General features: G+C 52.2%; 415 protein-coding genes, 5 tRNA genes, 2 other RNA genes, 4 pseudogenes and 3 other annotated features (1 of these 429 only partly in view). Of the genes and pseudogenes, 172 read left to right on the top strand and 254 right to left on the bottom strand.

The window, feature by feature from the left end:
- Positions 1-684, bottom strand: the 5' portion of a protein-coding gene (locus GW579_RS02125; RefSeq protein ID WP_165057241.1) for an SDR family NAD(P)-dependent oxidoreductase. The gene continues 156 nt to the left of window position 1, outside the view; the window shows 684 of its 840 coding nt (coding positions 1-684); the start codon lies at positions 682-684; the stop codon falls past the left edge of the window.
- A 104-nt stretch (positions 685-788) separates the two neighbouring features.
- Between GW579_RS02125 and GW579_RS02120 the strand changes: the two genes are divergently transcribed.
- Positions 789-1598: a helix-turn-helix transcriptional regulator gene (locus GW579_RS02120; RefSeq protein WP_165057239.1), complete on the top strand. Its 810-nt coding sequence runs from the start codon at positions 789-791 to the stop codon at positions 1596-1598.
- Positions 1599-1736: 138 nt separating this feature from the next.
- Here GW579_RS02120 and GW579_RS02115 read toward each other — a convergent pair whose 3' ends face one another.
- From GW579_RS02115 to GW579_RS02105, 3 genes are all read right to left on the bottom strand, one after another.
- Positions 1737-2108: a VOC family protein gene (locus GW579_RS02115; protein WP_165057237.1), complete on the bottom strand. Its 372-nt coding sequence runs from the start codon at positions 2106-2108 to the stop codon at positions 1737-1739.
- Positions 2109-2374: 266 nt separating this feature from the next.
- Positions 2375-3217, bottom strand: coding sequence for an SDR family oxidoreductase (locus GW579_RS02110; protein WP_165057235.1), 843 nt, complete (start codon positions 3215-3217; stop codon positions 2375-2377).
- 158 nt (positions 3218-3375) lie between these two features.
- Positions 3376-4272 carry a LysR family transcriptional regulator gene (locus GW579_RS02105; RefSeq protein WP_165057233.1) on the bottom strand — a complete coding sequence of 299 codons (897 nt, stop codon included), beginning with the start codon at positions 4270-4272 and terminating at the stop codon, positions 3376-3378.
- A 105-nt stretch (positions 4273-4377) separates the two neighbouring features.
- Between GW579_RS02105 and GW579_RS02100 the strand changes: the two genes are divergently transcribed.
- A complete protein-coding gene (locus tag GW579_RS02100; protein ID WP_152326356.1) occupies positions 4378-5271 on the top strand; it encodes a LysR family transcriptional regulator in 894 nt (297 codons plus the stop codon).
- 52 nt (positions 5272-5323) lie between these two features.
- Here GW579_RS02100 and GW579_RS02095 read toward each other — a convergent pair whose 3' ends face one another.
- From GW579_RS02095 to GW579_RS02075, 6 genes and pseudogenes are all read right to left on the bottom strand, one after another.
- Entirely contained in the window at positions 5324-6175 is an 852-nt protein-coding gene (locus tag GW579_RS02095; protein WP_165057231.1) for an aldo/keto reductase, read from the bottom strand.
- A gap of 244 nt (positions 6176-6419) precedes the next feature.
- Complete coding sequence (locus tag GW579_RS02090; RefSeq protein ID WP_165057229.1) at positions 6420-7010, bottom strand: flavodoxin; 591 nt, start codon at positions 7008-7010, stop codon at positions 6420-6422.
- 11 nt (positions 7011-7021) lie between these two features.
- Positions 7022-7717 (bottom strand): carboxymuconolactone decarboxylase family protein, encoded by a 696-nt coding sequence (locus GW579_RS02085; RefSeq protein WP_165058680.1) that lies wholly within the window; start codon positions 7715-7717, stop codon positions 7022-7024.
- 36 nt (positions 7718-7753) lie between these two features.
- Positions 7754-7870: pseudogene (locus GW579_RS23945) on the bottom strand (winged helix-turn-helix domain-containing protein); the annotation flags it as partial.
- A gap of 79 nt (positions 7871-7949) precedes the next feature.
- Positions 7950-9161, bottom strand: coding sequence for a multidrug effflux MFS transporter (locus tag GW579_RS02080; RefSeq protein ID WP_165057227.1), 1212 nt, complete (start codon positions 9159-9161; stop codon positions 7950-7952).
- A 198-nt stretch (positions 9162-9359) separates the two neighbouring features.
- Positions 9360-10385, bottom strand: a complete 1026-nt coding sequence (locus tag GW579_RS02075; RefSeq protein ID WP_165057225.1) for an LLM class flavin-dependent oxidoreductase — start codon at positions 10383-10385, stop codon at positions 9360-9362.
- A gap of 262 nt (positions 10386-10647) precedes the next feature.
- Between GW579_RS02075 and GW579_RS02070 the strand changes: the two genes are divergently transcribed.
- Positions 10648-10723 (top strand) — tRNA-Asn (locus GW579_RS02070).
- A gap of 176 nt (positions 10724-10899) precedes the next feature.
- Here the strand turns inward: GW579_RS02070 and GW579_RS23940 are convergent.
- A complete protein-coding gene (locus GW579_RS23940; protein ID WP_420821535.1) occupies positions 10900-11157 on the bottom strand; it encodes a winged helix-turn-helix domain-containing protein in 258 nt (85 codons plus the stop codon).
- Positions 11120-11302: a hypothetical protein gene (locus tag GW579_RS02060; protein WP_165056864.1), complete on the bottom strand. Its 183-nt coding sequence runs from the start codon at positions 11300-11302 to the stop codon at positions 11120-11122. The genes GW579_RS23940 and GW579_RS02060 overlap by 38 nt, the downstream gene beginning before the upstream one ends.
- A 548-nt stretch (positions 11303-11850) precedes the next feature.
- Here GW579_RS02060 and GW579_RS02055 point away from each other — a divergent pair.
- Positions 11851-12780 carry a LysR family transcriptional regulator gene (locus GW579_RS02055; RefSeq protein WP_152326002.1) on the top strand — a complete coding sequence of 310 codons (930 nt, stop codon included), beginning with the start codon at positions 11851-11853 and terminating at the stop codon, positions 12778-12780.
- Positions 12781-12867: 87 nt separating this feature from the next.
- Here GW579_RS02055 and GW579_RS02050 read toward each other — a convergent pair whose 3' ends face one another.
- Together GW579_RS02050 and bepA are read right to left on the bottom strand one after the other, a co-directional pair.
- Complete coding sequence (locus GW579_RS02050) at positions 12868-13752, bottom strand: LysR family transcriptional regulator (RefSeq protein WP_235937333.1); 885 nt, start codon at positions 13750-13752, stop codon at positions 12868-12870.
- 29 nt (positions 13753-13781) lie between these two features.
- Complete coding sequence (gene bepA / locus GW579_RS02045; RefSeq protein WP_165057219.1) at positions 13782-15296, bottom strand: beta-barrel assembly-enhancing protease; 1515 nt, start codon at positions 15294-15296, stop codon at positions 13782-13784.
- Positions 15297-15737: 441 nt separating this feature from the next.
- Here bepA and GW579_RS02040 point away from each other — a divergent pair, with 441 nt between their 5' ends.
- Entirely contained in the window at positions 15738-20786 is a 5049-nt protein-coding gene (locus tag GW579_RS02040; protein ID WP_165057218.1) for a BigA/YdbA N-terminal beta-barrel domain-containing protein, read from the top strand.
- A gap of 869 nt (positions 20787-21655) precedes the next feature.
- Here GW579_RS02040 and GW579_RS02035 read toward each other — a convergent pair.
- From GW579_RS02035 to GW579_RS02020, 4 genes are all read right to left on the bottom strand, one after another.
- Positions 21656-22795 carry a fimbrial protein gene (locus GW579_RS02035; protein ID WP_152325998.1) on the bottom strand — a complete coding sequence of 380 codons (1140 nt, stop codon included), beginning with the start codon at positions 22793-22795 and terminating at the stop codon, positions 21656-21658.
- Between the two features lie 13 nt (positions 22796-22808).
- On the bottom strand, positions 22809-23531 hold the full coding sequence (locus tag GW579_RS02030; protein WP_165057216.1) for a fimbrial biogenesis chaperone: 723 nt from the start codon (positions 23529-23531) through the stop codon (positions 22809-22811).
- Between the two features lie 12 nt (positions 23532-23543).
- Positions 23544-26036, bottom strand: a complete 2493-nt coding sequence (locus GW579_RS02025; RefSeq protein ID WP_206738745.1) for a fimbria/pilus outer membrane usher protein — start codon at positions 26034-26036, stop codon at positions 23544-23546.
- Positions 26037-26121: 85 nt separating this feature from the next.
- Positions 26122-26664, bottom strand: a complete 543-nt coding sequence (locus tag GW579_RS02020) for a fimbrial protein (protein ID WP_165057214.1) — start codon at positions 26662-26664, stop codon at positions 26122-26124.
- Between the two features lie 307 nt (positions 26665-26971).
- On the opposite strand from GW579_RS02020, the gene GW579_RS02015 reads away from it, so the two are divergent.
- From GW579_RS02015 to GW579_RS02005, 3 genes are all read left to right on the top strand, one after another.
- On the top strand, positions 26972-27232 hold the full coding sequence (locus GW579_RS02015; protein ID WP_152325995.1) for a hypothetical protein: 261 nt from the start codon (positions 26972-26974) through the stop codon (positions 27230-27232).
- Between the two features lie 57 nt (positions 27233-27289).
- A complete protein-coding gene (locus GW579_RS02010) occupies positions 27290-28225 on the top strand; it encodes a LysR family transcriptional regulator (protein ID WP_165057212.1) in 936 nt (311 codons plus the stop codon).
- Between the two features lie 225 nt (positions 28226-28450).
- The gene (locus tag GW579_RS02005; RefSeq protein WP_165057210.1) at positions 28451-29254 is read left to right on the top strand and encodes a bestrophin-like domain; all 804 of its coding nucleotides are present in this window, start codon (positions 28451-28453) and stop codon (positions 29252-29254) included.
- A 4-nt stretch (positions 29255-29258) separates the two neighbouring features.
- On the opposite strand, the gene GW579_RS02000 is transcribed toward GW579_RS02005, so the two are convergent.
- Positions 29259-30137: a LysR substrate-binding domain-containing protein gene (locus GW579_RS02000; protein WP_165057209.1), complete on the bottom strand. Its 879-nt coding sequence runs from the start codon at positions 30135-30137 to the stop codon at positions 29259-29261.
- Positions 30138-30244: 107 nt separating this feature from the next.
- Here GW579_RS02000 and GW579_RS01995 point away from each other — a divergent pair, with 107 nt between their 5' ends.
- Positions 30245-30829 carry a nuclear transport factor 2 family protein gene (locus GW579_RS01995; protein WP_152325991.1) on the top strand — a complete coding sequence of 195 codons (585 nt, stop codon included), beginning with the start codon at positions 30245-30247 and terminating at the stop codon, positions 30827-30829.
- Positions 30830-30904: 75 nt separating this feature from the next.
- Here the strand turns inward: GW579_RS01995 and GW579_RS01990 are convergent, their stop codons facing one another.
- The 11 genes from GW579_RS01990 to GW579_RS01940 all read right to left on the bottom strand — a co-directional run bounded on the left by GW579_RS01990 (position 30905) and on the right by GW579_RS01940 (position 41719).
- Complete coding sequence (locus GW579_RS01990; RefSeq protein WP_165057207.1) at positions 30905-31999, bottom strand: pectate lyase family protein; 1095 nt, start codon at positions 31997-31999, stop codon at positions 30905-30907.
- 343 nt (positions 32000-32342) lie between these two features.
- Positions 32343-33518, bottom strand: a complete 1176-nt coding sequence (locus GW579_RS01985) for a hypothetical protein (RefSeq protein ID WP_165057205.1) — start codon at positions 33516-33518, stop codon at positions 32343-32345.
- A 77-nt stretch (positions 33519-33595) separates the two neighbouring features.
- The gene (locus GW579_RS01980; protein ID WP_235937304.1) at positions 33596-36190 is read right to left on the bottom strand and encodes a fimbria/pilus outer membrane usher protein; all 2595 of its coding nucleotides are present in this window, start codon (positions 36188-36190) and stop codon (positions 33596-33598) included.
- A gap of 96 nt (positions 36191-36286) precedes the next feature.
- A complete protein-coding gene (locus GW579_RS01975; RefSeq protein WP_165057203.1) occupies positions 36287-37045 on the bottom strand; it encodes a fimbrial biogenesis chaperone in 759 nt (252 codons plus the stop codon).
- On the bottom strand, positions 37042-37830 hold the full coding sequence (locus GW579_RS01970) for a fimbrial biogenesis chaperone (RefSeq protein WP_165057201.1): 789 nt from the start codon (positions 37828-37830) through the stop codon (positions 37042-37044). Before GW579_RS01970 ends, GW579_RS01975 begins: the two co-directional genes overlap by 4 nt.
- Positions 37796-38260, bottom strand: a complete 465-nt coding sequence (locus GW579_RS01965; RefSeq protein WP_165057199.1) for a fimbrial protein — start codon at positions 38258-38260, stop codon at positions 37796-37798. Before GW579_RS01965 ends, GW579_RS01970 begins: the two co-directional genes overlap by 35 nt.
- A gap of 120 nt (positions 38261-38380) precedes the next feature.
- A complete protein-coding gene (locus tag GW579_RS23785; protein WP_235937303.1) occupies positions 38381-38917 on the bottom strand; it encodes a fimbrial protein in 537 nt (178 codons plus the stop codon).
- Positions 38901-39617: a fimbrial biogenesis chaperone gene (locus GW579_RS01955; protein WP_152325985.1), complete on the bottom strand. Its 717-nt coding sequence runs from the start codon at positions 39615-39617 to the stop codon at positions 38901-38903. The genes GW579_RS23785 and GW579_RS01955 overlap by 17 nt, the downstream gene beginning before the upstream one ends.
- An 85-nt stretch (positions 39618-39702) precedes the next feature.
- Entirely contained in the window at positions 39703-40215 is a 513-nt protein-coding gene (locus GW579_RS01950; RefSeq protein WP_165057197.1) for a fimbrial protein, read from the bottom strand.
- A gap of 498 nt (positions 40216-40713) precedes the next feature.
- A complete protein-coding gene (locus tag GW579_RS01945) occupies positions 40714-41367 on the bottom strand; it encodes an ECs1377 family protein (RefSeq protein WP_165058674.1) in 654 nt (217 codons plus the stop codon).
- 148 nt (positions 41368-41515) lie between these two features.
- Entirely contained in the window at positions 41516-41719 is a 204-nt protein-coding gene (locus tag GW579_RS01940) for a DUF6434 domain-containing protein (RefSeq protein WP_152325982.1), read from the bottom strand.
- A gap of 194 nt (positions 41720-41913) precedes the next feature.
- On the opposite strand from GW579_RS01940, the gene GW579_RS01935 reads away from it, so the two are divergent.
- On the top strand, positions 41914-42102 hold the full coding sequence (locus tag GW579_RS01935; RefSeq protein ID WP_152325981.1) for a YjfB family protein: 189 nt from the start codon (positions 41914-41916) through the stop codon (positions 42100-42102).
- 147 nt (positions 42103-42249) lie between these two features.
- Positions 42250-42597 (top strand): HNH nuclease YajD, encoded by a 348-nt coding sequence (yajD, locus tag GW579_RS01930; RefSeq protein WP_152325980.1) that lies wholly within the window; start codon positions 42250-42252, stop codon positions 42595-42597.
- A 222-nt stretch (positions 42598-42819) separates the two neighbouring features.
- Here yajD and GW579_RS01925 read toward each other — a convergent pair whose 3' ends face one another.
- The 14 genes from GW579_RS01925 to GW579_RS01860 all read right to left on the bottom strand — a co-directional run bounded on the left by GW579_RS01925 (position 42820) and on the right by GW579_RS01860 (position 57424).
- A complete protein-coding gene (locus tag GW579_RS01925) occupies positions 42820-43533 on the bottom strand; it encodes a hypothetical protein (protein ID WP_152325979.1) in 714 nt (237 codons plus the stop codon).
- 1 nt (position 43534) lies between these two features.
- A complete protein-coding gene (locus tag GW579_RS01920; protein WP_165057195.1) occupies positions 43535-44008 on the bottom strand; it encodes a hypothetical protein in 474 nt (157 codons plus the stop codon).
- Between the two features lie 8 nt (positions 44009-44016).
- Entirely contained in the window at positions 44017-44502 is a 486-nt protein-coding gene (locus GW579_RS01915; protein WP_152325977.1) for a nickel transporter, read from the bottom strand.
- Positions 44503-44890: 388 nt separating this feature from the next.
- A complete protein-coding gene (gene katG / locus GW579_RS01910; protein ID WP_206738744.1) occupies positions 44891-47101 on the bottom strand; it encodes a catalase/peroxidase HPI in 2211 nt (736 codons plus the stop codon).
- A 261-nt stretch (positions 47102-47362) separates the two neighbouring features.
- Positions 47363-48151, bottom strand: a complete 789-nt coding sequence (locus tag GW579_RS01905) for an ABC transporter ATP-binding protein (protein WP_165057194.1) — start codon at positions 48149-48151, stop codon at positions 47363-47365.
- Positions 48148-49152: an ABC transporter ATP-binding protein gene (locus GW579_RS01900; RefSeq protein ID WP_338105829.1), complete on the bottom strand. Its 1005-nt coding sequence runs from the start codon at positions 49150-49152 to the stop codon at positions 48148-48150. The genes GW579_RS01905 and GW579_RS01900 overlap by 4 nt, the downstream gene beginning before the upstream one ends.
- Entirely contained in the window at positions 49145-50002 is an 858-nt protein-coding gene (locus GW579_RS01895) for an ABC transporter permease (RefSeq protein ID WP_165057192.1), read from the bottom strand. Before GW579_RS01895 ends, GW579_RS01900 begins: the two co-directional genes overlap by 8 nt.
- Positions 50002-50958: an ABC transporter permease gene (locus GW579_RS01890; RefSeq protein ID WP_165057190.1), complete on the bottom strand. Its 957-nt coding sequence runs from the start codon at positions 50956-50958 to the stop codon at positions 50002-50004. Before GW579_RS01890 ends, GW579_RS01895 begins: the two co-directional genes overlap by 1 nt.
- Positions 50959-50970: 12 nt before the next feature.
- Positions 50971-52533 (bottom strand): ABC transporter substrate-binding protein, encoded by a 1563-nt coding sequence (locus GW579_RS01885; protein ID WP_165057188.1) that lies wholly within the window; start codon positions 52531-52533, stop codon positions 50971-50973.
- 21 nt (positions 52534-52554) lie between these two features.
- Positions 52555-53772 carry a M20 family metallopeptidase gene (locus GW579_RS01880; RefSeq protein WP_165057186.1) on the bottom strand — a complete coding sequence of 406 codons (1218 nt, stop codon included), beginning with the start codon at positions 53770-53772 and terminating at the stop codon, positions 52555-52557.
- Between the two features lie 35 nt (positions 53773-53807).
- On the bottom strand, positions 53808-54593 hold the full coding sequence (locus GW579_RS01875; protein WP_165057184.1) for an ABC transporter ATP-binding protein: 786 nt from the start codon (positions 54591-54593) through the stop codon (positions 53808-53810).
- Entirely contained in the window at positions 54593-55363 is a 771-nt protein-coding gene (locus GW579_RS01870) for an ABC transporter permease (RefSeq protein WP_165057182.1), read from the bottom strand. The genes GW579_RS01875 and GW579_RS01870 overlap by 1 nt, the downstream gene beginning before the upstream one ends.
- Positions 55360-56367 carry a taurine ABC transporter substrate-binding protein gene (locus GW579_RS01865; RefSeq protein ID WP_165057180.1) on the bottom strand — a complete coding sequence of 336 codons (1008 nt, stop codon included), beginning with the start codon at positions 56365-56367 and terminating at the stop codon, positions 55360-55362. Before GW579_RS01865 ends, GW579_RS01870 begins: the two co-directional genes overlap by 4 nt.
- A 166-nt stretch (positions 56368-56533) precedes the next feature.
- Positions 56534-57424, bottom strand: a complete 891-nt coding sequence (locus GW579_RS01860) for a DMT family transporter (protein WP_152325967.1) — start codon at positions 57422-57424, stop codon at positions 56534-56536.
- Positions 57425-57545: 121 nt separating this feature from the next.
- On the opposite strand from GW579_RS01860, the gene GW579_RS01855 reads away from it, so the two are divergent.
- Positions 57546-58880 (top strand): aminotransferase-like domain-containing protein, encoded by a 1335-nt coding sequence (locus tag GW579_RS01855; RefSeq protein WP_165057178.1) that lies wholly within the window; start codon positions 57546-57548, stop codon positions 58878-58880.
- A gap of 52 nt (positions 58881-58932) precedes the next feature.
- On the opposite strand, the gene GW579_RS01850 is transcribed toward GW579_RS01855, so the two are convergent.
- The 5 genes from GW579_RS01850 to GW579_RS01830 form a co-directional block, all read right to left on the bottom strand.
- Entirely contained in the window at positions 58933-59904 is a 972-nt protein-coding gene (locus GW579_RS01850) for a chemotaxis protein (RefSeq protein WP_165057176.1), read from the bottom strand.
- A 195-nt stretch (positions 59905-60099) separates the two neighbouring features.
- Positions 60100-61077 carry an oxidoreductase gene (locus GW579_RS01845; RefSeq protein WP_165057174.1) on the bottom strand — a complete coding sequence of 326 codons (978 nt, stop codon included), beginning with the start codon at positions 61075-61077 and terminating at the stop codon, positions 60100-60102.
- 90 nt (positions 61078-61167) lie between these two features.
- Positions 61168-61830: an acrylate utilization transcriptional regulator AcuR gene (gene acuR / locus GW579_RS01840; protein ID WP_165057172.1), complete on the bottom strand. Its 663-nt coding sequence runs from the start codon at positions 61828-61830 to the stop codon at positions 61168-61170.
- Between the two features lie 138 nt (positions 61831-61968).
- Positions 61969-63306: an LLM class flavin-dependent oxidoreductase gene (locus GW579_RS01835; RefSeq protein WP_165057170.1), complete on the bottom strand. Its 1338-nt coding sequence runs from the start codon at positions 63304-63306 to the stop codon at positions 61969-61971.
- A 9-nt stretch (positions 63307-63315) separates the two neighbouring features.
- Positions 63316-64302, bottom strand: a complete 987-nt coding sequence (locus GW579_RS01830; protein ID WP_165057168.1) for an MsnO8 family LLM class oxidoreductase — start codon at positions 64300-64302, stop codon at positions 63316-63318.
- Between the two features lie 240 nt (positions 64303-64542).
- Here GW579_RS01830 and GW579_RS01825 point away from each other — a divergent pair, with 240 nt between their 5' ends.
- The 5 genes from GW579_RS01825 (at position 64543) to GW579_RS01805 (ending at position 69172) form a co-directional block, all read left to right on the top strand.
- Complete coding sequence (locus GW579_RS01825; protein WP_165057166.1) at positions 64543-65727, top strand: M20 peptidase aminoacylase family protein; 1185 nt, start codon at positions 64543-64545, stop codon at positions 65725-65727.
- 201 nt (positions 65728-65928) lie between these two features.
- Complete coding sequence (locus tag GW579_RS01820) at positions 65929-66852, top strand: ABC transporter substrate-binding protein (protein WP_206738786.1); 924 nt, start codon at positions 65929-65931, stop codon at positions 66850-66852.
- A gap of 17 nt (positions 66853-66869) precedes the next feature.
- Positions 66870-67373 carry a GNAT family N-acetyltransferase gene (locus tag GW579_RS01815; protein WP_152325958.1) on the top strand — a complete coding sequence of 168 codons (504 nt, stop codon included), beginning with the start codon at positions 66870-66872 and terminating at the stop codon, positions 67371-67373.
- 24 nt (positions 67374-67397) lie between these two features.
- Positions 67398-68312, top strand: coding sequence for an amino acid ABC transporter permease (locus GW579_RS01810; RefSeq protein ID WP_165057162.1), 915 nt, complete (start codon positions 67398-67400; stop codon positions 68310-68312).
- A gap of 14 nt (positions 68313-68326) precedes the next feature.
- Positions 68327-69172: an amino acid ABC transporter ATP-binding protein gene (locus GW579_RS01805; RefSeq protein ID WP_229893161.1), complete on the top strand. Its 846-nt coding sequence runs from the start codon at positions 68327-68329 to the stop codon at positions 69170-69172.
- A gap of 272 nt (positions 69173-69444) precedes the next feature.
- On the opposite strand, the gene kdgT is transcribed toward GW579_RS01805, so the two are convergent.
- Complete coding sequence (kdgT, locus tag GW579_RS01800) at positions 69445-70443, bottom strand: 2-keto-3-deoxygluconate transporter (RefSeq protein ID WP_152325956.1); 999 nt, start codon at positions 70441-70443, stop codon at positions 69445-69447.
- A 248-nt stretch (positions 70444-70691) separates the two neighbouring features.
- Complete coding sequence (gene fsa, locus GW579_RS01795; protein ID WP_165057160.1) at positions 70692-71357, bottom strand: fructose-6-phosphate aldolase; 666 nt, start codon at positions 71355-71357, stop codon at positions 70692-70694.
- A gap of 142 nt (positions 71358-71499) precedes the next feature.
- Here fsa and GW579_RS01790 point away from each other — a divergent pair, with 142 nt between their 5' ends.
- The 3 genes from GW579_RS01790 (at position 71500) to GW579_RS01780 (ending at position 75644) form a co-directional block, all read left to right on the top strand.
- Positions 71500-72399 carry a glycyl-radical enzyme activating protein gene (locus tag GW579_RS01790; protein WP_165057159.1) on the top strand — a complete coding sequence of 300 codons (900 nt, stop codon included), beginning with the start codon at positions 71500-71502 and terminating at the stop codon, positions 72397-72399.
- A gap of 5 nt (positions 72400-72404) precedes the next feature.
- Positions 72405-74837: a formate C-acetyltransferase/glycerol dehydratase family glycyl radical enzyme gene (locus tag GW579_RS01785; RefSeq protein WP_165057157.1), complete on the top strand. Its 2433-nt coding sequence runs from the start codon at positions 72405-72407 to the stop codon at positions 74835-74837.
- A gap of 63 nt (positions 74838-74900) precedes the next feature.
- Positions 74901-75644 carry a DeoR/GlpR family DNA-binding transcription regulator gene (locus GW579_RS01780; protein ID WP_165057155.1) on the top strand — a complete coding sequence of 248 codons (744 nt, stop codon included), beginning with the start codon at positions 74901-74903 and terminating at the stop codon, positions 75642-75644.
- A gap of 34 nt (positions 75645-75678) precedes the next feature.
- Here GW579_RS01780 and araD read toward each other — a convergent pair whose 3' ends face one another.
- Positions 75679-76374 (bottom strand): L-ribulose-5-phosphate 4-epimerase, encoded by a 696-nt coding sequence (gene araD / locus GW579_RS01775; protein ID WP_165057153.1) that lies wholly within the window; start codon positions 76372-76374, stop codon positions 75679-75681.
- A 403-nt stretch (positions 76375-76777) separates the two neighbouring features.
- Between araD and osmB the strand changes: the two genes are divergently transcribed.
- On the top strand, positions 76778-76996 hold the full coding sequence (gene osmB / locus GW579_RS01770) for an osmotically-inducible lipoprotein OsmB (protein WP_056780657.1): 219 nt from the start codon (positions 76778-76780) through the stop codon (positions 76994-76996).
- A 59-nt stretch (positions 76997-77055) separates the two neighbouring features.
- Here the strand turns inward: osmB and yciH are convergent, their stop codons facing one another.
- Entirely contained in the window at positions 77056-77385 is a 330-nt protein-coding gene (gene yciH / locus GW579_RS01765) for a stress response translation initiation inhibitor YciH (RefSeq protein ID WP_165057151.1), read from the bottom strand.
- A gap of 12 nt (positions 77386-77397) precedes the next feature.
- A complete protein-coding gene (gene pyrF / locus GW579_RS01760) occupies positions 77398-78126 on the bottom strand; it encodes an orotidine-5'-phosphate decarboxylase (protein WP_152325949.1) in 729 nt (242 codons plus the stop codon).
- A 190-nt stretch (positions 78127-78316) separates the two neighbouring features.
- Between pyrF and GW579_RS01755 the strand changes: the two genes are divergently transcribed.
- The gene (locus GW579_RS01755) at positions 78317-78604 is read left to right on the top strand and encodes an Arc family DNA-binding protein (protein WP_165057149.1); all 288 of its coding nucleotides are present in this window, start codon (positions 78317-78319) and stop codon (positions 78602-78604) included.
- A gap of 79 nt (positions 78605-78683) precedes the next feature.
- On the opposite strand, the gene lapB is transcribed toward GW579_RS01755, so the two are convergent.
- The 3 genes from lapB to pgpB form a co-directional block, all read right to left on the bottom strand.
- Entirely contained in the window at positions 78684-79853 is a 1170-nt protein-coding gene (gene lapB, locus GW579_RS01750; RefSeq protein WP_165057147.1) for a lipopolysaccharide assembly protein LapB, read from the bottom strand.
- Between the two features lie 6 nt (positions 79854-79859).
- Positions 79860-80171 carry a LapA family protein gene (locus GW579_RS01745; RefSeq protein WP_152326349.1) on the bottom strand — a complete coding sequence of 104 codons (312 nt, stop codon included), beginning with the start codon at positions 80169-80171 and terminating at the stop codon, positions 79860-79862.
- Positions 80172-80419: 248 nt separating this feature from the next.
- Positions 80420-81181, bottom strand: coding sequence for a phosphatidylglycerophosphatase B (gene pgpB / locus GW579_RS01740; RefSeq protein ID WP_165057145.1), 762 nt, complete (start codon positions 81179-81181; stop codon positions 80420-80422).
- 289 nt (positions 81182-81470) lie between these two features.
- On the opposite strand from pgpB, the gene ribA reads away from it, so the two are divergent.
- On the top strand, positions 81471-82061 hold the full coding sequence (ribA, locus tag GW579_RS01735; RefSeq protein ID WP_101076876.1) for a GTP cyclohydrolase II: 591 nt from the start codon (positions 81471-81473) through the stop codon (positions 82059-82061).
- Positions 82062-82138: 77 nt separating this feature from the next.
- Here the strand turns inward: ribA and acnA are convergent, their stop codons facing one another.
- The 3 genes from acnA to topA all read right to left on the bottom strand — a co-directional run bounded on the left by acnA (position 82139) and on the right by topA (position 88931).
- Positions 82139-84814 (bottom strand): aconitate hydratase AcnA, encoded by a 2676-nt coding sequence (acnA, locus tag GW579_RS01730; protein ID WP_165057143.1) that lies wholly within the window; start codon positions 84812-84814, stop codon positions 82139-82141.
- A 198-nt stretch (positions 84815-85012) separates the two neighbouring features.
- A complete protein-coding gene (gene cysB / locus GW579_RS01725) occupies positions 85013-85987 on the bottom strand; it encodes an HTH-type transcriptional regulator CysB (protein ID WP_152325944.1) in 975 nt (324 codons plus the stop codon).
- A 346-nt stretch (positions 85988-86333) separates the two neighbouring features.
- Positions 86334-88931 (bottom strand): type I DNA topoisomerase, encoded by a 2598-nt coding sequence (gene topA, locus GW579_RS01720; protein ID WP_165057142.1) that lies wholly within the window; start codon positions 88929-88931, stop codon positions 86334-86336.
- Between the two features lie 461 nt (positions 88932-89392).
- On the opposite strand from topA, the gene GW579_RS01715 reads away from it, so the two are divergent.
- On the top strand, positions 89393-89644 hold the full coding sequence (locus tag GW579_RS01715; protein WP_152325942.1) for a YciN family protein: 252 nt from the start codon (positions 89393-89395) through the stop codon (positions 89642-89644).
- Between the two features lie 115 nt (positions 89645-89759).
- Here the strand turns inward: GW579_RS01715 and sohB are convergent, their stop codons facing one another.
- A complete protein-coding gene (gene sohB, locus GW579_RS01710; protein WP_152325941.1) occupies positions 89760-90803 on the bottom strand; it encodes a protease SohB in 1044 nt (347 codons plus the stop codon).
- A 357-nt stretch (positions 90804-91160) separates the two neighbouring features.
- Here sohB and GW579_RS01705 point away from each other — a divergent pair, with 357 nt between their 5' ends.
- Both GW579_RS01705 and cobO read left to right on the top strand, forming a co-directional pair.
- A complete protein-coding gene (locus GW579_RS01705; protein WP_152325940.1) occupies positions 91161-91922 on the top strand; it encodes a YciK family oxidoreductase in 762 nt (253 codons plus the stop codon).
- Positions 91923-91933: 11 nt separating this feature from the next.
- Positions 91934-92524 carry a cob(I)yrinic acid a,c-diamide adenosyltransferase gene (cobO, locus tag GW579_RS01700; RefSeq protein ID WP_165057141.1) on the top strand — a complete coding sequence of 197 codons (591 nt, stop codon included), beginning with the start codon at positions 91934-91936 and terminating at the stop codon, positions 92522-92524.
- Positions 92525-92566: 42 nt separating this feature from the next.
- Here the strand turns inward: cobO and cobT are convergent, their stop codons facing one another.
- The 7 genes from cobT to rnm all read right to left on the bottom strand — a co-directional run bounded on the left by cobT (position 92567) and on the right by rnm (position 98796).
- Positions 92567-93610 (bottom strand): nicotinate-nucleotide--dimethylbenzimidazole phosphoribosyltransferase, encoded by a 1044-nt coding sequence (cobT, locus tag GW579_RS01695; RefSeq protein WP_165057140.1) that lies wholly within the window; start codon positions 93608-93610, stop codon positions 92567-92569.
- A gap of 26 nt (positions 93611-93636) precedes the next feature.
- Positions 93637-94233, bottom strand: a complete 597-nt coding sequence (gene cobC / locus GW579_RS01690) for an alpha-ribazole phosphatase (protein WP_165057138.1) — start codon at positions 94231-94233, stop codon at positions 93637-93639.
- 15 nt (positions 94234-94248) lie between these two features.
- Complete coding sequence (gene cobS, locus GW579_RS01685; protein ID WP_165057136.1) at positions 94249-95001, bottom strand: adenosylcobinamide-GDP ribazoletransferase; 753 nt, start codon at positions 94999-95001, stop codon at positions 94249-94251.
- Positions 95002-95015: 14 nt separating this feature from the next.
- Positions 95016-95570, bottom strand: coding sequence for a bifunctional adenosylcobinamide kinase/adenosylcobinamide-phosphate guanylyltransferase (gene cobU / locus GW579_RS01680; protein ID WP_152325935.1), 555 nt, complete (start codon positions 95568-95570; stop codon positions 95016-95018).
- Between the two features lie 122 nt (positions 95571-95692).
- Positions 95693-96613: a 23S rRNA pseudouridine(2605) synthase RluB gene (gene rluB, locus GW579_RS01675; RefSeq protein ID WP_259228644.1), complete on the bottom strand. Its 921-nt coding sequence runs from the start codon at positions 96611-96613 to the stop codon at positions 95693-95695.
- Positions 96614-97180: 567 nt separating this feature from the next.
- Positions 97181-97801: an L-threonylcarbamoyladenylate synthase gene (locus GW579_RS01670; RefSeq protein WP_152325933.1), complete on the bottom strand. Its 621-nt coding sequence runs from the start codon at positions 97799-97801 to the stop codon at positions 97181-97183.
- A 71-nt stretch (positions 97802-97872) separates the two neighbouring features.
- Complete coding sequence (rnm, locus tag GW579_RS01665; RefSeq protein ID WP_152325932.1) at positions 97873-98796, bottom strand: RNase RNM; 924 nt, start codon at positions 98794-98796, stop codon at positions 97873-97875.
- Between the two features lie 337 nt (positions 98797-99133).
- Positions 99134-99236: a sequence feature (Trp leader region), on the top strand.
- Positions 99237-99278: 42 nt separating this feature from the next.
- Between rnm and GW579_RS01660 the strand changes: the two genes are divergently transcribed.
- The 6 genes and pseudogenes from GW579_RS01660 to GW579_RS01630 all read left to right on the top strand — a co-directional run bounded on the left by GW579_RS01660 (position 99279) and on the right by GW579_RS01630 (position 106392).
- Positions 99279-100841 carry an anthranilate synthase component 1 gene (locus GW579_RS01660; RefSeq protein ID WP_165057133.1) on the top strand — a complete coding sequence of 521 codons (1563 nt, stop codon included), beginning with the start codon at positions 99279-99281 and terminating at the stop codon, positions 100839-100841.
- Between the two features lies 1 nt (position 100842).
- Positions 100843-102446 (top strand): annotated as a pseudogene (trpD, locus tag GW579_RS23780) (bifunctional anthranilate synthase glutamate amidotransferase component TrpG/anthranilate phosphoribosyltransferase TrpD).
- A 3-nt stretch (positions 102447-102449) separates the two neighbouring features.
- The gene (gene trpCF, locus GW579_RS01645) at positions 102450-103814 is read left to right on the top strand and encodes a bifunctional indole-3-glycerol-phosphate synthase TrpC/phosphoribosylanthranilate isomerase TrpF (RefSeq protein ID WP_165057131.1); all 1365 of its coding nucleotides are present in this window, start codon (positions 102450-102452) and stop codon (positions 103812-103814) included.
- A 43-nt stretch (positions 103815-103857) separates the two neighbouring features.
- Entirely contained in the window at positions 103858-105048 is a 1191-nt protein-coding gene (gene trpB, locus GW579_RS01640; protein ID WP_152325927.1) for a tryptophan synthase subunit beta, read from the top strand.
- Complete coding sequence (trpA, locus tag GW579_RS01635; RefSeq protein ID WP_165057130.1) at positions 105048-105854, top strand: tryptophan synthase subunit alpha; 807 nt, start codon at positions 105048-105050, stop codon at positions 105852-105854. Before trpB ends, trpA begins: the two co-directional genes overlap by 1 nt.
- A gap of 223 nt (positions 105855-106077) precedes the next feature.
- A complete protein-coding gene (locus GW579_RS01630; protein WP_152325925.1) occupies positions 106078-106392 on the top strand; it encodes a BON domain-containing protein in 315 nt (104 codons plus the stop codon).
- A 71-nt stretch (positions 106393-106463) separates the two neighbouring features.
- On the opposite strand, the gene ompW is transcribed toward GW579_RS01630, so the two are convergent.
- On the bottom strand, positions 106464-107096 hold the full coding sequence (ompW, locus tag GW579_RS01625) for an outer membrane protein OmpW (protein WP_165057128.1): 633 nt from the start codon (positions 107094-107096) through the stop codon (positions 106464-106466).
- 293 nt (positions 107097-107389) lie between these two features.
- Here ompW and GW579_RS01620 point away from each other — a divergent pair, with 293 nt between their 5' ends.
- The 4 genes from GW579_RS01620 to yciA all read left to right on the top strand — a co-directional run bounded on the left by GW579_RS01620 (position 107390) and on the right by yciA (position 109792).
- Entirely contained in the window at positions 107390-107791 is a 402-nt protein-coding gene (locus tag GW579_RS01620; RefSeq protein WP_165057126.1) for a YkgJ family cysteine cluster protein, read from the top strand.
- Between the two features lie 87 nt (positions 107792-107878).
- The gene (locus GW579_RS01615; RefSeq protein WP_165057124.1) at positions 107879-108634 is read left to right on the top strand and encodes a YciC family protein; all 756 of its coding nucleotides are present in this window, start codon (positions 107879-107881) and stop codon (positions 108632-108634) included.
- Between the two features lie 99 nt (positions 108635-108733).
- A complete protein-coding gene (locus GW579_RS01610; protein WP_152325921.1) occupies positions 108734-109273 on the top strand; it encodes a septation protein A in 540 nt (179 codons plus the stop codon).
- A 78-nt stretch (positions 109274-109351) separates the two neighbouring features.
- Positions 109352-109792, top strand: a complete 441-nt coding sequence (yciA, locus tag GW579_RS01605; protein WP_104921632.1) for an acyl-CoA thioester hydrolase YciA — start codon at positions 109352-109354, stop codon at positions 109790-109792.
- Between the two features lie 77 nt (positions 109793-109869).
- On the opposite strand, the gene GW579_RS01600 is transcribed toward yciA, so the two are convergent.
- Positions 109870-110601 (bottom strand): energy transducer TonB, encoded by a 732-nt coding sequence (locus GW579_RS01600; RefSeq protein WP_165057122.1) that lies wholly within the window; start codon positions 110599-110601, stop codon positions 109870-109872.
- A gap of 213 nt (positions 110602-110814) precedes the next feature.
- Here GW579_RS01600 and GW579_RS01595 point away from each other — a divergent pair, with 213 nt between their 5' ends.
- From GW579_RS01595 to GW579_RS01585, 3 genes are all read left to right on the top strand, one after another.
- Complete coding sequence (locus tag GW579_RS01595) at positions 110815-111111, top strand: YciI family protein (protein WP_104921630.1); 297 nt, start codon at positions 110815-110817, stop codon at positions 111109-111111.
- A gap of 174 nt (positions 111112-111285) precedes the next feature.
- Positions 111286-111576, top strand: a complete 291-nt coding sequence (locus tag GW579_RS01590; protein ID WP_152325918.1) for a TFIIB-type zinc ribbon-containing protein — start codon at positions 111286-111288, stop codon at positions 111574-111576.
- Between the two features lie 116 nt (positions 111577-111692).
- Positions 111693-111854, top strand: coding sequence for a YnfU family zinc-binding protein (locus tag GW579_RS01585; protein ID WP_015697086.1), 162 nt, complete (start codon positions 111693-111695; stop codon positions 111852-111854).
- Here GW579_RS01585 and GW579_RS01580 read toward each other — a convergent pair whose 3' ends face one another.
- Complete coding sequence (locus GW579_RS01580) at positions 111855-112037, bottom strand: YciY family protein (protein ID WP_015697085.1); 183 nt, start codon at positions 112035-112037, stop codon at positions 111855-111857.
- Between the two features lie 289 nt (positions 112038-112326).
- Between GW579_RS01580 and cls the strand changes: the two genes are divergently transcribed.
- Positions 112327-113787, top strand: coding sequence for a cardiolipin synthase (gene cls, locus GW579_RS01575; protein ID WP_152325917.1), 1461 nt, complete (start codon positions 112327-112329; stop codon positions 113785-113787).
- Between the two features lie 75 nt (positions 113788-113862).
- A complete protein-coding gene (locus GW579_RS01570; protein WP_338105837.1) occupies positions 113863-114192 on the top strand; it encodes an HI1450 family dsDNA-mimic protein in 330 nt (109 codons plus the stop codon).
- A 196-nt stretch (positions 114193-114388) separates the two neighbouring features.
- Here GW579_RS01570 and oppF read toward each other — a convergent pair whose 3' ends face one another.
- The 6 genes from oppF to GW579_RS01540 all read right to left on the bottom strand — a co-directional run bounded on the left by oppF (position 114389) and on the right by GW579_RS01540 (position 121953).
- A complete protein-coding gene (oppF, locus tag GW579_RS01565) occupies positions 114389-115393 on the bottom strand; it encodes a murein tripeptide/oligopeptide ABC transporter ATP binding protein OppF (protein ID WP_152326347.1) in 1005 nt (334 codons plus the stop codon).
- Positions 115394-115422: 29 nt separating this feature from the next.
- Positions 115423-116448, bottom strand: a complete 1026-nt coding sequence (gene oppD / locus GW579_RS01560) for an ABC transporter ATP-binding protein (RefSeq protein ID WP_165057118.1) — start codon at positions 116446-116448, stop codon at positions 115423-115425.
- Positions 116449-116459: 11 nt separating this feature from the next.
- Positions 116460-117368, bottom strand: coding sequence for an oligopeptide ABC transporter permease OppC (gene oppC, locus GW579_RS01555; RefSeq protein ID WP_152325915.1), 909 nt, complete (start codon positions 117366-117368; stop codon positions 116460-116462).
- Between the two features lie 15 nt (positions 117369-117383).
- Positions 117384-118304, bottom strand: coding sequence for an oligopeptide ABC transporter permease OppB (gene oppB / locus GW579_RS01550; protein WP_152325914.1), 921 nt, complete (start codon positions 118302-118304; stop codon positions 117384-117386).
- A 187-nt stretch (positions 118305-118491) separates the two neighbouring features.
- Positions 118492-120132, bottom strand: coding sequence for an oligopeptide ABC transporter substrate-binding protein OppA (gene oppA / locus GW579_RS01545; RefSeq protein WP_152325913.1), 1641 nt, complete (start codon positions 120130-120132; stop codon positions 118492-118494).
- 1176 nt (positions 120133-121308) lie between these two features.
- A complete protein-coding gene (locus tag GW579_RS01540) occupies positions 121309-121953 on the bottom strand; it encodes a YchE family NAAT transporter (protein WP_104921625.1) in 645 nt (214 codons plus the stop codon).
- A gap of 531 nt (positions 121954-122484) precedes the next feature.
- On the opposite strand from GW579_RS01540, the gene adhE reads away from it, so the two are divergent.
- Entirely contained in the window at positions 122485-125154 is a 2670-nt protein-coding gene (gene adhE / locus GW579_RS01535; RefSeq protein WP_152325912.1) for a bifunctional acetaldehyde-CoA/alcohol dehydrogenase, read from the top strand.
- Positions 125155-125274: 120 nt separating this feature from the next.
- Here the strand turns inward: adhE and GW579_RS01530 are convergent, their stop codons facing one another.
- On the bottom strand, positions 125275-125883 hold the full coding sequence (locus tag GW579_RS01530) for a thymidine kinase (RefSeq protein WP_165057117.1): 609 nt from the start codon (positions 125881-125883) through the stop codon (positions 125275-125277).
- Between the two features lie 615 nt (positions 125884-126498).
- On the opposite strand from GW579_RS01530, the gene hns reads away from it, so the two are divergent.
- Positions 126499-126906, top strand: a complete 408-nt coding sequence (gene hns / locus GW579_RS01525) for a histone-like nucleoid-structuring protein H-NS (RefSeq protein WP_013575950.1) — start codon at positions 126499-126501, stop codon at positions 126904-126906.
- Between the two features lie 207 nt (positions 126907-127113).
- Here the strand turns inward: hns and GW579_RS01520 are convergent, their stop codons facing one another.
- The 4 genes from GW579_RS01520 to rssA form a co-directional block, all read right to left on the bottom strand.
- Positions 127114-128121, bottom strand: coding sequence for an NAD-dependent epimerase (locus GW579_RS01520; protein ID WP_165057115.1), 1008 nt, complete (start codon positions 128119-128121; stop codon positions 127114-127116).
- A gap of 9 nt (positions 128122-128130) precedes the next feature.
- Positions 128131-129474: a UDP-glucose dehydrogenase family protein gene (locus tag GW579_RS01515; protein ID WP_152325909.1), complete on the bottom strand. Its 1344-nt coding sequence runs from the start codon at positions 129472-129474 to the stop codon at positions 128131-128133.
- A 214-nt stretch (positions 129475-129688) separates the two neighbouring features.
- Positions 129689-130702: a two-component system response regulator RssB gene (rssB, locus tag GW579_RS01510; protein WP_152325908.1), complete on the bottom strand. Its 1014-nt coding sequence runs from the start codon at positions 130700-130702 to the stop codon at positions 129689-129691.
- 96 nt (positions 130703-130798) lie between these two features.
- On the bottom strand, positions 130799-131710 hold the full coding sequence (gene rssA, locus GW579_RS01505; RefSeq protein ID WP_152325907.1) for a patatin-like phospholipase RssA: 912 nt from the start codon (positions 131708-131710) through the stop codon (positions 130799-130801).
- Between the two features lie 138 nt (positions 131711-131848).
- Between rssA and GW579_RS01500 the strand changes: the two genes are divergently transcribed.
- From GW579_RS01500 to GW579_RS01485, 4 genes are all read left to right on the top strand, one after another.
- On the top strand, positions 131849-132313 hold the full coding sequence (locus GW579_RS01500) for a YchJ family protein (RefSeq protein WP_165057114.1): 465 nt from the start codon (positions 131849-131851) through the stop codon (positions 132311-132313).
- Positions 132314-132359: 46 nt separating this feature from the next.
- Positions 132360-133208: a formyltetrahydrofolate deformylase gene (gene purU / locus GW579_RS01495; protein ID WP_101076920.1), complete on the top strand. Its 849-nt coding sequence runs from the start codon at positions 132360-132362 to the stop codon at positions 133206-133208.
- A 202-nt stretch (positions 133209-133410) separates the two neighbouring features.
- A tRNA-Tyr gene (locus GW579_RS01490) sits at positions 133411-133495 on the top strand.
- A gap of 44 nt (positions 133496-133539) precedes the next feature.
- A non-coding RNA gene (locus GW579_RS01485) (RtT sRNA) lies at positions 133540-133669 on the top strand.
- Between the two features lie 55 nt (positions 133670-133724).
- Here GW579_RS01485 and GW579_RS01480 read toward each other — a convergent pair.
- From GW579_RS01480 to GW579_RS01470, 3 genes are read right to left on the bottom strand one after another with little or no spacing between them, the layout of a single operon-like run.
- Positions 133725-135545: an ABC transporter ATP-binding protein gene (locus GW579_RS01480; protein ID WP_165057113.1), complete on the bottom strand. Its 1821-nt coding sequence runs from the start codon at positions 135543-135545 to the stop codon at positions 133725-133727.
- Position 135546: 1 nt separating this feature from the next.
- The gene (locus GW579_RS01475; RefSeq protein ID WP_165057112.1) at positions 135547-136980 is read right to left on the bottom strand and encodes a M81 family metallopeptidase; all 1434 of its coding nucleotides are present in this window, start codon (positions 136978-136980) and stop codon (positions 135547-135549) included.
- A 12-nt stretch (positions 136981-136992) separates the two neighbouring features.
- A complete protein-coding gene (locus tag GW579_RS01470) occupies positions 136993-138132 on the bottom strand; it encodes an ROK family transcriptional regulator (RefSeq protein ID WP_165057111.1) in 1140 nt (379 codons plus the stop codon).
- Positions 138133-138356: 224 nt separating this feature from the next.
- Between GW579_RS01470 and GW579_RS01465 the strand changes: the two genes are divergently transcribed.
- From GW579_RS01465 to GW579_RS01450, 4 genes are read left to right on the top strand one after another with little or no spacing between them, the layout of a single operon-like run.
- Positions 138357-139901 (top strand): ABC transporter substrate-binding protein, encoded by a 1545-nt coding sequence (locus GW579_RS01465; RefSeq protein WP_165057110.1) that lies wholly within the window; start codon positions 138357-138359, stop codon positions 139899-139901.
- A 27-nt stretch (positions 139902-139928) separates the two neighbouring features.
- Positions 139929-140849, top strand: coding sequence for an ABC transporter permease (locus GW579_RS01460; protein WP_165057109.1), 921 nt, complete (start codon positions 139929-139931; stop codon positions 140847-140849).
- On the top strand, positions 140849-141715 hold the full coding sequence (locus GW579_RS01455) for an ABC transporter permease (RefSeq protein WP_165057108.1): 867 nt from the start codon (positions 140849-140851) through the stop codon (positions 141713-141715). The genes GW579_RS01460 and GW579_RS01455 overlap by 1 nt, the downstream gene beginning before the upstream one ends.
- Complete coding sequence (locus GW579_RS01450; RefSeq protein ID WP_165057107.1) at positions 141712-142641, top strand: ROK family protein; 930 nt, start codon at positions 141712-141714, stop codon at positions 142639-142641. Before GW579_RS01455 ends, GW579_RS01450 begins: the two co-directional genes overlap by 4 nt.
- 259 nt (positions 142642-142900) lie before the next feature.
- Here GW579_RS01450 and GW579_RS01445 read toward each other — a convergent pair whose 3' ends face one another.
- Positions 142901-143791, bottom strand: coding sequence for a dihydrodipicolinate synthase family protein (locus GW579_RS01445; RefSeq protein WP_165057106.1), 891 nt, complete (start codon positions 143789-143791; stop codon positions 142901-142903).
- A 44-nt stretch (positions 143792-143835) separates the two neighbouring features.
- Positions 143836-144552 carry an N-acetylmannosamine-6-phosphate 2-epimerase gene (locus tag GW579_RS01440; RefSeq protein WP_206738742.1) on the bottom strand — a complete coding sequence of 239 codons (717 nt, stop codon included), beginning with the start codon at positions 144550-144552 and terminating at the stop codon, positions 143836-143838.
- Positions 144553-144694: 142 nt separating this feature from the next.
- Here GW579_RS01440 and GW579_RS01435 point away from each other — a divergent pair, with 142 nt between their 5' ends.
- From GW579_RS01435 to GW579_RS01425, 3 genes are all read left to right on the top strand, one after another.
- Positions 144695-145567: an N-acetylmannosamine kinase gene (locus GW579_RS01435; RefSeq protein WP_165057104.1), complete on the top strand. Its 873-nt coding sequence runs from the start codon at positions 144695-144697 to the stop codon at positions 145565-145567.
- A 159-nt stretch (positions 145568-145726) separates the two neighbouring features.
- Positions 145727-146554 (top strand): MurR/RpiR family transcriptional regulator, encoded by an 828-nt coding sequence (locus GW579_RS01430; RefSeq protein ID WP_206738782.1) that lies wholly within the window; start codon positions 145727-145729, stop codon positions 146552-146554.
- Between the two features lie 300 nt (positions 146555-146854).
- Positions 146855-148384: an MFS transporter gene (locus tag GW579_RS01425; protein ID WP_165057102.1), complete on the top strand. Its 1530-nt coding sequence runs from the start codon at positions 146855-146857 to the stop codon at positions 148382-148384.
- A 39-nt stretch (positions 148385-148423) separates the two neighbouring features.
- On the opposite strand, the gene GW579_RS01420 is transcribed toward GW579_RS01425, so the two are convergent.
- Positions 148424-149002, bottom strand: coding sequence for a GNAT family N-acetyltransferase (locus tag GW579_RS01420; RefSeq protein ID WP_152325895.1), 579 nt, complete (start codon positions 149000-149002; stop codon positions 148424-148426).
- A gap of 192 nt (positions 149003-149194) precedes the next feature.
- On the opposite strand from GW579_RS01420, the gene dapF reads away from it, so the two are divergent.
- The 5 genes from dapF to aroQ all read left to right on the top strand — a co-directional run bounded on the left by dapF (position 149195) and on the right by aroQ (position 154380).
- Positions 149195-150034 carry a diaminopimelate epimerase gene (dapF, locus tag GW579_RS01415; protein WP_165057101.1) on the top strand — a complete coding sequence of 280 codons (840 nt, stop codon included), beginning with the start codon at positions 149195-149197 and terminating at the stop codon, positions 150032-150034.
- A gap of 325 nt (positions 150035-150359) precedes the next feature.
- On the top strand, positions 150360-151739 hold the full coding sequence (locus GW579_RS01410) for an MFS transporter (RefSeq protein WP_165057100.1): 1380 nt from the start codon (positions 150360-150362) through the stop codon (positions 151737-151739).
- Positions 151740-151831: 92 nt separating this feature from the next.
- Positions 151832-153094: a gallate dioxygenase gene (locus tag GW579_RS01405; protein ID WP_165057099.1), complete on the top strand. Its 1263-nt coding sequence runs from the start codon at positions 151832-151834 to the stop codon at positions 153092-153094.
- Positions 153091-153924, top strand: a complete 834-nt coding sequence (locus GW579_RS01400) for an amidohydrolase family protein (protein ID WP_165057098.1) — start codon at positions 153091-153093, stop codon at positions 153922-153924. Before GW579_RS01405 ends, GW579_RS01400 begins: the two co-directional genes overlap by 4 nt.
- Before the next feature lie 15 nt (positions 153925-153939).
- Positions 153940-154380, top strand: coding sequence for a type II 3-dehydroquinate dehydratase (aroQ, locus tag GW579_RS01395; protein WP_152325890.1), 441 nt, complete (start codon positions 153940-153942; stop codon positions 154378-154380).
- A 411-nt stretch (positions 154381-154791) separates the two neighbouring features.
- Here aroQ and GW579_RS01390 read toward each other — a convergent pair whose 3' ends face one another.
- The 3 genes from GW579_RS01390 to flhB are packed head-to-tail and all read right to left on the bottom strand — an operon-like array spanning position 154792 to position 158438.
- Complete coding sequence (locus GW579_RS01390) at positions 154792-155208, bottom strand: flagellar protein FlhE (RefSeq protein ID WP_152325889.1); 417 nt, start codon at positions 155206-155208, stop codon at positions 154792-154794.
- Between the two features lies 1 nt (position 155209).
- Positions 155210-157294 (bottom strand): flagellar biosynthesis protein FlhA, encoded by a 2085-nt coding sequence (flhA, locus tag GW579_RS01385; protein ID WP_152325888.1) that lies wholly within the window; start codon positions 157292-157294, stop codon positions 155210-155212.
- Positions 157287-158438, bottom strand: coding sequence for a flagellar biosynthesis protein FlhB (gene flhB / locus GW579_RS01380; RefSeq protein ID WP_152325887.1), 1152 nt, complete (start codon positions 158436-158438; stop codon positions 157287-157289). Before flhB ends, flhA begins: the two co-directional genes overlap by 8 nt.
- 552 nt (positions 158439-158990) lie before the next feature.
- Between flhB and GW579_RS01375 the strand changes: the two genes are divergently transcribed.
- Positions 158991-159560 (top strand): tyrosine-type DNA invertase, encoded by a 570-nt coding sequence (locus GW579_RS01375; RefSeq protein WP_338105836.1) that lies wholly within the window; start codon positions 158991-158993, stop codon positions 159558-159560.
- Between the two features lie 85 nt (positions 159561-159645).
- On the opposite strand, the gene GW579_RS01370 is transcribed toward GW579_RS01375, so the two are convergent.
- The 22 genes and pseudogenes from GW579_RS01370 to GW579_RS01270 form a co-directional block, all read right to left on the bottom strand.
- The gene (locus tag GW579_RS01370; RefSeq protein ID WP_165057094.1) at positions 159646-160296 is read right to left on the bottom strand and encodes a response regulator transcription factor; all 651 of its coding nucleotides are present in this window, start codon (positions 160294-160296) and stop codon (positions 159646-159648) included.
- 59 nt (positions 160297-160355) lie between these two features.
- Positions 160356-161066 carry a response regulator transcription factor gene (locus GW579_RS01365; protein ID WP_235937302.1) on the bottom strand — a complete coding sequence of 237 codons (711 nt, stop codon included), beginning with the start codon at positions 161064-161066 and terminating at the stop codon, positions 160356-160358.
- A gap of 147 nt (positions 161067-161213) precedes the next feature.
- On the bottom strand, positions 161214-161732 hold the full coding sequence (locus GW579_RS01360) for a fimbrial protein (RefSeq protein WP_152325884.1): 519 nt from the start codon (positions 161730-161732) through the stop codon (positions 161214-161216).
- A gap of 36 nt (positions 161733-161768) precedes the next feature.
- Positions 161769-162287 carry a fimbrial protein gene (locus GW579_RS01355; RefSeq protein ID WP_165057092.1) on the bottom strand — a complete coding sequence of 173 codons (519 nt, stop codon included), beginning with the start codon at positions 162285-162287 and terminating at the stop codon, positions 161769-161771.
- Between the two features lie 69 nt (positions 162288-162356).
- Positions 162357-162890: a fimbrial protein gene (locus tag GW579_RS01350; RefSeq protein WP_152325882.1), complete on the bottom strand. Its 534-nt coding sequence runs from the start codon at positions 162888-162890 to the stop codon at positions 162357-162359.
- 56 nt (positions 162891-162946) lie between these two features.
- On the bottom strand, positions 162947-164047 hold the full coding sequence (locus tag GW579_RS01345) for a fimbrial protein (RefSeq protein ID WP_165057090.1): 1101 nt from the start codon (positions 164045-164047) through the stop codon (positions 162947-162949).
- Between the two features lie 14 nt (positions 164048-164061).
- Complete coding sequence (locus GW579_RS01340; protein WP_165057088.1) at positions 164062-166620, bottom strand: fimbria/pilus outer membrane usher protein; 2559 nt, start codon at positions 166618-166620, stop codon at positions 164062-164064.
- A 97-nt stretch (positions 166621-166717) separates the two neighbouring features.
- Entirely contained in the window at positions 166718-167401 is a 684-nt protein-coding gene (locus GW579_RS01335) for a fimbrial biogenesis chaperone (protein WP_165057086.1), read from the bottom strand.
- A gap of 107 nt (positions 167402-167508) precedes the next feature.
- Positions 167509-168030, bottom strand: coding sequence for a fimbrial protein (locus GW579_RS01330; RefSeq protein WP_152325878.1), 522 nt, complete (start codon positions 168028-168030; stop codon positions 167509-167511).
- Between the two features lie 495 nt (positions 168031-168525).
- The gene (locus GW579_RS01325) at positions 168526-169074 is read right to left on the bottom strand and encodes a tyrosine-type DNA invertase (protein WP_152325877.1); all 549 of its coding nucleotides are present in this window, start codon (positions 169072-169074) and stop codon (positions 168526-168528) included.
- Between the two features lie 703 nt (positions 169075-169777).
- Positions 169778-170512, bottom strand: coding sequence for an SDR family NAD(P)-dependent oxidoreductase (locus tag GW579_RS01320; protein ID WP_152325876.1), 735 nt, complete (start codon positions 170510-170512; stop codon positions 169778-169780).
- Between the two features lie 3 nt (positions 170513-170515).
- Positions 170516-170764 carry an acyl carrier protein gene (locus GW579_RS01315; RefSeq protein ID WP_152325875.1) on the bottom strand — a complete coding sequence of 83 codons (249 nt, stop codon included), beginning with the start codon at positions 170762-170764 and terminating at the stop codon, positions 170516-170518.
- Positions 170765-170833: 69 nt separating this feature from the next.
- A complete protein-coding gene (locus GW579_RS01310; RefSeq protein WP_165057083.1) occupies positions 170834-171646 on the bottom strand; it encodes a MaoC/PaaZ C-terminal domain-containing protein in 813 nt (270 codons plus the stop codon).
- Positions 171646-172917 carry a beta-ketoacyl-[acyl-carrier-protein] synthase family protein gene (locus tag GW579_RS01305; protein WP_152325873.1) on the bottom strand — a complete coding sequence of 424 codons (1272 nt, stop codon included), beginning with the start codon at positions 172915-172917 and terminating at the stop codon, positions 171646-171648. Before GW579_RS01305 ends, GW579_RS01310 begins: the two co-directional genes overlap by 1 nt.
- A 3-nt stretch (positions 172918-172920) precedes the next feature.
- Positions 172921-174306: an efflux transporter outer membrane subunit gene (locus tag GW579_RS01300; RefSeq protein WP_165057081.1), complete on the bottom strand. Its 1386-nt coding sequence runs from the start codon at positions 174304-174306 to the stop codon at positions 172921-172923.
- Positions 174303-174620 carry an FtsX-like permease family protein gene (locus GW579_RS23935; RefSeq protein ID WP_371819746.1) on the bottom strand — a complete coding sequence of 106 codons (318 nt, stop codon included), beginning with the start codon at positions 174618-174620 and terminating at the stop codon, positions 174303-174305. Before GW579_RS23935 ends, GW579_RS01300 begins: the two co-directional genes overlap by 4 nt.
- A gap of 168 nt (positions 174621-174788) precedes the next feature.
- A pseudogene (locus GW579_RS01295) lies at positions 174789-176249 on the bottom strand (ABC transporter permease); the annotation flags it as partial.
- Positions 176242-177432, bottom strand: coding sequence for an efflux RND transporter periplasmic adaptor subunit (locus GW579_RS01290; RefSeq protein ID WP_165057078.1), 1191 nt, complete (start codon positions 177430-177432; stop codon positions 176242-176244). The gene GW579_RS01290 and the pseudogene GW579_RS01295, both read right to left, overlap by 8 nt.
- Positions 177432-179579, bottom strand: a complete 2148-nt coding sequence (locus GW579_RS01285) for a peptidase domain-containing ABC transporter (protein ID WP_165057076.1) — start codon at positions 179577-179579, stop codon at positions 177432-177434. The genes GW579_RS01290 and GW579_RS01285 overlap by 1 nt, the downstream gene beginning before the upstream one ends.
- Before the next feature lie 57 nt (positions 179580-179636).
- Complete coding sequence (locus tag GW579_RS01280; protein WP_152325868.1) at positions 179637-180584, bottom strand: lysophospholipid acyltransferase family protein; 948 nt, start codon at positions 180582-180584, stop codon at positions 179637-179639.
- Positions 180584-181264: a DsbA family protein gene (locus GW579_RS01275; protein WP_165057074.1), complete on the bottom strand. Its 681-nt coding sequence runs from the start codon at positions 181262-181264 to the stop codon at positions 180584-180586. The genes GW579_RS01280 and GW579_RS01275 overlap by 1 nt, the downstream gene beginning before the upstream one ends.
- A 178-nt stretch (positions 181265-181442) precedes the next feature.
- Positions 181443-181634 (bottom strand): DUF4762 family protein, encoded by a 192-nt coding sequence (locus GW579_RS01270; RefSeq protein ID WP_104922336.1) that lies wholly within the window; start codon positions 181632-181634, stop codon positions 181443-181445.
- Between the two features lie 976 nt (positions 181635-182610).
- On the opposite strand from GW579_RS01270, the gene GW579_RS01265 reads away from it, so the two are divergent.
- The 6 genes from GW579_RS01265 (at position 182611) to GW579_RS01240 (ending at position 190428) form a co-directional block, all read left to right on the top strand.
- Entirely contained in the window at positions 182611-185133 is a 2523-nt protein-coding gene (locus tag GW579_RS01265) for a DUF2345 domain-containing protein (RefSeq protein WP_165057072.1), read from the top strand.
- Positions 185126-187279: a T6SS effector phospholipase Tle3 domain-containing protein gene (locus GW579_RS01260; RefSeq protein WP_165057070.1), complete on the top strand. Its 2154-nt coding sequence runs from the start codon at positions 185126-185128 to the stop codon at positions 187277-187279. Before GW579_RS01265 ends, GW579_RS01260 begins: the two co-directional genes overlap by 8 nt.
- A gap of 7 nt (positions 187280-187286) precedes the next feature.
- A complete protein-coding gene (locus GW579_RS01255; RefSeq protein WP_165057069.1) occupies positions 187287-187991 on the top strand; it encodes a T6SS immunity protein Tli3 family protein in 705 nt (234 codons plus the stop codon).
- A 45-nt stretch (positions 187992-188036) separates the two neighbouring features.
- Positions 188037-188732, top strand: coding sequence for a T6SS immunity protein Tli3 family protein (locus GW579_RS01250; RefSeq protein ID WP_235937301.1), 696 nt, complete (start codon positions 188037-188039; stop codon positions 188730-188732).
- Between the two features lie 71 nt (positions 188733-188803).
- The gene (locus GW579_RS01245) at positions 188804-189061 is read left to right on the top strand and encodes a PAAR domain-containing protein (RefSeq protein WP_165057067.1); all 258 of its coding nucleotides are present in this window, start codon (positions 188804-188806) and stop codon (positions 189059-189061) included.
- Complete coding sequence (locus GW579_RS01240; protein ID WP_165057065.1) at positions 189061-190428, top strand: hypothetical protein; 1368 nt, start codon at positions 189061-189063, stop codon at positions 190426-190428. The genes GW579_RS01245 and GW579_RS01240 overlap by 1 nt, the downstream gene beginning before the upstream one ends.
- A gap of 97 nt (positions 190429-190525) precedes the next feature.
- Here the strand turns inward: GW579_RS01240 and cheZ are convergent, their stop codons facing one another.
- From cheZ to GW579_RS01195, 9 genes are all read right to left on the bottom strand, one after another.
- A complete protein-coding gene (gene cheZ, locus GW579_RS01235; protein WP_104922337.1) occupies positions 190526-191170 on the bottom strand; it encodes a protein phosphatase CheZ in 645 nt (214 codons plus the stop codon).
- A 10-nt stretch (positions 191171-191180) separates the two neighbouring features.
- Positions 191181-191570, bottom strand: coding sequence for a chemotaxis response regulator CheY (gene cheY, locus GW579_RS01230; protein WP_104922338.1), 390 nt, complete (start codon positions 191568-191570; stop codon positions 191181-191183).
- Positions 191571-191617: 47 nt separating this feature from the next.
- Positions 191618-192667, bottom strand: a complete 1050-nt coding sequence (locus GW579_RS01225; RefSeq protein ID WP_152325862.1) for a protein-glutamate methylesterase/protein-glutamine glutaminase — start codon at positions 192665-192667, stop codon at positions 191618-191620.
- Complete coding sequence (cheR, locus tag GW579_RS01220) at positions 192667-193539, bottom strand: protein-glutamate O-methyltransferase CheR (RefSeq protein ID WP_152325861.1); 873 nt, start codon at positions 193537-193539, stop codon at positions 192667-192669. The genes GW579_RS01225 and cheR overlap by 1 nt, the downstream gene beginning before the upstream one ends.
- Positions 193540-193607: 68 nt before the next feature.
- On the bottom strand, positions 193608-195278 hold the full coding sequence (locus GW579_RS01215) for a methyl-accepting chemotaxis protein (protein ID WP_165057063.1): 1671 nt from the start codon (positions 195276-195278) through the stop codon (positions 193608-193610).
- Positions 195279-195347: 69 nt separating this feature from the next.
- Positions 195348-197042 carry a methyl-accepting chemotaxis protein gene (locus tag GW579_RS01210; protein ID WP_152325859.1) on the bottom strand — a complete coding sequence of 565 codons (1695 nt, stop codon included), beginning with the start codon at positions 197040-197042 and terminating at the stop codon, positions 195348-195350.
- A 101-nt stretch (positions 197043-197143) separates the two neighbouring features.
- Entirely contained in the window at positions 197144-197737 is a 594-nt protein-coding gene (locus GW579_RS01205) for a hypothetical protein (RefSeq protein WP_165057061.1), read from the bottom strand.
- Positions 197738-197745: 8 nt separating this feature from the next.
- Entirely contained in the window at positions 197746-198042 is a 297-nt protein-coding gene (locus GW579_RS01200) for a hypothetical protein (RefSeq protein ID WP_165057059.1), read from the bottom strand.
- Positions 198043-198239: 197 nt separating this feature from the next.
- Positions 198240-199712 carry an MFS transporter gene (locus GW579_RS01195; RefSeq protein ID WP_165057057.1) on the bottom strand — a complete coding sequence of 491 codons (1473 nt, stop codon included), beginning with the start codon at positions 199710-199712 and terminating at the stop codon, positions 198240-198242.
- A gap of 114 nt (positions 199713-199826) precedes the next feature.
- Between GW579_RS01195 and GW579_RS01190 the strand changes: the two genes are divergently transcribed.
- Complete coding sequence (locus GW579_RS01190; RefSeq protein WP_165057055.1) at positions 199827-200846, top strand: helix-turn-helix domain-containing protein; 1020 nt, start codon at positions 199827-199829, stop codon at positions 200844-200846.
- Positions 200847-200902: 56 nt separating this feature from the next.
- Here the strand turns inward: GW579_RS01190 and cas6f are convergent, their stop codons facing one another.
- The 13 genes and pseudogenes from cas6f to GW579_RS01125 form a co-directional block, all read right to left on the bottom strand.
- Positions 200903-201457 (bottom strand): type I-F CRISPR-associated endoribonuclease Cas6/Csy4, encoded by a 555-nt coding sequence (gene cas6f, locus GW579_RS01185; protein WP_165057054.1) that lies wholly within the window; start codon positions 201455-201457, stop codon positions 200903-200905.
- 9 nt (positions 201458-201466) lie between these two features.
- Positions 201467-202486, bottom strand: a complete 1020-nt coding sequence (gene csy3 / locus GW579_RS01180) for a type I-F CRISPR-associated protein Csy3 (RefSeq protein WP_165057052.1) — start codon at positions 202484-202486, stop codon at positions 201467-201469.
- Positions 202487-202508: 22 nt separating this feature from the next.
- Positions 202509-203462, bottom strand: a complete 954-nt coding sequence (csy2, locus tag GW579_RS01175; protein ID WP_165057050.1) for a type I-F CRISPR-associated protein Csy2 — start codon at positions 203460-203462, stop codon at positions 202509-202511.
- Positions 203459-204796, bottom strand: coding sequence for a type I-F CRISPR-associated protein Csy1 (csy1, locus tag GW579_RS01170; protein ID WP_165057048.1), 1338 nt, complete (start codon positions 204794-204796; stop codon positions 203459-203461). Before csy1 ends, csy2 begins: the two co-directional genes overlap by 4 nt.
- A gap of 13 nt (positions 204797-204809) precedes the next feature.
- Positions 204810-208058, bottom strand: a complete 3249-nt coding sequence (cas3f, locus tag GW579_RS01165) for a type I-F CRISPR-associated helicase Cas3f (protein ID WP_165057047.1) — start codon at positions 208056-208058, stop codon at positions 204810-204812.
- Positions 208055-209013: pseudogene (gene cas1f, locus GW579_RS01160) on the bottom strand (type I-F CRISPR-associated endonuclease Cas1f). The gene cas3f and the pseudogene cas1f overlap by 4 nt, the downstream one beginning before the upstream one ends.
- A gap of 968 nt (positions 209014-209981) precedes the next feature.
- Entirely contained in the window at positions 209982-210479 is a 498-nt protein-coding gene (gene cheW / locus GW579_RS01155; RefSeq protein WP_095922337.1) for a chemotaxis protein CheW, read from the bottom strand.
- An 84-nt stretch (positions 210480-210563) separates the two neighbouring features.
- On the bottom strand, positions 210564-212594 hold the full coding sequence (cheA, locus tag GW579_RS01150; protein WP_206738780.1) for a chemotaxis protein CheA: 2031 nt from the start codon (positions 212592-212594) through the stop codon (positions 210564-210566).
- A gap of 10 nt (positions 212595-212604) precedes the next feature.
- The gene (gene motB, locus GW579_RS01145) at positions 212605-213723 is read right to left on the bottom strand and encodes a flagellar motor protein MotB (protein ID WP_165057043.1); all 1119 of its coding nucleotides are present in this window, start codon (positions 213721-213723) and stop codon (positions 212605-212607) included.
- Positions 213720-214610, bottom strand: a complete 891-nt coding sequence (gene motA / locus GW579_RS01140; RefSeq protein ID WP_152325852.1) for a flagellar motor stator protein MotA — start codon at positions 214608-214610, stop codon at positions 213720-213722. Before motA ends, motB begins: the two co-directional genes overlap by 4 nt.
- A gap of 178 nt (positions 214611-214788) precedes the next feature.
- Positions 214789-215397, bottom strand: coding sequence for a flagellar transcriptional regulator FlhC (gene flhC / locus GW579_RS01135; protein ID WP_101078668.1), 609 nt, complete (start codon positions 215395-215397; stop codon positions 214789-214791).
- Between the two features lie 2 nt (positions 215398-215399).
- On the bottom strand, positions 215400-215744 hold the full coding sequence (flhD, locus tag GW579_RS01130) for a flagellar transcriptional regulator FlhD (protein ID WP_120508226.1): 345 nt from the start codon (positions 215742-215744) through the stop codon (positions 215400-215402).
- Positions 215745-217001: 1257 nt separating this feature from the next.
- Positions 217002-217826 (bottom strand): SDR family oxidoreductase, encoded by an 825-nt coding sequence (locus GW579_RS01125; protein WP_165057041.1) that lies wholly within the window; start codon positions 217824-217826, stop codon positions 217002-217004.
- A 318-nt stretch (positions 217827-218144) separates the two neighbouring features.
- Positions 218145-218266 (top strand) — a sequence feature (His leader region).
- A 73-nt stretch (positions 218267-218339) separates the two neighbouring features.
- Between GW579_RS01125 and hisG the strand changes: the two genes are divergently transcribed.
- The 8 genes from hisG to hisIE are packed head-to-tail and all read left to right on the top strand — an operon-like array spanning position 218340 to position 225495.
- The gene (gene hisG / locus GW579_RS01120) at positions 218340-219239 is read left to right on the top strand and encodes an ATP phosphoribosyltransferase (RefSeq protein ID WP_101078671.1); all 900 of its coding nucleotides are present in this window, start codon (positions 218340-218342) and stop codon (positions 219237-219239) included.
- 4 nt (positions 219240-219243) lie between these two features.
- Positions 219244-220557 carry a histidinol dehydrogenase gene (gene hisD, locus GW579_RS01115; RefSeq protein WP_152325850.1) on the top strand — a complete coding sequence of 438 codons (1314 nt, stop codon included), beginning with the start codon at positions 219244-219246 and terminating at the stop codon, positions 220555-220557.
- Entirely contained in the window at positions 220557-221690 is a 1134-nt protein-coding gene (gene hisC, locus GW579_RS01110; protein WP_165057039.1) for a histidinol-phosphate transaminase, read from the top strand. The genes hisD and hisC overlap by 1 nt, the downstream gene beginning before the upstream one ends.
- Complete coding sequence (gene hisB, locus GW579_RS01105; protein WP_165057037.1) at positions 221687-222769, top strand: bifunctional histidinol-phosphatase/imidazoleglycerol-phosphate dehydratase HisB; 1083 nt, start codon at positions 221687-221689, stop codon at positions 222767-222769. Before hisC ends, hisB begins: the two co-directional genes overlap by 4 nt.
- Positions 222769-223359, top strand: a complete 591-nt coding sequence (hisH, locus tag GW579_RS01100) for an imidazole glycerol phosphate synthase subunit HisH (protein WP_152325847.1) — start codon at positions 222769-222771, stop codon at positions 223357-223359. The genes hisB and hisH overlap by 1 nt, the downstream gene beginning before the upstream one ends.
- A gap of 5 nt (positions 223360-223364) precedes the next feature.
- On the top strand, positions 223365-224102 hold the full coding sequence (hisA, locus tag GW579_RS01095) for a 1-(5-phosphoribosyl)-5-[(5-phosphoribosylamino)methylideneamino]imidazole-4-carboxamide isomerase (RefSeq protein ID WP_165057035.1): 738 nt from the start codon (positions 223365-223367) through the stop codon (positions 224100-224102).
- Complete coding sequence (gene hisF, locus GW579_RS01090; protein WP_152325845.1) at positions 224084-224857, top strand: imidazole glycerol phosphate synthase subunit HisF; 774 nt, start codon at positions 224084-224086, stop codon at positions 224855-224857. The genes hisA and hisF overlap by 19 nt, the downstream gene beginning before the upstream one ends.
- A 23-nt stretch (positions 224858-224880) precedes the next feature.
- Positions 224881-225495, top strand: a complete 615-nt coding sequence (hisIE, locus tag GW579_RS01085) for a bifunctional phosphoribosyl-AMP cyclohydrolase/phosphoribosyl-ATP diphosphatase HisIE (protein ID WP_165058661.1) — start codon at positions 224881-224883, stop codon at positions 225493-225495.
- Positions 225496-225595: 100 nt separating this feature from the next.
- Here the strand turns inward: hisIE and gndA are convergent, their stop codons facing one another.
- Positions 225596-227005, bottom strand: coding sequence for an NADP-dependent phosphogluconate dehydrogenase (gene gndA, locus GW579_RS01080; protein WP_165057033.1), 1410 nt, complete (start codon positions 227003-227005; stop codon positions 225596-225598).
- 504 nt (positions 227006-227509) lie between these two features.
- Here gndA and GW579_RS01075 point away from each other — a divergent pair.
- From GW579_RS01075 to GW579_RS01065, 3 genes are read left to right on the top strand one after another with little or no spacing between them, the layout of a single operon-like run.
- Entirely contained in the window at positions 227510-228328 is an 819-nt protein-coding gene (locus GW579_RS01075) for an ABC transporter permease (RefSeq protein WP_165057032.1), read from the top strand.
- Positions 228318-229709 (top strand): ABC transporter ATP-binding protein, encoded by a 1392-nt coding sequence (locus GW579_RS01070; protein ID WP_165057030.1) that lies wholly within the window; start codon positions 228318-228320, stop codon positions 229707-229709. The genes GW579_RS01075 and GW579_RS01070 overlap by 11 nt, the downstream gene beginning before the upstream one ends.
- Entirely contained in the window at positions 229706-233341 is a 3636-nt protein-coding gene (locus GW579_RS01065; protein ID WP_165057028.1) for a glycosyltransferase, read from the top strand. Before GW579_RS01070 ends, GW579_RS01065 begins: the two co-directional genes overlap by 4 nt.
- Positions 233342-233399: 58 nt before the next feature.
- Here the strand turns inward: GW579_RS01065 and GW579_RS01060 are convergent, their stop codons facing one another.
- From GW579_RS01060 to rfbC, 4 genes are all read right to left on the bottom strand, one after another.
- Positions 233400-234293 (bottom strand): glycosyltransferase family 2 protein, encoded by an 894-nt coding sequence (locus tag GW579_RS01060; RefSeq protein WP_165057026.1) that lies wholly within the window; start codon positions 234291-234293, stop codon positions 233400-233402.
- A gap of 49 nt (positions 234294-234342) precedes the next feature.
- Entirely contained in the window at positions 234343-235176 is an 834-nt protein-coding gene (locus GW579_RS01055) for a glycosyltransferase (RefSeq protein WP_165057024.1), read from the bottom strand.
- Between the two features lie 121 nt (positions 235177-235297).
- Positions 235298-236170 carry a dTDP-4-dehydrorhamnose reductase gene (gene rfbD / locus GW579_RS01050; RefSeq protein WP_165057022.1) on the bottom strand — a complete coding sequence of 291 codons (873 nt, stop codon included), beginning with the start codon at positions 236168-236170 and terminating at the stop codon, positions 235298-235300.
- Positions 236167-236703: a dTDP-4-dehydrorhamnose 3,5-epimerase gene (gene rfbC / locus GW579_RS01045; RefSeq protein ID WP_165057020.1), complete on the bottom strand. Its 537-nt coding sequence runs from the start codon at positions 236701-236703 to the stop codon at positions 236167-236169. The genes rfbD and rfbC overlap by 4 nt, the downstream gene beginning before the upstream one ends.
- A 601-nt stretch (positions 236704-237304) precedes the next feature.
- Here rfbC and rfbB point away from each other — a divergent pair.
- Entirely contained in the window at positions 237305-238369 is a 1065-nt protein-coding gene (gene rfbB / locus GW579_RS01040; protein WP_165057018.1) for a dTDP-glucose 4,6-dehydratase, read from the top strand.
- 20 nt (positions 238370-238389) lie between these two features.
- On the top strand, positions 238390-239262 hold the full coding sequence (gene rfbA, locus GW579_RS01035; protein WP_152325835.1) for a glucose-1-phosphate thymidylyltransferase RfbA: 873 nt from the start codon (positions 238390-238392) through the stop codon (positions 239260-239262).
- A gap of 120 nt (positions 239263-239382) precedes the next feature.
- On the opposite strand, the gene galU is transcribed toward rfbA, so the two are convergent.
- On the bottom strand, positions 239383-240270 hold the full coding sequence (gene galU, locus GW579_RS01030) for a UTP--glucose-1-phosphate uridylyltransferase GalU (protein WP_152325834.1): 888 nt from the start codon (positions 240268-240270) through the stop codon (positions 239383-239385).
- A gap of 463 nt (positions 240271-240733) precedes the next feature.
- Between galU and GW579_RS01025 the strand changes: the two genes are divergently transcribed.
- Positions 240734-242320, top strand: coding sequence for a TerC family protein (locus GW579_RS01025; RefSeq protein WP_165057017.1), 1587 nt, complete (start codon positions 240734-240736; stop codon positions 242318-242320).
- Between the two features lie 75 nt (positions 242321-242395).
- Here the strand turns inward: GW579_RS01025 and asmA are convergent, their stop codons facing one another.
- The 4 genes from asmA to apbC all read right to left on the bottom strand — a co-directional run bounded on the left by asmA (position 242396) and on the right by apbC (position 246810).
- Positions 242396-244246 (bottom strand): outer membrane assembly protein AsmA, encoded by a 1851-nt coding sequence (gene asmA, locus GW579_RS01020; protein ID WP_165057015.1) that lies wholly within the window; start codon positions 244244-244246, stop codon positions 242396-242398.
- Positions 244247-244290: 44 nt separating this feature from the next.
- Positions 244291-244872 carry a dCTP deaminase gene (dcd, locus tag GW579_RS01015; RefSeq protein ID WP_152325831.1) on the bottom strand — a complete coding sequence of 194 codons (582 nt, stop codon included), beginning with the start codon at positions 244870-244872 and terminating at the stop codon, positions 244291-244293.
- Between the two features lie 38 nt (positions 244873-244910).
- A complete protein-coding gene (udk, locus tag GW579_RS01010; protein WP_120506638.1) occupies positions 244911-245552 on the bottom strand; it encodes a uridine kinase in 642 nt (213 codons plus the stop codon).
- A gap of 145 nt (positions 245553-245697) precedes the next feature.
- Entirely contained in the window at positions 245698-246810 is a 1113-nt protein-coding gene (gene apbC / locus GW579_RS01005; RefSeq protein WP_165057013.1) for an iron-sulfur cluster carrier protein ApbC, read from the bottom strand.
- A gap of 152 nt (positions 246811-246962) precedes the next feature.
- Here apbC and metG point away from each other — a divergent pair, with 152 nt between their 5' ends.
- Both metG and GW579_RS00995 read left to right on the top strand, forming a co-directional pair.
- Complete coding sequence (gene metG, locus GW579_RS01000) at positions 246963-248993, top strand: methionine--tRNA ligase (protein ID WP_165057011.1); 2031 nt, start codon at positions 246963-246965, stop codon at positions 248991-248993.
- A 64-nt stretch (positions 248994-249057) separates the two neighbouring features.
- Positions 249058-250212: an iron-containing alcohol dehydrogenase gene (locus GW579_RS00995; RefSeq protein WP_152325828.1), complete on the top strand. Its 1155-nt coding sequence runs from the start codon at positions 249058-249060 to the stop codon at positions 250210-250212.
- A 65-nt stretch (positions 250213-250277) separates the two neighbouring features.
- On the opposite strand, the gene GW579_RS00990 is transcribed toward GW579_RS00995, so the two are convergent.
- Complete coding sequence (locus GW579_RS00990; protein WP_165057009.1) at positions 250278-250541, bottom strand: DUF1127 domain-containing protein; 264 nt, start codon at positions 250539-250541, stop codon at positions 250278-250280.
- 168 nt (positions 250542-250709) lie between these two features.
- Here GW579_RS00990 and GW579_RS00985 point away from each other — a divergent pair, with 168 nt between their 5' ends.
- Together GW579_RS00985 and GW579_RS00980 are read left to right on the top strand one after the other, a co-directional pair.
- Positions 250710-252128 carry an aminotransferase-like domain-containing protein gene (locus tag GW579_RS00985; protein ID WP_152325826.1) on the top strand — a complete coding sequence of 473 codons (1419 nt, stop codon included), beginning with the start codon at positions 250710-250712 and terminating at the stop codon, positions 252126-252128.
- Positions 252129-252152: 24 nt separating this feature from the next.
- The gene (locus GW579_RS00980) at positions 252153-253043 is read left to right on the top strand and encodes a LysR substrate-binding domain-containing protein (protein ID WP_165057007.1); all 891 of its coding nucleotides are present in this window, start codon (positions 252153-252155) and stop codon (positions 253041-253043) included.
- Between the two features lie 56 nt (positions 253044-253099).
- Here the strand turns inward: GW579_RS00980 and GW579_RS00975 are convergent, their stop codons facing one another.
- Entirely contained in the window at positions 253100-253375 is a 276-nt protein-coding gene (locus GW579_RS00975) for a CBU_0592 family membrane protein (RefSeq protein ID WP_152325824.1), read from the bottom strand.
- A gap of 218 nt (positions 253376-253593) precedes the next feature.
- On the opposite strand from GW579_RS00975, the gene GW579_RS00970 reads away from it, so the two are divergent.
- Genes GW579_RS00970 through GW579_RS00950 form a run of 5 tightly spaced genes read left to right on the top strand, consistent with a single transcriptional unit; the run spans position 253594 to position 260628 of the window.
- A complete protein-coding gene (locus GW579_RS00970) occupies positions 253594-255177 on the top strand; it encodes an ABC transporter substrate-binding protein (RefSeq protein ID WP_165057005.1) in 1584 nt (527 codons plus the stop codon).
- On the top strand, positions 255177-256124 hold the full coding sequence (locus tag GW579_RS00965) for an ABC transporter permease (protein ID WP_152326341.1): 948 nt from the start codon (positions 255177-255179) through the stop codon (positions 256122-256124). Before GW579_RS00970 ends, GW579_RS00965 begins: the two co-directional genes overlap by 1 nt.
- Positions 256125-256136: 12 nt before the next feature.
- Entirely contained in the window at positions 256137-256964 is an 828-nt protein-coding gene (locus GW579_RS00960) for an ABC transporter permease (protein ID WP_165057003.1), read from the top strand.
- On the top strand, positions 256961-258604 hold the full coding sequence (locus tag GW579_RS00955) for an ABC transporter ATP-binding protein (RefSeq protein ID WP_152325821.1): 1644 nt from the start codon (positions 256961-256963) through the stop codon (positions 258602-258604). Before GW579_RS00960 ends, GW579_RS00955 begins: the two co-directional genes overlap by 4 nt.
- On the top strand, positions 258601-260628 hold the full coding sequence (locus GW579_RS00950; protein ID WP_165057001.1) for a CocE/NonD family hydrolase: 2028 nt from the start codon (positions 258601-258603) through the stop codon (positions 260626-260628). Before GW579_RS00955 ends, GW579_RS00950 begins: the two co-directional genes overlap by 4 nt.
- A gap of 269 nt (positions 260629-260897) precedes the next feature.
- Here GW579_RS00950 and GW579_RS00945 read toward each other — a convergent pair whose 3' ends face one another.
- On the bottom strand, positions 260898-261350 hold the full coding sequence (locus GW579_RS00945; RefSeq protein ID WP_165056999.1) for a winged helix-turn-helix transcriptional regulator: 453 nt from the start codon (positions 261348-261350) through the stop codon (positions 260898-260900).
- A gap of 112 nt (positions 261351-261462) precedes the next feature.
- Here GW579_RS00945 and GW579_RS00940 point away from each other — a divergent pair, with 112 nt between their 5' ends.
- Together GW579_RS00940 and GW579_RS00935 are read left to right on the top strand one after the other, a co-directional pair.
- A complete protein-coding gene (locus GW579_RS00940) occupies positions 261463-262257 on the top strand; it encodes an SDR family NAD(P)-dependent oxidoreductase (RefSeq protein WP_152325818.1) in 795 nt (264 codons plus the stop codon).
- A gap of 92 nt (positions 262258-262349) precedes the next feature.
- A complete protein-coding gene (locus tag GW579_RS00935) occupies positions 262350-263039 on the top strand; it encodes a fumarylacetoacetate hydrolase family protein (protein WP_165056997.1) in 690 nt (229 codons plus the stop codon).
- A 28-nt stretch (positions 263040-263067) separates the two neighbouring features.
- Here the strand turns inward: GW579_RS00935 and GW579_RS00930 are convergent, their stop codons facing one another.
- The 8 genes from GW579_RS00930 to GW579_RS00895 form a co-directional block, all read right to left on the bottom strand.
- The gene (locus GW579_RS00930; protein ID WP_152325816.1) at positions 263068-263874 is read right to left on the bottom strand and encodes a hypothetical protein; all 807 of its coding nucleotides are present in this window, start codon (positions 263872-263874) and stop codon (positions 263068-263070) included.
- Positions 263874-264071 (bottom strand): hypothetical protein, encoded by a 198-nt coding sequence (locus GW579_RS00925; protein ID WP_152325815.1) that lies wholly within the window; start codon positions 264069-264071, stop codon positions 263874-263876. The genes GW579_RS00930 and GW579_RS00925 overlap by 1 nt, the downstream gene beginning before the upstream one ends.
- 149 nt (positions 264072-264220) lie before the next feature.
- Positions 264221-265702, bottom strand: coding sequence for an L-asparagine permease (gene ansP, locus GW579_RS00920; RefSeq protein ID WP_152325814.1), 1482 nt, complete (start codon positions 265700-265702; stop codon positions 264221-264223).
- Between the two features lie 232 nt (positions 265703-265934).
- Positions 265935-266783, bottom strand: a complete 849-nt coding sequence (gene bglG / locus GW579_RS00915; protein WP_152325813.1) for a transcriptional antiterminator BglG — start codon at positions 266781-266783, stop codon at positions 265935-265937.
- Between the two features lie 166 nt (positions 266784-266949).
- The gene (locus GW579_RS00910; protein WP_165058659.1) at positions 266950-268320 is read right to left on the bottom strand and encodes a carbohydrate porin; all 1371 of its coding nucleotides are present in this window, start codon (positions 268318-268320) and stop codon (positions 266950-266952) included.
- A 211-nt stretch (positions 268321-268531) separates the two neighbouring features.
- Entirely contained in the window at positions 268532-269929 is a 1398-nt protein-coding gene (locus GW579_RS00905; RefSeq protein ID WP_165056995.1) for a glycoside hydrolase family 1 protein, read from the bottom strand.
- Between the two features lie 22 nt (positions 269930-269951).
- Entirely contained in the window at positions 269952-271829 is a 1878-nt protein-coding gene (gene bglF, locus GW579_RS00900; RefSeq protein WP_165056993.1) for a PTS beta-glucoside transporter subunit IIABC, read from the bottom strand.
- Positions 271830-272125: 296 nt separating this feature from the next.
- Positions 272126-272920: an SDR family NAD(P)-dependent oxidoreductase gene (locus GW579_RS00895; RefSeq protein WP_165056991.1), complete on the bottom strand. Its 795-nt coding sequence runs from the start codon at positions 272918-272920 to the stop codon at positions 272126-272128.
- Between the two features lie 115 nt (positions 272921-273035).
- On the opposite strand from GW579_RS00895, the gene GW579_RS00890 reads away from it, so the two are divergent.
- From GW579_RS00890 to GW579_RS00875, 4 genes are all read left to right on the top strand, one after another.
- Positions 273036-273941 carry a LysR family transcriptional regulator gene (locus GW579_RS00890; protein WP_206738741.1) on the top strand — a complete coding sequence of 302 codons (906 nt, stop codon included), beginning with the start codon at positions 273036-273038 and terminating at the stop codon, positions 273939-273941.
- 178 nt (positions 273942-274119) lie between these two features.
- Positions 274120-274290, top strand: coding sequence for an ash family protein (locus GW579_RS23880; protein ID WP_256443880.1), 171 nt, complete (start codon positions 274120-274122; stop codon positions 274288-274290).
- Between the two features lie 73 nt (positions 274291-274363).
- Positions 274364-274630 carry a helix-turn-helix domain-containing protein gene (locus GW579_RS00880; RefSeq protein ID WP_152325807.1) on the top strand — a complete coding sequence of 89 codons (267 nt, stop codon included), beginning with the start codon at positions 274364-274366 and terminating at the stop codon, positions 274628-274630.
- Positions 274631-274918: 288 nt separating this feature from the next.
- Positions 274919-275317: a fibronectin type III-like domain-contianing protein gene (locus tag GW579_RS00875; protein ID WP_235937299.1), complete on the top strand. Its 399-nt coding sequence runs from the start codon at positions 274919-274921 to the stop codon at positions 275315-275317.
- 77 nt (positions 275318-275394) lie between these two features.
- Here GW579_RS00875 and ruvB read toward each other — a convergent pair whose 3' ends face one another.
- The 6 genes from ruvB to aspS form a co-directional block, all read right to left on the bottom strand.
- A complete protein-coding gene (gene ruvB, locus GW579_RS00870; RefSeq protein WP_015696866.1) occupies positions 275395-276402 on the bottom strand; it encodes a Holliday junction branch migration DNA helicase RuvB in 1008 nt (335 codons plus the stop codon).
- An 8-nt stretch (positions 276403-276410) separates the two neighbouring features.
- A complete protein-coding gene (gene ruvA, locus GW579_RS00865) occupies positions 276411-277025 on the bottom strand; it encodes a Holliday junction branch migration protein RuvA (RefSeq protein WP_152325805.1) in 615 nt (204 codons plus the stop codon).
- 87 nt (positions 277026-277112) lie between these two features.
- Positions 277113-277634 carry a crossover junction endodeoxyribonuclease RuvC gene (ruvC, locus tag GW579_RS00860; RefSeq protein WP_015696865.1) on the bottom strand — a complete coding sequence of 174 codons (522 nt, stop codon included), beginning with the start codon at positions 277632-277634 and terminating at the stop codon, positions 277113-277115.
- 109 nt (positions 277635-277743) lie between these two features.
- Entirely contained in the window at positions 277744-278487 is a 744-nt protein-coding gene (locus GW579_RS00855) for a YebC/PmpR family DNA-binding transcriptional regulator (protein WP_152325803.1), read from the bottom strand.
- Positions 278488-278512: 25 nt separating this feature from the next.
- Positions 278513-278959 carry a dihydroneopterin triphosphate diphosphatase gene (nudB, locus tag GW579_RS00850; protein ID WP_152325802.1) on the bottom strand — a complete coding sequence of 149 codons (447 nt, stop codon included), beginning with the start codon at positions 278957-278959 and terminating at the stop codon, positions 278513-278515.
- Positions 278959-280755, bottom strand: coding sequence for an aspartate--tRNA ligase (aspS, locus tag GW579_RS00845; protein ID WP_165056988.1), 1797 nt, complete (start codon positions 280753-280755; stop codon positions 278959-278961). Before aspS ends, nudB begins: the two co-directional genes overlap by 1 nt.
- A 338-nt stretch (positions 280756-281093) precedes the next feature.
- Here aspS and GW579_RS00840 point away from each other — a divergent pair, with 338 nt between their 5' ends.
- The 7 genes from GW579_RS00840 (at position 281094) to GW579_RS00810 (ending at position 285935) form a co-directional block, all read left to right on the top strand.
- A complete protein-coding gene (locus GW579_RS00840; RefSeq protein ID WP_152325800.1) occupies positions 281094-281669 on the top strand; it encodes a hydrolase in 576 nt (191 codons plus the stop codon).
- Between the two features lie 74 nt (positions 281670-281743).
- On the top strand, positions 281744-282562 hold the full coding sequence (locus GW579_RS00835) for a DUF72 domain-containing protein (RefSeq protein WP_165056986.1): 819 nt from the start codon (positions 281744-281746) through the stop codon (positions 282560-282562).
- A gap of 109 nt (positions 282563-282671) precedes the next feature.
- Positions 282672-283067 (top strand): MAPEG family protein, encoded by a 396-nt coding sequence (locus GW579_RS00830; RefSeq protein WP_152325798.1) that lies wholly within the window; start codon positions 282672-282674, stop codon positions 283065-283067.
- Between the two features lie 115 nt (positions 283068-283182).
- Positions 283183-283926 carry a carboxy-S-adenosyl-L-methionine synthase CmoA gene (cmoA, locus tag GW579_RS00825; RefSeq protein WP_165056984.1) on the top strand — a complete coding sequence of 248 codons (744 nt, stop codon included), beginning with the start codon at positions 283183-283185 and terminating at the stop codon, positions 283924-283926.
- Entirely contained in the window at positions 283923-284894 is a 972-nt protein-coding gene (gene cmoB, locus GW579_RS00820) for a tRNA 5-methoxyuridine(34)/uridine 5-oxyacetic acid(34) synthase CmoB (RefSeq protein WP_152325796.1), read from the top strand. Before cmoA ends, cmoB begins: the two co-directional genes overlap by 4 nt.
- A 167-nt stretch (positions 284895-285061) precedes the next feature.
- Positions 285062-285265: a hypothetical protein gene (locus GW579_RS00815; protein WP_104922452.1), complete on the top strand. Its 204-nt coding sequence runs from the start codon at positions 285062-285064 to the stop codon at positions 285263-285265.
- Positions 285266-285692: 427 nt separating this feature from the next.
- Complete coding sequence (locus GW579_RS00810) at positions 285693-285935, top strand: hypothetical protein (RefSeq protein WP_152325795.1); 243 nt, start codon at positions 285693-285695, stop codon at positions 285933-285935.
- 104 nt (positions 285936-286039) lie between these two features.
- Here the strand turns inward: GW579_RS00810 and cutC are convergent, their stop codons facing one another.
- A complete protein-coding gene (gene cutC / locus GW579_RS00805) occupies positions 286040-286798 on the bottom strand; it encodes a copper homeostasis protein CutC (RefSeq protein WP_165056982.1) in 759 nt (252 codons plus the stop codon).
- Between the two features lie 112 nt (positions 286799-286910).
- Here cutC and GW579_RS00800 point away from each other — a divergent pair, with 112 nt between their 5' ends.
- Positions 286911-288059 carry a MalY/PatB family protein gene (locus GW579_RS00800; protein ID WP_165056980.1) on the top strand — a complete coding sequence of 383 codons (1149 nt, stop codon included), beginning with the start codon at positions 286911-286913 and terminating at the stop codon, positions 288057-288059.
- Here GW579_RS00800 and GW579_RS00795 read toward each other — a convergent pair.
- A complete protein-coding gene (locus GW579_RS00795) occupies positions 288056-288616 on the bottom strand; it encodes a VOC family protein (protein ID WP_152325792.1) in 561 nt (186 codons plus the stop codon). The genes GW579_RS00800 and GW579_RS00795 overlap by 4 nt on opposite strands.
- Before the next feature lie 354 nt (positions 288617-288970).
- On the opposite strand from GW579_RS00795, the gene argS reads away from it, so the two are divergent.
- On the top strand, positions 288971-290704 hold the full coding sequence (gene argS / locus GW579_RS00790) for an arginine--tRNA ligase (protein WP_165056978.1): 1734 nt from the start codon (positions 288971-288973) through the stop codon (positions 290702-290704).
- A gap of 162 nt (positions 290705-290866) precedes the next feature.
- Positions 290867-291313 carry an inner membrane protein YiaA gene (gene yiaA / locus GW579_RS00785; RefSeq protein WP_152325790.1) on the top strand — a complete coding sequence of 149 codons (447 nt, stop codon included), beginning with the start codon at positions 290867-290869 and terminating at the stop codon, positions 291311-291313.
- Positions 291314-291393: 80 nt separating this feature from the next.
- On the opposite strand, the gene murJ is transcribed toward yiaA, so the two are convergent.
- The 4 genes from murJ to rimJ all read right to left on the bottom strand — a co-directional run bounded on the left by murJ (position 291394) and on the right by rimJ (position 295300).
- Positions 291394-292929 (bottom strand): murein biosynthesis integral membrane protein MurJ, encoded by a 1536-nt coding sequence (murJ, locus tag GW579_RS00780; protein ID WP_152325789.1) that lies wholly within the window; start codon positions 292927-292929, stop codon positions 291394-291396.
- Between the two features lie 195 nt (positions 292930-293124).
- Positions 293125-294036: a Gfo/Idh/MocA family protein gene (locus GW579_RS00775; RefSeq protein ID WP_152325788.1), complete on the bottom strand. Its 912-nt coding sequence runs from the start codon at positions 294034-294036 to the stop codon at positions 293125-293127.
- Between the two features lie 12 nt (positions 294037-294048).
- Positions 294049-294702, bottom strand: a complete 654-nt coding sequence (locus GW579_RS00770; protein WP_165056976.1) for a YceH family protein — start codon at positions 294700-294702, stop codon at positions 294049-294051.
- Positions 294703-294712: 10 nt separating this feature from the next.
- Entirely contained in the window at positions 294713-295300 is a 588-nt protein-coding gene (rimJ, locus tag GW579_RS00765) for a ribosomal protein S5-alanine N-acetyltransferase (protein WP_152325786.1), read from the bottom strand.
- A 212-nt stretch (positions 295301-295512) separates the two neighbouring features.
- On the opposite strand from rimJ, the gene mdtH reads away from it, so the two are divergent.
- The 3 genes from mdtH (at position 295513) to GW579_RS00750 (ending at position 298326) form a co-directional block, all read left to right on the top strand.
- The gene (mdtH, locus tag GW579_RS00760) at positions 295513-296718 is read left to right on the top strand and encodes a multidrug efflux MFS transporter MdtH (protein ID WP_152325785.1); all 1206 of its coding nucleotides are present in this window, start codon (positions 295513-295515) and stop codon (positions 296716-296718) included.
- A gap of 256 nt (positions 296719-296974) precedes the next feature.
- On the top strand, positions 296975-297622 hold the full coding sequence (gene grxB / locus GW579_RS00755; RefSeq protein WP_165056974.1) for a glutaredoxin 2: 648 nt from the start codon (positions 296975-296977) through the stop codon (positions 297620-297622).
- A 140-nt stretch (positions 297623-297762) separates the two neighbouring features.
- Positions 297763-298326 carry a lipoprotein gene (locus tag GW579_RS00750; protein WP_152325783.1) on the top strand — a complete coding sequence of 188 codons (564 nt, stop codon included), beginning with the start codon at positions 297763-297765 and terminating at the stop codon, positions 298324-298326.
- Between the two features lie 76 nt (positions 298327-298402).
- Here the strand turns inward: GW579_RS00750 and GW579_RS00745 are convergent, their stop codons facing one another.
- The 4 genes from GW579_RS00745 to GW579_RS00730 form a co-directional block, all read right to left on the bottom strand.
- Entirely contained in the window at positions 298403-298987 is a 585-nt protein-coding gene (locus GW579_RS00745) for a TorD/DmsD family molecular chaperone (RefSeq protein WP_165056972.1), read from the bottom strand.
- A 60-nt stretch (positions 298988-299047) separates the two neighbouring features.
- Positions 299048-299788, bottom strand: a complete 741-nt coding sequence (locus GW579_RS00740) for a phosphatase (protein ID WP_152325781.1) — start codon at positions 299786-299788, stop codon at positions 299048-299050.
- Between the two features lie 67 nt (positions 299789-299855).
- On the bottom strand, positions 299856-300797 hold the full coding sequence (gene ghrA, locus GW579_RS00735) for a glyoxylate/hydroxypyruvate reductase GhrA (protein WP_165056970.1): 942 nt from the start codon (positions 300795-300797) through the stop codon (positions 299856-299858).
- 125 nt (positions 300798-300922) lie between these two features.
- Positions 300923-302404: a peptide MFS transporter gene (locus GW579_RS00730; RefSeq protein ID WP_165056968.1), complete on the bottom strand. Its 1482-nt coding sequence runs from the start codon at positions 302402-302404 to the stop codon at positions 300923-300925.
- 397 nt (positions 302405-302801) lie between these two features.
- On the opposite strand from GW579_RS00730, the gene GW579_RS00725 reads away from it, so the two are divergent.
- A tRNA-Ser gene (locus tag GW579_RS00725) sits at positions 302802-302891 on the top strand.
- A gap of 124 nt (positions 302892-303015) precedes the next feature.
- Here GW579_RS00725 and GW579_RS00720 read toward each other — a convergent pair.
- Positions 303016-303168 carry a Hok/Gef family protein gene (locus GW579_RS00720; protein ID WP_165056965.1) on the bottom strand — a complete coding sequence of 51 codons (153 nt, stop codon included), beginning with the start codon at positions 303166-303168 and terminating at the stop codon, positions 303016-303018.
- Positions 303169-303505: 337 nt separating this feature from the next.
- On the opposite strand from GW579_RS00720, the gene GW579_RS00715 reads away from it, so the two are divergent.
- Entirely contained in the window at positions 303506-304819 is a 1314-nt protein-coding gene (locus GW579_RS00715) for an NAD(P)/FAD-dependent oxidoreductase (RefSeq protein ID WP_165058657.1), read from the top strand.
- 51 nt (positions 304820-304870) lie between these two features.
- Here GW579_RS00715 and GW579_RS00710 read toward each other — a convergent pair whose 3' ends face one another.
- From GW579_RS00710 to GW579_RS00695, 4 genes are all read right to left on the bottom strand, one after another.
- On the bottom strand, positions 304871-305527 hold the full coding sequence (locus tag GW579_RS00710; protein WP_152325778.1) for a methionine ABC transporter permease: 657 nt from the start codon (positions 305525-305527) through the stop codon (positions 304871-304873).
- Positions 305508-306662: a methionine ABC transporter ATP-binding protein gene (locus GW579_RS00705; RefSeq protein ID WP_165056964.1), complete on the bottom strand. Its 1155-nt coding sequence runs from the start codon at positions 306660-306662 to the stop codon at positions 305508-305510. The genes GW579_RS00710 and GW579_RS00705 overlap by 20 nt, the downstream gene beginning before the upstream one ends.
- A gap of 12 nt (positions 306663-306674) precedes the next feature.
- Complete coding sequence (locus tag GW579_RS00700) at positions 306675-307517, bottom strand: MetQ/NlpA family ABC transporter substrate-binding protein (protein WP_165056961.1); 843 nt, start codon at positions 307515-307517, stop codon at positions 306675-306677.
- Between the two features lie 178 nt (positions 307518-307695).
- Complete coding sequence (locus GW579_RS00695) at positions 307696-308505, bottom strand: AraC family transcriptional regulator (RefSeq protein ID WP_235937298.1); 810 nt, start codon at positions 308503-308505, stop codon at positions 307696-307698.
- 153 nt (positions 308506-308658) lie between these two features.
- On the opposite strand from GW579_RS00695, the gene GW579_RS00690 reads away from it, so the two are divergent.
- Positions 308659-309054 carry a hypothetical protein gene (locus tag GW579_RS00690; RefSeq protein ID WP_165056959.1) on the top strand — a complete coding sequence of 132 codons (396 nt, stop codon included), beginning with the start codon at positions 308659-308661 and terminating at the stop codon, positions 309052-309054.
- Positions 309055-309185: 131 nt separating this feature from the next.
- On the opposite strand, the gene opgB is transcribed toward GW579_RS00690, so the two are convergent.
- From opgB to GW579_RS00660, 6 genes are all read right to left on the bottom strand, one after another.
- Positions 309186-311495 carry a phosphatidylglycerol--membrane-oligosaccharide glycerophosphotransferase gene (opgB, locus tag GW579_RS00685; RefSeq protein ID WP_165056957.1) on the bottom strand — a complete coding sequence of 770 codons (2310 nt, stop codon included), beginning with the start codon at positions 311493-311495 and terminating at the stop codon, positions 309186-309188.
- 421 nt (positions 311496-311916) lie between these two features.
- Positions 311917-312621: an ABC transporter ATP-binding protein gene (locus tag GW579_RS00680; protein ID WP_206738772.1), complete on the bottom strand. Its 705-nt coding sequence runs from the start codon at positions 312619-312621 to the stop codon at positions 311917-311919.
- An 8-nt stretch (positions 312622-312629) separates the two neighbouring features.
- A complete protein-coding gene (locus GW579_RS00675; RefSeq protein WP_152325772.1) occupies positions 312630-313520 on the bottom strand; it encodes an ABC transporter ATP-binding protein in 891 nt (296 codons plus the stop codon).
- Complete coding sequence (gene livM, locus GW579_RS00670) at positions 313517-314806, bottom strand: high-affinity branched-chain amino acid ABC transporter permease LivM (protein ID WP_165056955.1); 1290 nt, start codon at positions 314804-314806, stop codon at positions 313517-313519. The genes GW579_RS00675 and livM overlap by 4 nt, the downstream gene beginning before the upstream one ends.
- 10 nt (positions 314807-314816) lie before the next feature.
- The gene (locus GW579_RS00665) at positions 314817-315731 is read right to left on the bottom strand and encodes an ABC transporter permease subunit (RefSeq protein WP_152325770.1); all 915 of its coding nucleotides are present in this window, start codon (positions 315729-315731) and stop codon (positions 314817-314819) included.
- A 79-nt stretch (positions 315732-315810) separates the two neighbouring features.
- Positions 315811-316935 (bottom strand): branched-chain amino acid ABC transporter substrate-binding protein, encoded by a 1125-nt coding sequence (locus tag GW579_RS00660; RefSeq protein ID WP_165056953.1) that lies wholly within the window; start codon positions 316933-316935, stop codon positions 315811-315813.
- 433 nt (positions 316936-317368) lie between these two features.
- On the opposite strand from GW579_RS00660, the gene GW579_RS00655 reads away from it, so the two are divergent.
- Entirely contained in the window at positions 317369-317584 is a 216-nt protein-coding gene (locus GW579_RS00655; RefSeq protein ID WP_152325768.1) for a YgdI/YgdR family lipoprotein, read from the top strand.
- Positions 317585-317586: 2 nt separating this feature from the next.
- Here the strand turns inward: GW579_RS00655 and GW579_RS00650 are convergent, their stop codons facing one another.
- The gene (locus tag GW579_RS00650) at positions 317587-318531 is read right to left on the bottom strand and encodes a sugar-binding transcriptional regulator (RefSeq protein ID WP_165056952.1); all 945 of its coding nucleotides are present in this window, start codon (positions 318529-318531) and stop codon (positions 317587-317589) included.
- Positions 318532-318738: 207 nt separating this feature from the next.
- Here GW579_RS00650 and dalD point away from each other — a divergent pair, with 207 nt between their 5' ends.
- The 3 genes from dalD to GW579_RS00635 all read left to right on the top strand — a co-directional run bounded on the left by dalD (position 318739) and on the right by GW579_RS00635 (position 322997).
- Complete coding sequence (gene dalD, locus GW579_RS00645; RefSeq protein WP_165056950.1) at positions 318739-320136, top strand: D-arabinitol 4-dehydrogenase; 1398 nt, start codon at positions 318739-318741, stop codon at positions 320134-320136.
- Between the two features lie 10 nt (positions 320137-320146).
- Positions 320147-321610 (top strand): xylulokinase, encoded by a 1464-nt coding sequence (xylB, locus tag GW579_RS00640; protein ID WP_152325765.1) that lies wholly within the window; start codon positions 320147-320149, stop codon positions 321608-321610.
- 91 nt (positions 321611-321701) lie between these two features.
- Positions 321702-322997, top strand: a complete 1296-nt coding sequence (locus tag GW579_RS00635; protein WP_235937297.1) for an MFS transporter — start codon at positions 321702-321704, stop codon at positions 322995-322997.
- A 46-nt stretch (positions 322998-323043) separates the two neighbouring features.
- On the opposite strand, the gene hemB is transcribed toward GW579_RS00635, so the two are convergent.
- From hemB to GW579_RS00620, 3 genes are all read right to left on the bottom strand, one after another.
- A complete protein-coding gene (gene hemB, locus GW579_RS00630) occupies positions 323044-324018 on the bottom strand; it encodes a porphobilinogen synthase (RefSeq protein ID WP_152325764.1) in 975 nt (324 codons plus the stop codon).
- A gap of 212 nt (positions 324019-324230) precedes the next feature.
- Entirely contained in the window at positions 324231-326330 is a 2100-nt protein-coding gene (locus tag GW579_RS00625; RefSeq protein ID WP_152325763.1) for a peptidase domain-containing ABC transporter, read from the bottom strand.
- Entirely contained in the window at positions 326317-327603 is a 1287-nt protein-coding gene (locus tag GW579_RS00620) for an HlyD family secretion protein (protein WP_165056947.1), read from the bottom strand. The genes GW579_RS00625 and GW579_RS00620 overlap by 14 nt, the downstream gene beginning before the upstream one ends.
- Positions 327604-328027: 424 nt before the next feature.
- Here GW579_RS00620 and GW579_RS00615 point away from each other — a divergent pair, with 424 nt between their 5' ends.
- Entirely contained in the window at positions 328028-328219 is a 192-nt protein-coding gene (locus GW579_RS00615; RefSeq protein WP_015697753.1) for a hypothetical protein, read from the top strand.
- 92 nt (positions 328220-328311) lie between these two features.
- On the opposite strand, the gene GW579_RS00610 is transcribed toward GW579_RS00615, so the two are convergent.
- From GW579_RS00610 to pspA, 6 genes are all read right to left on the bottom strand, one after another.
- The gene (locus GW579_RS00610; protein WP_165056945.1) at positions 328312-329379 is read right to left on the bottom strand and encodes a YcjF family protein; all 1068 of its coding nucleotides are present in this window, start codon (positions 329377-329379) and stop codon (positions 328312-328314) included.
- The gene (locus GW579_RS00605; RefSeq protein WP_165056943.1) at positions 329376-330773 is read right to left on the bottom strand and encodes a YcjX family GTP-binding protein; all 1398 of its coding nucleotides are present in this window, start codon (positions 330771-330773) and stop codon (positions 329376-329378) included. Before GW579_RS00605 ends, GW579_RS00610 begins: the two co-directional genes overlap by 4 nt.
- Complete coding sequence (locus GW579_RS00600; protein WP_152325759.1) at positions 330748-330999, bottom strand: phage shock protein PspD; 252 nt, start codon at positions 330997-330999, stop codon at positions 330748-330750. The genes GW579_RS00605 and GW579_RS00600 overlap by 26 nt, the downstream gene beginning before the upstream one ends.
- Positions 331000-331081: 82 nt before the next feature.
- Positions 331082-331441 (bottom strand): envelope stress response membrane protein PspC, encoded by a 360-nt coding sequence (pspC, locus tag GW579_RS00595; RefSeq protein ID WP_152325758.1) that lies wholly within the window; start codon positions 331439-331441, stop codon positions 331082-331084.
- Complete coding sequence (pspB, locus tag GW579_RS00590; RefSeq protein WP_152325757.1) at positions 331441-331668, bottom strand: envelope stress response membrane protein PspB; 228 nt, start codon at positions 331666-331668, stop codon at positions 331441-331443. The genes pspC and pspB overlap by 1 nt, the downstream gene beginning before the upstream one ends.
- An 80-nt stretch (positions 331669-331748) precedes the next feature.
- Positions 331749-332420 (bottom strand): phage shock protein PspA, encoded by a 672-nt coding sequence (gene pspA, locus GW579_RS00585; protein ID WP_165056941.1) that lies wholly within the window; start codon positions 332418-332420, stop codon positions 331749-331751.
- A 233-nt stretch (positions 332421-332653) separates the two neighbouring features.
- On the opposite strand from pspA, the gene pspF reads away from it, so the two are divergent.
- Entirely contained in the window at positions 332654-333658 is a 1005-nt protein-coding gene (gene pspF / locus GW579_RS00580) for a phage shock protein operon transcriptional activator (protein WP_165056939.1), read from the top strand.
- 226 nt (positions 333659-333884) lie between these two features.
- Here pspF and zigA read toward each other — a convergent pair whose 3' ends face one another.
- A complete protein-coding gene (zigA, locus tag GW579_RS00575) occupies positions 333885-335072 on the bottom strand; it encodes a zinc metallochaperone GTPase ZigA (RefSeq protein WP_165056937.1) in 1188 nt (395 codons plus the stop codon).
- A 221-nt stretch (positions 335073-335293) separates the two neighbouring features.
- Between zigA and sapA the strand changes: the two genes are divergently transcribed.
- From sapA to dtpA, 7 genes are all read left to right on the top strand, one after another.
- Positions 335294-336958 (top strand): ABC transporter substrate-binding protein SapA, encoded by a 1665-nt coding sequence (gene sapA / locus GW579_RS00570; RefSeq protein WP_165056935.1) that lies wholly within the window; start codon positions 335294-335296, stop codon positions 336956-336958.
- Positions 336955-337920, top strand: a complete 966-nt coding sequence (gene sapB / locus GW579_RS00565) for a putrescine export ABC transporter permease SapB (protein WP_152325752.1) — start codon at positions 336955-336957, stop codon at positions 337918-337920. Before sapA ends, sapB begins: the two co-directional genes overlap by 4 nt.
- Positions 337907-338797: a putrescine export ABC transporter permease SapC gene (gene sapC / locus GW579_RS00560; RefSeq protein WP_165056933.1), complete on the top strand. Its 891-nt coding sequence runs from the start codon at positions 337907-337909 to the stop codon at positions 338795-338797. Before sapB ends, sapC begins: the two co-directional genes overlap by 14 nt.
- Positions 338797-339789: a putrescine export ABC transporter ATP-binding protein SapD gene (sapD, locus tag GW579_RS00555; RefSeq protein ID WP_152325750.1), complete on the top strand. Its 993-nt coding sequence runs from the start codon at positions 338797-338799 to the stop codon at positions 339787-339789. Before sapC ends, sapD begins: the two co-directional genes overlap by 1 nt.
- On the top strand, positions 339789-340598 hold the full coding sequence (gene sapF, locus GW579_RS00550; RefSeq protein WP_165056931.1) for a putrescine export ABC transporter ATP-binding protein SapF: 810 nt from the start codon (positions 339789-339791) through the stop codon (positions 340596-340598). Before sapD ends, sapF begins: the two co-directional genes overlap by 1 nt.
- A gap of 252 nt (positions 340599-340850) precedes the next feature.
- Entirely contained in the window at positions 340851-342053 is a 1203-nt protein-coding gene (locus GW579_RS00545) for a CMD domain-containing protein (RefSeq protein ID WP_165056929.1), read from the top strand.
- A gap of 583 nt (positions 342054-342636) precedes the next feature.
- A complete protein-coding gene (dtpA, locus tag GW579_RS00540) occupies positions 342637-344148 on the top strand; it encodes a dipeptide/tripeptide permease DtpA (RefSeq protein WP_152325747.1) in 1512 nt (503 codons plus the stop codon).
- 97 nt (positions 344149-344245) lie between these two features.
- Here the strand turns inward: dtpA and GW579_RS00535 are convergent, their stop codons facing one another.
- Positions 344246-346141: a diguanylate cyclase domain-containing protein gene (locus GW579_RS00535; protein WP_165056927.1), complete on the bottom strand. Its 1896-nt coding sequence runs from the start codon at positions 346139-346141 to the stop codon at positions 344246-344248.
- A gap of 164 nt (positions 346142-346305) precedes the next feature.
- Positions 346306-347337 carry a helix-turn-helix domain-containing protein gene (locus tag GW579_RS00530; protein WP_152325745.1) on the bottom strand — a complete coding sequence of 344 codons (1032 nt, stop codon included), beginning with the start codon at positions 347335-347337 and terminating at the stop codon, positions 346306-346308.
- Between the two features lie 305 nt (positions 347338-347642).
- On the opposite strand from GW579_RS00530, the gene GW579_RS00525 reads away from it, so the two are divergent.
- The 5 genes from GW579_RS00525 to gstA all read left to right on the top strand — a co-directional run bounded on the left by GW579_RS00525 (position 347643) and on the right by gstA (position 352848).
- Positions 347643-347912: a hypothetical protein gene (locus GW579_RS00525; RefSeq protein ID WP_152325744.1), complete on the top strand. Its 270-nt coding sequence runs from the start codon at positions 347643-347645 to the stop codon at positions 347910-347912.
- A 142-nt stretch (positions 347913-348054) separates the two neighbouring features.
- Positions 348055-349188, top strand: a complete 1134-nt coding sequence (locus GW579_RS00520) for a GGDEF domain-containing protein (RefSeq protein WP_152325743.1) — start codon at positions 348055-348057, stop codon at positions 349186-349188.
- Positions 349189-349378: 190 nt separating this feature from the next.
- Positions 349379-351052, top strand: coding sequence for a putative bifunctional diguanylate cyclase/phosphodiesterase (locus GW579_RS00515; protein WP_152325742.1), 1674 nt, complete (start codon positions 349379-349381; stop codon positions 351050-351052).
- A gap of 124 nt (positions 351053-351176) precedes the next feature.
- Complete coding sequence (gene dapA, locus GW579_RS00510) at positions 351177-352043, top strand: 4-hydroxy-tetrahydrodipicolinate synthase (RefSeq protein ID WP_165056918.1); 867 nt, start codon at positions 351177-351179, stop codon at positions 352041-352043.
- 199 nt (positions 352044-352242) lie between these two features.
- Positions 352243-352848, top strand: coding sequence for a glutathione transferase GstA (gstA, locus tag GW579_RS00505; protein WP_165056916.1), 606 nt, complete (start codon positions 352243-352245; stop codon positions 352846-352848).
- Positions 352849-352950: 102 nt separating this feature from the next.
- Here the strand turns inward: gstA and pdxY are convergent, their stop codons facing one another.
- From pdxY to anmK, 5 genes are all read right to left on the bottom strand, one after another.
- Positions 352951-353811 (bottom strand): pyridoxal kinase PdxY, encoded by an 861-nt coding sequence (gene pdxY, locus GW579_RS00500; protein ID WP_152325739.1) that lies wholly within the window; start codon positions 353809-353811, stop codon positions 352951-352953.
- A 101-nt stretch (positions 353812-353912) separates the two neighbouring features.
- A complete protein-coding gene (gene tyrS, locus GW579_RS00495; protein WP_152325738.1) occupies positions 353913-355187 on the bottom strand; it encodes a tyrosine--tRNA ligase in 1275 nt (424 codons plus the stop codon).
- A gap of 148 nt (positions 355188-355335) precedes the next feature.
- Positions 355336-356001 (bottom strand): pyridoxamine 5'-phosphate oxidase, encoded by a 666-nt coding sequence (pdxH, locus tag GW579_RS00490; protein WP_152325737.1) that lies wholly within the window; start codon positions 355999-356001, stop codon positions 355336-355338.
- A 103-nt stretch (positions 356002-356104) separates the two neighbouring features.
- Positions 356105-356416, bottom strand: coding sequence for an MliC family protein (locus tag GW579_RS00485; RefSeq protein WP_152325736.1), 312 nt, complete (start codon positions 356414-356416; stop codon positions 356105-356107).
- Positions 356417-356500: 84 nt separating this feature from the next.
- Positions 356501-357619 (bottom strand): anhydro-N-acetylmuramic acid kinase, encoded by a 1119-nt coding sequence (gene anmK, locus GW579_RS00480; RefSeq protein ID WP_165058651.1) that lies wholly within the window; start codon positions 357617-357619, stop codon positions 356501-356503.
- Between the two features lie 396 nt (positions 357620-358015).
- Between anmK and GW579_RS00475 the strand changes: the two genes are divergently transcribed.
- Positions 358016-358486: an outer membrane lipoprotein gene (locus GW579_RS00475; protein WP_152325735.1), complete on the top strand. Its 471-nt coding sequence runs from the start codon at positions 358016-358018 to the stop codon at positions 358484-358486.
- A 112-nt stretch (positions 358487-358598) separates the two neighbouring features.
- Here GW579_RS00475 and slyA read toward each other — a convergent pair whose 3' ends face one another.
- On the bottom strand, positions 358599-359033 hold the full coding sequence (slyA, locus tag GW579_RS00470; protein WP_152325734.1) for a transcriptional regulator SlyA: 435 nt from the start codon (positions 359031-359033) through the stop codon (positions 358599-358601).
- A gap of 194 nt (positions 359034-359227) precedes the next feature.
- Between slyA and GW579_RS00465 the strand changes: the two genes are divergently transcribed.
- Genes GW579_RS00465 through GW579_RS00455 form a run of 3 tightly spaced genes read left to right on the top strand, consistent with a single transcriptional unit; the run spans position 359228 to position 362373 of the window.
- Complete coding sequence (locus GW579_RS00465; protein ID WP_152326335.1) at positions 359228-359452, top strand: DUF1656 domain-containing protein; 225 nt, start codon at positions 359228-359230, stop codon at positions 359450-359452.
- Between the two features lie 2 nt (positions 359453-359454).
- Complete coding sequence (locus GW579_RS00460; protein WP_165056914.1) at positions 359455-360312, top strand: efflux RND transporter periplasmic adaptor subunit; 858 nt, start codon at positions 359455-359457, stop codon at positions 360310-360312.
- A 9-nt stretch (positions 360313-360321) separates the two neighbouring features.
- On the top strand, positions 360322-362373 hold the full coding sequence (locus GW579_RS00455; protein ID WP_165056912.1) for an FUSC family protein: 2052 nt from the start codon (positions 360322-360324) through the stop codon (positions 362371-362373).
- A gap of 20 nt (positions 362374-362393) precedes the next feature.
- Here GW579_RS00455 and GW579_RS00450 read toward each other — a convergent pair whose 3' ends face one another.
- Positions 362394-363290, bottom strand: coding sequence for an aldo/keto reductase (locus tag GW579_RS00450; protein WP_165056910.1), 897 nt, complete (start codon positions 363288-363290; stop codon positions 362394-362396).
- A gap of 132 nt (positions 363291-363422) precedes the next feature.
- Complete coding sequence (locus GW579_RS00445; RefSeq protein WP_152325730.1) at positions 363423-363662, bottom strand: DUF1289 domain-containing protein; 240 nt, start codon at positions 363660-363662, stop codon at positions 363423-363425.
- Positions 363663-364064: 402 nt separating this feature from the next.
- Between GW579_RS00445 and nemA the strand changes: the two genes are divergently transcribed.
- From nemA to rnt, 3 genes are all read left to right on the top strand, one after another.
- A complete protein-coding gene (gene nemA / locus GW579_RS00440; protein WP_152325729.1) occupies positions 364065-365156 on the top strand; it encodes an alkene reductase in 1092 nt (363 codons plus the stop codon).
- A 162-nt stretch (positions 365157-365318) separates the two neighbouring features.
- Positions 365319-365726 (top strand): lactoylglutathione lyase, encoded by a 408-nt coding sequence (gene gloA / locus GW579_RS00435; protein WP_152325728.1) that lies wholly within the window; start codon positions 365319-365321, stop codon positions 365724-365726.
- Positions 365727-365862: 136 nt separating this feature from the next.
- Positions 365863-366546, top strand: a complete 684-nt coding sequence (rnt, locus tag GW579_RS00430) for a ribonuclease T (RefSeq protein ID WP_152325727.1) — start codon at positions 365863-365865, stop codon at positions 366544-366546.
- 112 nt (positions 366547-366658) lie between these two features.
- Here the strand turns inward: rnt and GW579_RS00425 are convergent, their stop codons facing one another.
- Positions 366659-367000, bottom strand: coding sequence for a Grx4 family monothiol glutaredoxin (locus GW579_RS00425; RefSeq protein WP_015697793.1), 342 nt, complete (start codon positions 366998-367000; stop codon positions 366659-366661).
- Positions 367001-367463: 463 nt separating this feature from the next.
- Between GW579_RS00425 and GW579_RS00420 the strand changes: the two genes are divergently transcribed.
- On the top strand, positions 367464-368366 hold the full coding sequence (locus GW579_RS00420) for a C40 family peptidase (RefSeq protein ID WP_165058649.1): 903 nt from the start codon (positions 367464-367466) through the stop codon (positions 368364-368366).
- Positions 368367-368530: 164 nt separating this feature from the next.
- Here the strand turns inward: GW579_RS00420 and cydH are convergent, their stop codons facing one another.
- Positions 368531-368620, bottom strand: a complete 90-nt coding sequence (gene cydH, locus GW579_RS23930; RefSeq protein ID WP_104922526.1) for a cytochrome bd-I oxidase subunit CydH — start codon at positions 368618-368620, stop codon at positions 368531-368533.
- A gap of 333 nt (positions 368621-368953) precedes the next feature.
- Between cydH and purR the strand changes: the two genes are divergently transcribed.
- Positions 368954-369979, top strand: coding sequence for an HTH-type transcriptional repressor PurR (gene purR, locus GW579_RS00410; protein ID WP_104922527.1), 1026 nt, complete (start codon positions 368954-368956; stop codon positions 369977-369979).
- Positions 369980-370015: 36 nt separating this feature from the next.
- Here the strand turns inward: purR and punR are convergent, their stop codons facing one another.
- Complete coding sequence (gene punR, locus GW579_RS00405) at positions 370016-370921, bottom strand: DNA-binding transcriptional activator PunR (RefSeq protein WP_165056908.1); 906 nt, start codon at positions 370919-370921, stop codon at positions 370016-370018.
- A gap of 136 nt (positions 370922-371057) precedes the next feature.
- Here punR and punC point away from each other — a divergent pair, with 136 nt between their 5' ends.
- Positions 371058-372269, top strand: coding sequence for a purine nucleoside transporter PunC (gene punC / locus GW579_RS00400; protein ID WP_165056906.1), 1212 nt, complete (start codon positions 371058-371060; stop codon positions 372267-372269).
- 360 nt (positions 372270-372629) lie between these two features.
- The gene (cfa, locus tag GW579_RS00395) at positions 372630-373781 is read left to right on the top strand and encodes a cyclopropane fatty acyl phospholipid synthase (protein ID WP_165056904.1); all 1152 of its coding nucleotides are present in this window, start codon (positions 372630-372632) and stop codon (positions 373779-373781) included.
- A gap of 109 nt (positions 373782-373890) precedes the next feature.
- Here the strand turns inward: cfa and GW579_RS00390 are convergent, their stop codons facing one another.
- On the bottom strand, positions 373891-374544 hold the full coding sequence (locus tag GW579_RS00390) for a riboflavin synthase subunit alpha (RefSeq protein WP_152325723.1): 654 nt from the start codon (positions 374542-374544) through the stop codon (positions 373891-373893).
- A 254-nt stretch (positions 374545-374798) separates the two neighbouring features.
- Between GW579_RS00390 and GW579_RS00385 the strand changes: the two genes are divergently transcribed.
- From GW579_RS00385 to GW579_RS00365, 5 genes are all read left to right on the top strand, one after another.
- A complete protein-coding gene (locus GW579_RS00385; protein ID WP_165056902.1) occupies positions 374799-376172 on the top strand; it encodes an MATE family efflux transporter in 1374 nt (457 codons plus the stop codon).
- 232 nt (positions 376173-376404) lie between these two features.
- Positions 376405-376481 (top strand) — tRNA-Val (locus tag GW579_RS00380).
- Positions 376482-376513: 32 nt separating this feature from the next.
- Positions 376514-376590: transfer RNA gene (locus GW579_RS00375), tRNA-Val, on the top strand.
- Positions 376591-377160: 570 nt separating this feature from the next.
- Positions 377161-378573 (top strand): pyruvate kinase PykF, encoded by a 1413-nt coding sequence (pykF, locus tag GW579_RS00370; protein ID WP_015697801.1) that lies wholly within the window; start codon positions 377161-377163, stop codon positions 378571-378573.
- A 293-nt stretch (positions 378574-378866) separates the two neighbouring features.
- Complete coding sequence (locus tag GW579_RS00365; protein WP_013576093.1) at positions 378867-379103, top strand: major outer membrane lipoprotein; 237 nt, start codon at positions 378867-378869, stop codon at positions 379101-379103.
- Between the two features lie 217 nt (positions 379104-379320).
- On the opposite strand, the gene GW579_RS00360 is transcribed toward GW579_RS00365, so the two are convergent.
- The 7 genes from GW579_RS00360 to sufA form a co-directional block, all read right to left on the bottom strand.
- Positions 379321-380334 (bottom strand): L,D-transpeptidase family protein, encoded by a 1014-nt coding sequence (locus GW579_RS00360; RefSeq protein ID WP_165056900.1) that lies wholly within the window; start codon positions 380332-380334, stop codon positions 379321-379323.
- 260 nt (positions 380335-380594) lie between these two features.
- Complete coding sequence (gene sufE / locus GW579_RS00355; RefSeq protein WP_152325720.1) at positions 380595-381008, bottom strand: cysteine desulfuration protein SufE; 414 nt, start codon at positions 381006-381008, stop codon at positions 380595-380597.
- 28 nt (positions 381009-381036) lie between these two features.
- Entirely contained in the window at positions 381037-382257 is a 1221-nt protein-coding gene (gene sufS / locus GW579_RS00350; protein WP_165056898.1) for a cysteine desulfurase SufS, read from the bottom strand.
- A complete protein-coding gene (gene sufD / locus GW579_RS00345) occupies positions 382257-383558 on the bottom strand; it encodes a Fe-S cluster assembly protein SufD (RefSeq protein WP_165056896.1) in 1302 nt (433 codons plus the stop codon). Before sufD ends, sufS begins: the two co-directional genes overlap by 1 nt.
- A complete protein-coding gene (gene sufC, locus GW579_RS00340) occupies positions 383533-384279 on the bottom strand; it encodes a Fe-S cluster assembly ATPase SufC (RefSeq protein ID WP_165056895.1) in 747 nt (248 codons plus the stop codon). The genes sufD and sufC overlap by 26 nt, the downstream gene beginning before the upstream one ends.
- A 123-nt stretch (positions 384280-384402) precedes the next feature.
- Positions 384403-385926, bottom strand: coding sequence for a Fe-S cluster assembly protein SufB (gene sufB, locus GW579_RS00335; protein WP_152325716.1), 1524 nt, complete (start codon positions 385924-385926; stop codon positions 384403-384405).
- 54 nt (positions 385927-385980) lie between these two features.
- The gene (sufA, locus tag GW579_RS00330) at positions 385981-386352 is read right to left on the bottom strand and encodes a Fe-S cluster assembly scaffold SufA (RefSeq protein WP_104922540.1); all 372 of its coding nucleotides are present in this window, start codon (positions 386350-386352) and stop codon (positions 385981-385983) included.
- A 458-nt stretch (positions 386353-386810) separates the two neighbouring features.
- On the opposite strand from sufA, the gene GW579_RS00325 reads away from it, so the two are divergent.
- Positions 386811-387215 (top strand): hypothetical protein, encoded by a 405-nt coding sequence (locus GW579_RS00325; protein WP_152325715.1) that lies wholly within the window; start codon positions 386811-386813, stop codon positions 387213-387215.
- A 129-nt stretch (positions 387216-387344) separates the two neighbouring features.
- On the opposite strand, the gene GW579_RS00320 is transcribed toward GW579_RS00325, so the two are convergent.
- A complete protein-coding gene (locus tag GW579_RS00320; RefSeq protein ID WP_165056894.1) occupies positions 387345-387764 on the bottom strand; it encodes a hotdog fold thioesterase in 420 nt (139 codons plus the stop codon).
- 16 nt (positions 387765-387780) lie between these two features.
- The gene (gene ydiJ, locus GW579_RS00315; protein ID WP_165056893.1) at positions 387781-390837 is read right to left on the bottom strand and encodes a D-2-hydroxyglutarate dehydrogenase YdiJ; all 3057 of its coding nucleotides are present in this window, start codon (positions 390835-390837) and stop codon (positions 387781-387783) included.
- Between the two features lie 326 nt (positions 390838-391163).
- Between ydiJ and ydiK the strand changes: the two genes are divergently transcribed.
- Positions 391164-392261 carry an AI-2E family transporter YdiK gene (gene ydiK / locus GW579_RS00310; RefSeq protein ID WP_165056892.1) on the top strand — a complete coding sequence of 366 codons (1098 nt, stop codon included), beginning with the start codon at positions 391164-391166 and terminating at the stop codon, positions 392259-392261.
- Positions 392262-392449: 188 nt separating this feature from the next.
- Positions 392450-392560, top strand: an RNA gene (rprA, locus tag GW579_RS00305) — antisense sRNA RprA.
- A gap of 122 nt (positions 392561-392682) precedes the next feature.
- Here rprA and ppsA read toward each other — a convergent pair.
- A complete protein-coding gene (gene ppsA, locus GW579_RS00300) occupies positions 392683-395058 on the bottom strand; it encodes a phosphoenolpyruvate synthase (RefSeq protein ID WP_165056891.1) in 2376 nt (791 codons plus the stop codon).
- Between the two features lie 508 nt (positions 395059-395566).
- Here ppsA and ppsR point away from each other — a divergent pair.
- The 6 genes from ppsR (at position 395567) to GW579_RS00270 (ending at position 401571) form a co-directional block, all read left to right on the top strand.
- Positions 395567-396388, top strand: a complete 822-nt coding sequence (gene ppsR, locus GW579_RS00295; RefSeq protein WP_101077080.1) for a posphoenolpyruvate synthetase regulatory kinase/phosphorylase PpsR — start codon at positions 395567-395569, stop codon at positions 396386-396388.
- 127 nt (positions 396389-396515) lie between these two features.
- Entirely contained in the window at positions 396516-397562 is a 1047-nt protein-coding gene (locus GW579_RS00290) for a 3-deoxy-7-phosphoheptulonate synthase (protein WP_152325710.1), read from the top strand.
- Between the two features lie 341 nt (positions 397563-397903).
- Entirely contained in the window at positions 397904-398938 is a 1035-nt protein-coding gene (locus tag GW579_RS00285) for a hemin-degrading factor (protein ID WP_165056890.1), read from the top strand.
- Positions 398935-399765: a heme/hemin ABC transporter substrate-binding protein gene (locus GW579_RS00280; protein WP_165056889.1), complete on the top strand. Its 831-nt coding sequence runs from the start codon at positions 398935-398937 to the stop codon at positions 399763-399765. Before GW579_RS00285 ends, GW579_RS00280 begins: the two co-directional genes overlap by 4 nt.
- A 17-nt stretch (positions 399766-399782) precedes the next feature.
- Positions 399783-400790 carry a FecCD family ABC transporter permease gene (locus tag GW579_RS00275; protein WP_152326333.1) on the top strand — a complete coding sequence of 336 codons (1008 nt, stop codon included), beginning with the start codon at positions 399783-399785 and terminating at the stop codon, positions 400788-400790.
- Positions 400783-401571: a heme ABC transporter ATP-binding protein gene (locus tag GW579_RS00270; RefSeq protein WP_165056887.1), complete on the top strand. Its 789-nt coding sequence runs from the start codon at positions 400783-400785 to the stop codon at positions 401569-401571. Before GW579_RS00275 ends, GW579_RS00270 begins: the two co-directional genes overlap by 8 nt.
- Positions 401572-401635: 64 nt before the next feature.
- On the opposite strand, the gene GW579_RS00265 is transcribed toward GW579_RS00270, so the two are convergent.
- The 15 genes from GW579_RS00265 to GW579_RS00195 all read right to left on the bottom strand — a co-directional run bounded on the left by GW579_RS00265 (position 401636) and on the right by GW579_RS00195 (position 417056).
- On the bottom strand, positions 401636-403090 hold the full coding sequence (locus GW579_RS00265; RefSeq protein ID WP_165056886.1) for a protein adenylyltransferase SelO: 1455 nt from the start codon (positions 403088-403090) through the stop codon (positions 401636-401638).
- Positions 403091-403232: 142 nt separating this feature from the next.
- On the bottom strand, positions 403233-403976 hold the full coding sequence (locus tag GW579_RS00260) for an EAL domain-containing protein (protein WP_235937296.1): 744 nt from the start codon (positions 403974-403976) through the stop codon (positions 403233-403235).
- A 575-nt stretch (positions 403977-404551) separates the two neighbouring features.
- Positions 404552-405565, bottom strand: coding sequence for a lipoate--protein ligase (locus tag GW579_RS00255; RefSeq protein ID WP_165056885.1), 1014 nt, complete (start codon positions 405563-405565; stop codon positions 404552-404554).
- Positions 405566-405663: 98 nt separating this feature from the next.
- Complete coding sequence (locus tag GW579_RS00250; protein WP_082465713.1) at positions 405664-406143, bottom strand: NlpC/P60 family protein; 480 nt, start codon at positions 406141-406143, stop codon at positions 405664-405666.
- A 154-nt stretch (positions 406144-406297) separates the two neighbouring features.
- Positions 406298-406687, bottom strand: coding sequence for a 4-amino-4-deoxy-L-arabinose-phosphoundecaprenol flippase subunit ArnF (gene arnF, locus GW579_RS00245; RefSeq protein WP_165056884.1), 390 nt, complete (start codon positions 406685-406687; stop codon positions 406298-406300).
- Positions 406684-407016: a 4-amino-4-deoxy-L-arabinose-phosphoundecaprenol flippase subunit ArnE gene (gene arnE / locus GW579_RS00240; RefSeq protein WP_152325703.1), complete on the bottom strand. Its 333-nt coding sequence runs from the start codon at positions 407014-407016 to the stop codon at positions 406684-406686. Before arnE ends, arnF begins: the two co-directional genes overlap by 4 nt.
- Entirely contained in the window at positions 407013-408683 is a 1671-nt protein-coding gene (gene arnT, locus GW579_RS00235; RefSeq protein ID WP_152325702.1) for a lipid IV(A) 4-amino-4-deoxy-L-arabinosyltransferase, read from the bottom strand. Before arnT ends, arnE begins: the two co-directional genes overlap by 4 nt.
- The gene (arnD, locus tag GW579_RS00230; protein ID WP_165056883.1) at positions 408683-409582 is read right to left on the bottom strand and encodes a 4-deoxy-4-formamido-L-arabinose-phosphoundecaprenol deformylase; all 900 of its coding nucleotides are present in this window, start codon (positions 409580-409582) and stop codon (positions 408683-408685) included. Before arnD ends, arnT begins: the two co-directional genes overlap by 1 nt.
- Positions 409583-409595: 13 nt before the next feature.
- The gene (gene arnA, locus GW579_RS00225) at positions 409596-411578 is read right to left on the bottom strand and encodes a bifunctional UDP-4-amino-4-deoxy-L-arabinose formyltransferase/UDP-glucuronic acid oxidase ArnA (RefSeq protein ID WP_165056882.1); all 1983 of its coding nucleotides are present in this window, start codon (positions 411576-411578) and stop codon (positions 409596-409598) included.
- On the bottom strand, positions 411578-412558 hold the full coding sequence (gene arnC, locus GW579_RS00220) for an undecaprenyl-phosphate 4-deoxy-4-formamido-L-arabinose transferase (protein ID WP_152325699.1): 981 nt from the start codon (positions 412556-412558) through the stop codon (positions 411578-411580). Before arnC ends, arnA begins: the two co-directional genes overlap by 1 nt.
- Positions 412558-413700, bottom strand: coding sequence for a UDP-4-amino-4-deoxy-L-arabinose aminotransferase (gene arnB / locus GW579_RS00215; RefSeq protein WP_165056881.1), 1143 nt, complete (start codon positions 413698-413700; stop codon positions 412558-412560). Before arnB ends, arnC begins: the two co-directional genes overlap by 1 nt.
- Before the next feature lie 348 nt (positions 413701-414048).
- Entirely contained in the window at positions 414049-414810 is a 762-nt protein-coding gene (gene btuD / locus GW579_RS00210) for a vitamin B12 ABC transporter ATP-binding protein BtuD (RefSeq protein WP_152325697.1), read from the bottom strand.
- 31 nt (positions 414811-414841) lie between these two features.
- Positions 414842-415393 (bottom strand): glutathione peroxidase, encoded by a 552-nt coding sequence (locus GW579_RS00205; RefSeq protein WP_152325696.1) that lies wholly within the window; start codon positions 415391-415393, stop codon positions 414842-414844.
- A 62-nt stretch (positions 415394-415455) separates the two neighbouring features.
- Entirely contained in the window at positions 415456-416463 is a 1008-nt protein-coding gene (btuC, locus tag GW579_RS00200) for a vitamin B12 ABC transporter permease BtuC (RefSeq protein WP_152325695.1), read from the bottom strand.
- Between the two features lie 149 nt (positions 416464-416612).
- Positions 416613-417056: a DUF2502 domain-containing protein gene (locus GW579_RS00195; protein WP_165056880.1), complete on the bottom strand. Its 444-nt coding sequence runs from the start codon at positions 417054-417056 to the stop codon at positions 416613-416615.
- A 271-nt stretch (positions 417057-417327) separates the two neighbouring features.
- Between GW579_RS00195 and GW579_RS00190 the strand changes: the two genes are divergently transcribed.
- Positions 417328-417483 (top strand): hypothetical protein, encoded by a 156-nt coding sequence (locus GW579_RS00190; RefSeq protein WP_165056879.1) that lies wholly within the window; start codon positions 417328-417330, stop codon positions 417481-417483.
- Between the two features lie 339 nt (positions 417484-417822).
- Here the strand turns inward: GW579_RS00190 and ihfA are convergent, their stop codons facing one another.
- The 8 genes from ihfA to thrS all read right to left on the bottom strand — a co-directional run bounded on the left by ihfA (position 417823) and on the right by thrS (position 425034).
- Positions 417823-418119, bottom strand: a complete 297-nt coding sequence (gene ihfA / locus GW579_RS00185) for an integration host factor subunit alpha (protein ID WP_004089944.1) — start codon at positions 418117-418119, stop codon at positions 417823-417825.
- A gap of 4 nt (positions 418120-418123) precedes the next feature.
- The gene (pheT, locus tag GW579_RS00180; protein ID WP_165056878.1) at positions 418124-420511 is read right to left on the bottom strand and encodes a phenylalanine--tRNA ligase subunit beta; all 2388 of its coding nucleotides are present in this window, start codon (positions 420509-420511) and stop codon (positions 418124-418126) included.
- 14 nt (positions 420512-420525) lie between these two features.
- Positions 420526-421509 (bottom strand): phenylalanine--tRNA ligase subunit alpha, encoded by a 984-nt coding sequence (pheS, locus tag GW579_RS00175; RefSeq protein WP_152325692.1) that lies wholly within the window; start codon positions 421507-421509, stop codon positions 420526-420528.
- A gap of 99 nt (positions 421510-421608) precedes the next feature.
- Positions 421609-421733 (bottom strand) — a sequence feature (Phe leader region).
- Complete coding sequence (gene pheM, locus GW579_RS00170; protein WP_106120997.1) at positions 421684-421728, bottom strand: pheST operon leader peptide PheM; 45 nt, start codon at positions 421726-421728, stop codon at positions 421684-421686. Its footprint overlaps the feature before it by 45 nt.
- 125 nt (positions 421734-421858) lie before the next feature.
- Positions 421859-422215, bottom strand: a complete 357-nt coding sequence (gene rplT, locus GW579_RS00165) for a 50S ribosomal protein L20 (RefSeq protein WP_056773451.1) — start codon at positions 422213-422215, stop codon at positions 421859-421861.
- A 42-nt stretch (positions 422216-422257) separates the two neighbouring features.
- Positions 422258-422455 carry a 50S ribosomal protein L35 gene (rpmI, locus tag GW579_RS00160; RefSeq protein WP_013576135.1) on the bottom strand — a complete coding sequence of 66 codons (198 nt, stop codon included), beginning with the start codon at positions 422453-422455 and terminating at the stop codon, positions 422258-422260.
- A gap of 95 nt (positions 422456-422550) precedes the next feature.
- Positions 422551-423102 carry a translation initiation factor IF-3 gene (gene infC / locus GW579_RS00155; RefSeq protein WP_013576136.1) on the bottom strand — a complete coding sequence of 184 codons (552 nt, stop codon included), beginning with the start codon at positions 423100-423102 and terminating at the stop codon, positions 422551-422553.
- A gap of 3 nt (positions 423103-423105) precedes the next feature.
- On the bottom strand, positions 423106-425034 hold the full coding sequence (thrS, locus tag GW579_RS00150) for a threonine--tRNA ligase (RefSeq protein WP_101077102.1): 1929 nt from the start codon (positions 425032-425034) through the stop codon (positions 423106-423108).
- A 290-nt stretch (positions 425035-425324) separates the two neighbouring features.
- Here thrS and GW579_RS00145 point away from each other — a divergent pair, with 290 nt between their 5' ends.
- Positions 425325-426008, top strand: a complete 684-nt coding sequence (locus tag GW579_RS00145) for a MarC family NAAT transporter (protein WP_152325690.1) — start codon at positions 425325-425327, stop codon at positions 426006-426008.
- Between the two features lie 24 nt (positions 426009-426032).
- On the opposite strand, the gene GW579_RS00140 is transcribed toward GW579_RS00145, so the two are convergent.
- Positions 426033-426668, bottom strand: a complete 636-nt coding sequence (locus GW579_RS00140) for a transglycosylase SLT domain-containing protein (RefSeq protein ID WP_152326331.1) — start codon at positions 426666-426668, stop codon at positions 426033-426035.
- A gap of 322 nt (positions 426669-426990) precedes the next feature.
- Here GW579_RS00140 and GW579_RS00135 point away from each other — a divergent pair, with 322 nt between their 5' ends.
- Positions 426991-427860, top strand: coding sequence for a fructosamine kinase family protein (locus GW579_RS00135; RefSeq protein ID WP_152325689.1), 870 nt, complete (start codon positions 426991-426993; stop codon positions 427858-427860).
- A gap of 106 nt (positions 427861-427966) precedes the next feature.
- On the opposite strand, the gene GW579_RS00130 is transcribed toward GW579_RS00135, so the two are convergent.
- Positions 427967-428518, bottom strand: coding sequence for a YniB family protein (locus GW579_RS00130; RefSeq protein ID WP_152325688.1), 552 nt, complete (start codon positions 428516-428518; stop codon positions 427967-427969).
- A gap of 206 nt (positions 428519-428724) precedes the next feature.
- Between GW579_RS00130 and hxpB the strand changes: the two genes are divergently transcribed.
- The 5 genes from hxpB (at position 428725) to GW579_RS00105 (ending at position 433661) form a co-directional block, all read left to right on the top strand.
- Positions 428725-429390: a hexitol phosphatase HxpB gene (gene hxpB, locus GW579_RS00125; RefSeq protein WP_165056877.1), complete on the top strand. Its 666-nt coding sequence runs from the start codon at positions 428725-428727 to the stop codon at positions 429388-429390.
- Positions 429391-429696: 306 nt separating this feature from the next.
- Positions 429697-430533 (top strand): 5-dehydro-4-deoxy-D-glucuronate isomerase, encoded by an 837-nt coding sequence (gene kduI, locus GW579_RS00120; RefSeq protein WP_152325686.1) that lies wholly within the window; start codon positions 429697-429699, stop codon positions 430531-430533.
- 77 nt (positions 430534-430610) lie between these two features.
- Positions 430611-431372 (top strand): 2-dehydro-3-deoxy-D-gluconate 5-dehydrogenase KduD, encoded by a 762-nt coding sequence (gene kduD, locus GW579_RS00115; protein WP_152325685.1) that lies wholly within the window; start codon positions 430611-430613, stop codon positions 431370-431372.
- A gap of 152 nt (positions 431373-431524) precedes the next feature.
- Positions 431525-432082: a metal-dependent hydrolase gene (locus GW579_RS00110; RefSeq protein ID WP_104922575.1), complete on the top strand. Its 558-nt coding sequence runs from the start codon at positions 431525-431527 to the stop codon at positions 432080-432082.
- A 187-nt stretch (positions 432083-432269) separates the two neighbouring features.
- The gene (locus tag GW579_RS00105; protein ID WP_152325684.1) at positions 432270-433661 is read left to right on the top strand and encodes an L-cystine transporter; all 1392 of its coding nucleotides are present in this window, start codon (positions 432270-432272) and stop codon (positions 433659-433661) included.
- A 75-nt stretch (positions 433662-433736) separates the two neighbouring features.
- Here the strand turns inward: GW579_RS00105 and kdgR are convergent, their stop codons facing one another.
- Positions 433737-434528: a DNA-binding transcriptional regulator KdgR gene (kdgR, locus tag GW579_RS00100; RefSeq protein WP_152325683.1), complete on the bottom strand. Its 792-nt coding sequence runs from the start codon at positions 434526-434528 to the stop codon at positions 433737-433739.
- 239 nt (positions 434529-434767) lie between these two features.
- On the opposite strand from kdgR, the gene GW579_RS00095 reads away from it, so the two are divergent.
- Positions 434768-436165 carry an MFS transporter gene (locus tag GW579_RS00095; RefSeq protein ID WP_152325682.1) on the top strand — a complete coding sequence of 466 codons (1398 nt, stop codon included), beginning with the start codon at positions 434768-434770 and terminating at the stop codon, positions 436163-436165.
- Between the two features lie 63 nt (positions 436166-436228).
- On the opposite strand, the gene htpX is transcribed toward GW579_RS00095, so the two are convergent.
- The 4 genes from htpX to GW579_RS00075 form a co-directional block, all read right to left on the bottom strand.
- Positions 436229-437107: a protease HtpX gene (gene htpX / locus GW579_RS00090; RefSeq protein WP_152325681.1), complete on the bottom strand. Its 879-nt coding sequence runs from the start codon at positions 437105-437107 to the stop codon at positions 436229-436231.
- 283 nt (positions 437108-437390) lie between these two features.
- Positions 437391-439463: a carboxy terminal-processing peptidase gene (gene prc, locus GW579_RS00085; protein ID WP_165056876.1), complete on the bottom strand. Its 2073-nt coding sequence runs from the start codon at positions 439461-439463 to the stop codon at positions 437391-437393.
- 19 nt (positions 439464-439482) lie between these two features.
- Positions 439483-440172: an RNA chaperone ProQ gene (gene proQ / locus GW579_RS00080; protein ID WP_152325679.1), complete on the bottom strand. Its 690-nt coding sequence runs from the start codon at positions 440170-440172 to the stop codon at positions 439483-439485.
- A gap of 95 nt (positions 440173-440267) precedes the next feature.
- A complete protein-coding gene (locus tag GW579_RS00075) occupies positions 440268-440765 on the bottom strand; it encodes a GAF domain-containing protein (RefSeq protein ID WP_152325678.1) in 498 nt (165 codons plus the stop codon).
- 257 nt (positions 440766-441022) lie between these two features.
- Between GW579_RS00075 and yebS the strand changes: the two genes are divergently transcribed.
- The 5 genes from yebS (at position 441023) to GW579_RS00050 (ending at position 449022) form a co-directional block, all read left to right on the top strand.
- Positions 441023-442270 carry a membrane integrity lipid transport subunit YebS gene (yebS, locus tag GW579_RS00070; protein WP_165056875.1) on the top strand — a complete coding sequence of 416 codons (1248 nt, stop codon included), beginning with the start codon at positions 441023-441025 and terminating at the stop codon, positions 442268-442270.
- Positions 442239-444869 (top strand): PqiB family protein, encoded by a 2631-nt coding sequence (locus tag GW579_RS00065; protein WP_165056874.1) that lies wholly within the window; start codon positions 442239-442241, stop codon positions 444867-444869. Before yebS ends, GW579_RS00065 begins: the two co-directional genes overlap by 32 nt.
- Positions 444870-444952: 83 nt before the next feature.
- Positions 444953-446479, top strand: a complete 1527-nt coding sequence (rsmF, locus tag GW579_RS00060) for a 16S rRNA (cytosine(1407)-C(5))-methyltransferase RsmF (RefSeq protein WP_165056873.1) — start codon at positions 444953-444955, stop codon at positions 446477-446479.
- Between the two features lie 362 nt (positions 446480-446841).
- Complete coding sequence (locus GW579_RS00055) at positions 446842-448563, top strand: sensor domain-containing diguanylate cyclase (RefSeq protein WP_152325674.1); 1722 nt, start codon at positions 446842-446844, stop codon at positions 448561-448563.
- A 216-nt stretch (positions 448564-448779) separates the two neighbouring features.
- A complete protein-coding gene (locus tag GW579_RS00050) occupies positions 448780-449022 on the top strand; it encodes a YebV family protein (RefSeq protein ID WP_152325673.1) in 243 nt (80 codons plus the stop codon).
- 43 nt (positions 449023-449065) lie between these two features.
- Here GW579_RS00050 and GW579_RS00045 read toward each other — a convergent pair whose 3' ends face one another.
- The 4 genes from GW579_RS00045 to GW579_RS00030 all read right to left on the bottom strand — a co-directional run bounded on the left by GW579_RS00045 (position 449066) and on the right by GW579_RS00030 (position 455901).
- Entirely contained in the window at positions 449066-449716 is a 651-nt protein-coding gene (locus tag GW579_RS00045) for a C39 family peptidase (protein WP_165056872.1), read from the bottom strand.
- Between the two features lie 93 nt (positions 449717-449809).
- Positions 449810-450202 carry an ASCH domain-containing protein gene (locus tag GW579_RS00040; RefSeq protein WP_165056871.1) on the bottom strand — a complete coding sequence of 131 codons (393 nt, stop codon included), beginning with the start codon at positions 450200-450202 and terminating at the stop codon, positions 449810-449812.
- A gap of 96 nt (positions 450203-450298) precedes the next feature.
- Positions 450299-453139: a WG repeat-containing protein gene (locus GW579_RS00035; protein ID WP_165056870.1), complete on the bottom strand. Its 2841-nt coding sequence runs from the start codon at positions 453137-453139 to the stop codon at positions 450299-450301.
- Positions 453139-455901, bottom strand: coding sequence for a WG repeat-containing protein (locus GW579_RS00030; protein ID WP_165056869.1), 2763 nt, complete (start codon positions 455899-455901; stop codon positions 453139-453141). Before GW579_RS00030 ends, GW579_RS00035 begins: the two co-directional genes overlap by 1 nt.
- 516 nt (positions 455902-456417) lie before the next feature.
- Here GW579_RS00030 and GW579_RS00025 point away from each other — a divergent pair.
- Positions 456418-456675, top strand: a complete 258-nt coding sequence (locus tag GW579_RS00025; protein ID WP_152325668.1) for a DUF1883 domain-containing protein — start codon at positions 456418-456420, stop codon at positions 456673-456675.
- A 362-nt stretch (positions 456676-457037) separates the two neighbouring features.
- Complete coding sequence (locus tag GW579_RS00020; RefSeq protein WP_165056868.1) at positions 457038-458219, top strand: M20 aminoacylase family protein; 1182 nt, start codon at positions 457038-457040, stop codon at positions 458217-458219.
- On the opposite strand, the gene GW579_RS00015 is transcribed toward GW579_RS00020, so the two are convergent.
- Positions 458220-458918, bottom strand: coding sequence for an extensin-like domain-containing protein (locus GW579_RS00015; protein ID WP_165056867.1), 699 nt, complete (start codon positions 458916-458918; stop codon positions 458220-458222).
- Between the two features lie 357 nt (positions 458919-459275).
- On the bottom strand, positions 459276-460289 hold the full coding sequence (gene adhP, locus GW579_RS00010; RefSeq protein WP_152325665.1) for an alcohol dehydrogenase AdhP: 1014 nt from the start codon (positions 460287-460289) through the stop codon (positions 459276-459278).
- A 262-nt stretch (positions 460290-460551) separates the two neighbouring features.
- On the opposite strand from adhP, the gene GW579_RS00005 reads away from it, so the two are divergent.
- Entirely contained in the window at positions 460552-461160 is a 609-nt protein-coding gene (locus GW579_RS00005; RefSeq protein WP_165056866.1) for a phosphatase PAP2 family protein, read from the top strand.
- The last annotated feature ends 213 nt before the right edge of the window (positions 461161-461373 follow it).

The raw sequence follows: 461373 nt of genomic DNA, 5'->3' as shown, positions 1-461373 counted from the left end.
AATGGCAAGCTGAAGAATGGCATCAGCACCTTCTTCAACGCTGCTTAGAGCCGGCATGCCGTCATTTTTAACCATAGAGGTGTTCATATAGGTAGCAGGATGCAGAGCATTAACCGCGATGTTGCTGTTACCGAGTTCCAGGGCAAGGTCACAAGTAAAAAGTATCAGGGCGAGTTTGCTTTGGCAGTACGCACGTTCCCCGCTGTAATGATGAGTCAGCATGATGTTTTCAAAGTCTATTTCTTGCTGACCAGCGGAGGACACATTGACAATACGTGCTTTTTCAGCAGATAAGAGTGCAGGCAGCAGAAGGCGGGTTAGCAGAAAACTTGCAAGATAATTCACTGCAAAGCGTAGCTCGAATCCGTCAACACTTTCTGTTCGTCCCGGCCAGTTTCCCGAAACACCTATTCCTGCATTGTTTATGAGTACATCAAGTTTGGAATGCTCCTGACGGACTTCAGCCGCAAGCTGTCTGACCCCATCAAGCGAGGAAAAATCTGCGTGAAAGAAGGTGGCGTCACCGCCCTGATTACGAATAAACTGAACGACATCCTCACCGCGTTGATGGTTACGTCCATGTATGAGTATTTTATTCCCGGAGACAGCCAGTCGTTCAGCCACCTTCCGGCCAACGCCGTCCGTTGAACCTGTAATCAAGATAATTTTAGATTCATCAGTCATGGTATTTGCTCCGATAGAGAGAAACTGATGAAGAGTTTAATCATCTCAAAGACGCTAACCAGTACTGGTATTATCCTGGTATCAGCACTACCCGGGGAAAGTAAATGTCGGATGCTAAAATTGACAAACACCGCTCACGGCTCAGGGAGTTCGGGAGTTTTCTGCAGTCCCGTCGGGCCAGGTTGTCGCCCGAGCAAGTCGGGCTGCCATCGGGGTTTCGGCGGCGCACCCCGGGGCTCCGCCGTGAGGAAGTTGCGCAACTTGCCGATATAGGGAGTACTTGGTATACATGGCTTGAGCAAGGACGCGATGTACGTCCCTCGGTTGAAGTGCTTGATGCCATCTCAAGGGCTCTTCAGCTTGACCCGGCAGAAAAACATCATCTTTTTACTCTTGCAGCAATATCCTCTTCCGAGGAAAAACCAAAAACAAAGGAACATGTCCCTGATTCTTTGACAAGAATGCTTAAGGCATTGGTCGGTCAACCTGCCTATGTGCTGGGTTGTCGGTGGGATATCCTGGCCTGGAATGATGATGCTGTCCGGGTATTTGGTGATTTTGGCAGGCTGGAGGGGGACCATCGGAATTTAATGCATATGATGTTTACCAGTCAGTCGCACCGCCAAATCCTCGCTGACTGGGACACGCTGGCTCCCCTTTCACTCGCCATGTTCAGATCTGACTGTGCTCATTATGTTGGGGATCCTGACTTTGAGAGACTTATCTCATTGCTGAAAGAAGAAAGCCCGGAGTTTCGGGCCTGGTGGCCGCGTCATGACGTTTTACAACTCCCTTCGACGATCAAACGTATTACGCATCCCGATGAGGGACATCTTGCTTTTGAATACTTAAGTCTTGCTGTCGAAGGGTGTCCCGGAATGCGTTTTATAGTCTGCACGCCATGCCAGCTATGAGCAAAGAGCGGATGTAATGAATCACCACAGGTATTAACAGCATTACCGTGTGTTAATCAGCGGGGAGCATGCCATATCTTTCCCTGTCAGTTCGGTCGCCATTTATTGGCGACCGATTTGCGCAAAGACTACTCTTAATTACTTCCTCAGAATCTGTCCAACGTCTATTCGATTTCCATCCGGATCAGCGAAAACAAATGCCCGAATGCCGTAATCTTTATCTTGTATGCCTTTGATAATTTTGGCACCGATATTCTGACATTGGGTATAAAGTGCATTTGCGTCATCTACAAGAAGGTGCGCGACGGGACAGGAAGGCGCTTTGTGCTGTGGCTGCAGAGTCAAATGTAGCTCCGCGTCTTCACGCTTTAATATCATGAAGCCCACAGGGTCTCCATTTGCAAAAACATCATTGAAACTCAGTCCATTGATGTAGAACTCACTGGAAATTTTGATGTTTTTTACGGGTATTACGGCTGCTATACGACCAAATTTAACGGGATGCTGCATGATCAACCTCGTGGTTGTTAATCAATAGCATAGCGATGGGCGGTGCCGTAGCTAAGCGACTGGACGGTGCCAGGTGATTGATAAAAGTATGATATTCTCGTCATAAATGGAAATGAAACTTTGAGTGCAGAGACAAATATTCACACGTTAATTTTCTATTGTGACAGGCACAGTAGGCTATGAGCGAAGAGCGGACGTTATCAATAAATAAAAATGCATCTCCATTTAAGGAGCCACTTTAGCGGCTCCCAATCAATAACCCGTAATCAATCAGTATCTAAAGAGAGTGAAGAAGATAATTCACGTAAGGCATTAGCTTGATCATTAAGAGTTTTAGCTTTTGCTTCAAAAGTCTCTACTGCGTCAGCTCCGGCCGCAAAACGCGCCGGTGGGTGTTCAAGTTCAGCAAACTGAATCAGTGCTTCGGCCAGTTTTTGGGGATCGCCACCCTGCTTTCCGTCCATGCCCTGCCATGCTGTTTTTGTCGCCCGGGTATCGTCGGCATAATCATTGATTGAGAGTTCGGCATACTGAGTTGAATCATTGGATAACAACTCTGTACGGAAAAATCCGGGTTCAACAAGCATGCTGTTAATGCCAAATTTTTTTACCTCCAGTGCCAATGATTCCATCCATCCCTCCACACCAAATTTAGCGGCACAATAGGCACTGCAAAAAGCGATACCGCCGATCCCGGCCGTTGAAGACAACGTAATAATCAGACCTTGTTTCTGGCTTCTCATTTCCGGTAATACCGCGCGGGTGACGTTCATTGGGCCAAAGAGGAGCGTATCAATCTGGTTGCGTACCTGCGTTTGACTAAGTTCCTCAAAAAATCCGGCAAAAAAGTTCCCGGCATTATTAACCAGAACGTCAATTTTCCCGAATGTCTGTATCGCAACGGCAACCGCTATTTCAGCATCCTCGAAACTGGTGATATCGAGTTTTAAAATCAGCAGCGAGTCGTGTTGGCCTAGCGCACGGGTCACCTTGGTCGGGTCGCGGCCAGTGGCAATAACAATATGTCCGGCAGCCAGTGCTGCCCTGGCAAGATTAAGGCCCAAACCACGACCTGCGCCGGTGATCAGCCATACTTTTTTATCTGTCATAAGGATATCTCATTAAAATCAGGGATCAGGAACAGGTAGTCAGAGACTTTATTCAAATTGAGTCATCATCATACTTCCGGCTTCATTAAGAGATAATATGCTTAATTTAGCATGAGCTTAGAAGGCAGCTTTCTTAATGGTGCCATGGAGGATGGATATCAGCCTTTGTGGTAGCGCAGTGCTTCAAGTACTAACGTAAATGCCAGAGAATGCTGCCGGCGACTGGGATAATAAAGATGATAAGCCGGTCTGCGCGGGCACCAGTCAGCAAGAACCTGAATCAACTGGCCTTCCTTAATCAGGCTATCTACTGTGTCTTCAGGCAGGTAAGCAAGACCCAGCCCATCAACAGCCGCCTGACGCATCATACTTATGGTGCTGAAGGTGCCTCTACCCTCGATACGAACGTTGATTTCACTGCCGTCCTTGTAAAACTCCCAGGAGTAAAAGCCACTATCTGTGGGGAGCTTTAGCCGGATACAACTGTGAGTACTGAGATCCCGAGGAGTAACCGGAAGTTTTTTACCGGAAAAGTAAGAGGGTGCGCCTACCACGGCAAACTGTGAATGTGACGCAAGTGGTAAGGAAATCATGTCCTGATCAATCTGCTCACCCAGCCTGACGCCAGCGTCGTAACGCTCAGCAACAATATCCTTGAGTCCGTATTCGCTCACGATCTCTATATTCAAATCAGGATATTCAAGAAGCAGCGGAGCCAGTCTGGGCCAGAGAAGCGTTTCTGCAGCATGCTCTACAGCGGTTATCCGTATAGTGCCAGCGGGTTTTTCGCGCAATTCGCCAAGTGCCGTAATTTCATTTTCTATTTCGTCAAAGTGAGGTCCGATGCGGTTGAGCATACGTTCCCCTGCTTCCGTGACAGAGACACTTCGGGTCGTTCGCGTGAGCAGACGCAGACCCAGTTGAGCTTCGAGAGTTCTAATTGTATAACTCAGCGCAGATTGGGAGATGCCCATTTGGGCGGCTGCCTTGGTGAAACTTTTCTCGCGCGCAACCGCAATAAAAGCCTGAATATCACTGATATTCTTCCGTCGCATTGATGAATCTCTCGTGTTAAACGAAGCTGACTATACCATTTTATGATTTAATTGTTAGTCAGGCCTAATGGTATGCAGCTGATCGTATTGAAAAAGGTAATGGCCGTGCTGAAAGAAAACTTTAATGAATTGCAGATGTTTCTTGTCGTAGCGCGCGAGAGAAGTTTTACCAAGGCGGCGAGTAAGCTTGATGTTTCGCAATCGGCCATCAGCCACGCGATAAAAGCGCTGGAAGAGCGTCTGAATATCCGTCTTCTGACGCGCACCACCCGCAGCGTGACGCCAACGGAAGCAGGTGAACGCATTATCGCCTGCCTCGAGCCACGGCTGGCAGATCTTGAGCAGGAGCTGGAAACGCTGCTGCATCTGAACGGCAAGACCTCGGGGAATATCCGTCTTTCGGCGGGAGAACACTCGGCGCGCAAACTGGTGTGGCCGAAGTTGAAGCCGTTTCTGAAACAGTATCCTGAAATCAGTATCGAGCTGGTCGTCGATAACGGGTTTGTGAATATCGTCGAGGGGCGTTATGACGCGGGCATTCGTCTGGGCGAAAGCGTCGATAAGGATATGATTGCGGTAAAAATCGGCCCGGACATCCGTATGGCGGTGGTCGGCTCCCCGGCCTATTTCGCGGAGCATCCCATTCCGCAGACGCCGCATGATTTGCAGAATCATCAGTGCATTAATATGCGTTTACCGACCACCGGTGGCGTGTATCACTGGGAGTTTGAGAAGGACAGAAAACCGCTGCGCGTGCGGGTTGAAGGGCAGCTGACGTTCAACTTGCTGTCCGAAAGAATCGATGCCGTGCAGTCCGGGTTTGGTATTGCCTGCGTGCCGGAAGATATGATTACCGATCTCGTAAAATCGGGCGAGTTGGTGCAGATTCTGGAAGAATGGTGCCCGTATTTCCCCGGTTATTATCTTTATTACCCGAGCCGGAAACAGCATCCACCTGCTTTCGCGCTGCTGATCGATGCGCTGCGTTATTCAGAATAGATAAATCCGCGACGCCTTTTGAGTGTCGCGGATTTTTTATAAACCGGTGATATCAGACATCCAGTTTTCGCGCCGTCAGCCATTCAACCATTGCCGGGTCACGGTGTGAGAAGAAAGCGCTGGTCGCCGTGTCCATCGCGCTGATTTTAATCATTTCGTCCTGACTCAGTTCAAAATCGAGCACATTGATGTTTTCTACAATACGCTCTTTGCGCACTGATTTTGCCAGCGAAACAATGCCGCGCTGGAATACCCAACGCAGAACAACCTGCCCCACGCTTTTGCCATATTTTGCGCCAATCGCCGCTAATACCGGATTCTGGAACAGGCCATTTTTGCCTTCCGCAAACGGTGCCCAGGCTTCCGGCTGGATCCCGCGGCTCAGCATCCACGGCACCGCGTGCAGCTGCTGGTTGAACGGGTTCACTTCAATCTGGTTGACCGCAGGAACGACGTTATTAAAGGCCATCAGATCCGCCAGACGATCCGGCTGGAAGTTACTCACGCCAATCGCGCGGATTTTCCCCGCCTGATGTAATTCTTCCATCGCGCGCCACGCGCCGTGAACGTCACCATACGGCTGATGAATCAGATATAAATCGATGTAATCCAGTTGCAGCCGGTTCAGCGACCGCTCGAACTGCGCTTTTGCGCCTTCATAGCTTGCGCCCTGTAACCACAGTTTGGTGGTGACGAAAAGCTCGTCGCGCGCAATGCCGCTTTGTTTGAGCGCGTTGCCCACCTGCATTTCATTCTGGTAAGACGCGGCGGTATCAATCAGGCGGTAGCCGGTTTCAATCGCATCGATAACGGCACGCTCACATTCTGCGGCGTCCGTCATCTGGAAGACACCAAAGCCCAGCAGGGGCATTTCAATACCGTTGTTCAGATTCACTGTTTGCATGACGTTATCCTTGAGTGTTGTGCCTGAGATAAGCATAACGCAGAGCAATTAATCGAATTAGAGGCCCTAATACGATAGGGTTCATTAGCCGAATGCATTAATTCCCGCCCGCGCCCGACTCGAAGGCCACAATGGCTTTCACCTTGTTGTTTTTCATGGCGGTATACCAGCCGGGGCCGCCGCCATACCCAATACCCGTGTTTTTAAAAATGTCTTCACGGTTAACGCCTCCTTATCTGCGTTATCAGCTGCGTACAGTTTCCAGCCAGCTGGTGACGGTTTCTGTGGTTCTTCTTTCCTGACTGCCTTCAATGACCAGCGGTTTTTCGCGTTTTGCGTCCGCCGCCAGTCGCGCGAGGACGTCTTCACTGTCGCCCTTTCCGTAGCCGCCGTGGGTAATAAACGGGATGAGTAACTTACCGGCGAGATCGTGGGTGCTCAGGAAAGTCTGCACCACCGGCGGCACGCTGGTGCCCCAGACGGGAAAGCCCAGATACACCGTCTGATAACCCGCCATGTCGGGAACGGTATTTTTTAAGGCGGGCAGCGTTCCCCGGTCGTGTTCGCTTTTAGCCTGCGCGACGGTCTGGAAATAATCTTCCGGATAAGGTTTCGCGGGTTCGATTTCAAACAGATCGGTTTTCAGACTGCGGTGGATGACGCCCGCAATCACGCGCGTGTTGCCGCTTCTTGTGAAAAACACCACCAGCGTGCGGTTGTTACTCAGTACGTTGGCGTTATCGCTGGCCGCCGCGACCAGCGGGACATTGGCGAGCGTTAACCCCGCCAGCGCGGTGAGCAGGATTCTGCGCGCCGGATCATATTCTTCTGACATCGCACTGTCCTTTATTTTGCGGTGGCCAGTTGCAGCGCATGTTCAGCGCGGGACGACGCTTCGTTTTCGCCATTCTCACGCAGGGTTTGCGCCAGCTGTTGCAGCTGTCCCGCCGTCAGCCCGACGCGCAAACTTGCCCTCGAATGGGATAACAGCTGCGCCTCAACGCCGGGCGTGGCGGCTAACGCCCCGACCGTTGCCAGTTCGCGGCTCTGCCAGTCCAGATTGTCGCGTGCAAAAATGTCGCCGAATAAATGCGTTTGCAGGAACTGATTAATCACCGGCGCAAAATCAAACAACGGGCCCTGCACCGGCGCACCGGAGATTTTGGTCTGACTGGCGGTTCCCGTACGGCGGAGTTCTTCCCCGACCGGGATCGGGCTTACCGGCTCCAAGCCTTCAGCGTCGCGAATGCCGCGCTGTTTGCGGGCTTCGACCACTTTCATGAGTTCGGTTAATGCGTTTAGGCTGCGCGGAAAACCGGTGTATGCGTAGAGCTGCACAAGGATTTCTTTGGTTTCGTTAACGGTCAGCCCGGCGTCCAGCCCCTGATTCAGCGCGACGCTGAGTTTTTCCATCTGGCTGCCTGCCATAAACGCGGCGATTAAAGGAATGGCCTGCTGACGTGCAGACAATGTTTCGGAAACGCTGGATTGCGGGTTCATTGTTGAGGCTCCTGTTGTGACGGGCGGCGCGGCAAATGACATCTGGCCGGAACCTGAGCGGTGACAGAAAAAGTGATTCTTGGCGCGCAGGCGTTTAATCGCGACTTCAACCACGTTCGCGTCGCTGTTGAAATTCATATCCCACACCTGTTAGGCAATCATCATTTTGGAGAGGATCTCACCCTGAAGGCGCGACGCACATCGGGACGTACTGGGTGCCGCGTTATGTCGATCAGGCAATGACCAAACTCGATACCTTCTTTGATAAAAATATCTAACCCGCCGTTTTAGTCCCTCGCGTAGTCAGTGCCATCACGGCGCTGGCTACGGTAAATACCGCGATAATCCAGCCCATCGTCCACGGCGTCCCGTCACTGAGCAGCGCCAGCAACAATGAAGAGATAATCCCGCTGCCGTACTGCAACGACCCCATCAGCGCAGAGGCAGAACCGGCAACGTTCGGCACGGCGTCCAGCGCGGCGGCTGTTGACGTCGCGGCAATAACGCCGTTCATCGCAAAGAAAACAAATACCGCCGCCGCAATCAGGCCGATCCCGCCGATCCCCGCGCCGGTGGCCAGCGCCAGCATCAGTGCGGCCAGCATCGCGATACACACGGCGAACCTGAGCAACGTCTCCAGCGGATAACGATGCACCAGACGCCGGTTGACCATGCTCACTGCCATCAGCCCGACGATGTTGACAGCAAACAGCCAGCCGTAATGCTGCGGCTCGACGCCAAAGTAGGTGATGTAAACGAAAGGTGAGCCGGTGATAAACGCATACGCCGCGACGTAATAGAACGTCAGGCATAACGTAAAACGCATGTACTGCGTGTTGCTCAGCAATGTGTAGTAATTGCGGAAAGCGCTCCTCAGCGACGCTTTCACGCGCTTTTCTTCCGGTAAGGTTTCCGGCAACCAGAAGAGGGAAATCAGCATGAGTGTGCCGATCACCGCCAGCAGCCAGAAAATAGAATGCCAGGAAGTCACTTTGATCATCTGCCCGCCCAGCAGCGGCCCGGCAATCGGGGCGATCGCCATGATAATCATCAGCGTCGAAAGCATTTGCGCCGCGCGGGTGCGGCTGAACAGGTCACGGATCATCGCCCGCGCCAGCATCGGGCCGGTGCATGCGCCCAGCGCCTGAAAGACACGCCAGAAAACAATCTGTCCGATATCCGTGGATAACGCACAACCGGCAGAACCGATGACGAACAACACCATGCCGATAAACAGCGGCAGACGACGCCCAAAATGATCGCTTACCGGCCCCCAGATCAGCTGTGCAATACAAAAACCGATTAAAAATCCGGTGATGGTCAGTTCCACGTCGCCCTGTAAATCCTTCGCCATCAGCGGCATGGCGGGTAAATAAATGTCGGTCGATAAAGACGTGAAAGCCATTAATGCGCTGAGAATAAGTACAAACGTGAGGCCGGTCGTTTTTCCGGTAGCGATCTGCGATCGTGCCTGAGAATCAGTCATGGTGTTCCATCGGGAAATAAGGAGAGGACTTTATACTAGCGGGTTCATGGCGCGAGATAATGGCAGGGGATCGGATAGAGATTATGAGCTGTATTCATGAATGCGGGCTGTTACCACCCCGCCAGACGCAAAAATGCCCGCTCAGGAAAACCCGGCGGGCAGAGTATTTCTACGGCTTAACGGTTGATTTCAGGCAGTTCAGTCGCGCCAGCCCATGGCCGGTGCTACGTGTTTCAGGATTGATTCAATAACATGCACATTGTAATCCACGCCCAGCTGATTCGGCACGGTCAGCAATAACGTGTCCGCTTCGGCAATCGCTTCATCCTGTTTGAGCTGTTCAATCAGCCTGTCCGGCGTCGCCGCGTAGCTGCGCCCGAAAATGGCGCGGGTTTTCTCATCAAGATAACCGACTTTGTCACCGTCGTTGCCGCCTCCGCCAAAATACATGCGGTCGCGGTCATCCATCAGCGCAAAAATGCTGCGGCTGACAGAAACGCGTGGCGCGCGTGTATGCCCCGCTTCGGCCCACGCTGCACGGTACGCCCGGATTTGCGCCGCCTGCTGAATGTGGAACGGCTCGCCGGTTTCATCATCTTTCAGCGTCGAGCTTTGCAGGTTCATGCCCAGCTTCGCCGCCCAGACTGCGGTTGCATTCGAACCCGCGCCCCACCAGATGCGGTCGCGCAGACCTTCGGAATAAGGTTCAGGTCGCAGTAAACCCGGCGGATTCGGGAACATCGGCTGCGGATTCGGTTTCGCGAAACCTTCACCACGCAGCACGTCCAGGAACTTTTCCGTCGTGCGACGCGCCATATCCGCCTCGGTTTCACCTTCTTCAGGCTGATAACCAAAGTAACGCCAGCCATCAATCACCTGCTCCGGTGAACCCCGGCTGATCCCAAGCTGCAAACGCCCGCCGGAAATCAGATCTGCCGCGCTGGCGTCTTCGGCCATATACAGCGGATTTTCATAACGCATATCGATCACACCGGTGCCGATTTCAATCTTGCTGGTCTTCGCGCCAATCGCGGCCAGCAGCGGGAACGGCGAACTCAGCTGACGCGCAAAGTGATGCACGCGAAAATACGCGCCATCCGCACCCAGTTCTTCAGCGGCGACCGCCAGATCGAGAGATTGCAGCAAAGCGTCAGCCGCCGAACGGGTGCCGGACTGTGGCGATGGCGTCCAGTGACCAAATGATAAAAATCCAATATTTTTCATCGAGTATTCATCCTCATATTCAGGGAGATAATCCGCAAAGAGGCCCTTTCCGCCAGGCCGCAATAATAGATTCACTCTACGCGATCCAGGATGAGAATAAATATCATTTGTTTAACATAAGGATTCAATAAATTTGAAGGAGAGCAGACTTTTTTGCTTGTTTTTTAATAACCTGAACAAATAGTCGCCATAAAAACGCAGATGTAAAAAATCCTTTGCCAACGACATCATCACCCGTTATTATGCGCCCCGTTCACACGATTCCTCTGTAGTTCAGTCGGTAGAACGGCGGACTGTTAATCCGTATGTCACTGGTTCGAGTCCAGTCAGAGGAGCCAAATTCTTGTTTTCATGCCGCTTTACGAATCCTTATGTGCTTCCGATTCAATGAGTTAGCGTGAAAAGTCTTCCCGATGCATTTTCATTTCCCCCTCCGCATCGGGAGAATGTAGTGGTCAGATTTGGGGTCATGCGGGTTCGATGACTTAGTGCCCCCCAAATGTCCCTAAAAGACTCAAAAATCCGCAATTAAAAACCATCCGAAAAAACTTCTAAGTTTCTGACTGTCATGGTCTATACACTTAAGAAAATACCCCTTCGATTCAATGCGCATAATAAACTCCTCGGGCAATCCCGGAAGCGAGAGCTTTTTTTTCAATTCACGCATGACCTGCCATAAGCGCTGACTGGATGCGCTTACCAGGTGATTTTCCCAAACCTGAATCATGATTTCGTTATTCGATACGATTCGGTGACCCGACGTCTCCAGCATATAGATCAGCAAGCGCATCATTGTTGTTCTTAAAGTAATTGCCTGGATTTTTTCCGTGAATTATTCCAAAAACAATGTTCCTCTGGATATCAACAATGATGTTATTTCCTATGCTAAAACCAAAAAGCCTCTCCTTGTTCATCATTCCTCCCTCCTTACATTCAGAAACCATAAGCAATGAACATATTTCATATGAATAATGCCCCTGATTTCAGTGAGCGCATTCTATATCCGCAAAAAGACATTCGACAACGCAAGATAAAAAACACCTATGAAAAAAAATTAACTACATACCATCGTCCTGACCAGTATAGAAGCGGGTTAAGATTTTTATTAGAAAATTCGATACCAGTTTGAATATAAAAAAATCCGGATGAGTCACAGGCATAAAACTTATCGTATTCACGTAACGTTAATAAATAACTAAATCTAATTAGTAATGAAATGCATATGCAGTTACCTCTTCTCGTGTAGTTTTCAACTTCGAAAAGTAAGACTGATGCATTAAATCAGACAGACGTTGTGGTATTTCCACGAAAAGCAGGGTGAAAACGCATTTATCTTCATTTTGTTTTTTCTTATTACGGAGGGTAAATACAGTGCGTGCATATCTTTTTTACATCTTTATGCTATTATTAAGAATGTCCCCGGAGAAATGTCAAACTTTTGCCTCACTCATTAGAGAAATGACAGATGACAGAGAAATCTTTTATTGAAAACATCACCAGAGCCAGGGGTTTTGATTTAAATCTTCTCTTATACTTTGAAGCAATCTATGCCTATAAAAGTGTTTCAAAGGCGGCGAAATTGCTTTGCATCAGTCCTTCCGCTGTCAGCCAGTCGCTGACAAAACTTCGCAGTTTCTTCTCTGATCCTCTTTTTCTGCGCGAAGGTTCAGGCCTTGTGGCAACGACGGTCGCAGAAAATTTACACAACCAGTTAAGTTCCGGATTCGGGCAGTTGCTCAGTAGTCTGGACTATTTCAAAGACACAGCAGCGAAAAATAAATTTGTCATTCATTCCACTCCCTATGCAGCTATGCGCATTTTGCCCAAGCTGACATCTGAGATCCTCAATGAAAAACTTAACTGTGAAATCAGCCATATAAGTACGGATGGGTTGTTAGATACGATAGAAGATGCCCTGACCTACAGAAAAGCAGATATCGTTTTTGATACCAGGCCTTATTATAACTTTTCGACCGTTGTGGAACCTTATCTTATTGAGCATACCGTTCCTATTTGCAGGAAGGATCATCCAAGATTAGGGTCAACGTTGACGTTTGATGAGATGGCGATTGAATCATCAACCTTATTAAATGCAGGTTCCGAAAATGTAAAACGCACCCAGACGGGTATCATGGACTTTTTGGGGCAGCGTAACTTCTTCTTTAGCAGCAGTTCTATCATTGTGAATGCGGCGATCGTTGAAAACTCTGACGTCGTCAGTTTCGTGCCGGTCTGGTTTGCTGAAAAATTTGCATCAAGCTTTAATATTAAAATTCTGGACTGTGATTTTTGCCCGGAACCCGTCACGATGTATATCACTTACAATAAGGCTTCCTTAAAAAGCCCACACTTTCTGGAACTTTTAGCCATACTCAATAAGCATAAAGAAATCTAAAATCCACCAAAGTGGAAAGAATAGCCTGAGTATGTCACAGGGCTATTCTCGTCCACTGCTCAGTCATCAAAATTCATATCTTGAGGGTTAATGCATTTTTTCAATTTTCTTGAGCAATACGTCTTTATCTTTAATGCGTGTGGGGTCTTTCAAATAGTTTATATACAGGTAGGTTTTTTTGGTATTGACTTTGAATCTGTAACTCAGTGACTTAATATTAAAAGAAGCATGTAATTTCAAATAGATGTTAACAGGAATGACGCAAATGATATCACTCACTTCTACCATTGATAGCAGTACGAGATAATAATGGCTTGAGAAAAATACGTTATCTGTATTGCTTTCCTGGATTAAATTATCAAATCTGGATAAGCATCCGACGGCTGCTTGTTTTTCCTGATAAAACTCTTTCAGGGAAATGGCGTCTGAAAATCGCGGATGTTCTTTCCGGCAGACAATGGCATAATCTTCTGTGAACAATCTTTTAAAGTAAATATCGTCGTGCTGAACAGGCGCATAATCAAAAATGACATCCGCCTTATTATTCAATAATAATTCGATTCTGGCCTCAGGCGTATCAGGGAGAGGCTTATGCTCCAGCGAGAAGGACAGGGTTTCCTGCATCACCTGATAGGTCAAAGGGATAACGGTCGCCGCAAGATGGGGGGCACATGAAAAAATAAAATGAGTACGGTGGGAGCTATCCGCACTAGCCTGCACCTTCAGCTGGGAATTGTGAAGTCCGAGCATTTCGGTATGCAGGCGGTTAGCAAACTCTGTTGGTAAAAGCCCCTTTTTATCATGAACAAACAGTTCGTCGTTATATAATACCCGCAGCTTTTTGATTGCCATATAAACGCTGGAATGTGAAATGTTTAAGGCATGAGCCGTCTGGGTCATGCTTTTCGTTTTCATCACCGTGTTAAAAATAAGGATCCTGGCAATATCTGCCTTGCTTAAGTTGAGATGCATCACATTGACCTTCCGTAATCAAATAATGTCTATTTGTAGTTTTTAAATGCTCGCTGCAGATCCCTGAACTGGTCAATCCTCGCCAGATATTTTTGCTGTTCAAGGCTTCCCTTCGGTAAGATTCCGCTGGCCTGAGTCAGAAGCTCAATGGCCTGTTCCAAATCTCCTTTAAGCGCCCTGCTCTCCGCCCAGGCGGCAAGCTCTTTACTTCTGTATCCTTCAAGAGCAGAGACCTTTCTTAACATTTCCCATCCGTTAGGTTCTGAAGGATGCGCAAAGGTATAAGCCGCTAAAAGGGGATCTGCTTTCGCATACATGCCGGATTCGATTTCGGCATTAGCCAGATTTAAGATCAGCACCGGATTATTTTTAGTTGCCGCATTCGCCTTTTCCAGGCGTTGTGCAGCCTGCCCGGCTTTTTTACGGGCAATATCATTATCAGTGGCAATATCCAGAAACCAGGCGTTGCCGGGTGAAGCACTCAACAGTTTTCGAATGGCCACATCGGCCTGGTCATATTTTTTTGCCTGATAACTCTGGATCGCAGAACCGTAACGTGCGGCTAACACCTCGTCTGCCTGCCCTGCATTTAAGGTGTTTATATACTCGTCAGCGACTGTCTGATCCTCGCTATACATCGTCAGCACTCTGACTTTTGCCAGCATAAAATCTAATGAAGATGCACGTACCACTGCGGGCATCTGATTCGCCCGGTTACGCATATCGGACAAACGACTTTCAGGGAGCGGATGCGTCAGCAACATTTCAGGAGGTTTACTTGCGAAAGAGGATTTATCGGCCAGTTTTTGCAGAAACAATGGCATTGCCTGGGGATTAAAACCGGCGCGCTGAAGTACCTGAATGCCTATCCGGTCCGCTTCCTGTTCGTTGGCCTGAGTAAAACTGATCATCCCCTGTTGTGAACCTGCAAGGGTGGAAGTCAGGGCTGCCATTCCGGCCTGCGGACTGGCAGTCGCCAGTAAAATTGCACCAAACGCACCGCCCCATGTCAGAGGAGAATTCTTTTGCTGATCCTCCATTGCCCGTGCCAGATGACGTTGCGTGACGTGTGATATTTCGTGTGCCATGACGGAGGCGAGTTGTGATTCATCCTCTGTCGCGGCAAATAATCCGGTATGCAAAACCACATTTCCGCCAAAAAAGGCGTAAGCGTTAAGCTCATTATTATTTACCAGATAAAAATGAAACGGCGTCCTGACAGATTTAGCCTGACTCACTAAATTTTGCCCCAGATGATTGAGATATTCCACCAGCAGGGGATCGTCAATAATCGGTGTCGCTGCCCGCATCTGCCGGACATAATAGTCTCCCATCTTAATTTCCTGAGCCACACTGAGCGTGCTGCCAGCGGACGTTCCCATTTCCGGAAGTGTTTCCAAAACAGGTTGCCCTGCAAAATGAGAAGCAGGATCATCCTGATAATGGAAACTGCTGACCGTAGAGGTTGACGCGAAGGCACCGCCGGTACATAAGGCACACAGTATTGTCGCGTACGCCCCTGGTTTGAATACTTTAGTTTTCATTTTTTCCTGAGATGACTATTTACGACCAAAGGAGTATAAGAAAAAGCCCGTCTGACCGAATAAGCGGGATATAAATATTATTTTCTGAGTCAATAGTAAAGTAATAATAACGCATTAATTGCGGTGATACCTTTTAGTTTTACTAAATGACTTATTAAGCAATTGTGAATTAAGATCTGCTTAAATAATCAATTCGGTTTGCTTGTTAATTAAGCCGATTCCTAATTTGTTTATCGTGATACTCTGTTTTTCGGGATATAAACCCAGTTTCAAATATCGTTCTAAATGAAAGCCAAGCTTACCGGACATGTTATTAATGACGCTTATTAACATCGGTATGCCAATGACAAAACCTGACTCCCCTCTTTTTGGGCAGGGCAATGCCGTCTTTCATAACAGGCTGTTTAAGACGATGACTTCTCCGCAGAAATGGAAATTATCATGAATATGCAAAAGAAAATTCTTTCATTATGTATTGCCCTGGCGCTTGGCAATAACGCCTTTGCCGCACCTGAAGTAGAAAGTAAATTAAAAGTCGATGAAAAAACATGCCCGGCTAAAGGCACTGTTTTAACGAAAGAGCAAAAGGCAAAACTGCCGCAAAAATGTCTTTCGGATGATGATGATAAGATGGTATGGGGCTGGATAGCCGGAGGTTCTGCGCTTGCGGGTATTATTGCCCTCGCCAGCGGCGGCGGTGGCGGTGGCGACGACCATCATTCGGATCCGATTCCCGACCCAATTCCTGATCCGGTTCCTGATCCAATTCCGGACCCAATTCCAGATCCTGACCCGATTCCCGATCCTGAACCTACAACGGGAACCGTTACCTATCGAAATAACGCAGTCCTGGACAAAACGGCGAAAACCATTACGTTCAACGACGTCACCTACAGCTATGCGCCGGACGGCGACCGTTATGTTCTGACCGCGCCGGACAATTCCGTGCTGTATACCGAAAGTGACAAGTGGCTGGTGGACGACAGAAACGATCTGATCCTCAGAGGTGACGATGCCGAGGGTTTCTACTGGATCTACGATTCGGAAGCTAAATTTGTTCATGCCGACGACCATACCAATCTCATCGAAGGTGACGGTACCAGCAACAAAATCGACAACGGTTCCAGCGCATCCGGCGAATTTACCGCAGGGACGATTGTTGATGGTAACAATACCTCTACCGTTATCAACGGCGGCTCCGGTGCGACAGACGGCGGTAAAGGCACCTACATCAACGGGAACGGTTCTGTTGTCGATAACACCGGCGGCACCACGGCCAGCGGCGAGAAATCTACCGGTATCGATATCACCGGGAATAACGACAAAGTCATTAACGGCGGTGAAAGCACCATCACCAGCGGCGGTACCGGCATCAACATTGACGGTAATAACGGCCAGGTGGATAACAAAGGCGAAACTACTGTTTCCGGCGAAGGCTCTACCGGTACTCAAATCAAAGGCGATGATGCTACCGTCAACAACAGCGGTAAAACCGATGTGACCGAAAGCGGCACCGGCACCAAAATCGACGGCAACGGCGCGAACGTCGTTAACACCGGCGAGACCACTGTCAGCGGTTCCGGCTCTGCGGGTACTGTGATCACCGGCGACGGCGCAGTCGTGGATAACTCCGGCAAAACCGACGTCACCGAAGGCGGCACCGGTACCAATATTGACGGTAAAAATGCCAGGGTAGACAACAAAGGCGAAGCCACTGTCTCCGGCGAAGGTTCCACCGGCACTACCATCAAAGGTGATGATGCCGTCGTCAATAATAGCGGTAAAACGGATGTCACCGCAGGTGGCACCGGCACCAAAATCGACGGCAACGGCGCGAACGTCGTTAACACCGGCGAGACCACTGTCAGCGGTTCCGGCTCTGCGGGTACTGTGATCACCGGCGACGGCGCAGTCGTGGATAACTCCGGCAAAACCGACGTCACCGAAGGCGGCACCGGTACCAATATTGACGGTAAAAATGCCAGGGTAGACAACAAAGGCGAAGCCACTGTCTCCGGCGAAGGTTCCACCGGCACTACCATCAAAGGTGATGATGCCGTCGTCAATAATAGCGGTAAAACGGATGTAACCGCAGGCAGCACTGGCACCAAAATCGACGGTAACGGCGCGAACGTCGTTAACACCGGCGACACCACGGTCAGCGGTTCTGGTTCGGCGGGTACTGTGATCACCGGTGATAACGCCAAAGTGAATGAGCAGGGTTCTGCCACTGTGACCGATAACGCCACCGGCATCAAAATCGATGGTAGTGGCGCGGACGTTACTATCAAAGGCGACAGCACGACTCCTGCAATCATTGATGTCTCCGGCGGCGGCAAGGGCGTGGTGATTAATGGCGACGATGCCAAAATTACGATTGAAAACGCTACCGCGAATGTGGACGGTACCGGCTCGGCACTGGCAACCATCACGGGTGATAACGCCACAGCTAATATTGGTGGTGATATCTATGTTAAAGGCGGTGCGCATGGTATTGATATCGCGGGTGATAATTCCACGGTCAATACCAAAGCGAACATCTTCGTCCAGGATTTAGATTCCATCGGGATTAATATTACTGCGGTCAATGACGGTGCAGAGGGGAAAAGCTCCTTTACCAATACGGGTGATATTAATGTGACCAAGAATGCTACCGGTGTATCTATTCTTGGTAATAAGGAAGAGGTCATTTTAAATGGCAATATTAACGTCACTGCGATTAAGGATGATGATCATAAAAGCCTTAGTGGAGGGACGGGGTTGCTTATTAACGGGAATAATAACAGCACTATCCTCAACGGTAACTTAACTCTGTCAAACGAATCATTGAACAGTGCTCAAAAATACATTTTCAATCAAAACTCCTTAAAGGGGTTAGATGTGCGCGGTTCTAATAATAAAGTTGATATTGATGGCACCGTTAAACTGGAGCAAATCGGTAATATATTCACGAGTCAAAATACGGCTATTTATATTTCCGGTGACGATAATGAGGTTACAGTCTCAGGTGGCATACAGTTAGCGCTTGATTCAACAATAAATACTGGTGCTACAAAAATTGTTGGTGTTGAGATTGCGGCGAAAAGCTCAGTGACCGTCAGCGGGCATTCATCGGTTAACAGTACAGATACCCGTGCTGAAGCGACTAATCTCATTAAAGTTTCCAGAGAAGGTCAGGCACTTTTAACAACAGACTCAGTTGTAGACTTTAATTTAACCCCTGTAAGTTATGCATTGAATCAATCAGTCGGTTTTCTTACTGCTAGTGGTTTGAATTCTAAGATTGAAAATGCGGGGGTGATTAATGCCCATACTACAGGCGGAAGTATTATGGTCGCCGATATCGGAGCAAATATATTAAACAGTGGCACAATTAACTGGGCAAGCAGTAAAACAGGAGTCTTGGAAAAAGGTTCTGTTTTAAACGCTAACCGCGATAAATCTAAGGCAACGAATACGGCGAATATTGATCTTAAAAACTCTATGTCTCCAACCAGCGGCGGGGGAGACGCTCGCTTTCCCTTAATGCGGATAAACGGCATTATGTATGGTGAACTAGCTTCGGGTACCGGCTCGTTTGTTGAAAGTGGGGGCAATATTACAATGCAAGGTGCCGGGTTATTTGGACTCGGCGCTAGCCAAACAAATACTCAGGCAACTAACAGTGGAACAATTACACTGGATGGTTTTGGGCCTTCAACAGATGCCGAGGGTAATACTATTGACCAAACGGCATACAAGACGGCAGATAACACGGCCTATTATCGTGGTGCTGGAATGATCGCAGGTTCAACTGATTCTGGTCAGAGTAGTAATGCGCAGGCGATTAACTCTGGCAGTATTTCCGTCAATAACTCCGGCTTCGGTATGCTGGCACTTAACGGGGGCACCGTCACCAATCAGGGCAACATCACCTTGACCGCAGATGCATCAACTGACAGCGACGGTACCCAGACACAGCTCACTGGTATGGGCGCAATGTTAGGCGGTAAAGCGATTAACGACACCACTGGTACCATTAATATCAACACCGATATTGGTCGCGCATTCTATACAGACGGCGCATCCGGCAGCCAGATTGTCAACAAAGGCACTGTGAACTATATGGGCAGCGCCATTGATAGCAGTGATATCCATATGGGCAGCACGCCACAGTCACAGGTGACAGGTTCACCAGCGCTGCTTAAAGGCTACATGGTGGGCACCAACGCCGACGGTTCTTCGGGTAAATTCTACGGCAGTAATGTAGATGTCTCCGATGTCACCGTCGATACCGGTTTCACCGAAGGAACAGATGCCAAAACCGCCACCATCAACGATGCCTTTGTGGGTTCTGATATCGCCGGTGCAGAAAACATTCAGGCTGATTCTGTCGTCTGGGATGCCGAAGGGAAAAAGGATGCCAGCGGCAACGTTGACGTCACCATGACTAAAAAGGCCTATACCGATGTGGTTACGGATACCAGCGTGAACAGCGTGGCGGGCGCACTGGAAGCGGGTTATACCAACAACGCCCTGTACCAGAGTCTGAACCTGAAAACGGCGAAAGACGTGACCAACGCCATGAAGCAGATTTCCGGCAGCAAAGCGACGACCGCGTTTAACGAAGCGAAAGTGCTGAGTAACCGTTTCACCATGCTGGCAGACAACGCGATTGAAACCTCAAGCGGCCTGGGCTTTAACGTGGTGGCGAAAGGCGACAAACGTGCCGAACTGGGTAATAACACCCAGTACGACATGATGGCCCTGAGCCAGAAACTGAGCCTGACAGACAACCAGACCCTGAAATTGCAGTACGGTATTGCGCGTCTGGACGGTAACGGCGGGGTGAAATCCGCAGGTGACAACGGTCTCACCGGCGGCTACAGCCAGTTCTTCGGTCTTGAGCACGAAATGGATCTGGGTAACAACCTGAGCTGGGACAACGCCCTGCGTTATGACAACCATCAGCTGAACAGCAGCCGCTCAATCCAGTACGGCAGCGTGAATGAAGTGGCTAACGCCAATAATTCACAGCAATACATGGAAATGAAGAGCCAGTTCAGCAAGGGTTATGACCTGAGCGAGACGCTGAAATTCAAACCGTCCATCGGTGCGAAAGTGCGTCATACCCGCGATGGCGGCGTGAGTGAAACCGGGGCAAGCGACTACAACCTGAAAATGGATGCAGGCAGCGAAACCGCCGTTGACGCCATCGCCGGAATGGAACTGACCTACGCCGGTAAGAACGGCTGGGCGGCGACCGCCAGCGTGGAAGGCGGCCCTAACCTCTCCTACAGCAAAAGTGCGCGTTCTGCGTCCCTCCAGGGTGCAGCGGGTCAGCACTTTAACGTGGATGACGGTCAGAAAGGCGGCGGCGTAAACAGCCTGTCTCAGGTAGGCGTCAGCTACAGCCAGGGTAACACCTCCCTGGGGATGGATGCGTATAACTGGAAAGAAGACGGTGCGTCTGATAAAGGCCTGAACCTGAATCTGAAAGTTAAGTTCTAAGCGTCAGTTCGTTAAATGAACAAACCCTGCTGATTGCACCAGCAGGGTTTTTTTATGCGTAAATGTCACAGTCCCTTCTTTTTAGTCCTCAGTAAAACGCCCTCCTCCGGTAATCATTCTGCAACTCAGTCAGACAAAATATCTGAGTCAATGAATTGCTGTCGCATTACCGCTACCGCTGTTCCCGGATTAAATCCGCAGCTGAGTGAAATATACTCTTCCCTGCTGCGTGCTGATTCTCTGTTATCGGCTGACAGCACCCGCAGATCATGCGCATCAGACGTGGATGCGAAAGCCGGTATGCTTCACGTTAAGCTTAACCGGGGTGTCTCAAAGGGTGTGGCAGGTGTGGCACTGAAATGGCGGAGAGCCTGCCGTACAGTGTAACGAGGGGAACAGTTGCTGAGATGTCTCTTTCCAGAGATGCAGGGGGACCTCGTAGTTTGCCCGCGTTATACCGGCAGGGGCTAATTTCCCGGCCTGTGAGCAATCCATGATAATTCCCTGACTTTATCTTGTTTCAACTACGGTGGTGTCATCATGGCCGGAGTGCACCACTCTTCAGGTAATTATGGCGACGTGATGACTGGCAATAAAGTTTTCATTGCCTGAGGAGTTTGGATATTACGAGTTACGCATGAGTTACAAAATTACCCTCTGCTCCGTCCCGATGAACAGGGGTTCTGTTTTGACAGCAGAAAGAGTAAGCGATGAAGTTGAGACCGGAACGGTCAACAGGGGGAATGACGGGGGGCTTAAAAAATTGCGGGGCTCATGACCTGTTCTTAACCACCGACGGCTGAACAAATCATGAACCCCTGAACCCGCAATAAAATTTCACTGTATGAAATTGTGCTCGTCAATAATGCTCAGTAATAGGTGATCGTCACATCGGCTTTCGCGGTGAAATTCCCCGTAAAATCGTTATTACTGGCATCGGTGACTTTTGCCGCCGTCTGGATTATCGCCGCCTGGAAATTAGCGGTGTTCTTGCCTTTTTGTCCGACACCAAGATTTTGTTTCACGCCCATTCTCACCGTATTCCCTTCGCTGTCAAAAAGTCCGACTTCCAGACCCTGCAATTTTTCACCGTTCTGAACGCTGGTGGTGGACAATGTGTCGCGGCCCTTAATCACGGTGTAGGGTTCGTCAAACGTAAACTCCACATTATTGGTGTAGCTGCTACAGGTAAAATCCATGCCGAAGCGGACCAGCGGCCCTTTCTGAGGAAAGGTGCCGCTGCCTGTTTTGCTGATATTGCCCAGATCAACGGTCTGATGCTTATTATCCAGCGAACATGACGGCGCGGCCATGTACACACCTGAACCTAACGGCACATCAACGGTGGCGATACCGCCCAGCCCGTCGATGGTAAAGGTTAAATGCGCGCCGGGAGGAATGACGGCCTGAGACTGATATTCCATCCAGCCGAATTTAATCAGTTCTGCACGCATCGATTCGATGGCGAAATTGTATTGTTTATCGTACTTGTAGAGCGTTTTTCCCGCATTGTACTGTGCGCCGAACTGCACCAGCGTGGTGTCGTCTTTACCATTAATGATCGGATATTCCACACCGAGACGTTTTCCGCTGGCCATTTGCGCCGCGGGATAGCTGGCAGGCGGCGTTTCTTCACTGATCTGCACGGCTTTGATGTACATCTTCATCTTTATGCCGTTATTGGTGGTTTGCGCTTCACCCGCCCAGTCCAGCGCGCTGTCATTGACCGCGCTGAGACTCAGGCTGATGGTGCCGTCAAAGTTGGCCGGGGCTTCAAACTCATTGCCATCCGACGTACAGGTCAGGCGCATATTTGGCAAAAACTGGGCGTAATCGAGCGCAAGTACCACTGTGTAATCCGGCGTGTTCTGATCGACAGCCACCGGATTTTCACGCGTGTAAGGCGAGAATGGCGCTGCACCGCCGGAATCGATATCGCAGTGTAAAACCCCCGCCTGGCTGCAAACGGGAGCCAGAAGAGTCAGTAACAACGCAGGCCATATTTTCATGTGCGGCTGTCCGTCAGAAATTCAGGGACTGATGTAACACCGGGGATTCGCCACCGAAATCGTTGATGACTGAATAGTTCAGCGAGCCGGATTTGCCCGTCACACCCGCGGGCAGCGCATAACGCATTTCCCCTTTGGCAGGCACCATGCTGTTCTTATCGGCGACCGGCTGCGCTTTGCCGCCTGCGGTGACCGAAAGCTCAGAGAAACTGGCGTAATACTGCGTCGGGTTTTTCGCAATCAGCCAGGTTTTACCGCCTTCACGGCTGACCTGCCATTGCAGTTTGTTCAGCGTGTCAGCCGGTTTCTCTGCCAGCGTCGTCGGGCGGATAAACACTTTCAGACGGGTGCGTACGGCCACCTGTAACTGGTTGCCCTGCGCTTTACTGACCGGCGGCACTTCCTGGATCCACAGCCAGTAAACCGATTCCCGATCCTGAGGGATTTTGCCCGGCACGATAACCATGCGTAACTTCCCTTCCCTTCCGGCACCGATTTTGAATAAAGGAGGCGTGAGGATCAGCGGCAGGTTTTTATCGTTACCTTTTAAATCTTCAATCCAGGACTGAACCAGATAATCCTGTGACTTATCATCGTTGATGAGCTTAATAGAGGTTTCTTTATCACTTTCCAGCGCGACCACACGGGTCAGCGCGGGACGGACAGCGGCGGAGGCCGCGTTTGCCAGAAGTAATAAACTCATGAATACGGGAACGGCAATTTTAGTGAATTTCATCTTTATCTCTGCTTAGCGACAAACCGCATTTATTTGCTGATACCAGGGTTCAGAAGACTCTTTGGCACCTGGTAAATCGAACTGGCACTGCGCGTTATTGCCCAGGTCCACATGCAGTGTTGTACCGCCATCGGCCAGAATGCCGTTGAGATACAACAGTCCGTTATCGGCCACCATGCCGACCTGCTCCTTGCCCTGCCATGCCGCCGCTCCGAATGGCGCAGGTTTGCCGTCTGAAAGCGATAACATCACTATAGCGCGGCGGCCTACTTTCGTCTGGAAACGGCGGACAACGACCGCTCCGTGAGTCGGGATCACGTTCTGGCCACCATCAACCAGCTCAACGTTATCCGCGGCATGTCTTGTATCGAGCGACAACGGATTGTCGCGGTAAGCTGAAACGGACGGCACCACGGCACGCCCGAAACGGTTGGTGCTGACACCCGGCTGACCGTCGACGCTGATACCCGCCGCCCCCGGTGTTTCAATAATGGCAATGGTGTCGCCGAGTTGCTGGGAAAGCACCACGCCGTGACGATAAGCCACCACGCCGCCGGAAATCCCCGCCGAATACTGACGGCTGTCCTGACTGGTGCTGGCGCTCACATTCATATTCGCCATCGAATTGCGGTAAGCTAGCGCCGCCGACGGCGAGTAACCGGTGCTGTCATGCTGCGTGGAAAGCGAATAGTTCATCGCGCTGTCGAGTTCGGTTCCCGACACCGTAGCCATTTGTGAATCACCGGAACGGTTACTGCTGTTGGTGCTAAATGACAGATTACGGCTGCGCCTGTCGCCCATATCCAGCGGCACGGAGAAATTCAGTGAGAGCTGACGGTCAGGCGCGTTCTGGCCATCATTGCCCGAATTCGCCTGATAACTGTAATTCATGCTGATGTTGACGGCTTTAATGTTGAAGCTGTAACCGAGCGTCAGTGAGGTGTCGGTTGCGCTGCTGTCGTAATAGCTGTCGCGCTGTAACGTCAGATAACCGCTGCCGAAGTCACCTAAGCCCTGATTGATGGTCGCCTGCATTTCATTTTTGCGGTGGTGCTGCGTGTCATCATCGCCCCAGCGCCAGCCCGCGTATTCGGGAAAATCCATGAAATCTGCGGTCTGGTAGCGGTAAGCCATCAGTTGCAATGAGGTGTCAGAACCGTCAAACCGGCGGGCATACAGCAAACGCAATGCACGACCACTGTCGCCGATACTTTCTGCCTCAGTGGCGGCGTTGTCGTTAACCTGCTGATGTCTTTCCAGCGCCCAGTCCAGAGAAATGCTGCCCAGCGTGCCGAGATTAAACGCGCTGCTGAGCGCCATAGACTGATAACCTTCGCCGGTGACCACCAGATCGCTGAGTGTGAATTTATCCCAGCCATATTGCAGGCTGCCCTGAGCGACCAGCGGCTGATAAGACAAGCCGTCGTCGCGATACCGCCCGGCGCTCACACTGTAACGCCAGGTGCCGGGGCGCAGCATGTTGGGCAGTGAAGTATACGGCACCGTAAAATGCTGCTGTGAGCCGTCGCTCTCTTCAACGGTCACCTCTAAGTCGGCCCCGATTTGTCCGTTGTTTAGATCGGTAATGGCAAAACTGCCCGGCGCGACCGTCTGGCTGTAGATAATGTTGCCGCGCTGACGGATAACCACGCGGGCATTGCTGCGCGCGACGCCGCGGATCACCGGAGAATAACTGAACGTGTCCGAAGGCAGCATCTGGGCGTTGGTTTCCAGCGTGACGCCGCGTACCGGCAAAATCCCCAGTACATCGCTGGAGGTGCTGGCGTACACATCGCCTGCTGTAAAACGCGAAACCAGAGACGCAATGTCCCGTTCCGCGTAGGCGCGGTCATGGTTCTGCTCCCAGCCGGTGTCAGATTTATTGAACGTATCGAAACTGTAGAAACGCCAGTTGCCGAGATTGACGCCGGAATTGAGGCTGAGATAGGCGTTATCGCTGGTGGAGGCATCCGCGTTATTGCCGCGGTTTTCACTGTGATACACGTAACCCGAATAGCTCATACGCAGGGCGTTGACGCCGTTATCCCACAGCGAAGGGTCAATCATCTCGCTTTGTCCGGCGACGTTCATCGCCGCCTGAGGGGCGGTTATCACCAGTTGTTGCATGGCCTCGTCATAGCTGATTTTTGCATCAGGCCATTTGGTCGCAAAATCGTAGCAGGTTTCATTACCGGCTTTGGTCAGTTCATCCAGATGATGGTCGAGCCCCATCTGGTGCAGTAAAGCCTGAGTCAGACACGGCGTGGCACTTTCATTGCCCTTAACCGTAATAAAGTCGATTTTGGTTTTAAAAAGAGTATGGCCGTTCAGCACAATATCGACCGTTTTAATACCGGCTTCGGTCTGTTCGGGATGATAAAATTGTTTAGGGATTTCCTGGGTATCTTTACGCAGGAAATCAGCATCAAAGGCACTGTCATTTTCTGCTGCATGAGAATAAACAGAAAAAAAAGCAGGCGCAAAAATGAAAATTCTTATTATCAAAAACCAATAATTTATTTTCACAGTTGGCCTGCTTAATGTCGGGGTGGTTATTCGTTATTTATTTACGGGGATACAAAAATGTTAATTAATTGTATGTGATATCCACAAATGTCTTCGCGGTAACATTCCCTGCGGTGACAGCGGGTGTGGACGTATTCGCCTTATAAGCCACTTTAAATTTCAGTGATGTATCTCCGGTAGTTAATGCCTGTGACACGGAAGACTGACCGCCGTTGATATCCACCAGCGTTGTTCCGTTATTTTCTAAAACAGCCACGCCGACGCCGGTTGCCGGGGTCGCAGCATTGGTGTTTTTCAAAATGGAATTATCAACCGTATCGGGCGTGCCACTAAAGGCAACACGGGCGTTTTTCATCGTTGAGGTATCACAGTCTTCGAGGTCAATGGTGAAGTCAGTCATACCGGCATAGCCGCCAGCCCCGGAGAAAGAATCCGGGGTAACGTTAGGAAGCGTCATCAGGCCAGATGTGCTGGCAACGTTGTTAAAACCTTTCAGAGAGCAGGCTGATGCCGTCACTTTACCGGTAAAGGTAATGTCACCATCGGATGCAAGAGAAGCCAGCGGGGCCAGCCCGAGGATGATAAGAGTGAGTGCTTTAATTTTCATAGCAATATTTCCTGGAAAAGAGAGAATGACATTCTGTTAAACAGAGGACGATTGATTCACGGCATGAATAACGGCGATGGGTGGATTGTAGTGGAATAAATAATTTAGGAAATACGCAATGTTTTAATTCGGCATTAAGAAAAACGAAATACCCCTGACAAATAACATAATCTTAACTTCACAGATATTTCTGAAAAGAGAACGTATTTTCTAAAATAATTCATTAAGAAATTTGAGATTGTCATTCATTCTTTAACCCCTGCATTATTGACCATTATTTTGCAGCTGGGCAACACGGAGAACGACAATGAATATCACTTTTCTGGGATGTCAGAAAGAGTATGAGGAATGGTACATTTTACTCATTAACGCCGGGGTAGATGACTTCCCTTCCCTGCTCAACCCTCAGGAAATTGAAGCCGCACTGGCTGAAAACATGCCAGCAGCCTTTCCCTGCATGGCTTACATCCAGAAAAACGAAACCAATTACCTTGATGAAGAAATTGTTTACGTTTATGAAGAAGAATTTTCAAAATGGATGCATCTGATGGGGGCAGACAAAAGATAACTAAGTCATTGGTGCTACAATTAGAATCACTCCAGATGTCAGCCAATGAGGTTGGAAATGAATGACACGAATCACAAGCGCCCTGTCTCCCTTAAGATCAGGAAATTCGATCTTAACCTGTTAATGGTCTTAGATGCGGTTTACACCACCGGCAGTGTTAAAAATGCGGCCACTTTGCTCAATGCCTCCTCACCCAGCATCAGCCAGTCCCTGCAAAAACTGAAAGATTACTTTGGTGATCCCCTGTTTTTGCGTGACGGGCAAAAGCTGAAAGCCACCACCATCGCCACCAGACTACATCTTACGATTAAGGACAGCCTGGAAACGCTAATCAGCAATATTGAAAATTTTGAAAATGATGAGTACCACAATCAGCTCGTCATTCAGTGCCCGGTATACTTATCGCTGAAAATCATTCCGATTATCAGCGAGTTTTTCGCTAAAGAAAAAATAAACTGTGAAATTGTCCATCGGGTCAGCGACAACATGGTTGACAGCTTTAGTGAGTCGTTATCACTTCGCCAGGTCGATTTAGTGTTTGGCGTCAGTAAAAACCTCGGGCTTTCTACTCAGTCCTTCCTGATTGGTCAGGAAGACCTGGTGTTTATTTGCAGAAAAAATCATCCACGTCTTCACACCGAACTTCGTGAAGAAGACATCCCGCAAGAAGTCTTTGGTTACATCCATACCGACGAATTACCGGCAATCACATCCCGCAAAAATATTGAAAATAACCTGATGTCAGGACGAAGCTTTTCGCTGAAAAGCCCTTCTTTCATGTCTATCCTCAGCCATGTTTCTTCTTCAGATTCGGTGGCTATTGTTCCCCGCTGGCTGGCTGAGCGTTTCATAGATGCCTTTGACATCAAAATTCTTACCAGTGAAATTCCCTTGCCCGTGGTGGAAATCGCCATGAGTTATAATAAAAACAATCTTAATAAAAAGATGAACAACCAGCTTTTTAATTATCTTAAAGAAAATTTCCGCGCCTGAGAGGGGATCTCAGATCTTTGAGACAATACGATTATTCGAACTGAGAGTTCAGCCATCATAAAAAGAAAATCTAAACACAGTTTCCGGCAGTCCGTTTTTGATTAAAAAAACGCGGACTGGCGCTGTGTGTAAGCAGTTCTGGCTATACTTATCCTGCCCGGCTCAGAGGCGTTATTCCTGGTGGTCATTCCCGTTTAGTCCCCGCGGTTTTCCGGAGTTATCAGCATGACCGAAATCGGATTTGCTTTGCTGGTGTTCACGCTGTTGCTGGCCGCCACGCTGGTGGGCATGGTTGTCCGGCCCTTGTTGCCTGAGGAACATAAAGCGCACGAAACCGTACAGCTGGTGCAACTGGTCATCGGGATGCTGCTGACCTTCGCCGCGCTGGTGCTCAGCCTGATGACAGCGTCGGCGAAAAGTAACTTCGATACGCTGACCAATGATTTTCGCAGCTACGCCGCAGACCTCATTCAGCTTGATGTCACATTACGCGATTACGGGCCGGAGGCTGACGCTGCGCGGTTAAATCTGCGCCTTTATACCGCGGCCGCGATTGCCAGTACCTGGCCCGCAGATGTAAAACCCGCGGCCACCGTCACACAGAAAACAACACCGCCCGAAAATATTCAGGATCGGTTAGAGGATTATCGGCTTGGCGAAATGCTCAATATCGCGGAGCGACAGGTGCGTCAGTTACCGGCGCAGGATCCGTTGCAGAAACGTGTGATGGAAGTGGCGCTCAGCCAGTTTGACCGGCTGATTCAGGCGCGCTGGCGGCTGATTGAAGTCTCGCACAGTTCGATGTCACACCCGTTCTTTACCATGCTGACGTTCTGGCTGATGATCATCTTTCTGAGCTTTGGTCTGATTGCCCCGCGCAATGCGCTGGCGATTGTCACCATCACCCTTGGCGCGTTATCCATCGCTTCCGCTATTTACGTGATTGTCGATCTGGATTCACCCTTTACCGGCCCGATCATGATTTCCAGCCAGCCGATGCAGGAAGCGTTGCAGCATTTACTGCGCTGACGGGCTATACCAAACTTGCCATCGCCAGATACGCCGTCACCGCATTGCCCGGCTCCTGTACCCGGCTCACCATCACCAGATTGGCGGTCAGTTCGGGGGCGTTCAGGCTGCGGTAGACGAGGCCGGGAATATTCACCTGTTGCAGCGGCGCGGGGATCAGCGCCAGCCCCAGTCCGGCGGCGGCGATAGCCAGTACGCTCAGCGTGCTGTTTGAACTGTGCGCCACGTTAAAACGTTCTCCCAGCCGCTGCGCCAGCAAAATATACAGATTTTCATGCGTATCGTGGGCGTCATACAACACCAGCGGCTGTCCGGCGAGCATGTCCACGGTCAGCTGCGGATGCACGGCTAAAGGATGATCTTCGCACAGCGCCGCCATGATTTCCCAGTTTCCGGCCAGCTGTACCCTGATTTGCGGATCCGCCGTCGTGCTGTTATCCGGCGTATAACCGATATCAATGCGACCGGTCAGGATCGCCGTCACCTGCTGCTGTGGCGCGATTTCCTGAATAATCACTTCGGCATCCGGATGGGCCTGGCGGAAACGACGTAAATCGGCAATCATTTTGCCGCTGAAAATGGCGTTACCCGCAAAACCGACACGCACCCGCCCCGTCTCGCCGCGCATCGCGCGTTCCACCGCCAGCCGCGTATGTTCCACCTGTTCCAGCGTCAGCCTGGCCTGTGCCAGTAAAAGTTTTCCCGCTTCAGTCAGTTCCACCCGACGGCTGGTGCGGATAAACAGCGGGCCGCCCAGCTCCGTTTCCAGTGCTTTAATCTGCATGCTGAGTGCTGGCTGAACAATATTGAGCCGCCCGGCGGCGCGGCCAAAATGCCCTTCTTCAGCCACGGCCACAAAATAACGTAAGTGTCGGAGTTCCATTATTGCCTTATTCATCATTAAAAATGATTATTCAGTAAAATCTATCTATTTGAGTTTAACGCGGAACTCCACCAGACTGAATCCCTCAACGTAAAAGGATCCCCAAAATGCACACTCAACCACTGCAAGACCGTCAGGCGCTGAACGACCTCATGAATGGCTGGATGCACCGCGATCTGGGCGAATGGGAACAGTTACGTAACCTGTTCCATCCGGACGGCACCATAGAAATCACCTGGTATGAAGGGCTGGCGAGCGGTTTTGTCGATGGCTCGATGCGCATGGGCGCGTCAGATTTACGCACCAAACACATGATCGGCTCACCCGTCGTGACCTTTAACGAACGTGGTGACAAAGCGATTCTTGAAACCAATGCGATGATCATCGCCGAAAACGTGAAACTGAATATCGGCTGCGAATGCCACAACCGCTTCTACGATCTGGCAGAAAAAAGAGACGGCGTGTGGAAGCTGTTTCACCGTCAGAGCGTCTACGATATGGGGACGTTCACCTTCCCGCTGGGGCCGGTAGAAATTGACGCAAGCATTGCCGCTAAATATCCGCGTGAATATGCGGCGCTGGCCTGTCTGCTGGAACTCAGCGGGTTCCCGCTCAGCCGCGTGTTTGCTACCCGTGGCAGTGAACTGGAATCAAAAATGAAAGCGGACGCTAAAAAGTGGCTGGCGGTCTGACTGTTCAGTCAGAATAAAAAAGCAAGGTGACAGACGCAGGTCTGCACCTTGCTGCGTTTCAGACCGGTAAACTCATCAGACCCGGATACGGTAAGTGTGTACGTTACCCGCCGCCTGTCTGATGGCATCGGCAAGTTGTTCGGTCAGATCTTTATGAGGCGAATACGCATATGGCGGTTTTTCGACGCCGGGCGTAAATCCGCAGCCATTTAAATCTCCGGTTTTCTGATTAAAGACAGAACCGGAATCCTCCAGAAACTCCCCGCCAAAACCTTTATATAATTTACAGTGGTCAGTCAGACCTTTGACATCGAAGACATTATACTCCGAGAGCGTGCGTGAATTTTTCCCGACGCCGAAACTGTACTGATATTTATATATCGGATCGGCGGTATTGTTATCAAACACATTATTATAGAGATGGATATTACCAAAGCGGACGCGTGGCGTGCGCTGCACAATGCGGCTGAAATTATTATCATGAAACGTCACGCGTAATTTGCCAGTGTCTTCGGCGTCATTACTGTCGCTGTGGCCGATTAAAATCGTCTTATCATGTAATGTAAACAGGCAATTCGAGACGGTAATATAATCGGACGCCCGTTTGATATCGAGGGAGCCATCATGCTGAACGTATTTCCAGCCATCGACTTCTTTATACATGTCCATGGTGAAACGCCCGTCAGTAAAGGTCACGTGACTGACCCAGACGTGATGAGCGCGGATAATACTCAGCCCGTCCCATTCGGCATTCCAGCCATCGCCCTCCTCAAATTGCGGGTCAACATCCACCGGGTTTTCTATGAAAATATTGTGGATAATCACATTGCTGACATCCTGAACCAGCAGCGCGCTTTCGATAAATTTCGCGTTATGGTCTATGCCGATGAGTGTGGTGTTGCTGCCCAGAAAAATGCGGCCACGCCGGGACTGATCCTGCCGGTTCACGTAGGGTACGCCTGCGCTGGCATCAATCACACCGCCCACCCAGATGCGCTTTTTGCGGTCGCCTGATGCATCGATAGCCTGCCGGAGCTCTGCAATCGTCGTGACATAATATTCGAGTTCCGGTTTTTCTCCGCCGCCGGTGGTTCCCCCTGCCTGCGATGCCCATCCGTCAGGAGTTTGATACCAGGGTTCATGTGGTGGAATATGCGTGATGTTGTCCATAATAAATACTCCCTTTATTTTTCAGATAAAATGAGGATCCTGTTTCTTTATTGCTGTCATCTCTTTTATATGTTTTATATTCCCGGCAGGCCGTGCGTAAAGTCACAATTAGCAGAATACAGCTAAAGTATTTCATTGGAAAATTCCCAACATATAATAACTAAGAATAAGCGTGCAATAAATAAGGACGCATCCTACGCCTGTGGCTTTATTCTGAAAATAAGGGTTTATCCGGATCTGTTTATTGGTATTTAAATTATGACGCCTGCATTCACGTCCCGGAATAAAAAAAGGCGCCCCCCGAAGGATAACGCCTTTCCTTTCAGAAACAGTGTTTCTCAGTTTACCAGTTCACATCAATAGTCGCAGCGGCTGTCGCCGGGCCCGGTTCGGCGGTCGGACGCGGACACAATACCCATACCAGCGGATCTGACCACGACTGGGTGGAGGTCAAAGTGTGCAAACCAAACGCGCTGCTGTCCATGGGAACCGAGGACGCTTTGTTGGTACATCCGGCATCGGTGGCAGCATTCACCCCGAGGAATCCGCGGATATCCCCCGACACGCTTGCATCTGCCATTGAGGTTATCGGCAGCGTGTACTGATCGCCAGCCTGTGATTTCGGCGTGAAGGAATAGCTGACATCCGTGCTGATCCCGGCGTCGTTGGTACAGTTCACATTCAGGGCCGACTGTACTGCAATCCCCTTCCCGCCGGTCGCCTGGCCCGGAGTGACATCACCGAAAGCGATCACCGCCGCGGTATCCAGCGCACATTGTGTACGGGCGATGGACAGGTTGCTGAAGTTGAGCACTGACTGCTGGTTGGTGCCGCTGGTTTTATGCAACTGGAGATACGTGGTCGGAAGCGCACCGGATGCGGCGGTCGGTGAAACATAAATCCCGTAGGTGACATTCATCGCGGCGCTTCCCCCGGTCAGCGCGTAGAAATTACCGCTGACTGTACGCTTAAGCCCTGCACAATGGGACGTGGCGCCGGGGCTAAGCCAGTCGGCGGTGATCGCTCCCTTGCTGTCCCATGAGGCAGAGTAATTATCCGTAGCAACGTTGGCGGTCGCGTTCGGGGTGCCCGTGGTTGTCGATGCGGCCAGGTTACCGGACAGGATAATCAGCACACCCGGCTGGATCTGGTATCCCGACCACCCGTCTACCGTCACATAGGGCTGACCGGCAATATTACACGTCGCGCCATTCGAATCCGTGGGGGTGGATTGCCAGGCCGCCAGCTTCCAGCCCCAGCTGTAGTTTAATGCCGTGTTCGCACTATAAGGTCCGTACTGGGATGTGCCTATTGATGGCGACCAGGTGCCCAGCTTTGTGTATCCGTCCCCGATAACCTGCGCTGAAACCGGAGTACAAGGCACCAGTAAAATCGCAAACAGCCATTTTATCCAGGGTTTACCCGTAGCTTGCGTGAAAAAATGGAGCAGCGAGCCTGGGGCTCGCCTGGTCAGATTGCCGGTTTCAGGCCGGTTAACGATGTGGGAGAAATCAGACATACTTCTTTCCTGTATAAACATAATGTGGATAGGTGAGTGACAAAACCTGCCCTCAAAAGTGGATCACCCACTCAGATTCAGCGGCACTCGCCGTTAAGCTGGATAACCGGCATCTGCGCGGTTGGCTTCAGCCCTTCAAGGTGATAACTGACGCGGCACTGCTTATCGTTGCCCTTACCCCAGGTCACGGACAGCGCGCCTTTTTGCGGTAAGCCGGTCATATAAACCTGACCGTTATCACCGACGATGCCGGTCGTTTCGTCTTGCGCCGTTTTGTCCAGTAACGAGACGGTTGCACCAAATGGCACCATGCCAGCCCCGGCAGTGCGGGTCAGGGTCATTAACACCTGATAACCGATACGGGTGGCAAAGTCGGCCTTCACCACCGCGCCGTTCGTCGGATACACGGTTTGCTGGTTTTGCGGCAAATCGACGTTGTCCGGCAATGTGCTCGGATCCAGACCCACGCTGTTACGGGTGTAATCGGACAGATAAGGCACTATCGCATAACCGCGTGAGTCGGTTTTTCCGCTGCCATTTGACAGATCTACGCCGCCGGCACCCGGTGCGCTGACCAGCGCGACAGAACTGCCGAGAGGACGTGACAATGTCACGCCTTCACCGTGTATCACCGCACCGCCGTTCATGTTGATGTTCATCGAACGCATGTCACCTGAGTAGCCGTAACCGGCTGACACATTGCCTTTACTGCCCTGATAGCCCAGATTCAGGTTGCTGTTACTGACCTGATCCTGATTTCCCCAGCCCTGCATCACGCTGTAGGAGAGCGCGCCATCGGCGTTACTGCCGGAAATTCCGGTCTGGTTCTGCGTGCGGCCTTTATTGTCATGCGTCATCTGAGCGCTGGCGTAAGTGTTTTGCAGCGCGGAGGATGAGCTGAAGATGCTGAACGGCACGCTCAGGTTGAAGGACACCTGACGGTTCTCAGGCCAGTCGCCGTTGCCTTTCATCCGGTCAACGGTGTAATAAAGGCCGTAGCTGACGCCCCGGTAACTGCCGTTATACCCTGCCGAAAGGCTGGTCAGCGTTTTGGTCGATCCCCAGTAATCATCACGGTTGGCGCGCAAACTGACCGAACCATAATTGCCCAGCTGCTGAGTCACCTGCGTCTGGAAACTGCTGCGACGACGGCTCAGCGTCCACGGCGAAACGTCATCCTTCTGCGCATATCCCATGCTGTTGTATTCCGCGAAACTGTAATAATTTCGGGTGGAATAGCGCAGCGCCGTCAGGTCAAAGGACGTGCCGGTAGTCAGCATGCTTTTGGAGTAACGCATACGCCATGACCCGCCGGTCTGGCGATCGCTGTCTTCAAACTTCGCCTCAGAGAATGTCCCGTCGGCGGAAAACGCCCCCACATCCCCGAGCGAAAGGCCGCTGCCCAGCGTCAGGGCACTGTAGTTTTGCGAGCCCAGCATGCCGCCGTACAACGTCAGGTTTTTAGGCAAACCGTAAATCAGCGTGGCGAGCACAAACTCTGACTCGCGCGAACCCTGCGTCATGCCGCCGTTATAACGACCGGCAGTGACCTCATATCTGACGCCACCGGGGCGCAGCATCACCGGCAGTGAAGAATAAGGCACCACAAAACTGTGTACGCTGCCGTCGGCTTCGGTGACTGCTACGTCGAGATCTCCGGCGTTACCTGCCTGATAGACATCTTTAATTTCAAACGGACCGGGTGCGACGTACGTTTCATACACCACATAGCCGTTCTGACGCACGGTGACGCGGGCATTGCTGTTGGCGACGCCGGTGATCTGCGGAGCAAAACCACGCAAACGGGCAGGCATCATCTGCTCGGTAGAACTGAGCTGGATCCCGCGGAACGGCACCCCATCAATCACGTCGCTGCCGGTGCTGGATTCCCCCATCGTCAGACGGGAACGCCAGTCGCGGATATCGCGTGACAGATAGGTGTTAGAAAAACGCGTGCTGTCGCTGTTATTGCCGCCATCCGAGTCGGAATGGCTGTGCGTGACGGTACTGCGCAGACGCCATGCGCCAAGGTTTGCACCGGTCTGCACGTTGGCAAACAGGCTGTTGTTCACGCGGGTATCGCTGTTGAGCGTCTGTTCGTTACGACCGGCACTGAGGTTGTAGTTAAACAACATGGCCGGGATACCGTCATCCCATTGCGACGGATCGGTCTGGCTGTCCCTGCCCGGCTGCATCGCCACCTGCGGAATGCTGACATCCAGACGCAGACGCGATAAGTCAAATTTGACGGTGGATTGCGGGATCAACGCCGGAAGATCTTCCACCGGTTTCTCTTTCGGCAAGCCTTTGAACGCAGGCAACTGATCCACGTTGACGCCCAGCGTGTTGAGCAGCGCCGGCGTCAGTTCCGGTGCGATAGCGCCCTGCGCGTTTTTGCTAAACACCAGTGTTCGTGAAACCGCTTCGTGCTGGTTCACGAAAATAGTCACCGGATAATTCCCTTCAGCCACGCCGCCTGCCTCGGAAAACGCAGACAGATCGACATCCGATGCGCCGGTGCCCAGTGAAAGTAATTCAGGGTCAAAATAATCCGCCGCCCAGGTGTTCTGGCAACTCATTAATACAAACAGCGCAAGCGTTTTGCGCGGGAAGGCGCGGATGTGGCCTGCCATTCCGTTAGTCCCTAAACAGGATGTCAATGTCTTACTCAAGGTCGTTCCCTGCTCTGCAATAATTTATTAGCTGTTCCGGATATGCCGGTCATGCGATCTGATGGCTTACAATGTGTCTTTGCACAATCACTTGTTTTATAACGTTTTGTGCTGCACTGGCGTTGGCCGGCTGTCTTCTCCGATCACCTGCCATTCCACCTCATTACGCGCCCCTTTCGGCACCGGATAACGCTGCTGCCCTTTTGGCGGAACCAGCGTGCGCAGTGTGGCGGCAGGAAGTGCCTGGCCTCCCACTTTCAGCTGGCTGAAATTGAGGTAAAACGGCGTCGGGTTATCCACCACCAGCGCATCGCCCTGCAGACTGAAACGAAGCTGCTCTGACGCCTTTGTCACACCGCCTGCCGGTAAACCCGCCGGGCGATAAAACAGTTTCATGTTGTTCACCACGGCGACGACCAGCTGTCCCCCGGTCTGGCTGGCTTTATCCGGCGCCGACGGGATGCCTTTCACCGAAAGATAAAAGACGGATTCCCTGTCCTGCGGCAGCGACGAGCCGGTCTGGCGCAGTCGCAGCGTCAGCGGTTCGCCGGGATCGACGCGTTTGAGCGGCGGTGTCACCAGCAGCGGAAGCGCATCGCGCGGGCCTTTGTTGTCTTCTTCGGCCACCGGCAATCCGGTCGCCTGATCCAGCGGGCGTACCCACGACTGCATCAGATAGGCGCGGTGAGTGTTGTTAGTCATTGACCAGGTAATGCCTTTGGTTTCAGAAGCCGGATACACAATGCGGAACTGATTGATCGACAAGCCGTCAGGGTGTTCCTGCGCGGCCAGACACGGCAACGCCGCGGCCAGCATGGCGATGAGCAGCGGCACTTTCAGGAAACGCTTCATCATTTGCTCCCGCCCTGCACCGGCGCAGTGAACAGCGGGCTGTTACCGCCGTAATCATTGATCACCGTCCACTGCGCCTGCCGCACAGCCCCTGTTACCGGATAACTGGCCTGTGAAAAAGGCGCAATCATCGGCACAACATCGCGCACCGCGACATCACGACCGTCAAACGCCAGACGCGAAAACGTCAGGTAATAAGGCGTCGGGTTTTTCACCTCAACGCTGCCATCCTGAAGATGGAACGTCAGGCGCCCCTGCGCTTCTTCTGCCGTCATAGCCAGACCCACCGGGCGATAAAACAGCTTGATGGTGTTCTGAATGCCGACGGAAATACGCGCCGCCAGCGAGGCCTCTTCCGCGTCTTTCGGTTGCGTCATGGCTGGCACGGCGATCGCGGTGAAATAAAATACCGATTCACGATCGGCAGGCAGCGCGCCATCGCCCTTTCGCAAAATCCGCAGGCTGTTTTTGCTGTTTTCTTCCAGCCGGAACAGCGGCGGCGTGGTCATAAAAGGTGCCGCTTCACGCCCCTGCGGCGAACCGACAACCGCAGACTGCACCAGATAGGGCCGCGAACCGTGGTTTTGGATCGTCAGCGTTTGCGCACTGTCGGTGGACTGGAAAATGACCCGCGTCCGGCTGAGGCTGATCCCGTCACCGGCGGCGGCAGCGTTGTGAGTCAGCGTCATCATTAACCCGGCGCACAGCAGCACACGGCGTAAAAACAGAGGAATAAAATGCACAGGAAGCCCCTTACTGATAGACGAAATCGAAGGTGACGCTGGCATTTAACGTTCCTCCTTTGGTGGCGGCGTCGTTGCATTGGTTGCCACAGGACAACGCTGCTTTCAGCGCAATGCTGGCGCTGCCACCGTCAAAACCTGACCCATCCAGCGCTACCGGCAGCACGGTGGTGTTATCCACCACGTCACCCTGAGCGGTGACAATGCGCACCCCGTAATTCACCACCTGAGAAGTCCCCGGTTGCAGGAACAAAAAATCTCCCGAAGCGGTGTTGCCGGTACCGGAGACTTTCACGCCCGGTTTTTGCACTGCACCGACAAAACCGGCGCATTGCGTGAGGGTGATCGCCAGCGGCAACGGATTCGCCAGGCTGTCTCCGCTGCGGATCCCGGACGACTGCACCGAACCGAAATCCAGCACAGGGGGGGCAGAAACCTGACAGGTGGGCGCCTGAAACCTGGCGGTGAATTGCACATCTGCCGCCCCTGCGCGGGCGGTTATCGCCAGCAGACACAGACAAAAGACAGCCCTCAGAGCGGTCAGGTGCCCTGATAAAATGTTGTGATTTTTCATTTTGTTTATCTGTAGAAAGCGTCAGGGAAAGATAAAGGCAAACGTGATTTTTGCGCTGACCGTTCCGGCATTCAGCTGCGGATCACCGGCGCCCTGCACAAGTCCCACGGAAAAGGGCTGCACAAAACTGCCGTTATCCTGCGTCAGGGCGACCGTGTCGCCCGGTGCTACTGTGCCTGTGGCGTTATAAAAATCTGTCAGGTTGTTCAGCGTGCCCTTTTTCAGCATGAAACCGACGAACTGCGCCGTCGAACTGGCCGCGCGGTACAACCGGGTGTCACTAAGCTGAGAAGATTCACCGGTCACGGTCAGTGACGGGGCTTTACCCTGCATTCCTTCGCAGTTTACGTTCACGCCCAGCGGAAGGATCGCTGCCGTACCGCTGCTGAATTGCGAAACGTCCCGGTTCGGGAACGTGATGGTCGCGGTATCCACTGCGACCTGGCAATTGCCATCTACCACCGTGGCTTTCATGTCCGTGGTCGCCGCCTGTCCGCCAGAGATGCCGCATAGCATCAGCAAAATGCCGGATGCTAAAGGCTTAGTTAACCGTGCCATGGAACGTCTCCACTCCACCAAAATCGTTGATTGCTGCCCATTCTGCTTTGCCCTGCCCGGCGCTCACCGGATAGTGACTGGCAGAAAATGGCGCAATCATACTGGTGCCTTTAATGACATCGAGTCTGACTGCCTTACCATCCACCAGCAGTTTGTTCAGGGAAATATAATAAGGCGTCGGGTTTGTCACTTTTATGCCCTCACCCGCGCGGGAAAACTGTAATTTGCCCATGGCCGTTTTATGCGTCATCGGCAAATCAGCCGGACGGTTAAACAGCTTCAGCGTATTTCCGGTGGCAATTTGCAGCGTTCCGCCTACCGTATTGTCATTATTATCCTGTCCCGCTTTACTGGTCGGGATTGCCATAATATTCAGATAAAAAACGGACTCTCTGTCGCGGGGTAAATTATTTGTTTTTCTCAGGATACGGAGTTTATTGGTGGTATCCGGTTCAATACGAAATAATGCCGGCGCAGGCATAAAAGCGCTGTCCGTTGATTTAGCGGTCAGACTGTCTGAAATGCCGACATTAATAAGATAAGGTTGATTATGGGAACGGTTATTAATGTCAATGCTCTGACTGCTATCAGATCCTGCAAAAATAACGCGGGATGCACCGATGCCAATACTGGCTAATACCGGCTCGCTCAATAACAGACTCAGGCTTAATACAACGCCCAACTTGCGGTAAAACTTCATAATATTCTCTGTCCGTTAAATGAAAAAGAGAGGCTAAAAAGTCCCTCTCTTTTTTTACTCAGTGTCGTACCAGGGATCTAAACTCTTAGTTACTCACGTAAGAGATTTTGATCGGAGCGGTATATGCGCCTGGCATTACGTTGGTAGCATCCATGACGGCCATACCCGCGGTGAAGGTATAGTCCACTGCGCCGGTAGCGTCAGCGGTCAACGGAATGCTGGTGTTGTTTTTAACCTGAGTGAGGTTATCTTTCTGAGTCAGCATGAAACCCGCTGTCTGGTTAACATCGCTCAGGAACAGGTTGTCAGTGCCAGTGGTAACAATGCCGGAAACCTGCAGTGCGCCTGTTTCGTCTTCGCTACAATTTTTCAGGGAAACCAGCAGCGGCTCCTGACCAACTTGTTGCTTAGCGGTAGTGAACGCAGATTTTGAGAAAGAACCCACGTTCAACGTTGCAGCACCATTATTTGCAGTCACTTCACAAGTGGTGTCTACAATAGTGCCCTGCAACTGGACATCAGCCTGAGTTGCAGCCTGAACCTGACCAGCAATACCCATAATCAGAGCAACGGGAGCAAGGGCGATAATTTTTTTCATTACAAAATCCTTCATTAGATATATGTGTTATTACAATGGAAATACTTAACTTCAGCCTGCCTTGGCTGATGCGGTAATAATACGTTTGCGAAGGGTTTCCGGATATCAGAGGGAGATTATTTTAATGAAGGTGCCAGACTACGGCTGTAGGATGAAGGATATTTCAAGAAGGTAATTTTTTGAAAGGGCTGAGGAGAGAAAAATATAACGGAATCATCAGATAAAATAAAGCCATCGTAAAAGGATGGCGTAAATTAAATAATAGGTTGTTGCCGTTTTACGGCGTAAGTATCCCAGTTGCCGTTCCACGCGTTTTTTTGAGATTTCCAGTCTCTCAGCCGGTATTCTTCCGGCGTCAGGTTATTCAGGGATTCATGGGGCCGCTCGTGGTTAGATTCTGCCCGCCGGTGTTCCGTGCATAAAATCAACCGATCAACTTTGGTTGAGTGCTTCCGGCGTTGCCAGAGACAACGAATTTAGAAAAGCCCGCTCAGGAGACTAAGCGGTTTTATTATTTTCCAGGGGAAGCCCTAAGCGGTAAACAGGAACCCGCCGCGTGGTGCCTGTCAGATTATCGAAGGCTTCGGCCTCAGCGGTGGAAATTCTCATACCGGACTTTCTCAGCGTTGAGATGTCAGCGGCGATACGCTGCATGCCAAACCAGAATAAACCATCAAGCGCGGTGACAGATAAACCGGCTTCCAGCGCCAGACGCAGACGTTCACGCGGCGCTTTAATCTGTTTTGCAATTTCCTGGTACGCGGCAGTGGTCACGCCATCCGCCGTCACGCGACGGATCCGGTGGGTGAAGCGGTAGCGAAAAGCATCGGGGACATTGTTCAGATCGGCCCTGATGCTATACACACAACCATACCGGCTTTCGCTGATGGTGACAGGTTTGCGGCCTAACGGCAGCGTTTTACGCAGTTGATCTATCAGCTGCGGGGCACGGATCAACTGGAGGCGAAACGGTATTTCAAAGCTGGTGACGTAATCAACATTCAGCAACGCAATGTGCAGCCGCTCTTCACTTCCGGCTTTTATCTGCCGGCACTCTTCTGTCACCTCCGCCCACTGCTGCGTTAGCCGGGGGGATTCGTCTATTGCTGCAAATTGGTATTTTTCGATCTGATAGTCGATACGTTCACTCATCATTATTCCCCGCACATGTCTGTCATCAAACCGTATAAAACTAAATCACATACCGGTGTTTACGCGACAGAAATATCGTTTTTTTGCTCTTTTAACGGTACAACGCCCTACCCGGTATATGCCCTGATTTACGCAGACCGGGCACCGTTTACTGCCTGCGTTTCCATTCATCCACAACATCGCCCAACGTCTTTGGAATATCATTGCGTATCCATGCCATGAAATCACGGTTGAACCGGAATTCCTCTCCGCAATGTTCAGTCATGAAACGACGAACGTTTTGCGTGTTTTTATACTCTTTATCGACGATTGTAGCGGGTGTGAGTGATGCACTGTGCCAGTCCGTTTTCATGGGTCCTGCTCCTGAAAAAGCCAATAAGGGGAAAGCCGTTAACCTTAAATCAGCTGCTTTTTATTTTCCATATCACCGTAGTATTTTAACGTCCGCCTTAAACAGTCCAGTCAAACAACAAATTAAAGTTTTCTCCCAAAATGCCGATAACTTCCCTGAGAGTTCTTTTTTGCTGCATTAAACAGGAGAACGAAATGGATGTATCGCAAATTGCTTCACTGGCGACCGGGCTTGATAATCTGGATCTGAGCAACAAAGTTGACACCCTGATGTTGAAAAAGACGCTGGATAACCAGCAGTCAACCGCTGCCAGTCTCATCGAATCGATCCCGCAGCTACCTGCTAATCCGGCGATCGGGCGCAATATCAATATCACCGTCTGAACCCGCTTTTCACCTGTTCACTGTTGATGAATGCACCGCGTTTTCAGCAGTGTCAGTTTCTGACTCTCCGTCACATGCAGAGCGTTGGGCGACTGCGCCGTTATGAGATATATTACGGCAATCTCTTTATGACAGGTAACATCGCCAATGGCTCTGATCCCAAAAAACTACGCGCGCTTAGAAAGCGGATATCGTGAAAAAGCCCTCAAAATCTATCCTTGGGTCTGTGGACGCTGCACGCGGGAATTTGTTTATTCAAACCTGCGGGAATTAACGGTTCACCACATCGATCACGATCACACCAACAACCCGGAAGACGGCAGTAACTGGGAATTGTTGTGTCTGTATTGTCATGACCATGAACATTCAAAATACACCGAAGCGGATCAGTACGGCACCCGCGTAGTCGCAGGCGAAGACGCACAAGATGATGTGGATGCGGCAACCTACAATCCGTTTGCTGATTTAAAGTCGATGCTGAATAAGAAGAAGTAGTTTTAGATCTGTCCGCTTCTGTGGCCAAACCGCCAGAGATAACACTCAGGGTATCTTGTCGTTGAGAAGCGGACGTTACAGAGGTAACGCTTTCAGGATAACAGCGAAATCGTCTACAACTCCACAGTAAGTTAGCCGTCCCGAACTATTAAAGATTAATTACACAAGGAGGCCTGCGTAAATAGCCTCCTTTTATTGTGCTGTGTGACTATCGTAATCAAATTATTCCAATAGTTCTTTAGGGTTTATTATTTTTTCTTTTCTTTCATTTAAGCCACCGTTGATGGCTATCCTGTTGAGATGATCTTCAATGAATTTTTGACCTTGTTTTGACAGCATGCTTATGTCATTATTTAAAATCACAATATCCCTGTTAAGTTCCATTAAAAAATTATTCGCCGTGTTGATAATATTCGAAAGTTTTACATCTACGGCCTTAATGAGAATATTCTGGGCAGCCACATTATCACCGAACTTATTTTCAATTTCGAGGAGTTCGCTCATGGCTCTATTCATGGCCTCATCCTGGAGATCTCTATATTGCAATGTTTTACTATGGACGAGATCCTGAGCCTTTTTCTTGAGGTCAAGATGCATTTCACCAATAGCTTTTATTGTCTCCGTATTAAGAATAGTTAATTCCTTTTGATACTTTTTGATAGCATCGGTAGTCATCATCATGCGCTGGAAATCATTATCTTTTACAATTTCCTCAAGGTCAATTAACGCTTTTCTTACGCCCGTTTCTTCTTTAATCCTTAGCTCTACCTCAAGCTCTTTCATCCGTATTGTTCTTTCGTGATCTGAATTCCTTTCAGTTTCGTTGCGTTGATGTTCCCAACGTTTTGATGGTTCTCTGATCAGATCACTTACCGCATCTAACGGCGCTTTAACTAAATCTATAATAACGCTTCCAAATTTACTAAACATGCTCATTTTAGCTTCCTTTTGTTCCTGTTGTTAGTCTTTCCATTTCTCTCTCAAAGAGTCGGTTATCTTTAATGATAAGGTACTTCAACTGAGATAGGTTGAGTGATGATTTCTCTTCCATATTTATAAGCAAGTCTAGAAATTCAATCTTCGTAGAAGCCAAATTTTTATAGAAAATAGAAGAGGATATGCTTTCATGCACGGAAGATTCCTCTTCAGAGAGCAAACATATTAATCTTTTAATGGCTGAATTATAAAAATCAGAATGTATTGAACTGGTATCTTCTTCAGGAAAAAGAAAGTGAGTATTTATAAATTGCGTCTTCTCTTTTTCAAAGAGAAGTTTCAGACCCATTTCATTTTTCTCAAATAAAAAAAGATTTGAGAAAAAATCGACAGAGTGAGTTGTTGTTCTCAATATAAGTTTTTGTCTCGATTGACGCAAAAGATCAAGAACTGATATCAATTCGCAATCAGCCATAAATTACCTCACTGATCTAACGTATCTTTTTCTTCTTTTGCCATATCTCGTATTTTACCAAGACTATTTAAGGTCCCTTCATCAACCAGTCCCTCACTGACATCTAAGCTTTTTGTATAGCTGCTTACCAGTTCTTTGATCCATGAAGCTGCGACCCTGTCATCAACCTGAGAGTTCTTTAACGTGTTAGAAACTTCATCAAGTACCCCGGAGAAGAATTTTGCACGTTCTTTTCTTAAGTCCTCCTGTAAAGTACCGGCAAATTTTATTTCCTCTTTAAACTCTTTGAGTAATTCGAGGTAGTTTCTCTCGTACGTGTAAATGACATTCAGACGTTCCTTTAGAAACTCCAGACTCAGGGTGTTAGTTAACTCACTGACTAAATGGTTCTTAAAAAGTCTAAATTGATATTCATTTTCTTCATTCTCAAGATTGAAAAGGGTAATTATATCGGAGATGCTATTTTCAATTTTCTGCTCAATGTCTTCGCTCATTCCTTAACCTCTTAGTTGATAATTGACTGTTAACAAAACTTTGACGGCTACAGGCTTTAAATAAAGTCAGAGCATTCAAATTAGTTTATGTAAAAGCTATTATCGGCATCCCCTTTGAAATCTTTAGTTTTTTTATCAAATATACCGTCGCGGCACTTCAAGCCCCCGAAACCCTGCGCCGGTTGCTGCAGGCTACAACGCCGGCTGGCTGGGAAAAACGGACTATCCGCAAGTAGCAGCGAGTTACGCTATGCGCTGGCGATTTATCAATTCCGTGCCAGGAATTATCCCCGCGCTTTTCTATTCCATCATCATTCAGCCAAAAAACAAAAAAGCCCACCCAATCTTCCGGGCGGGCTTTCAACTTAATACTTCAACTCACCCCATCTCAAATATCAAAACGGTCCAGATTCATTACTTTGGTCCAGGCGGCGACGAAGTCCTTCACGAATTTCTCTTTCGCATCGCTGCTGGCGTAAACCTCGGCGCTGGCACGCAGAACGGCATTCGAGCCAAACACCAGATCGGCGCGGGTGGCGGTGAATTTGGATTCCCCCGTGACGCGGTCACGACCTTCGAAACGTTCACCGGTGGAATCAGTGGCTTTCCATTCAGTGCGCATATCGAGCAGATTGGTGAAGAAGTCCGCGTTCAGCTCACCGGTTTTATCCGTGAATACGCCGTGCTGGCTGCCGTCGAAGTTGGTTCCCAGCGCACGCAATCCGCCAATCAGTACCGTTAACTCCGGTACGGTCAGCGTCAGTTGCTGGGCCTTGTCGATCAGGAGATTTTCAGTCGAGGTTTTGCCGGTATCACCGCGATAGTTGCGGAAACCATCGGCTCTCGGTTTGAGCAAATCAAACGACTCAACATCGGTCTGATCCTGACGCGCATCCACACGCCCCGGCGTGAACGGGACGTCGATGTCGACGTTAGCCGCTTTCGCTGCTTTTTCCACACCGACGACGCCCGCCAGCACAATCACATCCGCCAGCGACGCTTTCGGATGCGACTGCTGAATGGACTCCAGCACAGGCAACACGCGCACCGCTGCGGCGTTAACATCCCATTGTCTTTGCGGCAGTAACGCAAGACGCGCACCGTTTGCCCCGCCGCGTTTATCACCGCCACGGAACGTCGAGGCCGATGCCCACGCCACCGACGCCAGTTCGCCCGCCGTCAGGCCGGACGCCGCAATCTTCTCTTTCAGCACGGCGATATCAGCAACGGTCGGATGATAAACCGGCACCGGCAACGGATCCTGCCAGATTAAGTCTTCTTTCGGCACTTCCGGCCCGATATAACGCGCTTTCGGCCCCATATCGCGGTGGGTCAGTTTGTACCAGGCTCTGGCAAATGCTTCGTTAAAGGCCTGAGGATCGCTGTGGAACCGGCGCGAAATCCTCTCAAATTCCGGGTCAAATCGCAGCGTCAGGTCAGTGACCAGCATGGTCGGTTTGCGTTTTTTCGAAGTATCGAACGGATCAGGAATGATATCCGGCGCATCGGCCGCTTCAAACTGAATAGCGCCCGCCGGGCTGCGGGTCTGCACCCACTCATATTTGAACAGGTTTTCGAAGAAGTAGTTGCTCCACTGGGTTGGCGTTTGCGACCAGATGACTTCCAGACCGGACGTGATGGCATCCGGCCCGGCACCGCTGCCGTAGCTGTTTGCCCAACCCAGACCCTGCGCTTCGATCGGAGCGGTTTCCGGGTCAACGTCCACATGGCTGGCTTGTGCGGCACCGTGAGTTTTACCCAGCGTATGGCCACCGGCGATTAACGCGACAATTTCTTCATCGTTCATGCCCATGTTGCCGAACGTGGCGCGGATGGCCGGAGCCGCAGAGGCCGGATCACCGCTGTGGTTCGGGCCCTCAGGGTTGACGTAAATCAGCCCCATTTCGGTGGCGCCCAATGGAGATTTGGCAAGTTCTTCAGGATGACGATGTTCCAGCCAGGTGGTTTCGTCGCCCCAGTTCACATCCAGATCCGGTTCCCAGACGTCTTCACGCCCGGCACCAAATCCAAAGGTGCGGAAACCGGAATTCTCCAGCGCGACATTACCCGCCAGAATATAGAGATCGGCCCAGGAAATTTTTTGGCCGTATTTTTGTTTCACCGGCCACAGCAGGCGGCGCGCTTTGTCGAGGCTGACGTTATCCGGCCAGGAGTTCAGCGGTGCAAAACGTTGCTGACCACGGCCTGAACCACCACGGCCGTCAACGGAACGGTATGTCCCGGCGCTGTGCCATGCCAGGCGGATGAAAAGACCAATGTAGCTGCCCCAGTCGGCAGGCCACCAGGGTTGCGACTCGGTCAGGACGCCTTTGATATCGGCTTTGAGCGCGGAGTAATCTAATTTGGCGAATTCTTTGCGGTAATCAAACGCCTCGCCCAACGGGTTTGAGCGGGCGGAATGCTGGTTCAGTAAATCGGTTCTGAGCTGGTTTGGCCACCAGTCGCGATTGCTTGTCCCGCCGCCAGACGTTTCATTCGTTTTTCCTGCATGAAAAGGACATTTACCGCCGGAGGCTTCACGCTCTGCTTCAACAATGGGTTTTGCGTCGTTTGCTTCTTCATCAATAGAACTGCTCATGCTCACACTCCTGTTATGTAGTCTCATTGCTACTCTATACGCGGATTTAAACCAGTCACATCTGGAACATCCTATGCATTTGATAGACCTTCCCTTCTGATCTCAGCGTTCGTTCTGTGAGTTTCCACAATTTCTGAATCCCGACACTGATTATAGAATAGCCAGTTAAAGTAAAAGGCTACTTTGCCGGTGTCGCAAAATGAAAAAAGCCCGCGCAGGAGATTGAGCGGGCTTTGGGTTTTTTATCGTCACGCAGCGCCGTTAGCGCGCAGAGGCCACCGGCTCCGCAGGCAAAATGGCTTTCAGCAAATACCGTGTGTATTCATGCTGTGGCTGTGTGAAAAGTGCCCCGCTTTCCCCTTCTTCGACGATTCTTCCCTGATACATCACGCCGACCCGATCCGCGACGTGCCGCACGACATTTAAATCATGCGAGATAAACAGATAGGCCAGCCCGTATTCACGCTGGAGCGACATCAGCAAATTGAGAATTTGCGACTGAATCGATACGTCCAGCGCGGAAACCGGTTCATCACAAACGATCAGCTTTGGACGCAGGATAAGCGCCCGAGCAATGCCGATACGCTGCCGCTGTCCGCCGGAAAACTGCTGCGGATAACGCCCGGCATCGGTGGCATTGAGCCCGACCTGTACCAGCATTTCCACCACAGCCTTCTTCCGTTGATTGGCATCTTTTACGCCATGAATAATCAGCGGTTCTTCGATGCTGTAGCCCACGGTACGTCTCGGGTCAAGCGTTGAAAGCGGATCCTGAAAAATGATCTGAATGTCTTTGCGCAGGCTCCGCCATTGTGCGGCGTTGCGCGTCAGCAGCGGCACGCCGTCAAACTCGACTGTTCCACCTGAGGCGGGCGTCAGCCCTAAAATTGTGCGTCCGGTGGTGCTTTTCCCGCTACCAGACTCCCCGACCAGCGCGTAGGTTTCCCCGGCATGGATCGTGAAACTGACACCTTGTACGGCGTGGACGCTGTGCCCGCGCCGGTGAAAGGTTTTCGACAAATTATCGACCCGCAGCAGTGGCTGGCTCATGAAGGGGATCCTGTGTTTTCAGCGTACCAGCAGCGCACCTGATGGGGCGCGCCACCCAGCGTACGCAGCGGCGGCGAGTCTTCAAGGCACCGCGTTGTTGCTTGGGAGCAGCGTCCGGCAAAGGCACAGCCCGGCGGTAAAGCGTCAAGTGCCGGAACGCTGCCGCGAATTTCATCCAGCCGGGATTTGGGTTCCCGACCGGCAGATGGCCGTGCCGCCAGCAGTGCCCGCGTATACGGATGACGCGGATGTTGAAACAGCGTCACAACGTCCGTTTCCTCCACCACTTGCCCGGCATAGAGCACGACGACGCGCTGGCAAAGCCTCGCCACCACGCTGAGATCGTGCGTGATAATCACAATACCCATCGCAGACTGCCGTTTAATGTCATCGAGCAGATCCAGAATCTGCGCCTGAATGGTCGCGTCCAGTGCGGTCGTAGGCTCATCGGCAATGAGCAACGAAGGCGCATTGGAGACGGCTATCGCAATCATCACGCGCTGACGCATCCCTCCCGAAAGCTCATGCGGATAAGCGCTGGCGCAGCGTGCCGGTTCGGGGATCCCGACCTGTTCCAGCAGGCTGATAACTTTTTCCCGACGCTGCTGCCGCTTCAGTGACGTATGCAAACGCAGGCTTTCTTCAATCTGAAAGCCAATGGTGAAAACCGGATTTAAACTGGACAGCGGATCCTGAAAAATCATTGCGATATCACGACCGCTGCGCCGCCTGCGGGTTCCTGACGAAAGCACATCCAGCCGTTCGCCGGAAAGTATAATTTCGCCATCAACCCGGCTGGTTCGCGGCGTCAGTAACCCCATCAGCGCCTGCGCAGTGACGCTTTTACCGCAGCCGGATTCGCCGATAATGCCGAGTGTTTCATGGCGCCCAACGTCAAAAGAGACATCGCGCACCGGCGTCACCACGCCTTTTGGCGTCGCAAAGCTGACCTGCAAATTATTCACCCGCAGCAGGTGTGGTTCGTCGAGAGGATCAGCCACGCTGTGCTCCTTTTTTCAACTGACGCATGACGCGCACCGGCAGGGCTTTCAGGCCCGGTTCCGCGCCGTCACGCAAATCATCCCCGATGATATTGAGCGCCAGAATCAGCAGCACGATGGCGATCCCGGGAAAAAATGTCATCCACCACGCAGTGAAAATCACCGCTTTGCCTTCCAGTAATAAATTACCGAGGCTTGGCGTGGGCGCAGGCACACCGGAGCCGAGAAAACTCAGCGCCGCTTCCGTCAGGATCGCCACCGAAAAGACCCACGTCACCTGCACAATTAGCGGCGAAATGACATTCGGTAGCAGGTGCAACCAGATGATGCGCCCGGACGACGCGCCCTGCGCCCGCAGCGCTTCAATGAAATTTTTCTCTTTGACCACCATCGCCGCGCCGCGGATAACACGGGCTATCGACGGCACATACACCAGCGATAACGCCAGCACCACATTGGCGATATTCGGCCCCAGCACGCCGACAATTGCGATCGCCAGCAGTAATGAAGGGAAGGCAAACAGGCCGTCGCACACACGCATCAGAATCAGGTCCAGCGGGCGGAACCAGGCGCACAGCAGCCCGACGGTCAGCCCCGTAAATCCGGCAGTCAGCGCCACTGCCGCACCGACGGACAGTGAAACGCGTACCGCCACGGCAACCCGTACAAACAGGTCCCGGCCAAAATTATCTGTGCCAAACCAGTGCGCAGCATCCGGCGGTTTAAGGCGGCTTAGCGGGTCAATACTGTAGGCGTCGTAAGGGCTAAACAGGCTGCTGCAAAATGAGAGCAACACAATCGCCACCAGCACGCCGCCCCAGAAAAACAGCCTGGTATTGTTATGCAGCATCAGTTTTCACTTCCTTCAACGGACAGTCGCGGATCGGCCAGATAACTGAGCACATCAACCAGCAAATTGATCAGCACGTAGCAGACGGTAATCAGCAGTACCACCCCCTGAATCACAGTAAAGTCGCGTCGTTCAATGGAGTCCACAATCAGTGAACCGATACCCGGAATACCGAATACACTTTCAATGACAATCGTTCCTGTGACCAGCGAGGCAAAAGATTCACCGCAAATAGTAAGCACCGGGATCAGCGCGTTTTTCAACGTGTGACGCAGCAAAACCAGAGATTCCGGCACGCCTTTGGCGCGGGCAGTATTGATGTAATTCTCCTGCAAAACGTCGAGCATCACCGCGCGTGTCATGCGCGAGATCAGCGCCGCAATGCGAAACCCCAGCGCAATCGCCGGAAGCGTCAGATACCAGAGGTTCAGCAACCCGTCATCGTTGGTGGAACGATAACCGACCACCGGAAACCACCGCAGCCTGACGGCGAAGACAAAGATCAGGAACAGCCCCAGCAGGAAACCCGGCACCGACATTCCGAACGTCGCCAGCGACCGGATCACCCTGTCCGCCAGCCGTCCATGTTGCCAGGCGCTGACCACGCCCCCCGCCAGCCCGAAAGTAAGCGCAATCGCCAGCGCGTAAAATGCCAGCGACATCGTCGGCGCGAGGTGCTGCATAAACAGGTCGGTAACGCTGGCATTGAGAAACAAAGAGTGGCCGAGATCACCGGAAATCACCGCACCAAACCAGCGCACAAACTGCGCCAGCAGCGGCTGATCCAACCCCATCTGCTGGCGCAGCGTTGCGATATCCTGCGGGCTGGCATCGTTACCGAGGATCACCAGCACCGGATCACCCGGAGCCAGATGTACCAGGCAAAACACCACCAGCGATACCACAAACAATACGGGCAACAGCGCCATCAGCCGGTGAAACAGAAACCACTTCATAAATCTCTCCCGTCAGGGCTGGGTGACCGTCACATTCCACAGCACTGGCCCGATCAGGTCATGGTAACCGTGCACGTTTTTCTTAATAGCGACCGGCTCCGGCGTGGTTCGTCCAAGCACAATGACCGGCAGGTATTGCCACGTCAGCACGTTAAGCTTATCGACCAGCCCTCTGGCGTCTTTTAGCGAGTGTGCCTGCTTGATGCCATCCAGAACCGTATCGATTTCCGGGCTGTTGCTCAGGCCGGGAAATCTGGCGCGGGAATCCAGGAAAGGATACTGATGCAGAACCTGTCGCATTGAGAATTCCAGTGCGCAGAGGTCGAAGTTTTTCGGATCCTGACGGCGCTGCAATACGGTCGGCCAGTCGTAGACATCCAGACGAGATTTCACGCCGATTTGCTTGAGAACCTGCTGTGCAACAATCGCCAGGTTGTAAAGTTCGGCATATTCTTTAGTGGCGATAATCACCACCTCCTGACCGTTGTAGCCAGACTCTTTCACCAGTTTGCGGGCTTCTGCGAGGTTATGCTGATTCCAGTACGGTTTACCCGCTTCGCTGTACCAGTCCACCTGCTCCGGGAAACCTAACGACGGATCTTCGACAAAAAAGCGCGGATCGCTGTAGCCAGCCAGCAGGGTCTGATGCACGTCTAGCGCCAGATTAAAAGCCTGGCGCAGCTTAACGTTTGCAAACGGCCCCTGCTGCTTGTTAAACAAATATGTGATCAATGAACCGCCGCTTTCCGGCCGCGTCAGCGACAAATCCGGAAGATTGCTGAGTGCTTCAATATTGTCTTTTGGCAAATTGAAAACGATGTCGTATTCCCCGGTCATGGCACCCGCGAGGCGCGTTGACTCATCGGTGATATAACGGAACCAGATATCTTTGACGTCTGCTTTTTTCTCACCCGACAACCCGCTGGCCGGTTCTTTGCGTGAGACGTAATTGTCATTACGCGTCAGATGCAAATACTCGCCCTGCTTGAATTCCGCCAGTTTGTACGGCCCGGTGCCAACCAGTTCGGTGACCGGTTTTTTCGTGCTGTTCGCCTCGTCAATCAACCGTTCCGGCATGATAGCAGCGATATTTTTCACATCCGCCAGCACGTTAAGCGTGATCAGCGACGGCGCTGGCAGCGTCAGCTGCACCGTTTTATCGTCTATTTTGGTAAATTGCGCGCCGGGCAGATTGGCTTTACCTTGCGTGGAAACCGCCAGCCAGCGGTTCATCGAGGCCACCACATCGTCGGCCGTCAGCCGTTGCCCGTCATGGAAATGAATGCCATCACGTAAGACAAACGTGTAGGTTTTCCGGTCGTCGCTGAGGGTGTAAGACGCCACCAGTTCCGGTACCGGCTCAAACTTATCGTTAAGGGTAAACAGCTCTTCAAAGATGTTTCTGTCCACATCTGACGTTGCGTTATTGGTCGTCAGATAAGGGTCGAGTGTGCCAGGGCGGTTGCCGTAAGCAATGTTTAGCGTGGCGTTCCGGTTGACCGTTTCAGCCTGCGCGTTATCCCAGGGTAAAGCCGCCGCCAGCAACAGTGCCGCGGCAGAAAACATCATCTTCATTTTGTTGTAGCTCCGGTAAGATCAGGCGGCGTTTGAGCGATTTTTTTGCCCGGCAAATTCATCTTTAGCGTCCTGCAAAAGCGCAGGTTCGGTGAGCAGACGCAGCCCGGTGCGGGCCAGCACCAGCGCGCCGGTGATCAGTGCGTCATAACCCTGAAGAGAGTTGGCGGCTTCGCGGAAAGCGACGGTGTGGCCGATAAGATCGTCAGGTCCGATTTTGATGTACGGGTGCGCGGTCGGTACGGCGTGGCTGATATCACCTGCATCCGTCGAGCCTTTGCCCTCTTTTTCGCTCAGATCAACGGTTTCACCGGCGGCCGTGAATTCTTCCAGCAGCACGCCATTGAGCACATGATTGATATTGAAATCCCGCGGCCCGACCTGATGCTCAATTTTGACCGTTGTGCCTGTCGCCAGCGCCACGCCATCGGCAATTGCGCGGATCCGTGGCTCAAGCGCCAGCACTTCTTCCCGCGTATCCGCGCGGATGTAATAGTGCGCTGAGGCGTATTCAGGAATAACGTTCGGTGCCTGCCCGCCGTTGGTGATAATGCCGTGAACGCGCACACCGTCCGGCAGTTGCTGGCGCAAGACGCTGATACCGTTATAGAGCAACACCAGCGCATCCAGCGCATTAACGCCTTTATGCGGTGAGCTGCCGGCATGAGACGGCTTGCCATAAAAATGAAAATACAGATGATTATTTGCCAGTGACGGGCCGGAAAGCCGCGTTCTTCCGGACGGATGCACCATCAGCGCGACGTCCACATCATCCAGAAAACCGTGTTCGACAAAGCGCGCTTTTACGTTGCCGTTCAGGCCGCCTTTGCCCCGCAATCCGCCTTCTTCAGCCGGCGTACCCAGCACCAACACTTTGCCGCCGGTTTCACTGAGCGTATCACTCAGCGCCACGGCGGCCGCAATGCTGCTCACGCCAATAATGTTGTGACCGCAGGCATGGCCGATATCGATCAGCGCGTCGTACTCCGCAAGATAGGCAATGGTCGGGCCGGGTTCACCGCTGTCTTTTACGGCGTAAAACGCGGTTTCATGCCCGGCAACGTTGGACGTCACGCTGAAGCCGTGTTTTTGCAGCAACGTCGTCAGCACGTCGTTGGCATAATATTCGTTATTCCCGGTTTCCGGATGCGCATGAATGTCCCTGGATATCGCAATATAGTCGTCACGGTGCTGATGAATACTCTGTTCCAGCCGGGCTTTTAATTCGCTATTGCTCATTGTTTTCACCTTTTATTGATGACAGTTAATTCATTTCAGAGAGTGTTCAGATGACGTTTCGCCTCCTGGCGGACGCGATGTAAAACGTGATGTTTGATTTCGCTGTACTGCGGATGCTCTGCAAGGGTTTCGATATCGCGTTCACGGCCAAAGGGAGAGACAATTTCTTCGACGATCTTGCCCGGTTTAGCCGACATCACCAGAATGCGATCGGCAAGAAACAGCGCTTCCTCTACGTCATGCGTGACAAACAGCAGCGTGGTGTCGGTTTCCAGCCACGCTGAGCGCAGCAGTTCCTGCATCATCAGGCGGGTCTGGGCGTCGAGCGCGCCAAAGGGCTCGTCGAGTAACAAGACTTCCGGACCGGGTAACCACGCACGGGCCAGCGCCACACGTTGTTTCATCCCGCCGGATAACTGCCACGGCGCATGATGCTCAAAGCCTTGCAACCCGACGCGCGCCAGCCAGTCCATGGCTTCGGCGTTAACGTCCTCCTTGCGATGCCTGCCCAGACGCGGGCCAAACGTGACGTTATCAAGCACCGACAGCCACGGAAATAAATTCGGTTGCTGGAAGATCATGCCCCGCGCCGGGCCGGGTTTTTGTATAATCTTGCCGCCGCAAAGCACACGACCGGTATCGGGCTGAAGAAAGCCTGCGACCAGATTAAGGATGGTGGATTTGCCGCAACCCGACGGCCCGAGCAAAACGACAAACTCGCCCTTTTGCAACGATAAGGAGATGTCTTCCAGCACGGTGAAGGCGTGCGGTTTTGCGGTAAACTGCAACGACACGTCTTTAAGCGCAATTTGTTCAGCCATTATTCTTTTCCCGCCCAGGGCACAAACAGGCGTTGCAGCCCCAGAAGTAATAAGTCCAGCAAATACCCAATGCCGCCGAGCAGCAAAATGCCCAGCATGACAATATCCGTACGTAAATATGAACTGGCGTTGATGACCATCCAGCCCAGTCCCGAACTGGCGGCGACCATTTCAGCGGCAATCAGCGACGTCCAGCCGATCCCGACCGACAACCTGACCGTCGTGAAAAGCTCCGGCAGCGCATCGGGCAGCACCACGCGCAGGAAAATCTGCCTGCGTGATGCCCCGAGCGTCTGCGCCACCCGAATGCGCGAACGCCCGATGCGCTCGACGGCGGCATTCGCGCCAACCACAACGCTCAGAAATGTGGCGATAAAAATGAGGAAGAACTTGGAGGCTTCGCCGATACCCAGCCAGACGACGGCCAGCGGGATCAGTGCAATCTTAGGCAGAGGACGCAGAAACTGAACGAACGGATTAAGTACCGCCGACAGCCCTTCCGATAATCCCATCAGCAGCCCCAGCGGAATGCCTAAAATAACCGCCACCGAAAAAGCACTCAGCGCCCGTGCCAGACTGACCGCGACGTGCTGCCATAACGGCACCTGACGGTAACCGTCGGCCAGCAACTCTTCGGTAGTCAGGCCGATGTCGGTCAGCGAAGGCAGCAGCAACGGATCCAACCACTGCCTTGTGGCGGCGATTTGCCAGAGGGCAAAGAAAATCCCGACCGATATCACGCTGATCGTGATGTGTTGCCCCATCTTCATTTTGCGGTGGCTGCCGCATCACGGATGTATTGGGAGTTGATGGCATTGTCCCAGCTGGTCGGAATATCACGCTTACGCAGTTCGCCAATGCCTGCGAGGAAATCCGAGGTTTTCGTCAGCGCTTTGCCGATACCGCTGTCGCTGGTTTGCGTGCCGTTCCCCAACCACGCCGCCGTGCCCTGCTCCGCCAGCGTCGGATATTCCAGCCCGCCCAGCGTGTTGGCCGCCGTGGTCACCGGCGCGCCCACTTCTTTGGCCACGATGGCCGCTGCATGCTCCGGATCGCGTTTAAACTCGTCCACTTTTTGCTGATGAACGCGCAGGAATGCGGTGACAACTTCCGGATATTGCTGCGCAAAGGCTTTACGCACCACGTAGTTGTTGTAAATCAGGTAACCGTCTTTTTGCAGATCTTTGGTCGCAAAGACCTGATGACCGCCGGAAGACTCCAGCTCCTGAGCGAACGGTGCCCAGACGTAACCCGCATCAATATCGCCGCGTTTCCACGCAGCGACCATTTCTGCGGGACGCAGGGGTAATAACGTAATTTTGCTGCGATCCAGTTTGTTGACGCTGATTGCCGCTTCCAGCGCATATTGCGCCGTAGAATTCGGCGGATAAGCCACGCGCTTACCTTCAATGTCTTTAATATTATGAATGCCGTCTTTACCAATCAGCCGTTCATAAGTCGCAATTACGCCGGAAACACCAATAATTTCCACCGGTAATTTACGCACAATACCGGCAGTCGCCGGGCTTGAACCGAAGTTGGCGATATCGATGGCGTTGCTGGCGAAATACGTCAGCGCATCCGCACCGGTAGCAAACTGGACCCATTTCACTTTGCTGTTTAATGCTTTGTCTAAAGAGCCGTCAGCTTTCGCCAGTAATAACACCTGAGAACCGCCGCTGTAGGCGACCCGTACTTCTTCCGGTGCTGCAGCAAACGTCGCGTGCGTCCACAAGCTACCCGCTGCGAGTAATAAGCAGAGACTTTTTTTCATTCTAATTATCCTGTAAATAAATTAAGCAATTAGCGCCGACCCAGTATATTCAGACCGGGCCGGTTTATTTAGATGGATTATTGCTAAGTATTTATTCGTGGCAAGATTAGACGGGCGTTTAAATAACGTTATTTATTATTCGCAAAAATAATATAGCGCTTTCAGGTTAACGCGCGAATTTCCGTGACCCGGCCACGCAGGCAATGACGCCGAGTGTGACGGCGAGCATCAGCGGGTTGACGGTTTCATGCAAAATCGTGGCAGATAACGCAAGCCCGAAGAATGGCTGGAGTAACTGCAATTGCCCGACAGCGGCGATCCCGCCAATCGCCAGGCCCTTGTACCAGAAGATAAACCCGATGAGCATGCTGAAAAGCGACACGTAACCCAGCGCAATCCAGGCAGAAACGCTGACAGCGCTGAAGGATGCGGGCCGCAGAATGACGGAGGCAACGAGCATAAACGGCAGCGAAATGATCAGCGCCCAGCTGATCACCTGCCAGCCGCCTAAAACGCGGGTGAGTTTTGCGCCTTCGGCATAGCCCAGACCACAAACGGCCACCGCCGCGAGCATCAGTAAATCGCCGGTCAGCGAAACTGAAGCACATTGCGAGAGGGCGAATCCGACAACCAGCAGGCTGCCGATCACTGAAAAAATCCAGAAAGCGGCACCCGGCCTTTCTCCGCCGCGGATCACGCCAAAAATCGCCGTCGTGAGCGGAAGCAGCCCGAGAAAAACGATGGAATGGGCCGACGTAACGTGTTCAAGCGCCATCGCCGTCAGCAGCGGAAAACCTGTCACAACGCCCAGTGAAACGATGATCAGCGGTAAAATCTGCGATGCTTTAGGGCATTTCTCGCGGGTTACGTACACCAGTATCACCGCGAAAAAACCCGCAACCGACGCGCGGGCAAAGGTGAGGAAGAACGGGTCCAACTGCATCACGGCGACACGCGTGGCGGGCAGCGAGCCGCTGAAAATTATCACGCCCAGTAAACCGTTCACCCAACCGGATAACGCGCCCGGTTCTGATTTAATACCCCCTGTCTTATTCACTTTTATTTTAGGTACCCCTGAATTAACCACGCAGACCTCACTGTAGGAATTTGAGCAATGAACGCGGCGATGGTAGTCTCCTCAATCCGGTACAATCAAATTATTGTCATGGATACAATTCATGAAAGCCCGATACAAAACCCTCGTCGATAACCTCGCGCAAGCCATCCGTTCCGGCACGCTCGCAGCAGGTACAAGGCTGCCGACGCACCGTTTTCTGGCGGCGGAAGAGCACATTTCGCTGGCGACCGCGACCCGCGTGTATACCGAACTGGAAGCGATGGGACTGGTCAGCGGCGAAACCGGACGCGGCACGTTTGTGCGTGATATTTCCCTGCCTGCGGGGCACGGCGTCGATCAGCATGTTATCGCGACCGACGTAACGGATCTGAACTTCAACTATCCTGCACTGCCCGGTCAGGGTGAATTGCTGCGCGAAGCGCTGCGCCAGATGGCCACCACGGGCGATATCGAATCCCATCTGCGCTACCAGCCGCACGCCGGCAGGCTGACCGACCGCGAGATTATTGCCCGTCATCTGGCCGGAAACGGCTTCACGCCGGAAGCTGAAAACGTGCTGATCGTCAATGGTGCGCAGCACGGCCTGACGGTTACGGTGATGGGGCTGCTCCGCCCCGGCGATGTGGTGGCGGTTGATGCGCTGACGTACTCCGGATTCAAGGCGCTGGCGGCACTGTATCACCTTGAACTTGTGGCTATTCCGTCTCATCCCGATGGGCCGGATCTTGACGCACTGCGCCAGCTTTGTGCCAGACGGCATGTGCGTGCGGTGTACACCATGCCCACGCTGCACAATCCCCTCGGCTGGGTTCTGGATCGCAATCAGCGCAAAACGCTGGCGGAGATTGCCCGAGTGCATGATTTGCTGATTATCGAAGACACCGCGTATGCCTATCTCGTGCAGCGCCCGCCGCCGCCGGTCGCGTTTTATGCACCGGAACGCACCGTTTATGTCACCGGTTTTTCAAAAAATGTCGCGACCGGATTACGCGTCGGTACGGTGATCTGCCCTGCACAGCACCGGCCCGCGATTGAACGGGCAATCCGCTCGACAACCTGGAATACGCCGTCGCTGATGACCACACTGGTGTGCGGCTGGATTGAAAACGGGACCGTGTCGCGGTTTGAAGCGCTGAAAAGGCGAGATGCGCGGCAGCGACAGGTTGTGGCGAAGGAGTGTCTGGGCACGCTGACGTGCATCACACATCCGGTTTCGTACTTTCTCTGGCTACCGCTGGCGGAAGATGTCAGAGCCGAACGGGTGGTCAGTGCGTTAATGGACAGCAATATTTCTGTTTCGTCCGCCGCACCTTTTTGCACGTCGGTCAATGTGCCGCAAGCGCTGCGGCTCGCGCTCGGTTCAGTTTCCATCGAAGTCCTGCGCACCACGTTACACAAGGTTCGGGAAACCATTGAGTTCGAGCAATACCGGTGATCACAGGCATAAAAAAACCCGCTTGCGCGGGCATTTAAACTGTATTCCTAACCTACCCGTGAACGACTTTTTTCGCGTCCAGCGCTTTATGAATTGCGGCTTCGAGTTCGTTGATTTCGAATTTCGCCACATACCCGTCGGCACCGACTTTGCGGACGTGATCTTCATTGGCGCTGCCCGAGAGTGAGGAGTGAATAATCACCGGGATATTCTTCAGGAATTCGTCACGTTTGATATTGAGCGTCAGCGTGAAACCATCCATTTCCGGCATTTCCAGATCCGTCAGCACGAAGGAGATCCTGTCTGAAATTGGCACGCCAGCGGCTTTGCATTCTTCGGCCATTTTGCGGATTTTATTCCAGGCTTCCAGACCGGTTACGTGCATCTGCGCCGGGATTTCCATCATGTTCAGACCTTTTTCCAGCATCTGGCGCGCGACTTTGGAGTCTTCCGCAACAATCGCCACCGTGCCCGGTTTCATCTTGAACGAGCTGGTTTTCTTCTTGTCCATGTCGATATTGTTGTTCGGGATAATGTCGTGCAGGATTTGCTCGACGTCCAGCACCAGCGCCAGACGGTTGCTGGATTTATCGTTATCCAGACGCGCAATGCTGGTGATGTTACGGCTCTTCACACCGGATTCTGCCGCCAGCACCTGGCTCCATTCCAGACGAACAATGTCGTCCACTGATTCCACCGCAAACGCCTGCGTGCTGCGGGCATATTCGGTGACCAGCAAAATATTCAGCCCGGTTTTCGGCACGCAGCCGACGACCGCAGGCAGGTCTATCACCGGAATAATTTCACCGCGAATATTGGTCATCCCCATCATCGGCGATGACATTCCCGCCGCCTTGGTCAGCGCCGGCATAGGGACAATTTCACGCAGCTTGAAAACGTTGATGCCAAATAATTCTGACTGCTCTTCATCAGGCGATGAGCCCAGACGGAACAACAGTAATTCAAACCGGTTTGATGAAGTGAGATTTGTTCTTTCATCAATTTCTTTCTGAAAATTATCCATACTTTCCCCATGCCTTCGTTATTAGTTTTCGTGTGCGTTTGCCGTGCGCGTCATTCGGAAAAACAGGAAATTAATTTTCTTTTTTTCTCAGAGGGACGGCTTATTTATCGGCCCGGACGGGGAAATTCTTTAGTGCAGAGAGGAAATTGAGCAGGAGAAAGATATCCGGCACCCGGGAGATGCCGGAAAAAGCGGTTAACCGGCGATTTTCACCAGCGTTCTGCCCTGAATTTTATTATCGAGGAAATCCGCCGCCACGGCCGGAGCCTGTTCAAGCGTAATTTCAGTCGCCGCCTGCTCGTAGAAACTCTGCGGCAGGATTTTCAGCAGACGTTCCCAGACGGCAGTACGGCGGTCAGCGGGCACGGAAACAGAATCCACGCCCTGCAAACGCACGTTGCGCAGAATAAACGGCATTACGGTCGTCGGCAGACCAAAACCGCCCGCCAGCCCGCAGGCCGCCACGCAACCCCCGTAGTTAGTTTGCGCCAGCACTTTGGCCAGCACTTTGTCGCCGACAGTATCCACCGCGCCCGCCCAGATTTGTTTTTCCAGCGGACGGGTTTCGGCGAAATCATCGCGGGAGTGAATTTCGCTGGCACCCAGTGTACGCAGGTAATCGTGCGTGGACTCGCGGCCGGTTACAGCGGCAACGGTATAGCCGAGCGTATGCAACAAAGCGACAGCCGTACTGCCCACGCCACCGCTGGCACCGGTCACGACGACGGTTCCGCTTTCCGGTTTAACGCCCGCCTCCTCCAGCGCCATCACGCACAACATGGCGGTGAAACCTGCCGTGCCGATGATCATCGCATTACGCGCCGCCAGCCCCTCCGGCAAAGCCACCAGCCAGTCGCCTTTCACGCAAGCCTGTTCTGCCAGACCGCCCCAGTGTGTTTCGCCCACGCCCCAGCCGGTGAGAATGACCGGCTGGCCAGCAGTAAAGCGGGCGTCATTGCTGCGGCTGACGCGGCCGGAAAAATCGATCCCCGGCACCATCGGAAACTGACGGATGATTTTGCCTTTGCCGGTGATCGCCAGCGCGTCTTTGTAATTCAGACCGGACCAGCTGATATCCACCAGCACATCGCCTTCCGCCATTTCCGGCAGTGCGATCTCTTTAACTTCGGCCAGTGTGGCTTTGTCTTGCTGTTCCAGAACCAGTGCTTTCATTTTTTTCCCTTAATTATTCAGGAGTTCGAAGAGTTGTCGTTAGAAATGCGATGACTAACGTAATGATTGCAGGTGCTATTTTTGAATTTCTTATTGAATGTTTTTCTGAAAATATGCCCAAAACTGATTCAGCGGTTCGGCTGAACGGAACAGTTTGGCGCGCATCACTGCCCCTTCCCAGCCCGACCAGAAGATCTCCGCCAGTTGCGCAGGAGGCGTGCCGGAGTTTATGCCTCCCGCCCGCTGCGCTTCTTCCAGACAACGCGCCACGCGGCTTTCCCATTCCTGCAAAATCGCTTTCAGCTTTTCCGGGAAATCATCGGGAAGCAGGGGGGATTCCTGTAATAAATTGCCGACCAGGCAGCCCCGTTTAAATTCAAATCTCGCCATACTCTGACCAGCGTGATCGACAAATGCGCCGATGCGTTGCAGCGGCGCCAATGCGTCATTGAGTAAAAACTTGTCAAGCTTATGGGCGAAGAACGCACCGTAGGACGTTAGCACTGCCATGCCGAAATCCTGTTTGCTGGCGAAATAGTGATAAAACGATCCTTTGGGTACAGAGATGTTTTTAATCACCGCATCGATACCCGCCGACAGATAGCCCATCTCCGTGATCACTTCCAGCCCTGAGCGGATCAGCGCGTCACGCGTATCCGCAAAATCGCGTTCAGTTTTCGGCGGACGGCCACGGCGGGGCTTTTTAGCCGCTACGGGCGGGGCTTCGGGCGGGATTGTCAGTGCATCACTCATAATTTAGACCGATCGTTTTTTAATTGCCAAAAGCCTACCCCCAATTCTCTGCGCAGGCAACCCCGTCATTCCCTGAACAGCAAAAAGCCCGCCGCGGCTGAACCGGGCGGGCTGTTTTTAAAGATCAGTATGTTGTAACTATTTCGCGCTCACAGCCTCACGAACGGTTTCCGGCGTGCTGTAGCGGTTGGTTTTGAACGGAATATCCAGACGCTCGCGCAGCGTATGCGCCTCGGAAGGATGCCAGTAACCGCGCGCCGCCAGCACCGGCAGCACCAGACGGGTGATGTCGTCGAGCGCTTCGGTCAGCACCGGTCCGCTGATGATAAACCCGCTCGCACCGCCCTCTTCCACCCAGCGGATCAGCCGGTCGGCGACCTGTTCCGGCGTACCGAAAAACTCACCGCGCGGCAGCGTGGTCTGATACGCCACTTCACGCAATGTGAGGTTTTCCTCTTTCGCCTGTTTCTTGATGCTGTCGGTGGTGGAACGGAACGTATTCTGGCCTAAATCGCCCAGCTCAGGGAACGGGCCATCCGGCGGGTACTGGCTGAAATCGTGATGGTCAAAGAAGCGGCCGAGATACGCCAGCGCGTCGTCTAGCGACAGCAGCGAAAGCAGGTACTGATATTTGGCTTCCGCTTCTGCTTCAGTTTTGCCGACAACCGGGCTGATGCCGGGGAAAATTCCCACCGGATGACGGCCATTTTTTGCTACCTGCGCCCGGAGTTTGGCGGAGTAATCCTGCGCCTCTTCCAGCGTGCGCGCATTGGTGAAGACTGCATCGGCAGATTTACCCGCCAGTGCGATACCCGCATCAGAAGCGCCCGCCTGGAAAATCACCGGCTGCCCCTGCGGCGAACGCTGGATATTCAGCGGGCCTTCGACCGAGAAAAATTGCCCCTGATGATTGAGTTTGTGCAGTTTGGCTGCATCGAAAAACACGCCGCTTTCGCGGTCACGCACAAACGCGCCGTCTTCCCACGAATCCCACAAACCCTGCACCACGTTGATGTACTCTTCCGCAATCTGGTAACGCAGCGCATGCTCGGGATGATCTTTGCCAAAGTTTTTCGCCGAACCGGCCAGCGGCGACGTCACCACATTCCAGCCCGCACGGCCCTGGCTGATGTTGTCAATCGACGCCAGCTGGCGCGCCACAGTAAACGGATCGCTGTACGACGTCGAAATCGTCCCCGCCAGCCCGATGCTGTGGGTGGCGGACGCCAGTGCCGACAGCAGCGCAACCGGCTCAAAGCGGTTGAGGAAATGTGGCAGCGATTTTTCGTTGATGTGCAGACCGTCGGCCACAAACAGGAAATCAAAACCGGCTGCTTCAGCGCGCAACGCTAAATCGCGAAAATATTGAAAATTCACGCTGGCATCGGCAGGCGCTTTTTCGTGACGCCACGAATTCATATGCCCGCCGGCCCCGTGCAACATCAGACCGAGCTTGATACTTTTTGAATGGCTCATGAGATCTCCTTAAAGCTGGCCAGCCAGCAATTCGATGGACTTCAGACGCACGGCGGCATCTGTCAGTGGGGTATGAATGACAAATTCGTTAACGCACAGACGGCGCTGAATGTCGCGCAGCTGTTCATGAATATCGGCGGGCGTGCCGTGCAGCACACTGATCTGCTGCTGTTCAATGCGGTACTGCGTCGCCCCGGCTTGCCGGACAAACGCTTCGGCCTGTTCGTGGGTGCCGACAGTCACATGTTTATCGCCAACGGTGACGCGGAAATTATGTTGCTCTGCCACCAGTGCGGCGGCTTGTTCCCGCGTTTCGGCGGCCATCACCGCAAGGCTGACCAGCGCCTGCCCCTGTCCGGCGGAATATTCGTGGTACGCCAGCACCGATTCGGTCATCACTTCTGCGGACGTGTTGATGAAACCGGCAAAAACAAAATTCCAACCCAGCGAGGCCGCCAGACGGGCGCTTTCTTTGCTCGCGCCCAGCAGGAAACGCTGCGGAGCAACCGGCGGCTGCGGCAATGCGCGGGCTTCGACACCGGCCAGATTGTCGTCGAGATGAGTCAGATAATGCGTCAGTTGCTGTAACTGCGCGGGGAAACCGGGTGCGGAATCTGCCGGAGCATGGCCCCGCAGCGCTTTGGTTGAAAGCGGTAAACCGCCGGGCGCTTTGCCGATGCCGATATCCACGCGATCGGGCGCCAGCGCTGAAAGCAGATGGAAATTCTCCGCGACTTTGTAGGGGCTGTAATGTTGCAGCATGACGCCGCCGGAGCCGATCCGTAGCGTCGAGGTCTGAGCCAGAAGCCAGGCAATCAGCACTTCCGGCGAGCTGCCTGCCAGCTTTTCTGTGTCGTGATGTTCAGAAACCCACAGGCGGTGATAACCGAGTTTTTCTGCCGTTTTCGCAAACGTCAGCGTGGCCTCCAGTGCCTGCTCCGCACGTTGTCCTTCATTTATCGGGCTTTGGTCTAATAAGCTCAGTCGGTAATTCACTCGGGGTATTCCTTTTATCCACAGATTTCAATTCATGAAAAAAATCAGTTCATGTTAAAAAGAGTTCCACGAAGTGAGGACAAAGCTAAATAATTAAATTGCGCATCGATAGCCATTATTTTGCTATGCGCCCTGAGAAGAAAAGTGCTTATAAAATATAGCCACAGAGTCTTTAGCGAAAAGGGGTTTCCTGTCTACGATGAAATGACTGCAACCACACCTTATAAAAGGCTACGAATAATGAGCATTTCACTTGCCAATGAAGAGCGCACCGGGACGCTGTCCGGTTCATCCTTATTAGAAAGCAAACTCATCGCCCATCGTCGTGAATTACATCAGAACCCTGAATTATCGAATCAGGAATTTGCGACCACGCAAAGAATTACCGGCTGGCTGAATGCGGCCGGAGTACGGATTTTGGATCTCGGGCTGAAAACCGGCGTTGTGGCTGAAATCGGCTCGCCGGATGGCCCGCTGGTGGCGCTGCGCGGTGATATTGACGCGTTGCCGATTGAAGAAGCGTCCGGCGTGCCTTTCAGCTCGCAACATCCCGGCGTGATGCACGCCTGCGGCCACGATTTTCACACGTCCGTTATTCTTGGCGCGGCGTATTTACTCAAAGCCCGCGAAGACCAGCTTCCGGGGCGCGTGCGTCTGTTTTTCCAGCCTGCGGAAGAACGGTTTGGCGGCGCATCGCAGCTGATTAAAGCCGGTGCGCTGGAAAACGTTGATGTCATTTTCGGCCTGCACAATGCGCCTGAGCTGCCGGTCGGCACCTTTTCCACCAAAGGCGGCGCGTTCTATGCCAACGTTGACCGGTTCAGTATCACGATCACCGGCAAAGGCGCACACGCCGCGCATCCCGAGGAAGGCGTCGACAGTATTGTCACCGCCAGCCACATCATTTCTGCGCTGCAAACCGTGGTCAGCCGCAACGTCAGCGCGCAGGAAGCGGCGGTGGTCAGCGTCACGCGCATTGAAGGCGGCAATACCTGGAACGTGCTGCCGCAAACCGTCGAACTCGAAGGCACCGTGCGCACACATAACGACGCTGTCCGCGAACAGATTCCGGAACGTATCCGTCAGGTAATTTCTGGCGTGGCCACGGCACTGGGTGCGAAAGCCGAACTGCACTGGTTTGGCGGGCCGCCGGCGGTGGTGAATACGCCACGCTGGGCGGATTTCAGCCTGGAAGCAGCGGCTGAATTTGGCTATAAAACGGAAGTCGCGACGGCGCAAATGGGCGGCGAAGATTTTGCTTTTTATCTGCATCACGTCCCCGGCGCGTTCGTCAGCATCGGTTCCGCCAGTGAATTTGGCTTGCATCATCCGCAATTTAATCCTGACGAATCCGCTATTTATCCGGCAGCCGCCTATTTCCAGCAACTGGCTGAGAAAGCACTGCGGGAATTAACCGGAAAATAGCCTTCTTTAATTTCATTCCTGTTGAAATGCCCGGTAATCCGGGCGTTTTGCGTGGCTATTTCAGGCAGGCCTTTATTTCCAATTTATCTCTTTCATTATTTAATTTTGTTGTTTTACATCCCTGTAACACTCGGGAATAGTGAAATTGTCGTCTCACTGTCATCACCACATACAATAAGAATGCAGGGTATAAAAATAATGATGAAACACAGCCTTAAATTAACCACCATCGCCGCTTTATTAAGTCTTTCTGCACTGGCACAGGCTGCACCGGGTATCGACCTGATTGCGAATGAAAAACCCATTAACGCACCGAAAAACCCGGAAGCTGTGGCAAAAATCCCGGCTAACTTTAAGTTTGTTGAACCCGGCACGCTGACCGTGGCGCTCGCCGTGCTGGGCAGCGCCCCGCCGTTTGGCCTGTATGCCCGCGATAACAAGACCGTGATCGGCAGTGAAGCGGATATCGCCCGTCTGGTCGCCGACGGTTTGGGCCTGAAACTGAAAGTGGTTCCGGCTTCCTGGGAAGACTGGCCGCTGGGCGTGACCTCCGGGAAATACGATGCCGCCATCTACAACATTACCGTCACGAAAGACCGCAAAACCAAGTTTGATTTCGCCACGTATCGCGAAGATACGCTGGGCTTTTACGTGAAATCCGACAGCAAAATCACCTCGATACAATCCGCGCCGGACATCGCCGGGAAACGCATTATTGTCGGCTCCGGCACCAATCAGGAAGCCGTGTTGCTGGCGTGGGATAAAGAGAATCAGGCCAAAGGCTTACCGGCGCTGAAACCACAGTACGTCACTGATGACGCCGCCGCGACGCTGGCGATCCAATCTGGCCGCGCCGATGCGACCTTCGGGCCAAACGTCACCGGTGCCTACAAAGCGCTGTTAACCGGCAAAACAAAACTGGTCGGCACCGTACCGGGCGGGTGGCCGAAAACCGCGAACATTGCCGTGACACTGAAAAAAGGCAACGGTCTGGTGGACGCGGTTCAGGCATCCCTTAACAGCGCCATCGCCAACGGCACCTATTTGCAGGTGCTTAACCGCTGGGGTGAAAGCGTTGAGAAAATCGACCACTCCGAAATTAATCCGCCAGGACTGGGCGACTGAGTAAAGAGGATTGCATCATGAGCGATGACGTTTTTATCCAGACCGTGCCGGAAGACCCGCTGATTGCGCCGTTCATTCAGGGGCTGTTCGGTGAATACCGCGAGCGCTACGGTGAGTATTTCTCCAGCCAGCCGCCGGAAGATGACAGCGTATTTTCCAAACCGGACGGCACGTTTATTGTGCTGCTGAGAGACGGAGCGCCCATTGCGATGGGCGCGTACAAGCGCTACGACGAGAAAACGGCAGAGCTGAAACGCATCTGGACGCACCGCTCACTGCGGCGCCAGGGGCTGGCACAGAAGGTTTTACTCGAACTGGAACGCCGCGCCGCCGCTTACGGTTATCAGCAAGTTTTCCTCACTACCGGTTTCCGCCAGCCGGAAGCGGTCGGATTGTATTTGTCCCACGGTTATCAGCCCTTGTTTGACACGCGTCTCGACCCGGATGTCTATTCCCGCCCGCCGTACGACGGTCGTTTGCCGTTTACCAAGGCGCTGACCGCTGACGTCCCTGTTACCTGAAATTGCCAGAAGAAAGAGAACACCATGAGCGAAAACGCCCCGACTTCCGCGAATCATCCGCCGCTAAAAGTGGTTCCTGCACGCTATCCGTGGCGGGTGGCTGGCGCGATATTTTCAGTTTTTATCCTGCTGGGCATCGTTGAGTCAATTGCGACCAACTCCCGCTGGGAATGGGGCGTTTTTCGCCAGTGGTTCTTTGACCCGGTCATCCTTTCCGGGCTGGGGAAAACGCTGCTGCTGACCTTACTGGGCACGCTTTTTGGCATTATTTTAGGGACGGCGCTGGCCCTCGCCCGCCTGTCAAAATCCTATCTGATGAATGCGCTGGCCTGGGGATATATCTGGCTGTTCCGCTCGCTACCGCTGTTGCTGGTGTTGATCATCCTCTACAACTTTTCGTATCTCTACGACAGCCTGTCGCTCAGCATTCCGTTTACGTCCATTTCCTTTTTCAGCACGCCAACCGTGAATTTGCTGGATCAGTTCTCGGTCGCGGTTCTGGGGCTTTCGCTGGTGCAGTCGGCATATACCGCAGAAATCATCCGTGGCGGGATTTTAGGCGTCGAACACGGCCAGCACGAAGCCGCCGCCGCGCTCGGTTTACCGGCCTACCGCCGGACGTTCCGCATCATTTTGCCTCAGGCCCTGCGCTCGATTCTGCCGACCGGTTTTAACGAAGTAATCAGTCTGGCGAAAGGCACATCGATTGTTTACGTGCTTTCCATGCCGGAGCTGTTCTACACCGTACAGGTGATTTACAACCGCACGCAGCAGGTGATCCCGCTGCTGATGGTGGCGACCGTGTGGTATCTGCTGATTACCACCGTGCTGTCGGTGCTGCAATATTACGTCGAGCGTTACTTCTCGCGCGGCACCGTGCGCCAGGTTGCGCCTACGCCGTTGCAGCGTCTGCTCCAGTGGCGTATCGCCCGTTCATAATTCTGGAGAAATCTATGTCTGAAGCCTTTGATTTATTCGTAAAACCGCCTCATGACGCATCCGTTGAACGGTTGTTTCCGCGCCAGCCACAGGCCGCCACCGTCGGGCGCATCGAGATCAATAACCTGAGCAAATACTATGGCGCGCATAAAGCGCTGGATAACGTCAGCCTGAGCATCGAACCCGGCACGGTAACGGTGATCCTTGGCCCGTCCGGCTCAGGGAAATCTACCCTGCTGCGCACCATCAATCATCTGGAACGCGTCGATGAGGGGTTTATCCAGATTGACGGCGATTACATCGGTTACCGCCGCAAAGGCGATACGCTGTACGAACTGAAAGAACGCGCAATCCTCAAACAACGCACCCACGTCGGGTATGTTTTCCAGAATTTCAATTTATTCCCGCACATGACGGTGCTGGATAACATCATCGAAGCGCCCGTCGTTCACGGCTTGCTGAACCGCAAACAAGCTATCGCCCGTGCTTATGAGTTGCTGGATACCGTCGGTTTACGCGAAAAAGCCCACGCCTGGCCGCGCCATCTTTCCGGCGGCCAGCAACAGCGTATCGCCATCGCCCGCGCCTTAGCGCTCAATCCGAAAGTGATGTTGTTCGACGAACCCACCTCCGCGCTTGATCCGGAGCTGGTCGGCGAAGTGCTGGACGTCATCAAAAAACTGGCGCAGTCAGGTGTGACGCTGGTGGTGGTGACGCACGAAATCGGTTTTGCGCGGCAGGTCGCCGATCAGGTGGTGTTTATGGTAGATGGCGCCGTTGTCGAGAGCGGAAGTGCAACGCAGGTGCTGGACAGGCCGGTGCATAAGCGGACAAAAGCCTTCCTGGAGAAGGTGCTTTAAGATTGGTAAATTTATTCACTTGCGGTGAGGGTCAGGACCTAGGGGTTACAGCCCAGACTGACTACAAGGAGCGCCTTTCGCCGCGCCCCTTGAAAATCCCGGGCTTTTTTACTGCGAGCAAAAGCGCGCAGTAAAAAAGACGCGGAGATTCAAAAGAGGGCTCGCCATAGCCCTCTTTTGTCGGTTTAGGCACAGGGAGTTAAGTGTTCACAGTGATTGAAAAACCGAAACTTTCTCGGCCACTTGGGTGATTGAACACCCACCCGTTCTGCCTACTTCACACTCGCCATCGGCGGATCCATCGCCACTTTGCCTTTCACGGCTTTATTCTTCACTCTCCGCGACCACATCGCGGTCAGAATCGGCACCAGTATTGAGGTGACAATCACTGACGTGGCGACCAGCGCCGTGGCGGCCGGGGCGACGGGTTTGAACGCTGGCACCATTTCGGCAATCAGTACCGGCGTGGCCACCGCGGCACCGGCTGAACTGGAGGCGGCAATCCCTGCGGTGCCGTCACCGCCGCCGATGAATTTATCGGCCAGTATCAGCGGAATGCCGGTCAGGATAATCACTGACACGCCCAGCATGACACCCAGCAAACCGGTTTGTGCGATAACGCTCAGGTTGATGGTGTTACCCAGTGCGAATGCGAAGAACGGGATCAGCGTCTGAACGGCTTTACTGAAGAATTCGCGTAATTCCGGGTCGAGGTTCCCCAGACCAAATCCAATCAGGAACGGCAGGACGGCGCCGACGAAAACATGCGGTTCAAACGAGGCAATTCCCGCCGTACCGAGGATGATCATGGTCATCAGCGGGCCGGATTCCAGAGACATCAGCACGAAGGCGCCGGCCTCTTCTTTTGTACCGTATTGCTGCATGACCGAGGCATATAGCCCGCCGTTGGTCATGTCCATGGACGCGACCAGCGCCAGAACGGATAGCCCGGCGAAGAAGCCAAACTCGACGCCGTTTTCCGGCATAAAGCGCGAAGCCACTGCCGCGACAATCCAGGCGACGGCAATTTTTGTGACAACCAGCGTGCCGGATTTACGCAGAACCGTCCCGGTGGCGCTCAGTTTGATGGATGCCCCCATGCAGAAAAACCAGACGGCCAGAATCGGCACCGTGCCGGTGATCAAACCGTTGGTGAAGGAGCCAAAATACTTACCGGAATCAGGCGCAAAGGTATGACACAAGGCACCGATGAAGAGAGGCACTAACATCATCCCGCCAGGGATTTTTTCTATCGCTCGTTTAATGTGCATTATTTTTCACCTGATTTAAAAGGAACGGACTTCCGAATGCCGCTACGTTATCCATTTCTCAGGGCTATAAAAGTGATGCAACTCATAAATTGAAACGTTGTTTCTATTTTATAGATCTGTAGTTTTAATAAATATTCCGTCAATATTTAATTTCGGAGAGAAATCACAATTCCGGATTTTTCTGCCGCACAAAAACAAAAAAAACCCGCAGCAGTTGCCTGTGCGGGTTTCTGAAATGCCGGGAATTTTTAACTTATGGACGTTGTGCCGAAAGCCTGCTGCCAGTCAGCGTCAAACTTTTGCACCGCCGCCTGAACCGCTGGCGTACCGAGAAGTTGTTCAGCAACATCCACCGGTAATGTAATCGACTGGCAGCCCGCCAGCAGGCAATCCACCGCCTGACGCGGCGTTCTGAAACTGGCCGCCAGCACTTTTGAGTGCGGCGCGTGCAGACTCAGCAGCGTCTGTAATTCTCTGACCATCGCAATGCCGTCGCCGCCCTGCGCGTCCAGACGGTTCACGTAAGGCGCAACGTATTCAGCACCCGCCAGCGCGGATAAGAGCCCCTGACCTGCGCCGTAAACAGCCGTGCCGAGCGTTGGTATATTCATGCTTTTTAAGGCTTTAATCGCCGCCAGCCCCTCCGCCGTGACGGGGATTTTCACCACTAAACCGGGCACCCGCTGCGACAGTAGCAGGGCTTCGGCGATCATCTGTTCTGCATCCGCCGCCATCACCTGGGCAAACAATTTCCCGGTTCCGCCGAGGGCGTCACGCAGGGCAGGCAACACTTCCCAGAGGGATTTTCCTTCTTTCGCCACAATGCTCGGGTTCGTCGTGACCCCCTGCAACGGCAGAATGCGCGAAAGACGTTTCACCGCAATAACATCGGCAGTATCGAGATACAGCTCCATAACCTTCTCCTTAAACCTGTGAGCGAATGCAAAGTATCGGAGAGTGTACCTCTGCAAGCGGCGGGTTTATTGATCGTTATCAAAATGACTTTCGAATGAAAGTATTTAAATTACGAAAGAAGAAACTTAAGGGAGCGCCGCGATGATTTTTAATGTGCAACGTTATTCCACCCATGACGGGCCGGGGATCCGCACGGTTGTTTTTCTCAAGGGCTGCTCACTGAGTTGTACCTGGTGCCAGAACCCGGAAAGCCGTTCAGAAAAACCCGACGTATTGTTTGATTCGCGGCTGTGTACCGCCGGGTGTCAGCATTGTGCGCAGGCATTTCCCCGTGCAGTGACCGCAGAAAATGACGGGATCTGCCTGCGTCGCGAGGCATTCTCTGCGCAAGATTTATGTCAGATGGAACAGGTTTGCCCTTCCGGTGCGCTGAGCGTTTGCGGCGAAGACGCAGATATGGAAAGCCTGATGCAGCAAATCCTGCGCGATAAGCCGTTTTATCAGCGCACCGGCGGCGGCGTTACGCTTTCCGGCGGCGAGCCTTTTATGCAACCACAGACGACGCTGAATCTGCTGCAACGCTGTCACCACGCGGGTTTACATACGGCGGTGGAAAGCTGTCTGCACGTCCCCTGGAAATATATCGAGCCTTCTCTCGGCGCGCTGGATTTGCTGCTGGCCGATTTAAAGCACGTCGCCGACGCGCCGTTCAGACGCCTGACCGGTGGCTCAGCAAAACGGGTGAAGGACAATTTTCGCCGTCTGGCGGCTGCCGGTCAGAAGCTGATTGTCCGCGTGCCGCTGATCCCTGATTTCAACGCCGACCGGGCGTCCATCCGCCAGATTGTGGATTTCGCTGCGGGGGAAACCGGTTGTGATGCCATCCACTTTTTGCCTTATCACACGCTGGGTATCAATAAATATGTCCTGCTCGGCGAACCCTATCTGGCCCCGCGCCAGCCATTAAATGACCCGGACCTGCTGACGTTTGCTGAAGAATACGCCGCCGAGAAAGGTCTTTGTGCACAGTTAAGAGGATAAAAATAATGACGACATTGAACCTGAATACCCTCTCCGCCCGCATTCGCGCCCATAAAGACGCGCTGATCCACATCGTAAAACCGCCGGTGTGTACCGAACGCGCACAGCATTACACGCAGATTTATCAGCAACATGCGGATAAACCCCTGGCCGTCCGCCGCGCGCTGGCACTGGCAGAACATCTCAGGCAGCGGACTGTCTGGATCAAACATGACGAGCTGATCGTCGGGAATCAGGCCAGCGAAGTGCGTGCCGCGCCGATTTTCCCGGAATACACCGTCAGCTGGATTGAAAACGAAATTGATGCGCTGGCCGACCGGCCGGGAGCCGGTTTCGCGGTGAGTGAAAAGAATAAGAATGTTCTGCACGAAATTTGCCCGTGGTGGCGCGGGCAGACGGTGCAGGATCGCTGCTACGGCATGTTCACTGATGAGCAGAAAGCACTGCTCGACAGCGGCATCGTAAAAGCCGAAGGCAATATGACGTCCGGCGATGCCCATCTGGCGGTCAATTTCCCGCTCCTGCTCGGGCTGGGGCTGGACGGACTGCGCCATAAAGTCGATGAACGCCGCAGCCGCGTTAATCTGACCGACTGGGAAGATTTGCATAAAGAACAGTTGCTGAAAGCCATTGATATCACGCTGGCTGCCGTCAGCGATCATATCGTGCGCTTTGGCGATCTGGCGCAGGAAATGGCCGCCGCCGAGCCGCGCGAGAACCGTCGCGATGAGCTGCTGGCGATTGCCGCAAACTGTCACGTGATCGCTCATCAGCCACCTTCCAGCTTCTGGCAGGCGTTACAGTTGTGCTATTTCATCCAGCTGATTTTGCAGATCGAATCCAACGGGCATTCCGTTTCGTTTGGCCGCATGGATCAGTATCTTTACCCGTTCTACCGCCGTGACGTCGAACTTGAGCAAACGCTGGATCGCGGTCACGCCATTGAGTTGCTGCAAAGCTGCTGGTTGAAACTGCTGGAAGTGAACAAAATCCGCTCCGGTACACACTCCAAAGCGTCGGCGGGCAGCCCGTTGTATCAGAACGTCACCATCGGCGGCCAGAAACTGCATCTCGGCGTGGCGTCCGACGCGGTTAATCCGCTTTCCTACGCCATTCTTGAATCATGCGGTCAGCTGCGTTCCACACAGCCAAACCTCAGCGTGCGTTATCACGCAGGCATGAGCAGCGATTTTCTGGATGCCTGCGTGCAGGTGATCCGCTGTGGTTTCGGGATGCCCGCGTTTAATAACGATGAAATTGTGATCCCTGAATTCATCAAACTCGGCGTCGAGAAAGAAGATGCCTACGATTACGCCGCCATCGGCTGCATCGAAACCGCCGTCGGCGGAAAATGGGGCTACCGCTGCACCGGCATGAGTTTCATCAACTTTGCCCGCGTTATGCTGGCTGCGCTCGAACAGGGGCAGGACGCCAAAAGCCATAAGCAATTTCTGCCGCAGGAACGCGGGCTGTCTAAAGGCAACTTTGAAAACTTCGGACAGGTTTTTGCGCAGTGGGATGAGCAAATCCGCTATTACACGCGTAAATCGATTGAAATCGAATGTGTTGTCGATACCGTTCTGGAAGAAAATGCGCAGGATATTCTGTGTTCTGCGCTGGTCGATGACTGTATCGAGCGCGGCAAAACCATCAAACAAGGCGGCGCGAAATACGACTGGGTTTCCGGCTTGCAGGTCGGGATTGCCAATCTTGGCAACAGTCTGGCAGCGGTCAAAAAACTGGTCTTCGAACAGGGTTCCGTCGGGCAGCAGGAACTGGCGGATGCGCTGGCTTCCGACTACGCGGGGCTGGACGGCGAGCGTTTACGTCAGCGGCTGATCAACGGTGCGGAAAAGTACGGCAACGACCATGACGGTGTGGATAATCTTCTGGTACGCGCCTATCAGTGCTACATCGACGAGCTGTCGAATTATCACAACACGCGTTTCGGGCGCGGCCCGATTGGCGGAACGTACTACGCCGGAACCTCGTCGATTTCCGCTAACGTGCCGTTTGGCGCAGCGACCACAGCGACACCTGACGGACGTAAAGCGTTCACGCCGCTGGCTGAAGGCGCAAGCCCGGCTTCCGGTACAGACCATCTGGGGCCAACGGCGGTGTTTAATTCGCTGGGGAAATTACCGACGGAAGCGATCCTCGGCGGCGTACTGCTAAATCAGAAGCTCAATCCGGCATCGCTTGAAAATGAAACCGACCGCCAGACGCTGATGCTGATGTTGCGGACGTTCTTTGAGGAGCACAAAGGCTGGCACGTACAGTACAATATTGTGTCCCGCGAGACGTTGCTGAAAGCGCGCGAGGAACCGCAAAACTATCGGGATCTGGTGGTGCGTGTGGCCGGTTATTCGGCCTTCTTCACCGCTTTATCGCCGGAAGCGCAAGATGATATTATCGCGCGAACGGAACATACGTTGTAATCTTCGGGACAGAATTCACTTCAGCTGACGGGCAGCCTGCGCTGCCCGTATTTTTGGGCACTTATGAACGACAGACAGCAAGTCATTTTGCAATGGGTAAACGATAAACAGCGGATCAGCGTAAGTGAGCTGTCGCAGATTTGTCAGGTTTCAGAAGTGACGATCCGTCACGATCTCAATCAGCTGGTGCAACGCCATTATCTGCGCCGCGCGCACGGTTTTGCCGTCGCGATCCAGACCGATGACGTCGATACCCGAATGATGTCGAACTTCGCACAGAAGCAAAAACTGGCAAAATTCGCGGCGTCATTAATCCAGGATGGCGAAACGGTATTTTTCGAAAGCGGCAGCAGCATTGCCCTGCTGGCACAATATCTGGCGGACAAAAAGAATCTCACGGTGATTACCGTCAGCAGTTATGTGGCGTCGTTGCTGAAAAGTATGCCGTGTGACGTGGTGCTGCTCGGCGGGATGTACCAGAAGACCAGCCAGACAGTGGTCGGTCCGCTGACAAAATTGTGTTTGCAGCAGATGAATTTTAGCAAAGCCTTTATCGGGATTGACGGATTTACTGACACCACCGGTTTTACCGGCCGTGACATGTTGCGTGCCGACGTGGTGAATACGGTCGTGGCGAAGGGCGCGGAGAATATCGTCCTGACGGATTCCTCGAAATTCGGCCAGATCAATCTCAATCCGCTCGGCCCTGTCAGCGCTTTCAGTCATGTCATTACTGACGAAGCACTGCCGGATACGTTCCGCCAGCAACTGACTAACTCAGGCATAAAAGTCAGCCTCGTAGGCTGACTTTTTTCATGTGATATTTGAAGTACGGCGCGGATTACTGCCCGTAGTAGGCATTCTTGCCGTGCTTGCGCAGATAATGTTTATCCAGAAGTTGCGGCTGCATATCCGGCAACTGCGGCGTTAACTGGCGGGAGAAAATGCCCATGTAGGCGATTTCTTCCAGCACCACCGCGTTGTGTACGGCATTATCGGCATCTTTTCCCCAGGCAAAAGGCCCGTGCGAATGCACCAGCACCGCCGGAATATCCGCGGGATCGAGGTTACGTTCCGCGAACGTTTTAACGATCACTTCCCCGGTTTCCCACTCGTAGCGCCCGGCGATTTCGGCTTCGGTCATTAAGCGCGTGCAGGGGATGTTGCCATAAAAATAATCCGCATGTGTGGTGCCCCAGGCCGGAATATCAATGCCTGCCTGGGCCCAGATGGTCGCATGGCGGGAATGGGTATGCACAATGCCGCCCGCCTGAGGGAAGCTGAGGTAGAGCACGCGGTGCGTGTCGGTATCGGAAGACGGTTTCTTGCTGCCTTCCACGATTTTCCCGGTTTCCAGCTCCACCACCACCATGTCATCGACGCCCATATGATCGTATTCCACGCCCGACGGTTTGATGACGATCAGCCCTTGCTGGCGATCCACGGCGCTGACATTTCCCCATGTAAAGGTCACCAGATTATGGCGCGGCAGTGCCAGGTTGGCCTCCAGTACCTGCTCTTTCAGTTGTTTAAGCATCTCGGTTTCCTCATGAATCGATGCTTTATTGTCTGGTCGGCGGGCGGGTGCCGGTATGGGGCAAATCGCTAAAGAGTGCGTACGGATCTGCTGCAAACGCAAAAGTGCCTGTTTATGCCACATTCAGGGCACGCAGGTGCAACGCTTTAGTTAATTGTGTGGTGAGACTGCGGCTTGATGGTGAATTAAGATTATTCACCTAGTGAATGGATACTAATTTCACTATTTTTAGTTAACGGATGCAAAAGTGCGTCCGGATGAGTCGAATTATGAATAAAGGTTCGGAACAGCTCAAAAATTCATAAGTTGCGTGAAGGATCACCAGGTGAAATACAGTGATAACGCTGCATGTTGCCTATACTTATCGATGATGCTGAACGTTAATCCTTTGAGGAAGATAACTATGATGCTCGTAAATAAACGCGTTGCCAGTATTGCACTGGTTTTGACTCTTGCGATGTCTGTTACCGCGTGTGGTAACTGGTCTAAACGTGACCGTAACACGGCGATTGGTGCCGGTGCCGGTGCACTTGGTGGTGCGGTTCTGACTGACGGAAGTACTTTAGGTACGTTAGGCGGCGCAGCAGTAGGTGGTATTGTGGGTCATCAGGTCAGTAAATAAGAACAGATAAAAAAAACAGTAAGACGCTGCGCTTTTCAAAGGCGCAGCATCTTGTTTTATCAGCCACCCGCCAGTTTGACTTTCATCCCTTTAGCTTCAAGCAGCTGTTTCAGTAAATCACGTTTATCGCCCTGAATTTCTATCACGCCGTCTTTCACCGCGCCGCCGCAACCGCATTTTTTCTTCAGTTCAGCCGCCAGTTTTTCCAGTGCAGCATCGTCCATATCGACGCCAGTAATAAGACAAACACCCTTCCCTTTGCGCCCGCTGGTCTGACGCGCAATACGAACAATCCCGTCACCTTTCGGGCGTACGACGACGGCTTTCTGCTCATCGATTCTGCCGGTATCAGTGGAATACACTAACCGGCTGTTGCTGTCATTACGCATAAATTCCCCTGCTTATCGCAGTGATGCACGGATATCACGCAGCGTCTGCGCCGGATCGGCGGACTGCGTAATCGGACGGCCAATCACCATGTAATCCACACCCGCCGCCAGCGCTTCCTGCGGGGTCATCACGCGGCGCTGATCGTCGGCTTTGCTGCCTGCCGGGCGGATCCCCGGCGTGACCAGTTTGAACGCTTGCCCCAGCGCCGATTTAAAGCGCGTCGCTTCCTGCGCGGAACATACAACCCCGTCCAGCCCGCAGTCACGGGTCAGGCGCGCCAGACGTTCGGCGTAATCTGCCGGAGATAAGGTGATGCCCAGATCCGCCAGATCGCTGCCTTCCATGCTGGTCAGCACGGTGACGGCAATCAGTAACGGCGCGTCCTTACCAAACGGCAGCAACGCCTCTTTTGCTGCGGTCATCATGCGCGCACCGCCGCTGGCATGTACGTTGACCATCCACACGCCCAGCTCCGCCGCTGCGGCAACTGCATGCGCCGTGGTGTTCGGGATGTCATGGAATTTCAGATCCAGAAAGACGTCAAAACCGCGAGTCTGCAAATCTTTTACCATCTGCGGGCCGAAATGCGTGAACATCTCTTTACCAATTTTCAGACGGCAATCACGGGGATCGATTTTATCTGCAAAAGCCAGCGCGGCAGATTTATCGGCATAGTCGAGAGCGACAACAATAGGTGAGGAATTTAAGTCGTTGTTGTTAATGTTATTTTCTGACGTCATGTCTTCAGCCTCTTGTGTTTTTTCATTTCAGGAAGGGAAAGCCTGTTTTCTGCCGCCCGCATTTTACATGGCAAAAGGCTGAATTCACAGCTACACATAATGTGACAGTTTTATTAAATTTTTGTGAAGCACTAGACGCCGACACAACGCTGGCATAGTTTGTAACTTTACTCTAAGGAAAGGCTGAAAAATGAGTGAGATAACAACCCTGACCGTCAAAATTCCGGTTGAATTGAAGGAACTGATCAGGAACGCCGCCGCTGAGGCTGAGCATTCTTTAAGTGCGGAAGTGGCAGCACGTCTGGAAGAGAGCTTTAATCCGGCAGCACCCAAGGGGAAAAAGGCGGCGAAAGCCACCGAGCATGAAATTGATAACCAGCATCTTGCTGAAGATTCTGAACCGGCGCTGACAGCAAAAGAAATCAAGAAACTGCGTACGTTACTTAACGCCCGCAAAACCACCGGTAAGAAGAAGTAATTCCCCTCTCCTTTCCCTGAATAATTCGCGTTGTAACAAGATGATAAATACATCTGCAACGCGAAGTATGTCGGGAAAATTACTGGCCGTCGAGACCCCGTATAGGTTTGATCGTCGCCCAGCCACGGCATGACGGACAATGCCAGTACAGTGAATGTGCAGTAAATCCGCATTTGTGGCAGCGGTAACGCGGTTTTGTACGGATCTGCTCACCCACCATGTCCCGCAGTAAAACCAGACTCTCTTTCGCCCTGCCTTCTTCTGCATCGGCCAGATGGTAATCCATGAGGTGATGGAACACACGCATGGTCGGATGACGTTGCAGCTGGCGGTTAATGTAGTTCTGCGCCGTTTCACGCCCTTCTTCCTGCTGGATGATTTCCGCCAGCATCAGTTCTGCCGTCGCGCCGGTGTTTTCATCGACACAACGCTTGAGGAACTCTGCCCAACCCAGCGTATCTTTCAGGTTCTGGTAGCATTCCTGCATCATCGGCAGCGCTTCGCTGACCAGTTCTTTGTCCTGCTCAAGCACGCGTTGCAGCGCATCAACTGCTTTACGGTATTCGCCCTGCGCCAGAAAAATGCGCCCCAGCATGATAGACACGCGGGCACAAAGTTTATCTGCCGCCGCGGCCTTTTTCAGCAGGCCTGTGGCCTTATCGAAATCATCAGAAACCATCGCCAGAAGCGCCAGTTCACACCAGAAATGCGCGATTTCCTTGCGGCGGTTTTCTTTGCCCAGCTTGACCAGACGCTCGGCCACATCGATAGCATTCTGCCAGTCGCTGGTCGCCTGATGGATGATCAGCAACTGTTCCAGCGCAAACAGCTGGTAGTCCTGCTCCTTCACCAGCTGATTAAACATGTCTTCCGCGCGGTCATAAAAACCGGCAGCCATGTAATCGCGTCCTAACTGCTGCACGGCAAGCAAACGCTGTTCGAAGGTCAGCGAGGCACTTTCCATCAGCGACTGGTGGATGCGGATGGCGCGATCGACTTCGCCACGGGAGCGGAAGAGGTTCCCCAGAGTCAGGTGTGCTTCGACCGTACTGCTGTCCTCTTTCAACATTTCAAGGAATAGGTCGACCGCTTTATCCTGCTGGTTGGAAAGCAGGAAGTTAACCCCTGCTACGTATTCACGCGACAGGCGGTTAGCATTTTCCTGTTTATCCTGCTGAGAACTTCTGCGCCCCATGTACCAGCCATAGGCGGCCGCAACGGGCAACAACAGAAACAGCAGTTCTAACATAGAGGGTTATTCCTTGCTGACATCATAAGATGCTGCTGGCGGCGTAACGGCAGCCGCGGGTTCAATTTGTTGTTCAAGGCGTTTGATTTTCCGCTGGGCACGCCCGAGAGATAAGCGGACACGCAGGTAAAACAAACCGCAGATGACCCAGCCCAGAATAAAACCGGTAGCAAAGAGCACGGCAAGCAGTGTGGAAACACGATAGTCGCCCTGCGCCAGCAAATAATTGAAGGTCACAGTCTGATCATTATGGGCACCCAGAGTGATAGAAATCACCACGATGACCAGCAAAAATAAAAAAATCAGCAGATATTTCACATTCATTCCTGTAATGCCGGATGTACCGGATGAATTATGCCAAAAACTCTCGTCCCGACCTAATAAGTTAGCATTTCCAAACAAAGCTGGGAAACATTGCGGAGGCTTTAAATGCAGGTTGTTGGAACTTCGTGCAACTTTAGCAGTGTGTCGCAAATATCGCTGCAATTTACGATATGGAAGAGATATGGGGGCGGAAAGCGATGAATTAAAGGGGTTTTGTTAAACCCCTTTGAAATTGCCAGTGTTTATTCTCCGTCGCGTTCAGCGATTTCCTGATTTTCCGCCGGCGGTGGCGTCAGCGGTCCGACATAACGCTCAGTCAGCCAGCAGGCCAGTGTCACCAATATCCAGCTGATACCCACGGACGCCAGCAGGTCACGCGGCCAGTGCATTCCCAGAACCAGACGGCTGCCCATCACGGCGACTGCCCACACCATCAGGAACGTGACCGTTTTGTAGTGTTTACGCCGCCATAACAGCCCGATGCCTAACAATGCCCAGGTAGCGGCAAACATCGTATGACCAGAAGGGAATGCGTAACCGGTGTCGTTCTGCCAGCTTTTATTCAGCCAGTGAGGTATCTGCGTGTCCTCGCCGAGTATTTCTTTGACCTGTTTGCCACGCAATTTGCTTTTCTGCGCATAAAACTCATCCACGTTCATCTGATGATCGGTTCCCAGCCACGCCACGTAGGGCCGTGGCTCACGTACTTCACCTTTGATGAAGTCTTTCGCGTATTGCCCGACCAGCAGCGCGGCCACAATAATCACACCCAGCCCGATGGCCGGTTTAAGACGAAAGCGCAGGCACCACAGGAACCAGCCGCCAAGAATCACCGTTGTGAGGATACCCCAGGGCTCGCTCACCGTTTGCGTCACCCAGAACAGCGGGCGCAAAACGGACGGATTTCCTCCCGGTGCCCAAAGCCAGCCGCTTATCCCTACCGCTGCGGGCATCAGCATTAAAAGTACAGCCCCGAGTGCGGTGCGTTTGGCGATATCAAACATAGTCGTCCCTTCCGTCATTTATAAAAGAGTTGGAGTGTAGCAACGTTGTCATCGCTTCACATTCCCTAAGCGGGGATTGTTGAAGAAGCGGTTATAATTCATAAGTTATGAACTAATCGTTCAAATATTCGCGCTAAAAACTGCGCCAATCTGTGGCAAAATACCGCCCTGTCGTGATGGAAAGGCACCGATTCCCTATCCAGAGGCCGCATCTGAACGTAGGATGCGCATCAACAAGTAAAATACTCACTGTAAATAAAGACACTTTGTGGTTTTTTTGGAGCGTAAAATGCAGCTGAAACGGGTGGCAGAAGCCAATCTGCCAACACCTTGGGGCGATTTCCTGATGGTGGGTTTTGAAGAATTGGCCACCGGGCACGACCACCTGGCGTTAGTTTTTGGTGACATCAGCGGTGAAACACCGGTTCTCGCGCGTGTTCACTCGGAATGTCTGACCGGCGATGCCTTATTCAGCCTGCGCTGTGACTGTGGTTTTCAGCTCGAAGCCGCACTCAATCACATCGCCGAAGAAGGCCGTGGCATCCTGATGTATCACCGCCAGGAAGGCCGTAACATCGGTTTGCTCAACAAAATCCGCGCTTACGCTTTGCAGGACAAAGGCTATGACACCGTCGAAGCCAACCATCAGCTCGGTTTTGCAGCTGATGAACGCGACTTCACCCTGTGCGCGGATATGTTCAAGTTACTGGGCGTTGATTCGGTCCGCCTGCTGACCAACAACCCGAAAAAAGTCGAAATCCTGACTGAAGCCGGCATTAATATCACCGAGCGCGTGCCGCTGATCGTGGGCCGTAATCCGGAAAATGAACGTTACCTGTCGACCAAAGCCGCCAAAATGGGCCACCTGCTCGATAAGTAATTTTTTCAGGATATGACAGAAATATTAAGGGCACCTTAACGGTGCCCTTTTTCATGGAGTTTTGACGGGAAAAAGATTCAGAGCATTTTGCGGATCACGTAATGCAGAATGCCGCCGTTCTGGAAGTACGTCAGCTCATTGCCCGTATCAATACGGCAGCGCGCGTTCACCGTTTCCGTATGCCCGTCGGCAAAGGTGATGTGTACTGCGACATCTTGTCCCGGCGTCAGGGTTCGCAAACCCCGGACGCTGATCTGCTCATCGCCGGTCAGTTTCAGCGTTTTGCGCGTCACGCCCTGCGGGAATTCCAGCGGTAAAATCCCCATGCCGATCAGGTTAGAGCGGTGAATACGTTCGAAGGATTCCGCAATCACCACGCGAACACCCAGCAAACGCGGCCCTTTCGCCGCCCAGTCACGGCTTGACCCGGAACCGTACTCTTTACCGGCAATCACCGCCGTCGGCACGCTTTCATGCTGATAGCGCATCGCCGCATCGTAAATCGCCAGTTGATCCTGCGACGGAATATGGCGGGTAAATCCACCCTCCACGCCCGGCACCATTTCGTTTTTGATACGGATATTGGCGAACGTCCCGCGCATCATCACTTCATGGTTACCGCGCCGCGAACCGTAAGAGTTAAATGCCTTAGGCTCAACACCGTGCTGTTTCAGATACAACCCCGCCGGGCTTTCAGCTTTGATATTCCCGGCTGGCGAGATGTGGTCAGTGGTAACGGAATCCGCCAGAATGGCCAGAATTCGGGCATCGTTGATGTCTTGCAGCGCGTCCGGCTCCGCTTTCATGTCGCTGAAGAACGGCGGATGGCGGATGTAGGTCGAATCTTCCTGCCAGGTGTAGGTCGGCGTGCCTTCAACCTGAATCGCCTGCCAGCTGGCGTCACCGTTAAAAACTTCCGCATATTCTTTATGGAACATCGCGGTGGTGACCTGCCCGACCGCATGGGCAATTTCTGTCGCCGACGGCCAGATATCTTTCAGATAAACCGGTTTGCCGTCTGCATCTTCCCCCAGCGGATCGTGGGTCAGATTGACGTTCATGTTCCCGGCCAGCGCGTACGCCACCACCAGAGGTGGAGACGCCAGCCAGTTAGTTTTGATCAGCGGATGAATACGCCCTTCGAAGTTTCGGTTGCCGGAAAGCACCGCGCCGACGGTTAAATCCCCGGATTTAATGGCGGATTCAATCGGTTCCGGCAGCGGCCCGGAGTTACCGATACAGGTGGTACAGCCGTATCCCACCAGATTGAAACCGAGCTGTTCAAGGTATGGCATCAGACCGGCAGCATTCAGATAATCGGTCACCACTTTGGAACCCGGTGCCAGCGAGGTTTTCACCCACGGTTTGCGGGTCAGCCCCTTCTCTGCGGCATTTTTCGCCAGCAAACCGGCTGCCATCAGCACGCTGGGGTTTGACGTGTTGGTACAGGACGTAATGGCGGCAATCACCACTGCGCCGGTCGTGAGCGCGTAATGCTGGCCTTCGAGCGTGAAGGTTTCCTTGTCGCTACGCCCCGGTTTACTGTTTCCCAACTCCAGTTCAGTGGCCGCTTTAAACGCCTTCGGCACATCCGGCAGCGCCACGCGATCCTGCGGACGTTTCGGGCCAGCCAGACTCGGTTCAACGCTGCCCATATCCAGCGACAGCGTACTGGTGAATACCGGCTCGTCGCCCGCATTGCGCCATAACCCCTGAGCCTGCGAATAAGCTTTAACCAGTTCGATCTGCTCGTCGCTGCGGCCGCTGAGTTTCATATAACCGAGCGTGACGTCATCCACCGGGAAGAACCCGCAGGTGGCCCCGAACTCCGGCGACATATTGGCGATCGTGGCGCGGTCGGCCAGCGGTAAATCCGCCAGCCCGTCGCCGTAGAATTCAACAAATTTGCCAACCACGCCGTGCTTACGCAGCATCTGCGTGACGGTTAACACCAGATCGGTTGCGGTGATGCCTTCGCGTAATTTGCCGGTCAGCTTGAAGCCAACGACGTCGGGGATCAGCATGGAAACCGGCTGGCCTAGCATCGCCGCTTCCGCCTCAATCCCGCCGCAGCCCCAGCCCAGGATCCCCAGACCGTTAATCATGGTGGTGTGCGAATCGGTGCCGACCAGCGTGTCCGGGTAGGCGACCGTTTTACCGTTCTGTTCTTCGTACCAGACGGTCTGCCCGAGATATTCCAGGTTAACCTGGTGGCAAATTCCGGTGCCCGGCGGCACAACGCGGAAACGGTTGAAGGCTTTCTGGCCCCAGCGGAGGAACTGATAGCGTTCGTTGTTACGTTCCATTTCCAGCCGGACGTTTTCATCAAACGCTTCGTCATCACCAAATTCATCTACCGTAACCGAGTGGTCGATAACCAGATCGACAGGCGATAACGGGTTCACCTGATCGACATTACCGCCGAGACGTTTTACCGCCTGACGCATGGCGGCTAAGTCCACCACCGCCGGCACGCCGGTAAAATCCTGCATCAGAACGCGCGCAGGCCGGTAAGCGATTTCACGATCGGCGTGGCCTGTTTTCTGCCAGCCAACCAGTTCGCGTAAATCACTTTCCGTTACGGTGTCGCCATCCACGTGGCGCAGTAAATTTTCGAGTAAAACTTTGAGGGATTTTGGCAGGCGCTGGAGTTCACCCAGCGTTTGGGCTGCGAGCGGCAGGCTGTAGTAATGAAACTCCTTGTTCTGGACTGCCAGTTTATCCAGACTTTTCTCACGAATATCGGACGACATAGCTTCTCCTTTTACTGCTCATTTCTCGCGCCTGCGTGGCTATCAGGGAATAACCCGCAAGCTTATAAGTGCATAGTTAAACATAACACAAAATTCAATTAACATTTTAATAACAACACGAAGTGTTCATCAGGCAAAAAAAATCCCGCGGCATCGTAAGACGGCGCGGGACAGAGATTTTCAGCAAAGCGTGGCGGTTTATTTCACCGGCAACTTAATGTCTTTGAACATCTCTTCGATATCTTCATTCGAGCGCAGAGAAATGGCGGTGTCCACCACGTCGCGCGTCAGATGTGGCGCAAAGCGCTGGATAAAATCGTACATGTAGCTGCGCAGGAAAGTACTGCGGCGGAAACCGATTTTGGTGGTGCTGTACGTGAAGATATCACGCGCATCGACCGTCACCAGGTCCGGATCCTGAATCGGATCAACTGCCATGCTGGCGATAACGCCGACGCCTAAACCAAGACGGACATAGGTTTTGATCACGTCAGCATCAGTGGCGGTAAAGACGATCCGCGGCGTCAGCCCGGCGCGGTTAAACGCGGTATCCAGCTCAGAACGGCCGGTGAACCCGAACGTGTAGGTGACAATCGGATACGCCGCTAACTCTTCGATGGTGACTTTATCTTTGCCCGCCAGCGGATGATCCGGCTGAACCACAACCGCACGGTTCCAGTGGTAGCAAGGCAGCATAATCAGGTCGTCGTAAAGATGCAGCGCTTCGGTCGCAATCGCGAAATCAGCATTACCTTTGGATACGGCCTCGGCGATTTGCGTTGGCGAACCCTGATGCATGTGCAGTGAAACGCGCGGGTATCGCTCGATGAAACCTTTAATGACGTTTGGCAGTGCGTAACGTGCCTGAGTGTGTGTCGTGGCGACGTACAGTGACCCTTTATCGGGATACGTGTGCTCGCCCGCGACGGCTTTAATGGCGTCAACTTTAGACAGCACTTCACGCGCAATACGGATAATTTCCTGCCCGGCGGGCGTGACCTGCGTCAGATGTTTACCGCTGCGGGAGAAAATCTGGATACCCAGCTCATCTTCGAGCATGCGCACCTGCTTACTGATCCCTGGCTGCGACGTGTACAGGCCTTCTGCCGTCGAACTGACGTTCAGATTGTGATTAACAACCTCTACGATGTAGCGCAGTTGCTGCAATTTCATATCTCATACCACCCTGGTTTCAAACCCTGTCACCATCCCTGTTCACCCGCTGGCTGAACAGACTGGAAATGATTTTTATTGAATGCCCGAAGTCTGTATTGCGTCGTCTTATGTCACTGACGCATTAGCTTATTACAAATGTGAATAAAAACAAATTTTATATAACAATTATATCAAAAGCTGACACATTGTATAGCCAGATAACATAAGGATTACAGCAGGCAGCCCTGCCCTGAGAAGATATTCGCGAAGAACTTGTCGATGATAGATCTTAATACAATAAAAAAACCAGCCCGAAGGACTGGTTTTTTACAATCGAATAACAATGGGTTCCGGCTAAATAATACTATTTCTTCCCTTCTACCCATTTACCGTCAACATAAAATGCCGTCCAACCGGTGGCTTTACCGTCTTTTTCTGAAGACACGTACTGCTGCTTCGTTTTACGGCTGAAACGCACCATCGATTTATTGCCTTCCGGGTCAGCCACTGGCGCATCGGCCAGATAGCTCAGTTTTTCCGGCAGACGATCTTTAAAGCGCTTCAGTTCTTCCACCAGCGGCGCACGGGTTTCGCGCGATTTAGGGAAAGTATTGGCCGCCAGGAAAACACCTGCCGCGCCATCACGTAAAACGAAATAGGCGTCAGACTTTTCACATTGCAGCTCCGGCAAGGGAACCGGATCTTCTTTCGGCGGCGCAACATCACCGTTACGCAGGATCTTACGGGTATTTTTACACTCGTCGTTGGTACAGCCCATGTACTTACCGAAACGTCCCATTTTCAGGTGCATTTCAGAACCACATTTCTCACACTCAACGATCGGGCCGTCATATCCCTTGATACGGAACTCGCCTTCTTCGATTTCGTAGCCGTCACATTCCGGGTTGTTACCGCAGACATGCAATTTGCGCTGGTTGTCGATCAGGTAACTGTCCATCGCCGTGCCGCATTTGCCGCAACGACGTTTGGCGCGCAGCGCATTGGCTTCCGCTTCATCACCTTCAAGGATGTTCAGAACTTCAGCATCCGCAATCAGGTTGATGGTGGTTTTGCAGCGCTCTTTCGGCGGCAACGCATAACCGGAACATCCGAGGAACACCCCGGTGCTGGCGGTACGGATCCCCATCGGGCGGCTGCACGTCGGGCATTCGATGCTGGTCAGAACCATCTGATTCGGGCGCATACCGCCTTCTTCAGGGTCTTTCTCGGCCGTTTCGAGCTGCTTGCTGAATTCGGTGAAGAACTCATCCAGAACGGCTTTCCATTCTGCTTTGTTATTCGCGACCTGGTCCAGCCCGTCTTCCATGCGTGCGGTGAAATCATAGTTCATCAGTTCGCGGAAATTATCTTCCAGACGATCGGTGACGATTTCACCCATTTTTTCCGCATAGAAACGGCGGTTTTCAACGTGTACGTAGCCACGATCCTGAATGGTCGAAATGATCGACGCGTAGGTAGACGGACGTCCAATGCCACGTTTTTCCAGCTCTTTCACCAGTGACGCTTCGCTAAAACGTGCAGGCGGTTTGGTGAAATGCTGAGTTGGCAGCAGCTGTTGCAGTTCGAGTTCGGTGCCGACTTCAATCGCTGGCAGCGTTCTGTCTTCGTCGCCTTTACGCAACGCTGGCATAACTTTCGTCCAGCCATCGAAACGCAGCGTACGGCCTTTGGCACGCAGGGAATAATCGCCCGCTTTCACCGTCAGCGTGGTGGAATCATACTTCGCCGGTGTCATCTGGCAGGCCACAAACTGGCGCCAGATCAGCTGGTAGAGACGCTGCGCATCTGCTTCCATATCTTTGAGCTGCTCAGAAACCACGGCAACATCAGAAGGACGGATCGCTTCGTGCGCTTCCTGAGAATTCTCTTTGTTGCTGTACTGCAACGGCGCTTTCGGCAGGTATTTATCGCCAAAGTTTGTGCCAATGTAACCGCGAACCATTTCTACAGCGTCCTGGCTCAGGTTGGTGGAGTCAGTACGCATGTAGGTGATGTGACCGGCTTCGTAGAGACGCTGCGCCATCATCATGGTTTTCTTCACGCCAAAGCTCAGACGCGTACTTGCCGCCTGCTGCAATGTGGAGGTAATAAAAGGAGCACCCGGTTTGCTGCTGGTCGGTTTGTCTTCACGATCCACCACCTGATAGCGCGCTTTTTCAAGCAGCGAAACAGCCGCGTGGGTTTGTTCTTTATTGACCGGTTTGAATGGTTTATCGAGGTGATGCGTCACTTCCATTTGCAGGGCAATTTCTTTCTTCGCCAGCAAATCAGCGTGCAGCTCCCAGTATTCTTCCGGCACGAACGCTTTGATTTCTTTTTCGCGCTCAACCACCAGACGAACCGCTACGGACTGAACACGGCCAGCGGATAAACCACGGGCAATTTTCTTCCACAGCAGCGGGGAAACCATGTAGCCCACCACACGGTCCATAAAACGACGCGCCTGCTGAGCATTCACCCGATCAATATTCAGTTCGCCCGGTTCTTTAAAGGCATTCTGAATCGCGTTTTTGGTAATTTCGTTAAATACCACGCGGCTGAAACGTTTGTCATCACCACCAATCACTTCCCGCAAATGCCAGGCAATCGCCTCTCCTTCGCGGTCAAGGTCGGTTGCGAGATAGATGTGGTCAGCTTTTTCCGCTAACGCTTTTAACTCAGCAACGACTTTTTCTTTACCGGGAAGTATTTCGTACTGCGCTTCCCAACCATGATACGGATCGACGCCCATGCGATTAACCAGCGCGGTTTTCTCATCCTTTTTTACTTTTTTCTTTGTTTTTTCTTCGGTTGAGTCGGCGGTCTTTTTAGCAGCGGATCCACTGGTTGGTAAATCACGGATATGACCGACGCTGGACTTAACCACGTAGTCATTTCCTAAATATTTATTAATCGTTTTGGCTTTTGCCGGGGACTCAACTATTACGAGAGCTTTACCCATAATTACCTTTACCTGAATGATTCTTCATCATCTGAAGAAGATTTTGTCTAGTTATGCCGCGGCACAATATCACGTCTTTTTTTATATTGCGGCAGTGAGTCAGAACGTCAACTTATTTCTTTAAAAGAAGGAGCGAACTGACTTCCAGAGGTTCAAAACACTGATTCTGCGAGGGATTAACCAGACAGGGTTCAGCAGAATGTGCTCTTTCCTATGTCAAATAATGACCAAGCGTAAACAAAACATTCCACCTGAAGCCACAAAATCCCACACTCTACCTGATTAAAATCGTCACGCAAACTAATTAACACGGAAACGCCCTTTTCGCCAATGTGTTCAGTCCTTTTGGCGAATCGTTCAAATAATAACCACAATGTAAAGCCATTACCCACAGCCGATTTGCGGTTTTAACAACGGCAGGATTACAATAACGTCAGCAATTATAGTGGGGAGTAAATATCATGCACGAAAATACATCGGCAATAAGTCGCGAAGCTTTACTGGCAGAAGCGAATAAGGTTATCCGTGAGCACGATGAGTATCTTAGCGGAATGGCTGCGACAGAAGTTGAACAGAAAGGCAATGTGCTGGTTTTCCGTGGTGAATTCTTCATGGATGAAAACGGTTTACCGACCCGAAAAACCACTGCGGTATTTAATATGTTTAAACACCTGGCTCATCTTTTTTCAGAAAAATACCATCTCGAAGATTGAGATAAAAAAGCCGCTATAAAAGAAGACGCAACCGGTTAGCTTTCCGGGAAAACTGAGCCGATAAAAAAAGGGACCGAAGTCCCTTTTTCTTTGCGCTTTTAATGAGGCAAAGCGTTTACAGCAACGGCTTCTGACTGCGCTGCAGCCAGCGCAGGAACAGACGGTCAGCGCTTTCAGCCGCGCTGCCTGTGAATCTGTCCATCATGCGTTTACGTCGGGCATAACGCACCGCAATCACTTCATGATTTTTCATTTCCGCAATCAGTAAATCATCACTGGTGCCGATGGCGTCAATCAGGCCATTTTCACGTGCCTGCGTACCAAACCAGTGTTCACCGGTTGCCACGGTATCGATATCCAGAGACGGACGATTCTGATGCACAAACTCCTTGAACAGCACGTGCGTTTCGTTGAGATCTTCGCGGAATTTCTCGCGCCCTTCTTCGGTGTTCTCACCGAGCAGCGTCAGGGTGCGTTTGAATTCTCCCGCCGTATGCAGTTCGATATCAATATCGTTCTTTTTCAATAAGCGGTTGAAGTTAGGGATCTGCGCAACCACGCCTATCGAGCCGATAATGGCAAACGGCGCGGCGACAATGCGGTCAGCTACGCAGGCCATCATATATCCTCCACTGGCGGCGACTTTATCTACCGCCACCGTCAGGCGGATCCCGCTCTGCCGCAGACGAACCAGCTGCGAAGCGGCCAGACCATAACCGTGAACCACGCCGCCAGGGCTTTCCAGGCGTAACAGCACTTCGTCTTCCGGCGTAGCCACCGCAAGCACTGCTGAAATTTCTTCGCGCAGCGAAGTCACTTCATGCGCGTCCATACTGCCTTTGAAGTCGAGAACATACAGGCACGGTTTGGATTGGGTTCCCCCCGCTTTGGCCTGTAGTTTTTTCTGTTTAGCTTCAGCTTTATCCTTTTTCTTCAGTTCTTTACTGCGGATTTTCAACTCCGCAGGACTCAGACGCGCGCTGCGCATTTCACGCTGCATTTCGCGGTACTGCTCCCCTAAATCGACCAACTGCAACTCACCTTTTCCGTGAGATTTGCGATGACGAAGGCCGACCACCAATACCACCAGCGCACCAATGGCGATCACTACGGTCACTACTTTAGCCAAAAACAGCCCATAAAGAGAAAGTAAATCCACACAAACCGCCTTTTCGATGTGGTAATAAAACCGTTATGAAAGATGCTGAACATTCTAGACAATCGGCGCTGCGGCGTCTTGTTCGAAGATGACATCATGCCAGAGACTAAAAGTGAGTGCGCCATTGTTCCAATTTTGTTACAAAAGAGCTGTCTGTTTTTGGGTTAATCATTGAAACTCCTGCCCATTTAAGGCATATAACCGGTGATCAACTCCGAAACACCCCAAATTCACACCAAAATGTCAGACTCCGGTCGAGCGCAACTTCTCCCGTACCCGGCATTTTTGATACTCAGCGCGCCTGATGTGAAGACGGCCATCGCCGCCACATCGCGCCCCGACCTATGAGGACCGCCCATGCATTACCATCCGAAATCTGACCTGCTCAACAACCGTATTATTCTGATCACCGGCGCAGGTGATGGCATCGGGCGCGAAGCGGCGCTGACCTACGCCCGCTTTGGCGCGCAGGTCATTTTACTCGGACGCACCGAAAGCAAACTGGCCAGCGTTCAGCAGGAAATTGCCGCTAAAAACCTGCGGCCTGCGTTCATTTATGCGCTCGATTTACTGACCGCCAGCGAGCAGGATTGCCAGCGCGTCGCCAGCCACATTGCCGGATGGGTGCCACATCTCGACGGCGTTTTACATAATGCCGGGCTGCTGACAGAGATTACACCGATGGCCGAAATCAGGCTGCCGGACTGGATGAACGTGATGCAGGTGAATGTCAACGCGACGTTTATGCTGACGCAGGCCTTGCTGCCACTGCTGCTCAAATCCGCCAGCGCGTCGCTGGTGTTCACAACGTCCAGCGTCGGGCGCGAAGGCCGCAGCGGCTGGGGCGCGTACGCGGTATCGAAATTCGCCACCGAAGGCATGATGCAGGTGCTGGCCGAAGAACATAAACACACGGGTCTGCGGGTGAACTGCATTAATCCGGGCGGAACCCGCACCGGCATGCGCGCGTCGGCGTTCCCCGATGAAAACAAAGATAAACTCAAAACACCGGCTGACATCATGCCGCTGTATCTCTACCTGATGGGCGATGACAGCCGTCGTAAAACCGGTATCAGCTTTGATGCCCAGCCAGGCCGTAAAGCCGGTCCAGCCGAATAACGGAGCCAAACATGACTGAAGATCGCCACAAGCAGCGCCAGCAAAAGCTGAAAGAACAGGTTGATGCGCGCATTGACGCGGCAAAAGAGCAGCGCGGGATTTTGATTGTGTTTACCGGCAACGGCAAAGGTAAAACCACCGCGGCTTTCGGGACAATCACCCGCGCCGTCGGGCACGGAATGCGCGCAGCGGTGATCCAGTTTATTAAAGGTGAATGGCCGAACGGCGAGAAAAATCTGCTCGAGCCACACGGCGTGGAATTTCAGGTGATGGCGACCGGTTTCACCTGGGAAACGCAAAATAAAGAAACCGACACTGCTGCCTGTCAGGCCGTCTGGCAACATGGAAAACGGATGCTGAACGATGCCACCCTGGATCTCGTGGTGCTCGATGAGCTGACGTATATGGTCAGTTTCGGCTATCTGGATTTGCAGGAAGTGGTTGATGCGCTGAATGCCCGTCCGGCGCACCAGACGGTGATTATCACCGGCCGCGGGTGTCATCGGGATCTGCTGGAGCTGGCCGATACCGTCAGCGAACTGCGTCCGGTGAAGCATGCTTTTGATGCGGGCATTATGGCGCAGCAGGGCATTGACTGGTAACACCCTGCTTTACTTTGAAACGTAAGCTTTAAAACTTAAGTTTCAAAGCGTTATCTGACACTCCGCCAGTGTTGCCATTTCATTATGGACAGCGCAGGCAGCATCGATCAGCGGTAACGCCAGCGCGGCACCGCTGCCCTCGCCCAGACGCAAATTCAGGTCAAAATACGGCTGCAAACCCAGCGCCTCAAGGGCAATTGTCGCCCCCTGCTCCGCAGAAATATGTGACGGAATAAGATACGGTTTCAGGGCCGGTGCAATCTGGCAGGCCGCCAGCGCCGAGGCGTAAGACAGGAAACCGTCCAGTACCACCGGAATTCCGGCCGCCGCCGCCCCGATCATTGCGCCCGCCATACCGGCAAGCTCAAACCCGCCGACTTTCGCCATGACATCCAGCGCATCCAAAGCATCCGGCTGATTTACCGCAATGGCTTTTTCCACCACGCTGATTTTATGGGCCAGCCGCTCCGGCGGAAGATTTGCGCCCAGCCCGACCGTTTGCGCAGGCGCTGCCCCGGTCAGCACCGCCACCATCGCCGCCGCGGGCGTGGTGTTTGCCATACCCAGCTCACCGACCGCCAGCAGAGACAACCCGCTTTCCGCTTTCGCAATCACACGTTCTGCGCTCCAAATGAGCAGCGATTCTGCCTGTTCACGGGTCATCGCCGGGCCGGTCGCAATATTGCCGGTGCCTTGCGCGACCTTGTGGTTCAGCGTGCCGGGAATATCCGGGCCGAGTATCCCGCAGTCGACCAGCGTCACCTGCGCACCGGCGTTACGCGCCAGCACGGAAACTCCGGCTTTTCCCTGCACAATATTCACCGCCTGAATTGCGGTGACGACCTGCGGCGAAGGCGTTACGCCTTCGTGCCATACGCCGTGATCGGCGGCCATCACCAGAATTTCTTTACTGGGGAATTTCAGCGGTGCTTTACCGCGGATAGACGCCAGCTGAACAGCCAGCTGCTCCAGACGCCCGAGACTGCCCAACGGTTTAACCAGGCTGTCCAGACGTTCTTCGGCAGCCCGTGCGGCCTCTGCGTCGGGTTCAGCAATCTGACGGATGATATTTGCCAGCGAAGCCATCGGTGTTCCTTATCGTGATTTAAAAATTAAATACCGCTGTCGTTGAAACGTTGGATAACGCAGGCTCCCGGGCTTAAATCGATCTCACACAGGCAGCCTTGTTTAAACGGAAAGCGCCACATGTCAGCAGGCGCGAGTTTCAACATCATCGCCAGCAACAGGCTGAGTGAACCCTGATGCGCCACAATAGCCACGCAGCTTCCCGGCGGACGCAGGTGAATTTGCTGCAACGCCTGACGGATCCGCCCGGTGAATTCGGTGAAGGATTCGCCCTGAGGCACTGCCGCCTTTTGCCAGTCCTGACACCACTGCTGATAACCTTCTGCCTCAGAGGCTTCAAGCTCTTTGTGATGGCGCATTTCCCATTCGCCGAATCCCATTTCTCTGAACAGAGGCTGGCTTTCTACCGCGATTTCGCGCCCTTTAACGATAAATTCAGCCGTGGCCTGGCTGCGCCGCATGCCGGAGTGGATCACGCAGTCGAGCGGTGTTTCTGCCAGCTGACGGGCGACGTGCTGCGCCTGAGTTTCACCTTGCGCGGTCAGCGCGATATCGCTGCTGCCGCAGAAAACGCCGTCGACGTTTGCCTGAGTTTGTCCGTGTCGTATCAGATACAGTTTCATTTATTTTTCCGGGTCTCAGTGCCATAAAAAGAAGAAAAGAAAAACCAGTTCGCTTAATTCGCAGGCCGCACCCAACGTGTCACCCGTTTGTCCGCCTATACGGCTGGCGACAAAACGGCGGAAGGCGAAGGTAAAGCACAGCGTCACCAGCAGGGCAAACAGCGTGGAGAAACCGGCGATAAACAGAACCAGGGCGGCCATCAGCAGCAGCGTCGCATAAAAGCGCCCTTCGCTGATTTTGCCGATAAACAGATTGCCCATGCCCGATTCACGGGCGTATGACTGTCTGAACATCATGACGGACATCATTCCCCGCCCGATAACGGGCGTTACGACCAGCACTGCAAATACTACCAGCCCGTCGGCACTTAGCTGATAAATCAGCGCCGTTCGCAGTAAAATCGCGACAATCAGCGCCAGTGCGCCGTTGGTGCCAATGCGGCTGTCACGCATAATCTCCAGAATGCGTTCCCGGCTGCGCACCGAAAACAGCCCGTCGCAGGTGTCCGCCAGCCCGTCAAGGTGCAGTGCGCCGGTCAGCATAATATGAGCGATAACCGCGGCAACCGCCGCCGGAAATGCGCCAACGTGCTGAACCAGAATCCCCCAGACCAGCGCAGAAAGCAGGCCGACAACCAGCCCGACCAAAGGGAAACACACAATCCCGCGCGGGTAATCCTTCATTTCAACACCGTCACACCAGCGTTCTTTTACCGGTATGCGGGTGAGGAACTGCAACGTTGCGAGAAACAGACGCCAAGTCATCATCGTAATATCCTTTTTTACGCAGACGTTTTTACCGGCACCGGGATCCCGGAAACCACCAGATATACGTCATCCGCCGCAGCCGCCAGTTGCTGGTTCACCCGCCCGGCGATGTCACGAAAGCGCCGCGACAACAGGTTATCCGGCACAATCCCCATACCGACTTCATTGGTGACGATAATCACTTCCGTTTCACAATGCTGCGCGGCATCCGCGAGTTCAGTGATTTGCGCCAGAATATGCTCTTCGATAGCAGTGAAATCCATCGCTTCCGGCTCAGTTTCACCGGCCATATCAAACAGCAGATTTGTGATCAGCGTTGTGATGCATTCAATCACGATCGTCGGGAATTCAGTCTGCTTCAGGCGCACAACGTCGCCTAAATCACGATGACTTTCAAACGTGTGCCAATGCGCCGGACGCTGCTGCTGGTGGAAGCGGATCCGCTCGGCCATTTCCGTATCCGTCACCGCCGACGTGGCGATATACAACACGTCTCCGCCCCGTTTTTCTGCGATCTGTTCAGCAAAACGGCTTTTGCCGCTGCGCGCACCGCCGGTAATCAGCATCATAATCGGCTCCCTTTGGGTTAAGCGAACAATCACGTTTCGCCCTGATTTTTGAGCAAAAAAAACCGCAGCCGGTGAGAGCTGCGGTTTATGAGCATAACGGTTAGCCGTTCGCTTGTCAGCGATTAACCCCGTTTAGCCGGTCCGGTGGTACGACGTGCCGGAGCCACAGAGGTGTGGCGCTTCACGGCGCGACGGATCTGGTTAGCTTTAACACGACGACGATCGCGCTCAACCGGCAGTTTGCTGACGGTTTCTTCGGTCATGTCGACCAGGGTACGCAGATAGTTGATGTCCGGCAGATCCAGCTCTTTATAGCCGCCGCGAGGCAGGCCTTTAGGCAGATTCAGGTCACCGTAACGCACGCGGATCAGACGGCTCACCTGGACGCCAACGGCTTCCCACAGACGGCGAACTTCACGGTTACGCCCTTCTGTCAGGGTCACGTTGTACCACTGGTTCAGGCCTTCGCCGCCCTGGAATTTGATGGAGCGGAAAGCGGCAGGGCCGTCTTCCAGCTGTACGCCACGGCTCAGTTGTTTGATTTTTTCATCATCAACCTGACCGAATACACGTACCGCATACTCACGTTCCACTTCACGGCTCGGGTGCATCAGGCGGTTAGCCAGTTCACCGTCGGTGGTGAATAACAGCAGACCGGAGGTGTTAACGTCCAGACGACCCACGGCAATCCAGCGTGAACCGCGCATTTTCGGCAAACGGTCAAAGACGGTCGGACGCCCTTCCGGATCACTGCGCGTACACAGTTCACCTTCCGGTTTGTAGTACGCCAGCACGCGGCAGACGGTGTCCTGAGACTCCATCACCGACAGGATGTGGCCGTCGAGACGGATTTTTGTCCCGCCGGTGACTTCTACTCGATCGCCCAGCGTTGAGATTTTACCGTCAACGCTGACGCGGCCAGCCTGGATCATCGCTTCAACTTCACGACGTGAACCGTGGCCCGCACGCGCGAGAACCTTTTGCAGTTTTTCAGTTTGCCCTTCGGTGCTGTCCAGCGCATTTTTCGGCTTCTGGTACTTCACTTCTTCTTCGTCACCGTTTTCATCAAACAGTGCTTCAGCTTTAGGCTTGGTGCCACGCGGTTTCAGCGGACGCTTTTTATCATCGCGCGCGTTGTCCGGACGTGCCGGTTTGCCCATGCGGGGTTTTTCAATTCGGGAATCAGAACGTGAATCGCTGCGACCCGCATCAGCACGTGGTTTATCGGTACGCGGTTTGTCAGAACGTGGCTTATCGGTACGTGGCTTTTCGCCACGCTTTTCAGCCCGCGACGGTTCCGGACGGCTTTTCGCTGCGCCGGAATTTCTGCCGCTTTTAGGCTTGTCACCAGACGAACGTGCCGGTTTGGATTTATCGCTGGTGTGCTTCTGGGAATTATACTTCTCGCTCATTGAGCAGCCTCATTTGTCGCCTTCACAGGCGTCGGGGGGAGCCGGCAGCACAATGTGACCCATTGTCTGCCCGCCAAAATTCGTTTATTGCGCTTTAATACAACGACTTACAAAAAAGTCAGCCCGCCATTATACACATTTATCCGCAATTTGTATCCTGCCAGAGGATTTGCGGGCTGATTATTTTTCAAACAGCACTTACCGGAACGGCGTCGGATCACCCGCGCCTTCGCGGACGACTTCCGGCGATGGCTCGGTCAGATCGATGACCGTGGTCGGCTGCTGGCCCAGCGAACCGCCGTCAATGACCAGATCGACCAGTTTACCCAGGCGATCTTTGATATCTTCCGGATCAGATTCCGCAAAGTCATTACCCGGCAGCATCAGCGTGGTGGACATCAGCGGTTCACCCAGCGCGTCGAGCAGTGCAATCGCAATCGGGTTCGACGGCACACGTAAACCGATCGTCTTACGCTTTTCGCTCATCAGACGGCGCGGCACTTCTTTCGTCGCTTTCAGAATGAACGTGTAGTTGCCCGGCGTATTATTTTTGATCAGACGGAAAGCTGAGTTATCCACGTAAGCGTAAGTGGAAAGCTCGGACAAATCGCGGCAGACCAGCGTGAAGTTGTGGTTGCCGTCCAGCTGACGGATACGGCAAATGCGCTCCATCGCGTTCTTTTCTTCCAGGCGGCAGCCCAGCGCGTAGCCCGAATCGGTCGGGTAAACGATCACATTCCCTTTGCGCAGCAATTCAACCGCCTGACTGATCAGCCGTGGCTGCGGATTTTCAGGATGAATATAGAAATATTGACTCATTGTTCCTCTCAATTCTTTTCAGGTCAGTCCTCTGTGACGTCAGCGTAAAAAATGACGTCATAAAGCAGGGTTCAGACCCGTTCAATTTCTGGCTTTTTTTCGGTGACCGGCCAGTTTTTCCACACCGGTTCCACACCTGCGGGAAGCCAAAGTTTGCGCCCCAGTTCAATCCACGAGCAGGGCTGATGGAAATCAGAACCTTGCGAAGCCAGCAGTTGATAATCGCGGGCAAAGGCCGCCAGCTGCGCGCGTTCGTTCGGCGCCTGCTGACACTGCGCGACTTCCATCGCATCACCGCCGTGCTCAGAAAAATAAGCCAGCAGGCGTTTCAGCCATTTTGCCGACAGGTCATAACGTCCCGGATGCGCGACGACGGCCTGCCCGCCAGACTGATGAATAGCTTCAATAGATTGTTCTATTGTACACCACTGTGGCGGAACGTAGCCGGTCTTGCCTTTGGCGAGGTACTTTTTGAAGACCTGCGCAATGTTATCCGCCGCACCAAATTCGACCAGATACCGGGCAAAGTGCGCGCGTGTGACTGCACCGCCCTGCGCCAGACGCAGCGCCCCTTCCCACGCCCCTTCGATGCGTGCTTTCGCCAGCCGGCGCCCCATTTCCTGCGCGCGCTGCTGGCGGAGTTCAGCCTGACTTTTCAGCAGACTTACCATCGCCGGATGTTCAGGGTCGATACCTAATCCGACGATATGAATCTCATGGTTTTCCCACAGCGTCGAAATCTCAACGCCGTTCACCAGTTGCAGCGGAAGTTGCTGGCTGGCTATCGCCTGCGCCGCACGCGCCAGCCCTTCGGTGCTGTCGTGATCGGTGATCGCCAGAACGCCAACCCGCATTTCAACGGCGCGGGCCACCAGCGCTTCGGGCGTTAAATAGCCGTCCGATGCGGTCGTGTGGCTGTGGAGATCGTAGATCCTGAATGCAGTGCCGGAAGTCTGATCGTCTGCTGAGGGTGAAGCTGTTGTTGGCGAAGTCATCGTCACGTCGGGGATTTAACCTGTTTCTGAATGCAGCACTTATCATAACGCGTTAGCGCTGTGCACGTTAGGGATGATTTCACCCGGTTTTTACGCACGGTTACGGTGCGATAACAATCTGACCGCACTAAAGGTGTGAAATCAGACAAATTGAGGGTTGACTTTGCCTTCATGAACTAGTTTACTAGTACGCAAGTTCACGGGATGATTCAGTAATGAACGGCGTGACAAACGAATTCAGAAAGCTTAGGTTTTAAGAACGCGCAGTTCTTATAAACACGAACTTTCCCAAACTTAAAAAGAGTGTCTGATGATGAAAACTCACATGATGGCGGTTCTCAGCTGGTGGCGTACTTCCCCTTGTCGGGCGGAGTAATCACGCATAGCTGTCATCAGACGCTGCAAGATTTCCGAAGCCCGCTTAACGCGGGCTTTTTTGTGGCCGTCTGTTTGAAAACGTTCAGAAAATTTCAGGAAGCAAAATGACTATTCAAAAACCACGTTTAGAATTGCTGACCGCACAAGGATGTTACCGCGGCGATCCAACGGCCATCTTTCATCAGCTGTGCGGCGCGCGTCCGGCGACCCTGCTGCTGGAATCCTCAGAAGTCACCAGCAAGGAAAACCTGAAGAGCCTGTTGATTGTCGACAGCGCCCTGCGCATCACCGCGCTGGGTTCCCGGGTTTCCATTCAGGCACTGACCCCGAACGGTGCGTCGTTGCTGCCGCTGATTGACAGCGCGCTGCCGTCTGAAATTCGCAATGACGTTCGCCCGAATGGCCGCGAACTGACTTTCCCGGCGATCGACCAGATGCAGGATGAAGATGCCCGTCTGCGTTCCCGCTCTGTTTTCGACGCCCTGCGCAGCATTCTGACCTCGGTAGAATCTCCGGCACACGAGCGCGAAGCGATGTTCCTCGGCGGCCTGTTTGCTTATGACCTGGTTGCCGGTTTTGAAGATTTGCCGCAGTTAGCGTCCGACCAGCGTTGCCCGGATTTCTGCTTCTATCTGGCAGAAACCCTGCTGGTGCTGGATCACCAGAACCGCACCTGCCGTTTGCAGGCCAGCCTGTTTACGCCGTCCTCTGAGGAAAAACAGCGTCTGCACGAACGTCTGGAACAGCTGCAACATCAGCTGCAATTGCCGCCACATACCATCCCGCACCAGAGCGTGCCGGAAATGCAGCTGAGCGTGAACCAGACCGATGAAGTGTTTGGTGCCGTGGTTGAGAAAATGAAAGTGGCAATCCGCGCCGGTGAAATCTTCCAGGTTGTGCCGTCACGCCGTTTCTCCCTGCCATGCCCTGCTCCGCTGGCGGCTTACGAAACGCTGAAAAACAACAACCCAAGCCCGTACATGTTCTTCATGCAGGACAACGATTTCACACTGTTCGGCGCATCGCCGGAAAGCGCACTGAAATATGACGCGTCTAACCGCCAGATTGAAATTTATCCGATTGCCGGTACCCGTCCGCGCGGTCGTCGTGCTGACGGTTCACTGGATTTGGATCTCGACAGCCGCATCGAACTGGAAATGCGGACCGACCATAAAGAGCTGGCCGAGCATCTGATGCTGGTGGATTTAGCGCGTAACGATCTGGCGCGTATCTGCGAACCGGGCAGCCGTTATGTCGCTGACCTGACTAAAGTTGACCGTTATTCTTTCGTGATGCATCTGGTTTCCCGCGTTATCGGCACGCTGCGTGCCGATCTGGACGTGCTGCACGCTTATCAGGCCGTCATGAATATGGGCACGCTGACCGGCGCACCAAAAGTCCGCGCCATGCAGCTTATTTCAGCGTCTGAGCAAACACGTCGTGGCAGTTACGGCGGCGCGGTGGGCTATTTCACCGCACACGGGGATCTGGATACCTGCATCGTGATCCGCTCCGCGTATGTAGAAGACGGCATTGCAACCGTTCAGGCGGGCGGCGGCGTGGTGCTCGATTCCGTACCGCAAGCCGAAGCTGACGAAACCCGTAATAAAGCCCGTGCCGTGCTGCGTGCCATCGCCACTGCCCACAATGCGAAAGAGGTATTTTAAGATGGCCGACATTTTACTCATCGATAACGTGGATTCTTTTACGTACAACCTGGTCGATCAGCTGCGTTCCAGCGGCCATAACGTGGTGATCTACCGTAATCAGATCCCGGCTGACGTGATAATCGAAAAACTCAGCCAGCTGGAAAAACCGGTGCTGGTGCTTTCTCCGGGACCGGGCACGCCGTCAGAAGCGGGCTGTATGCCGGAACTGCTGAAACGTCTGCGCGGTCAGTTACCGATTATCGGTATCTGTCTCGGACATCAGGCGATTGTGGAAACCTACGGCGGTTTCGTCGGTCAGGCAGGTGAAATCCTGCACGGTAAAGCCTCTTCTGTTACGCATGACAACGAAGCGATGTTCGCGGGCATGAATAACCCGCTGCCGGTAGCGCGTTATCACTCGCTGGTCGGCAGTCAGATCCCTGAAGGGCTGACCGTTAACGCCCGCTTCGGCGACATGGTGATGGCAGTGCGTCACGAAGAAGATCGCGTTTGCGGCTTCCAGTTCCATCCGGAATCCATTTTAACTTCACAGGGCGCTCGTCTGCTTGAGCAGACACTGGCCTGGGCTTTGGCGTAAGGAGAACTGTCATGAAAACGCAAACTATCCCCGGCATTCTCGAAAATCTCTATCAGGCTCAGGCGATGACGCAGGAAGAAAGCCAGCAGTTATTTACCGCCATCGTGAACGGTGAGCTGGAACCCGCGCAGTTAGCGGCGGCGCTGATCAGCATGAAAGTGCGCGGCGAGCAGCCCGCTGAAATCGCCGGTGCCGCAAAAGCCTTACTGGCACACGCCGAACCGTTCCCGCGCCCTGATTATCCGTTCGCGGATATCGTCGGCACCGGCGGCGACGGTACCAACAGCATCAATATTTCCACCGCCAGCGCCTTTGTGGCCGCGGCCTGTGGCGCACGCGTGGCGAAACACGGCAACCGCAGCGTGTCCAGCCGTTCAGGTTCATCGGATCTGCTGGCCGCTTTCGGCATCCGTCTGGATATGACAGCGGAAGAATCCCGCGCGGCGCTGGATGATTTGAATGTGTGCTTCCTGTTCGCACCGCAATATCACACCGGTTTCCGCCATGCGATGCCGGTGCGTAAAGCGCTGAAAACCCGCACGCTGTTCAACGTGCTCGGCCCGCTGATTAACCCGGCGCGTCCGCCGCTGGCACTGATTGGCGTGTACAGCCCGGAACTGGTGAAGCCGATAGCAGAAACCCTGCGCGCCCTCGGTTACGAGCGTGCGGCGGTGGTTCACGGTGGTGGAATGGATGAAGTGGCGATTCACTCGGCAACACAGGCTGCTGAACTGAAAGACGGCGAAATCACCACTTATGAAGTGACACCGCAGGACTTCGGGCTGGACAATTATCCGATCGAATCCCTGCTGGGCGGCGAGCCGGAAGAAAACCGTGACATTCTGGCACGCTTATTACAAGGTAAAGGTGATCCGGCCCATGAAGCTGCGGTAGCCGTCAATGTGGCGATGTTACTGCGTCTTTTCGGTCTGGAAGATTTGAAGCAAAACGCTCAACAGGCTTTAGATGTCATGCGCAGCGGTGAACCCTACCAGCGCGTGATTGCATTGGCAGCAAGAGGATAAGTGATGCAGCAGGAAACCGTGCTCCACAAAATTGTTCGCGATAAGGAAGTTTGGGTCGCGGAACGTAAAGAACAACAACCGCTGGCCAGCTTTCAGAACGAAATAACGCAAAGCCAGCGCAGTTTTTACGACGCACTTCAGGGTGCAAGAACGGCTTTTATTCTCGAGTGCAAGCAGGCGTCTCCTTCCAAAGGAAAGATCCGCGAGAACTTTGATCCGGTAGAAATTGCCGGTGTTTACAAAAACTACGCATCGGCCATTTCCGTTCTGACGGACGAAAAATACTTCCAGGGCAGCTTTGATTTTCTGCCGCTGGTGAGCAAAACCGTCACGCAGCCGGTGTTGTGCAAAGACTTTATTATTGACCCGTATCAGATTCATCTGGCGCGCTTTTATCAGGCCGATGCCATTTTGCTGATGCTGTCCGTACTCAGCGATGAACAATACGTGCAACTCGCCGCCGTCGCGCACAGCCTGAATATGGGTGTGCTGACCGAAGCCAGTAATGAAGAAGAGCTGGAACGTGCGGTGAATCTGAAAGCGAAAGTGGTCGGTATCAATAACCGTGATCTGCGCGATTTGTCGATAGACCTCAACCGCACCCGTGAACTGGCGCCCCGCGTGCCGCACGGCGTAACGGTCATCAGCGAATCCGGCATTAATACCTACGGCCAGATCCGCGAACTCAGCCGTTTTGCTAACGGTTTCCTGATTGGCAGCGCGCTGATGTCAGAGCCCGACCTGAATACCGCCGTCAGCCGTGTGCTGCTTGGCGACAACAAAGTGTGCGGCCTGACCCGTGCGCAGGATGCGAAAGCCGCCCATGACGCCGGCGCGATTTACGGCGGGCTGATTTTTGTCGACGCCTCTCCGCGTTTCGTGACACAACCGCAGGCGAAAGAGGTGCAAAACGGCGCACCGCTGAAATACGTCGGCGTGTTCCGCGATGCGCCACTTGCTGATGTCGCGCAAACCGCTCAGGCGCTGAATCTCACCGCCGTGCAGATTCATGGCGATGAAGATCAGGCGTATATCGACGCCCTGCGCAGCGAGCTGCCTTCTGCGGTGCAGATCTGGAAAGCGCTGAGCGTGAAAGACACGATGCCGGCACGCAATCTGAATCACGTTGACCGTTACGTTCTCGATAACGGTAAAGGCGGAACAGGGCATCGTTTCGACTGGAGCAAACTGGCCGGGCAAGACCTGAGCAATGTTCTGCTGGCCGGTGGCCTGAGCGCAGATAATTGCGTCGAGGCCGCGCAGCTCGGCTGTGCGGGTCTGGATTTCAATTCAGGCGTCGAGAGCGAACCGGGCATTAAAGATGCGGGTAAAATTACCGCCGTATTCCAGACATTGCGGGCTTATTAATTTCCCGCAGTGACGCAAAAATTGACAGACAGGATGGAATCACATGACTTTACTTAATCCCTACTTCGGCGAATTTGGCGGCCAGTACGTCCCGCAAATTCTGATGCCTGCGCTGGTGCAGCTGGAAGAAGCTTTTGTCAGCGCGCAGCGTGACCCGGCGTTTCAGGCTGAATTCATCGATTTACTGAAAAACTATGCAGGCCGTCCGACGGCGCTGACATTGTGTAAAAACCTGACCGCAGGCACTAAAACCAAGCTGTATCTCAAGCGTGAAGATCTGCTGCACGGCGGCGCGCACAAAACCAACCAGGTGCTGGGTCAGGCGTTGCTGGCAAAGCGCATGGGCAAGACCGAAATCATCGCTGAAACCGGTGCCGGTCAGCACGGTGTGGCGTCCGCTCTGGCCTGTGCCCTGCTCGGCCTGAAGTGCCGGATTTATATGGGCGCGAAAGACATTGAACGCCAGTCACCGAACGTGTTTCGTATGCGTCTGATGGGCGCTGAAGTGATCCCGGTTCACAGCGGCTCTTCCACGCTGAAAGATGCCTGTAACGAGGCACTGCGCGACTGGTCTGGCAGCTATGAAACCGCTCACTATATGCTGGGTACCGCGGCAGGTCCGCATCCTTATCCGACCATCGTGCGTGAATTCCAGCGCATGATTGGCGAAGAAACCAAAGCGCAGATGCAGGAACGCGAAGGCTGTCTGCCGGATGCGGTGATCGCCTGCGTCGGCGGTGGATCTAACGCCATTGGTATGTTTGCTGATTTCATCGATGACACCAGCGTGAAGCTGATTGGTGTTGAACCGGGTGGCCTGGGTATCGAAACCGGGCAACACGGCGCACCGCTCAAACATGGTCACGTCGGTATCTATTTCGGGATGAAAGCCCCGATGATGCAAACCTCAGAAGGCCAGATTGAAGAATCTTATTCGATTTCTGCCGGTCTGGATTTCCCGTCTGTCGGGCCGCAGCATGCTTTCCTGAACAGCATCGGCCGCGCGGAATATGTATCTATTACCGATGACGAAGCACTGGACGCCTTTAAAGAATTGTCCCGCCATGAAGGGATTATTCCGGCACTGGAATCTTCACACGCGCTGGCTTACGCGCTGAAACTTATCAAGGAAACGCCAGAGAAAGAACAAATTCTGGTGGTGAATCTTTCTGGCCGCGGCGACAAAGATATTTTCACCGTACATGACATCCTGACTGCCCGGGGAGAAATTTAATGGAACGTTATCAGCAATTATTTAAGCGTCTGGAAAGCAAAAAAGAAGGTGCCTTTGTTCCCTTCGTGACGCTGGGTGATCCGGGCGTTGAGCTGTCCCTGTCCATCATCGATACGCTGATTGAAGCCGGTGCCGACGCGCTGGAGCTGGGCATTCCGTTCTCTGATCCGCTGGCAGACGGCCCGACGATTCAGAACGCCAACCTGCGCGCGTTTGCCGCCGGGGTGACGCCAACACAATGCTTCAATATGCTGGCGCGCATTCGCGAAAAACATCCGGATATCCCGATCGGCCTGCTGATGTACGCCAACCTGGTGTTCCATAACGGCATCGAAACTTTCTACCAGCGTTGCGCTGACGTGGGCGTGGACTCCGTGCTGGTCGCCGACGTGCCGTTTGAAGAATCGGCCCCGTTCCGCGCGGCGGCGCTGCGTCACGGCATCGCGCCGATCTTCATCTGCCCGCCGAATGCGTCAGACGATCTGCTGCGCGAGATTTCCTCTCATGGCCGCGGCTACACCTATTTGCTGTCACGCGCCGGTGTGACCGGGACGGAAAAACGCGCCCTGACGCCGCTGAATCATCTGGTGGATAAACTGCGTGAATATAACGCAGCGCCGCCTTTGCAAGGCTTCGGAATTTCTGAGCCTTCACAGGTGAAAGAAACGCTGGCCGCCGGTGCGGCGGGGGCCATTTCCGGTTCCGCGACGGTACGCATCATAGAGAATAATCAGCATCAGCCTTCAGAAATGCTGGCTCAGCTTTCCCGTTTCGTCAGTGAAATGAAAGCCGCCACCCGCGCGTAAACGCGTGCGCTTCTGCAAACAGAACCTTATTCAATGCCTGACTAAGGTTCTGTTTCTTTTAAATTCTTACGTTTTTTTCTCCATTCGATTTGTATAAAGCCCGCCAATAATCCAAACTAAAATCACTCGGCAAATCAATAACAATACGGGTGCTCGAAGTATTGTTTGCCTGAGTCTGAATCGGGTGACTTTTGGTTTTATAACAAAGCATGGAGAGTTATTTATGAAGCTATTCAAGACATTGTCTGCTTTCTGCATGGCCGCAGTGGTCGTCATGGCCGTGGCCGCCTGCGCACCGACAAAAAAATCTGAAGGCACGGGTGGTTACATCGATGACACCGTAGTCACCACGAAAGTCAAATCCGCCCTGCTGGCCGATAAGACCATCAAATCACGGGAAATCAGCGTTGAGACCTTCAAAGGCCGCGTTCAGTTGAGTGGTTTCGTGACGTCAACGGCAGATGCAAACCGTGCGGTAGAAGTCACGCGTGGCGTGGCGGGTGTACGCTCCATCGAGAACGATATGCGACTGAAATAATCAGAGATCTTTCTGATGAAATACGAAGAGGCGCCAAAGCGCCTCTTTTTTTTGCAACGTAACAGGCAATATCAGAAACGATAGCCGACGCCAAACATAAAGACCCATGGATCAATCCGGGTGTTGATGTTTTGCTGCTCGCCGCCTGCTTTGAATTTAACTTCGGTATCGATATCCATCCACCAGACCGACATGTTGATCAGCCAGTTATCATCGAGATTGTAATCCAGGCCCGCCTGCGTGGCCACGCCCCAGGAGTCTTTTACGCTCAGATCAGAAAGCCCGGCATTGCGCCCGGTCTGGTTGAAATTCGTATCGTAGAAGGTGGTGTAGTTGATACCCAAACCGAGGTACGGACGCAGTTTGTCGCGCTTATCCCCAAAGTAGTATTGCGCCATCAATGACGGCGGCAACTGTTTCACTTCAGCAATTGTTCCGGTGCTTTTCAGACCGATTTTATGCTGGAATGGCGTCGCGGCCAGCAGTTCCATCCCGATGTTGTCGGTAAACATATAGCCGAGCGTCAAACCCATCTGCGTGTTGTTATTGATGTTAAAAGAACCCAGCCCCAGGACGTTGTCTGAACCTTCGGTTGGACGAACGGTTGCTGTCCCTACACGAACAATCACATCCCCTGCTTCATGTGCGCTCGCGATTGCCGGAAATGCCGCTGCTGCCACTAATGCCCAATATGCTGCTTTCATTGTCCCTTCCCTTTGTGTGGTTTATTTATTGGCCGCGCGAATGATACCTACTCTTTGGTACGGTTTGATCAAAGCGGGATCACATCTTTAAAACAATTTTTCATAAATTGCATCTTTCTCAATCCGATCTAAATCTCTAAAAACAAAGGAATTGATCTACATCAAAAACGAGGGGATTTTGCTGTTTCATTAAAGCCCAAAAATTTCAGTTGCTAAAAAAAATGCCGCTGCGTAATTTGCCTGAACCCTGTTGGTTTTGGTTTGGTGCCGTAAGGAGTCGGTAGCTTCCCAAGATGAGCGAAATTAATAATCCTTGTATGACCTGTGGCGCGTGCTGCGCCTATTTCCGTGTTTCATTTTATTGGGCTGAATCTGAAGAAGCTGGCGGCGTTGTTCCGCAGGCACTGACAGAACAAGTCACGCCTTTTTTGAGCTGCATGAAAGGCACCAACAGCAAGTCGCCTCGCTGTGTGGCTCTGGAAGGGGAAGTGGGACAATCGGTTTCCTGTTCTGTTTACCTTAACCGCCCGACACCCTGCCGCGAGTTTGATCAGTCGGGGCTGAACGGTGTCGCCAATACGGCCTGCGATCGCGCACGTGCGCGTTACGGCCTGCCGCCGCTGGATGTGGATTTACCGATGATTGATGTCGGGTCTTTCACGCCAGAGCTGGCAGAGGTTCATCAGGCTGACTGACAGGAAGTCAGCGCAAAAGTATCGGCGGGGGCCTATTACAGGTTACAATCCCCGCCTTGTTATTTTAGCTTGTGCCAAGGAGCGTCCATGTCTATCACGGCCAGTACATTGTACCGTGACAGTTATAATTTTTTGCGTAATCAGCTGAGTAGCGTTTTCGCGCTTTCCCTGCTGGCCGCATTAATTACCGTCATATTGAGCTGGATTTTAAGCCCGTCAGCCGATCAGCTTGATGCTATCGGGCAACTTATGAACAACATGGCGGGCATGAGCGTCGCCGATATGATGGGTTTCATTGAACAACAGGTCACGCCGGAACAACAAAGCGCCATTTTCCGCTACAGCATTGCGGCGCTGTTCTCGACGCTGGCCGGAAATGTGATTCTGGTTGGCGGGATCCTGACGCTGATCCAGCTGGTTTCACAGGGCGTGCGCGCCAGCATAACCCAGGTGGTGACCGCTTCTTTGCCGGTGTTGCCGCGCTTAATCCTTTTGCTGTTCGTCTTCAGCGTGATGTTCCGTCTCGGTCTGGCGCTGCTTTTCGTGCCTGCGTTTCTGATTGCCATTGCCTGGTCAATGTCGCCAATCATCGCCTGTAAAGAGCAGGTCGGGATGTTTAAAGCCATGCGTCTGAGCACCCGTCTGGCCTTCAGCCATGTGCGCCTGGTTGCGCCGGGTGTTTTGATGTGGATTCTGGCGCAGGTGGTTCTGATGCTTTTCGTCGGCGCGTTAAGTGCGTTGAATCCGATGATAAGCGCGGTGATTTTCGGCGCGCTCAGCAATGTCATCACGGCATTTATCCTGATTTATCTGTTCCGTCTTTACATGAAATTACATGTTTAATAGTGACATAACTTTTTCAGGGGCGCTCCGGCGCCCTTTTCTTTTGTCCGGTAAATGATTCCGGTATAGTCATCCCATACATAAAACATGGAATGAAGTATGAAGCAGCTCCTCGATTTTCTTCCCCTGATTGTCTTTTTTGTGGTTTATAAGCTTTACGACATTTTTGTCGCATCAGGCGCGTTGATCGCTGCCACTGCGCTGGCGTTAGTCATCACCTGGGTGATGTATCGCAAAATTGAGAAAATGACGTTAATCACCTTCGCCATGGTGGCTGTTTTTGGCACCCTGACGCTGGTCTTCCATAATGATGAATTCATTAAATGGAAAGTCACCGTCATTTACGTTCTGTTCTCCGGCGCTTTACTGATAAGCCAGCTGGTTCTGAAAAAGCCTCTGATTCAGCGCATGTTGGGCAAAGAGCTGACGCTTCCCGACCACGTCTGGAATAAGCTGAATGTCAGCTGGGCGATTTTCTTCCTGCTGTGCGGTCTGGCAAATATCTACGTGGCTTTCTGGCTGCCACAGAATATCTGGGTTAACTTCAAAGTGTTCGGACTTACCGTTCTGACGCTGGTCTTCACGCTACTCAGCGGCATCTATATTTACCGGCACATGCCGGATGATGAAAAAAAATAAGCATTCTTCTGCACGGGCCTTCTTTTGAAGGCCTTCGTTGTTTTGAATAAAACATTGATCACTGTGAAGCAATCAAACATGAACGAAAAACAGAGTTTACCCAATGGTGAAATGGTATTGCGTACGCTGGCAATGCCTGCTGACACCAATGCAAACGGCGATATCTTTGGCGGATGGCTGATGTCACAGATGGACATGGGCGGCGCGATCCAGGCGAAGGAAATCGCTAAAGGCCGCGTAGTGACCGTTCGTGTGGACGGCATGACGTTCCTCAAGCCGGTCGCGGTGGGTGATGTGGTGTGTTGTTATGCACGCTGTATTCGTACCGGCAACAGCTCGATCACCATCAACGTTGAAGTGTGGGTGAAGAAGGTCTCCTCTGAGCCTATCGGACAGCGCTACAGGGCCACTGAAGCGGTGTTCACGTACGTTGCGGTGGATGAATCTGGAAAATCGCGCCAGTTGCCTGACGGACGCAGCAATTTCAGTGTTGATTCTGGTGGTGTTTCTCAGGATTAAACAGAACGCGGCAGTATGAAAGACAAAGGTCGCCCTGAAGGCGACCTTTTTTATGGAGCAAGGGGCACGATGCCGCTTTATTCGACGGTGGTGCCGCCTTTGATTTTGAACACCAGGTTAACCACTAAGTTGCTGGCGGCCTTCGGTTCGTAACGCCATTTCCCCATTGCCTGTTTCACTTCACGCTCAAACATGTTGCGCGGCTCTGCGGAAAGTACGCGGATATTTTGTACGCGGCCATCACCGTCGACATCAAACTGCACACGGACACGTCCTTCGATACGCAGCGCCAGCGCACGCGCCGGATACATCGGTTCACCACGTTGCAGCGGTCGCGGCCCGGTGTTGCTCTGGGCATTGGTGGACGCAGGTGGCTGGCTCACTGGCTTCGTGACCGGCTGATTGCTGGTGACGGGCGCGGTTTGTACCGTTTGCGTTGGTTTTTCCACCGGACGTTCTACTGGTTTCACTTTTGGCTTCACGACCGGTTTTTTCACCGGCTTAGGTTTAGGCTTCGGCGGTTCCGGGATCACAACCGCTTCCGGCGGCGGCGGAGGCTCTGGCACCACTTCCGGTTCAGGCTCAGGTTCCGGCGGTGCTGGCTCAGGCTGTGGCGGCGGCGGAGGTGGCGCAAAGTCAGCCGGGTTGACCATCGTCACACTCATGACTTTTTGTTCCTGCGTCGGCAACTTGATTGACTCACCGACTGCCATGTACAAAACACCCGCAATAACAGCAATGTGCAAAGTGACAGAAAGAACGGCAGGCAATGTAACCTTGCGGATAAATCTAAACTTTTTTAGCGGCATAATGATTCATTTTCCCCGTGAAGCCGCAAGTTTAAATGTAAATAGCAATCATATTCAACACCGAGATGACAACTATTCTCAAATAACCTTTGCTTTGATCCCACGCAAAGCACTTTCCCCGGGCTTCAGGTTTAGCTATGTTAATTCTGCAAAATGATCTGACTGCCGATGGCGGCCTGAAATTGCTCAATAAAAACCCATTAAAGGTGACTCATGCTTTACGTTATTTATTCTGAAGACGTTTCCGACTCACTGGAAAAACGCACACTTGCGCGCCCGGCGCACATCGAACGTCTGAAAAAATTGCAGGAACAAGGCCGCGTCCTGATTGGCGGCCCGACACCGGCCATCGACAGCGAAGACCCGGGCGCTGCGGGAATGACCGGTTCCCTGCTGGTCGTCGAATTTGAAACGCTTGAAGCCGCCAAAGTGTGGGCTGACGCTGATCCGTATGTCGCCGCAGGTGTTTATAAATCGGTGACGGTGAAACCGTTCAAACGCGTATTCTGATTTCCGACGGGCAGTCTCATGCTGCCCGCCTTTTGCTTATCTGCACTTCATCTCTGCCTCGGCCCTTGTTTTAAGCAACTTTACTTTTGCTTACAGCAATTGATTGTCTAAATATCCGGTTACCTGAACATTCACTGCATCACTTATTAATCAATACCGCGCGGAGAGCCCGATATGCAATGTCCTGTATGCAAAGAAAGTCAGCTGGTTATGTCAGAACGTCAGGGTATAGAAATCGACTATTGCCCGGATTGCCGTGGCGTCTGGCTTGACCGGGGAGAGCTGGATAAAATCATCGAGAAATCCGCCGTGATCCAGCAGACGGAACGTCCTTCCGCACCACGCTATGCAGAAGCCGCACGCCGCGACGATCACCGTCATCACAGCGGGCATGACAATCGCGACCATTATTCCTCACAAAAACCGTATAAAAAGAAGAGTTTTCTTTCAGAGCTTTTCGACTGAATAACGGAAAGCGCGCGCTGTAGCAGAAACGCTCTGGCGCCATTTCTCCAAAGCCGTCACATTGCTTTCATCCGTTGTGTGTTAGGATGACTACCCCTGCCCACGAGGTAAGCACTATGTCATTCTTCGACGGATTGAAGTTTCTAACCAGTACGACCACGAAGGTCACCTGCCCGGAATGCGGTTACGTTTCTGAACAGATGAGCGCAAAAGTGCGCAAAAACTCCACGCTGGTTTGTAAAAAATGTGGCGCGCTGTTTCAGCCTAAATCCCGCTAATCACGCATTCCATTCGTAGTTCACGGCATACAATGACAAACGCTGATGTTGCTGATGATGAATCTGACGAATTCGGTAGATGTGACGATAGCGTCTCGACTGACCTTCCAGCCAGCGGCTTCTCCGGCGCTGAGTCTGGCGTAACATGCGCCAGCGGCCGACTTCATTTTTACTGCGTTTCATTCACCTGTGTCCCGTGATGACCGTTATTAACGGAAGCGTTTCTTAGCCGGAAAATTTCTCATCGTAAAAAACTGCGGGGACATTATAGGCCGATGACGTTGTGATCCAAGTCTTGTTTTTCCCTTATTCAGCGTTATCAGCTAACCTTGATGTCAGGACAGTGAAACTTTTATTAATCGGATACATATTTAAGAGGTAGCTGATTGATTGGTGGGATAAAGTTGGTTAAAAGTCCCCCTCTTTCCCGTACACTCACTTCGACAGCTTGCGAACAGGATTTTTCGCCTTTATGACAACATTTTATACGGTAATCAGCGGACTTCTGGTTTTCGGTTACTGGTTACTGATTGCCGGCGTGACCTTGCGTATTTTGATGAAACGCCGCGCGGTGCCTTCCGCCATGGCGTGGCTGCTGATTATTTACATCATTCCGCTGGTCGGTATTATTGCCTATCTCTCATTCGGTGAACTGCATTTAGGTAAACGCCGCGCCGAGCGCGCAAAAGCCATGTGGCCTTCAACGGCGCGGTGGCTGAACGATCTCAAAGACTGCAAACGTATTTTTGCCACTGAAAACAGCGAAATCGCCGCGTCGCTTTTCCAGCTCTGCGAACGCCGCCAGGGCATTGCGGGCGTCAAAGGCAATCAGTTGCAATTGCTGACCACCAGTGACGACGTGCTCAAAGCCATGATGCGCGATATCGGGCTGGCACGCAGTAATATCGAGATGGTGTTTTACATCTGGCAGCCAGGCGGGCTGGTAGATCAGGTTGCAGAATCGCTGATGGCCGCATCCCGTCGCGGTATCCACTGTCGTCTGATGCTGGATTCCGCAGGCAGCGTGGCGTTCTTCCGCAGCCCTTATCCGGCCATGATGCGCAATGCCGGTATTGAAGTTGTGGAAGCGTTGCAGGTGAACCTTTTCCGCGTGTTCCTGCGCCGTATGGACTTACGTCAGCACCGTAAAGTCGTGCTCATCGACAACTATGTTGCTTATACCGGCAGCATGAATATGGTCGATCCGCGTTTCTTTAAACAAAATGCCGGCGTGGGTCAGTGGGTTGACCTGATGGCGCGTATGGAAGGCCCGGTCGCCACTACAATGGGTATTGTGTATTCCTGCGACTGGGAAATTGAGACCGGGAAACGTATTCTGCCGCCGGAACCTGACCTGAATCAGATGCCGTTCGAGCAGGAAAGCGGCCATACCATTCAGGTGATCGCCTCCGGGCCGGGCTTCCCGGAAGATATGATCCACCAGGCATTGCTGACCGCTACCTATTCTGCCCGCGAGCAGCTGGTGATGACCACGCCGTATCTGGTGCCAAGCGATGACCTGCTGCATGCCATCTGCACGGCGGCACAGCGTGGAGTCGATGTCAGTATCATTCTGCCAATGAAAAATGATTCGATGATGGTGGACTGGGCGAGCAAAGCTTTCTTTGGCGAGTTGCTGGAGGCTGGCGTAAAAATCTATCAGTTTGAAGATGGCCTGCTGCATACCAAAAGCATTCTGGTCGACGGTCAGCTCAGTCTGGTCGGCACCGTGAATCTCGATATGCGCAGCCTGTGGCTGAATTTTGAGATAACACTGGTCATTGATGACGCCGGATTCGGTGACGACCTGGGCCGTGTGCAGGAAGATTACATTGCCCGCTCTCATCTGCTGGATGTTGAAGCCTGGCTTAAGCGCCCGTTCTGGCATCGCATCGTCGAACGTTTGTTCTACTTTTTCAGTCCGCTGCTGTAAAAGCCGCGTCGGGCGTGATGTAATACACGCAGTACCGGCTTGCATAAGCCTGAACACATTCATCTGTAAACGAGAATTAATATGGACCTGAATAATCGCCTGACCGAAGACGAAACGCTTGAACAAGCCTATGACATCTTTCTGGAGCTGGCCGGAGACAACCTGGATCCTGCAGATATCCTGATCTTCAATCTGCAATTTGAAGAACGCGGCGGCGCTGAATTATATGATCCGGCGGAAGACTGGGTTGAGCATGTTGAATTCGACTTAAACCCGGATTTCTTCGCTGAAGTCGTCATCGGTCTGGCCGATGCGGAAGACCAGCCGATTAATGATATTTTCGCACGTGTATTATTGTGCCGCGAGAAAGATCACAAGCTGTGTCACATCCTCTGGAAAGAATAATCTCACCCGTCACCCTTTAAGCTGTCCCTGCGCTGGCTTCCTTCATTCACCCCGGTCACATACTTATGTATGCTGCCGGGGATTTATTCAGTTGCCGCCTTGATACCGCTCGAATGATTTAGGGTTAGTTGAATGTTGAAAAAGAAAAACCTGCCAATGGCAGGTTTTTTTATGCTTCAGGTTTACCGCACGTTAATCAGAGCGGATCAACTTTCAGGCAGGAAACTGCATGGCGGAAACTGCCTTCCAGCAACGGGCGGGTTATCGCACATTCCGGCCCGGCAATCGGGCAGCGCGTACGGAACACGCAACCTGATGGCGGGTTGATCGGCGAAGGTAACTCCCCTTCAAGCAGCTGAATGGTTTTGTTGCGCTCTTTGTCCGGGTCCGGAACCGGCACCGCAGACATCAGCGCGCGAGTATACGGATGCTGAGGATTGTTATACACCTCGTCATACGTACCCAGCTCAACCGCGTGGCCCAGATACATCACCAGAACACGGTCAGAAATGTGTTTAACCACCGCCAGATCGTGCGCGATGAAAATCAGTGACAGGCCCATTTCACGCTGCAATTGCTGCAACAGGTTGACGACCTGTGCCTGAATGGAAACGTCCAGCGCTGAAACCGGTTCGTCACAGATAATCAGTTTTGGCTCAAGGATCAGCGCGCGGGCAATACCGATACGCTGGCACTGGCCGCCCGAAAATTCGTGAGGGTAACGGTTGATCAGGTTAGGCAACAGCCCGACCTTCAGCATCATCGCCTTCACTTTTTCTTTCACCTCGGTACGAGGCATTTTCGGGTTATAGGTTTTCAGCGGCTCAGCGATGATTTCGCCGATAGTCATACGCGGATTCAGGGACGCCAGCGGATCCTGGAAAATCATCTGGATATCGCTGCGCGTGTGACGCCATTCGCTGTCAGACATGTTGAGCAGATCTTTGCCCAGCCATGCCACCCGCCCGTCTGTAGCTTTCACCAGGCCAATCAGTGCGCGGGCAAACGTCGATTTGCCGCAACCCGATTCGCCTACCACGCCCAGCGTTTCGCCTTCGTAAAGACGCAGCGTCACGCCGTCTACTGCTTTCAGCGTTTTGGACGGTTGCCAGAACCATTGTTTGCCGTCTTTGATGTCGAAATGGACTTTAAGATCCGCCACTTCGAGCAGAACTTTTTTCTCGGGCGCGAACGAATTCATAGCCGCACTGTTCATTACTGTGTTGTCTGTCATACCAGTTCCTCCAGCGGCTTGTAGCAGGCACGTAAGCGACCATCACCGAAACGCTCAAGCGGCGGTGCAGAGGCACAAATATCCATGGCATGCGGGCAACGTGGCTGGAACGGGCAGCCTTTTGGCAGACGCAGCAGGTTTGGCGGATTTCCCGGAATGGTCAGCATCGCCCCCCCCTCGGCATCCAGACGCGGAACTGCATTGAGCAGGCCGATGGAATACGGATGGCAAGGCTCGTAGAAGACATCGCGTGCGCGGCCATATTCCATGGTACGACCGGCGTACATCACCAGCACTTTGTCGCAAATACCGGCGACCACACCCAGATCATGGGTAATCATGATAATGGCAGTATTAAACTCAGCTTTCAGCTCATTGAGTAACGTCATGATCTGCGCCTGAACGGTCACGTCCAGTGCCGTGGTTGGCTCATCGGCAATCAGCAATTTCGGACGACACAGCAAGGCCATCGCAATCATCACGCGCTGGCGCATGCCACCGGAGAATTCATGCGGGTACATTTTCATGCGCTTGCGGGCTTCCGGCATTTTTACAGCGTCCAGCATGCGCACGGACTCTTCAAACGCTTCACGCTTGCTAAGTTTTTTATGCAGGATCAGGACTTCCATCAGCTGTTCCCCAACGCGCATGTACGGGTTGAGGGACGTCATCGGATCCTGGAAAATCATCGAAATCTGTTCTGCACGCAGCTTGTTCAACTGGTTTTGTGGCAGGTTCAGGATCTCTCGACCGTTGAATTTCGCCGTCCCGCCGATGCGGCCGTTGCTGGCAAGCAGCCCCATCAGGGCGAAGGCAGTCTGGGATTTACCGGAACCAGATTCCCCGACAATACCGAGTGTTTCACCAGCACGCAGATCGAAGTTAAGGTCGTTAACGGCGGTAACATCACCGTCCGGTGTCGCGAAGGTCACGCGCAGGTCTTTGACATCTAAAAGAATCGGCGACGCTGTGCCCTCAGTTGCGGCAGGTGCTGCAAATGTGGAATGTTCAATTGTGCTCATGGTCGCACTCCTTAACGATCTTTCGGGTCGAGGGCATCACGCAGGCCATCGCCGATAAAATTGAAACAGAACAGAGTGACAACCAGGAAACCTGCCGGGAACAGCAGCAACCAAGGTGAAACTTCCATCGAGTTGGCGCCGTCGCTCAGCAACGCGCCCCAGCTGCTCAGTGGCTCCTGCGTCCCCAAACCTAAGAAGCTCAGGAAGGATTCGAACAGGATCATGCTTGGAACCAGCAGTGACGCATACACCACCACGACACCCAGCACGTTAGGGACGATGTGACGCAAAACGATATTGCGCGTGTTCACACCACTCACCAGCGCAGCTTCGATGAATTCTTTGCGTTTCAGGCTGAGGGTCTGACCGCGGACAATACGCGCCATGTCCAGCCAGGACACCATCCCGATTGCCACGAAGATCAACAGGATATTCTGCCCGAAGAACGTCACCAGCAGGATAACGAAGAACATGAACGGGAAGGAGTTAAGGATTTCCAGCAGGCGCATCATGGCGGAGTCGATTTTACCGCCCAGATAGCCGGACAAAGATCCGTACAGCGTACCGAGGATCACCGCCACCAGGGCCGCAGCCACACCGACCATCAGGGAAATGCGCCCGCCGATAGCCACACGCACCAGCAAATCACGGCCAGAAGAATCGGTGCCGAAATAGTGATGAGAGGCGAAATCAGGCGCGCCAGACATCATGTTCCAGTCAGTATCGTCGTAGGCAAACTGTGACAACATCGGCGCAAACGTAACGAAAAGTGCGATAAAGGCCAACACAATCAGGCTGGTGACCGCAGCGCGGTTATGCATAAACCGGCGTCGCGCGTCCTGCCACAAACTGCGGCCTTCAACTTCCAGCTTTTCGCTGAAGTTTTCGACGACGTCGCTATTTTTTTTACTTAAGATCATTGACGTACTCCGGCATTAATAACGGATTTTCGGGTCGATGACGGCGTACAGCACGTCGACGATTGCATTGAACAGAATGGTCAATGCGCCCACCAAAATGGTCAGGCTGAGAACCAGCGAGTAGTCACGGTTTAATGCTCCGTTAACAAACAGCTGGCCGATGCCCGGCAATCCGAAAATGCTCTCGATAACCATAGAACCGGTGATGATCCCAACAAAAGCTGGCCCCATATAGGACAGTACCGGCAGCAGCGCGGGCTTCAGTGCGTGACGCAGAATAATGCGACGCAGCGGTAAACCTTTGGCGCGAGCCGTACGGATGAAGTTGGAGTGCAGAATTTCAATCATAGAACCGCGGGTGATACGCGCGATACTGGCAATATACGCCAGCGAGAGTGCGACCATCGGCAGGATCATGTATTTCGCTCCGCCGCCATTCCAGCCACCGCCCGGCAGCCATTTCAGGGTAATCGCAAATATCAGCACCAGTAACGGCGCAACCACGAAACTGGGAATAACTACCCCGGTCATCGCCACGCCCATCACGGTATAATCCCATTTCGTGTTTTGATTCAGCGCAGCAACAACACCCGCCGACACACCAAAGAAAATCGCCATGATAAATGCCGCCAGCCCGAGTTTCGCTGAAACCGGGAACGAGGCCGCAACCAGATCATTAACGGTGTAATCCTTGTATTTGAACGACGGGCCGAAATCACCTTTCGCCAGCTGTTCTAAGTAGTGGAAATACTGCTTATACATCGGGTCATTGAGGTGGTATTTCGCCTCAATGTTCGCCATCACTTCTGGCGGAAGATTACGCTCACCCGTAAAAGGGCTGCCCGGTGCGAGACGCATCATAAAAAACGAAATAGTGATCAGAATGAATAGCGTCGGAATCGCTTCCAGACAGCGGCGTAAAATAAACTTTAACATTGCCCGTACCTGTTTCTAAGCCTGTCACTACAGCTTGATAGTTTATGGCTTGATCACGACGGCCATCGGGTGATTACCGTCATGGTGGCTCTTTGCTTCAGCACGAAAATTTCGCGCTAAAAACTTTACCTTCATCAAAATACAACGAGCAGGGCAGCTCAGGGATGCCCTGCTCTGCACCATTTAATTAGTGTTTGATGATGTACAGATCTTTCACGTAGACGTTGTCTTGTGGATCTTTACCGGTGTAACCACCGACGTAAGGTTTCACCAGACGGGCGTTCACGTAGTAATAAACAGGCACGATAGCAGAGTCTTTATCCAGCTGAGCTTCCGCTTTCTGATACAGCGCAGCGCGTTCTTCGTCAGTTTTCACATTCAGAGTATCAGCGATGTCTTTATCAAACGCCGGGCTCTTATAGTGCGCAGTGTTGTTGCTGCTGTCAGACAACATGGTGTTCAGGAAGGAAGAAGGTTCGTTGTAATCAGAGCACCAGCCTGCACGTGCAACGTCGAAGTTGCCCTGATGGCGGCTGTCGAGGAAGGTTTTCCATTCCTGGTTGACCAGTTTAACGTCAACGCCCAGGTTTTTCTTCCAGATAGCGGCAGCAGCGATAGCCAGTTTTTTGTGCAGATCAGAGGTGTTGTACAGCAGATCAAACGTCAGAGGCTTAGCGGAAGTGTAACCTGCTTCGGCCAGCAGTTTTTTCGCCTGCTCGTTACGTTGTTCCTGCGTTTCTTTGAACCAGGCCGGAGGCGTCAGTTTTGCGCCATCGGTGTAAGGCGGTGTGTAGCCGTACGCTGGCAGATCGCCCTGCGCTTTCACTTTGTTCACGATGATGTCGCGATCCAGACCCAGTTTCAGAGCTTCACGAACGCGGGAATCGGTGAATGGCGCTTTCTGGTTGTTGATTTCGTAGTAGTAAGTACACAGATACGGGTCAACATGAACCTCAGCCGGGATTTCTTTTTTCAGTTTCTGGAACAGTTCGATCGGCATGTTGTTGTAAGTCATGTCGATTTCGCCGCTGCGGTAGCGGTTTACGTCTGTCACTTCAGAAGAGATTGGCAGGTAAGTCACCTGGTTGATCACAGTTTTCGCGTTGTCCCAGTAAGTCGGGCTACGTTCCAGAACGATACGTTCGTTGACGGTCCAGGCTTTCAGGGTGTACGCGCCGTTGCTCACGTAGTTTTCAGGCTGAGTCCATTTGTCGCCAAATTTCTCAACCACTTTTTTGTTTACCGGCTTCATCGCGGTGTGAGACAGCATTTTTACGAAATACGGAACAGGTTCGGTCAGTGTCACTTGCAGGGTATGGTCATCAATCGCCTTCACACCCAAGGTATCAGGGCTTTTTTTGCCGCTGATGATGTCATCGATGTTTTCGATGTGACCGTATTGCAGATAGCTCTCATATGGAGAAGCGGTTTTCGGGTCAGCCAGGCGCTGCCAGCTGTAAACGAAATCTTCTGCAGTGACAGGATCGCCATTTGACCATTTAGCTTCCGGACGCAGATGGAAGGTCCAGACTTTAAAATCTTTGTTATCCCAGCTGGTTGCTACGCCGGGGATTACACTGCCGTCTTTGCTGTCGGTATTAACCAGGCCTTCAAGCAGGTCACGGATTACGTTTGATTCCGGCACGCCTTCAACTTTATGCGGGTCAAGTGACTGAACTTCAGAACCGTTATTACGCACCAGTTCTTGTTTAGCCGCCAGAGTTACGCCGGCAGGCACATTGGCCGCAACTGCGTTATTGATAGAAATTGTTCCTACCGCAGCCATGATGCATGCAGCCAGCAGATTTTTTTTTGTGATGTTGGTCATTTTTATTTAACTCCAATTTTTATTATGAACTTGCACGCCCGGGTGCAAGATAAACCCTTGCTGGGTCAATGGGTTTCAAAAGCAGGAACGAATTGCTCGAGAAAGGCCCCCCATGTAGTACCACCCGCAGATGGCTGTCCCCTATTACTGCATGTTGCTACATCTCAGGTTTGATGAAACGTCAGGCTGTATTCGCCGTGCGGTTTCCGGGATCGTTAAGGATGATCCCACTCCATTTGATAACCCCGTACGTAACTTCACAATGTTCAGTCGCACACCAGGCAATCACATTCTGTTATTTCTGTACTTCACCCGATTATTTTCTTCTAACCCGAATTAAGGCGATAGAAAATCCGTCGCAGTTAAGCGCTGTCATTCATTTTAATCAGAAGAAGTACTGAAGATTTGTTTTGTTGAATCGGGAGAGTCAACGCAAGGTTGTTAATTGTCGTCATCTCAATGCCTGACTTTCTTTTCACGGAAAGCGAGCGAGGATAATTTTGTGATACGCATGATGACACGACACTCTCCAAAACAAATGAAATTGCTTCAATCTCTCTACGCCTAGCAAGATTCATTCTCACTCAGAGCATGACTCTAAACAAAATTCCATTTTTGAAGACGATTTGAAAATTATCAGAAGCCTGATACGGGCGCCAATAAATTTTGCAAATTTGTTACGTAATTCTCTTTTATGCGTTAAGTGTGCCAGAAGGACACCCGCGACCTCACATCAGAAATAGCACTTAACCCATTGTTATATATCGAGTTAATACGGTATTTCTCACACCTTTTTGTAAAGACGGTTGTTCAGGAATTGCTCTGACACAATCAGTTAACAATCGGATGATTTCAAGGATAAAGCGCTGTTAACTGCTGTGTTAACACTAATAACATCTCGGTACGGCCTGCACAAGCCTTACAGAATGATGTGGGTAAATTAACGGCAATACGGGCAATAAATAACGGTATTTAGCGAAGAATTAGCTAAGTTTATTAGAATAAATGGAGACTTGGATTAAAAAGGAAGGTGAAATGTAGATTTACGCCACATTAGGGTGCAAATGCTCTCAATTAAGTCATTAGCTGCACTATAATAATGCACAGGATTATAAGAAGGAGTAATAATTCTCACGGATAAGGTTAATGTATCCGCGAGAATTTGCAGGCTAAGAATCAGAGCAAACCGGGGAAAATAGCTTTAATACCTGTGACGATAAACTCAATACCGAGTGACATCAGTAAAAGGCCCATGATACGGGTAATGACGTTGATGCCGGTTTGCCCTAACAGGCGGACTAATAAAGGTGCCGCACGGAACAGCAGCCAGCAACAGAATGCAAAGAAGATGATTGCAACGGTCAACCCCAGCAGATTCTGCCAGCCGTTGTACCGTGAACTCCAGACAATCGTCGAGCTTATCGCACCCGGTCCGGCCATCAGCGGCAAGGCCAGCGGAACCACGCCGACATTTTCACGGATTGCCGTTTCTGATTTCTCCTGCTTGTTCTGCTTATCTTCACCCAGCTTTCCGCTGATCATCGACATCGCTATCGTCACCACCAGGATCCCGCCGGCAATACGGAACGAATCAATGGAAATCCCGAACAGGTGCAAAATCGCGTCGCCAAGGAAAAGCGCCGTCGACAATATAATGGCCACTGACAGGTTGGCTGTCATGTTGGTCTTATTACGCCCCGCCGCTGCCTGATAGCTGGTCATGCTGATAAAAACCGGCAAAATCCCTACCGGGTTGACCAGTGCAAACAGGCCGACGAAAAATTTGATATACCCTGAAAAATCTAATAAAGATTGGCTCACGCAGAACTCCGCACAAATATGCCAGCAGAAGAAGGTTTTGATGGGCGCTAATGTACTGGAATCCCCGTAAAGGCGCCACGCCGTTTCATAGTTTTTATCACCAGATTTAGAAATAAAGGCAGTGAATAAGGCTTTTGTTAAAAATGAGTTTTTTTATTGATAACTTTAGCTACTAAACTGTATTATCCATGGGTAAATTTGATAATCATTCTCAACAACACACTGCTGAATGGTGTCAGCATCGGTATTCAGTGATCCAGATCAAATTCACCTTGCCTACAAATAGGTAAGCTCAGTACATAGTCACTCAGCGTTACTTGAAGACAAAACGTTCAGTGATAGAGGCGATTTAAAAGATATCGACTTTACCCGGTGCTTCACAACTGAAAGCTCTTTGAGCAAATAAAGAGACAAAGACAACACATTGAGATCTTTAGCATTAATTAGTTTCTCACGGTGACTGATAGCAGGTCTATACTAGTCTTTGGCAGATTATTTACTAAAAGAGTTTAACTTTATCAGGAGAGCATTATGGCTGTAACAAATGTCGCTGAACTAAACGCACTCGTAGCACGAGTCAAGAAGGCACAGCGCGAATATGCCAACTTCAGTCAAGAACAAGTAGATAAGATTTTCGCTGCCGCCGCCCTGGCTGCTGCCGATTCTCGAATTCTCCTTGCCAAACTGGCTGTTGAAGAATCCGGAATGGGTATCGTCGAAGACAAAGTGATCAAAAACCACTTCGCCTCTGAATATATCTACAATGCTTACAAAGATGAAAAGACCTGTGGCATTCTGGGTCAGGATGATACTTTCGGTACCATCACTATCGCTGAGCCAATCGGCCTGATCTGCGGTATCGTTCCAACCACCAACCCAACTTCTACTGCGATTTTCAAAGCGCTTATTAGCCTGAAAACCCGTAACGGCATCATCTTCTCCCCGCACCCACGTGCAAAAAATGCGACCAACAAAGCTGCTGATATCGTGCTGCAAGCCGCTATCGCTGCAGGTGCACCAAAAGACATCATTGGCTGGATTGATGAACCAAGTGTAGAACTGTCTAACCAATTAATGCATCACCCTGACCTGAACCTGATTCTGGCAACCGGTGGTCCTGGCATGGTTAAAGCAGCATACAGCTCTGGTAAACCAGCGATCGGTGTAGGTGCAGGTAACACCCCAGTTGTTGTTGACGAAACTGCCGACATCAAACGTGTTGTCGCTTCTGTTCTGATGTCTAAAACCTTCGATAACGGCGTAATCTGTGCTTCTGAACAGTCCATTATCGTCGTTGATTCTGCTTATAATGCAGTTCGTGAACGTTTTGCTTCCCACGGCGGCTACATGCTGCAGGGCAAAGAGCTGAAAGCGGTTTCTGATATCATCCTTAAAAACGGTGGCCTGAACGCTGCTATCGTAGGTCAGCCAGCAGTGAAAATTGCTGAAATGGCCGGCATCAAAGTTCCTGCTAACACCAAAGTGTTAATCGGCGAAGTCAGCGTTGTTGACGAATCTGAACCGTTTGCACACGAAAAACTGTCCCCTACCCTGGCAATGTACCGTGCTAAAGATTTCGAAGATGCGGTAAACAAAGCTGAGAAACTGGTAGAAATGGGCGGTATCGGCCACACATCTTGTCTGTACACAGACCAGGACAACCAACCAGAACGTGTGAATTATTTTGGCAACAAAATGAAAACCGCACGTATCCTGATCAACACCCCGGCTTCACAGGGTGGTATCGGTGACCTGTATAACTTCAAACTTGCTCCGTCTCTGACGCTGGGTTGCGGTTCATGGGGTGGTAACTCCATCTCTGAAAACGTCGGTCCTAAACACTTGATCAACAAGAAAACTGTAGCGAAGCGAGCAGAAAACATGTTGTGGCATAAACTTCCGAAATCAATCTACTTCCGCCGTGGCTCACTGCCAATCGCGCTGGAAGAAGTGGCAACGGATGGAGCGAAACGCGCTTTCATCGTGACTGACCGTTACCTGTTCAACAACGGCTATGCTGACCAGATCACCAGCGTTCTGAAAGGTCACGGCATTGAAACTGAAGTGTTCTTCGAAGTTGAAGCGGATCCAACTCTGAGCATCGTTCGTAAAGGTGCTGAGCAAATGAATTCCTTCAAACCAGACGTTATCATCGCTCTGGGTGGCGGTTCCCCAATGGACGCCGCGAAGATCATGTGGGTTCTGTACGAACACCCGGACACTCAGTTTGAAGATTTGGCGCTGCGCTTTATGGATATCCGTAAACGTATCTACAAATTCCCGAAAATGGGCGTGAAAGCGAAAATGATTGCGGTCACCACCACTTCCGGTACAGGTTCTGAAGTGACTCCGTTCGCTGTTGTCACCGACGATGCAACCGGTCAGAAATATCCACTGGCTGACTATGCGCTGACACCTGATATGGCTATCGTTGACGCAAACCTCGTCATGAACATGCCTAAATCACTGTGCGCCTTCGGTGGTCTTGATGCGGTGACTCACGCACTTGAAGCTTACGTTTCTGTACTGGCTAACGAATATTCTGACGGTCAGGCTCTGCAGGCCCTGAAATTGCTGAAAGAAAACCTGCCAGCCAGCTACAAAGACGGTGCTAAAAACCCGGTTGCTCGTGAACGTGTTCACAATGCGGCAACTATCGCGGGTATCGCGTTTGCCAACGCCTTCCTGGGGGTTTGCCACTCAATGGCCCACAAACTGGGTTCTGAGTTCCATATCCCACACGGCCTTGCTAACGCCATGTTGATTTCTAACGTGATTCGCTACAACGCCAACGATAACCCAACTAAACAGACTGCTTTCAGTCAGTATGACCGCCCGCAAGCGCGTCGTCGTTACGCAGAAGTCGCTGACCATCTGGGTCTGGGTGCTCCTGGTGACCGTACTGCACAGAAAATTGCAAAACTGCTGAACTGGTTGGATGAAATCAAAGCGGAACTCGGCATCCCAACGTCTATCCGTGAAGCTGGCGTTCAGGAAGCAGACTTCCTGGCTAAAGTAGATAAACTGTCTGAAGATGCGTTCGATGATCAGTGTACCGGTGCTAACCCACGTTACCCTCTGATTGCAGAACTGAAACAGATTCTGATGGATACCTACTACGGTCGCGAATTCAGCGAAGAAGTTGCTGAAGAAGTGGTTGTTGCAGCGCCTAAAGCTGAGAAGAAAACCAGCAAAAAATAATCTGCTGAGATTCTGATAGCAAAAAACCCGCCGGAAGGCGGGTTTTTTATTTCAGGGAACAAAGTTGGCTAAACGGTTTATCCTGACGACATCACCCTTTCCAGACGAGCTGTAATGGCCTCAGACGGACGTTAGGTCATCCTTCGTGTCAATAGCTGCCATCGCCTCTTTGTAATGCTTACGGCACACTGAAACGTAACTTTCATCCCCGCCAATAACAACCTGCGCGCCATCGTGAAGCGCGTTGCCATTTTCATCTAAACGCAGATTACGGTTTGCCTTACGGCCACAATGGCAAATCGTTTTGAGCTCAACCAGCTTGTCCGCCCAGGCCAGTAAATATTCACTGCCCTCAAAAAGCTCGCCACGGAAATCCGTCCGCAGCCCATAACAAAGCACAGGAACATCCAGATCATCTACAACGTCTGTGAGCTGCGATACCTGCGACTTGGTAAGGAACTGGCACTCATCTATCAAAACGCAGCTCAGACGCTGTGAGCGGTTCTCCTGCGCTATCAGATTAAAGAGCTCAGTGTCTTTATTATAAAGCTCTGCATCGGACGACAGCCCGATACGGGAGCTGACTTTCCCGACGCCAAAACGATGATCTAATTCAGCAGTCAGTACCAGCGTACGCATACCACGTTCTTGATAATTATATGAAGATTGCAACAACGAGGTAGACTTACCGGCATTCATTGCCGAGTAATAAAAATAAAGCTGAGCCATGAAACAGTGACCCCATATTGTATTGGATGGCATAAAATTTCGGCGGCTATTGTACCACACGCCAGCCAGCCTATAACAATAAGTAGAAAGGGATTCTCCCCTTCCGGTCGATGTGACATTGCATTTGAAAAAAACACAGAAACTTACAAACAGAGATTATAAAAGCATTAGATGATAATTAGTTAACGTTACTCATTACCGGCGGATGTACTCCTTATATGTTACAGGATCGGCATAATTGAATTGTCTATACATTAATGGGTGATCCCATGGAGATCCAATGTATTGATCATTCACCGCGCAGGATCTTCGCGCTCTCTTTTGCCATATCTTTACATTGAATGTCTTCACTTATCCTTTAATTTTGTGAACAATCGCATGCTTATAAAACTCCTTATGAAAAGCAACAATAACCCCTGGCAAAGTATTGAAACGCGGGTTATGACCCCCAGATAAATAGCCGGTCTGGCCCCAACTATATTTTGATACGATAAACATTGTTTGCTTTAAATGCGTAAATTAAGGTCAGGCAAACAAATTGGCTATTGCAGAATAGCAAAGAGCATTCTATTATTAACCAAACGCCCCCCACCAATATAATTCGAGACTAGTATAATGAGCGAAGCATTAAAGATTCTGAACAACATCCGTACTCTGCGTGCGCAAGCAAGAGAATGCACTCTGGAAACTCTGGAAGAGATGCTGGAAAAATTAGAAGTTGTTGTGAACGAGCGTCGCGAAGAAGATTCTCAGGCAGCTGCTGAGATTGAAGAGCGCACACGTAAACTGCAACAATATCGCGAAATGCTGATTGCTGACGGTATTGATCCTAACGAATTGCTGCAAACTATGGCTGCTACTAAAGCAACCGGTAAAGCAAAACGTGCAGCACGTCCTGCTAAATACAAATACGTTGATGAGAACGGCGAAAACAAAACCTGGACCGGCCAGGGCCGTACTCCTGCTGTAATCAAGAAAGCAATCGAAGAGCAAGGTAAATCACTGGACGATTTCCTGCTGTAATTGTCCTTATTAACAGCAATGTTAATACAAAAAGCCCGTCATCACTGACGGGCTTTTTTTTACTTTTAAAATCGCGCGTTTTCTCATTCGCAATTCACGCTTTTAAAACTATGCTAAGCAGTAAATTAGGATGATTAAATAACCATCAGAATAAGCTGAATTCATAAAAAAGGCCGCCCGCGGGCAGCCTTCAGTGAAAAAACATACTCAGACCTGATAGAACCCGCGATACCAATCGACAAAATTCTGCACGCCCTGCTCTACCGGTGTTTCAGGCTTAAAGTTAATAGCCTTATACAATGGCGCTGTATCAGCGCTGGTGTCTTTTACATCACCTGGCTGCATTGGCAGCAGGTTTTTATCCGCCGCCGTGCCCAGAGCCTTCTCCAGCGCGCTGATATACGTCATCAGCTTAACCGGATTGTTATTACCGATATTATAAACAGCGTATGGCGCAGAGCTGCTTGCCGGAGAACCGTCTTCTACCGTCCACTCTGCATCAGGCTGCGGGATAACATCCTGCAAGCGCACAATCGATTCGGCGATATCATCGATATAAGTGAAGTCACGGTACATTTCGCCGCGGTTATAAACATCAATACTCTGCCCGGCTATCATGGCTTTGGTAAATTTAAACAATGCCATATCCGGGCGGCCCCATGGACCGTATACGGTAAAGAATCGTAATCCGGTCGTAGGAATGCCATAAAGATGTGAATAAGTGTGAGCCATTAATTCGTTGGCTTTTTTGGTCGCGGCATATAATGAAACCGGATGATCTACAGAATCTTCCGTTGAGAAAGGCTGTTTTTTGTTCAGGCCATAAACCGAGCTGGAAGAGGCATACAACAAATGCCCGACGTTATTATGACGACAACCTTCAAGAACGTTAACAAAACCGATGAGGTTAGAATCGGCATACGCTAAAGGGTTTTCGATGGAATATCGGACACCAGCCTGCGCAGCCAAATGAATAACGCGCTCAAAACGCTGTTCTGCAAACAATGCCGCCATACCTTCACGGTCAGCCAAATCCAGCTTAATAAAGGTAAAGCCGTCTTTATTCTCAAGCTGAGCGAGCCGGGCAAGTTTGAGATTGACGTCATAATAGTCATTCAGATTATCAAGACCGACAACTGAATGGCCTGCCGCCAGCAAACGTTGTGACACAAAGAACCCAATAAAGCCCGCTGCGCCGGTTACCAGATATTTCATGAAGTCTCCTTACAAAACGGGATTGATTGATGCACCACGGCCAATGCCATAGTAAGTAAATCCACGTTTTTCCAAACGTTCCGGATCGTATAAATTACGACCGTCAAAAATGACCGGCTCTTTCAATGCCTTTTTAATGGCATCAAAGTCTGGCGCGCGGAAATTCTGCCACTCGGTACAAATAATCAACGCATCGGCATTTTGTAATGCGGACTCTTTTGTCCCCATCAATTCCAGATCGTCACGCTGACCGTAAATACGCTGAGTTTCATTCATCGCTTCCGGGTCATACGCTTTGATTTTTGCACCGGCAGCCCAGAGCTGTTCCATTAATACACGGCTGGATGCTTCACGCATGTCGTCGGTATTTGGTTTGAATGACAGGCCCCAAAGCGCAAATGTTTTGCCTTTCAGATCATCACCAAAGTGGCGCTGAATGAACGTTGGCAATTTATATTTTTGCTGATAATTGACCTGCTCAACGGCCTGAAGCAGTTTTGGCTGGTAGCCAATGTGTTCAGCTGTACGGATCAGCGCCTGAACGTCTTTCGGGAAACAGGAACCGCCGTAACCGCAGCCAGGATAAATAAAGTGGTAACCAATGCGGGAATCAGAACCAATGCCCTGACGCACTTTTTCGATATCTGCACCCAACATTTCGGCCAGATTGGACATCTCATTCATAAAGCTGATTTTGGTTGCCAGCATACAGTTTGCAGCGTATTTGGTCAGCTCTGCGCTGCGGATATCCATCAGGATCATACGATCGTGATTGCGGTTGAACGGCTCGTACAGCTCGCGGATAGGGTCAATGGCATCCGGATTATCCGTGCCAATAACGATACGCTCAGGTCGCATACAGTCAGCCACTGCCGCGCCTTCTTTGAGGAATTCAGGGTTGGACACCACGTTAAAATCGATATCAACACCGCGTTCTTTTAGTTTCTCCGTCATCACGGCGCGAACTTTATCGGCGGTGCCAACAGGAACGGTGGACTTATCAATGACCACTTTAGGTTCAGTCATGTGCTCGGCAATGGTGCGCGCCACAGCAGTCACATATTTCAAGTCTGCGGAGCCATCTTCATCCGGAGGTGTACCGACAGCAATAAACTGAACCGTTGCGTGCGCCACGCCTTCAGCCGCATTGGTGCTGAACAACAAACGCCCCGCTTCATAGTTCTGCTGAACCAGCGGCGTTAAACCTGGTTCGAAAATTGGGATCTGCCCATTTTTCAGGTTTTCTACCTTTTTAGCATCAACATCGATGCACAATACTTCATGCCCGACTTCAGCAAGAACCGCCGCCTGAACAAGTCCGACGTAACCGATACCAAAAACTGTTACTTTCATCAGCGAATTCCTATTTGTTATTTATAATCAACGCAAAATAGACAGCCAAAATTCCGAACAGGATTATACCAGTTTCAGCCGCGCGTGCCGCTGGAAAGGCATATTTTGCATAAGATAGGTCTTAGAAGAAGGGGATAAAATAGAAAGGCAAAATAACCTGCGGAAAAAATACTCAATATTATGAAGACATTGTTATTAATGCGTCAGAATTTGCTCACTCAACCGAGAGCATTAATCTCAGACGTCCACCCGATCCCCACACCTGACACTGCCACGCCTCACAACGCTGACTGATCTGATTGGAATACGTTGCGCCGGTGGTGCCCAGCGGAACGCCATTACTCAGCTGTATCATATTTGTCCCGGTATTTACATTAGCGTGTAATCCTGCAGACACCAGAATGAGGTTTTTTTGTTCAGCGTGATAATAACCCAGCAATAACGGAAATTGTCCGTCGAGATTGGCTTGTTTGAATACATGATTCACTTGTTTGAGTAACGTCGACATTTGCGGTAAACGCTGATGCTGATTACTCAAATGTTCCCGCAACAAACTGTTGAAAATAGCGCGCAGTAATAATGCCGCGAGAACGCCATTTTCATTTGCACGCGTCACATCCAGGCAATAAAAACCCAAATCTTTCGAAGACAGCGCCGCAATATCGAGCACCAGACCCGGTTTATCCGCCGTGGTCAGTTGCCGGTAATTAATCCGGCAATGCGCCAGCGTTTGCTGAACCGGTGGCTGCAGCTCCTGCAATAAACGCTGTGCCTCGTTGGGATTACGGCACAGCGCTTCCCAGTCCTGGACCAGCGAACTCTCCTCCATCGCCTGCGAAGAAAACAGTTTGGGATATAAAGAAGAGAGCAGCGCCTCGCGTAAACGCTGAAGATCATTAATCGGTTTAAGCAGAACATCTTCGACGCCAAGCCGCAGCATCGACGCCACGTCGGTCATTTTATCGGTCGCGGAGATCACCAGAACGGGGATTTTATTGCCCTGCAATCTTAAGTTTTCGACAAACTCCATGCCACCCATTTCGGGCATCGCTAAATCGCAGAGGATGAGATCAGGGGGATAATCTTCGACCAGAGACAACGCCTCCAGCCCATTTTGCGCTTCTGTAAAGGTGGCACCCAGGGAACTTACATAACCAGCAAGGATAGATCGAAAAACCGCTTCGTCTTCAACGATGAGAATATGCTTGCTTGTAAGTGGCTTGTCCATCAGGGTCCCCCAGAATTTCTTATTCTAATAGTGGCTCATAAAGCCTGTTTCTGCTTGGCAGAATTGTCAGATTCCGGCAATCACATTTTAAACCATTCAGAACTGTCTATTTTTTATCAGGGGCAGCAAATGCTCTCTTTGCTTTTCAACGGCGAGGCGTCCGGCCTCAATCGCTTCTTCAGCGCGGTGAAAATCCAGCGTCGAGATTTGCGGACAATAAGGCTGGATCAGCACATCCGGCGGATCCCCTGCCATACGGTTACGTTTGAGCCGGTTTTCCAGCACCTGAATGGAGGTGGACATAATCTCCATCGCCGACGGGCTGACATTCGGTTTTCGCGCGTTTGGCCGGGTCAGGCGCTGACGAATTCTGTCACGCCAGCTCAGATCTTTCTCAGTATCCAGTGCTTCGCCCGTAGGTTGTACGGTCAGTAAATCTTGCTGCATCAGATGGGCGTCATGCTGCAAATCGACGGCAATCACAATATCCGCCCCCAAAGCGCGGGTCAGCGAGATTGGCACCGGATTCACCACCGCGCCATCGACCAGCCAGTAACCGTTGTGCCATACCGGTGCCAGCAGGCCTGGCATGCTACAGGACGCGCGAACTGCCTCCGGCAAATCCCCTTTGGTCAGCCACAGTTCGCGCCCGGTGCTCAGATTTGTCGCCACCGCGCCGAATTTCTTCGAACACTTTTCGAAATCCGTGATGCGGATAATCTGCCCGACGGCGTTAAACACACGTTCGCCGCGCAACAGGCCACCGCGTTTCCAGGAGAAATCCATCAGCCGCAGTACGTCCCAGTAACTGAACGAACGCACCCAGCTTTCCATCGACGGTAACCGGCCACTGACATACGCCGCGCCCACCAGCGCACCGACGGAACATCCGGCCACCACATCGACTTCGATATCCATGTCTTTAAGGGCATTGATCACACCGATATGTGCCCATCCTTTTGCTGCGCCGGAGCCTAACGCGAGGCCAATGGTGACTTTTCTGCTCATCTGATGACCTTAATATTGCGCAATAGTGAAGAATCGGCCGGGAAGCGCGTTGTCACCCGGCAAGTTTGTTAGGTAACATATCACTTTGGTGCATTCAATAGCGCAACCTGCGCACCGGCAGCCGATTCAGGAGTTCCCGTGTCACAACTTTGCCCTTGTTGCAGCAACCTTTCCTATGAAGAATGCTGCCAGCCGTACCTTTCCGAGACAAAAGTGGCGCCCACCCCGTCTGCCTTGATGCGTTCACGGTACACTGCGTATGCAATGCAAAATGCGAGTTATCTGATCGCTACCTGGCATCCGGACTGTCAGCCCGAACAATGGCGCAGCAGTTTACAGGAAGGCTTCGCCAATACGCACTGGCAAGGATTGCAGGTTATTGCGTCGCAGGACGGACGTGATGAAAACGAAGGCTTTGTCGAGTTTGCGGCGCGTTTCACCGAGCCCGATAATGAAGAAGTTCATCTCATCCATGAACGCTCGCGATTTCTTCGTTTGAAAGATCGCTGGTACTATATCGACGGAATTAAACCGCAGACAGGCCGCAATGACGCCTGCCCGTGCGGATCGGGTAAAAAATATAAGAAGTGCTGCGGTAAATAAACCGGCTGCTTAATTAATACGAGAATTTGACAGGATCCACACCCTCATGCCGCAACAGAACGTACAAACTAAGGTGTTACGCACTATTTGCCCTGACGCAAAAGGTCTGATCGCCAAAATCACCAACATTTGCTACAAACACGAACTCAACATCGTGCAAAACAACGAATTTGTGGATCACCGCACCGGACGCTTCTTCATGCGTACCGAGCTGGAAGGGATCTTCAACGACAACACGTTGCTCGCCGATCTGGACAGCGCGCTGCCTGCCGGTTCAGTGCGTGAACTCAACAGCACCGGGCGTCGCCGCATCGTGATTCTGGTCACCAAAGAAGCGCATTGTCTGGGTGACCTGCTGATGAAAGCGGCTTACGGCGGTCTGGATGTGGAAATTGCCGCGGTTATCGGTAACCACGATACGCTGCAAACGCTGGTTGAGCGTTTTGATATTCCGTTCCATCTGGTCAGCCACGATGGCCTGACCCGCGAACAACATGACAGCGCCATGATTGCGCAAATCGATCAATACCAGCCTGATTATGTGGTTCTGGCGAAATACATGCGCGTCCTCACGCCAGGTTTCGTCCAGCATTACCCGCATCAGGTGATCAACATTCACCATTCGTTCCTGCCGGCGTTTATCGGTGCACGTCCGTATCATCAGGCTTACGAGCGTGGCGTGAAACTGATTGGTGCCACGGCGCACTACGTTAATGACAATCTGGACGAAGGTCCGATCATCATGCAGGACGTTATCAACGTCGATCACACCTATACCGCTGAAGATATGATGCGTGCTGGCCGGGACGTTGAGAAAAATGTGCTCAGCCGCGCGTTATACCGCGTGCTGGCGCAGCGCGTATTTGTTTACGGTAACCGCACCGTTATTCTGTAATCCGCGCGCCTGACGGTGCTTTTCGCTCAGAGAAGCACCGTTAAGGGCAAAAAAACCGCAAACGAACTTTTTTATCGCTTTCAGCGCTTTACACATCCGTTTCATTTGGTATTATGCGCCCCGTTCGCAGCTAACCGCTGTAACGAGAAATCATCCATGTAGCGCATGATGATTTTAAAAGAGTAAAGACCACGAAAATTGTGGTGGGGTTCCCGAGCGGCCAAAGGGAGCAGACTGTAAATCTGCCGTCATCGACTTCGAAGGTTCGAATCCTTCCCCCACCACCATCTCAAGCAGTTCGCTTTGCCTTCCGGTAAAAACCAAAAATCAAATAAAGCACAAGCCGGGAAGGATAGAGAATCTTCGACCCGAAGGTTCGAGCCGGGCGAAGCGAGACAACGTTGCGCAGCAACGGCCCGAAGGGCGAGGCCGCAGGCCGAGTCATCCTTCCCCCACCACCATCTCAAGACTCATCCCTGAGTCTCTTCTCCCAAAAGCACCTTTCCAGATTCCAATTCAAACCTGAACAAAATGTCCTGCTGATACTTCCTGATACTGCCTTTGCGGCGGAATAAAACCATTATCGCGCACCGGGCTTTTCAGCTCATCGACCTGCATCTGCCGTTTCAACATTCTGCGCGACGGATCCGGCACCGGCACTGACGCCATCAGTTTGCGCGTATACGGATGCTGCGGATTATCGAATATCGCCGCACGCGGGCCGATCTCAACAATTTCCCCCAGATACATGACCGCCACGCGATGACTGACCCGTTCCACCACCGCCATATCGTGCGAAATAAACAGATACGACAGATTCATGCTTTCCTGCAAATCGAGCAGCAGATTAACCACCTGCGCTTTCACCGACACATCCAGCGCGGAAACCGACTCGTCGGCCACAATCACTTTGGGATCCAACGTCAGCGCACGGGCGATACAAATTCGCTGACGCTGACCGCCTGAAAATTCATGCGGAAAGCGACGCAACATATCCGGCGACAACCCGACTTTTTGCATCAGCGACGCCGCTTTTTCCCGCGCATCGCTGCGGTTATGCAGTTTGTGTTGCAGCATTGGTTCGATCAGCGCGTCGCCAATGCGCATACGCGGATTCAGGCTGGCAAACGGATCCTGAAAAATCATCTGGATGCGCTGACGCATTTGCAAAATATCGCGTTTACCCAGATTCATCACATCAAAACCGTCGAAATTAATCGCGCCGCTGTGCGGCTTCAGCAAACGCGTCACGGCGCGGCCGGTCGTCGATTTTCCGCAGCCGGATTCCCCGACCAGTGAAAGCGTTTCGCCCTGGAATAATTCGAAGCTGACGTTTTCAACCGCGTGAACCGCGCCGACCTGACGGCTGAATACGCCCCCATATACGGGAAAACGCGCGCTCAGATTCTTCACCGAAAGCAACGGCGTCAGCCCGGCATCGACCGTTCCGGCCACTTCCTGCGGCGTATTCGCCTCACCGGTTTGCAGATTGATTTGCGGGAAACGCAGCGGCCAGTCGCGGCCGCGCATCGATCCGAGTTTGGGCACGGCGGCCAGCAGCGCACGGGTATAAGGATGTTGCGGGCGATGGAAAATATCCTCCGTCGCCCCGCTTTCCACCGCTTCGCCGCGGTACATCACCAGCGTCCGGTCGGCGATTTCCGCCACCACGCCCATATCGTGCGTGATAAACAAAACGGCCATGCCCTCTTCTTCCTGCAACGTTTTGATCAAGTCCAAAATCTGTCCCTGAATCGTCACGTCCAGCGCCGTTGTCGGTTCATCGGCAATCAGCAGTTTGGGTTTCAGCGCAAGCGCCATGGCAATCATCACGCGCTGACGCATCCCGCCGGAAAACTGATGCGGATACTCATCAAACCGTTTTGCCGCATTGGGAATGCGCACCTTCTCCAGCAGTTTCAGCGTTTCCGCCCGTGCCTGAGAAGAGGACATTCCCCGGTGACGTTTCAGGCTTTCGGCGATTTGCCGCCCGATACTGAACGTCGGATTGAGCGACGTCATTGGTTCCTGAAAAATCATCGCCATCTCGTTGCCGCGAATATCACGCATCTCCTTATCCGATAACGCCAGCAAACTGCGCTGATTCAGCCGTACTTCTCCTTCAATCTGGCTGCTTTGCGCCTTGAGCAAACGCATCACCGACAGCGATGTAACGCTTTTTCCCGAGCCGGATTCGCCGACAATCGCCAGCGTTTCGCCGGGATAGACTTCAAACGACAAATCGCGCACCACCGGCAGCCAGTCGTCTTCCCCGCGAAAGGACGTGGTCAGATGCTTAACGCTCAGCACGGGCTGACGGTTTTGCGGCTCGTTCATCTTATTTGCTCCTTGCCGACAGCTGAACCTGCGGCACATAGCTGAAATCGCGGTCGAACGGGAAAGTTTTACGCGCCTTGCGGTTACGCGGAAGACGTTCGACGAACTGATCGACCACGCCGTTTGACAGCGCCATCAGATTCGGGCTGGCAAGCGGCGCCAGCTCCGGCGACAGATAACCGGATTTCACCACCACGATATCCGCGGTATGCGGATCCAGCTCCAGGACTGTGAAATCGCTGATGTTGTGATACGGACGACGGCGCGCCGACACGACCACGTCAATGCCGCCAGTTCGCAATACCGCCTGACGGTCAGCCGGTGCCAGCGCATCGAGCAGGAAAATCACCTCAAACTCGCCTTTCACCTGCGGGCTGGAGTGATCCAGCGAAGCGCCCAGCGTCAGCGTTAATACCGATCCCACACCGGCGTTGAACGCCGCGTCGGTCGCAGGCGCGTCAGCAATTCCGGCTACCACTACATTTTGCGCATACTGTTTGATCAATTCCTGCAACACGTCCGCACGATCACCGACGCCGCCGCCGGTCGGGTTATCGCCGGAATCTGCCAGCACCACCGGACGGGTTTCACAGGCAATCGCTTTGCGCACGCAGGCTTCCACCGTATCGGTTTCACAACCGAACACGAAATCTTCACGCGCATCCCAGTAAGCCTGCGCCAGAGTTGTTGCCTGAACTTCGAGCGCAGCACGGTCAGTACCGGTCATGATCACCGCCGCCGTCGCACGCGGTTCATCGGCCCAGACGTAACCGACCATCAGCGAACTGTCCCACACGCCGTCCACTTCATCCATTTCCGGCAGACGGGCATACAAACTTTTCGCCGGTTCATCTTCTGTGCTGGTGCGTTCGCCCGGCAGCACAACCGGCACCGGCACCCACAGCAGCGTCGGTTTTTCGCCGGTTTGCAGATGTTTCACTAACATGGCAACCGAGCGGCGCATGGTTTCTTCCACGTCGATGTGTGGCGCGGTGCGGTACGTCGAAAACATATCAATCGCATCGATAATTCGCTGCGAAACATTGCCGTGCAAATCGTAACTGACGCTGATCGGGCAGTCCGGCCCGACGGCTTTGCGCGCAGCGGCAATCCAGTCGCCTTCCGCATCTTCCAGCCCCTCGACATACATCGCGCCGTGCATCGCCAGATAGAGGCCATCAAACGGTTTTTGCGCTTCCAGCCCGGCCAGCATTTCCGCTTTGAATTTGTCGTAAGTCGCCCGCGCGACCGGCCCGCCGGCAATGGCGCGGGCGTGGATTGTCGGCAAAAACGTCGCCGGATAATCTTGCAGGAAACGAAAACGCGGCGACGCCAGCAGCTGCGCGTCACGAACAACAGTGAAATCCTTTTCCTCGTTGAGAACGGGGTTGTAAGTGCTGCATTCAATATGAATACCGCTGACAGCTATACGCATGTTGATGATTCCTCAGACTGGCTTCAGGCCGACAAGAAAGCGGTGCGCAGCAATGCTTGCCGCCGCGCGCGCCCAGGTGTCGTCGTTTAGGGTGAAAGTGCGAACCGGCGTTTTCCCGGCGTTACCCGGCAACACGTTGGCTTCGATAGATTGCTGAACCACGGTGCCAAACAGGCCGGAAAAATCCGCGTCCTGATGGGCAATCAGGATCATGTCCGGGTCGTTAATCTGAATAAGATGGGATATCGCCAGGCCGAGCGCAGAACCGGCGCGATGCAAAATGCGGATCGCCGCGCTGACGCCCTGCATCGCCTGTTGTTCCAGCCCGCCGATGGTGATGGCATCCAGCCCTTCGGATCTGGCCATTTCAGCAATCGCATTGAGTGAAGCCAGCGTGTCCAGACAACCGCGCTTTCCGCAGCGGCACGGCGAACCGTTGAGCTCCAGCGTGCAGTGGGCAATTTCCCCGGCACCGCCGTGCAGCCCGCGGTGCAGTTTTCCGGCAATGAAATGCGCGCTGCCGATCCCCGCACCGTGGCTGACCAGCGTAAAACTGCTCAGATCACGCGCCTGACCGAAGTTTTTCTCACTCACCGCCAGCGCTTTGGCATCGTTCTCAATCGCCACATCCATGCCGGTGGCCTGCGCAATCAGCTTCGCCAGCGGCACATCGCGCCAGCCCAGCAGCGCCGACTGCACGCAGGTGGACTGATGTTCATCAATCAGGCCCGATAACGTCACCCCGAGCCCGACCATTTTTTTGGCCGCTTCAGGATGCGGTTCAAGCAAGTCCGGCAGCGCCTGTGCGATGTTTTCTGCCAGCCGCTGCGGGTCGGAATCAGCCGCAAATGACACCCGTGAGAGAATTTCACCGTGCAGATTGATCAGCGCCATCTGCGCCGGATTTTGCAGCAAAGAAACGCCTGCAAACCACGCGCCGTCCGGGTGAACCACAAGGCGCACCGACGGCCTTCCCTGTCCGCTGCCGGGCACCGTTTCGGCTTCATGCAGAAAACCGGCGTCGATCATCTCGCGAACCACGCCGCCTATCGCCGCCTTGCTCATTCCCGAAAGCTGCGCCAGCTCTGTGCGGCTGATGCCGCCGGAGGCATTGACCGCCCCCAATATCTGACGTTGCAAAGTTGTTAGCATATTCGTTTCGCTGCTCTCAGTTTTGGCTCATCTGCATTGACATTAAACGGTAAAAATGGATATATCAATGCCAATTAGTTCACAAAATAAACTAAATGTTTCGATATAAGTATTTCATATGAACTATTTGTTAAAAAATGTCTTGTAATGAGATCTGTCGAATAACGCAATAAAACGACGTAGCCAGAGCCACTTAATCCGATTTTTCACGCAGAGGGCAGAACATGAAGATTACCCGTTACATCCGGCGTCCCGTGCAGTTATCACTGCTGAGCAGCGCCCTTCTCGCCGCGTTTTCGTTGCCGGTTGTCGCCGCCACGCTGAACGTGATGCAAAACGAAGCGCCGCGCAGCATGGACCCTGGCAACCAGACCGCCACGTTTACCGGCACGGTGCTGGATCCGATGTACGAAGGTCTGCTGCGCATGTCGCCTCAGCTGAAACCGGAAGCCGCGCTCGCCACCTCATGGAGCAGCGATGAAAGCGGTCTGGTCTGGACATTCAAACTGCGCAGCGGTGTAACATTCCACGACGGCACGCCGTTTAATGCCGACGCTGTGGTCGCCAACTTCGCCCGCCATCTCGACACCAAACGCGGGCTGGCCGCCAGCGGACGTCTGCGCACCTTCCTCGACAGCGTGACCAAAACCGACGAATCCACTGTTGTCTTCAAACTGAAAAAACCGTATCCGGCCTTCCTGAATTTACTCACCACCGGCGCGTGTCTGATGGTCAGCCCGGCGGCGGATAAAACCGGCACGCTCGACAGCAAAGCCGTCGGCACCGGCCCGTACAAAATGGTGCAGTACAAAACCGGCGAATTCGTGCTGGAAGAAAAATATCCGGGCTACTGGGGTGATAAAGCCGCCGGGCCGGACGACATCAAATGGACGTGGAGCGCCGAGCCGTCAGTCATGAACATGGCGTTGCAGGCCGGTGAAACCGACGTCATCAACCCGGTGCCGCCGCAGTTCGCCCGCGTACTGAAAAACAATCCGAAATTCAGCCTGCACGAAAGTCCGGGTGCCGCCGTGTTCTGGGTTGCGCTCAACACCGATCTCAAACCGCTTAGCGACGTTCGCGTCCGTCAGGCGCTGAACTACGCCACCGACCGCGACGGGCTGGTGCGCGCCATCATGTCCGGCTTCGCGCAACCGGCGAATTCCCCGCTGGCACCGGTTACCGCCGGTTATGACAAAACGCTGAACCCGTATCCTCTGGATCTCGCCAAAGCCAAAGCGCTGTTAAAAGAAGCCGGTGTCGCTGACGGATTCAGCATGTCGATTGCGGTGCAAGGTCAGGACGCGCGGATCGGCCAGGTGCTGCAAAGCATGTGGGCGAAAATTGGCGTGAAACTGGACGTACGCATTATGGAAAGCGGCGTGTGGACCAAAGCCGCGTTTGCCGATCAGGCCGGAAAAAAAGCCGATAATACCGGCGCAATTCTGGCGTCATGGTCTTCCGGCGCGAACGGCGCAGATCTGCAACTTCGTCCGCTGTATTACAGCAAAAGCTTTGCACCGGGCGGCGCAAATCTCGGCTTCTTTAATGATCCGAAACTCGATGAAATGTTAGATAAAGCCGCGTCAACGCTGGATGAAAATACCCGCAATGCGATTTACGTGGAGGCGCAGAAAGAAATCAACCAGCAGGCGCCGCAGGTCTTGCTGTATTACCAGAATGATTTGTACGCCACCGGCACCGGGATTTCCGGCGTGACGATGATTCCGGGCGGCCAGATCGTGGTCAAAGACGCACAGAAAAAATAACAGCGTCATTTACGGTGGAAATGAGTGATGAAAGCCTATCTTGCCAAAAAACTTATCGCTTTCCCGATCATTCTGATCGGGGTATCGATGCTGATTTTTGTGTCCATCCGTGCGCTGCCGGGCGATCCGGCACGCCTGATGGCCGGGCCTGAAGCCACACAGGAAGCGGTGGACGCCATGCGCGTGCGCCTCGGACTGGATCAGCCGCTGGTCACGCAATATCTGCATTTTGCCGCTAACGTGCTGCACGGCAATCTCGGCGTCTCGTTGCAGTCGCAACAACCGGTGACGCAGGAAATCGGCGAGCGTATGCCGTACACCCTGATGCTCGCCGTGCTGTCATATTTTCTGGCGGTAGCGATTGGCGTTCCGGCGGGCATGATAGGCGCGGTTTACCGCAACCGCTGGCCGGATTTTGGCGTGATGTTGCTGGCGATTGCCGGTGCGTCTGTCGCCAACTTCTGGCTCGGTCTGATGGCAATGAATACCTTTTCGGTGAATCTCGGCTGGCTGCCGCTGCTCGGCGCCACGTCGTGGAAAAGCTATATTTTGCCCTCGGTCACGCTGGCGGTTTTACCAATGGCCGTGATGGCACGCATGACACGTTCGAGCATGCTCGACGTATTGTCGGAAGATTACATCCGCACCGCGCGCGCCAAAGGGTTATCCGCCACCACGGTTTATTGCAGCCATGCCTTTCGCAACGCACTGATCCCGATTGTCACCATTGTGGCGCTCAATTTCGGCAGTCTGATTGGTGGCGCGGTGGTCACGGAATCCGTCTTCAACTGGCCGGGCATTGGCCGTTTGCTGGTCGATTCCGTGCGCTATCGTGATTATCCGGTGATCCAGGGTGTCGCGCTGGTGGCCGTTTGCGGCGTGGTGGTGATGAACCTGCTCGGTGAATTACTGATAGCCTTCCTGAATCCAAAAATAAGGTTCGACTAATGTCTGCCATTATCACGCAATTACCCCGTCGCAAACCGCGGACGCTGCGGTTGTTTCGCTGGTGCTGGCGTCATCCTGCGGTGACGCTCGGCGGCCTGATTGTCGGCCTGATCGTCCTGATGGGGTTATTCGCGCCGCTGCTCGCCCGCCACGATCCTTATGCACAGGATCTGATTGATACCCTGCTCGCGCCGAACGCCGATCACTGGTTTGGCACCGACGATTATGGCCGCGATATCTTTGCCCGCGTCATTTACGGCGCGCGGATTTCCATTGTCGAAGTGGTGCTGAGCGTCGGGCTGGCAATGATTATCGGCATTCCGTTAGGGATTATTGCCGGTATGGCCGGTCGTTATACCGACATGATCATCATGTGGTTTATGGACATGCTGTTTGCGTTTCCGGGCATCGTGCTGGCGATTCTGGTGGTCAGCATTCTCGGCGGCGGGCTGGTCAATCTACTGATCGCCATTTCGCTGTTCGCCATTCCGGTCTATGCGCGTCTGAGCCGTAACCTCACGCTCGGTTTAAAGCAGATGGAATACGTCGAAGCCGCGCAGGCGCTGGGGTTGTCGAATTACCGGATTATTGTCCATTACATTCTGCGCAACGCCATCGGCCCGATCATTGTGCAATCGACGCTGACCGCGGGCACCGTCATTCTCGCCGCCGCCAGCCTCTCATTTCTGGGTCTGGGCGTGCAGCCGCCGATGCCGGAATGGGGTACCATGATGAGCGATGGCCGTAACTTCCTCGGCATAAATATTTACCTTTCGCTGTTCCCGGGTCTGGCCATTATGCTGACCGTGCTTGGTTTTAACGTACTGGGCGACGGGCTGCGCGACTTACTGGACACACGCTCATGAGTTCTGCAGTTTTCTGCGCCGATATCGGCGGTTCATTTATTAAGTTTGGCGTTTCACGCACTTCCGGCGAAGTGGAAGAATGCGGCAAAGTGCCGACACCCGTTTCGTCGTGGGATGATTTCGTGACGGCGATGCAAAACTTCATTACGCAGTTTGGCGGTGATTTACCCGCATCAACCCCGCTGGCGATCTCCACTGCCGGGCTGGTTTCTCCGCAAACCGGCGAATTGCTGGCGACCAATATTCCGGCCTTCACCGGACGCTCGCTGGCGAAAGATTTGAGCGCGGCGCTGAACCGCCCGGTCACCGCCGCCAACGACGCGGACTGTTTTGCACTGGCCGAAGCCCACGCCGGAAACGCGCAAAATCATGCGGTGGTTGTGGCCATTATTCTGGGTACCGGCGTCGGCGGCGGCGTGGTGATTAACGGCCATCTGGTTCGCGGCCACGGTGGCGTCACCGGCGAATGGGGACACGGCGCTATCACGCGCACCGAAGTCATGATTGACGGAGAAACCTACGCCGTTCCGCGTCTCAAATGCGGCTGCGGTCAGACCGGTTGCCTCGACATGCTGGGTGCCGCGCGCGGCCTTGAGCGCCTGCATAAGCATTTCCATCAGCAGGATAAAACCAGTCTGGAGATCGTCAGCGGCTGGCAAACCGGTAATGCGTCCTGCGGGCTGACGGTAAACGCCTGGCTGCAAATCGTATCCGAACCGCTGGCGCTGCTGGTGAATATTCTCGGCCCTTCACGGATTGTCGCGGGCGGCGGCCTGGCGTCTGCGACGGCGCTGATTGCGGCGCTGGATCAGGCTGTGCGTAAAGGTGTTTTACATAATTATGCGGAGACACTGCTGGTACCGGGGAAATTTCTGACAGCTGGCGGGCTGGTGGGGGCATCGGTGATGGGGAGGATCGGGTCTTAAGTCAAGACCCCGGGTTGCCACCCAATCTGGCCTAAAGAGGCGCCAGCCGCCGCGCCTCTTTAGAATCTCCGGCTCTTAAACTACGTGCTATCGCCGGGACGACGGACATGTTCTGGCAAATTTGCAGGTGGCGCAAATCCAGGCACTGCGTGCTTCCTTCGCCCGGTCTTCAAGCCATAGGTCTCGAAGCCGCTCCGCTCAGCAGGGTTTTGAGCGCGCCATTTTTAGATCGCTGGTGGGTCATGTCCTTTCTTATTTTTTATAAACTCAATGCATCACGCATGCGGTTTTCGACGGTTTGTTTTTGTTCCCGGGTCAGTGCGCGCAGCGGAAGGCGCGGGTTGCCGGCGTCGATGCCGTGCAGTTTCATCGCGGCTTTGCCTGCGGCGACACCGCCGAATTCCACCAGTACGCGGATCAGGGCTACAACGCGATCCATGCCCTGACGGACGGCGGTCTGATTTCCGGCGTTAAAGTCATCAATGATTTTATGGAACAGCGGCGCGGCGTAGTTATAGGTGCTGCCGACTGCGCCGATGGCACCGACAGCCAGACCGCCGGGGAGGTGTTCGTCCACGCCAAACGGGATATCGAATTTACCGCCACTCACACGCTGGCAGCGCTGGAATTCATACAAATCTGCGCTGTTGAATTTAATGCCGGACAGGTTCGGGATTTTGGATCCGCCTTTGATCAGGAACTGTTCCATATCCAGATTCACGCCAGACATGCCGGAATGGTAATAATAGAAACCTTTCGACGGTGCCGCCGATGCTATCGCCTGACAGTAATCAATCAGGTCATCCACGTTTGCCGGTTTAAAGAAGCACGGCCCGATCACCGACGTTGCAAAAATGTCCAGCGATTCGGCGTGACGCGATAATTCCACTGCGTCTTTAATACTGAGTGCGCCGGTGTGCAGCGTAATGCTTAATTTTCCCTGCGCCGCTTTTACCCAACGTTCGGCGATTTTTTTGCGTTCTTCAACTGAACAGTGAATACCTTCACCGGTGGTTCCGCAGACGTAAACGCCCTTCACGCCATCGTTCACCAGATGTTCCGCTATCTGATCGATGACCGGAAAATTCACCTCACCCTGCGCATCAAATGGCGTGTGTGGAGCAGCAATCAGACCTGTTAATTTTTTCATGTGCTTTCTCATCAATGGGAAGTTAAGGGAATCAGTCCGTTTTCTCAGAAACCGGTCAGTTTGTTCTGTTCATTTTGCGCAATGGCTTTACAAAACCAGCCGCAAATATGTTCGATACGCGTCACGGCAGAACCGACGGTAACGGCGTAAGCGCCCGCTGCCATTACTTCAGCGGCCAGCGCGGGGGAGTTATAACGACCTTCGGCAATCACCCGGCATCCGGCCTGCGCCAGTGCGCGGACCAGCGCAATATCCGGTGCTTCGGGCACCGGCGTTTGGGTATAGCCCGAGAGCGTGGTGCCGATAAAATCACAGCCCAGTTTTTGCGCCAGAAGACCATCTTCGAGACATGATGCGTCGGCCATCGTCAGGCATCCGGCTTCGCGGGCGCGCTGATACAACGCCTCAACCGGCACGGGGCGAAAACGCTGTGTGACGTCAAAAGCAATAATGTCGGCTCCGGCGGCGCTCAGCGCGTCAACATCTTCCAGCCAGGGCGTGATCCGCACGTCAGAATCCGGCAGGTCACGTTTGATGATGCCGATAACCGGCGCATCCGTGGCCCGGCGCACCGCTTCAATGTTGCGGATGCCTTCAATACGCAGCGCCACCGCCCCGCCGTCGAGCGCCGCACACGCCATCGCGGCGACGATTTCCGGTTTGTCCATGGCACTGCCGGGCACCGGCTGGCAGGAAACGATCAGCCCTTTGTCCAGCAGGGTCAGGAGATCATTCATGTTGCGCACGTTTGTCTTTACCATGAACTCAAAACTCCAATATTAAATATTAAATGAAGTATAACTCCAATCATGGTAGATCTTTTGTTCTCAGGGCGCAATGACGCAAATCGCCGTTACCGCTTCATGTTAGTGACCGGCATTCAGTTTTATGAGGAAAACGCAGATGGGAAACGTGTTAGCACTGGATATTGGCGGGACAAAAATTGCGGCGGCCATGGTGGCGCAAGACGGCACGCTGTCGGAACGTCAGCAGATCGCCACGCCCCACGGTGATGCCGCCGGGTTAGCCGGCGCGCTGGAAAAGCTGATTACCCCGTGGCGTAACCGGGTCGATCTGATTGCCGTTGCCTCGACCGGCATCATCAGTCAGGGGCGGCTGACTGCGCTGAACCCGAGGAATCTCGGCGGGCTGTCAGGGTTTCCTTTACAAGACTGCCTCCGTGCCGTAGCGGATTTACCGAATGTGGTACTCAATGACGGACAGGCTGCGGCGTGGGCGGAATATCAGGCCGTGCAGGAAACCTGCGATAACGCACTGTTTGTCACCGTCTCAACCGGTGTGGGCGGCGGAATTATCTGGAACAGAAAATTATTAACCGGCCGCAACGGGCTGGCCGGGCACATCGGCCATACCGCGTTTGATCCGCAAGGCGGGCTGTGCGGCTGCGGGCGTCGCGGTTGTGTCGAAAGCGTCGCATCGGGTACCGCCATCGGCCATGCGATGATGGAGAATGCGAGACCGCTGGGCGCGGAACAGGTTTTCGAACGCGCCCGCGCGGGAAATGGCGACGCGCAACGGGTGATCAGCCGTTCAGCGGCCGCCGTTGCGTCAATGCTGGCAGATATGCATATTTCGCTGGATCTGGACGTCGTCATGATGGGCGGCAGCGTCGGGCTGGCAGAGGGGTATCGGGAAAAAGTGGCGCATGCGCTTAACCAGTTACCGGCGATTTACCGGGTTGCGCTGCGCTCTGCGCATCACCGGCAGGACAGCGGTTTAATCGGTGCAGCATTATGGGCCAGAGCCACATTGTAGCCCTGTGCGGCGGTAATCAGGCTTCACGGAGTCAGCCAACTATGTAATGATGTGCACCGGTTAAATCATTGTTTCTGTCACTCTTTCCCCCGAGGTGTCCACGTGAAAACGGGTGCTCAACATTTCAAACCAGGTAAAATTCTTGATGCTCTGGGGGCGATGCAAAACAGCCTGACCCGCTCCGCGCAGCGCATTGCGGTTTATATTCAGGCCGAACCTTCCAAAGTCACGCAACTTTCCCTCGCTGAACTTTCCACCCTCACGCAGGCCGGTGAAGCCACGATTATCCGCTTCTGCCGCACGCTGGGTTACAAAGGGTTTCAGGATTTCAAAATGGATCTGGCGATCGAAGTGGCGACGCGTCCGGATCCCGAAGAAAGCCTGCTGGACGCCGATGTTCAGGACGCCGACAGCCCGCAGGCGATTGCCGGAAGATTGCAGTCAGCGATCAATAACGTGCTGACCGAAACCATCAATCTGCTGTCGCTGGAAAACGTTGAACAGGTGGTGAAGCTGATGCGCCCCGCCGACCGGATTTGTATTTTCGGGCTGGGCTCTTCAGGCATTACCGCTGAAGACGCGAAAAGCAAGCTGATGCGTATCGGACTGCGTGTTGACGCAGCGACCAACAATCACTTTATGTACATGCAGGCTTCTCTGATGAAGCCCGGCGATGTCGCCATCGGCATCAGCCATTCCGGCACCTCCGCCGAAACGGTACATGCGCTGAAACTGGCGAAAGAAGCCGGTGCGGCCACCGTCGCGCTGACTCATAATGTCGGTTCTCCCATCACCGACATGGCCGATTACGTGCTGATCAACGGCAACAAGCAGGGTCAATTGCAGGGCGACTCCATCGGCACCAAAATCGCGCAACTGTTCGTTCTCGACCTGATTTACGCGCTGCTGGTGAAAGCCGATCCTGTGCAGGCGGAGCAAACCAAACGTAAAACCACGCAGGCCATCAGCCAGCACGGCGCCCGCTAAAACCATTTCCTGCCGCATTTTCCGGCTTTCATCGCGCTGATCCTTTTTCAGCGCGCCTTGTGACCTCTCCATCCTGCTGCTTATCTTTCCCTGTTCAGCATTTCACCTTCTTTATCACACTTTTCTCAGTCAGTGATTGAAATGCAGGAGCGATCTAATACACTCAAATGGAGTTTTACTCCTAATTAATATTTAACTTGGAGCAAAACGCGGTAAAAGCTGAAAACGAAAACAGAGACGATGAGCGACCCCCGACAACAATTTTGCCCGTGACCGACGGGATGTGGAGAGAGCGACGATATGAGCAATTCATTACGGCCTCGTGCTGACAGGCCAGAGACTAAAGCGCCCCGCTGGTACAAACAATTGTCACCTGCGCAATGGAAAGCCTTCGCCGCCGCCTGGGTCGGTTACGCCCTGGACGGGTTTGATTTTGTGATTATCACGCTGGTGCTGACGGACATTAAACAGGAGTTCGGCCTGACGCTTCTACAGGCCAGCAGTCTGATTTCCGCTGCCTTTATCTCCCGCTGGTTTGGCGGATTAGTGCTCGGCGCGATGGGCGACCGGTATGGCCGCAAACTGGCGATGATCACCAGCATCGTCCTCTTTTCCTGCGGCACGCTGGCCTGCGGGCTGGCACCGGGTTACACCACATTATTTATCGCGCGCCTGGTTATCGGCATCGGCATGGCAGGCGAATACGGCTCCAGCTCAACATACGTGATGGAAAGCTGGCCGAAAAACATGCGTAACAAAGCCAGCGGATTTCTGATCTCCGGCTTCTCAATCGGTGCCGTGCTGGCGGCGCAGGCGTACAGTTATATCGTTCCGGCTTTCGGCTGGCGGATGCTGTTTTACATCGGATTGCTGCCGATCATTTTCGCGCTGTGGCTGCGTAAAAACCTGCCCGAAGCCGAAGACTGGAAAGAATCTCAGCGCAAAAACCAGCAAAGCAAACAGCACAGTGACCGCAACATGGTCGATATTCTCTATCGCAGCCGCCTCAGTTATCTCAACATCGGGCTGACTCTTTTTGCCGCCGCGGCGCTCTACGCCTGTTTCACCGGCATGGTATCTGCGCCTTTCGTCGCCGTGCTCGGGATTTCCTGCGCTGCCATTTTCATCTGCTTCATGGTGCAAACCAGCGGTGAACGCTGGCCGACCGGTGTGATGCTGATGCTGGTGGTGTTCTGCGCCTTCCTGTATTCGTGGCCGATTCAGGCATTGTTACCGACATACCTGAAAATAGATCTGGGTTATGACCCGCATACCGTTGGCAACGTCCTGTTTTTCAGCGGGTTCGGCGCGGCAGTCGGCTGTTGCGTCGGCGGCTTCCTCGGCGACTGGCTGGGCACGCGTAAAGCCTACGTCACCAGCCTGCTGATCTCTCAGTTGCTGATTATTCCGCTGTTCGCCATCAAAGGTTCGGACATGCTTTTCCTCGGCGGACTGCTGTTCTTACAACAAATGCTCGGTCAGGGCATCGCGGGATTACTGCCTAAAATGCTCGGCGGATATTTTGATACCGAACAGCGCGCGGCCGGTCTGGGTTTCACCTATAACGTCGGGGCGCTGGGCGGCGCACTGGCACCGATACTGGGCGCGTCGATTTCCCAGCATCTCAGCCTCGGCACTGCGCTGGGTTCGCTGTCATTCAGCCTGACGTTTGTCGTTATTCTGCTGATTGGTTTTGATATGCCTTCCCGCGTACAGCGTTGGATCCGTCCTTCCGGCCTGAGAATGCACGACGCCATCGACGGTCAGCCCTTCAGCGGCGCAGCGGGGGTAAAACCGGCGTTTCAGAAACCGGGATGCGCGCGCAGTTAAACCGGCACACAGCAAAAAGGGCCGCTAAGGCCCTTTTCTTTAAGTGAGATCTCCCCGTCTGAGCCGGTACAGGCAATGCTCCTCAAGCCAGTTTCCCTTCTCCACGGCCGGATGGTTGAAGTTTTCACTGATATCACACGTCATCCCCATTTTCTTCATCACCGCCTGCGAGCGCCTATTCGGCAAGGCTGTAAAGGCCACGATTTCATCCAGCCCGAGCTGTTCAAATCCGGCATTCAGTGCTGCACGCGCCGCCTCGCTGCAATAGCCCTTTCCCCATACGTCCGCACGTAGTCGCCAGCCGATTTCCACACACGGCGTAAACGGCAAATCATAGCCAGGCGTATGCAGACCCACAAAACCGATAAACTCACCGGTGTCACGCAGCTCCACCGCCCAGATCCCCCAGCCGCGAACTGCAATCAAATCCCGGCAACGGGCGAGCATCTCGTCGCTTTTTTCCCGGGTCATTGTTGACGGAAAAAACTCCATCACCCGCGGGTCAGCATTCATTTCAGCAAACGGACCGGCATCGCTGTCGCGCCACTGCCGCAGCGTCAGGCGGGGCGTCACGATTTTCAGTGGTGGAAAGGCCACCGGAACGGTAAAGGTTTCCATGAATAACTCCTTGTTGTGGCTCGCGCAATAACCGGCGAAAGTGTTTATTACCACACGCGGCGCGAATTTTACATTCGTGAACTCATCAGCCTGGAAATCTGCGGAGTTAATCCCGTCAAAATAAAGCTGACAAACCGCCGCTTTCCCATTACATGTATTCATATCATTGATGAATATATTGGGATCACAAACATGCTTTTTCACCGCTATCACGGGCTGGGTAACGATTATCTGGTCTGCCACCACAGCGTCGCAAGCCTGCTGACAAATCAGCAAATTCAGCGCATCTGCGACCGCCATTACGGCATCGGTTCTGACGGATTACTGATCGACTTCGATGACGCAGAAATCCCGACATTACGCATCATCAATCCCGACGGCTCCGAGGCGGAGAAAAGCGGCAACGGCCTGCGTATCTACGCCCGATATCTGTTTGATATTGGCCGCGTCGGGCATACGCCGTTTCTGGTGAATACGCTGGGTGGTCAGGTGCGTTGCGAAGTCACAGAAGGCGCGCATCAGGTGATTGTGGATATGGGGCAGGCAAAATTTGCGCCGTCGGCATTACCGGCGAGCGTCGAAGGCAACGAAGCGCTGGCGTTGCCGCTGGTCGTCGGTGGCCATCAGCTCAGCGCCACACTGGTGTCGATGGGCAATCCGCATTGCGTGATTTTGGTGAAGAAGCTCGACCTGGATTTAGTCAGACAACTGGGCGCAGAAATCGAAACGCTGGCAATTTTCCCGAAACGCACCAACGTTCAGTTTGTTGAAGTGCTGGACCGCAACAACATCAGCATCGGGATCTGGGAACGCGGCGCAGGTTACACGCTGGCGTCCGGCAGCAGCAGTTGCGCTGCCGCCAGCGCCATGCGCAAACTTGGATGCGTGGACGACAACGTTACGGTGCATATGCCGGGCGGCACACTGGCGATCAGCTTCAGCGGTGATTTTCAGGTCAACATGCGCGGACCGGTGCAAAAAATCGCCTCCGTCGTGCTCGATGACGACTGCTTTTGGGACATGCCGGAATAAATTTCCTCGCGCTTTTCTCCCCGCCCTCTTTTCATTTTCACCTTAACGTTCCCCCGACGGCAGCCTGTCTGCCGTTCTTCGCTTACCCATCGTGATAAACAAAACTCATACCTGCATAATGATTTTATGGCAGACAGCGCGCTTTCCAGCCCCTAAGTTGGTTATCAGGAAGCACCACAATGAATAACCAACTCATTGTTTAATAAATAAAATAATTTTAATAAAACCCCAGCACGGCACGCCGGTGTGCTCCGGAAGTCAGTGAGTATTTTTTCAAAGTTTTAATCCGATCACATATTAATAAAAAAAACAGAGAGCGTACCCTATGAGCAACAACACCATCGTGGATGTTAAAACGTGGATAGACGAACGCCCGATATCAAAATATCAATGGGTGGTTCTGGGGCTGTGTTTCATCATCATTATGTTCGACGGCTACGACGCGGCGGTGATGGGTTTTATCGCCCCGGCGCTGATTGAAGACTGGGGCATCAGCCGTGCGGAAATGGGGCCGATCCTGGGTGCAGCCATGTTCGGCGTCGCCATCGGCGCGCTGATTGCCGGGCCAAACGCCGACCGTTTCGGGCGAAAACGCGTCCTGATGTGGTCCATTCTCTGCTTCGCCCTGTTCAGCCTGCTGAGTACCTTCGCCCGCACGCCGGTGGAAATGGCCATTTTACGTTTTCTCACCGGCCTCGGTTTAGGCGCGGTCATGCCCAACACCGTCACACTGGTCTCGGAATACATGCCGGAGCGCCGCCGCAGCCTGATGATCACCGTGATGTACAGCGGCTTTAACGTCGGCTCCGGTGCCGGAGGCTTTGTCGCCGCCGGTTTGTTACCGCATTTTGGCTGGAAAGCGGTGATCTTCGCAGGCGGCATTGTGCCGCTGCTGATGCTGCCATTGCTGATGTGGATCCTGCCGGAATCGGCGATGTACATGGTGGTGCGCAACGTTGCTAAAGAGAAGATTGCCAAAGTGCTGACACGCGCCGGTGGCCTGTTCAGCGCGGAAACCAAATTCGTCCTGAAGGCGCCGGTCATTCAGAAAAAAGCCAAAGTCTTCCAGCTGTTCACCAACGGTTATGCCAAAGGCACGATTGTTCTGTGGGTCACGTATTTCATGGGGCTGTTCGTGATTTACCTGCTCAACGGCTGGCTGCCAACCATTATGCGTAACGGCGGTTTCTCGCTGGAACGTGCCGCTATCGTCGCCGGTTTATTCCAGCTCGGCGGCACCTTCGGCGGCCTGATGGTCGGCGGTCTGATGGATAAATTCACCGCGAAACGCGTCATCGCCGGTTTCTACATCATGGGCATGATAAGCCTGCTGTCGCAGGGTATCGGCAACTTCGGCCCGGACGTGCTGGCGCTTCTGGTCTTCATCAGCGGCGTGTGTATTAACGGCGCACAGACCGGGCTTCAGGCGTTCTCCCCGGCCTTCTACCCGACCGAAATGCGCGCCACCGGTGTCTGCTGGATGCACGGTATTGGCCGCAGCGGCGCGATTATCAGCTCGTCGATGGGCGGCGTCCTGCTGGGCATTTTCTCCGGCCAAAACATGATCTTTATTATTCTGGCGTTGCCTGCCCTGCTGGCCGGCCTGAGTATTCTTTTGCACCGCGCGGCACACCCGGCCGAGATGATCAAAGGCGTTGATATTACTGACATCCCGGAGTTGTCGCGCACCATGAACATCCGCTAACCTTACGTTAGCCTCCTTATAATTAGAAACATAAATATACTGACGCAGCGGCTGCGCTGCGATTACCCTACAAAAAGTTCAGAGGATTTAAGATGGCTAAGATCATAGGCGGTTTAGCGGTTTCACATACCCCGACTATCGGTTTCGCAGTGGATCACAACAAACAGGACGAAAGCGCCTGGGCGCCGATTTTCGAGAGTTTTGCACCGATGCAAAAATGGCTCGAAGAAAAGAAACCCGACGCGCTGGTGTACATCTTCAACGACCACGTCACATCCTTTTTCTTTGATCACTATTCGGCATTTACGTTAGGCATTGATGACCACTATGAGGTCGCGGATGAAGGTGGTGGCCCGCGCGACTTGCCGCCAGTGAAAGGCCATGCGGCGCTGTCTCAGCACATCGGAGCCAGCCTGATGGCAGACGAATTTGATATGTCGTTCTTCCAGGACAAACCGCTGGATCACGGCCTGTTTTCACCGCTTTCCGCGCTGATGCCGCATGAAGGCGGCTGGCCGACGCAAATCGTTCCGCTGCAAATTGGCGTGTTGCAGTTCCCGATCCCGACGGCGCGCCGTTGCTACAAACTCGGTCAGGCGCTGCGTCGCGCCATCGAAAGTTTCCCGGAAGATCTGAACGTGGCGATTGTCGCCACCGGCGGCGTTTCCCATCAGGTTCACGGCGAACGTTGCGGCTTTAACAACCCGCAGTGGGACGAACAGTTTGTCGATATGATTGTGAACGATCCGGAACGTCTGACCCAAATGACGCTGGCGGAATTCGCCACGCTCGGCGGGCTGGAAGGTTCCGAAGTCATCATGTGGCTGGTGATGCGCGGCGCGCTGTCTGGCAACGTGAAGAAACTGCATCAGGCCTATTATCTGCCGTCGATGACCGGTATCGCCACGCTGATCCTCGAAAACCAGTCCCGCGAAGCGCCGGTGGACGTGCAGCAGCGTCAGCGCGATAAAATAGCACAACAGCTGGCGGGCGTGGAAAAACTGCCGGGCACCTATCCGTTTACGCAGGCGCGCAGCCTGAAAGCATTCCGGATGAACCGGTTCCTGCATCGTCTGATCCAGCCCGCATGGCGCGAGCGTTTCCTCACTGACCAGAATGCGATGTTTGCCGAAAACAAACTGACCGCTGATGAACAAAAACTCCTGCGCGAACTCGACTGGCGCGGGATGATTCATTACGGCGTGAGCTTCTTCCTGCTGGAAAAACTCGGTGCCGTGGTGGGCGTGTCTAACCTACATATTTATTCCGCGATGCGCGGTGAAACGCTGGAAGAATTCCAGAAGACCCGCAATCAGCAAGTTCTCTACTCAGTAGCAGGTAAAGCGAAAGCATGACGATATTTGAGCAACCCAAGATCGACACCCATCATCACGTGTTTGATCCGGCGCGCTTCCCGTACCTTCCGGACACGCCGTACCGTCCGGAAGGGCACGAGATTGGCACCGCCGATTATTACCGTGCGGTGATGCAAGCCTACAACATCCGCCACTCCCTGATTGTCGGCCCGACGTCAGGGTATAACACCGACAGCTCATGCCTGCTCGATGCGCTGGAAAAAGGTAACGGCCGCTTCAAAGGCATCGCCGTGGTGCCTTTTGATATTTCGCTGGAAAGACTCGCCGCGCTCAAGCTGGCCGGCGTGGTCGGTATCGCGATGAATGTGGCGATGCTCGGCACCGCACCTTTTTTACACCTCGACGCCCTGATGGGACGCCTGACCGAACTGGACATGTTCGCCGCCATTCAGGTACAGGACGACCAGCTGCTGGCACTTTTGCCGCTGATCAACCGCACGAAAACCCGCCTGCTCATCGATCACTCCGGCCGCCCGGATGTGACGCAAGGTTTGCAGCAACCGGCGTTTCAGGCGCTGTTGCAGCTCGCGAGCCAGCAACGCGTCTGGGTGAAACTGTCCGGCTTATCGAAATTCAGCCGTCAGCCTTTTCCGTATCAGGACGGCCACGCTTATCAGCACGCGCTGCTTGAGGCATTCGGCGCAGAACATTGCATGTGGGGATCAGACTGGCCGTTCCTGCGCGCAGAACACCGGATGGATCTCGGCACATTACTGATGCTGGTGGAACAGTTATTCCCGGATGAGAAAACGCGGCACCAGATCCTGTGGCAGACGCCGAAAGACCTGTTTGGTTTTGCAGATTACTGAAGAAAGGAAGACCCTATGAACTACAAAATTGCCGTCTTTAACGGCCCGAACCTGAATCTGCTCGGCACCCGCGAACCGGAAACTTACGGTTATGACACGCTGGCAACCCTCGAAACATTGTGTCATCAGACAGGGAAAAGCTGCGGTGCGGAAATCGAATTTTTCCAGACCAACCATGAAGGCGATTTAATCGACCGCATTCAGGCCTGCCGCGGCACCACCGACGCCATCGTGCTGAACGCCGCGGCCTGGACCCACACGTCTGTCGCCCTGCGCGACGCCGTCACCGCCGTCAGCCTGCCGCTGTACGAAGTCCATATCACCAACGTGCATAAACGCGACGCCTTCCGGCACCACTCATTCCTCTCCGACGTTTCCGTCGGTGTGATCTGCGGTTTCGGCATCCAGGGATACGAATATGCCATCCGCCAGGCTGTGGTGAATTTGAGTAAGTAAACCGCCAGCCAGATAAAGTGTAAAAACCCTAACATGCCCCGGTCCATTCCCTTTCCTGCGAGGAATAACATAGCCAGTGGCCACTTTACTCTTCCGGATTACGTAGTTATTGGCCGCTTTCAAAAATCACGCTGAAAGGAGAGGTGGAAAAACGTGTATCTTTTCTCGCGGTTTGTAATCCGACTGGAAGGAACCGCGCGCAGCGGCGGGATTTTGCGGCACGAGCAGAAGTTGCTGAAACAGTGCCAGCGAGCGGCAGCGCGTGTTGAAAAAGCGGGGAGAAATCCAAAAGAGGGAAAGCACTTCCCTCTTTTGGTCGGTTTTGGCGCAGGAAGCTAAGTGATCACAGTGATTGAAAAACCGAAGCTTTCCCGATAAGCAGTTGAAAAATCGTTCAAGCTATCCGGTGGCTCACCGGTAATTCACAATCACCTGATTGCCGATGACCCGTAGCGGCGTATTCATCGCCCCATTTCCCGTGACGAAATACACAAACCGCAGCGGGGAGCGGGCGGTCTGGCCGTAAAACGAACGCGTCGAACCGCTGTCCGCATCCAGCTCCACGCAGTGATTCAGGGTGTTGCAGAGTTTCACCTGTAATCCTGCCGGTCTTGCGCCGAGCACTTCATATTTCCAGCTGACCGTGGTGATCGTCGCCGAACTTTTTTGCCTGACCGGCGCGGAATCTGCGGCGGCCAGCGGCGGTGACGACATCATCACGCCCCGGTTTTGCAGCGTTACGCCGCGCTGAGTATCCGACCAGGAACCTGATGCGGCAACGGCAGGCAGGCTTATCAGGCTGAGGACGAGCAGCACGGTGCGAAGCATCTTATTCACCACCAATGGTGGCGGTCATGCGGATCTGGCGGCTGTCGGTCATTTCGAGATTCGACATCACCACAATCTGCGGCAGTGAGCGGCGCAGGAAGCGCGACAACAGCGGGCGCAGCGCGTGATTCACCAGCAGGACCGGTGGCGCGCTGAGCATATCCTGACGCTGTAACGCGGCTTCAGACTGGGTTAACAGACGATCGGCCAGCCCCGGTTCTAGTCCGCCGCCGCTTTGCAGCGCCTGTAACAGCAGACGTTCAAGCGCCGTATCCAGCCCGATAACCTGTACTTCGCCATTACCCGGGAACCATTGCTGAGTAATCGCCCTGCCCAGCGCGACGCGAACTACCGCCGTCAGTTCGTTTGGATCAGGCTGGTTTGGCGCGTATTCCGCCAGCGTTTCAACAATCGTGCGCATGTCGCGAATCGACACACGTTCGGACAACAGATTTTGCAGCACCTTGTGCATGTTGGTCAGGGAAATCACGCCCGGAATGAAATCTTCCGTCAGCTTCGGCATTTCCTTGGTGACGCGCTCCATCAGTTCCTGCGTTTCCTGACGGCCAAACAATTCTTTGGCGTGCAGGCTGATCAGGTGATTGAGGTGCGTCGCCACCACGGTACTGGCTTCGACCACGGTGAAGCCCTGAATTTGTGCCTGTTCGCGCATCGCCGGTTCAATCCATACCGCCGCCAGCCCGAACGCCGGATCGACCGTCGGTTCACCCGGCAGTTCGCCAATGGCGTTACCCGGGTTGATCGCCATCCAGCGCCCCGGATGTGCGGTCCCTGTACCGATTTCGACGCCTTTCATCAGGATGCGGTAACCGGCAGGCGGCAGTTCGAGGTTGTCGCGGATGTGGATCACCGGCGGCAGATACCCCATCTCCTGCGCGAATTTCTTACGGATACTGCGGATACGCCCCAGCAGTTCGCCGTTTTGCGCAAAGTCCACCATCGGAATCAGGCGGTAGCCCACTTCCATGCCCAGCGGATCTTCAAGCTGTACGTCTGACCAGCTGGCTTCCACCAGCTGTTTGCCGCTGTCGGCTGCCGACGGTGCCGCTTCTTTTGCCGCAGGAGCTTTCTGCTCCTGACCGCGCGTCCACCACGCCAGCGCCAGCAAAGCGCCGGTGAACAGCAGGAAAACCAGATTTGGCATGCCCGGCACCATGCCGAGCAGCCCGAGAACACCGGCACTCAGCATCATGACGCGCGGATTGCGGAACAGCTGGGTGACCATCTGCTCGCCGACGTCCTGATTGGTGCCGACGCGGGTCACGATGACACCGGCAGCGGTGGAGATCACCAATGCAGGGATCTGCGCGACCAGACCGTCACCGATGGTCAGCAAGGTGTAACTTTCTGCGGCGTGGCCGAGATCCATACCGTGTTGCAGCACGCCCACCAGCAGGCCGCCGACCACGTTGATGATCATAATCATCAGACCGGCGACGGCGTCACCGCGCACGAACTTACTCGCACCGTCCATCGAACCGTAAAAGTCTGCTTCCTGCGTGACATCGCTGCGGCGTTTTTTCGCTTCGTCTTCGCCAATTAAACCGGCGTTGAGGTCGGCGTCGATCGCCATCTGTTTACCTGGCATCCCGTCGAGGACGAAACGCGCGCCAACTTCGGCGATACGCCCGGCACCTTTGGTGATAACCATAAAGTTAATCAGCACCAGGATGATAAACACCACGATACCGATGGCAAAATTACCGCCGACCAGGAAGTGGCCGAATGCTTCAATAACCCGCCCCGCCGCCGCGCCGCCGGTGTGACCTTCCAGTAAGATCACGCGCGTGGAGGCGACGTTGAGCGACAGACGTAATAAGGTTGAGAACAGCAGGATGGTCGGGAAAGCCGCAAAATCGAGCGTCCGCTGGGTGAACATCGCCACCAGCAACACCATGATAGACAGCGCAATGTTGAACGTGAACAACAAGTCGAGAAGGAACGGCGGCAAAGGCAGCACCATCATCGACAGGATCATCAGGATGAGGATTGGGCCTGCCAGAACCTGCCATTGTCCGGACTTAAAGTTGGCGGGTAAACGCAGCATCGCGGCCAGATTAGCCATGGGTATCACTTTCTCCTGCAAAATCCAGACCGTCAGGCACTGGCAAATGTTGAGGTTTTTTCGGGATCAGTCCGCCTTCGCGCTTCCAGCGTTTAAGCTGATAAACCCAGGCCAGAACTTCGGCAACCGCGGCATACAGCGCAGTCGGGATTTGCTGACCAATTTCACTGTGCCGGTAAAGCGCACGCGCCAGCGGCGGCGCTTCCAGCATCGGAATTTTGTGTTCGGCACCCAGCTCTTTAATGCGCAGCGCCACATCACCTGCGCCTTTCGCCAGCACTCTCGGTGCGCTCATTTTGTTTTCGCTGTACTGCAATGCGACGGCGTAGTGCGTCGGGTTGGTCACAATGACGTCGGCTTTCGGCACATCGGCCATCATGCGGCGGCGTGCCATGGCACGCTGTTGCTGGCGGATACGGCCTTTAACATGCGGGTCGCCTTCCTGACTTTTATGCTCGTCGCGGATATCCTGCTTACTCATGCGCAGTTTTTTCAGGTTGCTCCAGATTTGCCAGAACACGTCGAACGCCACCATCGGCGTTAACCCGAGAACCACCATCAGCCCGCAGAACGCCACCATGTTCAGCGCTTCGCCGAGTGCGGGGATCGTCGGCTGCGCCATCAGCCGCATCATGTCCGGCCATTTGTGCCACACATAAAAACCGGCGACAGAGCCGACCAGCAGCGCTTTCAGGATGGCCTTGAGCAATTCGGCCAGCACCTGACCGGAGAACAAACGCTTAAATCCGGCAATCGGATCCATACGACTGAATTTCGGTGCAAAAGATTTCCCGCTGAACATCAGCCCGCCAAGCAACAGCGGCGCAGCCAGCGCGATCAGGATCAGGCCGCCGATAACCGGCAATAATGCCCAGACAGCGCGGCCCAGCAGTGTCGCCATTTGCTGCAATACCTGGCGGTCGTCGCTGACCATGCCGTGATCAAATTTCAGCCCCTGCGAAATCATCACCCCCAGCTGACGCGCCATCGATTCACCGGAAACCCACAACAACGTCAAACCGCCCCCGAGCATCAGCATCGAGGTCAGTTCGCGCGAACGCGGGATTTGCCCTTCTTCACGGGCTTTTTCCAGCCTGTGGGATGTGGGGGCTTCTGTCTTTTCGAGATCGCTGTCTTCAGCCACCGGTGTTTCCTGTCAGCATTTACCCGGCGCAAAGAACGACGGGCACAATTTCATGCATAGCATGACAAAAGCGGCCAAGTCTTATGGATGGAAAAGAGGCAGGTTTTGAGGTCTGTTTACTAAATCAAATGAACAAATTTCTCGAAGATCCTTACGCTGCAGGACGCCACTTTAGGAATTCACTGACTTTTCGTGGGTTTATTCTTATGGAATGATCAAAAAATAGCATATGTGGCCTTCCTTTTTGAGAAGTTTAGACGTTAGAATTCCTCCGCCAAACTGATCATTTTTTATTTTGTGGATAGCACTGCTGTGTAAAATTCATTGCCTGAAATCACCGTTAATCGCCCTGAAAAAATGAGTTTTCTTTCACGTTGACTTCAGGCGATATTATTACATTACCGTTTTTTCTGATATTTCCCTGAACATGCATGACTGACATTTGTGGAACTCTCTGCGAAAAAGCTCGCCGGTGATCAAAATAACATCCCTTAGCCTGTCTTTGTTCCGGGACTTAAACAGTCCCGTAAGAACATAAATCATCTGCAATTAATCAAGGAAAGAAAAAATATGAGCGGGAGAAAGTACTTAACTCAGGTTGAGATGGAGAAACTCGTCGGTACGGTTTCGACAGGAATTAACAAAACTCGCGATAAATGCATGTTATTAATGTGTTTTATTCACGGCCTCCGGGTCAGCGAGCTGGCTAATTTACGGGTTAAGGACGTTGAACTTTCGACACAAATAATTTATATCAACCGGCTTAAAAACGGGTTTTCCGTTCAACATCCCATTCAGGACAGGGAAATGATCGTTATTAAGGAGTGGCTTGAAATACGCGCACAATATCTTGACTCTGACTCGGAATGGTTATTTCTTTCACGTCACGGCGGGCAACTGTCCCGGCAACAACTCTATCGTTTGTTCCGTAAATACGGCGAGGAGGCGGGAATTAACGTGGCGGTTCACCCGCATATGCTCAGGCACGCCTGTGGTTATGCGCTGGCAGATACCGGCTGCGACACCCGGCTGATTCAGGATTATCTCGGCCACAGAAATATTCAGAACACGGTTATTTATACCGCCAGTAATGCCGGACGATTCAGGTCAATCACCATATAACGGGCACGTGTCCACCCGTCAGGTGCCGCTGTGTGCGGCTCACCGGGCTTATCCATTTAGCGGGGATTGCAAAATCCCCCACAGTTCACAGGCCATTTTTAAGCAGCAGGAACAATTCCGCATCGGTGGTGATGTGCAGCTTGCGCATGACATTACACTTATGCGCACTGACGGTTTTGATGCTGAGATTTTTCATTTCTGCAATCTGGCTGAGGCTCATGCCGTTGAGGAGGTATTTAATAATCTCATTTTCACTTTGCGTCAGCCGGAACCCGGTGCGCTGACTGGCCGCATCCTGCTCTGCTAACGTGCAGCAAATCAGCGGGCTTAACACTTTTTTTTTCGCCAGCGCGTGGCGGAATAAGTCGTCGGTAATCACCGGCGACTCTCCGCGCGCAATCAGGCTGATATTGCTGAATTTGAGCAATCTTTTCAGTTTGTCGGCGTCGTGACAAAGCGTATAGACCACTATGATCAGCTGCGGAAATTGCAGGCTCAGGCGCTGAAGAATTTCCTGCCCTTCCTGAATACTTTCCTGATAACCATGAAGATCAGTGATGAGAATGTCCACCGACTGGTACATCAGGCCTTCTGCAACGCGGCCCAGACTGGTCTCTTCCATCCGGATATCACAGGTCTCGTCGATGGAGTTAACCAGATAGGACAGCCCGGAAAGCGTCAGCGGATGGCTGTCCATCAGGGCGATCGTCCGGGGTTTGATGTGGGCGTGAATCATGGTGTAGCTCCCTGACTTGCCGGGAATAAATTCCCGGCTCGTGGCTCAGTCATCTGAAATTACATGATCGCGGACGGGCCGATTTTGGCCATCCACGTCCCCTGGGCAAAGAGCTCGCTGTCATTGTGAAACCCCAGTTTCATCATTGCATTGCGCTTATGCGTGCTGACGGTGCGGATATCCCGGTGGAGTCTTTGCGCGACCCGCGAAACGCTCAGGCCGGAGAACAGATACGCGAGCACGTCCAGCTCACGCGCGGTGAGCGGTGTCGTGGTTTGTCGGGTACCGGAGAGGATTTGCCGCGCACGCGGGCTTAACCACTGTGTTGCACCAGCCAGCACTTCTGTAACGCATTGCTCCAGCGCCAGTACCGGCTCATTTTTGAGCAACAGGCCGTGAGCCCCGGAAGACGCTAAAAGTTCGAGGATCCGGTGGTCACTGTAGTCAGTACAAATCACAATTTTCATGGCCGGACTGGACGTCACGATCTGGGAAAGCAGGCGTAACCCGTCGAGCACGGATTCCTTTTCACCGCAAATATCCATAATCAGCAACGCGGGCGGCGCGTCGGCAATTTTCTCCGGGATAGCGGCAAGTGACTGAACATAGGTAAAAGGTCCGGTGATCCCGGCGGATTCGACCAGCATTTTTTTCACACCCAGCGCGGTAACCGGGCAGGCATCCATAATAAACGCCCCTTGCGGATAGGCGGCCGCGGCCGCAGAAATGAAGGCATGCTGATGAAATCTGACGCTGTTTAAACTGTTCATAATGTCTTCCTTGTATTTTCAGTGATCCTTCCCGTGCCCGATGGCACGAAACGAATTCCCTTCTGGTGAACAACATCCATTGTTCACCGCTTTATGAATGCCCTTTCCCGCCAGCCCCTCCGGTAGCAGACAGGAAAGAAGGCGATGCTACTGATAGGTAAAGTTAATTTGTGTCAGGCTCACCAGAGAGCCGGGAGTCACCTCGCCGCTCGTGGTGTAAGGCCGCGCGGCCAGCTCGTATACCGCGCTTCTCTGCGCATCGACATCAGCGCTTAACTGACTGCCGGGCGCCAGTACTACCGTTTTATCGACATCGGTGACCAGTTGTACGCCAACGTGGGTGGCCGTTCCGCTGTTGCTGTAAAGCGTCGCGTCTTCCTGCGCCGGGGTGCCGGTGAAATTAGCGATGACGCTGGAAACCGTCGCAGGGCAATTGTTCAGCCTGACCTCAAAGGATTTCCAGTCACCACCTGCCCCCGCCGTCGCCAGATCCTTTTTGATAATGAGCTGACCAAAATCCACATCGCGGCTGACTGACGCGGTATCCACAATGCACGGGCTGCTGACGACCTTCCCGTTGATATTCAGATCTGTAGCGCTAGCAGCAGACGCGCTGACCCCCGCTGCCAGCAGCAGAACGCCCTGAATACTTTTTATTGGCTTCATTGAATGTCTCCCATGACGGCCCGTGCCCGCCCGCCGTTACTGGTAGGTGAAGGTGGCTTGTACAGAACCGATGATCGTTCCTGGCATGACAGAACCGGCGGTCGTGAACGCGCGGGCCTGCAACGGGTAGACCACTTCATGGGTGCTGGCATCAACATCTACCGCGTACGTCGCGCCGTTACCCAGCTGCTTACCTGCCGTGTTTTGCAGTTCCACTTCTACGTTGGTCGCAGTACCGGTATTGGTGTACAGGTTGGCGTTCGCCGTGGCAGGCGTACCGGCGAAAGTCGCGGTGCTGACGGTAGTGGTTGCCGGGCAGTTAATCAGCTTCAGATCAAACGTTTTCCATCCACCTGATTCGCCCGCGGTCGCCAGCGCCGTGGCTTCCAGCGTATCGAGCGTCACCTGCACCGGAGCACCGGCATTATCAACGGTACAGGCAGAGGCCACGACCGTGCCGTTAATGTTGATTTGTGTCGGATCCGCAAAGCTGCTCTGGCTCAGGCCAGCAAAAATGACCAGCGCCAGCGATGAAGTTTTCATAAGTCCTTTCATGTTATTTCCTGTTTTCACGTTAATAAAAGTCATGTTGGAAATTGTGTTTAGTGAACGCGCCGTGCGACGTTATTCGTAGATAAACGTCGCCAGCAGCACACCGTTTATCGTTCCCGGCGTCACATTGCCGTTAACGGTATACGCGCGGGCTTGCAGATCGAATTCAGCGCCACGGCTGGCCGCATCAATATTTTTTGTATACTGAACGGCGTTACCCAGACGCGTTCCCTCGCTGTTTTGTACTTCGATTTGCGCGTTTCCCGCCGTACCGGCATTGGCATACAACGTGTTGTCAGCGTCATCCTGCGTACCGTTCATCGTCAGGGTCACCGTCGCTGTTGACGTCGGGCAGGCGGTCAGCGCGATGGAAAATGATTTCCAGTCCGACGCTGCGCCCGGTGCCACCAGACTGACCGCCTGGATGTTTTGCCCCAGATCGACATTCAGCCCGCCGGCTGGCACGTTGATCGTGCACGGCGACGCCTTGATGTTGCCGGTAATATTCATGATGGTGTCGGCTTTCGCGGCCTGTGAGGCCAGGACAAAAGCCGCACCCAGCACCAGCGCCGTCACAATCTGCTGTTTATTCCGTTGAGAGTTCATCGTACTCATCTCCTTATCTTTCCTCTGTCAGTCACGCTGCGCTTCGGGCGCAGGCATTACTGAATTTCAGCGCGGATCGTGGCCGTTGCCGTGAAGTTCCCGGTATCTGGCATATTCCCCGTGGTGTTAAAGGGATATAAGTTGATTTCCGATGTTCCCACCTGAGACGTGTAATCCATGTTCAGCGGCAGGAAACCACTCACTGGCGCAACGGTTTTGCCCGCCGCATCCTGAAGTCGCACCGCCACATCACTGTTCGTCGTCGCCAGCGCAGTCGGATCGTTTCCATCCGGTGTGCCCTGGAAGGAAAGGCTGACCTGAACCCCGTCAGAGATGTTGGTACAGGCGACGTTGAAAGCGACATTCTTCGGCGTGAAGTTTTTCGCCATCTCGCCTTTGGTTGAAATATCACCGGACATGATGTCGCCGAAAGGCACGGTGATCACACCGCCGCCGTTGATCACACAGGACTGGGGGACGGTGACCGTTCCGCTCATCCAGACCGTGGATACCGGCGTCGGGGACTGCGTCGTGGCATCGGTCGCGATATACACATCAACAATTTTCGTCAGAGGGATGTTTTGAACACCGACAAAAGGACGACGGAAGTAAAGTGACACCGAGCCTCTGGACCCTGTCGCATACGGGTATTTATCGCAACTGGTCGCCGTATTGAGATTGCTGCGCCCGTCAAAAGGCGTCGCGATAAAGTCGTTCACCTGCCCGGCGATGTACACCTTACTGGCCACCGCGAGGTAGTCGTTGATCGCATAATAGTTCAGCGTTCCGTCGCTGTAGACCATGCCGGTATCCGGCACTTTAGCGGTCGCATATGCGCCGGTGTAGCTGCCGGTACAGGAACAGGTGACGTTATAGTTTCCGCTCAGGTTCCAGGTAAACGCGTCCGGCTTCACCATTCCGGCGGTGTTTTGCGCCGGGTCACTCAGCAGATAATCCATGCCGAAGTTATAGGTTTTGGTGCCGTCCGTTGGCTGACAGCTCGCCGCCTGCGCAGTACTGCTCATCGCCCAGACCGACAGGCTAAAACAGACCAGCGCGCAGGTTTTTCCCCAGAGAGAGATGCGGGGATGAATGATTTCAGACGCCATTTGTACGTTTTCCCTTTCCACTGACTGTTCAGGATGTTGATTATTCATTTCCATATTTCCCCTCACCGGCAGGCTCCGTTAATCATCTGAATCCCAGAACCGGCAGGCTGCTCAGACAGGGTGTAATTCACCTGACACGCTTGTGAGGCGCCGCTGCCCCATTTCACGTCCAGCTTGCCCGCGTCGGCCAGACCGGACAGATACACTTGTCCGCTATCGCCCACGATGCTGCTGTTGCCGTTTTTACCGGTGCTGTTGGTCGCCATTGCACCAAACGGAACCGGCTGGCCATCGGCACGGGTCAGGGTCATCAGGACACGCTGGCCGACGTTAGGATCGAAGTCCGCACGCACCACCGCGCCGCGGGTGGGGATAACGGCCGTACTGGTCAGCGTCATGTCGACGTCGTCCGGTAACGTTGCAGTATCGAGTGAAATCTGGTTGCGACGGTACGCCGTGGCATACGGCACCACCGCATAACCGCGCCAGTCGGTTTTTACACCGGTGTTGCTGGCAATGCTGACGCCATCCGCACCCGGCGCTTTCACCAGAACAATGGTTTCGCTCAGCGGTTGCGATAGCGTTACGCCGTTTTCATGCACCAGAATGCCGCCCTGGAGGCCGTAATCCATGCGCCGCTGGCTGTTGTCGTAACCGTAACCGGCGTTAACTTCGCCATAACCGCCTTTGTAGTCCGCACTCGCGTACCCGTTGGAACCCTGCCCCTGACTGCCATAACCCTGATTGATGCTGTAGTTCAGGTTGTTATCCGCCAGCGTAGTTCCGCTCAGACCAACGTTTTGCGTGGTGTTGCCGTTCTTGCTGGTATTGAGGTTGTACGTGGCATAACTGCCTGCCAGCCACTGACCCAGCGGGACGCTGATATTGACCGCGACAATCTGGTCGGTGTAATACGTGCGGTTGCCGTTACTGTCAGTGCCGTTGCGGTTGTAGGTGTAGTTGAGGCCATAAGAAACGCCTTTCCAGGTGTTGTTGTAACCCACGCTGGCAGACTCGGTAGAACGGTTGTTATTCCAGTATTCCTCTTTCACCAGGCTCAGGGACATCGCACCGGCTTTTTCCCATAAGTTCTGGCTCAGCGTCAGTTCTGCGCGGCTCTTCTTATGGTCGGAGTAATAGCCGTTGCCGCCGGAATAGCTTTCCAGCGCCTCTTTCAGGGTATAGAAGCCCTGCGTGGAATAACGGTAACTGGCTAGGCTGAAGTTCGTGCCCGATTCAACGAAGCTTTTACCGTAGCGCACACGGTATGACTGACCGCTGTCTTTCGGGTTATCTTCCTGCCTGGTCCAGGCCTGCGTCACGTCCGCCGACAAGGCACCGATGGCCCCGAGGTTTTGCCCGAGTCCCATCGCCAGCGACTGATATTTACTCGCTGCCTGCAAACCGCCGTACACCGTTGCGCCGTGGGGTAAACCATAAATGGCCGTGCCCTGCGTGAACGGCGTTTTCTCAACATCGCTGCTGTAAGAACGGTACTGACCGCTGGTGAAGCTGTATTTCAGATGGCCTTCACGCTGAAGCACCGGCACCGAGGCGAACGGCACAACCAGATTCTGCTCACTGCCGTCGGCTTCTTTAATAGTCACGTTCAGGTCACCACTGCCCGCCGTCGGATACAGGTCGGAAATCGCAAACGCACCCGCGGGCACGTAGCTCTGGTAAATGACGTATCCGTTCTGGCGGATCGTGACCTGTGCGTTACTGCGCGCAATCCCGCGCACGACCGGCGAATAGCCTTTCATGCTGTCGGGTAACATGTCGTCATCCGTTGCCAGCTGAACCCCACGGAATGGCACGGTATCGAAAACTTCCGTCGGTGAGTTGCTGTCACCGAGCGTCAGCTGGCTTTTAAGCACCTGAATATCGCGCTGTAAATACGTATTAATGGAATCCCAGTGATCGGTCCCTTTGCTGTCTCGGTTCCAGGTCGAATAGTTACGCAAACGCCAGGCACCTAGATTCGCGCCGGAACGCAGATTCAGGTAATACGTATCGGAATTTCGGGTGTCGCTATTACGCGCTTCGGTATTCGCCCCGCTGAAACTGTAATTCATCAGGAACGCCGGAATGCCCGAATCCCATTTGTCAGGAGACACGTAACCGCGCGCCTGAGAATTGAGTGAGGCCTGAGGAATGCTGAGATCCAGCCGCTGCTGATCAAAACGCAGTGCCGCAGAAGACTGAGGGATTTCGCCGGTAAAGTTGGCGCACTCATCCGTGGCTGCAATGCCCGGATACATCCCTGTTCTGACGCCCATCTCTTTGAGCATTTCGGTGCTCAGACAAGGCTGAAGGCTCTTTTTACCCGAGCTGTTTGTGACGAGTGAAAATACGACGTCTTTGGTATCGACCATCGAACCATTGAGATAAATATCAACGCGGTACGTACCCGGTGGCTGCAAGTCCCCTTCTTCAAAAACAGAAAGATCGGCTTTCCCCTGTGCGGGATTATCAATTTCCAGTAATGCCGGGTTGAAATATTCCGCCGCACTGGCCATTCCTGCACCGCCCATTAACATTGCGAACTGACAGGAAACCAGCCAGGCAATCCGGGAGCGTTTAAAGCCGGTCGAAGTCTTATTCTTCGGTTTTTTGTTCATTCGTATAATTCCATTTTTCAACGCAACCAGACTGACTGGTGCACCCTCCATCCCTTGTCCTGCCCGCACAGCAAAGCTTATCCGGCGACGGCGCTGATCAGAGTGTTGCCACTAACGGCTTGCTGGTACCGCCGTAGTCGTTAATGAACTGCCAGCTCAGTGCGCCGCCGTTCAATGCAGGAACGGCAAAGGTGGCACTTGATTGCGGTGCAACCATCGTGGCTTCTTTCACGGCAGTGCCGTTAATCTTCACATTGAAGAAAGTGATGTAATGTGCAGAAGGGTTGGTCACCTGCAGGCTGTTACCGACGCGTTTCCAGGTCAGCGTTTTAGCGGCGTCTTCCAGCGAATCCTTCACGGCCGCCGGGCGGTAAATCAGTTTGATGCGTGTTTTCACCGCAATTTGCAGGGTGTTTTCTTTTTTCTCCGCTGAAGGAATCGATTTAATGTTCAGCCAGTAGAGCGATTCTTTGTTTTCCGGCAAATTGCCGCCCGCGCGAACGACTCGCAGGATATTTTGCTGGTTGCCATCAAGACGGAACAAAGGTGGCGTGACGATAAAAGGCGCCTTTTCACCCTGCGCACCCGTTTCGGTCAGGGCGCCATCGACCCAGGACTGAATGAGATACGGCGTGTGGTCCGGGTTACTGATATTGATCGACGCTTCTTTCTTTCCGCCGTCATAAATCAGACGTGTTCCGCCCACGACGATGCCTGCCTGCGCCGCAGACGCGAATGTCATTAATAGTGCTGCCACCGCTGTGACGCGCCATTTATTCATGGTGATTCAACCTGTCTTTGGGATTCATGTAGACCAAGGGTTCAAACAGACCAGAGGCTCTGGAGCCCCTGGTCTGACTTATCTGATCGCCAGGCGATCAGTAAGACTTATTGATAAACAACGGTGAACTGAGTCACGCCGTTTGCATCACCGACAGTTACAGCGTCAGTCAGGGAGATGTAACGTGCAGAGAAGTCCAGGTTGTTAGCGCCGGTGCTGACCAGCGGGTATACAGAGGAGTCTTCGTACAGGGGAACCACTTTGTTCTGGTTGTCAGAAATCTGGATACCTACGCCAGTAGCGGTAGTGTCGCCAGCGGTCAGTGCCAGAATGCTGTTATCACCAGAAACCTGGTTGCCGTCGAAACGTACGGTTGCACCAGTTACAGTGTCCGGGCAGTCAGTCAGAACCAGAGTGAACTTCTTAGGTGCAGCCAGGGTGCCTGCAACCGGGAAAGCTGTACGTGCGATATTGCCCAGGAAGACGTTCTGGTCTTTAGAAGCTGTATCAACAGTACAAGCTGCATCAGTGATGGTGCCGGTGAAGTTTACTGCGCCATCAGCGGCGAAAGCTGAAGAAGCAAAAGCGGAAGCAGCCATCAGGGCAACAACAAGAAGATTCTTTTTCACGATATTTTTCCTATTAACATATTGCTGTCGATACACCTTCAGGGTGTAATCGAATTGTTTTTGACAAAACCATCTGCCATTCCTTTATTTAGTTCATGGAGTTCCACTCCATTTAATAAAGCGTTTGGTCAGGTTAACGTCCTAAACCAAACGATTCATTTTGAACTAAAGTGACTCCTTTAGTGGCAACCACCAAAAATCACACAATTTAAAGTCATTAAAACCATATAATTTAATTTTTATAGTGTTTTAATCTGGTTAAATTGAGAGGTGTCGCAGACAAGGAATAGCCACAGCAACGGGATATAAGAAAAAACCGAGAGATAAAAATGGGGAGAAAATAGTTTTTACGGCAGTAACTTATTGAAAAAACGTTAATTAATGTGAATTTTGGCGGGGAGGGATTTACAGTATTGACAGAGATTTACGCTCTCACTAGGATAGGCTCCAATTTAGTTCAAAATGACTCCATTGTAATAATTAATTACATGTTATTTACCACACTTCTTTAAACCGCTGAGCATTGCTGGCGGTATATAAAACGGTGTTCTGAATATTCCGGTGACCTAAATAATCCTGGATTAACCGGGTATCTATTCCGCGATCGGCAAGCGCAAATCCGCAGCCATGTCTTAACATATGAGGATGGGCATTAATAGTGAGATTAGCGGCCTCACTATAATTACGAATTAACCAGTAAATTCTCTGCCGTGATAATTTCGCGCCACGGTTTGATAAAAACAACCAGTCTGAATCCGCGCCCCGGTATTGCTTCCTTTTATTGAGCCAAAGCCGGAGAGATTTCCTTTCTCTCATATAAAGAGGATGAACCGTAGAAAAACCATTTTTTAAACGGTGGATATAAATATTATTGCCCTCCATATCGATGTCGGACAGCCGCCAGTTGCTGATCTCACTGACCCGGCAGCCGTGGATAAAGCACATCCAGATCAGGCAATAATCACGCTCCGCGTGCCTGCCATGCAGCGTGGCCTCGAGCAGTTTCTCCACTTCGGACGGGGTCAAATATTTACGATTTTTCATAGTGCCTGTTCCTCTGTATGTTATCTGAGATAAGGTTATCGTTCACCCAACCCAACAAATAAAGTCTGTTAACATTTATTTGTTTTCAGGCTAATCCTTGCAAGTGAAAGGTTAACTTCTGCTCCTTGTTTAAATACCCAATGTCACTAATAAGACGCTCGCACCTCCTGCAAAAAAATTAATAATGTTCAAAAAAACATCTAAGCCTGTTGCCCTGTATATATGCGACTCGCTCACCTCACGAAATGAAACCAATAATAAAAACCCACTAAATCTGAGTATAGGTGAGGTTGGTTATATAATCATAAGGAAAATAACACAGGCAGAGTAAGTAAATAACAAACCGCACGGAAATATAAGGAATTTACCGGTCTTACCGATAGCTTTGAATGATTAATCGCTAAAAAACATCCTAAAAACTTACATATTTGTCTGTTTTTTATCAGGTTTTATTGGCGAAAAAAACGCTGTAAGCGGTAAGGAATTTTCTTAGCCTTATTCGGGGGTTTTTCATTGTGTGAACATTTATTTTTCATTGTGCAAACAAACAGGCTAACAAATGGAGGTCGCTGATCACGCAATGGACAGAATGTGGCAAGGCAGAGGGAAATCTGACAGAGAGCGGCAAGACGTGGACGGGAAATCAAACAAAATCAGGACGCAGAGCGTCCTGATTACACAGCGGAAAGAGGCAGAGAAAAACTCAGGCGGAAAGACCGCCGTCCAGAACCAGCGTCTGGCCGGTCATATAGGCACTGTCATCGCTGACCAGCCAGGATACCGCGCCAGCCACTTCTTCCGGCTGACCAAAACGTTTGAGCGGAATCGTTTTACGGATCCCTGACAGCACGTCTTTCGGCACGGTATCGAGAATTTCCGTGCGGATATAACCCGGCAACAGGCAGTTAACCCGAATGCCGAAACGCCCCAGCTCGATGGACAGCGTCCGGCTGACGCCGATCATCGCGGCTTTGGTGGCGGCATACGCCGTCTGGCCGCTGTTGCCTTTAATGCCGGTGACGGATGACATCATCACCACCGATCCGCCTCCCTGCAACATCATCGGTTCCAGTAATTGCTGGTTCCAGTAGAAGATGGCATTCAGGTTGGTATCCATCACTTTGTGCCAGTTTTCGCGGGTCTGATGAATATGCAACGCATCAAGCGTAATCCCGGCATTGTGAACTACCGCATGCGGTGCGCCCAGACGCGCCAGCAGCTCAGCGGACAACGCCGCCACCGCCTGTTCATCGCGGCCATCGCACTGATGCCCTTCTACCGAACCCGGCAATCCGGCACATGCCTGCTCCAGCTCATCGCTTTCCTTTTGGCTGTTCTGCCAGGTGAAAACGACATTCCAGTCTTTTGCCAGCCGCATCACCGTGGCACGACCGATGCCACGGCTTCCGCCGGTCACGAGGATCCATTTATCCTGCATGGCTTATTTACTGTTATCGCTGAGGTACTGGCACAATTCGCGCAGCGAAATTTGCGGATTATTGACGAACAATTCGGCTTCCACCGACACGCCAAATTCCTTTTTCGCCAGCACCATCAGCTCAACATAATCCAGACTGTCCAGCTTGAGCTGGTGAAGCGGCGAGTCAGGCGCTAAGGCATCAGGTTCCAGATCTTTCGCATCGCACAGCATCTCGCTGACTTTTTCATAAACTTCATCGTATTGAGCCATTTTTAGTCCTTTAATATCATTATGTTATTGTGTGTGTTCAAAGATTGAATAATGAATCAGTGTTTTTATTCAGGCCGTCAGCGGCCCGGTTTTGAGAGTTACGGTCACCGTCATGCGCGGTTCCTCGCCGCGCCATGCCTGGAGGCTGGCGAGCAAAATCAGCCCCGAATGCTTATCGCCGGTCACCAGCGTCGGCAGCACGGCGTAATCGAAGGCTTCGCAGCACGCCGTTTCTGTGCCCGCCGCCAGCAGCGAACGTGAAAAACGGGTCTCATGATGCGTTTGCACCACCTGAACCTGGCTGAAAACTTCGCTCAGGCAGGTTGCCCTGACTTCCGGCAAAATACTGCGCACGGTGTCGAGCGTGCCGGACGACTGAACCAGCTGGCGAAACAGCACCGCGTCCATAAAATTCCAGACCGCCACCGGTTTTCCCCCGTGCGGGAAATCCTGATAAAACGACCTCAGGGTTTGCGCAGAAAGTGAAAACGTCTGCGTCACCGGCGCTAAATTTACGCCACCGGTGCCGGTCAGTTTGCTGCTGATACTGGCCTGCGCGGAGGCCTCTTTGCCCAGCAGATTGCCGCTTATCTGCATACGTCCCCGGCGCACCGTTTCACTCAGCGCCAGCTGATACGGCTCATCGCAAAGCACCGGTTCGCGCAGGCGGCTGACGAAACTGAAACCGTCCGCGCCGGACGCATCGTTTTCCATCCGGGCGCTCAGCGCCGTTTTGATATCGAGCATCGCGCGCATGCCGTGAACGCATAAACCGTCCAGCCCCAGCCGTTTAGCTTCGACGTGATCAAAATGAATCGGGTTGTAATCACCGGAAAACTTCGCCCACGTTTCGGCATCGCGCAGGCTGTAAATAAACGACATTATTGCCCCCGGCTGATTACCAGCGCCGCGTTCGCCCCGCCAAAACCAAAGCTCAGGTTCAGGGTGGTTTTCATCTGCGCCGGACGATGCTGGTTCGGGATGTAATCCAGATCGCACGCCGGATCCGGGTTATTCAGATTGCATGTCGCCGGCATAATCTGGTGCGCCAGCGCCTGGAGACAGACGATGGTTTCAAAACTGCCCGCCGCGCCAATAAGATGACCGGTATAGGATTTGGTGCTCGAACACGGCGTGGCGTAAGCCACTTCATCGCCCAGCGCCATTTTGATCGCTTCAGTTTCGTTGAGATCGTTAAGCGGCGTGGACGTGCCGTGAGCGTTGATGTAATCGAGCTGGCTGGCCGCGATGCCCGCCTGATCCAGCGCATGCCGGATGGTCTGCACCCGCGCAATTTTGTCGGCTGCCGGTGCGGTAAAGTCAAAGGCGTCCGAGAAATTCCCGTATCCGCAAATCTCGCCGAGGATAGTCGCGCCCCGCGCCAGCGCGGTTTCGCGATCTTCCAGACACAGCACCGCCGCGCCTTCGCTGAGCACAAACCCGTTGCGGTCGAGGCTGAACGGGCAGCAGGCGCGGGTGATTTCTCCCTGTTCGCTGGCCAGCGCGCCAAGTACGTCGATATTCCAGACCGCCGAATCCGAGCGCAGCGATTCCCCCGCCCCGGCGAGCATCATTTTTGCCCGCCCGTTGCGGATCAGTTCAAACGCATCGCCGACCGCCATGGTGCCAGTGGCACAGGCCGCGATTGTCGTATTCTGATAGCCACGCAGCCCCCACAGCAGGCTGACCGCCGCCGTGGCAGAACTTGGCATCGAGAAGAAACAGCCAAACGGCGAACCCATACCGGTACGCAGAAAATCGTCGTAATGCACCTGCGTTTCATCCTGTCCCGCCCAGCCGGTGCCCATAATTGCGCCGCAGTCCAGCAGGTCATAATGCTGTTCCGGATGTTCATCACCGAAGGCCATTTTCATGGCTTCTTGCGCCGACGCGAGTGTCAGACGTGCATAACGCGGCAGGCGGCGGCGGATGGCCGCCGGTACATTTTTTAATACCGGCTCGTTTTCAATCAGCCCGTAGAAGCGCGATTTAATTCCGGCCGCCGATTTGTCGCAGTACTGATAACCCGGTTTGTACGCCATGATCGCCGCCCAGCTTTCTGCGGCATTCATGCCCAGCGGCGTGACGGCGCCGTAACCGGTCACCACGACCCGACGCGGGGCGTTAGCGCGTTCAGACAGTTCCTTTTCCATTACTTATCCTTTCTGATTCATTGTGTTGTCTTCCCCGCCGCCCAGCGCCAGCCAGAGTTTCATGGTGGAGTAGAGATAATTGTATTGGGTGGTGATCAGCGTATTTTCGCTGTCCAGCAGCGAATCCTGCGCATCGAGTAATGTCTGGAAGGTCACCGACCCGTTGCGGTACTGGCTGTCTACCAGCGTCAGCCGCTGACGACTCAGTTCCAGATTCTGCAACTGACTCTGTTTTTGCTGCTGATACGTCTGGCGTTGCGACTGGGCGTTATCCACATCCTGCAACGCGCTGTAAACAGTGCTGCGGAACTGGATTGCGGCGGTCTGCACATCCAGCCCGGACTGTTCCACCGTCATCTGCACTTTGTTCCACTGGATAAACGGCAAATCGAGCGCCGTGCCCAGCGTACGTGCCGGATTGCTGAACCACTGCCGGAACACCGCCGCGCCTGCATTCAGCGATCCGTTCAGCGAGAGCGACGGATAAAAGCTCAGCCGCGAAACATCAGACCCCGCCAGCGCGGCGCGTAAACTCATTTCGGATGACTGCACATCCGGCCTTCTGGCGATCACCTCAACCGGCAAGCGGCTGGCGACCGGTACGGTCTGGTGGAAATCCAGCGAACGGCGTTCAGCGGCAAACTGTCCGGCGGGCCGGTTAAGCAAAATCGCCAGCGCATTGCGCGATTCTTCGCGCTGCTGGATCAGATCCCGCAGGCTGTTTTCCCGCGTCAGTACCGTTTGCTGCGCCTGCAAATAATCCAGCTGACCGAGATCACCCGCACTGAAACGGGAGGTGACCATCTTCAGCGTCTCCTGCGCGATCCTCAGGCTTTGCTGCAATGTCGTGATCTGCTGATTCAGGCTGGCAATCTGCCAGTAAAGCTGAGCCGTGTTGCCAATCAGCGTGAGCGCGGTCGCCTGCAAATCTTCGGCAGACGCTTTCGCCAGCCAGTCCGACTGCTCACGGGTTCGCGCCAGTTTTCCCCACAAATCCAGCTCATACGACGCCGACAGCCCGTTGGCATAACTTTCCACCGGCGTGGTGGACTTGCGCATATTTTTGGTATTGCTGGCCGACGCGTTCGCCGTGAAATCTGGCGTCAGATTGGTATCGGACAATCCGGCAGTCAGCCGCGCCTGTTTAAGTTTGATCCCGGCAAGCGCCAGATCGTTATTACTTTGCAGCGCGGCATTGATCACCCGCGACAACTGCGGATCGTTAAAGTTATCCCACCAGTGCGGTGTGAATTTCGCGTAGGCGGATCCCGTTTCCTGAAAGCGCCAGGCGTCAGGCACAGAGAGCATGGGCCTCTGGTAATCGCTTTTAAGCAGTTGCCCGCAGCCGCTCAACATCAGCGTGACGGCGATAAGAGTCAGTTTGTTCATTCGCGTGCCAGCGCCTCCGTCGGGTGCAGACGGGCGGCATTCCGTGCCGGGAAAAAGCCGAACCCCAGCCCGATAAGCGCGGAGAATCCGCAAGCCAGCAAAATAGGCGGCCAGGTGAAAATCATGGTGAATTCCTGCGTAACCTGAGAAAAAATCAGCCCGGCAAGGCCGGATCCCGCAATACCAATCAGCCCGCCGAGCGTACAAATCACCATCGCCTCAATCAGGAATTGCCGCATGATGTCCGCCGGGCGTGCGCCCACGGAAAGGCGGATACCAATTTCATGCGTACGCTCTGTGACCGACACCAGCATGATATTCATCACCCCGACGCCGCCGACCAGCAGGGAAATCCCGGCAATGGCAGTGATCAGCAGCGTCATAGATTCCGACGTTTTGCGGATCGTTTTGGTCATCTGATCATTGGTCATCGTGAAGAAATCGCGTTTCCCGTGCGCAGAATCCAGCAACCGCTCAACGTCTTTCTGCGCATCCTCAATCGGGAAATTGTCGGCAATACGTAGCGTGATCGATTGCAGGGGCGTATCCCCGGACATGCGTTCCATCAGCGATGTATAAGGGATCCAGGAACTCAGCTGCTCGCCGATGTATTTCGGGCCTTTTCTGTCCGCCACGCCAATCACGCGGTAAGGCACGCCTGAAAGCTGAACGATCTCGCCCATCGGATCTTCGCCGCCGGGAAACAGCGTGCTGCGCACACTCTGATCGATGATGACGACCGGCTCGCGGTCATCGAGGTCACGGCGGGTAAAATGATTTCCCGACGCAAAATTCAGCCCCTGCACGCGGAAAAAACCGTTGCTGACGCCGGACAACGAAACCAGCACCTGCCGACCGCCGCGTATCGCGATGACCGTTTTACTGACCACCGGCGACAGACTGTCGATAAAAGGCTGACGGCCGAGCAACTCAACGTCGTCCAGCGTCAGCGAACGTTCAAAATCCGGACGCGGTTTATCCCAGCCCAGACCGGGCTGAATTTCGATGGTGCTGGTGCCGAGCTGGCTGATCTGACTCAAAATGCTCTGCCGGGCGCCCTCGCCGACCGCCATGGAAGAGACAACCGACGAGATGCCGATAATGATGCCCAGCATGGACAAGAACGCGCGGACGCGGTGTCCGAGCAGCGATCGCCACGCCATGCGCACGGCTTCTTTGATGCCCTGCCAGGCCGGTGAACGGCCCGTTGCGGTGGTCGCCGGTAAGCCCTGCGGTTGCCCCTGTTCAGCCACCGGATTTTCGCTGTCAGCAACAATCGCCCCGTCGTGGATCTCCACAATGCGCTGGCACTGGCAGGCGATATTGCGGTCGTGCGTCACGATGATGAGGGTGTGCCCGGCCTGATGCAGACCGTGCAAAATCGCCATCAGCTCCTGCCCGCTGCTGCTGTCCAGTGCGCCCGTCGGCTCATCCGCGAGAATAATCTGCGCGCCGTTCATCAGTGCACGGGCAATACTCACGCGCTGCTGCTGGCCACCGGAAAGTTGCGCCGGACGATAATCCAGACGACTGCCCAGCCCGAGGCGCGTCAGCAAATGTGTCGCGCGGCTCTCACGTTCAGCCGCAGGCATATCGGTGTAAAGCGCCGGTATGGCGACGTTTTCCATTGCCGTCAGATACGGCATCAGGTGATAACGCTGGAAAATAAAACCGATGTACTGGCTGCGCAGCTGCGCCAGCTGTTCGTTGCTGGCCACGCCCGTCGGCACATCCATAATGCGCATGCTGCCTTCTGACGGTTTATCCAGGCAGCCCAGAATGTTCATCAGCGTGGATTTACCGGAACCCGATGCGCCGATGATGGCCAGCATTTCCCCGGCATGCACGCGCAGGGAAATATCTTTAAGCACGGTAACGGCCGCATTTCCTGTGCCAAAATGCCGGTAGATATGCTCAAGCTCGATTAACGGAGAATCAGCCATTGACGGCTCCTGAACTGCCCTGCAACGCCACGACGCGTTCGCCTTCCTTCAGCCCTTCTTTAACTTCCGCAAACTGGCGGTCATTAATCCCGACGCGGATCAGGCGTTGTTCAACGTTTTTCCCGTTCACGACCTGCACCTGATACTGGTCTTTCCCCTGCGGTTCGCCAAGCGCGACAACCGGCAGACGCAGCACGTTTCTGGCCTGCTCAGTGACAATAAACACCTGAGCCGTCATCGATGTGCGCAGCACATGGTCGTGATTGGGCACGCTGAAAACGCCGTTGTAATAGACGGCAGACGGCTGCTGTGATGACGTCGTGCTGGCGGTATCGTCCTGCAAAGCGTCATTTGGTGCGTCCTGCAAGGTACCCATCACACTTTCATAACGATGTTTCGGATCTGCCACCACGTAGAACCACAGCGGTTGCCCGGCGTGGACTTTCAGAATGTCCGTTTCTGAAATACGGGTCTGTACGGTCATGGTATCGACATTCGCCAGCACCAGAATGGTCGGTGCGGTTTGTGAGGACACCACGGTTTGCCCTTCCTTGGTGACAATGCCCAGAACCTGACCGTCAACCGGCGCGAGGATCCGCGTATAGCCGAGATTGGCTTTCGCCGTTTCCAGCGACATCTGTGCCTGCACAATCTGCGCTTCATTCACTTTGACCTGCGCCACCTGCGTATCGACTTTCGCCTGCGCCTGCTCCAGCGTGCTGCGGATCCCGGAACCTTCACTGTCCATCTTCCGCTGGCGTTTCAGCTCCAGCTGGTATTGTCTGAGGGTAAAAAGTGACGCCTGTTTCTGCGCCACGGCGCTGTCCAGTTCGGCTTCGGATTTACGCAGTTCGCTTTGCTGTAAGGTCGGGTCGATTTCGGCCAGCAGCTGGCCTTTCGTCACCTTGTCACCCGCACGGACGTACAGTTTCTTAAGCTGACCGTTAACCTGCGCGCCCACGTTGACCTGCACGGACGGCTTGAGGATGCCGGTGGCCAGCACCGTTTTTTCGATGTCGCCGCGGCTGACTTCTTCCGTCACCAGCGGAACTTCGGTGCGGTTCAACGCCTGCCAGAGCAAGAAACCGGCGACGACCAGAACAATCACCAGCGCGCCGGCCAGCGCAAAAACCGCCCTGCGCTTTCTGACCGGCAGCGCATTTATTTTTTTTAATCCGGACATCACGCCTCTTCTCCCTGAGGGATCCGGCGGCTGCCAGCCGCGGTACCGTAAGATTCCACGCGACGCTGGTCCATCCGGCAAATGCGGTCAAACATCGTCAGGGTGGTTTCGCTGTGCGTGACGGTGATGAGCGTTTTCTGATACTGGCGGCAATGTTCAATCAGGGTGTGCATGACCTGCAACGCGGTAACTTCATCCAGGTTCGCCGTCGGTTCGTCCAGTACCAGCACCGGACAATTGCTGTACATCGCACGCGCCAGCATCAGGCGCTGCCGCTGGCCGAGGGATAACGCCGGATGACTTTCGCGGATCAGCGCATTTTGTTTTCCCGGCAGACGGTCTATGACGTCTTTCAGGTTCAGCCCCTGAAAAGCCTGATCAACGCGCAGCTGTTTTTGTGCATCGAAATGCGGATCAAACAGCGTGATGTTTTGAACAACTGAGGCATTGAACAGGATGTCCTCCTGGCTTTGCAGGAAGAACAGTTTCTGCGCCTGACGGCTGCTCACCCGCTGACCGTCTGCCAGAATTTCGCCTGACTGCGGTTCAATCAGCCCGGTGATCACTTTCAGCAACGTGCTTTTGCCCGCGCCGCTTTGCCCGACGATCGCCAGCGCTTCGCCGCGACGCAGTACCACCGACAGGTTTTCCAGCACCGGTTTGCCGGGTTCATAGGCAAAGCAGATATCGCGGTAAGTCAGTTGCTCATTGAAATGCGCCACCGGCGGCAGCGTCTCGCTGTGCCCTTCTTCACTGACCGGCGCGGACGGAAACAAATCCTTCGCGCGGGTATCGATGACGTGCAGCTGATTTTTCTGCAAAACGGAGAAGAAAATCTGCGTGATGTACGCGGTAAAAATCTGGCGAACAAAGCTGTAGGCGAAAAACTCACCGAGAGAAATCAGGTTATCTTTCAGCAGCGGCAGCGCCAGCAGCATGAAAAACACCATCTCGAGGCTGCCGATCAGCTGATACAGACTGCTTTTGACCTGTTCGTAAACGTTCTGCTTCTGGCGGCAGTCAAACAGCGACAGCGCGTATCCGGCAAAAACACCCTGACGCTGGCTGCTCAGCCCTGCCGATTTTATCGTGGCAAAACCCTGGATGGTTTCGAGCAGGAAATCACTCTGCTCGGCGCTTTTTACCTGAATTTGCTGGGTGTAAAAACGATCGCGGAAAATCGCCCAGACGCTGACCAGCCCCATCAGGGTGACGCCCACGGCAGAAATGGCGGCCAGCATCGGGCTGATGTAACACATCACGCCGAGCGCGATTGCGCCGACAATCCAGTTCACACGCAGGCCATTGTCCAGCTCGATTTTTCGGGCGGCGGCCAGTTGCCAGTTAAAGAAACGGCTGTAGATTTCGCCGGGGCTGCGTTTCTCAAAATAGGCCAGGGAATTCATCATCAGCCGCGAAAAACCGCTGACACTTTGCATCACTACGAAGCGCTTGATGAACCGCTCGGTCACGCTGCGCACGGCAAAAGCCAGCAGCGTGGAAATCACGAAGGCCAGCAGATAGTAGAAGTAAGGGAAATCGGTTTTACCGCCGGACGAGAACACATTATTGATGGCGCTGCTGACCATCACCGGCATGATAAACAGCGTCAGGGACACCAGAAATGCCAGCATCATCAGGCTGTAAATGCCCGGAATACCCGCGGTTTCTTTCAGGCTCATGCATTCGAGCGCACGGAAACGGCGGGTTTTCTTCACCTTTTCAGGGACGGCTTTTGCCGTTGCTCCGTCTTTATCGAGCACCAGCGCATAGCCGCTGATTTCAGATTTCAGCGCTGCTACCGGCAAAAGCTGTTCGCCAATCGCCGGGTTCATAACGCAGACGTAACTGCCCTGCCGGTAAGCCAGCAGGACATAGTGACTCGCGCCGTAGTGCAAAATCGCCGGCAGCGGCAGTTCGGACAACTCTTCCAGATCGAAGGCGACAGGATACGCAGGGATCGACAGTTCATTTAAAATGTCGCAAAGCGTGGACAGCGCAGTGCCATGCGCTGATGCGGGGAAACGTTCACGCAGCACATCGAGCGGCGCGTCGATGCCCTGCGTTTCGGCCAGCATGGAAATACAGGCCAGCGCACATTCATTGGTTTCAGCCTGATAAACCAGTCTGGGAATAATATTATCCATAAACAAACGACCTCAACATCCTATTCTTATCAGTAATATCCCTGCACGCACTTTGGTTTATTCATTAATAAAAAAGAGTGAGTGTGAATGCCACAGCATCCAGTCAGTGGAATGTTCGCTTATACTTCGTTCAATAATTCCCGGCATTTCGGTTTTTAGCTTTTTGGCCGGCACCGGGTCATGCACCGCTATTTTCAATCCTTTATCGTAATAAAGGTGATAAAAAACGACCTGTGCCGACATCATTCTTGCCAGACGAATAATTCCGCTGTGCAGATGGGCCGGACGTCCAAATATCCGGCACGGAAACTTTTCGCTTTTATCCTTGCTCGCAAAGTTGGTGAAATCAGGTGTAATGTCAGGAAAGAGAATAATATTTCGCTTATTCTCAGCCGCTTCCATTACCGACGTCATCATGTTGCCCGCCAGGGTTTTGTTATTGTCATGAATTGAACAGTAGGTCAGATCGACACCGCCCAGCTGCCGTTCAGCTTCATCATGCGCATTGGCGCTTCTTGATGTGATGACCGTTGCTTTTCCCGGATACGCCGCCGCGCCCACCATGGTGGAAAGCACGTCTGACACCATGTGCAGCGGCGCCAGAATGACCGGCTGCCCGGCGCGCTGCAACGGCTCAACCACCGCATTCAGCGCCGCCGAACAGGCTGCCAGTTCGCGCAACGCACGGCGGCTTTGCCCGTACGTCACCGCCTGAATCAGCAGCTCGCGACGCCGGGTTTGCCAGATATAATTAAACGTCTTTTTATCATCAAGCAGGCACTTCCTGTTTGAATGGGCGACCGCAGCACGCAGTTTAACCGGGCGTGGCGTCAGCCCCAGAAAGCGCCCGAACCGTGACAAACCAAAAATAATACGGTAATCAATGTGACGAAATAATAAACAATGCGCCCTGTAACCGATAAGCCGGAGTTTATAGAAAAACCACATCAGCCTGACCGACAGGTTTTTCCAAAACAGAGCGCACCACAGGGCGAAGAATTTCATTATTTCTCCAGCGCCTTGTCATGCTCTAATAATGACAGCAAATTATCAGAGAACGCCGGGAACTCGCGATCCTGAATAGCAACCCATTTTTTATTCACAATAAAGATCGGCGTGGCATTAATATCGTAGTACTGAGTGACTTTCGTCATGTAATCCAGCAGTTCTTTCACTTCAGGTGTCTGGCTGACTTTATTATATTCATCAACGCTGATCTTATTTTCCTGAAGCCATGCAGTGCGTTTCTCTGCATCACCTAAATCAATTTTGTTTTTGAGCACGGCCTCATAAGCACTCTCGCGGTGCGACTCTTCAATGCCCATGACCTGAAGTGTCGCAAATACCGGCGCAAAGCGTGCCAGCCCGCCCTGGTTGTCGAGGCTGAAATGCAGGCGCACCAGCTTTTTACCTTCCGGCATTCGCTTTTCCAGCGCTTCTACGTTCTTTTCATTCAGCGCGCAGAAATGACAGCCGTAAGAGAAAATTTCGATAATATCCTGCCCGTCTTGGATCGGACTTTTTGATAATTTGCCGGCGCTCAGGGAAGTCAGAACCTGCTGTTCTTCCGGACTGTCGCTATTCTGGTTTAAGACGAAATAATGGAACCAGGCGGTAGTAATAAGCGCTGAAATAACCGCAACAAAAACGGTATAAGCCAGAATGGGGAGTATTCTTTTTTTCATGGGAGGCTTTCATCCTGAAAATTAACGCAATGCTTTGACGGCTCCCTGTTAATAAATACCTTCAGTTGTGATTATTTCACAGGAGCCAGGTGGGCGTTGTATTACTGCAATACAACGCCCGGTCAGAATAAATATGACTACCTGGATTTATTCCAACTTACAGAGAGAATATTTACTCTCAGCCTACGCTACCGCAGTTGATGATTGCAGCAGCAGTAAAGGTTTTAGTCACAACGCCGTTTTTGTCAGTACACGTTTTAACAGCGTTACAAACTGTGGCATTACCCACCAGGTTCAGTTCGAAGCTGTTAACGCAAGTCGTGGTGCCGCCAACGATTGTGCTTGCTTCAGTCATGTTGATCTTTTTCATGTGATATCCTTATTTAAGTACCTGTTAAGAGTTAATTGAGCGTGACTCACTTTATAAACATAATGTTTATAAAAAACAGTTTTTGCCCGACATAGAAAATACATTTATATATTTCCATAATTCACAACCGCCTGATGGAATTATTATTTCCCGTCAGTTCAGTGGCGAATGCGGCGTATTGTAGCGACGGTTTTTTAATTGGGCAATACACCCCAAAGGCAACTTTCCGCCCAATATTTACCATCGACCCACAGCAGAAGCAGGATATTTCTTATTAAATATTAAGAGCAAAAGATAACGGATAATTTCCTCCTCCCCCGGAGACTGATCTGGATTAATTTGTTTCCAGGATTTTTCCCGGATAATCGTAGGAGTACAGGATCCTCCGACATGAAATTTTTTTAAAAAACTTTCAAAAAGAACGCAGCACTGCATCCAGGTTCATAAAAAGAGGAGAATTACTGGACAGAGAGGCGTGTTTTTATCCATTTTCTAAGGAACGAGAAGGCCCTGATGCGCTGACTTTGCGTTAGCGATTGGAAGCACCGGACTTCGAAAACGTGGCTGCAACTTCATTATCTCAGAGACAGTATGAACAAACGGCACAACATTATGGAGGTGACAAAGAGGAGAAATTTGCGGCGATACCACTTATAAGAACTTGTTACTCGCCCTTTTCATCTCAGATAAAAATCGCACGTCTAAGGTATTTTTGATAATTCATCATAGCGAGCATGATATACTGCCCCCCCAAAATCTCTTTTATTCATTTATATCTTTCCGGAAAGGAAACAAGACGGTATGGGGAATGCTGCCTTTTATCAGTGTTTTTGTTCTCAGCTCACAACATATTTGAAAAAACGTTAATAACATACGGACTCATTCAACATACGTATTTTTCAAATTCAGTTATATTTTTTATTTGTCAGCACAGCTTAAATAATACATTCATTAAAACTATATTTCAGGAGTGATTATGGACAATCAGAATAGTGGTTTTAACATCCAAATTAACGACACCCTTAATAGATACCTATTATTGTTTCAGCATCACGATTCAATAACATCCGATGTACTCTCTTTTACTGCCACTGAGTCTTTAAGTCATCCCTACAGGTACGTGATTAAATTTACGAGTCCCAGCCTGAATATCCCTCTTGATCAAATTCTCAATTGCTACGCCAGTTTCATTATGCGTGCGCCTGGCTCTGACAATTCCTGGGAAAGTCAGCCGAAATGGCATCAAATCAAACAGATAAATGGCGTTATTACATCATTCTCCCGTATTAGTTCATCGGCGGATGAAACACTCTATGAGTGCGTACTCGAGCACGAGATGGCGTTACTAGACCGCACCCGAAAATCTGCGGTGTACCTGAATGTTACCGTTCCTGACCTGGTAAAAAAGGTCCTGCTGGAACACCAGGAAATTAAAGGGTATCAGGTCGATTTAGAAAAACTGACGCTCACCTACCCGCTGCGGGAAATGGTGATCCAGTGGCAAGAAACCGATCTGACTTTTATCCGGCGTTTACTTGCCGAAGTCGGTATCTGGTTTAGATTCGAAAACCACCCAGACGTGACAACCGAAACAGTTACTGTTTTCGGCGATTCAGGAAGTGCTTATCTTTTCAGCGACAAGTTGCTTTCGTACGTCCCTGATTCGGGCATGGCGAGTGACGGTGAATATATCACTCAGCTTCAGGAGTTCTATTCTGTCATCCCGGAAGGCGTTCAGAGTCGTAATTATAACTATCGTGAAGCCCTTTCGCCTGATGCTAAAAAATCTGTCTACGTGCACAACCTGCCGGATAAGATTTCAACAGGTCGCGATTATATTTATGCGGATAACCCTCTGGAAAAAGGAAGCTCAGACGGTAAAAGTAGTGAAACAGCGAATTTTTATGCCAGGGTGCGCCACGAATATCACCTGAATAATCAGAGCATATTAAGTGCTGTAACGAATACGCCGGAGATGAGCCCCGGCGTCCTTTTCAATCCGCAGGGGGATGTTCCTGAGGGGTTCAAAGGCGGTTTTGTTGTTTGCGTGATAGAAATAAGTGGCAGCCGCGGCGAACATTTTTTGGCGAAATTACGCGGTATACCGTACAGCGAAAGTTATTGTTACCGGCCTGAGCGTCTTCACCGCCCGGTGATTGCCGGGACAGTGCCCGGACGGGTGACCATCCGTGGAGAAAATGCCACGTATGCCAGCACCGACATGTTCGGCCGCTACACCGTAAAATTTGATTTTGATCTGGAGGCTAAGAAAAAAGGTTATGAAAGTGCATTGATCCGACTGGGCAGGCCTTATGCGGGCGACACATATGGTTTTCATTTCCCTTTAATAAATTCGACTGAAGTCGCCATTGCATTTGAAGGCGGCGACCCAGACAGACCCTTTATATCCCATGTCATGCACGATGGCGCACATCCTGACCTTGTGAATATGCGCAATGACACACGCAACATTATTCGCACTCCTTCACAGAACAAAATACGGCTTGAAGATAAAAGAAATCAGGAACATATAAAGATTTCGACGGAGTACGGTAAAAGTCAGGTTAGTGCCGGGCATCTGGTGGATGCAGAAAGAAAAATGCGGGGTGAAGGCCTTGAGGCCAGAACCGATCACTGGATCGCTGTCCGTGCAGCCAAAGGGCTCATGCTGACAACAGAGCCACAGCCCAAAGCGCAGGGGCAGCAGCTCGATATGACCGCTGCTGTCGCTGCCCTCGAAAGTGCTTTATCGCTTGCGCGAACGCTTCAGCAATGCGCCACGACCGCCGGAGCCAGCGCCGCGGAGTCTGAGCCTCAGGAACAGTTGAAGCAGGCATTGGATAAATTGCAGGCTCCCGGCCTTTTAGCCTATGCCGCAAAGGGGCAGGCTTTTGCCACACCGGAAAGCTTACAGCTTTCAGCCGGTGCAGACCTGATTGCCACGGCAGGAAGCAATGCAAGCGTAAACGTGCTAAAAAAATTCTCACTGGCCGTGGGAGATAAGCTCTCGCTCTTTGCCCGAAAACTCGGCATCCAGATGATTGCCGGTGAAGGCAATATTGATGCGCAGGCTCAGCGCGGTGAAATGCATTTCCTTTCTCAGAAGGATTTCACCCTGATAAGCACCGACGGCAAAGTGAATGCCAGTGCGAAACAGGGAATTCAACTTTCCTGCGGCGGAGGCGGTATACGCATCAACGCCGATGGTTCAGTTGAGATTTTCTCACCCACGGCTATCGACCTGAAAGGACCTAATCTGGCCTTCAAAGGCCCGGAAAGTGTGAAAACAACCGTCCCTGCATTCGAGAAAGGAACATTCAAACGTCGCTTCCAGCTTCACGCGCAGGACGATGCGGAACAAACATTGCCGAATCAAAAATTCCGACTCACCAGTTCGACCGGTAACGTCATTGAAGGTGTCACCGACGCCAAAGGACAATCCTCACTGCTCGACAGTGACGATATTGAAACATTTAAGATGGAGCTTATCCATGACTGATACTAAAGCCAGTCCTTACCAGCCAAAAATCGTGGCGAAAAACGAGATGGGGGTTCATCAGTCACTGGGCGAAGTGGCTCAAACCTGCAAAGTCTCAGTTCCCCGCCCTATGCCCTGCATCGTCATTTTGGTCCACGGCGTCAATGATGTGGGCGAAGCGTACCAGAATCAGGAAACGGGCATTATTGAGGGATTGAGAAAACGCCTCGACCGCAGCGATCTTTATGCACATGAGTGGAAAGACTTCATTGCAATGCACAATGAAGATGCCCAGACCAAAATCACCGCCCCGGGACGTTCACCGGTCATCCCTTTTTACTGGGGTTACAAACCCGTAACCCGCGATGACTGGAAAGCCGACCAGAAACGCTACCGTGACGAAGTCACTACCCTGAAAGATGGCGCAAAAATTCCTTATGACAGCTATCAGGAAAACGACCCCAAAAAGATGGCGGAAAACGGAAATGACGGCAGTAATGGCATTAAGTTTCAGAATGACAGTTTTAAAAATGCCCTTGATGTGAATTTTGCCAAAGGCGGCGGCACGTTTGCCAATGCCACGACCAATATCCCGGATATGCTGGGGCCGGGGTCAAATGGCCTGGTCGTGGCCGCCGCCGGGTTCGGTACCTTGTATATGAACGGCGGGAATTATACCCACCCGATCTATCACAACCCGCACCGTATCTATCAGTTCTTTGCCGCGCAAAGACTCGCAGATTTGATTTTGACGATAAGACGTCACAAAGTTGCTGGAGGTGATGTGATTAATATTGTCGCCCACAGTCAGGGGACAATCATCACCATGCTGGCAAATATGCTGGTGAAACAGGCCGGTGCCGCTCCAGCAAATTGTGTCATCCTCAATCATTCTCCCTATTCACTGGAAAGCCGTTTTAATGAGGATTTGCAGGAAGGACATCATCAGACGGACAAAGCAAGGCAGGAAACGTTCAGTAATTTCTGCAAGCTAATGGCCACGCAATATCAGGGAGGGCAACTGTCAGAAAGTGAAATTAAGAACCTTGAAGATTTATGTACACTGCCTTCTGCCAGCAAGAACAAGTGGCACAGCGATCCCCGCTACAGCAGAAATAATAACGGCAAAATATACAATTACTTTTGCCCGGTGGACGGCACCGTTTCACTTCAAAACGTTAAAGGATTTGGCTGGAGAGGCGTTCCTCAAGATATAGCCAAAAATATCCCTAATCTTTTTCAAAGAGTTTTTTATCAGCATGGCGTAGTCGGGAAAAAACCTACCGATGAACCATTTGTATTACCTTGGGCCGGGGAAGATGACTTCACGACCACCTTTGGAATGAATTCTTATTACTCCTACCGTGATGTCATCGTTAATGGCGAAGAACTTCCGGAAACGTTCATATTTAAACTGATGGGCGAAGATAATCACCCGGATAACGATCCGTCAACGTGTGATACCCCTTATGAGACAGATATTGATGAAGACAGCCCGGATAAAGTGATTTCCTATTCGGCTAAAGCCAATGCCATCAGCAGAACAGATAAGGCCGTCTATTCCCTTGATAAATACAGTTACCCGGAACTCCGGCCGGGCTCAGTTCTGAACGATAGCCAGCTGGCCATAGAAAGTATTGATCGCAAAAAACAAATCATCTACGGCGTAATTACCGGAACGGTATCAGACAGAGGCATACAACTGACCTGGCTCAAAACACGTGAAGAATTAGAAAAGGAATGGGAGAAAACGGACCCTGTTGGATATAGCCAACATTCCTCTATTGTTGCGAGCAAACATGCGCCATCCCATGCAATGGCCTTTGACCTGGCGATTGGTCAATGTAAGTCATTCGATTATCAGTCAGGAAAGTTTTGGGAAGCATTACTGCATCGGGCTGATTGGCGAGACTCGCAAAATGGGTATGCAGAAGCTAAAAAATATTACAACACTGGAATATTAGCTCAGCTGGATACAAAACAGTATATGAGCAAGCCTGATGAAGTGCTGCCAAATGGTGAGTTCGGAGTGATTAATGATTACGGGAAAAGTGAAAGACCACTCAATATGGGGGAGTTGGATATTTTGTTAGGCGGAAATAAGCAAACTGCCACTGTAACTCAATGGGCAATGCCTCGCGCCCTTAACAATAAAGAACTGGAGTGACTCAATAATGAAAGGACTACTATTTTTGGTTAGTTTTTTTCTTACGCTTTTAACGACAATGGTTTACGCCCAAGAGCCGCCTGTGCAGGTGGTTTATCGATTTGATGATCACCGCTATCTGGAACTCAAAGGCTGGGATTGCGAGGGCGAGCTTTGGTACACAGACACGCAGCGTCAAATACATTCGATCATTGCCAGTCAGTTTTATCGCATATTTACGCGTCAGTATGTTCATCCTTCTGAGCATTATATTGCTATCCCCTGGTGGGGACAAATAACGGGAGGTTTCTCTGTCTCTAAAGACTACGGGCAGACCTGGGAAAGAGGTGGAGCAAGGATGTCTCCCGGGCCGAATGAACCTAACGGTGACAATGCACCTGAATACGATGATGTAATTTCTTTCACCGTCGTCAACGATCAGGGATTTTTGCTCACCAAGAACAGCCTGTATATGTCGTCAAAGCCTTTTGATGACCCACGTCTCGCAACTGGAGGCCCGGGAATTGACTATCAGATAAACGGTGACCATCACCACATTAAACCCGAGTTTCCCGGTCCTGCCTGGGGTCTGGATTACATCACTAAACGAGGTCTTGCTGAAGACACGGCTCAATATCATACCAATTATCAGGATTTGCCCGATAAGGTTCCTGAGGTCAAAAACTATCAGGGCTGGGACCATATGCGCTGTGATATGGATGCGGGCAGATAAGGGATAACGCGCACACGCGATTCGTTAAATAACAGGGATTGGATTATGAAGAATCTTAGAATCATCACTGGCTGGCTGCTGATGCTTGCGGTTATAGAATGTCAGGCTAAACAGCCACCGACGCAGGTGGTCTATCGCTTTGATGACCACCGCTATCTGGAACTCAAAGGCTGGGATTGCGAAGGCGAGCTTTGGTACACAGACACGAAAAAAAATATCCATACAGAACCTGTCAGCCAGTTTTATCGGATTTTCACCCGTAAATTTGTGCATCCTTCGGAAAAATATATTGCTATTACGGGTTGGGGAGCCGGAGGATTTATCGTTTCAAAAGACCACGGACAGACATGGAACAGCGTTAGATTTTCGCCAGCCCATAATGAGCCAAACGGTGATGACTATGCGCCATACGATGTTGTAATTTCTTTCACCGTCGTCAACGATCAGGGATTTTTGCTCACCAAGAACAGCCTGTATATGTCGTCAAAGCCTTTTGATGACCCACGGGTATCCCCAAATGGCCCGGGAATACCGTACAAACTTGAAGATGGGACGATGGAAACACTTGAGCCCAGTAATTCTGGTTGGCCATGGGGGTTAGTTTATATGACCAAATCAGGGCTATCTGAATCTACACAGCAATTCAAAACTAACTGGCAGGATTTGCCCGATAAGGTTCCTGAGGTCAAAAACTATCAGGGCTGGGACCATATGCGCTGTGATATGGATGCGGGCAGATAAGTTTTGTGATTATAAAAGACACTTTGAAAACATGCTGACTGCCAGACGCAATTATTTATAAAAGGAATTTTATGCAAGGTGTAATTCGCTTAAATGATCCGCTGATTTCAGGCGGACATGTCAATCAGGCATCAGGCTCTGAATTCATGGGGATTGCTGTAGCGCTTAAAGGTGACACGGTTATTTGCCCTGAGCATAAAGGGGTATTTCCGATAACCGAATGCCACGAAACCTGGACGATGGACGGGCGCGGTGTTGTTGTGAATGGATGTAAATCCGCCTGTGGATGTAAAATCATCTCAACATTACCCATTGCAGGTGTTGCATAATGGAATGGAGACTCTATCCACCTCAAAAGGAGCCGCAAGGAATAAAACCACACTGGGGCCTGATATTATTTTTATACACTATCGCATGCAGTATTTCGCTGGCTATCAGAACATTTAGCTGGCCGGAGGGAAAACACGTTGATAGTACGTTTCTCTATTACGGAATTATCATCCCCATAGTAATCATCTCAATAATTTTAAGTTTTATCGCTATGTTTACCAGTGCAAATTCCTTTTATCTGGATGTCAGGAAAAACATTGCTGACAGGAAACTGTATCACATTAAAAAATATGCAAGGGAATATCTGACCATCGCGGCTTGGTCTACTGTTGCTCCGGTTGATGATATTGCTTTGAAGATGTTGAAACTTGAAGGTGAGTTTCCACTTGGACAGAAAATCCCGCACAAACTAGAGATGGATGATGAATTTGTTATGTCCCGAACACAGCAGTTACTCGAAAAACTGCTGAAACCTATTTCTGTTAAATTAAGGCAACATCCGGACCTCAATATAACCTGCTGGATGAGAGGAGAAAATGAATCAGCGAAATCAGAGCTTATCGAAGTTCTTGCGAGGATGAATATTTCCTGCCGTGAGGAAAACATAACGTCCCTGGCCGAATGTCCTGCATATAAACTTCTTACCGACATAATCTATCAATCCGGAATTACATATCACCCCTTACATCTCATTATCATTGCAGATCTCCATGGAGATGATAGCCGGTATATGGAAAACGCCAGTGCGTTTTTTATTTGCGAAAACTATATTGCGCATGAAAAACCTGAACCCGTTTACCTTTTCCAGCCATTAATGAGTGAAATGGAATTAACAAAATCAGTTCCTGTTTTTCTCGCTGCTGAACAAGCAAAACCTGCAAAAACGCTATGGCATACCGGTTTATCGAAGAGCGAAAAATATCCTCTGATGAACGCGCTAAGCGAATCTAAAACAGGTCAGGACAGGTTATCGTTAGAAACATCACTCGGAGAGTATTCAGCCAGCTATCAGTGGCTTGCGCTTGCTTTTGCTTCTGATGCTGTGATGTACGGCCAGGGTTCACAACTGGTTGCCACCTCAGAAAAAAACCGACCTGCACTCGCTATTTTGTCTTCAGAAATACCCAAACTTCCGGCAGAACCTGAACACAGCGAGGTTTTAACACCCATACATTATGCATTTCCCGCCATGGTATTTTCGCTGATGATGTTGACATTTTTAGTACTAGAAAACACCGGGGATCTTTCGATTTATCTTATGATTACGGGTGCGGTCCTTGTCATTCTCGTCACTTTTGGGCTTGGTTTTGCTCTGTCAAAAGCCTCTGCAGACCAGGCCTGGTCAGATATGGACGATCTAATTTGACGAGGGTATTAAAAATATTCGTTATTTTGCGATATAAATGAGCTATACCTGCCCGGCGATAAAGAACGATAACCGGGCAGGTATTCAAACCAACACATCAGAAACCTAACGAATCCAGCAGGTCGTCGACCTGTTCTTGCGAAGCGACAACACCGACGCCGTTGGCGTCGAGTTGCGGGCCGTTAAGCAGACTGTCGTTTTCACGCTTGGCTTTAACCTGCTGCTCAGGAATGTTTTCCATCAGCACCATCAGCAGCTGATTTTCAATTTCCTGAACCACAATCATCATGCGCTTGATCACCTGACCGGTGAGATCCTGGAAGTCCTGCGCCATCATGATTTCCATCAGCTGAGCATTGGTAAAGCTGGTGTGCTCAGGGACTTCTTTCAGGTAGCTGCGGGTATCCGTGACCAGTTCGCGCGCGTCCGATAACTCAATCGGGTTTTCGAACCATTCATCCCAGCGCTTATCCAGCTTTTTCGCGCCAGACTCAAGTTTGTTCTGGCGTGGCTGTGCGGCTTCAACGCTGTTCAGGGCGCGTTCTGCGGCCTGAGCGGTCATAGTGACGACGTAATCGAGACGGTCGCGCGCGTCAGGAATGGCTTCAGCCGCCTGAGCAATGGCCTGATCCAGGCCAAGTTCACGCATGCTGTCACGCAACATACGGGTCAGTTGCCCAATGCGGGCAATAATCTCGCCCGCGGTTGCCGCATCATTTGCAGGCATTGGTATCTCTGCCATAAATCAGCTCCTACATGCCCAGTTTTTCGAAGATTTTGCCCAGTTTTTCTTCCAACGTGGCCGCAGTGAAAGGTTTCACAACATAACCACTGGCACCGGCCTGTGCGGCTGCCACAATGTTTTCTTTCTTCGCTTCTGCCGTCACCATCAGCACCGGCAGCTTGGCTAATGCGCCATCAGCGCGGATGGTTTTCAGCAGATCCAGACCGTCCATGTTTGGCATGTTCCAGTCGGATACCACGAAGTCGAAACCACCGGCACGCAGTTTGTTCAGTGCATCGACACCATCTTCTGCTTCTTCAACGTTGTTGAAGCCCAGCTCTTTCAGCAGGTTGCGCACGATACGACGCATGGTAGAGAAATCGTCAACTACCAGAAATCTCAGATTTGGATCGGCCATGTTTTATCTACTCCTAAGGTTTGGTGCTAAGCCGCGAGGCTGAAAAATTAAATACGTAATGCCTGACCGGCTGATATTTGTGCCAGCATCCGCTGACTGATTTGACTGAGATCCACCACTTCGTTTACGCCACCGGTCGCGATCGCCTCACGAGGCATACCGAATACCACACAGCTGGCTTCGTTTTGTGCAAGGGTATACGCCCCTGCGCGGTGCATCTCCAGCATGCCGGCGGCCCCGTCATTGCCCATTCCCGTCAGGATCACCCCAACGGCATTGCGTCCGGCATACTGCGCCACCGAACGGAATAACACGTCGACCGACGGACGATGGCGGTTCACCGCGGGCCCGTCGTTCAACTTAACCTGATAGTTGGCGCCACTGCGCGCCAGTTCCATATGTCTGTCGCCCGGTGCGATATACGCATGACCCGGCAGAACGCGCTCGCCGTCCTCGGCCTCTTTCACAGTGATCTGACACAGTTTGTTCAGACGTTCGGCAAAAGAGCGGGTAAAACCCGGTGGCATATGTTGCGTAATCATCAGCGCCGGACAGGTCGGCGGCAGTGGTTGCAACACGTGACGAATCGCTTCGGTGCCGCCGGTCGACGACCCGATGGCAATCAGCTTTTCACTGCTCAGAAGCGGCGTATGGCTGAGAATGCGTGGCTGCTCAACGTTGACGTTTTTGTTGAGACGCGCTTTTGACGCCGTACGAATCTTATCGGCAATCATTTCGCTGTAGGCCAGCATCCCTTCGCGGATACCGAGCTGCGGTTTGGTGACGAAATCGATCGCCCCCAGTTCCAGTGCGCGCAGCGTAATTTCTGAGCCTTTACCGGTCAGCGACGACACCATCACCACCGGCATCGGCCGCAGACGCATCAGTTTTTCCAGAAAATCCAGACCGTCCATGCGCGGCATTTCGACATCCAGCGTCAGAACATCCGGATTAAATTTCTTGATGAGGTCGCGCGCCACCAGAGGATCCGGCGCGGTCGCCACCATTTCCATATCCGGATGGCTGTTGATGATTTCCGTCATCAGCTGACGCATTAACGCCGAGTCATCGACGCTCAACACTCTGATTTTATTCATTACCTCTCCTTGGCGAGGCCGTAGACGGTCTGGCCGCGCAAATAAAATTCCCGGCTGATTTGGCTGAAGTTTTCGGAGTGTCCGGCGAACATCAGGCCACCCGGTTTAAGTAACGGAACAAATCGGCGTAAAATTTTCTCCTGTGTTTCTTTATCGAAATAAATCATCACATTGCGGCAGAAAATTGCATCAAACGGACCGTTCAGCTGCCATTGGCTTGCCAGCAGATTCAGTTGCTGGAAGGCCACCATCTGCGCCAGTTCGGGACGTACACGCACCAGGCCACTGTGCGGGCCGGTGCCTTTGAGGAAGAATTTCTGCAACTGTTGCGGGCTGAGCGTGCGCAGCTCTTCCAGCCGGTAAACGCCCGCCGTCGCTTTCTCAAGTACCTGCGTGTCGATATCGCTGGCCTGAATGCGGCAGTTTGCCATCCGCGGCCCCAGTGCTTCGCTGAGCGTCATGGCGATGGAATACGGCTCTTCACCGGTCGATGCCGCCGTACTCCAGACGCTGTAATTATTTGGGCGCGAACGGGCATGCTCCGCCAGAATCGGGAAGTGATGCGCCTCGCGGAAAAATGCCGTCAGGTTGGTGGTCAGTGCATTGATAAACGCCTGCCACTCCGGGCTGTTGCTGTCACTCTCCAGCAAAGCCATGTAACTGCTGAAGTCATTAAGCCCGAGGATCCGCAACCGCCGGACAAGGCGGTTGTAGACCATTTCGCGTTTATGGTCCGCCAGTACAATTCCCGCCCGCTGATAAATCAGCTCACTGATCCGGCGGAAATGCGTATCTGACAGCGGTAAACGCTGGATCATCTGTGCCATGATCGAAGAGTTATCAGCACTCATTGGCGAGCCTGGTTGATTCATGGTGCAGCTCCATTAATGGACAGGTGGTGTGACGGAAACCCCATTGACGCTTCATCCAAATTAGCCTGTCAGAAGGTTTCCCAGTTATCTGCCGAACCCGCTCGCGCGGTAGCCGGAAGTAACGTGGGTTGAGCCACCTGGCGTGGTGTAAAGGCCTGCGACTGGCCACTGCGGCGTTGCAACACGCCCCCGGCGGTGGCGAGGCGGAACACCGATACTGCGCGGGTCAGATTCTCAGATTCAATTTCAAGCGCGTGCGTGGAAGCAGCAGCCTGCTGAACCAGCGCGGCGTTTTGCTGAGTCACCTGATCCATTTGTGTCACGGCAATCGAAACCTGCTCGATTCCGCGGCTTTGTTCGTCTGACGCCGAGGCGATTTCGCCCATGATGTCGGTAACGCGGGTCACGGCGCGCACGATGTCATCCATCGTGTTACCGGCGGATTCCACCAGAACAGACCCCTGACTGACGCGGCTGACAGATTCATCAATCAGCGCCTTAATTTCTTTGGCGGCCTGCGCACTGCGCTGTGCCAGACTGCGAACTTCACCGGCCACGACCGCAAATCCGCGACCCTGCTCACCGGCACGCGCCGCTTCGACTGCGGCGTTCAGCGCCAGAATGTTGGTCTGGAAAGCGATGCCGTCAATCACGCTGGTGATTGCGCTGATTTTCTTAGAGCTTCCGGCGATATCATTCATGGTTCTCACCACGTTGCCGGTCAGTTCGCCGCCTTTTTCTGCGGTATTGGATGCATCACGCGCCAGCTGTGTGGCCTGACGGGCGTTCTCGGCGTTTTGTTTCACGGTCGCGGTCAGCTCTTCCATGCTGGCCGCGGTTTCTTCCAGCGCCGAAGCCTGTTGCTCGGTGCGTGAAGACAAATCTGTGTTACCGGCTGCAATGCCTTTCAGGCCGGAGAACATCGTGTCAGCGCCATGGCGCACGGTGCGGACGGTTTCGGCCAGCGACTGCTGCATCTGTTGCAGGCTTTCGAGCATCACTTTAATTTCGTAGCGCCCTTCCACCGTAATTGGCGCGGAAATATCCCCGGCACCGATACGGTCAAAATGGCCGCGCATGATAGTCAGCGGAGTGAACAGAATGCGACGGGTTACGACCAGCGCCAGCGCCGTCAGTACCAGCAACAGCACGGTAACGATGGTGGTGTTGATCATCACGCTCTGATAAGAATCCGCAGTTTGCGTTTGCGCCTGCTGGAAACGTCCGCCCACATAAGCGGTGTAATTACCCACTTCTTTCTGGAACAAATCCTGATATTTCTGCGTCGGGCTGGCGAGGAATCCGTCCATGTCGCCGCGCGATAACGAATCAATCAGAACCTGCAACATACCGTGCAGCGCTTCGTAGCTGGCTTTATTCACGGTCGTCAGTTCAGCGGCTTTTTCAGTTCTGCGCGGCAGAGCCAGGAAAACAGCGTAAGAATCTTCAGCACTTTTCAGGCTGTTTTTAGCGTCACCCATCAGCTGTGTTACGGTATCCTGCGGCTGTTTCAGCGCCAGACGCGTCGCCGCGCGGTTCAGGGTATTACGGGTTTGCAGCAAATATGACCAGGTCTGGCTGAGCGCATCACGCTGTTCAGCGGTGTTGGATATCTGCTCAAAATTCAACTTATCCGTGTGGGCAGCTTGCAGCGATAAACCGCTACTGACCAGTTGCATAACGAAAAAAACTAACAATAACAAAAACATGCAGGTGGACACACGGATGTGCTTAAACATGGATAACCTCGTTGGGTGACAGCCCTGACCGTCACCCTCTTTCTTATATAATTATGCGATGTACGTGACTCAGAAGGTTTCCCAGTTTTCGGTTAAATCTGTACTTTGCGCTCCACCTGAACCGGCTTTAGAACCTGAAAGGTTCGGAGTCAACAGAGGCAGTCTTGCCGAAGTGCCCGGGTTCTGGCGCACGCTGTTATTTGCGGTCTGGCTCAGCGTAAACACCGCTACAGATTGCGTCAGCAGGCTTGCCTGCTCTTCCAGGGCCGCCGAAGCGGACGCGGATTCTTCAACCAGTGAGGCGTTCTGCTGCGTCACCCGATCCATTTCAGTGATAGCTTGTGCGACCTGCTCAATGCCGCGGCTCTGTTCATCAGAAGCCGAGGTGATTTCGCCCATAATGTCGGTCACACGCGTAACGGCGTTCACCATGTCGTGCATGGTTTCACCGGCACTTTCAGCCAGCACTGAACCGGTATTAATACGGCTGACAGAATCATCTATCAGCCCTTTAATTTCTTTTGCTGCCTGCGCGCTGCGTTGCGCCAGCGTACGAACTTCACCGGCCACAACCGCGAACCCGCGGCCCTGCTCACCTGCGCGCGCGGCTTCTACGGCGGCGTTCAGCGCCAGAATGTTGGTCTGGAACGCAATCCCGTCGATTACACCGGTAATGTCGGTGATTTTCTTCGAGCTGCTGGCGATGTCATTCATGGTATCGACCACGTTTGCCACCACTTTCCCACCCTTTTGAGCGGTTTCAGACGCGCTCAGTGCCAGCTGGCTGGCCTGACGGGCGTTTTCGGCATTCTGTTTCACCGTGGCGGTCAGCTGTTCCATGCTGGCGGCGGTTTCTTCCAGCGCGGACGCCTGTTGCTCGGTGCGCGAAGACAAATCGCTGTTACCGGCAGAAATTTCGCTCGCTCCGCTGTAAATGGCATCGGCGCCGTGACGCACGCCAGATACGGTGCGAATCAATTCGTCCTGCATGTACTTGAGACTATCGGCAAGCTGGCCGATTTCATTACGGCTTTTCACGACTATTTCGTGCGTCAGGTCACCGGTTGCAATTTTGCGGATGGTCTCGACAATATTTTTCAGCGGATGGACCAGAATTTTCTGCACGCCCAACCAGGCCAGAACCATGAAAATAATCAGCACAGCCAGCACGGTGCCCAGCATCCACAAGGCGTGGGTGAAGGAGTTATCACTGATCTGAACGGCGTCGTTGTACAGGCGATCGTTCTGATCGATATACGTGACGAAGGCTTTTTCGAAGTTGTCCTGATACTGCTGCGTAGGTTGTTCGAAGAAATCATTGATACGGCCCAGACCAATCAGTTCGATCAGTTCAGAAAGCGCGTCGTGCAGAACCTGATATTGCTTTTTAGCGTCTGCCGCGTATTCCGGGTTCTGGCTGGCATCGACAGGAATTTTTTGATAATTGGCAAAATGCTGATCGGCGATTTGCAGATCTTTCGTCGCGGTATCAATGAGTTCCTTAACCGTCGCACCGCTGCCCATCTGATTAGCGTCAAGCATGAAACGGATACCTGCGCGGTTAAGCGTGTTGCGGGTTTGCAGCAGGTAAATCCAGCTGGCGTTGAATTCCGCCTGTTGTAAACGGATCTCCTGCGAAGTGGTGAAGTTGTCTTTGTCTGTCTTTAAGGATTTAAAGAACAGGCCGCCGGATACCAACTGTAAAGCACCGAAGACCACCAGTAAGATCACGATACCCGTGACCACTTTCATACGGTTAAACATGTTGTTCCTTTTTAAATGGGATTTATCTGGAACAGTTATCGGCAGAAAGTGCGGGAACTTTATGTGATGAGGATCAGATTTTTTTGGAGGAGTCAGGGGGGTCAGGCAACGGTGGCGACAAAACTCTTTAACAGCGCAATGCGTTTCGCGTCAGGGTTCACCAGAAGGTCGTTGTAGATGGTCAATACTACGCCTTTGAGTAATTCGGTGGTGTTATCGATTTGGGAAAGGGTTTTAAGTTTATCAATATCATTGCCAATTTCACGCCCCTTCAGGGAAAGGCGTTTATTGGCCAGACCGGTCGCCAGTTCTGACGTCAGCAACGTCACCAGACGCCTGGCCGCTTGCGGATTTGATGCCAGCTGATGAATGTAATACTTGAGCAGCAACGGGACGAAATCAGGCGTTGCACCGAGTTCGGCACTCGCCAGATTGAGCAGGTCAATCATGTGCGCAGGCACACGACTTTCCACAGCTTTGCGCTGTATCTGCAACTGCTTTCTGATGGCGGGCACAGACTGAAAAGGGATCACCGCGACGTTATCGCAGGTTTTACAGACGCCCGCGATGATATTTTTCACCCTACCACTGCCATCATCAAACGGCACATCGCGCAGCTGATAACTTACGGTTCGTAAGGCCTCACAGACGCTACACACCGCCTTTTTCTCATCCCCGACTTTATAAATAATCATAATTTTCCTTAATGATGAACGCTGATAAAAACGCTGGTTGGATCTGTGAAATACCATTTTATGTACCAGTGAATTCCGGCACTCATGACAGTGATAATGTGGACATCAATGCTGCTGTCGTAATGGTACGGGCGAACCTGATGATTATCCCCGGATGCCCTGCCGATCATCGCAGCGACTTCAAAGGGCGTGATGTCACCCGTGCTCCACAAATTCTTAAGATGAATCTCGCGCCTTGCCTCAAATTCAATATTTCCGTTCTTTAAACATTCGATCACCTTCCATTTGATCTCTCTGAAACTCATGTGGCCTCAATGTACGCCGGTTGTCGTACTTAATCAAATTATTATTTTGCCTCACGTCTTTATCCGTAAAGCCCCTTCTGCAGGGCTATCACGCCATAATGGGTAAAAAGATGCGCAGAGAAAATGATTGTTTTTCAAGCAAATGGAAGACATTACGCAAAGATGCGCTGCACAGTCTGCAACGCGGGTTTTGAACGTCAGTAAGGCTCGCAGGATGCGGTCTTGCCCCGCCCTCTCACGTTAAACAATAAGTAACTCATCAGCGCCAGGATCCACACGCCAATCGCTCCGTACAGCAAGACGCCCGAAAAACCTTCTGTCAGTGCCTGTGCCGCTATACCGCCAGCCAGCGAAACTTCGCTGCCACCGGCGATGTGTTCGGCGATTGCCGGTAAATTTTCTCCGGCGGGCAACAATGCTTTCAGGCTGGCGGCGATGCCCGTAACCAGCAGGCTTCCCATCAGCGCGATGTTGATTGCCAGCGTGATAAGCCGCGCGCTGATATCAATGCCCGACGCCATTCCTGCGCGGTCGCCGGGGACGGAACCGGTTGTCGTGTTGGTCACCGGCGTATTGGTCAGGCCCAGCGCGGCACCGGCAATCAGTGCGCCCGGCAGCAGGCTGGTGTGCGTTATGACGGCGATATTCATCAGCATAAACCCCGCGCCGATAGTGAATAAACCCAGTGGGATCAGCCGTGCTGCACCGAATCTGGCGGTCAGCTTTTCACCCAGCGGCGGCATCAGCAACGTCGGTAAGGTGTAAGCAAGAAGCGCCAGCCCGGTTGCAACGCTGCTGTAACCCAGCCCGCTCTGGTAATAAACCGGCAGATAAATCATCAGCGGCCAGAAGCTGAAGTTCATGCCCACAGACCCCATCAGCGCGCCGGAAAATGGCCGGATGCGGAACACCGAAAAATCAAACATCGGGTGCGGATGACGTTTCTCCGTCCAGACAAACAGCACCGCACTCAGCGCCGTTACCGCAATAATGCTTCGCGCCAGCGTGCTTTCCCAGCCCAGACTGCTGCCCTGCGTAATCAAATACGTTGCGCCCATCACTGTCACCGACAGCGTCAGCAATCCGCCGAGATCGAGTTTTTTGACCTGCCCGTCGCGGGATTCCACCACGTTATTCAGCGCCAGAACCAGCGTGATCACCGCGATAAAACAATGCACCAGAAATACCCACTGCCAGCTCAGCCACGCCACCAGAAGCGCGCCGATAATCGGCCCGAACCCCAGCCCGAAACCGAAGGTAATTCCCCACGCGGCGAATGCCTGGCTGCGCGCCTTGCCCTGCGGAAATTGTGTGGAAAGAATGGCGATGAGACACGTCAGCATCGCGCCGCCGCTCAGCCCCTGAAGGAAACGTCCGGCAATCAGCCACGCGGCGCTGCCGGATAATCCGCACATCAGCGATGTCAGCCCGAACGCGGCGATACTGATGATGAAAACGCGTTTGCGTCCGAAACGGTCGGCCAGCGTGCCGGTTGCCATCAGCACGGTTGTGCAGGCCAGCGTGTACGCGTTCATGATCCACTGAAGTTCGCGGAAGCTGGCGTGCAGCTGTGCTTCAAGAACCGGCGAGATAACCGGTACGCTGGAGATTTCCAGCCCTGACATCAGAGCCGCGAGGCACACAGCCATCAGTGCCAATGTGTTTTTCATGCGTAAATCCTGCAAACGTTGAGAGGCGTTCAGCATGGAAGATTGGCGGCGCAGTGGAAATCAGCGGGCATGCCATGTATCGTCAAGATCATGCCAAACTGATGGTGACCTGTTATGCAAAAAATCGAAGCAACACGCGTTTCTGCGCCGCAAAACCGGCGGCTGGTTTTGCTCGCCTACGAATGCTTATGCACGTTTGAATTTGGAACAGCGGTCGAGGCGTTTGGCCGCGCCGATGAACTAACCGGCGAACCATTGTATGAGTTGTCCGTCGCATCCGTTGAAGAAGGAAGCTTTGGCGCACAGGGCGGTGTCCGGCTGGTGGTCGATGGCGGGCTGGAACTGCTCGAAGGTGCGGGCACGATTGTCATCCCCGGCTGGCGAAGCATTCACGAACCGGCACCGGCGCAGCTTATTGAAGCGTTGCAAAATGCACACAATAGCGGCTCGCGGATTGTATCGATCTGCGCGGGCAGCTTTGTGCTCGGCGCTGCCGGTTTGCTCAACGGCAAACGCGCCACCGCGCACTGGAACAGCACCGACGTACTGGCACAAAGGTTCCCTGAGGTTCAGGTTGAGCACGGTATGATTTACGTCGATGAAGGCAGCATCATCACCTCCGCCGGGGGTGCGGCGGGCGTTGACTTGTGTCTGCATCTGATCCGCCGCGATTACGGGATTGAAGTCGCAAACCGCACGGCGCGCCGGATGGTGACACCGCCGCTGCGCGAGGGCAATCAGGCGCAACTTATTCAGCAACCGGTGCCGCGCTATCAGACCAGAACGCTCGCCCCTTTGCTGGATGATTTGCGCAGCCATCTCAATACGCCGCTGGTCATTGAGCAACTCGCCACACAAGCAGGGATGAGCCGCCGCACCTTTTTACGACGTTTCCATGATGCAACCGGCACCACGCCGGGCGAATGGATGCTGGGTGTCAGGCTGGAGAAAGCCTGTGCCCTGCTGGAAAACGGCAGTCTGAGTATTGACCGTGTCGCAGAACAGGCAGGATTTGGCTCACCGGAAACCCTGCGCCATCACTTCCGCCAGCGGCTGGGAACCACACCAACAAAATGGCGGAAAACGTTTCTGGAAAGAAGTCTGAAACAGCGTGGCACCCGGATGCCCGCGTGATTGCAGGTCTCCGGGCCAGTGAGCCCACGATCTTGACCTTAAACTTGCGCTTAAGCTTAAAACCAGGGTACGGTCGCCACCGCACTTAATCCGTATGCCCCAAACGCCCCTTCCACAGGGTCAGGCTGCAACACTCCACGCCGGATAAACAATCTGAATGATTCGCCGGTCGAGAGACTTTTCACCTGAATAAACGGCAGTTGTGTCGTTTGTGATTTGCTCTCGGGAATATGTACGGGGGCTTCCTCTTCGCTTAACCAACCTTTTTTCACTGAACGACGGCGTAACCTTTCCGCGCTGCTTTTTACCTGTACGCGACTAAAGCAGCAGTGTTTCGCCCCCGCCGGAACATCACGAATTTCGGTGATATCCACATGATCATTCAGCCCTTTTAACCATGACGTCTGGCTCAACACGTTCAGCATCGCCGTAGTACTGTGCAGACGGATGACATTTCCCGGCTTCTTAGCGTAATGCGGAAAACTGACGCCAATCTTCCCTGCTGCATGTTGCCCGAGCGCGCGGTGTAATTTAGCAAACAACGCGGCCATCAGCAGTTCAGTACCAAATTCCGGATCGGGAAGAACGCGGATTTCCTGATAACTTTCCATGTGTGCCCCTTACTCGCCTTTGGCACCAAATACGCCGCCGCGTATCAGCGTCGCCATCACGTAATGTTGCTGCACGGCATCCGGTTTTTTGTCTTTTGTCACCCAGTTATCCAGCAAGGTGTAGAAATCCATTTTCTGACCGGGCTGGCGACAGGCTTTGCCTTTGCTGGTCACCGAACCATAAGGCTCGACGGCTATCGGTCCGAGTTCCAGTTCAGATGCCTGCGGATACCAGTCATCAATGGTGCGCAGCGCATTGCCAATTTTCTGCGAATGCAGGGCCGCGACACCGCCGGTCTGATAGAGAATTTTACTTTTCTTATTGTCACGGCTGGCGTCCAGCACCAGTTCCTGCGAAGGAAACACCTCCTGCCCCTCACCGAGCCGCACAAAGGCTTCAACGGTAAGCAGCACAGAAGCATTGCCGCTCAACCCTTCTTCAATCACAGCGGCCAGTTGTGCCAGGTCTCCTGCTGGCTGACCGAACTCGCGCAAACTGTAGTCATCTGCCCTGAACACCCAGCAGCGATTATTGTGCGTAACGTGTACGGCGATATCTTCTGCACCAATTCGGTTACGCCAGAGAAAACGACCGTTAGCGAGGTTTTCTGCATATCGCGCCGCCAGCGTGCCGAACCCCTGTTCGGTACGATATCCGTCAATCACGGCTGCCATCGCCGCCTGATAAACCTGATCGTTACACACCGAGGGAGAAGAAAGATTGCCTAATACGCGCAGGGTGAACCGGAGTTTTAGCGTATCGGCATTAAAGGGTAGCGCGGCGACATCCACGCGTTGCAGGTTAGGTTTCTGAATTTCCGCGTCCAGTTTGGCGGGGTCCGTCGTTGAACCGGTTTTCATACGATTGGAGATTGTGCCCCGCACAGCCTTTTCTTTGACTTCCACAGGCACCCATTTTGCCGGTTCATTAATTTCATGCCAGTTCCCGGCAAACATCTGTGCATCCGAGTTCGCCAGTTTGCGTTCAAAAGCCAGAACCGAGGCGGTCGTAACAGTCGTTTTGGTCATTGTGCTTTCCTTGTTTCAATGATTAGAAATCGGAGTGATCTTGTTCAGTTAAGTCGGCTTCCTGCAGCGGTTTTGCGTGGCTACAGATATAGTGTTCAGTGCTGACCGAATAGCGCCAGATGAGCTGATGAATGTCCGTAACCCGGTGCGGACTGCGCCATTCGCCGACGCCATAGGCGGCTTCGACAAAACGGAATGGCGACGTGGTATCACGGGTTCTGGCAACATCACCGGCGGCATATAACGGCGAAATGGGGGTAAATCCCACCATCAGCGGCACCAGATAACCTTTCGCGGGTTTCGGCTGGTATTGCCATTGCGCAGAACCCTCTTCCTGCTGTCCGGCACGGTAAGTAATCGTTGAGAAATCCAGCCAGGCGTCGATCATTTCGACCTGAGGATCCTGCGCCCGGCGTTCCGCAACGTGCTGCGCCAGCAGTTCAGAGCGGTCAACCAGCGCGAAACCCGGTAATGCGCGATACATTTCACGACGGGTGATGTTTTGTAACTCATCGCCATTTTGTGGCAACGTCATGACCCGCACCGGTTTCATGGATGTCACCGTACCGCCCGCCAACCGCTGAGTGACGCACAACGATTGCAGATGTTGCTCCAGTTCTCTGGCTCCCGCATCACCATGCAAAATGCTGCCTTCACATTCAATGAACAGCGTGACGGTCATGTGCATCCGCCCTTCTTCATTGAAGGGTGCGGTTTTCGCTTCTTTGGTCAGCGGGATCCGCGTCAGCGAAAAATAATAGTCGCCGCGCTCGCTGGCACGATGCGCCTGAACCTGATGCTTATGGCACACCACGCCGCAGCCGTTGAAGCTCAGTCCGTGACTCCGCTGGACGTTTCGCGAAAGCGCATGGGTAAAGCCCAGAAAATGCGTGATCGCCGGAAAACCGTAGGTCAGGCCGGAAATCGCGTTGGCGTTCTCAACCTGAATGTGTGGCAGAACAATCAGATAACTCATTGCCAGTTCTCCTGCTGAGCGGCATCAAATTCCCGCAGACGCCTGCGCATTAACACCGACCATTCGCGGAATTCGTCGGCACCGGTACTGAGCTTTTCATCCTGATTCAGACGGGTATTCAGCCAGTGGGCAAAATCCTCAGCAATGTCACTTATCCACTCACCGGCTTCGCGCCGGAGTTTAAAATCAGGGTCGCTATGCTGACGCAACGGATCGAGCCAGAGCTGGTGCGCCGCTTTCAGAACGCAATCTTCGGCCTGACTCCAGCCCTGAAGATCTGTCAGTGACTGAATTTCAGCGGCATAGCTGAAGATTATACCAATCAGTTCATCCACGTATTCGGCGCGTCGCTGGCGGATTTCCCTCGTATTTTCGAGGTTATAAACGCTGTGCAGATAACGACGCAGATCGGCTACCACCCGGCTGACTTTAGGCGAAACAGCCTTCAGAAAAGTTTTATGTGAAACAGGTGGCGTAAGGGTTTGCTGCCACTGCGGCGGCGCAGAGCGCAGTAAATGATTTTTACCGCCACGGGCGCTGTTCAGATAAGAGATATTTTGCGGTTTGGTGCCACCGATATTTTGCACAGCAAGATCAGGGAAGAACTGCACAAGCCCGGGACTCCAGACCTTTTCGCGACATGCCTTACGTGCAGCCACCGATTCCTCGTTGTAACGGGAATGGCTAATGCGTTTATGCAACGCGTGCGCCAGTGAAGAAGAATAAAGCGGGCTGAGCAGATGGTAACCGGCCTCACCAGAAACGGGGAAATACAGCTGTTTGGCAAGCGGGTGCGAAGAGAGAGTTTTATCCGACAATGCCTGCATAAAACCGCTAACCCACTGATCACATTGTGCTTCATTTTCCGCCAGCGATTTCAGTGCGCAATAGTCGCCCCGTTTGAGGCTGTCGAGCAGAGAATCACCTTCATGCCCGGTTTGCAGGAGTTTTGCGACGTCCAGTGCAGCCGAATTCCCGACAGCATCCACGGCAGGAGAGTGTAATGTTGACGTTGAGAGATACACCGCCCCCTCGCTTTTCACCGTGCTGTAAAAGCTGCTGCCTTTCGCATCGCCATGAAAATACTTTACCGCGTGCGTGACCAGACTGATTTGCCCCGCGCGCGCGGCGGCATCGGTCAGCCAGGTACGGACGTCATACTTCTTTTCCAGCTCACGGCGTTGTTCAAATAGCTGTTGTTCAAGCGCGGCTTTCTCATGCGCACTGGCAGCGGATAATTGCTTCTCAGCAGCTTTGTTGAAGGCTTCCAGTTTGAGCTGGCAGCGGTCGTGAATGAAACCGGTTATAAACTGACTTAATCCATGTGTTTCCATGTTCTCTCCTTGATTAATGGGGTGCACCAAACACTCCTAACGCTTCGTGCCAGTGCCATCGGGTGTTTTCGTCGTCGGCTAAACAGACTTCTCCAAACGTTTTACTGACGCGGTTAAGTTCCCAGCCGAAACTCTCTGCCAGACTCTGATAGAGGGTTTCGCAGTTCATTTCCATCCACTGGCTGACGCCTTGGGCATAATCCAGAGCAATAGCCTTAAATCCGCTGCTGTCTTTCCATCCTTCGCTTCCGTCGTCCGGCTGCCGGAAGCGCGGCTTGTCGCCCTCTTCTTCCAGCCACAGATAATATTGTCTGTCTGGCGCTGACTGACGAAACGGGGTGCGCGCCTGCAATTCGCCGCACCATTCGGCCTGATCACGCCACCAGCGGGCAGCGTAGATGTCACCGCAGGGTTTTCGTCCGAGCAACTCCGGCCATAAACGCCCGTGTTCCATATCAGACATGCTCATCAGAGGATCCGGCATTTCCCGCTCTTGTATACGCGGAATGGCGCTGAGGATTTCGTATTCTTCAGGGCGCAGTAAATCGTGCAAATCATGGCTGGCAAAGGCATTGCCGCCGCTTTCAAAACCCGGTTTGCAGTAGGCGGGCGCTTTCTTTTCCAGGGCCTTTACGTTTTTATGCAGGATATGGATATTGGGAATTTGCGGAGCGAACTGCCGGTGTCGTTGTACACGACCGGCAAGCTGGATAAGGGAACGCATGGAACTCGGCTCCGCGATCGCCCAGTCATAATCATGGTCACGGCCTATTTCGGCAACGGAGGTAGCGAGCACCACGAAGATGTGATGTTTTTCAGGATGAACAGCCAGCGCCTTGCGGACGTCTTCCACCTGCCAGATAGCGTCTTCGTCATGTCGCGTTAGCATGACATCCAGCCGGTTTTCAATGTGAGCGCGCAATGCCAGCGGATACTGACTGTGATAAACGCAATAATGTATTTGCACATCTGCCGGAGACGACGTTGCCATCAGGCGTTGCGCCACGCCAACCAGCGGGTTGATATTTGCCATACGCACGAGACCGACAGTCAGTTTTTTGCCGTGGTGATGCGCATTATGCAGTTCGATTAATGACTGATGGAGACGTGCTGACACCGCATTCAGCACGTCAGGCTCGCGTGCTGTTGCCGGGGATACTGTGACCAGTGAAGCCCGTCGCAGCGGGCTGACCTGTTGCAGCAAAGGCACCCGCTTCTTCACAAACTCACGGTGCTGCTCGCCAAACGATTTACCGGTCATATGCTGGCTTTCAGACACATTAAATTCGTCGAACCACGCGCAGCAGACATTCAGTGGTAAATCAGGCTGGCCGCAGGCTTGCTGATAATTTTTGCGTCCGGCGACATAAGCACTGAATAATGCCTGAACCAGCGCCGGGGCCAGCGTTGCCGAAGAAAGTAACACCCGCGAACCGAGCATTCCCGCCCAGTTCACCAGCCGGCACAGCGCAGGCAAATCGGCCATATCAAAATCATCGGGCTCATCAAGCACCAGATCAGACGTGAGTAACCTGAGCATCGGCGCAATCTGATGGCCGCCACGCAGACTTTCACAGGCGGGGATAAGATTATCTATCGTCGTCACCAGAACAGGCGCGCTCAGCAATTTATGCAGCGCTTCTTTGCCTTTAAGCCACTGTCCCAGGCGACCCGTATCCAGCATTCCTTCATACCGCACATACTGATGTTCAGCAAAAAGTGCATCTGCTGACTGGCTGCCGGTACTCTTTATCAGCTTGTCATCCTGATTCAGCTGATGCAGTTCCTGAACCGCCTGCGAGCCGATCAGGACTGCCAAATCTTCTTTATCGAGATGCAGTTTTTCGCCCAGCGCATCACCGGTTTGCAGGGTCAGCGTTCGAAGCCCGAGCGCGACCGAGAAACGGCAACCAATTTTATCCTCCGCCAGTCCGTACATAACGCGCGCATTCGCCAGCGTTTTACCGCAACCGGTCGAGGCCATATTCACGCCAAAAAAACCGTGCCGCCGGGCGTTTTCACGCAGTCCGCAGGCTAAATCGAAGGCTTTATCCTGCCAGCGAAACTTCTCTTGCTTTACGCGTTTCCTGAACCCTTTATGGCGTGAGATTGCCGGTAAGGTTTCACGCATACCGGGCAGACTGCGTGCCAGCAGCCAGGCATTCTGGCAGACACCAATATTGTGCTCATCAAGATGCTGTTTGGGTTTGCCGGTCTTTTTGTCAGTATTGGCGATGGCGGGGTATTGCGTATCCTGCCAGCCTGGCGTCGCTTCAAGCGAGGAGGTCAAATGGTCGGATAGCATCAGCACCAGCCGGGCGAGATGGCGGGTAAATCGTTGTTCTGCTTCCATATAAGGCGAAGCAAACAGCGGCAGCTGAAGCGCCCGTGTGGCAAATTTTTGCGCTTTACTGCGCCACGTTGCACTTTGCACCGGCGTGCCGTGCGGAAACTGCCAGACAGCCTGCTGCTCACGGGGCATCCATGGCGCATCCATATTGGTGGAATTCCAGCAGGGCGCGAACTGTTGATCCTGCCAGTGACGGATGTCGGTAAGCTGCGGCGGGTTGTTATAGTTAGCGTTGTGGCGCGGATAAACCGGCAGGCGGTGATGCGATACAATCAGCCACGCAACCAGCCGCGCGACAGGGGGCAAACCTTCGAGCGGGCTGTTATGAGTGTGACTGAGATTATTACTGGCCAGATTTTGTATCATGGTTTTTTCATCTTTAGCACTGACATTCTGCAAAGCGGTCAGCCATTGTTCATCCGTCTGCTGACCGACAAACGCCTGAAATAGCCGTACAGAAATCCACTCATGCCGGTAAGGTTCAAAGCTTTTCCCCTGCCCTCTGAGTTTATTCTGGAATAACGTATTGGCCTTGCCAAAATCATGAAAAAGGCCACTGATGGCAGCCAGCAGTCCGATGGTGCTGATACTGTGAAAAGGATGTTCGCTGCCTGATTTTAAAATATCCCGCTGAGTTGAATGGGTGGCTACAGAACCTTTTTCGTTAAACTTACGAATATTCCCCACGATCCAAATGACTTCCGTCTGGTTATTCGATTTAATCCAGTGACAGGCAATTGCCGTATTTCTGCGGGCTGTTTTCTTTAATATTCGCCGTAATGTATTCAGCCCTTCCAGGGTTATCGCGGTTTGCCACGTCCGTTCTCCCTTGCGTTCGGCAAACTGATCGATAATACGCCGCGTTTCCGTCAGCGCTTTTTTACTGCATTCCGAAACCAGCAATATATTCATTTCTGCTGACTTATTTCTTGTGCGACGCATTGCACCGTTTCAATCATAATATCCAGCGCATCTGCACGCTGAAGATGACTTACACAACGATGTCGAAATTCCTGTTCATCTTCACCTTTCATCGCAGCAATAAATACCTGCGGCAGGATCAGGGCATCTTTAATTAAATCGGCGACATCAAACACCAGCCCGCCACGCCGTGTTTTGCCATGCATCACCGCCAGTCCGTGTGGCAGGCCGATAACCCAGACTGCCGTGGCCGCCAGCCCGTAAGCCATATAGTTACCGTGGTCGAGATAACGATTGGCCACATCAATGCGCCGCGTTTCGCCCGCGTGAAGTCACCGTAACGGGCGGCAGTGGCGGCCAGTTTATACAGACCTTTGGTCAGCACAGCTTCGTGTGCCATCAGTTCGTTGATGTTATTGCACTGCGGCAAACTTTGTTCAAACCGCTGTAATACTGCCTCAACTTTTAACGCATCCAGCTTAAAAGCGTCTTCCTGCGCCATCACCGGGTGTAACCAATTTTTACGAATTTGCTGGCTTCGCACTTTCTGAAACGCCATCGCCGCAGCCAGTCTTTTCTGTTCATCGAACCAGAAGCTGACCCACTGCTGAAGATATTCTGTCGGGCGGTATTCACTTTGCGACGTCAGCCAGGAGACATTCACTTCCACTTCATTGGCGGCATAAAGCGGTGTTCCTCCGCCACCGCAGAAACCGACCAGCACACCCGCTCTGGCAAATTCACGCATTGCCGCCTGTGTGACCGACGTACCTGTACCGAGCATGACAACCGTGGTATTAGCAATGGGGATATTCCAGTACAGCGATTGTTTCCCCTCTTCCGTAACATATTCAACCCGACCGCCATTGACCAACACACGGCAATATTGCAGGTAATAAATATTAGAACGCTTCGAGTGCAGAATAGTTTTCAGCTCAGAGGGCATCAATGCGTCGGCCATGTTGAATTCCTTTCAATGGAAATTGACGGAAACTAAAATAAACCTATTTCCCTCAACATCAACGATTAAATACATATGTTTTCTGTATAAAGTTAATAAGAGATATTGATATTTATATATTGGTAATACGTTAATAGCCGGTTCAATAAGTCATATGGCTAATTTAATATTGTCTGCTTGTTCGGTATTGAGCGGGGTTGTATGACTGATATCGCTTATTAAGCTGCCTGTACGGCAGTGAACACTCCGGTTCAAGTTCGGGGGGCGGGGATGGTTTTCTAAGCTGCCTGTACGGCAGTGAACACGGATGTAAATATCAATTTCCGTGATCAGTGTTTCTAAGCTGCCTGTACGGCAGTGAACCATTTCTGCAAGCTTAAGTGTTTTCGCCTCTATTTCTAAGCTGCCTGTACGGCAGTGAACTGTTGGGTTTCGATGTTTAGCCTTTGAACGGCAAAAGATTATCCTTGTTTGGGGAAAAAAACCCTCTTTTTTATGGGATAAATTGGCTAATTAAAATCAATGAGTTAGCGGATGAGTAGAAAAGAGGGTGAGTTCTGAGATGGCATTAATACCCCATCCCGGCCTTCCCCTTCGCAGGGGAAGGAGCAGGACAAAACCGGCTTATGGCTCTGGCTCTGGCTCTGGGAAGGTGCAAGACAACACCCTTACGCATTGGATTTTGCAAAAGAATCAGAACGAAGGTTTTATTCGATCGGGAATGGCGCGCTCAAAATCTTGCTGAACGGAGCGGCTTCGAGACCTATGGCTCGAAGACCGAGAGAAGGAACCGCGCAGCGGCAAGATTTTGCGCCACACGCCGCTGCGCCAGAACATGTCCGTCGTGCCTGCGGCAGCGCGCAGTGAAAAGAGCGTGGAGTCCAGAGGCCCGCGCGATTGCGGGTCTCTGGGCCAGTGTGGGCGGCGAGCCCACGCCCTTGACGTTCAAAGGATTAGATCTTCGTCACCGAATCAACCAGTGCCATTTCTTCACTGCTCAGCAGCTTCTCAATATCCACCAGAATCAGCATACGGTCACCGAGCGATCCCAGACCGGTCAGGTACTCCGTCGACATGGTTACGGCGAATTCCGGTGCCGGACGGATTTGATCCTGGCTCAGCGACAGCACGTCAGAAACGCCATCAACCACAATCCCCACCACACGGTTTTCGAAGTTCAGGACGATCACCACGGTGTTTTCATTATAAATCACGTCTTCCTGCGCGAACTTTACCCGCAGGTCGAGGATTGGCACGATCACGCCGCGCAGGTTGGTGACGCCTTTAATAAATGCCGGGGTGTTGGCAATGCGGGTTACCTGGTCGTAGCCGCGGATTTCCTGCACTTTCAGGATATCGATGCCGTATTCTTCATCGCCTAAAGTAAAGATCAGGAATTCCTGACCTACCGTTTCGCCCGCAATTTTAGACACGGTTGCAAGTCCTGCCATGTTGTTCACCTTTGCTTTTTATCTTTAAATCGGCCTGAGTTCTTCACACCCGGCGACGGTTCAGGTCGCCGGAAGCTTTGCTTGTTATGCGGCGGTTGCGCCTGTTGCTAATTTATCGCGGTTCAGCGACTGCAAGGCAGACACGTCCACGATGAGGGCCACACTACCGTCGCCCAAAATGGTGGCGGCAGAAATGCCCGGCACTTTGCGATAGTTGCTTTCCAGGTTTTTCACCACCACCTGATGCTGACCAATCAGCTGATCAACCAGCAACGCGTAGCGACGCCCCGCACTTTGTAAAATCACCACGATGCCCTGCGTGGCTTCAGTTTTCGCGTCTTTAACATCGAAGACGTTATAAAGCTCGACCAGCGGCAGATATTCGCCGCGCACTTGCAGAACACGCTCGCCACCGGCCAGCGGGTGTAAATCTTCCGACAGCGGTTGCAGCGATTCCATCACCGCATTAAGTGGCAGAATGAAGACTTCTTCACCGACTTTCACTGACATGCCGTCGAGGATCGCCAGCGTCAGCGGCAGCAGGATGCGGATAGTGGTGCCTTTACCTTGCTGGGAATGGATTTCAACGTGACCGCCCATTTCCTGAATGTTTCGTTTCACCACGTCCATGCCCACGCCACGGCCTGAAACGTCGGTGACTTTTTCTGCCGTCGAGAACCCGGCGGCAAAGATCAGCATGCCGACTTCTTCGTCACTCATATTGTCGTTGACGTTCATGCCCTGCGACGCGGCTTTCGCCAGAATACGTTCGCGGTTAAGACCGGCACCGTCATCAATCACTTCGATGCAGATGTTGCCGCCCTGATGTTCCGCGGACAGCGTCAGGTTACCGGTCGCATCTTTGCCGTTGGCGATACGCACTTCCGGCGTTTCCACACCGTGGTCGAGGCTGTTACGCACCAGGTGCGTTAACGGGTCAATAATGCGTTCGATCAGGCTCTTATCGAGTTCAGTTGAGCTGCCCAGCAACGTCAGTTCAATTTGCTTGTTCAGCTTGCTCGCCAGATCACGCACCAGGCGCGGGAAGCGGCTGAACACGAATTCCATCGGCATCATACGGATCGACATCACCGATTCCTGCAAATCGCGGGCGTTGCGTTCCAGTTGCCCCATGCTGTTGAGCAGGTCGCTGTGGATCACCGGATCCAGCAGGTCAGAACGCTGCGCCAGCATGGACTGGGTGATGACCAGTTCGCCTACCAGGTTGATGAGCTGATCCACTTTTTCAACCGCAACGCGGATGCTGGTGGATTCCGGCGCTTTTGGCGCACGGGCTTTTGCCACTTCGGTGTTCGGCACAGCGGCCAGAACCGGCGCAGTACGCGGCGTGGCCGGAACCGGTGCAGCTTCAGCGACGACAGACATGGCGGCCGGCGTTTCGACAGCCGCTGGTGCCGCGGCGGCGGCGTGTGTGAAGCTGATTTGTTCCGGTTCGAGCACGAAGCACAGAACAGCAATAATGTCGTCTTCGGTCACGGTGGTGACCAGCGTCGCTTCCACGCTGTCTGCGGTCTGAACCGGATCTTTAATTTCGCCAAGATTACCCAGTTCTTCCAGCATGACCGGAACTTCCTGGGCTTTCAGACCGGACAGGCGTACGCGCAGGTCGCCTTTGCCTGCGGCAGGTGCGGCCGGTGCAGCTTCCGGGGCATTCGCCGCCGGGACGGATTCGACGACGTGAAGATCCGGAGCAGGCTCCCGCTCTTGTTGCGCGTCGAGGGCCAGTTGTCTCAGGGCTGCACAGATGTATTCAAAGCTGTCTGCATCGGGATCCCGGGATGATTTATAGGCGTCGAGTTGCTCCTGCATAATGTCTTTGGTTTCCAGAAACAGGTTGATGATGTCAGTGCTCAGGCTCATTTCAGCACGACGAGCACCGTCGAGCAGGTTTTCCAGTAAGTGAGTCGTTTCCTGCAAAACCGTAAATCCAAAGGTCGCTGCGCCACCCTTAATTGAGTGCGCGGCGCGGAAAATCGCGTTGAGCTGCTCAATATCGGGCGCTTGCGGATCAAGCAACAACAGATGTTGTTCCATGTCCGCCAGCAACTCGTCTGCTTCATCAAAAAATGTCTGATAAAAATCAGTAATATCCATGCTCACGTGATCACCTCTGCTGTGAATCGCGGCTTGTTGATGTGGTCGCAGGTGCCGTGACCGTCGCAGCGGCCGGAGCCGATGTTGCAGGTTGGGCGCCCGCCGATGGTGTCACTGGCGTCTGCGTAGTAATCCCGGGTATTGATGGTGCCTGTACTGGTGCTGCTGATGATTCTGGTGTCGCTGGCACGGCCGGAGCCGGGCTCATTTTCGGCGCGAGTGCCGGGGCAGTCTGACGTCCAGGGACCTGTCTTTGCAGTTCACCGGCGTCATTGATTGTGATCGCTTCGCCCTCACTGTTTTCCCGCTCAATCCCTTCTTCTGCGTGTTTATTGAGAACTAAAATACTGATGCGACGGTTTATCGCGTCTCCGGCCGGATGATTTTTAAGCTGCATGGTGGAACCCATGCCCATCACCCGCAGAACCTTCCCTTCGCTCAGGCCGCCGATAATCATTTCACGGCGCGAGGCGTTGGCGCGATCGGTCGATAATTCCCAGTTGCTGTAACCACGTTCGCCCTGCGCATACGGCATGTCATCGGTATGACCGGCCAGGCTGATTTTGTTCGGGAAATCGTCCAGAACCGGCCCGATAGCGCGCAGGATATCGCGCATGTAAGGCTCAACAATGGCGCTGCCAAGCTGGAACATCGGGCGGTTTTTGCTATCGATGATCTGAATACGCAAACCCTGCTCAGTGAGGTTAATCATCAGATGCGGACGTAAATCCTTAAGCCGCGGATCGGATGCCAGCATGTTTTCCAGCTTCTGCTGCAGGCGTTGTAAATCTCCGGCCTCACGTTTGCTCTCGCCCTGCGACTGATCCATTTTGTGAACTTCACCGTCCTGCACCGTCGGGTCAGCGCCACCACCCGGGATCGGGCTGGTGGCATCGCTGCTGCGTGGCCCGCCGGTAATGGCCACCGCCAGTGGCGTACGGAAGTATTCGGCAATTTGCACAAGTTCTTTAGGGCTGGAGATCGAAATCAGCCACATCACCAGAAAGAAAGCCATCATCGCTGTCATAAAGTCAGCGTAAGCAATCTTCCACGAACCACCGTGATGCCCTCCGCCGTGCTTATTCTTTTTCTTGCGTACAACAACGATTGGATGGCTCTGATGCTTCATACTTTTTCTTCTTCAGTTTGTTTCTGGCCCGGTGATTTGACCTGACGAACGTGTTCCTCCAGCTCGATGAAGGAAGGTCGTTCGGAGGTGTAAAGCGTTTTACGGCCAAATTCGACGGCTATTTGTGGCGCGTAACCGTTGATACTCGACAGCAAAGTCACCTTGATGCACTGCATCATTTTGGCGTTTTCTGCGCTTTTTTGTCGCAGTACGCTGGCCAGCGGGGAAATAAATCCGTAGGCCAAAAGGATACCGAGGAAAGTCCCCACCATAGCATGGGCAATCAGTGCCCCGAGCTCTGCGGCCGGACGATCCGCCGCTGCCAGGGTATGTACGATCCCCATGACCGCCGCCACGATACCGAAAGCAGGCAGTGAATCGCCGACCAGCGCCAGGCTGTTTGCCGGGACTTCACTTTCATGCTCGTAGGTTTCGATTTCCTCATCCATCAGTGCTTCGATTTCAAAAGCGTTCATGTTGCCGCTGACCATCAGGCGCAGATAGTCCGTGAGGTATTCGACTAAATGCTTATCGGCAAGGATGCGGGGATAATTAGCAAAAATGTCGCTTTCAGCCGGATTGTCGATGTCATTTTCCAGCGACAGCATCCCCTGCTGGCGCGATTTGGCTAACAGGCGGTACAGCAGCGCCATCAAATCCATATACAACGCTTTGTTGTATTTCGACGCGCGAAACAGCTGCGGTAAGGCACGCATGGTGGATTTAATCGCTTTGCCGTTGTTACCGACGAAGAAGGCGCCAATGCCGGCACCACCGATAATGAGTAATTCTGCGGGTTGGTATAATGCGCCCAGTTCACCGCCGACGAGCAGGAAACCGCCAAACACTGAGCCCATGACCACGAGGTAACCTAATATTACTAGCACGATGAATCCTTAATTCTATGTGGTTTTAGGGCGAGGAAAAGTGCGAGGCTGTGCCACCTTGCCCGATGTTACGCAGCTCAAACGTGCATAAAAGGGGCCAGATTATGGCGGAGACGTTAGGGGGAAATGATGAGCGGTGCTACCACCGCTCCGGACGACATACTGCAACCTAACAATCTCAGACAGCGCGCTTGACCTGTTCGTCCAGCTCTTGAGATGTTATATCGGCAACCTGCGGGGAAAGTTTACGTTTTTTTACTGCCCGGGATGGGGGTTGGCAAAGACTGCATACAAACCCGTGGCGCGGTTGGTGTGCATGGGTAATGAATGAACCTTCGCAGCAGTTGCAGGCAGAGAGCTGCAGCATTCCGCTGTCGACAAAACGGACCAGCGTCCATGCGCGGGTCAGAGCAAGGATCGGCGCCTCGCCGGGCTGCTCCGGACATTGCTCCAGATAAAGACGGTAAGCCTTAATTACGGCTTCCACGCCATTACAATGTCCGCTCTTTAAGAGAAACGAGTACGCGTTGTAAAACATGGAAGAGTGGATGTTCTGTTCCCAGGTCATAAACCAGTCCGTCGAGAACGGTAACATCCCTTTTGGCGGCGGGCTGCCGCGCAATTCTTTGTACAGTTTAATCAGTCGGCCACGACTCAATTGCGTTTCGCTTTCCAGCATCTGCAATCTGGCACCCAGCGTAATCAATTCCATGGCAAGCTGAATGTCCCGTGCTTCCTGGACGATACTTTTTTCTGCCGGTTTGGTTGACGCATCTTTCCCTGACATAGCTACGCCCTTTTCTTCATCGCGCCGCTGTCTTTCGCAGCCAGGCCTTTAAGCAGGTGGCTGGACAACAGGATGCCGGTGTGGATTTGTTGTAAGTCATCCACACGCGATTCCTGAGTCAGTCGTTCAATTGTCTTACTGTCGTCAAAGCGGAACTGACATAAAAGCTGGTTCGTTTCAGCCAGCTTCACCATCTGTGGCAGCGTCAGTTGCCCCAGGGTTTCTGCCATTACGTCATCAATCCCCAGGCGAAACATCGCTGAGGCCTTTTCGTCGTTAATCAAGCGCTGTGCCAACAATAGATATGACAGGTTGATATCATATATGTGCTTTAGCAATTCGGACATTCTGTTCTACCCCATTACCGATGCCACTTTTTTAAGGTGGCGGATTGATAGACATATTCCATGCAGCAAGAGTTTCACCCGGCGTGACAGGAGTATTTTTTACTATCAAAACAATTGGATCATTGGCTGATTAATAAATCTCACGTTGGAAATAGATTTATCCTGCGGTATTTACTTCACCGCCAATACAAAGTTGTTCCTGATGTAAACTAAATTAATTGTGACAATTGCACTGCTAAGTAATCGTGAAACACTTCAGTTTTGGTGTACTGGCAGGGTCCGTTGCTGTGATGGCGTCTCATTCAGTGAAACGCTTTTACATACATTATTAGGAATAATCTTACTACGACGCAACTCTAACCCCGTTCCCTTTATACATACAATCTGGGCGTTGCCGAATTTTGAATAAAGTGTGACGCACATCACATTTTTAAAACTTATTTTGTCCCCAAAAGTGCAATTTATCGTAAAAATTTGCGCAATTTTAAACCAAAAGTAAAAAAGCGTCTAAAAAAGGGGGCTGTGGCTGTCTTTTTTCGCCATTTTGAGATCATTTTGTACAAAGACCAATTAAAGCCAAATGATTAGCACACACGCCAATCAATCATAGTTCACCCAGTTTTTTATGCTGTAAATTTCCAATAGCGTGATCATTGTGCTAATTCTGCGCAACCCAGTCACCACAAGGCTTACAGGGGAACGAGTCCTAAAAGTTTTGGTTAAATTTAGTTCAAAAAGTAGGGGAAACGTGAGCAACCACGCTATTTCAAAAGCAAAAAGACAATGATTGTAAGAATTTGTTACAAGGCGAGCGCAGACATCCAGTCATGAGACTAGATTGATAAGAAGAAATAATGAGACGGCGGACTTAGGCCGTACAAACGTATCGGCATCTCTTCAGGAAAACTTTAATGATTGTGCTTAAAAAAGTGGTTTATGCCGCTCAATGGCAAATTGAAAGCTCAAGAATAGGAATTTTATTACTCAACCAGCATCCCGCGCCACTTTCTGCGTGTAAAAAGCGAATAAAGCACATCGCTAAATGCATTTATTAAGAGGATTCTTGAATAGTCACGGGGATTAACCTGTTATTAAGCAGGCTAATTAGCGGGGGAAATAAAAATTTAATAATACACGGCACATAATCTGACCAGACAAGGGTGCGGTGTTGTTACTGAACAATAAAAGACCAAATAAAAAACCTGCCTGAATTTCAGGCAGGTCATAACGTAATATTATGGAATAAGGTTTTGTACGTTAAAAAGGCATGTTTCGTGGGTCCGTATGCTGATATTCGAACCCCAGCTCTTTGCAGATCCGGTCGCCATTGACGATTTTGCCCTTCCCTGCTGAAGGTTCTTCAGCAAACGTCGGAGGCACCAGCCCCATCTGCCGCGCCAGTGCCGGATAGAATTCGGCTTTTGCCGGATGCGAAGGCGCACAGAGATTATAGGTATGGCCACCTTTTGGCAGGCTGAGCAGCAAGGTGATGGCAGCGACCACGTCATCCTGATGAACCAGGTTGACGCCGTGCTGACCGCCTTTTACCTGCGTTTTTCCGGCCATGAATCGCCCCGGATGGCGATCGCCGCCCACCAGCCCGGCCAGACGCAGGACATCGACCGACGTATTCGGTAAACCGTGGAACCAGTTTTCCAGCTCTTTCAGTACAATGCCGCTGCGTGAAACCGGCAGCAGCGGCGCGTCTTCTTTCATCACACCTTCATGGTCGCCGTAAACGGACGTCGAGCTGGTAAAGATGATGCGCCGGACGTTATGCGCCAGTGCGCTGTCCGTCAGCTGTTGTACTGCCTGGAAATAGAGTTCGCTGCCTTCCGCCGTTCTGCGCGCAGGCAGCGTGATGATTAAAGCATCGACGTTGAGCAACTTTTCGAGATCGTCCGATTCGCATTCCATTTCCGGCGTGAAGACCAGCGGGAAACATTCAATGCCGATCATTCTGGCGGCATCGACACCGTCGGGCGTCGTTTTGCTCCCGACCACGTCGTACCCTTTTGAAGCCAGCGCCATTGCCAGCGGCATGCCCAGCCAGCCCAGTCCGATAATCGAAATCTTTTTCATACATCGCTCCGTTTGTTCTCTGGCATGATTTCACCAGTTGCAGATATCTCTCTTTATACTAGCAAAATACGCCTTTTCCCTTCGGTGGTGCGTAATGATTTTTCAGCGTCTGTTAGCAGATCATTCATTTATTTGATGAAAACCCTGCTGCGGATAAGAAAAACTCATCATCAGAAAAAAAGGTTGCGCAGTTGCCGCCCGATAGTTTAGTTTTATTGGCAACGAATTTGATACGTGTGGCGGATGATTCAGTTTTGAATCACGCGGCGCTGAATGAACAAAACGAGACACTGAAATGACAAACGTTCTGATTAACCACCATCATCACCATCACCCTGACTAGTCTTTCAGGCGATTGGTGCTGGGAGACTGTTTAGATCTTCCAGTGGCGCAGAACGCAGAGAGAGCCCCCGGAAGATTTCTTCCGGGGGCTTTTTTTATGGCCGAAGGAATTGAAGTAAAAGAATCTGACGAACTGAATTTACGATAAATAATTGAGAAACTGAGGTCATCATGCTGGATAAAACACGTTTACGGATAGCAATGCAGAAGTCAGGTCGCCTGAGCGATGAGTCGCGCGAACTGCTGGCCCGCTGCGGGATTAAAATCAACCTGCAGGAACAGCGTCTGATCGCCTTCGCCGAAAATATGCCGATCGACATCTTGCGTGTTCGTGATGACGATATCCCTGGGCTGGTGATGGACGGCGTAGTTGACCTGGGCATTATCGGTGAGAACGTGCTCGAAGAAGAGCTGCTGAGCCGCCGCGCTCAGGGCGAAGACCCGCGTTACTTCACACTGCGTCGTCTGGATTTCGGCGGTTGCCGTCTGTCACTGGCTACGCCGCTGGACACTGAATACACCGGTCCGCAAAGCCTGCAAAATGCTCGTATCGCCACCTCCTACCCACACCTGCTCAAACAGTATCTCGATAAAAAAGGCGTTGATTTCAAATCCTGCCTGCTGAACGGCTCCGTTGAAGTGGCACCGCGTGCGGGTCTTTCGGACGCAATCTGCGATCTGGTGTCTACCGGCGCGACGCTCGAAGCCAACGGCCTGCGTGAAGTTGAAGTAATTTACCGCTCCAAAGCCTGCCTTATTCAGCGCGACGGCGAAATGCCACAGGCAAAACAGCTTCTGATCGACAAAATGATGACCCGTATTCAGGGCGTTATTCAGGCCCGCGAATCCAAATACATTATGTTGCACGCGCCAAGCGAGCGTCTGGACGAAATTGTCGCGCTGCTGCCGGGGGCTGAACGTCCGACTATTTTACCGCTTGCAGGCGATCAGCAACGCGTTGCCATGCACATGGTTAGCAGCGAAACGCTGTTCTGGGAAACCATGGAGAAACTGAAAGCGCTGGGCGCCAGCTCTATTCTGGTTCTTCCAATCGAAAAAATGATGGAGTAATGCCATGAAGCCTGACGCGTTCTCTACGCCTATTGACTGGCAGCAATGCGACGCACAGCAGCGTCGCGACCTGCTGACCCGCCCGGCGATTTCTGCCTCCGACCGTATTACTGAATCGGTGAGCGAGATCCTGCGGCGTGTCCGCAGTGAAGGTGACAGTGCGCTGCGCGAGTTTTGCGCCCGCTTTGATAAAACTGAGGTGCAGGATCTTCGTGTCACCGCGGAGCAAATTTCAGCAGCCGCGGCGCGTCTTGGCGATGATGTTAAACAGGCGATGGCGCACGCAGTGCGCAACATCGATACTTTCCATCAGGCACAGAAACTGGCCGTGGTGGATATCGAAACGCAGCCGGGTGTCCGTTGTCAGCAACTGACCCGCCCGATTCAGTCCGTCGGACTGTACATTCCGGGTGGTTCCGCACCACTGGTCTCCACCGTATTAATGTTAGCAACACCGGCGCGTATCGCAGGTTGCCAGAAAGTGGTGCTCTGTTCACCGCCGCCGGTTGCCGACGAAATTCTGTATGCCGCACAGTTATGTGGCGTGGAAGAGGTGTATCAGTTGGGTGGCGCGCAGGCGATTGCGGCGCTGGCGTTCGGCACGGAAAGTGTGCCCCGCGTGGCGAAAATCTTCGGGCCGGGCAATGCGTATGTGACCGAAGCAAAACGTCAGGTCAGCCAGAGTCTGGACGGCGCGGCGATCGATATGCCCGCCGGGCCTTCTGAAGTGCTGGTGATCGCCGACAGCGGCGCAACGCCGGATTTCGTGGCGTCTGATTTGCTTTCACAGGCGGAACACGGCCCGGATTCCCAGGTTATTTTACTGACGCCGGATGTGAAAATGGCGCAGGCCGTCGGCGAAGCGGTTGAACGCCAGCTGGCGACGTTATCGCGCAGCGACATTGCGCGTCAGGCGCTGGAAAGTAGCCGTCTGATTGTCGCGAAAGATCTCGCGCAGTGTATCGAAATCAGCAACGCCTACGGGCCGGAACACCTGATTCTGCAAACCCGCGAGCCTGAGCAGTTGGTCGATAGCATCACCAGCGCCGGTTCGGTTTTCCTCGGCGACTGGTCACCGGAATCCGCAGGCGATTATGCGTCGGGCACTAACCACGTTTTACCGACTTACGGCTACACCGCGACCTGTTCAAGCCTGGGTCTGGCCGATTTCCAGAAACGGATGACCGTTCAGCAGTTAACGCCGGAAGGGTTGCTGGGGCTGGCGGAAACGATTGAAACACTGGCACAGGCTGAACAACTGACTGCGCACAAAAATGCAGTCACCCTGCGTGTAAATGCCCTGAAGGAGCCGCGTTGATGAGTAATGAAATGAATCTCAGCGCTCTGGCGCTGGCCCGTAAAAATGTGCAGGAACTGACGCCTTATCAGTCCGCCCGTCGTCTGGGTGGCAACGGTGATGTGTGGCTCAATGCCAATGAATACGCCATCGCACCAAATTTTGAACTGACGCAGCAGACGTTTAACCGTTATCCGGAATGTCAGCCAGCACGGGTGATCAACCGCTACGCCGCTTACGCCGGTGTGGATCCGGAACAGGTGCTGGTCAGCCGTGGTGCGGATGAAGGCATCGAGCTTTTGATCCGCGCATTCTGCGAACCGGGCAAAGACGCTATCCTTTATTGTCCGCCGACGTATGGCATGTACAGCGTCAGTGCTGAAACCATTGGTGTGGAAGGCCGTACGGTTCCGGCAAAAGCCGACTGGTCTCTGGATCTTCCGGCGATCGAAGCCGCGCTGGACGGTGTGAAGCTGGTTTACGTGTGCAGCCCGAATAACCCGACCGGCAATATCATCGACCCGGACGAAATCCGCGCCGTACTGGAAATGACCCGTGGCCGCGCGATTGTTGCGGTGGACGAGGCGTATATCGAATTCTGCCCGCAGGCGAGCGTTTCCGGCTGGTTGCAGGAATATCCGCACCTCACCATTTTGCGAACGCTGTCGAAAGCTTTTGCGCTTGCCGGCTTGCGCTGCGGCTTCACGCTGGCGAACAGCGAAGTCATCGGCTTATTAATGAAAGTGATCGCGCCTTATCCAATATCTACGCCGGTCGCAGATATCGCCGCACAGGCACTGAGCCCGGAAGGACTGGCGCTGATGCGTCAGCGTGTGGCCGAAGTGACTGAAAACCGCGTCTGGTTACAGGAAGAGCTGGAGAAATGCGCCTGCGTAGAAGCAGTTTTTGCCAGCGATACCAACTATGTATTGGCGCGTTTTACCGCATCTGCCGCAGCATTTAAAAACCTCTGGGATCAGGGCATTATCTTGCGTGACCAGAATAAGCAACCGGGGCTTTCCGGCTGCTTACGTATTACTATCGGCACCCGGGAAGAGCTCCAGCGCGTCATTACCGCATTGCAGGCGCTACCCGGTGCCGGTGCCGCCTCTATTAATGAAAAACAAAATAGCCCCCGCAAGGAGCACATGTGAGCCAGAGTCCACAATTTCAAAAAACGCTCTTTATTGACCGTGACGGCACCCTGATTTCTGAGCCGCCGGAAGATTTCCAGGTCGACCGTCTGGACAAACTGGCGCTGGAGCCCGGCGTTATTCCGGCCCTGCTGTCCCTGCAAAACGCTGGCTTTAAGCTGGTGATGATCACCAATCAGGACGGTCTGGGCACAGCCAGTTTCCCACAAGAAACGTTCGATCCACCGCACAATCTGATGATGCAAATCCTGACTTCGCAGGGCGTGGTTTTCGATGAAGTGCTGATTTGCCCGCACCTGCCTGCGGACCACTGCGACTGCCGTAAGCCTAAAACCAAACTGGTGCAGGTTTATCTGGAAAGCGGCGTCATCGATACCGCCAACAGTTATGTGATTGGCGACCGTGATACCGACATCCAGCTCGCCGCCAATATGGGTATCGCCGGGCTGCGTTATCAGCGCGATACGCTGAACTGGGCCAATATTGCCGGGCAACTGACGAAACGCGACCGCCATGCCAAAGTGAACCGCGTGACCCGTGAAACCGCAATTGACGTGGATGTCTGGCTGGATCGCGAAGGCGAAAGCCAGATCCGCACCGGCGTCGGCTTCTTCGACCACATGCTGGATCAGATTGCCACCCATGGCGGTTTCCGCATGAACATCGAAGTGAAAGGTGATTTGTATATCGACGATCACCACACCGTTGAAGACACGGCGCTGGCGCTGGGTGAAGCCATTAATAAGGCGCTGGGCGATAAACGCGGCATTGGCCGTTTCGGGTTTGTATTGCCGATGGACGAATGTCTGGCGCGCTGCGCACTGGATATCTCCGGCCGCCCGCACCTGGAATATAAGGCAGAGTTTAACTATCAGCGCGTCGGCGATCTGAGCACGGAAATGGTCGAGCACTTCTTCCGTTCACTGTCCTATGCAATGGCCTGTACCCTGCACCTGCGCACCAAAGGTAAGAACGATCACCATCGCGTCGAGAGCCTGTTCAAGGCATTCGGGCGCACGCTGCGTCAGGCGATTCGTGTCGATGGCAATACATTGCCGAGCTCGAAAGGAGTGCTGTGATGAACGTCGTTATCCTTGATACGGGCTGTGCCAACCTTTCTTCCGTGAAATATGCGGTTCAGCGTCTGGGTTTTGAACCGACGGTGAGCCGTGATCCGGAAATTGTTTTGCAGGCAGATAAGCTCTTTTTACCGGGTGTCGGCACCGCACAGGCGGCAATGGAACAACTCGAACAGCGCGAACTGATTGCACTGATTAAAGCCTGTACACAGCCGGTGCTGGGGATTTGTCTCGGTATGCAACTGCTGGCGTCTTCCAGTGAAGAAAACGGCGGGATTGATACGCTGGGGATCATTGAAACGCCGGTGCGCCGTATGCCCGATCTCGGTTTGCCTTTGCCGCATATGGGCTGGAATCAGGTGACAGCGAACGCTGACAGCCATTTATTCCGTGGCATCGATGAAAACGCATACTTCTATTTCGTCCACGGATTCGCCATGCCGGTTTGCGAAAACACGATCGCGCAAACGCTTTACGGTGAGCCTTTCAGTGCTGCCGTGCAAAAAGACAACTTCTTCGGTGTGCAGTTTCACCCCGAACGCTCCGGTGCGGCGGGCGCACAGTTGCTGAAAAACTTTCTGGAGATGTAAACAGGATGATTATCCCGGCTTTAGATTTGATCGAAGGCAGCGTGGTGCGTTTGCATCAGGGCGATTACGGCCAGCAACGTGATTATGGCAACGATCCGCTTCCACGTTTGCAGGATTATCAGCAGCAAGGTGCAGAAGTTTTGCATCTGGTTGACTTAACCGGCGCGAAAGATCCGGCGGCTCGTCAGATCCCATTGCTGACAAAATTGCTGGCGGGCGTGTCTGTACCGGTTCAGGTCGGTGGCGGTGTCCGCACCGAACAGGACATTGAAGCCTTGCTGAATGCCGGTGCAACCCGCGTCGTCGTGGGTTCGACGGCGGTTAAAGAACCGCAGAAAGTTCAGGGCTGGTTCCAACGTTTCGGCGCAGACGCCCTGGTTCTGGCGCTCGATGTCCGCATTGCTGCCGATGGCACTAAAAACGTTGCCGTCAGCGGCTGGCAGGAAAATTCCAGTTCCACGCTTGAAGAGATCGTGGAACTGTTTCTGCCTTTCGGCCTGAAACACGTTTTGTGCACGGATATTTCCCGCGACGGCACGCTGGCAGGTTCAAACGTTGAGTTGTACCGTGAAGTGACCGCGCGTTTTCCGCTGGTTGCTTTTCAGGCTTCCGGCGGTATCGGTTCATTGCAGGACATCGCCAATCTGCGTGACAGCGGCGTGAAAGGCGTGATTGTCGGGCGGGCATTACTCGACGGTAAATTCAATGTGACGGAGGCAATTTCATGCTGGCAAAACGGATAATTCCCTGCCTCGACGTTAAAGACGGCCAGGTCGTAAAAGGCGTGCAGTTCCGCAATCACGAAATCATCGGTGACATCGTGCCATTAGCGAAGCGTTATGCTGAAGAAGGCGCAGACGAACTGGTGTTTTACGATATCACCGCTTCCAGCGATGGCCGTGTGGTCGATAAAAGCTGGGTGTCGCGCGTGGCAGAAGTCATCGATATCCCGTTTTGTGTCGCTGGTGGGATCAAAAGCCTGGAAGATGCGGGGCAGATTTTGCAGTTTGGCGCCGATAAAATCTCCATTAACTCCCCTGCTCTCGCCAACCCGACGCTGATCAGCCGCCTCGCCGACCGTTATGGTGTACAGTGCATCGTTGTGGGTATCGATACCTGGCACGACGCGGCGACCGGCACTTATCAGGTCCATCAGTTTACCGGCGACGAAGCACGCACCAAAGTGACCACCTGGCAGACAATTGACTGGGTGAAGGAAGTGCAGGAACGCGGCGCGGGCGAAATCGTGCTGAACATGATGAATCAGGACGGCGTGCGTAATGGATACGATCTGGAACAGCTGAAGATGATCCGCGAAGTTTGCCATGTTCCGCTCATCGCTTCCGGCGGTGCGGGCACAATGCCACACTTCCTCGACGCTTTCCGCGAAGCACGCGTTGATGGCGCACTGGCCGCATCGGTGTTCCACAAACAAATTATCAATATTGGCGAGCTGAAAAGCTATTTAGCTGAAAATGGCGTGGAGATCCGCTTGTGAGTAATCAGGAAGTAAAAACCGGTCTGCTGACCGGCGAACAAATCAGTCAGCTCGACTGGAAAAAAGTCGATAACCTGATGCCGGCAATCATCCAGCATGCAGTGTCTGGCGAAGTGCTGATGCTAGGTTACATGAATCAGGAAGCCCTGAACGTTACGCAATCTTGCGGCAAAGTGACGTTCTATTCACGCACCAAAGAACGTTTGTGGACCAAAGGTGAGACCTCAGAAAATTATCTGAACGTGGTCAGCATTACGCCTGATTGCGATAACGATACGCTGCTGGTGCTGGTCAATCCGGTGGGTCCGACCTGCCATAAAGGCAACAACAGTTGTTTCCACCCTGCTGAAACCGACTGGGCATTTCTGTATCAGCTGGAAGAGCTGCTGGCTTCGCGTAAGACCGCCGATCCGGAAAGCTCCTACACCGCCAAATTGTATGCCAGCGGCACCAAACGTATCGCACAGAAAGTCGGTGAAGAAGGTGTGGAAACCGCGCTTGCTGCCACTGTCAACGACCGCTTTGAGCTGAAAAACGAAGCGTCAGATTTGGTCTATCACCTGCTGGTGTTGTTGCAGGATCAGGATTTGAACCTGAGTGCGGTGATTGATAACCTGCGTCAGCGTCATAAGAAATAACGTCAATTTTAAGACGTAAAAAAGCCGCCTTTGCTGATGCATTGGCGGCTTTTTTTATGACGCAAGCAACGGCGCGCTTTTCAGCACACCGTTAAACGAATTAATCCAACCATTCGGTATGGAATACGCCATCTTTATCAGTGCGTTTGTAAGTATGTGCACCGAAATAGTCACGCTGTGCCTGGATCAGGTTAGCCGGCAGAACCGCTGAACGGTAGCTGTCGTAGTAGTTGATCGCAGCAGAGAACGTTGGTGTCGGGATACCGTTCTGAACAGCATAAGACACAACATCACGCAGCGCTTGCTGATATTCGTCAGCGATGTTTTTGAAGTACGGAGCCAGCAGCAGGTTAGCAATGGACGCGTTTTCAGCGTAAGCATCCGTAATTTTCTGCAAGAACTGAGCACGGATAATACAACCCGCACGGAAGATCTTCGCGATTTCGCCGTAGTTCAGATCCCAGTTGTTCTCGTCAGAAGCCGCTTTAAGCTGTGAGAAGCCCTGCGCGTAAGAGACGAGTTTACCCAGGTACAGAGCACGACGAACTTTCTCGATGAACTCAGCTTTGTCGCCAGTGAAAGGTTTAACAGCCGGGCCGGACAGCACTTTAGAAGCCGCAACGCGCTGATCTTTCAGAGAAGACAGATAACGCGCAAACACAGACTCGGTGATCAGAGTCAGTGGTTCGCCCAGATCCAGAGAGCTCTGGCTGGTCCATTTACCGGTGCCTTTGTTCGCCGCTTCATCCAGAATCACGTCGACCAGGTATTTACCTTCTTCGTCTTTCTTGGTGAAAATGTCTTTGGTGATATCAATCAGGTAGCTGCTCAGTTCGCCTTTGTTCCACTCAGCGAAGGTGGTTGCCAGCTCTTCGTTGCTCAGGTTCAGGGACTGTTTCAACAGGGAATAGGCTTCTGCGATCAGCTGCATGTCGCCGTATTCGATACCGTTGTGAACCATCTTGACGTAATGACCTGCGCCATCAGCACCGATGTAAGCGACGCAAGCGTCGCCATCTTCAGCACGTGCTGCGATTTTTTCAAGAATTGGCGCCACCAGTGCGTACGCTTCTTTCTGACCGCCAGGCATGATTGACGGGCCTTTCAGCGCGCCCTCTTCACCGCCGGACACGCCGGTACCGATGAAATTGAAGCCCTGCTCAGACAGTTCGCGGTTTCGGCGAATGGTGTCTTTATAATAGGTGTTGCCGCCATCGATCAGGATGTCGCCTTTATCCAGGTGCGGAGTCAGAGATGCGATGGTTTTGTCAGTTGCTTCACCGGCTTTCACCATCAGCAAGATACGACGTGGTTTTTCCAGCGAGTCAACAAACTCTTCGACGGTGTAGTGCGGAACCAGATTTTTACCCGGATTCTCTGCGATGACTTCGTCAGTCTTGTCGCCAGAACGGTTAAAAATGGAAACGGAATAACCACGGCTCTCGATGTTAAGCGCGAGGTTACGGCCCATGACCGCCATACCGACAACGCCGATCTGTTGTTTGGACATTAGCAACTCCTGTCTGAAATAGTTGATCGCCCAGTTTTTAGTCTAAACCCCTGTTAACAGTGAGTTTAACTGCACTGAGCTATACAAATGAACACAAGCATTGTACATGAGAATGGCAAAGGGTGAACCTATTGCAGCCATAACAATATTCTGATCGCACATACCGGCAACCACCAGCCTCGCCTTTCTCAGAGGCCGACTTCACTTTACCGGTAACATGTGGGGAATGCAGGTGAAAAAGAGCTAAAACGACCTTCTAAGCGTAGCTGAAGAAATTCATGCCTTTGATAGCCGCATTTTTAGGCAATACGCATGAAAGCCCCCCATCCATTAAGCGGCGCGACAAGTTAGATTAATCTGAGGGGATAAACCAATACAAGGCATGTATCCTTTAGCCCAACTTTGGGGTTAAAATTACCGGCTAAGGGTAAAGTGTTGTCTATTAAGAAATCCCTACAGTAGAAGCATAGTGAGGTTTTTTATGAGTAATGAGGTAGTTGCCTGATGCAATCTTTCAATGCGTCCCCACGGGAATTCGTGGCCAGCGCTGTACGCAACCGAGCATTAATTTATAATTTGGTTAAAAGAGAAGTTATTGGCCGATATAAAGGCTCAATGCTGGGCATTCTCTGGTCATTTTTTAACCCTGTATTTATGCTTGCAGTTTATACTTTCGTGTTCAGTGTTGTATTTAATGCAAGATGGGCCGGGGGTGGGCAGTCAAAAACTGAATTTGCATTGATACTTTTTGCAGGACTTATTGTTTTCAATTTATTTGCAGACTGTTTCAATCGTGCGCCAGGTTTGGTACTGGCCAATGCTAACTATGTTAAAAAGGTTGTTTTCCCGTTAGAAATCCTTCCCTGGGTCGCGGTGGGTTCAGCATTATTTCATGCAATGATCAGCGTCGTAGTTTGGGTGATATTTTACGTTTTCGTCGTCGGTGTTCCTCATTTAACCATTCTTCTGCTGCCGATAACTATCATTCCATTAGTCCTTCTTTCCGTAGGTGTTAGCTGGGCTCTGGCCTCTTTAGGCGTTTATTTACGCGATGTTTCCCAACTTGTTGCAGTACTTACCACTGTTTTGATGTTTTTATCACCAATCTTCTTCCCAATTGAAGCATTGCCAGAACAATATCGTCCATTATTGAAAATGAACCCACTGGCACCTGCTATCGCAGAAATGCGCGACATCCTCTACTTCGGTGGTATTCCAAAAATCAGTTCCTTCTGCATATATTTTGCTGCTTGCAGCTTGGTAGCTTGGCTGGGTTTTGCCTGGTTCCAAAAGACAAGAAAGGGGTTTGCCGATGTCTTGTAATTCTATAATTTCTACGGCTGACGTTCTGACTTCGGATATTGATCTCCGCACAGAAGAGATTGCCATTAGCGTAGAAGGTTTGGGTAAATGTTATCAAATTTACGAAAAACCTCGTGACCGGCTGCTGCAAATATTTTTCCGTGGCCGCAAAAACTTCTTTAGAGAATTTTGGGCATTACGCAACGTCTCCTTTAAGGTACGCAAAGGTGAAACTGTGGGTATCATTGGCCGCAATGGTTCCGGCAAATCCACACTACTGCAGATGATTTGTGGCACGTTAAATCCTACACTTGGCAATGTCACTGTCCACGGAAAGGTTGCCGCGCTTCTTGAATTGGGTGCCGGCTTTAACCCTGAGTTTACAGGGCGTGATAACGTTTATATGGCGGCATCGCTCTACGGATTAAGTCGAGAGGAAGTGACTAAAAGATTCAATTTAATCGAAACTTTTGCCGACATTGGCGAGCACATTGATCAGCCTGTTAAGAACTATTCAAGTGGTATGTACGTACGCCTGGCGTTTGCTGTTATTGCGCATGTGGATGCAGATATTCTGGTCATCGATGAAGCACTTGCCGTGGGAGATGCCGTATTTACCCAAAAATGCATGCGCTTCATCCGTAAATTCAAAGAAACGGGTACCCTGATTTTTGTTAGCCATGATATGAACTCGGTGCTGAATCTTTGCCAGGATGCGGTCTGGTTGCACAAAGGTGATTTAGTTAAAACGGGTTCTGCTAAGGAAATTGCGGAAGATTACCTGCAGTACACGTTGCAGGAAGTATATGGTGAGGATGCAAAACTTGAGGCATTGGCGGAATCTACTCAAAATGCAAATCAGGCTCTCGACGAAGCTTTTGAAGCTAATGAACCAATACTTATCGATTACGAAAGTAAAATTAAGGTTACGGATAATCTAAGTCAAGCGAATGGCTGGAAAAGTGGTGCCGGAGAGATTACCGCTGTCGAATTGACCACTTACAACAATGAAACTAAAACAGTTTATCAGGGCGGAGAATCCGTCAAGTTGGTAATCAAAGCCAGAGTTGAAACCTATTTTGACCGCCCTATTTTGGGCTTTATTGTCAAAGACAGATTAGGTCAGGATTTATTTGGTGAGAATACACTTCCTTTCACCAATTTAAGTCCAAAAGAAGTTGAACCTGGGCAAAGTATCGAGGGAGAATTTAAATTTAAACTTCCCATGCTGCCTAACGGACAATATGTCGTCATGGCATCACTTGCTAATGGCGATATACATGATCATGTTCAGCATCATTTCCTGCATGATGCTCTTATTATAAATGTCTCCTCAAGCAAAGTACGCTGGGGACTGGTAGGCATTAGTTTTTCAAAAGTTGATCTGAGAGCCATAGTATGAAAAAACTTTACAAGTTGTACGAAGAAAGCACAGGTAAAATTTCAGACAAATGGAATATTTACTTTGATGCTTACGATAACATCATGGCTCCCTATCGTAATAAAGCAGTCACCATGCTGGAGATTGGTGTTCAAAATGGCGGTTCGCTTGAAGCTTGGTCAAACTATTTTGCTCAAGCGGAAAAAATCATTGGCTGCGACATTGACGAATTATGTGGAAACCTTACATATACAGATCCTCGCATTAGCGTATTTGTCGGAGATGCCACATCAGAAAGTACTAGCAAAAAAATCACCAGTTTTCAGCCTGATTTCGATATTGTGATTGATGATGGGTCACATACCTCACCTGATATAATCCGTGCATTTTGCAAATACTTCGGCACGATCAAAGATGGTGGTGTATTTATTGCTGAAGATCTACATTGCAGCTATTGGGAGAATTATGAAGGTGGTATTTACCATCCCTACTCTTCCATTTCATTCTTCAAAAGACTGGTTGATATCATTAACCATGAGCACTGGGGTGTTGATAGAGCATCAGGAAGTGTGCTTGATGAATTTAAAGAACATTATCAGGTTGACATCGACAATGAGCTTTTATCGCAGATTCATTCCGTTGAGTTCATAAACTCGATCTGCGTTGTCCGGAAAAAAGGTCATGAGCACAACATTCTCGGAGAGCGATACATCGCTGGCGTCGAAGAGTCCGTTGTTGTCGGTAACAAGAATTACCACAAAACTTTCCTTAACTCCCCCCCGCAGAATGATAATATCTGGTCAACCATGCTTCATTCCCCAGCAGCGGAATGGCTTGAGATGAACGAGCGTTTAGCTGATCTGACGGCAAGGCATGAGCAAAGTCAACATGAATTAGAACAGCTAAGAACTGATAACAATACGATTCAGACTAAATGTCACGAAGTCTTGGCTGATAATGCGGATTTGCATGATTTGCTCGACACCGCCAATTCTACTGCGAGCCATCTGCAAAACCGCGTATCTCAACTTGAGAGCCGAATCATTGATTTAGAAAAACAGATCAATGAAATCTGGAAATCGAAAAGCTGGAAGATTACTAAACCTATTCGTTGGTTTTTCACTAGCCTGCGTAGAGCGAAATTGTTGACTCGATTAATTGGACCATCTATTAGAAGAGGTGGAGGCATATCCAGCACATTCAGAAAAGCAGTCGGCGTTTATCGCCGGGACGGCCTTGCTGGCATTCGCAGCCGTTTGCGCACCGTTGCGCATCACATGCCATCAGAAAACTTTGTTCATCCAACTTATCCTATTTTAAAAGAGCAGATTACGTTACCTGCTGAAAAGATTTTAGCACCGCGGGTACTAATCATTGGGGAACTCAGTATTCCTCAATGCAAAAAATATCGCGTACTTCAAAAACAAGAAATGTTCCGCCAACGAGGGTATGAATGCAATATTCTTGACTGGAATGATATCGCCGGAGCTTTCGAAGCATTGCAGCGCCACTCCGTAGTTATTTTCTACCGAGTTCCTGGCTTCGAAAGTGTCATGCACGTGATTTCAGAAGCGAAAAGACTCAACATTAAGACCTACTGGGATGTAGATGACCTGATTTTTGATGAAGAGATACTAAGGAACAGTAAAACGCTTAAAGGCCTTGATTCTACAGTTTTAAAAGACCTCATTAATGGTGCTACCCTTTACCGCAGCACCATGTTGGCGTGTGATGGTGGTATTGCATCGACTCCCGGCTTGGCAAAAGCAATGCAGGAAGCAGGAGCAAAAGATGTGGTAATCATCGAGAACGCGCTCGATAACCAAACGATGGTGACGGCCGATAAGATCAATAATTCAGATGTAAGTGCCACTAAATCCGATGAATATGTACGTATAGTCTATGGGTCAGGCACTAATACACATAATATTGACTTTGAAGAGGCGGCGCCTGCTATCGCAGCAGTTTTGGCAAAATATCCTAATACGAAATTCAGAGTGATCGGCCAGTTAGATCTGCCGGATTATTTATCAAAATATATCACGCAGATCGAGTTTTTCCCTACCTGTACATATGAAGAGTATTTGGTATTGCTCTCTGAATGCGATATTAGCATCGCACCTCTGGAAAACTATATTTTTAACGACTCGAAAAGTAATATTAAATATATTGAAGCTTCATCACTTCATATACCTTCAATATGTTCACCACGCTCGGCATTTACCCAGGCTATTACACATGAAGAAAATGGTTATCTTTGTGAAAGTGAATCTGAATGGATCCACGCATTCAGTTCGTTAATTGAAGATAAACAAAAGCGTATTACTATCGGTGAAAAAGCCTATCAAAATGTAATGTCTCATTATTCACCAGTGAGTATTGCACAAGATCAGGTTCAGCCTTTTATTGACCATATTTTTACAGAAAAAAGACCACAAACCATTCTGTCTGTGAACTGTTATTACTCCCCACGTTCATTCGGTGGCGCAACGATAGTTGCTCAGGAAATTAACAAACAGCTTCGCGATAGCGGTAAAATTGTGCATGTTGTCACTGCATTCTCTGACCGCGACATAGCATCTTACCAATGTAAACGCTATGAAACTGATGGAATGAATGCATTTGGCATTGGCATACCGGATAATTTAAGTTCCAGAGAAAGCTTTGATAATCAAAATATCACTTCCGTATTTAAGGACATTGTAAAAGTTACCAAACCAGACATTGTTCATTTCCACTGTATTCAGGGAATGGGTGTCAGTATGCTGGACGTCTGTAATCAATTTAATATTCCTCACGTGGTTACTCTTCACGATGCATGGTGGCTAAGCACCAACCAATTCATGATTGACAAAAATGGTGTTTATGTTGGTCAGGCAATGATTGATGCCGAGCGCGAGACAGGGAATATAGCTAACAAGCATTTGCATTTCCTGCGAGAGAAGCGAGTCAGAGGCACTCTAAATACAGCCGCTGCTATATTATCACCGAGTAAGTATTTTGCTGATTTCCATATTGCCAATGGTTTTAAAGATGTCATTATTAATAAGAATGGGGTTTTGAAACCTAAATCCACAGAGCATATACGTTGTGGTAGCACTCTGAGATTTGGCTATGTCGGTGGTAATACCGAGGTTAAAGGTTTCCACCTCATCCGAAAAGCATTCACTAAGCTTACTGATCAAAACGTCAGTCTTAGTATTGTCGACAATACAACGAACCTGGGGTATTCCTCCTTCACAAAATCTGATCTTGATTTCTTTGAGAATACCCTTTTAGTACCTGGGTACACCCAGGCTAACATCGATGATTTCTTCGCTAATATTGATGTATTACTTTTCCCTACCCAGTGGAAGGAAAGTTTTGGCCTTACGGTTCGCGAAGCTTTAATCCGTAATGTTTGGGTCATTGTAACAGATGCCGGTGGTGTCACTGAAGATATTATCGAAGGTGAAAATGGGTTTATCATTCCGCTTGAAGATAAGGGGGGAGCACTATTGGCAGCAATTAATAAAACATTAGATATTTACTCAACCCGCTATGCTCAAGGCAAGGTTGTATTACCAAGTAACAACATCACTACTTTTGACCAACAAGCAGTTGAATTACAGGGTATTTTTGATGGGATTATTTCCGCAAAAAATCCTGATTAAAATTAATTAGTACAAAAAAAGCCAACAAATGTTGGCTTTTTTTCATGAGAAACATGATTCAATATCTGCGATTCAGTACACCATCTTTAATAGCTCTTAAAAAACTAAGGATATACTCTTTCTTTTTATTCCTTTGGGTAAGAATCAAAATTGTCTGATGTATTAAATTGAAAATAAACTCACGAACAACCATCAGTTTAGGTACATGTTTCATTCTTAACAAAAAGAAAGCATTACGCACTCGATAATATCTTCTGAAGGGAGAATGAACAGGAATCTTGAGAGTAAGAAATTTTACGATCTTATCTCCGATAGAATGCGTCATACGTGCAGAAGTGCCTACATAAATAGTATATCCCTGGCTAGCAGCCCTAAGACACCATTCCGTATCGACATAATCGATAAAAAGTGATTCATTCATATAGCCTATCTCATGTATAGCGTCGACAGGTATCATTGACCCCGATGAAATAATTAGTGATGTTGCAAATGGTGCATTATAATTTTCAGGGTTTATTTTTTTGCGGATTCCGAAACGATTTATATTAATAACGTTGTAGTAGAAACCATATCTGGAGTCAGTAAATACTGGTCCTATAATTGCTATTTTAGGATCATATTGTCTGACACTCAAAAAATCTTTTGAGAGCGAGCCTACATAATCTTGATCAATTTTGCTGTCCTGATCAAAGAATATGATGTATTCAGCGCCCTTTTTTTCTGCCTTTTTAATACCTATATTTTGTGCTGCAGCAATGCCTAAATTTATTTCAAGCCTTATTAACAGGCAAATCTCAGCGAGTTCAGGAAATTCTTGACCCGCACTCCCATTATCCACGACTATAGAATCAACACCCTGATTTTTTAGCGAAATGACGAGAGACATCAGGTCATTGATTATCGGATAATAAGAGACAATGACTGCGAGTGGTTTTAATTTTTCAGTCAACATTCATTACACACCTGTTTTTATGCACCCGAAGTCATCCTATCCGATGTGTTCATTTTTTTGTGCTTAATGGGAGTGAAGACAAACACATTTTGTTGGCTTTTTTTCTTTTTTTGTCAAAAATCCAGCCCCATTTATTGAAATAAAGGATGGATGATTTAATATGACACATTAGTAAAGATGTATTTTTATAAGAACCTTTACCAAACTCATGAATTATTTCTTTGCCTGAACAATACATGACTTCAGTATAATCAAGTGCACGTCGGCATAAATCGACATCTTCAAGATACATAAAGTACCGCTCATCAAAACCTTTAAGTTTCATTAATAATTCTGATGAAATGAGCATAAAACAACCCGAAACTGAAGGCACAGAGAAGTTTTTGTTAAAATCAGCGTCTTGAACCTCATATTGCCGATCCATTTTCTTCGCCAATGACGGAAGGAAACGTCGTAAAAATAGATTCAGCGGAGTAGGTAAAAGTTTGCAGCTATATTGTTTAGAACCATCAGCATAGCGGATGGGAGGTGAAACAAATTTATAACTATGCTCTCGGCACTCTTGCAATAAATGGGCAACAACCCCCTCATTGAAAGACACGTCAGGATTACAAATTAAAAAATACTCACACTGGGGAAGAAACTCCGCCATTGCCTGATTATGCCCGTGACCAAAGCCGCAGTTTTTATTTGATTTCAGAACTTTAATACGCGGATTATTCAGGGAATATGTCCAGCCGCAACCGCCATTGTCGACTAAAATAATTTTAGCTATCTGCGGCTCACGAAGCAGAGAATTGAGAGTACGCTCAATCTGAGCATAAGTATGATTGAATAAGACGATCGAGGCAATGACGTCTGATTTCACTAAGTCAGCAACCATGATTTACACTTCCTATCCCTGACACATTGAGGGATTTAATATTCAATCAAAAATAAAAATAACTTCATTACTGATAATCAATTGAGGAGAGCTAGGCAATCCTCAATTACCCGTCAACAGCTTATACACTGACTTCTTTCAAAATTTTCGGGATGACCCTTTCCAGTTGCTTCTTCCAGTCTCCTGGTGCGATACCTGCAGCGTTCAACTTATTGGTATTCATGACTGAATAGCGCGGGCGCGCGGCTGGTGTGGGATACTCATCAGTCGTAATTGAAGATAAAACCGGTATCCGGGGATATGAAGCTGAAGCATGCGCAGTGTTGAAGATACTTTGGGCAAATTGATACCAACTCACGCTTTCATCACCACTACAATGATACAAACCTGGCATAAAATTAGGTGTCGCAAGCATGGTAAGAATTGCCTGTGCAAGATCACCCGCATAGGTTGGGCAACCGTACTGGTCACCGACAATACTTAATGCATCACGCTGAACGCCAAGGCGAAGCATTGTTTTAACGAAATTATTGCCGTACTCGCTAAATACCCATGACGTACGGATCACAATCCCTTTAGGCGACTGTAAAGCTTCGAGTTCACCAGCCCGCTTTGTCGCACCATAAACACTTTTAGGGTCACACTCGTCTGATTCATTGTAAGCGATTTTACTTTCCCCATTGAAGACGTAATCTGTTGAAACATGGATGAAAGGAATATTGAGCTTACTGGCCTGGCTTGCCAGATTCTTAACAGCATGGCAGTTAATGGCATAGGCTGCATCATAATCTGACTCGGCTTTATCTACCGCTGTATAAGCTGCCGCATTGACGATTGCATCAGGATTGAAATCATTAATAATTTTTTGAACCGCATCAATATCAGTGATATCAAGTTGCTTTCTATCTGTGGCTAATACTTCCAGCAGATCGCCAGCGCGATCGCTAAAACATCGACCCAATTGCCCCTCAGCTCCTGTCAGCAAGACTCTCATTTGAACAGTTCTCCAAACAGTTTACCTTTAGCATCCTTTTCAGAAAGTAATGGCGTTTTCACAGGCCACTGAATCCCAACTTCCGGATCGTTCCAGATCAAGCAACCTTCATTTTTCGGATCATAGTAATCAGTGCATTTATACTCAAAATCGGCGAAGTCTGAAATCACAACAAATCCATGGGCAAGGCCAGGTGGTACCCATAGTTGATTCTTATTACTTTCTGAAAGATGGACACCAACCCACTTGCCAAATGTTGCGGACTCAGGACGAATATCAACTACGACATCGAATACTTCACCTCGCACTACACGTACAAGTTTACCCTGCGGTTTTGACGTCTGGAAGTGCAAGCCACGAAGGACATTGCGGGAGGATCGTGAATGATTGTCCTGAACAAAATCCAGATCAATATCCAACATTTCCCGATAGCGGTCTTGCTGGAAAGTCTCAAGAAAGAATCCACGTTCATCACCAAACACTTTAGGTTCGACTAACTTCACACCAATAACGTCTGTATCAGTCACTTTCATTTTTATAGCTCACTCGTTATACAATTATCAGGCGATACTCAACTCTCTTGTATGAACAGCAGTCGCTGTAACTTGTACAAAGGAAATTTTGAGCGAAATCCGCCTTGCTCAATTTTCTAAAAATCCTACCACAAATGACTCTTATGGCTCACTCAGAATCTGGCTAAAAGGTCCCTTAATCGCCTGAAAGCATGTTTACTGTACTTTCTTATACGAGTTTGGATGATCCAGTTTCCAGGCCAGACACTCTGCAGTAATTGAAAGCATTTTGATTCCCTCACAAAATTCATTTGTGCAGCAAATTGGACAATTCCTACGAGAACTTTTACCGACAAGTAATATGATATTCCACACGTTTTGCCACAGGATTCAATGGTAGTCAGGCTCAACCATTAGGAGCATTTTTTAATCAGATATCTGGCGTGTTTTATTTATTTTAAGCACCTCGAAATATTTAGCTCAAAAACGCTAGAATAACCTGATTATAGCTGCGCTTACCCTGACTCTGCGCTACGCTATGTTGTTCTTCGCAAGCTAAAGCGAAATAGCTGATTTTTTGAGCATGTCAAAAAGCTAACACTTCATAAATGAGTACGTATATATGAAAATCTTGATCACCGGTGGTGCCGGTTTCATCGGTTCAGCAGTTGTTCGTCACGTTATTGATAATACGCATGATAATGTCTTGGTGGTCGATAGTCTTACCTATGCAGGTAATCTTGAATCGCTCGTTTCTGTTTCGGATAACAGCCGTTATGAGTTTGCTCAGGTAAATATCTGTGACCGTTCAGCCCTTGATGCTGTTTTTGCAACCTTTCAACCTGATGCTGTTATGCATCTCGCAGCTGAAAGCCATGTTGATCGTTCAATTGATGGGCCAGCAGCTTTTATCGAAACTAACATCGTGGGCACTTACGTTCTTCTTGAGGCAGCTCGGCATTTCTGGAGCTCGTTGTCTGAAGAGAAAAAAACAGCTTTCCGCTTCCATCATATTTCGACGGATGAAGTGTATGGTGATTTGCACGGTACTACAGATCTTTTCACTGAAACGACACCGTACGCACCAAGCAGCCCTTACTCTGCGTCAAAAGCCTCAAGCGATCACCTTGTTCGTGCATGGCAGCGCACGTACGGCTTCCCTACTATTGTGACAAACTGTTCAAATAATTACGGTCCTTATCACTTCCCTGAAAAACTCATTCCCCTCATCATTCTTAACGCATTGTCGGGTAAAGCGTTACCTGTTTACGGTGATGGAGCCCAAATTCGTGACTGGTTGTTTGTAGAAGATCATGCCCGCGCACTTTATAAAGTGGTAACCGAAGGTGTGGTAGGCGAAACCTATAACATTGGTGGTCATAACGAGCGCAAAAATATTGATGTTGTTAAGACAATCTGCGGATTGCTTGATGAACTGATTTCAGATAAACCGGCAGGCATCACCCATTTCTCTGAGCTCATCACTTTCGTCAAAGATCGGCCTGGTCACGACATGCGCTACGCAATTGATGCAACTAAGATTGATCAAGAATTAGGCTGGAAGCCGCAGGAAACTTTCGAAAGCGGTATCCGGAAAACGGTCGAATGGTATCTGAACAATGAAAATTGGTGGCGCCGTGTTCAGGATGGTTCCTATGCCGGTGAACGTTTAGGCCTGACTGACTAATATTTGAGGAGAAGAATTAAGTGAAAGGTATCGTTTTAGCCGGTGGTTCAGGCACACGCCTGTACCCCCTGACACGCGGTGTATCTAAGCAACTGCTGCCAATTTATGATAAACCGATGATTTATTATCCAATATCGGTGCTAATGCTCGCAGGGATTAATGAGATATTGGTCATTTCTACTCCTGAAGATATGCCGTCATTCAAGCGTTTACTGGGTGATGGTTCGCAGTTCGGTATTAAATTGGAATATGCCGTGCAACCTTCTCCCGACGGTCTTGCCCAGGCATTTATCATCGGTGAAGAATTTATTAACGGTGAGCGTTGCGCACTGGTTCTCGGCGACAATATCTATTTTGGTCAAAGCTTTGGCAAACAACTCGAAGCCGTTTCCAAAAGAGAGACTGGCGCTACGGTCTTCGGTTATCAGGTACAAGATCCTGAGCGCTTTGGCGTGGTTGAATTTGATAAGGATTTCAAGGCACTTTCCATTGAGGAAAAACCATTAAAACCAAAATCTCATTGGGCAGTAACCGGGCTTTATTTCTATGACAACAACATTGTAGAAATGGCTAAACAAGTGAAGCCATCTCATCGCGGTGAACTTGAGATAACCACATTAAACGAAATGTATCTTGAGAAGGGTCAACTGCAAGTCGAACTTTTGGGGCGTGGTTTTGCATGGCTGGATACCGGCACGCATGACAGTCTGATAGAAGCTTCGCAATTCGTCCATACCATTGAGAAGCGCCAGGGTTTCAAAGTAGCCTGTCTTGAGGAAATCGCATTCCGTAAAGGATGGCTCAGCAAAGAACGTGTTGCTGAACAAGCTGCTTTAATGAGTAAAACAGCTTACGGAACCTATCTGACCCAACTGCTAAATGAACAGAAGTAAGAGTAAGGTTTACCTAAATTTCTCAAACATCCAGGATTGTTTAAAATAGCGCTTCTGGAAATCAGATATAAAAAAGCACCGGTAATTCGGTGCTTTTTTTTGTTCGCATTGGATAAGTATTTACTCTTCTGCAAACTCTTTCAACCACGCCTTGAACGCTTCACCTTGTGAGTTATGGCGAATGCCATACTCAACAAACGCTTTCATATAACCGAGTTTGTCACCACAGTCGTGTGAACGGCCAGTCATGGAGAAAGCTTCTACAGTTTGTTTTTTCATCAGCATAGCAATGGCATCCGTCAACTGGATTTCATTACCTGCACCGTATGGCGTTACTGCCAGCAGTGGCCAGATAGCTTCGGAAAGAACATAACGCCCCACAACCGCGAGGTTAGATGGCGCATCTTTCAATTCAGGTTTTTCAACGATGGCAGTCATTGGCGCACTTTCGCCCGGCTCAACTTCCGCACCATTACAGTTCACGATACCGTATTTGGACACGTCTTTTTCAGGCACTTCTTCAACCATAACCTGGCTGTTGCCGGTCTCTTTGAAACGGCGAAGCATTGCTGCAAGGTTGTCTTTACGCAGATCGCTGGTTGAATCATCCATCAGAACGTCTGGAAGGATAACCGCAAAAGGTGAGTTACCAATCAAAGGTTTAGCACACAGAACGGCATGTCCAAGGCCTTTAGACTGCCCCTGACGCACGTTCATGATAGTCACGCCTTTCGGACATATTGACTGCACTTCTTCCAGCAACTGACGCTTAACGCGGGTTTCCAGCATGCTTTCCAGTTCGAATGAAGTATCGAAGTGGTTTTCGATGGCATTTTTGGAAGAATGCGTGACGAGAATGATCTCTTTGATGCCCGCCGCCGCACATTCATTAACGATGTACTGGATTAAAGGCTTGTCGACGATAGGCAACATTTCTTTTGGAATGGCTTTCGTCGCTGGCAACATACGTGTGCCCAGACCGGCAACAGGGATAACAGCTTTTAACATTGTAGAAGATACTCCTTGAAACCTATTGGTGTGTAAATTCAGTCAGTTGGGGAGCCAAACATATCAGGGCATTCACTGAACTGAAATTGTATAAACAAATTAATTTCCCAGCACGATATTTTCTTCCCTGAGTATAGTCCCTGTGATTTCGTTTAGGGAGACTATACTGCTGACTTTAGGACTCCAGCACCATTCTGTGTATGCCATTACGATACCAGCAAGCAGCACATAACGGTAAGCTAAAGACTTAAAATTAGGAATGTTGAACCTGTTCGCTGATTTTCTGCACACAATTTGCTGCTTTCCAAAACATCCCGTTAAACTTTACCGCACAGCAACCGCACCTGTTTCATTTCCATCACGCTATGCGGTAGCACGCTGATTTAGATTTGAAATTTCGCCCTCTGACGCCCATTATTCAACGTGCGACAATCGTCGTGTAACTAAAGGTGAAACAAGCAATATGGAATGGATCGCCGATCCGTCAATCTGGGCCGGGCTGGCTACCCTGGTAATCCTTGAAATTGTCTTAGGGATAGACAACCTGATTTTCATCGCCATTTTGGCAGAAAAGCTTCCCCGCCGGCAGCGCGACAAAGCCCGCGTCACAGGGTTAATGCTGGCATTAGTGATGCGCCTGTTGTTACTGGCGTCAATTTCCTGGCTGTCGACCCTCACCCGCCCTCTCATCACTTTACTCGGGCATCCGTTCAGCGCCCGAGACATGATTATGCTGACCGGCGGCGTGTTCCTGCTGTTTAAAGCCACCATGGAGCTCAATGAGCGCCTGGAAGGTAAAGATGAAGAGCAGAGCCAGCAGCAAAGCGGTGCCAGATTCTGGCCTGTCGTGGCGCAGATCGTGGTGCTCGATGCGGTATTTTCCCTCGACTCGGTGATTACCGCCGTTGGTATGGTGGATCATCTGGCCGTTATGATGGCGGCAGTCTGTATCGCCATCGGGCTGATGCTCCTGGCCAGCAAGCCGCTGACTAAGTTTGTGAACGCGCATCCCACCATCGTTATTTTATGTCTGAGTTTCCTGCTGATGATCGGCTTCAGTCTGGTCGCCGAAGGCTTTGGCTACGCGATTCCTAAAGGCTATTTGTACGCGGCTATCGGTTTCTCGGTGATCATCGAAGCGCTCAATCAGCTGGCACAATTTAACCGCAAACGCTTTCTGTCATCGCGTCGTTCTTTGCGTGAACGCACGGCGGAGACGGTTCTGCGCGTTTTACGCGGCAAGCATGAAGAGGCTGAACTGGATGCCCATTCGTCCAGCATGCTTGCGGACAGCACTGAAGAAGACGCCATTTTCAACCAGCAGGAACGCAACATGATTGAACGCGTTCTGGGGCTGGGGCAGCGCACGGTCAGCAGCGTAATGACCTCGCGTCATGACGTGGATAATCTCGAACTGAATGACCCCATTGATGTCCTGAGAAATCAGATTGCCGAGAATCAGCACACGCGCATTCTGGTGACGGAAGACAGCTCGACAGACGAACCGCTGGGCGTTGTTCATGTTGTTGACTTGCTTAAACAGCAACTGCTGCAAAATGAGTTAGATCTTAAGGCACTGATCCGCCAACCCTTGATCTTCCCGGAGCAGCTTTCATTGCTGATGGCGCTTGAACAGTTCCGTCAGGCGAAAACGCACTTTGCTTTTGTCGTGGATGAGTTTGGTTCTGTCGAAGGCATCGTGACGCTGACTGACGTGATGGAAACCATTGCCGGGAATCTGCCGGAATCTGATGAGTTGCCGGATGCACGCCACGATATCCAGCAGCAGGAAGACGGAAGCTGGATTGCGAATGGCTATATGCCGCTCGAGGATCTGGCAATGTACATCCCCCTGCCGCTCGATGATAAGCGCGAATACCACACGCTGGCCGGTTTACTGATGGAATATACCCAGAGCATTCCGCAGGTCGGCGCACAGATAAAAATTAACGATTATTTGTACGAACCACTGGAAGTCAGCAGTCACCGGATTTTAAAAGTGAAGATCACCCCGCTCAATCCGCCGGTGTCTGACGATTACGAAGTCTGATTTGTTCGCGGTAAGCGTGACCAAAAAAACGGGGTGCCATTGAGCACCCCGTTTTTATTCCCGGCTAATCCGATGTTACTTCTTCAATATCTTCTGCACTTCATCACCGGCTTTACTGTCTTTGCGTTTATCAATCCAGTTCTGGATAGCGCTGCGGGCGCTCTGCTCCAGTGACTGACGCAATATCTGGTCAACCTGCAACTGATAATGCATCTGCGACCACGGCCCGTACACGCGCAGCGGAATATCGGTCGTTTTCAGCGTATTGATCAGATTGCTGTCGCCCTTCCAGCCGCCGGTTACGCGGATCAGCAGATTCAAATCCACCTGCTGTGCAGCCATATTAAGGGTGCCGTCACCTTTGCCGGTAACCATCGGCGACACTCCTTCCATATTGCTCAGCGTCAGCGTGCCATCGGCAAGATGACCTTTCGCATTCAGCGTATCAATCTGGCTGTAGTGCTCGTAACGGTCGAGGCCCTGAACTTTATCGCTGTTTCTCGCAATAGCCTGCTGGATAAGCTGCTGAATATTCATGCCATTCAGACGCGCATTATCCATTGAAATCTGGCCATCGCCCTGCCAGTGCCGCGCGAAATCAGCGGCTGAAAGGCCTTCACCGCTCACATTACCCTTCAGCGAGAAGTTGCCGGTCAGCGCCTTAGGCAACTCATATGCCGAAAGCAAATCGCCCAGCTCAATCTTGTTGACGTCAGGCACCAACTGAACCTGAATTTTCTTGCCCGTCACATCCATTTTGCCTGGCAGTGAGAAATTGCCGGTACCCATGTTGCCGCTGAACGTCGACAGCGAAACCTGCCCTTGCTGATTATCAGCTTCGAGCGCCAGGTTCTGAATTTTCATTCCACGGTAAGTAAGATCAGCCACTTTCAGCGCCAGGTGCGCATTGAATGTCTGAAGTTCACTGAGCCCGTTGGGTTGTTCATCTATGTCGCGCGCAATAACCGGTGCCGACGTGATGGCCTGAGAAGTCGTGGCTGTCTCTTCCGTTGTTTTCGGCTGCCAGCCGGAAAGCGCATCCAGATCGAGTTTTTCCGCGTTCAGGTTCAGCTGATAATTCGGTTCATCTCCCAGCGTGGCCGAAGCCGTACCGGAGATCTGATTATCATTGGCGGTCAGCGCCATCTGGCTGAGCGTCACAGCATTAGTCTCCCGCTGATAACTCGCCTGCATCGAACCGTTGCCCTGAATGCCTTTAACCGGAATATCCGCGCCGCTCAGCTGATAGGTAAATTTGCTGATGTTGGCAGCAAAGGCCTGCGGATAATGCTGCATATCCAGTTCCGCATTCATCGTGAAGGCTAAATCACGCTGATTACGATTGATGCGGCTGGAAAGCTGGACAGAAGCCTGCCGGTTGTCGTCTTTATCAATTTCGAGATTAATGTCGCGCACATTGATTTGTTCATCGTCGCCACGCTGCCAGATAAGCAAACTGTCAGCGATGCTGATTTTATCAATGTCGAACTTCCAGCCAGCGTCCAGCTCAGACGCACCGGGCGCCACAGGAACCGGAGAAGATGGAGCAACCGGCGCATCGGGCTGATTCTCTTCGGTATCCGGCGTTAACCGGATAATCGCATTTTTAAACAAAACTTGCTTTACGGCGAGCTGATGAGAAATGAGAGGCCAGAGTTTGACATCCAGTCGCATATTTTCAGCACTGACCACCGGTTCTTTCGCACCCGGCGCGGTGAGCGATGTCTGCCCGGCAATAATGCTCAGCTGCGGCCAGACGTGCCATCGCAGCGAACCATTAATGGCCAGCTTGTAACCGCTTTTCACCTCAACCCTTTCCACCATGTACTGACGGAAATCGTTCGGGTTGATCAGAAATACCAGCGAAGTCATGCCGGCAATGATAACCACCAGTAAAATCACCAGTGTTGTCAGTAGTCTTCTCATGCCTTCCTCACGTTTTCATCCGCTCACGCCGATAAAAAACAGAATCAGTCTTTATCAATACGACTGGCAATTGCACTTTGCTGGTCGCGGTATTTCGCATCCTGACGGCTGTTATAAGGGCGTGCAGCTGAACCGGACAACGGTTCAAAGCTTAACGCGCCAATCAGCATACCCGGGCGAAGCGCCAGAGGCAGTTTACCGGAATTGTAGAACTCAAGGACGATGCGACCTTTCCAGCCCGGATCGATGCGGTGTGCTGTGACGTGTACCATCAGGCCCAGACGCGCCAGTGAAGAACGCCCATCGAGCCAGCCCACCAGATCATCCGGAATGGTGACGGATTCAAAAGTGACCGCCAGTGCCAGTTCGCCGGGATGCAGGAAGAAAGCTTCACCTTCCGGCAGAACGATTTCGTCGCTCATCACTTTGTCCAGCGCCGCGCTTACTTCGTCTTTCGGGCCACTCAGATCGATAAAGCCAGCGTTATGGCCGAGGAAAACGCGAAAACCGTTACCCAGACGCACATCTACCGTTGCACCGTTAATCCGCTCAACCGGCGGACGGGGTGAAATGCCTAATTTGCCGCTGTCCAGCCAGGCTTCTATATCTCGATCGCAAAGTCTCATCGTATCTCCGGTGTGGTTTTCTACGGATTGTTCCGCGATTAGTTGAAGAACTGGCTGATTTTCGCCTTAAGAATATCAATCGCAATCCGGTTTTTACCGCCACGCGGCACAATGATGTCTGCGTATTGTTTTGAAGGTTCGATAAATTGCAGGAACATTGGACGGACAGTTTTCTGGTATTGCGCCATCACGGAATCCATAGAGCGGCCACGCTCGTTGACATCGCGCTTCATGCGGCGCATCAGGCAGATATCCAGCGGCGTATCCACGAAGATAGAGAAATTCATTTCCTGACGCAGACGCACGTCGGTCAGTAACAGGATCCCTTCCAGAATAATGACTTTCTTAGGCTTGAGCGTCACGGTCTCAGCCAGACGGGTATGTTCGATAAAACTGTAACTCGGTAATTCGATAGCCTGACCTGACTTCATTGCCTGCAAATGCTGGAACAGCAAATTGTGATCCATGGCACTGGGATGGTCATAGTTGGTTTTGACCCGTTCTTCCATGGTCATATGGCTTTGGTCTTTATAGTAGCAATCTTCCGGGATCACCCCGATATGCTCATCACCTACCTGATCACGAAGTTCACGGTATAACGTACTGGCGATGAGGCTTTTTCCCGAAGCAGATGCGCCAGCGATACCCACGATGACACACTGATGGAATTTGTCAGACATAAAATTAAAGACCTGATTTGGAAGTTGGAAGGCAAGCACAGCGTGTGCTTTGAACGCGCCAATTATAAGTACAACACACTACCCGATGCCAGCGTTAAGGCGGTGTAATCGCTGACATCGGGCAATAATTCGCAGAGTTGGGAGATTAAACCGCCCGGAAAGCGATTTCTGTCGGAATCGCGTCGCCTTTCCAGAACAGCAGCGACGCCACTTTTGACGCAAGTTCGCGATAAATCGTCGTGAACTCACTTTCAGGATTAGAGACAACGGTCGGTTCGCCGCGATCCAAATCCTCGCGCAGCGAAATATGCAGCGGTAACTGAGCCAGTAATTCGCAACGGTATTTTTCGGCCAGACGTTGTGCGCCACCGGTGCCGAAAATCGGTTCATGATGCCCGCAGTTGCTGCACACATGCATGCTCATATTTTCGATAATGCCTAACACCGGCACATGCACTTTCTCAAACATCACAATGCCTTTCATAGCGTCGAGCAGCGCGATGTCCTGCGGCGTGGTCACCACGAGCGCGCCCGTCACCGGAATATTTTGCGACAGCGTCAGCTGGATATCGCCGGTGCCCGGCGGCAGGTCAATCACCAGATAATCGAGATCCGGCCACAGCGTATCCTGCAACATCTGCATCAGCGCTTTGCTGGCCATCGGGCCGCGCCACACCATCGCATTTTCGTCGGTGACCAGATAACCAATGGAGTTCGTCGCCAGTCCGTGCGCCATAATCGGCGACATATGTACACCATCCGGTGATGTCGGACGCTCTTCTTCCGTGCCCAGCATGTTCGGCACCGACGGGCCATAGATATCCGCGTCCAGAATACCGACTTTTCCGCCTTCCGCGGCCAGCGCCAGCGCCAGATTCACCGCCGTGGTGGATTTACCCACGCCGCCTTTGCCTGAGCTGACCGCCAGAATATTGCGTACGCCTTTAATGCCGGGCTGCTCATTGGCACGTTTCATCGTGGCGATATCGTGACGCAGGTTCCACTGAATGGCCGAAGCGCCGGTAACCCGCAGCAATTCACCGCTGGTTTCATCTTTAAGCACCTCGAAACCGCTGTTCCAGGCAAACGGCAGCGTCAGATCGATATGCAGAACTTCGTCCATCAGCACGCAATGATGCACCGCTTTTATCGCAGCTAAATCTTTTTGAAGTGTTGAATGGCGGAAGGTGGCCAGTACGCCGGTCACGAGTGCGCGCAGCCCTGCGGGTGTGGTCTGCTGTGGGGATTGAGATGTCATCCCGGCTCCTTGAAAACTGGTTATCAGACTAGTTATTTACCCTAAGCATAACAGAACACACGTAAGGAGATCCCCCCGTTTGTTTACGCGGGGCGGCGCTTTCGGTTAACATCAATGCCCCTGATTTCAACAACAGAAAGCAAGCTCTTACTATGGCTCAAGTCGCGAAAAAAATTTTGGTAACCTGTGCACTTCCGTACGCCAACGGATCCATCCACCTCGGTCACATGCTCGAGCATATCCAGGCTGACGTCTGGGTTCGTTTCCAGCGAATGCGTGGCAATGAAGTGCACTTCATCTGTGCGGACGATGCGCACGGCACACCGATCATGCTGAAAGCACAGCAACTCGGTATCAAGCCGGAAGAGATGATTGCCGAAATGAGCCAGGAGCATCAGAAAGACTTCGCCGGCTTCGGCATCAGCTACGACAACTATCACTCCACGCACAGTGACGAAAACCGTGAACTGTCGGAGCTGATTTATGGTCGTCTGAAAGAAAACGGTTTCATCAAGAATCGCACCATTTCTCAGCTGTACGATCCGGAGAAAGGCATGTTCCTGCCTGACCGTTTCGTTAAAGGCACCTGCCCGAAATGTAAATCGCCAGACCAGTACGGCGATAACTGTGAAGTGTGTGGTGCAACCTACAGCCCGACCGAACTGATCGAGCCGAAATCTGTGGTCTCCGGCGCGACGCCTGTGCTGCGTGATTCCGAGCATTATTTCTTTGATTTGCCTGAATTCAGCACGATGTTGCAGGCGTGGACCCGTTCCGGTGCGTTGCAGGAGCAGGTCGCGAACAAAATGCAGGAATGGTTTGAATCCGGCCTGCAACAGTGGGATATCTCCCGCGACGCGCCGTACTTCGGTTTCGAAATTCCTGATGCGCCGGGCAAATATTTCTACGTCTGGCTGGACGCGCCAATCGGCTACATGGGTTCATTCAAAAACCTGTGTGACCGCCGCAGCGACCTGAACTTCGACGAGTTCTGGAAGAAAGATTCCACCACCGAGTTGTATCACTTCATCGGTAAAGACATCGTCTATTTCCACAGCCTGTTCTGGCCGGCAATGCTGGAAGGCAGCAATTTCCGCAAGCCAACCAACCTGTTCGTTCACGGTTATGTAACGGTGAACGGCGCGAAGATGTCTAAATCACGCGGCACCTTCATCAAGGCCAGCACTTATCTGAACCATCTGGATGCAGACTGCCTGCGTTATTACTACACCGCGAAACTGTCTTCCCGTATCGACGATATCGACCTGAATCTGGAAGATTTCGTGCAGCGCGTTAACGCAGACATCGTGAACAAAGTGGTCAACCTGGCTTCACGTAACGCCGGTTTCCTCGCCAAACGTTTTGACGGCAAACTGGCGGATAAACTGGCGGATGAAGCGCTGTACAAAACCTTCACGGATGCCGCTGAAAGTATTGCGCAGGCGTATGACAGCCGCGAATCAGGCCGTGCAATCCGTGAAATCATGGCGCTGGCTGACCTGGCTAACCGTTATGTAGACGAACAGGCGCCGTGGGTTGTGGCAAAACAGGAAGGCCGCGACGCGGACCTGCAGGCGATTTGCTCAATGGGCATCAACCTGTTCCGCGTTCTGATGACATACCTGAAACCGGTTCTGCCTTCACTGTCTGAACGCACAGAAGCTTTCCTGAACACCACGCTTGAGTGGGATGCGATTGCACAACCGCTGCTTTCTCATCAAGTGAATCCGTTCAAGGCGCTGTTTAACCGTATCGAACTGGATAAAGTGACCGCCATGGTTGATGCATCGAAAGAAGACATTGCGGCGGCGAAAGCCCCTGCAACCGGCCCGCTGGCGGATGATCCGATTCAGGAAACCATCACCTTTGATGACTTCGCAAAAGTCGACATGCGTATCGCGCTGATCAAAAGCGCTGATTTCGTGGAAGGTTCCGACAAACTGCTGCGTCTGCAACTGGATCTGGGCGGCGAAACCCGTCAGATCTTCTCCGGTATCCGCTCTGCCTATCCGGATCCGAAAGCGCTGGAAGGCCGTCTGACCATCATGGTCGCGAACCTTGCGCCGCGTAAAATGCGCTTTGGCATTTCTGAAGGCATGGTGATGGCCGCAGGCCCTGGCGGAAAAGACATCTTCCTGCTCAGCCCGGATTCCGGCGCACAACCTGGCATGCAGGTGAAATAAGCCACTGCGTTTCTCAGTAAGCCCCTCCCCTCATCCCCGGGGGGAGGTTCAAGGAGTTCCTGCTATGTTTAACTTCGATTACTACAATCCCACCCGCGTTCTTTTTGGTACACAGCGTATTGCCGATATCGGCCAGTACATTCCGGCCAACGCCCGCGTCCTGATTACCTACGGCGGCGGCAGCGCAAAAAAATTCGGTACGATTGATGAAGCGCGCAAAGCTCTCGGTGACCGCGAAATTTTCGAATTTGGCGGCATTGAGGTTAACCCGCATTTCGAAACCCTGATGATTGCCGTTGAGCTGGTTAAAGAGAAAAAAATCGACTTCCTGCTGGCCGTTGGCGGCGGTTCTGTCGTGGATGCCACCAAATTTATCGCCGCCGCCGTCCTGTACGAGGGCGACGTCTGGAATATGTGGTCGAAACGCCTGCCGCTGGAAAAAGCCATGCCGCTCGGTTGCATCATGACGTTACCGGCGACCGGTTCGGAAATGAACCCGACAGCCGTGGTCACTAACGTCGCACTGGGCGCAAAAATGGGTTTCAGCGACGCGCATCTGTACCCGCAGTTTGCCGTGCTGGATCCGCGAAAAACCTACACGCTGCCGGTTAAACAAGTGTCCAACGGCGTGGTTGACGCCTTTGTACATGTGATTGAGCAATACCTGACGTATCCGGTTTACGGCAAAGTGCAGGATCGTTTTGCCGAGGGCCTGCTGCTGACGCTTATCGAAGAAGGCCCGAAAGCGCTGACCGATCCGGAAAATTACGATGTGCGCTCAACCGTCACCTGGTCGGCAACGCTGGCACTGAATGGTCTGATTGGCGTCGGCGTGCCGCAGGACTGGGCAACGCACCGCATCGGCCACCAGCTCACCGCGCTCTATCATCTGGATCACGCTGAAACGCTGGCCGTTCTGCTGCCTTCGCTGCTTCAGGTACAACGTGAAACTAAACGCCTCAAACTGCTGCAATACGCAGAGCGCGTCTGGGGGCTGACCGACGGTGATGAAGAAACCCGTATCACCGCGGCCATCGATAAAACCCGCGATTTCTTTGATGATATGGGCGTGAAAACGCGCATCAGCGCGTACGGCGTGCCGGAAAAAGTCATTGAAGAAGTGCTGGAGAATCTGACCCGCTTCAACCTGCTGCCGATGGGCGAACACAAAGATATCGATCGGGTGGCTGCCCGCCGCATTCTCAGCCTGAGCTACTAAAAGCCGCAGCTGAAGAAATCGAAGGGGAAACGCGACACCGTTTCCCCTTTTTTATAACGTCTCATTTATTTCGGCCAGTTCGGCCAGACGCTTCGTGGATACTCTTTATCGATATCCGATCTTGCCAGCCCGATATCTTTCAGTTGCTCCGGGCTCAGCGCATGCAGAAGTTTGCGGCTGACGCGGCGCTCATTCCAGGCATGTAAAACACTGAACACCTGTTTTACCCATCCGCCCTGCTTAACCGGCATCTGTACCGGTGCAACAATTTCGGCACTACGCACTGACTCACAAGCGGCAAACTGCCGTTCTTCAATGGTATTTTTCATTTTCTGCTCCTGTTAACGACCTGTGATCAGGATCTAACATCCGGCAAAAACATTACAGATTCAGTTATTTTGTATTTCAACCATACAGATCTGGATCCAATGACAGATTCAGCGTTAGATTAGACGCATCTGTACTGCTCTTATTGCGCAGACGTTGAAGGAATGAAAATGAACCGTTACGAAAATCTGGCGAATGTACTGAGCGAACGCATCGAACAGGGGCTGTACCCGGCGGGGATCCGCCTGCCGTCGGTGCGCGTCTTAAGCAGCGAGCACGGCGTCAGCGTCAGTACCGTTCAGCAGGCGTACCGCGTACTGGAAGAAAAACAGCTGGTGGAAGCACGTCCGAAATCCGGTTACTTCGTCAGGGAAGCCCGGTTGCAGGCGGCGCTGCCGAGCGGGTGTCGTCCGACGCAGCGCCCGGTGGAAATTTCCCAGTGGGATCAGGTTCTGGAGCTGATCACCTCACCGCACCTTCCCGGTTTTGTTCAGCTGGGGCGCGGTTCACCGGACGTCACCGCCGCCACGCTCAAACCGCTCAGCCGTCTGATGGGCCGCGCCGGACAACATCAGAACCTCAATGCCTTTCACTACGACAGCATTTACGGCTCCGAAGATCTGCGCGAACAGATTGCGCGCCTGATGATCGACAGCGGCAGCCATATGGATGCCAGCAATATATTGATCACCACCGGCTGTCACGAAGCGCTGTCTATCGCCATTCGTTCCGTTTGCGAACACGGCGATATTGTGGCGGTAGATTCCCCGAGTTTTCACGGCGCGATGCAAACCCTGAAAGGCTTTGGCATGAAAGCACTGGAAATTCCGACAGACCCGGTCACCGGCATCAGCCTGGAAGCACTGGAAATGGCGCTGGAACAGTGGCCCATCAAAGCTATCCAGCTCACACCAAACTGTAACAATCCCCTCGGCTACAACATGCCGGATGACCGCAAGAAAGCGCTGCTGAGGCTGGCGCAGCGTTACGATATCGCCATTATCGAGGACGATGTTTACGGCGAACTGGCCTACCAGTATCCGCGCCCGGCGACCATTACCTCGTTTGACGACGACGGCCGCGTATTGCTTTGCAGCTCATTTTCAAAAACGCTCGCGCCCGGTCTGCGTGTCGGCTGGATTGCACCGGGCCGATATCACGACCGCGCACTGCACATGAAATACATCACCACCGGCGCGTCGGCCACGCTGCCGCAAATCGCCATCGCGGATTTCATCAAACAGGGCCATTACCTTCAGCACCTGCGCAGAATGCGTAATCAGTACCAGCGCAATCTGTGCACCATGACCGACTGGGTGATGAAATATTTTCCGTGTGGCACGCGGGTCAGCCGCCCTCAGGGTGGGTTCCTGCTGTGGATTGAGCTGGACGAACGCGTGGATACGCAGCGCCTGAACCGGCTGCTGGAAGAACATTTTGTGCAAATTGCGATCGGTTCGATATTTTCCGCTTCAGGGAAATACCGCAACTGTCTGCGTATTAACTATGCTCAGCCTCTGGCGGCCAAAACTGAACGCGCCGTTCAGCAGGTCGGGCAGATGGTTTCATACATGCTGGAAAGCTGCTAAACGCATCCCGGAGAACTCATCACTGTGCAGATAGAACCGTTACCGCCGCTCAACACCCTGGTGGCCTTCGAATGTGTGGCGCGTTATTGCAGTTTTTCCCGGGCAGCCGACGAGCTGAACCTCACGCAAAGCGCCATCAGCCGCCAGATTATTCAGCTTGAGGAAATGCTCGGCTGCAAACTTTTCCAGCGGGCGCAGCGCAAAACCGCGCTCACACCGCGCGGTGAAACTTACGCGCATCAGGTCCGGAAACTGCTCGGCGATATCTCGCTTTCGACGGCCGAAGTCATGGGCTGGAACGGTTTACCGCAGGTGACGCTGGCTTGTACCAGCGCCATGAGCGGCCTGTGGCTGTCATCGCGCCTGTCTTCTTTACGCCAGCTGATGCCGGATCTGCAAATCCAGATGAAAATTTCCGACAGCTTTTCTGAACTGAAGTCATCAGAATTTGATCTGGCTATTTTCTATCTGCGCGAACCGCCGCCCGGCTATCACGTGCAGGCACTGTTTGATGAAGTCTGTTATCCGATGTGCTCGCCGGAATTGTTCAACCGTTTGCCTGCCCGTGCCAGCGCGGCGGATTTGCTGGAACAAACACTGCTGATTCAGGACGATCCGCAACGGGAATGGACCGGCTGGCGCGACTGGTTCGCCTCACAGGATGTCACTTTCGTCACCCCGCGCCGGACATGGCGCGCCAACAACTACCCGTTTCTGGTGCAGTCAGCGGTGCTGGGCGATGGCGTTCTTCTGGGCTGGGAAGGTCTGGTACAGGATTACATCAACAGCGGACAACTGGTCGCCGCGCATCCGGGTAAACTGGCTGCTGCCGGAAAATGCTACATGCTGACGCCACAAGACCGGTTCCTGAAACCGGTGGTGCATAAAGTAATTAACTGGCTGAAACAGCCTTAAAAAACTCCTCCCCCTTCGCACGGGGAGGAGAAAATAATAATAATCTTATATGTTATTTATATATCAGCGGGCGGGATTTTATTTTTCTCCAGAACTCTGCGTTTTCTTGCAGAATTCATCCCGATTAATGTAAACAACAGCCAGCATGACTGTGAAATACAGGATGCAAGATTAAAATCATGGCTTAACGAATACAGGCCAAACACACCGCCGATTATATTAAGATAGGCGTAACTGTTAGCATCAACCGCTAGCCTGCGCATCTGAACCAGCGCATAGGCAAGAAGGTAGCAAAATACCCCAATTAAACCGACAACCGTATGCATCTCCACCGGCCACTTCCCTTTCCTGTCATTGATAGCTCAGAAAAATAAAGCTTTTCAGGGTGTTCTGCCGCGCATTTTTCGCATACCCTCATGATAAATTCTCATGCAAGTTCAACAGGGGGTTTTGATATAAATCATCAGGGCAATCCATTGCGCCAATTAGATACACCCGGGGTATTTCGCCTGCACCTATAAAATTCCAGCACGTACTATGGAGAAAATTAATGAAAGATAATAATTCCCCTTTGACGAAATTAATGCAGGATGCACAACTTAGCCGTCGCGGCTTTATTACCAGCGCTTCCGCTGTGGGTATTACCAGTGCCTTAGGTTTTTCACCCTTCTCTGCTTTCGCTGCTGAACCCAAAAAAGGCGGCGTATTAAAACTGGGTATGTCAGGCGGAAATACCAGTGATACGCTCGACCCGACGTTATTCAGCGACTGGGTGCCGCTCAACCAGGCATATATGCTGATGAATGGCCTGATTGAAATTGATGAAAATAACAAAGCCACGCCTGAACTGTTCTCTGCGTGGGAAGCCAAACCGGGCGCAGCCGAATGGGTGTTTACCGTCCGTGATGGCGTCACCTTCCACAACGGCAAAAAGCTGGACGCCGACGATATTCTTTACTCCATCAACCTGCACCGCGGCGACAAATCCAAAAGCGCCATCAAAACACAGCTGGCACCGATTACCGGCCTGACCAAACAGGGCGACAACCAGATTCTGATTACTCTCGACAGCGGCAACGCCGACCTGCCGTACCTGCTGGCAGATTACCATCTGGTGGTCGTGCCCGCGGGCTTCACCGACTGGTCGCACCCGATTGGCACCGGCGGTTTTATCTTTGATCAGTACGAACCGGGCGTACGCTCGCTGTTCAAACGTAACCCGAATTACTGGAAGCCGGATCGCGCCTTTGTTGACGCCGTGGAAGTGCTGGTGATCAACGACCCGACCGCGCGCACCAACGCCCTGATTTCCGGTCAGGTTCACGCGATCAACCGCGTCGATTTCAAAACCGTCGATTTCCTCAAACGCAGCCCGGCCCTGAACATTATCCGTTCCTCCGGCGGCCAGCACTTTACATTCCTGATGGATTGCAGCGTCGCGCCGTATAACAACAACGATGTGCGCATGGCGATTAAACACGGCATCGACCGCCAGAAAATTCTTGATACCGTACTGCGCGGCTACGGCTCGCTGGGCAACGATCACCCGATCCCGAAAACCGACCGTTTCTTCAACCACAGTCTCGAGCAGCGTGTATACGATCCGGACAAATCAAAGTTCTACCTGAAAAAAGCCGGATTAACCGACCTGAAAGTCGAGCTGTCTTCGTCTGACGCCGCCTTTGCCGGGGCGCTCGACGCCGCCGCATTGTTCCAGGGTCAGGCACAGAAAGGCGGCATTCAGGTCAACATCAAGCGCCAGCCTGCCGACAGCTACTGGGACGATGTGTGGATGAAGGCCCCGTTCAGCATGGGTTACTGGGGCGGACGCCCGACGGCTGACCAGATGTTTTCAACCGCGTACCAGTCCACCGCCAAATGGAACGACACGCACTGGAAAGATGAGAAGTTTGACGCCCAGCTGCTTCAGGCGCGTTCACTGCTCGATGAAGCCAAACGCGCAGAAATTTATGGCGAGCTGCAAAGCATCGTGCGCGACAACGGCGGTGCGATGATCCCGCTGTTTGGTGATTATCTCGATGCCGCCAGCAAAAAAGTCGGCGGGATCAAACCGCATCCGATGTTCAACTTCATGGGTGGTCGTCTGGCCGAGCGCGTCTGGCTGGAGGCATGATGAAAAAACGGATTTTACAGCGGGTCCTGTTGGGCATTATCACGCTGTGGCTGGTCTCTGTGCTGATTTTTATTGGCACAGAAATGCTGCCCGGCGACGTCGCTACCGCGATTTTAGGGCAAAGCGCGACGCCGGAAACCGTGGCGGCTCTGCGGCTGCAACTGGGTCTGGATGAACCGTCGGTGCTGCGCTATCTGCACTGGCTGGCAGGGATTCTGCACGGCGATTTAGGTCATTCACTGGCGAACGGTCGCGCCATCAGCGACGAACTTTTGCCGCGTCTGGCGAACACGCTGTTTCTGGCCGGATACGCCGCCGTGATCGCCATTCCGCTGGCGGTCGGTCTGGGTATCGCTTCCGCCATCTGGCGCGGTTCCGTGTTTGACCGGCTGGCAAATACCCTCACGCTCATCAGCATTTCCGTGCCGGAGTTTTTCGTCGGCTACATTCTGGTGATCGCCTTTGCTATCCGCCTGACGTGGTTCCCGAGTCTGGCGATGGTTGACAGTTCATCTTCGTTCGCCGACCGGCTTTACGTCTGCACCCTGCCGATGCTCACGCTGACGCTGGTCGTGCTGGCGCATATGTTGCGCATGACGCGTGCATCGGTGACGGCGGTGATGTCCAGCCCGTACATCGAAAGCGCGGTGCTCAAAGGCATTCCGCGATGGCGTATTGTGGTTTCGCACGCCCTGCCCAACGCTCTCGCGCCCATCATCAACGTCGTGGCGTTCAATCTGGCGTATCTGGTGGTTGGCGTCATTCTGGTGGAAGTAGTGTTCGTCTATCCGGGCATTGGCCAGTACATGGTGGACGCCGTCACCAAGCGAGACCTGCCGGTCGTTCAGGCCTGCGGTCTGCTGTTTGGCGGCACCTACATTTTTCTTAATACCACCGCCGATTTACTGGCGATCTGGTGTAATCCACGCCTGCGCCATGCGCGCTAAAAGAGGGACAGCATGAACCGGTATTTCATTAACATCCCGCTGTCGGCCTGGATTGGCATTGTGATTATTGCGGTGAATCTCTTCGCCGCCATTTTCGCGCCGTGGCTTGCGCCACACAGCGAAACCGAACAGGTTGGCGATATCTGGCTGCTGCCGTCTGCCGCCACGCCGTTTGGCACCGACAGCCTCGGGCGCGACATGCTTTCGCGCATTTTATTTGGCGCGCGCACGACAATTGCCATCGCCCTGACCATCACCTTCAGCTCATTTATCATCGGCATCGTCACCGGTTTCACCGCCGCGATTTACGGCAAATGGGTGGATACCGTGCTTTCGCGCATCGTCGATACCGTGATGTCGATTCCGGTGCTGATTTTCGCGCTGATCGTATTATCCGTAATGGGCACCTCGATTCCGGTTCTGGTGCTGACCATCGCCCTGCTCGACGCCACCCGCGTGTTCCGTCTGGCACGCCTGGTCGCCCAGGCGATTGTCTGTCAGGAATATGTCGAAGCGGCGCGTCTGCGCGGTGAAGGGTTGCGCTGGGTGCTGTTTAAAGAAATTCTGCCTAACGCCCTGCCGCCGCTGCTGGCAGAGTTTGGTATGCGCTTTTGCTTTACCTTCCTGTTTATTGCGGGTCTGAGCTTCTTAGGATTAGGCATTCAGCCGCCGTATGCTGACTGGGGAAGCATGGTGCGTGACAACGCGCAGGCGATTAACTTTGGTCAGTTTGCGCCGCTCTATCCGGCGGCGGCGATTGCGCTGCTGACGATTGGCGTCAATCTGGTGGTTGACTGGCTGCTGGCCCGTAACAGCCTGCCGCAGGGAGATGAAGCATGACACGCACGATTTTAGAAATGCGCGGCCTGCGCATTGAAACCCTCGACGGTTCGCCGCTGGTGCAGGATATTTCGCTGAAACTGGCGGCGGGCGAAGTGCTCGGCCTGATTGGTGAATCCGGCGCAGGCAAATCCACCATCGGGCTGGCGGCGCTGGGCTATGCGCGTCAGGGCTGCCGGATTGCGGGCGGCGAGGTGATCCTCGACGGCACCAACATCGTTTCACAGCCTTCGCGCGTTAAACGCGAGTGGCGCGGCAAACGCGTGGCCTATGTCGCGCAAAGCGCCGCCGCCTCGTTTAACCCGGCGCTGACCATCGAAAAACAGGTATGCGAAGGCCCGATCCGCCACGGTCTGATGAACAAAGAAGAAAGCCGCCAGTGGGCGATTTCGCTGTTCCGCTCACTGGATTTGCCGGATCCGGAAAACATCGGCAAGCGTTATCCGCATCAGCTTTCCGGCGGACAGCTTCAGCGCGCAATGGCCGCGATGGCGATGTCCTGTAAACCGGATTTGCTGATCATGGATGAACCGACCACGGCGCTGGACGTCACCACGCAAATTGAAGTGCTGGTGATGCTGCGCAAACTGGTGCGTGAGTTCAACACCGCCGCGCTGTATATCACGCACGATCTGGCCGTTGTCGCGCAGCTCGCCGACCGCATTATGGTGCTGCGTCACGGCAAGGAAGTGGAAACCGGCAGCACGCAAACCATTCTGGAAAACCCGCAGCAGGATTACACCCGCAGGCTGGTCGCGGAGCGTGAACACGCGCTGGCGCCACTGACCGGCGGCCATGAATCGTCCGGCCAGCCGCTGCTGACCATGAAGAAACTCAGCACCGGTTATAACGGCAAACGCGTGGTGCATGATGTCAGTCTGCAACTCCCTCGCGGCAAAACGCTGGCGATTATCGGTGAATCCGGCAGCGGAAAAAGTACGCTGGCGCGGGCGCTGGTGGGTCTGCTACCGGACACCGAAGGCTCGGTGGACTTCGACGGCACGGCGCTTTCGCATAATTACCAGAAGCGCAACAAAGAAACCCTGCGCCGGATGCAGATGATTTATCAGCTTCCCGACGTGGCGCTCAACCCACGCCAGACACTGCTGGATATCATTGGCCGCCCGCTAAGTTTCTATTTCGGGATGAACAAAAAGCAGGTTCGCGAGCGCGTGGAAGAGTTACTGCGCCTGACCGAGCTGCCGGTAAAGCTGATCGACCGTCGTCCCGGCGAGCTTTCCGGCGGGCAGAAACAGCGCGTCTGTATAGCCCGTGCGCTGGCTGCGCAGCCGGAACTGATTATCTGTGACGAAGCCACCTCCGCGCTCGATCCGCTGGTCGCTGAGGAAGTGCTGAATCTGCTGCGCCGCTTACAGGAACAGCTCGGGCTGTCTTACCTGTTTATCACCCACGATCTGGGCACCGTGAAACGTATCGCCCATCAGGTCGCGGTGATGTATCAGGGCCAGGTGGTCGCCAGTGGCGATACCGGCGTGGTATTCAGCGCGCCTATGCACAGCTACACCGAAAAACTGCTGACGTCCGTACCGGAAATGCGCACCCGCTGGCTGGACGACGTTCTCGCCCTGCGCAACGTTCCGCTTCCGGCTACAGCCATTCCTTCGACAGGAGTCTTATGAATACCAAACGCATCGTGACCGAATTCCCCCACGCCGTCACCGTGACTGAACATTTGTGGATACCGCTGAGCGACGGCACACGCCTCGCCGCGCGATTATGGCTACCGGATGATGCGGTAAACCAGCCGGTTCCGGCGATCCTCGAATACATTCCTTACCGCAAGCGCGACGGTACCCGCACCCGCGATGAACCGATGCACGGATTCTTTGCCGGCAACGGTTACGCGGTAGTGCGTGTGGACATGCGCGGCAGCGGCGAATCCGACGGATTGCTGGCCGACGAATACCTGTTGCAGGAACAGGACGACGCGCTCGAAGTCATCGAATGGATCACGCAGCAAAACTGGTGCAGCGGCAACGTCGGCATGATGGGCAAATCCTGGGGCGGATTTAACGGATTGCAGGTCGCCGCCCGTCGTCCTGCGGCGCTGAAAGCCATCATCACCGTATGCTCAACCGACGACCGCTACCGCGATGACATCCACTACAAAGGCGGCTGCCTGCTTAACGATAACCTCTGGTGGGGCGGCATTATGCTGGCGTACCAGAGCCGTCCGTCCGATCCGGCGCTGGTCGGTGAAAGCTGGTACAAAGACTGGCTGAACCGTCTGGAAAACATGCCCTTCTTCCCGGCGTTGTGGATGGAGCATCCGCTGCGCGACGAATACTGGCAGCACGGCTCAGTGTGCGAAGACTGGTCAGCCATTGAATGTCCGGTGCTGGCGATTGGCGGCTGGGCGGATGCCTACAGCAATGCCGTTTTCCGCCTGATGGACAATTTACAGGTTCCGCGCCGCGCCATTCTCGGCCCGTGGGCGCATATTTATCCGCAGGACGGCACGCCGGAACCGGCGATCGGTTTCCTGCAGGAAGCGGTTCGCTGGTGGGATCACTGGCTGAAGGGCGAACAAAACGGCGCGATGGAAGGCCCGATGATTCAGACATGGTTGCAGGACAGCCAGCCGCCTTCGGCGATGCGTCCGGTCAGCAAAGGCGAATGGGTGGGATTTGATCGCGGCACCGCCAGCAATATTAATTACATGCCCCGCTGGCTTTCGCGCGGCCAGCTGAATACTCAGCCGGATGCCGGCGCGGGCGTCATCAATATCTGTTCGCCTCAGAATCACGGGCTGATGGCCGGGGAATGGATGGGCGCTGGCGTGCCCGGTGAAATGCCGCCGGATCAGCGCGTTGACGACGGCATGGCGGAAATCTTTGACGGCGAACCGCTGGCCGAACCGCTGTCCATCTTCGGCTTTCCGGAATTCACGGTGGAGCTGAGCAGTGATAAACCGGCGGCGATGCTTTACGTGCGCCTTTCCGACGTTTCACCGGAAGGTGCGGTAAACCGCGTCACACACGGCTGGCTGAATCTGGCGCATCTGCACGGCCACGATAAATCTGTACCGCTCGTACCGGGGCAAAAAGTCAAAGTACCGGTACAGCTGGATGGCATCGCTCACCGCTTTGCTGCCGGACATCGCCTGCGGCTCTCGCTGGCAACCACTTTCTGGCCGATGATCTGGCCGATGGCAGAAGCCGCGACGCTGACGGTAGATTTGCACAGCGCGCAGCTCAGTCTGCCGGTTTGCGAACAGCCGGTACCGGTTGATGGCCCGATCGCCGAACCACAAAGCGCCCCGCTTACCCCGCAGACCGTGCTGTCACCGGGACGCGTTGATCGCAACATCACTTATGATTTCCTCACCGACAGCTGGACCAGCGTGACTCACGGCGTGGGTGGCGTATTCGGTGAAGGGGTTTACCGTTTCGATGATATCGATACGACCGTCGATCACGGTCTACGCCGCGAGCTGACGGTCAGTAACAGTGACCCGCTTTCCGCGCGCTATCTGCTGACGCAAACCATGAAAATGGGGCGAGAAGGCTGGTGGATGGAGGCGGAAATTACGCTCGAGCTGCGTAGTGATCTGACCCACTTTATCGTCAGCGGCGACATGGTGGTGAGTCTGAACGGCGAAGAAGAATTCACGAAATACTGGCACGAGAGGATTGCGCGGTAACGATTAGGGTTGGTAATTCCAGGTCAAGGTCAAAACCGTGGGTTGCCACCCACACCGGCCTTAAGGAGCGCCTTTCGCCGCGCCCCTTAAGAATCCCGGGCTCTTAAAATGCGCGCTACCGCTGGGACGATGGACATGTTCCGTTGCTGCGGCATGTGGCGCGAAATCTTGCCGCTGCGCGGTTCCTTCCCCGATGGTTCGAGCCACAGGTCTCGAATCATCGGTCAGCAAAATTTCTGAGCGCGCCAGTAAGATTTCTCAAAATCCGATCAGTGCGAGATTTGGGGGATTATCGCCGTAATGTCCTGACTCTCCAGCACCCGCCCGTCCTGCGCACGTATTTCGATTTTGCGCAGCGGCTGGCGGTTTTTGTTATCAACCAGCAGCGTGCAGGCTTCGCCTTCTTCAAACAGGTATTCACTTCCCCACTGCCCCAGCGCGACCAGCACCGGTTGCAGCGCCAGCCCTTTTTCTGTCAGCACATAATCCTGATACGCCGAGCCATCCGCTGCCGGTTCAACTTTCAAAATACCTTCCGCCACCAGCGCTTTCAGTCTCGTGCTGAGAATGTTTTTAGCCGCGCCCAGGCTGCGCTGGAATTCACTAAAACGCGAAATTCCGCGCATGGCATCACGGACAATCAGCAGCGTCCACCAGTCACCAATTAAATCCAGCGCACGGCCTGCCGGACATGGCGTATTTTCCAGACGGGTTCGTTTCATGGCACTTCCTGCTCAATGCGGTTTAAATAATCTGGTTGCATTATAAAACCACTGGTGCTAAAAATCATCTGGTTTCATAATTAAACCACTTATTCAAACCCGAGGTTCTACTATGTCAGATTCTATTCGCTCCAAATCTGTTGCTTTGATCACAGGGGCATCCACCGGTATTGGCGCAACCTATGCCGATCGCCTGGCAAAGCGTGGTTATGATTTAATTCTGGTTGCCCGTGACGTTGAACGTCTTAATGCGCTGTCCGATCGCCTGCAACAAGAGTCGGGTGTAAATATCACCGTGCTGCCTGCTGACCTGACCCGCAGCGAAGATCTCGCCCGTGTCGAAGACTTCATCCGCGCCACGCCGCAGATTTCCCTGCTGATCAATAACGCCGGGGCTTCACTGAAAGCCGGTTTTGAGAACAGTGACGCCGGGGCTATCGAGAATCTGATCACCCTGAATGTCACCTCAGTGGCACGTCTTTCCCGTGTCGCTTTCGACGGTCTGATTAAACATAAAGACGGCGCCATTATTAATATCGCTTCTGTGATGGCGCTGACGCCGGAGCTGCAATCGGCGGTGTATTCCGCGACTAAGGCTTTTGTGCTGACTTTCAGCCAGACGCTGCAATTTGAAATGGCAGAACGCGGCCTGTACGTTCAGGCCGTGTTACCGGCCGCAACGCGTACCGAAATCTGGGCGCGTTCGGGCAAAAATATCGATGAAGTACCGGGAGTCATGGAAGTCGGTGAACTGGTAGATGCCGCGCTGCTGGGCTTTGACCGCAAAGAAAAAGTCACCATTCCGCCGTTGCAGGACGAAAAACAGTGGGACGATTTTGACGCCCTGCGTTCGGCGATGGTGCCGAACTTCCTGCAATCTCACGCCGCGCCGCGTTACAAAGCCTGACAGTGAGACATTGACCAGTAACATAAATTTACTGGTCAATGTTGATTTGCTTTGCAAATATGTTAATTCGCCAACTTTGTGAAGTGAATACGATGACTGAATATGTAATTGCTACACCTGAAGTTTCCTCTCTTGCCGTCGAAGGCCAGAGCGCCCGTTTTCCGATACGCCGTGTGTACTGCGTCGGACGTAACTATTCCGAGCACGCCCGCGAAATGGGGCATGATCCGGATCGTGAACCGCCATTTTTCTTTGGTAAGCCGGCTGATGCGGTTATTCCTGCCAGCGGTAACGTGCCGTATCCGACACTGACCGAAGATCTGCATTACGAAGTGGAACTGGTGGTAGCGATCGCCGAGGGCGGTAAAAACATCGCCGCCGGAGACGCGCTTTCGCATGTCTGGGGTTATACCGTCGGCGTGGATTTAACCCGTCGCGACATCCAGGCGCAGGCCAAAAAGCAGGGGCGTCCGTGGGATTTCGCCAAAGGCTTTGATGATTCCGCACCCGCGAATCCGCTGCTGCCGGTCAGTCAGACCGGTCATCCTGCCGCCGGTAAAATCTGGCTGGATGTGAACGGCGAAAAACGTCAGCGCGGCGATTTAAGTGATCAGATCTGGCAGGTGGCGGATGTGATCAGTTATCTGTCACAGGCCGTTGAGCTTAAGCCCGGTGACCTGATTTACACCGGTACGCCTGCGGGCGTCGGCCCGGTTGTGCGCGGTGATGTGATCACCGGCGGGATCGAAGGGCTGAGCGAATTCAGCTTTACTATCGTTTAAGCGTCTATCCCTGCTGCGACGCCTGATTTTAGGCGTCCTTTTCTCCCGCCTTTCTTTCAGCCTCTTCCGTAACGAGCGGGATCAGCTTCTCAAATGCACAAGCGCTGGACGGATCAAACAGTGACAGCGTTTCTATCTGGCTGAGCAAAATCACCTTTCTGAAATTCAGTGCATTCACCGGCTGGGAAACAGGCGTCACGCCGTGTTCCTGATAATACCGGGCATAGTTGTGCTCAACGCGCAGCTCCAGTGTGTCTTTGTCGCGGTAGCCGCTGACCATCGGGATCACCACGACGTTATCTGATGATGAGGTTTCACAGCGCGCCGTGTGCACCATCCCGATATACACACGCCGTGACTGGAGCGTGATAAACACCATATCGCCCTGCTCCATGCACTGGTACAAAAGGCCTTCGACGCCGTTGGCCCGGGTGAGCTGTTTGTACAGTTGCTTGCGTCCGGCGGTATTGAGCCGCAAGCCCGGCGACCAGGTGGTGCGCACCAGGCAAAGCATCACCGAAATGCCGAGCATGATGACAACCGGCGCCTGAATCCCTAAGAAACTCCAGTTGATAAAATCGCGGTGGTAATGAACGTTTTGATGCGCATAAACCGTGGCCGGAATGGCGTTCACGATTTCTGAAATGCCCCACAGCGCCATATACCCCAGCGCAATCATCAGCACGCCTTGCAGGACAAAAATGCAGCCGTAGAGCGCCACCAGAAAATAGACATCCCAGCCAAATGTCCGTTTGAGTTTGAAACGTGATGAGATGTCGCGGGTGGTGTACCAGTAACCGCAGACCATTAACACCATGAAAACCGCCGTCGCCATTACAGCACACCCATGCGTTTGACGTGCCGGGCGAAATCTTCCTGCATGTCCTGATTCGCCGGATTGACCGAGGCAGTACCGTTTTCATCAATCAAAATACGCTCCCCCTCCTCCAGCGTATTCTCAATATCCTTCGCACTGAACAGCCCCAGAAATTGCTCGGGGCTGGAAAAAATTTGAAGCAGATTCTTTAGCATAGGTTTCTCTCACAGCAAAAGAACAAGCCTAGTCAACGAAGGGCAATGCGGTGAAAAATCAGGAGAGTTTAGGAATGTTTACTTTCTGAAGGCAAAAAAAAGGCCGCCCCGCAGGACGACCTTCTTTCACGGCAAACATTCTGCCCGGTTTACTTCGTTTCCACGCTTTCGTGATGCGCTTCTTCGTGCGCTGCCTGTTCGGCATGCACTTCCGCCGCGCGCTTACGCAAGCCAATCCAGCCCAGAACCAGCAGAATGATCAGCACCGGAATAGTGGAAACCGTGAAGGTTCCGTTCGGGTAATCAAACGCCATCAGAATCAGTACGCCCGCCAGGAAGGCCAGCGTCAGCCATGAAGTAAACGGCGCCCACGGCATTTTGAAGGAGACGTCTTTCGCCCGACCTTCTTTGATGGCGGTACGCAGTTTCATCTGACACACGATGATGAATGCCCATGAGCTGAGGATGCCCAGTGACGCAACGTTCAGGACAATCTCAAAGACCTGCGAAGGCACGTAATAGTTGAGGATGACGCCTATTACGTAAATACCGACGGTCACCAGAATGCCCGCGTAAGGCACCTGCTGCGCGCTCATCTTCGACATGAATTTCGGCGCAGAGCCGCCCATCGACAGCGAACGCAGAATACGACCGGTGGAATACAGGCCGGAGTTCAGGCTCGACAGCGCGGCGGTCAGCACCACGATATTCATGATTGTCCCGATGTACGGCACGCCGAGCTTGCTGAAGAAGGTCACAAACGGACTCTGGCCCGCCTGATACGCATTCCACGGCAGCAGCAGAACCAGCAGCACGACGGAGCCGACGTAGAACAAAGCAATACGCCAGATCACGCTGTTGATGGCTTTCGGCAGCACTTTTTCAGGATTTTTCGTTTCGCCCGCTGCGGTACCGACCAGTTCGATCGCCGCAAAGGCGAAGACCACGCCCTGCACTAAAACCAGCGCCGGTAACAGGCCGTGCGGGAAGATACCGCCGTTGTCGGTGATAAGGTGCAGACCGGTGGTATTGCCGTCGAGCTGTTTGCCTGTGCCAAGGAACACCACGCCGACCACCAGGAAGATTGCGATAGCCGCGACTTTGATCAGCGCAAACCAGAATTCCATTTCAGCGAACCACTTCACGCCGATCATATTCATGGTCGCCACAATCGCCAGCGCACCGAGGGCAAACATCCACTGCGGGACATCACCGAAGGTTCCCCAGTAGTGCATGTACAGAGCCACTGCGGTGATATCGACAATGCCGGTCATCGCCCAGTTCAGGAAGTACATCCAGCCCGCCACATAGGAGGCCTTTTCGCCCAGAAACTCACGGGCATAAGAGACGAAACTGCCGCTGGTCGGACGGTGTAAAACCAGTTCACCCAGCGCACGCAGAATAAAGAACGAGAAAATACCACATACCGCATACACGATAGCCAGCGCCGGGCCTGCCATCTGTAAACGCGCACCCGCACCAAGGAATAAACCGGTACCGATAGAACCCCCAATAGCAATCATCTGAACCTGACGATTGCCCATGCTCTTGTGGTAACCGCTTTCGTGCGAATCCAGCCAGCGCCGTTTGGCGGCGTGTTTTGCCTCTGCCGATTTCTTATGAGACTTCATTATGACTTGTTCTCCAAAATAACCTTCACCTGACGCCGGTGCAGCAAGCAAACGATTGCAAGCCACGACGTTTACGTGGTTAACCCACTGTAGTTTTTTTAGCCGGAACTGTTTTTGATGCAATAACGGCGAAGGATGCTACCTGTTCTCATTAACCGAGGCAAAAAAAACCGTACTTAAAAATTGTGATAAGACATATTTCGCGGCGTGAATTGCGCATGCAACGACAGTTTTATGCATGATCTTGTGGTTTGCTCTCTTTGCGCACCCGCTCAATATTGATCGACAGGTACATGATTTCTTCCGTCGTCAGCCCGCGCTGGTACTGCGCCGTCAGGTATTCCCCGATCTTTTCTGCACACTGCCACGCTTGCGGGTAATTCTCTTTTACCGCCACATGCAGCGTCATATCGTCATCGGCGACCACGGTCCGGTTCAGCATCCGCTGGGCGAAGAATTTCAGGTGGGTAACGAACCGCTGATAACTCAGCGACTCTTCGTCATATTCCAGACGCAGCTGGTATTTCACCAGATTGAGGATTTCCTGCATCACGCGGGTAATGCGCGCCACTTCCGGCATTTCGCCGTTCAGCTGCGCGTTGACCAGATGCAGGGCAATAAAACCGGCTTCATCCACCGGCAACCGCACGCCCAGACGGGCATCAATAATGTCCAGCGCTTCCACGCCCAGCGCATACTCTTTGGGATACAGACGTCGCGTTTCCCACAGCAACGCATTGCTGATGGGCACACCTTTTTTCTGCCGTTCAATGGCAAAGTTGCAGTGATCGGTCAGCGCGATATACAGATTTTCCTGCAACTTTCCCAGCCGGGTTCGTGCCAGCGAAATGATCTGGTCGCAGGTCGTCATCACTTCCATCGGAATATGCGAGAGCAGTTCCGTCAGATGCGCGACCAGTTCGTCGTTTTGTAAGGCGAAGATTTTCTCGATTTTACTGTCATCAAGTTCATCTCCCGTTTTTTTCATAAACGCCAGACCACGGCCCATGACGACCTGTTCCCGCTGCTGATCGTTGACGACAACCACCACGTTATTATTTAAAATTTTGGCGATTTTCATTGTGATTCCCTGAAAAGAAAAACCCGATCGTCAGTGAAGAAGATCAGGTTTTGTCTGCCGCAGCATTGCGTATCTGCCTGATAATTCTAGCAGGTTAGATTAGCCACTCAATGCACATTACTGAAAAAGCGTGATAACGATCCCGGCTCTCCGGCCATGCCCGCACTCAGAAAGTGACAATGGCTTTCAGCCCTGTCACCCAGGCGTCCTGCGTTTCTTTCACGCCACCCGGACGGTACCAGTATTGCAAATCAGGTTGCAGGATAAGCCATGAACGCACTTTGATCTGATAGTACAAATCGGCATTCACCGAATGCCCGGACAGCGGCGTGTACAACGGATTGCCGTAATCATCCACCTGATAAATGGCGTTCAGGTTTTCCTGATTCTGCCGGTAGTGGTCGCTCATTTTAATGTACGTCATACCAAAACCCAGCCAGTCGTCAGGGCGCGCATCGAACAGACCGCGATAACGCATGGACGCCGCCTGCGTGTAATGCATGGCGTTGCTGCGCGGGTCGGCCAGACCGAGACTGTATGACACGCTCATGCCGCGGTTCGGATCATCGCCACGCTGCGTCACCTGCTGGTTGAAACCGGTGTACATAAACCAGGTGCTGCTGTGGGAACGATAACCTTCCGGGTCGCTGGCGCCGACGCTTTGCGTTTTCCCCTCAGAAAGATCCTTCTGCGGCGAGTTGGTGTACAGCAGTCCGAAGTTATAAATGCCCGGCAAACCGTTGACCTTGGTTTTCAGTTCGGCTTCCATCGGCAGCAAAATCCCGCGAGCGCCTTTCAGCGAACCGCTCCAGGCGTATTTTCTATCTGACGCGTCCGGGTTTTGTTCCATGATGCCGGTTTTCAGCGTCAGGCTGTCCGTCAGTTTGTACTGGAATGTGGTGCCCCAGTAATGTTTGTTCCAGTTGTACCAGGTCATCGAGTTAGCAGATTTGCCGCCGCACTGACTGAGCAACTGGAAATCGCACGGGATAATCTGATCGAAATCCTGATTCTTGTTCATCATGCCGATGCGCCAGTGCAGTTTGCGGTCATCAAAACTGCGACTGAAGGTCAGCCAGCCCAGACGCGTAATCGACTGCCCTCCCCAGCTTTCCTGCGCGATATCGTTAAAACCCACACGCGGATCTTGCGTACGTTCGGACGTCAGGTTGTCATCATGGTTACGGTTAACAATGTTCCCTTCAATCGCCGCATCCGGAATGCCGGTGTACATTTCCAGATCCTGCGTAAACGTCAGCGAGAACTGGTCGATGTACGCCAGTTTTTTATCGTGGTTATAACCGCCGCCCGCGTTGTAGGAAGATTCGCTCAGGTAACCGAGCTGATAATGGAAACCGTGGTCTTCAAGAATGGGCCGGATCCCCAGCATGTCGCCGAGCATCCCTTCGCCGGGTGCCTCAAAACCGAGCACGGTTCCGTTCCAGTCGCTGGCGGCCAGTGCCGGTTGGATCCCTGCGCCCGCCAGACAAACGGCCAGCGCGAAATATTTATGATATGAACGAACTGCGGGTCGCATTTTATACCCGGAATCATTATGTGCAGGTAATACAGAAATCTGAGAAAATTTCATCATTACATTCCCTTCGAATTATTGATTATCTTTTTATTGTTATTCGAATTCCTTCCCGCAGGCACAGATTGCCCTGCGGGTGAAATTTCGCATTATTAATTGAGGTTCGGTATGAAGTGGCCTGCTCATTCAGGCCACCGGATTACGGTTTGTTTATTTACGCTTTTAAAGAAGCACCGTGAGTTTTAATCACGTCGGCATACCAGAAGAAGCTTTTCTTGCGGCGGCGTTCCAGCGTGCCATTGCCCTGGTCGTCGCGGTCAACATAGATATAACCGTAGCGTTTGGAGAATTCGGCTTTCGATGCGCTGACCAGGTCGATAGGCCCCCAGCTGGTGTAGCCCATGACTTCCACACCGTCTTCAATGGCTTCGTGCACCTGCACCAGATGGTCATTGATATACTCAATGCGGTAATCATCATTAATGCTGCCGTCCGCTTCGACTTTATCGCGGGCACCCAGACCATTCTCAACAATAAATAACGGCTTCTGGTAGCGGTCATATAATTCATTCATTAAGAACCGCAAACCTTCCGGATCAATCTGCCAGCCCCATTCGGAACTTTTCAGATGCGGATTCGGCACCATATTTAATATATTGGCACGTGCTTTAATATTTTGTTCTGCATCCGTGGTTACACAACCGGTCATGTAATAACTGAAGGAAATAAAGTCGACCGTTTCTTTCAGCGCTATTTTGTCTTCAGCAGTAATGTTAATTTCCATACCGCGATCTTTAAAGAAACGTTTCATATACGCCGGATACGCGCCACGTACCTGAACGTCACCAAAGAATAACCAGTCGCGGTTTTGTTGCAGCGTTTCCATCATATCAGCCGGTTTGCAGGTCAGCGGATAGAGCATTCCGCCCAGCAGCATGTTACCGATTTTGCCGTCAGGAATGATTTCATGACAGGCTTTCACTGCTTTGGCACTCGCCACCAGCTGATGATGAATGGCCTGATAAATCGCCTGTTTGCTGCTGCCTTCCGGCAATCCGACACCGGTAAACGGCGCGTGCAGCGACATGTTGATTTCGTTGAACGTCAGCCAGTATTTCACTTTATCTTTGTAACGCGTGAACACGGTGCGGGCGTAATTCTCGAAGAAACCGATGGTATCCCGGCTGCCCCAGCCGCCGTGTTTTTTCACGATGCCGTACGGCATTTCGTAATGGGAAAGCGTCACCAGCGGCGTGATGCCGTATTTTGCCATTTCATCAAACAGGCGGTCGTAGAACGCCAGACCGGCTTCGTTCGGGTGCAGTTCGTCGCCTTCCGGGAAAATACGTGTCCAGGCAATAGAAGTTCGCAGCACGGTGAATCCCATTTCGGCGAACAGTTTCATGTCTTCCGGATAACGATGGTAAAAATCAATCGCCACATCTTTGATGCCAAAATCGCCTTCCACGCGCTCCTGCACCGGGCCGAAAACGCCCTGCGGTTGCAGGTCAGAGGTGGACAATCCTTTACCGTCGGTCAGGTACGCGCCTTCAACCTGATTAGCTGCGACTGCGCCGCCCCATAAGAATTCCTTCGGGAATTGCTTGCTCATGTGAATCTCCTGGTTCTGACTGTTATCGTAAAAGGGTAAGTAATAAAGCTTGTTCGCCGACGTCCTGACCCGTGCTGGCCGGAATGACGTCGAGATAATCGTCGCTGTTGGTGATAAGCACAGGCGTAGTCATGTCGTAACCGGCATCGGCAATGCCCTGGGTGTCGAACTCCAGCAGCAAATCACCCTGCTTCACGACGGTGTCTGCTGCCACGTGCGGCGTGAAGAATTTGCCATCAAGCTTCACGGTATCGATACCGACGTGGATCAGGATTTCCGCGCCGTCTTCTGATTCAATTCCGATAGCGTGATGGGTTTTGAACAGGGAAACCACGGTGCCGTTGACCGGCGAAACGACACGGCCCGCGGACGGAATAATCGCTACGCCTTTACCCAGCAAACCGCTGGCAAATGTCGGATCTTTCACATCTTCAAGCGCCACGCAGATACCGGCAATCGGGCTGGTCACCAGGGTTTTGCCACGCGGCGCCTGGACGGAAGCCGGCGAGACGCTATCGGCCGTTTCACCCGCTTTCGCTTCTTCATTCATCCCGAAGAAGAACGTTGCCAGAGCGGCAAAAGCGAGGGCAAAAACGGTGCCGGCGATGGCGGCGGTAACCGTCTGGTCAAAACCCGTCGGTGGAATGATCTGCGTGAAAGTGAAGATGTTAGCGAAGCCGAAGGAGTACGCGGTAGTCTGGAAATAACCGAGGATTGCCGCGCCCAGCGCGCCGCCGACGCAGCCGAAAATAAACGGACGGCGGCGTGGCAGGTTAATGCCGTAAACCGCCGGTTCTGTGATACCAAAAATCCCGGCGCTGACCGCTGAACCCGCCAGTGCTTTGGTACGCGCGTCTTTAGCACGCAACATCACGCCGATTACAGCGCCAACCTGCCCCATCACGGCCGGTAATAACAGCGGCAGCATGGTGTCGTGGCCCAGAATGCTGAAGTTGTTGATCATCAGCGGCACCAGCCCCCAGTGCAGACCGAAGATCACACAGACTTGCCACAGGCCACCCATAAAGGCCCCCGCGATGGCCGGGCTGATGTGATAGATAAACTGATAGCCGTTAGCAAGTTGCTGGCTGGCCCAGGTCGCGACCGGCCCGATGAGGAGGAAGGTCAGCGGGACAATTACCATCAGGCAGATAAGCGGCGTAATGAAATTGCGCAGGGAACCCGGCAGTAGTTTCATCAGACGTTTTTCCATCCAGCTGGAGGCCCACGCAGCGAGGATCACCGGAATAACCGATGAGGCGTAGTTGATGAAAACCAGCGGTATGCCAAAGAAATGTTCAGACGGAACACCCGGCTGCTGAGCGTTAAATGCCGCCGTCATCAGCGGATGCACCATCGCGCCGCCAATCATCATCGTTACAAACGGATTGCCGCCGAATTTTTTCCCGGCGGTATAGCCGATCACCAGCGGGAAGAAGTAAAACATGGCGTCGCTGGCGGCGAACCAGACTTTATACGTGCCGCTTTCCGGATTCAGCCAGCCGCAGGCCAGCGCCAGTGACAGAAACCCTTTCAGGATCCCTGACGCGGCCATGATGCCGATAAACGGGGTGAAAATACCGGAAATGACGTCAATGGCGCGGGCGAACAGATTGCCTTTATCCTGCCCCTCTTCTTCATCGCCGCTTTCCGAAAGTGCGCTGCCGCGCACTAAAGCGTCATAGACCGCGCCGACGTGGTTGCCGATCACGACCTGAAACTGGCCACCGCTTTCCACCACCATAATGACGCCGGGGTTCTTTTTTAATCCTTCGGCATCCGCTTTACTGATGTTTTTAAGCTTGAACCGTAAACGGGTGGCGCAATGCACCACGCTGTTCACGTTTTCCTTTCCGCCCACTCCGCGGAGTATTTCGTCGGCTAATGTTTTGTATTCCATGGTGTTATCTCATCAGAGTAATGGCGTCGTGCACGACATTGCCGTTGTATTTCAAAGGGGCGGCCAGCCCCTGAATTCAGGCCAAAAAAAAACCTAAACGTCCGGTCTCTTCGCGGCATGCGAAGAAACGAGAAGTTTAGGTTTTGCCTGTCAGACAGTAACAATCCTGCTTTCTGCAACGGATTCTCGGGCGAATCGTTGACAGAAACAAGTCGTAATATCAGCCGTGTGACGAAACTGTGATCGGCTTCAGACTTTGTGCTGAAGGATGCTCGTCCCTGAGCATCTCCGGCAAACTAGCGCAGACCGGCGATGGTGAATCCGCCGTCTACCAGCAGATTTTGCCCGGTGACAAACCGCGCTTCGTCGCTGCACAGCCACGCAACAACGTCGCCCACGTCGTCGGATTCGCCCACGCGCCCTGCCGGTGTCAGCTGAACAAACGGCCTGAGCATCTCTTCATTCGCGCCCATCCGTCGTGCCATCGGCGTATCGATAATGCCTGGATTCACGTTGTTGATACGGATTTTATGCGCGCCGGTTTCCAGCGCAATGGCGCGGATCATGGCATCCAGACCGCCCTTGCTGGCGGAATAAGCCGCAGACCCGAAACTCGCACCGTGCGCCAGCCACGAGGACGTATTCACAATCGCGCCGCCGTGACCTGCGGCCACCATCGCCTCCAGTTCATATTTCACGGACAGCCAGACGCCTTTCAGATTGATGGCGATCACGTGGTCGAATTCGGCTTCCGTCATTTCGCTGACCGGCGCAAAACCTTCGACACCGGCATTATTAAACGCCGCGTCCAGACGCCCGAAATGCGCCAGCGTTTCCGCAATCATATGTTGAACCTGCGCGCTATCTGAAACGTCTGCCGGCACCGCCAGCGCGTCGCCGCCCTGTTCATGGATCAGCGCAACGGTTTGCAAAAGTTCCGCCTCACGACGCCCGGCGACCACCACTTTTGCGCCGTCGCGTGAGAAAGCCAGCGCCGCGGCACGGCCAATTCCGCTGCCTCCGCCAGTGACCAGCGCCACGCGGTTATGCAGACGAAGGGGCTGAATATGAAGATGTGATTGCTGTGACATAGAAACCTCTGAGAAATGTGTTGACCAGAACCTGACTATAAGAGGATTAATTGTTGCGGATAAGCCGTCTTATATCGCATGATTTACTGGTTCATATTCATCAATGAGAAAAGAAATGCGGACTAACGAACTGGGTGAACTGACCGCCTTTGTCGCCGTGGCAGAAGAAAAAAGCTTCCGTAAGGCGGCGGCGCGGCTGAATTTAACCCCATCCACCCTCAGCCATTCTTTACGTGCGCTGGAAGAACGGCTGGGCGTACGGTTACTGAACCGCACCACGCGTACCGTTTCGCCGACCGAAGCGGGGATTGCGCTGCTGGCCGAAATTGCGCCTGCGTTTGCGGCGATTGCCGGTGCAGTTGAGAAAGTGAATACCTTCAGGGAAACTCCGCAAGGCACGGTGCGCATCAATACGCCGCGCATTGCGGCAGATCTCGTTTTTATGCCGCAGCTGAAGCAATTTAATCTGGATTTCCCGGACATCCGGCTGGAACTGGCCACCAACGACGGTTTCGTGGATATCGTTACTGAAGGATTTGATGCCGGAGTGCGTATCCGCGGCGACGTTCAGCAGGATATGAGTGCGGTTCGCCTGACGTCCGATTTTCATTCGGCGGTTTACGGCTCGCCTGAATATTTCGCGCGGCATGCGAAACCGCTCTCACCCCCCGATTTGCAACATCACGCCTGCATCGGGCGACGGGAAATTACCGGCGGTGCGTTGTATCGATGGGAATTTGAAAAAGAAGGTAAACAAATTGCGGTGCCGGTCCGCGGCCCGCTGATTGTCGACAGCGTAACGATGATGACTCGCCTCGCTCTCGACGGGATCGGGTTGGTCTACACAGCCCGCAGCCCGGAACATGACGCGCTGGTCGCACAGGGTTTGCTTATCCGCGTGCTCGAAGACTGGTCGGTCACATTTCCCGGTTTCTTTCTCTATTATCCCGGTCACCGCCAGCTTTCTGCGGCGTTAAAAGCCGTGATCAGCAGCTTTCGTTTACCGCTGCGGGATCACTAATTCGCTCATTTAACGTCAAGAATTTAAAGGCACTCCTAATGCGGTGTTGGTACACGTAAGCCGTTACGTTATAATTCCCCCGTTACGGCAAAATCCGTAACCAGGATTCTCAACCTGAATGTTTACTGGCGACATGGAGTGCATAAGTGCATTTCACGTTTGAGTCTGCGCATGCCTATTGCCTGTACAAACAACAAGCAATATCTCAATGGTGGCTCAGGCGGGGCTGACTACGGTCAGGCCGGTATCCAGTAGAACCGGTGTTGAGAACCCCGTCAGGGCTACCACCAGTGAGATTCTCAACTCCGGTGGTCGCTGTAACATTAAACTACTGGACAATGAACCATGAACGACAAGCCAAGGCAGGCATTACTTCCTCCCCCACTGTTGGTTTATGCTCCCGTTTGTTACGGAGAGAGCATATGAAGAACACCCGTGAAGACTGGCATCCCGCCGATATTATCGCTGCAATTCGCAAAAAAGGCTCAACGCTGACGGCACTCTCGCGTGATTCCGGACTGGGCGCATCAACCCTGTCCAATACGCTGTCGCGACGCTGGCCCAAAGGTGAGTTGATTATTGCGGCAATGATCGGCGTTCCGGCGTGGGAAATCTGGCCAAGCCGTTATTACAATGCCAACGGGGAGTTGGTTGTTCCTAAATTGCGGAACCCTAAAGCGGAGAGTTAATCCGTAACAGCGGTGGGAGCCTGGCTTTCACCGCATTTTGAAGAGTCTCAGACCGGCGAATTTTTAAATATTCATGCCGTTACCGCAAAGGTTTCCATCCATTCGCAAGAGACCGCATACCGTTCGCTGCGGGCTTTTGCCGGCCAGGCCTCATTCTGTTTGATCCCGTTCACAAATAAAAAACAAAATCAAAAAACGTAAATTGGCGGGACGCCGATTGCATTCCATTTCGGCGCGAAATACCCGTTTGGTTACGGGCTGAGCGGCACCACGTTCCGGTATCACGATTTGCAGCTAAATCAGCAGCCAGTCGTCATCGAAAACGGCGAATTTTCCGTACAGATTCAGATAACCAATACCGGTTCGCGAGCAGGCAGCGAAGTGGTTCAGGTTTATCTGCGCGACTGCGTGGCTTCTCTGGTGCGGCCGGTGCACGAACTGAAAGCATTCCAGCGCGTTGAACTGAACGTCGGAGAAACCGCCACGCTGAATTTCAGTATTCCAACCGACATGCTGAATTTCACCAACGCCGCGCACAAACGCATCGTTGAGCCGGGCTTTATTGACGTTCAGGTCGGGGCTTCCAGCGCTGATATTCGCGGTAACGGTAAGGTGATACTGGCCGGAAAAGTGCGTGAATTGCCACGTAACTGGCGGATGGTCAGCCGGTGTGAGGTGAATCAGTAAAGGCTACTCGCAGATCACAAAATCAGAAAGCAAAACGGACGCTTCAGCGTCCGTTTTTACAGGGTTCAGATAGGCTGTTATTCAGTTTCCCGCGTAATGCCGAAATGCTTATACGCGTGGTTGGTTGCCATACGTCCGCGCGGCGTTCGCTGGATAAAGCCCTGTTGGATCAGGAACGGTTCGATCACGTCTTCAATCGTTTCACGTTCTTCGCCAATTGCGGCAGCTAAGTTATCCAGCCCTACCGGCCCGCCGGTGAATTTATCGATAATCGCCAGAAGCAGTTTGCGGTCCATATAATCGAAACCTTCCGCATCAACGTCCAGCATGTCCAGCGCGCCATTTGCTACATCACCGTTGATCGTACCGTCGCCTTTCACTTCGGCAAAATCACGCACGCGGCGCAGCAGGCGGTTGGCAATACGCGGCGTGCCACGCGAGCGGCGGGCAATCTGATGCGCCCCTTCTTCCGACAATTCCAGCCCGAGGCAGGACGCACTGCGCCCGACGATATGCTGCAAATCGGCGACCTGATAAAATTCCAGACGCTGCACAATACCGAAACGGTCACGCAGCGGAGACGTCAGGGAACCGGCGCGCGTCGTGGCACCAATCAGGGTGAACGGGGGTAAATCAAGCTTGATGGAACGCGCCGCCGGGCCTTCGCCAATCATGATATCCAGCTGATAATCTTCCATCGCCGGATACAGAATTTCTTCGACAACCGGCGAGAGGCGGTGGATTTCATCGATAAACAGTACGTCGTGAGGTTCGAGATTGGTCAGCATCGCGGCCAGATCACCGGCTTTTTCCAGCACCGGCCCGGAAGTCGTGCGCAGATTCACGCCCATTTCGTTGGCAACAATGTTCGCCAGCGTGGTTTTACCCAGCCCCGGCGGCCCGAAAATCAGCAGGTGATCGAGTGCATCTTTGCGTTGCTTTGCCGCCTGAATAAAGATTTCCATCTGCGAGCGCACGTGGGGCTGCCCGACATATTCGTTAAGCAGCTTCGGGCGGATCGCACGGTCAATGACCTCTTCTTCACTAAATACTTCAGAAGAAATCAGGCGGTCAGCTTCAATCATCGTTTACCTCACAGCGCCGCGCGCAGCGCTTCTCTAATCAACGTTTCGGATTCTGCACCCGGTTTCGCCACTTTACTGATCATGCGGCTGGCTTCCGGCGGTTTGTATCCGAGGGATATCAGGGCGGCTACTGCTTCACCTTCGGCATCAGATTCTTTCGCTTTCGACGCCGATGCAGGTAGCGTGATATCAGTATGATTGTTAAATAGATCACCGTTTAATCCTTTAAACCGATCTTTCATTTCGACGACCAGGCGTTCTGCGGTTTTCTTACCGACGCCAGGTAACTTAATTAAGGCAGTGATTTCTTCCTTTTCCACTGCGCTGACGAACTGCTGTGCCGACATACCTGACAGGATTGCCAGCGCCAGCTTTGGCCCAACGCCGTTCACTTTGATCAGTTCCCGGAACAGCGCGCGCTCTTGTTTATCATTGAACCCGTAAAGCAGTTGGGCATCTTCGCGAACAATAAATTGCGTGAAGAGGATGGCTTCCTGACCCAGTTCGGGCAATTCGTAAAAACAGGTCATCGGCATATGCACTTCATAGCCCACGCCGTTGGTTTCCAGCAGCACCAGAGGTGGCTGTTTTTCCAGAATAATGCCTCGAAGTCTGCCTATCACGTTCGTTTTCCTTATCAGGTCAAAAGCAGCAGTGTTTATATCATAAAAAAGGCTGGATGAATATCCAGCCTAATGGACTTGCGGCGTCTATCGCATACGTCCGCGCGCCATCTGCAATTTATCAGAACTCAGCCGGATCGCATTCTGGCTCATGTGACAATGCGTAATCGCAATCGCCAGTGCATCGGCGGCATCGGCCTGCGGATTGGCGGGCAGTTTCAGGATGGAACGCACCATGTGCTGCACCTGCGATTTTTCGGCAGCACCTGTGCCGACAACCGTTTGTTTCACCTGCCGCGCGGCGTATTCGAACACCGGCAAATCCTGATTCACTGCGGCTACAATCGCTGCGCCACGCGCCTGCCCGAGCTTTAACGCGGAGTCAGCATTCTTCGCCATGAATACGGATTCGATGGCAAAAAAGTCAGGCTGGAACTGCGTAATAATTTCCGATACGCCGGCGTAAATTAATTTCAAACGCCCCGGCATATCGTCAACGACGGTACGGATGCAGCCGCTGCCCAGATAACTCAGCTGACGCCCTGTCTGGCGGATAATGCCATAGCCGGTGATGCGTGAACCGGGGTCGATCCCCAGAATAATAGCCATAGCAGCTCAACGCCTTGTGTTGTCGTTTTTTTGCGAAAGTTGGAGACAGTATAAACTGCTGAGGGATTTGAGAATAGCCAGCCGGTGGAGACCACCGGCTGCGGTGAGATTACAGAGTTTCTGCGATCTCGTCGGAGATTTCACCGTTGTGGTAAACCTCTTGTACGTCGTCACAATCTTCCAGCATGTCGATCAGGCGCAACAGTTTTGGTGCAGTTTCTGCATCCATGTCGGCTTTGGTCGATGGGATCATGGTGACTTCTGCGGAATCTGCTTTGAAACCGGCAGCTTCCAGTGCGTCTTTCACTTCGCCCAGATTTTCCCAGGCTGTGAACACATCGATGGCGCCATCGTCGTAAGACTGGATATCTTCTGCACCCGCTTCCAGTGCGGCTTCCATCAGCACATCTTCATCCAGACCTGGTGCGAAAGAAATCACACCTTTCTTGGAGAACAGGTACGCAACGGAACCGTCAGTGCCCAAATTACCGCCGGTTTTGGTGAAGGCATGACGCACTTCAGCCACGGTACGGTTGCGGTTGTCACTCAGACATTCGACCATGATTGCAGAACCACCCGGGCCGTAACCTTCATAAATGATGGTTTCCATGTTGGTGTCTTCGTCACCACCGACGCCACGCGCAATGGCACGGTTCAGGGTATCGCGGGTCATGTTGTTGGACAGTGCTTTATCAATTGCAGCACGCAGACGTGGGTTTGAACCCGCATCGCCGCCGCCCAGACGTGCAGCGGTAACCAGCTCACGAATGATTTTGGTGAAGATTTTGCCACGTTTAGAATCTTGCGCCGCTTTGCGGTGCTTGGTGTTGGCCCACTTACTGTGACCTGCCATAAATATCTCCAAAAAGTCTAAAGTCTTAACAGACCGAATAGTTTACAAATTCTTCAATCGCCTGCTGGTTGCTCGGGGAGACGGTCAGCGCTGCCGCTTCCGCTTTTCCCAGCCACCGGAACGCATGATGTTCGGTAAGAACCACATCACGCTCGTCGGGTAACGCCAGACAGAACCAATGTTCTTTATTACGGGTTACGCCGGGAGCATAGCGATGGCGCAAATGCGCAAATATTTCAAAGTCCTCGCAACGGTCACAATCCTGAAGAGGCAGGTTTTCACCTGCGATGTCGATTCCGACCTCTTCCATCACTTCACGCTGCGCGGTTTGATTCGGGGATTCCCCGCCTTCCAGGCTACCGGTCACCGACTGCCAGAAATTCGGGTCATCCTTTCGTTGGAGCATCAGCACCCTGCCGGTGTTTCTGGCGTAGATGACGCACAGTATCGACTCAGGACGCTTATAGCTCATTAGTTATTCTCAGTATTTGTGTCTGGCGTCACTTCTTTTTTCGCAACAACCGCAATACCGAGTTCCAGTAAAGAGGCCGGATTCGCGAAGCTTGGTGCTTCGGTCATCAGACAGGCCGCTGCCGTGGTTTTCGGGAAAGCGATAACGTCACGGATGTTATCCGTACCGGTCAGAAGCATAACCAGACGATCCAGACCAAATGCAAGACCGGCATGTGGCGGTGTACCGTATTTCAGGGCGTCGAGCAGGAAGCCGAATTTCTCGCGCTGTTCATGTTCGTTAATGCCCAGAATGCTGAACACGGTCTGCTGCATTTCGCTGCGGTGAATACGCACAGAGCCGCCACCCACTTCGTAGCCGTTGATGACCATGTCGTAGGCATTCGCGATAGCGGAAACCGGGTTTGCCGCCAGTTCCTGCGCCGTCATCTCTTTCGGTGCTGTGAACGGGTGGTGCATGGCGCTCAGGCCGCCTTCGTCGGTGTCTTCAAACATCGGGAAGTCGATAACCCACAGCGGAGCCCACATGTCTTCGTTGGTGATTTTCAGATCGCGACCTACTTTCAGACGCAGTGCACCGATTGCGTCGGTCACAATCTTCGCGCTAGCTGCGCCGAAGAAGATCATGTCACCGTCTTGCGCGCCAGTACGTTCGATCAGGGCGGACAGCAGTTCTTCATTCAGGAATTTGGCAACCGGGCTCTGAATACCTTCCACACCTTTCGCCACTTCGTTGACTTTGATGTAAGCCAGGCCTTTCGCGCCGTAGATTTCGATGAATTTCGCGTACTCATCAATTTGCTTACGGCTCAGGGATGCACCGCCCGGAACGCGTAATGCTGCTACACGGCCTTTCGGATCGTTAGCCGGATCAGCGAACACTTTGAACTCGATGTTTTTCATCAGGTCAGCAACATCAACCATTTCCATCGGGTTACGCAGGTCCGGTTTGTCTGAACCGAAACGACGCATGGCTTCTGCAAAGGTCATGACCGGGAAATCGCCCAGATCCACGCCTTTGATTTCCTGCCACAGTTCGCGGGCCAGTTTCTCCATCACTTCGCGCACTTGCTCAGCGCTCATGAAAGAGGTTTCCACGTCGATCTGGGTGAATTCCGGCTGACGGTCAGCACGTAAATCTTCGTCACGGAAGCATTTAACAATCTGATAATAGCGATCAAAACCGGACATCATCAGCAGCTGTTTGAACAGCTGAGGAGACTGCGGCAAAGCGTAGAATTTGCCTTTATGCACACGGCTTGGCACCAGATAGTCACGCGCGCCTTCCGGTGTGGCTTTGGTCAGCATCGGGGTTTCAATGTCGAGGAAGTCATGGCTGTCCATGAAACGACGCACGAAACTGGTAATTTTTGCACGCGCTTTCAGGCGGTTAGCCATCTCGGGGCGACGCAGATCCAGATAGCGATATTTCAGACGCGCTTCTTCGGTGTTGACGTGGTTGGAGTCCAGCGGCAGCGCTTCTGAACGGTTGATGATGTTCAGCTGGTTAGCGAACACTTCCACTTCACCGGTCGCCATGTCTTTGTTGAACTGGCTTTCAGGACGCGCACGGACGGTACCGGTTAACTGAATGCAAAACTCGTTACGCAGTTCAGAAGCCAGTTTGTAGGCTTCGGCCTGATCCGGGTCGAAGAAGACCTGAACGATACCTTCGCGGTCACGCATATCGATGAAAATCAAACCACCCAAATCGCGGCGACGGTTAACCCAGCCACACAATGTCACTTCCTGGCCCACATTGGACGCATTCAGCTTTCCACAATATACAGTACGCATAACGGTATCCTTTTGATCCCACTACCCGGCCTCATGGCGCACAGGTACAGAAACGGTTATTCACTCTGGTCGCCCGCCGCAAAACTGTGCAGCGCGCGGAATGGGTTTTATTCGGGTCGAAAAAAGGCGGCTATTATAAAGGAATTTCCGCCGCAGGATAAGTGCGAACGCATCAAGGCTGGCGCGGAAATTCACACATGTTGCTTGCTACACATAATTTAACAAAATTATCCCCATTTTGACCCACGCGTTAGCATAGACTCCGGCTATCCCCTTTGTACACGCAGTTCATTATTCCTGCCTCTATTTACCCCTTTTGATAACCGGGAGCTAACACCATGAAACTCGACCCTAAAACCACTGCATTAGTGCTGATCGATTTACAGAAAGGCATTCTGCCGTTTGCCGGCGGCCCGCATACCGCGCAGCAGGTTCTGGATAACGCCACTGAACTGGCAAACCGTTTCCGTAAACTGGGCTCTCCGGTGGTAATGGTGCGCGTGGGCTGGTCCGACTCTTTTGACGAAGCGCTGAAACAGCCGGTCGATGTCCCTGCGGCCGCGCCGGAAGGCGGCCTGCCAGCGAGCTGGTGGGAATTCCCGGAGCAACTGGGCGTCACCGACAAAGACTTGCTGGTGGTTAAACGCCAGTGGGGTGCGTTCTACGGTACAGATCTGGATTTACAACTGCGCCGCCGTGGCATTAAAAGCATTGTGCTGGCCGGCATTTCCACCAACATCGGTGTGGAATCCACAGCCCGTAACGCCTGGGAACACGGCTATGAGCTGGTGATCGCCGAAGATGCCTGCAGCGCGCACAACAACGACCATCATCAGTCCAGCGTGCAGTTTATCTTCCCGCGCATCAGCCGCGTACGTTCAACCGCCGAAGTGCTTGCCGCACTGCCACAGTAACGTTACCCTGCCGGATATCCCTGACGCCGCCTGCCGGGCGGCGTTTTTTATGGAAAAAACAGAGGAAGCGCGGCATGTATATTGGTTTACCGCAATGGCACCACAACGCCTGGGCCCGTATCGGGCTTCGCGATCTGGCTGATTACGCCCGGTATTTCAATTGTGTCGAAGGCAACACCACATTTTATGCGTTGCCGAAACAGGACGTAGTGATGCGCTGGCGCGATATGACGCCTGAATCCTTCCGTTTCTGTTTTAAATTCCCGTCATCCATCAGCCATAAAGCGGCACTGGCGAACTGTCAGGAAGATGTCGATACGTTTTACCGCACGCTGGAGCCGCTTGGTGAACGCATCGGGCAGCTCTGGTTACAGCTTCCGCCCACTTTTGCACCCGCGCATCTTGAGCGTTTATGGCAATTTCTTGATGCCCTGCCCGCCGGTTTTGATTACGGCGTTGAAGTACGCCATTCTGATTTCTTCGCCAAAGGCGATGCCGAGCGTGCGCTGAATCAGGGGTTACATCAGCGTGGGATCAACCGCACCATTCTCGACAGCCGTCCGGTTCACAGCTCGAAATCTCAGACTGAAGCGGTGCTTGACGCCAAACGAAAAAAACCTGTTCTGCCGCTGCATGCCGTTGTAACCGCGACGCGCCCAATCGTGCGTTTCATCGGCGGTGATATTCTTGACGATAACAGGCCGCTGTTCGCACAGTGGGCAGACAAACTTGCGGCGTGGGAAACCCAGGGGCTTTCTCCTTATCTGTTTATCCACACGCCGGATTGCACCGACGCACCGCAACAGGCGCGCAGTCTCTGGCCCTTGCTGCGGGCTAAAATTCCGACCGTTCAGCCTGAACCTGACTGGCCGGAACAGGACGCACTGTTCTAAATTATTCGTGAATGTCTGACGACAGTTTTGCGTCTTGCCGCTATCATAATGGCGCAGTGAAGCGGGTCATTGCCCCACCGGATCACAGGGAATAACCAAGGAAGTCATCATGATTAGCGCGTTATATGTCGTGCTTGCCGCCATACTTTTGATCAAACTCTCTTTCGATGTCGTACGCCTGAGAATGCAGTACCGCATTGCCACCGGCGACGGCGGCTCCTACGAATTGCAAACCGCCATCCGCGTTCACGGCAACGCCGTCGAATACCTGCCAATCGGCTGTTTATTGCTGCTGTTTATGGAAATGAACGGTGCCGGCGTCTGGATGATTCATGCCTGCGGATTACTGCTGATTACCGGCCGGCTGTTCCATTATTACGGCTTAAAACACCGCGAATTCGCCTGGCGCCGCAGCGGCATGGCCGCCACTTATATCTCGCTGGTGTTAATGGTTATCGCGAATATCATCTATTTGCCGTGGTCCCAGTTTCTGGCATTCGATTAGCTTTTCCGCCGTTTTTTACGGGCAGCGCCGCGCACAGGTATCTGCCCGCCTCAGTATCTGCTAAAATTCGCCCTCAAAATTCTGTCCCTTCAATTTTTTGGTTCGACTCACCATTATGGCAAAGCACGATACGCTGTTTTCTGCACCGATAGATAAGCTGGGCGACTGGACGTTCGATGAACGCGTTGCTGAAGTTTTCCCCGATATGATCCAACGTTCTGTACCGGGTTATTCCAACATTATTTCGATGATTGGCATGCTCGCCGAGCGCTTTGTTAAGCCCGACACGAATGTCTATGATCTGGGATGCTCGCTTGGTGCGGCTACGCTGTCGATGCGCCGCAATATCAAGGTTTCGGGTTGCGAAATCATTGCGGTCGACAATTCCCCCGCCATGGTGGAACGCTGCCGACGCCACATCGACGCCTTCCGCGCCGATACGCCGGTTAACGTTATTGAAGCCGATATTCTGGATATCGAACTCAAAAATGCCTCGATGGTTGTGCTCAATTTCACCCTGCAATTTCTTGAACCGGACGATCGTCAGCGCCTGCTGAATCAGGTCTATCAGGGAATGCGCCCGGGAGCAGCGCTGGTGCTTTCAGAGAAATTCAGTTTCGCGGACAAAGACATCGGCGAACTGCTCTTCAATATGCATCATGACTTCAAACGTGCGAACGGCTACAGCGAACTGGAAATCAGCCAGAAACGCAGCATGCTGGAAAACGTGATGCTGACCGATTCTGTTGAAACCCACAAAGCGCGCCTGCATCAGGCTGGTTTCCAGCACACTGAACTCTGGTTCCAGTGCTTTAACTTTGGCTCGCTGATTGCCGTGAAAGCCGGGGAAGCAGAATGATTGATTTTGGTGATTTTTACCGCGTGATTGCCAAAGGCCCGCTGAGCCCGTGGCTCAATACGCTGCCTTCGCAACTGACCGCCTGGCAGAAAGAGTCGCTGCACGGTAAGTTCAAGCTGTGGTTTAACTCAGTTGACCGCCTGCCGCTGTTACAGCCTGAACGTCTGGATTTGCTGCACAGCGTTTCCGCCAATATGGAAACCCCGCTGCCCGCCGGTCAGCGCGAAGGAATTGAAAATCTGCTGCGTAATATGATGCCATGGCGCAAAGGGCCTTTTTCGCTGTATGACGTTGAAATCAATACCGAATGGCGTTCAGACTGGAAATGGGATCGCGTACTTCCGCACATCTCTTCTCTGGCAGGCCGTACAATTTTAGACGTCGGCTGCGGCAGCGGCTATCACATGTGGCGCATGATTGGCGCGGGCGCGCATCTGGCCGTCGGTATCGATCCGATGCAGCTTTTCCTCTGCCAGTTTGAAGCCGTACGTAAATTGCTGGGCGGCGATCAGCGTGCACATTTACTGCCGCTGGGCATCGAGCAGTTGCCTGAGCTGAACGCATTTGACACTGTTTTCTCGATGGGCGTGCTTTATCACCGACGTTCACCGCTGGATCATCTTTATCAGCTGAAAAATCAGCTGGTCAGTGGCGGTGAACTGGTGCTGGAAACGCTGGTTGTCGAAGGCGACAGTCAGCAGATTCTGGTGCCAGGCGACCGTTACGCGCAGATGGGAAATATCTATTTCATTCCGTCTGCCGAAGCGCTGAAAGACTGGCTGGTTAAATGCGGATTTTTAGATGTGCGTATCGCGGATGTCAGCGTCACTACGGTTGAGGAACAGCGCCGTACCGACTGGATGACCAGCGAATCACTGGCCGAATTCCTAGACCCGAACGATCCGACGAAAACTATTGAAGGTTATCCGGCACCGCGCCGCGCGTTGCTTATCGCCCGCAAACCTTAAACCCTGTTTTCTCCGCCAGGCACACTGTCTGGCGGAAACCTTCTCCGCATTTATCTCCGGCTTTCTGCCCCCTCGCGCTGTACATCCGGGATTAAAAAGGTCTAACCTTTCGAAATGGCTATCTGTTTGTTCTGACAGAGATCGTGGTTAACGTTCTGGGAGGATGTATGAAATTCCCTAAAGGCAGTATCGTTCAACACAGATCCGGCGATATCAAAGGCACCGTGATGAATACGTTTGAATCTGATAAGGAAATCGTCTCATATTACGTTTCCTGGGAAGATGGCAGCAGCAGTCTGCATCAGGAAAACGAATTGCACTGGGCCAATATCGATGTCGCAATCAAAATTAAAAACTTCTACGAAAAGTAGCCAGCACACTTCTGACTGACATAAATCTTCCGAATTTATCCACCTTTTGCGGCCTTAAGATCAGGGCTGACGGCATCTGTGCGCCAGGCCTTTGTAAAGCTTCCTGTTTTCATACTTTATCGTTGGATTGATTCATAGTGTTTCGTGTATAAATTCGGCCAAAGTTATTCATCAGAACGCGAACCTGTCGCGGAGATAAGTATGCGCCGGCGAATCCGATTCCTTTTTGATCGTGCAGTGATTGTTTTAGGCCTCTTTGTGATGTGTCTGGTGGTTAAAGCCGGCATGTTTGGCGTGGCTTACCTCACCTGGGGCTGACACTTTTCAGATTAAATGACAACATTTGTCCAATTTTCGATCTGACACCCTTTCCAAATGTAATGGAAATGCTAGTCTCCTATAACCATTCAAACCACAAGGTTATAAAGTGTCCGACTCACACGAAAACCCGGATGTTCTCCTGCGCACCGCTCAGGCACTGGAGGCTGCAATAGCATTCAGCATCGCTTCAATTTCGGTAAATCTTCCCGATGTAAAAACGGAAGTTGTTGAGTCTTTACGCCGTAATACGGCGAACAGCGATAAACAGGATCCCACAAAAGACGCCATCGAACATCTGGTGACGCTGATTGAAACCGCAGCAGGCTCTTCCGAAAAACACCGCGTCTAGCAGAGATATTAAGTATAAAAAAAGCCCCGCCAAAATGACGGGGCCTGGTACTTGCGCAGGGCGACGCAATAAGGGTCGTTTGACCCGGTTAAATTTTGAGATTATTACGCCGTGCGGGATATTTGATCGTCAAACTGCAATGTACTTTTCATTGCGGCAACAATATCACCGTCCACGCAATAACGACTGAATTCATCAAAATCGGTGTCGGAACTCATGGTGACACCGGCTTTGCGGTAGCGCATAGAGGAAGGCACCTGACGCCCTGCCGAGCTGTGTAATTCGGTCAGCCCGATATCCACAAACTTTTGCAGATTCGTCAGACGCACACCTGCGCCAGCCATAATAATAGGACCACGCGTGAGCTGATTCAGTTCCCGAAGCATCGGCAAACCGACTTCCGCATTTTGCTGCTGTCCCGAAGTCAGAATGCGCGCCACACCTAGCTGAGTCAACTGCTCAAGCGCAATCTTCGGGTTCAGGCACATGTCGAAAGCGCGGTGAAATGTCACAGCCATATCGCCGCATAACGCCATGACTTCCCACATTCTTGGCATATCAATATGCCCTTCATCGTCGAGCATGCCGACCACAAGACCTGGAAAACCGAGATCGCGGATCATCGCGATGTCGCTTTTCAAAACATCAAATTCGCTTTGGCTATAGCAAAAGTCACCACCCCTCGGACGTACAATCGGATGTACAGGGATCGTCACTTTTTCCCTCGCCAGTTTGAGGGTGCCGTAACTCGGCGTAATACCGCCGTCGGCCTGACTCGCGCACAATTCGACGCGATCGGCTCCGGCTTGTTCTGCTGTTAACGCACAATCCACGCTGTAACAACACACTTCTAATTTAGTCATGTGACCTCTCCTGATTACGGCATTATGCTACAACACTTGTGTGTAACCGGCCATGTCGCGTAGGCTCTGACATGAGCATTCCCGCCCAACTGCCTGCTTAGGAAAGCTAACTATGGCACTCAATTTTGATTTGTGGGTAGACCGCAGTCACAGTGATAGCGTTAAGTGGAATAAATATCATCAGCAGGATGTGATTCCGCTTTGGGTCGCCGATACCGACTTCACGTCTCCGCCTCAGGTAATTAAAGAACTGCAACAACGCGTGGCCGAAGGTGTCTTTGGTTACGGTATTACTCCGCCGGAACTGATTGATATTGTGGTTAAACGGCTTGCAGACCTTTATGACTGGGCGATTCAGCCGGAATGGATTGTCTGGCTTCCGGGTCTGGTCTGCGGGCTGAACGTGGCCGTGCGCGCCAACGTGGCGCCGCACGAAAGCAGCCTGATGCCGATGCCCATTTATCCGCCTTTTATGCAGGCCGCACAATCCGAAGGCCGGGCATTTAAATCCATTCCGGTCACCCAACAGCAACAACGCTGGGTGGCCGATTTTGCCGCCGCTGAAAGCCAGCTTGATGGCAGTGAAAAGCTGCTGATGCTCTGCAACCCTTACAATCCGGGCGGCACGGTATATCGTCGCGATGAATTGCTGCAACAACATGAATTCGCCAGACGCCACAATCTGGTGGTGTGTTCCGATGAAATCCACTGCGACCTGATTCTGGAGCCGGATCTGAAGCACGTCCCCTTTGCCTCACTCAATGCGGATGCAGAACAACGTTCGATTACGCTGATGGCACCGTCGAAAACCTTCAATCTGGCCGGACTGGGTGCCTCGATGGCGATCATCCCAAACCCCGAACTGCGCCGGAAATTTTTTGACACCAGCAAAGGTATCGTGCCGCACGTCAATATTCTGGCGTATGTTGCGGCGACTGCGGCCTACCGTGATGGCGAAGCGTGGCTTAACGCACAGCTCGATTATTTGCGTGAAAACCGGGATCTTGTGGCGACGCGTATTAACGCCATGCCAGGTTTACGCATGCTGGTACCCGAAGGCACCTATCTTGGCTGGATTGATGCCAGCGCATTGCCGGTGGACGACCCGTACCGTTTCTTTGTCGAAGCGGGCGTGGGCTTCTCCGGCGGAGCCGAATTTGGCGCGCCGAAGTGCGTGCGCATCAATTTCGGCTGTCAGCGCGCCCTTCTCGGGAAAGCACTCGACCGGATGGAAGCCGCACTCGATAAGCTCCGGCGTTAACCTGCTTCTCTTTCGCTGGCGACAATTTCACGCAGGCTGTGCGGATGGAATTTAATCGTTACTGAACCGTCAGTGACCGCCAGCGTAGGGTTAGGCAAACGCTCATTGTCCCCTTTGGGCGCACTCTGCTTCAGTTTTATACCGGGCGTCATCAGCGCTTCATCGGCAATCAGTGCCAGCGCCCGCGTATACAACTCTTCTTCTGCGCCCGGCAGCACAATCTCAATATGCTCCCACCCCTCGTGCGGATATCGCTTATCACCCGGATAAGGCAATTCCACCAGATCAATGCTCAGCGGCCCGACCGTGAGCGGCTCATCGAGCGTAAACAGGCAAATAGGCCGCCCGTTAATCAGGGTTTCATTGAGCAGGCTGCCGCATTTTCCCAGCCCGGATTTCCAGCGATCGGCTGTCGTGTTCTGATGGCAGCGCACAGAAATATGATCGGCATGAAATTCACCCAGATTGATCTGCAATTTTGCAGCGAATGCCATTAATACGTCGGAAAATCGCGACATATCGTCAACTAAATCCTGTAACTCTGGCACATGTTTCATGGCGGGCATCCTATCTCTTTTCAGTTTGCAGATCTTTAGGGTCGGGTAATTTACACAGCCTTTCATCCGGTTGCCAGAGACATGCCGCAGAATCACGCTTTCATACCGTTCAGACGTGCGGCGATACTGACGCCGCAGGGCTAATATGATATAAACACGCATCATTTTCGGTTAATCCGTTAAAAACGTATAACCAGTAAACAACTACATTCTTCCCCTAAATCATTCGGGTTGCATCAAGGCAGCAACTGACCCAATCCTGGGAGCATACATCAGTATGTGACCAAGGTTCGCAAAGGCAGCCGACACAAAGGCGGCGCGAAGGATGACGGGGATAAATTATAAGGTAATCCGGTGAATATTCAGTCACTCCTTTCAGAAAAAGTCAGCCAGGCACTGATCGCAGCAGGCGCATCCGCCGACAGCGAAGCGCAGGTCCGTCAGTCCGCCAAAGCTCAGTTTGGTGACTATCAGGCTAATGGCGTAATGTCCGTGGCGAAAAAACTCGGTATGCCGCCACGACAACTGGCAGAGAAAGTGGTTGAACTGTTGGATCTGAACGGCATCGCAAACAAAGTCGAAATTGCCGGTCCGGGTTTCATCAATATCTTCCTGGATCCGGCATTCGTCGGCGCCCACGTTGACAGCGCACTGAATGACGAAAAACTGGGCATTGCACCCGTTGAGCCGCAAACTATCGTCATCGACTATTCTGCGCCAAACGTGGCGAAAGAAATGCACGTTGGCCACATCCGCTCCACCATTATCGGCGACGCCGCCGTGCGTACCAACGAACTGCTGGGTCATAAAGTGATCCGCGCAAACCACGTTGGTGACTGGGGCACACAATTCGGGATGCTGATTGCCTATCTCGAAAAAGTGCAGAACGAAAACGCCGGTGACATGAATCTGGCTGATCTGGAAGAATTCTACCGCGCAGCGAAAAAGAACTACGACGAAGACGAAGCCTTTGCCGAACGCGCGCGTGGCTACGTGGTGAAGTTGCAGGGCGGCGACGAATACTGTTTGCAAATGTGGCGCAAACTGGTCGATGTGACCATGAAGCAAAACCAGCTGACTTATAACCGCCTGAACGTCACCCTGACCGAAGACGATGTCATGGGTGAAAGCCTTTATAACAGCATGCTGCCGGGTATCGTGTCTGACTTGCAGTCAAAAGGTCTGGCCGTCGACAGCGAAGGTGCCGTCGTGGTTTATCTGGACGAGTACAAGAATAAAGAAGGCGACCCGATGGGCGTCATCATCCGTAAAAAAGATGGCGGCTACCTTTACACCACCACCGATATCGCTTGTGCGAAATACCGCTACGAAACGCTGGGTGCCGATCGCGTACTGTATTACATCGACTCCCGTCAGCATCAGCATTTGATGCAGGCCTGGACCATCGCGCGTAAAGCCGGTTATGTCCCTGATTCTGTCGCGCTTGAGCACCACATGTTTGGCATGATGCTGGGCAAAGACGGCAAGCCGTTCAAAACCCGCTCAGGCGGCACGGTGAAACTGTCCGATTTGCTGGACGAAGCGATTGAACGCGCACGCAAGCTCATCACAGAAAAGAACCCTGAGCTAAAAGATGCGGAAGAACTGGAAAAACTGGTCAACGCCGTGGGTATCGGCGCAATCAAATACGCTGACCTGTCGAAAAGCCGTACCACCGATTACATCTTCGACTGGGACAACATGCTGGCCTTCGAAGGTAACACCGCGCCGTACATGCAATATGCTTACACCCGCGTGGCATCAATCTTCAAACGTGCAGAGATTGACGTTAACAGCCTGACTCAGCCGGTCGTGCTGCGTGAAGAACGCGAGGCGGCACTGGCTACCCGTTTGCTGCAATTCGAAGAAGTCCTGACCGTTGTTGCCCGCGAAGGCACACCACACACCATGTGTGCTTATCTCTACGACGTCGCCGGCCTGTTCTCCAGCTTCTACGAACATTGCCCGATCCTGAACGCAGAAGACGAAACCAGCCGCAACAGCCGCCTGAAACTGGCACTGTTAACGCAGCGCACGCTGAAAACCGGTCTGGATACGCTGGGTATTGAAACCGTAGAACGTATGTAATTCCAGTTACACTCATATTATTAAGGGCGCCCGGCGCCCTTTTTTATTTCATTAATTTCATTCCGTAATTTGCAGTTATATCGTAATATCCGTCGCGCACGAAATCACTTAGGAAAGTGATTAATAAACCAAATTCTATTGGTCTTCAGATAAAGGATATCTATGAATAATCTTCAAAATCGCCCTTCTACTGCTTTTGTTTTCGCTTCATGGATTGCGCTGCTGGGTGGCGTTATTATTTTTCTCATTGGCCTTAATAACGCACAAATGCAACTGAATGAAAAAGGCTACTATTTTGCCGTTCTGGTTCTGGGTCTGTTCTCTTCAGTTTCCTTGCAAAAACATGTGCGTGATAAACTCGAAGGTCTGCCTACCACTGCACTGTATGCGAACCTTTGCTGGGCAGCTTTCGCGATCGCCATTGCGCTGATGTGCATTGGCTTGTGGAATGCTGAATTGCTGTTAAGCGAAAAAGGGTTTTACGGCGTCACCTTTTTTATGTGCTTATTTGGGGCTACTGCTGTGCAGAAAAACACGCGCGACACGGCCGCATTAAACATCGCTAAATTGCAGGAATATTCTGACAAAGAAAACATGACCGAAGAATAAATAATAACTTTCGCATTAAAAAAGCCCGCCAATAATATAGCGGGCTTTTATTGATTTTTGGAATAATAATACTATAAATCCTAATCCAGTCGTCTCGCAAACTCTTTCACGCGGAACCCTAACAGGCCGAGCACGGCGAAGTATGCCACCACGCCAGCCGCGACAACGGCCGCCAGACGCGCCAGACGATACGCCATTCCGCCGACATCCCAGGCAGGCATCAGCCACATCATGCCGAGCAGCGCCGCAGACATTGCAATCACCGCGACAAACAGTTTGATCAGGAAGACTTTCCAGCCCGGCTGGGGCTGGAAGATATCCTGTTTACGCAGTTGCCAGTAAAGCAGAGACGCGTTCAGGCATGCAGCCAGACCAATCGACAACGAAAGACCGGCATGTTTCAGCGGACCGATAAATGCAAGGTTCATCACCTGTGTCATCAGCAATGTAACGATGGCGATTTTGACCGGTGTTTTAATGTCCTGACGGGAATAAAAGCCCGGCGCCAGCACTTTCACCACAATCAGCCCCATCAGGCCGACGGAATATGCCACCAGCGCGCGCTGCGTCATTGATGCATCAAAGGCGCTGAATTTTCCGTACTGGAACAGCGCAACGGTCAGCGGTTTCGCCAGAATACCCAGGGCGACAGAACTTGGCAGTGCCAGCAGGAAACAAAGACGTAGGCCCCAGTCCATCAGGCGGTTGTATTCGGCATGATTGCCGCTCGAAAAACTCCGTGCCAGCGACGGCAGCAGAATTGTCCCCAGGGCCACGCCCAACACGCCGGACGGAAACTCCATCAGACGATCAGCGTAATACATCCATGACACGGAACCTGAAACGAGGAAGGACGCGAAAATGGTGTTGATAATCAGGGAAATCTGGCTCACCGAAACCCCCAGAATTGCCGGGCCCATCTGACGCATAACGCGCCAGACGCCGGCATCTTTCAGGTTCAGACGCGGCAGAACCAGCATACCGATTTTCTTCAAATGCGGGAGCTGATAGCCCAGTTGCAGCAATCCGCCTGCAACCACCGCCCAGGCCAGCGCAAGCACCGGCGGGTGGAAATAAGGCGCAGCAAACAGCGCAAAGCCAATCATGCTGACGTTCAGGAACGTCGGCGCAAAAGCCGGTATCGAGAAACGGTTCCAGGTATTGAGTATCGCCCCGACCAGAGAGGCCAGGGATATCAGCAGGATATACGGGAACGTGATGCGCAGCAGCGAACTGGTCAGTGCAAATTTATCGGGCGAATCCACAAAGCCGGGAGCCGTAATATAAATCACCCACGGAGCGGCGAGCATACCAAGCACGGTGACAATCGCCAGAACCAGCGTCAGCAGGCCCGAAACGTAAGCAATGAACGTCCGCGTGGCTTCCTCACCTTGCTGAGTTTTGTACTCGGCCAGAATGGGCACGAAAGCCTGAGAGAATGCGCCCTCAGCGAAAATACGACGTAATAAATTGGGCAGTTTGAACGCCACAAAAAAGGCGTCGGTCACCATTCCGGCACCAAAAACGCGGGCCACAATGGCGTCGCGGGCAAAGCCTAATACACGTGAAAACATCGTCATTGAACTGACGGCTGCCAAAGATTTAAGTAGATTCATGTCACTTTTCTTGTTTGCCGGTGGCCTGTCTATAACTCAATATTGATCAACAGGTTAAACAACCACGCCTGCATCAGCAGGCGTGAAAGATGAACCGGCATGGCTCAAAGATGCGCTTAGTCTACGCATCCGCCATGCAATAGCCAACGGCAGTTGTTATAGATTGTTAACCGCACCATCCTGTGCGGCTTTCACTCAGTTTTGCAGAATTTTTTCGATCATGGCCTGCGCGTAAATCGCCTGTTCGCCGCTGGTTTCAGGTGCGGTCTGGTTCGAGACGCAATCGACGAAATGCTCAATTGCCCCGACAAAACCACGCTGCGCCAGCGTACTTTGCCAGCCAGCAACAGGTTGCTGCGTCAGGATATCATCACGTTCATCGCGCCAGAGTCGCATATCGTCGAGCTGATAAACGGCGCCTTCAGTTACCGCCTGCACGCTTTCGCGGAATGTTCCGGCGCGGCGATGCATTGAAGTCGTCACCAGCGTTTCTCCGCACAGGAAATGATGCTCGCCATAAAGCATCTGGTCAGCCTCGTTAATCTGAATCAGCCCGCTTTCCAGGCTGGCATTGCCGCCCGCCAGCCACAGCGCCGTATCCACGACGTGCAGATAATCATCCAGCAACGTAAAACGCAGATCGTGTGGCCCGACGCTGTTCGTACGGTGTTTATCCATCCGCAAGGACGCCGGTTGTTGCATCTGTTCTTTCAGCTGACGATATAGCGGCGCAAAGCGGCGGTTAAACCCGACCATCAGCGCTTTGCCTGCCCGGTTAGCCTGTTCAACCAATTGTTCGGCCTGATCCAGCTCAGCTGCCAGCGGTTTATCCACATACACATGGACGCCCTGCGCCAGCAATTGCCCGACGACATCGAAATGGCTGGCCGTACTGCTGTGGACGAATACCGCGTCGCACTGGCTGGCCAGTTCGTCCATCCGGGAAAAACAGGCCATCCGGTAGCTGTCGCAAACGGCCTGTGCTTTTTGCTGATTCGGGGAGAAACCGCCGACCAGCGTCCATTTTTCAGCATGACTGAGAACCGGCAGATACGCTTTTTGCGCGATCCCGCCAAGTCCGATAACGCCTATCCGAAGTTTACTCACGACGTTTTCCTTTTAATCACCCAAATGTTGCAGGAGGCTTTCCAGACGTTGTTTCAGTTCGGCCACCTCTGCCTCAAGCGATTCCACGCGTGCGGCCAGCCCGGAGTCCGGTGCGGCGGCGCTTAAAAATGGCTCTTCTGTGGCGCTGGCCGCCTGGCTGACTTCACCGCTGAACAGATGCATAAATCGGTTTTCGCGCTTGCCCGGTTCACGCGCCAGACGCACGCAGAACGGGCCATCTTCGCGGTTAGTCAGATCGGTCAGAGTTTGCTCGACTTCAGCAACGTCAGAAAAATCATGCAGGCGGTTGGTGCGGGTGCGTAATTCGCCCGGCGTTTGCGCGCCGCGCAACAGCAGCGTAGTGACGACCGCCACTTCCTGCGGTGAAAATTTGAGATTGCCGAATTCGGAATTACAAAAACGATGCTCGTACTTCATGGTGCGGGAACCGCTGAGGGTGCGGATGATGTGCTTGCGCAGCAGTAAATCCAGCGTTTGCTGAACGTCACTTTCGCTGAGTTCCATCACTGGTTCACGGTTAGTTTTCTGGTTGCAGGCGGTGGTTAATCCGTTGAGCGTCATCGGATACTGTTCCGGCGTGGTGAGTTGTTTTTCCAGCAAACAACCGACAACCCGGGCTTCCCGGTCACTGAGTTCATGTTTCATATTGCTCTCCTTATCGGGACGGGGGCGTCCATTCTTGCCAGGTTAACGCCGTCAGCACGTGATCCTGCCATTTGCCATCAATCAGTAAATAGTCTTTCGCATAGCCTTCACGCTCGAAGCCCAGACGCTCGAGCAGTTGCCCGCTGCGTTTATTGTGCGGCATATAATTGGCCATAATCCGGTGCATTTTTTGCTGGCGCTGCATATAACGGATTAACGATTGCAACGCTTCCTGCATCAGCCCTTTCCCCTGCCACTCCTGACCCAGGGAATAACCGAGGAAACAGGCATGGAATGAGCCGCGCAGAACATTACTGAAATTTGCCACGCCCATAATGCGGTTTTCATCGGGATCGAGCAGGATAAAATAATATGCGCTGCCCTGTTTCTGCATTTCGGAAATTAACCCGAGACGCGCCTGCCATCCGGAAGGATAACAATGGCTTTCATCCCTGACCGGTTCCCAGGGTTTCAGAAACGCCCGGTTCTCCGCATAGTATTCAGCCAGCCGGTGCGCATCGCGGTCATGAACCAGGCGCAGAACCATCCGGTCAGTGGTAAGCCGCACTTTCGGCACGGCAGATTTATAGCCAAACATCCCTTCCTCCACATCCCGCTCGGGTCGATGAATAGAATTTATAGGAAACACCTGATCATCGCCAATTCTGCCAGTCAGAACGCGGCTTGACGATAAAAAAATATTATCAATAGCGCCCTATCTAATTGCCTGATTCCAGTTCAGACTGGAACGGTCTTTTCTTCCTTTCTGTATCTGCCGGACAGGGTACAAATAATCGCTCATGGTGAAGCATGTCTCTGGTATCACAAGCTCGGAGCTTGGGTAAGTATTTTCTGTTATTAGACAACGCGCTGGTTATTTTAGGCTTTTTCGTGGTTTTTCCGTTGATCTCGATCCGATTTGTCGATCAGCTCGGCTGGGCCGCGATGGCCGTCGGTCTGGCGCTGGGTGTCCGCCAGCTCACGCAACAGGGATTAGGCATCTTCGGCGGCGCAATCGCTGACCGTTTCGGTGCCAAACCGATGATTATCACCGGCATGCTTTTACGCGCTGCCGGATTCGCCACCATGGCAATGGCAGATGAACCGTGGATTTTAGTCTGTTCCTGCATTCTCTCCGGCCTCGGCGGCACCTTGTTCGACCCGCCGCGCACCGCGCTGGTGATCAAGCTGACCCGTCCGCACGAGCGCAGCCGTTTCTTCTCCCTGATGATGATGCAAGACAGCGCCGGTGCGGTTATCGGTGCGCTCATCGGCAGCTGGTTGCTGCAATATGATTTCCATTACGTGTGCTGGGCCGGTGCGGGCATATTTGTGCTGGCCGCCGCCTGCAACGCCTGGCTGCTGCCTGCTTACCGCATTTCGACCATGCGCACACCGATGCGTGAAGGCATGATGCGTGTGCTGCGCGATCGCCGTTTTCTGGCGTATGTACTGACGCTGACCGGTTATTACATGCTGACCGTGCAGGTCATGCTGATGTTGCCGATTGCAGTCAATGATGTCGCGGGCAGCCCGGCGGCAGTGAAATGGATGTATGCGATTGAAGCAGTGCTTTCCCTGACGCTGCTGTATCCGATTGCACGCTGGAGCGAAAAACGCTTCCGCCTTGAGCAGCGTCTGATGTTCGGCCTGCTGATCATGACCCTCAGTCTTCTGCCCGTCGGGCTGGTGACATCGATTAACCCGCTGTTGCTGCTGATCGGTTTCTTCTACATTGGGTCAATTATTGCCGAACCGGCGCGCGAAACGCTGAGTGCCTCGCTGGCCGATGCCCGCGCACGTGGCAGCTACATGGGCTTTAGCCGTCTGGGGCTGGCGCTGGGCGGTGTGATCGGTTACACCGGCGGCGGCTGGATGTATGACACCGGCCGTGCGCTTGAACTTCCTGAATTGCCCTGGTTTTTACTGGGCATCGTGGGCTTCATCACCCTCACCGGTTTGTACTGGCAATTCAATCTTCGCCGCATCGAACCGGCCATGCTGAGCGGTAATTGACGTCAGTAAATACACTAAATGATTGGCGTTGTAACAAGGCGGCAAGAGAGCGAATCCCGATGAGCTGACCAGTGTCAGTGATTCGGGTGAGGAAGCGCGGCCAGCGCAGTTACGGCAACAAGCATGACGTGTATGTTTGATCTCCCCTCCTCAATTACCCATACTGGTTTCAGCGTATCGATTAAATCCGAACCTATATCCGGCAGTTTCCACGCACCCTACAGGTCAACGCCGGCGACAACAGGAGCTATGAACCATGAGACTTTACGTTTACGAACATTGCCCTTTTTGCGTTAAAGCACGCATGATTTTTGGTCTGAAAAATATTCCGTTAGAAATCAAAGTTCTGCTCAATGATGACGAGAAAACCCCGATTTCCATGGTGGGTAAAAAGATGGTGCCGATCCTGCAAAAACAGGACGGCGGCTTTATGCCGGAAAGTATGGACATCGTGCATTACGTGGATAAAAGTGACGGAAAACCGCTGCTGACCGGCCCGCTGAATGCGTCTATTGCGACCTGGCTGCGTCATGTTTCTGAATATATGGGTCGTCTGCTGCTGCCTCGTTTTGCAGCCGCGCCGCTGGAAGAGTTCTCCACGCCGGAAGCGCGTAAATATTTCTCCGACAAAAAGCAGGCTGCCAGCGGCGATTTTCAGGAGCATCTGAAACATTCAGAAGGTCTGGTGAAAAAAATCAGCCAGGACTTACGTGCACTCGATAAGCTGATCGTCGAACCAAACGCCGTCAACGGCGAGCTTTCAGAAGATGATATCAATCTCTGGCCGGTACTGCGTTCGCTGACTATCGTTCAGGGAATTGAGTGGCCGTCCCGCGTTCAGGCTTATCGCGACAATATGGCAAAACAGACGCAGGTTAATTTGTTTACACGCCTCGCCAGTTAAATTTTGCGCCGGAAGCCTGCTTCCGGCGATTTTCCTTTTCTTCCCCCCCTCCAGCACTTAGGCTAATCAGCGTTGTCTGATTGGAGCGAAACCGTTTAGCGGTCATGCTGACAAAATAGTTTTTACGTAATGAGGGAAGAATGACAAAGCGACTTTTAGGTGCTGCAGTTCTGATGTGCGCCAGCCTGCTGGCCGGGTGTAACCAGCTGACGCAGTACACCATCAGCGAGCAGCAGGTTAATGACTATCTGCACAAGAACAATAATTTCGAGAAACAACTCGGCGTGCCGGGGCTGGTGGATGCGAAATTAGTGCTGACCAATCTCAGCAGCCAGATTGGCCGCGCCGAACCAGGCGTCGTGACGCTGACCGGCGACGCACATGTCGATATCTCGTCATTATTTGGCCCGCAGAAAGCCGATATGCACCTGACGCTTAAAGCCAATCCGTCTTACGACAAGGATAAAGGCGCGATTTTCCTGAAAGATATGCAGGTGGTGGATTACACCATTCAGCCGGAAAAAATGGACAGCGTGATGAAAGGCCTGATGCCTTACCTGAACAATTCGCTGAAAACTTACTTCGATCAGCGTCCGGCGTACGTACTGAATGGCGATCGCAGCAAAGGCGAAGCGATGGCGAAAAAACTGGCGAAAGGCATAGAAGTGAAACCCGGTGAACTCGTCATCCCGTTTACTGACTAATATAAAAAGCTGATTAATATAAAAAGCCCGGCACATCTTCATGGCCGGGCTTTTTTATTTCTGACTCATCAGGGATTTACTGATCGTCTTCTTCGTCGTCATCCAGATCCGGCGGCAGCTGTTCTTCCAGCTCATCGCGCATCACCTGCAATGCTTCGCGGCTGATTTCAGCCAGTGTGCGGTAAAAACCGCTGGTGGCGTGCGCTTCAACTTTACCCAGGAATTTCCCGCACCACGGGAACAGGTAATCATCGAACAAGGTGATTTGCGCGCCCACTTCATCTTCCTGCGACTGATCTTCCAGCCATGACGCTGCAAGCAGCATCGCGCCGAAGTGATCGGCAGGCGCTTCGCCTAACGGCATTCCGCGCTGTTGCAGGAAAGTACGGATATCCATTTCATTTGCACCATCAACGTAAGCGCTGCGCAAAGGCGAAACTGCACATTCTGAGCCGACAAACAAACGGTTAAACTCAGCGGCCAGCGCCTGAGGATCAGCGCTTTCCTGCAAACGGATCAGCAACGCATCCTGCTCCAGCGGCCAGTGTTCGCGCAATTTTCCGTCCTGAATCAGGCCAAAAAGCGGAACCAGTAACGGATCCTGCGGCTGGCGGTAAAACAGCGTGCCCAGAATACGGCAGACAATTGAAAATTCATTCATAACAATAACCTGATCAGTCGGTGAAAAGGGGCAATCCCCCGCAAATTGGCCGCGACAATGTCACAGTTCGCTTAATTCTGCAATTGGTGCGCGCCCGCGTTTCTCCAGAAAATCCAGGAAACGGCGCGGGCTGACGTTCAGAATACGGTCTTCCGGGAAATCAACTTCACGCAAAATACGTTCGCAGTGCTCAAACCCGCCCAGTGAATACGCAATGTGCGAATCCGATCCCAGCGCCAGCCAGCCACCGGCTTCTTTCACCGCCAGCGCAACCGCACGGCAGTTGGGTTCGCTGCCTTTACGCGAGTGGATGAAGGAGGAGTTATTCAGCTCCAGCGCGACGTTATATTTCGCCGCCGCCGCCGCAACGGCTGGAATATCAATCGGGTATTTCGGGTTACCCGGATGCGAAATAATATGCACATCGCCGCCCGCCATCGCAGCAATCATCGCCGCGGTGTGCGTTTCTTTATCCACCGGTTGCATTACCGGCTCATGGAAACCGGCGATGATCACGTCGATTTCATCGAGCATCGGGCCGGTGCAATCAATGTCGCCCTGAATGTTTTTGATGTTCGATTCGATACCGCGCAGGATGCCGATTCCGTTCACCAGACGCGGCCAGACCCGCATATTCATGAAATGCCAGTAGTGCGGGGCATCGGCCATATCGGGGCCGTGGTCGGTGATGGCAAACAGCTTAATGCCCTTCTCCGCCGCCTCATCAATATAATCATGTAATGTGCTGTAAGCATGCGTGCTGGCAACAGTATGCATATGCAAATCAACGGGGTACGGCATGTGCTCTCCTTAAGTGATTCCGTGACGACTGCATGGCCGCCACGTGAGTAATTTTAGCAGATGAACGTTAATAACCCCGGTCGAGGCAAACACGCCCTGCCGGTTCCCGTCCTGCTTCAATAGCGAGAATATTCGCCGCAATGCTGTCCATCGCTTCTTCCGGCAAAGTATCCGCACCCACGTGCGGCGTGATGCTGACGCGCGGATGCGACCAGAACGGATGCATGCCTGGCAACGGCTCTTCGGCAAAAACGTCGAGCGTGGCGGCAGCAATCTGCCCGTTGTCCAGTGCGCGCAGCAAATCACCTTCCACCAGATGTCCGCCGCGTCCCAGGTTAATCAGATAAGCATTATGCTGCAGATTTGTGAACAGTTGATGATTGAGGATCCCGGCGGTGTGCGGCGTATTCGGCAGCAGGTTAATCAGCACCTTGCAGCCGGTCGTAAATGCCCCCAGCTGATCGTCTCCGTAAAAGCTTTGCACGCCGTCCTGAGATTTCCCGCTACGACTCCAGGTGCGCACGGTGAATTGCAGATCCACCAGCGCTTTCGCTACGCTGCTGCCCAGCACGCCAGCACCAAGAATACCGACAGTAAATTCACCACGTGAATGCGGTGCCAGTGGCCGCCATTGTTTTTGTTGCTGGAACAACTGGTATTCATCCATGCGGCGGAAATACCGCAACACGCTGGCCAGCGCGTATTCCTGCATCTGCAACGACATCCCGGTGTCTTCAAGACGAATCAGAGGCACACCGGCGGGCAATGTGCCCGGCTGGTGTTGTTCCTGCGTGAGAATGGCATCCACGCCTGCGCCGAGGGCAAAAATGCCCTTGAGCATCTTGCGCGGGGCCAGCATGGCGTGTGGTGGCCGCCAGACCAGCGCGTAATCGGCGGGTTCGTGGTCTGCGGCGTTCCATACGCGCATTCTGGCCTGCGGTATGCGTTTTGTTATTCCGTCAATCCAGGGCTTTGCATCAAATGTCGGGTGGTAAAAAATAATGTTCATCGGGGACGCCTCCTGTGAGCTGATAGATTTCCCTGAATATCATCAGGATGCAACCCTGAGGCCGAAAAAAGAAAAAGCCCCGAAAATCGGGGCTTGAAGATTCACTGATAGCGTTGTCGTTCAGGTCAGGCAACGGCAGGCTCGCGGCGGATCATCCGGCGTAAAAGCGGGATCAGAACCAGAAGAACCACACCGGTGATAACAGAACCCCAGCCAAGCACATTGAAGACTTCGCTGTAGCCCGGGTTAGTCAGCACCGGCGTACTGCCTTCGTTTTGCGGCATCAGGCCGGAGATGTAGCTGGCGAGCACCGAAGCCACGCCGGTCACCATCATCCAGCAGCCCATCATCACGCCCTGATAGCGCGCCGGGGCCAGTTTGCCAATCATCGCGTAACCGATAGGAGAAATCAGCAACTCACCAATGCTTTGCAGCAGATAGCTGATGGCAATCCATTTAAACGCCACCAGCCCGTCGCCGCCCGCCAGATGGATCCCCAGCGGCAGAACCAGCATTCCCAGCCCCATGCAGAATAAAGAAGCCGAAAACTGTGCCGGAACATCAATTTTCCAGCCGCGCTGACGCAATTTATTGAACCACAGCGCCATCAGCGGGCCGCCGATAACAATCACAATGGTATTAATATTCTGGATCCACTGCGGTGCCACGCGGATGCCGTAAACGTTCAGATTGATGTTGTTTTCAGAGAACAGCATCAACCCCATCGGGGCCAGCTGATACAGCGTCCAGAATACCAGCGAACCCAGCGCCAGCAGCAGGTACGCTTTCATGCGGCGGCGTTCATCAGCCTGGCGGTGACGGAAAGTGACCAGCGTCATTAACGCGAAAATGATAATGCCCAGTGCAACCACAAAATAACTGCTGAACTCTGCGTGGGTTAGCAACAGTCGGATAACTGGCACGAGGACGATTAAAATGGCGATACCGGCAGCCATACGGCGCAGCAACTGACCGCGGCTGGCTTCTTTAAGCGGCGTGCTGATATCGGCCAGAATCGACCAGCGAGACAGCGTCACAACCACCGCCGCCACGTTGCCCAGCGTGGCAAACAGGAACAGCGCGCGATAGTTTTCGCTCAGCTGGAAATAACCGGCAACCGCGAAACCAATAAAGAAGCCCAGATTCATCCCGGCATAATTCCACAGGAACGCCGATTCGCGGCGGTCATCATCCGGTGCAAAACGCTGCGTCAGCATCATATTCAGGCAAGTCACGTTTAGCCCGCTGCCGGTCAGGAACATCGCCAGCCCCCAGTAAAGGCCGGTTACACCTTCCAGCGCAATCAGCGCACAACCAAAGACCTGCAACACCATGCCCAGCACAAACAGGTTACGGTTACTCAGATAACGACCGCCGAGATAACCGCCAAACATATGCAGGCCATAGTTGAATGCACCGAACACGCCCATAATGGCGTTGGCGTTATCTTCGCTGAAACCGAGTTTTTTTGTGGCATACAGCACCAGAGTGGAATACAGCACCGCGAAGCCGAGCGTCGCGAAAGTCTGAACGAAGAATAATGTGCCCGCGCCGGCAGGTATTGCCGTGCGGTGCTGCGACGCTGTCGCGTTATTTGACTGACTCAAGTAAGAACCCCTGTCCCGTTGTGTGGATTTATTCTGCTTCTGGTTTTAACTAGCCCAGTTTTTATACGAAGCATTTTTTTGGAATCCATTGTTATACCTTCGAGACTGGCTATTTTCACAACATATTTTGCTATTTAGCCGTAACGGGAAGTGTTTGCTGCTTAATCGCACTTTTATGCAGTTAATCTAATTATGTATTCACAAGCATAAGCGGAATTAATGACGTTGCGTGACTTACGACAAACTGGTCATCCTTAATACAGTTTTTGGTCTCTAAATCAGCAAACTGCTCTAAGTTTGTCTAAACAGCACAGAACCTGCAAAAAGAAGGTTGACGCTGAACGCGGTTTTCCCTACATTAGCGCCGGTCAGCAGCACTGCGGTGTAGCCGACGACTGGAGAGGTGTCTGAGTGGCTGAAGGAGCACGCCTGGAAAGTGTGTATATGAGCAATCGTATCGAGGGTTCGAACCCCTCTCTCTCCACCACACAATACGAGAAGGCCCGAATGAAAATTCGGGCCTTTTTGTTTTTGCGTTTTCTGCAAATGGATGTCTGAGGTCAACCTGCTTTGGCAACATCCGAAAAGGTGGGGCGAACTCCACTTTACGGTTAGCCGTTAATTTCGTCGCTTAAGACTGCCGCAATTTCCGTATTTCCCTGCTTAACAGGCAACTCGCACAGCGAATCACGCACCATCCAGGTCCAAGCCAATAACGTGAAAAAAATCACCATGAGCCCGTACAAAATCAGCTTTCGCGCCATCTTAACCTCCGTTGCATTTCTGCATCTATGTGGCTAACCTGACGTTGTCTAGGCGTGGTGGGTAGCCTCGGGTTGATTGAAAAAATTAACCCGGGGCTTTCTTCTTATTACGCCTTGAACAACACTGCTCAAGACCCATAAGCCTCAAGCACCCGCGCGCATTCTGGCAAGTTAACCTCCCCGCCATCTGGTTACTTAATATTCACTTTGTCCTGATTTTCGCCTGCCTGCTCGCCCTGCCGTGAGACGAATATATGTTTATCATCATTGTGCATTAGACATCTAAACGTCCATAACTTAGGATCGAACCACCCGGGATAACAATTTGATGTCGCAAATGAAAATTAAAAACTTACCACTCGATCAGAATATCAACGGCTGGGCGGCGCTGCGTGGCGACACAACACGTCATCCGGCCCTGCATAGCAAGGTAACGGCAGACTGGCTGGTGATCGGCGCAGGATTTGCCGGGCTGGCTTTTGCCCGCCGGATTGCAGAGCTTCGTCCGCATGAGCATGTCGTGGTGCTTGAGGCGCTCGACGTGGCCGATAACGCCTCGGCGCGCAACTCCGGCTTTGTCATTGATTTACCGCATACCGTGGGCAGCACATCGGCTGAGCTGGAACACGCCAATGCGTACCGGCGTTTGTTGCAGTACGGTCTGCATCATCTGAAAGAGACCGTCGATAAGCATGATATTGCGTGCGACTGGCTGAATTCGGGGAAATACCATTGCGCCGTGAGCGAACAGTTTGACGGCGAGATTGCGCATTATCAGAAAGAGCTGACCACGCTCGGCGAGAGCTTTGAATATCTGGATAACGCCGCCCTGAAACAGCGTCTGGGCACAAGTTTCTACCGCAGTGCGGTGTATACGCCGAACTGCATTCTGGTCAATCCGGCGGCGCTGATCAGCGGTTTAGTGGCGACACTGCCGGAAAATGTCACGGTTTATGCCCATTCCCCGGCTTTGCAGATTGATACACAGGGTACGATCCGCGCCGAAACGCCGCACGGTGAAGTCCGCGCCCGTAAACTGATGCTGGCGATTAACGGTGCCGCCCGCGGGCTGCCGCTGTTCAAAGGTAACGTATTCGCAATGTCGACTTTTGCGACGCTCACCGAGCCGCTGACACCGGAACAGCGCCGACTTATTGGCAATATCTCTGCGTGGGGATCTACACCGGTGAATGCGCTGGCGGGCGCAACGTTGCGTTATACCTCAGACCACCGTTTCCTGATCCGCGAGCACGTCAATTTTGCGCCGGGTCTGGTGACCAGTGCGGTGGAAACCGGCCGCCACGCGCGCCGTCATCAGCAGCTGTTTGCGCGGATTTACCCGCAATTGCAGGATGTGAATATGGCCTACACCTGGTCAGGGCTGATCAGCATTACGCGTAATGGCGCACCGGTGTGGGGGAATTTATCGGAGAATGTCTATTCGTCGGCAGGCTGTAACGGTTCCGGCAGCTCGAAACAGAGCGCGTTTGGCCGTTTGCTGGCAGAACATGCGCTGGGTGAAGATAACCCGCTGCTGGCGGATATGGCAGCGGTCGGACGCGCAAATTTTCTGCCGCCGCGCCCGTTCCTGGATGTGGGTGTCAAAAGTTTTATGGCCCGTGAGCGCTGGCGCTCACGCAGTGAGATGTAGCATTTTTGAGCCAATCTGATAAAGCCGGTCGCCCGATGACGACCGGCTTTTTTAATGACGTTTGTCCACGCGCGCCACAATGCGATCGCCCAGCCACTGAATGCCGCAGACGATGACAATCAGCACCACAATCACTTCCACCATCACCACGGTTTCAAAGCGCTGATAGCCGTACCGGATTGCCAGGTCACCCAATCCGCCCGCGCCAATTGCGCCCGCCATCGCCGAGGCCCCAATCAGCGCGACCAGTGTGACGACAAATCCGGACAAAATTCCCGGTAATGCTTCGGGGATCAGTACGTCCCAGACAATACGCAGTTTGCTGGCACCCATTGCACGCACCGCATCTATCAGCCCGCGATCCACATCCCGCAGCGACACTTCGGCCACACGGGCGAAATACGGCGTGGCGGTAATGGAAAGCGGAACAATCGCCGCCCACGTGCCCAGGGAAGTTCCGACCAGAAAACGGGTCACCGGTATCAGTGCTACCAGCAAAATGATGAACGGCAATGAACGGAAACCGTTGATCACCAGCCCGAGCGAGCGGTTAACCCAGTGATTTTCAGCAATCCCTCCCGGGCTGCTCATCACCAGAATCAATCCGAGCGGCAAACCGGCAATCAGTGAAAACAAACCTGAAACCGCCGTCATCAGCAGCGTTTCCTGGACGGCATTGAATAAAAGGTCAAGCATTACCGGAGACATAGCCCGTCAGCTCCACAGTTGCCTGGCGCTGTTGCAGCCAGTGTAAAACGGCCTGCTCGGCGGCTGTATCAGCCACCGGTACCGAGTAGAAAAAACGCACGATAGCGTAATGCTGAATGTGATCCACACCGCCCTGAATGAGCCGGAACTTACCCGGTAATTCCGCCGCCATCTGGGTGATGATCTCCCCCTGACTGCCCTGTCCGGCATACTGCACGCTGTAAATCGCCTGCCCCTGACGATCAGCCGTCAGTTCATCGGCCAGCGCTTCCGGTAACTGAGGCAGAAGGCCCTGCAATAATGTGCGGGTGAGTTGCGACTGCGGATGGGCAAATACCTGCCACACAGGGCCTTCTTCAATAATTTCACCGGCGTTAATCACCGCCACGCGATGGGCGATTTTCTTGATCACTTCCATCTCATGGGTGATCAGCAAAATCGTGATCCCCAATTTCTGATTCAGTGACTGGAGAAGCGCGAGAATTGAGCGGGTCGTTTCAGGATCCAGTGCCGACGTGGCTTCATCACACAGCAACAGCGCCGGGCTGGCCGCCAGCGCGCGGGCAATGCCGACACGCTGTTTTTGGCCGCCGGACAATGCTGCCGGATAACTTTTGGCTTTATCTTCCAGCCCGACCAGCGCCAGCAATTCGGCGACACGCGCCTGACGTCGTGCCTTGTCGAAACCGGCAATTTTCAGCGGCAGTGCGACGTTCTGCTCAACGGTTTTGGCCGACAGCAAATTGAAATGCTGAAACACCATCCCGACGCGGCTGCGCACCGACTGCCACTGTTTTTCACTCAGCCCGGTGATGGCGTGACCTTCGATTTCGATCACACCGTCATCCGGTTGCTCCAGCCCGTTAAGACAGCGGATCAGGGTCGATTTTCCTGCCCCGCTGCGGCCAATAATCCCAAGAATTTCGCCCCGTTTTACCGTTAATGACACGCCGTTCAGGGCCTGAGTTTCCCCAAACCGGCGGCTGACCTGATGCAACCGCACCACATTTTGTGCAGCATCCTTGTCAGCAATCCGGTCAGTCTGTGCCGGAGTGCCCGCCAGAGGGCGGCGGGCATTGTCCTTTTCCGGGGACGTCGCGGTAAACTGCGCCCCGGTCTCAGTGATTATTGTCATGCTTTTACATCCTTACCAGGCCGTCACGCCGGTGCCTTTATAAACCTTATCAAACTCCTGTTTGACGGCATCATTCTGGTAAGAACTGACCAGCGTTTTCACCCACGGCGCGTTAACATTCTCTGTTTTCACCGCAATAAAGTTGTTGTAAGGATTACCTTTTACCGGCTCCTGCGCGATTCGGTCGGCAGGCGTCAGACCACTTTTCAGCGCCCAGTCGGTATTCACAATCGCCGCGTCTAAATCAGGGACGGAACGGCCAATAATGCCGGAATCCAGCTCCTTAATGGTCACATGGCGCGGGTTCTCGGTGATGTCAGCGGTAGTCGCAAAAATACCGGCACCGGGTTTAAGCTTAATGACGCCAGACTGCTGGAGCAGGATCAGGCCACGGGCTTCATTTGACGGATCGTTGGGTACACCAATCACCGCGCCTTCTTTCAGTTCATCGGCTGATTTTACTTTTTTGGAATACAAACCGATTGGCCACACGGCGGTATCGCCAACGCGCACGATGTTGTAATGATTCACTTTGATCTGATTATCAAGGAATGGCTGATGCTGGAAGGCATTGGCATCGACTTCGCCATTTTGCAGCGCTTCGTTCGGCTGGTTGTAATCATTGAAAATAACCGGTTTCACGGTCAGCCCTTTCGCAGCCGCCTGCTTCACCACTTCACGCCAGACATCTTCATCCTCCCCGCTGATAATGCCGACTTTTATAGTGGTTTTATCGGCGGCGTGTGCCGCACTCAGCGGCGCCAGCACGGTACCGGAGAGAATGGCCGCAGACGTGGCGGCCAGCAAAAATGCACGGTTAATACGGGTCTTAGCTGTGTTTAATGTCTTGCGCATAGGTATCCCCAAAAGTGTGATGAGAGGCCTGCACCGGGCTGTGTTTTAGTGCAGGAATTTGGCGAGTATACCCATCGGCTTATTTCTTTATAATATTGTTTTAATGATACATATTTCGAAAACGAATAACTAAAACGGGATAGTAATTCGATAAAAGAGCTAAGGCCTCATGGCGGATTTATTCGTGTTCTGCAAGGTATCTGGCGGGGGGTTTTCCGACGGCTTTACGGAACATCGTGACAAAACCACTGGCATTTTCATAGCCCAGATCGAGCGCGACGGTCTGAACACTTTCGCCCTGTGAAAGTCGCTGCAGGGAGAGGATCACATGCAACTGACGCCGCCAGCGACCAAAACTCATCCCTATTTCCTGCATCAGCAACCGGCTCATATTGCGCTCGCTCATGCCAATCCGCGTGGCCCATTCACGGAGCCGGATTTTGTCTGAGGGATTGGCCAGCAGCAATGTGGTCAGCCGCTTCAGCCGCGCATCTTTTGGCATCGGAAGATTGAGCCCCTCAGCGGGTGCTGCGGAAATCTCATCGATCAGGGTGGCAATGAGTCGCCCTTCCCGCCCTTCTTCAGCATACAGCTCAGGAAATTGTGTCGCCTTCTGCATCAGCTCACGCAGCAAAGGTGAAACCGCTATCGTGCAACAGCTTTGCGGTAAATTCGCCGCCGTTCCCGGTTCGATAAACAGGCAGTAGCATTCGGTTTCCTCCGTTCCCCTTGCCACATGCGGCAGATTACCCGGGATCCACACCGCGCATTGTGGCGGCACAATCCATACGCCCTGTTCAATTTCACAATTCAGGATGCCGCGAAGGGTATAGAACAGTTGCGCACGGCGGTGACTGTGGCGGGCATATTCCCAGTTTTGTGAGGCAACAGTGGCATTGAGCAATACAACCGGGCGCGGCACGTTATCCACATCAAAGGTGGCGGAAGGCTGGCTGCGGGATGTGGCGCTCAGTGAAACCGACATCATAAAAGTGTCTCCTCAACAGGAACCGGATCTGGCCGGAATGAACAATAGTCTGGCGATTCTGTGCAATGACTGTGCGCAAGCGGGTCGGGTAAGGTAAGCACCTCTGCGGGAAGCGCCCCCCGCGTTGCCACTTTATATTCCAGGAGCAACACCATGTTTATTAATGCCGACCAGTTTCCCGTCGTCCGCTTGCAGTTTAAAGCCACCCCGGTTGATGGCAGCAACTCCTCTCCTTTTGCCCACTTTGATGCCCTGCTGGAACGCAATCAGCCCTTCGTTTTCATCAATGATGAAGGTCTTGGCAATGAGCGCCATGAGCAATCGAAAGAAGAAATGCAGGCTATCGTGCAATGGCGGAAAGTGAACCGCGTGGCGCTGCGCACCCTGGTTAAAGCCAGTATTTACATCGAACCGGACACCGCCAACCGGATTGCGGCAGAAGATTTCGCCCTGACCTATGAAAAATTCTGGGGCTACCGGATGCTGATGGTGGCTGATGAACAGGAAGCGCTCGTCCTGGCACATAAAATTTTGACCGATAATAATTGATAGTGATTCTCATTATCACAATAACAGTGACACCTAACCGCTGTCCAGTGTGAAATCCCCTCTGAAAAAGCCTATAAAAAAACCCGCCGGAGCGGGTTTTCATTTCAGCCGTAATGCCTCACACGCGCTTATCAGGATTGCGGTTCTTCAACCGGCTGAACTTCCAGTGACACCATGCCAATGCCCAGTTTACGTGGCTGGAAACCGCCACTGGTGCCTTCGGTGGGTTCGGTCGGCGCCGGTGGCGTGATAACAATACTCTGCGCCGCTTCCGGGTTGGTGAACTGCACTTTCACAATACCGTCCTGATCGCCGAAGGTGACAAATTGCTCCTGATCGCCCACGCGGACAGAGACCGGCTTATCGATGTTATTGCCGTAAGCACGCGCGCGGATCACCACATCAAACGTAGTGGGCAACGGTTTGACGTAATCGATTTTCACCGATGGCGCCAGATTCGCATCCGACCAGCGTCCCCAGTTTTCCACCGTGGAAACGCCGGTAATCGCTTTCACCTGCTCCGGTAAACCCGGCACCATAAAGGCGATAGCCGGAGACTGATACTTCGTTGCTTCATCGTCAATATTGAGCGCCTGAAGCGTTTGCTGGTAAATCGCATTACTGCCTGAGGTGTCTTTGGCGAAATCAACTTTACCTTTGAAGGTGTCGCCGGTTGCCTGCACGATAGAAGGTTTCGCACCCAGGTTACCGGAAGCCACACAAAGACCGGTATTGAGCGAAAGCTCCGGTGCCCAGACGCGCCCCATTTCGTAGCATTTATCCACCCAGACAAAGTTGTCACTGGTTGCCAGTCCGGCCAGCTGTTTTTTCAGCGGCGTGGAGAGATAGACGTCGAACATAGGCTCAATTTTTTCGCCAGTCACTTTCAGGATGAACGGCGTTTTGATGGTCATACCGGAGAACGTGAAACTGTTGTCCTTGTTGTTGACCGTGTAATTTTTAATGCTGTTCGGGAAGCCCCACTGTTTAATAACCGCAGGTTTCCAGGCATTCACCTTGTCATCAATATTGAGGAACTGCGCGGTCATGGAAGTCGCGGAAAAACCGCTACGCCCCAGGCCGATGTAGTTGTCGCCTCCCATGATATCAAGCACCGTGGCACCGTTATCAAGAGTACTGCGTTTCGCGGCATTCAGATCGCCAACCGGTTTACGGCCATCGAGCACAAAGAACAAGTCCTTGCGGTTTTGCTTGGTCAGAATGTTATACGCGGTGTTGTTCATCGCCAGATGGTCGGAAGACACCACAATGATGGTGTTATCGAAATAACCTGACGCTTTAATCTTGTCGATAAATGCCGAAATCAGCTCCTGACTGCACGATACCGCGCTCAGTGACTGATTGGATTTCCCGTTCACTTTATAGTCTTTGCGGGTACAACCACGGGAAATAAAGCCGTCCGGGTGATGCGTATCGACCGTCAGCGTGAACAGCGAGAAAGGCTTGCCCTCTTTGCTTAGCGTGATGAATTTTTTATAAACCTCGTCAAGCAGCGTGTCGTCATACCAGCCCCAGTCATTTTTATACGCCGGGTCAGCCACGGTCGGACGCAGTTCGTTGTAGCCATACAGATGATCGAAACCGTGAGATTTCAGGAAAGTGCCTTTACCGGCAAATGCCAGTTCCGCACCCTGATAGAAATAGTTGGTATAACCCGCACCTTTCAGCACGTCGCCGAGACAGACGTTTTCCGGATAGAACGTGGCTAATGCGCTGGACGCATTGCCATCAAACGGGGCAAACAGCGGGATACCACACTGTGAAGCCACCATGCCGGCGATGGTATATCCGGTGCCGGGAACCTGTTTGGTATTGGTAAAATCTATACTTTGCGCTTTATGGCGGCTTAATTCGGTGGTCAGCCCGGGGAACACTTTGTCATCAAAATAAGTGCGTTCCAGACTTTCACCATAGATGTAAACCAGATTCGGCTTTTTCGCGCCTTTCACCACTTTCTCCGGCACTTTGTAATACGTGTCGAAGTCCGCGCCATTGCCGCTGATCTGCGTTTTTACCAGACGGGAAATATTCTGGAAAGCCTGTGTGGATCCGACCGAGAACACCGCCAGCACCACGGCCAGTACGCTGTAGACCGCGCTGCTGTTTTTAGCACGACGCTGTTTCAGACACCACGCCAGCAGGGCAAAAACGGCAATCAGACCAGCGAGTAAACCGATGAATGGCAGGATATATTTGTTCAGCCCGGCGCCTTTCAGGCTGCTGGTGACGGTGTAAAGCACGGCGTCAGTAATGCCTTCGCCAGTAAAATAATTACTGCCGATCAAAATGACGTTGAGGATGACGTAAAGCCCCAGGAAAAACAGAACGAGCGAAAACCAGATACGGCTGGCCGACGCGCGGGTGACGTAGAAAAAGATAGAGGAAAGAAATAAAACAAAAGAAATTATCTCAGAAGCCATTTCAGCACCCTGTCTGATTAAACAATAAACGCTACGACCCATTTCTGCTGTTTTACGAGCAGCGCCGACGGTTCAACTCATCGAATGAATGGCCCGTTCGCCATTCACTTCATCCTTGATCCTTGAGACAGGAAAATTCATGCCAAAAACGGACAGCGTTATATAGCCCGTTGCCCCCCGAGGGTCAACGCTTTAACACTGCGTCAGGTCATTGATTCATCCTAAAAAACTCATCTTTAACAAATTTTTGATGGGTAACTCTGCATGATAACTCAGAAATTTAACTTTCCAGTCACCAATTTGTAAGAATTGCATGATAGCCAAACAGTATGAGCGAAATGTGGAGGGAGATGCAAAATTGAGAAAGAAATTTGTGGGAAAGCCCGCAATACGCGGCATTACGGGCATAAAGAAGGAAAAATCAGATTCCGCCTAAGTAGGCTTTACGCACCTCCTGATTATGCAACAATGCTTCCCCGCTTCCGCTCAGACGTATCTGCCCGTTGACCATCACATAGCCCCGGTCGGAAAGCTTCAGGGCGTGATGCGCATTTTGCTCAACCAGAAAAATCGTCATGCCGTTGCGCGCCAGTTCACGCAGCGTCTGGAAAATCTGTTTAACGATAATCGGTGCCAGCCCGAGGCTGGGTTCATCGAGCAATAACAGTTTCGGACGGCTCATCAGCGCACGCGCTATCGCCAGCATTTGCTGCTCACCGCCGGACATGGTCATCGCGCGCTGTTTCCGCCGCTCTTTCAGGCGGGGAAATAAATCGAACATGGTTTGCAAATCTTCCGCTGCATATTTATTTCCCACCGGGATGGTGCCCATCAGCAGGTTCTCCTCGACGGTCATATCGGGGAAAACGCGCCGCCCTTCCGGCGATTGCGCAATCCCGGCCGACGCCACAAAGTGCGTGGATTTACGGCTGATATCTTCTCCGCGAAACAGTATCTGCCCGCTCTGTACGCGCGGCTGCCCGAAAATTGACATCAGCAGCGTCGATTTCCCTGCGCCGTTCGCCCCGATCAGCGCCACGGTTTCACCCTCGTTAACCTGCAACGATACTTTTTGCAGCGCCTGAATCGCGCCATAAAAAACATCGACCTCACGAAACTCCAGCATCGCATTGTTCACAGGCTGACCTCATCTTCACTGGCGCCCAGGTAAGCGGCGATCACTTTTTCATCATTTTGAATGGCTTGCGGCAAACCTTCGGCAATCACATCGCCGTGGTCGAGCACGATGATGTGGTCGGAAATGTCCATCACCATGCCCATATCGTGTTCAATCAGCAGGACGGTGATGTCGTGGTGATCGCGCAGAAAACGGATGATTTTACTCAGCGTGCGCGTTTCCACCGGATTCAGCCCTGCCGCCGGTTCATCGAGGCAAATCATTTCCGGCGCGGTACACATCGCCCGCGCGATTTCCAGACGCCGTTGCTGACCGTATGACATTTCGCCCGCCAGCCGGTTGGCGCAATCGACCAGTTCCACCACTTCCAGCCAGTAAAATGCCCGGTCGAGTGCCTGATTTTCCGCACGGCGATAAGCGGGCGTATTGAGCACACCGGCGATCAGATTACGGTTGGTTTGCATATGCTGCGCGACCAGCAGGTTTTCGATCACCGACATTTCGCGAAACAGCCGGATATTCTGGAAAGTACGCGCCAGTCCTGCACGGTTCACCAGATGCGTGCCGCCAAACATTTTGTAGAAAATCCGCTTACCCAGTTGCGCGGGTTTTATCCAGTCATCTGGCTGGAATTTCTGTCCAAGCACCTGAATCACATTGGTGGTGCGACGGCGGGTATTGAGGAAAACATTGCCACCAGAAGCTTTGTAGAATCCGGTCAGACAGTTAAATACCGTGGTTTTCCCCGCGCCATTCGGGCCTATCAGCGCGGTAATTGAGCCGCGTTTAACCGCCAGATTCACATCGTTTAACGCTCTGATGCCGCCGAAATGCATGCGTAAATGCTCGACGCTCAGAATATTGTTATCTGCTAACGCTTCACTCATGGCGCGACTCCTTTACGCACGGTAAACCCGCTGCGGCTGATACGGATTAACCCGCGCGGACGCCAGATCATCATCACCACCATCAGCACACCGAACAGCAGCACGCGATATTCGGCAAAACTGCGCAGCAGCTCCGGCGCAACGGTGAGCACAAACGCCGCCAGCACCACGCCGAGGGTCGAGCCCATTCCGCCCAGCACCACAATGGCGAGGATCAGCGCAGATTCGAAGAAGGTAAAAGAGGTCGGGTTGACGAATCCCTGATACGTGGCGAAAAACACGCCCGCGATCCCGGCGGTTGAAGCGCCGAGCGTAAACGCCGAAAGTTTTACCAGCACATGGTTCAGCCCCATGGCGCGACAGGCGATTTCGTCTTCACGCAGCGCTTCCCACGCACGGCCAATTGGCATGCGGGTCAGACGATGTTTGATATACAGCACCAGCAACACCACCAGAACCAGTACTGCATAGATGAAAATAAACTTCATGTTCGGGTTGTAAGTCAGATGGAAAAACTCGTGGAACGGCACGCCGCCCTCTTTCGCCCGCCGGCCAAATTCCAGACCGAAAAACGTCGGTGGCGGCGCGGAGACACCGTTCGGGCCGCCGGTAAATGACAGCCAGTTAGTCAGCACCAGGCGGATAATTTCGCCGAAACCGAGTGTTACAATCGCCAGATAATCGCCGTGCATACGCAGCACCGGAAAGCCCAGTAACGCGCCCGCCAGCGCGGCCATCAAGGCAGCCAGCGGCAGCATCGACCAGAATCCGAGGCCGAGATACTGATATCCCAGCGCCAGCCCGTAAGCGCCGATGGCATAAAAAGCGACATATCCCAGATCCAAAAGCCCGGCCAGCCCGACCACAATATTCAGCCCGAGACCCAGCAGCACGTAAATCAGCCCTAAAATTGCCACGGTCAGAATGTATTTCGTGGCCACGAACGGGAAGAAGACTGCCAGCACCATCAGCAGAGGCAATATCCAGCGCAGATTGCTTTTGTAATCCGGCGGACGAACGTACACGCCGGCGCTGTCGGATTCGAAGCGCGCGCGCATTCTCTGCCCGTTCGCGGTTTCCAGGAACGCACTGAGTAAAAAGCGCCCGAGCATGACGGCGGCAATAATCCAGACAAGCCGCTGGGAATGGAAGGTAAAGCTATAGCCGTCCAGCACCACACCCACGACGGGCCCGAAAATAATCAGCGCCACCAGCCCGGCGAAAATGGCATCCAGCAGGCAGCGTTTAAGCGAAAATCCGCTGCTCACAGCAGTTTGTGTCGTCATTTTATTTCCCTCACACTTTCGTCACGACCGGACGGCCCAGCAGACCCTGAGGGCGGAAAATGAGGATCACCACCAGCAATCCAAACGAAAAGACATCTTTGTAATCCGAGTTCACCATGCCTGAGAACTGCGCTTCGGCGATCCCCAGAATCAGGCCGCCCAGCATCGCCCCCGGCAACGAACCAATGCCGCCTAATACCGCCGCCGTGAACGCTTTAATACCAATGATAAATCCGGCGTAAAAATCGAAAGTGCCGTAATTCATGGTAACCAGCACACCCGCCAGCCCGGCCATCGCCGCCCCAATCATAAAAACCAGCGAGATAATACGGTCAGTGTTGATGCCGAGAATTGAAGCCATTTTTCTGTCCTGCTGCACCGCACGACACATGCGACCGAGCTTGGTATTACTGATAATCCACGACAGCACCAGCATTCCGAGAAGCGAGGCCACCAGAATGAACAGCTTGGTGTAGGTCATCTGGACAAAGCTTTCGCCGATATGAAAGCGGATGGCACCGTCCAGCATGGTCGGGATCCCCTGCTGTCGCGGCCCCTGACTGATTTGTGCGTAGTTCTGCAAAATCAGCGACATACCGATGGCCGAAATCAGCGGCGCAAGGCGTGTGGAGTTTCGCAGCGGTTTATACGCAATGCGCTCAATCGCCCAGCCATAGACGCCGGTGACCACGATGGTGAACACCAGCGTGCCGAGGATCAGCAGCGGAAAGGAGTGCAACCCGAAGAAGGAAAGCAACGCCAGCGCGATGGCGCAGAGGTAGGCGGAAATCATATACACTTCGCCGTGGGCAAAGTTGATCATGCCGATAATGCCGTAAACCATGGTGTAGCCGATGGCGATGAGACCGTAAACCGCACCGAGCGTGATGCCATTAAACAGTTGTTGCAGGAAGAAAGAATCCATAAATACGCTGTCTCTTTTTGTGACCGCGCCTGGCTAAGGCGCGGTCTGACACGGGTTCAAAATGGCAAGTCAAACAGCTTTATTCTTTCACTTCCTGATATTTGCCTTTGTCATCCCATTTATATACGACGTAATCAGAGACTTTCAGGTCGCCTTTACTGTCCCAGGATTTTTTACCCATGACGGTATCGACGCTGTTGGCTTTCAGCCAGGCGCTGGCTTTGGCGGAATCGCTGCCGCCAGTGGCTTTGAATGCGGCAGCAATGGCCTGAACGGACGCATAGGAATAGAGGGTATAACCTTCCGGTTCAAATTTGCCGGCGCGGAATTTATCGATAACGGCTTTGCCGTCAGGGATCAGACGCGGGTCTTTACCGAAGGTCATCAGAATACCGTTGGTGTATTGCGGGCCGCCGGCTGCGGTCACCATTTCTTCGTTAACGATACAGTCGCCGGAGAAGAAGGTCGCCTGAACGCCCTGCTCACGCATCTGGCGGACTAACGGACCGGCTTCCGGATGGCAGCCGCCGAAGAACACCACATCTGGTTTCTGCGCACTGATTTTTGTCACCAGCGCGTTGAAGTCTTTTTCTCCGCGCGACAGGCCTTCATACATCACCTCTTTCACGCCACGTTTGTTGAGCGCCGCTTTGGTGGCGTCCGCCAGACCCTGACCGTAGGTATCTTTATCGTGGATGATGACCACTTTTTTGGCTTTCAGTTTATCGATGATGTAATCGCTCGCCACTAATCCTTGCTGGTCGTCACGGCCACACATGCGGAACATGTCACTCATGCCGCGTTCGGTGATTTGCGGGTTGGTGGAGCCCGGCGTGATGGCGATAATTCCGGCGTCGTTATACACCTCGGAGGCAGGCATGGTGGAGGAAGAACAGAAATGTCCGACCACGGCCTGCACTTTATCCTGATCGACTAAACGGTTAGCCACCGCCACCGCCTGTTTCGGTTCGCAGGCGTCATCGCCCTGGACCAGTTTAATTTTCTCGCCATTAATCCCGCCTGCGGCATTAATGTCTTCGGCAGCCTGCATGGCCCCGTGCCAGTACTGATCACCGTAAGTCGCATTCGGCCCGGTAAACGGACCCGCAACGCCAATCAAAATATCCGCACGCGCGGAGAAAGCGGTAACCAGACAACCGGCCAGCAACAAAGAGAGCGGACTTTTCATAAATTTCATCGACATCGTCATGATCCTTAGCACTGTGTTTGAGTAGAAACCTGAACTAAAAAGAAAATTCTGAAGCTTGATTTTGAAATTCACGGCTGACGCCAAAAGACGAAAGGTTTCCCGAGGTTTAATCAAAGGTAAGAAACATAAGCAAAATATCTGCCAGTGTTTCCAATGCTCTGAGAATGTGTCGGGTTCTGTGAGTATAGATAGCGCTCAGCCCGCGTTACGGGCAACTGACAGAAACGACGACGGGATCACACCGCACTGAGCTGGTGCTAAAAAGCGACGAAAATGAGGATAGCAAAACGGCGTGCACCAAAATGAGCCGTGATAAATCAGTCACTCCGTTCACACAATTACGCCTGGTGACATTTTTATCCTTTGCTTCTTGCGGCAGGTTGTTTTGTAATGCGGGCAGATGATTGCAACGGGAAACTACTGAACAATGAAGAAATTATCCTGCCTGATGGCTGTGGTTCTGGCGCTGACATTGACGGGTTGCGCCGGCGATTACGTGATCAATACCAAAGCCGGCGATCAGCTTTTCGCCCATGGCGAACCGGATCGCGACCGCGATACCGGTATGACCAGCTATACCGACATGAACGGCGATTATCATCTGATGAACACCAATGATATCGCGGGGATTGTGAAGAAGTAGGGTTAAACCAGCAACGCCTGCGCGCAGGACTCATCGGTGACAAGCCCGTTGATCCAGCGGCCTTCGAGGGCGGCGCGGATAGCAATCTGCTTATCTGCGCCACCGGCCAGCGCGATCACCGGTTGATCATCATGCGGATGCGGTCCGACGCTGGTGAGGCGCGAATTCAGCACACTGTCGATGCGCTGTCCGTCATGCCCCATAAAGTGCCCGAGCACTTCTCCCACGGCCCCGCTTTTCGCGAGTTTTTCCACTTCTTCCAGACTGATAAATCCGTCCTTGTGCAGCGGACACCCCGGTTCAATGGTGCCGATACCGATAAACGTCACGTTGGCCTGACTGGCCTTTTCACTGACCGTGCGGTAGATACGATGATTGCACCACATCGCGCGATCGTCTTCGCCGTCGGCAAACAGGGGTGCAGGCAGGATGAAATAGCGTCCCTGTGTTTTTTGCGCCATCAGCAGCGGCACGTCGTAACGGGTACAGGAGCCGTCCGACGCAATCGCGCCAATCAGCGAAACGCTGCTGTGCTGCGGTCTTTCTATATCCACCAGTTCGTCTATGGCCGCTTTCAGCGTTCTCCCGGAACCCACGCCGATAATCATCGGTTCATCGCTGCGGATAAACTGCGTCATTACTTGCGCTCCCGCCACCGCAATGGCGTGGCTGATGCCCGACGGCGTCATACCCTGCCCCGGCACCACCTGGCAAATATCCAGCCCGAAACGCTTTTGTAATTGCGCCGCCAGTTCCATACAGCGCCCCACGGAATGGGAAATGTGAACGCTGACCAGCCCGTTATCGATCGCGCTGGCTACCAGCCGCTGGGCGACCTGCCGCGAAACGCCTAAGGCTTCGGCGATTTCATGTTGGGTTTGCCCGGCGACGTAATACATCCACGCCGCCCGTGCAGCCAGATCCATTTTCTTGTCGTTCTTACTCATGCGCGCATTCCAGCCGGTGTTTTCAGTGGCGAGATTTTATCGTTTTTCGCCTCTTCCCGTGATCGCTAAATACATCGATCCACGAAATGTGTGAGCTAAAGCCCATTTAACGGGCAAATATTCCATTAGATTAACCGCAATCGAGCAAAAGCCCACCAAAAGGGCTTAAGCTCACATCAAATCAATAATCACTTTGTGGAGAATCTGATGAAAAATGCTCACCAACCGCAATCGTCTGTCTGGCTGCATATCGGCAGCGGCTCTTTCCACCGGGCCCATCAGGCATGGTATCTGCACCGCTTACTGGCGAAGGGAGATAACAGCTGGTCAATCGCACTGGGTAACATTCGCGAAGATGGCGTTCCGCTTCTGAACGCGTTGCAGGCGCAGGGCGGTAAATACGTGCTGGAAACTGTCACTCCGCAGGGTGAGCGTGAATATGAAACCATCACTTCCATTCAGAAAATCATTGCGTGGGATAACGAACTGGCCGCGCTGGTGGCTCAGGGGGCAGATCCGCACACCAGAGTGATTTCCTTTACCGTGACCGAAGGCGGTTATTACCTTGATAACCAGTTCAATCTCGACCAGCAAAATGCTGATATACAGGCTGATTTGCAGGGCGGATGCCGCACGATTTATGGTGCCATCGGCCATATTCTGGCGCGTCGGATTGCGCTTAAGGGTGGCGATATCACCCTGCTGAACTGCGATAATCTTCGCCATAACGGCGAACGTTTCCGTCACGGTCTGCTGCAATTTCTGGCCCTGCGCCAGCAACACGACATCAGCGACTGGGTAAAAAATCACACCCGCAGCCCGAACACGATGGTGGATCGCATTACCCCGCGTCCGTCACCGGACGTCGCCGTGCGTGTGGCTCAGGCAACCGGATTTGAAGACCGGGTGCCGGTTATGGGCGAGGCTTTCATTCAGTGGGTAATCGAGGATGATTTCATCGCGGGTCGCCCGCACCTGGAAGAGGCTGGCGTAGAAATGGTGGAGTCCGTTCTGCCGTATGAAGAAGCAAAAATCCGCATTCTCAATGCCAGCCACAGCTGCATCGCCTGGGCGGGGACGCTGACCGGTCAGCGCTTTATCGATGAAAGCACGCGTACTCCCTCCATTTGCCAGATGGCGTATGACTACGTCACGGAAGACGTGATCCCCTCCCTGACGCCAAGTCCGTTAGATCTGGCGCGCTACCGCGATGTCGTGCTCGAGCGTTTCAGTAATCCACACATTCAGGACACAAATCAGCGTGTTGCCGCCGATGGTTTCTCTAAAATTCCGGGATTCATAACCCCGACCTTGCAGGAATGTTATCAGCGCGGTCAGACGCCACGGGCCACTGCCATGCTGCCTGCGCTGTTCTTCGTTTTCATGCAGCAATGGCATCTCGGTCTTCTGCCTTACGAATATCAGGACGGTATTCTCGACGCTCCGGCGGTACATGCCCTGTTCAGCAGCGCTGATCCGGTGGCGCAATTTGCCGCCGATGAAAAGCTGTTTGCCGGACTGGCGGGCGATAAGGCCTTTACCGAACTGATGCGCCAGTCCGTTGAGCGCGTCCGTCACTGGCTGAATGACGCAAAACGCGTCTGAGGAGCACTCTATGTATCTCGGACTGGATTTAGGGACGTCGGAAATCAAAGCGGTCGTAATTGACGATCAGGGCCGGTTACTGGCCAGTGCCGGTGAGCCGCTCGAAGTCAGCCGCCCGCATCCGCATCATGCAGAACAGGATCCGCAAGAGTGGTGGCAGGCCACGCAGCGGGTGATTTCGAGCCTGCGCAGTAAGTTGCCGCAACGATGGTCAGAGGTCAGCGCCATCGGTTTATCCGGGCAAATGCACGGCGCGGTTCTTCTCAGCCGCGAAGGCCGGGTATTGCGTCCTGCCATTTTATGGAATGACACACGCAGCGCAGCGGAATGCGCACAACTCACGCAAAGCGCACCGCAACTTCATCAGGTTGCAGGAAATCTGGCTATGCCTGGTTTTACTGCCCCGAAACTCTTGTGGGTGGCGCGACATGAACCGGAGATTTTTGAACAAACGGCGACCGTCCTGCTGCCTAAAGATTATCTGCGCTGGATGATGAGCGGCGAGAAAGTCTCTGATATGTCAGACGCGGCGGGCACCCTGTGGCTCGACGTGGCGAAACGTGACTGGTCGGATAATCTGCTCGCCGCCTGCGGCCTGACGCGTGATCACATGCCGCGTCTGGCGGAAGGCAGCGATGTCAGCGCCACGTTGAAAAATGACATTGCCCGCGCCTGGGGCCTGCGCGACGACGTGGTGATCGCCGGAGGCGGCGGGGATAATGCTGCCAGCGCCGTCGGTATCGGCGCGGTCGATCCCGGCGATGCTTTTATTTCTCTCGGCACGTCCGGCGTACTTTTTGCGGTTAATGACCGCTTCCGTCCTAACCCGCAATCGGCAGTGCATGCATTCTGCCACGCCCTGCCGGACCGCTGGCACCAGATGAGCGTGATGCTCACCGCGGCCAGTGCGCTGCGCTGGTATTGCAATCTGGTGGGCAGTAACGAAACCACGCTGCTGGCAGAAATCACCCAGCTTAATCCGTCGCAACAGCGTCAGGCGCCGCTGTTCCTGCCTTATCTTTCCGGCGAACGTACGCCGCATAACGATCCTTATGCCACCGGGGCATTTCATGGCATGACGCATACCACGGACCGTGCCGCTTTGGGTTATGCCGTGCTGGAAGGCGTGGCATTCGGCATGGCCGACGGACGCGATGTGATGCAGCAGGCCGGAACGCAATTACAGCAATGCTCGCTGGTTGGCGGTGGCGCGCGCAGTGACCGCTGGGCGCAGCTGATGAGTGACGCACTGAATCTGCCGGTCGTCACCCACAGCGGCGGCGAGGCCGGTGGCGCACTGGGCGCCGCACGGCTGGGCTGGCTGGCAGCGGGCGGAGACTTTCGGGACGTGTGCCGCAAACCGCCGGTGGCGCAGCACTTTTACCCTGATGCCCAAACCCGCGACATGCTCGCTGAGCGCCTGAAAACCTGGCGTCAGCTCTATCAGCAGCAGGTCGACCTGCGTAACGCCTGAACGATGTAATAACCACCGGGGGCGCCTGAGCGCCCCGTCTCTGACCCTGACAACATAACCAGCTGCGAAATCTTTCGCAGAGGAGTCTGACATGCACGATCTACACAAACCGCGCACCCACTGGTTCGGTCTGCCGATGAATCTTTTCTGGGGCTATATCGCCATTGCGCTTTTCATGAGCGGCGACGGCTTCGAAATGGCGTTCCTCTCCAAACATATTATTGATATGGGTTTCACCGCCTCTGAATCTGCCGTGGTCTTTACGGTTTACGGTCTGGCGGCGGCGCTGGCGGCGTGGAGTTCCGGCGTGGTGGCGGAAATCATTACGCCGCAAAAAGCGATGCGCATCGGCTTTATACTCTGGGTGGTGATGCATGTGCTGTTTATGCTGTTTGGTCTGGGGATGAAAAATTATCCGCTGATGCTGCTGTTTTATGGTATCCGCGGGCTGGCCTATCCGCTGTTTATTTACTCCTTTGTAATGCTGGTTGTGCAGACCGTGCCGAAACAAAATCTCTCCTCGGCGATGGGATGGTTCTGGGCGATGTACTCCATTGGCATCGGCTGTATCGGCAGTTATCTGCCCAGTTTCACCATTCCCTTTATGGGCGAAACCGGCACGTTATGGTTTGCGATTGCGTGGGTGGTTGCTGGCGGACTCATGGCGATGATCCTGCTACGCAATGTTGGGGAACCCGGCAGTAAAGCCAGTCTGACACCGAAAGAAAAGCTCGGCGAACTGAGCCGTGCGGTGACGATTTTATTCACCAACCGCAATATTTTTATGTCATGCCTGATCCGCATTATTAATACGATCTCCCTGTTCGGTTTTGCGGTGATCATGCCAATGCTGTTTGTCGGACGGCTGGGTTTTACCATGTCGGAATGGCTGCAAATCTGGGCGGTATTCTTCTTCGTGACGATTTTTACCAACGTGATGTGGGGCGTGTTAGGGGAGAAAATTGGCTGGCTGCGGCAGGTGCGCTGGTTCGGTTGTATCGGCTGCGCGATATCCAGCCTGGCATTCTATTATCTGCCGGTCTGGGCAGGACATAACTTCTGGGTGGCGCTGATCCCCGCCGTCATGCTGGGTATCACCGTTGCGGCTTTTGTGCCGATGACCGCGGTCTTCCCGGTTCTGGAACCCAATCACAAAGGCGCGGCAATCTCGATTTATAACCTTTCCGCGGGCCTGAGTAATTTTGTTGCACCGGCCATTGCCTCGATTGTGCTGCCGTTCTTCGACATCGAAGGTGTGGTCTGGGTCTATACCGCGCTGTATCTGGTCGCCGCCGTGCTGACGGTGATGGTCAAAGTGGAGCAACCGGGACATCCTGCCAAAGTCAGAAGCGGAACCCTGCCCGCCGGTTCTGCCGCAAGGACATAAAAAAACCGGGCGAAAGCCCGGTTTTTGTTTGCAGCGGGAGCAGAAATTACAGCCCTTGCTCTGCAATATCCATCGCAAAGTACGTCAGAATAATATCTGCGCCTGCACGTTTAATCGCGCCCAGGCTTTCACGCACCACGGCGCGTTCGTCGATGGCACCGGCCTGAGCCGCGAACTTGATCATCGCGTATTCGCCGCTGACCTGGTACGCCGCCAGTGGCAGGCGGGAAGCCTCGCGGATATCGCGGATCACATCCAGATACGCGCCAGCGGGTTTCACCATCAGCGCATCCGCCCCTTCCTGCTCATCCATCAGCGACTCACGCACGGCTTCACGGCGGTTCATCGGGTTCATCTGATACTGCTTGCGGTTGCCTTTGAGCACGCTGCCGCCCGCTTCACGGAATGGCCCGTACATTGAGGATGCGAACTTGGTGGAATAGGCCATGATCGAGGTGTCAATAAATCCGGCTTCATCCAGCGCGCTGCGGATGGCCTGCACCTGACCGTCCTGTGCGGCGGATGGCGCAATGAAATCTGCACCGGCGGCAGCGGCAACCACGGCCTGTTTGCCGAGATTGATCAGCGTGGCGTCGTTATCCACGCCGTGGTCGTGCAGCACGCCGCAGTGCCCGTGTGAGGTGTATTCGCAGAAACAGGTGTCGGACATGACGATCATTTCCGGCACGGTGTCTTTACAGATGCGCGCCATACGGGCGACCAGACCGTTTTCGTTCCAGGTGTCGCTGCCGGTGGCATCCATATGATGCGAGATGCCAAACGTCATGACCGAGCGGATACCGGCGCGGGCGTAGCGTTCGATTTCAAACGCCAGGCGGGATTCAGGAATGCGCAGCACACCAGGCATGGCTTCGATCGGTACGTATTCAGAGGTCTCTTCTTCTACGAAAATCGGCAGTACCAGATCGTTGACGCTAAATTCAGTTTCCTGAAAGAGAGTGCGCAGGGATTCGGACTGTCTCAGGCGGCGAAGGCGTGAGCTCGGGAACTGATTCGACATGAAAACTCCTAAAAATTAGTCTGTTGCGCTGATATTTTTTAGAAACAGGAGCGCAGACAGTTCAGACGGCAGGAGGCAATGCAGCGCCGTCAGACGATGAAGCCCGCATTTTATAATAACTTTTAAACAAATGATGAACTTTCCGTGAGGAGATGTAACAGAGGCGGCATTATTGGAAAGGCGATCCCAATTCTGGGGATCGCCGGAACGTATTATCCCAGCTTAATTTCCCTGTCTGCTGAAGCAATCGTCGATGGCCGGTGCGCGATAAATATCCGCGTAATATCCAGTTCACTGATCGCCTGGTTGATGCGCATTTCGTTGTCCAGATCCAGATGGCTGGTGGCTTCATCGAGGAACAGGATCGCCGGACGACGGTATAACGCGCGGGCAATCAGCAAGCGCTGTTTCTGCCCGCCGGACAAGCTGCCGCCCAGTTCGCTGATCAGTGTTTCATAGCCCATCGGCATGCGTTCGATATCGTCGTGAATATTACAGCGGCGGGCACAGTCGATAATCCGCGCTTCGTCTTTCTGCTCATCAAAGCTGGCAATGTTCTCGCCGATGGAACCGGCGAACAACGTATCATCCTGTAACACACAGGCGATGCAGCTGCGGTAATTGTTCAGCCCGGCGGTGGTGATATCCATTCCGTTGATGAGAATGCGGCCTTCGGTCGGCGTCAGCAAACCGGTCATGATTTTCATCAGCGTGGTTTTGCCCTGCCCCGACGGCCCGGTGATGGCCACGCTTTCCCCCGCCGCCACCGACAGATTCAGGCCGTTAATCAGCGGTGCGGACAGGCTGTCGTACTGGAAAACCAGATCCCGCACATCCAGTGACGCTGCCTCGCCGGCCCGCAGCAATTCACGTTCCGGCAGGGATTTTTCAGTCTCCGTCAGTGCGATATCGGCGATACGGTCGCGATGCAGGGACAACATCCGCAACTGCAACATCATATTCAGCAGATTGGCCGCCCGTTCGGAAAACTGCCCGCGATAAGTGTTAAATGCGACGAACATCCCAAGCGTCATATGCCCGTCAATCACCTGCGTTGCACCGAGCCACAGCAGCGCGACCTGATCGAGCGTGGCGATCAACGTATTACCGCCGGTAAACATCATTTCAAATTTGGTTTTGCGCACCGTCGCATTGGCGTTATCAATGTTCAGATTCAGCCAGAAATTGGCGCGGGCTTTCGATAAACCGAGCGCCTTCAGCGTGCTGATGCCGTAAAGCGTTTCCATAAAGTGCGAGCCGGCACGCGCACCTTTAACGATTTGTTCTTCCGACACCTGGCGGTAGGCGTTATAGGTTGTCAGACGGAACACCACGTAAATCGCCGTAAAGCCGAGGATCACCCAAATCAGCCAGCCGCCGTACAACACCATCATCACGATCAGCCCGACCGACATAATACCGTCGATAATACTGTTGACGACGTTGGTGGTCAGTGTGGTACGCAGCGTGTCGAGCGAGGTGAAGCGTGACTGAATGTCGCCGAGTTTGCGCTTTTCAAAATAATCGAGCGGCAGTTTGAGCAGGTGGTCGAACAGCCGCGCTTTCCACTGCACGTCAATCAGCGTACTCATCACCAGCGAGGTCCAGGCGCGCAGCATACTGACGCCGGTGCGGAAAATGATGAAGAACAGCAAGCCGAGGCAAATCAGCGTCAGTAAATCCGGGTCTTTCGCCGGGATCACGTGATCCATCACCAGCTGCATGCCGACCGGCAGCAACAGATTGACCGATTCGATCATCAGCGACAGGCAGAAGATTTTGGTCAGCGCCGGAATAAGCCCGCTGACGTTGCCCATCATTTTGCGCAAATCGAGCCGTACGCGCGGTTTTTCAGAGGTAAAACCGTTATCCGGCCACAACTCCAGCGCCACGCCGGTGAAGTGTTCGGAAACCTCCCGCATGCCCAGCGAGCGACGGCCAAACGCCGGATCGTGAATAACTACCTTGCCCTGCTTCACGCCGACCAGTACCACGAAATGATTGAGATCCCAGTGCAAAATACACGGCGTTTTCAGCGCATTCAGTTCGTCAATATCGAGCTTCAGCGCGCGGGATTTCATTTCATTCGCCGTGGCGATATCCATCAGCGTGCGCAGCGTCGCCCCCCGCGATGAAATGCCGTAGTGCTGACGCAGACTCTGCAAATCAACATGTTTTCCGTGATAGCCAAACACCATCGCCAGACTGGCCAGCCCGCATTCAGCGGCTTCTGTTTGTATAATCTGCGGCACCCGGTGGCGCCAGCTAAAGTGCAGGCGGTCAGCCAGCTCCCGTACGTTATCGAGATTCATTAATTGGCCCCACCACGCTTTTCTTCATGCTGTAATACGGAGACAACATCCACTGATACAGCGGCCTTTTCTCCAGGAATAAGGTTGATTCGGCTTTCATGCCGCTGGATAAATTCAGCGTCTCGCCGTGCCAGTCCATCGCTTTTTTATCCAGTGAAACAATCACTTTGTAATAAGGTCCGCTGACCGTGCCGTTTGCCGTACGCGGCGCGCTGGCGTAGGAATTCAGTTCCTGCTCAGAAACCGGTGCAGAAGAGATCGATTCCACCTTACCGGGGAACTGACCATATTTTTCAAACGGATAGGCTTCGTAACGGATATTAATGTGCTCACCGGCTTTGACGTAAGGCACGCTTTCATTGGGCAGCCAGGCGACGAGGAAGAACGGAGAATTACTGGCAGGCACCAGCTGCGCCAGACTGTCGCCTGCATTCACCATCTGTCCGGGAGTGACGCTCAGCGAGGAGATTTTACCGGAGGTCGGCGCGGTGATCAGCAGGGAACCTTTCGCATCGGCCTGCGCCAGCTGACGCTCCAGATCGTTGCGCTGGTAGCCGTACTGCGAAATCTGATTATCAAACTCGGCGGCGCGCGTCACCAGTTCGCTGCGCAGATTGGTGATCTGCAAGGCCTCCTGAATCGCCTGAGTGTTCAGGCTCTGGAACGAGGTTTGCTGCTGGTAAAACAGGTAGCGCTGGTTATTCAGCTGGTCGGTATTGATGAGGCCTTTCTTCTGATACGCGCCGTAGTTCTGCATGCTTTTTTTCATGGCATCCAGCCCTTCCTGCGCGGAATCGACCATGCTCTGCGAAACCTGATGCGCTTTCTCATACTGCTCTAACTGCTGTTGCAGGTTTTGCAGCGTTTCCTGCTTATTGTGCTCAAGCTGAGCGACAATCGAGTCAATTTGCTCACGCTGTTTTTTGATGGCGGCGAGCGTGGTGGTACTGACATTGCCTGCCTGCGTCACGCGGCTGACGTCAATTTCATACAGCGGCTGACCCTTTTTCACCGGCTTGCCGGTATCGACATACAGTTTAGTGATCACCCCCTGTTCCGGGCTGAACAAATTAATGCTGTGCGGCTGAGTGATAATTTCACCGCTGACGTTTATACGCCGGGTGTAATTAGTGAAGATTAGGAATATCAGTAAAGAAATAAGAAAAAGAGTGGTCAGCGAGGTCACAATCCATAACGGCCAGCCAGCGAGTAATAATGTTTTACCCGTCCAGTGGTTTTGCTGATGTTCATTGACCTCTTTGCGAAAGAGCATATTTTTGGTTCCGGAAGCACAGGCTGTAAAAACAGAATCGTTGAAAGATAGCAGCCTGAAAGCCTCCTGCCACCGCGATTACTCTGAAACATCGCCCGGAGGTATTAACGCACAGAGACAGTTACGCCGTAATATTAAATAACTTTTTGTCACAGGCATTATTCACCCGGAGTTATTCGATTATTTTTTATACGTGAAATTAATAAATCAGATTTTATAAAGTATTTTTTATATATAGAAACAATGAGTTGCGTATAACATTCCACTTAGGAGATTATTCCTAGTCAAATTCCGCCGCCAGTGCTCTAGGCTTAATCTCCGTGAAGACATTGCGTAGAAATTATCTCCATAGCATTACTCAATGTTTTCATCGCCCCCGGTTTTTAAGGGGACTTGCTTTAACAGATTAAAAGGAAGGCCTAAGATGAAACAATTAACAGAACATGATATTGAAATGGTTAATGGTGCGGGTTGGTCGGAAGATGTGAATAAAGTTGCCGATCGCCTATCAAGCTTTGGTCAGGACGCGGTAAGTGACACCAGTAATGCGGTGAACAAAGCGTATTCACAAATTTCCGATGGTCTTGCTAAAGCACAGAACTATCTGACGACCTAGTTTTCAGTCTTTAAAGGTTATTCAGAGTAATACAAGCCCCGCTCACGCGGGGCTTTTTTATATCAGCAGGAAATCTTTATATCCACGGACAATCAAACGCCCGCTTTGGTTTTATCGCTCTTCACCATGCTGTTTTTCAGCTTGCCGATAAGTTCTTTGCGAAAATCACCCAGTTTGGGTTTATCGCCTTCAAGCCACGGCAGCGGACGGCAGAGCTCCATGGTTTTGATACCCAGACGTGCAGTGAGCAATCCGGCACCGATGCCCTGTGCAGCACGGGCAGAAAGCCGCGCCGCCAGATCCTGCGACATCCAGTCCATCCCCACTTCGCGTACCAGTTCGGACGCACCGGCAAAAGCCATATTCAGCAGCACCAGACGGAACAGGCGAATGCGGCTGTAAAAGCCAAGCTCAATGCCATAAAGCACGGCGATGCGGTTGACCAGACGCAGGTTGCGCCAGGCGATAAAGGCCATATCGACCAGCGCCAGCGGGCTGACGGCAATCATCAGCGCAGATTCGGCCGCCGAATGGCTGATTTCGCGACGCGCCTGTGCGTCGAGTACCGGCTGAACCAGACGGGCATAAAGCTCGACCACTTCGCGGTCATTTTGCGTTTCGTGCAGTGACGCCTGCCAGCGTTGCAGCGCCGGATGGCTGTTATCGAGCCCGGCTTGTGCCGCCAGTTTTTCGCAAAACGCCCGCCCCTTTCCTGTTCCGTGGCTGTGCATCAATTCACGCGCCTCATCGCGCTCATCGGCACGCTGACGCAGACGATACAGGCGACGCCATTCAGTCGCCACGGATCCAACACCGGCGACGATAATCAGGCCGCCCGCCGTGCAGGCACCGAGCGCCACCCAATCCTGCTGAACCCACGCCTGATGCACCCATTGCACGCCCTGCGCGACCACGCTGATGCCCAGCACCGCAACGCCAAGACGTACAATTTTGCCCCAAAAACTGCGGCGCGGTTTGAGCGCATGGCTGAGTACGGCTTCGGCTTCGCCCTCTTCCTGCTGTTCGTCGGTTTCGACGGTCACCGGAGTAAAGCGTTCTGAAATCATTTCGTCAAAGGTCAGCGCCGGTCTGATCACCGGATCCGCAGGCGCTTTTAATTCCGTTTCAAAATCGATACGCGGTTTTATCGGTTCGCTCATCGCATTTTATCTCCCAGTAAAAACTCCATTACCGCATCCAGACGGATGTGCGGCAACGGCGTGTCCACGCTCATTTCGCGCGGACGAAACTCGTCAAAATGAAACCCCTGTTTTTGCCAGAACGCCGCGCCCGGCAAACGCGCAGGCACTTCGCCGGGGAACACCGTCAGCGGCGCGCCATCCTGCAAGCGTTGGCCTTTCAGCGCTGGCAAACTTTGCCCCTGATATTCCACCCTGCCGGTTTCTGTCGCCTGAACGGAGGCCAGCCCGGCGCAATCCATGCTGATGCCTTCGAAGGCCGCATTTTGCCAGGCTTCCTGCACCAGTTGCTGCAACAGCGACACCAGGTTCGCATGCTGATCGCCGGTAATGTGGTCGGCTTTGGTGGCCGCAAACATCAGTTTGTCGATGCACGGATTAAACAGGCGGCGGAACAGCGTACGTTTGCCGTAGTGAAAACTTTGCATCAGTTGCGTCAGTGCGAGGCGCATATCGTTGAACGCCTGCGGCCCGCTGTTAAGCGGTTGCAGGCAATCCACCAGCACGATCTGACGGTCAAATTTCACAAAGTGATCTTTATAAAAACCTTTCACGATGTTCTGGCAGTAATAATCAAACCGCGCGCGCAGCATGCCGAGATTGCTATTTTTATCCGCCTGCACCAGCTGTGCGTCGCTGTACTGATGCATTTCCGGCCACGGGAAAAACTGCAATGCGGGCGCGCCGGCTAAATCCCCCGGCAAAACAAAACGCCCCGGCTGGATAAAGTGCAAGCCTTCGGTTTTGCAGCGGATCAGGTAATCGGTATACGCCTGCGCAATCGCGCCCAGCAGATTTTCATCGGCAGGTGCCAGCGGGTCGCATTGCTGGCACAGTTCGAGCCACGGCTTCGCCCACTGTGCGCGATCACCCTGCAACAGCCCCGCCATCTGGCGTGACCAGTCGAGATAATTTTGCTCCAGCATCGGCAAATCCAGCAGCCATTCGCCCGGATAATCGACAATTTCCAGATACAGCGTCGAGGTGTCTTTGAAGTGGCGAAGCAGGGAATCGTTGGAGCGATAACGCAGCGCCAGCCGGATTTCGCTGACGCCACGGGTCGGCGTTGGCCACGCAGGCGGCGTACCGTAAAGTGCTGCCAGCCCTTGGTCATAAGCAAAGCGCGACACACCCAGATCCCGCTGCGGGACGCGTTTCACGCCAAGCAGCCGCTCCTCGCGGGCAGCCGAAAACAGCGGTAAACGTGCGCCGCTGTGCATATGTAAAAGCTGGTTAACGAAGGCGGTAATGAAAGCGGTTTTACCGCTGCGGCTTAATCCGGTAACAGCCAGCCGCAGATGCCTGTCCATGCCGCGATTGATCAGTGAATTAAAGTCGTTTTGTAGTCTTTTCATTGCTCTCCCTGGCGTAGCGCCCAAACAGCGCGGTAAGAATACGTTTAAATAACGGTTCTAATAATAGTGCTAAAACATACCGGAGTGGCCCTTTTCCCACCACGCCCAGCACACGCGCTGCCAGTCCGGCAGGACCGAACGTCAGCGCCAGCGTAATGATAACGCTGAAAATTTTTGAAAACAGGCTGCGCTTACCCGGCAGCGAGGAATTCAGGTAACGGGTCATAAAGATTCCTTAAGCGGGACGTGAGAGGGAAAAAGCAGCCGGAACAATGTCCGGCAGCAGAGGTAAAGCGGTGAAGAGAAAATTAGAGCTGACGGAACCGGCTGCGTACGCCGAAGGTTTCCGAGGTCACGTAACGCTCGACCTGACGCAAACGCTGTTCGCTGGCTTTCAGTTCGCGGTCAGCTTCTTCCAGCAGGTTACGCGGAGAAGGCGCGTTCTCGCCTTCAAATTCACTGGCAGGCATCGGATCCAACACATAGCTGAGGATCACGTACGCCACAAAAGTGAACATGAATAAGCCGAAAAACACGGACAACACCGCCATAATCCTCAGCAGTTTTACCGGTACGCCCAGATAGTGCGCCAGCCCGGCCAGAACGCCTTTTATCACGCCCTCTTCCGGCACGCGGTAGAGTTTTCGTTCAGACATTCGGTTCGCCATTATGAATTCCTCCAGCCGGGATGTTCGGCATCGAGAATTTCTTCCAGCGCCTGAATACGTTCGCGCATGCGCTGCGCTTCATGCGTCAGGCTGGTGAGATTTTGTATCTCATGCTGACTGAGCTGACTGCCATTTTGCTGGCGATTGCTGTAGTGAAGCCACAACCAGACGGGCGCCACAAATAAAACAAAAATAGTCAGCGGAATTGCTAAAAACAGGAAGCTCATTATTTATCCTTAATTCTGATGAGTCTTATGGGTGCAGGAACTCCGCAACCTGCCTGCGGACAGGCAGGTTTACCGGAAAATTACGCGTCCTGATTACCGTTCATTTTGGCTTTCAGGGCAGCAATTTGCGCGCTGATTTCATCGTCGGCTTTCAGCTCAGCAAACTGCTGATCCAGCGATTTCTTTTTGCCAATACTGACGCTTTCCGCTTCTGCTTCCATATGATCAATGCGGCGTTCGAACTGCTCAAAACGCGCCATCGCTTCATCAATTTTACCGCTGTCGAGCTGACGACGAACGTCACGCGAAGAGGCTGCCGCCTGGTGACGTAATGTCAGCGCCTGCTGGCGGGCACGGGTTTCAGTCAGTTTGCTTTCCAGTTCACCAATTTCGGACTTCATGCGATCCAGCGTTTCTTCTACGACAGTCATTTCGTTCTTCAGCGTCGCCACCAGCTCGGTCAATTTCTGTTTCTCAATCAGCGCAGCACGCGCCAGATCGTCTTTATCTTTACGCAGGGCCAGTTCGGCTTTGTCCTGCCATTCAATCTGCTGGGATTCACCCTGATCAATGCGGCGGATCAGCTGTTTCTTTTCTGCCAGCGCACGGGCAGAGGTTGAACGCAGTTCCACCAGCGTGTCTTCCATTTCCTGAATCATCAGACGAACAAGTTTTTGCGGATCTTCTGCTTTATCCAGCAAGGTGTTGATGTTGGCGTTAATGATGTCAGCGAAGCGAGAAAAAATACCCATAATCGAAATTCCTCTTTGTTTCTGTTTGGTTTCCGGCCAAATGATTACCGGTCAAATCCGCAGGAAAATTTTCAACTGCGGCGATAAACCTATATCAGGATCCGTGCCAACTTTTTAAAATCATTATCTGCATGAATAAATTGAATTTTTTATCTTCGTCTCTGCTATGCTTATTTTTCGAGATGAGTAATTTCACTAAGAGTTAGTGTGTTTCACCACACAAGGAATGCCAAATGACGGATAACACAGACAATTTGCTCGGCGAAGCCAACGCCTTTATTGAGGTGCTGGAACAGGTTTCGCAGCTGGCGAAACTGAATAAGCCGGTTCTGGTCACCGGTGAACGCGGCAGTGGTAAAGAGCTGATTGCGCACCGTCTGCATTATCTGTCGCCGCGCTGGCAGGGGCCGTTCATTTCGCTCAACTGTGCGGCGCTCAATGAAAACCTGCTGGATTCCGAACTGTTTGGCCATGAAGCGGGCGCGTTTACCGGCGCGCAGAAACGTCATCTCGGACGCTTTGAACGCGCGGACGGCGGAACGTTGTTTCTCGATGAACTGGCGACCGCGCCAATGCTGGTGCAGGAAAAATTATTACGCGTGATCGAATACGGACATCTGGAACGCGTCGGCGGCAGCCAGCCGTTACAGGTCGATGTGCGGCTGGTATGTGCGACGAATGATGATCTTCCGGCACTGGCCGCCGCCGGAAAATTCCGCGCGGATTTGCTTGACCGCCTGGCGTTTGACGTCGTTCAGCTTCCGCCGCTGCGTGAGCGCCAGCAGGACATCATGTTGCTGGCTGAGCATTTTGCCATCCAGATGTGCCGCGAACTTTCTCTGCCGCTGTTCCCCGGTTTTACCGAACATGCCCGCGAAACGCTGATGCGCTATCGCTGGCCGGGCAATATCCGCGAACTGAAAAACGTCGTGGAGCGTTCGATGTACCGGCACGGCACCAGCGATTTTCCGCTGGATAACATTATTCTGAATCCGTTTGCTCAGCGGGCAGCGTATTCCGCACCGGAGGAACCGCGTGAGAGTATTTCGTTACCAGCATTGCCGCTGGATTTAAAACAGTGGGTCACCGGTCAGGAAAAAAATCTGATTGAACAGGCGTTGCGGCAGGCGCGTTTCAACCAGCGCAAGGCCGCTGAGCTGCTTAACGTGACGTATCATCAGTTACGCGGAATGTTGAAAAAGCACGGGATACAGGTGAATACGCAGGAAAGTGACTGAATAACAGGCAAAAAAAAAGCCAGCACCCGAGCTGGCTAAGTAATACTGGAAGCAATGTGAGCAATGTCGTACCTCGCGATTAACGCCCCTGGCGGGACACCTCTCGTCCGGTGAAAAGAATGATAATGGTTCTCAGTATCGTCTGTAAAGTGTTTTGTTGAGAATATTTCTCATTACCACACTGTTTTTACGGCTACTTTTTGAACAACCTTATCGTCATTACGGACTACCATTCCGGGAAAGGATCGGCCATCGCGATCCAGCTGTCGATCCCTTCGGCCATTTGTTGCTCGCTCAGCAGACATGCATCCAGCCGGTGAATAATCTCTTCTTTATCCAGATGCTGGCCGATGAATACCAACTCCTGACGCATATCGCCAAACGGCTCAACCCACTTTTCCATGATTTGCTGGCGGGTTTCTTCATCCTGCGGCCAGTCATTTTCGGGCAATGCGCGCCAGAAAATCCCCGCCATGCCATAACGCGCGATCCCGCCCGCCTGGCTCCACTGCCCGGCGAAACGCGGACGCGTCGCCAGCCAGAAAAAACCTTTCGACCGCAGCAGGGTCCCGCCGCCCCAGTCGCCGTGTACCACGCGATAAAATTTATCCGGATCAAACGGCCGGCGCGCGGTGTACACAAAACTGCTGATGCCGTATTCCTCGGTTTCCGGCGTATGTTCACCACGCAGTTCCTTCAGCCAGCCCGGAGCCTGCTGCGCTTTGGCAAAATCAAAAAGACCGGTATTGAGCACATTTTCCAGCGGCAAACTGCCCGGTGATATAGGGATGATTTGCGCTTCCGGGTTCAGGCTTTTCAGTAACGCAATCACTTCACGCTGTTGCCGGCTGTCGAGCAGATCCGTTTTGCTTACCAGTAAGACGTTACAAAATTCAATCTGGTCAATCAGGAGATCAGTCACGCTGCGCGCGTCGTCCTCGCCCAGACTTTCACCCGCCTCCTGAACGCTGCGGGCTTCCTGATATTGCTGCATAAAATTGACGCCATCCACGACGGTGACCAGCGTATCCAGCCGCGCAAATTGTGAAAGGCTTTCGCCGTTTTCATCTTCAAACGTAAAGGTTTCCGCCACCGGCAGCGGCTCTGAGATCCCGCTCGATTCAATCAGCAGATAATCAAACCGCCCCGCCTGCGCCAGTTCGCGCACGGAGATCAGTAAATCTTCCCGCAACGTGCAGCAGATGCAGCCGTTGCTCATTTCCACCAGTTTTTCCTGCTGGCGGTCGAGCGTAATTTCGTTAGCGACCAGTGCCGCATCAATATTTACTTCACTCATATCATTGACGATCACCGCTACGCGCATGCCCTCACGGTTGTTCAGAATGTGGTTCAGCACGGTAGTTTTCCCCGCGCCCAGAAAGCCGGAAAGCACGGTGACGGGCAGTAAAGACATAGTTAACCTCGAATCAGAAGACCGCGCAGGCAAAATACTTCGCCTGCGATTATTGTTATAATATAACATAACAATGTCAGCGCGATTTCAAGGGTTTTCTGGAAGAACGGATAAAATCTGCGCGAAGTGCCGCAGGATTTCACCCTGTTTTGTGCAATGGATTGGGGTACCTCGCAGAGTACGGTACACTTGAGACATTGCACCTTAACTTTGAAGCCTTTATGCGTCGTCTAACTTTGTGGATGCTTTTACTGAGCAGTTTGTCCGCAGCAGTTTTTGCTGAGACTGCTCCAACACATGCCAGCCCGACGGTGGCCAGCGCGCCAGTCAAAGATATTCGCCAGAGCGGCTTTGTCTATTGCGTCAACGGCATGGTCAATACCTTCAATCCGCAAAAAGCCAGCAGCGGGCTGATTATTGATACGCTCGCTGCACAGCTTTACGACCGTCTGCTGGACGTTGACCCGTATACCTATCGCCTGATCCCTGAACTGGCGCAAAGCTGGGAAGTGCTCGACGACGGCGCAACCTACCGTTTCCATCTGCGCAAAGATGTACCTTTTCAGAAAACCAGCGGATTTGTACCTTCACGTAAAATGAACGCCGATGACGTGGTGTTCAGCTTCCAGCGCATCATTGATCCGAATAATCATTTCCACGGCGTTAACGGCGAAGAGTATCCGTATTTCGACAGTTTGCAGTTTGCCAAAACGGTGAAAAGCATCAAAAAGCTCGATGACTACACAGTCGAGTTTCGCCTGAACAATCCCGATGCCTCTTTCCTCTGGCATCTGGCGACCCATTACGCACCGGTACTTTCCGCTGAATATGCGGCCAGTCTGACGAAATCAGGCAATGAAGAAGAAATAGACCGTCAGCCTGTCGGCACCGGCCCGTTCCAGTTGGGCGAATACCGCACCGGCCAGTACGTGCGTCTTGAACGCAACGGACAATACTGGAAAGGCACGCCGCGCATGGCGCAGGTGGTGATCGACATGGGCGTCGGCGGTACCGGACGTTTGTCTAAATTGCTCACTGGTGAGTGTGATGTTCTGGCGTATCCGGCGGCCAGCCAGCTGTCGATTTTGCGTGAAGATCCGCGTCTGCGCCTTTCCCTGCGTCCGGGAATGAACGTCGCCTATCTGGCGTTTAATACCAATAAAGCGCCGCTCAACGATCCACGTATCCGTCGGGCCGTTGCGCTTTCTATTAATAACCAGCGTCTGATGCAGTCAATTTATTACGGCACGGCAGAAACAGCGGCGTCAATCTTGCCGCGCGCCTCGTGGGCGTATGACAGCAATGCGCAGGTGACGGAATACAATCCGGCTAAAGCCAGGCAAATCCTCAAAGATCTCGGACAGGAAAAACTGAATCTGCATCTGTGGGTACCGACGGCGTCGCAGTCGTTTAACCCGAGCCCGCTGAAAACCGCTGAACTTATTCAGGCGGATTTAGCACAGGTTGGGATTAAAGTGACGATTGTGCCGGTTGAAGGCCGTTTCCAGGAAGCCAAGCTGATGGAGATGAACCATGACCTGACGCTGACCGGCTGGTCGACGGACAGTAATGACCCGGACAGTTTCTTCCGCCCGATGCTCAGTTGTGCAGCGATTCATTCGCAGACAAACTATGCTCACTGGTGTGATCCGGCGTTTGATGAATTGCTGCGTCAGGGCCTGTTGTCGCAGCAGCTTTCGCAGCGTATTGAGTTTTATCAGCAAGCACAGAAAATCCTCGAGCAGGAATTACCCGTGCTGCCGCTGGCTTCCTCGCTGCGTCTTCAGGCTTACCGTTACGACATCAAAGGGCTGGTTCTGAGTCCGTTCGGCAACTCTTCATTCGCAGGCGTCTTCCGTGATGACGAAGGAAGGAAAGCACCATGATTATCTTCACGTTACGCCGCATTTTGTTGCTGCTGGTCACGCTGTTTTTCCTCAGTCTGGTAGCGTTCAGCCTGAGCTATTTCACGCCGAATGCGCCGCTGCGCGGTGCGTCTTTGTGGGATGCCTATCGCTTTTATTTCATGGGGCTGTGCCAGTTTGATTTTGGCGTATCGAGCATCAACGGCGAAAGCATTACTTATCAGCTGAAAGCGGTCTTCCCGGCCACCATGGAACTGTGCGTTCTGGCCTTTGCGCTTGCGCTGTTCGTCGGGATCCCTCTGGGGATTCTGGCGGGCGTAATGCGCGGGAAATGGCCGGATGTGGCGATCAGCAGCCTGGCGCTACTCGGTTTCTCGATCCCTGTTTTCTGGCTGGCCGTTCTGCTGATGTTGTTCTTCTCTTTACAGCTCGGCTGGCTACCGGTTTCTGGTCGTCTTGATTTGCTGTATCAGTTGAAAACCGTGACCGGCCTTACGCTGGTCGATGCCTGGCTTTCACATTCGCCGTATCGCCACGAGATGATTATCAGCGCCATCCGCCATATGATTTTGCCGATTGCCGCGCTGGCCGTTGCGCCGACCACTGAAGTGATCCGCCTGATGCGGATTTCGACTGATGACGTCCTGGCGAAAAACTACGTGAAAGCCGCTGCAACCCGCGGGCTGTCGCGCTTTACCATTATCCGTCGTCATGTTTTACACAATGCGCTGCCGCCGATTATCCCAAAACTGGGTCTGCAATTTTCCACCATGCTGACGCTGGCGATGATTACGGAAGTGGTCTTTAACTGGCCGGGCATTGGCCGCTGGCTGATAAACGCGATCCGCCAGCAAGATTATGCCGCGATTTCCGCCGGTGTGATGGTGGTAGGCTCACTGGTGATAGTCGTCAACGTGCTTTCAGACATTCTCGGTGCCCTGATGAACCCATTGAAACATAAGGAATGGTATGCCCTTCGATAATGTATACCGTGAAAAACAGGTTCCCAGCCCGCTGCGTCATACGTGGGGAATTTTCTATCGCGATACGCTGTCGATGATCGGCTTCTACGGTGTGCTTGGGCTGCTGTTCCTGTGTGTTTTCGGGCATCTGCTGGCGCCGTATGCACTTGATCAGCAATTCCTCGGTTACCAGTTGCTGCCGCCGTCGTGGTCGCGCTACGGGAACGTTTCATTCTTCCTTGGTACCGACGATTTAGGCCGCGATTTACTCAGCCGGATGTTAACCGGCGCGGCACCGACCATCGGCGGTGCGCTGGTGATTACCCTCGCGGCGTCACTGTGCGGCGTGATTATCGGCGTGCTGGCGGGCATCACGCGCGGGCTGAAATCAGCGATCCTCAACCATATTCTCGATACGCTGCTGTCCATCCCTTCCCTGCTTCTGGCGATTGTGGTCGTGGCCTTTATCGGCCCGAAACTTGAACACGCTATGCTGGCAGTCTGGTTGGCGCTTTTGCCGCGTATTTCCCGTACGATTTACAGCGCCGTGCATGACGAACTGGAAAAAGAGTACGTGGTGGCCGTGCGTCTGGACGGTGCATCGACCTGGCAAATCCTGCGTTACGCGGTGCTGCCAAACATTGTGGCCGTACTGGCAACGGAATTTACCCGCGCGCTGTCGATGGCCATTCTGGATATTGCCGCATTAGGTTTTCTGGATTTAGGGGCGCAGCTTCCCTCACCAGAATGGGGAGCGATGCTCGGCGATTCGCTGGAGCTGGTTTATGTCGCGCCCTGGACAGTGATGCTGCCGGGTGCAGCAATCCTTATCAGCGTGCTGCTGATCAACCTGCTGGGTGATGGTGTGCGCCGGGCGATTAATGCAGGGGTGGAATAATGCCGTTACTTGATATCCGTAACCTGACAATCGAATTTATGACCGCCGAAGGCCCGGTAAAAGCCGTCGATCGCGTGAGCATTACGCTTAATGCCGGCGAAGTTCGCGGGCTGGTGGGCGAATCCGGTTCAGGCAAAAGCCTGATTGCCAAAGCCATCTGCGGCGTCACCAAAGACAACTGGCGCGTTACCGCTGACCGGATGCGTTTTGATGATATTGATCTGCTGACGCTGTCCCCGCGCGAACGACGCAAGCTGGTCGGGCAGAACGTGTCGATGATTTTTCAGGAACCGCAGTCCTGTCTGGATCCCTCCGAAAACATTGGCCGCCAGCTGATTCAGGCCATTCCCGGCTGGACGTATAAAGGCCGCTGGTATCAGCGCTGGAAATGGCGGAAAAAACGCGCCATTGAGCTGCTGCACCGCGTCGGGATTAAAGATCATAAAGACATTATGGCCAGCTATCCGTATGAGCTGACCGAAGGCGAATGTCAGAAAGTAATGATTGCCATCGCGCTGGCCAATCAGCCGCGTTTGCTGATTGCGGATGAACCGACCAACGCCATGGAGCCGACCACACAGGCGCAGATTTTCCGCCTGCTGGCGCGGCTTAATCAGAACAATAACACGACCATTTTGCTCATCAGCCACGACCTGCAAATGATGAGCAAATGGGCCAACCGCATTAACGTGCTGTATTGCGGACAAACCGTCGAAAGTGCGGTGTGCGAAGACTTGCTGGCTGCGCCGCATCATCCTTACACGCAGGCGCTGATCCGCGCGATGCCGGACTTTGGCCGTTCGCTGCCGCATAAAAGCCGTCTGAATACGCTGCCGGGTGCCATTCCTTCGCTGGAGCATTTGCCGATTGGCTGTCGTCTGGGGCCACGCTGCCCTTATGCGCAGAAAAAATGCATTGAAACGCCGCGCCTTCGTCTGGCAAAAACGCACGCATTTGCCTGCCACTTTCCGCTGAATATGGAGGAGCAATAATGGGCGAGACCTTGCTTGAAGTCCGCAACCTGAGCAAAACGTTCCGTTATCGCACCGGCCTGTTCCGCAAGATGGATCTCGATGCCGTGAAGCCTGTCAGCTTTACGTTGCGTGAAAAACAGACGCTGGCGATTATTGGTGAGAACGGTTCAGGGAAATCCACGCTGGCGAAGATGCTGTCGGGCATGGTTGAACCGAGCGGCGGTGAAATCCTGATTGATGAACATCCGCTGGAATTTCGGGATTACCGGTTCCGCAGCCAGCAAATTCGCATGATTTTTCAGGATCCGAGTACGTCGCTGAACCCGCGTCAGCGCATCGGACAGTTGCTTGAAGCACCGCTGCGCCTTAACAGCGAGATGGATGCCCAGCAGCGCGAACAGCGTATCAACCAGACTTTACGGCTGGTGGGTATGTTGCCGGACCACGCGTTTTATTACCCGCATATGCTGGCCTCCGGGCAAAAGCAGCGTGTCGCACTGGCGCGTGCTTTAATCCTGCGACCGAAAGTGATTGTTGCCGATGAAGCGCTGGCGTCGCTAGATATGTCTATGCGCTCGCAAATCATCAACATGATGCTCGAATTGCAGGAAAAGCAGGGTATTTCCTACATTTACGTGACGCAACATTTGGGCATGATGAAACACATCAGCGATCAGGTGCTGGTGATGCACGAAGGCGAAGTGGTTGAGCGGGGAAACACGGCGGAAGTGCTCGCCGCACCGCTTCATGATCTCACCAAACGGCTCATCTCCAGCCATTTTGGCGAGGCATTAACTGCCGATGCCTGGCGTCGCGACGGGAACTGACACAGACGATCCCTTACGCCTTTCTGGCACTAAAACCGGCATCAGCTTCCTGAGCCGGTTTTTTTATGATTCCAATTTCACAAAATGTCGATAAAACGTCTGCCGAAATCCTTTCATCTGGAATATTCACGGTCTTCTATTCCATTTCGCTATGATTTATCGCTTAACATTATTTTATCTCGACAGCGGTATCGGCAAGGATAGGGTCTGTAAATTCGCCTGAGTGACAGGCTTGAAGCAAAGGACCCGATCATGGAACAACAACGCAAGGCCGCGCACAGCGGCTGGTATCACGAAACACAATCCAGCCAGTATGGTCACCTGCCACTCGATCCTCATGCCGCGTTGATTCAGGATCGCTTTTTACTCGGACTGGAAAACCAGCTCGACCCGACGCTTCGCCCGCTGATTAACGACCGCCAGGGTTTGCTGCGCGCTTCCCGCGCCTGTTACGAGGTGCTCTTTCCGGACAGCCTGAGCGTTTCACGCACCGAAACGTTGTCGTTATATGACCGCCTCAGCAGCGCGCTGACTGTCGCGCAGGTGAGCGGCGTCCAATGTCTTTGTAGCCATTACGCTGCCCGCCTCGCCCCCCTTTCCAGCCCCGACGCCTCACGTGAAAGTAACATCCGCCAGACCCACATTACCCAGTTCGCCCGCTTACTTGCCACGCAACCCACGTTAATTACTGCACCGATGCTCAGTCAGCTTTACGACGTCGGGCTGAGCACACGCGATATTGTCACGTTCACGCAGCTCATTGGTTTTGTCAGCTATCAGGCGCGCGTACTGGCCGTTCTGAACGGTCTGCGTGGCCGCGCGGCGGCTGTATTACCAGGATTCCCGTCGCCGGAAGGTTGCGAGCAAAAAGGGTTCTCACTGGCGATGCTGCAATGGACGTCGCGTTTACCGGAAGTGGTGCCGGAAACCGCCAGCCGTCATCAGCAGGATGTGCTGGATTTGATCGCACCGGATGCCCGTTCTTCTTCTTTCTATACGCTGCTGGTACACGACGCCGATGCGCTGAGCGAATTCTCGGCCGTATTCAATAATATTATGCAGGCTGGCGAACGCCCGAAAGCCGCGTGGCGCGAGTTGTCAGCGGTGACCACCTCGCAGTTAAACGGTTGTCTGTACTGCGCGGGGATCCACGGCCGTCTCTATCTGGAAGCGGGCGGAAGTGAAACGCTGATCGAGGAATTGTTTAAAGAAAGCCATCGTGATGACGCCGTTGATTTTGTCTCGCAAAAACGGGCAGATGCCAAAGAAGCGGCGTTGCTCGAAGCCGTGATTACGTTAACCCGTACACCGGAACGTTTTGACGCACGCCGTCTGTACGGTTTGTCTGACGCAGGCTATAGTGCCGTACAATCTCTGGATATCCTGTTGACCGCAGCGCTGTTCAGCTGGTCGAATCGTCTGATTCAGACGTTGGGCGATACGCTCAACAGGTAATGCAGGGCATGTTTTTCATTCATGCTTTACCCCTCCTTTTCGGCAGGATATTTGCCTGCCGAATCCATCAAATGTAAATACCTTCGCCTTCTAACCGCCATAAGTCGTACTAATCTTATTTTCAATCGGAAATTTAGTGTTAAAACGAGAGGCAGATCACATCAGGTTATTTGCTGCTCTGGTCACAGCTTCACCCACCACGCTTTGATTCATAAAACCCCGAAACAACCGCTACAAGCCAGAGATATTCACTGCATATTCACTATTTTCCAGCCAATGAATCCGCTTATCAGTTTTCCGGTAAAACAAATACAAATCACACTTCCGGATTATTATTCATACAACATTTTCACATTGTCTATTTAGAAAACATAAACGTTAATTCTGCATAACATTTCGAACATAGTTTAATCAGGACGGATAAGTTAAATGTAACGATACATTTCAAACTCCTTGCCACATTTACGAAGATAGTGAACATTACCTGCCGTCATCCCATCTTATAACAATGCAAAGGGTGCTTATTTCGCGCCACTTATGCGTTTTCGCCATTCACGGGCGAAAGGAATAAACAGAGGTACGAGTGTCAACTGCAAACAAAACACCAAATAATGAAAGCGTGAGTCTGAACGCGTTCAAACAGCCAAAAGCGTTTTATCTGATCTTCTCCATAGAATTGTGGGAACGTTTCGGTTACTACGGCCTGCAAGGGATCATGGCGGTTTACCTGGTCAAAATGCTTGGCCTGAGTGAAGCTGACTCCATTACCCTCTTCTCCTCATTCAGTGCGCTTGTGTATGGCTTCGTGGCTATCGGCGGCTGGCTGGGCGATAAAGTGCTGGGATCGAAACGCGTGATCGTGCTGGGTGCGATCGTGCTGGCGCTGGGTTATTCCTTCGTTGCGTATTCCGGCCACGAAATATTCTGGGTTTATCTGGGTATGGCGACTATCGCCGTCGGCAGCGGCCTGTTTAAAGCAAATCCATCCTCATTGCTTTCTACCTGCTACGAAAAAGATGACCCGCGTCTTGATGGCGCATTCACCATGTATTACATGTCGGTCAACATCGGTTCATTCTTCTCTATGCTCGCCACACCTTGGCTGGCCGCGAAGTATGGCTGGAGCGTCGCGTTCTCCCTGAGCGTCGTCGGTATGCTGATCACTATCGTGAACTTCCTGTTCTGCCGCAAATGGGTGAAACGTCAGGGCTCAAAACCAGACTTCGCGCCGCTTCAGTTCCAAAAATTGCTTATGGTGCTGGTTGGCGTCGTGGCGCTGGTGTTTGTTTCCAGCTGGTTGCTGCATAACCAAACCATCGCACGTATGGTTCTGGGTGTGGTTTCTGTCGGTATCATCATTGTGTTTGCGAAAGAAACCTTCGCCATGCAAGGCATCGCACGCCGTAAGATGATTGTGGCGTTCCTGCTGATGATGGAAGCGGTGGTGTTCTTCGTGCTGTACAGCCAGATGCCAACCTCTCTGAACTTCTTCGCTATTCATAACGTCGGTCACGATCTGCTGGGTATCAGCTTCCAGCCTGAGCAGTTCCAGGCGCTGAACCCGTTCTGGATCATGGTTGCCAGCCCGATTCTGGCAGCTGTTTACACCAAAGTAGGCGACCGTATGCCAATGCCGCATAAATTTGCGATCGGTATGGTGCTGTGTTCAGGTGCCTTCCTGGTGCTCCCGTGGGGTGCAAGCCTCGCCAACGAACATGGGATTGTGTCGGTTAACTGGCTGGTACTGAGCTATGCGTTGCAGAGTATCGGTGAGCTGATGATTTCGGGTCTGGGTCTGGCGATGGTGGCACAACTGGTTCCACAACGTCTGATGGGCTTCATCATGGGCGCATGGTTCCTGACGACCGCCGCGGCTGCGATTATCGCGGGCTATGTGGCGAACCTGACCGCGGTTCCTGCGGATATCGATGATGCACACGCTTCGCTGGCAATCTACAGCCACGTGTTCCTGCAAATTGGTATCGCGACCGCCGTAATTGCCGTACTGATGCTGGTTACCGCATCTAAACTGCACCGTATGACGCTTGACCGTGAAACTGATGAAAAACAACCGGAACTGGCTTCTGCTCAGTAATTGCAGAACGTTCTACCGTGTTGATAAACGCTTCCTTCGGGAAGCGTTTTTTTTTGCTCAATTCCCTGCCCTAAATACTTTTTATCCTAAATACTCTTTATCCTAAGTAATAACGCCCCTTCCCGCCCTGTTTCGCACGGTACATTGCCGCATCGGCTCTGGCCATTAGCGTATCCGGTAACAGAGGCTGGCGTGCCCGCCCGACCGCCACACCGATACTCGCCGACAACGCCACAGGCACACCGGCCACCCGTTCGATGGAGTGTAAGGCGCTCATCAGGCTGATACAAATCCGGCTGACATCATTTTCGGTGTTCACCAGATGCCCGAGTAAAACCGTAAACTCATCGCCAGCCAGTCGCGCCACTATGTCCTGTGAACGCAGATTATCGCGTAAGGTATGCCCGAAAAACTTCAGGATCAGATCGCCAAATTCGTGCCCGTAGGTGTCGTTGTAAGCTTTAAAATTATCAATATCTAAAAAGAGTAATGCGATGTCCTTATCTGCTTTTTCTTGTTGTTTTGCGGCAAAAATCAGTGACTGCTGGAACGCGCGCCGGTTAGGTAATCCGGTCAGTGAATCATGATTGGCCTCGAACTCAAGCTGTGCCTGAAGTTCTTTGATTTCGCTGATATCAGTGGAAAGGCCATAGTAGCCATTACGCACATCGTCACATGGAATTAGAGTGGTGTGCAAAACGCCCCCCTTGCCGTGACGTGAATTATCTGGCAATTCAATTTCGTAGCTGACCGTCATGCCCTGCAAAACTTGCCGGATATACGGCTGAATTTTTTCGTAACTCTCGTACCCCACCACATCCCTGACCTGCTGCCCGTTGACTTTATTTTCTTCCACGCCGTACCAGTTCGCGTGGAAATGGTTCACAAACGTATATTGTTCATTGGCATCCACGTGGCAAATCAAGGCCGGAATGTTATCGGTTATGGCCCTGAGGCGATTTTTACTTTCAGTCAGCTCGCGTTCACGAGTCAGACGCTGCGCTATTTCCTGATGGAGCTGGTCCATCGCCATCTGAAGCTCGTGCGTGCGCGCTGCCACCCGACGTTCCAGATCTTCCTGTAAGGAATAAAGCGCCTGCTCGATATGCTTGCGTTCAGTGATATCACTGATGACGACAATATAGTGGTGGGCATCACCGGCGATATTACGTACCAGAGATGCCGTCAGCGTAACCCAAAGCGTACCGCCGTCCGCACGCTGGAGCAGTTTTTCAACGCTGAAACTGTTGATTTCCCCCGACAGCAGGCGCGGTACGAGGATGTTTTCAGCGTAGAGATCGTCCGGATGGGTAACATCGTGCAGTAAGCAGGTACGCAGCTGGTATTCGGCGTAACCGAGCATATTGCAAACCTGAGGATTAATGCGTAACCAGCGCCAGTCCAGCCCGACAAGAGAGAAACCGACCGCCGCGTGGGCAAACGTCTGCTCAAATAAGGCTTCGCTTTTGGCGAGGTTGTCTTCCACCCGCGCCGTGTACTGGCGGTTTTCCAGGTGAAAGATGTAGCTTTGTACCAGCGCGGTCATGTCCGTCAGCGTCTGCTGATCTTCTTCGCTCCACTCCCGCGTGCGGTCGTCAATCAGGCACAACGCACCGAGCGCCACGCCCTCTTTTGAGTACAGCGCACAGCCTGCGTAAAAGACAATGTGGGGATCACCGACCACCAGCGGGTTATCGTGAAAGCGTAAATCCAGCCGCGCATCCCGGACAATCAGCGGACATTGCTGGAGAATAGTGTGGCCACAAAACGAGGTATCGCGGGGAGACTCATTGATATCAACACCGGTGTGTGACAAAAACCATTGCCGGTCAGCATCGATCAGTGAAACAACGACCGCCTTCGCCTGAAACTGGCGGGCTGCCATCCGTGTGATGCGGTCGATTTCCTCAATTCTGGGGGAATCTACTATGCCCAGAGAAGCCAGTATGGCAAGACGAGCTTGTTCATCAACTGCCTGTTGAGGGACTAACATAATGCACTCTCAATGATTACTGGTGAATATTCCACCAAGTCTACTGTGTTTAACCGGAATAACGGCCCAGATTCCGCCCTTCACGGGCAAAATTCAGAATAGTGACAGATCACGAAATGCGTATAATTTTAACAAATTTTGTACAAGGTTCGACAAATCAACCATTAAAGTGAACTGACCCAGTTCACATGCGTGGCATCAGCCTGTCCGGATTGTTCTGAGTCGCGGCGATATTTCTCCCGCATCTCTGATGGCGTGGTGCCGTAAAACTCATGGAAGTACCGGCGCAGCGCGCTCAGTTCAAGACCGCAATGGCGTGCAATGGCCGCCAGGCTTTGGTCCGACATCGAAGATGTGCGTAATAAACGTTTTGCCAGCAGAAGACGACGGCTGCGGATAAATTGCGCAATACCGCCAAGCGGCTCAAATAACCGGTACAACCCGGATCGTGAAATGGCGAAGTTTTTACATAAGACGTCAATGCTGATGGGCTTGTTAAGATGCTTCTCAATGTAGAGGCAGATCCTTTCCAGCCGTGCGCTTTGCTCAAACGGATGTTCAACTTTTTTACCCGCCACCAGATGCAGCGTTTGTAAAAACACCGAGGCAGCGCCTTCTCCGGTGCTGAGCACTTCCTGCTCCGTCATCTGATCAAAAACCTGCACCATCGTCGCAAAGTGGTTACGCAAAATGATGTTTACCGGCGAGGCCGCAGGAATACGCTTGCCATGCAGCGAGGCTATATCAACATTAAAGTGCAGGCTGTGCTTGGGCATAATAATGTACTGATACGAGCCCAGACGCGGCTTACTTTCACCAGGATAAACGTGGATCTTGATGGGCTGCGACATATCCTGAATCAGGATATCGCCCTGAATTAATTCGAAACGTTCACCAAAACACTGGCACGACATCCCGCCGGCAATCACGATAAAGATGACGATGTGATCCGGCATCGAAAACAAGTTTCCATACTGCCGGTTGATGTCGTGCTCGCTGACCGTCAGTACGCCGCCGATGACGCGGCCGAAATTGTAGCCGGTGACGCCCCAGTCAAACTCTTCGCGGTGACGATCCGGCAGTTCCAGTTTAAAGCCGGCGCTGGACATCCCGTCTTCCCATTCGTAAAAACGGGTTTCGAAGTCCTGATAAATGTTGGCACCGTCAACGATCTTTCGTGATGATGAATCGCTCATTATCTCACCGAAAATTAAGATTATTCCGAAACGATAATCTACGTCATACTGAGAAATCAATGCTCAGCAGCAATTGGTAATACTTTTTCACCAAAAACGTCTATTTTCTGCGTCCGACAGGTCCAGGCAAAAGACTGTGAAATCAGTCAATAAGCGTGGTTATTCGTTCGATTGCTCCAGTGTTTACTCCGCGATAATTATTTTCGAATCAGTTAATATCGCCTTGAAGCTTTTCATTTTTGTGATTTGCTATTCTTTTAAGATGCACGACAACGCTTTTAACTCACTCCCACCAGGAAATTGCGATGGATAAACGAAAAGTCCTGGATGAAGGACGTCAGCTCAAACGCCTGAATGCAGAAACCCGCCGGCAGGTGCACATGCATAAATGGTTCGCTATCGTGGCGGCACTCGATTGTGTACTGGTCATTTTCTACGATCAGGACATGCGTAATATCGTCTTCTCAGCGGGTGTTTGCGTGGTATGTACCTATTTATGGCTGAAAGGCAGAAAACAATCCCGTAGCTACCGGCGCGAGTGGGACGCCAAATTCGGCACAAAAAAGCAGCTCTGAACCTGTTTCGTCGGTTTTAGCTGTTCTTCCTTTATTCCTTTCATAAAGAAATTCCTAATTTTCACGAAAGTGTTTCTGTTCCGGCCTGATAATCGGCCAAAATAACATTTGGCATACCCGCAAATAACAACTCATACAATTTATGCATCTCGACGTTTACACGTTATTTATTTTCGAACTTTATATTCTCATTCTGCTGACCGGCGTCATGCTTTTTGCGTGGATCGGCGGCCGCAGGGATCCGACGCTCGGACTGATGGCGCTCATGCTGGCTTTCGCTACGGCGGGAACACAGCTCAGTAGTATGCGCTCAGATGTGAACGATATTATTCCGGTTCTGTTCAGTAACCTGCTGATATTGCTATGTTATGGCATCATGTGGTCAGCTGTCAGGGTATTTACGGGCCGCCGTATTATCCTGCCTGGCGTACTTGCCGGGCCACTGATTTGGGCATTTTTCTGCCTTTCTCCGGATTTCTATCACAGCCTTTCTCAGCGGATTTTGCTGACATCCATACTGACCGCCGCGTATACGCTGATGACCACCGTGGAACTGTGGCATGTCCGCAGACAGCTGAACGTTACGTTCTGGCCTGCACTGCCGCTTAGCCTGTTTCATGCGGGATTCTATCTGATGCGGCCGGTGTTTGATGACGGCTTACCTTACGCCGAAATGGCCGGACGTCACAGCAGCGGGTTCTTCGCTATACTCATTTTCGAAGCGATTCTTTACGCCATCTGCCTGACTTTTATCATTCTTGCCATGGTGTATGAACGCGGACAGCTGAGCTACAAACTGGCTTCGCTGCGGGATCCGCTCACTGGAGTTGGAAACCGTCGCGCGTTTCTGGAATTTGGTAACGAATTGATCAGAAAGCGTAAAAACTGCACCTTACCGCTGCAATTGATGTTATTTGATTTGGATAATTTTAAAAAACTGAATGACCAGTACGGTCATGCAGGCGGTGATTCCGCGCTTATTTTCTTTTGCAGCATCGTTAATTCCCTGCTGGAAAAGAAAGATGTATTTGCCCGCATCGGCGGTGAAGAATTTGCCTGCCTGACAAGTCAGCCTAAAGAACAGGCAATAAAAATGGCAGAAACGATTCGTTTCCGGCTGGCGCAAAGTTCACAGCATAATATTCCAATGACGGTCAGCGTCGGTATTGCGTTCAGCGATCTTAATCAGGACACGATTTCTCACTTATTGATTCAGGCAGATCATGCTTTGTATCGGGCTAAATCTGCGGGTAAGAACCGGATTGAACTGAGTTGATCGTTATTCACCCGAACATTATATCGAATACCTTACTTATGGCGTGATAACCAATTGAATTTTCAAATTTAATAACAACGGTAATAATCTCATCAAAATGTGAGTAATAATTGCAAAAACAACCTGATGAGATTACTGGCTAAAAAATGTTGCCAGAACACACTCATTTCCTGCTCGGGGTATTTAACTCATGCTTACTGATATTGCGATATGCCAGGCAGTTCTTGATGCTCTTCCCGAAGCGACGGTACTTAAAGACGACGAACGCAAACTGGTATTTTTGAATCAAAAAGCCAGTGAGTTCTATGGCCGCACACGTGAAGAACTGATCGGCCAGGACGTCTCGTTTTTTACCGATCCTGAGCAGGCAGCCCGTCAGCGTGAGCGGGATATTGAAGTGCTGGTCACCGGCGAAAAGACGGTTAACGAAGAAACGCTGGTGGATCCTTCCGGTAAGCGTCGTAGTGTTCTGGTGCGTAAGTCCCGCGTTACTCTGGAGACCCGCCATTTTATTCTGACGTCCATTATGGACATTTCCCTGTTGCGCAGTTCAGAAGCGCAGATCCGTTATCTTGCCCGCCACGATGTGTTAACCGGTTTGCCGAACCGGACCGCCCTGAGTGAAGAACTGAGCCAGATTGCCGCACAGCGAATGTACCGCCCCGAGCCTTGCGCCCTTTTCCTGTTAAATCTTAACGACTTTAATTACATCAACGATACCTACGGCTATCAGGCCGGAGACGCAATTTTATGTGAATTTGGCCAGCGTCTGCGTAACGAAGTCGGTAATAACGGTACGGTTTCCCGGATTGGTGGCGACGAGTTTTCCATTATTTTGCGTAACAGCCCGACCAGCGAAATGGCCAATAATCTGGCCCTCGAAATCCTGGTGATGATGCGCCAGCCGTTTACGCTGACGCGCGCCAATCCGATGATCACCATTTCTTTCGGCATTGTGATGTTTGGTGCCGAGAATATTACCGCTGGTGAAATTATGCGCCGGGGCAATACCGCCTTGCTGGAAGCCAAGCAGCGCGGCAAAAATATGTTCTCGTTCTATTCTGAACTGCTCGATGCCAGCAGTGTGAGTAAACGCATTATGGTGAAAGCGCTGGCCGAATCGCTGGCAAAAGACGGGGATTTGTCCTGCGTCTATCAGCCGATTTTGCGTAGCCGCGACGAAAAAGTCGTGTGCGTCGAAGCCCTCGCCCGCTGGAACCACGGCGTGCTCGGGCAGGTTTCACCGGTGCAGTTTATTGCGCTTGCGGAAGAAACCGGGCTGGTGATTCAGTTGGGTGAAATCGTCCTGCGACAGGCTTGCCGGGATATCAAAAACTTTGAGCAGCTCAATCTGGCAATTAACGTTTCTGCCGTGCAGCTCGGAGAGCCGGATTTCGGGCCGCGTTTTCTGGCCGTGCTGGAAGAAGAGGATTTCCCGCCTTCGCGGCTTGAGCTGGAACTGACCGAAACGTCAGTCATGAACGCCAATGCGAACAGCCTCAGTCAGCTGGCGAAACTGCGTAAACTGGGCGTTAAAATCTCTCTGGACGATTTTGGCACAGGCTATTCCAGCCTGAGTTTGCTGAAAGATATCTCCGTGGACAGCGTGAAAATCGACCGTTCATTTGTGCAGTACGTCACAGAAGTGAATGATACGGCCGCCATCGTGACGGCGGTTTCTCAGCTCGGCAATAAAATGCATCTCAACGTGATTGCGGAAGGTGTGGAAAATCAGCTGCAAAAATCCTTCCTGGTTTCAGCAGGTTGCTCGCATCTCCAGGGCTATCTTTTTTCGCGTCCCGTGACCGTCGAAGTGTTAAATAGTTTGTTGAGTAACGAAATGGATATGTTAGCCGGTACATAAAACCCGCAAACATAAGCACCATAGATAACTCAAAACACCTTATTAATTCATTCAATTGGCGCTCGTCCCTGTTTTACTGACATGATCCGAGGCTGATAAAACACGCCGTTTAAGGAATTACAACATGTCATCGTTTTCAGGTATCTGGGTCCCGCTGGTCACGCCTTTCCATCAGGGTGAGATCGACTTTACTGCACTCAAATCATTGTGCACCCGGCTCCTCAAACGGGGTGTGGACGGCGTCGTCGTCTGTGGTACTACCGGTGAAGCGCCGATGCTCACCAAAGAAGAACAGCTTCAGGTGCTGGACGCCGTACTGGAAGTCGTTCCCGGCCAGCAGGTGATCATGGGACTTTCCGGCACGCATATGCCGGTGATCCGCGCCATGCAGGACGCTATTTCAGAGCGTCCTGTTGCCGGTCTGCTTATCCCCGCGCCTTACTATATTCGCCCCTCTCAGGCCGCGCTGGTCACCTGGTTTACCGAAATTGCCGACCACTCGACGGTGCCGGTTGTGGTGTACAACATCCCTTATCGTACCGGTGTACACATGGAATTGGACACACTGCGCCAGCTGGCTAAACACCCGCAGATTACTGCGGTGAAAGATTGCGGCGGCAGCATCGACCTGACGCTTTCACTGATTGCAGACGGCGAGTTGGACGTTCTGTGTGGCGAAGATGTGCAGATTTTCTCGACCCTGAGTCTCGGCGGAGCAGGCGCGATTGCGGCGTCATCACATATCTTCCCGGAAGAGTTTGTGGCGCTGATTAAGCAGTTCAGAGAGGGGAACATTGTTGCCGCCCGAAAAACATTCTTTGGCCTTCTGCCGATGATCCGCCTGATGTTCTCCGCGCCGAACCCGGCGGCGATTAAATACGCTCTTTCACTCGACGGGCTGATGGACAATGAGTTGCGTTCGCCAATGCTGACTGCACCGGAAAATGTAGAAACGGCGGTACGTGATTTCCTGAACCAGCGCTCCCGCTGATTTCACCGGATGGTGGGCAAAACATCCGTCATCCGGTGCGGTATAAAGTGAACAATTGAACGCCCCGTCACAATTAAATCACTGACTTTTGCTCCCGCCGGTTCTAGGATAGAAGCAGACCTTATATCGCCGTGCAGCTGTTTCCCGAAGCCGAAATGTTTCGCGGGCGCAGGCTGGTAGCTCATCCAATGGAGTGTTTATGAAACTGTATTACAAACCCGGTGCCTGTTCCCTTTCTCCACATATCGTCCTGCGTGAAGCAGGTCTGGATTTCAGTATTGAGAAAGTCGATCTGGCGACCAAGAAAACAGAAACCGGTGATGACTTCCTGACAGTGAACCCGAAAGGGCAAATCCCAACCCTGCTGCTCAGTGACGGCAGCATTCTGACCGAGGGCGTTGCCATCGTTCAGTATCTGGCTGACCAGAAACCCGACCGCCAGCTGATGCCGGAACAAGGTACGCTGGCCCGCTATCATGCGCTGGAATGGCTGAACTACATTGCGACCGAACTCCACAAAGGTTTCTCGCCGCTGTTCAACCCGAAAACGCCTGACGAATTCAAGGCACTGACCCGCGAAGCGCTGAGCAAGAAATTTGCGTACGTGAATGAATCCCTGAAAGGTCACGCATTCCTGCTGGGTACACGTTTCAGCGTAGCCGATGCGTATCTGTTCACCGTGATGGGCTGGGCGAAAGCGCTGAAGTTTGATTTCACGGCGCTGAGCGAGCTGAACGCCCATCTGGAGCGTGTTGCTGCACGTCCGGCAGTTGACGCAGCCATGAAGGCTGAAGGCCTGAAATAAGCATTCCCTGAGTTAAAAAAATGCCCCGGCTGAATAATCAGTCCGGGGCATTTTTATTGAACCGTGATGTCGCGTTTTACGCGGATCCGATCCTTACGCCGGTTACAGTTTTACCGCCGGGAAATGATGCTCCGGTTTAACCATTTTGTCCTGCGCAGCGACGATTTGCAGCTCGTACTCGCCCATCGAATGAGTGGTCAGCATCACTTCATAAACGGCGGCGGTCACATGCTCCAGCGCTTTATCCAGCGCCTCGCCCTTGAGCAGATTCACCAGCAATAATCCGCTGGTCAGGTCGCCCACGCCAACAGGCTGACGCACGCCAAAATCGACCAGCGGGCGGTCGATATGCCAGGCTTCATCCGCCGTCACCAGCAACATTTCAAAACGATCGCTGTGATATCCCGCCCGGCTCAGATGTTTCACCAGCACGATTTTCGGGCCTTTCGCGATAAGCTCACGCGCCGTGGTAACGGCTTCTTCAACGCTTGCCACCGCATGGCCGCTCAGCAGTTCAAGCTCCAGCAGGTTTGGCGCAACGATATCGCAGTTCACCAGCGCCTGATTGCAGTGAAATTCCGCCACGCCCGGCGCCACGATGCAGCCTTTCTCTGGATGCCCCATAACCGGATCGCAAAAATACCAGGCATTGGGATTCGCCGCTTTCACCTTCCGGACGATCTCCAGAATGCTTTGCCCCTGCTCCGGCGAGCCGATATAACCGCTCAGCACGGCGTCGCAGTCTTTCAGGCGATCGATTTCCGCAATACCTTGCGCAATTTCGGTCAGATGGCTGGCGGGCATCACGCAGCCTGTCCAGTGTCCGTACTGGGTGTGGTTGGAAAACTGAACCGTATTCAGCGGCCAAACGTTTGCGCCCATACGACGCATAGGGAATTCAGCCGCGCTGTTGCCGGCGTGCCCAAAAACAGTATGAGACTGGATAGAAAGAATGCTTTTCATGAGGAATTTCCGATAGCAGCGTCATCGGTGGATGGCGGAATAGCTGAGATCACAGGTCAAAACGGGGAGCATTTCGCTCCCCGTCGTGCCGGTCGTAAAACTTATGCCCAGAGCAGCAGGGTGTAGTTCTTTTTACCGCGACGCAGCAAGGTGTAGCGGCCAAACAGGCGGTCACTGTCAGTAAAACTGTACTCGGTGTCAGTCTGTTTTTCACCGTTAACGGACACGGCGTTTGACGAAATCATCGTACGCGCCTGACCTTTAGACGGCGCCATACCGGCGATCACCAGCGCCTGTTGCAGGTCGGTATCACGCGGGACTTCAAACAGCTCCAGACCGTCCTGCGCCAGCTGGCCGAAATCGACTTCGGTCATTTCGCTCAGGGAACCGGAGAACAGGCTTTGCGTGATACGTTTCGCGGCAGCCAGACCTTCTGCGCCATGAACCATGCTGGTCACTTCTTCGGCCAGAACGTATTGTGCACGCGGGGCTTTACCGCTGTTTTTATCTTCTTCTTCCAGCGCATTGATGTCTTCGATGCTCATGAAGGTGAAGAATTTCAGGAAGCGGTAAACGTCGGCATCTGCTGTGTTGATCCAGAATTGGTAGAATTTGTAAGGGCTGGTTTTCTTCGGATCCAGCCAGACTGCGCCGCCTTCGGTTTTACCGAATTTGGTACCGTCAGCTTTGGTGATAAGCGGAACGGTCAGGCCGAAGACCTGTTTCTGGTGCATACGGCGGGTTAAATCAATACCGGACGTAATGTTGCCCCACTGGTCGGAACCACCAATCTGCAGGACCACCTGATGGCGGTTGTACAGCTCGGAGAAATCGTAACCCTGCAACAGGTTATATGAGAATTCGGTGAAGGAGATGCCGCTGTCATCACGGTTCAGGCGCTGTTTCACCGCTTCTTTGTTGATCATCTGATTAACGGAGAAGTGTTTACCGATATCACGCAGGAAAGTCAGCACGTTCATGCCGCCAAACCAGTCGTAGTTATTCGCGGTAATGGCGCTGTTTTCGCCACAGTTGAAATCCAGGAACGGAGAAACCTGCTGGCGGATTTTCTCAACCCACTCGTTGACCGTTTCATTGGTATTCAGTTTACGTTCAGTGGCTTTAAAGCTCGGATCGCCGATAAGGCCGGTCGCACCGCCGACCAGCGCCACAGGTTTGTGGCCATTCAACTGGAAGCGTTTCAGGCACAGCAATGGCACCAGATGACCCAAATGCAAGCTGTCTGCGGTAGGATCGAAACCGCAATAGAGTGCAATTGGCCCTTGCGCCAGTTGCTCAGCTAACGCTTCTTCATCCGTTACCTGGGCAACGAGGCCCCGCTCTTGCAATTGTTTAATCAGGTTGCTGCTCGCCATCAAAGACTCCGTTTGTATGTACTGAATGTGTGCAGATTCATGTCTGACATCATGCCGAGCATGTGCCTTTTCTCTCACCTTTACGGGGAACGACATAGAATAAAGCGCTCGTCGTCCGAGCGCTAGGGAATCGCGTATTTTTTCATGGTTAGGGGGCGAGGCGGTCTATTTTCCAGCCAGTTTCTGTTTCTGCTTCATCGCGCTGATAGATAAACCGGTCGTGCAGACGATGTTCGCCGCCCTGCCAGAATTCCATCGAATCCACTTTCACGCGAAAACCGCCCCAGAAGCTGGGAAGCGGGACTTCGCCGTTGCTGAATTTTTGTTTGAGTTCGAGGAATTTGCTTTCCAGCACGCCGCGCGCGGAGATACGGCTCGACTGCTGCGATACCCAGGCGCCGATCTGGCTGTCTTTCGGGCGGCTGGTGAAATATTTCATGACTTCCAGCGTCGAGAGGCGTTCTGCCTGACCGAGGACGATGACTTGTCTGTCCAGCATATGCCACGGGAACAGCAGGCTGATGCGGGAATTGTTCGCTAACTGCTGCGCTTTGCGGCTGCCCAGATTGGTGTAGAACACCAGCCCTTTTTCGTCATAGTGCTTTAACAGAACGATACGCTGAAACGGTTGCCCGCGTTCGTCAACGGTCGCCACAACCATCGCCGTCGGATCCGCCAGACGCGCATCGCAGGCCTGCTTCAGCCAGTGTTCAAACAAAGGAAGCGGTTCGGGAGTTAGATCTGCGCGACGCAGCCCGCCGCGCGTGTATTCACGGCGCGAGTCCGCAATATCAAATTCTTTGTTATCAGCCATATGGATTCAAATGCGTCTCTGAGGAAGGTAAAACGCATTGTGCACCCGACGCGTCAGGATCTCAACGTTCCTGACGCAGGGTTTTGGAAAGCGGAAAGCGAGGCTATTTCTGGACGCAATCGTCGATAATGACGTTATCCCCGCGCTGGACGAAGGCCTGATTGCCTTTTGACCAGAAGGTATAGCGGCCATCGCTGTAACGGGTTCCTGAGGCGGCTTCGACCTGTTTGAGTTTCAGCTGCTCGCCATCCAGCACCATGCTTACCTGCTGTGCCGGTTTATCCAGCGTGACGGTCAGTGGCAACGTGCCGCACTGATAATGTAATTCTTCCGTCGGGCTTTCAGCCTGATGACTGAACTGGCTGCATCCTGCCAGCGTTAATCCGGCTAACGAAGCGATAATCGCCTTTTTCATGTGGTGCTCCCTGTAGGTTCTGGTTTACCTCCGTTATGTACCACGCCAGATGGCGTAGCACATTGAGATAAAACCGAGAACGCATCAGGGACGGCTTGAAACCACCGGATAAATCGCGCCAAGCACAGTTTCGCGGCTGGCACCGGTCACGGACGGCAAATTACCCGGCTGGCCGGATAACGTTCTGAATGCCAGCCACGCAAACGCCAGCGCTTCCATATCATCACCGCTGATACCACAGGAATCCGTAGTGCAGACTTCAGTGCCCGGCAACATCGCTGAAAGCCGCGCCATCAGTAACGGATTACGTGCGCCACCACCGCACACCATCAGGCGATCGCAGCCGCCGGTCAGCTGAACCTGTTCGGCGATGCTTACTGCCGTCAGTTCGGCCAGCGTGGCCTGAACATCTGCGGGGGCAATTTCCGGTGATCGCGCGAGCTGTTTTTCCAGCCACGCCATATTGAAATATTCACGCCCGGTGCTTTTCGGCGCAGGCTCCGCAAAATAGGGATCCGAGAGCATCTGTTGAAGCAGACGCAAATTGACCCGCCCCTGACCAGCCCATTCCGCACCTTTATCGTAAGGCCGGGCTTTATGACGCCAGATCCACGCATCCATCAGCATATTGCCCGGCCCGGTGTCATACCCGCGCACCGGTTGTCCCGGCAAAAGCATAGAGAGATTCGCAATGCCGCCTATGTTCAGGATCATCCTGCGCTCAGCAGCGTCAGACAGTAATGCCTGATGAAACGCCGGAACCAGCGGTGCGCCCTGCCCGCCCCACGCCATATCGCGGCGGCGGAAATCGCCCACGGTAGTAATACCGGTCATGGCCGCAATACGGTTGTTGTCGCCAAGCTGCATCGAAAAAGTGGTTTTGCCTTTAGGCTGATGCCAGACGGTCTGCCCGTGGCAGCCGATCGCTGTGACTTCGTCCGCAGAGATGTTGGCACTTTTCAGTAAGCCTAAAACTGCTTCGCCAAATAAAATTCCCAGCTGAGTATCGAGCTCGCCGACCTGTTCAAGCGTCACCTGTTGCCCCTGGCACATCCCCAGAATGGCATTTTTTAGCGCCAGAGGAATGGGATGAGAATAGCTCGCCTGCTGCGCCACCATGCGTTCGTCAATGGCGGCCAGCACAACATCAACACCATCGAGACTGGTGCCGGACATCACCCCGATATAGCGACCTGACTTCATAGTTAACATCCCCAACTCCTCAGGAAAAACGTCCGACAAAGTAATAGCCACAGAGTAATCGGTATTTAGAGAGCAGCGCCATGAGTTACTGAATTTTTTATTACGCCGTGTGATGACTTCGTGTTTTTCTTGTTACGGTTTTTTATTTTTAAAAATAGGTGCGCTGCAATAATCGCCAATAACAACATTAAGCCAGAAATTTTGATTTAACAGATGGCTGTCTAAAACTTAAACCTGCGTTTATTATTAGTTGAGTCCCTCTCCTGTATACTGGAGATAGTGAAGTGAATTTCTGTTATGACACCCTCGACACTGATGTTGAACTGTGTACTGTTTTTTCTCTGTTGCTGCCGCTACTCTGAAAGATGTGCAGTAGCATAAAAAAAGGAGCTCTTTATGATTAAGCGTTTACTCGTCGTCGCCCTTGCCGGTGCAACCCTTGCTGGCTGCGTCAACGATAATTCTCTGTCTGGCGATGTTTACTCCGCATCTCAGGCTAAGCAAATTCAACAAGTTACCTACGGGACTATCGTTTCTGCACGTCCAGTACAGATTCAGGGCGGAGATGATGCGAACATCGTCGGCGCTTTGGGCGGGGCTGTGCTCGGTGGCTTCCTGGGTAACACTGTCGGTGGCGGTACTGGCCGCAGCCTGGCAACCGCCGCTGGTGCTGTTGCCGGTGGTGTAGCCGGTCAGGGCGTTCAAAGTTCTCTTAACCGTTCAAACGGTGTGGAACTACAAATCCGTCGCGATGACGGCAGCACAATCCAGGTTGTTCAGAAAGCCGGACCGACCAAATTCAGCGTCGGTCAGCGTGTGAGCATGGCAAGCAGCGGCAGCACCATTACTGTCTCTCCTGGTGCCTGATAGCTTTCCCCGCAAAACAAAAAACCGAAGCCAATGGCTTCGGTTTTTTTTATGCGCCCTGCTTTTCCGGCAGAGCAAATACAACGCTGTGTGACGTAAAAAAACTCAATTCTTATGATTTGCTTTGCAGGGAAGCGATATTTTTTTCCAGCCGGGACAGCATCCCGCCCAGTTGTTCAATTTCTGCAGACGACATACCTGACAAAATTTCTTTGCGCGTGGAATCAATCACCGACTCCATTTCACTGATGATAGGTTCCGCTTCTTCAGTCAGCTTGATGCGTTTAGCACGGCGATCGCTGGCACAAGTCTGACGGGTAATCAGTTTCTTTTCTTCGAGCTGATCCAGCGTGCGGACCAGAGAAGGTTGTTCAATCCCAATGGCTTTTGCGAGCTGAATTTGAGACTGTTCAGGAGGTAACATATTGATATTGTGCAGTGTTACCCAATGTGTTTGCGTGAGTTCCAATGGTTTTAGCCGATCGTCAATCAACGCACGCCAGGCACGAACTAATCGTGCTAGATCTGACCCCAGATTCGATTCCAATTATCCCCTCCTTATAATTAGCATGCTAAGATAACTCCCCAGAGTTTAGCTTAGTTTTAGGAACTTTAATCGAGAAATTACAATTCTATATATAATGGTAGGTACTATTGCATCCGGAAGCGGGTCGCCTGCTTCCAAAGGTAAACTTGTTTATAACACAATCACTGGCAGAGATTAATATTGTGAATGCGCAAATGTTTCACTCAGGCTTCCCCTTACCGGATCTGGTCCTGGGTGCCTCACTTTATTTCCCCCCAATGTTCAAAGCATTTTTACTGGGGCTGGTTTTCTGGCTTCTGATACACCGGGTTCTGCGTGATTGGATTTATTCTGGTGAAGTGTGGCATCCCACCCTGATGGATTTATCCCTTTTTGTTATCTCTATTTGTGCCGCACTGATGCTTATGGTGAACATCTAAAAATGAAATTTAAGACACTCAAATATTTCTCAACCGTGCTGGTTTTTGCGGTCGCTATATGTGCGGGCTGGTGGATGTGGAATTACTATATGCAATCGCCGTGGACGCGAGACGGCAAAGTTCGCGCCGAAATTGTCGACATCACGCCTGAGGTTTCCGGACGGATTATCGACATCAATATCCATGATAATCAGTTCGTAAAAAGCGGAGACCCACTGTTCAGCCTGGATCCGGTCCCTTTCAGGATCGCTGTCGATAATGCACAGGCGGCGCTGGCAAAAGCGGCGGCAGATCTAGCCAAAGCAGAGCATGAGGCAACGCGCCGTCGCGGTCTGGGCACTAACGTTATTTCTGCCGAGTCGCTGGATGAATCGAATATCAGCGCCAAAGCTATGCAGGCTGCTTATCAGGCTGCGCAGGCGTCCTTAGAACAGGCAAAATGGAATCTGAGTAAAACCAATATTGTCGCGCCGACTGACGGTTATATAACCAACCTGCAAACCCGCAAAGGGAATTACGCCACCACGGGCACTCCGCTGGTGGGGCTGGTAGATATTCATTCTTTTTACGTACTCGGCTATTTCGAAGAGACGAAACTAAAAAGTATTCGCGAAGGCAGCCAGGCTGATATCACTTTATTTAACGGGAATATTCCGCTTCAGGGGCGCGTCGAAAGTATTGGCCGCGCCATTTATGACCAGAGCCTGGATACGCCGTCGGATTTACTGATGAACGTGAAACCTAATGTGCCGTGGGTTCGTCTTGCACAGCGCGTTCCGGTGCGGATTAAGCTGGAAAATGTCCCCGAACATGTCGTTCTGGTGGCGGGTACCACCTGCACTATTTCCATCCGTGATTAAGGCCCTGCCGTGAATCTTTCCTGGCTCGAGTGGAAAAATACGCCGTGGGGCAAAGCGACCGGCGGCCAATGGCGATACGCATTGCGCAATTCTATCGCCATGATCCTGGCGCTGTATATCGCCTTTGAATTCCAGATGGATGAGCCTTACTGGGCACTGACCTCCGCGGCAGTCGTGAGTTTCCCCACCGTTGGCGGCGTTATCAGTAAAAGTATCGGACGTATTATTGGCAGCCTGCTGGGGGCGGTGGGCGCAGTTTTTATCGCCGGACACTGTCTGAATGAGCCGTGGCTGTTTACGTTTTCTATCGCCGCCTGGCTGGGCGTCTGTACGTATATTTCCAACCACTATCAAAATAACGTTTCGTACGCCTTCGCGCTGGCCGGTTATACCGCGGCGATCATCGCGTTTTCGACCGTAGACGTGACCGACACGACGCAGATTTTTGATATCGCTCAGGCACGCGTCGGGGAAGTGATCACCGGTATTTTGTGCGGCGGTTTCATGATGATGGTTCTGCCGAGCACCTCTGACGGCGACGCCCTGCTCACTTCCCTGCGAAAAATGCACACACAGTTGCTGGAGCACGCGCAGTTGTTGTGGCGGGCCGAAATCAATGAGCAGATCCGTACTTCGCATGAAGGATTGATCGGGCAAATCCTGACCATGAATCTGCTGCGCATTCAGGCTGTCTGGAGCCATTACCGCCTGCGCCGTCAGAACAACGTTCTCAATTATTTGCTGCATCAGCAACTGCGCATGACAAGCTACATTTCCAGCCTTCGCCGGATGCTGCTGAACTGGCCCCATCCGCCGGAAAATCTGGCCGACGTATTAACCGTTTTACTCGATGAACTCCGCAAACCGGACACCGATAAATATAGGCTATCAAAAATCCTTCAGTGCATTAAGCCTCATGACAACGCAGATTTTCGCCATCAGGCATTCTGGAAGCGGCTGCGTGATTTTTGCTGGCTTTATTTGCGCAGTGAACGCTGGTTGCGCCGCGTTGAAAAGGCCAATGCCGCAGAAGCAGAAATGCTGCAACCACCAAGAATCAGCCATCTCGCTCAGCATACTGACACTGTTGAAGCTGCTTATAACGGTCTGCGGACGTTCCTGTGTATTGTTATCGGATGTGCGTTCTGGATGACCACGCAATGGGATTCCGGTGCCGGTGCAGTGGCGCTGACCGCCGTCAGTTGCGTGCTTTATTCCTCAACCGCATCGCCCATCGGCAGCATCACGCTGTTAATTAAATCGCTCGGCCTGTTATTCATTGGCTGTTTTTTACTGAAATTCGGCCTGATGGTACAAATCGATAATTTCTGGGTGTTCTGCGCGTTCTTCCTGCCGATGCTGGTGACCATGCAGATGATGAAGCTGCAATACAAAAGGTACGCCGGATTGTGGGGCCAGATGATCGTGTTTATGGGCTCGTTTCTGGCCGTCACAAACCCGCCGGACTTTGATTACGGATCGTTTATGAATGACGGCGTCGCCAAAATTGCGGGCGTCATGCTGGCGGGGATCGCGTTCCAGGTTTTACGCCCAAGTTCGGATAAACGTAAAAGCCGTCGCATTATTCGCGCCCTGCGCCGCGACTTTATGGATCAGCTCAGCCGTAAACCTTCTCTGAGCCATTTCCAGTTTGAATCCCTGATTTACCACCGGATGAATCAGCTGAATCAGAGTAAAGACCAGATCTCGCGTACCTGGCTGCTGCGCTGGGGGGTGGTGCTGCTCAATTGCAGTCACATCGTCTGGCAGCTACGCGAATGGGAAACGCGATCCGACCCGCTTTCTGCGGTACGTGATGTCTGTATTCATTGTCTGAAAGGCGTGATGACGGAGCGTGGCGTCAGCCATGCAAATCTGGATGGTACGCTGGCTGAATTACTGCGTATGAGTGAATCACTGGCGCATCATCCTGAACCGGCGGCGCGCGATCTGGCGGGAGTGATCTGGCGTTTATATTGCTCGCTGTCACAGCTGCAACAGGCGATTTCAACGGATGACGGCCCGGCGGATCCTGCGCTTGCTGCCACAAAACCCGCCTGACCGTTAAGACTCAAAACGGGTTACGGAACATCGTAACCCAGAGCCGCTTTACGGATGCGGAACCACTGCTGGCGCGTCATCTCAAGCGATAATGATTTCAGTGCTGACGCCACGCGTTCGATTTTGCCCGAACCGATAATCGGCAACGGCTGTGAAGGCAGACGCATCACCCACGCATAAACCACCTGTTCAATGGTGTCTGCACCGGTTTCATTGGCCACGGCCTGAAGCTCGTCACGCAGCGGCTGGAATTCTGCCTCGCTGAACAGACGACCGCCGCCCAGACAGGACCACGCCATCGGTTTGATACGCAGCTGCTGGCAGAGATCTAAGGTTCCGTCGAGAATAGCGGGCTGATGAATCGGAGAAATTTCTACCTGATTGGTGACCAGTGAGAACGGCAGGCGCGACTGCAAAAGGCTGAACTGCGCTGGCGTAAAATTGGAGACACCAAAGTGTTTCACTTTGCCGCTTTTATGCAACTGCGTGAACGCTTCTGCCACTTCGTCGGCATCCATCAGCGGATCAGGGCGGTGGATCAGCAGTAAATCCAGAGAATCCGTATGGAGATTGCTCAGGGATTTCTCAGCGCGTTCAACGATATATTTATGATCGGTAATGTAGTGACCAATCTTGTTGTCAGGGTTTGCTTTAGTCGCGATACCGCATTTGCTCACCAGCTGCATTTTTTCGCGCAACGACGGTTTCAGACGCAGAGCCGCACCAAACGCCGCCTCACACTGATAATCGCCATAAATATCCGCATGGTCGGCGGTCGTGATACCCAGCTCGATATGCTGCTCCATAAACGCCAGAACCTGCTGCGGCGTCATATTCCATTCCATCAGACGCCAGTATCCGCAAATCAGTTTTGAAAAAACCGGGCCTTGCGGCGAAATCGGAGTACGTGCTTCCATTATGATTCCCTTAAGTTTTTCGTATTTTCAAGCGACAGAATACACAACGTCTGTGATGCTGTATTGATGCGAAGCGGAAGAATTGCAAAGAAGCAGACCGCCATCACGACCCTGACAATCTGCGTTACGTATTCAGAACAGTTCGGGTTGTTCCGGCAGCGGTTCGTCCGGCTGTTTTCCGGCACGTTGCTGGCGCGCTAAACGTTGCTGACATAAGCGCAGCACGTGGCGTTTTTCCGCATCGGTCATTTTCATCCAGCCAAAACGTTCTTCGCGGCTGCGCAGGCAACCACGGCAATAACCACGTTCATCGGCCTGACAAATTCCACGGCACGGACTGGGGATGTCGAAAAACTCAAGCTGCTGGGCCACACGCCCTCCGCAAATAACGGTGAACTTTTATTCAAGACGTTTTCTCGCCATCCCGCAAGATGATTTATCACCCGATGTCTCAATCTTCAAATATCTGCAACACGGCGCTGTTACCTTACGCGTGGCTGTTTATTCTGTCTGAAAACAGCCCTACTGTTTCCCCGACATCGATAAGAAAACAGATGTTTGCCCTCACCTCAGCCGGCACCCGCCGGCTCTTTTTTCTTCATTTTTCGCCCGCACAGTGATACTACGCAGGGTAAGTTTTTTCGAAAAGGCACCGTGCGCGTAGTCACAAGCGCCCCGGATACGATAGAAAGAGCCATGAATAAACGGTCGTATGCGGGGAGTGCGCTCCATAATGTCATACCGATCAATCCCATAATTTCGGAGTTACTCAAAATGACTAAGCTTTTCACCCCTCTTGTTGTTGGTAAAAACACTCTGCCAAACCGCGTGTTTATGGCTCCACTGACCCGCCTGCGCAGCATTGAACCGGGTGATATCCCGACGCCGCTGATGGGTGAATATTACGCACAGCGCCACAGCTCCGGCCTTATCATCACCGAAGCGACACAAGTTTCCTTCCAGGCGAAAGGTTACGCGGGCGCACCCGGCCTGCACACGCCGGAACAGGTTGCGGCCTGGAAAAAAATTGTTGCCGGCGTGCATCAGAAAAACGGCCACATCGCCGTACAGCTTTGGCACACCGGCCGCATTTCGCACAACAGCGTTCAGCCTGACAACCAGACGCCGGTTGCGCCCTCAGCGGTCAATCCTAATACGCGTACCAGCCTGCGTGATGAGCAAGGCCACGCCATTCGCGTCGATTGCCCGACACCGCGCGCGCTGGAGCTGAGTGAAATCCCAGGCATCGTGAATGATTTCCGTCACGCAGCAGCCTGTTCAGCAGAAGCCGGTTTTGATTACATCGAACTGCACGCGGCGCACGGTTATCTGTTGCACCAGTTCATGTCTCCGGCCTCTAACCTGCGTGAAGACCAGTACGGCGGCAGCATTGAAAACCGTACGCGCCTGACGCTCGAAGTGGTAGACGCCGCCATTGACGCCATCGGAGCTGATCGCGTCGGTATCCGTATTTCCCCGATGGGCCCGTTCAACGGCCTCGACAACGGTCAGGATCAGGAAGAAGCGGCAATCTATCTGCTGGATGAACTTAACAAACGTAAACTGGCCTACCTGCACATTTCAGAACCTGACTGGGCGGGCGGCAAACCTTACACCACAGAATTCCGCGAAGTGATCCGCGCGCATTATCAGGGCGTGATTGTCGGTGCCGGTGCGTATACCGCAGAAAAAGGCGAAGAGCTGATCGAAAAAGGTTACATCGATGCCGTGGCGTTTGGCCGCAGCTACATCGCCAACCCGGATCTGGTCGAGCGCCTGAAATCACATGCGCCACTCAATGAACCAAAACCTGAAACCTTCTACGGCGGCGGTGCTCAGGGCTATACCGATTACCCAACGCTGTAATCAATAATAAATTTTTACACCTTCTTTGCGGCAGCCGATGCCCTCCGGTTGCCGCTTTTTTTGGTCAGTCATTCAGCAACTGATTGCCGTTTTACGGACAAAACGGTCACTATCAGTTAGGCTTGAAATAATAATCATCATGCTGCGAATAAAGAGGAAATTATGCGTTTACTCCATACCATGCTTCGCGTCGGCGATCTGCCGCGTTCAATCAGCTTTTATACCGACGTTTTAGGCATGCGACTGCTGCGTACCAGCGAAAATACAGAGTACAAATATTCACTGGCCTTCGTGGGTTACACCGAAGAAAGTGAAGGCGCCGTGATCGAGCTGACCTACAACTGGGGCGTAGACAGCTACGACATCGGTACCGCCTATGGTCACATCGCGCTGGGCGTAGATAACGTTGCGCAAACTTGCGAAGACATCCGTAATGCGGGCGGTAAAGTGACGCGTGAAGCGGGCCCGGTTAAAGGCGGTTCAACCATCATCGCGTTCGTGGAAGATCCGGATGGCTACAAAATTGAATTGATCGAATCCAAACATGCCGGTCAGGGTCTGGGAAATTAATCCTTTGCAATAATGGCCTTAACCGCTGACAGGGGCGCTGATGCGCCCTTTTTTATTGCCAATTTCTCCGTGCCCCTGTAACGGGTGACAAAATTTGTCATAATGCGCGCTGAATTCGATGAAGATTAAGAAGCTAATGGCCGAGAATAGTGACATTAACGCCCTGAAAGGTCGTTTTCGTGGTTTTTATCCCGTGGTGATTGATGTGGAAACCGCCGGATTTAATGCCAAAACTGATGCCCTGCTGGAAATTGCCGCGATCACGCTGAAAATGGATGAGGACGGCTGGCTGCAAAGCGACGAGACCGTACACTTCCACGTTGAGCCTTTCGAAGGCTCGGTGCTGGTGCCGGAAGCGCTGGCTTTCAACGGTATTGATCCGACCAACCCGTTGCGTGGTGCGGTCAGTGAATACGAAGCGCTGCACGAGATTTTCAAAGTTATCCGCAAAGGGATGAAAGAACAGAACTGTAACAGGGCGATTATCGTGGCGCATAACGCCAATTTTGACCACAGTTTCCTGATGGCCGCTGCCGAACGTGCGGGGCTAAAACGCAATCCTTTCCATCCGTTTGCCACCTTTGATACCGCCGCGTTAAGCGGGCTGGTGCTCGGGCAAACCGTGCTGGCGAAGGCCTGTATCAGCGCCGGTATCGTGTTTGACAGCAGTCAGGCGCATTCCGCCCTGTACGACACTGAACGCACAGCAGAACTGTTTTGCGAGCTGGTGAATCGCTGGAAACGCCTCGGCGGCTGGCCGCTGGCACTGTCTGCGGATGAAAACGAAGTGGAAGAAGCACCGGAAGAAAATCAGCAATAATTTTCGCGGCTTTCATGCAGTCGAAATGACAAATAAAAAGAGCGACATAATGTCGCTCTTTTTTTACCGGTAACCCCGGGTCAGGCTGCCGGTATTTCTGAATCGCCCTGAATTACTCTTCAGAGGATTTGTATTTCTCAGCCGTTTCTTTGATCAGCTGTTGCAGTTCACCGCGCTGGAACATCTCAACCACGATGTCGCAACCGCCAACCAGCTCACCATCAACCCACAGCTGCGGGAACGTTGGCCAGTTAGCAAATTTTGGCATCTCAGCACGAATATCCGGGTTCTGCAGGATATCAACGTAAGCGAAACGCTCGCCACACGCAGACAGCGCCTGAACAGCCTGTGCTGAAAAACCGCAGCTTGGCAGTTTTGGAGAACCTTTCATGTACAGCAGAATCGGGTTTTCAGAAACTTGCTTCTGAATTTTTTCAATCGTTGGAGTGGTCATTTCTTGCTTCCTCAAGCCGGTACAGGCTGTCACGGTCATTACTCTTCACGCGCAGCACACAGAGACGGTGTGCAATCACAATGCTTTCTATTGTAACGATGGCTGCCACCAGATAAAAACGCCAATTTTTGTGGGGTCTTTCTCAATACTGGCATTTCGCTAAACAATCTTCTGCGCTTGCGTTCAGGTTCACATATTTAAAGATTCATCGAGAATAACATTTTTGCCGTTCCACGATAATGTCAGATTTGCAAAATCCCATTCTTTAACTTAAATAATAACATGATGAAAAGTGGTTATTTTTTTGACTAAAAATGGCGGTTATTTCGACATAAAAAAAGCTATTAACTTTTTCTCACAATATGATCTAGAATCGAGGCAATTCGTGCTTTTTTGTCTCGTTCTTTTAGGCAATACTCTGACATCCCTGATGTTTAACCCTACCACTCATGGTAACGAAGCTATGCGCTTACTGTTCACGCTTTTTGTGCTGCTCTTTACCCAGCTGTTTCTGAATATGGCTCATGCGTCGCCACAGACTCGTGTCGCGGCCGACCAGCGAAAGAGTCATGTTAACCAGGTCACGCCGGAAGAACGCCGAAAGCGAAAAACGGCAGCCGCGAAAACCAGCAAGAAAACCAAAGTCGCGCCGGTTTCAGAACCTAAAACTCAGGAAAAAAATTCGAAGAAGAAAGTCAAAAGCACCGAACTGGTTAAGCGAAAGACGTCTTCTGAAAAAACAGTAAAAACGACGCGGGCCGAGAGTAAAAAAGAAAAAACACTCAAGACAACCCGGGCCGAGGCGAAAGCAGGGAAGGAAACGAAAAACCGCTCTCTCGCTAAAAACAGCAGTGAAAAGGCCAGTAAAAAAGAAGCGTATGGCCGCCACCGCAAAGGCAAAAAGTTACGTGAAGAAGACAGTAAACCGATAACGCTCAGCGCAACACACAAGAAACGTTATCAGCACGCACAACAAACCGCGATGACCAAGCTGATGCACCAGGTCGGCAAACCTTACCGCTGGGGCGGAACGTCACCGAATACAGGTTTCGATTGCAGCGGACTGGTTTACTACGCATACAAAGATTTGATCCGTATTAAAATGCCCCGCACAGCGAATGAAATGTACCACTTGCGCGATGCGGCCCCGGTCAAACGGGGTGAATTAGAATCCGGCGATCTGGTTTTCTTCCGGATTAATAACCGCGGCGCCGCAGACCATGTCGGTGTTTACGTAGGAAACGGGAAGTTTATCCAGTCACCGCGCACCGGCGAAGACATTAAGATCACCTCACTGGGTGACGATTACTGGCAAGATCATTATGTAGGCGCACGACGGGTAATGACCCCTAAGACGATCCGATAATAAACAATTCGTTAAGTCTGAAGTTTCGCTAATCAGCCATTGAATAGCATTTAACGAAGAGTTTCTGCAGGGAAGAGTATCGGCGGAATGGGTGACTGCGTAAAATTGAAAAGGGCGATTCCTGTTATAGGTAATCGCCCTTTTTATTGCGGCTTTCGCGCAAATCAGTTCATCACTGCGGTGAAACTGAAAGCAATAATCACGAGCAAAGCGCAGACCGTAGTGATCAAAGAAAATTTCAGGTTGCTGTCCATTAAACCCCCTTACGGATCAAATTGTGGCGTTCGTATAGCCACACTGAATGTGTGCCAACGCATTTTCTCATAATTCGCATTGAAAATCTTGTGCTGAATGACACCAGGTTCATGACAATTTTACTTCCACTTTCCTGCATTATAAGTGAAAATTGTCGGTTACCACGCCTGTGTGCCGGTCGATTTCACCCGAGAGCATTTCACGCCTCACTCTGAAGAATCCACCCAACGATTTCACTGCCCTTTTCGAAGTCAGCAGTTAAATCCACGCAAGCAAACGATTAACATAATGCTAACGTGCTGAAACACGTGAGCACAGGAGTCATTTTTTACATGGCAACGATTAAAGATGTCGCAAAGCGCGCTGGCGTTTCCACCACAACCGTGTCGCACGTCATCAATAAAACCCGTTTCGTCGCCGAAGAAACCCGAGCCGCGGTTCTCCTTGCAATCAAAGAGTTGCACTATTCTCCCAGCGCTGTGGCACGTAGCCTGAAGGTCAATAACACCAAAACAATCGGTCTGCTGGCAACGTCCAGTGAAGCGCCCTACTTCGCCGAAGTGATTGAGGCCGTGGAGAACAGCTGTTTCTCAAAAGGCTATACGCTGATTTTGTGTAACTCACACAATAATCTGGAGAAGCAACAGGCCTACCTGCAAATGCTGGCGCAAAAACGCGTCGACGGTTTACTTGTGATGTGCGCGGAGTATCCGGACGAATTGCTGAATATGCTTGAAGAATACCGCTCTATCCCGATGGTTGTGATGGACTGGGGCGAAGCGCGTAAGAATTTCACCGACAGCATTATCGATAACGCGTTTGAAGGCGGCTATATGGCCGGACGTTATCTGATTGAACGCGGTCATCGCGATATCGGCGTGATCCCTGGGCAACTGGCGCGAAACACCGGCGGCGGCCGTTTCCAGGGCTTTGTGAAAGCACTGACGGAAGCCAATATTCCTCTTCGTGAAGAATGGGTCGTTCAGGGCGACTTTGAGCCGGAATCGGGCTATCAGGCCATGCACAAAATTCTGATGCAGAAAAACCGCCCGACGGCTGTATTCTGTGGCGGTGACGTGATGGCGATGGGGGCAATCTGTGCCGCCGATGAACTGGGCCTGCGCGTACCGCAGGATATTTCCGTGATTGGCTATGATAACGTGCGTAACGCGCGCTATTTCTCACCGGCACTGACGACAGTTCATCAGCCAAAAGAACGTCTGGGCGAAATGGCCTTTACCATGCTGCTGGACAGAATTATCAGCAAACGCGAAGAGTCGCAGACCATTGAAGTGCATCCCAAACTGGTTGAGCGCCGTTCCGTGGCCGACGGCCCGTACCGCGATTACCGCCGTTAACTTTCAATAAACGCCTGTGCCACAGGCGTTTTTTTGTCAGTCGCGCAACCATTCCCGGTTCATCGTTTCCGTGTCTCCCATGTATTCCAGCAGCCACGCCAGCGAAGGCGACGGATTGCTCTGATCCCACGTCAGGCAGCACGGGCTGTCCGGAAAGGTATTTTCCAGCGACAGTACCTGTAATTTTTGCTGTTCAATCAAGGGTGTCACGCGGTGAACCGGCATCATGCCAACACATAAACCTTCGTTCAGACATTCCAATGCACACGTCCAGTCGGGAACCACCAGCCGCCGCTGGTTATCCAGCGTCCAGGTATCGCGTTTCGGCAATGTACGCGATGTATCTTCCAGGCAAAGCGCCGGATAAGGCCGTAACTGATCGTCACTCAGTATTCCCTGCGTCTGGGCCAGCGGATGTTGCGCGCTGACCACACAATGCCAGTCCATAAAACCCATATCGCGGAAATTGAACCGTCCACCGACGGGGATCGCCCGCGTCGCGCCGATGGCGACATCCGCCCGCCCGTCGACCAGCGCGTCCCAGACACCGTTAAAGACTTCCGAATGAATGATGAGTTCGGTATCAGGGAAATGGCGATAGAAATCCAGCACCAGCCGCCGTGTCCGCGCAGGTTTAACGATACGGTCAACGGCAACCCGTAATTCTCCGCGCCAGCCATTGGCGACCTGCTGACACTGGCGGCGGGTCGCTATCATTTTTTTTGTCAGAACCCGCGCTTCGTCGACAAAAACTTTACCGGCAGGAGTCAGAATAACGTCGCGATGTCTGCGTTCAAACAACGGAACGGCCAGCCATTGTTCAAGCTGGCGAACGGTGTAGCTGATGGCAGAAGGAACCCGGTGCAAGTCCTGCGCGGCAGCGCTAAAACTGCCTGTTCGGGCGACGGCATCGACCACTTCAAGAGCATATTCTGACCACATCGTTTAGCCTTCAATATTTTTGATAGCAGATTGCAAATATTAGCGTTTCACAAGCCTGTTATCAAAGCGTTAAACTCCGCATCCGATACGATTTCCGCGTCAAATCATCTGCAATAAATAAATTAAAGAGACAATAATGAAACCCTCACTTGGATTTATGCTCTATCTTGCCGGGCTGAGCATGCTTGGCTTTTTAGCGACCGATATGTACCTTCCGGCCTTCAGCGCGATGCAAAGCAGCCTGATGACCAGCCCGGGCATGATCAGCGCCAGCCTGAGTATTTTCCTTGGCGGCTTTGCCATCGGTCAGCTGTTATGGGGGCCGTTGTCCGACAAGATTGGCCGCAAGCCGGTATTGCTGATCGGCTTAGCGCTCTTTGTCGTCGGTTGTCTGGGCGTGCTGTGGGTTGAGAATGTCCGCGCCCTGCTGGCGCTGCGTTTCCTGCAAGCTGTCGGCGTCTGTGCCGCCGCCGTCACCTGGCAGGCGCTGGTGGTAGATCGCTTTTCTGCCGATGTTGCTAAAAAAACCTTTGCCAGCATCATGCCACTGGTTGCGCTTTCCCCTGCTCTGGCACCTTTGCTGGGCGCCTGGGTTCTCAACCATTTTGACTGGGAAGCGATTTTCGTTCTGCTGACCGCCGTAGCCGTTATCTTGCTTATCACCACGTCCACACTGCGCGAAAATGCGCCAGAGGTTCATGCTCCTGCTGATAAAACCGGTTTCGCGAAACTTCTCGCTTCCCGGGTTTACAGCGGTAACGTGATGATTTATGCCGCCTGCTCTGCCGGCTTTTTCGCGTGGCTGACCGGTTCCCCGTTTATTCTCAGCGACATGGGGTATTCGCCGGGTGTGATTGGCCTGAGCTATGTTCCACAGACCATTGCTTTCCTTCTTGGCGGTTTTGGGTGTCGTGTGCTGATCAGCAAAACGGATGGGAATAAGATCCTGCCGTGGCTGCTGACAGGTTATGGCGTCAGTGTGGCGGGTTTGTTCGGCGTGGCTATATTTACTGATGCGAGTTTGGTGAGTCTGTTAATTCCGTTCTGCCTGATGGCTTTGGTGAATGGCGCGATTTATCCCATTGTCGTCGCAAATGCATTAATGCCATTTCCTGCTAATACAGGTAAGGCCGCGGCGTTGCAAAATACACTGCAGTTGGGTCTATGTTTCCTCGCGAGTTTGCTGGTTTCCGCATTTATTGTGCAACCACTCATGGCGACAGTCACCACGATGCTGTCTACACTACTGTTGGTAGTTTTAGGCCGCTGGCTGTCACTGCGTCAGGAAGAAGTGCAATCCGGTGAACAGGAACCGGTGCAGAAACAGCAGGCACGGAATGCAAACTAATAGTGATAATGACTTTAAGTAACAATCACTTAATGGACATTTACATTCGTAGTGATTAACTATTGAGAATGCCAGCCAGCGAGCCTATACTCAACTGAACCCAGTAAAATAGCATTTTTACAATACTTTTATTACATAGTTAGCGTCGGCGCGAGGTTCGCGTCACACTATTTATTCTGGTTCGTTTTTCAAGGATGATTTTCCTGCCCACATTTTGTGTGCAGGCGTTCTTCTAATTTCCTCTGTTGGTGTCGAATATCGGACGTGGCGCAAGTCGTCTGTTCTCATAAAGACCTGCAAAAATAGCCTTTGCTTTTCCCGGCAGGTTAATAAGTCAGAAGAGAAAGTGATGGAGAAGCTATGAGTTCATCGTGTATAGAAGACCAAAGCATTCAGGACAATCAGTGGTATCGGATAGTCAGTGAAATGCTGGCTACGGCAGACATCCAGGTTAACGGTAATCGCCCTTTCGACCTTAAAGTAAAAAACACTGACTTCTTCAAGCGTGTTTTACAGGAAGGTTCTTTGGGTCTGGGTGAAAGTTATATGGATGGTTGGTGGGAATGCGAGCGCCTTGATATATTTTTCCAGCGCGTTCTCCGTGCCGGTTTGGAAAATAAACTCCCCCACCATTTTAAAGACACACTACGTATCGCAGCAGCACGCCTCACCAATCTGCAGTCCCGTAAACGGGCGTGGATCGTCGGGAAAGAACATTACGATTTGGGTAATGATTTATTTACCCTGATGCTCGACCCGTATATGCAATATTCCTGCGGCTACTGGAAAGATGCCACGACGCTTGAAGAAGCGCAGGAAGCTAAACTCAAAATGATCTGCGATAAACTGCAACTGAAACCGGGCCAGCGTTTGCTCGATATCGGCTGCGGCTGGGGTGGATTATCTGAGTTTGCAGCCCGCAATTATGGCGTCAGCGTGGTTGGCGTTACGATTTCTGCCGAGCAACAAAAGCTGGCCCAGAAACGCTGCGAAGGCCTGGACGTCACCATTTTGCTACAGGATTACCGCGATCTTAACGATCAGTTCGACCGTGTTGTTTCCGTCGGTATGTTCGAGCATGTGGGCCCCAAAAATTATGAGACCTACTTTAATGTCGCCCGACGTAACATCAAACCTGACGGCATTTTCCTGCTGCACACCATCGGTTCTAACAAAACAGATCTGAGTGTCGATCCGTGGATAGATAAATATATCTTTCCAAATGGCTGCCTGCCGTCTGTCCAGCAAATTGCTCGAAACAGCGAATCATTATTTGTGATGGAAGACTGGCACAATATCGGCGCAGATTATGATCGTACTCTGATGGCCTGGAATGAACGTTTCCAGAAACACTGGCCTGAACTGGCAGAGCGTTACGGCGACCGCTTTCACCGGATGTTCACCTATTATCTGAATGCCTGTGCTGGTGCTTTCAGAGCCCGTGATATTCAGCTCTGGCAAGTTGTGTTCAGCCCTGAAGGTGTGGATGGTGGGATGCGCGTGCCGCGCTAATTCGCAGAATTCTTTTACCACGCTTTAAAAGCAAAAAACCGGACGTTCATGTCCGGTTTTCTTTTTGGTTTTTCTTTTTGGTTCCTGTTAACGCACGTGCTGAAAATGATTATTCAGCCTTTTCGTTCATCGCCTGCGCAGTGGCGATTGCGGCTTCGCGGCTGGCCAGCACACGTTCAACCGTATCGACGATGGCCTGCGTTTGCGGATCAATTTCAATATTAATTTTATCCCCGAGACGCTTAGTGCCCAGCGTGGTTCTTTGCAGCGTTTCAGGAATTAAATGCACACAAAAACGGGTGCGGGTCACCTCCCCGATGGTCAGGCTGATACCATCAATCCCGATATATCCTTTATGTAAAACATATTTCATTAAATCTTCATGCGGCATGCGGAACCAGATTTGACGGTTATTTTCTGACGTCAGAATCTTCGCCACTTCGGCAGTACAAATAATATGTCCGGACATTAAATGCCCGCCAATTTCGTCATTAAAACGCGCAGCGCGCTCCAGATTGACCTGATCGCCAACATTCAGATCGCCGAGATTGGTCAGACGCAGGGTTTCTTTCATTAGATCGAAACTGACTAAATTCCCCTTCACTTCTGTGACAGTCAGACAACAACCGTTGTGCGCGACAGAAGCCCCCAACTGGAGGTTATCAAGCATATCCTCAGGCAGGCGCACTACATGGGTACGGAAATTCGGTTTTTCGTCAATGGACACGACCGTTCCGGTTCCCTGAACTATTCCGGTAAACATAGCCTATTCCTCAATGTTTAAATCTGCTGTATTAAGACGACGCTAAGGTCAGTTTGCCGCAGAATTAAATGAAAGCCAAATCTCTGCGGACAAAAATAGTCTGGTATTGACGGATTTCATTATTTAACCGGTCATTAACAGCATTGTTTGCTTAAAAATATTGAAGATGTACAATCTTCTGGCTATTTTCCGCTCTTAAATGCCGTCACGCGTGGCGTTTTTTATTCAATATAATCAACAAAAAAGGTGTATCAGTGCAGAAGTACCTTGCAGAGGCGCGGGTATTGTTGGCGCTTGCGATCCCGGTCATCCTTGCGCAGGTCGCTCAGACCGCCATGGGCGTTGTCGATACCATTATGGCCGGTTCAGTCAGTGCCACCGATATGGCTGCGGTTGCCGTCGGCACCTCCATCTGGCTGCCCGCGATTCTATTCGGCCATGGTTTATTACTTTCACTGACGCCCACGGTTGCTCATCTGAACGGCGCCGGTCGCCGCGAAAAAATCGGCCATCAGATCCAGCAGGGATTCTGGCTGGCTTCCGGCGTTTCCGTGCTGATCATCATCGTCTTGTCCCAATGTGATCATCTCATCGGCCTGATGCACAACATCGATCCTGAACTGAGAGAAAAAGCTGTCGGATATTTGCACGCCATCATGTGGGGTGCGCCGGGCTATTTATTCTTTCAGGTATTGCGCGATCAGTGCGAAGGCTTGTCAAAAACGAAACCCGGTATGGTCTTCGGGTTTATCGGGCTGCTGGTGAATATTCCCGTTAACTACATTTTCATCTACGGGAAATTTGGCGCGCCGGCCCTCGGCGGCGTGGGTTGTGGTGTGGCAACCGGCACGGTTTACTGGGTCATGTTCTTCATGATGCGATTTTACGTGCGCCGCAATTATACGATGCGCGATATCGTTGCCCCTTCCCGCTTTGCAAAACCTGACTGGCCGACGCTGCGCCGTCTGATTCAGCTCGGGATGCCAATTGCGCTGGCGCTGTTCTTTGAAGTGACGCTGTTTGCGATTGTCGCTCTGCTGGTTTCACCGCTAGGCATCGTGGCCGTCGCCAGCCATCAGATCGCACTTAATGTTGGCTCACTGATGTTTGTGATCCCCCTTTCGCTGGGCGTTGCTGCGACGATCCGCGTCGGCTCGCGGCTCGGTGAGTCTTCGGTAGAAGGCGCCAAAGTGGCGGCTTACACCAGTATTCTGACCGGCATTATGATGGCCTGTTGTACAAGCATGGCCGCCATCATTTTCCGTGAACATATCGCGTCACTTTATAATGACAATGTCGAAGTGGTGACGCTTGCGTCTCACCTGCTGATATTTGCCGCACTGTTCCAGATTTCAGATGCAATTCAGGTGATCGGCAGCGGCGTACTGCGCGGATATAAAGATACGCGTTCGATCTTCTATATTACGTTTGTCGCGTATTGGGTGCTGGGATTGCCGGTGGGCTATGTGCTCGGGCTGACGGATCTGCTGGTGCCGCAAATGGGGCCAAGCGGATTCTGGTGCGGCTTCATTCTGGGTCTGACTTTTGCGGCGGTCATGATGACGTTTCGTATGCGCTGGTTACAAAAACAACCCTCATTTACTATTTTACAAAAAGCAGGCCGCTGATCTGATTTGGGATTGCATGGTTTGAAATTCCGCTCGCGGCGAATGTGATGCAGCGCGCGGAAAATTTCGTCATCTGACCGGCCGTTATGCCTAAAAAAACAACGCAATGCGCATTCGCTCGGCAATCACTCACAATATGACAGTAAAATGTCTTTTTTCCCTTGCCAGCATTCAGAGAGGTCGCTAATATTCGTCCCCGTCGCCGACACTGGCTGACACCGAAGAAAACGATGCGTCCGTAGCTCAGTTGGTTAGAGCACCACCTTGACATGGTGGGGGTCGGTGGTTCGAGTCCACTCGGACGCACCATTCTTCTTCAAAGCTTTACCGTTGCACATTGTGCGTCCGTAGCTCAGTTGGTTAGAGCACCACCTTGACATGGTGGGGGTCGGTGGTTCGAGTCCACTCGGACGCACCAAAGCAACGTTCTCTCTCCTCCCGCTGTTTTACATTTTCCCTGAACACTTCCAGTTTCTGAGTAAATCGGATTTGAATTATCCGTTCACCATACTTCTGAGTTTTGAATCGCTCCGCCGTCATCCGTTTGTATTTTTTTAAGATTATTTCTCAAATGTGGCATTTTCGAAGGTACCGTGACGAAACTGTTATGCCTTCGGGTTTTTGCTCTGCCCGCTTTGGATAATTGCGCAACAAAGCTCTGTCATCTGCCCTAAGCTTGCGCAGCATCACGTTTTTTATTTGGTTTCCCGCCCCGTTCCCCCCTATAATACGCATCGTCTCTTCGATTGAATGGTTTCAGCCCCTTGATCTGTCGATATCGCACTTATAAAAGCGTGACCACTCCAGTAGCGATGATAAATCGCACAAATCGCTATGCTTTGGCTGAACTTAATACACCATTCCTTTCACAGTCTTCTACGCTTAGTAATGATTTGATTCAACCAGGCAACACCTCAATTCCGCGCGGGCAGCCATGCTGTCAGGCAAACACTTTTCCAATCCATCACAACTTGTAGATAAAATCGTCATGAAAAAGACCAAAATTGTTTGTACCATCGGGCCGAAAACCGAATCCGAAGAAATGCTGACCAAACTGCTTGATGCAGGCATGAACGTTATGCGTCTGAACTTCTCTCACGGTGATTACGAAGAGCACGGTCAGCGCATCCAGAATATCCGCAATGTTATGGCTAAAACCGGTCATAAAGCAGCAATCCTGCTGGACACCAAAGGTCCAGAAATCCGTACCATGAAACTGGAAGGCGGCAAAGACGCTTCCCTGGTTGCGGGTCAGACTTATACCTTCACTACCGATCAGAGTGTTATTGGTAACACCGAACGTGTTGCTGTGACCTATCAGGGTTTCGCTGCTGACCTCAAAATTGGTAACACAATTCTGGTCGACGATGGTCTGATCGGCATGGAAGTCACTAACGTCACTGAAACTGAAGTGACCTGTAAAGTGCTGAATAACGGCGACCTGGGCGAAAACAAAGGCGTTAACCTGCCGGGCGTTTCTATCGCACTGCCAGCGCTGGCTGAAAAAGACAAACGTGACCTGATCTTCGGTTGTGAGCAAGGCGTTGATTTCGTCGCCGCTTCCTTCATCCGTAAACGTTCTGACGTTCTGGAAATCCGTGAACACCTGAAAGCACACGGTGGCGAACACATTCAGATCATCTCCAAAATCGAAAACCAGGAAGGCCTGAACAACTTCGACGAAATCCTCGAAGCTTCAGACGGCATCATGGTTGCTCGTGGTGACCTCGGCGTTGAAATCCCTGTTGAAGAAGTTATCTTCGCGCAGAAGATGATGATTGAAAAATGTAACCGCGCACGCAAAGTGGTCATCACCGCAACGCAGATGCTCGATTCCATGATCAAAAACCCACGCCCTACCCGCGCAGAAGCCGGCGACGTCGCTAACGCCATCATCGACGGTACCGATGCCGTTATGCTGTCTGGTGAAAGTGCGAAAGGTAAATATCCGCTGGAAGCTGTAACCATCATGGCTACCATTTGCGACCGTACTGACCGTGTGATGCAGAGCCGTATCGATGGCCAGAATGAAAACCGTAAGCTGCGTATCACCGAAGCTGTTTGCCGTGGCGCTGTAGAAACCGCAGAAAAACTGGATGCTCCGTTGATCGTTGTTGCAACCAGCGGTGGTAAATCTGCTAAAGCTGTGCGTAAATACTTCCCGCACGCCACTATCCTGGCTCTGACCACTAATGAAATCACTGCCCGTCAGTTGATCCTCACCAAAGGTGTTGTCACTCAGCTGGTAAAAGAAATTGCCTCTACTGATGATTTCTACCGTATCGGTAAAGAAGCTGCGATCGAAAGTGGTCTGGCTCAGAAAGGCGATATCGTTGTGATGGTTTCTGGCGCGCTGGTACAAAGCGGCACAACCAATACTTCTTCGGTGCATGTTGTTTAATTAAAAACGTGACCCAAGGCATTAATAGACGTTGCATAATGCAGCGTCTATTTCTTCAAAAAGGCTCTTCTTACTTAAAAAGTGCTAAAAGCAGTAGCAGCAAAATTGGGATAAGTCCCATGGAATAAGGCTGTTTTCGCTGCAATTTTTAACTTTTTCGTAAAAAAAGATGCTTCTTTGAGCGAACGATCAAAATATAGCGTTTACCGGCAAAAAATTATTCTCATTAGAAAATAGTTTGTGTAATACTTGTAACGCTACATGGAGATTAACTTAATCTAGAGGGTTTTATAATGAATCGCACTAAACTGGTACTGGGCGCTGTAATCCTGGCTTCAACTATGCTGGCTGGTTGTTCAAGCAACGCTAAAATCGATCAACTGTCTTCAGACGTTTCTACTCTGAACTCTAAAGTTGACCAACTGAGCAACGACGTGAACGCAATCCGTTCTGACGTTCAAGCAGCTAAAGACGATGCAGCTCGCGCTAACCAACGTCTGGACAACCAAGCTCACGCTTACAAGAAGTAATATTTACTTCTCTAGTTCAATGGCGCACTCAGTGCGCCATTTTTTTTGCCTGTCATTCCGGCATGTTCCCTACTCTTACTTTTCCGTTTCTGAATATCCCCTCCTGTTCTCTTTCCCATTTTACGCCTTGTACGCCTCCTCCTGAGCTTCGGAAACAATAAAGGAGCCATATTGGCTCCTTTGGGGAAAATCGCTTCTTAAACGTTTCCGTATAACGTTACTGCGTACTTGCCGTCGTAACTGCGGGTGTATCCGCAGACACAGTTTGCGGCGCATTCGCTGCCGGGGGCATATCCGTCGCTTTATCACCCACACTGACCACAACAGGCATCCCTGAACGGCGCCTGATAGCCTCTTTTACAATCTCTGCATTGGTATTATCGCTTTTGATGAATTTTTTCATCGCAGCCGTCAGAAGAATAGGTTTAGTTTGCGGATCGTCCTTCTCGGTATGCGACAACGGCTGATGTACTTCGATGTAACGTTTGCCATCCGGCTCAACGTCAAACTTGATGGGCTGATTGACTATCTGAACGCGGGTGCCTTTTGGCACGGAATTAAATAGCGCTTCGATATCATCCGGACGCAAACGGATACAACCGGAACTGACGCGCATGCCGATACCGAAATTAGCATTGGTCCCGTGGATCAGATACTGCCCGGTACCGGCAGAAAGACGCATTGCAAACAGCCCCATCGGGTTATCTGGCCCCGCAGGAACCATACCCGGCAACGTGATGCCGTCTTTCAGGTAGGCTTTGCGGATGTTGGCCGTTGGCGTCCAGGTCGGATTCGGTATCTTCTGGCTTACCGACGTCACCATTTCAGGGGTGTTACGGCCTAACTGGCCAATACCAATCGGATAAACAATGACTTTATCTTCACCCTTCGGATAGTAGTAAAGACGCAGTTCTGCGAGGTTCACGACGATCCCTTCACGCTTGGTATCCGGCAGGAGCATTTGCGAAGGAATGGTCAGCACAGTTCCCGCTTTCGGCAAATACGGGTCGGTACCCGGGTTCGCTTCCAGCATCGCAATCAGCCCGATTTGGTATTTAGCCGCCACGTCTTCTAAAGGTTTACCGTCATTGGGCACGACATACGTAGTGTTTTCGCCAATCAGGCGGCTGTTGTCCGGCGGCAAGGGATATTCTGCTGCACCTGCGGTCATGGAATGTGTTGTCAGAAATGTGCCAACCAACATTGCCAGAAGGGGTAATGCGCGTCTCATACTCAATCCTTTTTCGGCTCGCATTCAGACCATCTGAAGCAAGACAATTATCTCGTCTGATAATACTAGCAGCGCAGAATCGGGTGGCAATCAAACCACAGAAAATCAGAAAGTTACCTTACGCAGATGCAGGGAAATACACAGAAGATAGTGGGTTGAAAAATCAGGAGTAAATGAGTTCAGACAGGGAGAAGTGAAGAAATGACTTTGCTCATTAGCAGACAATTCCTAATGAGCAAAGGTGTCGCGCAGGAACCGGCTTAGGCCAGCTCAGCCGCTTTTGCACGGATAGAACGAATCATGGCTTCCAGCCCCTGAGAGCGGGAAGGCGTCAGATGCTGGCTGAGCTCAAGCTCAGAGAAGAACGGACGCACATCCAGTTCCACAACATCACGCGGTGTTAAGCCCTGATACAGGCTGAATACGATAGCCACCAGACCTTTCACGATAGCGGCATCACTGTCACCTTCAAAGGTCAGCGCGCCCGTTTCATCCATGCGCATCACGATCCAAACCTGGCTCTGGCAGCCCGCAATCAGATTTTTGTCCTGACGATGTTCTTCAGGCAAAGCAGCCAGCTGGCCGCCCAGTTCAATCACATACAGATACTTTTCTTCCCAATTCGGGCATCGGGCAAAATTTCTGACTAACTTATTTTTATCTGGCAAAGCCATAACGATGTCCTGCTCAGGGCTGTCAGGATTAACCCAACAGCCGGTGAATACGTTGCAATCCTGCGACCAACCGGTCGACTTCTTCACGGGTATTGTACATCGCCAGTGAGGCGCGGCACATAGCCGGAACACCGTAGAAGGACATTAATGGCATCGCGCAGTGATGACCGGTGCGGATTGCAATACCGTATTGGTCGAGGAAACTGCCCACGTCGTAGGCATGGTGTTTACCGAGATTAAACGCAATCACGCCAGCGCGCGTTGCCGGGCCGTAGATCTGGATGTCAGGCACCTGCGCCATCGCTTCAAGCGCATAGCTCATCAGCTCCTGCTCATAAGCGTGGATATTCTCCAGCCCCAGGTCGGTGACATAGTCCATCGCTGCGCCCAACCCCATGATACCGCCGGTGTTTGGCGTGCCCGCTTCAAAGCGCCACGGTGCCGCTGCAAAGGTGGTTCCTTCGGTCAGACTGACGTGCTTAATCATTGAGCCGCCACCTTCCCATGGAGGCATCTGATCGAGCAATTCCTTACGACCATAAAGAATGCCAATGCCCGTTGGCCCGTAAAGCTTGTGTCCGGACCAGACATAGAAATCACAGCCCAGCGCCTGAACGTCCACCGCATGGTGCATGACTGCCTGTGCGCCATCGACCAGAACGGTCAGACCGGCAGCTTTCGCCTGAGGAATGATTTTCTCAATCGGGTTAACGGTGCCCAGCACATTGGAAACATGGGCCAGCGTCAGCAGTTTAGTGCGTGGCGTAATCAGCTTTTCAAACTGTGATAAATCCAGTTCGCCTTCCGCTGTCAGGTGCCAGACGTCGATATGCAGGTCGCGCTCTTTCGCCAGCATCTGCCAGGGAACGATGTTAGCGTGGTGCTCCATTTCGGTCAGAATAATGTGGTCGCCGGGCTGCAAAAACTCGCGTCCCCAGGTATTTGCAACCAGATTAATGGCTTCCGTCGAACCTTTTACGAAGACAATTTCTTCTGCCGACGCAGCATTCATGAATTTTGCGGCCTGCGTGCGGACGTTTTCCATCTGCTCAGTCGCTTCCGCACTCATCGTATGAATGCCGCGGTGAACCGCAGCATAACCCTGTTCGAAGAAAGACATCTCACGGTCAATAACCTGACGCGGTTTCTGTGCACTGGCCGCACTATCCAGATAAGCCAGCGGCTGGCCGTTAACTTCACGGCTCAGCACAGGGAAATCGCTACGTACTCTTTCCAGTGGAAAACTCATTACGCACCTCGATTGAGTCGGCCCGCAATTCGGGCAATCACGACTTCACGCAGGGTTTCATTCTCAATGGCTTCCGTCAGTTCAGCAGCAAACGCAAAGATGATCATTTGCTGAGCATCCTGGCCGCTGATCCCACGGGTACGCAGATAGAAAAGCTGTTCGTCGTCGATACGACCCACAGTGGCACCATGGCTACATTTCACGTCATCGGCATATATTTCAAGCTGAGGTTTGGTATCAACTTCAGTGTGCTTGCCCAGCAACAGGTTGTTGTTGGTCATTTTGCCGTCGGTTTTCAGAGCGTGCTGCGCCACCTTGATCATGCCGTTGAAAATCGCTTTTGCACGATCGTTCACGATCACTTTATGCAACTGATTACTATTGCAATAACCTTTGTTGTGTTCCAGGTAAGTACGGGTATCAGCAATTTCAGAATCAACAGGCAATACCAGACTGTTGATGTTCAGATCGCTGTTTTCACCGTTCAGTTGCGCACTGGTGTTATTACGGGTCAGGCCCGCACCGAGCAGGAAACTGTGGCTGGAAACACGGGAATCACGCCCGATTACCAGATCGTTGTGCGAAAAGTGGAAGCTGGCCTGGCTTTCGAAGGCCAGTTTATAATGCGTGAAACCGGCATTATCGCCCACTTTTACCGTCATACGTGCACCGGTGAAATGACCGTGATCGTTAAGGCTTAGGTAATGTTCAATGACTTCTGCGCTGGCACCGTTTTCAATCTCGACATGATAACGGTGGTGAACCGTGTTCATTTCGCGTGACTGGTCACGACCGCTGCTCAGATGCAGTAAATACAACGGCTTATCAGCCTGTTTACCGGCAGCCAAACGCACAGCAAAAGAATCCTGCGCCAGACTTTCCGTCAGGTGCAAAAAGACTTCAGACTGAATCGGGTCAGGCAGCGTTTGCTGCGCAGCCGCGTTCAGTTTTTCAATTTCAAATGCGCCGGTGTTTTCATCACTCAGGCTCGCATCAAAACGGCCATCTACGAAAACCAGACTATAGCAATCAAGCGGCAAAGCCAGTGATTTAACATTCTCAACTGTCAGCGCCTGCTGCTGCGGGGCGAAGAACTGATTGCCCAGCAGTGAAGAAACTGGCGTGTATTTCCAGTCTTCCAGTTTTGCGTGTGGAAAACCAAGGCGAAGCACTTGTTGCCAGTGTGCGTGCGCGTGAGCAGATTGTTCACCACCACGGCTTTCAAAAAGACGGTAAAGCTGCTGCATGGCGTGGGAACTGCCCGCCGCAGGCGCATTACTCTTCGTCGGTAAGCCAGCCATAGCCCTGCTCCTCTAACTGTTTAACCAAGGTGAAATCGCCGGATTTAACAATGCGGCCCTGATACAGAACATGCACGTAGTCAGGCTTGATATAGTCGAGGATACGCTGATAGTGGGTCACAATTACAAATGAGCGTTTGCCGTCACGCAGTGCATTAACACCGTTAGAGACGATTTTCAGCGCATCGATGTCCAGACCGGAGTCGGTTTCATCCAGAATGCACAAGCTTGGCTCAAGGGCCGCCATTTGCAGAATGTCGTTACGCTTTTTCTCACCGCCGGAGAAACCTACGTTGACTGAACGGGTCAGCAAATCCGCAGGCATTTTCAGCATGGCAATTTTTTCTTCGATAAAATCGGCGAAATCAAAGCGATCCATCGGAGCCTGTTCGCGGTACTTACGTACAGCGTTTACGGCAGTTTGCAGGAAGAAATGGTTGGTCACGCCAGGAATTTCTACCGGATACTGAAAGGCCATAAACACGCCTTCTCCGGCACGATCTTCCGGGGCAAGCTCCAGCAAATCTTTACCGTTGAACATTACGGAGCCTTCAGTCACTTCGTAATCTTCACGGCCAGCCAGTGTCGCGGAGAGTGTACTTTTACCTGAGCCGTTCGGACCCATGATGGCGTGTACTTCACCCGGCTTGATCTCGAGATCAAGTCCTTTCAGAATTTCCTTTTCTTCGACACGGACCTTCAAATTCTTAATGCTTAACATACGTATCCTTGAGTTTGCGCCTGCGCGCTCATAATTCTGTTTATGCTTTGACTGTGCTGAACTCAAACCTGCCCGGCGCCGGCGTCACACCACGCGGCGGCGGGAGGAAAAGCGTTCGGAAGATTAACCGACGCTGTGTTCAAGGCTGATCGCCAGCAGTTTCTGCGCTTCGACAGCAAACTCCAGCGGCAGCTCGGAAAAGACATCTTTACAGAAACCGTTAACAATCATGGAAATCGCGTCATCTTCGCTGATACCACGTTGCAGACAGTAGAACAGCTGGTCATCGCCGATTTTTGAGGTCGTGGCTTCATGCTCCAGCTGAGCTGTGTTGTTACGCACTTCCACATACGGGAAAGTATGCGCAGCGCTGTCCGCACCAATCAGCATGGAGTCACACTGGGTAAAGTTACGGGCATTTTCAGCACTTGGCAGGATCTTCACCAGCCCGCGATAGCTGTTCTGGCTGTGGCCTGCGGAAATACCTTTGGAGATGATGGTCGATTTGGTGTTTTTACCAATGTGGATCATCTTGGTGCCGGTATCTGCCTGCTGTTTCCCGCTGGTCAGTGCAACTGAGAAGAATTCACCGATTGAGTTATCGCCTTTCAGGATAACGCTCGGGTATTTCCAGGTAATCGCTGAGCCGGTTTCAGACTGCGTCCAGGACATTTTCGAGCCCGCGCCTTCGCACAATGCACGTTTGGTCACGAAGTTCAGGATCCCGCCGCTGCTATCTTTACTGCCGGAGAACCAGTTCTGCACGGTGGAATATTTCACTTCCGCATCTTTATGCAGAATGACTTCAACCACGGCCGCGTGAAGCTGATAGGTATCACGAACCGGTGCGGAACAGCCTTCGATATAGCTGACGTAACTGCCTTCGTCTGCAATCAGGATTGTACGTTCGAACTGACCGGTTTTCGCTGCGTTAATCCGGAAATACGTAGACAGTTCCATCGGGCAACGGACGCCTTTAGGGACATACACGAAAGTACCGTCGGACGCGACCGCCGCATTCAGCGCTGCAAAGAAGTTATCCTGCGCAGGCACAACGGTACCGAGGTATTTACGCACCAGGTCCGGGTATTCGTGAATAGCTTCGCCGAATGAGCAGAAGATAACGCCTGATTCAGCCAGCTTTTCACGGTACGTGGTAGAAACGGAAACGGAGTCGAAAATGGCATCAACCGCCACTTCTTTCCCTTCACGCACAGGAACACCCAGCTGTTCAAACGCTTTCTCCACTTCGCTGGTCAGGTAATTTTTACCGTCAAGCGCAGGAATGCTGTGAGAATTTTCAGGAGGTTGCTGCGTGGCACCAGGCTGAGAACCACAGGTATCATCACAGCTGCCGCATGAAGGTGCGGAGTAATAGCTGTAATCCTGATAGTCGAGAGGCGTGTAATACGCTTTCAACCAGTGAGGTTCTTCCATTTTCAACCAGGCATGATAAGCCTGCAGACGGAACTCCAGCATCCACTCCGGCTCATTGCGCTTTGCGGAAATGGCACGCACGACATCTTCGTTGATGCCTGATGCTAATTCATCGGTTGCCAGCTGGGTGAAGAACCCTTCCTTATAGTTCGTCTCCTCGCCGACCCAAGACTGCACATCATCTGGAATTTCTACGTTGCTTCGTGACATGTTGGTTACATCGCTTTGTTTACAATAATCTTAAAGACTGTTTGCCCGGCTGACTTACAGGCCGAAACTTTCACCACACCCGCAGGCATGCTGAGCTTTTGGATTATTGAATTTAAATATCTGATTCAGCCCTTCGCGGACAAAATCTACCTCGGTTCCGTCAATGAAAGGCATCGCCTTCAGCGGAACAAACAGCAAAGCGCCGTCATGTTCAAACACCAGGTCATCGCTGGCCGGTTGTTTGGTTAAATCCAGAACGTAGCCAAAGCCGGCGCAGCCCGATTGTTTTACCGAAAGCTGGAGACCTTTGACTTCTGGATCCTGCTCCATCAGGTTCTTCACCTGTTTGGCTGCAGAATCAGTCAGGATCACACCTTGCCATACGTTGTCGTCTAAAGAGAAAGAGCCGACAGTTTCAGTTTGCATCTGTCTTACCTCATATTTTTACGGTCATAGAGAAGACCTATTGTCTCTATTCTAGTGATAAGATTTATCACTTCAACCTCTTGTTTTAAGAGGGTATAGCGATTGCGCATGAGGAAAGTCGCTCAATGTGCATCGGGTTTACATCTGGCTGCTGGCGGGTCTTGAACACCGCAACCATCAACTGATTGAATAAGTTGTCAATTTTTTGTTAAAAATTAAAATTAACCTTATATTTTGTGTGGCTTAATAGCTTTCATTGTGTCTATTATAAAACATTCATCGGAAATGCCTATTTATGAATTCGCCACAATCAAAATAATTAAAGCTCTTTTTGCTTACCTGCTCTGGCGCAACAAAATCAAAAAAACCGGATGAAAACGTTGATCCGGCGATTTTTTGCCAATATGATACTTATTCTTTGATAATGATTATCATTCAGATAACCCGGAATACTGAGAATGGCTCAATCGGTAAATGCGTGGTTGCAGGGCAAGATAGACGACTACAAATCGAGTGTCCGCGATGCCACCGTGGATTTCTATATGGCGGATGCCGCCTTACGACGCCCGGACGCGCATCTTTGCCAGCTCAAACGCTTTAACAGCATTTGCCTTGATATGGCCAATCTTTGCCTGCAAAACGGGGACGACCACAGTTATCTGCATGCTTTGTGCAAGCTTCACAACCGGCTGATCCTTGAAATCAACAGCGTTGTGCGTTGTGAACTTTTCCGTGTACAGAGCTATCACTTTGCCAGACACACGCTAAAACTCATTTGTCAGTATTATGCCATGATGGGCATCTGGGAAAAAGCAACGGCATTTCAAACTGATTTTGCCAAGCGCGTTCCCTTCCAACTTTAGTCAGTTTTCAACGTGCCAGAGAAAGATCTCAGGCAAATAAAAAGGCGGACACATTAACTGTGACTCCGCCTTTTGCATTCAGCTTAGGGATATTACGTTGAAAAAACGCGCTAATCTGATGGCCTGAATTTAATGATCAATGACCATTGTGGTCAGTCTGGAAACACAACACAGACCACCCTGCTCATCGAAAATCTCAATCTGCCAGACCTGGCTCCGTTTCCCGGTTCGCAGAGCACGGCAAACCCCGCGCACAACCCCTTCCCTCGCGGACTTCATGTGACTGGCATTTATTTCAACCCCAACGACCGTCTGATGACCTTCAGTGCACAGATAACCGGCCATCGATCCCATAGTTTCCGCCAGAACCACCGAGGCGCCTCCGTGTAAGAGGCCAAACGGCTGAGTCGTTCGCTCATCTACTGGCATCGTCGCTTCAAGAAAATCTTCGCCCAGCCTGGTGAAAACAATCCCCACATGTCCAACCATACATCCCTGACTGCGCTGGTTCAGTGCTTCAAGGTTTGCGTTCCTTTTCCAGAATGACATCGAGCCTCCTTATTGGTTAAGGGATGATATCCAGTAATGCCTGCAACGGATGGCGAACCCCGTTGCCTTCAATGCGTTTTACCTGGCTGCGGCAGGAGTAACCAGTCGCCAGGCAGCGCTGGCGCGGCAACCGCTGTAAAGAGGTATGCCAGGACAGCTCGTAAATCCCCAGCGAATTTTCAAGGTTTTTACTTTCATGTCCGTAGGTTCCCGCCATACCGCAACATCCCACACTGACATTTTCCAGCTTCGCGCCATAGCGGGCAAAGATATCCCCCCACTGTTTGCTGCTGTTAGGTAATGCCGTGCTTTCAGTGCAATGGCCGAACAGATACCAGGACTCTCCGCTTTGCTGCTGTGCCGGTCGTTCGCCCAACCAGTTATCCAGCCATTCATGTACAAGCTGAACCTGGAACGAGCCACGTGATTCGCCAAGGATTTCTTTGTACTCATCGCGATAACACAGCACCAGCGCCGGATCGACACCGACAAGCGGCATACCTAACTGCGCCACACGGTTGAGAAATACCGACGTCTTGCGTGCCGTTTTCGCGAAACGCGTCAGGAATCCTTTGATGTGCTGCGCTTTTCCGTTTGGAGAGAAAGGCAATAGCACCGGTTTGAGACCCAGTTTTTCAATTAACCGTACAAAATCAGCCACGACCTGCGCATCATAGAAACTGGTGAAAGGATCTTGCACCACCAGAACGTATTCGCCGCGCTGTGCCGGAGGGATTTTTTCCAGCTGTTCAAGCGTCATTTTACTGGCGCGGTGCCCCAGCAACTGCTCGCGTAACGTCGGGGAAGACAGCAAAGGCAAATCCACCATGCCAATACTTTTGCGGCTCATTTCCCGTACCCAGGGCTGCCTGAGGAAGAAGTTAAACAGCTTTGGCGCTTTCGCCATTATTGGTGCATAGCTTTCGACACTTGCCACGAAATGGTCACGCGCCGGGCGCAGATAACGGGTGTGATAAAGCTGGAGGAAGCGCGAGCGGAAACCGGGAACATCAATTTTGATCGGGCACTGTGTCGAACACGCCTTACAGGCCAGACAACCCGACATCGCTTCTTTTACTTCATGGGAGAAATCATATTCGCCTTTGCTGGCATGCCAGGTATTACGGGTACGGTCGATCAGGCTGCGGAAACTCAGGCCTTTTTCCGGCAGTGCATTTTCCAGCGCCAGCGGATCGACACCTTGTTCTGACAGTAAGCGCAACCATTCCCGCACCAGACCGGCACGCCCTTTCGGCGAATGGATACGGCTGCCGGTAATTTTCATCGACGGACACATCGGGCTTTTCGCATCAAAGTTAAAGCACAGACCGTTGCCGTTACACTCCAGAGCGCCGCGGAATGACTGGCGCACTTCCAGCGGGATCCGGCGATCAAGGGTGCCGCGTTTCGGCGCATCGACCTTCATCATTGGCTCATCGCATTCCAGCGGCGCGCAAATTTTGCCCGGATTAAGACGGTTATCCGGGTCAAAAACCGTTTTGATCCGGCGTAATTCATGGAACAGCGCTTCTCCGAAGAAAGCCGGGCTGTATTCGGCGCGGAAACCTTTACCGTGTTCTCCCCACAGCAAACCACCGTATTTGGCCGTGAGGGCAACGACTTCATCCGATATCTGCTTCAGCAGCATTTCCTGTTGTGGGTCACACATGTCCAGCGCAGGGCGAACGTGCAAAACACCGGCGTCCACGTGCCCAAACATGCCGTAACTCAGGTTATGGCTGTCGAGCAACGCGCGGAATTCAACGATATAATCGGCCAGATGCTGCGGCGGCACGCAGGTATCTTCTGCAAACGGCAACGGCTTAGCCTGCCCTTTCGCATTCCCCAGCAGGCCGACGGCTTTCTTACGCATATTATAGATGCGCTCAATCCCAGGCAGATCCGCGCAAATCTGGTAGCCAATAACGCCACCTTCTTTGTCGCTCATCAGCCCGTCAAGACGCTCACATAGCGCACTGACCTGACCTTCAATGAGGTCGGCATCATCGCCCGCAAACTCAACAATGTTGAGTCCCTGCATATCCTTACCTTCAACGTCGGTGATGTAATCACGCACGCTGTGCCAGACGATATCTTCACGGGCCAGATTCAGGACTTTGGAGTCAACGGTTTCAACCGACAACGCTTTGGCTTCCACCATGAAAGGGGCATTACGCAGCGCGGAGTTGAAAGAATCATATTTGATATTCACCAGACGCCGCACTTTGGGAATTGGCGTGATATTCAGACGCGCTTCAGTAATAAAGGCCAGCGACCCTTCAGAGCCCGTGAGGATGCGGGTCAGATCGAAGGTTTGCAGGTCATCACTCAGGACATGGCGTAAGTCATAGCCCGTCAGGAAGCGGTTTAATTTCGGGAATTTTTCAATGACCAGCGCACGGTTATCGCGGCAACTGTCCAGCACCGTACGGTAAATCCGCCCGATAACCGAATCTTCTTCACCGAGTTTATCCGCCAGCGCCACCGGCACTGCAACGGTATCAAGTATCTCGCCGCCGAGCACAATCGCACGAACCCCGAGAACGTGATCTGACGTCTTACCGTAAACCAGCGAACCTTGTCCGGACGCATCGGTGTTAATCATGCCACCGAGCGTTGCACGGTTGCTGGTCGACAGCTCCGGAGAAAAGAAATAACCAAAAGGACGCAGATAATCATTGAGCTGGTCTTTAATGACACCGGCTTCGACCTTGACCCAACCTTGATCAACGTTGATATCCAGGATGCGGTTCATATGACGGGACATATCAACCACAATTCCACGGTTCAGCGACTGACCGTTGGTACCGGTACCGCCACCACGCGGCGTAAAGACCAGCGTTTTAAAACGCTCCTGCCCGGCAAGACGCGCAATCAGTGCAACATCAGACGTGGCGATAGGGAATAAGACAGCATCCGGCAACAGCTGATAAACGCTGTTATCAGTTGCCATCGTCAGGCGGTCCGCATAAGTCGTCGTGGCATCACCTGTAAAACCGTTACTTTTAAGCGCTTCCAAAAAATCGAGCACCAGCTGGATGACACCCGGCGCCTGAGAAATCTGTGGGATCATTGAATTATGACTCTGTCTTTGTTGTATGCCTGGCGGGCCCGAGGCGACCTGCCGGATCTGCGAGGCAGATCCACCCTGTTATTTACCCAGAATAAAAACTAACATACTTCGTTTTTAAGCGCTCCGTCTGGTTCGCCTTTGTTGCATTTGTTTCATGACACGCCGCAAAAAGCACGACTGGCAACAACGTGTTGCAACTAATTGTGTGCGGCGCTATCCAAAAGCAGCCTGATGTCCCATGCTTATTTATCGCTATCCCAATGTAGCTGTAGTTTTTAAGGCACAAGGCGCGTGCCTTACTTCGTTTATCCAAATGAGAAACATGAATGAATCTCCCAATTAAACGTTACGATTTGCCCCAGATTATGTTCGGGGTATTGTTCATAGCACTGATGACCATCGCCAGTATCTGGATTGTTCAGCCTTTTATTCTGGGCTTTGCCTGGGCGGGGATGGTGGTGATTGCAACCTGGCCGCTGATGATTAAATTACAGCGAATTCTGTGGGGGCGGCGTTTCCTGGCCGTCATCTTGATGACGCTGTTGCTGATCCTGTTGTTCGTTTTGCCGATTGCCTTGCTGGTCAGCAGCGCAATTGAAAATGGCGCGCCGCTGGTAGGGATCGCCACCAATCCGTCGACCCTTCATATGCCGGATTTTCACTGGCTAAACTCTATTCCTCTGGTCGGCCATAAACTTTACAGCGGCTGGCATGCCCTCATTAACGGCGGCGGTAATGCCCTGATGAGCAAAGTCCAGCCTTATGTCGGGCAAACCGCTTCCTGGTTTGTCACGCAGGCCGGGCATCTGGGCCGTTTTATCGTCCACTGTTCTCTGATGTTGCTGTTCAGCGCGCTTCTTTATAGTCGTGGCGAGCAGGTCGCGATGGGCATCCGCCATTTCGCCGTGCGTCTGGCGGCAGAACGTGGCGATGCTGCGGTTATTCTCGCCGGCCAGGCCATTCGCGCCGTTGCGCTGGGCGTGGTGGTCACAGCGATTGTTCAGTCAGTGCTGGGCGGCATCGGCCTGGCAATAGCCGGTATCCCGTATGCAACGGTTTTAACCGTGGTGATGTTTGTTTGTTGCGTCGCACAAATCGGACCTTTGCTGGTGCTTATCCCGGCCATCATCTGGCTTTACTGGTCGGGTGATAATACCTGGGGCACGGTGCTGCTGGTTTGGAGTTGCGTCGTGGGCTCGCTGGATAACGTTTTACGCCCGGTGCTTATCCGTATGGGTGCAGATTTGCCTATGCTGCTGATTTTATCCGGTGTCATTGGCGGTCTGTTCGCGTTCGGGATGATTGGCCTGTTTATCGGCCCTGTCGTTCTGGCGGTATCTTATCGCCTGATTTCGTTGTGGGTTCACGAAGCGCCAGAACCGGATGCCGATCCGGAAGAAGCGCTGAAAGCACTCGATGAGTAATTGTTCCGCGAAATAATTTCATCCGGCGTTGTCTTGGATCTTAAAAGGCAACGCCCTCTTCTTTATTCCTCATTTCTTCTTCCTATTTTGAAACCTTCAAAACAATCCTTCTCATCTATTAGTATTAGAATAATACCTATTAGGACGATTCTTACAGACTAAATATCTCGAGAAATCTAGTATTATTAACAGTTCGGATTTCAACCCACTGATTTATATACAGGCTTTCCCCTGAGCCGGTATACCCCAAATTGCTGTGTGTAGTCTTTGCCTGTCTCCAATGACGGGCTTTTTTTTTATTTTTTTCTCCCCTGGAGATTAATTACGGCACCTCCATTTACCTGATTTAATTTTTCAAAAAAAAGGCCATTGCCCGAAAGCAACAGCCTTTATTTCATTTATTCAAACCTGAAGTATTTATTTACTTTTCAGCCAGCGCCAGCCAGGTCTGCACCACGGTATCCGGGTTCAGCGACAGACTGTCGATGCCTTCTTCCATCAGCCATTGTGCAAAATCCTGATGGTCAGACGGACCCTGCCCGCAGATTCCAACATATTTACCCTGTTTCTTAGCTGCTTTGATTGCCATTGAAAGCAAAGCTTTAACCGCTTCGTTGCGCTCATCAAAGAGTTCAGACACCACGCCGGAATCACGATCCAGCCCCAGCGCCAGCTGAGTCATGTCATTTGAACCGATTGAGAAACCATCAAAATGCTCAAGGAACTGATCGGCAAGTAATGCATTCGATGGAATTTCACACATCATAATGACCTTAAGGCCATTCTCTCCGCGCTTCAGCCCCTGATTTGCCAGTTCCTTCACCACAGCCTCAGCCTGCGCCACAGTTCGGACAAATGGGATCATAACTTCAACGTTGGTCAGCCCCATATCGTTACGAACCCGTTTCATCGCCTCACACTCCAGCGCGAAACAATCGCGGAAGCTGTCTGAAACGTAACGCCCGGCGCCGCGGAAGCCCAGCATCGGGTTCTCTTCGTGCGGTTCATACTTCTCGCCGCCCACCAGATTGGCGTATTCATTCGATTTAAAATCGGATAAACGCACAATCACACGTTTTGGCCAGAACGCTGCGCCCAGTGTCGCGATCCCTTCCGTCAGACGGGCAACATAGTATTCACGCGGACTGTCGTAGCCCTGAATCAGTTTCTTAATTTGTTCCTGTAATTCCGGCGTCTGAGTATCGAACTCCAGCAGCGCTTTTGGATGGACGCCGATCATGCGGTTGATAATGAATTCTAAACGCGCGAGCCCGACGCCTTCATTTGGCAGACAGGCAAAATCAAAAGCCCGGTCCGGATTACCGATATTCATCATGATTTTCAGCGGCAACTTCGGCAGCTCATCGACTTCCGAGCTTTGCACCGTGAAGTCCAGTTCGTCCTGGTAGACATAACCGGTATCGCCCTCAGAACAGGACACCGTCACTTTCTGATTTTCTTTCAGTTTTTCAGTCGCATCGCCACAACCGACAACGGCAGGGATCCCCAGTTCACGGGCAATGATTGCCGCATGGCAGGTTCGGCCGCCACGGTTAGTCACAATGGCTGAGGCCTTTTTCATGATCGGTTCCCAGTCAGGGTCCGTCATGTCAGTAACCAGAATGTCACCCGCTTTCACATGATGCATTTCACTGATGTCATGGATGATTTTCACCGGCCCGGCACCGATACGATGACCAATGGCCCGGCCTTCAACCAGAACTTTGCTGCTGCCATTGAGCTGATAACGTTCCATTACCTGACCGTTTGAACGCACGGTCTCAGGACGTGCCTGCACAATGTATAACTTGCCGTTATTACCATCTTTCGCCCACTCAATATCCATCGGGCGGCCGTAGTGCTTTTCAATCAATAATGCCTGACGTGCCAGAGCCTGCACTTCGTCATCGGTCAGCGAGAAACGGGTGCTCAGTTCAGCCGGCACGTCTTCAATTTGTACCTGTTTACCGTGTTCCTGGCTTGGCGCATAAATCATGCGGATTTTCTTTGAGCCCATGGTACGGCGCACAATCGCAGGCTTATTTTTGGCCAGCGTCGGTTTATGCACGTAGAACTCATCCGGGTTCACCGCGCCCTGCACCACCATTTCGCCCAGACCATACGCGGAGGTGATGAAGACCACCTGATCAAAACCGGACTCCGTATCGATAGTGAACATCACGCCCGCAGCCGCGAGATCAGAGCGAACCATGCGCTGAACACCCGCAGACAACGCAACGCCGCGGTGGTCGTAGCCCTGATGTACGCGATAAGAGATTGCGCGATCGTTAAATAAGGAGGCGTAAACATGTTTCACAGCGATAAGAACTGCATCAAACCCCTGAACGTTCAGGAAGGTTTCCTGCTGCCCGGCAAAAGAAGCGTCGGGCATATCTTCCGCGGTGGCAGAGGAACGCACAGCAAAGGACGCGTCCGGCTCACCTTCAGAAAGCTGCTGATAAGCTTCACGGATGGACTGTTCCAGCTCAGGCTGGAATGGCGTATCAATGATCCACTGGCGGATTTGCGTGCCCGCCTGGGTCAGTTGCCCGATATCATCCACATCTGTTTTGTCCAGTAATTCGTGGATCCGATGGTTAACGCCGCTTTGTTCAAGAAAATCATTAAAAGCCTGAGACGTAGTGGCAAAACCGTTAGGCACGGAAACACCCAGATCAGACAGATTAGTGATCATTTCCCCGAGGGATGCGTTCTTACCCCCGACTTTATCAACGTCGTTCATACCCAGTTGGTTGTACCAGATAACATTGCGTAAATCGGGATCGAGATGAGCCATGAAACAATCCTTTCTTAATTTATTCACAGTAAAAGTCAGTAGGAGTGTAAAACCGGTCGTGCAATCGTTGCCTGAGGCAATTGGATGCCAATAAGCAACGGTGTCATTTCGAGACTAGCATAATGATCCATAAGACATAGACAGGTGAATCGATCCAGCAAATTAAACTATTTTCGTTTAGGAAAATTCCAGAACGCTAAACTTCTTCAGCAACACGACAACAACATAATCCCTTATGAATCAGTGAGAAGTGCGTATTAGTTTCGCAAGTAAATTAACCATAACAAAGTTGCTGAAGTATTGCTGACGCAATTCATAAAGCTGCGAGATATCGCGGAAAATTTAAAATGCCATTTCATTTATTACAGCCATTTTGCGCACTGTCTCGCAGGGATTAAAGGAAGGTAATGGTTAAGAAGAATTATCCTTTTTATTTCCTGAAATTCTGGTTATTACTTACGGAGTCCCGACAGGGGAAAGTGAACTGATATAAATCTAGGAGCAATGAGTGGACAGATGCGTGTTTTATATTTCCGATGGCACGGCGATTACCGCTGAAGTGGTAGGTCATGCCGTGCTTTCACAATTCCCGGTCAATTCGACGACCTACTCATTGCCCTTTGTTGAAAGCGAAGAACGGGCTCAGGCCGTCAGCCGCCAGATCAATGAGATTTTCGAAAAAACGGGCGCGCGTCCGCTGGTGTTCTACTCCATTATTGCGCCGAAGATCCGTCAGATTATTGAAAGCAGCGAAGGATTCTGTCAGGACATCGTTCAGTCCCTGGTCGCACCGCTTCAGAATGAGCTTGGCGTTGAACCGACACCGGTGGCAAACCGTACGCACGGTCTGACCGCCAGCAATATCAGCAAATATGATGCCCGTATTGCGGCTATCGATTACACGCTGGCGCACGACGACGGTATATCCCTGCGTAATCTCGATCAGGCACAAGTTATTTTGCTGGGCGTTTCGCGCTGCGGTAAAACACCCACCAGCCTTTACCTTGCATTACAGTTTGGGATCCGCGCGGCAAACTATCCGTTTACCGCCGATGATATGGATAATATTCAGCTTCCCGCCGCGCTGAAACCGCACATGCACAAGCTTTTCGGGCTGACGATTGACCCGGAAAGGCTGACCGCTATCCGTCAGGAACGGGTGGAAAACAGCCGCTATGCGTCATTACGCCAGTGCCGGATGGAAGTGTCTGAAGTAGAAGCATTATTTCGCAAAAATCAAATTCGTTATCTCAACAGTACAAATTATTCCGTTGAGGAAATTTCGGCGAAGATTATGGACAGCTTTGGTATGAGTCGCCGCATGTTCTGATTCATTTAATGATTTGGATGGCAGAACGTGCCGAGAGTGATTGAAATCATCTGTTTTTGCGTTATTGTGATCGCCATCACTTCCCGGTATTCCTGCCGCAGCGAAGAAACAAATTTTCGAGAACACCATGTCACAAACAGATGAACTGCGTACGACGCGCATCGACAGCCTGATTACGCCTCAGGCACTGGCAGACAAATTGCCAATCTCCCCGTCGGTCGCACAGCATGTAATGGAATCACGCAAACGTATTGAAAAAATCATCAGCGGCGAAGACCCACGCCTTCTGGTGATTGTTGGTCCCTGCTCTATTCACGATATTGAAGCTGCAATTGATTACGCCGGTCAGCTCAGCGTATTACGCGAAAAATATCAGGATCGTTTAGAGATCGTGATGCGCACCTATTTTGAAAAACCGCGAACCGTCGTGGGCTGGAAAGGCTTAATTTCTGACCCGGAACTTAACGGTTCCTGCCGCGTGAATGACGGAATTGAACTGGCGCGTAAAGTCTTGCTGGCCATCAATCAGCTAGGAATTCCAACGGCCACTGAGTTCCTGGATATGGTTATCGGCCAGTATATCGCCGACCTTATCAGCTGGGGCGCAATCGGTGCGCGCACTACGGAAAGCCAGATCCACCGTGAAATGGCTTCTGCGCTGTCTTGCCCGGTCGGTTTTAAAAATGGTACTGACGGCAATACGCGTATCGCCATTGATGCCATCCGCTCGTCACGCACCAGCCACATGTTCCTGTCGCCGGATAAGAACGGTCAGATGACCATTTATCGCACAGCGGGCAATCCTTACGGCCACGTGATTATGCGCGGCGGCAAAAAGCCTAATTATCACGCCGATGATCTTGAACAGGCGTGCCTGAGTTTGTCTGAGTTTGACCTGCCGCAACGTCTGGTAATCGATTTCAGCCACGGAAATTGTCAGAAGCAACATCGCCGCCAGCTGGACGTCGCCGAAGACATCTGCCAGCAAATCCGCAATGGCTCAACCGCCGTCGCGGGTATTATGGCCGAGAGTTTCCTGGCAGAAGGCACGCAGCCTATTGTTCCCGGCAAACCGCTGGTTTACGGCAAATCCATTACCGACCCTTGCCTGAGCTGGGCTGACACTGAAACCCTTCTGTCGATGCTGGCTGAAGCGACCAATTCAAGATTCTGAACACCCCGAAGTCATCTTCTTAAGGGCAACATATGTTGCCCTTTTTAATGCCCGCCCCAGCGCAATTCTCCTTCCCTTCAAACGCTTCCAGTGACTTCCCCCGCGGCTTATCCTCCGCAAATTAAGGGGTTATCAGTGAATAATTACATTCCATCAACAAAAATTTTCTTGATGTGTTTGTGCAATGATTTGATAATGATTATCAAATTGATATTAATTCCCATTACCAGCAATGGAATTAGCTGGTCTCTGGTCCAAATATTTTTACAAATCATTCACATAACAACGCGATTTTTTATCTGCCTGATGGCAGATGACATTAAGACAACGAGGAGACAGCAATGCATTCAGTTCACTATCAGGACTATTTACAGGCCAAAGAAGCCAATCCCGGTAAATATGCCCGCGATCTGGCGGGAATTTTAGGTATCAGTGAAGCCGAGTTAACCTCTTTACGCGTTTCGCATGATGCAGTGAAACTGGATGTCGATGCCCGTACATTGCTGGCCGCACTGGAAAATGTGGGCGGGACCAAATCCATCACCCGCAATGATTATGCTGTTCACGAACAGCAGGGGCGCTATGAAAACCAGCATCTCAGCGGCCATGCGGGGTTAATCCTGAATCCGCGCGCGCTGGATTTACGTCTTTTCCTTCAGCACTGGCTGCACGTTTTCAGCATGTCTGAAAACACAGCCCGCGGCGTGCGGCACAGTATTCAGTTCTTTGATGCATACGGCGACGCGGTTCATAAAGTGTATAACACCGACGAAACCGACATGGCAGCCTGGGACGCGCTGATTGCCCAGTACAAAACTGATGTCAATCCTCCGCTGCAGATTGAACCGGTCGCGCCTGTGGCTCCGGCCAGCGTTTCTGATACCAGCAGCATCGATGCTGACTGGCGTGCAATGACAGATGTTCACCAGTTCTTCCAGCTTCTCAAACGCCATGATGTCACCCGCCAGCAGGCTTTCAAAGCAGTAGGCGACGATCTGGCATGGCGTGTCGAAAACGGTTCACTGACCCGTTTGCTGAACATCGCAAAAGATGATCAGAATGAAATTATGATTTTCGTTGGCAACCGCGGTTGCGTGCAAATCTTCACCGGCCAGATTGAAAAAGTGATGCCACACGGCGAATGGATTAACGTTTTCAACGAACGCTTCACCCTTCATCTGGTGGAAAGCGCCATCGCAGAAAGCTGGATCACCCGTAAACCGACCAAAGACGGCTTTGTCACCAGCCTGGAATTATTTGCCGCAGACGGCACGCAAATTGCCCAACTGTACGGCCAGCGTACTGAAGGCACGGCAGAACAGACCCGGTGGCGCGAACAACTGGCACAACTAAGCAGCGAAGGCGTTGCCGCATGAAAACACCTCTGAAAGCGCTGATTGCCGCTGCGGCAATTTTGTCTGCACCCGTGCTCCACGCCGCAGAGAAACTGGTCAGCATCGGCGGCGATGTGACCGAAATTGTCTACGCCCTCGGGGCAGGCGATGAAATGGTGGCACGCGACAGCACCAGCCTGCGTCCGCAGGCGGTACTTAAACTGCCGGATGTCGGTTATATGCGCCAGCTCAACACCGAAGGGATCCTGTCCATGCGCCCTTCGATGGTGCTGAGCAGCGAGCTGGCAGAACCTTCACTGGTTTTACAGCAACTGGCACAAAACGGCGTGAAGGTCATTCGCGTGCCGGGCACGGCTTCTGTCGATACCGTACCTAAAAAGATTGAAGTGATTGCAGACGCGCTCAACCGTCAGGCGGAAGGCGCAAAGCTGATTGCCACGTACCGTTCTCAGCTTGATGCCATCCATCACGATGCTTTGCCGGTAAAAATTCTGTTTGTCATGAGCCACGGCGGAATGTCGTCTATGGCAGCAGGCCAGAATACGGCGGCTGACGCGATGATCACGTCCGTAGGTGCGAAAAATGCTATGCAGGGGTTCAGCCGTTATCGCCCTCTTTCGCAGGAAGGCGTCATTGCCAGCGCTCCGGACATTTTATTGCTGACCTCCGACGGCGTGAAAACGCTGGGCGGCATGGATCAGGTCTGGAAATTACCGGGGGTTGCCATGACGCCGGCAGGCAAAAATAAGCGCGTTTTAGTGCTTGATGATATGTCGCTGCTGGGCTTTGGCCTGCAAACGCCGGTCGTTATGGCACAACTGCGTCAGGCGGCGGAACAAGCGAAATGAGCAGCATGAGCCCCCCAATGCCGTCCCGACGCCGTTCTCCTGTCTGGGCGCTGATCGGCCTCGGTGGTGCTCTGCTGGTACTGGCTATTCTGGCAGCCAATACCGGGGCGATGGCGTTGTCACTGCGTACCTTGTTAATGCGGCCTTTTGACGACGGGTTATGGCAAATCTGGCTGACAGTTCGTCTGCCCCGCGTGCTGCTGGCCGTAGTGGTCGGCTGCGCGCTGGCCTGTTCCGGTGCTGTGATGCAGGGTTTGTTTCGCAACCCGCTGGCGGATCCGGGTTTGCTTGGGATCAGCAGCGGCGCGGCGCTGGCAGTGGCACTGACTATTGTCATGCCGCTGTCGCTACCGCCGGTTCTGGCACTCTACGGTCACATGTTCAGCGCCTTTGCGGGAAGCCTGGCAATTTCGGCCATCGTCTTCGCGCTGAGCCGTTTCGGGCATGGCGGGTTGTCGCGTTTACTTCTCGCCGGCATTGCCATAAACGCCCTGTGTGGCGCAGCCGTTGGCGTTCTGACTTACGTCAGCGATGACCAGCAGCTGCGCCAGTTTTCTTTGTGGAGCATGGGCAGCCTCGGACAGGCGCAATGGCCAACGCTGGCGGTTGCCGCATCGTTAATTCTGCCCGCCTGCGTGGCGACATTATTCATGGCGCGTCGCCTGAATATTTTGCAGCTCGGTGAGGAAGATGCGCATTACCTTGGCGTTAACGTTCGCCGCACGCAGTTGCAATTATTGCTGCTGAGTGCGCTGCTGGTGGGCGCTGCGGTCGCAGTTTCCGGTGTTATCGGCTTTATCGGTCTGGTCATTCCTCACCTGCTGCGCATGCGGCTGGGTGCAGATCATCGCTGGTTATTACCGGGATCAGCCATGGCCGGAGCCTGCCTGTTATTACTGGCAGACACGCTGGCAAGAACGCTGGTCGCACCGGCTGAAATGCCGGTGGGCCTGCTGACCAGTCTTCTGGGTGGCCCGTATTTCTTATGGTTAATTTTACGGCCCGGAGTGCCGCGCAATGTCTGATCTCACTTCATTGCTGGCTGCGGAAAATTTGTCCTATTCCGCCGGAGGTCGTCGCTTAATTGACGACGTATCACTCAGCCTGAAAAGCGGCGAAATGGTCGCGCTGATCGGACCAAACGGCGCGGGGAAATCCACGCTGATGCGCATGCTGACAGGTTATCTGACGCCGCAGTCCGGGCATTGTACATTACAGGGAAAACGGCTGGCCGACTGGACATCGAAGGATCTTGCCCGCACCCGCGCGGTGATGCGCCAGAACAGTACGATGGCGTTCGGTTTCAGCGTGCGTGAAGTGCTGACGCTCGGACGCTCACCGCACGGCCAGCAAAATATGCAACATGCGATGAACGAAGTGATGCAGCAGACCGGTTGTATGACGCTGGCAGAACGCGATTATCGCCATTTGTCAGGCGGCGAGCAGCAGCGGGTGCAGCTTGCACGCGTGCTGATTCAGCTCTGGCAACCTGCCCCTGCTCCGCGCTGGCTTTTTCTGGATGAACCGACGTCGGCGCTCGATTTATACCATCAGCAACATGCATTGCGCCTGTTGCGCGAGCTGACCCTGAAAACGCCATTGTCGGTATGCTGCGTGCTGCACGATCTCAATCTGGCGGCGCTGTATGCTGACAGGATAATTTTGCTGCACAGCGGTAAAGTTGTTGCCAGCGGAACACCGGCTGAAGTGCTGAGCGAAGAAACGCTGAGCCGCTGGTATCAGGCCGATCTGAACGTCTGCGCGCATCCGGAAACCGCTTTACCGCAGGTTTTCCTGCGTCAGTAAACACGGCCTCAAAACAAAAATGCCACAACACCGTTTCGGGTATGTGGCATTTTTTAACTGCGCGTTAGCTGGAGCAGGAAATTTCCAAATGTTTTCCCCAGTCCGGTGGTAATGCCGCCATCGCATCGTATTGCGGAGCATCGCTGTAAGGGTCGCGAAGCGCCTCATGTAGCTGTGTCAGCGCACTGATATCGTCTTTTTCCGCCTTTTCAATCGCCTGCTGCGCCAGATAATTACGCAAAATGATCCGCGGATTACTTTGCTTCATCGCCTGCTGACGGGTCTCATCGTCGATATTCTCCGTCTGCAAACGCTCGCGATAGGCCTGATACCAGCTGTCAAACGCCGGGCGATCAATGAATTCATCGCGTAACGGGGATTGCGCCTGTTGCTGTTCCACATGGCTGAGCAATCGGAAAGTCTGCGTGAAATCCCTGCCTTCTTTCGCCATCAGGCTGAGCAATCCGGTCAGCAAATCGTTATCCCGTTTATCTTCCGTGAAGAAGCCCAGCTTGCCGCGCATCAGCGTGCCGTAGGCTTTCATTAACGCCGGTTCGTAACAATCCAGCGCTGCCTGTAATTGTTCGTTGCTCAACAGGCCGGACAGCGTTTGAGCCAGCCGGTGAAGGTTCCAGTACGCCACCGCAGGCTGGTTATCGTAACTGTAGCGTCCCTGATGATCGGAATGATTGCAAATGTAGCCCGGCTGGTAGTCGTCCAGAAAACCGTAGGGACCGAAATCAATGGTCAGGCCGAGAACCGACATGTTATCGGTGTTCATTACGCCGTGCGCAAACCCGATACTTTGCCACTGCGCAATCAGCGCGGCGGTTCGCTCAACCACATCGGAGAACCATTGCTGGTAACGCCGCGTCGCGTCCGGCTCGCTTTCCGGCAACTGAGGCCAGTGATGGGCGATTACGTAATCCGCCAGTTGTTTCACCTGTTCGGGCTGTTTACGGTAATAAAAATGCTCGAAATGGCCGAAGCGGATATGACTTTCAGCCACGCGCATCAGCATTGCGCCGCGTTCCGGCTGTTCACGAAAAACAGGTTCGTCGCTGGTCACGATCGACAACGCGCGAGTCGTCGGCACCGATAAATGATGAAGCGCTTCGGACGCCAGGAACTCACGGATCACCGAGCGCAGCACGGCCCGACCATCGCCCATGCGTGAATAAGGCGTCAGACCTGCGCCTTTCAGATGCCAGTCAAAGCGTTGTCCTGAAGGCAAAACCTGTTCACCGAGTAAAATCCCGCGGCCGTCGCCCAGTTGTCCGGCCCATTGCCCAAACTGATGTCCGCTGTAAACCTGCGCCAGCGGCAACATGCCCGGGAAGAATTTTTCACCGCACCAGAACTCCCGGTGCTCAGCATCAAAGAGAGTGTCATCCAGCCCAAGCTGGCGGGCCAGCGGTTCACTGTGGTACAGAAGGCGCGCGCCTTTCAGCGGCGTGGGCTGAAGCGCGGTATAAAAACCGGATAACTGGTCTGCGTAATGATGTTCGAATTGCGGCATAAATCCCCCTTTTCTTTAGTGTAGGGCGGCATCGCGGTGATTAACACGGAGTAATAACAGGGGAATTGCGGAGCGCGGAAATGAAAAATCCCGGTGCAGCAGGCGCTGACCGGGATAATGGCACCAGAACTGGAGTTACCGATTAATGAAATTGGCCGGGCCGGACAAGCAGATTGTCCAGCTCTGCGGGGTCAACACCCGGCCAAAGCAAACCTTTCATCCCCTGTACATCGGTCTTACGCAGCGCATCAAAGTAGGCCTGACTGTCCAGACCATCCACCACAATATTGCGACAAAACCGGTTTACATTTCTCAGGAGCGACGGCATCACAATGGCAAAATGCTCGCCCTCGAAAAGCTGCCAGAACAGATTTTTATCCAGTTTCACCCATTGAAAAAGGTGATCGAAAACGGGTGCCATCGTGACATTCCCTGAGCCAAAATTGTCCAGCCATAAGGGAAAATGTTGCTTGAGCGCCATCAGTTGCGGGTTTTTCCGGCCCTCAGAAAGTTGCGGGAAAGATTCGCTCAGATTCAGATGAATAAAAGGATGTGCCTTGAAAGCATCGCGGAGGGTTTCATCCTCGAGCAGTAACGCTACCTGTTTTTCTTCCACGCCGATATTTAAAATTACCTGGTTATCACAAAACCAACGGGCATGTTCATTAGCCCAAATTTGTTGCTCATTAAGAAAACGTTGCAGCTGCGTCTGAGTGAGCAAATTCAGCACAAGCTCTGTTGGCATGATTAGCTTGCTATCTGCGCTGGAAAAACGACACACTAATTCTATCGCGAGTAACTTCCCTTCGATTGAGTAAACCGGCTGGCACAGATAGTTGCTGTTAAACGCCGTATCGAATTGTATTTTCATTTTTGTCCAAAACATCAACGGCACTGCGAATTGATTAATAACTTTTTTGACTATCAATCAGATCATAAAGATACCGGAGCCCCGAGGCGTCACCGAAATATTAGAGAAATTGATATCAAGAAAGAACCTAGCCGGATTCAAGGGTTGAGTGCTGATCTCGCAAACGGCGGAGAGATCAAAAAATGTAAGAATGTATGTCCCTTTTGCGCCTTCGTTTTGAGGCGTCTTTCGGTCAGAAAGGGGCTTTCGGACTAATCTTATCGTCAGTGGTGCAAACGCGCAACACAGTCTGTGAGCGCTATCAGACATATTTTGACAAAATTTTGATTATTAATTGTGCAATCGCACAATTAAGCATGTCACTTAATATTTTATCTAATGGTTATAGTGGCTTATGAAATGTTGCGCAAGTATCAGCAGCAAGAATAACGTGCGGTTTGGCATCCCGGCTGCTTTTCTAACGTAATAATAAACCAGAGATTATTTCAAATATGTCTGCTGCATCATGGTTAAAAGAAGGGACATGAGAGGCATGGACTTGTTTACCGGAACCCTTTTTTTGCGGAAGAAACGGGTTCCGGTGATTGGATTCAGCGGATACAGCGTGCCAGCCAGATTTGCAGCTCACCAAGTTCAGCCTGCATTGCCGGGTACTGTGTGGAGATTTCCTGACAGGTCAGTGCGACATCCTGCGCATGGTAACGCGTTCCCACCAGCGCATCGGCCAGCGCCAGCATAGGCGCAGGATTCAGGCTGTCGGTAAAAATCTGCGCCCGGCTGATGGCGCCTTTTTCCACGTCAAAATGGATGTCCACTCCGCCCCAGACAAAGCGTTCATTGAGTAAATGGCTGAACGCCGGCGCTTTGCCGAAATTCCATTCCCAGCTGCTTTGTTTGGCAAACCGTTCCGGAAAACCGGGAATATCCGGGAAAACGTCAGGAGAAATAATTTCAGGTTCGACGCTCGTGCCATACCATTCGAAAAATGCGGCTGTCACGGCCTGACTGATTTGCTCGTGATTAATATCCGGAACAAATTCATTGAGGTTTGCAACCCGCGAACGGACAGACGTGATGCCTTTTGCCTGTAGCTTTTTAACATCCGGATTGAGGTAGTTTACCAGACGGCTCAGGTCAGCATTAAGCAGCAGTGTGCCGTGGTGGAATCCGCGATCGGCCGTTTCACGGTAAGCCGATCCGGAAATTTTTCTTTCACCTTCGGCAGTCTGAACAACCAAATCGTTGCGGCCGGATGCGCTGGCATTAATGCCCATGCTTTTTAGCGCATTAAGAATAATACCCGTCGAGACGCTTTTATCGTATTCCGGTTTACCTGCCATAAACGTAAAACAGGTATTGCCCAGATCGTGGAAGACCGCCCCGCCACCGCTGCTGCGGCGCGCCAGACGAATGCCGTCTTCTTCCATCCTGCGCGTATTGCATTCTTTCCACGGATTTTGCGCCTGACCAATAACCACGGTTTCGGCATTTCGCCATAAGAAAAGAACACGCTGCGTCGTCATCTCACGAAAAATACAGTCTTCCACGGCCAGATTGAACCAGGGATCGTAAGAGTCGGAAAGTAAGAGTCTGAGAGGTTTCATTGCATATTCATCCTGAAAAAGTCTGTTCAGATAATAACAGCAAAAATCAGGATGAAATACGCAGTGGAATCAGGGGATAGTTTATTTGATACGGGGCGTCAGATGCGTCGTGCCTGCCAGTAAACTTTGCGCCAGTAAACATTATCGAGCGAGGAACGCGTTACACCCTGGCTGGTCGAAGCGTGAATAAACTGGTCGGCAGTATCATAAATACCGACATGTAATCCATTTTCGCCGCTACCGGTTTTAAAGAAAACCAGATCACCAGGAAGGAGCTCATCGCGGGAAACTTTGGTGCCGATTTTGGTTTGATCGGCCGTGGTACGCGGCAGAACGACACCAAACCGGTCTCGATAGGTGCGGAAAACAAAGCCGGAACAGTCAACGCCACTGGGCTGCAATCCGCCGTAGCGATAAGGCGCGCCGTGCCACTGACTGAGCTGATCGTTAAGCTCTGCGACAACAGTAATTGAATCGGCGAAACGTCCGCTTGGCGGTGGCGCGTGGCTGCTACAACCGTTAAGAATCAGCGCAGCAACAGCCAGCAGGGAATACATGGATACGGATGACCAGCGCATAGTGCATTCCTTCTTGAATTGCATCACGGCAGGGTCAGACGCGGAAATTTGCGCGGACCGGATAAGTCGCCGTTATCTAAGAACTAATAGAATTTAGCGCTATTTTATCCGTCATCCAATATTTAATAATGTTTTTTATCGTTTAAAGCCGTTTTTAATGGACGTCTTTTACCGGTTTGCTGTGAATTAACCAGACACCGGATAAGATCAGCAGTCCCCCTAGCGTTTTGGTTAAGCTGATGCTTTCATTGAACCACGGCAATGTGACCGCCGCGATATACACCAGCGCATAGCTCAAACTCAGTAAGGTATACGCCCGGTTCAGCGGCAAATAACGTAATGCAAAGAACCAGCAGCCCATCGAAAACGCATACCCGCACAGCCCCAGAAACACGGCTACCAGCGGTTTTAAATGGCTGATAATAAAAGTAATATTAAGCTCAGCCAGTGAAACCCACGGGATCTGCACCATGCCCCATTTCATCAGCAACTGCGCCGCCGTCACCAGCAGAACGCTCGCCCCGCCCCAAAGATACCCTTTCATAAGCTGACACTCATCAGTGCGATACCGGCCATGATCAGCGCCACACCACACCAGTGGCGGCCGTCAACGTACTCCCTGAAAAACCAGCGTGCACTGAGCGTGATCAGAACAAAATTCAGGCTGAGCATCGGGTAAGCCAGGCTCAGCGGCAGAAGCTGCAACACGCGCAACCATAACAACATCGCGATGCCGAGCAACAATACCGCCAGCCCCAGCCAGCGTAAGACGCGGGCAAGACCGTCACCCGCGACCTGTGCGGCCTGCTTCTGACAAAGCTGACCGGCACAGGTGATGATGCTTACGGCAAGAACCAGAAGGAATCCGGTCATGGAAGTTTTTTGTAGAACAACAGCGCCTGGCGTTCAATCTGCACCGTCTGGTCAGCCGGTGGGAGTTTGCCAGAGATACCTGCATTTCTATCAAGTCTGAGGATCACAGAAACATTTCCTTCCTGACGTGCTTTTTGTAACCATTCCGGGAAATCCGCGGAATCGACAAATTTTGACTTCGCATCAGGATAACTCAGGCCATATTCCAGCTCACCCTTTTCACCAAACATGATGATATCGTCGCGCTTCAGAACCCAGGCTAAACCGGTTGCAATCCCCACATTATCTGACAGCACAAAACGACTGTCCTGCAACATTGCAACATTTTCGCCGATGAAACCTTGTGGTTGCTTGGAGTCCATGACTTTTTGCGGGATCGCCTGCCCGACCAGAAGCGCCAGCACCAACGGACATGCAGCCGCCCAGTACCAGCGTTTTTTCACGTCAGTCAGTGACATCGCTCCGGCCAGTGCCCAAACGGCAAAGCACAGGATACCAATCAGCGCGCGGGGCAATTCAGCGCGGGTGAACACGGCTTTGACATGCAACGGTAAAATGCCGGAGATCACCAGAACCGCGACCGCCATCAGCACGCCAAAAACGATGTTAATGGTGCCATTGGCTTTTAGCGCCCGTAATTTTCCTGACTGACGGATCTGATCCAAATGATCGGCCATCAGCAAAGCCAGAGGCGCGAAACATGGCAATATGTACGTCGGTAATTTACCCTTCGCTACGCTGAAGAAAATCAGCGGCATGATCGTCCAGCTCAGCAGGAAGAATAATTCAGGACGCAGCACACGTTTCGTCCAGCCATCGCGTAAAGCGCCCGGCAGCAGCCCAAGCCATGGCAAAGCCCCGAGCAACAAGACCGGCACGTAGTACCAGAATGGCGCTTTATGTTGCGCATTGGATTCGGCAAAACGCTGAATATGCTCAACCCAGAAGAAGTAACGCCAGAAATCCGGTGCCTCGCGTGCGATGGCCAGCACCCATGGCAGGCTGAGTACCACCGCAGCAACAATCGCCAGCGGGCCCCAGCCAAACAGGGTTTTGAACCGTTTCTCACGCCAGACAATCGGCAGAACTGCAATCACCGGTAACGCCAGCGCCAGAAAACCTTTGGTCATGAAGCCCATGCCGCAGGCCAGCCCCAGTGCAATCCAGCTCAGCGCTTTTTGCCGTGTTCCGGAAACCCGCATGCAGAAATAGCTGGCGACCATCGCGGCGGTCATCCACAACGTGATCATCGGATCCATCACGCTGTACGTACCGATACTGAATACCAGTGTGAAGGAAAGGTAAATCAGCGTGGCAATGTACGCCGTCTGGCGGTTACGCCACATCAGGTTTGCCAGCCAGAAGACCAGCAAGGCGCTCAGTAAGGTGCTGAACACGGAACCAAAGCGAACAGCGAAATTGCTGTCACCAAAAATCATCTGGCTGATGTTGTTAAACCAGTAACCGGCCACCGGTTTTTCAAAATAGCGTAAACCCAGAAGATGCGGCACAACCCAGTCGCCGCGCTGTAACATTTCACGGCTGATCTCGGCATAACGGGTTTCATCGGGCTGCCATAACAGGCGGGAATTAAGAGGAACAAGATAAACCAGGGCAAAGAACACCAAAATTAAGGTGCTCCATACGCCCTTAAGGGATTTAGACATCAGGAAAAACCTTCTTGCTGACAGCCTAACCAGCCTTCCCGGCCTGGGAAACTGGCACGAACCACTTTGCCTTTTGGCAACGTGCTGAGATTTTGAGGCAACAAATCGCCCAACGCACAGAACTGAATCCCCTGCGCGGCAGCCCGAATTAATAACTCATCGAACTGAGCAGCCAGTGACATACCTTCAACTTCTGCATGAATGGTGTAAACCGGCACACCCTGATCCTCAATAATGGCGTTGAGGATAAAATCATTGAAGTTGTCCGCATTGATTTCGCCACCTGCTACTTCATCGTAAGTGGGTAACGTCACCGGAATCTGCACCGTGCCCAGCGTGCCGTTTTCCAGCACCGGCAGGAAAGGATATTTCCCACGACAGTCGCTGTTGTAATAAAAATGGAACCGCTCTTTGACTTCAATCACGCGTTCATCGGCGCGCCAGCCAGCAACGGCTGAACATTCCACATCGTGACCCAGGCTTTTTTCCAGTGCATCCAGCCCCAGCTTAATTTGCTGTTCAAGCTGCTGCTCAGACCATTTACCGACTTTCGCCTGCCAGCCCTGATGATCCCAGGCGTGTAAACCGACTTCATGACCGCGCCTGGCAGCTTCCTTCATCAGATAACCCAGATCGCGGGCGATGAGTTTTCCCGGCCACGCGGTACCTGCCAGAAGGATATCCCAGCCGTAAAGCGAGGCGGCATTGGAGCGAAGTATCTTCCACAAAAAGCGCGGTTTAAGCAGGCGCCACAAGTGACGCCCCATGTTATCCGGCCCAACGCTGAAGAAGAAACTGGCAGTAATGTTATGTTTCGAAAGGACTTGCAGAAGCTGAGGGACACCCTCGCGGGTGCCACTCCAGGTATCTACATCAATGCGCAGACCCACTTTCTTCATCACAGACACCGTTTCAGGCTTTGTCAGCATCAGGATTGACAGAACGCAGGAAGAAATCCAGCGTATCAGCGACGGTTTTATCCATGCCGATTTCCGGTTTCCAGTTCAGCAGACGGCGCGCATTTTTGATGCTTGGCGTGCGGTGCTCAACGTCCTGATAGCCTTTGCCGTAATACGTGCTGCTTTCGACCAGATTGAAACCGGCAAAAGGCGGGAACTGTGCGCGCAACGGGTGGGCTTCGAAGCTGCTCAGCAACATTTCGGCCAGCTCACGAATGCTTGCTTCGTTGGTTGGATTACCGATGTTGATGATCTGGCCGTCGCACAGGTTGTCGCGGTTTTCGATAATGCGGAACAGCGCTTCGATACCGTCGTTGATATCAGTGAAGCAGCGTTTCTGCTCGCCGCCGTCCACCAGCTTAATCGGTGAGCCTTCAACCAGGTTGAGGATCAGTTGAGTGATGGCTCGAGAACTGCCGATACGTGCCGCATCCAGGTTATCGAGACGAGGTCCCATCCAGTTAAACGGACGGAACAGGGTGAATTTAAGCCCTTCTTTCGCGCCGTAAGCCCAGATTACGCGATCCAGCAGTTGCTTGGACACAGAGTAAATCCAGCGCTGTTTGTTGATCGGGCCGACGATCAGACGGGAGTTATCTTCATCAAACTCTTTGTCATCACACATGCCATAAACTTCAGACGTGGACGGGAAGATAATGCGTTTTTTGTATTTCACGCAGTCGCGGACAATCTTCAGGTTTTCTTCAAAATCCAGTTCGAATACGCGCAGCGGGTTGCGGGTATATTCGATTGGCGTTGCGATGGCCACCAGCGGCAACACGACGTCACATTTTTTAATGTGATATTCGATCCACTCGGAATGGATGCTGATATCGCCTTCAACAAAGTGGAAGTGCGGATTATCCATGAAGCGGCTGACCGCGTCAGAGCTGATATCCAGACCGTAAATTTCATAACGATCTTCACGTAGCAGACGTTCGCTCAGGTGGTTACCGATAAAACCGTTCACACCCAGAATCAGAACGCGGGTACGGCGTTTCATCACAGCCGTTGGCAGAGTGGCGACACGCATGTCCGGCATAATGCCCAGTTCAAGCGCCAGACGGGAACCCTGAACATACAGACCGTTTTCGCTCTGCCCTGCCAGCACCTCCAGCGCACCTTCGCCACAGGCGATGGTCAGCGGATCAGAAGAAAGCACGGTGCCCGGCTGTTTGTCATGCTGAGTCGCCAGCGGACGCGCACGCCATATAGTCAGTTTACGCTGACCCAGATAAGAGAACGCCCCCGGATAAGGTTCGGTCACGGCGCGGATCAGGTTGTTAATTTCTGTCGCAGATTTGTGCCAGTGAATTTCACCGTCAGCCGCGGTGCGACGACCAAAATAGCTCGCCTGCGTTTCGTCTTGCGGCGTCAGGCTGATTTTACCTGCTTTCATTTCCGGCAGCAGTTTGGTCAGCAACTCTTTCGCCGCTTCACGCACCTTGGCGTGCAGTTTCAGCGCCGTATCATCCGCGGTAATCGTGACTTTCTGCTGGCCAACGATGTCGCCCGCGTCAGGACGTTTCACCATTTTGTGCAGGGTAGCGCCAGTTTCCGTTTCGCCATTCAGCAGCGCCCAGTTCACCGGAGCGCGGCCACGATAGCGTGGTAACAAAGAACCATGCAGGTTGAAGCCACCGCGCGGCGCGAGAGATAAAATCTCCTCGCTCAGCATGTTGCGGTAGTAGAAAGAGAAAATCACATCAGGCTGCAAGGCACGAATGCGGTCCACCCACAGCGGATGGTTAACATCTTCCGGTGCATAAACTGGCAGATTGAGATCAGCACCCACGCGGGCAACTGAAGAGAAAAACTGATTTTCATTCGGGGCATCAGTATGGGTAAAGACTGCCTGTACGTCGTAGCCTGCATCAACCAAAGCCTGTAAACCAACGCAACCAATATCATGGTAGGCAAATACAATCGCTTTCATCACTCTTCTTCCTGACTGTTTTCTTCGGAACGAACTCCGACGACTTTTTGAACGAAATAACGGGGACGTGCACGAACATCGTTGTAGATACGCCCGATGTATTCACCGAGTAAACCCATACCGACAAACTGCGCACCGATAAACATGAATAACAATGCAAATAGCGTGAACACACCTTCTGCCGCCCATTCAGGGCCGTTGATGAGGCGCATTAAAATCAGGAACACGGCCAGAAGGAAACCGAAGATGGCAATCACGCTGCCCACTACGCTGAGCATGCGCAGCGGTGTTGTGGTCAGACAGGTGATCAGGTCATACATCAGATTGATCAGTTTCATCAGGCTGTATTTGGAATCACCAAATTCGCGTTCGGAATGCTGAACCGGAATTTCGACCGTTTTGCGGGCGAAGGTATTCGCCAGAATAGGAATAAACGTGCTGCGCTCATGGCAGTGCAACATGGCTTCAATGATGTGACGGCGGTAAGCGCGAAGCATACAACCGTAATCGCCCATCGATTTCCCGGTCGCACGCTGGATCATCATGTTGATCATCTTGGAAGCAGTTTTGCGGAACCAGGAATCGCGACGGTTTGCACGAACAGTACCGACAACGTCGTAACCTTCGTCAGCTTTCGCCACGAGACGTGGAATTTCTTCCGGCGGGTTTTGCAGGTCAGCGTCCAGCGTAATTACCAGATCCCCCGTCACATGACTGAAACCAGCCATGATTGCAGAGTGCTGACCGTAATTGCGGTTAAGCAAAACCGCAATAATATGGCTGTCCGCTTCTTCCGCAGCGACGGTGAGCATATCGGCGGAACGATCCGCACTCCCGTCATCGACCAGAATGATTTCGTATTGTTGCGTTAATTGTTTACATGCGGCCTGCGTCCGGGACAGCAACGCCGGCAGACTTTCTTCTTCGTTATAGACCGGGATAACTACCGAGACTTTACGAATAGGTTCATATTGCGCCACTACTGCGCCTCCAGAAGGGAAAAAAGAGCCGCGACAACACGGTCAACGTCGCTGTCCTGCATGTCCGGGAACAGCGGCAGACTGCATAAACGATCGGTATTCCATTCGCTGTTTGGCAAGCTCAGGTCAGGATAGCGTTCGCGGTAATATTTTTGAGTATGGGCAGCACGGAAATGCAAACCCGTTCCGATGCCCTGCTCTTTCAGGCGTTCCATCAGCGCATCACGGGTGATCCCGCAGCGTTCTTTATCCACGCGGATCATGAATAAATGCCACGCATGCAGATGAGGATACGCCGGAATACCCATCGGCAGGAAAGGAGAACCCTGCAATTTATCGAGATAACGTTGCGCCAGTTCGGTACGGCGTGCGTTGATTTCCGTCAGACGCTTAAGCTGGACGACAGCAATAGAGGCGTGAATATCGGAAAGGTTGTATTTGAAACCTGGCTCAATCACTTCAGCCTGCGGTTTGCGGCCCTGAACCTGACGGTCAAACGCATCAACAGCCAGACCGTGGAATTTCAGTGCGCGGACTTTATCAGCCAGCGCGTCGTCATCGGTCGCAATCAGACCGCCTTCGGCGCAGGTCATATTCTTGATAGCGTGGAAAGAAAAAATAGCAGTCCCCTGCGCGCCAATCCAGCGGTCACGGTAACGCGTGCCTGCGGCGTGCGCGGCATCTTCAATCACACGGATACCGTGCTGATTTGCCACGGCATAAATCGGATCAAGATCCAAAGGCGCGCCCGCGTAGTGGACAGGAATAATCGCTTTGGTTTTCGGCGTGATGGCCGCCGCAACGGCTTCTGCACTGACCATCAGGGTATCGGGATCCACATCAATCATGACCGGTTCTGCACCAAGCAGAACAATCATGTTTATGGTGGAAACCCAGGTCTGGGAAGGAGTAATGACTTCATCGCCGGGGCCAATACCCAGCGCCATCAACGTTACGTGCATACCGCCGGTCGCGGAACTGACCGCTATTGCGTGCTTACAACCGAAAGCTGCAGAAAAATCCTGTTCGAGCTGGTGTGTCTGCGGCCCGGTGGTGATCCAACCGGAGCGCAAAACCTGCCCCACAGCCTCAATCTCTTCATCACCCATCGACGGGCGGGAGAAAGGCAAAAAGTTTTCCATTACGCTATCCCAAAAGGTAATTAACTCATACCGACTTTAGACCGCATTTATTTAACCGTAAGTAAACGCTGCCCTGAAATTATGACTCTTATGATGTCGGTTTAAGCTTAATTTAACCTTAAGGATTTTCCAGTTTTGTGAAGTTAAACAGAAAGTAAATGGAGTGGAAATAAACAAACAGGAAACAACAAAACCTTTCAATAACAGAAAGTTACATTATTCGTTTCTCAATTAAAAAAATGAACTTTATGGAAAAAAACTGACCACTGTATTTTTTATGAACAATATAAGCACGCCGCCAATGTTGAAAACTCAATAATTATATAATTAAAACGCTATTCATTAAACTCAGATTAATGTCGGTGTTGTCATTATCCAGCGACGCCCCGCCAGAGCATGTATCTGAAAGGGAACTTTATATACAGTAGAAAGTGCTTCTGCCTGCATAACCTCCGAACATTCACCTGCGGCGACCACTTCGCCCGCCGACATTAACCAGACCTGATGCGCGTGATGCAAGGTATGGTTCAGATCATGGTCACTGACGATAAGGGAACGTCCGGCGGCACAAAACTCAGTCAGAAGCTGATCAAGTGCCTGCTGTTGTGCAACATCCAGACTGTTTGCCGGTTCATCGAGAAACAGTAACCGACTGTCGGGATTCACCTCCGGCCAGACCTGCAATAATACCGCCGCCAGCCTGACGCGCTGCCACTCTCCACCGGAGAGATGCGTTACAGGCCGTGAAAGTTTATCGCTGAGCTGTAACGCATCACACAACCGGCCAATCGTATTTTCTAAAAGAGCCGGTGAGACGCCCGGCGGCTGATGCAATGACAGATACTGAAAGACCGGCATCAGCGACGCTGGCGTCAGTTGCTGACAGAGCCACGCACGCAGACGTGCCAGACGCGGTCCTGAGATTTCTGTCAGGTTTTCCTTGCCGATAAAAACGTCACCGTCAGAACCGGAAATCCCCGCCAGCCGGGCCAGCAGGGTACTTTTCCCCGCCCCGTTCGGGCCGATAAGGTGGATCCGGCTGCCGGACGAAACCCGGGCGCTAAACGCACGAAGACGCCCGCTAACGCTCACCTCACGACATTCCAGCATCTGCGTTCCCTGCTCTTTTATCAAAAATGGACTATTTCGCCAGTGCGGCTTTAATGGCATCAGTCAGCAGCGGATCTTCCGGCGTCATGTCCGGCGCGAAACGCCCGAGCACCGTGCCGTCGCGCCCAATCAGGAATTTTTCAAAATTCCACAGGATATTTTCCGGCTTAACAGGTTCACGACCTTTGCTGGCCAGACGTTCGTAAAACGCGCTGTCTTTCGGTTTAAGCGCTTCCGGACGGGCAGCGACCAGCGCGGAATACAGCGGATGCCGGTGCTCGCCGTTAACGTCAATTTTGCTGAACATCGGGAATTTCACGCCAAAATTCGTGGTACAGAAGGTTTTGATTTCATCTTCTGTACCCGGTTCCTGCGCACCAAACTCGTTGCACGGGAACCCGAGAACTTCAAAACCTTCCGGATGTAATTCCTGATAAAGGCTTTCCAGCCCTTCGTACTGCTTGGTCAGGCCACACTGCGACGCCACGTTAACAACCAGAAGTACCGAACCTTTGTAAGCGCCCAACGTTGTTGTTTCGCCGTCGATGGTTTTCAGGGAAATATCAAAAATAGTGTTACTCATCGTTTAGTCCTGAGTTTTGTGGGTTAGGTAAAGGAAGAGCATAGCCGACCCTTCAGAAAGGATCAGCGGATTTGTCCGTTTCTGACCAGCAGCCAGATAAACACCGGTGCGCCGAGCGTGGCGGTCACGACGCCGACGGGCAGCTCCGCCGCATATAAACCAATGCGCGCGATAACATCGGCCAGCAGCAACACTGCCGCTCCGCTCAGGGCGCAGGCCGGCAGCAAGCGGCGCTGATCGGTGATCCCGCAAAGCCGGAGAATATGTGGAATAACCAGCCCGATAAAACCGATCACTCCGGCCAGCGCCACGCTGATGCCCACCATCCAGCCGACCGAAAGTACCAGAATAAACCGCCAGGCGCGGAGGGATATCCCCAGTTGCTGTGCCTGTTGCGTACCCAGGGAAAGTAAATTGAGCGACTTTCCCTGAAAGATAAGCCACAGGAGAACCGGCAGCAGCATCGCGCCCAGCCAGATCTGATTCCAGTCCACGCCGCCAAATCCGCCCATCATCCAGTACATCAGCTGGCGCAGATCGAGGTTGTCGCTGAAATAAATCGCCCACGTCATGAGCGCACTGCACACAATCCCAATCGCAACACCAACCAGCAGCATCCGCGCATTGGTCAACAGGCGTTTTCGCGCAACATACAAAAGAAAAGCCGTCACAATCAGCGCGCCCGCGACGGCTGCGATACTCATGGCCCAGACCGGCATAAATCCGTGACTGAGCATCACACAAAAAACCAGCGCCACGCCCGCGCCGTTTGCAACACCAAGCAAACCGGGTTCTGCAAGCGGGTTTTCAAACAGCGACTGCATAACCGATCCGGCAACAGCCAGGCTTGCGCCGACCAGAATCACCGCAATCGCCCGGGGCAGACGCAGCTGCCAGACGAAAAGACGCGCCTCGCTGCTCAGCCATTGATCCGGCCAAAGCCAGCGCTCACCCGCACTCAGGCTGAGCACACCAATCAGCAGCAGCAATACGCTCAGCCCGGAGAGCCAGAGACGGTCGCGTGATTTTTGTTGGTGTTCGAGAGCAGAAAAAGTCTGCGGGATAGGCATGAATATCGGATTCCTGAGGCTGAATTCCGGTGGCTGGAATTTTACTATCCTACCGATATTAGGCAGTTAGCTCCACAACAGGGAAGCAGAAATGAAAAAAGCCGGTGACTGAGCACCGGCTTAGGAAGTATTTTTCGTTCACCGGGCAATTAATGCCCCTGATGACTGTCCGGCGGGATCGGCTGACCGTTCCCGTGTTGATCATTATGTTGATCGTTATGACCGCCCTGCTGGCCGTTGCCGCCAGGATGACCGTTGTTGTTCCCATGGTGATCGCCGCCGTTTGGACGGCCCTGATCATGTGGCTGCGGTCTTGGCGGTGGATTCGAATGCCTGCGCTGTGGCGGCTTGGAATCCCAGCGATCGCCATGCCAGTACATGCCATGCTCATTACGGTCACCGTAATGATGGCCCTGATGCTCGTGCCACCACTGCGGCGGACGCCAGTCATAGCCATCCCAGTAGTAGCCGCGCTGATCCTGATCCCCGAGGTGGAGCGTTACGCCAGGGACATTAACGTCAATAGAAACATTTGCCTGCGCGATCACAGGCAATGCCAGTGCACAACAAAGCAATAAGAGAGATTTTTTCACGATGGTCACGCCTTCTTTATTTTTTATGACGTGTTTTTTATATCAGCAGGCAAAAGAAGTGAACATGAGAAATAAGCGTATTTTCGGATAACTTGCCGAGCCCTTACAATAAAAATACAAATATATCCTGATTGAAATAACTCAACAGGATGAAGATTATTATCTATTCAAATCTTATTACGACTCTAACAAATCTTAACGTAAGTCTGACAACAACGTTGTTGCGATCTCTTTATACTCGCCTTGTTTATTCAAATAAAGGATGTCTCATATGCGTCGTATTTTAGCTTTATTTAGCGTAGCTCTGGTCGTCGTCAGCCTCAGTGGCTGTTTATTCCCGCCGTTCTGGGGCCCTGGTGGTGGCGGTCACGGTGGTGGTCATGGCGGCGGTGGCCCTGGTGGACCGCGTATGTTCTACAACCATTAATTTAACTTTCTAATCTGACTCGTATATTTTCAGGTCACTCGTCGGGAGAATAAATGCGTGCGCATTTTAACCTGAACATATTGAGCTATTTAACTTAAGGGGCTTCGGCTCCTTTTTTAATTATCATCACTTACACATCAATTGGTAATTACGTTCCATTCCAGACTTGAAATTTAATCTATCAGACTAATCCTGAAGCGCCCACCCCTTTAACACTATCTTTTCACTTTCTGTGCTAATAACTTAAAAGCGTAAAATCCCCCGCCGAACTTACGTGAGGATGATCACAAAAAATAGGTAAAAAAAAGGCCGCTTTCGCGACCTTTTTGATGATTTTACTTATTCTTTCGGAGTGGCATTCTCAACACGACTTTTCAATTTCTGTCCCGGACGGAAAGTCACCACACGACGCGCCGTGATCGGAATATCTTCGCCGGTTTTCGGGTTACGTCCCGGACGTTGGTTTTTGTCACGCAGATCAAAGTTGCCAAAGCCAGACAGTTTTACTTGCTCGCCATTTTCCAAAGCACGACGGACTTCTTCGAAAAATATTTCAACAAGGTCTTTGGCATCCCGTTTGCTCAGCCCGAGCTTCTCAAACAGGTGTTCTGACATTTCAGCTTTAGTAAGCGCCATAGGTTCAATCCCTCAAGGATGCTTGGAATCGCTGTTTTAGAGCCTCTACGCATTTTGCAACGGTAGCGGCGATCTCCTCTTCTTCCAGTGTACGGGCGGTATCCTGCAACACCAGACTGATAGCCAGGCTCTTATAACCCTCAGCTACGCCCTTGCCACGGTACACATCAAACAAGTTTACGCCAACTACCTGATTTGCGCCAACTTTCTTGCACTCTGCCAAAATATCGTCTGCGGGCACGTTTTCAGCCACAACAACAGCGATGTCACGACGGTTCGCCGGGAAGCGGGAAATCTCTTTCGCATCAGGCAGTACGCGGTCTGCGACCTTATTCCATAACAGTTCGAAGACAACAGTACGGCCATTGAGATCGAGTTTACGTTCCAGTTCCGGGTGTACTACACCAATGAAACCAATACGTTCGCCGTGTAAATAAATCGCTGCGCTCTGCCCAGGGTGCAGTGCAGGATTTGCTTCAACCTTGAACTGTACATCGTTCATTTTGCCGGTAAGCTCAAGAATAGCCTCAAGATCACCTTTCAAATCGTAGTAGTCAACTGCCTGACGCGCCAGATCCCAATGCTCTTCATTTTTCGTACCGGAGATCACACCGGACAGCATGACGTCCTGACGGATACCCAAATCGGCTTGTGTATCAGGCACAAAGCGCAGGCCGCTTTCAAATAAGCGCACGCGACTTTGCTGACGATTTTGGTTATTGACTACCGCACTCAGCAGACCAGACCACAGAGAAAGACGCATTGCCGACATTTCTACCGAGATCGGGCTTGGCAGAATCAGCGCTTCTTCACCCGGATGCAGCAGAGCCTGAACTTTTGGATCAACAAAACTATAGGTGATCGCTTCCTGGAAACCACGGTCAACCAGCAGATTTTTCACACGTTTGAGTGACAAATTCGCTTCACGGTGTTTAGTCATCACCAGGCTGGCTTTCACCGGGACATCTGGAATGTTGCTGTAGCCGTAAACACGCGCCACTTCTTCCACCAGGTCTTCTTCAATTTGCATATCGAAACGCCAGCTTGGCGCGACAGCGACCCAGTGATCGCCATAATGCTGAACCTGACAGCCCAGACGGGTCAGAATGTCCGTTACCTGCGCATCTTCAACGTGATGCCCAATCAGGCGATCCAATTTTTCGCGACGCAGGGTAATGGTTGCAGCTTTCGGCAAGTCAACTTCTGACGTTACGTCGATAACCGGACCCGCTTCGCCACCACAAATGCTCAGCAGTAACGCGGTTGCACGTTCGATGGCTTTGAATTGCAGTTGTGGGTCAACGCCACGTTCATAACGGTGCGAAGCGTCGGTGTGCAGACCCTGACGGCGCGCGCGGCCGGTGATAGACAGCGGAGCAAAGAATGCAGATTCCAGCAGCACGTCCTGAGTTTCATCGTTCACACCAGAATGTTCACCACCGAAAATCCCAGCCATCGCCAGTGCTTTACCGTGATCGGCGATCACCAACGTGTCTTCGTTCAGTTTAGCTTCAGTGCCATCAAGCAGAGTCAGCGCTTCATCTTTTTTCGCCATACGCACAACGATACCACCGTCGATACGGTTCAGGTCGAAGGCGTGCATTGGCTGACCGAGTTCAAGCAGCACATAGTTTGTGATATCGACGACGGCATCGATTGAACGCGTCCCACAACGGCGCAGTTTTTCACGCATCCACAATGGCGTAGGCGCCTTAACGTTGATGCCTTTGACTACGCGGCCCAGATAACGCGGACAAGCCTGAGGAGCCTGAACATCGATAGAAATAGCAGTATCAATAGTGGCTTTAACCGGATTCATTTCCGGCTCAACCAGCGGGAGCTGGTTAATCACCGCAACGTCACGCGCCACGCCCAGAATACCCAGGCAATCCGCACGGTTTGGCGTCACGCTGATTTCAATAGTCGTGTCGTCCAGTTTCAGGAATTCACGAATATCGGTGCCAACAGGCGCATCAAGCGGTAACTCGATGATGCCATCGTGATCATCTGAAATCGCCAGTTCAGAGAATGAACACAGCATGCCTTCAGACGGTTCGCCACGCAGTTTGGCTGCCTTGATTTTGAAATCACCCGGCAATACCGCGCCCACGGTGGCGACAGCAACTTTAAGGCCCTGACGGCAGTTTGGTGCACCACAAACGATGTCCAGCAGACGGTCGCCGCCGACGTTTACTTTTGTTACGCGCAGTTTGTCTGCATTCGGATGCTGACCACATTCGACCACTTCACCCACTACGACGCCGTTGAAAGCGCCCGCGACAGGTTCAACGCCATCGACTTCCAGGCCAGCCATGGTGATTTGGTCTGATAATGCTTCGCTGCTGATGGCTGGGTTTACCCACTCACGCAACCAGAGTTCACTGAATTTCATGTGATATTCCCGCCTTACTTAAACTGTTTGAGGAAACGCAGATCGTTTTCGAAGAATGCACGCAGATCGGTCACGCCATAACGCAGCATGGTCAGACGTTCCATCCCCATACCGAAGGCAAAACCAGAATACACTTCCGGATCAATACCGACGTTACGTAATACGTTCGGGTGCACCATGCCGCAACCCAGCACTTCCAGCCATTTCCCGTTTTTGCCCATAACGTCAACTTCCGCAGAAGGCTCGGTGAACGGGAAATAAGAAGGACGGAAACGGATCTGCAAATCAGCTTCAAAGAAGTTGTTAAGGAAATCGTGCAGCGTGCCTTTCAGGTTGGAGAAGCTGATGTCTTTATCAACAATCAGGCCTTCCATCTGATGGAACATCGGGGTGTGAGTCTGGTCGTAATCGTTACGATAAACGCGGCCCGGCGCGATAATACGGATTGGCGGTTGCTGATCTTTCATCGTGCGGATCTGAACGCCGGACGTCTGAGTACGCAGCAGGCGCTTAGCGTCAAACCAGAAAGTGTCGTGGTCAGCACGGGCCGGGTGGTGGCCGGGGATATTCAGAGCATCGAAGTTATGATAGTCATCTTCAATTTCCGGACCGGTTTCCACGGTAAAGCCGAGTTCGCCGAAGAAAGTTTCAATGCGGTCGATAGTACGGGTCACCGGATGCAAACCGCCGTTTTCGATACGACGGCCTGGCAGGGAAACATCAATCGTTTCTTCTGCAAGACGCGCATTCAGCACAGCGGATTCCAGCGTATTTTTCCGCGCATTCAGGGCTTCCTGAACCTGCGTTTTCGCTTCGTTGATCACTGCGCCTGCTGCCGGACGTTCTTCCGCTGGCAGTTCACGGAGGGTCGTCATCTGGAGTGTCAGGTGGCCTTTCTTACCCAGATATTCGACACGCACGTTATCCAGCGCGGCGATATCCTGAGCACTCTCTACGGCTGCCTTGGCATTGGCAACCAGCTCTGCGAGATGTGGCATTGCTTTCCTCTTCTTCTGGCCAATATGGCCCGATGTAAAATAACCGTTATTAATCAGGGGCGCGATTTTGACCCTGAACCTTAGTGTATAAAGCACAGATACAAAAAAGCCTCCACAAGGGAGGCTTAGGCGCTACTTTTCGTTTCTTCTCTTACGCGCGAAAGCCTTCCTGAGTCAGGCGCTAAAGTAAAAAAAGAAACGGAAAATAGCAGCATTCATGCTTGCGTTACCTTAATGATTGTCTTTCTTGTGCATGGACGTAAACGGGACTGTCAGTATTAAACAACGAATCAGCCTGTTTTTAAACACAAAATATAAAAGAGGGAGCAAGCTCCCTCTTTCACCTGACTTACGCCAGTGCTGCTTTCGCTTTTTCGACCAGAGCGGCAAATACCACTTTGTCGAATACTGCGATGTCAGCCAAGATCTTACGGTCAATTTCAATGGAAGCTTTTTTCAAGCCGTTAATGAATTTGCTGTAAGACATGTCGTTCTGACGAGCTGCTGCGTTGATACGCGCGATCCACAGCTGACGGAACTGACGTTTCTTTTGACGACGGTCACGGTAAGCGTATTGACCAGCTTTGATAACAGCCTGGAATGCAACACGATATACGCGAGAACGGGCACCGTAGTAACCTTTCGCCTGTTTTAAGATTTTCTTGTGACGTGCACGTGCAATCACACCACGTTTTACGCGAGCCATATGCTCTCCTGAGTTTTATATTCTAGATTAAAAAAAGTGTATTTATGCGTACGGCAGACATGCAGAGACCAGACCCAAATCGTTCTTGGATACCAGGCCTTTTGGACGCAAGTGACGTTTACGCTTAGTAGCTTTTTTGGTCAGAATATGACGCAGGTTTGCGTGCTTACGCTTAAAACCACCGTTGGCGGTTTTTTTGAAGCGTTTAGCGGCGCCGCGTACTGTTTTGATCTTTGGCATTTTAAATTCCACTTCGCATTGTTATTAACATGAATCAGAAAGGCGAATCCAGCATACGCGGTGCGAACACCGCGTAGCAGGATTACTTGGAAGCCTTACTGTTTCTTCTTAGGTGCGAGCACCATGATCATCTGACGACCTTCGATCTTCGTAGGGAAGGATTCGACAACGGCCAGTTCAGAATCTTCACACAGGTCTTTACGGACGCGGTTAAGCACTTCCATACCGATCTGTTGGTGCGCCATTTCACGCCCACGGAAACGCAGGGTGATTTTAGCTTTATCGCCATCTTCCAGAAAGCGAATCAGGTTGCGTAGTTTGACCTGATAGTCGCCATCATCGGTACCAGGTCGGAATTTGATTTCCTTAACCTGAATAACTTTTTGTTTCTTTTTCTGCTCTTTGGTCGACTTGCTCTTCTCGTAGAGGAATTTGCCGTAATCCATGATTCGACAAACTGGCGGCTCGGCATTCGGACTGATTTCTACTAAATCGACGCCCGCTTCCTCAGCTTTTTCAAGAGCTTCATTCAGACTGACAATACCAATCTGCTCGCCATCGACGCCGGTGAGGCGAACTTCTTGCGCGCGAATCTCTTTGTTAATGCGATTAGGACGCGCCGGTTGAACTCGTTTTCCGCCTTTAATACTTTATTCCTCCAGTTGATGAAGACTTCTGCTGCGGATTTCCGCCAGCAGTTTGTCAACGACTTCGCTAACATCCATGCTTCCTAAGTCTTTGCCGCGGCGGGTACGAACAGCAACTTTGCCTGATTCGACCTCTTTATCGCCACAAACTAACATGTAAGGAACACGGCGCAGCGTGTGTTCGCGGATTTTAAAGCCAATCTTCTCATTTCTCAAGTCGGCTTTAACGCGAATGCCTGCATCTTGCAGTTTTTTAGTTAATTCTTCGACATACGGCGCTTGTGAATCAGTAATGTTCATGATCACAACTTGCACCGGCGCCATCCAGGTCGGGAAGAACCCGGCGTATTCTTCGGTCAGAATACCGATGAAGCGCTCCATGGAACCCAGAATAGCACGGTGAATCATTACCGGGACCTGACGGTCGTTGCTTTCGCCAATATAGGAGGCGTTCAAGCGACCTGGTAATGAAAAGTCGAGCTGCACGGTACCACACTGCCACGCACGATCCAAACAATCGTGCAAGGTAAATTCAATTTTCGGACCGTAGAACGCACCTTCACCCGGCTGATATTCGAATTCAATCTTGTTTTCGGTCAGTGCTGCGGCCAGGTCATCTTCTGCCTTAGTCCACATTTCATCAGTACCAATGCGCTTCTCAGGACGGGTGGACAGTTTCACCACGATCTTTTCGAAACCAAAAGTGCTGTACATGTCATAGACCATGCGAATACAGCTGTTCACTTCGTCACGAACCTGCTCTTCAGTACAGAAGATGTGGGCGTCGTCCTGAGTGAAACCACGAACACGCATCAGGCCATGCAATGCGCCCGATGGCTCATTACGGTGACAGCTGCCGAACTCGGCCATACGCAGCGGCAGGTCTCGGTAGGACTTCAGACCCTGGTTGAAGATCTGAACGTGACCCGGACAGTTCATCGGTTTGATGCAGTATTCACGGTTTTCAGAAGACGTGGTGAACATCGCTTCTTTGTAGTTTTCCCAATGACCTGTTTTTTCCCACAGTACGCGGTCCATCATGAACGGACCTTTGACTTCCTGATAGTCATAAGACTTCAGTTTCATACGTACGAAGGCTTCAAGCTCACGGAAAATAGTCCAGCCGTCGTTGTGCCAGAACACCATGCCCGGCGCTTCTTCCTGCATGTGATACAGGTCGAGTTGCTTACCGATTTTACGGTGATCGCGTTTTCCGGCTTCTTCCAGACGCTGAATGTAGGCATTCAGTTGCTTTTTGTCTGCCCAGGCAGTGCCGTAGATACGTTGCAACATTTTATTGTCGCTGTTGCCACGCCAGTAAGCACCGGATGTTTTCTGCAGTTTGAAATGATGGCAGAAACGCATGTTCGGTACGTGCGGGCCGCGGCACATATCGACGTATTCTTCATGATGATACAGGCCCGGACGATCATCATGGCTGATGTTTTCATCCAGAATCGCGACTTTGTATTCTTCACCACGGCTTGCAAAGGTATCGCGCGCTTCCTGCCAGCTGACTTTCTTTTTAATAACGTCGTAATTCTTTTCAGCCAGTTCGTGCATGCGCTTTTCAAGCAGTTCAATGTCTTCCTGAGTGAGCGTACGATCTAAATCGACGTCATAATAGAAGCCATTATCGATAACCGGGCCGATAGCCATTTTGGTGTCTGGCCACAATTGTTTGATGGCATGACCCAAAAGGTGCGCACAAGAGTGACGCAAAATTTCAAGACCGGCTTCGTCTTTAGCGGTGATGATCGCCAGTTGCGCGTCGGTTTCAATCAGATCGGTTGCATCAACCAGTTCGCCGTTAACACGACCAGCGATACAGGCTTTCGCCAGACCAGGACCGATATCGAGAGCAACATCAAGAGGTGAAACGGGGCGATCAAAAACGCGCTGGCTTCCATCAGGAAGAGTAATGACAGGCATGTTAATTCCTTAATCTACAGTGGTGCCCCACACGACAGAGCACATCTAGAAAAATATTTGAGTTTAATTTCATGTAGTTATTCACGCTATTCAGCTTTACTTTGCCAAATATAGGCACCCTGGAATACATCACGTAATTGTATCGGGATACGACGTGAAAACAGACAGCGAGTTTACCACCCGTAAAGTGCGAATTTCCAGCAACCTGTGTTGCTTAAGATGGATATTTTTCGTGTAATCCCCTCCGGACACGCTAAGGTAAACATAAACGCTTTTTAAAAGGGAAATTTATGTCAGAAGTCAGCCTGTTATTCCAGGCCATCGGATTGGGTTTAGTGGTGATTCTTCCGCTGGCAAATCCGTTAACCACCGTTGCCCTTTTGCTTGGGCTATCCGGAAACATGACAGCTCAGGAGCGAAATCAGCAGTCACTGATGGCCTCGGTATATGTTTTCATTATCATGATGGTCGCCTACTACGCCGGACAACTGGTGATGAATACATTCGGGATTTCAATTCCCGGCTTGCGTATTGCGGGCGGTCTGATTGTCACATTTATCGGTTTCCGAATGCTTTTCCCTCAGCAACACGTTGAAGAGAAAGTACTTATGGAGAATAAAACCGAGGAGATGAAACGACAGGATTCACCGAATATCGCGTTTGTACCGCTCGCGATGCCCAGCACCGCGGGTCCGGGTACTATTGCGATGATTATCAGCAGCGCATCAACCATCAGAGAAGGTTCAGATTTTCCTCACTGGGTAATTTTAGTGGCGCCGGTGCTGATTTTCTTTCTGGTCAGCCTGATTTTATGGCTCACATTACGCAGTGCGGGCGGCATTATGCGTCTGGTTGGGAAAAGCGGGATTGAAGCAATTTCACGGCTGATGGGATTCTTGCTGGTCTGTATGGGCGTGCAGTTTGTGATTAACGGCGTGACTGAAATTATTTCTCATTTCCCGCCAGCAGCCTGATTCGCTACTGACGGGAAACGGAACTTAACGCATCGCCAGATAGGCGCTGTTCACTTTCCACAAATAACGCGGAGCCTGAGGCGCCGGATGTTTCTGCTGCACATGCTGGTAAAACTCTTGCGGAGACATCTGATTAATTTTCGCAATTGCGTATGTTTTATCTTTCGCGAAGGTTCTCAGTAATGCTCCAGCCCCGTTAACGTAGGCCACCGTCGTTGCATAACGACGGGTTTCCGGATTACTGATCCCCGCCAGCTGCTGCTGGAGGATACTCAGATACGCCGTGCCCAAGTCGATATTCATCGCGGGATCTTTCAGTTCATGAGCGCTGGGCTGCCCGTAACGTCCTTTCATCCGGTAGGCATCGCGTCCTGCCGTTGAGGCCTTTAGCTGCATTAACCCAATCGCATTCGATTTACTGACAACGGTTGGGTTATATCCAGATTCAACCTGAATGATTGCTTTAACAAGTGTTTCGTCGACGCCGTAAGTATTTGCCGCCTGGTGAATAACATCACCATAAGGCCCCGGATGCATTAATGAAGTTTCGCTTTGTATGGGTGGCGATGGATTCAAAAAATGCGTGGTTTTAACCGGTGTTTCTTTAGCGCAACCCGCCAGTAAAAGCGCGGCCATCAAATAAAGAATTTTTGGTTTCACGTTTTCTCTCTCGCGACTGGGACGAGGGCTAGCATATACATCTTCTTCCCACACCTGAATATATTTTTAGTCTATTATTATTATTGTTTTGTTAAACAAGGGGGTTAGACACATGTCGATAAGACAATTCCGCATATAAAACCTCTTTTGCGTCACATATTCTGAAATTAACAGATTCATTGATTACACTCTCAGTTCAGCTACGACACAATTCGCATAAATTAACAGCATCATCTGATTCAGCCGTGCGCGGGATCGGGTTTTTGAACCAAAAAAAACGCTAACTTAATGAATTATCGGGCCAGTCAGAAGGGGTGATACCATGTGGCAAGCCGTCAATCGTTTGTTGAGTGAACACCTGGGCAGTGCTGAAATCCGCGAACGTGTTGAACTGCCGGGAGGAGAAATTCACCCGGCCTGGCGGTTGAGCTACGGTGACAGGGATGTATTCGTGAAGTGCAATGCGCGCGAAATGCTCCCTATTTTCGCGGCTGAAGCCGATCAGCTCGCACTGCTTGCCCGAAGTCAGACGGTTCGCGTGCCAGAGGTTTATGGTGTTGGCAGCGATCGTGACTACAGTTTCCTGCTGCTGGAATATATCCCGCAAAAGCCTCTGGATGCCCATAACGCCTACATTTTAGGGCAGCAACTTGCCGCGTTACATCAGTGGAGCGAGCAACTGCAATTCGGTCTTGATTTCGATAATGAGCTGGCGACCCTGCCGCAACCCAACAGCTGGCAGCGGCGCTGGGCGACATTCTTTGCCGAACAGCGTATCGGCTGGCAGTTGCAACTGGCGGCGGAAAAAGGAATGACGTTCGGCAATATCGAAGATATCACAGCAATGGTTCATGCCCGCTTACAGAACCATCAGCCTCAACCTTCTTTATTACACGGCGATTTATGGCCGCACAACTGTGGCCTTTCCGAACACGGACCGGTCATTTTCGACCCCGCCTGTTACTGGGGCGACAGGGAATGCGATCTGGCTATGCTTCCGCTGTATCCTAATGTTCCGCCACAATTATATGACGGTTATCAAAGCAGAACGCCGCTTCCGGATGACTTCATTTCAAGACAGCCAATCTACCAGTTATATTACCTGCTAAATCGCAGTAATTTATTCGGAGGGCAGCACCTCGTTGTTGCTCAGCGCGCTATTGAAAGACTTCTCCATGACGATATTAATTAGCCTGGTAAATGTTTTACTGCATAAACAAATAAGGCCTGAACAATGAAGATATTCAGGCCTTATTTATGAGAATGATAAATCAGATGTTACAAAAATTAATCTTAGATCAACCTGCAATTAAACCTAATAATTTCAAAATGAAATACGCAACGACTGCAATAACGATGGGCAGAATATAGAGCGGGAAATACTGCACCAGAATCGTATGTCTCGGGATGACAATCCGTTCTTCAATCTGTGGTCGTGTACGCCCTTCTGCACCTTTCGCCTGCTCAAGGATCAGTTGATCCTGGATCCCTTCACGGATATGTTTCACCTGACGGGACATTCTTGCGCCGGATGCCTGTAACGCAAGACCGACAAAAATCAGCCAGTAGATAATAAAGAATACGATGTTGGCGGTGGTCACGCCCTGCCCCAAAGCGGGTACGGGGGAGTTGTACCAGAAAACGTTAAGAAACGAGGTGTTGAACTTCACCATATCGACCATCACGTGGACGAAATCCAGCATAACGGCATTGATGCCCTGCTCAGTTTTAGTGTGTTCATTAATAAAATTAAGCAATGAAATCAGAGTTGAAAGCAGCGCAGGGATAAAAATAATCCATCCTGCAATCCGTTTAATCACTGCCACGCGTCCGGCTTGTTGATACGTCATGAATTCCCCTTGTTAGGACACCTAAAGCAACACGTAAGTTTACCCACAGAAAGTATTTTGCGCCCAATGTTTTAATCAGTTACTGGCGTTGCCTGCCTGAAACAGCGTTCCTGACGGTTTTCCTGACCGTCCCTATATCGCATTTCACCCTCAGAACCGGCGGTGTTAGAGTAAAGCCTTAATTCACTTTTACGGAGTCCGCTTTCATGGCTTATGTTCGCCCTGTTAATGCAGCAATTTTCGATATGGATGGTCTGTTAATTGATTCTGAACCACTTTGGGTTCAGGCAGAACTGGACGTTTTTGGTAGCCTCGGCGTCGATATTTCTCAGCGACATTTACTGCAGGATACGCTGGGCTTGCGCGTCGATCAGGTGGTCAGAATGTGGTATCAAACGCTGCCATGGCAAGGGCCGACGCAGGACGAAGTGTCTAAAATGATCATCACGCGCACCGTCGAACTGGTGGAACAAACACGCCCTTTGCTGCCGGGTGTGAACCAGGCACTTGAGCTGTGTCGTGACAGCGGTCTGAAAATTGGCCTCGCGTCCGCTTCTCCTTTATTTATGCTCAGGGCGGTTCTTGAGATGTTCAGCCTGCAATCCTATTTTCAGGTGATCACTTCGGCAGAAAACCTGCCTTACAGTAAACCGCACCCGGAAGTTTATCTGCTCGCAGCCGGTGAATTGCAGGTTGACCCTCTGAACTGCGTCACGCTGGAAGATTCCTTTAACGGGATGATTGCCACGAAAGCCGCACGCATGCGCTCGATTGTTGTTCCCGCCAGAGAGTATCGCGAAGATCCGCGTTGGGCGCTTGCCGACACGAAACTCGCGACCCTTGAAGCTTTAGAGCCAGCACATATCCTCTGAGACCTATTCCTGGGTAAACCGGCGCAAAGCCACCCCGCTTCTGTGCCGTTCCCTGCTTCAACCTGACTTCGCATTTTCCCTGCCACATTTCCCCGGACAGCGTTTAATTTCGCGAACCATGAACTGCCTCATAAAATAAATAAAACGTTATTTCATTTTTATTGAATTCGTATGCCAATGAACCTATGCTGCGTTTAACAAGGACGAGCCGGGAGCTCTCCTGCTTCTGTACGCTGTCACTGCCACGCAACGGTCAGACTCGCCCGGCACGTCCCCCTTTATTGCAATCCTATGAGAGGCACCGACATGCAAGTTCGTCAAAGCATCCACAGCGACCACGCCAAAACGCTGGATACCGCACAATTACGCCGCGAATTCCTCATCGAGAAAATCTTCGAGAAAAACGCCTGCACCATGACCTACAGCCACATCGATCGCATTATCGTCGGCGGTGTTATGCCCGCTGAAAAATCAGTTTCGATAGGTGATGACGTTGGTAAACAACTCGGCGTGAGCTATTTCCTCGAACGCCGCGAGCTTGGCGTGATCAACATCGGCGGGCCGGGCCTTATTGTGGTTGACGGAACAACTTATGAGATTGGTCATGAAGAAGCGCTGTACGTCGGCAAAGGCGGGAAGCACGTTGAATTCAGCAGCGTTGATGCCGCAAAACCCGCCAAATTCTACTACAACAGCGCCCCTGCGCACACGACGTTCCCTAACAAAAAAATCACGCTGGCCGAAGCGTCTCCTCAAACTATTGGCGACGCGGCCACCAGCAACCGCCGCACCATTAATAAATTCATCGTGCCTGACGTTTTAGAAACCTGCCAGCTGACGATGGGCTTGACGAAACTCGAAGAAGGCAGCCTGTGGAACACCATGCCTTGCCATACCCACGAGCGTCGTATGGAAGTGTATTTCTACTTCAATATGGAGGAAGAAACCGCCGTGTTTCACATGATGGGGCAACCACAGGAAACGCGCCATTTGCTCGTTCATAACGAACAGGCGGTCATCTCACCGAGCTGGTCAATTCATTCCGGTGTAGGCACGAAAAACTACACCTTCATCTGGGGAATGGTTGGCGAAAACCAGGTATTTGACGACATGGATCACGTCAAAGTCAGCGAACTGCGCTAACCCTTGTGCTCTGCTGCACGGCAGCGGAGCAAATCATCCATTAATGGCGAACGTGCCGTGCAAAAGAGACTTTGAATATGATCCTCAATGCGTTTGAATTAAGCGGCAAAGTCGCAATCGTGACCGGTTGTAACACCGGACTGGGCCAGGGTATGGCGCTGGGACTGGCACAAGCCGGTTGCGATATCGTAGGTATTAACGTTTCAGCGCCAAACGAAACGGCCGAAAAAATCACGGCAACCGGCCGCCGTTTCCTCGACCTTCGCGCTGACCTGAGTAGCATTACGGGCATTCCCAAACTCATCGAAAAAGCGGTCAGCGAGTTTGGTCATATCGATATTCTGGTAAACAACGCCGGTATCATTCGCCGGGAAGATGCTATCGAGTTCAGCGAGAAGAATTGGGACGACGTGATGAACGTGAACAGCAAAACACTGTTCTTCATGTCTCAGGCGGTGGCTAAGCAGTTCATTACGCAAGGTACTGGCGGTAAAATTATTAACATTGCGTCCATGCTTTCCTATCAGGGCGGCATTCGCGTTCCTTCTTATACGGCATCAAAAAGTGCCGTCATGGGCATCACCCGGCTGATGGCTAATGAATGGGCGAAGCACAATGTTAATGTTAACGCCATTGCACCGGGCTATATGGCGACCAACAATACTGAACAACTTCGTGCGGATGAAGATCGCAGCAAAGAAATTCTTGATCGCATCCCCGCCGGGCGCTGGGGCTTGCCGGAAGATGTCATGGGCCCCGTGGTATTTCTGGCGTCGAAAGCCTCGGATTACGTTAACGGCTATACCATTGCCGTTGATGGTGGATGGCTGGCGCGATAGCAACCCAATAAGTGACAATAAAAAGGCGTATTTTTATACGCCTTTTTCTTTTTTATTATATCGTTGACAATTAGTTACAGGGTGTCTCTTCCAAGATTGTGACAGTTTCACTTATACTGGATAAAATAACAGTTATCCAGTTCGGACGCGTCATGACGGCGGAAGGCCACCTCATTTTTTCAATTGCCTGTGCAGTGTTTGCGAAAAAGGCACAGCTCTCTCCGGAACTGGCGCACGGCGACTGGTGGCATATTATTCCGGGGTCGCTGCTGACGTGCCTGCTGCCCGACATCGATCATCCCAAATCACTGATTGGCCAGCGCCTGAAATGGATTTCCGCTCCGATCGCGCGGGCATTCGGGCACCGTGGATTCACACACAGCTTGCTTGCCGTCGCGGGGGGTATTTTCCTGCTACGCACCCATTTCCCTCATGACTGGGTGATCCCCATCGATGCCTTTCATGCCATGATAATTGGTTATCTGAGCCATATTCTGGCCGATATGCTGACACCAGCCGGTGTTCCATTATTGTGGCCATGCCGCTGGCGTTTTCGCCTGCCGCTAATCAACAGTCAAAAAGGCAATCAGCTCGAACGTACGTTATGTCTGATGCTGGTCGGTCTGACGCTATTCTGGCCTGACTGGACGCCCATTATTGGTGCAATAAATCCGGATATTTTTAATCACATTCTGAAATTATTCATATGACAAGCATAAAATACCGCCATTTTGGTGATATTTGGTACGAATCAAACCTAAAAGTTATAAAGCATTCTTTTTGGATATAAATGTTCAGGTGCCAAACTGATATCCTGCTCACCATTGCTTTGGGATGGTGCAATCCCTGTCGGGAACACCCGTTTTAAATATCAAAACTATAAGTCTGGAGTTCGGTATGAATCTTCCGCTCGTTCTTAACGTAGTGGTTTTCGTTGTCCTCCTTTTGCTGCTGGCGCAAACCCGCCATAAGCAATGGAGTCTGGCAAAAAAAGTCTTACTTGGTCTGGCCATGGGTGTGGTGTTTGGCCTGGCTTTGCAGCTGATCTACGGTTCCGATGATCCGGTACTGAAAACCTCTATTACCTGGTTTAATATTGTCGGTAACGGCTACGTCCAGTTACTGCAAATGATAGTCATGCCGCTGGTTTTCGTCTCGATTCTGAGCGCGGTAGCCAAACTGCACAACGCGTCATCGCTGGGCAAAATCAGTTTCCTGACTATCGGTACCCTGTTGTTCACCACGCTGATTGCCTCGCTGGTAGGTATCTTTGTGACCGGTCTGTTTGGTCTGACCGCTGATGGGCTGGTTCAGGGGACGCAGGAAACCGCGCGTCTGACCGCTATCCAGTCCAACTACGTAGGCAAAGTGGCTGACCTGAGCGTGCCTCAGCTGATCCTTTCCTTTATTCCTAAGAACCCGTTTGCTGACCTGACAGGTGCAAGCCCAACGTCCATCATCAGCGTGGTAATTTTCGCAGCTTTCGTTGGTGTTGCGGCACTTCAGCTGGTTAAAGATGATGCTGATAAAGGCCCGCGCGTTCTGGCCTTTATCGATACCCTGCAAGCCTGGGTGATGAAACTGGTTCGTCTGGTCATGAAACTGACTCCATACGGTGTTCTGGCACTAATGACCAAAGTGGTTGCCGGTTCCAACATTCAGGACATCATTAAACTGGGCAGTTTCGTGGTGGCATCTTATCTCGGTCTGGCCATCATGTTCGTAATTCACGCTGTGCTGTTGTCTTTCACCGGCGTTAACCCGGCGAAATTCTTTCGTAAAGTCTGGCCAGTGCTAACCTTCGCGTTCACCAGCCGTTCCAGCGCTGCCACTATTCCGCTGAGCGTTGAAGCACAAACTCGTCGTCTCGGTATCCCGGAATCGATTGCCAGCTTCGCAGCATCCTTTGGGGCCACTATCGGCCAGAATGGTTGTGCCGGTTTGTATCCGACAATGCTGGCCGTCATGGTTGCGCCAACCGTGGGCATCAACCCGTTTGATCCGGTCTGGATTGCCACGCTGGTCGGCATTGTCACACTGAGCTCCGCCGGTGTTGCCGGTGTGGGCGGCGGTGCGACTTTCGCGGCTCTTATCGTATTACCGGCGATGGGTCTGCCTGTCACGCTGGTCGCGCTGTTGATCTCCGTCGAGCCGCTGATTGATATGGGCCGTACTGCCCTGAACGTAAGTGGTTCAATGACTGCCGGTACAATCACCAGCCAGCTTTTAAAACAGACAGACAAAGCAGTGATGGATTCTGAAGAAGCCGCTGAACTGGCTCATCGCTGATCCCGGTTCGCTGAAAACAAAAAACCGAAGCCAATGGCTTCGGTTTTTTTATATCTGCATTACTTATGCAAAGACTCAGAACGGGTAGTCGTGAAAACCAATCTGCTCAGAAATGTTGCGCGCGGCGGTGTGCAGCATTTCAACGTAGTGCGCTTTGCTTTCTTCTGAGAAACGGATAGTCGGGAACGAAATACTCAGGCCAGCAATCACCACACCAAAGCGGTCAAACACAGGAACCGCTATGCAACGAAGCCCCTGTTCCTGCTCTTCGTTATCTTCGCCATAACCCTGCACGCGCACCTGATTAAGCGCAGTCTGCAAATCGGCGGCATTCATAATGGTGTTTTCAGTGCTGCGGGTAAATTCGATTTCCTGCAACAGGGCGCTGACTTCCGCTTTATCGCCCCAGGCCAGAAGCACTTTACCGATCGCCGTAGTGTGCAGCGGATTACGGCGGCCAATACGTGAATGCATGCGCAGGTTGTACATCGAATCGATTTTATGGATATAGACAATACCGTCTTCATCCAGTGCGCCAAGGTGGATCGTTTCGCGGGTCAGACGGGACAGTTCACGCATTTGAATATCAGCACTGCGGATCAGATCCACATTTTGCAGTGCTTTCGCCCCTAACTCGAATAACTTCAAAGTGAGCGAATACTTCTCAGATTCCCCTTCCTGCGCCACGTATCCCAAAGATTTCATCGTCTGTAAAAAACGGTAGACGGTACTTTTGGACATCATAACGCGCTGAGAAAGTTCAGTAATACCAATCTCCCGCTCTTCGCCCAAGGCCTGCAAAATGCCAAAAACTTTCAGAACGGAAGAAACAGAATCGGGTTGCTTATCAAGATCTGCGATAGCCATAGGATGAATTACCTGCTCGCGTGAGTTTTGTTTCAAAAAAAATAGAACGTAGTTTTTATTATAGTGGTAAGCATCGACGAGAAGCAATCTACCCGATGCGTGAGAATGTAAGAACTGTTAAGCCAGTTTCAGAACTGAGAGAACAGTAAAAAATTCATTACATCATGTGACAATTGTCACTTTAGCTTCATTAGCGTAGTAATATTCCCCTCTCTGATGACTACGCACTGACATAACTCATGACACCTACACCCAACGACGGGCTTCCCGTTCCACAGCGCTACGGTGCGATCCTTGCAATCGCTCTGGGTATTACCGTTTCGGTGCTTGATGGCGCAATCGCGAATGTGGCGTTACCCACTATTGCCAATGATTTTCATGCCAGCCCGGCGGCCTCAATCTGGGTCGTGAATGCCTACCAACTGGCAATAACCATTTCATTGCTCTCTCTGGCGTCTCTCGGTGATATTTTTGGCTATCGCCGCATCTATCAGACCGGCCTGCTGGTATTCAGCATTACGTCGCTCTTCTGCGCTCTTTCCGATTCGCTGCTGACGCTGACCGTCGCGCGCGTATTGCAGGGGTTCGGGGCTGCGGCGATCATGAGCGTCAATACCGCGCTGATACGCATTATTTATCCGCAACGTTTTCTGGGTCGTGGCGTCGGGATTAATGCGCTGATTGTTGCCGTTTCGTCCGCCGCAGGGCCGACTATTGCAGCAGGGATTTTGTCCGTCGCGTCGTGGCAGTGGTTGTTTGCGGTGAATGTTCCGATTGGTATTGTCGCGCTGATTCTGGGCCTGAAATTTCTTCCGGCCAACTCAACACGCAGTCAGGGGCAGCGTTTTGATATCACTAGCAGCGTGATGAATGCGCTGACGTTTGGCCTGCTCATCAGTGCAATCAGCGGTTTCGCGCAGGGTCTGAACCATCTGCTAATTTTGGGCGAAGTGATCGCGCTGCTGATTATTGGCTGGTTCTTTGTCCGCCGCCAGTTATCGAAACCTTTCCCGTTGCTGCCGGTGGATTTGCTGCGCATCCCGATTTTCAGCCTGTCGCTGGGCACGTCGTTGTGCTCTTTCAGTGCCCAAATGCTGGCATTCGTTTCACTGCCCTTCTTCCTGCAAAATACGCTGGGGCTGAACTCTGTAGATACCGGCCTGCTGCTGACGCCGTGGCCGCTGGCAACGATGGTGATGGCACCAATCGCCGGCCGTCTGGTCGAGCGTTTCCATCCCGGAATGCTGGGCGGGATCGGGTTGATTATCTTTTCATTCGGGCTGTTTTCGCTCTCACTGCTGCCGCCAGAACCTTCACATCTGAACATTATCTGGCGCATGCTTCTGTGCGGTGCGGGCTTTGGTTTATTCCAGTCACCGAACAATCACACAATCATCAGTTCCGCACCGCGTAACCGCAGCGGTGGCGCCAGTGGCTTGCTGGGAACTGCCCGTCTTTTAGGCCAGACGACCGGTGCAGCAATGGTTGCCCTGATGTTTAACCTGTTCCCGTCACACGGGACGCATGCTTCGTTAATTATGGCCGGGACACTCGCCGGTGCAGGCGCGCTGGTCAGTCTGATGAGAATGACGCAAAAAACCAGCAGCCAGCAAGCTGCTGAGAGTTCTAAACCGTAAGTTTCGCAAAGCAAAATGCCTGGCATAAGCCAGGCATTTTTTTACACATAAACGAACGGACATTTATTTGATGTACTGACCGCTGCGCAGCGCTTCGATACGTTTGTCCAGCGGCGGGTGAGACATAAACAGCTCGCTGAAAGACTTCGATTTGCCGTTTATACAAAACGCCATCATGCTGCCCGCTTCCTGCGGTTCATGGCTGGTTTTCAGACGTTGCAACGCTGCAATCATTTTTTCACGCCCTACCAGTTTCGCTGAACCGGCATCTGCGTAGAACTCGCGGTGACGCGAGAACCACATGGTGATAATGCTCGCCAGAATACCAAAGACCAGTTCAAGCACCGTCGCCACGGCAAAATAAATCATCGGATTGCCGTTACTTTCTTCGCCATCACGGTTTCCGGAAAGGAAACCAGAAGCCACCTGCGCAATCAGACGCGAAATGAAAATCACGAAGGTGTTCACGATCCCCTGAATCAGCGTCATGGTCACCATATCACCATTCGCAATGTGGCTGATTTCATGGGCAATAACCGCTTCGGCTTCATCCTGATTCATACTTTGCAGCAAACCTGTGCTCACCGCTACCAGCGAGGCATCACGGCGCGCTCCGGTTGCGAAAGCATTAATATCTGGCGCGTGATAAATCGCGACCTGCGGCATGGCAATGCCTGCCTGCTGAGACTGGCGACGAACCGTTTCCATCAACCAGCGCTCAGTTTCATTTCGTGGCTGCTCAATAACTTCACCACCCACCGAACGCAACGCCATCCACTTAGACATCAGCAACGAGACAAAAGCACCACCGAAGCCAAACAGCCCGGCCATGATCATCAGCCCCGGCACGCTGCTGGACTGAATGCCCGTCAGGCTTAACACCAGCCCAAAGACCAGCATAACCGCCAGGTTAGTCAGCAGGAACAACGCTATACGCATCATAAAATTTTACTTCCTCATTGTTACTTCGTTGTTATTGATCGAGTCACACCACCGGCACATAGCCTGCCCGGCTGTACTGATCCTATGGGCTTCTTGCACAGATTCAAGAGTCCCTGCCCGCTAAAGACCTAAAATCACAATACTTTACATTTTGAAGCGTTTTATTTCACATCCGTCGCTGAAATCTATGGAGTTACATGCCCCCGCGAGCTTTCATGCCCGGTTTAGCGCATAAAAAAAGCGCACCGGAGTGCGCTTTTTCATCTGACCACCGGGTGAAGAATTATTTCGCCGCGGTCTGGTCGCCCTGAGCTTTTTCCAGATTGCCCAGGTCAACGGCAATGTGGTCAGCTTCATCGAGATAAGGGTCCGGTGCCACATAATCTTTCGGCAGGTCATCGAGAGATTTCAGCGGTTTCTTACCTTCACGTTTGAAGCGTTCGTTCAGACGGCTCAGACGTAATGCATCGTCCTCTTTGTCCTCTTTATCACGCTGTGCGTAATTAAGGGAGGCGGTATCACGTTTGTCCTTCAGTGCTTTATAACGGGCGATATCCTGCTGGATGTACTGGAACTCAGGATCCTTCGCAATACGTGCTTCATGATCTTTGAGCAAGTCAGGCAGGAACGGTTTCATGTCGCCCATTTTGGTGTAAGTCGCCGCGTTGATGCTATCCCACGGAAGCGCGTTATCTTCGAACTTCTCACCCGTCTCAATCGATTCAATACCGGTTGGCATCAGAATATCCGGGGTAACCCCTTTACGCTGAGTGCTGCCGCCGTTGATACGGTAGAATTTCTGGATTGTGTACTGTACGGAGCCTAGCGCAGGCCATTCCGGACGCAGCATCTGATCATAGATGCGGTTCAGTGAACGGTATTGCTGCACGGTCCCTTTACCGAAGGTCGGCTCACCGACAATCAGCGCACGGCCATAATCCTGCATTGCGGCTGCAAAGATTTCTGATGCTGACGCACTGAAGCGGTCAACCAGAACCACCAGCGGACCTTTGTAGTACACGACGCCATCGGTATCGCTGTCCTGACGGATACGACCGTTGTTATCGCGAACCTGCACAACAGGGCCACTTGGGATAAACAGACCTGACAGAGAAACCGCTTCAGTCAGGGCACCGCCGCCGTTGGTACGAAGATCGATAACCAGGCTGTTGACGTTTTGCTTCGCCATTTTCTGTAGCTGGACTTTAACATCGTCCGTAAGCCCCACATAGAAACCCGGAATGTCCATCACGGCCACTTTCTGATTGCCGACATTTTTGATGGTCATTTTGACTGCGCGATCTTCCAGACGGATTTTTTCGCGTGTCAGGGTAATAACATGGTTTTTAGCATTTTTGCCCGCAGGCAGGATCTGCAGGCGCACTTTGCTGCCTTTAGGCCCTTTGATGAGCGCAACGACGTCATCAAGACGCCAGCCGATCACATCAACAATTGGGGTTTGTTTGCCGGCCTGAACCTGGCCCACACCTACAATACGGTCGCCAACCGCAATGGCTTTACTCTTGGCCGCCGGGCCTCCAGCTACCATTGAATTGATGACGGTATAATCATCGTCACCCTGCAAGACGGCGCCTATACCTTCCAGAGACAGGCTCATTTCGGTATTGAACTGCTCGGTGCTGCGGGGAGAGAGATAATTGGTGTGCGGGTCAATTTCATGCGCAAAGGCGTTCATCACCAGCTGGAACACATCTTCGCTGTTGCTCTGCGTCAGCCGTTTCATCGCAAAATGATAACGTTTGGAGAGCACATCGCGGATTTCCTGATCGTTTTTGCCGGTCAGTTTAAGGTTCAGCTCGTCATATTTGACTTTCGCATCCCACAACTTATCCAGCTCAGCGCGGTCTTTCGGCCACGGTGCTTTACTGCGATCAAGCTCAATAGTGTCGTTGCCAGTGAAATCCATCGGACGCTCAAGCACTTTCAACGCGTAGTCATAGCGTTCAAAGCGACGTTTTTGCGCCAGATTAAATAAGGCATAAGGCGTAGTTAACTGACCGGATTTCAGTTCCTCACCCAAAGTGGCACGTTTGTCAGTAAACTGCGCCACGTCGGAAGCCATGAGTACGTTATGGCCATAATCGAGCATGTTGAGGTAACGGTCGAAGATTTTCGCTGAGAAATCTGCATTAAGGTCGAACTGACGATAATGTGAACGGGTAAAGCGTGCGGTCACACGCTCGCTTACCGTTGCATCTTGCGGGTCTTGAGTCAAATTAGGGAGTTGAGCGAGAGTCACCGGTGCACTCTCGTTCGCTGCAAAGCTGGTATTCACCAGCCCTGCCCCTGCCATTAACAGACCCGCGATAACGCTTAATCTGACAAATTTGTTCATGCCTGAGTTGGCCTCCGTATCAGAACTGCAAGTGTTCTGCGCGCACAATCATCGCCAGACCCGAAGAGAGCTGAACGCGAACACCGTCTTTGGCAATTTCCAAAACGGTTGCATCCATCGCACTCTGTCCTGCTCTGACTTTGATTTCCTGGCCAATTTGCAGTTTTGAAATGTCTGTTACTGGCACCTGACGCGGTTCACGTTTTTCCTCACGCGGTGGGCGAGGTGAACGTGGTTTGCGATTTTCCTGACCAGCCACAGCTGCGGGCGCATTTTCACGACGCGGCGCAGGTTTTTTAGCGGCCGGACGTGGACGACGTGGCTCAGTGGTTTCACCGGCTTCACGACGTTTAGCCTGTTGTTCTGCACGTTGTGCCTGAACGCGGGCTTTTGCTTCTTCCAACTGTTTACGGGCATGTTCGACGTGCTGCTCTTCGAGAACGCCACATGAATTACCATCAAGGTCAACGCGTTCTGCGCCAACTTTAACGCCATACAGATAGCGCCAGCTTGAGGTATACAGACGCAGAGCAGAGCGTAACTGAGTTTTGCTCAGATTCTCTTCACCTTGCACGCGCTCGACCAAATCCGCAAAGATACCGATCTTTAATGGGCGTGCTTCGCCTTCGGCGGTAAAACAGAGCGGGAAACGCTCAGCCAAAAAGGCGATGACTTCTTTACTACTGTTCAACTTAGGTTGATTTTCCATGAAATTTCCTGATTACAACGGGTTTGCCAACCGGCGCAGGCATGAACAGGCGCCATTATAATGACGCCATTATTAAATGCCACGTTATCCGACGATCAACTTACGATCAGATTGACATATTTTTCAGCATCGCAGTTTTCGAGATGCTGGCAAAGCCCGCTGACTAACTCTGTCAGCCCCTGTTCATCGGCTTCATCGAAGCGCTGATAAACGGTGCTATCAATGTCTAATACGCCAATAACTGTGCCTTTCACTGTGATGGGAAGGACAATTTCGGCATTACTTGCAGCGTCACAGGCGATGTGGCCCGGGAAGGCATGAACATCACCAACACGCTGTACGGCATTTTCTGCAACAGCGGTACCGCAGACGCCTTTCCCTACCGGAATACGCACGCAGGCAATTTTACCCTGGAATGGCCCTAGCACCAGTGATGTGCCATCCATCAGATAAAAACCTACCCAATTCACGCCGTCAAGACGCTCAAAAAGTAAGGCACTGGCGTTCGACAGAGTCGCAATAAAATTGTTTTCTCCGGCGATCAACGCGCTCAAATCACGTTTTAATTCCGTGTAGAATGCTTCTTTATTCATGTAGTAACCAATAATAACCTAAGGGCACTGAGCCGTTCTGGTGTGCTTAACCTCTATAAAATAAGCATTAAATGCCCATATGAACAAGGTTAATCCTGTGTGACATCAAAAAGACTCACCTACAATAACTGTTTGCCGACCGCATAATACGTTATTTTGTCAAAAAAACCTGGCTGATATTGGCTCAATGGCCTCGCCTGACCCCTAAGGGGGATGCGTAATTGTAACAACAGGTATTCTTTACTATTCCAGGTACTATGAAAATACACACAATTTCAGCCCAGCTACCGCATATTCGCTACCAGCGGTGCAGTGAATGTGACTACCTTTTTGCGCTTCCCGCACTGTTGCGGACGCAAACGGCGCACTGTCCGCGTTGTAACGCCAAAGTCGAAAAGGGTCGGGTTTGTTCCCTGCCGCGTCTGATCACGATTGCCATCAGCATTTTGCTGCTGATGCCGTTTGCCTATACCGAGCCCCTTATCAGCATCCGCCTTCTGGGCACGCGTATTGACGCCAGTCTCCTGGAAGGAATCTGGCAAATGTCGCGTCAGGGTGATCCGGTCACCGCCAGTATGGTCGCGTTTTGCACTATCGGTGCGCCGCTGACGCTGGCGCTCTCCATTCTTTACCTGCATTTTGGCAGCAAACTGGGCATGAACCTGAAACCCGTGCTGCTGATGCTCGACCGCCTGAAAGACTGGGTAATGCTCGATATCTATCTGATTGGCATGGCCGTCGCCAGTATTAAGGTCAAAGAGTATGCCGACATCAATGTCGGCATTGCGCTGGCGGCGTACCTGATGATGACCGTCATGGTCACGCTGACGATGATTAACCTGAATATCGAACAGCTGTGGGAAGAGTTTTATCCGCAGCGTCAGCCCAAAGGCGTGCCCTCTTCGCTGCGCTTGTGTCTGGCCTGTAAATTTACCGGACAACCGGATGAACGGGGCCGTTGCCCACGTTGTCATGTACCAATGCGGCTGCGTTATAAACACAGTTTGCAAAAAACCTGGGCGGCGCTTATTGCAGCAATCATCTTCCTGATCCCTGCGAACCTGCTGCCGATTTCGATTATTTATGCCAACGGACAACAGCTGAAAGACACCATTTTCTCCGGCGTCGTGTCGCTAGCCACGTCAGGCAACGTACCGATTGCCGCCATCGTGTTTATCGCCAGCGTTCTGGTCCCTTTCACAAAAGTTATCGTGATGCTGACGTTACTGATCAGCATTCATTTTAAAGTGATTCAGGGCCTGAAGACGCGTATCCGCCTTTTCCGTCTGGTGCACTGGATAGGACGCTGGTCGATGCTGGATTTGTTTGTTATTTCTTTAATGATGTCGCTGGTTAACCGTGATCAGCTTTTGTCTTTTACGATGGGACCGGCCGCCTTTTACTTTGGCGCTGCCGTGATCCTGACCATTCTTGCCGTAGAATGGCTTGATAGCCGCTTGATTTGGGATGCACATGCAACAGGAAACGCCGAATACACCGACTGAAGCACGGATAAAACACAGGCGCCGGATTTCACCCTTCTGGCTTCTGCCGTTTATTGCTTTACTGATTGCCGGATGGCTCATTTACAGCAACTACGAGGAGCGCGGGACGACTGTCACAATCGATTTCCAGTCAGCAGCGGGCATCGTTGCGGGCCGTACGCCTGTGCGTTATCAGGGCGTTGAAGTCGGGTCGGTCGAATCCATCAGCCTGAGCAAAGATCTGCGCACCATTCAGGTAAAAGTCAGCATTAAAAGCGATCTGTCTGACGCGTTGCGTGAAGGCACACAGTTCTGGCTTGTCACCCCTAAAGCGTCACTTGCCGGTGTTTCAGGGCTTGATGCACTGGTGGGCGGTAACTACATTGGCATGATGCCAGGGCCCGGAAAAGAAAAAGACCACTTTGTCGCGCTGGATACGCAACCTAAATTCCGCCTCAATACCGGCGAACTAATGGTGCATCTGCACGCCAAAGACCTGGGCTCTCTGAGCACCGGTTCACTGGTGTATTACCGTAAAATCCCGATCGGCAAAGTTTACGATTACGACATCGAAAGCGGCAACAACGGTGTGACGATTGATTTACTGATCGACAAACGCTTTGCCAGTCTGGTCAAAGACAACACCCGGTTCTGGAATGTTTCCGGCTTTAAAGGCGATTTCAGCCTGAGCGGTGCAAAAGTTCAGATGGAAAGTCTGGCAGCGCTGGTTAACGGTGCGATCTCGATGGATTCTCCGGACGACGGAAAACCCGCCAAGGCCGACCAGTCTTACGTGCTTTACCCTGATCTGGCGCAAAGCCAGCGCGGCGTTGAAATCGACCTGGATTTGCCAAATGGCAATGGACTGTCCGAAGGCCAGACACCGCTGATGTATCAGGGTTTGCAGGTCGGGACGCTGACAAAAATCACCTTGCAGCCCGATAACAAAGTCACCGGCAAACTGACCGTCGACCCTTCTGTGCTGGATATGATGCGCACCGGGACGCGCATCGAAATGAACAGCCCGAAACTCAGCCTGAATAATGCCAATATCAGCCAGTTGCTGACCGGCAATACGCTGGAACTGATCCCGGGCGACGGCGATGCGCAGAAGCGTTTTACCGTCCTCGACAGCAACCAGCGTCTGCTTCAGGATCCGGCCACCAGCAGAATTCAGCTGGTCGCGCCGCAAAGTTATGGCATTGATGCGGGCCAGCCAATCAAACTGTATGGCATTACCGTTGGCCAGATCATCGACCGCACACTGACTGATGAAGGCATCTTGTTTAATGCCGCTATCAAGCCGGAATACAAAAACTTACTGCATAAAGACAGCAAGTTTGTGGTGAACAGCCGCGTTGATGTGAAGCTGGGTATCGATGGTATGGAAGTGCTGGGCGCCAGCGCGCAGGAATGGGTAGATGGCGGCATCCGCATTATTCCGGGCGGAAAAGGCGAACCCGCGCAGAAATATCCGCTGTACAGCAATGCGGAAAAAGCCGCTGAAGGCATTCAGGGCGATCAACCAGGTGCGACGCTGACGCTGACGGCAAAAAGCCTGCCAGACATTCAAGCCGGTTCCGTGGTGCTTTACCGTAAATTCCAGGTAGGCCAGATTGTTAACGTGCGCCCCAAAGCCAACGAGTTTGACGTGGATGTCTACATCCAGCCCCAATACCGCAACCTGCTGACCGAAAAAACTATTTTCTGGGCAGAAGGTGGCGCAAAAGTGCAGCTGAACGGCAGCGGGCTGACCGTTCAGGCATCGCCGCTGGATCGCGCACTGAAAGGAGCGATCAGCTTCGATAACTTTGAAGGCGTGCTGACCAGCAAAGGCACCAAGCGTATTCTTTATGATTCCGAAACCTCCGCACGCGCCGTGGGCAGCCAGATCACGCTCAATACCTACGATGCCAGCAAACTTTCCGCGGGCATGCCAATCCGTTATCTGGGGATTACCATCGGCCAGGTAGAATCCCTGAAACTGGATCCTCAGCTCAATCAGGTTTCCGCCAAAGCCGTGCTGTATCCGGAATACGTCGACAATTTTGCCCGCCGTGGCACACGTTTCTCAATCGTTTCGCCGGAGATTTCGGCCGGTGGTGTCAGCAATCTTGATACCTTACTTCAGCCGTACATCAACGTTGAAGCCGGTAAAGGCGTTCCTGCGCGTAACTTTGATTTGCAGGAATCCACGATTACCGATTCGCGTTACACCGACGGTCTGGGCATTGTGGTTGATGCAGCAGAAGTCGGCTCACTGCAAATCGGCACGCCGGTGCTGTTCCGCGGCATTGAAGTGGGTACGGTTTCAGGCTTCTATCTGGGCGCGATGGCTGACCGCGTGAACGTGACATTGCGCGTCAGTAAAAAGTACCAGTATCTGGTACGTGAAAACTCTGTGTTCTGGCTGGCCTCCGGCTATGATTTACAGTTCGGTCTTACCGGGGGTGTATTTAAAAGCGGAACATTCCAGCAGTTCATCCGCGGCGGTATTGCCTTCGCAACGCCGCCGACCACACCGCTGGCACCAAAAGCCGCCAACGGCAACCACTTCCTGCTCAATCCGGAAGCGCCGAAAGACTGGCAAAAATGGGGAACGGCGATCCCAAGGAATTAACTATCCCGCGCTTTCAGAGGCCACCTTCGGGTGGCCTTTTCATTGCATTCGGCCAACACCCACGCCTTCATCTGCCGGCAAATATGCTAAACTCCGCGGCAGAAAATACCTTCAGTACTGGAACCCAACTCTTGTCAAAGCTCACCACTGCCAGCGATTTCGCTGATAAATTACCTGCCGCCTTTCTGGATGCGACGCGCGCAATCATGCCAGCCAGCCTGACCATGGAAGATTTTATTGCGATATGCCAGCGCCCTCTGCGCCCAAGTCTGCGGGTCAATACCCTGAAAATCAGCGTGACTGATTTTCTCGAAATGGCGTCAGGATTTCAGTGGGATTTAGAGCCAGTGCCCTGGTGCGCAGAAGGCTTTTGGATCAACCGTCACGCCCTGGATGATTCACGCTTAGGTAACGCGCTGGCCCATCTCGCCGGGCTTTTTTACATTCAGGAAGCCAGTTCCATGCTCCCCGTCACAGCCCTTTTTGCACACGACACACAACCTGCGCTGGTAATGGACGTTGCTGCTGCACCGGGCTCAAAAACGACGCAGATTGCCGCACAAATGGAAAACCGCGGGGGCATCGTTGCCAATGAATATTCCGCCAGCCGCGTGAAAGTGCTGCATGCCAACATCAGCCGCTGCGGCGTGAGCAATACCGCGCTGACCCATTTCGACGGGCGCGTGTTCGGTGCCGCGTTACCCGAAACGTTCGATGCAATTCTGCTGGATGCGCCCTGCTCCGGTGAAGGCGTGATTCGAAAAGATCCCGATGCCATGAGCAACTGGTCAGAAGCCAGCGTGGCTGAAATTGCCACCACGCAACGCGAGCTTATCGACAGCGCATTTCACGCCTTAAAGCCAGGCGGCGTTCTGGTGTATTCCACCTGCACGCTCAATGCGCAGGAAAATCAGCAGGTTTGCCAGTGGCTGCTGGAGACCTACGCCGGTGCGGTGGAAACAGAATCTCTGGAAGATTTATTCGATGGTGCGCAAAAAGCGGTGACACAGGAAGGTTATCTCCACGTATTCCCGCAGATTTATGACAGCGAAGGTTTCTTCGTTGCTCGTTTTCGTAAAACAGACTCTGTACCGCGTTTGCCGGTTCCCGGATATAAAGTTGGCCGCTTCCCGTTCACGCCACTTTCACGTCAGGACAGCGCGGAAATAATCAAAGCCGCCGCCAGCTCCGGGCTTTCATGGCCTGAAAAACAATACACATTGTGGCAGCGCGACAAAGAAATCTGGATCTTCCCTGCCGTGCTGGAACACTTATTCGGCAAGGTCAGATTTTCGCGTATTGGCGTCCGCCTGGCTGAACGCTTTCCAAAAGGTTTCCGCTGGCAGCATGAAGCCGTTGTTGCTTTCAGCGTTAATGACGCCAGCAACCGGTTTGAAATTAATGATGAACTGGCACAGAACTGGTTGCGCGGCGTCGATATTTATCCTGAAAACACGCCGGTGACGGATGAATGTCTGGTGACCTGGTCAAATCAGCCGCTAGGGCTGGCAAAAAAAATCGGCAGCCGGATTAAAAATAGCCTGCCCCGCGAACTGGTCAGGGACGGGGCAACGCGGCACCAGACGTTTTCGAACGATAAATTAATTTAACTCTTTTCGTAATTTTCTGTGCCACAGGATCCTCCTGTTGGCGCAGAAAATTCTAATAATCCTTTCTTAAATTCGATAAAAAATAAGTCTGCTATGCTTTTAACCCGATTCTGCTCCGGTACATTTTTAGGTGAAATCAAGGTGACAAACTGCATGGAACAAATGACTGTGAAAAATTTTGTGCTACATATATTGGATATCCTTTTATTTTATCCATATAGGTTAATGGAATTATAAGTAGGAATAATCCTAGCCTGACATGTATTATTGCCCTCAAGATAACATTGCCAGTGATATATCATTTTTAGATATAAATCATAGTGCCTGATGTTGAGTAAAGACCTGCCAGTCGGAGAAGTATCATGTCGGATGAAATGAAACTCGAATCAGCAGATGGCCTGCTGTTACAGCAAATGGCCAGTCTGCGGGATATTATCGATAACAATTCTGACTGGATCTGGGAAGTCGATGCACAAGGACGTTACGTCTTTTCCTCAAATAAATGCATCGAGTTTCTTGGCATTCCGCCCGAACAAGTTTTAGGCAAAACGCCTTTTGACTTCATGCCGCCTGACGAAGCCAAACGCGTGGGTGAGCAGTTCGCTGCGATTGTTGAACGCCGCGCCCCTTTTGGCGGATTACTTAACCGTAATATCCGCCCGGATGGCAGCGAAGTTATTCTCGAAACCAGCGGTGTTCCGCTGTTTGATAACGACGGCAATTTCCGCGGCTATCGTGGCATCGACCGTAATCTGACCAGTCTGGATCAGGCTCCCGGACAGCGTCTTTTCCAGCTCGAAACCATTTATTCCAACGCCCCTGTTGGCCTGTGCTTTATCGATCTGCAAATGCGTTATGTCACCGTTAATGATGCGATGGCCAATATCATTGGTCTGCAACCGTATGAAGCGATTGGCCGCAAAATCGGGGTTTTCCTGCCCGGCCTTTCACCTTTGCTCAATAACGCACTGGAGATGGCGCAGCGTAACGAAACGACGCCCGACCGTGAATTTTCAGTTCCCGGTAAAAATCAGGTTTTCTTCGTACGCATAAAAGCGGCTTACGACGCACAAAATCAGCTGAACGGGCTTTCTGTGGCAATGACAGATATCACCAGCCTCAAGCGTATGGAACGGGCACTGCGCGAAAGCCAGGAGCATTACCGCAACATGGTGGAGCTGAACCCGCAAATCCCATGGACCGCTGACCCGCGCGGCATGCTCAATGACGTCAGCTCGCGTTTTCAACGTATCACCGGCATGACGCGTCAGGATATTCTGGCAGATAAATGGATCCAGAGTATGCATGTTGAAGACCGCCGGGCCGCGGTTCAGACCTGGGAACAATGCCTTAAAACCGGCGCGCCTCTGGATATCGAAGTTCGCTTCTGCCACGTTGACCGCGGCTGGAACTGGATGCGTATCCGCGCGGCGGCCAGTTATGCGACGGACGGCTCAATTCAGCGCTGGTACGGCACCGCTGAAGACGTTCACGAACGCAAATTGCTGGAACTGAAACTGGTTAAGGCCAACCGTCGCCTGGAAATTCAGGCCCGTACCGATTCACTGACCAAACTGCCAAACCGTCGCGAATTTAAAAAAGTGCTCAGTCACGAATATATGCGCGCCAAACGTAACCGTACGCCGCTGACGGTCGTGATGATCGACATCGATTATTTCAAACATTTCAACGACCATTACGGCCATCTTTCGGGCGATGCCTGCCTGCGTCTTGTGGCAAGAACATTGCGGAAATCGCTGAAACGCAGCACCGATGTGGTCACCCGTTTTGGCGGTGAAGAATTTGCCGCTATTTTACCGGATACTGATTTGAAAGGTGCATGGATTGTCGCCCAGCACATTATGGAATCGATCGAAACGCTGGGCATCAAACACAGCTTCAGCGAGTTTAACCGCGTGACCATCAGCCAGGGCATTGCAACTTACCGGCCAGATCAGGACCCGGATATCGAAGATCAGTCAGACATTGTCAGCGCGGCGGACGAAGCGTTGTATCTTTCCAAAAATAATGGCCGTAATCAGATCAACGCAATGCCGGTTTCCATCAGATTTAATCCACTCTGAAAGCAAATCAAAGGGGCCAATTCGTTTATCAAACACCGGCTCCTTATTCCTTTCCTTCCGAACTTTGGTTTTCCCTCTAAAAATTCGTTTCTTCGCTGCCATGAAAAAAATCCAGTGGCACTTTTTGTGCTGTCGACTATTCTGAGATCAGGGCGACCAACTGGTCGTACCTGATGTTACTGAAATCACTGGCGTCATCCTGGCAAGGAGTACCTGATGGGAAAATCGAGTATCAGAATTGGCAGTTATGAAATTGACGATGCACATCTCTCAACGCCTGAGGCAAAAGGCGGCGATAAAGTGCATATTCCGTGCAAATCAGACCCTGATTTGTGTATGCAACTTGATGCGTGGGATGATCACACCAGCGTCCCGGCGGTTGTCGATGGCCGTCATTCTGTGTTGTATAAAGAGAAGTACGATAAGCAGAAAGATGAGTGGATCATGCGACTGGAGTAACACTGCATGGCGAACGGAATTGTGTTCGCCATGCCGCTTGCGGTCAGTCATTGTCAGACACCAGAGCTATCCCGCGCCCGGCAAAAAAGCGGGCAAAAGTTTCAACCGGCAGAGTGACATCCTGCTGCGAGGAAATATCGTGACCCGACGGGTTATGGAAGGTCACAGATCCGGCATCAGCGCGCGTGACCAGAACCAGATGTCCGCCCTTACCCGGCGGAACAGATTCAGGGATACGAATCGACGGATGCACCGAAGCAATGAAAAACCGGTGAACATCGAGCTGTGAAGCAATATCTTGCGCAGAAATATTCACTTTGACCTGTGCGCTCAGCCCTAACTCCTGACGGACGTACTCTACAAACGGCGCGTAAATCAGCCCTTTAATATTATTCCCTTCACGGACATAAGCGCCGTACGTCTGGCTGCGCCGGGTCAGTTCGAGAATGGGTACGACAGTTCCGGAAACTGCCGCCAGCACCATTTTCAGGCAACACATTCCGCAGACATGATTGGCCCATTCGATAAATTCTTCCTGAGAAGCCGCGCCAGACTGGCGCCAGAGGCGGATATCGCTGAGCGCAATATCACCGGCGATAATGCCCGCAGCGCAGGACGGATCTTCCCACTGGCTGAAATACGGTATTCGGGAAAGGGGTGAAAACGTATGAGGATTTACTGAATTGGCGGACATGACTCATTCCTGAACGACAGATCAACAACATCAGGTAGATCTTATGCCTAGAGGTTTTTGGCCTGATTTTCCTTCTCAGGCCACATGATAAAGTTAGAACTTTTCGATCATCCGGAACTTCATGAGCAACAGAGGCATCGTCGGTTCAAACATTTCATACTCTTCGAAGAAACGCTGGTGTTCCTTACGCCAGTAAGCCAGCGTGCGGTCACCTTCACCTTCTTCCCAGGCATGCTGCTCTGTTACCTGATCAAACGGAACCTGTTTCACTTCGGTCAGTTGTACCGCACAAACCGGGTTGTTGCGGCCGTCGACCACAACGAACACTTCGCCCGGCTCAGGTTCCGGATCATCATCGAGATTTGAGCAGGTCGCTGTTTTGGTACCGGCCATGACACGTTTGGCCAGTTCATCTGCTGACGATTCAGTATCACCAAAAGACCAGCGTTCTGCGTCCCTGTATTTAAGCGGGATCTGCGGGATCATAATTTATCCTTTCAATTGAGATAGTTCACTGCCATTACAGTTAAACATTAGCACAAAAAAACCCGCCGCAGCGGGTTTTGAACGCAAGCATCAGGCTCAGGGTTTGCAATTATCCGGCATTTTCTGTGGCCACTGGCGCGAGCTGCCCGCGCCGTATAAAACAGAAATGCCGCACTCTTTATTCAACCGTGCGAGTGGCTTGCCTGTCTTATCGATCATCATCGACATTGCGGGCGTCGAGACAATCGCAACCCCACCGTCAAACGGTGAAACTGCGCTATAAACAGGCGCGATCACGTAGTTACCCTGCGCATCTACAAAACCGTAGGTAGTATCCGTTTTAGCGAACGCCAGACCGTCATGAGGCAAACCGAGATCGGCGTAAGAGACAGCGTCAGCGGCTTTCCCCTGCCCGTCAATCCAGGTTTTTGTACCATCAGCACGTGTCAGAACAGCATGTCCGTCAACCATACGGCTGGCGAAACCTGCCACAGTCAGAACCAGTTTGCCGGTATTATCGACATAGCGGGTTGCGACCTCATTGTTTTGCGGATCATAAGAAACAGACCACGTACTCCCCAAAGGCAGGTTCCATGTCCCTTCAGGCATCGCGGCGACACGCGCACCTTTGTCATCAATCAGCTCAAATCCTGCAGTTGTAGAACGTAATGCGCGACCCTGTGCAAAGGCGGAGCCCCGGGTATCGATAGCGGGTTGGATCTGCCAGTCACCCTGCGCCGACAAATAACCTTCCTGCGGCTGGCGGGATAGTTTCACCCAGTCGCCCAGTGCGCTGATTCGGGTTTGCTGCTCGTGAAGCTGAATATTGCCTTTGGCGTCCAGAAGCCAGGATTGCCCGGCGGCAGACGTTGCCAGAATGCGCCCATCACTAAACTGATTTACCGCCAGACCGGCCGTCGGCGCAATCCGGGTTTTCGTATCATTGCCAATGATTTCTGCAATCACACGGGACTCTGGCTGATCGTCCGTTGCCGGTTGTGTCAGCAGCCATAAAGCAGAATTGATGCGCTTAACTTTGGCGTATTTAGCTTCCACCATCGTTTTACCCTGGCCGTCGAGGATCCCCCAAAGGCCTTTTGGCGTCTGAACGGCAACCTGATTGTTGGCATAATCACCCACATCCTGGTAGGAAGGCTGAATGACCATTTTCTGGTTAATGGCATCGTAAATTCCCCACAATGCCCCTTCAGCTGCCGTTTCGTGGTAACGGAACCAGCCGTTACCGACCGACTCCAGATCAAACACATCCGGCAAATTATAATGCTTGCCGGCGTGGTCGAGCGCCGTCAGCTTTCCATCCAGATAATCCAGCGCATAGCCTTTTACAAACGGAGATATGTTGTCTTCTGTCAGAGGAATAACCACTTTCCCTTGCGCATCAATCACGCCGGTGCCATCAGCCGTTCTGACAATAAATTGCCCGATATCTTCGCTGCTGTCCGCTGATTCAATATCCTGCCATTTGTTATCAATTTGCAGAGAACCGTCCGGTTTCAGGAAACCAGCACCTGTTTTGCTGGTTCCTGCCTCAGGGAGGATAAGAGCCAATGGCGACTGCGTGGTAACGTGGTCATCGCCAGCATTGAGCGGTTCAATCCGGCTATTTTCAAGCGCACTGATCGTCTTCGGGTTCAGCAACGCCTTTCCGGTCGAATCAACAACATTCACGACATCGCCCTGATCATTACGCAGCCACAGACGGTGATTGATCACTTCCGCACTGGAAATTTGCGCCAGCCAGCCGACATTCTGAGCACCACCAATCATTCCGCCTGAAGGTGCAATTATCGCGTTCACTTTTTTCTGCTCACCGCGGGTGGTCACCAGAAACTCACCGGTAGTCTGCCCCCACGGCTCGCTGGCGGCAGGCAATGTCAGAGGTTGTTTACGGCCGGGAACAAATACGATGAGATTTTCTTTCGAAGTCGGGTTAAGGACATAGTCCCCCGAAACCCGCAGAGCGGCGGCATCAGAATCGCTAAACGTTGCAATCACAACGGCGGAGTTATCCAGTAACTTCACACCATCAGCCGTTTTCGCCAGCCAGAAAGCACCGGTTTCTTCACTGACTGACAAGTACTTTTGCTCATCCTGAACGCCGTCTGCACGAATTAACGTAATTCCGTCGGAATTTTTCGCGAGTGCCACTGCCGGATTACGCGGATCAAGCGTAATGGCGGCATACTGTGGTGCAATGCGCCAGCCCAGATTTTCATCCACGATGCCATAACCTTTGCTGGCATCGAAGGCGATGAACAATCCCTGAGTCCCAAAAGGTTCCGCAACTTCCATTTTGTCTGTTGCTACATGGCGAACACCATCTGGGGAAAGCAGCACACTGTTAAACGACAGCTGCAAACGGGCGGGGAGGCCATTACTCAGAATGGCCTCGTCCACTAAATCATCCAGCGCTTTTCCAACCTGCGCGCCTTTGCGATCGATAATCTGCGACTTCCCGGCCACTGTCACAACGGCTAAACCGGATTCAGTAAAAGGTTGTACCGCATCGAAACCAGGCTGAATCAGCCAGTTCCCGGTAGTATCAATAAACCCCCACTTCCCCTGTTGTTTAGCGGCTGCAACGCCGTAATGATAATCACCGACATCTTCAAAGACAGGTTTTATAACCAGTTGCCCTTGATTATCCAGAAAGCCCCAGCGCTCTCTGGCTGCGTCAGCAGCCGGTAAAAGCACAGCCGCGCGCCCTTCATGAACATCACGGATACACAAGTTTTGAACAGCTGGCAACGCGTTACGCCGTTGTACATCGTTTTGCGAAGCTGGCAACGGAGCAAAACAACCGGAAGGTTCAGCCGCATTTGCAGAAGCTGTCAGCGTCAATAAGGCCAGTGCGCTGCTGGTGTTCAATGCGCAAAGAAGTGCTTTCCGTAGCCTTGAAGGTTTGCTGACAATCATTAGTTACTCCCGGTACCGCATGAAGGCGCTTTTGCAGGCCAGAGATAAGCGCCTTTTGCGTCCACGATTACGCGCTGATTACAACGCACCTGAATTTTCGCCTGAACGGCACCTTCCGCGTTCAGCAAGCTGACGACACCTTTGCCGCCCGCCCATGCGTGTTTTTCGCTGAAATTATCGGCCCAATCGAATTTAGGCAAGATAGCGAAACGGCCGGTCGTGCTGATATAACCAAAGAGGTTGCCGTAAGTCGATTTCTTCATGGCTGTGGCAAAGTTATTATTCATTGCGCCAACCTGATCAAAATAAGAACCGATCAGTTTCTTACCTTGTTGATCAACGAAACCATAAAGCCCTTTGCTGTCGCGTAACGGGATTACACCGGCACTGGCTTTATCTGCCTGCAAGCTGTCGAGCCCGGCGAAACGTTGGATCTCATTGCCGTCATTGTCATACAGCACCGTTTCGCCGGTTACATCATCATTCATAGTCAGTCGCATCAGTGAATTCAGTGGTTGAGCTTGCTCGAAACCATCCAGCGGAACAGCACCGTGATCGTTTATTAGCGTGGTATGCCCGTCACTGACGGCACGGCTCCAGTTCAAAGGCGAAATGAAATTGAATTCTTCGGTGTAAAAAGGCTGAATCTGCCAATTACCCTGCGCATTAATGGCACCAAAGTGAGGAGAGAAACTGAGCATTACCCAGTCGCCCTGCACTGAGCTTGATGAAGCTGCAATGGCTTTGCTGACTGGATAGCGGCCAGCGCTGTCTAACAGCGCCACGCCCCCTTCGGAAGGCTGGACCAGCCAGTGCCCCTGCCCGACTGATTGTGGTCTTGCCAGCAGGTCTTCGGCGATAGCCTGACCGCTGTTTGCGCTGTACAGGCTGAAATGACTCGAAAGATCACTGCGTTCGCCCGGCTGATCGTTATCAGACAGGGTGAAAACGCCCTGGCCAATATACTGGAATTTCCCGCTGCGGCTTGGATCCGGCGCAATTGCCCATACACCGTTGGTGCCGATAACACCCCATCCGGCATCGGCTTTCGCCAGAGCGAACCCCTCATTGAAGGATTCGATTTGAGTAAACTGAGGGGCAGCTTTAACGCTCTTGCTCGCAATATCCCATAAGCCCCAGCGACGGGCATCATTAACGCCTTCGGTGTAATACAACAAACCGCCGGAAAGACGCTGGGCGTTTTGCAAGATTTCCGCTGGCACATCCGTTACGCTGCCATTGCGGTCTATTAAGCGTTTGGTATCGGTATTATTACTGTTTTCGACAGCCCAGGTGTAGTCACCGGAAAACGCGCTGATCTGCTGATAAACCGGCTGAATAACCCATTTGCCCGCGCCGTCTACCGCACCCACTTTTTGGGTTTGCGTATGGACAATCAGCGGAGCCTGAGACGCATCGCCATCGATAGCAGCCCACTGAGGATCCGAAAGAACGTTGCCCTGCGAGGTCAGGATTGCCGGTGGTTTTGTGGTGTCTGCAGGCGCCAGAGCCGCCCATGGCAGTGTGTGCGCTACATCCGCAGTGACTTCCGGCAATGTGGCGATATCATCGGTCAGTACAGACGTACCCAATGGCTTCACCTGATAATCTTTCAGCGCAGCGAGTGTGGCATCATTGAGTAATGCAACGCCATTGTTGTCATAAACCTGTACTACCTGCGGTGCTTTCCCTTCAGTTTGCATGACCCAAAGGCGGTTGCCCTGTTGCAGGAACTGAGGTTTATTCACTTTCAGGGAAACAACCTGGTTATCGGCCCCAACGATGACAATACCTTTGCTGCCCGTCGCCAGCGTTGCCTTACCCCAGACGATAATATTCTCGGACTGATCGGCAGGAATATCCTGCACTTTTTCCAGTTTGCTGCTGAGCAACTGCCTGGAATTATCGTTGCCGGTAACCAGCCAGTTACCGGAAGAGAGAGGACGTACAGATTTATACTGTTCTTTATTTAATGAAACGCCCTGACGATCAACGAAACTCCACCCGTTTTTGATTTTGACAGCAACCACGTCGCCGCTAAGCTGAGGCTCATCGCGCGCTTTCAGGATCATCGGGTCAATTGCCCAGTCACCGTTTTCGTCCAGATACCCCCAGTAACCGTCATTTGCGGAATCACGCTTTTTAGCGGGGATAAGCCCGGACTGCGGCAGATCGAGCGCCATCACATCGTCAGGCAGAGAAAGGGAGCGATCGGTTGCAGCATTCCACAGCGTAGGGGAAACCTGAGTTTGGACGCTTGCCAGCGCCTGTCCGCCCGCAAAACCATGGGTGTCGAGAGAAACAGCAAACGGCAGCGTTTTCACAACGGCACCTTTGCGGTCAATTAATGCCAGACGGTTATCCGTGACGACCAGCGCAGTACCCTGTGCATTGAAATCGGTTGCGCGGGTAAAACGCGGCTCAATGACCCAGTGGCCTTTCTTATCGATGTAACCGTATTGATCACCTTTTTTAACAACGGCGAGATCATGAACAAATCCGCGCGCGTCGCTGAAATCAGGTTTGATTGCCATGTGCCCGGTGGTATCAAGATAGCCCCATAGTGGCTCACGTGATAAGCCTACCTGAACAGCCGAAAACCCCTGTTGAAAAGGTAACTGGCAGTCTTTGGCCGTTTTTGCATTGCCACATGCCCGTAACTGCGAGTCATCCGCGTGTACCGGCAGGCTAAAAGTCGCATTCAGAACCAGGGCTAATGCGCTGAAGTTTCTGAAATATTTGAATTTTTCGGAGCAAATCATCCGATGCCCTTATAACTGGAGAAAATAAGAAAGTGTAGCGCACGTTTTTTTCATCACCCGCATTGTGCGCGTGTGAGACGGTAAAAAATCCGATAATAATCAATTTCAAGCGCACGCACATGCTATACACCTATAGGGTGTCAGCTTGTGAAAGAAAAAGCAGCTAATTTATTACCCTGTAACGAATGAATACACTTCATCACTGCATAGAAAGATAATCTCTGGATGTTAGCATCCAATTGAATTTCTCACCGGACATTAACCGCGTACCTACATTCACCCTGCATTGTTAAAAGTATGGTCATTTTCATTTACAGCTGCATGACTGACGAATAATTAATCTTCAGAAGAGTCTTACAAGTTTTGATTAAAGTCATTATTCCCCCTGCTTTACTCTGGTTTTATAGGTTAAAGAGCGTTATGTGACCAAAATCACTCCTGGTCTGGGTGACGTAAAACCTGGCAGTGTTCGGTTACAGCGTATTTCAGGTGCTTTATCTTCATTGGGGGAAAGTCATGCCTATCGTTCGAGCCAGACTCAGTCTGTTTGGTGGCGACACAGTCGTCATTCGTTGTTCAGAAAAATGCCACATCCATCTGATGTGTGAAAATGATATTGAGCGAAATGGACGCCACTCAGGTTTCGGCGATATTTTGACGGTTAACGATCAAAATACGGCCTATGTTGGCATCCCTTATAAAGGGATCTGGAATGTACTTATCGATTCCCAGTGCGATTCTCTGGAGCATTCCATTAGCTATATGCCCGCTTAATCCTCTTTATCTCCTCTCAGACACCTTCATTATCTTGAGACGTCATATCAGGCGGATGCATAGCATTTGCCTGATATTTTTTAAAATCTGCCTGTGCCGGTACAAACCAATACAACGGTATAGATGTGGCGTCGGAGCGTCCAGAGTCAAAATCATAAATTGCGCAACATCTCGTAAAAACTTTAGCTTTTTACATCAATTACATACCGTGATTGAATTGAACATTCCATAATTTCAAAAATCCAGTTTTCTCACTGATTAATTGATTGCCAGCCGGGTTCTCGCATTGCATTCTGTTCCCTGTAATGACGCGGCACCGGTCTTAAGGCCGGATATCTTCCTGGCAAAAACAGATCCTCATAATGAATAATAAATCATTTTGCACCATCGCTGACGTGGCCGACCTTGTTCCGGGGCTGCGCGAAGTTCGTCAACACCTGCATCAGAATCCTGAGCTTTCTAATGAAGAATCCGACACTGCTGCTTTAGTCGCTGAGAAGCTGCAGTCTCTGGGGTTTAAAGTCACGTCCGGCGTCGGTGGTCACGGGGTTATCGGTTCAATGACTCTGGGGACGGGTAAACGCAGTATCGGTATCCGTGCAGATATGGACGCCCTGCCTATCACTGAACTGACAGGTGTCAGTTATGCGAGTCAGTCACCGGGGAAAATGCACGCCTGCGGCCACGATGGCCATACCGCCATGCTGCTGGGAGCCGCCGAGCAACTGGCGCGCAGCAAAAACTTCTCAGGCACTGTGAACCTGATTTTCCAACCCGCTGAAGAAATTGGTTTTAACAGTGGCGCAGAACGCATGCTGGCCGAGCAATTGTTCGAGCGTTTTCCCTGTGACGCGGTATACGGCCTGCACAATCACCCCGGTTATCCGGTTGGAAAAATGATGTTCCGTTCAGGCCCGTCTATGGCGGCCTGCGATACGGTAAATATCACGATCCACGGCAAAGGCGGTCATGCTGCGCGCCCTCATATGACCGTCGACCCGATTCTGGTCGCCAGCAGCCTGGTTGTGACGCTCCAATCCATTATTTCCCGGAACATAGATCCCAATGAAACAGCCGTTGTCACCATCGGCTCTTTACATTCAGGGCATGCGGCCAACGTGATCCCAGAAACAGCTCGCCTTGAAATGAGCGTTCGTTCATTTGATGCAGGTGTACGAAAAATACTGGAGGAACGTATTCGCACCCTGGTATCTAACCATGCCGCAGCCTATGGAGCACGTGCTGAGATTGAATATGTACCAGGATATCCGGTGCTGGTTAATCATGATAAAGAAACGGCGTTCGCACTGGAGGTCGCAAAAGAGCTGGTCGGTGAAGAGAATGTGGTCGAAAATCTGGCCCCTATTTCCGGCAGTGAAGATTTTGCGTATTTCCTTCAACAAAAACCCGGCTGCTTCCTGCGCCTTGGGAATGGCGACAGCGCCGTTCTCCATAACCCTGCCTACAACTTTAATGATGAAAGCTTGAGTTTCGGTGCTGCGTACTGGGCACGTCTCGCCGAACGTTATTTAGCCGATGAATAACTAGCGGCAAAAACCAAACAAGCGCATGCCAAAGTGAAAGTGATTGGCATGCGCTGCGTTATATTCGGGTCCGATGGAATTGCCAAAATATCCGCAGCTTTCAGCAAATATGGTATGCATATAGTCCGCTTCCGCGCCCTCCTGAGGCCACTGTTTCAGCACAGTCAAATGCCGTCCATCCATCAGCTGGAATCCGGAAACATCCAGTGCTTCTGCCGTAGCGTGTTCGCTCAAACGGGCATCCGGTTTGTTATACATGTTACGACAGGCATAGCTGCCCAGATGCTCGATACGAATTAACGGCGTTCCCAGTTTTTGCTGCGCCAGCGGTTTTGCGACCTGCGAGACAAACATCGCGCTACTCAGCGCAAGGCGACAACTCGCCAGAAAGCTCGAACTTAAAGCGACGCCACCCAATGCCCTAACTCTTACTGGATTATCCAAAGGGCATTTACCGCTCATCTTGCCTGGATTACTGAATATTAATCCGCCATCTTGCTGAACCCTCTCCAGTACCGCCATACAAGCCTGCGGGTTCTTGTCCAGTTTCCACATTTTATAGCGGGTAATTAACGTTGGTGGGTCATTAAGGGCAATTGGCGCGAACGGATTATATCCAGCGGGAATATGACGGTTTATCCACGGACCGTTGATTACAATAATCAGCATAATGACGACAGAACCTAACCAATATTTCATAAAGCTCCTTGTCATGCAGGGCTCTGGCGGCTGTATCTTGATGGCGCAGAAATGTCAGGGTTGAGTATAACGTTTTATGTAAACCTGTATTGGTGGGAGTTACATGTTGCAGAGTAAACTTACTCTGGTTTGACATAAATCGACATTAGGTTTGTTACCTTTATTCCCGAGGAAGACATTCCTTCTCCTGTGTCCACTATGAACTGTCCTTCATAGTGTGTAAGACCCTCGTAATACCCCTTTCAGCCCGCCCCGAGCGGGCTTTTTTTTATCTGCTGAATCACTGACATTATCACGATGATATGCCATGAGTGACGCCGTAGTATTTCCAGCAGCGCCACTCACATGATGGAAATTTTACTTATGCGTAAAATCGATCACCATTCTGCCTTTAATTTTGCCTTGTTCCATTTCGCGGAAAATAGCATTGATATCACCCAATGGACGTTTAGTGACTTTTGGTACGACTTTACCTTCTGCGGCAAACTGGAATGCTTCCGCCAAATCCTCACGTGTGCCAACCAGCGAACCGACAACCTGAATACCGTCCAGAACCAGACGCGGAATGTTCAGACTCATGGATTCAGGAGGCAACCCCACTGCGACGATACGTCCACCGGCACGCATGGCATCAACGGCAGAATTGAATGCCGATTTCGCTGTTGCCGTGACAACTGCGGCGTGAGCACCCCCCACTTTTTCCTGAATGATCTTTGCAGCATCGTCTTTTAGCATATTGATGGTCAAATCTGCGCCCATTTCGGCAGCAAACTCTAATTGCAGATCGTTCACATCAATTGCAATAACTTTTGCATTAAACACATTCTTAGCATATTGCAACGCCAGATTTCCCAGGCCACCCAATCCATAAATGGCAATCCATTTACCCGGTTGGATACCTGAAACTTTCACAGCTTTATACGTTGTTACGCCTGCGCAAGTCACACTGCTGGCTGCAGCGGATTCCAGACCATCCGGCACTTTCACTGCATAATCTGCTGAAACGATACATTCTTCAGCCATGCCACCGTCCGCGGTATAACCCGCATTCACAACCTGACGACAGAGTGTTTCATTGCCGGTGGTACAGTACTCGCAATGTCCGCAGCCTTTAAAGAACCAGGCGACGCTCGCGCGATCACCCACTTTCAGCGCAGTCACACCCGGACCAATTTTCTTAACGATACCAATGCCTTCATGGCCAAGGATCACGCCAGTCTTGTCACCAAAATCCCCATTTTTTACATGTAAATCCGTATGACAAACACCACAGCACTCCATCTGTAAAAGTGCTTCACCATGCTCCAATGCACGCAGAGTTTTCTCAACGACATCAACAGAATGGTCTTTATTGACAACAGCAGCTTTCATTTTCCTTTCCTCTCATTGTGGTGGAATATCAAAGTTAAAACGGTCACTCCCTAACTGCAATACAAACAATAATTATTTCAAGTAATACAATAAATTAGGACTGTATTACCAGGTTTACAAAGCGTGTAATCCTGTAAAAATCGGGTTGCAGTCTGAAAATGGAGTGAGAGAAGCTAATCCCTTTTGGTTAAAAACCCTCTGCTGATACACTTTCCGATTGATTCTTTAGAAGAATTTATTATTTATCTTCGAGGGCTACGTCTTGCTTTGGAATATCCTGACCTATTTTGGCGACAGTATGCTCATTTTACCGACCGGAATAACCCTCGCTTTATTTATGCTGTGGAAAGCTGATGGCCCGGCCACGGCATTAATTTGGCTGATTACTCTGGGGATTTCGGGTCTTGCAGTGAGCATTTCAAAACTCCTGTTTCTCGCCTGGGGCATTGGCAGCAGTACATTTAATTTTACAGGCTTCAGCGGACATACCACGATGTCTGCCACTTTATGGCCGGTGATGTTCTGGCTGATAAGCCAACGTTTTCAACCCGACAGACGCAGGCTGATGATTGCTGTTGGGTATTTTATTGCCATTATGGTGGGTATCAGCCGGATCGCACTGCATGCTCATTCCGTCAGTGAAGTGATCTCAGGGTTAATCCTCGGCAGTCTTTGCAGCGGAATCTTTTTGTATACACAACGCAGCCGTGAGATGCGCTATTTCACATTCACTCCATTAGTTATTCTTCTTATTCTTCCTCTGTCCCTGATGGGCTTTGGCAAGAAAGCATGCACGCAGCAGCTCATCGAACATATCGCCACGCAAATCACAGGTAAACAGCCCTGGACGCGTGCAAAACTGCTTGAATGACTGGCGAAATCCACTGGGAATAGGCTACGGCTAAAAGAGCTCATTTGTAGTTATGGAAGAAGCAGGAAGAGGTGTAACTTACTGATTTACAAAACAGGCAAAAAAAAGACCGAATACTGTTATAGTTCATTAGAATCAATAAGTTAGAAAAAGAAATGGCGGCAAAATGGCGATAGCTTTCCCCGTGTTGATTTGGCCACCTGATTTTAGCGA

The sequence above is a fragment of the Rahnella contaminans genome (genome assembly GCF_011065485.1).
Classification (GTDB): domain Bacteria; phylum Pseudomonadota; class Gammaproteobacteria; order Enterobacterales; family Enterobacteriaceae; genus Rahnella; species Rahnella contaminans.
This window is presented reverse-complemented; position numbering and strand designations above follow the sequence as displayed.

Excerpts from the sequence above, each read along its gene's own strand:
- GW579_RS02120 (WP_165057239.1), top strand. The coding sequence starts at position 789 with ATGTCGGATGCTAAAATTGACAAACACCGCTCACGGCTCAGGGAGTTC.
- GW579_RS02115 (WP_165057237.1), bottom strand. The coding sequence starts at position 2,108 with ATGCAGCATCCCGTTAAATTTGGTCGTATAGCAGCCGTAATACCCGTA.
- GW579_RS02110 (WP_165057235.1), bottom strand. The coding sequence starts at position 3,217 with ATGACAGATAAAAAAGTATGGCTGATCACCGGCGCAGGTCGTGGTTTG.
- GW579_RS02105 (WP_165057233.1), bottom strand. The coding sequence starts at position 4,272 with ATGCGACGGAAGAATATCAGTGATATTCAGGCTTTTATTGCGGTTGCG.
- GW579_RS02095 (WP_165057231.1), bottom strand. The coding sequence starts at position 6,175 with ATGCAAACAGTGAATCTGAACAACGGTATTGAAATGCCCCTGCTGGGC.
- GW579_RS02090 (WP_165057229.1), bottom strand. The coding sequence starts at position 7,010 with ATGTCAGAAGAATATGATCCGGCGCGCAGAATCCTGCTCACCGCGCTG.
- GW579_RS02085 (WP_165058680.1), bottom strand. The coding sequence starts at position 7,717 with ATGTCATTTGCCGCGCCGCCCGTCACAACAGGAGCCTCAACAATGAAC.
- GW579_RS02080 (WP_165057227.1), bottom strand. The coding sequence starts at position 9,161 with ATGACTGATTCTCAGGCACGATCGCAGATCGCTACCGGAAAAACGACC.
- GW579_RS02075 (WP_165057225.1), bottom strand. The coding sequence starts at position 10,385 with ATGAAAAATATTGGATTTTTATCATTTGGTCACTGGACGCCATCGCCA.
- GW579_RS23940 (WP_420821535.1), bottom strand. The coding sequence starts at position 11,157 with ATGCTGGAGACGTCGGGTCACCGAATCGTATCGAATAACGAAATCATG.
- GW579_RS02060 (WP_165056864.1), bottom strand. The coding sequence starts at position 11,302 with ATGATGAACAAGGAGAGGCTTTTTGGTTTTAGCATAGGAAATAACATC.
- GW579_RS02055 (WP_152326002.1), top strand. The coding sequence starts at position 11,851 with ATGACAGAGAAATCTTTTATTGAAAACATCACCAGAGCCAGGGGTTTT.
- GW579_RS02050 (WP_235937333.1), bottom strand. The coding sequence starts at position 13,752 with ATGCATCTCAACTTAAGCAAGGCAGATATTGCCAGGATCCTTATTTTT.
- bepA (WP_165057219.1), bottom strand. The coding sequence starts at position 15,296 with ATGAAAACTAAAGTATTCAAACCAGGGGCGTACGCGACAATACTGTGT.
- GW579_RS02040 (WP_165057218.1), top strand. The coding sequence starts at position 15,738 with ATGAATATGCAAAAGAAAATTCTTTCATTATGTATTGCCCTGGCGCTT.
- GW579_RS02035 (WP_152325998.1), bottom strand. The coding sequence starts at position 22,795 with ATGAAAATATGGCCTGCGTTGTTACTGACTCTTCTGGCTCCCGTTTGC.
- GW579_RS02030 (WP_165057216.1), bottom strand. The coding sequence starts at position 23,531 with ATGAAATTCACTAAAATTGCCGTTCCCGTATTCATGAGTTTATTACTT.
- GW579_RS02020 (WP_165057214.1), bottom strand. The coding sequence starts at position 26,664 with ATGAAAATTAAAGCACTCACTCTTATCATCCTCGGGCTGGCCCCGCTG.
- GW579_RS02015 (WP_152325995.1), top strand. The coding sequence starts at position 26,972 with ATGAATATCACTTTTCTGGGATGTCAGAAAGAGTATGAGGAATGGTAC.
- GW579_RS02010 (WP_165057212.1), top strand. The coding sequence starts at position 27,290 with ATGAATGACACGAATCACAAGCGCCCTGTCTCCCTTAAGATCAGGAAA.
- GW579_RS02005 (WP_165057210.1), top strand. The coding sequence starts at position 28,451 with ATGACCGAAATCGGATTTGCTTTGCTGGTGTTCACGCTGTTGCTGGCC.
- GW579_RS02000 (WP_165057209.1), bottom strand. The coding sequence starts at position 30,137 with ATGGAACTCCGACACTTACGTTATTTTGTGGCCGTGGCTGAAGAAGGG.
- GW579_RS01995 (WP_152325991.1), top strand. The coding sequence starts at position 30,245 with ATGCACACTCAACCACTGCAAGACCGTCAGGCGCTGAACGACCTCATG.
- GW579_RS01990 (WP_165057207.1), bottom strand. The coding sequence starts at position 31,999 with ATGGACAACATCACGCATATTCCACCACATGAACCCTGGTATCAAACT.
- GW579_RS01985 (WP_165057205.1), bottom strand. The coding sequence starts at position 33,518 with ATGTCTGATTTCTCCCACATCGTTAACCGGCCTGAAACCGGCAATCTG.
- GW579_RS01975 (WP_165057203.1), bottom strand. The coding sequence starts at position 37,045 with ATGATGAAGCGTTTCCTGAAAGTGCCGCTGCTCATCGCCATGCTGGCC.
- GW579_RS01970 (WP_165057201.1), bottom strand. The coding sequence starts at position 37,830 with ATGCCAGCGTCACCTTCGATTTCGTCTATCAGTAAGGGGCTTCCTGTG.
- GW579_RS23785 (WP_235937303.1), bottom strand. The coding sequence starts at position 38,917 with ATGGCACGGTTAACTAAGCCTTTAGCATCCGGCATTTTGCTGATGCTA.
- GW579_RS01955 (WP_152325985.1), bottom strand. The coding sequence starts at position 39,617 with ATGAAGTTTTACCGCAAGTTGGGCGTTGTATTAAGCCTGAGTCTGTTA.
- GW579_RS01950 (WP_165057197.1), bottom strand. The coding sequence starts at position 40,215 with ATGAAAAAAATTATCGCCCTTGCTCCCGTTGCTCTGATTATGGGTATT.
- GW579_RS01945 (WP_165058674.1), bottom strand. The coding sequence starts at position 41,367 with ATGAGTGAACGTATCGACTATCAGATCGAAAAATACCAATTTGCAGCA.
- GW579_RS01940 (WP_152325982.1), bottom strand. The coding sequence starts at position 41,719 with ATGAAAACGGACTGGCACAGTGCATCACTCACACCCGCTACAATCGTC.
- GW579_RS01935 (WP_152325981.1), top strand. The coding sequence starts at position 41,914 with ATGGATGTATCGCAAATTGCTTCACTGGCGACCGGGCTTGATAATCTG.
- yajD (WP_152325980.1), top strand. The coding sequence starts at position 42,250 with ATGGCTCTGATCCCAAAAAACTACGCGCGCTTAGAAAGCGGATATCGT.
- GW579_RS01925 (WP_152325979.1), bottom strand. The coding sequence starts at position 43,533 with ATGAGCATGTTTAGTAAATTTGGAAGCGTTATTATAGATTTAGTTAAA.
- GW579_RS01920 (WP_165057195.1), bottom strand. The coding sequence starts at position 44,008 with ATGGCTGATTGCGAATTGATATCAGTTCTTGATCTTTTGCGTCAATCG.
- GW579_RS01915 (WP_152325977.1), bottom strand. The coding sequence starts at position 44,502 with ATGAGCGAAGACATTGAGCAGAAAATTGAAAATAGCATCTCCGATATA.
- katG (WP_206738744.1), bottom strand. The coding sequence starts at position 47,101 with ATGAGCAGTTCTATTGATGAAGAAGCAAACGACGCAAAACCCATTGTT.
- GW579_RS01905 (WP_165057194.1), bottom strand. The coding sequence starts at position 48,151 with ATGAGCCAGCCACTGCTGCGGGTCGATAATTTGTCGAAAACCTTTCAC.
- GW579_RS01895 (WP_165057192.1), bottom strand. The coding sequence starts at position 50,002 with ATGCTGCATAACAATACCAGGCTGTTTTTCTGGGGCGGCGTGCTGGTG.
- GW579_RS01890 (WP_165057190.1), bottom strand. The coding sequence starts at position 50,958 with ATGAAGTGGTTTCTGTTTCACCGGCTGATGGCGCTGTTGCCCGTATTG.
- GW579_RS01885 (WP_165057188.1), bottom strand. The coding sequence starts at position 52,533 with ATGAAGATGATGTTTTCTGCCGCGGCACTGTTGCTGGCGGCGGCTTTA.
- GW579_RS01880 (WP_165057186.1), bottom strand. The coding sequence starts at position 53,772 with ATGAGCAATAGCGAATTAAAAGCCCGGCTGGAACAGAGTATTCATCAG.
- GW579_RS01875 (WP_165057184.1), bottom strand. The coding sequence starts at position 54,593 with ATGGCTGAACAAATTGCGCTTAAAGACGTGTCGTTGCAGTTTACCGCA.
- GW579_RS01870 (WP_165057182.1), bottom strand. The coding sequence starts at position 55,363 with ATGAAGATGGGGCAACACATCACGATCAGCGTGATATCGGTCGGGATT.
- GW579_RS01865 (WP_165057180.1), bottom strand. The coding sequence starts at position 56,367 with ATGAAAAAAAGTCTCTGCTTATTACTCGCAGCGGGTAGCTTGTGGACG.
- GW579_RS01855 (WP_165057178.1), top strand. The coding sequence starts at position 57,546 with ATGAAAGCCCGATACAAAACCCTCGTCGATAACCTCGCGCAAGCCATC.
- GW579_RS01850 (WP_165057176.1), bottom strand. The coding sequence starts at position 59,904 with ATGGATAATTTTCAGAAAGAAATTGATGAAAGAACAAATCTCACTTCA.
- GW579_RS01845 (WP_165057174.1), bottom strand. The coding sequence starts at position 61,077 with ATGAAAGCACTGGTTCTGGAACAGCAAGACAAAGCCACACTGGCCGAA.
- acuR (WP_165057172.1), bottom strand. The coding sequence starts at position 61,830 with ATGAGTGATGCACTGACAATCCCGCCCGAAGCCCCGCCCGTAGCGGCT.
- GW579_RS01835 (WP_165057170.1), bottom strand. The coding sequence starts at position 63,306 with ATGAGCCATTCAAAAAGTATCAAGCTCGGTCTGATGTTGCACGGGGCC.
- GW579_RS01825 (WP_165057166.1), top strand. The coding sequence starts at position 64,543 with ATGAGCATTTCACTTGCCAATGAAGAGCGCACCGGGACGCTGTCCGGT.
- GW579_RS01820 (WP_206738786.1), top strand. The coding sequence starts at position 65,929 with ATGAAACACAGCCTTAAATTAACCACCATCGCCGCTTTATTAAGTCTT.
- GW579_RS01815 (WP_152325958.1), top strand. The coding sequence starts at position 66,870 with ATGAGCGATGACGTTTTTATCCAGACCGTGCCGGAAGACCCGCTGATT.
- GW579_RS01810 (WP_165057162.1), top strand. The coding sequence starts at position 67,398 with ATGAGCGAAAACGCCCCGACTTCCGCGAATCATCCGCCGCTAAAAGTG.
- GW579_RS01805 (WP_229893161.1), top strand. The coding sequence starts at position 68,327 with ATGTCTGAAGCCTTTGATTTATTCGTAAAACCGCCTCATGACGCATCC.
- kdgT (WP_152325956.1), bottom strand. The coding sequence starts at position 70,443 with ATGCACATTAAACGAGCGATAGAAAAAATCCCTGGCGGGATGATGTTA.
- fsa (WP_165057160.1), bottom strand. The coding sequence starts at position 71,357 with ATGGAGCTGTATCTCGATACTGCCGATGTTATTGCGGTGAAACGTCTT.
- GW579_RS01790 (WP_165057159.1), top strand. The coding sequence starts at position 71,500 with ATGATTTTTAATGTGCAACGTTATTCCACCCATGACGGGCCGGGGATC.
- GW579_RS01785 (WP_165057157.1), top strand. The coding sequence starts at position 72,405 with ATGACGACATTGAACCTGAATACCCTCTCCGCCCGCATTCGCGCCCAT.
- GW579_RS01780 (WP_165057155.1), top strand. The coding sequence starts at position 74,901 with ATGAACGACAGACAGCAAGTCATTTTGCAATGGGTAAACGATAAACAG.
- araD (WP_165057153.1), bottom strand. The coding sequence starts at position 76,374 with ATGCTTAAACAACTGAAAGAGCAGGTACTGGAGGCCAACCTGGCACTG.
- osmB (WP_056780657.1), top strand. The coding sequence starts at position 76,778 with ATGATGCTCGTAAATAAACGCGTTGCCAGTATTGCACTGGTTTTGACT.
- yciH (WP_165057151.1), bottom strand. The coding sequence starts at position 77,385 with ATGCGTAATGACAGCAACAGCCGGTTAGTGTATTCCACTGATACCGGC.
- pyrF (WP_152325949.1), bottom strand. The coding sequence starts at position 78,126 with ATGACGTCAGAAAATAACATTAACAACAACGACTTAAATTCCTCACCT.
- GW579_RS01755 (WP_165057149.1), top strand. The coding sequence starts at position 78,317 with ATGAGTGAGATAACAACCCTGACCGTCAAAATTCCGGTTGAATTGAAG.
- lapB (WP_165057147.1), bottom strand. The coding sequence starts at position 79,853 with ATGTTAGAACTGCTGTTTCTGTTGTTGCCCGTTGCGGCCGCCTATGGC.
- pgpB (WP_165057145.1), bottom strand. The coding sequence starts at position 81,181 with ATGTTTGATATCGCCAAACGCACCGCACTCGGGGCTGTACTTTTAATG.
- ribA (WP_101076876.1), top strand. The coding sequence starts at position 81,471 with ATGCAGCTGAAACGGGTGGCAGAAGCCAATCTGCCAACACCTTGGGGC.
- acnA (WP_165057143.1), bottom strand. The coding sequence starts at position 84,814 with ATGTCGTCCGATATTCGTGAGAAAAGTCTGGATAAACTGGCAGTCCAG.
- cysB (WP_152325944.1), bottom strand. The coding sequence starts at position 85,987 with ATGAAATTGCAGCAACTGCGCTACATCGTAGAGGTTGTTAATCACAAT.
- topA (WP_165057142.1), bottom strand. The coding sequence starts at position 88,931 with ATGGGTAAAGCTCTCGTAATAGTTGAGTCCCCGGCAAAAGCCAAAACG.
- GW579_RS01715 (WP_152325942.1), top strand. The coding sequence starts at position 89,393 with ATGCACGAAAATACATCGGCAATAAGTCGCGAAGCTTTACTGGCAGAA.
- GW579_RS01705 (WP_152325940.1), top strand. The coding sequence starts at position 91,161 with ATGCATTACCATCCGAAATCTGACCTGCTCAACAACCGTATTATTCTG.
- cobO (WP_165057141.1), top strand. The coding sequence starts at position 91,934 with ATGACTGAAGATCGCCACAAGCAGCGCCAGCAAAAGCTGAAAGAACAG.
- cobT (WP_165057140.1), bottom strand. The coding sequence starts at position 93,610 with ATGGCTTCGCTGGCAAATATCATCCGTCAGATTGCTGAACCCGACGCA.
- cobC (WP_165057138.1), bottom strand. The coding sequence starts at position 94,233 with ATGAAACTGTATCTGATACGACACGGACAAACTCAGGCAAACGTCGAC.
- cobS (WP_165057136.1), bottom strand. The coding sequence starts at position 95,001 with ATGATGACTTGGCGTCTGTTTCTCGCAACGTTGCAGTTCCTCACCCGC.
- cobU (WP_152325935.1), bottom strand. The coding sequence starts at position 95,570 with ATGATGCTGATTACCGGCGGTGCGCGCAGCGGCAAAAGCCGTTTTGCT.
- GW579_RS01670 (WP_152325933.1), bottom strand. The coding sequence starts at position 97,801 with ATGAGTCAATATTTCTATATTCATCCTGAAAATCCGCAGCCACGGCTG.
- rnm (WP_152325932.1), bottom strand. The coding sequence starts at position 98,796 with ATGACTTCGCCAACAACAGCTTCACCCTCAGCAGACGATCAGACTTCC.
- GW579_RS01660 (WP_165057133.1), top strand. The coding sequence starts at position 99,279 with ATGACTATTCAAAAACCACGTTTAGAATTGCTGACCGCACAAGGATGT.
- trpCF (WP_165057131.1), top strand. The coding sequence starts at position 102,450 with ATGCAGCAGGAAACCGTGCTCCACAAAATTGTTCGCGATAAGGAAGTT.
- trpB (WP_152325927.1), top strand. The coding sequence starts at position 103,858 with ATGACTTTACTTAATCCCTACTTCGGCGAATTTGGCGGCCAGTACGTC.
- trpA (WP_165057130.1), top strand. The coding sequence starts at position 105,048 with ATGGAACGTTATCAGCAATTATTTAAGCGTCTGGAAAGCAAAAAAGAA.
- GW579_RS01630 (WP_152325925.1), top strand. The coding sequence starts at position 106,078 with ATGAAGCTATTCAAGACATTGTCTGCTTTCTGCATGGCCGCAGTGGTC.
- ompW (WP_165057128.1), bottom strand. The coding sequence starts at position 107,096 with ATGAAAGCAGCATATTGGGCATTAGTGGCAGCAGCGGCATTTCCGGCA.
- GW579_RS01620 (WP_165057126.1), top strand. The coding sequence starts at position 107,390 with ATGAGCGAAATTAATAATCCTTGTATGACCTGTGGCGCGTGCTGCGCC.
- GW579_RS01615 (WP_165057124.1), top strand. The coding sequence starts at position 107,879 with ATGTCTATCACGGCCAGTACATTGTACCGTGACAGTTATAATTTTTTG.
- GW579_RS01610 (WP_152325921.1), top strand. The coding sequence starts at position 108,734 with ATGAAGCAGCTCCTCGATTTTCTTCCCCTGATTGTCTTTTTTGTGGTT.
- yciA (WP_104921632.1), top strand. The coding sequence starts at position 109,352 with ATGAACGAAAAACAGAGTTTACCCAATGGTGAAATGGTATTGCGTACG.
- GW579_RS01600 (WP_165057122.1), bottom strand. The coding sequence starts at position 110,601 with ATGCCGCTAAAAAAGTTTAGATTTATCCGCAAGGTTACATTGCCTGCC.
- GW579_RS01595 (WP_104921630.1), top strand. The coding sequence starts at position 110,815 with ATGCTTTACGTTATTTATTCTGAAGACGTTTCCGACTCACTGGAAAAA.
- GW579_RS01590 (WP_152325918.1), top strand. The coding sequence starts at position 111,286 with ATGCAATGTCCTGTATGCAAAGAAAGTCAGCTGGTTATGTCAGAACGT.
- GW579_RS01585 (WP_015697086.1), top strand. The coding sequence starts at position 111,693 with ATGTCATTCTTCGACGGATTGAAGTTTCTAACCAGTACGACCACGAAG.
- GW579_RS01580 (WP_015697085.1), bottom strand. The coding sequence starts at position 112,037 with ATGAAACGCAGTAAAAATGAAGTCGGCCGCTGGCGCATGTTACGCCAG.
- cls (WP_152325917.1), top strand. The coding sequence starts at position 112,327 with ATGACAACATTTTATACGGTAATCAGCGGACTTCTGGTTTTCGGTTAC.
- oppF (WP_152326347.1), bottom strand. The coding sequence starts at position 115,393 with ATGAATTCGTTCGCGCCCGAGAAAAAAGTTCTGCTCGAAGTGGCGGAT.
- oppD (WP_165057118.1), bottom strand. The coding sequence starts at position 116,448 with ATGAGCACAATTGAACATTCCACATTTGCAGCACCTGCCGCAACTGAG.
- oppC (WP_152325915.1), bottom strand. The coding sequence starts at position 117,368 with ATGATCTTAAGTAAAAAAAATAGCGACGTCGTCGAAAACTTCAGCGAA.
- oppB (WP_152325914.1), bottom strand. The coding sequence starts at position 118,304 with ATGTTAAAGTTTATTTTACGCCGCTGTCTGGAAGCGATTCCGACGCTA.
- oppA (WP_152325913.1), bottom strand. The coding sequence starts at position 120,132 with ATGACCAACATCACAAAAAAAAATCTGCTGGCTGCATGCATCATGGCT.
- adhE (WP_152325912.1), top strand. The coding sequence starts at position 122,485 with ATGGCTGTAACAAATGTCGCTGAACTAAACGCACTCGTAGCACGAGTC.
- GW579_RS01530 (WP_165057117.1), bottom strand. The coding sequence starts at position 125,883 with ATGGCTCAGCTTTATTTTTATTACTCGGCAATGAATGCCGGTAAGTCT.
- hns (WP_013575950.1), top strand. The coding sequence starts at position 126,499 with ATGAGCGAAGCATTAAAGATTCTGAACAACATCCGTACTCTGCGTGCG.
- GW579_RS01520 (WP_165057115.1), bottom strand. The coding sequence starts at position 128,121 with ATGAAATATCTGGTAACCGGCGCAGCGGGCTTTATTGGGTTCTTTGTG.
- GW579_RS01515 (WP_152325909.1), bottom strand. The coding sequence starts at position 129,474 with ATGAAAGTAACAGTTTTTGGTATCGGTTACGTCGGACTTGTTCAGGCG.
- rssB (WP_152325908.1), bottom strand. The coding sequence starts at position 130,702 with ATGGACAAGCCACTTACAAGCAAGCATATTCTCATCGTTGAAGACGAA.
- rssA (WP_152325907.1), bottom strand. The coding sequence starts at position 131,710 with ATGAGCAGAAAAGTCACCATTGGCCTCGCGTTAGGCTCCGGCGCAGCA.
- purU (WP_101076920.1), top strand. The coding sequence starts at position 132,360 with ATGCCGCAACAGAACGTACAAACTAAGGTGTTACGCACTATTTGCCCT.
- GW579_RS01480 (WP_165057113.1), bottom strand. The coding sequence starts at position 135,545 with ATGAACGAGCCGCAAAACCGTCAGCCCGTGCTGAGCGTTAAGCATCTG.
- GW579_RS01475 (WP_165057112.1), bottom strand. The coding sequence starts at position 136,980 with ATGCGTATAGCTGTCAGCGGTATTCATATTGAATGCAGCACTTACAAC.
- GW579_RS01470 (WP_165057111.1), bottom strand. The coding sequence starts at position 138,132 with ATGCTAACAACTTTGCAACGTCAGATATTGGGGGCGGTCAATGCCTCC.
- GW579_RS01465 (WP_165057110.1), top strand. The coding sequence starts at position 138,357 with ATGAAGATTACCCGTTACATCCGGCGTCCCGTGCAGTTATCACTGCTG.
- GW579_RS01460 (WP_165057109.1), top strand. The coding sequence starts at position 139,929 with ATGAAAGCCTATCTTGCCAAAAAACTTATCGCTTTCCCGATCATTCTG.
- GW579_RS01455 (WP_165057108.1), top strand. The coding sequence starts at position 140,849 with ATGTCTGCCATTATCACGCAATTACCCCGTCGCAAACCGCGGACGCTG.
- GW579_RS01450 (WP_165057107.1), top strand. The coding sequence starts at position 141,712 with ATGAGTTCTGCAGTTTTCTGCGCCGATATCGGCGGTTCATTTATTAAG.
- GW579_RS01445 (WP_165057106.1), bottom strand. The coding sequence starts at position 143,791 with ATGAAAAAATTAACAGGTCTGATTGCTGCTCCACACACGCCATTTGAT.
- GW579_RS01440 (WP_206738742.1), bottom strand. The coding sequence starts at position 144,552 with ATGGTAAAGACAAACGTGCGCAACATGAATGATCTCCTGACCCTGCTG.
- GW579_RS01435 (WP_165057104.1), top strand. The coding sequence starts at position 144,695 with ATGGGAAACGTGTTAGCACTGGATATTGGCGGGACAAAAATTGCGGCG.
- GW579_RS01430 (WP_206738782.1), top strand. The coding sequence starts at position 145,727 with ATGCAAAACAGCCTGACCCGCTCCGCGCAGCGCATTGCGGTTTATATT.
- GW579_RS01425 (WP_165057102.1), top strand. The coding sequence starts at position 146,855 with ATGAGCAATTCATTACGGCCTCGTGCTGACAGGCCAGAGACTAAAGCG.
- GW579_RS01420 (WP_152325895.1), bottom strand. The coding sequence starts at position 149,002 with ATGGAAACCTTTACCGTTCCGGTGGCCTTTCCACCACTGAAAATCGTG.
- dapF (WP_165057101.1), top strand. The coding sequence starts at position 149,195 with ATGCTTTTTCACCGCTATCACGGGCTGGGTAACGATTATCTGGTCTGC.
- GW579_RS01410 (WP_165057100.1), top strand. The coding sequence starts at position 150,360 with ATGAGCAACAACACCATCGTGGATGTTAAAACGTGGATAGACGAACGC.
- GW579_RS01405 (WP_165057099.1), top strand. The coding sequence starts at position 151,832 with ATGGCTAAGATCATAGGCGGTTTAGCGGTTTCACATACCCCGACTATC.
- GW579_RS01400 (WP_165057098.1), top strand. The coding sequence starts at position 153,091 with ATGACGATATTTGAGCAACCCAAGATCGACACCCATCATCACGTGTTT.
- aroQ (WP_152325890.1), top strand. The coding sequence starts at position 153,940 with ATGAACTACAAAATTGCCGTCTTTAACGGCCCGAACCTGAATCTGCTC.
- GW579_RS01390 (WP_152325889.1), bottom strand. The coding sequence starts at position 155,208 with ATGCTTCGCACCGTGCTGCTCGTCCTCAGCCTGATAAGCCTGCCTGCC.
- flhA (WP_152325888.1), bottom strand. The coding sequence starts at position 157,294 with ATGGCTAATCTGGCCGCGATGCTGCGTTTACCCGCCAACTTTAAGTCC.
- GW579_RS01370 (WP_165057094.1), bottom strand. The coding sequence starts at position 160,296 with ATGATTCACGCCCACATCAAACCCCGGACGATCGCCCTGATGGACAGC.
- GW579_RS01365 (WP_235937302.1), bottom strand. The coding sequence starts at position 161,066 with ATGAACAGTTTAAACAGCGTCAGATTTCATCAGCATGCCTTCATTTCT.
- GW579_RS01360 (WP_152325884.1), bottom strand. The coding sequence starts at position 161,732 with ATGAAGCCAATAAAAAGTATTCAGGGCGTTCTGCTGCTGGCAGCGGGG.
- GW579_RS01355 (WP_165057092.1), bottom strand. The coding sequence starts at position 162,287 with ATGAAAGGACTTATGAAAACTTCATCGCTGGCGCTGGTCATTTTTGCT.
- GW579_RS01350 (WP_152325882.1), bottom strand. The coding sequence starts at position 162,890 with ATGAACTCTCAACGGAATAAACAGCAGATTGTGACGGCGCTGGTGCTG.
- GW579_RS01345 (WP_165057090.1), bottom strand. The coding sequence starts at position 164,047 with ATGAATAATCAACATCCTGAACAGTCAGTGGAAAGGGAAAACGTACAA.
- GW579_RS01340 (WP_165057088.1), bottom strand. The coding sequence starts at position 166,620 with ATGAACAAAAAACCGAAGAATAAGACTTCGACCGGCTTTAAACGCTCC.
- GW579_RS01335 (WP_165057086.1), bottom strand. The coding sequence starts at position 167,401 with ATGAATAAATGGCGCGTCACAGCGGTGGCAGCACTATTAATGACATTC.
- GW579_RS01325 (WP_152325877.1), bottom strand. The coding sequence starts at position 169,074 with ATGAAAAATCGTAAATATTTGACCCCGTCCGAAGTGGAGAAACTGCTC.
- GW579_RS01320 (WP_152325876.1), bottom strand. The coding sequence starts at position 170,512 with ATGCAGGATAAATGGATCCTCGTGACCGGCGGAAGCCGTGGCATCGGT.
- GW579_RS01315 (WP_152325875.1), bottom strand. The coding sequence starts at position 170,764 with ATGGCTCAATACGATGAAGTTTATGAAAAAGTCAGCGAGATGCTGTGC.
- GW579_RS01310 (WP_165057083.1), bottom strand. The coding sequence starts at position 171,646 with ATGTCGTTTATTTACAGCCTGCGCGATGCCGAAACGTGGGCGAAGTTT.
- GW579_RS01305 (WP_152325873.1), bottom strand. The coding sequence starts at position 172,917 with ATGGAAAAGGAACTGTCTGAACGCGCTAACGCCCCGCGTCGGGTCGTG.
- GW579_RS01300 (WP_165057081.1), bottom strand. The coding sequence starts at position 174,306 with ATGAACAAACTGACTCTTATCGCCGTCACGCTGATGTTGAGCGGCTGC.
- GW579_RS23935 (WP_371819746.1), bottom strand. The coding sequence starts at position 174,620 with ATGCTGGTGTCGGTCACAGAGCGTACGCATGAAATTGGTATCCGCCTT.
- GW579_RS01290 (WP_165057078.1), bottom strand. The coding sequence starts at position 177,432 with ATGTCCGGATTAAAAAAAATAAATGCGCTGCCGGTCAGAAAGCGCAGG.
- GW579_RS01285 (WP_165057076.1), bottom strand. The coding sequence starts at position 179,579 with ATGGATAATATTATTCCCAGACTGGTTTATCAGGCTGAAACCAATGAA.
- GW579_RS01280 (WP_152325868.1), bottom strand. The coding sequence starts at position 180,584 with ATGAAATTCTTCGCCCTGTGGTGCGCTCTGTTTTGGAAAAACCTGTCG.
- GW579_RS01275 (WP_165057074.1), bottom strand. The coding sequence starts at position 181,264 with ATGAAAAAAAGAATACTCCCCATTCTGGCTTATACCGTTTTTGTTGCG.
- GW579_RS01270 (WP_104922336.1), bottom strand. The coding sequence starts at position 181,634 with ATGAAAAAGATCAACATGACTGAAGCAAGCACAATCGTTGGCGGCACC.
- GW579_RS01265 (WP_165057072.1), top strand. The coding sequence starts at position 182,611 with ATGGACAATCAGAATAGTGGTTTTAACATCCAAATTAACGACACCCTT.
- GW579_RS01260 (WP_165057070.1), top strand. The coding sequence starts at position 185,126 with ATGACTGATACTAAAGCCAGTCCTTACCAGCCAAAAATCGTGGCGAAA.
- GW579_RS01255 (WP_165057069.1), top strand. The coding sequence starts at position 187,287 with ATGAAAGGACTACTATTTTTGGTTAGTTTTTTTCTTACGCTTTTAACG.
- GW579_RS01250 (WP_235937301.1), top strand. The coding sequence starts at position 188,037 with ATGAAGAATCTTAGAATCATCACTGGCTGGCTGCTGATGCTTGCGGTT.
- GW579_RS01245 (WP_165057067.1), top strand. The coding sequence starts at position 188,804 with ATGCAAGGTGTAATTCGCTTAAATGATCCGCTGATTTCAGGCGGACAT.
- GW579_RS01240 (WP_165057065.1), top strand. The coding sequence starts at position 189,061 with ATGGAATGGAGACTCTATCCACCTCAAAAGGAGCCGCAAGGAATAAAA.
- cheZ (WP_104922337.1), bottom strand. The coding sequence starts at position 191,170 with ATGGCAGAGATACCAATGCCTGCAAATGATGCGGCAACCGCGGGCGAG.
- cheY (WP_104922338.1), bottom strand. The coding sequence starts at position 191,570 with ATGGCCGATCCAAATCTGAGATTTCTGGTAGTTGACGATTTCTCTACC.
- GW579_RS01225 (WP_152325862.1), bottom strand. The coding sequence starts at position 192,667 with ATGAATAAAATCAGAGTGTTGAGCGTCGATGACTCGGCGTTAATGCGT.
- cheR (WP_152325861.1), bottom strand. The coding sequence starts at position 193,539 with ATGAATCAACCAGGCTCGCCAATGAGTGCTGATAACTCTTCGATCATG.
- GW579_RS01215 (WP_165057063.1), bottom strand. The coding sequence starts at position 195,278 with ATGTTTAAGCACATCCGTGTGTCCACCTGCATGTTTTTGTTATTGTTA.
- GW579_RS01210 (WP_152325859.1), bottom strand. The coding sequence starts at position 197,042 with ATGTTTAACCGTATGAAAGTGGTCACGGGTATCGTGATCTTACTGGTG.
- GW579_RS01205 (WP_165057061.1), bottom strand. The coding sequence starts at position 197,737 with ATGATTATTTATAAAGTCGGGGATGAGAAAAAGGCGGTGTGTAGCGTC.
- GW579_RS01200 (WP_165057059.1), bottom strand. The coding sequence starts at position 198,042 with ATGAGTTTCAGAGAGATCAAATGGAAGGTGATCGAATGTTTAAAGAAC.
- GW579_RS01195 (WP_165057057.1), bottom strand. The coding sequence starts at position 199,712 with ATGAAAAACACATTGGCACTGATGGCTGTGTGCCTCGCGGCTCTGATG.
- GW579_RS01190 (WP_165057055.1), top strand. The coding sequence starts at position 199,827 with ATGCAAAAAATCGAAGCAACACGCGTTTCTGCGCCGCAAAACCGGCGG.
- cas6f (WP_165057054.1), bottom strand. The coding sequence starts at position 201,457 with ATGGAAAGTTATCAGGAAATCCGCGTTCTTCCCGATCCGGAATTTGGT.
- csy3 (WP_165057052.1), bottom strand. The coding sequence starts at position 202,486 with ATGACCAAAACGACTGTTACGACCGCCTCGGTTCTGGCTTTTGAACGC.
- csy2 (WP_165057050.1), bottom strand. The coding sequence starts at position 203,462 with ATGAGTTATCTGATTGTTCTGCCACACATTCAGGTTGAGAACGCCAAC.
- csy1 (WP_165057048.1), bottom strand. The coding sequence starts at position 204,796 with ATGGAAACACATGGATTAAGTCAGTTTATAACCGGTTTCATTCACGAC.
- cas3f (WP_165057047.1), bottom strand. The coding sequence starts at position 208,058 with ATGAATATATTGCTGGTTTCGGAATGCAGTAAAAAAGCGCTGACGGAA.
- cheW (WP_095922337.1), bottom strand. The coding sequence starts at position 210,479 with ATGGCAGGACTTGCAACCGTGTCTAAAATTGCGGGCGAAACGGTAGGT.
- cheA (WP_206738780.1), bottom strand. The coding sequence starts at position 212,594 with ATGGATATTACTGATTTTTATCAGACATTTTTTGATGAAGCAGACGAG.
- motB (WP_165057043.1), bottom strand. The coding sequence starts at position 213,723 with ATGAAGCATCAGAGCCATCCAATCGTTGTTGTACGCAAGAAAAAGAAT.
- flhC (WP_101078668.1), bottom strand. The coding sequence starts at position 215,397 with ATGTCAGGGAAAGATGCGTCAACCAAACCGGCAGAAAAAAGTATCGTC.
- flhD (WP_120508226.1), bottom strand. The coding sequence starts at position 215,744 with ATGTCCGAATTGCTAAAGCACATATATGATATCAACCTGTCATATCTA.
- GW579_RS01125 (WP_165057041.1), bottom strand. The coding sequence starts at position 217,826 with ATGAAAAAGATTTCGATTATCGGACTGGGCTGGCTGGGCATGCCGCTG.
- hisG (WP_101078671.1), top strand. The coding sequence starts at position 218,340 with ATGCTGGATAAAACACGTTTACGGATAGCAATGCAGAAGTCAGGTCGC.
- hisD (WP_152325850.1), top strand. The coding sequence starts at position 219,244 with ATGAAGCCTGACGCGTTCTCTACGCCTATTGACTGGCAGCAATGCGAC.
- hisC (WP_165057039.1), top strand. The coding sequence starts at position 220,557 with ATGAGTAATGAAATGAATCTCAGCGCTCTGGCGCTGGCCCGTAAAAAT.
- hisH (WP_152325847.1), top strand. The coding sequence starts at position 222,769 with ATGAACGTCGTTATCCTTGATACGGGCTGTGCCAACCTTTCTTCCGTG.
- hisA (WP_165057035.1), top strand. The coding sequence starts at position 223,365 with ATGATTATCCCGGCTTTAGATTTGATCGAAGGCAGCGTGGTGCGTTTG.
- hisF (WP_152325845.1), top strand. The coding sequence starts at position 224,084 with ATGCTGGCAAAACGGATAATTCCCTGCCTCGACGTTAAAGACGGCCAG.
- gndA (WP_165057033.1), bottom strand. The coding sequence starts at position 227,005 with ATGTCCAAACAACAGATCGGCGTTGTCGGTATGGCGGTCATGGGCCGT.
- GW579_RS01075 (WP_165057032.1), top strand. The coding sequence starts at position 227,510 with ATGCAATCTTTCAATGCGTCCCCACGGGAATTCGTGGCCAGCGCTGTA.
- GW579_RS01070 (WP_165057030.1), top strand. The coding sequence starts at position 228,318 with ATGTCTTGTAATTCTATAATTTCTACGGCTGACGTTCTGACTTCGGAT.
- GW579_RS01065 (WP_165057028.1), top strand. The coding sequence starts at position 229,706 with ATGAAAAAACTTTACAAGTTGTACGAAGAAAGCACAGGTAAAATTTCA.
- GW579_RS01060 (WP_165057026.1), bottom strand. The coding sequence starts at position 234,293 with ATGTTGACTGAAAAATTAAAACCACTCGCAGTCATTGTCTCTTATTAT.
- GW579_RS01055 (WP_165057024.1), bottom strand. The coding sequence starts at position 235,176 with ATGGTTGCTGACTTAGTGAAATCAGACGTCATTGCCTCGATCGTCTTA.
- rfbD (WP_165057022.1), bottom strand. The coding sequence starts at position 236,170 with ATGAGAGTCTTGCTGACAGGAGCTGAGGGGCAATTGGGTCGATGTTTT.
- rfbC (WP_165057020.1), bottom strand. The coding sequence starts at position 236,703 with ATGAAAGTGACTGATACAGACGTTATTGGTGTGAAGTTAGTCGAACCT.
- rfbB (WP_165057018.1), top strand. The coding sequence starts at position 237,305 with ATGAAAATCTTGATCACCGGTGGTGCCGGTTTCATCGGTTCAGCAGTT.
- galU (WP_152325834.1), bottom strand. The coding sequence starts at position 240,270 with ATGTTAAAAGCTGTTATCCCTGTTGCCGGTCTGGGCACACGTATGTTG.
- GW579_RS01025 (WP_165057017.1), top strand. The coding sequence starts at position 240,734 with ATGGAATGGATCGCCGATCCGTCAATCTGGGCCGGGCTGGCTACCCTG.
- asmA (WP_165057015.1), bottom strand. The coding sequence starts at position 244,246 with ATGAGAAGACTACTGACAACACTGGTGATTTTACTGGTGGTTATCATT.
- dcd (WP_152325831.1), bottom strand. The coding sequence starts at position 244,872 with ATGAGACTTTGCGATCGAGATATAGAAGCCTGGCTGGACAGCGGCAAA.
- udk (WP_120506638.1), bottom strand. The coding sequence starts at position 245,552 with ATGTCTGACAAATTCCATCAGTGTGTCATCGTGGGTATCGCTGGCGCA.
- apbC (WP_165057013.1), bottom strand. The coding sequence starts at position 246,810 with ATGACATCTCAATCCCCACAGCAGACCACACCCGCAGGGCTGCGCGCA.
- metG (WP_165057011.1), top strand. The coding sequence starts at position 246,963 with ATGGCTCAAGTCGCGAAAAAAATTTTGGTAACCTGTGCACTTCCGTAC.
- GW579_RS00995 (WP_152325828.1), top strand. The coding sequence starts at position 249,058 with ATGTTTAACTTCGATTACTACAATCCCACCCGCGTTCTTTTTGGTACA.
- GW579_RS00990 (WP_165057009.1), bottom strand. The coding sequence starts at position 250,541 with ATGAAAAATACCATTGAAGAACGGCAGTTTGCCGCTTGTGAGTCAGTG.
- GW579_RS00985 (WP_152325826.1), top strand. The coding sequence starts at position 250,710 with ATGAACCGTTACGAAAATCTGGCGAATGTACTGAGCGAACGCATCGAA.
- GW579_RS00970 (WP_165057005.1), top strand. The coding sequence starts at position 253,594 with ATGAAAGATAATAATTCCCCTTTGACGAAATTAATGCAGGATGCACAA.
- GW579_RS00965 (WP_152326341.1), top strand. The coding sequence starts at position 255,177 with ATGAAAAAACGGATTTTACAGCGGGTCCTGTTGGGCATTATCACGCTG.
- GW579_RS00960 (WP_165057003.1), top strand. The coding sequence starts at position 256,137 with ATGAACCGGTATTTCATTAACATCCCGCTGTCGGCCTGGATTGGCATT.
- GW579_RS00955 (WP_152325821.1), top strand. The coding sequence starts at position 256,961 with ATGACACGCACGATTTTAGAAATGCGCGGCCTGCGCATTGAAACCCTC.
- GW579_RS00950 (WP_165057001.1), top strand. The coding sequence starts at position 258,601 with ATGAATACCAAACGCATCGTGACCGAATTCCCCCACGCCGTCACCGTG.
- GW579_RS00945 (WP_165056999.1), bottom strand. The coding sequence starts at position 261,350 with ATGAAACGAACCCGTCTGGAAAATACGCCATGTCCGGCAGGCCGTGCG.
- GW579_RS00940 (WP_152325818.1), top strand. The coding sequence starts at position 261,463 with ATGTCAGATTCTATTCGCTCCAAATCTGTTGCTTTGATCACAGGGGCA.
- GW579_RS00935 (WP_165056997.1), top strand. The coding sequence starts at position 262,350 with ATGACTGAATATGTAATTGCTACACCTGAAGTTTCCTCTCTTGCCGTC.
- GW579_RS00930 (WP_152325816.1), bottom strand. The coding sequence starts at position 263,874 with ATGGCGACGGCGGTTTTCATGGTGTTAATGGTCTGCGGTTACTGGTAC.
- GW579_RS00925 (WP_152325815.1), bottom strand. The coding sequence starts at position 264,071 with ATGCTAAAGAATCTGCTTCAAATTTTTTCCAGCCCCGAGCAATTTCTG.
- ansP (WP_152325814.1), bottom strand. The coding sequence starts at position 265,702 with ATGAAGTCTCATAAGAAATCGGCAGAGGCAAAACACGCCGCCAAACGG.
- bglG (WP_152325813.1), bottom strand. The coding sequence starts at position 266,783 with ATGAAAATCGCCAAAATTTTAAATAATAACGTGGTGGTTGTCGTCAAC.
- GW579_RS00910 (WP_165058659.1), bottom strand. The coding sequence starts at position 268,320 with ATGCGACCCGCAGTTCGTTCATATCATAAATATTTCGCGCTGGCCGTT.
- GW579_RS00905 (WP_165056995.1), bottom strand. The coding sequence starts at position 269,929 with ATGAGCAAGCAATTCCCGAAGGAATTCTTATGGGGCGGCGCAGTCGCA.
- bglF (WP_165056993.1), bottom strand. The coding sequence starts at position 271,829 with ATGGAATACAAAACATTAGCCGACGAAATACTCCGCGGAGTGGGCGGA.
- GW579_RS00895 (WP_165056991.1), bottom strand. The coding sequence starts at position 272,920 with ATGTCACAGCAATCACATCTTCATATTCAGCCCCTTCGTCTGCATAAC.
- GW579_RS00890 (WP_206738741.1), top strand. The coding sequence starts at position 273,036 with ATGCGGACTAACGAACTGGGTGAACTGACCGCCTTTGTCGCCGTGGCA.
- GW579_RS00880 (WP_152325807.1), top strand. The coding sequence starts at position 274,364 with ATGAAGAACACCCGTGAAGACTGGCATCCCGCCGATATTATCGCTGCA.
- ruvB (WP_015696866.1), bottom strand. The coding sequence starts at position 276,402 with ATGATTGAAGCTGACCGCCTGATTTCTTCTGAAGTATTTAGTGAAGAA.
- ruvC (WP_015696865.1), bottom strand. The coding sequence starts at position 277,634 with ATGGCTATTATTCTGGGGATCGACCCCGGTTCACGCATCACCGGCTAT.
- GW579_RS00855 (WP_152325803.1), bottom strand. The coding sequence starts at position 278,487 with ATGGCAGGTCACAGTAAGTGGGCCAACACCAAGCACCGCAAAGCGGCG.
- nudB (WP_152325802.1), bottom strand. The coding sequence starts at position 278,959 with ATGAGCTATAAGCGTCCTGAGTCGATACTGTGCGTCATCTACGCCAGA.
- aspS (WP_165056988.1), bottom strand. The coding sequence starts at position 280,755 with ATGCGTACTGTATATTGTGGAAAGCTGAATGCGTCCAATGTGGGCCAG.
- GW579_RS00840 (WP_152325800.1), top strand. The coding sequence starts at position 281,094 with ATGAAACTCGACCCTAAAACCACTGCATTAGTGCTGATCGATTTACAG.
- GW579_RS00835 (WP_165056986.1), top strand. The coding sequence starts at position 281,744 with ATGTATATTGGTTTACCGCAATGGCACCACAACGCCTGGGCCCGTATC.
- GW579_RS00830 (WP_152325798.1), top strand. The coding sequence starts at position 282,672 with ATGATTAGCGCGTTATATGTCGTGCTTGCCGCCATACTTTTGATCAAA.
- cmoA (WP_165056984.1), top strand. The coding sequence starts at position 283,183 with ATGGCAAAGCACGATACGCTGTTTTCTGCACCGATAGATAAGCTGGGC.
- cmoB (WP_152325796.1), top strand. The coding sequence starts at position 283,923 with ATGATTGATTTTGGTGATTTTTACCGCGTGATTGCCAAAGGCCCGCTG.
- GW579_RS00815 (WP_104922452.1), top strand. The coding sequence starts at position 285,062 with ATGAAATTCCCTAAAGGCAGTATCGTTCAACACAGATCCGGCGATATC.
- cutC (WP_165056982.1), bottom strand. The coding sequence starts at position 286,798 with ATGACTAAATTAGAAGTGTGTTGTTACAGCGTGGATTGTGCGTTAACA.
- GW579_RS00800 (WP_165056980.1), top strand. The coding sequence starts at position 286,911 with ATGGCACTCAATTTTGATTTGTGGGTAGACCGCAGTCACAGTGATAGC.
- GW579_RS00795 (WP_152325792.1), bottom strand. The coding sequence starts at position 288,616 with ATGAAACATGTGCCAGAGTTACAGGATTTAGTTGACGATATGTCGCGA.
- yiaA (WP_152325790.1), top strand. The coding sequence starts at position 290,867 with ATGAATAATCTTCAAAATCGCCCTTCTACTGCTTTTGTTTTCGCTTCA.
- murJ (WP_152325789.1), bottom strand. The coding sequence starts at position 292,929 with ATGAATCTACTTAAATCTTTGGCAGCCGTCAGTTCAATGACGATGTTT.
- GW579_RS00770 (WP_165056976.1), bottom strand. The coding sequence starts at position 294,702 with ATGAAACATGAACTCAGTGACCGGGAAGCCCGGGTTGTCGGTTGTTTG.
- rimJ (WP_152325786.1), bottom strand. The coding sequence starts at position 295,300 with ATGTTTGGCTATAAATCTGCCGTGCCGAAAGTGCGGCTTACCACTGAC.
- mdtH (WP_152325785.1), top strand. The coding sequence starts at position 295,513 with ATGTCTCTGGTATCACAAGCTCGGAGCTTGGGTAAGTATTTTCTGTTA.
- grxB (WP_165056974.1), top strand. The coding sequence starts at position 296,975 with ATGAGACTTTACGTTTACGAACATTGCCCTTTTTGCGTTAAAGCACGC.
- GW579_RS00750 (WP_152325783.1), top strand. The coding sequence starts at position 297,763 with ATGACAAAGCGACTTTTAGGTGCTGCAGTTCTGATGTGCGCCAGCCTG.
- GW579_RS00745 (WP_165056972.1), bottom strand. The coding sequence starts at position 298,987 with ATGAATGAATTTTCAATTGTCTGCCGTATTCTGGGCACGCTGTTTTAC.
- GW579_RS00740 (WP_152325781.1), bottom strand. The coding sequence starts at position 299,788 with ATGCCGTACCCCGTTGATTTGCATATGCATACTGTTGCCAGCACGCAT.
- ghrA (WP_165056970.1), bottom strand. The coding sequence starts at position 300,797 with ATGAACATTATTTTTTACCACCCGACATTTGATGCAAAGCCCTGGATT.
- GW579_RS00720 (WP_165056965.1), bottom strand. The coding sequence starts at position 303,168 with ATGGCGCGAAAGCTGATTTTGTACGGGCTCATGGTGATTTTTTTCACG.
- GW579_RS00715 (WP_165058657.1), top strand. The coding sequence starts at position 303,506 with ATGAAAATTAAAAACTTACCACTCGATCAGAATATCAACGGCTGGGCG.
- GW579_RS00710 (WP_152325778.1), bottom strand. The coding sequence starts at position 305,527 with ATGTCTCCGGTAATGCTTGACCTTTTATTCAATGCCGTCCAGGAAACG.
- GW579_RS00705 (WP_165056964.1), bottom strand. The coding sequence starts at position 306,662 with ATGACAATAATCACTGAGACCGGGGCGCAGTTTACCGCGACGTCCCCG.
- GW579_RS00700 (WP_165056961.1), bottom strand. The coding sequence starts at position 307,517 with ATGCGCAAGACATTAAACACAGCTAAGACCCGTATTAACCGTGCATTT.
- GW579_RS00695 (WP_235937298.1), bottom strand. The coding sequence starts at position 308,505 with ATGATGTCGGTTTCACTGAGCGCCACATCCCGCAGCCAGCCTTCCGCC.
- GW579_RS00690 (WP_165056959.1), top strand. The coding sequence starts at position 308,659 with ATGTTTATTAATGCCGACCAGTTTCCCGTCGTCCGCTTGCAGTTTAAA.
- opgB (WP_165056957.1), bottom strand. The coding sequence starts at position 311,495 with ATGGCTTCTGAGATAATTTCTTTTGTTTTATTTCTTTCCTCTATCTTT.
- GW579_RS00680 (WP_206738772.1), bottom strand. The coding sequence starts at position 312,621 with ATGCTGGAGTTTCGTGAGGTCGATGTTTTTTATGGCGCGATTCAGGCG.
- GW579_RS00675 (WP_152325772.1), bottom strand. The coding sequence starts at position 313,520 with ATGAGTGAAGCGTTAGCAGATAACAATATTCTGAGCGTCGAGCATTTA.
- livM (WP_165056955.1), bottom strand. The coding sequence starts at position 314,806 with ATGACGACACAAACTGCTGTGAGCAGCGGATTTTCGCTTAAACGCTGC.
- GW579_RS00665 (WP_152325770.1), bottom strand. The coding sequence starts at position 315,731 with ATGGATTCTTTCTTCCTGCAACAACTGTTTAATGGCATCACGCTCGGT.
- GW579_RS00660 (WP_165056953.1), bottom strand. The coding sequence starts at position 316,935 with ATGTCGATGAAATTTATGAAAAGTCCGCTCTCTTTGTTGCTGGCCGGT.
- GW579_RS00655 (WP_152325768.1), top strand. The coding sequence starts at position 317,369 with ATGAAGAAATTATCCTGCCTGATGGCTGTGGTTCTGGCGCTGACATTG.
- GW579_RS00650 (WP_165056952.1), bottom strand. The coding sequence starts at position 318,531 with ATGAGTAAGAACGACAAGAAAATGGATCTGGCTGCACGGGCGGCGTGG.
- dalD (WP_165056950.1), top strand. The coding sequence starts at position 318,739 with ATGAAAAATGCTCACCAACCGCAATCGTCTGTCTGGCTGCATATCGGC.
- xylB (WP_152325765.1), top strand. The coding sequence starts at position 320,147 with ATGTATCTCGGACTGGATTTAGGGACGTCGGAAATCAAAGCGGTCGTA.
- GW579_RS00635 (WP_235937297.1), top strand. The coding sequence starts at position 321,702 with ATGCACGATCTACACAAACCGCGCACCCACTGGTTCGGTCTGCCGATG.
- hemB (WP_152325764.1), bottom strand. The coding sequence starts at position 324,018 with ATGTCGAATCAGTTCCCGAGCTCACGCCTTCGCCGCCTGAGACAGTCC.
- GW579_RS00625 (WP_152325763.1), bottom strand. The coding sequence starts at position 326,330 with ATGAATCTCGATAACGTACGGGAGCTGGCTGACCGCCTGCACTTTAGC.
- GW579_RS00620 (WP_165056947.1), bottom strand. The coding sequence starts at position 327,603 with ATGCTCTTTCGCAAAGAGGTCAATGAACATCAGCAAAACCACTGGACG.
- GW579_RS00615 (WP_015697753.1), top strand. The coding sequence starts at position 328,028 with ATGAAACAATTAACAGAACATGATATTGAAATGGTTAATGGTGCGGGT.
- GW579_RS00610 (WP_165056945.1), bottom strand. The coding sequence starts at position 329,379 with ATGAGCGAACCGATAAAACCGCGTATCGATTTTGAAACGGAATTAAAA.
- GW579_RS00605 (WP_165056943.1), bottom strand. The coding sequence starts at position 330,773 with ATGAAAAGACTACAAAACGACTTTAATTCACTGATCAATCGCGGCATG.
- GW579_RS00600 (WP_152325759.1), bottom strand. The coding sequence starts at position 330,999 with ATGACCCGTTACCTGAATTCCTCGCTGCCGGGTAAGCGCAGCCTGTTT.
- pspC (WP_152325758.1), bottom strand. The coding sequence starts at position 331,441 with ATGGCGAACCGAATGTCTGAACGAAAACTCTACCGCGTGCCGGAAGAG.
- pspB (WP_152325757.1), bottom strand. The coding sequence starts at position 331,668 with ATGAGCTTCCTGTTTTTAGCAATTCCGCTGACTATTTTTGTTTTATTT.
- pspA (WP_165056941.1), bottom strand. The coding sequence starts at position 332,420 with ATGGGTATTTTTTCTCGCTTCGCTGACATCATTAACGCCAACATCAAC.
- pspF (WP_165056939.1), top strand. The coding sequence starts at position 332,654 with ATGACGGATAACACAGACAATTTGCTCGGCGAAGCCAACGCCTTTATT.
- zigA (WP_165056937.1), bottom strand. The coding sequence starts at position 335,072 with ATGTCTTTACTGCCCGTCACCGTGCTTTCCGGCTTTCTGGGCGCGGGG.
- sapA (WP_165056935.1), top strand. The coding sequence starts at position 335,294 with ATGCGTCGTCTAACTTTGTGGATGCTTTTACTGAGCAGTTTGTCCGCA.
- sapB (WP_152325752.1), top strand. The coding sequence starts at position 336,955 with ATGATTATCTTCACGTTACGCCGCATTTTGTTGCTGCTGGTCACGCTG.
- sapC (WP_165056933.1), top strand. The coding sequence starts at position 337,907 with ATGCCCTTCGATAATGTATACCGTGAAAAACAGGTTCCCAGCCCGCTG.
- sapD (WP_152325750.1), top strand. The coding sequence starts at position 338,797 with ATGCCGTTACTTGATATCCGTAACCTGACAATCGAATTTATGACCGCC.
- sapF (WP_165056931.1), top strand. The coding sequence starts at position 339,789 with ATGGGCGAGACCTTGCTTGAAGTCCGCAACCTGAGCAAAACGTTCCGT.
- GW579_RS00545 (WP_165056929.1), top strand. The coding sequence starts at position 340,851 with ATGGAACAACAACGCAAGGCCGCGCACAGCGGCTGGTATCACGAAACA.
- GW579_RS00535 (WP_165056927.1), bottom strand. The coding sequence starts at position 346,141 with ATGTTAGTCCCTCAACAGGCAGTTGATGAACAAGCTCGTCTTGCCATA.
- GW579_RS00530 (WP_152325745.1), bottom strand. The coding sequence starts at position 347,337 with ATGAGCGATTCATCATCACGAAAGATCGTTGACGGTGCCAACATTTAT.
- GW579_RS00525 (WP_152325744.1), top strand. The coding sequence starts at position 347,643 with ATGGATAAACGAAAAGTCCTGGATGAAGGACGTCAGCTCAAACGCCTG.
- GW579_RS00520 (WP_152325743.1), top strand. The coding sequence starts at position 348,055 with ATGCATCTCGACGTTTACACGTTATTTATTTTCGAACTTTATATTCTC.
- GW579_RS00515 (WP_152325742.1), top strand. The coding sequence starts at position 349,379 with ATGCTTACTGATATTGCGATATGCCAGGCAGTTCTTGATGCTCTTCCC.
- dapA (WP_165056918.1), top strand. The coding sequence starts at position 351,177 with ATGTCATCGTTTTCAGGTATCTGGGTCCCGCTGGTCACGCCTTTCCAT.
- gstA (WP_165056916.1), top strand. The coding sequence starts at position 352,243 with ATGAAACTGTATTACAAACCCGGTGCCTGTTCCCTTTCTCCACATATC.
- pdxY (WP_152325739.1), bottom strand. The coding sequence starts at position 353,811 with ATGAAAAGCATTCTTTCTATCCAGTCTCATACTGTTTTTGGGCACGCC.
- tyrS (WP_152325738.1), bottom strand. The coding sequence starts at position 355,187 with ATGGCGAGCAGCAACCTGATTAAACAATTGCAAGAGCGGGGCCTCGTT.
- pdxH (WP_152325737.1), bottom strand. The coding sequence starts at position 356,001 with ATGGCTGATAACAAAGAATTTGATATTGCGGACTCGCGCCGTGAATAC.
- GW579_RS00485 (WP_152325736.1), bottom strand. The coding sequence starts at position 356,416 with ATGAAAAAGGCGATTATCGCTTCGTTAGCCGGATTAACGCTGGCAGGA.
- anmK (WP_165058651.1), bottom strand. The coding sequence starts at position 357,619 with ATGAAGTCAGGTCGCTATATCGGGGTGATGTCCGGCACCAGTCTCGAT.
- GW579_RS00475 (WP_152325735.1), top strand. The coding sequence starts at position 358,016 with ATGATTAAGCGTTTACTCGTCGTCGCCCTTGCCGGTGCAACCCTTGCT.
- GW579_RS00465 (WP_152326335.1), top strand. The coding sequence starts at position 359,228 with ATGTTTCACTCAGGCTTCCCCTTACCGGATCTGGTCCTGGGTGCCTCA.
- GW579_RS00460 (WP_165056914.1), top strand. The coding sequence starts at position 359,455 with ATGAAATTTAAGACACTCAAATATTTCTCAACCGTGCTGGTTTTTGCG.
- GW579_RS00450 (WP_165056910.1), bottom strand. The coding sequence starts at position 363,290 with ATGGAAGCACGTACTCCGATTTCGCCGCAAGGCCCGGTTTTTTCAAAA.
- nemA (WP_152325729.1), top strand. The coding sequence starts at position 364,065 with ATGACTAAGCTTTTCACCCCTCTTGTTGTTGGTAAAAACACTCTGCCA.
- gloA (WP_152325728.1), top strand. The coding sequence starts at position 365,319 with ATGCGTTTACTCCATACCATGCTTCGCGTCGGCGATCTGCCGCGTTCA.
- rnt (WP_152325727.1), top strand. The coding sequence starts at position 365,863 with ATGGCCGAGAATAGTGACATTAACGCCCTGAAAGGTCGTTTTCGTGGT.
- GW579_RS00425 (WP_015697793.1), bottom strand. The coding sequence starts at position 367,000 with ATGACCACTCCAACGATTGAAAAAATTCAGAAGCAAGTTTCTGAAAAC.
- GW579_RS00420 (WP_165058649.1), top strand. The coding sequence starts at position 367,464 with ATGCGCTTACTGTTCACGCTTTTTGTGCTGCTCTTTACCCAGCTGTTT.
- cydH (WP_104922526.1), bottom strand. The coding sequence starts at position 368,620 with ATGGACAGCAACCTGAAATTTTCTTTGATCACTACGGTCTGCGCTTTG.
- purR (WP_104922527.1), top strand. The coding sequence starts at position 368,954 with ATGGCAACGATTAAAGATGTCGCAAAGCGCGCTGGCGTTTCCACCACA.
- punR (WP_165056908.1), bottom strand. The coding sequence starts at position 370,921 with ATGTGGTCAGAATATGCTCTTGAAGTGGTCGATGCCGTCGCCCGAACA.
- punC (WP_165056906.1), top strand. The coding sequence starts at position 371,058 with ATGAAACCCTCACTTGGATTTATGCTCTATCTTGCCGGGCTGAGCATG.
- cfa (WP_165056904.1), top strand. The coding sequence starts at position 372,630 with ATGAGTTCATCGTGTATAGAAGACCAAAGCATTCAGGACAATCAGTGG.
- GW579_RS00390 (WP_152325723.1), bottom strand. The coding sequence starts at position 374,544 with ATGTTTACCGGAATAGTTCAGGGAACCGGAACGGTCGTGTCCATTGAC.
- pykF (WP_015697801.1), top strand. The coding sequence starts at position 377,161 with ATGAAAAAGACCAAAATTGTTTGTACCATCGGGCCGAAAACCGAATCC.
- GW579_RS00365 (WP_013576093.1), top strand. The coding sequence starts at position 378,867 with ATGAATCGCACTAAACTGGTACTGGGCGCTGTAATCCTGGCTTCAACT.
- GW579_RS00360 (WP_165056900.1), bottom strand. The coding sequence starts at position 380,334 with ATGAGACGCGCATTACCCCTTCTGGCAATGTTGGTTGGCACATTTCTG.
- sufE (WP_152325720.1), bottom strand. The coding sequence starts at position 381,008 with ATGGCTTTGCCAGATAAAAATAAGTTAGTCAGAAATTTTGCCCGATGC.
- sufS (WP_165056898.1), bottom strand. The coding sequence starts at position 382,257 with ATGAGTTTTCCACTGGAAAGAGTACGTAGCGATTTCCCTGTGCTGAGC.
- sufD (WP_165056896.1), bottom strand. The coding sequence starts at position 383,558 with ATGGCTGGCTTACCGACGAAGAGTAATGCGCCTGCGGCGGGCAGTTCC.
- sufC (WP_165056895.1), bottom strand. The coding sequence starts at position 384,279 with ATGTTAAGCATTAAGAATTTGAAGGTCCGTGTCGAAGAAAAGGAAATT.
- sufB (WP_152325716.1), bottom strand. The coding sequence starts at position 385,926 with ATGTCACGAAGCAACGTAGAAATTCCAGATGATGTGCAGTCTTGGGTC.
- sufA (WP_104922540.1), bottom strand. The coding sequence starts at position 386,352 with ATGCAAACTGAAACTGTCGGCTCTTTCTCTTTAGACGACAACGTATGG.
- GW579_RS00325 (WP_152325715.1), top strand. The coding sequence starts at position 386,811 with ATGGCTCAATCGGTAAATGCGTGGTTGCAGGGCAAGATAGACGACTAC.
- GW579_RS00320 (WP_165056894.1), bottom strand. The coding sequence starts at position 387,764 with ATGTCATTCTGGAAAAGGAACGCAAACCTTGAAGCACTGAACCAGCGC.
- ydiJ (WP_165056893.1), bottom strand. The coding sequence starts at position 390,837 with ATGATCCCACAGATTTCTCAGGCGCCGGGTGTCATCCAGCTGGTGCTC.
- ydiK (WP_165056892.1), top strand. The coding sequence starts at position 391,164 with ATGAATCTCCCAATTAAACGTTACGATTTGCCCCAGATTATGTTCGGG.
- ppsA (WP_165056891.1), bottom strand. The coding sequence starts at position 395,058 with ATGGCTCATCTCGATCCCGATTTACGCAATGTTATCTGGTACAACCAA.
- GW579_RS00290 (WP_152325710.1), top strand. The coding sequence starts at position 396,516 with ATGTCACAAACAGATGAACTGCGTACGACGCGCATCGACAGCCTGATT.
- GW579_RS00285 (WP_165056890.1), top strand. The coding sequence starts at position 397,904 with ATGCATTCAGTTCACTATCAGGACTATTTACAGGCCAAAGAAGCCAAT.
- GW579_RS00280 (WP_165056889.1), top strand. The coding sequence starts at position 398,935 with ATGAAAACACCTCTGAAAGCGCTGATTGCCGCTGCGGCAATTTTGTCT.
- GW579_RS00275 (WP_152326333.1), top strand. The coding sequence starts at position 399,783 with ATGCCGTCCCGACGCCGTTCTCCTGTCTGGGCGCTGATCGGCCTCGGT.
- GW579_RS00270 (WP_165056887.1), top strand. The coding sequence starts at position 400,783 with ATGTCTGATCTCACTTCATTGCTGGCTGCGGAAAATTTGTCCTATTCC.
- GW579_RS00265 (WP_165056886.1), bottom strand. The coding sequence starts at position 403,090 with ATGCCGCAATTCGAACATCATTACGCAGACCAGTTATCCGGTTTTTAT.
- GW579_RS00260 (WP_235937296.1), bottom strand. The coding sequence starts at position 403,976 with ATGTTTTGGACAAAAATGAAAATACAATTCGATACGGCGTTTAACAGC.
- GW579_RS00255 (WP_165056885.1), bottom strand. The coding sequence starts at position 405,565 with ATGAAACCTCTCAGACTCTTACTTTCCGACTCTTACGATCCCTGGTTC.
- GW579_RS00250 (WP_082465713.1), bottom strand. The coding sequence starts at position 406,143 with ATGCGCTGGTCATCCGTATCCATGTATTCCCTGCTGGCTGTTGCTGCG.
- arnF (WP_165056884.1), bottom strand. The coding sequence starts at position 406,687 with ATGAAAGGGTATCTTTGGGGCGGGGCGAGCGTTCTGCTGGTGACGGCG.
- arnE (WP_152325703.1), bottom strand. The coding sequence starts at position 407,016 with ATGACCGGATTCCTTCTGGTTCTTGCCGTAAGCATCATCACCTGTGCC.
- arnT (WP_152325702.1), bottom strand. The coding sequence starts at position 408,683 with ATGTCTAAATCCCTTAAGGGCGTATGGAGCACCTTAATTTTGGTGTTC.
- arnD (WP_165056883.1), bottom strand. The coding sequence starts at position 409,582 with ATGAAGAAAGTGGGTCTGCGCATTGATGTAGATACCTGGAGTGGCACC.
- arnA (WP_165056882.1), bottom strand. The coding sequence starts at position 411,578 with ATGAAAGCGATTGTATTTGCCTACCATGATATTGGTTGCGTTGGTTTA.
- arnB (WP_165056881.1), bottom strand. The coding sequence starts at position 413,700 with ATGGAAAACTTTTTGCCTTTCTCCCGCCCGTCGATGGGTGATGAAGAG.
- btuD (WP_152325697.1), bottom strand. The coding sequence starts at position 414,810 with ATGCTGGAATGTCGTGAGGTGAGCGTTAGCGGGCGTCTTCGTGCGTTT.
- GW579_RS00205 (WP_152325696.1), bottom strand. The coding sequence starts at position 415,393 with ATGAGTAACACTATTTTTGATATTTCCCTGAAAACCATCGACGGCGAA.
- btuC (WP_152325695.1), bottom strand. The coding sequence starts at position 416,463 with ATGCCTATCCCGCAGACTTTTTCTGCTCTCGAACACCAACAAAAATCA.
- GW579_RS00190 (WP_165056879.1), top strand. The coding sequence starts at position 417,328 with ATGCGTCGTATTTTAGCTTTATTTAGCGTAGCTCTGGTCGTCGTCAGC.
- ihfA (WP_004089944.1), bottom strand. The coding sequence starts at position 418,119 with ATGGCGCTTACTAAAGCTGAAATGTCAGAACACCTGTTTGAGAAGCTC.
- pheT (WP_165056878.1), bottom strand. The coding sequence starts at position 420,511 with ATGAAATTCAGTGAACTCTGGTTGCGTGAGTGGGTAAACCCAGCCATC.
- pheS (WP_152325692.1), bottom strand. The coding sequence starts at position 421,509 with ATGCCACATCTCGCAGAGCTGGTTGCCAATGCCAAGGCAGCCGTAGAG.
- rplT (WP_056773451.1), bottom strand. The coding sequence starts at position 422,215 with ATGGCTCGCGTAAAACGTGGTGTGATTGCACGTGCACGTCACAAGAAA.
- rpmI (WP_013576135.1), bottom strand. The coding sequence starts at position 422,455 with ATGCCAAAGATCAAAACAGTACGCGGCGCCGCTAAACGCTTCAAAAAA.
- thrS (WP_101077102.1), bottom strand. The coding sequence starts at position 425,034 with ATGCCTGTCATTACTCTTCCTGATGGAAGCCAGCGCGTTTTTGATCGC.
- GW579_RS00145 (WP_152325690.1), top strand. The coding sequence starts at position 425,325 with ATGTCAGAAGTCAGCCTGTTATTCCAGGCCATCGGATTGGGTTTAGTG.
- GW579_RS00135 (WP_152325689.1), top strand. The coding sequence starts at position 426,991 with ATGTGGCAAGCCGTCAATCGTTTGTTGAGTGAACACCTGGGCAGTGCT.
- GW579_RS00130 (WP_152325688.1), bottom strand. The coding sequence starts at position 428,518 with ATGACGTATCAACAAGCCGGACGCGTGGCAGTGATTAAACGGATTGCA.
- hxpB (WP_165056877.1), top strand. The coding sequence starts at position 428,725 with ATGGCTTATGTTCGCCCTGTTAATGCAGCAATTTTCGATATGGATGGT.
- kduI (WP_152325686.1), top strand. The coding sequence starts at position 429,697 with ATGCAAGTTCGTCAAAGCATCCACAGCGACCACGCCAAAACGCTGGAT.
- kduD (WP_152325685.1), top strand. The coding sequence starts at position 430,611 with ATGATCCTCAATGCGTTTGAATTAAGCGGCAAAGTCGCAATCGTGACC.
- GW579_RS00110 (WP_104922575.1), top strand. The coding sequence starts at position 431,525 with ATGACGGCGGAAGGCCACCTCATTTTTTCAATTGCCTGTGCAGTGTTT.
- GW579_RS00105 (WP_152325684.1), top strand. The coding sequence starts at position 432,270 with ATGAATCTTCCGCTCGTTCTTAACGTAGTGGTTTTCGTTGTCCTCCTT.
- kdgR (WP_152325683.1), bottom strand. The coding sequence starts at position 434,528 with ATGGCTATCGCAGATCTTGATAAGCAACCCGATTCTGTTTCTTCCGTT.
- GW579_RS00095 (WP_152325682.1), top strand. The coding sequence starts at position 434,768 with ATGACACCTACACCCAACGACGGGCTTCCCGTTCCACAGCGCTACGGT.
- htpX (WP_152325681.1), bottom strand. The coding sequence starts at position 437,107 with ATGATGCGTATAGCGTTGTTCCTGCTGACTAACCTGGCGGTTATGCTG.
- prc (WP_165056876.1), bottom strand. The coding sequence starts at position 439,463 with ATGAACAAATTTGTCAGATTAAGCGTTATCGCGGGTCTGTTAATGGCA.
- proQ (WP_152325679.1), bottom strand. The coding sequence starts at position 440,172 with ATGGAAAATCAACCTAAGTTGAACAGTAGTAAAGAAGTCATCGCCTTT.
- GW579_RS00075 (WP_152325678.1), bottom strand. The coding sequence starts at position 440,765 with ATGAATAAAGAAGCATTCTACACGGAATTAAAACGTGATTTGAGCGCG.
- yebS (WP_165056875.1), top strand. The coding sequence starts at position 441,023 with ATGAAAATACACACAATTTCAGCCCAGCTACCGCATATTCGCTACCAG.
- GW579_RS00065 (WP_165056874.1), top strand. The coding sequence starts at position 442,239 with ATGCAACAGGAAACGCCGAATACACCGACTGAAGCACGGATAAAACAC.
- rsmF (WP_165056873.1), top strand. The coding sequence starts at position 444,953 with ATGCTAAACTCCGCGGCAGAAAATACCTTCAGTACTGGAACCCAACTC.
- GW579_RS00055 (WP_152325674.1), top strand. The coding sequence starts at position 446,842 with ATGTCGGATGAAATGAAACTCGAATCAGCAGATGGCCTGCTGTTACAG.
- GW579_RS00050 (WP_152325673.1), top strand. The coding sequence starts at position 448,780 with ATGGGAAAATCGAGTATCAGAATTGGCAGTTATGAAATTGACGATGCA.
- GW579_RS00045 (WP_165056872.1), bottom strand. The coding sequence starts at position 449,716 with ATGTCCGCCAATTCAGTAAATCCTCATACGTTTTCACCCCTTTCCCGA.
- GW579_RS00040 (WP_165056871.1), bottom strand. The coding sequence starts at position 450,202 with ATGATCCCGCAGATCCCGCTTAAATACAGGGACGCAGAACGCTGGTCT.
- GW579_RS00035 (WP_165056870.1), bottom strand. The coding sequence starts at position 453,139 with ATGATTGTCAGCAAACCTTCAAGGCTACGGAAAGCACTTCTTTGCGCA.
- GW579_RS00030 (WP_165056869.1), bottom strand. The coding sequence starts at position 455,901 with ATGATTTGCTCCGAAAAATTCAAATATTTCAGAAACTTCAGCGCATTA.
- GW579_RS00025 (WP_152325668.1), top strand. The coding sequence starts at position 456,418 with ATGCCTATCGTTCGAGCCAGACTCAGTCTGTTTGGTGGCGACACAGTC.
- GW579_RS00020 (WP_165056868.1), top strand. The coding sequence starts at position 457,038 with ATGAATAATAAATCATTTTGCACCATCGCTGACGTGGCCGACCTTGTT.
- GW579_RS00015 (WP_165056867.1), bottom strand. The coding sequence starts at position 458,918 with ATGAAATATTGGTTAGGTTCTGTCGTCATTATGCTGATTATTGTAATC.
- adhP (WP_152325665.1), bottom strand. The coding sequence starts at position 460,289 with ATGAAAGCTGCTGTTGTCAATAAAGACCATTCTGTTGATGTCGTTGAG.